A 461,373-nucleotide genomic window follows, 5' to 3' on the forward strand; every position below is an offset into this window, starting at 1 on the left:
AAGCCTATGAATATGATAAATAATTTTTTTATTTAAATTTAAAGCGCTTTCATTTGATGGGAGTAAAACTTTATTTTAGTTCTGTATTAACCTTCTTACAAAAAGGGTAATAAACTATTGATAGGGCTAATACAGAGAGGAAGTGGCACGGTGAGTCTCCAGACCGTTCTGTTTGATTTTGATGGAACTATTGCCGATACTTTACCTGTTAGTTTTGAAGCTTTTAGGTATGTGTTTAATAAATATGATCAAAGAAGTTTAACTGATGAAGAGATTATTCAATTATTTGGTCCCATTGAGGATGTTATTATAAGAAATCATTTACGTAATAAGGAAAAGGTGGAGCATGCCATAGAAGATTTTTATGATTTATATGAAAAAGGGCATAATCGTGAGTTTGAATACTTAACAGAAATTCAGGAAATGCTGGATGTTTTAAAGGACATGGATATAAATCTGGGAATTGTTACTGGAAAAAGCAGAAGATCATTAACACTCTCACTAGAGTTGTTGAATCTATACGACTATTTCGATGTGACCATTTCTGGCGATGAAGTTAAAGCACCTAAACCCGATCCTGAAGGGATACAGAAATCACTATTTTTACTCCATAATGATCCATCTGAGGTCATCGTTGTTGGAGATAGCCAGGCTGATATCGCTGCAGGAGCTTCAGCGCACGTAACGACCATCGCAGCTCAATGGTTTAGCACAGTTCAAACGAGCTTGTATGGAACAAAGCCTACTCATATTTGTAAGACTCTTCCTGATTTTATTAAATTGATAAAAAAATATAAGCATGAAACTTCAATTAAAATACACAAAAAATAAATAGTTTATTCTAATTAATTCCTTTTAAATTAACTCTTTGTAGTTAAACTTAAAAGGTTTTTTTGTCTATTCGCTTTAGTAAAATTGTTTATAAGCTTTATTTTGAAGATGAAACATTGTGAAAATCATTGATTAGTTTAGTATAATAGTCTTGTATGTGAAAGGGGGCTCTCACGTTGAAGGTTAAAAAAACCATATGGGGAAGTATAGGAATGTTATTAATGGTTCTTATCTTGGCTGGTTGTAATGAAACTGTCAGTCCAGAAGAGCGATTGAAGGAATACATAAACCTGTGGAACGATCAGAAATTTGATAAGATGTATTCGAACTATGTAGCAGACTCAGCCAAAGACAAGTTTAAAAAAGAACAATATGTCGATCGATATCAAAAGGTCTATAAGGACCTGGAGATTTCCGATTTATCAGTTAAAAGCGAATTCAAGGATGAGAAAGAGCTGAAGAGGGATCAAAAAAGTATAACACTTCCCATTCAAGTAAAAATGAATTCCCTTGCAGGACCGATTGAATTTGAAAAAGAAGTAACCATGAAGCTTGAAACGAAGGATAAGGAAGAGAATTGGTATGTAGACTGGGATACAACTTATATTTTCCCTGAACTTCAGCCAGACGATAAGATTGGGATTAAAACGACAACTGGTAAAAGGGGCGAAATCCTTGATCGTAATGGAAATGGACTTGCGATAAATGGAATTGCTCAAACTGTAGGTATAACACCAGAGAAGTTTGATGAATCCAAAAAAGCTGAGTTAACAAAATTATTGAATCTTAGCAATGACTATATTGATAAACAGCTTAATCAAAGCTGGGTTCAGCCAGGTTATTTTGTGCCAATTAAAACAATCCAAAATAACCAAACAGAGCTGATTGAAAAATTAAAAGTTATTAATGGTGTCAGTTTCCAAGAAAAAGAGATTCGGGAATATCCATATGGTGAAAGTGCAGCCCATTTGACAGGATATGTAGGTACTATTACTGCTGAAGAGCTAGAGAAAAATAAAGATAAGGGCTATTCAAATGACAGTATAATTGGCAAAAGAGGGCTTGAGCAATTATTAGAGGATAAACTGCGCCCGAAAGATGGCAATACGATTTATATTAACCGCGAAGATGACCCTATAGTCATTGCTGAAACAGAAGCAGAGGATGGGGAAAGCTTTAGGTTAGTATTGGATGGTGAATTACAAAAACAAGCATTTCAAAATATGAAGGGAGCTGCGGGGACATTTGCTGCGGTACATCCAAATACAGGAGATGTATTGGCGCTTGTAAGTTCTCCGTCGTTTAATCCAAACGACTTTGTACTGGGAATTAGCTCAGAGAAGTATAGTCAGCTGGAAAATGATAAAAAACTGCCATTGTTAAATCGATTTGCGGCCGCTTATTCACCTGGTTCAACGATCAAGCCGATTATTGCAGCAATTGGTTTAAAAACGGGTAAGCTTGACCCAGAAAAACAGCTGAATATTAAAGGCTTAAAATGGTCTAAAGGGAAAGAATGGGGAAATGCCTCTATTACAAGAGTAAGCGATCCAGGAAAACCTGTTAATCTTCAAACTGCCTTACAAATCTCAGATAATATTTATTTCGCACAGACAGCTCTTTCGATTGGTGAGACTGATTTGATTAATGGATTTAAGGAATTAGGGATTGGCGAAGAAAAATTCCCGCTCGAATATCCAGTCCGCGCATCACAATATTCAAATAGCGGCAAATTGGAGAGCAGTAAATTATTAGCTGATACTGGCTATGGTCAAGGAGAAGTATTAATGAGTGCGGTTCATTTATCCAGTATTTACGGTACAATTGTCAATGATGGAAAATTGATGAAGCCTCGTCTTTACCTTGATACTGAAACTGCCGTTTGGCATGATTCTTTTATTACTGCTGAACAGGCTAAAACATTGAAAACTGACTTGAGGAAGGTTGTTACAAGCGGCACAGGAAAGGCTGCAAACACACCTAAACTGGAATTAGCAGGTAAGACAGGTACAGCTGAGCTGAAAAGCACACAAGGAGAAGAAGGTATTGAAAATGGGTTATTCGTAGCCTATGATCAAAAAAATCCGAAGGCTGTCATGGCACTGTTAATAGAAGATGTACAAAATAATGGCGGAGGTAAAAATGTTCAATCCATTGTTCAAAAGACATTCTTGGATTGGGATTCCTCTGAAATTGATTAATTAAAAAGGTAAACAAAAAATAGAAAAGAAGCTTCCATTCAGAACATGAACGATACTCTGGATAGCGGACACTGATAAAAAAGTGCCACTATCCGGGGGTATCTTTCAAGTAAGGGTGGGAGCTTCTTTTTTCACGCTTCTTTACAGGTTTTATTTTTGCATCATCCAAGTTAATAGTTCTTTTTATTTTTTCATCAATACTTTTAGTTATTTACTATCTTCTGCTGAGTGCACCTTAAATAGATAAACTAGTAATCTGAAAAAATAATAGTGATGTAAATCGATTAACGGGATTTAATTCTCCTCACCAGGTAGATGATGCCTGCTAAGATGATTCCTGCGATGCTCACAAATCCCATTAGCAATATAGAAAAGCCTAATCCAATGTTCGCATCTTCAGAGGGGGTAATCACTTCAGCAATAATTAAGAACGTATACAAGCCAAAGGTAGCTAGGTAGATTAATAGTGCTGCATAACGCTCGCTTTTACTCCCTTGCCTGGTTACTGCATAAACGCAAAAAAAGGAAAACGCCAGGAGAGCGTACCTCAAGATAATCTCAGTATAATTAATATAATCCATAATCACCGCATCCTATCTCGATTTATTTAATATATTGAACATCCTATCTCATTATAAAGTTAAAATGGGTATTTATGGAATAAGTAAAAAGGCATGTCCTGTCAAAAACTTATTTTATCCGTTTTGTTAGCCGATTAAGGTTAACGAAATTACTGTAACAGTCATTGGAAAAGGCATCAGTCTTAAACTGATGCCTCTTATTTTCTTTATCTTAATTAGCTACATCAATAATCCTGCCTTCAACATTAGGTGAAACAGTTTGTTCAGGGAAGGACTGGATGTAATCGGAGAAAATCTCCCAATCAACGAAGCCGGGTTCGCTTACGCGGCCATCTGCATAAATATCAGCAAAGACAGAATAACCATCCCCGCCTTTGGCAGTGAAGATGTTCGTAGCAGCGAAGTAGGTCTGTGTATCCACGAGTGATGTATATTCACCATTCTGGTTTATTTCGACTGATTGCACGCGTGTGCCTACTGGTTTAGAGCTATCATAGGTAAAGCGCATGCCTGCGACCTGCAGGTATCCACCGCTAGCGCTTGGAGCAGCACTAACGCTATGTTCAAGAGCTGTTTTCAATGCCGCTCCGCTAATTTCCATGATTGCGAGTGCATTGCTGAAGGGGAGGACTGTCATAACGTCAGCTAATGTGATTGGCCCTGCCTTTAAGGTTGTCCGGACACCGCCACCATTTTGTAGGGCGATGACAGTATTTGGATTGATGGCTTTTGCCTTATCGAGCATTCCATCAGCAATCAAGTTGCCAAGATTAGTTTCGCCTGTTCTTGCAGCAGGATTGCCGCCAATCAGATCGACGGCTGTTGTTCCGACAACTTGCTTTTTCTTTGCGTCAACAACAGGCTTATACTTCGCTAGAATTTGAGCTGCTGCCGGGTCTTCGGCAAAGATATAAGATCCTTCCGCATTCTTAGCATCAATGCTAATCAGTTCGCCATCATAGGCGATAACTTGTCCTTTTTTATCAAAGCTCACATCAAGCTCACCAAGATATTTGGAATACTCGTTTGCTTGTACGATAACAGTCATTTCTTTGTATTTATCTACAACGACTGGCTCATTCAGTTGTGAATGAGAGTGGCCGCCAACAATAATGTCAATGCCTTCGACTTGATTAGCAAGCTCGAGGTCATTGTCTCCTCCGCCATCATTGTAGCCAATATGGGTAAGGGCGATGATTTTATCGACACCTTGTTTCTTAAATGCTTTAACGGAGGCCTTAGCTGAATTGATATATTCCTCGAATCTAACATCACCAGGACTAGAGATACTGGTAGTCTCAGCGGTCGTTAAGCCGAAAATACCAACTTTCTCCCCGTTTACATTTTTAATGATACCGTCGTAAATTTTTCCATCATGTGGCTTAGCAGTATATGTGTTTTTCTGAAATCTTTTCATGAGGGCATCATCGCTGAAGTCAACATTTGCACTCACAAATGGGAACTCAGCGCTTTGAACGAATGGCAGCAAAGTCTCAGTGCCAAGGTCAAACTCGTGGTTACCGAAAGTAAATGCATCGAATCCGGCTAGATTCATCAATTCAAGATCGGCTAGTCCCTTAAATTCGTTAAAATAAAGGGTGCCAGAGAATACATCACCAGCATGGAGAAGAAGATTATTCGTATTTCCATTGCGATGTTCATCAATCGCGGTTATTTGTCGTGGTGTATTTTCAATATTTGCGTGTGTATCGTTCACATGAAGAACACGCAATTGATAATCTGGGGCTTTTAGGGCTAGTTGCAGCATGGAAATAAGCTCAGATAAGCTAACCTTTTGGTTATAACCAAATTCAGTATCGGAAATAGACTCAGCGATACCGTATAGAAGGATAGAACCGATTCTTTCCGCGTGTTTAGCAGGTACATCAGAGAAGTCTGTTACTGTGCTTCCTTTCAACTCGAAAGCCTTCGCAATCCAAACAGCAAGCTCCCCACGAGTTAAAGGCTCATAGCTGCCAAACTTATTCTTGCTTTTCCCATCAAGAATACCGGCATAGACTAATGAGTTTACTGCTTTTTGGGACGATTTTGGCACATCTGTAAAGTTTGTCTTTGGAGCTTTCTGGTTATCGAGTTTTAATGCGCGCGCCATCAGAGCAGCTGCATCAATTCGAGATATGGATCTCTGTTTCTTCATACTTTGGGACGAAACGCCCAGTTCCTGAATAAAACGTGCTTCATTCTGGCGATCAGCTGTCTTTGCATCCACAGCCGGCGCAACCAATGTTCCAGCAAGCGCAACAACCATTGTTATAATGGCCAACATACGATAAAACTTCAATCGAAACTTCATATACCGCTCCCCTTTTGTTTGATATGGCCAAGATATAGGCCTCATATCTGATTATAATTAGTTTTGGAGGGAATCGACATAATTTTCAAACAAATGGTAAAATAGAACTATTTATTTTGTGATTATTCAAGTTAGTATACCTATTTAGCACCCTTTTATGAGCCATTTACTTGGCTTCTGTGAGGTATCGGATATCACAATTCTTAGGTATTTTTATAAATATGTTGAGTTTGTAAAAAAAAGGGAGGGGTAAAATGAGATATATAATAGCGATTTGGTATATTTAATCTAGGGAGGAAGATATGAAAAAAAAGGTAGTTATAATTGGCGGATCAGGAACCATTGGTAAAGTGCTAAATGAAGGTCTTAATGAAAAATATGAGGTAATTATTCTGGATAAACAAAAACCATCCTTTCAAGCTGAATTTATCGAAGTGGATGCCACTAATTTTGACCAATTATTAGAATGCATACCAGGTGATTCTGATGCTTTGGTCAATTTGCTAACAATCAAGACAGAACATGATTTGGAAGTTATTGAAGAATTTCATAAAATGACAGAAATTCATTTCATCGCTTCTTTCTATATTTTACGTGCCGCTGTTGAATTGGAAATTCCTAAAATTGTCTATGCGAGCAGCAATCATACAACAGATAGGTATGAAAGGGAAGGGAGGTCTACATTTGGAAGAGAGATTAATATTAGCGATTATCCTAATTCACGAGGTCTTTATGGTGTATTGAAGTTTGCTTCTGAAAGTATTGGGCACATATTTTCTAAAGAGATTGGATATCCCCATTCGGTCATTAACCTGAGGATTGGTACTGTAGTCCCCTATGAAAAAGAAGCGGTAAAAGAAAATGAACGTTTGCGTCATACATTGTTATCGCATACAGATGCTGTACAATTATTTGACTTGGCAATAGAATCTACAGTTAAGTATGGGACTTATTATGGCGTCTCAGATAATCCTGATAAGCCATGGACAACAGAAAATGCTTGGAAAGAGCTTGGATTTATATCAAAAGTGAATGCAATAGATGTGTCTAAAGAGTAGGGGCCGCCATTTAAATGAAGGTAGGCCTTTTTGTGTGCCTTAAAACCTCCTTTATATCAAGTATGTGGTGCCAAGTGTTTGGATAGAGAAATCCTATTATTAAAAAGCATGATTGCGAAGATTCCAGAAGAAATCAGCCATTCAGAAACAGGTTCTTCTTCAATGATTAGCACGAGCTTAATACCACTCAATCGACCATAATAATGATTTATGTAACTTGCTTGTATTTTTCTATAATGCTGTCGTTATATGAAATATTTCATTAATATTCGTATTTTTCATCAATTAATATATTAATCAATTAGCAATGTTGGAATTTAATTGGAAAAATACAATCAATATTATAGCGGAAGATGGCCAATGAATATCTTTCATAAAATTATTATAAATATTTCGTATTGACACTTTTTTACAGAATACTATATGGTTGTTTATGTAAGCGTTTGAATAATTTTGGCAACGAGGGGTGTTTAGGATGAAGCATAAACCCAAGTACTTTTACCGAATATTTTTCCCATTCGTATTGGTTGGAAGCCTTGTAATGATTATCTTTAACTGTTTTGCATTCCTTTTTACGAGGGATTCTCTGGAAGAGAAAATTATAGTTGAAAAACAAGAAAATGTCGTTCAGACAATGAATACTCTTGAGCAAAAACTTCAAGTAGTAGACTATATATTTAACGCTTATATTTATGATTCATCCTTTAATTCTATTGTCAGCGATTCTTTAACTGCAAAGGATTTTAGTACATACAAAGAAATTGATCAGCAATTAAATTACATATCCTCCTTTGGCCCAAGCCAAACTATAGCTGAATTGATTAGCTTAAAAGGTAATTGGGCAGTAGGAGAACACGGGTTAGAAAGGTTATCGAACGAGAAGAGAGAAATGATTATAGAAAAATATCTTTCTCTTCCCCATGTATCTACCTGGTTGAAGGAAAAAAAAGAAGCCAACATTAAGCTTGTTAAGCAGGTACCATTTTCCCAATCAGATAAAACAGGTGTATTGGTTGTTACGATTCCCTTAAAATCGTTTGGGGATCTGATATACAAACCGTCACATAGTGATCCAATCTACATCTTAAATCAGGAAGGTTCTCTACTTTATCACAGTAATGCTCCTGCCTCAAATGAGGATCCTATTGATCTGGACATTTCAAATGTAATAAGAACCAGTGATAAGCCGACAGGGCTTATGAAGGTAAAAGGAGATAAGGATGAATACAAGGTGGTCTATTCCAAGTCTAGCTATAATGGTTGGGTGTACATTACTAAAATAAATCAATCAGAAGTTGCCCAAGCGATGAAACCTACAATTATTGGAATAAGTGCGATGAGTATCTTTATGCTATTGGTGACAATCGTGATTGCTTATATAAGTTCAGACTATTTTTCAAAGCCGATTAGAGAACTTCAGAATTTTATTCCAAATATACATAAAGAAGGAGTTCGCGATGAATTTGAGCTAATCGGAAATTCTCTGAAAGATGTTATGAAAAAAAATGAATCTTTGGAAAGCATGGTGACTACTCAGCATGAGCAATTGAAGACTTTATTTATGCTTCATTTATTTCATGGCCGATTGGATGAAGAGGAGATTAATGAGGAATTACGCAGTTTTAAATTTCCGCAGGACTGGCGCTGCCTCTATGTCCTTGCAATTCAGTTTGATGGTGTGAATAATTCAGATTATACAAGAAAGGATAAGGACTTGCTTTTATTCTCAATTAATCAAATTGTATCTGAAATGATTGATGAAAACGAAAGATTAGCGCCAGCCGTCATTGATGACAATACTCAGGGTACAATCTTTTTAGGCAGTGGAGAAAAGAATGATAATGATATTACCATCCTGAATCAATATGCTGAAAGTATACAAAAAAAGGTGAAAGGCATATTTAATTTAACGATTAGTATAGGGATTAGCAGTCCTTACAAGAAGTTAAGCGACAGCAAGAAGGCGCTTAAAGAAGGAATAGATGCATTAAAATATCGGTTAAAAGTGGGAAAGGAATCTATTATTTTTTATGAAAGTGTATCTTCCATCCTATCAAACAATCAGATTAATACTTATTTCCCTAAAACACTAGAAAATCAATTATTCGATACTATTAAATTAGGTGACAGTGAAAAAGCAAAGGATACATTGTATCAGCTGCTTGCAGATTTATTTAAAAACAACCCAAATCCTCTTGGACTTGAAGTCAATTTGATGAGGTTTTTGAATGATTTATTGAATCTCATGCAAATTATGGGGATGGAACAATTGACAATGGAAGAGCATCAAACCATTTATCAAGCGATATCTGATATGAAAACATCCGAGGAAATTGAGAGATTTGTCACTGATAGAATCGTGTATCCTATGATAGATACTGTATCAGAAAGAACTGATTCACAATATAAGACGATCTCCAGTAAGATTATACATATTATTCAAACGGAATTTGATCAAGATCTTTCACTTGAAGTAATTGCGTCTCGTCTCCATTATAATAAGAATTATTTAAGTAGTATATTTAAGAAGGAATTCAAGCAATCATTTAGTGAATACTTAGCTTTTTACCGTTTTGAGATGGCTAAAAATTGGCTCATTGAGACAAATATATCTGTTAAGGAAATATCAGAGAGGCTTAGATATAATAACTCGCAGAATTTTATTCGTTCATTTAGGAAGTTAGAAGGGACTACACCAGGAAAATATCGAGAACTGCATCGGAAGGATGAAATGTCAATGTAGGCGTAAAAAAGAACAGTCTGATTACAAACCAGACTGTTCTTTTATGGGTTACGCTTTCACTGAGCCGACAAAAGCACCTTTAATAAAATATTTTTGCAAGAAAGGATATAGAATCAACATTGGTAGAGTGGCGACAGAGATAACCGCCATTTTAATCGTTTGGGCAGGAGGAACAACCTCGACAACTGAGTTATCTGCCTGCATGCCGCTTGATACAATGACGATTTGGCGAAGTAAGACTTGAATGGGCCATTTAGATGAATCATTAATATAAAGAATTGCGTTGGTATATTCATTCCAATAGGCAACCGCATAGAACAAAGAAATTGTTGCGATTGAAGGTAATGAGAGAGGTAGGATAATTTTAATGAAAATCATAAAATCATTGCACCCATCCACTTTTGCTGATTCCTCCAGGCTTTCGGGAATCGCTTGGAAAAAATTCCTCATGATAATGAGATTGAAGGCACTGATTGCGATAGGCAAAATGAGTGCCCAGTAGGTATCAATTAACCCTAAATTTTTGACTACCAGGTAAGTCGGGATCATGCCTCCACTGAATAACATCGTAAAAACGACCACAAAGTTTAAGAACCGTCTGCCAACCAAATATTTTCGGGAAAGGGAGTATGCCATTAAGGATGTCAGAACCATACTAACGAGCGTCCCTACTCCAGTCACCCCAATCGAAACGGCAAAGCTTTTAAAAATGGTTGGTGTTGAAAAAATATACTCATAGGCACTTAAAGTGAAGGTTGTGGGAAACAAGATAAAATCCTTTTCAACTACCTCTTGGGTAGTAGCAAAGGAGCTGGCAATTACATTTAGAAATGGAATGAAGCATGCCAGGCCAATAATAAGTAATAATGAGTAATTGAAAAAATTAAAAATTCGATTTCCGATACTCTTCTCTTGCAAGTAAACCCCTCCTTAAATATTGCTTATCCTCACTATATCAAGCTGTCTTTTGGAACGTCTATAATCATTTTTTCAACTGATATCCATGCAATTAACTAAGAGAAAAATTGGTATGCTCAATTCTAAAAGAAAGTAATCATTACATCAGATTAGTTTTAGAAAACGCTTACAAAAAGCTGTTAATTCAGCAATCTAACAGGATGATTATAGACGTTACTTGAAATTTTCTTTAATTTTAAAATCAGGAACATTGAAGTAAGAAAAAGGAGGGATGTTTTTGATGAAGGATACAGCGGTTGTCGTCAAAGATGATCCGCAGGGAACAGCAACACTCCATAAAAGAACTGGGGTGAAGAATTTGAGCAAAAGGTTCATAACGAACCTCATTAAATATAAATTTCTTTATTTAATGTTGTTACCTGGTCTGTTGTATTTTATTATCTTCAAGTACTTTCCTATGGGAGGATTAATCATCGCTTTTCAGGATTATCAGCCTTTCCTGGGAATCAGCGAAAGTCCATGGGTGGGATTTAAACATTTTATTCGCTTATTTACAGAACCAACATTTTTTACATTATTATCAAATACATTAATACTTTTTGCATTAAACCTGTTTATTTTTTTCCCGATCCCTATCATTCTCGCGCTCATGTTAAATGAAGTAAGAATAAAAATGTTCAAGAATGCAATACAAACAGTCATTTATATTCCGCATTTTATGTCATGGGTCATTATTGTTTCTATTTCTTATGTATTTTTAACAACCGATGGGGGCATTGTTAATGAAATGCTTGCCCAGCTTGGAGGTCAGAAGGTTGATTTCTTAACGGATGGTGCCTGGACTAGAGCAATTTATATACTTCAGATTATATGGAAGGAAATGGGTTGGTCGACAATCATTTATCTTGCAGCAGTAACAGCGGTTGACCCTCAGCTTTATGAAGCGGCTAAGATGGATGGAGCGAATAGATTAAGGCAGATATGGCATGTTACTCTTCCCGCCATTCGTCCTGTAATCATCATTCTTTTAATCTTGAAAATTGGACAAACACTTGATTTAGGATTTGAACACGTTTATCTTCTATTAAACTCATTGAACCGTGAAATGGTAGAAATCTTTGACACGTATGTGTATACGGCTGGATTGAAAAATGGACAATTAAGCTATAGTACTGCTGTTGGTTTATTTAAAGGGTTGGTCGGACTTGTTCTAGTCATAGGTGCCAACAAACTCGCCAAGAAGTTTGGAGAGGATGGGTTGTATTGAAAATGATAGCGCTATCATTATGTGGAGGGGAAAGAAATGGATAGGTTTGGTGAGGGTTTAAACAATGCGTGTAATTTTGTCCTCATGTTGGTTTATCTGCAACTCTTATGGTGCCTCTTTACATTAGCAGGTGCTGTAGTTGCAGGAATAGGACCATCCACTTGCGCGATGTTTACCGTTTTACGTAAATGGATCCGTGGAGATAAGGATATTCCGATTTTTAAAACATTCCTTAAAGTCTATCGAACAGAATTTAAAGAAGCTAATCTTATCGCGATTGGCTATATGGCGGCTGGAATTATTCTGTATATAGATTTATTGTATATAGAATCACAAGCTTTAAGAGGGCTTTTGATTGTAATAGGATTTCTCTATCTGATTTCACTACTATTTATTTTTCCGATGCTGGTTCATTATGAATTGGAGAAGGTTCGAGATAAGCTGAAATATTCCTTGATTATTGGTATTTCGTATCTGCAATACTCACTGATTTTGATTATCATGCTAGGTGTTGTCTACTTTTTTCTCTTCATGATACCAGGTATTTTAACTTTTATAGGTATTAGTATTGGCGCATATCTCATTATGTGGATGACGCATCAGGTCTTTAAGAAGATAGAACTTCAAACAACTTATGTACAAAAAGAAGAAAAGGTTTCCTAGCGAGAGAGGAGGCGGAATAACAAATCTGCTTTTAACAATATAATCTAATTTTTTATATAGGAGGAATGGAAATGAAAAAAGCAAGCGGAAAATTATTGGCTTTATTGGCTGCTTCCCAGTTAGCGTTGTCTGCATGTTCAAATGATCAAGATACAAGCGGTGAGAGTTTTGCTGCTGATTCAAAAGTAGACGTTACTTGGACAGCGATTCTACATACCGCATCACCGCCGACGGATGTTATACATGAAAAAATTGAGAAGTTAACCAATTCCGATATTACGTTTAACTGGGTGCCAGATGCCTCCAAAGAAGAAAGAATAACCGCAGCCCTAGCATCTGGAGAGCTCTCGGAAATTGTGTCTTTAACCATGCTTACAAATTCATCTGTCAGACAATCCTTAAAATCCGGAATGTTCTGGGATGTTGAGAAGTATCTCGATGACTATGAAAATTTAAAAATGATTTCAAAAGATATGCGAAAGGCAGCTTCCATTGATGGGAAATTATATGGTGTGCCATTTCAAAAGGATTTAGCTCGATCCGGCTTATTGCTCCGTAAAGACTGGTTAGATAAGCTCGGATTAGATGTACCAACAAATTTAGACGAATTATACGAAGTAGCTAAAGCGTTTACAGAGGATGATCCGGACGGAAATGGGAAGGATGATACGTTTGGTTTTAGTGACCGTAATGAACTGAAATACGGTAGTTTTAAAACGCTTAGTTCATATTTTGGTGCTCCAAATACTTGGGCTGTAGATGAGTCAGGAAAATTCTCCGCGGAATTTGAAACGCAAGCATATAGAGACACGATGAAATATTCCAGAGACTTATATAAAAATGGGTATATGGACAGAGATTTCGCTGTAACACCGAAAAATAATCAAATCGAAAAATTTGCACAAGGTAAGGCCGGTATCTTTACTGGATTGGTCAGCATAACTCAGTTACAAACCATGGCAGAGGGTATACAAGATGAAATGGAAATTGTCCCTGTAAACAAAATAAAGAGCCCGGATGGAGAATATCATATTTGGTCTGAGAACAGTGGTGTTGGCGGGCTAATGGCATTCCCTAAATCTGAAGTTAAATCAGAGAATCATCTGAAACGCCTATTACAATTCATTGATGATTTAATAGGTAAAGAGGCGTTTATGTTAATGACAGGCGGAATTGAAGGAACGCATTACGAATTTGGTGAAAATGAAGAGTTTAAAATTATAGATAATGATTTATGGCAAAAAGATGTCCAGCCTTTCTCAAGCTCACGTCCAAGTGAAATTACTCATACACTCATAGATGGAAATCCTGGAAAACAAAAAGTAAACGAACAAATCAAAGAGAATGCGAGCTTTGCTGTATTAGATCCAACGCTTCCACTGGAATCACAGACAGCAAATGAAAGAGGAACCGAACTTGAAAAGCTGATCATCGATGCTACTATTCAATATATTATGGGAGACATTGACGATAAAGGATTTGATGAGCAAGTTGAAAAGTGGAAAAAATCTGGCGGAGATGCCATGAAAGAAGAATTTGAAGCATCCTATAAGGAAACAAATTCCTAAAAAAACTAACAGTCCTTCTTTATTATACCGAGAAGGACTGTTTATCCATTATTACGACTGAGGGGTGAATCATTCTTGCCAATACAACCAGTTATTCATAACCCAATTCTTACTGGGTTTAATCCAGATCCATGTATCATACGGGTAGATCAAGATTATTATATTGTCACATCTACCTTTGAATGGTTTCCAGGTGTACCGGTTTATCATTCAAAGGATTTATGCAATTGGAGGCACCTAGGGAATATTCTGACCGAGGTGAATTTCTCTGGGAATCCTGATTCATGCAGTATTTGGGCGCCGGCATTAAGCTATCATGAAGGTATTTATTATTTAGTCTATACGGATGTGAGAAGAAGTAAATTTCCATTCAAGGATGCTCATAATTACCTGATAACTGCGTCCGATATTATGGGACCGTGGTCAGAACCTATTTATTTAAATAGTGGAAATTTTGATCCTTCATTGTTTCATGATGAAGACGGAAAGAAATGGCTGTTAAATGTACATTGGGATTATCGGATCGAAGGAAGAAATAAGTCTGTTGGAATTGTTATGCAAGAATTTTCCGCTGAAAAGAACAAATTAGTCGGCCCCATATTTAAAGTGTTTGACGGTACTGTTTTACGCAAGACGGAAGCTCCCCATCTTTACAGGCATAATGATTTCTATTATCTTGTGACAGCCGAGGGAGGAACAGGACGTACACATGCCGTTACTATTGTAAGATCAAAGGATATAATCGGCCCTTATGAAGTGGATCCTCAAAATCCCATGTTAACCTCGGCCAACAATCACGAATTAATGCTTCAAAAGGCTGGTCATGCAAGTCTTGTTTGCACACAAAACGAGGAATGGTATATCGCTCATTTATGCAGCCGACCTATTGATGGAAACTATTCCATTCTTGGCCGCGAAACAGCCCTGCAGCGTGTGTGCTGGAGTGATGATGGATGGCTTCGTCTGGCGTGCGGTGGAAATGAACCGGAAGTAGAAGTACAGGCTCCAGCATTAACGCCGCATCCATTTCCGTCAGATAATCAAGATTTTGATGATTTTGACAATCTGCAACTGCATAAATGTTGGAATACGCTTAGAATGGCACCAAAAGAAGAATGGTGCAGCTTATCCGAAAGGAAAAGCCATTTGCGGATTAGAGGCGGTGAGTCCCTTCACTCCTTGCACGAGCAGCATCTGATTGCAAGAAGACAAGAGGATCTAAAATGTGAAGTGGAAACATCAATTGAGTTTGAACCAGATACATTTTTACAAATGGCAGGGCTTGTGCTCTATTTCAATACGGATAATTACGTTTATTTTTATATATCCAGAGATGAAGTGGTAGGAAAATGCCTTCAGATCATGCAGTGTGTAAAAGGTGATTTTAGTGTATGCAACCAGGTCTATTCGATAGAAGGCAGCCAAGTATGCGTATTGAAAGCAACGATAGAAGGTACGATGGCCAGATTTTTTTACAAGACGAATGTGAAGGATTGGACTGCAGTTAAAGAACCTATCAGCATTTCCCATCTTTCAGATGAAGGAAATGGTTTTACAGGTAACTTTGTTGGAATATGTGTACAGGATATGCAAGGAACAAAGAAGCATGCGGATTTTGATTACTTTTCATATCGGAGGGGAAGTTGATGGAGAAAACAGCCACGAAAAGTTGGGCACAAAGAATGGTAGATTCATGTATGGTGAGAAGGCCATTATTGTCTTCGGGTGTTAATAATGATAAATGGTCTTATGATTATGGAGTGGTCCTAAAAGGAACAGAACTGGTTTGGAAGCAGACAGGAAATAGATCATATTTCAAATATATTAAGAAAAACATGGATGCTTTTGTGAACGAGGAAGGGGATATCCGCGAATATCGGCTCAGCCATTATAATATCGACCATATTAATAATGGCAAGGTATTGATAACTCTTTATAAGGAAACTGGTGAGGAAAAATATAAAAAAGCTATTGATTTACTGCGCAGCCAATTGCGCACACATCCACGCACATCACAGGGCGCCTTCTGGCATAAAAAAGTTTATCCTTATCAAATTTGGCTTGATGGATTATATATGGGATCTCCATTTTATGCAGAATATGCGATATTATACGAGGAAGAACGTGAGTATGATGATATAACCAAACAGTTTATCATATGTGCCGAGCATACGAAGGATCCCAAAACCGGGCTATTCTACCATGCATATGATGAAAAAAAGGTCCAGCCGTGGTGTGATCCGGAAACAGGGCTTTCAAAGAATTTTTGGGGACGTTCAATGGGATGGTTTGTGATGGCCATAGTAGATGTATTGGAAATACTTCCTGAAAATCAAAAAGACAGGGGTGAATTAATCTCCATTCTTCAAGGGGCGCTTCTGGCATTGAGAAATGTTCAGGATCCACAATCTAATGTATGGTATCAGGTTCTTGACCAAGGTGACAGGAAAGGTAATTATCTTGAAGCATCAGCGTCCTGCATGATTGTATATGCGATTGCAAAGGGCATAAGGCTTGGTGTACTGAACGATGACTGGAAGGCGATTGCATCTAAGGCATATCAAGGAATTCTTGATGAATTTATAACCGTAACCGCTGAAGGACTTGTGAATCTAAACAAAAATTGTCAGGTTGCAGGTCTCGGGGGGCCGGATAAACGAGATGGCACATTTGAATATTATATTAGCGAACCAATTATAACGAATGATTTAAAAGGAGTCGGAGCTTTTGTTCTTGCTGCAGCTGAAATGGAAAGGGGGGATTTATAAATGAATCATGTCACCCATAGTTTCTATAATATTAACGATTTTGGAGCTGTTGATGATGGGGAAACCTTAAATACAAAAGCAATTAATGAGGCTATATTAGCTTGCTCGACAGATGGAGGGGGAACGGTCTATATACCTTCAGGACGTTTTCTGACAGGTGCAGTGATATTAAAAAGTAACGTTCATTTATATCTCGAGGCTGGGGCCTACGTAACTTTTTCTAATGACTTAAATGAATATCCAGTTGTAACATCCAGGTGGGAAGGAGTAAAGAGGGAAGTGTATGCATCATGTCTATATGCAGAAGATGCAGAGAATATTTCTGTTACAGGACATGGAGTTTTAGATGGGAATGGCGAGTTTTGGTGGAAAATCTTCCGAAAGAATGAAAATAAGTATCCAAGACCAAAGCTGGTAAGTTTTGATTCATGTAAACATGTTTTGATTGATGGGATCAAAATGATTAATTCTCCGAGTTGGACAGTTAATCCCATTTGCTGTGAGGATGTGACAGTCCATAATATATCCATTCTTAATCCGGCAGATTCTCCTAATACAGATGGAATCAATCCAGAGTCTTGTCGGAATGTACGCATTTCTGATTGCCATATAGATGTAGGCGATGATTGTATAGCTATTAAGTCGGGAACGGAAGATACGTTAACCCGAGTGCCATGTGAGAATATTACTATTACAAATTGCACGATGATTCATGGTCACGGTGGAGTTGTGATAGGTAGCGAAATGAGCGGGGATATTCGGAACGTGACTGTAATGAACTGTATATTCGAAGGGACTGACAGGGGAATCAGGTTGAAATCAAGGAGAGGACGCGGCGGGGTGGTAGAAGATATTCGTGTCTCCAATATTGTCATGAATGGAGTGATTTGTCCGTTTATTGCTAATCTTTATTACTATTGTGGACCAAGAGGAAAAGATAAGTATGTCTACGATAAAAATCCCTATCCGGTAACTGAAGAAACACCGCAATTTAGGAGAATTCATTTTTCACATATAACAGCCCGTGAAGTGAGTGCGGCAGCTGGATTTTTATATGGTCTTGCAGAAAGATTTGTAGAAGACATTACATTTGATTATGTTACAGTTGCAATGGCTGAGGAAGCAGAGCCAGGATTGCCGGCAATGATGGATGACCTTGAGCCGATGAAGCAGAGAGGATTCTTTTGTTCAAATGTTTCAAATATCCGTTTTAACCATGTTACAGTTGAGAACCACACTGGCCCAGCGTTTTATGTGGAAAATGCTCATAATATTGAACTATCCAATTGCCGTTCGAAAAATCCAATGGATGAGACAGATCCCCTATATGAGTTTAATAATGTCACACTCATTGATTAGGAGGATTTAGCAAATGAATGAGACATTGCAGGGTGATAGAAGAGCGCTTCTATATTCCTTACTAGGAGATTTGCCTGAGCGTAGCAATACATTATCTTGTCGAAAAGTAAAAGAACTAGCCGTAGAAAATTATATGGTCGAAGTTATTTGGATAAATGAAGTAATACCGGCTTATTTTGCTCGGTCCCGTAATGTATCAGGGAAAATGCCAGTTGTAATGTTCAACCATTCTCACGGAGGTAATTATCATATTGGAAAAACAGAGTTGCTTCATAGTAGTACCTATCTTCAATCAGAATCTTATGCTAAAGCACTGACGGATCTGGGATATGGTGTTTTATGTATGGACATGATTGGATTTGGAGAAAGGAAAGGGAAAACGGAAAGTGAATTGTTTAAGGAAATGATCTGGAAGGGTGAAGTTTTGTGGGGGAGAATGGTTTATGATAGCCTTCGTGGGCTTGATTATTTGGTTGAAAGAGAGGATGTCGATTCTTCGAGAATAGCCACACTTGGCATGTCCATGGGTGGATTGATGTCATGGTGGCTTGCTGCTTTGGATACGCGAATACGAATCTGCATTGATATCGCTGCCCAGGTTGAGGCGAATACATTAATCGCTTGCAGAGGTCTTGATCATCATGGTTTTTATTCTTATGTGCCAGGTCTATTAAAGTATTTCCAGACATCGGAAATACAGAGTTTGATTGCACCTCGCCATCATCTTAGTCTGGTTGGTACGGATGATAAGCTGACCCCGCTTGCAGGTCTGGATATTATCGACGACGAATTAAAATCAGTGTATGATAAGGCAGGATTTTCCGAATACTGGAAAATGATTCGCTACATGTGCGGCCATATTGAAACAAGCGGAATGCGAGAAGATGTCCTTATGTTTTTAAAAAATCATTTATAGGGTGTTGATTTGTATGATTGTTGCAAAGGATGGTACTGGCTCTTTTACAACCATTCAGGAAGCCATTGACAGTATTACGAGTACAAATCAGGAGAGAATCACCATCTATATTAAGGATGGTATTTATAAGGAAAAGCTTGAAATTCATAAACCAAATATCTCATTTGTTGGTACTCATCGGAACAAAGTGAAAATTGTATATGATGACTATGCCAAAAAGGAGTTTCCGAACGGTGAGAATATGGGTACATTTTGGTCATATAGTACCATTATTACTGGTGATGGATTTTATGCAAAGAATATTACGTTTGAAAATAGTGCGGGAAGCGGGAGTATTGTTGGACAGGCGATTGCTGCCTATGTTGATGCCGATAGGGTAGAATTTCACCATTGCTCATTCCTTGGAAGTCAGGATACGTTATTTACGGGACCGTTGCCGCCAAAGCCAATTGAAACAAGCCGATTTGGAGGTCCAAGAGATGAAGAGGAAAAAAGAGCAGGTAGGAGCTATTTTTCTCATTGCTACATTGAAGGGGATATCGATTTTATATTTGGTTCGGCAACGTCTGTATTTAAAAGTTGTGAAATCCACAGCTTGAATCGAAACAAGGAAATAAACGGGTATATTACAGCTGCCTCTACTCCGTATGAAGAGGCTTATGGATATGTTTTTTTTGATTGTTTTTTAACCAGTGATGCCAAGCCCAGGAGCGTTTATTTAGGTCGTCCATGGAGGGATTATGCCAAGACTGTCTTTCTCCGTTGCTGGATGGATGAGCATATAAAAGAAACTGGTTGGCATGATTGGGATAAGCCATTAGCCAGAGAGAATGCCTATTACGCAGAGTATGACAACCATGGTCCTGGAGCGGACATGGACAAGAGGACGCCCTGGGTGCATATACTACCCAAGGAAGAAGCTGAAAATTATAAAATTGAAACGATTTTTGGGTCTCTTCAGAATTGGCCGACACTCGGAAAGTTAGAAAAAGCGGGGGTTCACATATTCCTGGCAGGAGATTCTACTATGGAAGAAGTCAAAGCTGACCAAGGGAATAAACGGGGGTGGGGTGAATTTTTAGATCCGTTCTTTATCGATGGTGTTCTAATTATTAATGAAGCCCGCGGTGGACGCAGTTCAAAAAGTTTTATCAATGAAGGTCATCTAAATTTGATACTAAATAGAATCATGCCTGGTGATTATTTGTTTATCCAATTCGGCCATAACGACCAAAAGGCTGAAGAGGAAAGAGCCACCGATCCCTTCACGACTTATCAGGAGTATTTATCAGTCTTTGTAGAGGGTGCTAAAGAGAAAGGAGCGATCCCTGTACTACTAACATCGATCAATCGAAGAACCTTTGATGAAGATGGAAATTTCGTTAATTCACTTGGAAGTTACCCAGATGCTGTGCGTCAGTTGGGTGATCACTTAATGGTACCTGTTATTGATTTATATGAAAAAACAAAGTCTCTTTACGAAACCTTTGGTGCTGAAGAAACGAAGAAGTTGTTTGCTTGGTACGCGTTGACTAATCCATCAAATCCTACAGATGATACTCATTTCAGTTCATATGGGGCAGAAAAAATGGCAGAGCTTGTGGCAGAAGGAATAGAAGAGTTAGGCCTTCCACTTAGGGAATATCTAATAAAGAATTATGTATAAAAATACTGAGAGGCATGGTTATTAAATGATACTCATGCCTTTTTGGGTGCGCTCGGCAGTGGTGTAAGCTTTAGGGATAAGGTCCCGAGCCTCGAGGGCAGAAAGTAGGGGTTAGCCAAAAAAGCAGCAGATTTAATACCAAATGCCAATATGGCATCGGTTGAACAGAGTAATCATTTACCTTTTGTAGAAGAGGACGAGAAATACAAACTACTTGTAGATTAAACAGTAGATTATTAGATATGTTCAGAAGTCAGGAACTCATTCACAAGCTAAGAATGATGTGAAAGTGCTAAAGTTCATAATTGGTTAAAGAAAGGCTGTAAGAAATACTTCTAAGATGATTGCGGCTCCTTAATAAATGCTGAGATACGTATGGAGGTTGTTCTCTTACAATAATTCATAATGATAAATTGAAAGCGCTTATTTTTTGAAATTAATGATCTATATATCTTGTAATCAGAACTAGAATAATTTAACATTAAAGGTAGAATACCAATGTTTGTTAGTTAAAAGTATAGTATGGAAAGTTAGTAATCATGCACTTTATTCTATATATTTGCTAAATTGTATGTGTTTGTTTTCTAAAAATGTTAACGTGTGCAAAAGTGGGAGATTAGATTAAACGTGGTAGTTAGTTCATTTTGAATGCCCAACCTATAATAGAAAGCTGGTGCTATTATGAAGAAATTTATGGATGAAGATTTCCTGTTAAATAATGAAACAGCGATTCGCTTATACCATGATTTTGCAAAAGATATGCCAATTATCGATTACCATTGTCACCTAAGTCCAAAGGAAATATATGAAAACAAACGTTTTAGAACTATTACAGAGATTTGGTTATACGGTGATCATTACAAATGGCGTGCCATGAGAAGCAACGGAATCGAGGAAAAGTATATTACTGGAGATGCAACTGATTATGAAAAATTTCTGGCCTGGGCAAGAACTGTTCCTATGACAATAGGTAATCCATTATATAACTGGACACACCTGGAATTACAAAGATTTTTTGGAATCGGCGATTTGTTGAACGAAGATAGTGCTCCGGAAATCTGGGAAAAGGTGAATGTTCTTTTAAATAGCCCAGGTTATTGTGCAAGAGATTTCATCAAAAAATCCAATGTTCGGGTTATTTGTACGACTGATGATCCTATTGATTCTCTCGAATATCATTTGAAATTGCAAGAAGAGGATGACTTTGATGTTCAAGTATTGCCAAGTTTTCGTCCAGATAAGGGACTCGAGATTAATCGCGAAGGGTACCTAGATTGGGTGGATAAACTTCAGGAGATATCTAATGTAAAAATCACTTCCTACGATGCCTTTTTACAAGCCATGGAGTCAAGAGTTCGCTTTTTCCATTCTATAGGCGGAAGAGTATCTGACCATGCCATTGATTCGATGGTGTTTGCTGAAACGACAAAAGAGGAAGTCATTCATATTTTTGAAGAGGCTTTGCAAGGCAAGAAAGTTTCAAGTGAAGATGAAAAGAAATATAAAACATATACGCTGAAATTTTTAGGTGGGTTATATTCTGAACTAGATTGGGCGATGCAGTTCCATATTAATGCGTTAAGAAATAATAACACGAAAATGCTCAATACCCTTGGCCCTGATACTGGATATGATTCTATCAATGATGATCAAGTTGCTAAACCTTTAGTCCGTTTATTGAATGCAATCGAGTTGGAGAGTGGTCTGCCTAAGACGATTATTTATTCGTTAAATGCGAAAGACAATGATGTTATTGCGGCGATCATAGGCAGCTTCCAAGGCGGAGGAGTTCCTGGGAAAATTCAATTTGGAACAGCATGGTGGTTTAACGATAATAAAACAGGTATGTTAGAACAAATGAAGTCACTCGCCAATTTAGGGTTATTTACGCGTTTTATCGGTATGCTGACAGATTCAAGAAGCTTTCTTTCTTATACCAGACATGAATATTTCAGAAGACTTGTTTGTTCATTGATTGCTGATTGGGTTGAAAATGGGGAAGTACCAAATGACATAGAATTCTTAGGGGATATTATTCAAGGGATTTCCTATAACAATGCGACGGAGTATTTTCAATTTGAAAAAGTGGGGATATCAGCCGGGGACTATTAAATTCTAGTTTTTTTGATATGATGGATTGAAGGACTGATATTAAGAAGGACGGAATCAATGGTTACCATTAAAGATATCGCAAAAATAGCAAATGTTTCTCATACAACTGTATCAAGGGCACTTAATGACAGCCCCTTAATTAAACCAGGTACAAAAAAGAAAATAATCGAGATTGCATCTCAGCTGAACTATACTCCAAACTATAACGCCAAAAGTCTTGTAAAGCAGAAGTCCTATACGATTGGGCTTTTCCTGACAAGTCTTACAAATGGTACTTCTTCAAGTTTTTTTGTAGAAACTGTAAAAGGAGTAAATTCTGTAATTACTCAACATTATAATCTATTTGTTAAAGGCATTGAAAATCTTGATGATTATACTACGATTCATCATAAACGGTTTGACGGTATTATACTAATGAGCCAAAGTGATCATGATGATGATTTTATTGCCTATTTAAAAGAAAAAAAGATTCCTTGTGTGGTTTTGGGACGGGATATAGGAGATTCCACTCTTTTGAACATTGTATCAAATGACCGGGAAGGTTCCTCACAAATCGTTAAGTATTTGATTCAACAGGGACACCGGGACATTGCTATAGTTGAAGGGATTAAAGGATTTAAATCATCAATGGAGCGAAGAGAAGGATATTTGAATGCACTAAGTGATCATCATATTCCAATTAAAAATGAATATATTATTCAAGGAAACTATGATATGGAAAGTGGTTATCTAGCTTTGGAAAAGTTACTCACATTGGAACGCCCTCCGACAGCCATTTTTTGTTCAAATGATGATATGGCCATTGGTGCAATGAATGCGGCTTTTGCAAAAGGATTGACGGTGCCAAAGGATATCTCGATTGTTGGCTTTGATGATATCGAATTTGCCCAGTATACGAACCCATCTCTTACAACCGTGAAACGGCCGATTGAAAAAATTAGTTCACTGGGAGCAAAAAAGATGTTAGAAATGTTGGAGATGGATGAAAATACGGAATTGCCAGGTGGGAAGATTTATGTCGAAACGGAACTTGTCATCAGACGTTCGGTTTCCCCTTTTAAATCAACCTAGCCGTTACTAGTCATTTGACTAGTAACATATTTTCATAAAATGTTAACGTGTGCATAAATGGGAGGAGTGACCCCGTGGAAAAGTTATCAAGAAATTTAGTAAAGGAAGCCAACCTATATCCCGAAAAGATTCTGCAATTTGGGGAGGGAAATTTCCTGAGAGCATTTGTTGATTGGCAGATCGATCTATTGAATAGGAACACTGATTTTAATGGAAGTGTAGTCGTGGTTCAACCGCGCGGCCAAGACATGGTAGAAAAAGTAAATGATCAAGATGGCTTGTACACGCTTTATTTACAAGGTGTAAAAGAAGGAAAGGCTGTGAAGGAGCATTCAATTATCAGCTCTGTCAGCAGAGGCTTAAACCTTTATACACAGTATGACGAGTATTTAAAACTAGCTGAAAACCCTGAAATGCGCTTTATCTTTTCGAATACAACCGAAGCTGGGATTGCATTTAATGAAAAAGATCGATTAGAGGACCGACCACAAAGTAGTTTCCCAGGTAAGTTAACTGCTTTCTTATATCACCGCTATCAAACGTTCAATGGGGACAAAGAAAAAGGGTTTATTATCATCCCATGTGAGCTAATTGAGCGGAACGGAGAAAAGTTAAAAGAATTGGTGCTTCAATATGCTGCACTTTGGAAGCTTGAAGAAGGCTTTGTTCAGTGGATTGATAAGGCAAATACTTTTTGCGGGAGTCTTGTGGATCGAATTGTTCCAGGATATCCACGAGATAGTATTGATGAGATTACGAAAGAGCTTGGATATCAAGATGATCTGGTTGTGGTTGGGGAGCAGTACCATTTGTGGGTGATAGAAGGTCCAGAATGGATTCGTGAGGAATTCCCAGTGCATAAGGTTGGTTTAAATACATTGTTTGTCGAGGATATGACACCTTACAGAACAAGAAAGGTACGTATATTAAATGGGGCTCATACAGCACTGACACCAGTTGCCTATCTATATGGATTAAATACGGTAGCTGAAACAGTTGAGCATGATGTGGTTGGTCAATTTGTAAAAGAACTGATTTATGATGAAATCATTCCAACATTGGATCTACCGTTAGAAGAATTGCACTCTTTTGCCGATGCTGTTCTAGAACGATTCCAAAATCCATTTATTCAGCATTTCTTATTAAGTATATCGCTTAATTCAATGTCAAAATTTAATACCAGAGACTTGCCAACTTTACTGGAATACTACAATCGTAAGCGGGATTTGCCTAGAAAACTAATATTCTCTCTTGCTGCATTGATTTCATTTTATAAAGGAAAAAGAGGAGAAGAGGAAATCAAGTTATCTGATAATCAAGATATATTAGATCTATATAAGGAGCAATGGGGCCACTTTAATGGAACATTGGAGAGTACTAACGCAATTGTTACCAATGTACTGGGGTATGAAGAGAATTGGGAGATGGATTTAAACGAGATACCAGGTTTAACAACTGCTGTTACAATGGATCTTTTTGAAATTGAAACAAAAGGTATGAAGCAGGCAATTGAGGCCGTTTTTGAACAAAAGACAGCAAAATAAGGGGGAAAGACAATGTTAGATATCATTCACCTAAATGAAAATGATAATGTGATTGTCGCGTTAAAGGATATAGAGGCTGGTTATAAGATTGTTGTTCAAGGGAAAGAAATCGAGGTAAAGGAAAGTATTAAAAGGGGACATAAGATTGCAGTCGAAGACATTGCTATTAATGCAAATATCGTGAAGTATGGTTATCCGATCGGGCATGCTATCAAGGGGGTGTCCGTTGGTGAACATGTCCATACGCACAATACGAAAACGAATCTGGAAGGGATTCAAGAGTATCAGTTCAACCAAAAACTCACCTCTAATCCCTATAAACAGCAAAACTTAACCTTCAAGGGCTATAGAAGAAAAAATGGAGACGTCGGTATCCGTAATGAGCTCTGGATTGTGCCAACGGTAGGTTGTGTCAATGGGATTGCGGAAAGAATGATTAAGCTTTTTGAAAAAGAAGTAGGGGATATAAGCCCATTCGAAAATATTCTCGTATTGAAACATAATTTTGGTTGCTCTCAGTTAGGAGACGACCATGAGAATACAAGAAAAATTTTAATGGATGCTGTGTTACATCCTAATGCTGGTGGTGTTTTAGTTTTGGGATTAGGCTGCGAAAATAATAATTTATATGAATTCAAGGAAAGTCTGGGAGAGTTTGACGAAGGTCGTGTCAAGTTTCTTAATTCGCAGGAAGTCTCGGATGAAATTGAAGCAGGTGTGCAAATACTAAAAGAGATTTATGAGAAAGCCAAAGGCGACAAGCGTGAAGAGGTACCGTTATCAGAGTTGAAAATTGGATTAAAATGCGGAGGGTCTGATGGATTATCTGGTATTACTGCTAATCCTCTCTTAGGAAGATTCTCAGATTTCCTAGTAGCTCAAGGAGGGACCACGGTTCTAACAGAAGTACCTGAAATGTTCGGTGCAGAAACTATTTTAATGGAGCGAGCTCAGAATTCGGAAGTGTTTGAAAAAACGGTAGGATTAATTAATGAATTCAAAGAATATTTTATGGAAAATAAACAGCCAGTCTATGAAAATCCATCTCCCGGAAACAAGGATGGAGGGATTACTACATTAGAAGATAAGTCACTTGGCTGTACGCAAAAAGCTGGTACCTCCACTATAGTTGATGTTCTGAAATACGGGGAAAGATTAGAGCATAAGGGTCTAAATCTATTAAGTGCACCCGGAAATGATCTCGTAGCCTCTTCAGCCTTGGCTTCTGCAGGTTGTCAGATGGTATTATTTACGACAGGGCGCGGTACACCATTTGGATCCTTTGTTCCTACGATGAAAATTTCCTCCAATACTGCTATTTATGAAAATAAGCCACATTGGATTGATTATAATGCCGGAGTGCTTCTGGAAGAGGAGCCAGATGTCGTTTTACAGGATTTTACGGAGTATATTATTAAAGTTGCAAGTGGAGAACTGGTCAATAACGAGAAAAATGATTTTAGAGAAATTGCGATTTTTAAAACCGGCGTCACTTTATAAATGCGATCAATCAAATCAAAGAAAAAACGATAGGACGGTTCCTATCGTTTTCTTGTGGGTGCGCCCTACAGGGGTGTCCGTGGCGAAGCGGAATCTGAAGGAAGTCGGAGGCAAATCTCCCCCAAGGAACACGAACTGCATACAAGGGGCTAACTAAGTACATTGGTGTGAGAGGTCGGGGTTAATCACCCTTCCTAATCAATTCTTACTTTTAAAAAGTTCCGTAACCCTGTTTTCGCAGCCAACCGGCGCACACATTTGTCCATTGAGCTACATCTTGATCCTCTTTGGAAAGACCAAGTCCGTGTCTTCCTTGCTGAAAAATATGCAATTCATAAGGAATCTGTGCCTTGCTCAGCGCCTGTGCATACATAATACTATTCTCGACTGGAACTGCTTTGTCATCCGCCGTATGCCATAGGAAGGTTGGGGGTGTTTCTTTACTGACATTTCTTTGATGGGAGAGAAGATATAGGTCCTTATCAGTAACTCCTTCACCAAGCAGGGAGGTAACAGATCCTTCGTGTGTATATTCAATCATGGATATGACCGGGTAGCAAAGAATGGAAATGTCAGGCTTAGATGATTCTTCATCAATCACATCCCTATTCTCATAGGCTGGATAATCAGACAGATTCGAGAGACTTGCTGCTAGATGGCCGCCAGCCGAAAAACCAAGAATACCAATTCTCTCTTTATCTATATTCCATTCTTTTGCATAATAGCGGATAAAGCGGATGGCACGTTGAGCATCTGCAAGCGGTGCAGGGTGTTTAGCCGGAGAAACCCGGTAATCGAGCACAAAAGCGTTTATGCCAAGAGAATTGAGCCATCTTGCAACAGGTACCCCCTCATGCTCAGCTCTCCTTTGATATCCACCTCCAGGGCAGACGATGATTCCTCCACTATTCTTTCCTTCTCTAACAAGGTAAGGCGTAAGGGTCGGTATCTCATCATTTATTATTTTTCTCTCCGGCCATATCATGTGTTTCATAAAATTTCCTCCCATATCTGTCTTTTATTCATTATATAGGAACTCTGGATAGTTTTTTAAGAATGAATACTCACAGCGAGTGATACATTCAAATTTATAGAAAATAAGTATATTTTGAACCCGGCAAGGATAATGTTTATTTGTTAATTAATTGAATCGGTAACCTCGTTATATCAAGATCAGTTTGAAATGTTTTGTAAGATTATTGCAGATGGTGTTGGAGTTATAGTTGGAGGTGTAATGGTGAAGAGGTTTAGTGCATGGTCGATGTTCTTGATAATTTTAGGAATTATTACTTGGTTTCGTTGGAGTGATTTTTAGCTTTGTAGCAATTTCTAAGTCAGAAAGAAGGGGATTGAAATCTCTGTCACTCTGGTCTTTTTTTATCATGCTTTTTTTGATTAGTTTATTTGAGCCGTTTCATTTTATTCGAGTCCTTACTTGGCTAAAAAATACTACTTAAAAACTTGGAGGAGAAGGGGAAATTGTGTCTTTATTTAAAAAAGGTACTGCGTATAGCAGTACCTTAAACTTAATTGAGAACGTAAAATACGATTAAATTATTCTATTAAACTTCTTCAGTTACTGTTAAACCAAGTCCTGCAGCTACAAGTGTTCCGTATTCAGGATCAGCTTTGTAGAAATGCTGGATTTGACGTTCGATAATTTCAGGTACAGTCACACCTTGCATAGATCCAACGATGTTGTTAACCAGGTTAGCGCGTTCTTCACTGCTTAACAATCTGTAAAGATCACCAGCTTGAGTGTAGAAATCATCATTATCATAAGAGGTGCTTGCAGCATAGCCTTCCACTTCAAATGTTGCTTGTTGATCTTCAGGAGATTCTTGTGGACCTCCGAAGCTGTTTGGCTCGTAGTAGACAGAAGAACCGCCATTTATACTTGGGTTCATTTGGCCGTCACGTTGATAGTTATTTACTTCAACTTTAGGACGGTTGACTGGTAAGTGATTATGGTTTGCTCCCACACGGTAACGGTGAGCATCTGCATAAGCGAATAAACGACCTTGCAACAATTTATCCGGTGATACATCAATACCAGGAACAAAATTACCAGGAGAGAATGTAGCTTGTTCTACTTCTGCAAAATAGTTTTCTGGATTTCTGTCTAATACCATGCGGCCAACTTCGATTAAAGGATAGTCTTTTTGAGACCAAACTTTTGTTACATCGAATGGATCGAAACGATATGTGTTGGCATCTTCAAGCGGCATGATTTGTACGCATAATTTCCATGCAGGATAATCGCCAGCTTCAATTGCATTGTGTAAGTCTTCGATATGGTAGTCTGGATTTGTACCCGCAAGCTCAGCAGCCAAATCAGTAGATAGATTTTTTACCCCTTGTTCTGTTTTCCAGTGGTATTTAACCCATACGGATTTACCTTCAGCATTCGTCCATTTGAACGTGTGGCTACCAAATCCGTGCATATGACGCCAAGTAGCAGGAATACCACGATCAGACATAAGAATCGTTATTTGATGTAAAGATTCTGGTGAAAGTGACCAGAAATCCCAAACAGCATTAGGGTTTTTCAAATGTGTTTTTGGATCTCTTTTTTGTGTATGTATGAAATCAGGGAATTTGATTGCATCACGGATAAAGAAGACAGGAGTATTGTTACCAACGATATCGTAGTTACCTTCTTCAGTATAAAGTTTTACTGCAAATCCACGAGGATCACGTAATGTATCAGCAGAACCAAGTTCACCTGCAACTGTAGAGAAACGAATGAACAAAGGAGTTTTTTTGCCAACTTCAGATAAGAAAGCAGCTTTTGTATATTCAGTTAAATTCTTTGTAACCTCGAAATAACCATGTGCTCCGCCGCCTTTTGCATGTACTACACGCTCAGGTACACGTTCTCTGTTAAAATGAGCTAATTTTTCTAATAAATGTACGTCTTGAATTAAAGTTGGTCCGCGTCTTCCAGCTGTGATGGAATTCTGGTTATCTCCTACAGGAGCTCCCCAACTAGTTGTTAATTTTTTGGACATTATTTATACCACCTTTTTCGTATGATAAACCTATTATATTTATTTTTTATAATATTATCAATTAAAAACTACTATTTATTTAAAATAATTATAAATAAAAGGAGATTTAGTGAAAGGATGCTTATTTAATTCATTGTGAGAGAGCTCTTACAGGTAGGGGTTTTACCTTTAGAAATAAAGCAAGCAAGAGAGGCAGCAAGGAGATTCTCAATTAAGAAGCAGGTATTCTTATTTATGTTCTTTTAATTAGAGTATAAAATTATCAAGTTTATAAAAAATCTACTATCGAACTAGTTCGTTTACAAAATGAATGGGAAAGTTATTATCCTTTATCAACTTCCTTGCTGTCAATTAGAATGGTTCATGATTCTTCCTCTAAATACAATTAATGACTAAAAGTATTGATGAGAAATATAATTTAATTAAATTCTTATACTTTCCAATTTATGGTTAAACAGAGTAAGATGAAAAATAACACATAAAACATATTGGAGAGGTGTGAAATAATGGGAGAAACGGTCCGCACAGTTCCGAGACCATTGGTACGTTTAAACCAATGGGTGATTTTTCTTAGCGTGGTCGCTACTTGGGTAACAGGTGTTGAATGGATTTTAGCACTGCCTTTATTTGCAGGAATTATGGGTTTAGTCTTTGGATTCAATCCAATCATGCAAGCAGGTAAATTATTTTTAAGAAAAATAACTTCTGATTATATCCCGGAAGAGTGGGCTCAGCAACAATTTAATCAAGTGATTGCTGTTATTTGTCTTGCAGGCGGCCTGATCAGTTATATGCTTGATTGGATGATTGCTGGATATGTATTTACGGCCATGGTTGCTATTGCATCATTCGTTGCTATCCTGGGATTTTGTATAGGCTGCTTTATTCGTTTTCAATGGCAGCAATATATGTATAAAAGATCGACAAACAAAACAGTTTAAAGAAAGTATTAGGATCCTGTAAATAGCAGGATCCTTCTTCATACTATTATAGAAGAATTCCGCATAACTTGCTCCTATTTTTAAATCAAGGTCACCTTTCTTCAGCATAGGCATAAACTGTAGCATGCAATCCTTGTTGAACTGATAATTAATTTGCACGCTAGACATTTATCATGCATAGGATGAAATGAAAATGGTTGAGGAGGGTAACCTTGTATGTCGCAATATAGAGAAATTATCACGAAGGCAGTAGTGGCAAAGGGGCGTAAGTTTACCAAGGCAAATCATACGGTTTGTCCAGACAACGATCCTACCAGTATACTGGGCTGCTGGATTATTAATCATACGTACGAAGCTAAGAAACATGGTAAAAAGGTAGAAATTGCAGGATATTATGATATCAATATTTGGTATTCATATTGCAATAATACAAAGACAGAAGTCAGAACAGAAAAGGTTCCGTATAAAGATACCATCAAATTAAAGTATCGGGACCAAACAGTCTATGATGATAATGAAGTCATAGCCAAAGTGGTTCAACAACCGAATTGTATTGAATGTCTAATAACTCCAGATGGTGAAAAAATTTCTGTTCATGTTGAACGTGAATTTTTAGTGGAGATTATTGGTGAAACAAAAGTAACTGTTTCAATCAGGGAAAATGCAGACACCGATGAGGAAAGCTGGGAGCTTGAGGTAGATGATGACGAACTGGAGGAAATTAATCCTGATTTCCTTGATCATAGTGAGTCATCCAGTGAAGAGTCCAGCTCCTATGAATCAGACAGGAAAAAAAGCAAAAGCAAGCGGGATTAAGTAACTAGAGAGAAAAACTCTCTAGTTTTTTTGTTGTTAGATGAGCTTGGCTCCTATGATATAATACTTCTATTATATATTTGATTGAAAGAAAGGTTTTGGGAAAATGGCAGTAGCAACCTATACTCCTATGATTCAACAGTACTTGAGTATAAAGGCAGATTATCAAGATGCATTCTTGTTTTTCCGTCTCGGTGATTTTTATGAAATGTTCTTTGAGGATGCCATTAAGGCATCAAAAGAATTGGAGATAACCTTAACAGCGAAGAATGGTGGAGGAGAACAAAAGATTCCCATGTGCGGGGTTCCTTATCATTCAGCGCAGTCTTATATTGAAACACTGGTAGATCGTGGCTTTAAAGTGGCCATTTGCGAACAAACAGAGGACCCAAAAGCGGCAAAAGGAGTCGTTAAACGTGAAGTTGTCCAATTAATTACTCCAGGTACGGTGATGGAAGGAAAGAGTCTCGCCGAAAAAGAGAATAACTATCTTGCGACTATTTCTTCCATAGATGGCTTGGGATTTGGAGTGGCTCATATTGATTTAACGACTGGCGAAAATCGAGTAACCCATTTTTCCAATTTTAAAGATGTGTTAAATGAAGTTTCCGTTATAGGATCTAAAGAAGTTGTGGTTCAGCCAGATTTCGGTGAAGAAAAAGAAGTGTTATTAAAAGACAGAGGGATTGTCACGATTTCTTATGAAGCCGACTCGGAACCGAAGGAAGAGTTTAACCATTTGGTAAGTGAGCTTCCGAAAAAAGACCTAAAGCATACGGTAGCCCGTTTGCTCAATTATATACAGCGTACTCAAAAGAGGACGATTGAACATATTCAACCAGTTGAATTATATGAAACGGAACAATATTTAAAAATTGATTACTATTCAAAAAGAAATTTAGAGCTCACGGAAACTATTCGTTCAAAAGGTAAAAAAGGCTCTCTTTTATGGCTTCTTGATGAAACCAAGACGGCCATGGGCGGCAGAAGACTAAAGCAATGGATTGAACGCCCATTAGTCAGCGAATCTGAAATAGAAGCTCGATTATCGATGGTTGAAACATTTATGAATCAATTTTTTGAACGGGAAGAGCTGCGTGAGCTATTACATGAAGTGTATGATTTGGAACGTTTAACAGGCCGTGTTTCCTATGGCAATGTAAATGCACGGGATTTATTGCAGCTGAAGCGTTCCCTGCAGCAAGTACCGGCTATTATTGATGTGATTGGAAGGCTGCCTATTGATACGGCTAAAGAAATCGCATCCCGGATGGATCCGTGTGAAGAAGTGACGGATTTACTCGAGCAGGCGCTGCATGAGAACCCGCCGATTTCCATTAAAGAGGGAGGCATTATTCGCGAAGGGTATAACGAAGATTTAGATCGTTATCGCGATGCTTCCAAGAACGGGAAAACCTGGATCGCTCAGTTGGAACAAAAGGAAAGAGAAAGAACAGGTATCCGTTCTCTAAAAATTGGTTATAATCGTGTATTTGGTTATTACTTGGAAGTAACAAAGGCAAATCTCCACCTTCTGAATGATGATCGATATGACAGAAAACAAACTCTTGCAAATGCAGAACGTTATATCACTCCAGAATTAAAAGAAAAAGAAACAATCATCCTCGAAGCAGAGGAAAAAAGTACAGGTCTGGAATACGATTTGTTCTGTGAATTACGTGATCAAATTAAAGATTATATACCTCGTCTGCAAAAATTAGCGATGGAAATCAGTGAATTGGATGTTTTACAATGTTTCTCTACTATTAGTGAACGTTACCACTATGTAAAACCACAATTCTCTCATACACGTCAAATGAGTATAAAAAATGGCCGACATCCAGTCGTAGAAAAGGTTTTAAAAGCACAGGAATATGTACCGAATGATTGCTTCTTGGATAAAAAGAAGGAAATCTTATTAATTACTGGACCAAATATGTCCGGTAAGAGTACGTATATGCGCCAGGTTGCCTTGACAGCGATTATGGCCCAAATCGGCTGCTTTGTACCTGCAGACGAAGCAATCCTGCCAATATTCGATCAGGTATTTACGAGAATCGGTGCAGCAGATGATTTGATATCAGGACAAAGTACCTTTATGGTCGAAATGCTTGAAGCGAACCATGCGATTACGAATGCAACAGAAAACAGTTTGCTTCTATTCGATGAAATCGGAAGAGGAACGTCAACCTATGATGGAATGGCATTGGCCCAATCAATCATAGAATATATTCATCATCATATTGGTGCAGCTACCCTCTTCTCCACGCATTATCATGAGTTAACAGCTCTAGCTGATCAACTCAGCAAGCTGAGTAACGTACACGTTCGTGCAATTGAGCAAAATGGCACAGTCATTTTCCTTCATAAAGTAGTCGATGGACCTGCTGATCGCAGTTATGGTATTCATGTTGCCAAGCTTGCGGAAATGCCGGAGACGGTGATTAAGCGAGCGCAAGAGATATTAAACGTCCTTGAACAAGGGGACAAGCAACCAAAACCTACGCCGCCTGTAAAAACTGAAACTGATGCTGAAATTGTCAGTGAACAGGCGCAATTATCCTTTTTCACAGAAGATAAAAAGGAAAAAACGACTTCATCATCCCGACACTCAAAAGAGTGGAAGGTAGCGGAAGAGCTTAAATCCTTATCTATATTAGAGATGAATCCTTTAGAAGCTTTAAACGCCTTATATGCATTACAGAAAAAATTAAAGTAGGAAGGAGAGAACGATATGGGGAAAATTGTACTGTTAGATGATCTATTATCCAATAAAATCGCTGCCGGAGAAGTAGTAGAGAGACCTGCATCTGTTGTAAAAGAGTTAGTGGAAAACTCAATAGATGCTAACAGTACGGTAATTGAGATTTATGCTACGGAAGCCGGTCTTGAATCCATTCGCATTATTGATAATGGGGAAGGGATGGAAGAGGACGATGCCCTCAATGCTTTTCACAGGCACGCGACCAGTAAAATAAAGGACGAAAACGATTTATTCAGAATTCGTACGCTAGGTTTCCGGGGTGAGGCATTGCCTTCAATCGCTTCTGTTTCCAAATTCGAATTAAAGACCTCAACAGGTGATGGACCTGGAACCCGTCTTTTACTCGAGGGCGGCAAGGTCCTTACTCATGAGTCCTATTCAAGCCGTAAAGGAACCGATATAACGGTGAGTGAACTGTTCTTTAATACACCGGCTCGTCTGAAATATGTTAAAAGCGTTCATACAGAGCTTGGGAATATAACCGATGTCGTAAATAGGCTGGCACTGTCGCATCCGGATGTATCGTTTAAGCTGGTTCACAACGACCGTACCTTATTACAAACATCAGGCAACGGCAATCCACTTCAGGTGCTTGCCGGGATATATGGGATACAAACTGCTCAAAAAATGCTGCCGTTTGAAGCATCAACACTTGATTTTTCAATAAAAGGCTATGCCGGACATCCGGAAATGACGAGGGCTTCGCGTAACTATATGACCATTTTGGTAAATGGAAGATTTATTAAGAATTATTTGATCGCCAAAGCAGTCATGGAAGGGTACCATACTTTATTGCCTATTGGACGTTATCCAATTGCGATGCTCAATATTGAAATGGATCCTTTATTGGTTGATGTGAATGTGCATCCTTCCAAAATGGAGGTTCGTTTCAGTAAAGAGCAAGAGCTGATGACATTAATTAGCGAGGCCATCCGGAATACGTTTAAAAAAGAGACATTAATTCCGACAGGCGCTCCTGTTAAACGTGAGGAAAAAGCAAAAATGGAACAAGCTCAATTTACGTTTACGGAGGAAAGAGCCAAGCGGCCTGAGGCGCCAAAGCAGACTCCTCCAATGGTAAAGGCAACTGAAGGATTTTCAGTGATTTATGATCCGCCTGAGATTGAACAGCCGAAGCGGGAATTCGAGGCTCCTAGTCCTATCGAGTTGAACGAGCCTGGAAGGGAATCAGTAGAAGAACAGGTAGAAACTGAACCGTTTATCAGTTCAGAAGCGGGTTCCGAACGTGTCGGAACGATCGTAGAGCAAAAAGAAGAGGAATTAGAGCCGATTCAAGACAATCAGGACATGCAAGAAAGCCGAATTCCGCCTTTATATCCGATTGGACAGCTGCATGGAACGTATATTTTGGCCCAAAATGAACAAGGGCTCTATATGATTGACCAGCATGCTGCCCAAGAGCGGATTAAGTATGAGTTCTTCAAGCATAAGGTGGGAGAGGTCAACAAAGAACTGCAAGAAATGTTGGTACCGATGACACTGGAGTATTCAACAGATGAGTTTGTGAAGCTGGAAGAACATAAAGAAGAGCTGGAAGCGGTCGGAGTATTTTTAGAACCATTTGGATTAAATAGTTATATTGTCCGCGCCCATCCAACCTGGTTCCCAGCAGGCATGGAAGAAACGATCATCGATGAAATGGTCCACCAAGTATTAACGATGAAAAAGGTGGATATCAAGAAATTGCGTGAGGAAGCGGCAATTATGATGAGCTGTAAGGGGTCAATTAAAGCCAACCGGCATTTGCGTAATGATGAAATCAGTGCATTACTGGATGAATTGCGTCATACAAATGATCCATTCACATGCCCGCATGGCCGTCCAATTATCGTTCATTATTCGATTTATGAGCTGGAGAAAATGTTTAAACGGGTTATGTAATGTAGTAAGTAAATAAAAATGCATTAAACTTTAATTAAGCGGGGGAACAAGTCGTTTTCCTCCGCTTTTTTTGTGGTTATAATATAAGTTTGGATACAAAAAAGCTCCTAAGCTGCGCTTTTTTGGGGCCTATCCTCCAGCTATGAGGCACCTATGACTGGCCTATACCGGGTAAAGGTGTCTGAAAGGTAGGTGAAGTATGGAGGAAAGGAGCTATCTCCCAGCTATGAGGCACCTATAACCGGCCTATACCGGGGGAAAGGTGTCTGAAAGGTAGGTGAAGTATGGAGGAAAGGAGCTATCTCCCAGCTATGAGGCACCTATAACCGGCCTATACCGGGGGAAAGGTGTCTGAAAGGTAGGTGAAGTATGAAGGAAAGCAGCTATCTCCCAGCTATGAGGCACCTATGATCGGCCTATACCGGGGGAAAGGTGTCTGAAAGGTGGGTGAAGTATGGAGGAAAGCAGCTATCCTCCACCTATGACCAGCCTATACCGGGGTAAAAGTGTCTGAAAGGTAGTCATCTTAGGGAATTTAATTTATGAGCAGGTACCATTACTTGCAGGGTTGATTCTCTCTAAGCAGCTGCTTATGTTTTTATGTAAATCGCATATATGTCTTAACCAGGACCCGAGAAATCAATCTTGAAAATCAAAAAAGGTGTCAAATCAGCCTATCATACTGATCAGACACCTTTTTAATTACTCAATATCAATAGTTTGCTCTTGCTTCGCTTGCCATAGTTTGAATTTCTCGAGGTCTTCAGTTATTTGCTTAATGGTAAATCCGATGATGGCTGCATCATCAGCAAAACCAAGACCTACAATAAAATCAGGGATAAAATCAATAGGTGATACAAAATAGATAATGGCTGCGATTATAGAAATAATCGATTTTTTAGGAATCTCTTTATAATCACCCTTTACCCAAGAGCGAAACATGGTGATGAGTAATTGAAGATTGTCCCATACCTCTTCCAGTGCATTTTTGTTTGTATTTGATTTCGTAGTTGCTTCATCTAATAGCTCATTTGATTTTTTTGTATTATTTAAATAGGTTTTGGCTGAATCGATGTATTTTTTATATTTATGTATTCCTTTGTTTTGTTCTTCCATTACTCATTCCTCCTAAACGACAACTTGTTTACATTTTAAGGTATATTTCTTCAACTAACAACATTTCAGTGATTGGTTTGAAAATAAATTAAAGACCTCTCATTAGAAACGCTGCTTAATGTCTTTTTCCCTAAATTTGTGTATACTAATCCTATCCTGTAAAAAATTGAGGTGTATAGAGTTATGAGTAAAAGTCGGGCTAAAAAATATAGGTTGAAATTGGAGAGGGAAGGCAAGCGCAATCCTGAGACTCTACGGGGCGGCCTATATACAATTGATTTGAGTACAAGAATGACGAAAACAAAGAAGGATAAAATGGAACAATTTAAACATAAAAAGAGATTTCAGCATCTAACAAAGGATGAGGGAATCTCTTTTTATTTGGCTCTAAGGAGATGTGTATAAAAGGAGTCAGTATTTTAGTCCATGGCACTGAGACCTTATACTATTCTATGTACTGAAACGATTAGTGAAATGGTGAACCAAAGGCCAAGCACGCACCTCAATTTTTTTTGCAAAATGAAATATAGGCATTTCACCATTAATATCAATACCTTGCTTGGATAGAACGGAATTCTTACTGAATTCTGCTTCTGCCTCTTGTAATATCCAAGGGTCATGTAAAATATCACAGCGAAGCGGTACTCCTGATAAATTTAAGGTATAAAAGCAGTAACGCTCGGCCATCCATTCCTCGAAAGACCCTTTAGCTGCCTGAAATGGTTCTGAAATTGGTCTATAGCTACAGGCTAACTCGATTTCATGGTCATGTAGTCTCTTACTTTTAAATTCAATGTTTGTATCATTAGTCTGGATCTCCATATCAGTGTACCAATACGGTAAGTGGTATAGTGTTCTAGCCCCTTTTACAGCAAGCCAATTGGAAGCATCCAAACTAAAAAAGTACACACCTGGCTTTCCATCGAGAATGACATATGTACGAACATTTAGCTCAGGAAATTGATCTGTTCCTGGAATAGGGGGTAATCCCCGGAGTCTAATACCCGACATACGAAACGGTACAACCCCAATCCAGCATATGCCATTATATGAATCCAAAGGGAGCACTTCAGGTACTAACTTTCGTAATACCTCATATTTAATTGGATAATGGGCAAATAAAAGATCGCTCCATGTCTGCTTCATTGTCCAAGGTAAATTCGGGAGAGCCCATGGACGATGACTGTCATCCCATTGGTTTTTATCGAGCTTTAGTTGTTCTCCCAAAGCCATCACTTCCTTAACATTTTTTTTGGAATTGAACTCCTTCTAAAATAATCGTTACCACTTTACTGAAGTTAAGTAAAACTACATCAAAAGTTTAAAAAAACATCATGAGAATTAGCATTGATTTTGCAATTTTACATGGAGAGAAACAACCTAATTAATACCTATTATACCGTTAAATTGAAATGATTTTATATTATTAATCTATTTTAAAGTAACTATTGTAGATTTAAATTCAGGATCTTACAGATAAATGTAAGCCTTGTAGAAAGAACTTTCCAACGTGAAGAATTAGATGGGTTTGTAAGTTTCCTATGGAATCGAGATGCCAGTGGTCATATTGAACCCGCTATTTCATCTGTGGATAAAAAATAAGAAAAGAAGAAGCGAGACAAGAACATACATGGATCCTATAAAAGTCTTATAGTTATAAAGTTCTCTAATACCGGTTATTAAAAATAGGACGAATAAATAAACAAAAAGTAATTGCACCAAGGAGAAGACTCTATATGAAAAAATATAACCCAATAAGAAAAACGTAAGTAAGCCGGTTAACACCTGTATGAACCGGAGCATGAAAACAATCTCCTCATTTCTATATATGTAAGATACCTTTCTCCATCCTCAGCAATTTGCTGCGCGTAATATCGTTTACGCCTTCAAATGTATGAAACCTCTATAATAAATATTGATTAGGTAATTGTTATATGATTGATTACTGAAGCACCTTAATTATAGGGTTAGTATTAATAGAACTTATCTTAAGGTTAAAGTTCATCTGAAAATTATTTAAAAATAATAAAAGTGTGAAAAAAGAATTGAATAAAGACCATTTAAACTGACTATACTGGTTAGATGTTACTCGCTCATGTTCAGATTATAATGATTTATGTTAAGATAAGAAAAAAATGAATAGGGCAGTGTGAAGCATAAATGAAAAAACAGAAATTGGTCGTGATTATTGGACCAACGGCAGTGGGAAAAACCAAATTATCAATCAATTTGGCCAAGAAGTTCAATGGTGAAATTATAAGTGGCGATTCAGCACAGATTTTTAAGGGTATGGATATAGGAACTGCTAAAGTTACAAAGGACGAAATGGAAGGGATTCCTCATTATTTAATTGATTGCAGGGAACCATCTGAATCCTATAATGTTTATGATTTTAAGCAAGAAGTGCAGCAGAAGATTAATGATATAACGAATAGGGGAAAGCTTCCTATATTAGTGGGTGGTACCGGTTTGTATATTCAATCCGTCCTCTATGATTACCAGTTCCCTGAAACCACAGCAAATCCTAATATTCGAGAAGAGCTGGAAGAACGAATTGAACAAGAAGGGCCTGATGCTGTTTATCAAACACTTGTTGAGATTGATTCCGTTGCTGCAGAAAAAATACATCCTAATAACACAAAAAGAGTTATCCGTGCTTTAGAGGTATTTTATGATTCAGGAAAGCGTTTCAGTGAACAGGAACAATCCACAGAGAGAACATTATTATATGATGTGGCTTTGATTGGATTAACGATGGACCGCGATCTTTTATATAAAAGGATCAATGAACGAGTGGAAGCAATGATGCAGCAGGGTCTTGAAGAGGAAGTCAGAAAACTATATGCAAAAGGATTAAAAGATGCACAATCCATGCAAGCAATTGGATATAAGGAATTTGAGGGACTCTTTGAAGGAACTGAAACACGAGAAAATGTTATAGCTCAAATACAGCGGAATTCCCGTCGGTTTGCAAAAAGACAATTTACTTGGTTCCGAAATAAGATGGATGTTCACTGGTTTGATATGACCAATTTGGCTGATTTCGAAAAAATTTCTGAAGAAATATCGCTTGAAGTGGCAGGAATGCTCGCTTTAAAGGCGAATAGATAAACTATAGAGAGAAAAGAGGAGGCAAAAAAATGAAACAAGGAATCAATATTCAAGATCAAATTTTAAATCAATTGCGTAAGGAAAATGTATATGTAACAATCTTTTTACTTAATGGATTTCAGTTACGCGGACTGATAAAAGGGTTTGATAATTTTACAGTCTTAATTGAAACAGAGGGTAAACATCAACTGGTCTACAAACATGCGATTTCAACATTTGCTCCTCAAAAAAATGTACAAGTTGACCTTGAAGGTTAAGGATAAGTACGGCAGACTCCCTCTACGGTGAGTCTGTTTTTTATTTAACTGATTTTTTCATTCTGTATGGAGGGTGCCCGGAATATAAATAAGGAGAGGAAATATAATTATTTTCCGGGCAATCGCAGTATGTGACAATCAGGCACACCTTTATTGGTAAAAAATAAATTTATATTGTAGTTTCAGGGGTGCCCTTGTCTATTTTGCCTTCACTTTGTCGAATGTGTTAGGTAAAAAAGGGGGGACACGGCTTCATTAAAGAGGTGATCAAATGGAGCAACAGCCAATGCGAGTGAGAAATAATGGGCAAATTAATGTTGTATTGAAAAATGGTCAAGCAAAGGCTCAGGTTAAGCCGATTCTAAATGTTCCTCCATTACCAAAGGATATACCTTCTCATCATATAGCCCTAAAAGAAATTGAAGCTGAATTGAATAGTCTCGTAGGCATGGAGGAAATGAAAAAAGTTATAAAGGAAATTTATGCATGGATTTATGTGAATAAACAACGGGAAGTAGCTGGCCTTAAGGCTGAAAAACAGGCGCTTCATATGATGTTTAAAGGTAATCCCGGTACTGGAAAAACGACGGTCGCACGGCTTATAGGAGATTTATTTGTAAAGATGAATGTCTTGAGCAAAGGCCACTTAATCGAGGCTGAGCGGGCAGATCTTGTAGGAGAATATATAGGACACACAGCTCAAAAGACGAGAGATTTAATCAAAAAGGCAATTGGGGGTATTCTTTTCATTGATGAAGCCTATTCTTTGGGAAGGGGTGGTGAAAAGGATTTTGGTAAGGAAGCGATTGATACATTGGTAAAGCATATGGAGGATCGGCAGCATGAATTTATTCTTATTCTTGCCGGATATTCACGGGAAATGGAGTATTTTTTAACCTTGAATCCAGGCCTGCAATCCCGTTTTCCGATTGTCATTGATTTTCCGGATTACACGGTTGATCAATTAATGGATATAGGGAACCGAATGTTAAGTGCCAGGCAATACGTTTATAGTCTGGACGCGGAAAGAAAACTGCGCGATCATCTATATTATTTAACAAATGTTCTACATCTTAAATCCTTTTCCAATGGTAGATATGTAAGGAATGTAATAGAAAAATCAATCAGAACTCAGGCAATGCGTCTTTTGCTGTCGGATCAATATGAACGTCGGGAATTAATGACCATCCGAAGTGATGACCTAGTGTTCGATACGTTTGAGTAAGAGATACGAATAAATATGAGTGCCCCGTAAGCTGTCATAAAGCTTTTGGGGCATTTGTTTTTTTGAGAAATAGTCATAATGAAATATTTCTAAGATGGTGATTATTAGTAGGTTAGAATACTAAAATCAAACGCAGGGAATTAACGAACTACCACGTCTAAGTAATCTATTAATAATTTAGATTTTGTGGTAAATTTTAGTTAGTTGCATAGGTTGGAATGGTAGATTTTATATTAACAATCTCTTGCCATAAAGATCGAGAAGTGGAATGAGAGTAGAAGGTTAAACGAGATGAATTTGATAGAAGAAATTATATTTACAAGCAAACAGGTAATAATTGATGCAGATTGTAAAAAAGAAGATTTGATTGTTTTGTTAAAAAACACCGGTGAAAATACGGTTCAATTAAACGGAGAACTTATTTTAACTCTTCCCAAGGGTCACCATATTATTCGATTCACAAAAGACCATTTCTGTCTTTTATACAATACGACTCTATCTTTTTATTCATTAACGGGTAAATTTGTATCTGAATTTGAGGTTGGTTCACATATTCATGAGTTATTTCCTTACAAAGATGGCGTTCTATGTACATATGGAGATCAAGGTGTATATGGAAAGGGTGCTGGAGTAAATATATTGAACTGTGTATCTCCATTCAGTGGTTTAGAGTCTTTTTATAACAATGCTATCCAATATGATCTTCTCTATGACCCTCTGGTTACTCGTTATAAGCCCTATGCTTGTATCAACTCGGAGAGAAATGAGTTAGTAATACTAAACGAGCAGCTTGAAGAAGAAAAAACGATGAAAATTCCTTTTGATACAGGAAATTTAATTACCTTTGCACTTACCTACAAATACGGCTTATTTATAGAAGAAAATAAACTATGTGTATGGGAATTTGAAACAACAAAACGCATTCTTGAGTATAAGAGGGAGTTCTCTTCTAAAATCAGAGCTATTTTTCATCGTCATAATTTTTCATTTATAGAGATTTCTGATTATGAGGTAAAAGGATTCATGCCAGTTGTGGAGTATGGCACTTAAGATAATCATCAATACAGATTAAAGAGCCTTGCTAAGAAAACAGCAAGGCCCTTATCATTTATCCTATATAAATACGAATCTATGAAAGTGGATTAGTAGGATATTTATGTAGTAACTCTTAATCAGTAACTTCTTTTAACAACAGGTAAATGCCATTCGTATAGATAAGAAAGCATTCGTAAAAAGGTAATAATAATAAATAAAAGGTATAATTCAAGGTTGGATGTCATCGCTCCGAGGCCGATTAAGAGACCTGCAATACCTGCCCAAATTGCGTAAATCTCAGATCTTAACAGTATTGGCTTCCTGCCTGCGAGGACATCTCGTACGATACCGCCGCCACTTCCTGTCAGGATAGCAGCAAATACAACCGCAATAAGCGGTAAGTTCATTTCCGTTGCTAGTAAAGCGCCCTGTACAGCGAATGCGCTTAAACCGATAGCGTCAAAAAAATTCCCCCACCTGTTCCAATGCTTTAAAAGCGAATGCTGAAATAAACAAACAATAGTTATAGAAATGAATGCGATAAAAAATAATCCGTTTTGTTCCCAAATATGGATTATTGGGATCCCGAGCAGCAAATTGCGAATGGCACCTCCCCCAAAGGCTGTTACAAATCCGAGTAAATAAAGGCCAAATAAGTCATATTCCTCTTCTGTTGCCACTAAGGCTCCGCTAATCGCAAAAGCGATTGTTCCGATAATGCTTAATACATCCCATGTCATACTTTTTTCTTTTTCTCCTTAAATAAAATTCAAATAATCATTTAAAATCAGGCTAATTTATCATATCATTTGAATACAGTGTTTGGAACGGGTGATTTTTTTGGTATGATAAGAAGAATAGTGAACTATTGAGGGAAGTGACATAATGGAAGAAACATATGAAAAAGCTATACTAGTTGGTTGTCAGCGAGAAGATATTGATGACAGTCGATTTGAATCCTCTATGGAGGAACTTGAATCACTAACGGAAACTGCCGGAGGGCAGGCTCTTGTATTAGTGTCTCAAAAGAGAGTTAAGCCTCATCCTGCTACATATATCGGGAAAGGGAAAGTCGAGGAGCTTATTGCATTAGTTGAAGAGCTAGAACCGGATGTCGTAATCTTTAACGATGAATTGTCTCCCAGTCAAATACGAAATCTAGGTAAAGAGCTGGGAACTAGAATCGTTGACCGTACCCAGTTGATTTTAGATATTTTTGCTCAACGTGCGCGTTCTCGCGAAGGTCAAATGCAAGTAGAGTTAGCCCAATTGCAATATATGCTGCCAAGATTGGCGGGGCAAGGTACTGAATTATCAAGACTCGGCGGCGGTATTGGAACGAGGGGACCGGGGGAAACCAAACTGGAATCTGACAGACGCCACATTCGACGTCGCTTGGATGAGATCAAAAGGCAGTTGGATTCAGTTGTTAAGCATAGGGAACGTTACAGAGCGCGCAGAAAACGAAATAATCGTTTCCAAATTGCATTGGCTGGCTATACGAATGCCGGTAAATCAACCTTGTTTAACCGTCTGGCTGAAGCGGATTCTTATGAGGAAAATCAACTGTTCGCTACCCTTGATCCGATGACCAGGGAATGTCTTCTTCCATCTGGATACAAGGTCCTTATCAGTGATACTGTTGGATTTATTCAGGATTTACCTACCTCCCTTGTTGCGGCATTTAGATCCACGCTTGAAGAAGTGACAGAATCCGATGCCATTTTACATGTAGTGGATTCTTCTCATCCTGATGCTTATAATCATGAGAAGACCGTTCAAAAAATTATCGATGATTTGGGTGCTGAGGATATTCCTCAATTGATTGTCTATAACAAAAAAGATGCCGCCCATTCTGAATTTGTACCGACATCCAAGGAAAAATCCATTCATATATCTGCTCGTCAGGATGAAGGGATTCAACAACTCCTTTTAGAAATGGAAAAATTGGTTGAAAGCTTTATGGAACCATATTCCGTAATGATTCCAGCTAATGAAGGGAAAATTATAGCCCGGTTAAAGGATGAGACAATCGTTAAATCAACCGAGTTTCATGAAAGCAATGAGACCTATCATCTAAAGGGACTTGCTTTAGCAGACCATGCAATCATGGGAATTATTAAAAATTATGAGTAGGAGTAGGAATGCAACATGTTTGAACAATTAAAGAACGGTGAGAGAATTAAAGAAACTGTTCAGGAAACTGAAAAAATGATTGCTGAAAGATTTTTAGAAATTGAAGAAAATGTAGACTTTAATACAGCGAAGGTATTGAAAGCCTTCCAGGAAAATCAGGTTAGTGATGCCCATTTTAATCCATCAACAGGTTATGGGTATGATGATATGGGAAGAGATACATTGGAAAAGGTGTTTGCTCATGTATTTGGAGCCGAAGCGGCACTTGTCCGCCCGCAAATCATATCTGGAACACATGCTATTTCAACTTCCTTATTCGGCGTGTTACGCCCTGGAGATGAGCTTTTATACATCACTGGAAAGCCATATGACACGCTTGAAGAGATTGTTGGCATACGCGGAAGTGGTATAGGATCCTTAAAGGAATATCAAATATCCTATCAATCTGTCGCTTTAAAGGAAGATGGGTATGTTGACTTTGATGCAGTAGCAAAAGCCATTAAACCAAATACGAAGGTAATTGGAATTCAACGCTCAAAAGGCTATGATAACCGCCCATCATTTAAAATTGCAGAAATCAAGGAAATGATTCAGTTTGTAAAAGCTATCAAACAGGATGTCGTTGTCTTTGTTGATAACTGCTATGGAGAGTTTGCTGAGAAAATGGAGCCTACTGAGGTTGGTGCGGACCTAATGGCTGGTTCCTTAATTAAAAATCCTGGCGGAGGTTTAGCGAAAACGGGTGGTTATATTGCCGGTAGAGCTGATTTAGTAGAACGATGCGCTTATCGTTTAACAACACCGGGTATTGGTGCTGAGGCGGGTGCTTCCTTGTACAGTTTATTGGAAATGTACCAAGGATTCTTCCTGGCTCCGCATGTTGTTGGACAATCCTTAAAAGGAGCAATCTTTACAGCAGCTATGTTAGAAAAATGGGGATTTAACCCTTCACCTACATGGAACGAACCAAGAACAGATCTAATCCAATCAATCCAATTCCATGACAGAGATAAGATGGTGCTGTTCTGTCAGCAGATTCAGTTCGCTTCACCAATTAACTCTCATGTGACGCCATATCCTGCCTATATGCCTGGATATGAGGATGATGTAATCATGGCTGCCGGAACGTTTATCCAGGGAGCGAGTATCGAATTAACGGCTGACGGTCCGTTAAGACCGCCATATACCGCTTTTGTACAGGGTGGTCTAACGTACTCACATGTTAAAATAGCCATTTGCAAAGCGATCGATCAGATGATTGAAAAAGGATTAATTAAGTAACTGATAATAACTCCCTTATTTTTGGAATAGGGGAGTTTTTTATTAGTAAAAATGGTCAGTGTGAGTTACAAGTAACCGATTATTTGCAGAGCGTGGGATTCAAAGTGAACTCTGTTTATCTATATCATATTAGCTGTTTATTGAATGGCATCGCATAGCATAGGTGTCTGAAAGGTGGAGGATAGGTGTTATGCTGCACCCATGGCACACCTATGCCGCACCTATGCGGGGTCAAAGGTGTCTGGAAGGTGCTGAATAGATGCTATGCTACATCTTTGTTACACCTATTCCTAATTAAAGGTGTTTGATAGATGTAAGATAGGCGTAGGATACCGTGGCTTTCCTGCATCTTCTATACACCTCTAGTGTGTCTGTGCAATATCTTTTCTGTATCTTGGTCTATTTGCTCCATAGAGGTAGGTATACTTTTTTGTGGAAAAGAGTTGAATTAATGTGTAAATAGAAGTGCTTTTTTATGTGAAATTCAAAATAAGGACCAGCTTGTTGCTTTTATTTATAAATTAATAGGTTAATTGTCTGAGTTTGGGGTAAAAGAAGTAAAGCAGTTAAAATGATACATTACTCCAGAGATTCCATGTCAGAAAACCTTACATATGATTGACAAAGAAGTTTACATGGCATAAACTAACAATATCAAGAAGAGGTATTGAAGGAGGATGTAGTGGTGAGCGGTAACATCAGAAGAACCATGCCACTTTTTCCAATGAGTATTGTCATGCAGCTGACCGATTTAACTGCACGTCAAATCCGTTATTATGAAGAACACAAATTGGTTTATCCAGCCAGAACAGAGGGTAATCGAAGGATGTTTTCGTTAAACGATATTGATCGTCTTTTGGAAATTAAAGAATTGCTTGATCAAGGCATAAATATGGCTGGGATTAAAAAAATTCTTGAACCTTCTATTTATAATGAAACTGAAATAATTGCTAAAGATGAACATTCTAAAGAAGAAACAAAACCAGAATTGACCAATGCGCAATTAAGAAAATTATTGCGTGATGAAATTTTGAAGGCTGGCCGCTTTACAACGAGAGGCAGCAACCAATCTGGTGATATGCATCGGTTTTTTAATTAAAAATTAAAATATAAAAAGCTTTATTATTTAAGGAGGAAAAAGGAAGATGGGGAAATACACTGCGGATGATATTAGAAAGTTAGCTAAAGATGAAAATGTGAAATTTATTCGATTACAATTTACCGACATTCTGGGAACAATTAAAAACGTAGAAATTCCAGTAAGTCAGCTTGATAAAGCATTAGAAAATAAAATGATGTTTGATGGTTCATCCATTGAAGGGTTCGTTCGTATCGAAGAATCTGATATGCTTTTATATCCAGATCTTGATACATGGGTAATTTTTCCTTGGACTGCTGAAAAAGGAAAAGTGGCTCGTTTAATCTGCGATATTTACAATCCGGATGGCACACCTTTCTCAGGTGACCCACGTGCTAATTTAAAACGTGTGTTAGAGGAAATGAAAGAGCTAGGTTTCACAGATTTCAATCTTGGGCCTGAACCAGAATTCTTCTTATTCAAATTGGATCAAGCAGGGGAACCAACTTTGGAGTTAAATGATAAAGGCGGATACTTTGACCTTGCTCCTACAGATTTAGGTGAAAATTGCCGTCGCGATATCGTTCTTGAGCTAGAAGAGATGGGATTTGAAATTGAAGCTTCCCACCATGAGGTAGCTCCAGGACAACATGAGATTGATTTTAAATATGCTGATGCGATTACAGCATGTGACCAAATCCAAACGTTCAAATTGGTAGTAAAAACAATTGCTCGTAAACATGGCTTGCACGCAACTTTCATGGCAAAACCATTGTTCGGTGTGAATGGTTCCGGTATGCACATGAACTTATCTTTATTCTCTGATGGAAAGAATGCTTTCTACGATACAAAAGGAAATATCGAATTGAGCGAGACAGCTCATCAATTCATTGCAGGTATCATTGAGCATGCGCCTGCGTTCACGGCAGTAACAAATCCAACAGTTAACTCATACAAACGTCTAGTTCCTGGATACGAAGCACCTTGTTATGTTGCATGGTCTGCTCGTAACCGTAGCCCACTAATCCGTATTCCGGCTTCCCGTGGATTGAGCACACGTGTTGAGGTACGTTCTGTTGACCCAACTGCAAATCCATACCTAGCTATGGCGGTATTACTTAGCGCTGGTCTTGATGGCATTAGAAATCAGAAAAAAGCTCCGGCGCCAATTGACCGTAATATCTATGTAATGTCTGCACAAGAACGTGCTGAAGAAGGTATTAAAGATCTTCCGTCTACATTATATCAAGCGTTAGTAGAATTACAAAAAAACCCAGTCATCATGAATGGTCTAGGTGATCATATCCTGGAACACTTTGTAGAAGCAAAAGAGATTGAATGGGATATGTTTAGAACCCAAGTTCATCCATGGGAGAGAGAACAATATCTTCAAATGTATTAATAGCTGAAACCCTTGACACTGCTAGCGTCAAGGGTTTTTTATTTGGTGGGGCAATCACATGTTTTTAGCTTGTCCAAATTTTCACCCCGCTTTTGCCCCGCCTCTAAACATTTTAACTTTTTGTGAAATCTTCAAATTTCTCCATAGTATCTTTTTCGATTTTCTTAGAGACGCGAGAGTACACATCAGCGGTGATCTGAATGGATCCATGACCCAATCGTACTTGGATGTATTTCATCGAAGCTCCTGATTCTAGAAGTAGAACAGCATGAGTATGCCTTAAAGCGTGAATTGTATCTTTGGCAATCCGGCTCTTTTATGGATTCGTTCCATAGCATTAAATAGTTACAGGAAATGAATATCCTGTTCGAAAGGTTTCGTGGATTTAAAGTATAATTGGAACATACTATGCGGTAACATGAGAAGAATAAATAAGAGGGTTCCTAAGTGGGATTCCTCTTATTTGTATATGACAAATGAACCGCATCTTGAGCCTCTTGTTGAAGTTATATACCAACGCTATTATTAACGTAAGTCGGATAAAGGATGATTATATATGAAGAAACTTTTGTGTATTTTCCACACCATGCGGTTACGCTATTTGCTTCAACATGTGGAATCATCTAAGGAAGTGAATCAAAAAATTCTTCTTTTGCATTTAAAATTAAACGAATTAGAAAAGCTGAAAATTTAAAATTAAAGGGACTTTCCACTCTGGAAGTCCTCTTTTTTATAAAAACTTTTTACCTCTTATTAATAAATCGCCTCTGACTGATATTATAAAAGTAGGAGGCGATAAAAATGAGATACACATGGAAAACTGATGCTAGAATTCCATGGGAACCGGAAGCGGATGAATTTCTGGAGAAACAACTAAGAATACACTCTAAAGAGAAGTTTGCTGTTATAGCGAGAAAAAATTAGCCCATCCACTTTGTGAAGGACATAGCGAAAAGCCCTTTATAGATCGCCTTAGTTGGATAAAAAACGGCAAGCAGAATCCAGGTGTATGCTCGGCCAATATAGTGCACACAATCCCTTAAGGGAAGGGGAGAAGTCTTACCATTTAAGGATTTAATATAAAAAAGCGAGTCAGTTTTTATGCCCAGCAAAATTGCTCGCCTCTGTCAAAAACTATAGTTGCCGTTTAATTTATTTTAAGTGTCCTCCAGGGCTCTTTTTATATATTCTAATAAAAGGGGGTACTGATAAAAATGGGGAAAATTATAGATATTTCACATCACCAGCCACCATCATCTATAAATTATGACAAACTAGCCAAGGAAGTGGATTTAGTTATTGTTCGTACTCAGTATGGATCTTCTACAATCGACAGACATTATAAAACTCATCACAAGGAATTTAATAAGCGTGGTGTACCAACTAATGCCTATGCGTGGGTAAGAGGTATTTCGATCTCTGATATGGAGAAAGAGGCTACTGATTTTTATAACCGGACTAAAGAATTTAGCCCGCCTGTTTACTGGCTTGACGTTGAGGAGAAGAGCATGAAAGATATGAGAGCAGGGGTTAAGGTCTATGCAAAGAAATTGAGAGCTCTTGGGGTGAAGAAAGTAGGGATATATATTGCCAATCATCTTTATAAATCCTTTAATATCGATATAAGAGACTTTGATGCTGTTTGGATACCTTCTTATGGGCGTAACAATGGCATGCGAGCAAGTAGCAGGAAACCTGACTATGTTTGCGACTTATGGCAGTTTACAGACAAAGGAATAGTAGATGGATATGCTGGTAATGTAGACTTGAATGCAATTATAAGTAATAAACCATTGAGTTATTTCACGGGTAAGTATGATCAAATCACATAGTATGAGGGGACTTCTAGTTGGAGTCCTCTTTTTTTGCCTAAAGTGATGCTCGTGTAAAGTGAGCCATTCTCTTGGCCAACTATTCAGACATTAAATGATAGTTACAAAGTCTAATTATGGCACAAAAGAAAGATTCTTCGCATATGATGAGGGTGAAGGTTACATGTTAAAACAGTTGGTGATGAATATGTTAGAAGAGTTCAAAGAGTACAAGCGTCAGACGGAAGGGCAATTTGATAAACAGGACGTGCGTTTTGAAAAACATGAACTCCGGATGGACAAGCAGGAGGATCGGTTGGACCAAATGCGTAGTACACAAATTGTACACGATCAACAGATTGCTGGTATTTTAGAAACCCTAAAAGACATTAAAGGAGATACTGTATGGTTAAGAAGAACTGTGACCGCTGCCGTTATAGGTGGAACTATTCCAGCGGTTATCGGTTTTATTGTGTTTGCTATACAAAAACTGAACTAAGGAGGGTGGATGATGAAAAGGTCTATACCATATTTTGAGGCACTAGTTAGTATATTGAGCTATTACCTTGCTATGGTATGTATGTTCAACAATGATATGTTTCAGCAATTGCCAGAGTTATATGGAACTTTAAGTCAGTTGGGAAGCGAGACATTGTTTGCTCTCATTTTCTTTTCTGCAGCTACCATTAAGGTTATTGGGCTGGTTATTAATAGTTATGTAATGAGAAAGTTTGGGTTAGGGTTATCCGCCTTAATTTATTTAATCATTGCTGTTTCTTATGCCACGAGTGAAATGTCCTTAAATTGGGGGGCAGGGATTTTCTTTTTACTGTCAGCATTCAGCCTTTTAAATATATTTGAAGTTAGGCATACTAAGTTAATGGAGTGATAGAATGAATTGGAAAGTACGTTTTAAAAACCCAACCTTATTATTGCATTTGCTACTTTAGTCACCAGATTTATATATAAGTTGCTCGGTTTAATAGGAGTCATGCCGTCTGTCGCAGAAGATGATACACCACAATTAGTTTTGATTTTTGTGGTTATTTTAGCTGGATTGGTATTGTTCAGGATCCGACCATTAAAGGAATAGGAGACAGTAGACAAGCCTTGACTTATGAAGTGCCAAGAGATGACAAACCCGATGTATATGTACCATTGGGTTTCTTGTGTTCATAATATGCGTTACCTAAGACGTATCATCTCAAAACTCTGCCTTACATAAAAGAAGAGAAGGCAATCCTTTTAGGACCGCCTTCTCAAGAATTTATTGAGCATTATTTTAGCATGGTTTGGATTAATACAGGGTCATGATCACTTGCTCGTCCGTGTTCTTCCATGAAGGCAGCGTTGATGTGAACGATATCAACAGCTGTACGCAATGTTAGTGGTTTCGAAACAAGGATATGGTCTAGCACTTGTAAATTTCCTTGATAGGCATACGTATAGCGGTCAATTGAGGGAATCAAATCAATCATATTCGTCAGTTCCCTTCCCTTCAGTGTTTTGAGTGTATCTGTAAATTCAAAGTCATTTAAGTCTCCGAGAGCAATAATATTGGCATTCTTGTTCTTGGACTGGATTTCTTTTACAAATTGATTCACCACATTTGCCATGCTAATGCGCTGCTCCTCACTAGACAATATAGCCGGCTGGTTTTTTCCAAAGAGCGGCTGATCTCCGCCTTTTGAATTAAAATGGTTAGCGATGACGATAACATCCTTCCCATTAAAGGTGAATTGGGCAGCTAAAGGCTTACGACTACTATCGAAAGCAGGATTTTCAGGATCAATTCGTCCTGGATTAGCTGTCAGTTTGCCATCTTCATAGCTGACTGCTTCATTCGCACTGCCTTTTGGAGCAGGAGTGAGTGACACTCGCTCTGGGTTATATAAAAATCCAACGCGAATATTCGCTCCAGGAGCGCCTCCGTCTTGATTATTAACCGGCGCAATATCTGTGAATGAATAAGAAGGACCGCCCAACTCTTTGATTTTATCAATCAATGTTTGATAGCTTGCACTTGCATCTGTATTACCGCTATTTGTGGCACCATCATTATCCTGTATTTCAGTAAGTCCAATGATATCAGGCTGATTTAAATTGTCAGTAATGGCTTTTGCAAGTTTAGTAGTTTTCTCGTCGCTTTCCTTCGGGGAGAAATTTTCTACGTTATAGGAAGCGACTGTCAGTTTTTTGGCATGTTGCTTAAATTTCGTTACCTCTTGTTTCAGGCTACCGTTTTTAAGCTCTGGTAAATTTTCTTTATCAGATAAGATTCGGTAATTGCTGAAACCATAACTTACAACACCATGAATATCTCCAGTAAATGAATCGCCTGTCTTGGTAACAAAGCTTGAATCACCAGTATCAATGATGAGTCGCTCAGGGTTATAATCGTTTTCTGAAATCCTCAAGCCTTTTGCCAGGGTGTTGAGTAAAGTATATTTTGACACTACATATAGTTCGCCATAATCCTGCGGTGCAATAACCTTCGGCTGTTTAATGTTTACGAGCATTCCCTCTAGGCTCTCGTAATAATCAATCCCGTCCTGATATGGATCAAACTTGCTGAACTGGTCGTTATCGATGATTCGTGTTGGCTGTCCTTTAAGCGGGCTAATCTCAATCGGCTTAGGGAGCGGTTGTGAGTCATTTACAATCGTAATGTTAGTAGCATTGATTTCTGTAACCGGTAAATCCGTTGTTAATTTTTCTGCATAACCTTCAAGTACCCATTCTTTAACCTGACCGCTTGCTTTAATGGTATTACCAACTTGTGCAGCATGGTTCCTTTTATAGACAAGTATGCCTTCTGAGGTGGCAGGGTTTTTATCAGGCGTTAGAGATTGCATGTAAAAGTTGTTAGCATCGGCAATATAAGTTACGATGCCTTCAACATCTGCCACATATTGATCCTGATATGGAGAGTGGTGCTCGGCACCTTGAATGTCATGTATCTGTAAACCGCTAGTGGCAATGTAATAGGCTAGTGATACAATATCACTGTTTTTATAGCCGTCTGCTACGACGATTGCTTTAATTGTCGTGTTTTCTGCGATGATGATAGGGGTCGTGTACACTTCGCTGTCTATGGTAGGTTCCATCCCATTTGTTGTGTAGTAGATGGTTGCGTTTTCCGTCTCTGTAGTTAAGGAAATAGCTGTTCCAGCTGATACTGGTCCTGGAGAGACTGAGCTCGCAGCAGCGGCAGCTTTCGGAGTTGGATCATGTTCTTCTGCAAAAACAATGGAGGTAGGTGATTTTAATCCAGGCACTGTATAGTAAGCCTCAAGATTTCCAGTAACGTGAATTTTACTCCCGATGATGGATGGATTAGACTGAAGCCCAAATTCTGCTCGGAATTTAGCCGGGAGCTGGATAGGAAGCAGTTTTTCTTTATCCGTTTCATTGGGTGAATCAGCTAGCGCAATATTAAAATCACTGCTGAATGGTGCTTCAAAATTGTAGCTATTATTTCCTGTCGTATGGGCAACGATATAGCCTTCAACAGTAGCATTGCCTGTATTGTTTGCTATTGCCTCTGTTACAGTAATTGGTCCATCTGCCTTGGGTGTTACCGCAGGAATGAACGATAAGAGGAGCAGGAACACGAGAAAGGCTGGGACGAAGAAACGATTAATATTGGATTTTGACATTCGACACTCTCCTTTAAATTTCTATCATTTCTCCCATATACTACAAAAAAGAGGGCAATTAGTACAGGGTGGTTAGATTCATCTTTCAATTGAAAGTTATAGTCAATATAAGTAAAAAGTCATGATTCTATTGTTTTTTAGAAAGGTATTGACTCTGAATCCTCAATTTTTTGAAGTTAGAAATATCGTTTAGTAAAAAATATCGAGTTTCTTCTATTAAATATAGGGCTGAGAGAATACTATAGCCAGAATGAGCCTAGGAGAGAGCTTTTTATTTTCATTAGATTAACATCTTAATGAAGTTAAGGTGCAGATTTGATGAACTAGGATAGGAAAATACGGGGTAAGAATTATAGAAAAAATGAAGAGAAAACACTAAGTAGGAAAAGTATGAATAGAGGTTGAATGTAGGCAAATAAAAAACCCCGTTAATCGAGACGGGGTACTTTAAGTTCAGCATATCTTTTTGCAACCAAATGCTTCAGTTGCTCTAAATCTTCTAATGTAGTTTTATTTCCGATATAATCTTTAATCACCGGAGGTATGGTTATTGAATTCGTTTTTTTCGTTGGCTCTTTTATGTCCATTTTTAGCATCTATCCTTCTGGAAAACTATTATAGTACCATTATATAGTTACAATGTTACGAATAGATTAATAGGAGTTTACATTTTAATATTATTAAGAAGTCAAAAGAAAGCCAATTTACCGAAAAGATAGGAGTAAGTTATGGTAGCAATCATTTACCCAACTGATGGGTATGATAAAAGGGAGAATGAATTAAGAAGAATTCAGTTAAATACTTTTATCTAACCAGACTAAAGAGAGTATATTTTCGTTTAACATAATATAGTCGAGATTACACCTATTGTATAGATTATTTGTCTGTGGAGTGTTTAATTTTGCCCACAATTTTTGGAGGGAAAAATAAAAATCGCTTTCTTCTCGAGTAATGCATATGCTGTGGTGCAGGATCGAGTGTTTCATCTCCTAAAAAGTCGAGCATAGTATTAGTTGAAATATGCGCATGAACCATACTTACTTTCCATTGATCGTGATGAATATCTCCGCGTATGATTAAATCGCCCCAAATACTATACATACTGTATCGTTCTAATAACCAAAAATCCAAAGAGTCCGGCAGGGGTTCGTATAAAATCTGTTTACGCTCATAATGAACATCGAGTTGATAGGTTTGTTTACTGCTTTCTCGTACACTTTGAAAATAAAATTGATCCCTATCTTGTTGAAAGTACATATGTGCTTTTTTATAAGGTAGGCCCAAGCCCACTTGTGCTCCCAAGACGGCTAATAGTTTATCAGCATCCAAACTAAAAAAATAAATACCAGGAACACCCTTGTATTTAACATATGTACGTACATTCAGCTCTAAATAAGTATGAAGATATGGAAAATGTGGAAGCCCTCTTGCTCTCATTTTAGTTATCTTAAAGGGAATAATCGAAATCCATGCTTTTCCTTCATATAAATCAATCTCCAATTCCTCCGGCACATATGGACGGAGAAGGGTGGGTTCTATTTGATAATGTAAAAATAGCATATCATTCCATACCTGGGTCAGTACCCACGGTGATTTCGGTAAAGGGAAAGGGCGATGTTTCGTTTCTTTCAACTCAAAATACATAAATTCCGCCTCATTTCTCTAGGTATATTAAATGTTTTGCCCATATATATAGATATTAAACATTCCGATAAAGCAACACGGCATAATAAAAAGAATAGAACAAGAGGGAATGCAATTTACATAATATTTAAGAGTGATTATAGCTGAGGGAAATATGGAGTTAAATATAAAATTTCCAGATCTAATAGTACTGATGTAATGTATAGGTAAAAATAAAGACCTCTCTAATCAAAAAGATTTGAGAGGCTTTTTATAGTTTCTGATTAAATTATCGGAGATCATACCTAAGGCGCATGACATTGTAAAACAATCGAGCATCTCGTCCCATTTTTGTTCGAGGATTTATTTGTGATTGAAGGCAGTTTAACAGCATCTCGTCACACTGTTTGGTGGGGCCAAATCTCTTATAACAGTCATCATGTTTCTTGCAGCATGAGTCTACTTGATTAGTAGGTCCCCATGGACCGGAACAGCCAGGACCGCACCAATTATATCCTGGATAACATAGTCCTTTGCCTGCACGTCTTCTTCTTCTTTGCATACTTCCACCTCCATATAAATCTTTATAATTAATATATGAGGAGTCGGACAAAACGTAAGGGCGGATAAATAGTGAATGTTTCCTTTTGTTTTCTAATGGGCTGTTGTGACAAAACAAATATATCCTTATAGAAAAAAGCCCAGAGTGAATCTCTGGGCTAAAAACTAAGATATGACAATCTCACAATCTATTATTTATTCAATTCACGGATAATATGCATTCCGGAAACCCATCCTTGTGTACCATTTGAAAGTTTCACTTTATACCATCCATTGCTGGTTTCCGGATTGTTTTTTGAATCAACCGATAGCTCAATATATTGATAATTAGATAGGGTACCGACTATACTGCTGCCTGTATTCGCAGCAGAACGGACATTTAAGGATGTAGCATCCACACGCGCCAGATTTTTAACGGACATGTATTTATAATAACTGCTTAATCCAAAACTGGATGTATAATACATTTTCCCTTTGTATTTTACTTTTAAAGACTCATTGTTATGTTTTTCTAGTAAATTAAAGGTTTCTCCTGCTTGAATGCTGACAGAAGATCCTGAGTTTGTTTTTGTGACATATTCAGAACTGACCCAGCCGGTTTTTCCGTTATATTGAACCTTACACCAGCTACCACTTGCACTAAGATAGGTTATCGTTTTCCCATTAGGAATGGTGAGCAGAATAGAACCATCTGTTGAAGCACTTGATCGCAAATTTAGGTTTGAAGTTGTCTGATAAACGGTTGAACCTGTGTTATCTGCTGATGTCAGATTAATTGTTTTATGGGCTACAGCAAGAGTACCGGTAGGAAAGACATCTTTTGCATCAGGATAAGAGGGTCTGCTTGGCACCTTTTTATTCGGGGTGGCATTTTTTGCACCCTCGTTACTGTAATCAAGCATTGCCGACATATGTTTGGCAATCGCTTTTCCCCAATTTGAATCGGTCGCATAATAAAAATTTATCCCGCTGCTTAGGCTGTCGATTCTATTCCCATTACTATCTTTAACGGTAGAACCAAGATAAGCACCTTTATAGGACCAGTATCCTTCATTTAAATACGTTGCTTTCATCATTTGAGCAATAAATTCAATATTTGATTTGATTGTATTAAATTTGACAGCACCCACGAATGGAGCTGCATCGTAGGCTCCGTAACCAAACAGATTATTTTTTGCCAATGATATAGTCGATTTACCGAAATTGCTCTCATGAATGGCATGTGCTGCAAGATACAAGCGTTCACGCCATACTTGTTTGCTGCATCAATAAATATGCTTCCCCTGTTATATAGAACACTGTTGGAGGAGGTTGCATTTTTCGCAATATACGTATTAATCTGAGCAGCTGTTACGGATGATTTTGTCCTTAAATCCATTGTTACATAGGAATCTGAACTGATTGGATTAGAGGAATCGGAGGTAGATGCTCCTTTTACCAGGTAGGATGAGTTGACCCAGCCTGTAAGTGAGTTAAAGGAAACCTTATACCATGCCCCTTTTTTGGATAAATACGTAACCTGCTTTCCTTTAGGTATAGTAGTAATGACTGTTGCACTGGTAGAGCCTGAAATTCGAAACTTCAAATTAGCAGTTGTCGTATAAATCTCTTTATTCTTTACTTCCTCTTTTTTATCTTCAGTTGTTTCCTTTAGGAATTCAGAGCTGACCCAACCTGTTTTGTTTCCATACTTCACCTTAAACCAAAAACTGTTTTTTGATAGATAGGTAACTTTCTCTCCTTTTGGTATAAGCGTTAATACAGACCCCTGGGTAGAAGCCTCAGTTCTTAGATTCAGTTTAGCAGTAGTTTGATAAGTCAAATTCGCCTTTGGTTTTTCAACAGAAGGGGAGGGACTCTCATTTTTAACCGGTGTAACACCTTTTAAATAACTGGAGCTGACCCAACCAGTTTTACCGCTATATTTCACCTTGAACCAAGAACCACTCTTGGAAACATAAGTAACAGATTTCCCTTTAGGAATTGTCGTTAAAATGGATCCTTTCGTTGAAGCAGAAGAACGTAAATTTAAATTTGCTGTCGCTTGATACTTCACCTCTTGCTGTGGTTTTGCCACGGTAGATGGTGTGCCTGTACCGTTTGTTGGTTTAGCAGCAGCTGAGTTAGCTTTTAAATAACTGGAGCTGACCCAACCGGTTTTACCGCTATATTTCACCTTGAACCATGAACCGCTCTTAGAAACATAAGTAACGGATTTCCCTTTAGGAATCGTCGTAAGAATAGATCCTTTTGTGGAAGAAGTGGATCGTAAATTTAAATTAGCTGTTGCTTGGTACGTAACCTCTTGCTGTGGTTTTGCCACAGCGGAAGGGGTGCTGCTCGTTGGTTTAGCAGCAGCTGAGTTAGCTTTTAAATAACTGGAGCTGACCCAACCGGTTTTACCGCCATATTTTACTTTGAACCATGAACCGCTTTTGGAAACATAAGTAACGGATTTCCCTTTAGGAATCGTCGTTAAAATAGCTCCTTTTGTTGAAGCGGATGATCGTAAATTAAGGTTAGCTTTCGTTGTGTAGGCTGATGAACTGCTGGTAACAACAGCAGATTTCACCACAGCAGGTTCAACCTTAGCTTTCTCATTTATTTTTTTTACATAATCTGAACTAACCCAGCCCGTAGTAGTTTGATATTTTACTTTAATCCAAGAACCGCTAGTGGAAATATAGGTTAGGGTTTTCCCTTTAGGTATGGTTTTCAGGATTTTCCCATTGGTTGACGCTTTGGATCGTAAATTAAGATTAGCTGTAGTTTGATAGCCAGACACAATTGCTTTACTAGAAGTAATATTTTCAGCTTTCTTCACATACTTATTATTGACCCATCCTGTGCGATTGTTAAATTTCACTTTGAACCAAGAACCACTTTTTGCAAGGTAGCTAATCTTTTCCCCTTTAGGGATGGTTAAGAGTACAGTGCTTTTAGTAGAATTACTGACTCGTAAATTTAAATTAGAAGTGGTTTCGTAATACGTAACACTAGATGCTTCTGCCTTTTTGGTGTCCAATAATTTTAATGATGTATCCCCGCTATATAGGATAAATCCTGCAGATAATAAAAGTGTTGTACCCTTATAGACCAATGGCTTATGGCTTGCCTTTTGATTTTGCAAATGTACATCCTCCTTTATTCTCCCTCAGTTTTACAAGGCTGTATGGCATATATTTTTGTCAGACAACTGCAAAGACCAGTTAAATCAATCCCAAACAAATTTAAGGATAAAATGAGTAACTAAAAAATGTCTCCATCATAAAATGTCATAGAGGGTGCTATATCACATATCGGCATAATTTGGGAAATCTTTAGCGAGAAATGTAAGATTCCATAATTTAGATGTTATTTTTTCATTAAAAAAAGGAATAAAGGTAATAATAATGTAGAAAGGGGGAGATAAAATGGAAGGTTATCTACAAAAAATAACGAAAAAGATATCTAGTTATTGTTTTCATCTGGATATGAAAAAGAAAGTGAAAAACAGTCATTTCACGATTGTCTCAGACAATGATTGGGGCAAGAAAGTATACGATGATTTAGGTATGGAATACAACTCTCCATTTATTGGAATGTTCATATTTGCACCGGACTATATTGAGCTCTTATATAACTTTGAGCATTATATGAAATCTCCCCTTAAATTTACACTCCATTCAAAATATGATGGAATAACGGATATCTATCCCATTGGGCTGTTGGACCAGAAAGTGGAGATCCATTTCTATTCCTATAAGTATAAACAGACAGCATTAAATGACTGGAATGAAAGAGTTAAACGCATAAATTGGGATCAGTTGTTTTTTAAATTCAGCGATCAGTATCAGTGCAGAAAAGAATGTATTGAAACGTTCAATCAGTTGCCTTTAAAAAACAAAGTCTGTTTTACGGCTAGGCCAATGGGACATTTAGACAATGTGATTTGTTTTTCAAATCAACACATAGAAACCAAATTACAAAATGAGCTAACGGATTATAAGAAATACTTTGATGTAGCATCTTGGCTGAATACAGGGGAAGTGATTAAGAAAGAGCCTGAAAAAAGAAAAGCCAATTTTGAACTGCATTTTCCTTTTAAGCTAATCGACAACAAATAGATAATTAATTAAAACACCGGTGTTTTCCGGTGTTTTTTATGTGCTCATGGTATTAGACCGACGCTGCAGGCAGATTGCACTTAAAAAGGCTAATCTATTAATTCTTATCCTAACTCTCCGTACGATTTTCAAAATGGTAATCCGTTTTTATATGTGGATTTTGCTTTAATAATTGACGAACAAATTCAGTTTGGTTTTTTGGTGAAATGGCAATCGTATTAAATCCTGTAAAATTAATTTCTATTTTATTCATAGATTGGGCAGGAACTGTAAAAGGATTTCTGGTTTTTCTTATACTACTAATCGTATCAATCTTAATTTCCTTCTTAAATGGACCGTAGTGTATGGTGAGGAGATTTTCCGCAATTGTATATCCCGTTTTAAGCCATATCCACATTAAACAAAAACCAACTGGTACTAAGAGTACGATTTTAATCCATTGCTTGTCTAAGAACTCAGGGGTCATCCAAACACCAAGGTCTGGAAAGAAAATGGGTGAAAGAATAAAAATAAATGCGAATAACCAAATGGTAGCGGTTATCCATAAGTCTCTTTTTGATGAAAAATACATGCTATCATCCTCTATTCGTTTGAATTTATACTTTCTTGGTGGTACGTATGTAGATGTAATTTACCCTTCAAATTAACAGGTGAATTAATGGAAATTCGCCGTCGATTGGCCGTTTTACGATTTGGGTCAGCTTTCAATTTGTATTTTACCAAAACAATCCATATTTTAGGTGTGTAAAATAGTTTCTATTCTGAAATTTTAAATTAAGATATTCGCTTAGGGAAAGAAATAATATATAAATATAGTTTTTCTTGAGATATTCATTATTTTTGATAAAAGTGCTACAGGAAATGAAAATTACCAATGTTTTTTGAAACTATCTGTCTGTTTGTTCGTATGTATAGTATGGTAAAATTGCCTTAGAAAGGGGTGACTGTTTATGTTCTATATGATCCTTCTTGGATTGGTAGGAGCTACAGCTGTAGTTTTTCTGCAGGACGCAAAACCAGCAGGACCAAAACAGGAACGTTTGGCAAATGTGATGAAGCGAATAGCAGGTAAAAATCAAAAAGACCAGTTTGTATGCACTCAATTGGATGATCGTTATGCCCATTATGTATATGAATTGGATTCAAATATACTATCTATCTTGGCTGGACCGGATTACATTACGATTAATGCGCAAAAAGCTAAAACCAAACAGCCTTTACTTGATGTTCGATACGATACAAGATCGAGAGTTTATACAGAAAAGAAAATCTCTGAACAGTTATTAAAGAAAGAAAGCGATCTAGAAAAGATTGACCTGTTTTTAAGATGGGTCATTATGAGTTTTCAGCCGGAAAAAATGAAAATGATATATCAAAATAACAATAACTTTACTGCTCTTATAAACGAGCTGGAAGATGCGAGAAAAAGAAACTATCTCTCATCACCGATTGATCATGCCTTTACTCAAATTATCCCAAGCCTGGGTTATTTACTGGAGCATGTGGATCTCATCTCTGATGTTGATTATGAGCATCAGGTTAAGGAGACAATAATTAAAGATTTACGAAAGCTGATAGCTGACTTTAGTCAATTGGAATCCAAACAACAAGAAAAGTATGAACATGATACATTAAATCGACTGATTATCATACAGGAGCGAATTACACAAATTCGCAGACATATTGACAATACAAGGGAATTTGACTTAAAGAAAACATTGACTACAATCGATCAAAGATACGAAAAATAATGTTGGACAAGAGGTGGAAAACCGATGAGTGAACAAAATAGGGAATTTGATGAAACAGCGATTCAATCATTCATAAATCCCGAAGATATGAAAAAATTAAATGATGAAGCAACTCAGGTCGTCAAAAAAATATCTGACACGGATGCACATAATATTGACTCCGTCCTAGAGCATTTAAGCAATTTCGGCGGCAATGAGCAACGTATGGCTGGGGAATCATTAAACAGTCTACGCAGACCAGTCAAAGACATGATGGACAACAAGGACAATCACGATATACCAACTAATCTGCTCAAGCTTCGCGAGGCGGTTTCTGACCTAAATCCAAATGCCTATCAGACAAAAGGAATAGCAAAGATTGTTCCAAAGTTTTTGCGCAAGAGTTCAAATGAAAAGTTTATTGCAAAGTATCAAACAGTGGAAAAGAATATTGATGAAATCGTCCAGTCCTTACTTAGAGGAAGAGATATGCTTCAGGAGGATAATGCTGAGCTTGATGTCATCAAAAAAGATGTCCATGAAAAAATTTATCTCTTAGATAAACAAATCTATATGGGTCAGCATCTTTTCCAAATGATTGAGGATAAAAAGAACGATCCAGAATGGCAGAATAAGCAGCAGCTTGTCATGGAGGCACAGGAGAAAATTATTGTGCGAACAAAGAATATGAGCTCTATGGTAAATGTGCTACAGCAATCCCTTGCTTCTGTTGATATTATCAAGAAAAATAATGATAAATTGAAAGAAGCCATTCGGAATGCAATTGATACGACTAAGAACTTAGCTCCCGTTACATCTGCTATTCATTTGGCACTGCAAAATCAGGAAAGAATCATTACAGCAATCAATGACGTAAATGAAGCTACAGAAAACATGATTTTGGCAAACGCGCAAATGCTAAAAGAAAACACAGAAAAAACAACGAAGCTCCTGGAGAATCCATCTATCTCGATTGAAAAGCTTCAAAAGGCTTACCAGGATATTTATTCTGCTATTGAGACCCAGGAAGCATCCAGCAGAAGGATTATCGCCAGCAGTAAAGAGTTTGTAACGAAGCTGGATGATATGAACAGAGAAATGAAAACGAAGTTATTAAATCAATAAGGGGGAAGAAACCATGCAATATGTTAGATATTCTCTCTTGCTGCTAACCTGTTATTTGACCGTGATGTTCAGTGGATTGATACCAGTGGTATTCTTTGATTCATTTGGAATGTTCCTGGGTTCCTATATTTCCATGTCCATCGGGATTACAATTCTTTTATTTGGCTTATTCTTTATGAAAATGAAAGAAAACCATTCATTGAAAATGAGGTTGCTTGTCATTAATACGATTGGTTTCCTGCTATTCCATTTTAATTTTGCAGTATACACTTCATACAACTCCATGGTACTGTGTTATCCCATCCTAGCAGTCTTAACATTGGTTGCATACGACAAGTATTATAAAAAGCAGAAGGAAAAAGGAAATCGAATATACTACTGAAACGCCGATTGATTCGGCGTTTTTTTTATTTAACTGTTCTTCAGAGACGGGACGTCAGATAGGCAGTCTTTTCATTATGCAGCTATCTTCTCAGGTATGGATTAAGAGCAATAATTAAATTAACCTGAAAATGAAAAATAATAAGTATCACAGGTTGATCATCCGTATATGAATGGAAAATTAGAAAAAGTATTTAAAAAGAAAGACAAGCTGGCAGATGGAGGCACGGCTTGTCTTTCTCTTTGTTTTATAGATTGTCTGCAGGAGAAGTGGCATCATACCTCTTTGCTTGTTCATCAGGCACAAAATCCGCATTGAATTCTTTCTCTGATTTAGAAACAACAACAGTTGCCACACCGTTGCCAATTAGGTTCGTAATTGCACGTGCTTCAGACATGAAACGATCGACACCAATTAATAACGCCATTCCTTCTACCGGAATCATTGGGAAGGCAGCCAAAGTGGCGGCCAGTGTGATAAAGCCGGATCCTGTCACCCCTGCAGCGCCTTTTGAGGTTAGCATTAATATGCCAAGCAAGGTCAGTTCTTGCCAGATGGTCAAATCAATCCCATAGGCCTGGGCGATAAAGATGGCGGCCATTGATAGATATATAGATGTACCATCAAGGTTAAAGGAGTACCCTGTAGGGATGACCAAACCGACGACTTGCTTTGAACAGCCGTAGTTTTCTAGCTTTCGCATCATTCCCGGCAGGGCAGATTCGGAAGATGATGTACCAAGAACCAGCAGAATCTCTTCTTTAATATAGGCCATGAACTTAAAGATATTAAAACCGTAATATTTTGCAATTGAGCCGAGGACCAAGACGACGAATAAAAACATAGTGAGGTACACAGAGCCCATCAATTTTCCGAGTGAAACAAGCGATCCAAGACCGAAATTTCCGATTGTATAGGCCATTGCGGCAAACGCGGCGATAGGGGATATTTTCATAACCATATTGACAATCTTAAAGAATATATCAGCTACTATTTCAAAGAAGGTGATGACTGGTTTGGCTCTTTCGCCGACAGAAGCAGCAGCCAGTCCGAATAGAATTGCTGAGAACAAGACCGGAAGCAATTCCCCTGAAGCAAGGGCGCCGACAACATTCTCAGGAATCAAGTTCAGAATGAATGCTCCGAAGCCCTGATCCGATTCAGCAGCCTGTGCCGTATATTGAGATACATCGCCAGTTTTTAAATTCTCTGTATTAAGCCCGCTTCCAGGCTGAACAAAGTTGACGACAAGAATACCGATTGCTAAAGCAAGAGTGGATACAATTTCGAAATACAATAAAGCCTTGCCGCCAATCTTCCCGATTTTCTTTAGGTTGCCCATGCTTCCAATCCCAATGATTACTGTCAAAAAGATAATTGGAGCAATCAACATTTTAATTAATTTTATGAATAAATCAGCAAGGATTTTTAAACTGGCACCGAACTCAGGGAAAATTGCCCCTACCATAATCCCTAAAATGATACCGGTGACAACTTGGACAGTTAGATTCTTAAAGATTTTCAAAGCCAACCCTTCTTTCTGTTTTATTGTTAGCGCTTACAATTTATTGTGTTTATCTTAAAGGATAAAGAAGGAATTGTGGGATTATGGTTTTAATGTTCTTTTTGGTCTTTTTGGTCACCAGGATAATTATCTTAATCGAAAGAATGAGCATATTTCTTTAATCAGCATCCAATCTATATGAAAAAGAAAGACCTTCCGTAGGGGAAGGCCTCATCAGTCAATCGACTCTTGAATCTTTTTTAATAGTTTTTCGTCGAATTGGGTCTTATAGTAATCATACAGTGGCAAGAAAGTTTGCTGCCATTGCCGTAATTCTTCGTCACTTAGATGATAGATTTCAAGCTCAGCGGAAGCTTCCAATTTCGCTAAGGATTCTCTGTTCATTTGCTCGGATTGCGTTAAGTTCCAAGCTGTCGCTTCGTCCATTGCTTCGATGACTGCCTGCTGTAAATTCTTTGGAAGACTGTTCCAAAACTCATTGTTAATCATGACTGCATATCCAAGAATACCATGGTTGGATAGTATCATATGATCTTGCACTTGATAGAAACCCTTAGAATCAATGTTAGAGATCGTATTTTCTTGGCCGTCAAGCTTCTCCCTTTCTAATAAACTATAAACCTGGTCAAAGGAAGCGCTTCGGTTCTCTGCACCAACAAGGTTCAGCTGCCTTTTGAGCATGTTACTTGGCATGGTACGCAGAGTAAGTCCCTCAAGATTATCTGGCAGTTTAACAGGAGAATGGGCCGTTGTAATTTGTTTAAATCCATTATTCCAAAAGGCCAAGCCCTTCACACCATACTCATCAAGCATCCCTAATAGCTCTCCCTTTATGGGACCTGTGAAAATCTCTTCTATATCTTTATAATTCTTCAATAAATACGGCAGATCGAGAACTTGCCATTCGGGAATCCAATCTGTCACTTTTGAGAAGGAGGGAGCAATCATCTCGATATCGCCATTTTGCAAAGCTTGCAGTTCCTCCCCATCTGAGTAGAGTGTGCTGTTTGGATATACCTCTACCTGGATAGCTCCGTTAGTCTTCTTCTCGACTAGCGTTGCAAATTTATCAGCGGTGAGCCCTTTTGGTGTATTTTCGGCAACAACATGACTAAAGTTGATGACAATTTGTTCGTTTAAGCCCTCTTGTTCAAAATCAGGCGGTAAGCTTGCTTTCTGCCCAAAATCATGCTGAACCCCCATGTATATCACCAATACGGCAATGATGGAAACAGCTGTTATTAAAAAACTTTTCATATCATATCCCCGCCATATTATTCTTTTCAATATTCTACCATGTTTTTTGGTGGTACAATGGAAAAAAGTTACTCGAGGAGTTTTGGGCATGAAGCAAATATCTATCCATTGGAAGATTATGACTATGACTTTCTTCATCATTATCTGTTCTTTTGCTGTTGCAGGTATCTTTGTGCTCGGAAGTTTCATGGAAAAGAAGGAGGCAGAAATCAGCGAACGGAGCCTGCTCCTCTCAAGAACGGTTGCTGAATTGCCTGAGGTGAGGAAGCTGCTTTCAGAAGGCGGTGACAAAAGCAGAGCGGAAGAAATAAACCCAGTTGTTGAGCGGATTAGGGTTATCAATAATGCTGATTATATTGTTGTGCTCAATAATAATCGTATCCGACTGTCCCATCCTGTCAAAAGGATGATAGGTACAGTGTCAAAAACGGCAGATGAGGATGCTGCGTTTACGGAACACAGCTATGTCTCTAAAGCGAATGGAGAAGCAGGCACAGTTATGCGCGGATTTGTTCCTATTATGGATGATGAACATAATCAGGTAGGGGTGGTTATCACAGGATATCTGACCCCAACTCTATGGGAAATTGTATGGGGGACAAGGATTGAAATCTTCTTGGCTATTGGTTTTTCGCTGCTACTTGGCGCATGGGGAGCATGGTCACTGGCACGGCATGTTAAAAACCAAATGTTTGGGCTTGAGCCACATGAAATAGCTCGTCTCTATGCCGAACGGAATGAAACCTTCAATGCCATGCATGAAGGAATTATCGCTATTGATAATGATATGACCATTACGGTTTTTAATGAAAAGGCCTATCGTATCCTTGGTGTAGATAAGCAAAATCTAATCGGCAAGAATATTTATGATGTTCTGCCTGATACAAGATTGCCAGAAATCATTGATTTTAATCACCCGGTCTATAATAAGGAGTTATTGGTCAACCAGCATTCCATTTTGAGTAATCGTATTCCTATTCAGGTAAGGGGCAAAACGATTGGAGCCGTCGCAGTCTTTCAGGACAGGACAGACGTGAAGAAGCTAGCCGAGGAGCTTACAGGCGTAAAGGCTTTTGTTCAGGCTCTCCGTGTTCAAAATCATGAACATAAAAATAAGATGCATACAATCGCAGGCTTGCTTCAGCTTGGTAAATATAAAAAAGCAACTGAATATATCTTCCAAGCTAAAGAAGAACAAGAAATGCTCACTGATTTCCTACATGAACGCATTAAAGATGACAATCTATCAGGTTTGCTTTTAAGTAAGGTTAGCCATGGGAAAGAACTAGGTATCGAAGTCGAAATAGATAAGAACAGCAATTGGACTCATTTTCCAAATGGGCTTGACCATCATGATTTTGTCGTCATTATCGGAAATCTTATTGAAAATGCATTCGAGGCTGTACAGAAATCTATCCAAAAAGAGCGTAAAGTGTCTATTAGCTTGGACCAAACGGATGAATCTACATCAATTTTGGTGGAGGATAATGGAATTGGGATGGATGAAGCCGTCATCAATAATCTATTCAAAAATGGATACACCACCAAACAAGAAGAAGGACATGGGATTGGCATGTACTTGATTCATGAAATTGTCGCCAAAGGCGGCGGCAATATTGAAGTGGATAGTTCTCCTGGTGAAGGGACCAGCATTGTCATTACTTTTTAAGGGGGAAATGAAATGGAAACAGTTACTGTATTACTAATTGAGGACGATCCAATGGTACGCGAGGTTAATCGTGGGTTTATTGAGAAAATAGAAGGCTTCCATGTCGTCGGTTTTGCCCCGAACGGTAAGGTGGGGCTTGAACAAATAGAAATCTTGAAGCCAGAACTTGTTTTAATGGATATATTCATGCCTGAACAGGATGGGCTTGCTACTATCCGCAAAATCAGGGAAAAGGCCATTTCGACAGAGGTCATCGTCGTTACGGCAGCTAATGACCAGCAGACAATTCGGGAAATTCTGCAGTTTGGAGCTTTTGACTATGTCATGAAGCCATTCACCTTTGAGCGAATGAAGCAAGCGCTCGAAAACTATAAGGCATACAGGGAGCAATTCAAACAGAAAGAGGAGTTGACTCAGGATGAATTGGACCGTCTCTTGCGCAGCCAACCTGAACAGGGGCATAAAATGAAGAAGGAAGTACTCCCTAAAGGACTTAACCCGGCAACAATGGAGAAAATACTTCTATTCATCGAAGAGAAAAAGAAACCAATCTCGGCAGAAGAAGTTGCCGAAGGGACTGGACTTGCAAGAGTCACAGCTCGTCGTTATCTGGAACATCTCGAAAAGCAAAACAAAGTAGAAATTGTATTACAGTATGGCGGGATAGGACGGCCTATCAACCGTTATCAAACGGTTAATTGATATTAGCATTAATCAGTTAAGAAGCTACAAAAGCTAAATATTTCTTGTTTTATCAGAGAATTATTGCAATATCCATTCAAGGTTATTCAACGTTTGGCAACCTAGCAATGAAAAGTAAAAAATACAATACATCCTGGGGAAAAACTTTATTATAAATTCAAAAAAATGAGGGGGAACTCGTTATGGAGAATAAATTGATTCAAGAGTTAGGGATTAAATATCCCATCTTACAAGCTCCTATGGCAGGCGTGACCACTCCGGAACTAGTTTCATCAGTTTCAAATAATAATTGTTTAGGTAGTATTGGAGCCGGTTATTTAACAGCAGATAAAACAAGAGAATTCATACATAATGTAAAAAAGTTAACTAAACATCCATTTGGTATAAATCTTTTTGTACCTGAAAATCATGAATTAATAGAAGATAAAATTTTAAAAACGAATAGTTTATTAGACCAATATCGAAAAGAACTTCAGATAGTAAAGGATGATTTGTCGATTTCTACTAAATCAGAATTCGATGAACAAATTGAAATAGTATTAAAAGAAAAATTGAAGGTTTGCTCGTTCACATTTGGTATTCCAAGTAAAGAGATTGTGAAAGAATTAAAAAAGGTCGGAACAGTTGTTATAGGTACTGCAACAAATGTAAAAGAAGCCCAAATAGTTGAGAGTATAGGAATGGATGCAGTGGTTGTTCAAGGCAGCGAAGCAGGAGGACATAGAGGATCATTTATGAATCCAGATAGCTTAATAGGGTTAATGTCTTTAATTCCACAAGTTGTAGATAATGTTTCCATACCTGTTATTGCTGCAGGAGGGATTATGGATGGAAGAGGTGTCACAGCGGCTTTATGTCTTGGTGCAAAAGCAGTTCAATTAGGCACAGCTTTTTTAACTACAAAAGAGAGTGGAGCACATCCATTACATAAGAAGGCTATTCTTAATGCATCAGAAGAAGATGTATTATTAACCAGGGTCTTTTCTGGTAAGACAGCCCGGGGTGTTAACAATAAATTCATGGAAAATATGAGAGAGTACGAAAATGAATTGCCGGCTTATCCTTATCAAAATACATTAACTAAAGAAATAAGAAGGGTAGCAAGTGAACAAAATAATAAGGAATATATGTCACTTTGGTCTGGGCAGAGCCCAAGATTAAGCAGGGAAGTATCGGTTAAAGAATTAATACAATCTCTTCAAGAAGAATCAAAAGGGATTCTGAACCAGTTTGTAAATTTATAATTTATAATTTATCTTTTATTTTTACTTTTGAATAAGAACAAAAACCACCAAACTAATAAAAATAAATATCCTATGGTTGTAAATATGGACCAGATCGCTCCATGTTGTAATAGACTAATTAAATGTTCAAATTCGTTCATTTTTTCTGCTCTTCCAATACTGTTTATCAAACTGATTATTAGAGCCACTTATTAGTATTTTCTTAACAAATTTTAAATACTGGAAGGGAATGATAGCTTAAGGATGGAAATATAATGGTAGTAGGCAGGCTCATGATTACTTTTTAAAGGGAATGAAGGGGCGATCAGATGTGAATATGATGGCGAAGGTTAAACTCATATTTTATGCAGTAATCGTATTTTCGATTTATCTGTATGCCATTTTCTATTCTTTTGGGGATCATGATTTGAATTTAAATCACACGTCTAGTAAACAAATCACTGCTTCCTCGGATGAGGATATCAGAAGAAATGTTCAAATAAAATTTATCCTTTTGAATTCATCCGGTCATGCACTTGGTGAAACTGATATTTTGATTAAGAAAAACTCTAAGAATCAAGACAAGAAACCCTTAAATGTTCAAACTAATAGTAAAGGTGAATATGAGTTGACCATAGAACCTGGTTCATATGATGTCCATTTAGAAAAAAATCGCTCTGTACAAAAACAAGTAACTATTCATTCTAAGGATGATGGTAAATCAATAGTACTGAAGTTTTAAAGAAGCCTTAAGTAAGGCTTTTTTATGCATTTGTTCATTATAAACGCTGTTAACAAACATATATTAAACGTTATTTATAGACTAAGTTTTGCCTGAACGTTATTGGTCGTCAAAAGTAAGGGAGGATTGAGCTATGCGACAGATTATTGCCTTAGGAGGCGGAGGTTTCTCAATGGAACCGGATAATCCGTTATTGGATCGATATATTTTAAAACAGGCTACTGTAAATAGGCCAAAAATATGCTTTGTACCAACTGCCAGCGGGGATGCGGACGGGTATGTACAAAGGTTTTATACCTTTTTTAATGAGCAGGAGTGCGAACCAACTCACTTATCATTATTTAAGCCTCCAACCAAAAATTTGCAGGATTACATACTCGAACAGGATATTATCTATGTAGGTGGAGGTAATACGAAGAACTTATTAATTCTCTGGAAAGAGTGGGGATTGGATCGAATACTGAAAACTGCTTATGACCAAGGAATCCTATTGTGCGGTATAAGTGCAGGTGCAATTTGCTGGTATGAGGAAGGATTGACCGATTCATTTGGAGATACACTTGAACCAATAAAGGCATTGGGGATATTAAAGGGGAGTCATTCACCTCACTACGACGGTGAAATGAATAGAAGACCTGCCTATTTACAAATGGTTAAAGATAGATTAATAAATCCAGGTATTGCTGCTGATGATGGAGTAGGGCTTCATTATGTAAATGGAGAGCTGGTAAAAGTAGTGAGCTCCAGACCGAACGCCGCCGCCTATAGTGTTAAAATTTCTGAAGATGGCATTGAGGAAAAAATCCTGGAACCCTTTTATTTAGGAAAGGAAGACTTATAGAGAGAATAACACGTTGTGCTTATTATAATGTTTACATCTTTTTCATATGAGGGAAGTAGAAAAGTAAGCAAAAATAGATTAAAAGTCTTTCTGAATTGATAGTCGCAAATGAATGGGGTGCGGAGGATGAAGATAGCGATTGCCGGCGGTAGCGGTTTTGTTGGGAAGGAACTTGCTGCATTATTAGTCAGGGAAGGTCACGAGGTTTATATTTTGACCCGTAATAAAAATAAGCTGACAATGTCAACTGTTAAACCAGTCGAATGGCTTAATGAATATAGTAAACCAGAAGAGGAATTGGAAGGGATTGAAGCTATTGTTAATCTAGCTGGCACATCCCTGAATTCTGGTCGTTGGACGGAGAAAAGAAAAAAGCAAATTTTAAAAAGCCGTATAAATGCTACAAATGAGATCTATAGGATAATAGCAAAGCTTGACCCTAAACCTCGAATTTTAATCAATGCAAGTGCTATTGGTTGTTATGAGCCATCTCTAGAACAAACCTATCATGAGGACTGGAAACAAGCAGGTGACAATTTTCTGGCGGAAACTGTTGTTCAGTGGGAGCAGGGAGCCCAAAAAGTAACAGATTTTGGAATGCGAGTCGTATTTGCCCGTTTTGGTCTAATTCTTGGTGCCAAAGAAGGGGCTTTTCAAAAATTGATTTTGCCCTATAAGCTATTTGTCGGAGGTAATTTAGGTTCAGGCCGACAATGGTATTCGTGGATTCATGTTGAGGATGTGGCAAATGCAATTTTATTTTGTATCCGAAATAACCAAATAAATGGCCCGGTGAATTTTACCGCTCCGCATCCAAAGAGAATGGAGGATTTCGGTAAAACTCTGGGTGAGGTACTTAATAAACCGCATTGGACAACCATTCCTTCTATTTTCATGAAGACAGCTCTTGGAGAAATGAGTACGTTAATACTGCAAGGGCAAAAGGTGATACCCAAAAAATTAATCGAAGCCGGATACTCATTTATCTATCCGGATTTAAGGTCTGCTCTAAGGCAATTAGTAAAACAAAGAAAGGACTCGCAGAGGTAAAAGCAGAGTCCTTACTTCTTTTGAATTATTTTTCGTCATGAAAATCATGATTTTCATGCTCATCATGATCATTGTCTGCTGAATGTTCATAATGATCCTCTACATGATCATCATATTGGTCGTCTGTATGATCCTGCTCTTGGTTCCATTGTTGACCGAAGAATAATGGACGTCTTCTTTCCTTGTATAGGTTTCTTGAAATGCCAATTATTTTCTTGAAGCGGATGGCTATTATGCTAGTTTGACCTCTATTTGTGGTAAGCAGCAACAAAAAGTCGCTCTTTAACGCCTTTAATTCCCCGTAATATGAACCTTCAACTGTAATAACCTGGACTTGTTCACCAATTAGATCAGAAGCATAATCAAAAAAATCTTTATCACTTTCATTACTCAAATGTAGTCTCCCCTCTCTTTATAATTAGTTAATGCACGTTATAGATCATTTGCATAGGTGTTTTGCTTAGGGAATAGGGGAATAATTATAGTTTGGTAATGGGTATAGAAACGGCAAAGTGATATGATAAACATATAAACCATACTATTCAACCCAGAATAGTTTTTTCGATAAGGGAGCTGGCAACATGGAGGAATATTTAACAAAGCAACAAGAAACTATTTTGCAGCAATTAAAAGACGTAGCAAAAGAGTTTTCTGTAAGAGCACAAAAATATGACGAGGAACGCTCATTTCCAGCCGAGAATATTACCGATTTGAAAAAAATGAAGTATACAACCTTAACCTTGCCGCAGGAATTTGGAGGAGCAGGGGAAGGGTTAACGACTTTTTTGCTTGGCCAGGAGATCATCGCCCAGCATTGCGGTTCAACGTCACTAGCAATTGGGTGGCACAATATGGTAATCCTGGAGCTCTTAGAAAATAAAACATGGACAGAAGAAAATAAAAAGAAACTATTTAACGAAATCGCTGACGGAGCTTTGGTTAATCGTGCCGCATCTGAACCAGCGACAGGTAGCCCAACAAGGGGAGATAGACCAGAGACGATCGCTCTTAGAAAAGGAGATAAATGGATTCTTAACGGAAGAAAAACGTACACCTCACTGGCTCCGGTTTTGGATATTTTTCTTGTAAGTGCATGGATTCCTGACGAGGAAACGATTGGTTGGTTTAAAGTATACAAAAACCAGAGCGGTGTGAGTATTGATGAAACATGGGATATGATCTCGATGCAGGGAACTGGCAGCCATGATTTACTTATGGAAAATGTAGTGCTTCGTGAAGAAGATTTTGTGGAAAGAGCTTCTGCTAGAAAAGCTTCAGGCTGGCTTTTACATATACCTGCGTGTTATTTAGGCATTGCAATGGGAGCGCGTAACTATGCGATTCAATTTGCAAAAACGTATTCACCAAACAGTTTAAAGGGCACAATCTCTGAACTGCCGCATATTCAGGCAAAGATTGGTCAAATGGAGCTTGAGCTGATGCAGTCTAGGAGCTTTTTATATTCTATTGCTCAAAGATGGGAGCAGTATCCTGAGAAACGTGAACAAATGGGTCCTGAATTGGCAGCTGTTAAAACGGCTATAACCAATCAAGCAATCTCGATTGTCGATACAGCCATGCGAATAGTCGGCGCACAAAGCCTGCAACGGAAAAGTCCAATGCAAAGATATTATCGTGATGTTCGGGCAGGTCTGCATAATCCTCCTATGGATGATTCTACGCTGACCTTACTTGCTAAAAATGCGTTGGAGAAACAGGTGTAATAGAGAGAAAACAGTTGGGATGTAACATAGTTAAAGAAAATATTAAATGAACTTTTCATCGTTTCTTATATTCAGAAAGAATCCTCATTAAGATAATGAGGTTCTTTTATTGTCTTTATTCCAAGTTGATTGGGGGTCACTTTTTCCAAGAATAATTTAAACTCATTAAAGGGATATACAAAAAAGCAAAAGTGCTATTCATAGCTTAATTTCCAGCTTGATTTTATTCAAAAAAAGTAAAGTTAACTTTTTAATGTAATAAATGTATATTTAGTGAAAAATACCACATTTTTCTTGACCATGAAAAAATAAGAAGCTATATTGATAATGCGTTATGTGAAAAGATTCACATATTTAACATCTTAGAGGAGTGAGTAATTTGAGAAATCTAAAAAAAGTAGCAATGGTAGGAACTGGTTTGGTTGGATCAAGTGCAGCCTATAGCTTAATTAATCAAGGAATTTGCGATGAATTAATTATGATTGACATTAACCATGAAAGAGCAAAGGGTGAAGTTTGGGATTTATTACACTGCATCGACTTTTTGCCAAGCCGAACGAAAATTACTGCGGGTTCCTATTCTGATTGCGAAGATGCAGATATCGTTATCATAACTGCTGGTCCTCCTCCTAAAAAAGGTCAGACACGACTAGATACATTGGAAATTAGTGCAAGGATTATGAAGTCTATTGTTTCGGAAGTAATGGAAAGTGGGTTTGACGGTATCTTTTTGATAGCATCCAATCCAGTTGATATTATGACTTATATGGTATGGAAATTATCTGGCCTTCCGAGAAATAGAGTAATTGGTACTGGAACTTCATTAGACTCTTCAAGATTGAAAAATTATTTATCGGAAATTTTACATGTTGATCCAAGAAGTATTAATGGTTATACAATGGGTGAACATGGAGACTCTCAATTTGCCGCTTGGTCCCACATGACTGTTGGGGGAAAACCACTTCTACAAATTTTAGAAGAAGGAAAAGAAGAAATTGGGGAAATCGATTTAGATTTATTATTGCAAAAAGTGAAAAGAGTAGGGTTTGAGATACTAGAAAGAAAAGGAACCACCTACTACGGTATCGGATCAGCTCTGGCATCTATCACTAAAGAAATATTTAATGATTCTCATAAAATTGTCGCACTTTCTACTATTCTTGATGGCGAATATGGATATAAAGATATCTGTACTGGAGTGCCTTCTATCATTACAAGAGAAGGTATTAAAGAAGTAGTTGAGTTAAACCTAACTAGCACAGAAAAAGAAAAATTTGATCAATCGAATGAAATACTACGTGAATACATGAGAAGCATTGGCTTTTAACAACAGGAGGAATGACAGATGAAAAAAGAATATATAATGCCTAGAATATTTAATGCTTCAACTGGTATTGCACAAGGTATTTTCGTTACGCTGGGTATCGGACTATTAATAAAAAATATAGGTTCCATTTTGGATTTGGCATGGATGATTGAAATTGGCTCAATAGCTACAGGGTTAATGGCACCAGCAATCGGGGTAGGTATTGCAATTATGCTAGGAGCGAATGGGTTAGTGGTATTCTCTGCGGCCATAGCAGCAGCATTGGGAGCAGGCGCTATTAGTATTACCGAAGCGGGTATGTTGATTAAATCAGGAGAACCTATTGGTGCTTTAATAACTGCAACATTAGCAACCTTTATTGGAAAAAGATTGAGCGGCAAAACACCGCTTGATATGATGTTAGTTCCATTTGCAACCATATTAATCTCTGGATTTGTTGGAATACAGCTTTCAACAGTAATAGCACCTATTTTAACATCCGTTGGTGCGTTTATTAAAACATCAACAGCCGGAAGTCCTTTGATCGCTTCAATCGTTTTGGCAGTAGTTTGGGGATTATTCCTAGTATCTCCAGCATCCTCCGTCGCATTAGCTATAGCACTTGAACTGTCAGGTATCGCTGGTGGAGCCGCTCTAGCAGGTTGTGCTGCTCACTTTGTTGGTTTTTCTGTTATCTCAGCAAAAGAAAATCAGTTAGGAGGTATACTAGCTCAAGGGATTTGTACGCCAAAAGTACAATTGCCCAATATAACAAAGAATCCATATATCCTGCTACCGACATTGTTAGCAAGTGCAGTGGCAGGTCCGGTGTCAGCTTTAGTATTTAGTATAGAAGCTCCTAAAGAAATTGCCGGTATGGGTTTAAGTTCATTTGTGGCTCCTATTCAACTATTAACTACAAATAATCTGGGTTATATCATTCCAGCGATGTTGATTACTTATATAATATTACCTGCAGGTATTGCATATGGCACTTATTATCTATTAAAGAAAAAAGGTAAGATTAAAGAAAATGATTTAAGCTTACCAGTATAACGAATAAAGAGAGCAGGGTAAATCTAATGATTTACCTTGTTTTACTTTTTAAAGGTTTTTTGACTGTAAAATAAATTAAATCCAAAGTGAAATGTTACATTCATTAAAAGAATATGTTTCAGAACACTAATGCAGTTTTTTTGATATGTTCAATTAAGTACAGTATCTTTTGAAGAAGATAAGTGACAATGTTCGTGGGTTAATGGAGGGTATAAGTCTAATAATTTGCTATTATAAGATATGTCTGTTATTCTAAAGAAGAATTATTTTTGTTCGTTTTCAGATTGAGAAGCGATTTTGATTTTCGTCTAAGGTTTTTGAGCAAGGATAGTAATACATTGTGTGGAAACACACTAGGAGGCAACAATTATGGAACAAGGTAAAGTGAAATGGTTTAATGCAGATAAAGGATTTGGATTTATCGAACGTGAAGGCGGAGAAGACGTATTCGTACATTTCTCAGCAATCCAAAGCGAAGGCTTCAAATCTTTAGACGAAGGTCAAAGTGTAACTTTTGAAGTAGAACAAGGACAACGTGGCCCACAAGCTACAAACGTTCAAAAAGCTTAATAACAGCTAATTGATAGACCCTACATTTGTAGGGTCTATTTTTTATTTAATAATATTTGGTAAATAAAAATAAACCCTATTCAAGAAATGAATAGAGCTTCTGCAACAAACGTATGAAACTAGTATTATCAAATGGTAGGGTAAGTATAGCATAGTGGTTGAATAATCACTAATTTAAACAGGGATTATACTGTGATTTTTCAATGACGAATCGGAATATTATGGTAATATGTTAATGGTAAGATAGTGGGATATCAATAAGGGGAATAGTAATGGATTCTGAAATAAAAAAGAGTTTGCAGTAAAAGTATTTGGTGAAGAAACAATCACAGAATACAAGGGCTAGGGTTTTAAATCAAGAACTAAATGCCTTTCAAAAGAAACTGCCTTAGGGAATATTGAAATGATCGTTGATGACTTCTTTAAGGAATTTCAATTTATGCTATGGGGGAAACAGTCTGAACAATTAATTGGAAAGTTCCTAATAAGAGCTAAAAAGAAACCCAATTGAAATTAAGTAAAGTAGTTAAAGCTGTATGAAAATGAATTTATTCATATGTTTAAAAGTCCAAAAGGAGGTATTGAAATGTCTAATGAATCAACATTTCAGAGAGAAGTAAAAGATTTTTGGTATCCAGAATACAACAAAAATGGATACCCTCATGTTCAACAAGGAATGATTTTAAATCCTGAGAGGAATGAGGAATTTTCCCCGTTTATTCTAATGGCTGAAGACTGGTTTAAGCGTGGAACCTTCTCCGACCATCCCCACAGAGGGTTTCAAACTATAACTTATGTTATTGATGGAAGGCTTGAACATATAGATAATGCAGGAGGGTATAGCATTTTGGATGCTGGTGATGCCCAATACATGAATGCCGGTTGGGCAGCTAGGCATGCGGAAGAGGCTTTTGATGATGATCTTATTCATACCTTACAGTTATGGCTGAATCTGCCAAAAAGTCTAAAGCATACAGAAACAAGTTATCAAAACATCTATGTAGAAGATGCTCCTGTTGTGAACTTTGAAGGGGGTTACATTCGAGTTTACTCAGGTGATATTGCAGGGGTAACAGGACCTATGAATAGTTTGGTTCCTATTACGATGGCAGAAATTAGCCTCCGTGAAGGAACTGATTACACACATGTATTGCCTGAGAATCATAATGCATTCTTGTATATGTTGGCGGGGGAGATGGAGTTCGGAGAAAGTAAGACAAAGATAGCTAAAACAGGGGCGGCTACCCTATCCTTTAATGAAGAAGGCTCAGATTCTAACTCAAGTGGATTAAAAATAAAAGCATTATCTCGTTCCAAAGTATTGATTTATTCAGGCATCCCTATCCGCGAAGAAATAGCGTTTGGTGGACCATTTGTGATGAATACACAGGAAGAAATCAAGGAGGCGTTCCGCGATTTTCAGCACGGATTATTTGGACCACCTGCAGTAAAAAAATAAATCAAATTAGAGAAATAGAATATATTTTCAAACAAACACCAGATGGATAATAAACATCTGGTGTTTGTTTGTATAGTTTAAACGTATGTTCTTAAACTATCGAGTGTGTTGATCCAAGAAGTGTGTTACTGACAAAATTAATCAATGTTCTTTCCAAAAGAAAAAATAACCAATCATAAGATACATATATATTTTATTGAGCTCAGCTCCTTTCCTAATCCTACATCCCATATTTATTGCCCTACAAATAATCTACAAAAGGGATGGACAGTACACGTGGAACTTGCGAAAATCATAAATTTTATCAATATAGTAAAATTATTCTAAAAATTATTTGCATATTAATATGGTACTCTCATATAATAGAAGATAATAAATTACATAAAATATTATTTATGATAATTATTTTCAAAAGTAACAAATGATTGGGCAAAGGGTTCTATAATTGATTGAAAATGGAGGGATACGAATGTTTGAAAAACTACAACGTTTAGGAAAAGCCTTTATGATTCCTATTGCTGTTTTGCCAATAGCGGGGATTATGCTTGGTATTGGTGCAGCTTTTACCAACCCCCTTATGGTAGAAACCTATGGGTTGGAAGGAATACTCGGAGAAGGGACATTTTTGTTTTATATTTTAAGCACCATGTCTGCAATTGGTAATATTGTTTTTGCTAACTTGCCTTTGATATTTGCTGTCGGGATTGCTTCGGGGTTAGCGTTACAGGAAAAAGGTGCAGCGGGTTTATCGGCAGCAATCGCTTTTCTTGTCATGCATGTTATCGTTGGTACCATTCTAGGTTTCCTGGGCCATACACCAGAGACGACAACTGTAGACTATTTCTTATCTCAGGGTCTAGATCCAGTTGAAGCAGCGAAGCAGGCAAACGTATATGGGTACGAGCTTGGTATTTTTACAGTTAGAATTGGCGTGCTTGGAGGAATTATTGTTGGTTTACTAGTAGCCTTTTTAGCTAATAGATATTACAACAAGCAGCTTCCAGAAGCACTTTCGTTTTTCTCTGGAGTAAGATTTATTCCGATTATTTCAGTATTTGCAATCAGTGTTGTAGGGGTGATTATTCCATTTGTTTGGCCATATGTTCACATTGGAATTTCAACCTTCTCAGAATTCTTTGGACGAACAGGACCAATCGGAATGTTCTTCTATGGATCGCTAATGAGACTTCTCAATATCTTTGGACTTCATCATGCTATTTATCCACTATTCTGGTACACCTCACTTGGTGGAGAATTAGAGGTTGCAGGGAAAATCGTACAAGGTGGACAAAGCATTTTCTTCGCACAATTGGCTGATCCGACTGTTACGAAATTCTCAGCTGAAGCAACGAAGTATTTCACAGGTGGATACTTACCAATGATGTTCGGTCTCCCAGCAGCCGCTCTTGCTATGTATCATACAGCTAACAGTAAAAATAAGAAAATTGTCGGTGGTATTCTATTTTCAGCGGCCTTAACATCCTTCTTAACAGGGATTACTGAACCTATCGAATTTACATTTCTTTTTGTAGCACCATTACTTTATGGGATTCATGCCATTCTAGAGGGGATTTCCTATGCTGCTTTATATGCTCTAGATGTATCGGTAGGGGTTACTTTCTCAAGGGGTATCATTGATTTTACATTATTCGGTCTATTACAGGGTAATGATAAAACGAATTATATTTGGATTCTCATTCTCGGAATTCCAACAGCACTCATCTACTACTTTGTATTTAAAACACTTATTCTAAAATTGAATTTAAAAACTCCAGGTCGTGGGGAGGAATCTGAGAATAAGTTATATACGAAGAAAGATGCACTGCTAAAAGACATTGATATAGAGGATGTAATCACAGCCTTAGGTGGAAGAGAAAACCTAGTGGACGTCGATGCATGTATAACTAGATTAAGAGTCACCGTCAAGGATATCGATAAAGTTGCAGAAGATTCCGTTTGGAAAGATGAACTGAAGGCAAAGGGACTCTTTAAGAAAGGCAAGGGTGTTCAAGTCGTATATGGAGCCCTCGCAGAGATCTTAAAAAATGAGATAAACAACGTTAAATAATCTTAAAAGGTTAATAGGTGGAGCTGTAGCGGAATTATGTTTTTTCCTTCCTTAATCTAAATAATAATGCTAAGCTACCTCCACTATTTAAGTTTCGTTAATTGGATTTGCTGCAGGAGAGTCGTTTTCCAACTGTAATCATCAAGGTAAAAAAACAGAAATAGTAGGTGAATAAAATGTTAGACCATATTAAAAAAGGGCTGGTTGTTTCATGTCAAGCCCAAGAGAGTGAGCCTCTTCATAGCTCATTTATCATGTCAAAGCTTGCTCTGGCTGCCAGGCAAGGTGGAGCGGCAGGTATTCGAGCAGAATCGAAACCGGACATTATCGCGATTAAAAAAGAAGTAGATTTACCTGTCGTAGGAATTGTGAAGCGAAATTATCCTAATAGTGAAGTTTTTATCACAGCAACAAAACAAGAAGTTGATGAACTAATTGAGACAGGCTGTGAAATGATTGCGATGGACGCAACATTAAGAGAACGTCCAAATGGAGAGGAATTAGCTGATCTAGTTTCATATGTAAAAGAGTATGATCCCCAGGTTCAATTAATGGCAGATATCTCCTCATTGGATGATGCAATGAATGCGGAACGATTGGGCTTTGATTGTGTATCCACAACCCTTTATGGCTATACAAATGAGACAAAAGGATGTAAATTATATGAGAATGATTTTGAATTTATCAAAACAGTCTTAAAAAATGTCTCAATCCCTGTGATAGCTGAAGGAAATGTTATCACTCCCGAAATGGCGGGAAGGGTACTTGACCTGGGGGCATACTCCGTTGTAGTCGGGGGAGCAATCACTCGGCCACAGCAAATAACAAGTCGCTTTGTTGAAGAAATAAAGAGGGGTTGCTGATCAAATTTAAGGCGGAAGGAGTTATCTATGGTTACGCTCTTGAAGGAAATTCAATCGAAATATTCTTCATTCTCCGATAAAGAAAAAGGCTTAGCTGATTATTTGCTTTCTTCGCCATCAGAAGCTTCTAAGTGCACGATCAAAGAAATAGCAGAAAAAACGAATGTATCCGTTGCAACGATTACCCGATTCTGTAGAAAAGTATCCTGTAAAAATTTCGTGGAATTAAAAATGAACCTGGCGAGAGAAACGCACCATGAAGAAGCGGAGGATATGGATTCCAAAATCAGAAGTCAGTATATGGATGTAATCCGCGATATACAAGGATTAAACAGTCGGAAATCGATAATGAAAGCACTCAAATTAGTTACAAATGCTAAGCGGATTTTTATCTATGGTTTAGGAAGTTCGGGACTTGCCGCACAGGAATTAAATTACCGATTGAGTAGGATGGGTTTTGCCAGTGAAGCTGTAACCGATCCACATTTAATGATTATTAGAAGTACCTTATTAAAAAAAGGGGATTTATTATTAGCTATTTCACGTTCTGGGCAAACCCGGGAGTTAATTTCATCAGTTAATGAAGCGAAGAAAAAAGATGTTAAATTAATCTCTTTAACGGCTTATGACCATACATATCTAACAAAATTATCGGATGAAGTGCTATGGACCGTCCATCCCGTTCGCAATGCCTACTTATCAACCGGTCTTGATTTAAGCGCGCTTTACCTCATCGACTTAATTAGTATGCATTTCTTGGAGGATCCAACTAGGAAAAAAATCTATCAAGAGACCATTTCCGCAGTATCGTCTCAAATCCATATTAATAGTTGAAAAAGAGAAGTTTAAAATACTCCGCCTGAGAGAGTTGATTTGTTTAAAATCTGCCTACCTTAGGAGGAGTATTTTTTTGTAAAAAGATATTCATATTATTGATCTGTCTTTTCAAAACGTTGAGTATGTACATATTTTAAGTACGGTCGTGATATCGAGATAATCTTTCATTTTCCTAAAAATATTGAAGATGCTAATTATAAATATTAGGATACTCGTGCTTAGGTTTATATTGGTGAGTTCATTCAACAAATTATAAATTAAGAATACCATTGAAAGGTAATAGGTCATTCATTGGCATTCTAGAGTGTAATAATTGAAGATAAAAAATACATATTATATTACCTCTGTATGATGAATATTAGAGAATGGTGGTAGAATACGTTACTTGGAAAACCGAGTATTTATCTAACATTAAAATGTACATTAAGGTAAGGTTATTACAACATATCAATAATATCAGGTTCGTCATCATTATATGATTTAGGCTCTTGAATAAACATCTTCTTGGCTAAGTTACCTATTGTATTGGTTGCAAAAGCATCTACAGTTCCTCCAATAATTCCACCTGCTACAGGAACCATTTTACTTAAATTAATGACTCCTTTTTCTCCAAACTTTGTTAGTAAACGAAATCCTACAGCATGATTAATTTTTTTAATAACCTCAAAAGGTATTTTTTTTATACCTGTTACTGCAAGCTTCCTACCAATTTGAATCCCTGTATTTTTAAGAATGTCTTTAGCTCCGTTTCCTGCTAAACATACATAAACAAAAGTTTTAACCTGATCATCTTTTAGATCATATCCCCCCATATGTGCAATAGCTGCTACCATTCTCATTTGTACGAATATAACACTAGTTATATTTGCAGGGACAGCAACTGGCAAAGTAATAAGTCCTCCTACTCCTGTTAAGAAGCCACTTGTGGCACTTTTAGTATTTTGCCAATTAATTAAACTTTGAACTTTTTGATCAAGTGTACCACTTTTTTGTAAATAACTTTCAGCTAACTCTATGGCTGTGTCCATTCCAGCTATTCCGCCATTAATTGCTTTATCATAAGACCAATCTAAGGCATTCATTATAGCATCGTGGGTTAATCTTTTTTTCTCGTCCACTATATATTCACCTTACCTCTCAGTATTATACTAATATTATAAGTTATTTATCTGACTGTGCTAATTGTTTAATTGATATTATTGTTATCAAAACTAGTTTTTTCAGCAATTGCGGATAACCGGCCATATTTCTAATAGAATCCTTTAATAATTCTGTGGCTCAATACAATTTTCTTTACTATTGGAAGCGAATCTAATCTGTCCAGCTTTCATATTCGGGAATTTTGTAAAACCTACTAATAATTTCTTCATTTAAATACCTCCGTTGATAAAAATAATTATATAAAAGTACGTCTCTATTTTTGTCTCTTCTTGTATGGGGTATATAAAGGTAAATTCGGTCGAGGATCTAGATAATCCATCTTTAACAACAGATTAGTACTGGAGATAATACAGCACTCAGAAAAACGCTTTTTAAGAGTATATAGACCCTCGGCTGCATAAGATGTACAAGCCCTCTTCTGGTTTAGACAGAGAAGACCCTCCTTGTACTTAACCACAGCATCCCAAACACCTTTCCCAAGAATTTTAGATATTTTTATAGGTTTGTAGGATATTTCAATCAATAGGTAAGCGTTATAATGAATTTTGTAAGCGCTTTAATTTATATGATAAAGGGGGAAAAGACGATGAAGAAATTAGGTTTAGTCCTAATGGGGTTACTGACGGTGCTAGCTTTAGCTGCGTGTAGCGATGATGATAAAAAAGCAGGTCAATCCACGAAGGACGGGGCAATTGAGCTTACACTTTGGACTGACTGGACCGAGGATCGGCCGGAAAATACACTTTACAAAGACATTATTTCTAAATTCAATAAAGAACACGATGATATTCAGGTTAAGGTAGAGGCCATACCACATGATCAATATGAAACAAAATTAAGAACGCAAGCCGCTGGAAATCAATTACCTGATATGATGCGTGTATGGCCTGGGGCGAGGACAGAGCCTCTAGCTGAAGGTGGAGCGATCCTTCCCTTAAACCCCATCATTGAGAACTGGGATGGGGTCATTCCTGATGCCATTCTACAAGACTATGCGTTAGATGATAATTATTACGCAATCCCTTCAAACATTAGTATTACAGGATTAATTTACTATCATAAGGACATTCTTCAAGATGTAGGTTTTGATGAGTTTCCTAAAACATATGCGGAATTTAAAAAACTTGTAAAAGCACTTAATGATAAAGAAACGACTCCAATCTCTTTAGGTAACAAAGCAATCTGGCCATTGCAATCTGTTTATATCTCTACAATTGCTGATCGCTTTACTGGAAGTGATTTCTTAGAGAATACATTAAACGGAGATGGCAGCTTCGAGGATCCTCAATTTATCAATGCATTATCTGTGATTGACGAATTAACAAAATTAAAGGCATTTAATGAGGATATGAATACTCTTGATGAAGCTCAATCACGAAATGAATTCATTAAAGGAACTGCAGCGCTCCACTTTGCTGGTTCATGGGCACTTGGGCCAATTTTAGACAGTGTAGAAAATATTGATAACATTGGTGTAGCTCCATTCCCTACGTTTGAAGGTGGTAAAGGGGATCCTGCCAAGATTGCTGGTGCTGCTGGCGGAGGGATTGCCGTTAACAGCAAGTTAAGTAAAGAAGAGCAAGAGGCTGCTTTCACATTCTTAAAATACTACTATGGTGATGAATTATACCAAGGATTAATCAAAGCGAATATTATCGTTCCAGCTAATGTTGAAATGGATGACAGCATTCCTCAAATATTCCAGGATGCTAATAGTTTTGCTCAAGGTGGATTAGTGCCTGTATATGATGCAACATTAACTCCTGAACTTACAGATATTATTAACAATGGCTTGCAATCTATTACATTAGGTGACAAAACACCTAAACAATTAGCGGAAGAGATGCAGAAAGAAAACAAAAGTAAATAATCGTCTATAAGTTTTTTCACAGGTTACTTCATGCAAGTAACCTGTGAATGTTTAGGGGGGAGAAAATGAAATTAACTAAGAAGACTAAAGGGGCGTTTATACTAGGTATATTGCCTGCTTTCTTACTATATATTGTTTTTGCCATTTATCCGATTCTCCAATCCTTCTATTATTCATTCATGGATTGGAATGGATTCAATGAAATGACCTTTGTAGGATTAGATAACTTTAAAAAGCTATTTGCGGATTCGCTATTTTGGAACTCTGTTAAAAATAATATATACGTAGTATTAGTCTCAGTGCTGGGTCAAGTTCCACTTGCTTTATTTTTTGCCCTTTTATTGAATCGTAAAATGAAGGGCGCAAAATTATTTAGAACAATTGGGTTTCTGCCAGTTGTTTTATCAACCGTTGTAATATCATTAACTTGGAGTTTAATATTCAATTCTCGTAATGGATTAATTAATGAATTTCTACGATCAATTGGGTTAGATTCACTCGCACAAAATTGGCTAGGAGATACAAAGTGGGCAATGGCATCTGTCTTAGTAGTTGTTGTTTGGCAGTTTGTTGGTCTATACTTAATTATTTTTCTGGCCGCATTACAAAATATACCTACTGAAGTATTAGAAGCCGCTAAAATGGATGGTGCATCGGAATGGGCAACAACCTGGAAGATTACGATCCCAATGATTTGGGAGACCATTCTAGTTGCGATTACGCTTTGTATTGCAGGCAGTTTGAAAACATTTGATTTAATCTACGTCATGACACACGGCGGTCCAGCACATTCCACGGATGTTATGGCGCTCTATATGTTTAATGAAACATTTTCAAAATTACAGTATGGTTATGGTAGTGCAGTGTCCGTATTTATTTTCTTCTTTAGTCTGATCTTAATAGCAATTGTAAACAAAGTATTAGGAAAGAAAATGATTTAGGAGGTGGGTATAGATGGCGAAAACAAATGAAATACCTAAGAAAAGAAGCTTCAAAAAAGTAAGCATCTATATAGCATTAATTATATTTGCAATCATTAATGCATATCCAATTATTTGGATGGCAATCAACTCCTTTAAATCCGAGAAGGAGTTTGCAACAAACCAATTTGGGTTTCCAAAGAAATTTATAATAGAAAACTATACTGCCGCTTGGGATATTGCTAACTTAGGTGTCCTGTTTAAGAATAGTATTTTTATTACTGTAACAGCGACTGTATTAACCGTTTTTATCGGGGCGTTAGCATCTTATTTCTTATCTCGATTTGATTTCAAGATGAGCAAGTGGTTATATGGATTTTTCATCTTTGGATTATTAATACCGATTCATGCCACATTAGTACCTATGTTTATTCTAATGAAAAATTTAGGACTATTGAATACACCCATCACCTTACTCTTTCCCTATATCGCTTTTCATTTACCCATTACGATCTTTATCCTCACCAGCTTTATGAAGGGCTTTCCTAAGGATATTGAAGAATCTGCAATCATGGACGGGTGCGGAGTTTTTAGAATATTTTGGTCCATCATCCTGCCCATGTCACGTCCGGCAATCGCTACAACTGTCATTCTTAATTTCATCTACAATTGGAATGAATTTTCATTTGCGCTAGTGTTAATTAATGACCCAGAGCTTCAAACATTGCCACTAGGTTTAGCAAACTTTGCAGGTCAATTTACAACCGACTATGGTGCCCAAATGGCTGGTTTAACGATGTCTTTAATTCCAATTGTCATTTTCTACATGATTTTTGAAAAGAATATTGTTAAAGGTATGACAGCTGGTGCGGTAAAAGGGTAAATGAATATGATTCGAAATTGGGGCCTAAAAAAGAAGTTTATGATTATATTCCTTGTATTCATCACACTACCAACAGTATGCTACGGCATTCTCATTTACTACCAAACAACGGAAGTACTTAAAAGACAGCTGGAAGAGGATATCCTTGAAATACTAGAAAAAGATGAACAGAGCCTTTTGTCCATCATACGAGATGTTGAAAGTATGTCCTCCTATATGATTTACAGCGAGGACTTTCGAACATTTTTTAAAACTACACAAGAAACTCCCCTTGCGGATAAAAGTAGTATGGACGGGATAAAAGGCTATTTTACTTTTCAATTGATGTCAAATGAGTATATATCCTCCATCTTATTAAAAGGAGGAAATGGTGAGGAGCTGGCATTTGGTGAACCTGTTTTTGGAAACGAGGATAAGTTAGATCAGGCTGCCATAGACGGAAAAGGATCTCCCATTTGGAGCGATACCTATGGGGTTACAAGTGGGTGGGATGGGAAAAAATATGTTATTAGCCTCTCTAGAGTCATTAACGATTTAAATAAGATTAATCAACCAATTGGCATCGTAAGAATCCGTCTTGATCAGGAAAAAATTAAGAGAAATTTAGAAGTAAAACAAGGTAATTACCTGGTCATGTCAAAGTCCGGTGAAGTTATTCTTCATTCAAATCAAGAGCTAATAGGAAAAAAATACAATGATCCTGCCTTTATCGATTGGGTCAATCATAGTGAGAACCTAGCCTATGATTTTACAAAAAACAACCATAACTATAAAGCTGTTAAAAAAAAGCTGAGTGGGACAAATTGGACATCTATCGTGATTGTAAATGAGGAGCACTTGGTCAAGGAACTGTATACCGTTCGAAATTCGATTCGTAATATGATTTTTCTTCTTCTCATATGTGGAATCATCGCTTTTTATGGATTCTATCGCTCTAATATAAAAAGAGTAATTGAATTAACTGGCCAAACACACCAGCTTGAGAAAGGGGACTTCTCGGCGAATGTGGGCGTTTCAACAAATGATGAAATTGGTCAACTAGGGAAACAGTTTAATAAAATGGTCAAAACAATTCAAAGACATATTGATACAGAATACAAACTGACTATTAAACAAAAGGAATCTGAATTAAAGGCGCTTCAGAATCAAATTGATCCACATTTTCTATACAATACATTAGACATGATTCGATGGACGGCACGCCTTGAAAATGCAATGGAAACAGGTCAGCAAATCGAACAGCTTTCAAAAGTATTCCGAATGAATTTAAATAATGGGAAAATGTGGGTTACAATAGAGGAGGAAATAGCTTATATTGAATCCTATTTAGAATTACAGAAAAGCCGCTTAGGAGAACGTTTATCTTTTTACATTTTTATTGATGAACAAATCAAACGCTCCTACATCATGAAACAATTAATGCAGCCACTAGTTGAAAATTGCATCCAGCACGGTTTTAAAGAATTACCCAGACAAGGAATCATTACTATTCGCTGTTATCAGGTGGAAAATCAGTTATGGATCGATGTGATTGATAATGGTTGGGGGTTCGAAGAATGTAAGCAAGATACTGGTTATGCAATGAAAAACCTAAAGGAACGTTTAGAGATTGCGTTTGGAGAACCATATGGTTTGCTGGTGTTAAAAGTTGAATCTGGAGCATTGGTAAGGCTAATCCTGCCAATACTTTGGCAGCCCATAAACATGGAGAAATCAGGTGAACACTCGTGACTTTTAAAATGTTAATAGTGGATGATGAACCTATTATTTCCCGTGGTCTGCGTTTAACGATTCCCTGGGAGACCATCGACGTCGAAGTAGTAGACACAGCACATGATGGAGAGGATGCCATCGAGAAGGTCAAACAATATGGCGATATTGAACTTGTTATTACAGATATAAGGATGCCAAAAATGGATGGATTGCAGCTGGCACGTTTTCTGTATGCCAACTACCCTCATATTCGGACGATTATTCTGAGTGGATTTGAAGAATTTGAATATGCCCAGCAAGCTATCAAATTGGGTGTAGATAATTATTTTCTAAAACCGGTTGATATTAATGAGCTCATGGAAAATGTTAAAGAGATAACCAACGAAATGAAACAAAAGCGGCAGCAAAAAAAAGAACGGGATAAAATAGGATTGAGAAATGCAATCCTCCAACAAGTAACAAATTTACAGAGGTCTTCAACTAATAAATCATACCATCACAACGGCTTCATAATTTATCCATTTATTAGTATGCATCAAAATTATAAACGAAAAATAACTAGTTTTTCAGAAGGGGATTATGAAGAGTTTTTAAGAGGATGGGAGAAAACCATTGAGAAGAAACTACAAGAATATGGACTTGCCTCTTATTCATTCTTTACAGAAAAAAATATACTAGTTACCTGTGTTCATAGTGATGATGGTCGGAAAGTGACGTCGGATATCCGGCAAAACTTGATTCGAAATGATCGATTCAACCTTCAATTTGTTTGGAGCGAAGAGTGGATTCCTGTTGAAAATCTCAAGGTCGTACTAACAGAACTACTAAATCAAGGAAGGTATTTAGCTTTCACGGAATGTACCAGCCTTGTAGTTTCAGATCAATTGAGACGGGATACCCTTCAATCGTACCCAACTAAACTTGAAGAGCAATTAATAGAAGCTATTATTCAAATGAAAGATTTAGACCTACATACTTTTACGAATGAATTATTCGGATACTTTACCATACATGAATTTTTCCTGGATGAAGCTGTTCAGGTATGCAGAGAGATACTTAATAAAATTTTGGATCACTATAAGTCTCTGAGTGGGAAAAAGGTAAGGAAATGGGATCTTTATTACAGCGAGAGCCTAAATGTTCATGAATATAACTCATACGAATTGTTGAAAGAACTTTTTTATCTGGACCTTTCCTCCATCTGTAAATACCAATCTGAGCTGAAGAATTTTGACAAACAAGATTTGTTAATCAATCACGCGAAGGAATACATACATGAATACTACAGAACGAATATTAGAGTTCATGAAGTAGCGGAGGTCCTTAATATAACCCCAAATTACTTTAGCTCTCTATTCAAGCATAAAACAAGCGTTAATTTCAATGAATACGTTAACCAATTAAGAGTGGATGAAGCAAAGATCTTACTTGCAGAGACTCCTTTTAAGGTAAACGAAATATCCGAACAAGTAGGGTTTCAGGAATATAAGTATTTCGTTGGAGTGTTTAAAAAAATGACTGGAATGACTGCGACGGACTATCGAAAATTCAGAAATCTGCAAGATAGAAAAACTGGGGAGAGATTATAATAGATGGAAAAAATAACATTAAACCTACCAAAGGACTTTATTTTAGGAGCATCATCTTCTGCATGGCAAACTGAAGGCTGGACCGATAAAAAAGAGTCTCAGGATTCATATTTAGACCTATGGTACAAAAAGAATAAGAATGTTTGGCATAACGGATATGGACCTGCTTATGCAACTGATTTTTACAAGCGTTATAAAGAAGATATCAGTTATATGAAGGAAATTGGTTTATCCCATTTTAGAACATCGATTAATTGGTCCCGTTTTTTAGTGGATTATGAGAATGCTGTTGTGGATGAAGAGTACGCGAGCTTTGTCGGAAACGTAATTGATGAATTAATTAGAAATGGCGTAGAGCCAATGATCTGTCTGGAGCACTATGAATTGCCTGCTTATTTATTTGAAAAATACGGCGGTTGGGGCTCAAAGCATGTGGTTGAACTATTTGTAAAATATGCGGAAAAAGTATTTGAACGTTATGGAAATCGTGTGAAACACTGGTTCGTATTTAATGAGCCAGTTGTAGTTCAAACACGCATATACTTAGATGCGATTCGTTGGCCATATGAACAGAACACAAAAAAATGGATGCAGTGGAACTATAATAAAGGGCTTGCTACTGCTAAAGTGGTGAAGTTATTTAAGGAAATGAGATTAAAGGATCAGACAGGAGCCAAAATTGGGACCATCCTAAACCCAGAGGTTACATATGCTCGTTCTTCCTCTGAACACGACCAAAAAGCAGCTAGAATGTATGACCTATTCTTCAATCGTGTATTCTTAGATCCAGCCATTAAGGGTGAGTACCCGCAGGAATTATTTGAGTTGATGGAAAAACATGATATTACTTTTGAACATACAACCGAAGAGTTGCAGCTCATTAAGGAAAATACGATTGATTATGTAGGCATTAATCTATATTTCCCACACCGCGTCAAAGCACGTACAACTGCATGGAATGAAGAAACACCTTTCCACCCTGAGTACTATTATGAAAAACACGAGCTAGTAGGTAAGAAAATGAACCCATATCGTGGCTGGGAAATCTACCCGCAAATTATGTTTGATATGGCGGTCAGATTGAAAGAAGAGTACGGAAACATTGAATGGTTTATTGCTGAAAATGGAATGGGTGTAGAAAACGAAGGCAGATTTAAGAATGAAGAACAAATCATTCAGGATGATTACCGAATTGAGTTTATAAGCGAACATTTAAAATGGCTCTTAAAGGCAATCGAAGAAGGAGCCAACTGTAAAGGCTATATGCTTTGGGCATTCACCGACAATGTATCACCCATGAACGCGTTCAAAAACCGGTATGGTTTAGTTGAAATTAATTTAGACGATAACCGCAATCGAGCACTTAAGAAATCTGCTTACTGGTATAAACAAGTAATCGAAACAAAAGAATTTGAAGCAGAGAATGACGATTTTTATAGGTGAGTTGGGATGACCATTCCAGAATGTATCTAACCTCAAAGGCCATGAAATCAATTTGATTCGATAGGATTAATGGATAAAGGGAAGGATATTAGATGATAGCTAGCTATATGGACAGTCTTATTTTAAGCTGCTAAAAAGGCGATATTTTAAAAAAATATATAAAATAAGTCTGTGAAAGATTCATTTAGATGAAATATATATGGTAATGTATTATCTTGTTTTGAGCATAATAGGGAAATAGACTATGGTGTATAGTAACGTTATAATAATTGGAAAATTTAATTAAGGAACGGTGAAGATTTTTTTGGACAGCATTTGGACCTCAATTGTAATTTTGTTAATACTTATCGTGGCAAATGGTATATTTGCTATGACCGAAATTTCAATTGTTACATCTAAGAAGAATAGACTAGAAAAATTGCGAGATGAAGGAAATTCCAGTGCTAGTTATGCTTTGAAATTAGCGGATGACCCAAATCAATTATTGTCGACTATTCAAATCGGAATCACATTAATTGGGGTAATTACAGGTGCATTTGGCGGTGCAACCATTGCAAGCCAGCTAGCTGTTTATATTGAACAAATTAATGGTCTTGCTTCTTTCAGTAATGAGCTAAGTCTGATCGTGGTTGTAGGACTTTCAACTTACTTATCATTAATTATTGGTGAGTTAGTTCCAAAACGGATTGGTATGGGAAATCCAGAAAAAGTAGCATGTGCAGTAGCAAAACCAATGTATTATTTTTCAAAAGTTGGACGCCCAATTATTTGGTTTTTAAGTAAGTCTACTGATTTTGCATTAAAATTTTTAAGAATAAAACCCACAAGCCAACCGAATGTAACCGAAGAAGAAATAACCCAATTAATTGAACAAGGTGTTCATAGTGGGATTGTTGAAGAAATAGAACAGGATATGGTAGAACAAATTTTCTATTTAGGGGACAAACGTCTTAGTGATATTTTAACACCTCGTACGCAGCTTGTTTACATTGATTTAGAGGATTCGTTTGAAGAAAATATGAAAAAAATTAATGAAAGTTATTACTCCAAATTTCCTGTTGGGATTGGAAGTTTAGATGATTTTCAAGGAATCATTCATAAAAAAGATCTTTTATCAAGAATTGTGGCAGGAGAGAATTTTTCTTTAGCGGATTCCGTCAAAGATACACTTGTTCTGCCAGAACAAATGAAAGTATATCGGGCATTGGAAACATTGAAAAAATCCGGCCAGCATGAAGCCGTTATTATCGATGAATATGGAGGAATTGAGGGCTTTGTCACTCTTCATGATATTATGGAAAATATTATTGGAGAAATGCCTGAAAAGGATAATGAAGAAGAGCCGCAAATTATAGAGAGAGATGGAAACTCATGGTTGGCAGATGGTCTTGTTTCGATTGATACGTTTATTAGATATTTTGATTTGGAAGACTTTACGATTCTTAACCAAAGTAAAAACTTCCACACATTGGGTGGATTTATTATTAATAAAATTGGATATATACCAAAAATTAAAGACACCATTCAAGTAGATGACTTTCAACTTGAAGTAGTGGACATGGATCGTGCCCGAGTAGATAAAGTGTTAATCACAAGGCTAGAAAGAGACTCAACAGAAGAAATAATATAAGATGACCTAATGAATGGTCATCTTTTTTATGTGGAATATGTATTAATCAAACTCTCATAAATTGAAGGAGTTAAATCTAAAGAAACGTTAAAAGTCCTAGGAATCATTTTCGATTCTCTAAGGCTTTTTTAATTTTGTGTAATTTTATTGGCAATGAAACAAAGAAAAGGTGAAGGAGCTAAAAATGGTTCCTATTTAGATGATACACGATCCGATAAGAACCTGTGAGCTGCCTTATCTCTTTTATGTGACAATCTAAAAGGCTTTCTACAAGGGATCACTGAAACTTATTTTTGTGAAATTCGTAAATATATAGAGAGTAAAGTAATAAAAAGTGTCACATGGAGGGGATAGAAATGGCAGAGAAATATATATCAGTTGTAGGTGTTTGTCATTATTTTGGAGCGGATATTTTCAAGGTTGGTCAGAAGATAATCTTAAGAAAAGACTTGGATAATAAGCATGATGATGAAGCAATTCAAGCCGAGCTCGATACAATTGGTAAGGTTGGTTATGTGGCTAATAGTTATCAGACAGTTGCAAAAGGAACCCGCAGTGCCGGCAGGATCTATGATACATTCGAGTACGTATGCATGGGACAAGTGGCCTTCATTGTGAAGGATACAATCATCGTAAAATTATTGGGAAAGGATGAGAGTGCTTAATCAGATTCACCTATCTCTAATGAAAGAATGGCATTAGTTTTGAAGTGTTAAACGTAAGTGAAGTAGAGATACGTCGTCCTTAAAGTGAAAGTCTTATTTTAGTAGAGGCTGTGGGTGGCTCTCGCAAAATTTTGATTAAGCTGGAAGTAGAAACTAAAACTGAAAAGGCAGGATATTCATATGCAGTTGCTGACTTTATGCGAAATAATTGTTATAATTTAACAAAAACCTCCGTAGGCGGAGAAGAGCTATGGAGACTGGAGTCTATACTTGTGAAGAATTTTTTTCTATCCACTTCTTTACTTATGACGGTTGTTTTATTCTTGTTTCTACCTCTCATGGTTATTTATGCTTTGATTATTCATTTTACAGGCCAGTATTATGAGAATTTAATCTATTTAATTCTGTTTCTTTTTCTGTTGTGTCTTATAGATATGGGAGTGGGGACTATTATTGATAGCTTTCTTCATGCCGTAACGGACATTTATAAGGATATCTTTGTCAATAAGTTGATTGCGAGTATCTTAACTTTCGCTGGTAGTTATATAGTTATTAGCGCACTAGATTACTTTTTTACACTCATCGATCTTTCTACAACTGTGAAAATAATTATCATATCTATTCATCTTGTTGCTTCGCTGCTGTTTGATAAAATTGACCAAAGTGTGGATGGAAAGAATGAAACGGATGAAACCGATAGTGATATTTATCAAATAGATCCAATGATTAAAAACGAAATCGCATCTTTGTTAAAATCTGAAATCAATTGGGTTGAATGTGTCAAGATAATCAAGGACAAGCATCCGGATATTCCTAAAGAAAGAATTGTAGCTGTAACCCGAAAGTTACATATGGAGAATAAAAATCCTTCTTTTTAGAGGTAAATAAGTAGAAGAGCTGCCCTTAGTGGGCGGCTTTTTTAGTAGAGACACTTTTAACAATATTTTCAGTTTATCTGCTCTAGTATGCTATTAAATCACCTTTTAAAGTGGATTAGGAGGGTTTATCTTTAATAACATTTGTTCGTTACCAGTAATTTTTATTACACCAATCTCTTCTAATTGGATTAGATTAATGATTGCTATAGCTATTACTGGGGTTACGGTATTATGGTTATATTTAAAGAGTACTCTAGTGAATCTGCAAAAAGAGGTGTAGATAGAAAAATGTATTGTTTTAGGTGCCTATATGCAATATACTACCTTTGTGAATTAACATACAAATGAAAAAAACAATGCACATGATCATTAGCCAATCACAGGCTGATGATTGGCTAAGAGTTTGTAGAATAGGCATTGTTTAGCTTAAAGATTTGTCATTCATAAAAGTATAACGGTAAGTAAGATAGGTGACTATTATGAGCAGAAGTGTAAGACAATATATTGGAATTATTGCGGCTATTATCATTTACTATATCATCCATGAGGGGGCGCACCTCCTAGTAGCTTTTTATTACGGGGTTTTTAAGCAAATCAATTTCATGGGGCTCGGGGTTCAGGTGGATGTATATCATACCCTGATGACAGATATTCAGATGGGAATTTTCTGTCTGGCGGGTGCGATTGCAACTCTTGTTTTCAGTTGGCTTCTTATTATATTTTGTAAACCAATCTGTTCAGTAAAATCAAAGGTTTTCCGGACCATCGCATGGTATACCTCACTAGTCATGCTACTGCTTGATCCGCTATATTTGAGTGTACTTTGTGGATTTTTTGGTGGTGGCGATATGAATGGTATCTTACTGCTTTGGCAGGAATGGTTTGTGAGGGCTCTTTTTGCAGGAATTGGGATTGTCCATGCGTTGGTGATATTCCGGTACTTGCTACCTAAGTATACAAAGTCCTTTTCTGATTAAGATTATTAGCAATTGCATAAGAGCTAAACAAGATACAGGTAGAAAGCCTTGTGTATACCGTGAAAATGTTTTGATTAGCAAGAAATTTAATTAAATGATATGAACTTAACGACTTATTTGATGCTGAGCCGACGAATTTATGGGAAATTCACTCTTTCTCTTTATTCGGAAGTAGAAATGCAAGCAATGAAATGATAAAAAGGAGAATGGCAAAAGATGCTGTTTCTCCTTTTATTTTTGTAAATGAACAAATAGGTTGGGAAATGTTTGGAGCAACAAGAAATCCAGTTTTAAAATAAAATGTAGCAGAATTAAAAAGGCTTATCAACGGGCAGTTGACAAAGAAACTGATTAATTAAAGCATACTCTAATTATTAAAAAGTCGGCAAAATTGAATGGAGTATTTGATAATTCTACAATTTTAGGTATACCGTAAGATAACCCAGAGATTACTCCTAAAGAGGAATATCGTTATGAAGTTTGCGTTGTTAAAAATAAAGATTTTAATGTGGTAAAACCAGCTCATGTTGGTAAATTTCCTGGTGGGAAATATGCTGTTTTCTTGCTTGATCATACAAAAGAGGCAGTCAGTTAATTTTTGGGGCAATATTTTTTCGGAGATAGAAAGAAATAATCTATCCATTAGAGAACAACCAATTATAGAAAGATATACTTCACAAATGATTGATAATCATTTGTGTGAAATATTAGTTACTTTACAGTAACGGAGCAGGGACATTTCCTGAATTGCAGAATTCCAAACCTTATCTGATTTGTGATAAGATAAACATCATTTATTTGGGTTTTTCTACACGATAATCCAATATTCAAAGTAATATAATGAAAAATGAGCTATTGACTAAATATAAAATACAGCCTAGCTTCATTGTAGGGTGCAGGATTTTTGTTGCTCAAGAATGAACAATTGAAAAGCTCGTTAAGGGGTGATCACTATGCAAAACGCAAAAATATTAATCATTGAGGATGCAGAGACGCTTCGTAGAGAATTAACCGCATTTTTAAAAAATTATGGTTATGAAGTGGAAGCACCGGATGATTTTCAAAATGTCATGAACTATGCAAGTCAGGATGATGTTCATTTGATTTTATTGGATATTAATTTGCCTGTGTACGACGGTTATTATATTTGTCGCGAAATCCGCAAATACTCTCAGGTACCCATTATTATTGTGACAAGCAGAGACACGGAAGTGGACGAATTGATGAGCATGAATATAGGCGCAGATGATTTCATTACGAAGCCATATAACACGCAAATTTTGTTGGCACGCATTGAAAATATTTTAAGAAGGACATATGCAAAACAAGAAAGTGCTGTAATGACTTACAAGGATTTGAAGCTGCATTTGGCTAATGGGACAATTTCCTATCAAGGCAAGAAAGAGGAACTAACAAAAAATGAAATAAAAATCTTACATTGTTTAATGAAAAATAATGGAATTATTGTTTCTAGAGAACAGCTGATGGAGGATCTATGGTCATCTGATTTATTTGTGGATGACAATACGCTATCTGTTAACATTACTCGACTTCGTAAAAAGATAGAGGCAATCGGTATGGAAAACCCGATTGAAACGAGACGAGGATTGGGGTATATCATGTCATGACATTGTGGGCATTTTTAAAGGAAATAGTCGTTTTTATTACGGTTAATGTTTTTCTTTTTATGACGGTAGCATTATTTTTAGCTTTTATTTCTATACAAAAGGGTGTTATTGTTATAGTCGGGTTATGCTGGTTTGGTCCGCTGCTTACTTCTTATTTTCTTGAATTTATGAAGAAAAAACCTTTTTATGATGGGGTAATAGAAAATGTTGAAAATCTTGATCAAAAATATTTGCTATCTGAAATTATGGATGAGCCTGAATTTTTAGAAGGAAAGATTTTATATGACATTTTACGGACGAGTGACAAGCAGGTGCATGAGTATGTCAACCACTACAAGACTATGCAATCGGAATACCAAGAGTATGTTGAAGCGTGGGTCCATGAAATTAAGACACCGATTGCATCTAGTAAGCTAATAATTGAGAATTATCAAGGTGGTCCGATTGTTGGCTTAACTGAGGAATTAACGAAGATTGAGGATTATATTGAACAGGCCTTGTATTATGCGAGAAGCAGCAGTGCCAGCAAGGATTATATTGTGAAAGAATTTCGTTTAAAAGAATGTGTTTCCAAAGTAATTAAGCGAAATGCAAAAGCGTTTATTCATAAAAAGATTCAGCTTAAGTTATCAGAAATAGATGATGTCGTCTATAGTGACGAAAAGTGGGTTGAGTTCATAGTGAATCAAGTAATCATTAACAGTATTAATTATTGCTATAAAGAAAATAGTTTCATCTCTATTTATACGACTAATCATGAGCATAATCTTATACTTCATATTGTTGATAATGGCATTGGTATTGATGAAAAGGATGTCGGAAAAGTATTTGAAAAAGGATTTACAGGAGAAAATGGACGCATATACAGAAAGTCAACAGGCATCGGTCTATATCTTTGTAAAATGTTGGTAGATAAGCTGCATTTAGGGATTACGATCAAATCACAGAAGGATGTAGGAACCGAGGTAAATATCATTTTCCCGAAAAGTAAATTGGTTTTATTAGAGTCTTGAGAGAAAGGCTCTTTTTTATTACGAAAATAAGATTATTACTGATTTGTGGTATGAATTTGTATGGTGGTTTTAGCCATTAATCTCCAGTGCAAGTTGACATGTAATTCGCCACTCTCACCGGAAAGTTAAGATCAATTATCTCCATCAGTCGTTTTCCTTTCCATAGACGAAGGATTCAAATCTACACGGTACTAAACTGGAAGCTTTCAAAAAAGTAAGGTTTATGCAATCAACTTCAATATTTGTATTGCTGTAGGGGGGATATACTAAAAGCATAAAAGAGAGGAGAAGGTTGTTATGAATACAGTTCTGGAAGTAAAAGATATAGAAAAATACTATGGTAATAAAGGAAATGTGTCAAAAGCCATTAATCATATAAGTTTTGATGTAAAAAAAGGGGAATTTGTTGGTATTATGGGTCCTTCAGGCAGCGGGAAAACGACACTGTTGAATTGCATTTCTACAATTGATCATGTAACAACGGGTCATATTCATATAAATGGTCAGGATATTACGACATTAAAGGCTGGAAAGCTTGAGAAGTTCCGCCGGGATGAGCTAGGATTTATCTTTCAGGATTTTAATTTGCTCGATACATTAACAGCGTTTGAAAATATCGCGATCGCTTTAACCATACAAGGTCGTAAGCCGGCTGATATTACAAAGCTAGTAAATGAAGTTGCCGATAAATTAGAGATTACGGCGGTATTAAATAAGTTCCCATATCAACTGTCGGGTGGACAAAAACAACGTGTTGCTTCAGCCCGAGCAATTGTAACGAACCCGTCATTAATTCTGGCTGATGAGCCGACAGGAGCACTTGACTCAAAATCTGCCCGATTACTGCTAGATTTATTTGAGAAATTAAATAAGGAGTTGCAGGCTACAATTTTAATGGTCACACATGATGCGTTTACAGCAAGCTATGCACATCGGATCTTGTTTATTAAAGATGGGGAAATTTTTAATGAACTGGTGAGAGGTGATGATACGAGAAAAGAATTTTTCGGCCGTATCATTGAGGTGGTAACACTTCTCGGAGGTGACACGAATAATGTTATTTAAATTATCTGCTCGCAATGTGAAGAGAAGCTTCAAGGATTATGCAATTTATTTCTTAACATTAACATTTGCAGTCTGTATATTTTATAGCTTTAATTCGATTTCAGCTTCGGCAGCTATGTCTAGTTTAAGTGCCAGTCAGTCGGAAATGATTCAATCGATAACACAATTAATTTCAATAGTATCTGTTTTTGTTTCGATTGTGTTAGGGTTTCTGATTTTATTCGCAAACAATTTCTTAATCAGACGACGAAAAAAAGAGCTCGGAATTTATATGACGCTAGGTATGAGTAAATATAGTATATCGTTAATAGTTGTAATGGAAACACTTTTTATAGGTGTTTTATCGTTAATGGCCGGATTATTACTGGGAATATTTATATCTCAAGGATTGTCCGTTCTAGTGGTTTCGTTATTTAAGGCAGATATGACTAAGTTCGAAGTCGTCTTTTCCAGTGAAGCGATGTTCAAAACAATGAGCTATTTTGGGATTATCTTTCTGTTCGTTATGATCTTTAATAGTTTAGTGATTTCGAAGTATAAGCTCATCGACTTGCTAACAGCCGCTAGAAAAAATGAAAGCCTGAAGATCCGAAAAATATCAACATCAATCGCGTTCTTTGTTTTATCCTTCATTACTCTTGGGATCGCTTATACTGTTATTTTAAAGTATGGTTTAACAGAAAGTTTGACTGTCACGTGGACCTGCGTTGGACTGGGGTCACTTGGAACGTTTTTGTTTTTTATGTCTCTTTCTGGATTTGCTCTTAATATGCTGCAAAGAAATAATACTATATATTTTAAAGGCTTAAATATGTTTGTTCTACGCCAAATAAGCAGCAAGGTAAATACAACCTTTGTATCCATGACTATCATTTGCTTAATGCTCTTTTTCACAATTGGTGTTTTATCAACAGGATTTAGCATAAAGACGGCGGGAGAAAAACAGCTTGTAAATCAAGTGCCGTATGATGCAACATTCTACCTGTATGGAAAAGAAGATACGCAAATAAAGAATATAGATCAAGCGATTGAAATATTGGGTATGGACTTGGATGAGATGGGTGAAAATAGTTCCTTTGAATTATATGAAGCGGATTCTACGTATAACGAATTATTGCGTCCTTTTGCAAATGCAGAGTTAGAACAATACTTTGATATGGCAATCTCTCGTAAAAAAATCTTATTGATGAAAGAATCTGATTATGTAAAGCTTTTGCAAATGCAAGACATTGAACCGAAAAAGTTTAATAAAGGAGAAGTACTCCTCATATCAGATGATGAGACTTATTTTGATGCAGTGAATGCCTATATTAAAGAAAATCAGTCCATTCAATTGAACGCTATGGATTATACGATTGTTAATCGTCAAGTAGAGTACGTACAATATATAAATGATTATCCAGGAAGAGTTGCATTTACCGTGATTGTTCCAGATCAAGCTATTGAAGGTATGACACCTAATATGTCACTGTCTAATGTTAATTACAGTAGTAATAGTCAAGTGAATGAAGACGAGCTTTATCATTTAACTCAAAATGAAGAAGTTTATTCTAAATATGGTTTTTATGTCAACGTAATGACTAAGCAAATGTTGTATGACCAAAGTATTGGATCGTCTACAATGATTGTCTTTATTGGTATTTATCTTGGGATTGTGTTCCTCATTTCAAGTGCAGCTGTACTGGCGCTTCAGCAGTTATCTGAAGCGAGTGATAATATGGAGCGCTATAGCATGCTAAGAAAAATAGGTGTAACAAGTAAGGAAATTAACAAGGCGATATTCGGTCAGGTATTTATTTACTTCATGATGCCATTGTCTTTAGCAATCATCCATTCGATTTTTGGAATTAAAGTGGTCAATCAGGAACTTCTGATGATGGGTCAACCTTCCGTTTTCATACCGGCTTTGTTTACGGCGTTAATTATGATTATTGTATATGGCGGTTATTTCATAGCAACATATTCAGGGTACAAGCGCATTGTGAAAAATTAAAAGAGAAGCTGTGTCAAAAATGAGTTGTTTTGGCACAGCTTTTTTACTGTTTAAATTAGAGCTTGTAGGTGATTTTAAATTGCAAAATTTACTGTTTCAGAACGAATATCTGAATCTATGGGGAATCATACTAGTAAAAGGAATAATGGTTCGGGATTATTAGTAGTGTAATTGAATAATTGAAAAACATCTGTGAAGAGACTATGGGTTTTATTTAAAATAGTCAGAAATAATAGCGCTTGTGAGGCGCGGTTACCTCAAATGAAAGATAAAAGTTTAAAATAGCCCGCCCGTAAAACGGGTGGGCTATTACAGTATCAGATGTGTTAAAAGAAACTGGGCCCTTATCTTTGATATTGAGTCAGCCATTTTAACGTTTCTTCTATTATTTCATCCTGCTGTTCTTTTGCTGAAATCGTGGATTTTCCGTCTCCATCTTGCGTTCCATACATTCCGAATTGGGCATGGTTTCCGCCTTTAACCTCATATAAAGTTGCTTCAGACGAAAGCAAATGTTTTGTATCAGCTATTTTATCAGTTGTCGTTAACCCATCAAACTCGGCATACAGGGAGAGGATGGGGAGGTCAGTTTCTGAAAAATTATTGGAATCGCTCGGATAGGAACCCAATAAGATTAAACCTCTTACATCTTCGAGATGATCGTATGCATAAGATGCTGCGGCTACGCCGCCAAGTGAATGCCCGCCTACATACCAATTCGTTATATCACTGAACTCATCTATAATTAGATCCGCCTGATTAATATCGAGTATGGCAAAGTTCAGGTTGACTTTCGGGACAATCACCAAATAACCTTTATCCGCTAAACCCTGGGCATAGTAGCTATATGCTTCAGGCTCTACTTTTGCACCAGGATAAAGAATGATCCCGCTTTTTGGTTTTTCTATTGGTTCGAACACAAGCCAGTTTTCTTCCGTCTGAATGTCATCTAGATTTATGTATGATGTAACTTCTTCTGATGCTTTGTACGTTTGTTGGGACCAAAAATAGAAGCCGGTAAGACCCAACACAAAAATAATCAATAATATACCTAAGCTAATAGTAATAATCTTCTTCATAAAATGCCTTCTTCTCTTTCATAAATGATATACAATTTCAATTTTAGCATAAGAGCTTCTAAGCTATGTATAAATTCTTTCTAAAGCATAAAGCAGGTAATTCGGTTTCTTAATCAAGTAAGAATTGTAAGTCTACATCGTTCGCTGAATCGAAGCGCAAGGCAAACGCCGGTTTTTTCACCAATTTTATAGATGTGCCGGAGCAAGCAATCACTAAGGTGTTCAACACCATCATGGAAAGCAGGGTGATGCATCTGCTTGTTTTTGAGGAAAAGAAGGCAAACACGGTTAAACAGCTATTTGAAGGCGAAATATCTGAGGCCTTCCCGCTTTGGTTTTGAAGGAGCATCCGAATGTCATTGCCATCGCCGAGAAGCTACGCTTGGAGGAACTACCATGATTTAGTAGAATAAAAGAAAATAAGCCGGGTGGGGGAATATTCCCGAAGGTCTCTTTTGGAGGGGAATGACATGGTTGGCGTAAAAACGGTGAATCTTGACGGTGAAGAAATCTATATTTTTAATAGTGCGATATATATATTGGAAACTTCATCCGGATTTTCATTGGAGCTCGACATCATCGTGAGCGAGGTAGCCCTAAAGAAATATAGCAGTCGCGAGAGTATTATCGCTGAAATTGAGCTGAGCGATAGCCGAGTAATCAGCTCATTTATGTACGTAAAATCAATTCCTGGCCGTCTACCGCAATTGAACTTGAATTGTGTGATTGATGGTCCCTATGAGTACCAGGGCCTTGACCATATCGATGAGAATGGGATTAATTTTCCAGACGTTGAGAAGGGGATTTCCCTTGCCGACATCAGGAAAGTCGAGATGCCTGATGAAAAGATCACCCTTAAGCTTACGCTGCCAATTGACCAGGTCGAATGGCTTCGTGGAAAAACATCAAAAGAACTCAAACAGATATTCAAAGCAATTATCTATGACCAGATGAATTAAATATATCTACATATTTTAAAGAAAATACACGGCAACTTTTTGGTTTTTGATATCAGAATCATTAAAGGTATTGTTAAGTAGGTAAAAGTTAATTGGAAAAGCGAGTAAAAATCTCTAAAAGCTAAAATTCAATTTATGAGATCTTCAAAAGTTAAATGGAGAAGATAGGAGATTTTTTATACTAGAATTGGTATCTATATTTCTAATGGTGCTAGGAATATCACTCTTTCCGTTTCAAACAGTAAAATGATAGTTATGTCTTCTAAGATAATTTGAAAATAAAAGGGATATTAAGGATCTTGAGTTGTTTATATAGCTATAAGCAAGGGCTCTAACACCGTATAAAAGAACCTGTATTCCTGTGTAGGATAAATGAATTCATAGATGTTTAATCTTTTTGATAGAGGGAAGAAAAATAAATTAATATTTCCATATATTTCTTATTGAAATATAGATAAATACAGATTAAAATAATAAAGCAGTCAACGAGAGGGTTTGAAATTAATCAATTAGAAGCTCGAGGATTACAGGTACAAGTCCTTCATGGCTCACCATTTATAAACATGCGGGTGTGGCGGAATTGGCAGACGCACCAGACTTAGGATCTGGCGCCTTACGGCGTGGGGGTTCGACTCCCTTCACCCGCACTTATATGCGGAAGTAGTTCAGTGGTAGAACACCACCTTGCCAAGGTGGGGGTCGCGGGTTCGAATCCCGTCTTCCGCTCCAATGCCAAGTGATATGCCGGGGTGGCGGAATTGGCAGACGCACAGGACTTAAAATCCTGCGGTAGGTGACTACCGTGCCGGTTCGAGACCGGCCCTCGGCACTAGTTTTTTGCAAGAATGCGCCCGTAGCTCAATTGGATAGAGCGTTTGACTACGGATCAAAAGGTTAGGGGTTCGACTCCTCTCGGGCGCGCCATTCCTTTGCGGGAAGTAGCTCAGCTTGGTAGAGCACTTGGTTTGGGACCAAGGGGTCGCAGGTTCGAATCCTGTCTTCCCGACCATTCTAAAAAATATGGGGCCTTAGCTCAGCTGGGAGAGCGCCTGCTTTGCACGCAGGAGGTCAGCGGTTCGATCCCGCTAGGCTCCACCATTACTTAAACCCAATAGGATTTTGGCGGTGTAGCTCAGGTGGTTAGAGCAGACGGCTCATAACCGTCCGGTCGCAGGTTCGAGTCCTACAAGATACACAACCTATATGGAGGAATACCCAAGTCTGGCTGAAGGGACCGGTCTTGAAAACCGGGAGGCGGGTTAAACCGCGCGGGGGTTCGAATCCCTCTTCCTCCGCCATATATACCTTAAACACCTTGTAGTATATGGAAACAAATTATCATTGTCGCGGGGTGGAGCAGTCTGGTAGCTCGTCGGGCTCATAACCCGAAGGTCGCAGGTTCAAATCCTGTCCCCGCAATAAATGGTCCGGTAGTTCAGTTGGTTAGAATGCCTGCCTGTCACGCAGGAGGTCGCGGGTTCGAGTCCCGTCCGGACCGCCATTACATAATGAAGTTGGCTCAGTAGCTCAGTCGGTAGAGCAAAGGACTGAAAATCCTTGTGTCGGCGGTTCGATTCCGTCCTGAGCCACCATTATAAAATAAGTTTTAATATGTTTAATCTTACCTAAGTATTATGCCGGTGTAGCTCAATTGGTAGAGCAACTGACTTGTAATCAGTAGGTTGGGGGTTCAAGTCCTCTTGCCGGCACTCAAAATAATCGGAGGGGTAGCGAAGTGGCTAAACGCGGCGGACTGTAAATCCGCTCCTTCGGGTTCGGCAGTTCGAATCTGCCCCCCTCCACCATTTATAATAGGGGCATAGTTTAAAGGTAGAACAGAGGTCTCCAAAACCTCCAGTGTGGGTTCAATTCCTACTGCCCCTGCCAATAAATATGGCGATTAGAGAGAAATGGTTAACGCATCTGATTGTGGTTCCGCCATTCTTGGGTTCGTTTTTCATCAGCCCTCCCATTGTTGCGGGTGTAGTTTAGTGGTAAAACCTCAGCCTTCCAAGCTGATGATGAGGGTTCGATTCCCTTCACCCGCTCCAATAATATTATAATGGGCCTATAGCTAAGCTGGTTAGAGCACACGCCTGATAAGTGTCAGGTCGATAGTTTGAGTCGCCCATACTATTATTCCGCAGTAGCTCAGTGGTAGAGCACTCGGCTGTTAACCGAGCGGTCGTAGGTTCGAATCCTACCTGCGGAGCCATTTGGCCCCTTGGTCAAGCGGTTAAGACACCGCCCTTTCACGGCGGTAACACGGGTTCGAATCCCGTAGGGGTCATAAAACCATGTACAAGATGTACATGGTTTTTTTATTTGCCACCAAACTTCTGATAGCTGTTGACCTGCAATCTTTTATCTTTAGTGTGACCTACGGATGCTTATCAGATTCTAATGGTAAAAGTTGAGAGAAAATTCCTTTTGAGTAAAACGTAATAGGTTTCGAAAGGCCTTATATGTATCAAAATGAAAAAATAGATAAAAATCTAGAAACACGCATAAAATATAGTATGAAAATAGCAGTGCACACCTTCATTCAATGTTTTTATTATTCCCTCAATTCAATTAATAAGCTAACTTATCCCGCTATATTTTACATTTATTCCTGTCTTATTACATTGTGATATATTTACTATATGAAATATTAAAGAGGTGCTTTTGATTGAGTGACAAAGCAGTTGTTTGAATATTTATTAACCGTGAATAACCTGCGTTTTAAGGTTATCCGTGATTATAAAGAGTATGAGAAAACTTGGTCCAAGTCATCCCTTGAGGAATACGGGGAAGACGTGTATGTAATGGGGGAGGGAGAAGAGGAGGATGCTATCCTAAAAATACACAGGAAAAACCGTAGGCGATGCCGATAGCACACCTCCCGATCCCGATGAATCCATAAGGGAGTGGATTACCTACTCGTATGATAACGAGAAACATTCCCCGACAATCCCAGATTCAAAGGTGATTACAGAAGGAGATTCACACGTAGAAGTCAGGCTCGATGAGGACTCGAATCGGTTCGGTGAACATTTTGGATTTAATAGAAATAATGGAGACAGCTGAATCCAATGGAAACACTGGGCTTGTGCAGTATCGTGTGCAGCTTCTGTGCAGTATTTGTCCAATGTATAAAAATACAGGAGTAATGGGTTTTTACTGAAAATAGAAAAAGGCTCAACACCTTGATACACTTGGGGTTAAGCCTGAAGTATGGACCCCACCCTGTCAATTTACTATTCTGAATCTTATATACAATATATGCATAAATAGAGTCCAAACAGTCCACTAATTCAGGGTGCCATTGATTATTTATACAAACTGAATCTCTTAATTCCGTTGTTTATAGAAACCCATAGTATCAATTTGAATTCTTAGAAAAAATATAGCCCAGAAGCAAGGATCTGTGCGTTTGTTTAATCTGGATTATTAGTATGATATTCCTCTATATCAACTTTTAGCCGCCATTGGATTAACTATTTGTAAAATCCACAATAAAATTACTGTCTTGAGTATTGTTAGTCTTAAAATATATTTCCATCGCTTTCAATAAAAGAAGGATTTGGAAATTCTCATTAGGATCCTTAAAATCTGTCTTCAAATACTCTTTCAAGTTTTCTAGTCGATAGAGAAGTCCACTCTTTGAAATCTTTAATAAGCGTATCGTGGATTCAATTTTTAAATTATTATTTAGATATATATATAAAGTTTCTAAGAGCTCAATCCGTTTTTGTTCCTTTAATGAAAAGATTCCTGCAAATCGATTATTCGCAAGTTGCTTAATATGTTCTATATTTAAATCATTAATAAATATTGATAAAACACTAATATCTTTAAATGCAGTAATGGATGCGTTGGGGTTGGAGATGAGAGCAATTGCAGCCTCATTATAGTGAGAGTTTGCCTCCAAAATGCTATGTCCTATCTCGCTGTAACCAATTTGAACAGGATAATTAGGGAATTGTTCCATTAAAGCTTCTCTTAAATTACTAAAAACCTTCTGAACCATAGAATGATCTTTTAGAGGATGAAATAACAAAATAACTAGTTCCATCTCCTTAAAAGAAATAAGTATACGCTGTTTTTTTAAGTGTTCCCGAACAAAGTTTTCAAACTCTTTTTGAATCCTATACATATTATTATTCCTTCTCACAATAGCAACGGTGTATAGTTGGTTAATATCAATATTAAAGTAGCGAGACCTAGAAAGAATCTGATTTATATCTGTTAAACGTTGATGCAAAATATCATTAGTAAACTTGGATTCACTCTCTGCTTTTGATTTTTCTATAATAGAATTCATCATAAGTAGAACAGAAATTACATTTGTCAATTTAGATAGTATTAAATAGTCATATGATGAAAATGTTGTTGGATGCATCGATATAACTGACAAATATGCAACGACTTTATTTTTAATGACAATCGTGTTTGTTAAACGAACATGATTATCTAATTGAACAACCTTTTTTGTAAAAGGAAGTTGCTGACGCTTTTCAAAAAAATAAGTACCTAATTGATTTCTTTCATTTTGGTCATATATCTGCATATCCTGCTCAATTAATTGTCTATCGATCTCTGATAAATTAGTAGAATGTATAAAGTTATAAAATATATCTTCTATTAAAAAGGTTCTGCCAAAAATTTTTTCAGCTTCTTTAAATATATCCTCTACTGTTGCTCCATCAATAATCGCTTGAATCATTTCACTTTGAATATTGCCAAGTTCAATCAGATCAAACGATACTTGATTTTCAGAGTTTTCATTTGATTCATCAGGTAAAGGGTTAACAGTATAAAACTCCCATGTACAATTTTCGTCACCTCTTGCTACACAGGTTTTCTCAACTACCTTTACTTCAAACTGAAAAATGGTGCTCATATAGCCAGTAGCAAATCCCATAAGTGTATGACAAACTGGTACATCACTTTGACCAAAATAATCTAGATGAACTTTTGCCTCGTAAGACTGTAACCACGTTCCTATACCATAAACAGCCTTAACTGATTTATCACCATAAAATTCAATATACCCTTCGAAAATCGAACCGTTTATATGTCCTTTTTCACAATGAAGAGTAGGCCCTTGTTTAAGTAGATCTTGTATATCGAAATATTTTTCTCTCATTCGGTGAGCTTCTGAAACCCCTAATTGATACCCATAATTAAACATTAATTTTGTTGCTTTCTCTATCCCATTTATTTCAATGATATCTGCTTTTAGAAAACTTAAAGCCTTAACGATTGCAATATTGTCGATATCTTTCTCCCTATTTTCAAGATGAAAAGTAGTCCTTTTTAAAGAAATAACACGTTGTTCCAACCTATTCCCCCCTTAATTGTAAGAAGTGCCTCAAAAAATATTGTTATTTCTCTCTTAATACTAAAATACCATAAAAAAGAAAAAACCAAACGAAATATACTGAAAACGCTTTCAAATTAATACAATTAGTCTGTTTTCAGAATATTTTATATCTAATATATTGAATGTGTAAATGATAAAAAACAAACAAAAAAGGGGAAAAGAAAATGTTACCAGAGATTGCTAAACTAGGTCATATTGCTTTAATCACACCGGATTTAAAAAAATCACTATGGTTCTTCTCTGAAGTCTTAGGTTTAGAAGAAACAGAAGTAGTGAATGGTACACATTATTTACGTGCATGGGGAGATTTTGAACACCATACACTATCGCTAAAACAAGGGGAAAAATCAAAAGTAGATCACATTGGTTGGCGTACAAAACGTCCTGAAGATGTAGAGAAATTTGCTGAATTACTAACTGAGGCTGGAGCAGAAGTGAAGTGGGTTGAATCGGGTGAAGAAGCAGGTCAAGGAAGAGCAATTCGCTTTGAGTTACCCAGTGAGCATCCATTTGAAATTTATTATGAGATGGAAAAAACGCAACCAGATCAAGACCGCAAATCCGTGCTAAAGAACCAAACTTATAAATCTTGGAGAAAAGGTGCTTCACCTCGTCGTATTGACCACGTGAATCTAGCGACTTCACACGATCCATCAGTAATTCATAAATGGTTAATTGATAATTTGGGATTTAAAATGCGTGAATATGTAGATTTAGGAAATGGAGTTATTCAAGCTGGTTGGTTAAGTGTAACTCCATTGGTTCATGACATAGCTGTTATGGCTGAACCGGAAGCTAAAACACCTAACCGTTTACACCACCTAGCTTATTGGTTTGATAATGCCCAAGATATATTACGTGCAGCTGATATTTTAAGTGAAAATGGAATTGAGCTTATTGGGCCAGGTAAACATGGTATTTCACAGGCAATTTACTTATATGTAAAAGACCCAGGTAGTGGTCATCGTGTGGAACTATTTTCAGGAAGTTATTTGATTTTTGAACCTGATTGGGAGGCTATTAAGTGGACTCCTGAAGATTTAAAAGTTGGTTTAACTTATTGGGGACAAGATCTTCAGGGAATGGATGCTGATTCAACAGAAGCATAGGAGGGACTATAATGAGCTATTCAACAGAAACTTTAGATACAGGTCGGTTTCAAACGTTCTATTGTGAAGCAGGACAAGAAAATGAGGAAGTAATCGTATTCCTACACGGTTCAGGTCCCGGAGCGAATTCAGTAAGTAATTGGCAACATATTTTACCAGAGCTTGCAAAGAACTATCATGTGATTGCTCCTGATATGTATGGATTTGGAAATACAAAACACCCCGAAGTACACCCAAAATCATTTTGGGAATGGACTCAGCTACGCGTTGAGCAACTGCTTGAACTACTTGATAAGAAAAACATAGAGAAATTCAGTCTCGTAGGTAATTCAATGGGTGGTTATGTGTCGTTAAATGTTGTTATGTATGCACCTGAACGAGTGAAAAAAGTTTTACTTATGGGCAGTGCTGGTGGAGAAACACCGCCTACTCCGGAAATAATACGAATGGTTGGTTTTTATAAAAACCCAACGTATGAAAACCTACGAAACTTAACAAGTTGGTTTGTTTATGATCCTGCAACGATTCAAGATTCATTAGAAGATATTTTAGAAATTCGATATGAAACTATTCAACGTGAAGAGATTCGCAATTCCTATTTGCAAAATATGTTCCCTATGCCTGGGGAAGGTCATATTCCTCCCAATGCATTACGTCAAATGAAACAACCATTCTTACTACTGCATGGTTTTAATGACCGATTTGTTCCAAAAGAGAGCAGTATTAATTTGATGGAACATTTACCTAATGCAGAGCTTCGTTTATTTACACAGTGCGGACATTGGCTGCAGGTAGAAAAGCGAGAAGATTTCATTAAAGCAGCTAAAGAGTTCTTCTAGTTAACTAGAATACAATAACGTGAGGTCACTAAAGAAGAGATTTTAATGTTTTTTAGTGGCCTCACCAGTATTTAAAACTCCGAATATAACATCTTCGCTAACTAAGATTTGTTATAAACTTGAAAACGTATAATAGGAGGGTTATAAATGTCAGTTGATACAAAGCAAAAATCCAAAGGATTTACAGATGTTGAACTAGAGCTTATTGAAAAAGCACGTGAAGCAGGCTTACTAGCAGAATCAGAAGTAGCAACTTCCGAAATAAATGCCTCTGTTTCTCGAAACTATGTTAATAAGTTAATTGAATCAGGAATTACTCGTGCAAATCTACCGAAAGAATATGGTGGTCCACAAATTTCGTTACGTGGCCTTGGAGAAATTGTACGTACTATCGCGTACCATAATATCTCAGCTGCATGGTTAGGTTATTTCTTCCCTTTACACAACTCCTTAACAGCACACCTTCCACAAGAAGGTAGAGACGAAATTATAAATTCAAACGGTTTGATCGTGGATGTTTTCGCGCCAGTTGGACAAGTAACCGTGGTTGATGGCGGTGTTCGCTTAACAGGTACTTATAACTATACAAGCGGTGTTAACTTTGCAGAATGGATTGGTTTAGGGGCAATTGCTCAATTACCTGAATCAAATCAACCAGAATTAATTATGTGTTTCATGCGTAAAGATGAAGTGAAAGTAAATGAAAATTGGGATACATTTGGTTTACGTGGTTCAGGTAGTAACCAAGTGATTGCAACGGAAGTATTTATTCCAAGAAGACGCGTTTTAAGACTTGAATTAGCGAATGATACACGCCGTCCACCGGAGGGTTCTAATTATGATCCCGATTATCCTTATTACCATGTACCATACTTCTCTGCATTCTATCTTGGGTTTCCAAATATGGCATTAGGTGGAGCTAGGCGTTTGCTGGATGAATATAAAAAGAGAACAGAAGCACGTGTTCGTCTACATGGAGAAAATGAAAAAGATTCTCCTCGTAGTCAGCGAATTCTAGCTAAACTTATGTTGGAATATAAAAAAGCGAATGGTTTAATGGAACAATATTACGATCTATTAGCAACTTATGAAACAGAAGGTCCATACGAAAAAGGGGAGTTTTCTTCACTACGTGCAGAAATTATTAAAATTTGTCAAGAAATCGCTACGACAGTAATGGTCTCACTCGGTGGGGCATCTCTAACAAAAAATGACACAATTGAAGTGTTTGTACGAGACATCATTGCCGTAGCCACACATATAACGTCTCTATATGAAGATGCACTATACACATATGGTCGTAATTTATATGGCTATCAAGGAATTGGTATGGGCTAATTCACCTTAATAACGAGTCAAAAAATGAATGTTTATTCAATTGAAATATGAGTAAACAAGGGGGATTTAGACATGGCAAAATTAAAGGTAGCCATTTTAGGGTCAGGCAACATTGGTAACGATTTGATGAAAAAAATTCAGCGGTCCTCTTTTCTAGAGTTAACGGCTGTTATAGGGATCGATCCCAACTCCGAGGGCTTACGAAAAGCACGTGAAGCAGGTTTTCAAGCTATCGATACGGGAATTGAAGGCTTTCTTCAAACTCCAGGACTTGCAGATGTTGTGTTTGACGCAACTAGTGCTTATGCACATGTGAAGCATGCAAAGCTACTAAAAACTCACGGTAAGAGAGTAATTGACTTAACCCCAGCAGCAATTGGACCACTTACAGTACCAACAGTGAACCTTTACGAACATCAACAAGCAGATAACGTAAATATGGTGACATGTGGTGGACAAGCAACAATTCCAATTATTTATGCAGTATCTCAGCTTTATGAGGTAGAATATGCGGAAATTGTTGCCACAATTGCAAGTAAAAGTGCTGGCCCAGCAACACGTGCGAACATTGATGAATTTATCGCAACTACTTCACGTGCCATTGAGGTTGTCGGCAAAGCAAAAAAAGGAAAAACAGTTTTAATTTTAAACCCTGCTGAACCACCAATTATGATGAATGACACGATTCATCTGTTAGTAGATCATCCGGTAACAGATGAGGAAGCATTGATTGATGCACTTAAAAAAATGGAAAAAGCAGTTCAGCAATATGTTCCAGGGTATCGCTTAAAAACACGTCCATACATTGAGGGAAATCGTATCACTGTATTCCTGGAGGTTGCCGGTGCTGCTGATTATTTACCTGCTTACGCAGGTAATTTGGATATTATAACAGCTGCAGCTATTAAAATTGCTGAGGAATGGGCAAAGGCAAAGACAACTGTGTAAAGGAGGAATACGATGAAACGCGATATTATCATAACAGAAGTAGCTTTACGAGATGGCAGTCATGCGGTCCGTCATCAATTTACAGTTGAACAGGTTAGGAAAGTTGTTGCTGGCTTAGATTCAGCAAACGTACCATATATCGAGGTTGCTCATGGAGATGGTCTTGGGGGATCGACGGTTCAGTACGGCCATTCACATACGGATGAGTTTAAGCTCATCGAGGCTGCTGTAGAAACTGCCGGAAATTCAAAAATTGCTGTACTTTCCTTACCAGGAATTGCAACGAAGCCTGATATTAGACTTGCAGGAGATTTAGGTGTTTCTATGGTTCGCGTCGCTACACATGTCACGGAGGCAGACGTTTCATTACAGCATCTAAGCTTAGCGAAGGAGCTGGGTCTAGAAACAGTTGGTTTTCTAATGATGTCCCATATGGCTGAACCAAGTAAAATTGTAGAGCAAGCAAAAATTATGGAAAATGGTGGAGCAGATGTCATTTATATTGTAGATTCTGCAGGTGCTCTACTTCCAATTCAGGTAGCGGATCGAATAAAAGCATTGAAACAAGAAATAAACGTTCCTCTAGGTTTTCATGCACATAATAATTTGTCACTGGCTGTGGCAAATTCATTAACTGCTATTGAACATGGAGCTGATCGTATAGATGGCAGTATCCGTTGTTTAGGTGCTGGTGCTGGTAATACACAAACCGAAGTCCTAGTAAGCATATTGGATAAAATGAATATTGTTACAGGAATTGATTTATATAAAATAATGGATGTAGCTGAAGAAATTGTAGCGCCAATTCTGCCAACACCTCAAGAAATTACACGCGGTAGCTTAGTATTGGGGTATGCGGGTATTTATTCAAGCTTCTTATTACATGCGCAAAGAGCTGCAGAAAGATTTGGTGTAGATGCACGTGATATTCTCATAGAGATCGGTAAACGTAAAGCAGTTGGTGGTCAAGAGGATATGATTTTAGAGGTTGCTGCGGAGTTGAAAAGTGGAACAGTAAAGGCTTGAAAATTATTTTTAAGCAAGTTTTGAAGATCCTTTATGTTTAAATACGAAAAATAGGCTATCCAGTAAATCTATAAAAGTTAAATCATTAGGGGAGGTTTAAAAATGGATGATCGTTTATTTAGAAGTGCAATGGGTAAATTTGCAACTGGTGTGACAGTCATTTTAACAGACCTAGAGGATGTAACACATGGAATGACAGCGAATGCTTTTATGTCCGTTTCACTTAATCCAAAATTAGTAGTGATTTCGATTAAAGAAAACGCACGTATGCTTCCTAAAATCCAACAAGCCAAAAAGTTTTCAGTCAATATTTTAAGTTCTAATCAGGAAGAAATTTCTAAAGTATTTGCAGGTCAAATTAAAGATCAGGAGGTAACATTTAATCGTTTAACAGATGTACCTGTTATTCCTGGGGCTATTGTGCAAGTTGCTTGTGAAGTTTCTGCTGAACATGTTGAAGGTGACCACACATTATTCATTGGTAAAGTAACTAACATTACGGTTGAAGATGGTGATCCATTATTATTTTTCAATGGAAAATATCGCAGCCTCGAGGAATTAGTTGAAGTATAAGGGAAATAGGAATCTCTAACTAGGATGATAGAAGGAGTTATGCTAATGAAAACGATTTTAATTAATGCTCTAAATTTACAGGGAATTTATACTAAGGTAACTCCTTGTGTTATGGCACTTGGCTATTTTGATGGTGTCCATCTGGGACACCAGCGTGTCATACAAATTGCCCGTAAAGAAGCAAATAATCGTGGATTTCCATTAGCACTAATGAGTTTTAGACCACATCCTATCAATATCTTGTCTGGCGGGAAGCGATGTATTTCTCATTTAACGACACTTTCTGAAAAAGAAATGATGCTTAATCGTTTAGGTGTGGACATATTTTATCTTGTCGATTTTACACTTGATTTTGCAGCACTGTCACCCAAACAATTTGTTGATGCCTATTTACTAAATCTTGGTGTAACACATGTGATTGCAGGTTTTGATTTCTCTTATGGATCTAAAGGTGTAGGAAAACTTAAACATATTCCCAATGATTCAAAATATCAAATTACTGTAACCGAGGTACAACGTGTAGACTATTTAGGTGAAAAAATTAGTTCAACAGCAATTCGACAACGATTACTATCGACCGATGTGCATGAGATTCCTCATTTTCTTGGAAAGCACTATACCGTTAAAATGCTTTGGGATGGAAATCAATTCAAACCTATGGAGCCGAAGATGCTTCCTAATGAGGGGATTTATGAGGTTGTGTTGGAGTACGGTCAGTATAAAATCAAGTCAACTGTTTCTGTCAACGAACATGGTAATATACGAATTATGGATTCGTTCAATAAGGTAAAAAAGGGAAATGTAAAAATTCACTGGCTGCAGCCTAGCCAATCAAGAAGTTTAACTAGAATTTAATCTTTAGAGGAGGGGAGTTATGGTAACAGAGCAATTAATATCTAATGTAATTCAACTGCTTGATAAAGCACATGAAAAACATCAATCAATTATACCACTTACAATACAAGAGCCGACAATGACTATTGATGATGCCTATGCCATTCAAGTCAAACGAATTAAAATTGCAACAATGCTAGGTGATCGTATCACAGGCAAAAAAATTGGTTTAACATCATTTGCAATGCAAAATCTCTTAGGTGTAGATCAACCGGACTATGGACATCTTTTAGAGTCGATGTATGTAGAAGAGGGGGCAGAAATTTCCCTAAGTCAATTATTTCAACCAAAAATTGAAGGCGAAATTGCATTTGTACTTAAGGAAGATTTAGTTGGCCCAAATGTTACTGTAGATGATGTTCTACGGGCAACAGATTATGTTGTACCTGCCCTTGAAGTTGTTGATAGCCGTATTAAAGATTGGAAAATAAAACTTGAAGATACGGTTGCCGACAATGCCTCTTGTGGACTTTATGTTCTTGGATCAAATAAAGTTCACATAAGTGACGTAAATTTAATTAGCATTCATATGCAACTTTTAAAAAATAACCAAGTGATTAATGAAGGAAAAGGGATGGATGTTTTAGGAGATCCGGCTCTATGTGTTGCTTGGTTAGCGAATAAATTATCGGAATATGGTGTCACACTTAAAGCCGGGGAGGTTATTTTATCAGGTGCCTTATCCGCAGCGGTAGTAGTAGAAAAAGGAGATCAGTTTACAGCCAAGTTTACACAAATTGGTGAAGTAAATGTTCACTTTGTGGAATAAATTTAGACCCAATATGACTTTGATAAAATAACTATCCAACTAAGAGCATTGAATTAGCAAATAAAACCTATTGGCAGCTACTTCCATGAAGTGCAACCTTTCATAAGGTTAGAAAAAATCCGTTTTCCTTTAGAAAGCGGATTTTCTATAATTTACAATATTGTTTTATTGCACTTCTTTTTCTATTTCAGATTTTTTAAATACCAGCATCCTTAAGAGAGGCTTCAGAACTTAGTGGCGGTTATGTCCAATTTTGTCCCATTATGCCCCGTCTTAATCTTAGCTACTTCTAATTTTTTAACTCTTCGTTTTTGATGTATGTCATTAATAACTTTCTTCCTTTAGGTAAATGAAAGGCTCTTGCATTAAAGCTACCATAATTAATGTAGGGGAATTGGCGGTTCTAAACATGATTACTGGGTTATTTTTCATTCCAATATTTTTAAAAAAGTCATAAGTATGATTTTTTAAGTTTGCTAATTTAAATGTCAATATATTTATTAAATTGTTTTTTTGCAAATTCCACCATAACACGTGTTATTTCTGAATAGTTAGTATTATTTAACCTCACAAAACCAATAAATTGGTTTTGTGGAAAAGGTACTATTAAATCAATGAGAACAATATCCTCTTGTTGAATAAAATAAGGATCAGTTATGAAACTATAATTTAAGCCTATGGTAATAGCAGTATTATTTGAAAGACTTTTACGGATTGAATCTAAATTATTTGTTCTTAAAGCAATATCTATCTTATCAAAATTATTATCACTAGATAAAATATCCATTATTTTATAATCATCATGAATTGCTATTGGATAGTCACTAATATCTGAAAGTGTGACTGATATCTTTTTGGCAAGTGGAGATGTATGATTTACCGCAATCACAGTTTTACAAGAAGTTACTTTTTCAAAGTAATATTCCTTTTTTTCTAATTGATCTTTATCATCAAATGCTAAAAGAGCAATGTCGATATCTTGATTTAACAGTTTCTCATATATTTGTGTTGTACTTCCTTCGAATAGGTTGGATTTTATTAGAGGATAAGTTTTTTTAAAATCTGAGAAGGAGTCAATTATTAAGGGCATAAAACCGGGTAATGAACCGAATCTTATGGTTCCATTAAGTTCATTCTTGATTATTTGGATGGTTTCATTTAGAATCTCAATTTTTAAAATTATTTCCCTAGCTTTATTAATTATTAATTGTCCCTCTTTAGTAGGAATTGTACCAGATCGAGACCTTTTAAATAATTTGATATTAATTTCCTTCTCAAATTGTGATAAAGATTGGCTTAATGTTGGTAAAGTGATATTTCGATTATTTGCCGCTAATGTTAAAGACTTTGTTTTAGATATTTCTACAATGTTTGCTAGTTGTTCTAAGTTCAATATATTCACCCCTTATATACTTAAAAAATAACTAAGTTAACTTAAATATAATTAAATATATTTAAAATAACAATTCATTTATAATAAAAATGTACTAAAATTTTCACAAATTAAATTATTATGACATTGACATTATATTCTTTTGTCATAAAGGAGGATTTGAAATGAGATTACAAAATAAAGTAGCTATTATTACTGGAGCTGCAAGCGGAATGGGTGCAGAAGAGGCAAAACTATTTGCTAAAGAAGGAGCAAAAGTAGTTGCAACTGACGTACAATATGAAAAATTAGAAGAGGTTGTAAATGAAATTATTCGTAATGGCGGAGACGCCTATGCAATAAAGCATAATGTAGCTTCTTCTGAAGAATGGGAATTTGTTGTTGAACAAGCAGTAGCTACTTATGGTAAGGTAGATATTTTAATAAACAATGCAGGGATCGGTGGTAAAAATCAATTTGGTACACCAGAAACAACTGAATTGGATGAATGGGACATGGTAATAAATATCAATCTTAAAAGTACTTTTTTAGGTATGAAGTACGTCCTACCTATTATGAAAAAAGTTGGGAGCGGTTCCATTGTTAACATATCATCTATAGCTGCAATGATTGGTACAGCAGGTCCAACTGCTTATACTGCAACAAAAGGTGCAATCCGTTCGATGACAAAAAATGTTGCTGCAAGTTATGGTAAATTTAATATTCGAGTGAATTCGGTTCATCCCGGCTTTATTAATACACCAATGATGAAAGGTACATTAGAAGATGAAAAAGCTTCTGAACATATTACATCCATTATTCCATTAGGCCGTCCATCTGAACCAATTGAAGTGGCACAGGGAGTATTATTCCTTGCATCAGATGAAGCAAGTTATTTAACAGGTACTGAATTAGTGATTGATGGTGGAGCTACAATAATTTAATCACCATCAATAAATGCTATTTAAAGGTTATACAAATTTTGTGAATAGAAGCTATTTTGTTCAATTAATAGCTTCTTTTTTATTAGAAATTTAATAAATTTTTATTTACGTATAATCAGAATAGAAACAACCAACGAAAAAATAATCCTTATATATCTTCCGGAATTTTTCTGATCTTTTTTAGTAGTCCTATTAATAGTATTATAAAATTTAATAATAGAGATACATAAGAACTGAAATTATAAGTTATCAAGCTATAGACAAATAACATACAAAAATTATTAACGTTGCTAGCATACTTTCCCTCCTAAATATTAAAAGCTCCTTAAAAACTACAAAAGTCAATTAACATTCCTACAATAAGCTAAAAATCACTACTCACTACTAAAAATAGACTACCCAAAAATCAGAAAAAATGAACTTTTATAAAATTATCTAAGAATTAAATTGGAAATGAATACTATCCTGTAGTGTAAAAACTATAGCATATCGGCCTTGATGCGGAAGAATAATCTAATAATATTTAAGATTCACTTATGTTAGAATATTCACAAACAAAGTGAAAGGAGAGCTAGTTTTGAAATCTATTTTACTAAAGTAGTAGGTTGATTGAGCATATATCTTCTTGTAATACAAAATTCCCATCTTATTTAACTAACGTTGTTGTAACGCTTGATATTAGTGGTTTCTAATTATACAGAATTGCCTTTTCTAAATGATTAGATGTATCTTTACCTATAATAGAAAATTCCCAGCCTTAACCGAAAAGTCATTCATATCAAGGGATACAGCAATTTTCTATTTGTATACCATAAAAAAGATAGACCATAAAGTCTATCTAAAGAGTGTTGATTATACCTCCAATGTATTTAATGGATTATACTTGTCGTTTTGTTCTTTTAAATCATTTCCCCACATGGCAGCGTATTTTTCGGTTACGGCTATTGAGGAATGTCTCATTAGTTTTTGGATAGCAAATGTACTCATTCCAGAATGGATGCATCGTTGACAGAAGGTGTGTCGGAAAGTATGGGCTGATAATCTGACATCTTTAAAATTCATAATTCGTGCTAACCGTTTAAATACATTTTTTAAGGCATCGGGTGTGAATTCTTAGTTGTAACGATTAGTAAAGATATAATCACTTAAATACTCACGGCCAAATACTTGTTCACAGTATAGGTGGTAGGAAGACAATTCGTGAATAACCTTCTCTGTCACAGGAATAGATTCGCGCTTACGGTTTTTACCGAATAAAGAAAGGGTTTGATTACCTATGTCTAAATCAGTCCATTTTAGTGTAGTAAGTTCAGATAACCTGATGCCTGTACCAATTAAAACAATAATGTTTGTATGATCTCGATAGGCAACAAAGGGCTTTTTTCTATTAATCCTTCTATAGTAATGGAGCAGTTGTTTAATGTGATAATCCGTAAATACATCTATTCGGATATCTTCTTTGGCTTTGGGTACTTTGGTGGCAGGGCTCTTTTTAATTACTTCACATTCAACCATATTATTAAAGAAGGCTCTTGTACGATGTAACTTAGTGTTTGTGGTAGTAGGCTTATTACCCTTGTCCTTACAGTGAATTATGTATTGTTTAACATGAGAAGGGGAGACATCTTCAACAATAAGAACTTCATTCTCGTTGAAAAAGCGTAACATTTCGTTGAGGATTAACTTGTAAGTTTCCATAGTCTGTGGAGTTACATTTTTAAACTCTCTGTCTTCATAAAAATCTTGGATAACAAACTTTAGTAACATAGAAAATACCACCTCACATGATTTTGTGAAGTGGTCGTTGAGTATCGTAACAGGTTTTGCTACGACCATAACATTTTAGGTTATGAGAAAGTTGATTCAAACCTTGCTACGACTATAAGTATGATCCCGACTGGGTTCGAACCAGCGACCCCCACCCTGTCAATTTACTAGTCTGAATTTCTAAATTTAATCAAAGTAAGATAGTTTCTATTTTTTCATATAGACCGCAAACAATAACGGATTATTCATTCAAGCATTCTTCGGATTGCTTTTTTATATTTCTTTTTCATTATTATTGCAGGAAATATAGTTCTTGCTTGTCGAATTAATTATTTGGGAGATAGTTGAGTGTTTTAGCGGGAAGAGATTTTAAGAGATTGATGTTCCGTGTGAATATCAGAAGTAAAATTGATTCCTCCCATCACTTGGAAAGAATATACTGCTGCAAGTCCAGTGAATATGTTATGCCTAATTAATTCGGAATATTTTGATTTTGGAAAAGGGGGATACAGTAAATGAACATACCATTAATACTTACGCAATTCTTAGACAGGGCCGTAAGCTTGTATGGGGACAAGCAGGCTATCATATGTGAAGATAGGGTATTTACATATCATGAACTAAATGAAAGAGTTAATCGGTTATCTCACGGTTTAAAGAATTTTGGGGTTCAAAAAGGGGATCGTATTGCCTACTTAGCGCCAAACTCTGTTGAAATGCTGGAGGGCTTTTATGGGATTTTCCAATTGGGTGGTGTGATGGTACCACTTAATAGTCGATTAAAGCCAGATGATTATCAATTTATTTTAAACCATAGTGAATCGAAAATCTTATTCGTTGATCAAGACCTTTACCATTTGATTTTGCCAATTAAAGATAAGCTAAAGACGATTGAAAAAATTATTGTTCATTATAAAGATTCAGAGACAGAAGAGGTAGGATATGATGTTTGGTTGGAAGAGCAAAGTGACGAGGCATTTGAGAGATTTCCTTTAGAAGAAGATGATGTATCCAGCCTTCTTTATACAAGTGGAACAACCGGGAATCCAAAGGGAGTCATGCTGACTCATCGGAATAACTATATTCATGCGTTAAGTACTATGCATCATCTTCGCATAACGGATGAAGATGTGTTACTTCATGTCTTACCGATGTTTCATGTAAATGGTTGGGGTTCTCCGTTTTATTATACGGCTAACGGTGTTACTCAGGTCTGCTCTCGAAAAACGACGCCTGAGATGATTTTTTCTGCCCTCGAAAAACATAAAGTAAACGTTATGCATATGGCTCCAACCGTGTTAAATGCACTCCTGCAATATTACGACCAGAATAGCTCAAATATTGAACAAGCAGTTCGAGTTGTCATTGCCGGTTCGGCACCACCGCCAGCCTTTGTTAGACGAGTGGAAAAAGAGCTGGGCTGGGATTTCATACAAGTATATGGAATGACTGAATCTTCTCCTTTAAGCTTGATTTCAGTTGTTCGCTCAGAATTAAAGGAATTATCTACTGAGGAACAATACCGAATTAAATCGAAGGCGGGGATATCGATGGTTGGCTGTGAAGTTAAAGTTGTGACTGAGCATGGCGAAGAAGTCGAGCATAACGGTAAAGAGATTGGGGAAGTCATTACAAGAAGTAATGGAGTCATGTTAGGATACTGGAAGAATGAAGAGGCAACGATGGAGGCGATTAAAAACGGATGGCTTCATACGGGAGATATGGCTACTGTAGATGAATATGGACATATTGATATTGTCGATAGGAAGAAAGACGTTATCATAAGCGGCGGAGAAAATATTTCTTCCATCGAGGTTGAGGGAGTGTTATATGACCACCCCGATGTATTAGAAGCAGCGGTGATTGCTGTTCCTCATGAAAAGTGGGGAGAAACTCCGCATGCCTTTATTGTTCAAAGAGAGGGACGAAACGTGACTGAAGAGGAATTAATAGCATTTACAAGAGAGAGGTTAGCTCATTTTAAAGCGATAACAGGAGCAACCTTTGTAAGCGAACTACCAAAGACAGCTTCTGGGAAAATACAAAAGGTAGTCCTTCGTAATGATTACTGGGAGGCAGCCGGAAAAGGCGGGAAATTCGTCAATTAATAAAATATCAACTGAAGATTATTATGATAGGTAACTAGTAGGATTAGATTAGGAAAAATAAGTATAATCAATATAAAAAAGACTCGCTATCTGATTAGCGAGTTTTAACTTTCTTAGAATCTATTTAATGGTGCTACATATTTCGATTTAATTAATTAATTTAAGAACTACACTCAAAGTAGATTTCACATTCATTTTTAACTATCCAATCAAAACCTAAATATTTGAATAAATAAAATAATTTGACAATTTCAAGAAGTTTAAGTTAGAATCTAAATCATAATAAATGAACATGGAGAGGGGTGAAGAAAACGGAATTAAAGGATCGCATTCTGGATACATCTGTTAAGCTGTTTGAAAAGCATGGCTTTCATGGTGTTTCAGTAAATGATATTGTTCAGGCCAGTGATACTTCAAAGGGTGGTTTTTATCACCATTTTCAATCAAAGGATGAATTGCTTTTCTCTATACACGACACATTTATCTCCTATGTCTTGCGTAAAGCCAAAGAGGCTATCCACCATTATCAAACTCCACCAGAGAAACTTCAGCAGATTATTTACTCGTTTACGAAAGTATTTGATCTCTACCAATCTCACATATCAGTCTTTTATCAGGAAAGTAAATATTTAAAACCGGAACTGGATTCAACTATTAAACTGAAGCGGGATGAGTTCAGGCTATTAATATACGAAGTCATTAAAGAAGGTCAGGATTCCGGAGATTTTCGAAAAGAGATTCCTTTTGAAATTAGTGGTTTGGCCATTTTGGGAATTGTGAACTGGACCTCAAAATGGTACCAACGAAACGGGCCATTGCCGATGGATCAGATTTCTGTGTATTTTACTGACTTTATTATGCATGCTCTATTAACGGAAGAGGCAAAAAGGAAATACGCACATTTTTTTACCACATAAATTAAAGCGCTTACATATCTATAACAGACCAACCAGTCGGTCTTTCACAAAAGAGTAGGAGGATGAAAATGAACTTTGAATTGAGCACGGAGCAAAAGATGGTCCGCAATATGGCAAGAGAATTTGCGGAAAAGGAAATTAAGCCAATAGCGATTGAATTAGACCGGGAGTCAAGATTCCCTGAAGAAGTATTTAAGAAAATGGGTGAATTAGGTCTGCTCGGAATTCCCTTTCCAGAAGAATACGGAGGCTCTGGTGGAGATACGATCTCTTATGCGCTTGCAGTAGAGGAAATTGGAAGAGCCTGCGGAGGTACGGGCTTGAGCTATGCAGCTGCCGTATCACTTGGATCGAGTCCGATTTATTATTTTGGAACAGAGGAGCAAAAGCAACAGTACTTAACTCCATTGGCAAGTGGTAAGGCCTTAGCATCATTTGGATTAACAGAGCCTAATGCCGGATCAGATGCCGGAGGGACGAGAACAAAGGCCGTGCTAGAAGGAAATGAGTACGTAATTACAGGAGAAAAATGCTGGATTACAAATGCCGGATTTGCAGAAACGATTACGGTCACTGCGGTATCTGGTAAGACCAATACCGGAAAAAATATTATTTCCGCCTTTCTTGTACCAACTAATACGCCAGGGCTAAAGATTACTAGCAATTACGACAAAATGGGTGTTCGAGCTTCGAATACATCAGAAATAATCCTCGACCATGTTCGGGTACCTAAGGAGAATGTCCTTGGAGATCTCGAGGGAGGATTTAAACAATTTTTATATACACTGGACGGCGGCCGGATTTCAATCGCGGCTTTGGCGGTCGGGATTGCTCAGGCAGCATTTGATAAAGCGCTTGCCTACAGTAAGGAACGAATCCAGTTTGGACAGTCCATTTCTAAGTTTCAGGCTATTCAATTTAAGCTGGCAGACATGGCAATGGAAATTGAGCTGGCGAGAAATATGGTATTAAAGGCTGCCTGGCTTAAAGATCAAAAAAAGAATTTCACAAAAGAATCTGCCTATGCCAAGCTATTTGCTTCTGAAATGGGATTCCGTACATGCAATCAGGCGATTCAAATTCATGGTGGATATGGATATATGCGTGAATACGAAGTGGAGCGTTACTTACGTGATATGAAGTTATTGGAGATTGGCGAGGGTACATCAGAAATTCAGCGACTTGTAATATCCCGCCAACTAGGTTGCTAGCCTTATATTTTTTTTAGTGATAAGGAGGAACGAGATGGCGGATTTGGTTCAGAAAACAGTGGGTGCTCTTTTGGATGAAATAGCTCAAGAGAATGCGGAGCGAGAAGCAGTTGTTTATGCAGATCGAGGTCTTCGGTATACGTATAAACAGTTTAATGAAGTTTGCAAGGAGGCAGCCCGAGCGTTTATGTCGCTTGGAATGGAAAAGGGAGATCATCTTGCCATATGGGCGACTAATACTCCTGAATGGCTGATTACCCAATATGCGACAGGGAAGATGGGGGCGGTGCTCGTTACGGTAAATACGAGTTACAGAGCCAAAGAGCTAGAATACCTTTTGCAGCAGTCTGATTCAAAAACACTTATTTTACTGGAAAATGTGAAGGATCATTCCTATATTGAAACACTTTATGAAGTCATACCGGAATTAAGAGATGCACCTCCTGGAGAGCTGGTATCAGAGAAGCTGCCTTATTTAAAAAATGTTATCGTGCTCGGTGAGAATCGATATCCTGGTACGTACAGCTGGGATGATGTGATAAAAATGGCCTCCCACACATCAGAGCAGGAATTGGCTGAAAGGCTGGATTCCTTACACGACAGCGATGTCATCAATATGCAGTATACGTCTGGGACAACTGGTTTTCCAAAGGGAGTCATGCTGACTCACCGCAATATCGTCAATAACGCGATCAATATTTCTGAGGGAATGAAGCTGACAAATGAAGATCGTATGTGTATTCCAGTTCCTTTTTTCCATTGTTTTGGGTGTGTATTAGGAACATTAACAGCCGTTTCTGTTGGTGCAGCCATGATTCCATTGCAGGAGTTTAATCCGCGCAGTGTTTTACAGGTTGTTGAAGAAGAAAAATGTACCGCTCTTCACGGTGTTCCGACGATGTTCATTGCTGAAATGAATCTGGAGGACTTTGAAGAATACGATTTATCCACTCTGCGTACAGGTATAATGGCTGGTTCCACCTGCCCTATTGAAGTCATGAAGGGTGTAGTGGAAAAGATGGGGGCCAATGAAATAACGATTGTATTTGGACAGACCGAATCTTCACCTGGTATCACTCAAACGAGGACGGACGATCCGCTTGAATTGCGAGTCAGCTCCATTGGCAGATCGATGCCTAATATTGAGGTGAAAATCGTCGAGCCTGGCACTGAGAATGAAGTGCCTCGGGGGCAGCATGGCGAGTTAATCACACGCGGTTACCATGTCATGGAGGGTTATTACAAAAATCCAGAAGCAACTGCAGCTGCGATTTCCAAAGATGGCTGGCTTCATACCGGTGATTTGGCTGTCATGGATGAAAATGGGTATTGCGCTATTACTGGCAGGCTTAAGGACATGATTATCCGTGGTGGCGAAAATATTTATCCAAGAGAAATAGAAGAGTTTTTGTACCAGCATCCTTCTGTACTTGATGTCCAGGTCATTGGTGTACCAGATGCCAAATATGGTGAAGAAGTAATGGCATGGATCATTCCTAAAGAAGGCACATCCATAACAGCCGAGGATATCCGTACTTACTGCCACGGGAAGATTTCAAGGCATAAAATTCCGCGCTATATCGAATTTATAGACGAATATCCGATGACAGCTTCCGGAAAAATTCAAAAATATAAGCTTCGGGAACAATCCATGCAGATTTTGGGAACGTGAGGAGGAGCAGCATTGTTTAAGAAAATATTAATTGCCAATCGAGGGGAAATCGCTTCAAGAATAATCCGTACCTGTAAACGCCTTAATATCGAAACGGTTGCGGTTTATTCTGAGGCAGATCAAGAGGCACCATTTGTTAAGGAAGCAGATTTTGCTTTTCTTTTGGGTGGTTCAAGAGTAAATGAAAGCTATGTTAATACCGCGAAAATATTAGAGATTGCGAAAGAGCATGATGTGGAAGCTATCCATCCGGGTTACGGATTTTTAAGTGAAAACAGTGAGTTTGCGAGGGAATGCATAAGAGAAAATATTGTTTTCATTGGTCCCTCTCCGGATGTCATTGAACTAATGGGACAAAAGACAAAGGCAAGGGAGGCCATGGAGAAGTCAGGTGTACCGGTTGTGCCTGGAATATCATACCCGCTTGCTGATGCGGAGGAGGCAGTCAGGGTAGCTAAGAAACTCGGATATCCTGTAATGCTGAAAGCCTCTGCTGGCGGAGGCGGGATTGGCATGCAGTCAGTCTCAAATGAAATCGAGCTCATAAAAGCATATGAAGGCAATCAAAACCGAGCCCAAAGTTTTTTTGGCAATGGGGATATGTTCCTTGAGAAAGTCATTGTGAACCCGAGACATATTGAAATTCAAGTGCTGGCTGACAAGCAAGGCAATGCTGTATACCTTTGGGAACGTGAATGTTCCATTCAGCGCCGTAATCAAAAAGTGGTAGAAGAAGCACCATCTCCATTTGTTGATGAGAGTTTACGGAAAAGAATGGGCGAAACAGCATTAAAGGCCGTACGCGATTTAGGCTACTATAATGCAGGTACCTTTGAATTTTTAATGGATGAACAAAAGAATTTCTATTTCCTTGAAATGAACACGCGCCTGCAGGTTGAACATCCGGTAACAGAGGAGATTACGGGAATTGATATGGTTGAGGAGCAAATTAGGATTGCCTATGGGGAGAATTTACGTTTTACCCAAGATGATATTCGGTTAGAGGGTCATGCTATTGAAGTGAGAGTCTATGCGGAGGATCCCGTTACGTTCTTACCATCACCCGGGCAAATAACCTATCTGAAATTACCGAATGGTCCAGGTGTACGAAATGAGGTTGCTATCAGTGGTAACTCTAAGGTAACACCATTTTATGATCCGATGATTGCAAAACTAATTGTGTCGGCATCAAGCAGGGAAGAAGCTATAAGCTGTATGACAAAGGCACTTCAAAGCTATGAAATTCAGGGAATTAAAACAAATCTACCCATGCTTTTAACGGTCATCCAGCATGAAGCATTTAAGGCGGGAGACACAACAACTGGGTTTATTGAAGCAAATCTTAAAAAAATGAAAAACAGATAGGAGAGGTAATAATGGCTGAAGAAATCAAAGCAAGTATGGCAGGAAATGTATGGAAAATACAAGTAAAAGAGGGAGATACCGTTGAAAACGGTCAGGACATGGTCATTTTGGAATCTATGAAAATGGAAATTCCTATAGCCGCTGAAGGAGACGGACTCGTCACAGAGGTTGTCGTAAACGAAGGGGATTTTGTAAATGAGGGCGATGTTTTAATCCGTATTGACTAGAAGGGAGAGAACTTTTTTGGAGATACCTGATCTTGTACAAATAAAAGAAGTTGGCCCCCGGGACGGTTTGCAGAACGAGATGAATATAGCTCCGACTGAACAAAAAATAGAATGGATTGACCTGTTGAGCGAAACGGGTCTTTCTTATATTGAAATTACATCTTTTGTTGCTCCTAAATGGATTCCGCAGCTAGCTGATGCGCTGGAGGTATCAAGGAAAATCAAGCGCAAGGATACGGTCACTTATGCGGCTCTAGTGCCAAATCGAAAGGGATTGGAAAATGCGCTGTTAGCAAATATCGATGAAGTCTCTATTTTCATGTCAGCGAGTGAAGCACATAATCAAAAAAATATAAATAAATCCATTGCAGACACCTTTCCAATTCTTCAGGAGGTTGCAGAGGATGCATCAAAGGAAGGAAAAACAACACGAGCTTATGTATCGACAGTGTTTGGCTGTCCGTACGAGGGCGAAGTTCAGATTGATGCTGTCTTACATATATGCGATAAGCTGTTCGCGATGGGGGTAGATGAAATCTCTCTTGGCGATACAATTGGTATTGCCCATCCAAAACAGGTTGATTTTTTACTGGATGAAGTAACAAAACGGTTTAATAAGGATCGTATTGCGTTACACTTTCACGACACACGCGGCATGGCGCTGGCAAATATATTAGTAGCTTTAAAGAAAGGATATACAATTTTTGATTCCTCACTAGGCGGTTTAGGCGGCTGTCCATATGCAACCGGAGCCTCAGGAAATGTAGCCACTGATGACTTAGTTTATATGCTTGAGAGGATGGGGATTCGTACGGGTATTGATGGAAGAATGTTAGCTGAAGCTGCAGATTATATTCAAAAACAGATGGGTATCCCTTTGTCGAGCAAACAAATGGCTATCCAGGAGAAAAAGGAAGGGAGAAGGGTCAACTGATGATCAACCGATCCATACGAGAAGACGGGATAGCGGTGATTGTATTAGATCATCCTCATAAATCCAACGCTTTATCTATTGAGTTGTTAAAAGAATTGCAACAAACACTGCGTCTATATAAAGAAAATTCATCTATTCATTGCATAATCATTACTGGCAGTGGTGACAAAGCCTTTTGTGCTGGTGCTGATCTAAAAGAACGGTTAAATATGACTCCAGCACAGGTAGGAGAAGCGGTCAGATTAATCAAGGAAACCATTTCCATGATTGACCAAATGCCGCAGCCGACCATTGCTTCCATTAATGGGGCAGCATTTGGCGGAGGGCTTGAGCTTGCATTGGCTTGTGATATAAGAGTGGCCAGCCATCATGCCAGGATGGGGCTCACAGAAACCTCTCTGGGAATTATTCCAGGCGCAGGCGGAACACAGAGACTGCCGAGATTAATTGGAATCAGCAAAGCAAAGGAGCTTATTTTCACCGCTCGCAGGATAGATGCCATTGAGGCACTGCAAATTGGCCTGGTTAATCAAATCGCCAAGCCGGATGAACTGGAGACTATGAGTCTGTCAATCGCAAAGAAAATTGCAGCCAATGCACCTATCGCAGTAAGGGAAGCTAAAAAAGCGATAGAAAGAGGTATGGAAACAGACTTAGCACATGGTTTCCAAATTGAAGAAATGAGCTATCAGGTTACCATTCCAACGAAGGATCGTATGGAGGGGCTCATGGCATTCAAGGAAAAACGTAAGCCTGTATATACCGGTGAATAAACTCCCAATAGAAAGGTAGATGACCATGAATACAATTCAAAACGACCTTATAGAACGAATAGAAAAAATTAAAGGAGGCGGAGAAGAGAAGTATCATCAAAAAAATAAAGAAGCAGGCAAATTGTTCGTCCGAGAGCGTTTGGAGTTATTGTTTGATGAAGGCGTTTTAGCTGAGGATGGATTGTTTGCGAATCATTCTGCGGAAGGTTTACCGGCTGACGGGGTGGTAACGGGATTAGGAAAAATAAACGGCCAAACGGTTGCTGTTATGGCTAATGATTCAACCATTAAAGCAGGATCCTGGGGAGCACGGACGGTTGAAAAAATCATTCGTATTCAGGAAACTGCTGATAAGCTTCAAATCCCTATGCTCTATTTAGTGGACTCAGCCGGTGCGAGAATAACCGATCAGGTAGAGATGTTCCCTGGACGCCGAGGGGCTGGCAGAATTTTTTATAATCAGGTAAAACTGTCCGGGAAAATCCCGCAAATTTGTTTATTATTTGGGCCTTCTGCAGCAGGTGGTGCCTATATTCCAGCATTTTGCGATATCGTTGTAATGGTGGAAGGAAATGCTTCCATGTATCTCGGTTCTCCAAGGATGGCAGAGATGGTTATTGGAGAGAAGGTCACATTGGAACAAATGGGTGGAGCGAAAATGCATTGTTCCATATCGGGTTGCGGAGATGTCCTTGTAAGCAGTGAACAAGAGGCAATTGAATATGCCCGGAAATATCTATCCTACTTCCCGGCCAATTTTGCCGAAAAAACAAAAGGCACCGAAGAAAAACTACCTCAAGTATCAGACAAAACAATCGCAGATCTTATCCCTCAGAATCAAAATGCACCTTTTAATATGTATGATCTCATTAATCAATTAATAGACGAGGATTCCTTTTGTGAAATCAAGAAAATGTTTGCACCTGAATTAATTACTGGCCTTGCCCGAATGGGTGGTAAACCGGTTGGAATTATTGCCAATCAGCCGCGTGTAAAGGGTGGAGTCCTTTTTCATGATTCTGCTGATAAAGCAGCCAAATTCATTAATCTATGTGATGCCTTCAATATTCCATTACTCTTTTTAGCCGATATACCAGGCTTTATGATTGGCACTAAAGTAGAGCAAGCAGGAATTATCAGGCATGGTGCAAAAATGATTGCTGCCATGAGTGAAGCAACCGTTCCAAAAATCTCTGTTATTGTTCGGAAAGCATATGGAGCAGGTTTATATGCGATGGCTGGTCCAGCCTTTGAACCAGATTGCTGTATTGCCTTGCCGACTGCCTCGATTGCAGTGATGGGTCCAGAAGCGGCAGTGAATGCTGTGTATGCCAATAAAATTGCCGCCCTCCCGGAAGAAGAACGTCAAGGCTTCATTATGGAAAAAAGAGAAGAGTACAAGGAAGATATTAATATTTATCGCCTCGCCTCAGAAATGATCATTGATGATATTGTTGAACCTAATGATTTAAGGAGTCAATTAATCACTAGATTTAGCTTATATGAAAGTAAATATCAGGTCTTTTCATGCCGAAAACATCCGGTTTATCCGGTTTGAGGAAACGGAGGGTTCTTTCATGAGCCAAGTAGCCTGGATACCCGATCATCGTACGATTTCTAACCTGCGTCTTCATAAATGGATACAAGAATTGAGCCTTAAAGACTATGCCCAATTTTATGCTAAATCGATTGAAGAGCCCGAATGGTATTGGGGCGAAGTCGAAAAAGAATTAGGGTTCAGTTGGAAGTCACCTTATAAAAAAGTAATGGACCTATCAAATGGGATTGAATTCCCGGATTGGTATGTCGGTGGAACCTGTAATATTGTGGATTCTTGTATAGAGAAATGGATATATTCTGATCATCATGCAATCGAATATGAAAATGAATTAGGACAAACAAAGAAAATCTCCTTTCCGCAATTATATGAGTGGGTAAGCAGAGTGGCAGGAGGGTTATTGGAACAGGGGATAGTACGTGGAGACAGAATAACCATCTATATGCCAATGATTCCGGAAACTATTGTTGCCATTCTGGCTGCCGCAAAAATTGGAGCGGTTGTCTCGCCTGTATTCTCCGGTTTTGCAGAGGATGCCCTAAAAACACGCGTAAACGCAGCAGGTTCCAAAATGATTATAACGGCAGATTCCTATACTCGCCGTGGTAAAAAGGTCGATATGTTAAAGACAGTTACAAATGTTTTAGATGAAATGGATAATTTGGAGAAGGTAGTTGTAGTGGGAGAGACTGGGATGCGTGGATCATTTGTATCCTGGAATCAAATCGAAGCAACAGATCCGGTGGACACCTCTGCAGAAATGAAGAGTGATGAACCATTCATGCTCATTTACACCTCAGGGACAACAGGCAAACCAAAAGGAACTGTCCACACTCATACCGGTTTTCCGATAAAGTCAGCAATTGATGCAAGAATCTCAATGGACGTGGTCAAAGGTGATAAGCTTCTCTGGATAACGGATATGGGCTGGATGATGGGACCATTTCAGTTGTTTGCCAGTTTAATGAACGGAGCTACGATCATGCTTTACGATGGGGTGCCTGACTACCCGACGGCAAATCAGATATGGAAGTTAGTTGAAAAGTGGAAAGTTACGCAATTGGGAATTTCACCTACATTAATTCGTTCTCTTATGGCAAGAGCTGATGATTCGATTGGTTCTCATGATCTTTCATCTCTTAAAGTGTTTGGATCAACGGGTGAGCCTTGGAATCCGGATCCATGGAATTGGTTGTTTGAAAGGATTGGGAAAAAGAAAATCCCGATTATTAATTATTCAGGAGGCACCGAAATATCCGGCGGCATTTTAGGAAATGTTTTATTGAAGCCTATTGCTCCTGTTACATTTAATTCACCGATGCCAGGCATGGATATTACGGTATTAAATTCATCGGGTGAAGCTGTTACGAACGAGGTGGGTGAGCTCTGTATTCGCGCTCCTTGGGTTGGCATGACTAAAGGCTTCTGGAATGAGAAGGAAAGATACTTGGATACATACTGGAGCACCTATAAGAATACCTGGGTTCATGGGGATTGGGTGAGTACAGACGGTGTTTTTTGGGAGATTAAAGGGCGGTCTGATGATACATTGAATATAGCGGGAAAAAGAGTAGGTCCGACTGAATATGAATCCATTCTTATTAAGCATGAAGATGTGATTGAAGCGGCTGCTATCGGTATTCCGGATGAGCTTAAGGGGGAATCCTGTGTATGCTTCGCCGTTTTACAAACGAATGTAAAGGGGAATGCAGAGCTAGAAGGAGAGCTCATGAAGCTTTTGGGCAATCAGCTTGGAAAAGCACTCAAGCCTTCAGCTATTTACTTCGTGAGCGACCTGCCAAAAACGAGAAACCAGAAAATTATGCGCCGAGTCATCAAATCTACCTTCCTTAACCAAGATGCAGGTGATTTATCCTCCTTAGTCAATCCGGAGATCGTACATGAAATCAATCAGATAAAAATAAAATGATAACCTGGTGGAAGCAAGTGTGCGAATCACTTGCTGGTAAACAGCTTATCTAATAGTTAAGCGTTGGCATGGATAATCTCCATGCTTTTTTAATTAGTTTTATAGTTAATATAATTGGACTGTTGTATTCTTGAAAAACTTAAATTGATTAAAATAATTTAATAGAATGTATCGGAACAAAAGAAAAAGCAAGGCATACATCATTGCCTCGCTTTACTGTCCTGTTAACGAATACGCTGTTTCCGAATCCATTGAGTAGCAATCCATTTTTCACCCTTGGTAACCGGGGCACCGCCATGTAAGGTCTTTTCGTTCAGAGATTCGTCTTGGTAGAAATATTCAAAGTAAACCGCCATTCCTTTTTGTGGAGCGACTGATAAATCTAGGTGAGGGAAATACGTTTCTCCGCCTTCTTCCACATCGTTTAGGTATAAGACAATTGTACTGATTCGGTTGTTTTGAGCTGCTTGACTTGTTGAAGCAAAATAATCAAAATGTGCTTTGTATTCTTGACCAGGAGTATAGCGAAGGATATGGAGATTTTCGCTATGTTCAGACGGAATGTCAGTGATTTCAGCTAGTCGTTTTTCAATGCGTAAAACGGTTTCATTTTGGGCATCTTCAATGAAAGCACCTGTACTCGTACGCATACCGTTTACTTCACGGGTTGCTCCAACGGTTGAACGTTTCATATCTTGCTTCGCTAACTCTATCAATGTATCGCATTCCTCGTCGCTTAACACGTTTCCCAATACCACAACAAGTGGTTCACCGTGACGAGCTAAGATAGGAATTCGTCTGTTCTCTGTCTCAATGAAATGACCTGTGTGGGGGAAAATAGGCGTTTCTTTTTGTGGATGAATGGTCGTTGTCATATATTGCTTCCTCTCCCATCTTTTCTCTGTTCCATTTGTTATTTTATCATGTATTTTAATAAACCCGATTAGAATTCTCATAATTATTTTTGGAAGAGTAAATTTCAAAATAATAATATATGAGTTTGAATTTGAAGAAAGGAAGCCGAAATTTTAGTTCAAGAACTTTATAAATCAAAACTCCTCAATGAATGGGGAGTTTATTTTGTTTAATACTTTACTTTTGCTGTATATACAGAAAATGCGCCATCAAAGCAAACACAATGGAACAATTATGATTGATCCGGTGATATTATATGTATGATTTATATAAAGTAATGAATCAAGTGGATTTAATACAAAAATTAAGAAAAAAATTAATGTAGAACATAATAATATTATGTAAACTAATGTATTAAATTTATAGATATGCGGGTAATCGTATATATTAGCCTTATAAGAGAATTTTTATGGCGTTGAAGGAGAACGGAATAATGGACATATTAAATAAAGGGTATAAAGAAGCAGTTGAAAAAGCAAAAAATGACATTCTGAATGATATTTCCTTATATATGGAAGAAAGTGAAACAAAGCCTGCAGTTAATGATTATTTGGAAAGCAGAGAACGTTATTTGAATCAGATTTGGAATTTAGCATGGAAGAGTCGAACGCTTCAGCGGATGAATAGAACTGAAAAAATTAAATTTTTGGGTCTTCGTGGTATAGAAACAGAAGGAGCATCCAAGAAAGCAATTAATAAAATGGTTGAACAAGAACTGAGTGGATTAAAATCCTTTGATATGAAAAGTTGGATCCAAGATTACTTTGGAGAAACAGATGAACGATGGAATGAATTATTTGAATCAGTAAAGTTAAAAAAATTGAAAGCAAATTATGAGAATATCGTTATAAAAGATGAGGCCTTAAGTATTTTGAGCAGTAACAAGCTTTATTTTTATTTAAAGCTCAGATATAAAGTGGCAAATCAATTACAAAAGGATATAGCAAATGTGAAGGGGTTCAATCAAGCTCAATTTGAAACGCTCAACGACCTCTTATATTGGGGATATGATGTATACCAGGATGATTCTGTTTTTGACGAATATATTTATCAAAATCTGATCGATACCTTTGTTTACGAAACCATATACCCATTTATACTATCAGAATTGCCGAATCAGATCATAAACCAATATGAAAATTTGTTTAAAGGGTCGATTAATCATAAGCTGATCAGGCAATTGATTGGGGGAAATATTAGTGAATTTCAATGGGAATATGAAAGTGAAATAGAGCAGGAATTGATTGAGGACCTTATAGATGTTCGAAACCACCCGGACGAATTTGATATACAAATGCCGTTATACCATACTCAGCACAAAGAGAGAATTGAAAAAAGAGAACAGAAATTAGAAGAGCTGAGGAAACAGGAAGAAATAAAGCAAAAGAAACTGGATGACATTTTTGGTGTTGAATACAAGACGACCGTTTATAGCAACACTAAATATATTCTGCATATAGGAGAAACAAATACCGGTAAAACTTATCAGGCACTAAATAGATTAAGGATAGCTGCATCTGGTATATACCTGGCACCTTTAAGGCTATTGGCACTTGAAGTATATGAAACGCTTAAAAACAACGGAATTGCCTGTGCATTAAAGACAGGTGAAGAAGAAAAAGATATTGCAAATGCCACGCATTATTCCTGCACAATTGAAATGTTTACCGAGAAAGATGAATTCGACGTCATGGTTATAGACGAAGCGCAAATGATCGCAGATAAGGATCGTGGGTTTTCTTGGTTTAGAGCTATTAATAAAGCGCGTGCTCGGGAAGTTCACATTATAGGCAGTCACAACTCTAAAAGGATGATTTTAAATCTGCTTCAGGGAAATGATATTGAAATTCATGAATACAAACGTGATATACCGCTGATTGTAGAGAAAAAACCTTTTAAGATTGAACATACCAAGGCAGGAGATGCATTGATTGTATTTTCTCGAAATAAAGTGCTTCAAACCGCTTCAAAGCTGGAAAGAAACGGCCATAAAGTAAGTGTGATCTATGGAAGTATGCCTCCTGAGACAAGAGCTAAACAAATTCAGAGGTTTATTAACAGGGAGACGCGAGTGATTGTATCAACAGATGCTATCGGAATGGGGCTCAATCTACCAATTAGGCGGGTCGTTTTTCTGGAAAATGATAAATTTGATGGCACGAGAAGACGTTTATTGACCTCCCAGGAAGTAAAGCAGTTAGCAGGCCGTGCCGGCCGTAAAGGTATATATAATGAAGGAAGAGTGGCATTTACTGATCAAATTGGTTTAATGAAACGGTTGTTGAATGGTGAAGACCGGCCAATCAGTACATTTACAATAGCTCCTACACAGGGTGTATTTGAACGCTTTAAACGTTATCATTCCAGCTTTGATCAATTCTTTGAATTATGGGATGAATTTAAAAATCCTGCCGGAACAACAAAAGCACCGCTTACTCAGGAAAAAGCTTTATATCATTTAATTCGCCATGAACAAATAGAAGGACGAATGTCGATAACTGATTTATACGGTTTTCTGCATTTACCTTTTTCAGCGAATGAGGAGAGCCTTGTTAATCAATGGCTCTATAATATGAAAGCCATTGTGGATAGAAGAGAATTGAGAGAGCCTTTAATAAAGAAAGATTCCTTGGATGAACTTGAATTATCTTATAAATCAGTAGGATTGCATTTATTGTTTTTGTATAAATTAGATAGAAGAAGTGAAACGGTCTATTGGGAGCGAGTAAGAGAAGAAATCAGTTCAGATGCACATAATCAGTTAAGAAAAGGGGTTAAAAAATATCAAACAAAATGTCGGTCATGCAATAAGCCGTTAAGCTGGAATTATCCATTTGCTATTTGTCAGTCGTGTTATGAAGAGAGTAAACGATCAAGATACTATTACAAAGGATGGGATATATAGGACCTTCAAGCTTGCAATCATAATGGTTGCAAGCTTTTTGTATTACATAATTATATTATGTAAACAACGAGATAAATAAAAGCGTTAATCTATTTATAAAGTGGAATATGCCAATCTTTAAATGCATAAGTTTAATAGAGAAAATAGAGATAATAGATTTTAAACACATAAGTAGAACCGGCTGAAAGCCGGTCCCATCGTTCTTATTGAATATTTCTGTATAACCCGATCACTTTACCGAGGATGCTGACATTTTGTAGAATGATAGGCTCGAGCATAGAATTTTCCGGCTGCAGACGGAAATGAGTATCTTCTTTAAAGAAACGTTTTACGGTAGCTTCATCATCTTCAGTCATGGCTACGACAATTTCACCATTGTTTGCTGTATGCTGCTGGCGAACAATAACATAGTCACCGTTAAGTATTCCAGCTTCAATCATACTGTCACCCATAATTTCAAGCATAAACACATTTTCATCGGCAGGAGCCATATGCTCAGGTAGAGGGAAGTATTCTTCAATATTTTCGATAGCTGTAATAGGCTGCCCTGCAGTTACTTTCCCGATTAATGGTACATTAACTGAGTTTGTTTTTGGAATATGGTCATGTGGATCCATATCCAGGATTTCAATAGCACGCGGTTTTGTAGGATCCCGTCTGATGAGTCCTTTGCTTTCCAATCGCGCTAAGTGACCATGAACTGTGGAACTTGAAGCCAGTCCGACTGCTTCGCCAATTTCTCGAACGGAAGGTGGATAGCCCTTCGTTTTTACCTCTTCTTTAATATATAGCAAAATATCCTGTTGCCGTTTGGATAATTTAGTAGTCATCTCCCGCACCTCTTTTAGCTTTTCTTGTTTTTAGTATATCATTTCCTGTTTAACAGTACAAACATAAGTTCGTTTTTTGTGTTGACACAAAACGTTTGTTCGGTTTATACTTAGTTTATATTAAACGAACATACATTCGATGGGGGTTTATTTATGAAAAAATTATGGACTTCTTATAGCTATTCAATCTTGTTTTTTATAGGTCTTTTCTTATTAATAACTACAATGATAGTAACAAATATTGAAGCACCAAAAGACGATTATCAACAAATTACGGTTAAAAAAGGAGATACAGTTTGGGATATGGCTGAACGTTTTAACGGCAGTAAAATGACACAGACTGAATTTGTCTCTTGGGTTCAGGAAAATAATGACTTGCACATTAATCATATAAAGGAAGGGCAAACGATTGTGATTCCTGTAAAGAAAATGAACGAAAGCACAGAAATGCTACACTTAGCAGATTCTGATAAATAACTATATAATCAGAAAGGTCGGGAATGTTTCCCGGCCTTATCTATATGTAAAGAAGAATGGTGATAGAAAATGAAGGTTGGAATTTATTGCAGAGTCAGCACAGATAAAAGTTCACAGGAAACATCACTGGAAAGGCAGGAGCAGGAGTTAACAAGACTGGCTGCCATAAAAGGGTTCGAGGTTGTAATAATCGAGAAAGAACAAGCCAGTGGATATGATTTAGAACGAGAAGGCATTCTAATCTTGCTGGAAAAAATGAAAAATAGAGAAATCGAGGGTCTCTTGATTCAGGATGAAACAAGACTTGGCAGAGGAAATGCCAAGATTGCTCTATTACATTGCATCTATAAAGAAGGAGTTAAATTATATACGGTTACTCATAATGGTGAGCTTGAGGTTTCTGAAACAGATGCCATGATTTTGCAAATCATTAGTATAGTAGAGGAATATCAGCGAAAATTGCAAAACAGTAAAATCAGAAGAGGGATGAAACGAGCCATTGAAAATGGATATAAACCGCAAAGAAATTTAGCAAATCAACATCTTGGAGGCGGAAGAGAAAGGTCAGAGGTACCTTTACAAGAGGTCATTGAGCTGCGTATTAAAGGATTAACATTTGCTGAAATTACGGAGAATTTAAACAGAAAAGGCTATGATCTCTCTAAAGCCACTATTCACCGAAGATATTCAGAATATAGGAAAAAGAATACTAATCAATAGTTCCTTCTTGAAAATCCAGCGGTTTTTCTATACGATGACAATATCTACTTATATTTTATATAGAAGGAGCAATACCATGCTGCCAATGCATAAAATTAAAAGAATTAATGAATTATCTAAGAAATCAAAAACAGTTGGGCTTACAAAAGAAGAAGCCACTGAACAATCTCTTCTAAGGAAAGAGTATTTGGAAACCTTTCGTACTTCAATGAGAAATACGGTTGAAGGTTTGACCATTATCGATCCAGAAGGTAAGGATGTCACACCTGAAAAAATAAAAAAATTACGTAATAAAAAATTACATTAAGGGTATAGGATAATAGGCTAGACTCCAAAAAAATAGTTTAAGGAGTGACGATTTTGTAGCATTTACCAACAAAGTCTTGTCAACCTGTTTATACTTCATTAATATAAATTAGAAGGTTAATCTGAAAGGATGTAGGCAATGTTCACAGAAAAAGATAATTTATCTATCACAGCTATTCGTACACTTTCAATCGATGCAATTGAAAAAGCTAATTCAGGTCACCCTGGTATGCCTATGGGAGCTGCTCCTATGGCTTATACACTTTGGACCAAATTCATGAACCATAATCCAAAAAATCCGGATTGGTTTAACCGTGATCGTTTTGTATTATCAGCAGGACATGGTTCCATGCTTTTATACAGCTTATTGCACTTATCAGGTTATGGCCTTGATATGGAAGAAATTAAGAATTTCAGACAATGGGGCAGTAAAACACCTGGACATCCTGAATATGGACATACAAAAGGCGTAGAAGCTACAACCGGACCACTAGGCCAAGGTATTGCGATGGCAGTCGGTATGGCAATGGCGGAACGTCATTTGGCGGCAGTCTACAATAAAGATAACTTTGATGTTGTAGATCATTTTACATACAGCATTTGCGGAGATGGAGATTTAATGGAAGGGGTATCAGCTGAAGCTGCTTCTCTTGCTGCCCATTTAAAATTGGGACGTTTAGTAGTCCTTTATGATTCCAATGATATCTCTCTTGACGGCGAATTAAACATGAGCTTCTCTGAAAGTGTTGCTGAGCGTTTTAAAGCTTACGGATGGCAATACATTCGCGTAGAAGACGGTAATGATTTGAATGAAATTGCTAAAGCGCTTGAAGAGGCAAAAACAGATCTTGACCGTCCAACTATGATTGAAGTAAAAACAGTTATCGGATACGGTGCTCCAAATAAATCCGGTAAATCTGCTGTTCATGGTGCTCCGCTTGGCGAAGACGAAATGAAATTAACTAAAGAATATTACAAATGGACATTCGAAGAAGATTTTTATGTGCCACAAGATGTTTATGACAATTTTGAAGAAACTGTTGTAAAAGCTGGTGCTAAAAAAGAAGAAGAATGGAACCAATTATTTGAAAGCTATAAAAACGAATACCCTGAACTTGCTGCTCAGCTAGAAACAGCAATTAAAGGCGAATTACCTGAAGGCTGGGATAAGGATATTCCTGTTTATGAAGCAGGAAAAGCCGTTGCTACACGTAATTCAGGCGGAGAAGTATTAAATGCAATTGCTAAGAATCTTCCATCTTTATTTGGTGGATCCGCTGACTTAGCTGGATCAAACAAAACGATGCTGAAGGGCGAAAAAGATTTCTTGCCAGGCTCCTATGATGGCCGTAACATTTGGTTTGGAGTACGTGAATTTGGTATGGGTGCTGCATTAAACGGTATGGCACTTCACGGTGGTTTGCATGTGTATGGAGGAACATTCTTTGTATTCTCTGATTATCTGCGTCCAGCTATTCGTTTAGCAGCGTTAATGAATCTTCCTGTCACATATGTATTTACACATGACAGTATTGCAGTTGGAGAAGACGGTCCAACTCATGAACCAATTGAGCACTTGGCTGCATTGCGCGCAATGCCTAATGTTTCACTTATCCGTCCGGCTGACAGCAATGAAGTGGCAGCTGCATGGAAAGCGGCATTAACAAGCAAGTCTGCACCAACTGCGTTAGTATTATCCCGCCAAAACTTAACTACGTTACCGTTATCAGCTGAATTAGCTGAAGAGGGCGTTGCTAAAGGGGGATATGTAGTTTCACCTTCCAATAAGGATACTGCCGATGCTATATTGTTGGCATCTGGATCTGAAGTAGGATTGGCTGTTCAAGCACAGGCTATATTAGCGAATGACGGCATTGATGTATCAGTTGTCAGCATGCCATCATTTGATCGCTTTGAAGCTCAATCTGCTGAATATAAAGAATCTGTTATCCCTTCAACTGTTAAGAAACGCTTAGCAATTGAATTAGGTACATCTTTCGGATGGGACCGTTATACAGGTGATGAAGGTGAAATATTGGCAATTGACCGCTTTGGTGCTTCCGGCCCTGGTGAATTGTTAATGGAAAAATTCGGATTCACTCCATCTAATGTGGTTTCTTTAGTAAAAGAAATGCTACAAAAATAAAATATATTTTTAAAAAATCGCCAGGGTCTTTCTCTGGTGATTTTTTTATGAATATATTTACAAACAATTCCAAATGATGTATGTTTGATATGTACCTAATAATTCTAGGTAGGTGAAGAAATGTTTAATCGTGAACTTGTAAAAGGAAGTACATCACTTCTTGTTCTGCAGCTTTTGCAAGAAAGAGATATGTATGGGTATGAATTGGTGAAAGAAATGGATCACCGCAGTGACCATGGATTTCAGATGAAGGAAGGTACGCTGTATCCTGCTTTGCATAAGCTTGAAAAACAGGAATATATAGAGTGCTACTGGGTTGAACAAGAGAAGGGACCCGCTCGTAAGTACTACCGTATTACCATGGCTGGCGAAGAGATGCTAGAGATTAAAACAAACGAATGGAATCGATATGTCCAGGTCATGAACAAGGTAATGGGGAGAACAGAAACATGAGACGGGCTGAAGAAGATTATTTAAGTCAGCTTGATCGATTGCTGGGTGCCCATCCTGATAAAGCGGCTATTATGAAAGAATATAAGTTACATATTTCCGAAATGGCTTGCGACATCATTTATGAGGATGAGTCACCCGACTTAATCTATAAAGAGCTATCGATGCGGCTGGGTACACCGGAAGAAGTTGCTGTATCCTGGAAACAGGAACTAACCCTTACACCAAGAAAAACAAGGTGGATATTTGCAGGAATTAACTTGTCCCTCTTTATAAGCGGAATTTTGTTAACATTTATCAACCATACATATGATTGGAATTGGGCCAAGGAAATATGGTCTTTGCTAACATCGATTCCTGTACTTTTAATGGCCATCTATATTGGTTTTTGGGTCTTGCTTGGTTATGAAATTGGCAAGGAATTTGGACATCAGGGCAAAAAGCTTATTAAGAAAACGTTTTTGATTACGGTGATCCCTAACATTATCTTAATGTATTTGGTTATCTTTAACCTCGTACCGGATCAATGGTTTGACCCCTTACTGGATAAACCATTTATTATTGCATGTGTATTTTGTACGTTTATCTTATATCCAGTCAGTTTTGCTGGGTATCTATGGGGGAAGAAAGCCTCGCTTTGACTATTTGCCTATATACATAGAATAACTATGTATATTTATCACTATATACCTAGAATAACTAGGTAGAGGGGGATCCTTAAAATGGATATTCAGTTTAAAAAAGAAGATAAAGTATTTTTACTGTTATGTATAGTGCTAGCCTGTTTTGCTGAGTTATCTTTTTTACATGGAGAAGTAGGGATTTCCTATCCGTTGTTCTTATTTGCTTTTTATGGACTGTTTTTTTGGAGGTTTCGGAAAACGAAATTTACTCATATGCGAATTGGAAGCCTTCTGATGGTTTGTATTTGGATTCTTGGTTTATCTTATTTCTATCAATCTAATGTCCTTTTTTATCTAACGAATGGGTTGGTTATACCAATTCTTGTAGCAGCTCAGCTAACACTTATTACAAATCAACAAAAAATTGATTGGAGCAGAGTCAACTTTATTAAACAATTGAAAACAAAACTGGTAAACAGTATTAAATACAATCAGCAATTCATCTCCTACATCCTAAAAAAATTCAGAAAAGAGGGAGCAGGGGAAACTGGGGGGATGGCTAAAAGCATCGGTTTGGGAATTGTTATTGCATTCCCGATACTCATCATCATCATTCTATTGCTTGTATCGGCAGACAGTCATTTTCAAGCGATATTTATGCACATCCCTGACTGGTTATTTTCCGTACAAATAGGTGAATTCTTTGGAAGATTGATAGTTATTATCCTATTTGCTCTTTTGTTTTATGGTTTTCTAAATGTATTACATTTAAAACAGCCGCAAACACTGTCCTCTAACATGAAAGAGGCAGGAAGTGTCCAGTTCGATTCAACCATTGTGACAACGATTCTGGTCCTGATTAATGGAGTCTATTTATTATTTACAATTGTCCAGTTTAAATATTTCTTTGGCAGCCCGCTTCTCAATGATATGACCTATGCTTCAAGCGCGCGAACAGGATTTGCCCAGTTATTGTTGGTTACCCTCATAAATTGGTCCATACTGCTTGGAACCCTAAAGTATGTATCTGTTCAAATGAACGCTGCTAAAAGGCTTATACAGGTCCTTCTCAGTCTTTTAATCGTATTTAGCGGAGTTATGCTAACATCGGCTTTTATGCGCCTCTATATGTATGAAGAGGCCTATGGATATACGATTCTCAGAATACTCGCACATACGATTATGCTTTATCTGGTTGTCATTTTTACCTATACATTAGTAAAAATCTGGATTGAACGAATTGCATTAAGACATTTTTATTTTTTAACCGGATTATTGTTTTACACTGGATTGCACATCGTTCAACTGGATCAACTAATCGTAGATAAAAATATAAGTAGATATAAAGAAACGGGTAAAATTGATCTATATTATTTAAACGAATTATCCTATACAGGATTATCTGGACTGATTGACTTATATGAATCAGACCCCAATTCTGGTGAATTGAAACATCTATTATCAGTCCAATATGAGCAAATGAGGAACACTGACTATACTTGGCAGTCCTATAATCTTTCCAGAGTTGAAGTTTATGATAGGTTAGAAAGTCTTAACCTCACTAAGCATGAAAATGGAGATTAACAACAGCTAATCCAGTACTGGTCATATTCTTGCTATAAAGTAGATATCAGATAACGGCAACCGGTTTTTGGAGGATTCCAGCAGAAAACGGAGTACTGGCTAATTTGATTTTTGAAGGATAAATAAGTAAAAAGCCTGGACTTATGGGTCCAGGCTTTTTGTAAACAAGCTTATTTAAAGTGTTTATGTCTGTAGGCTAATCCATTTAAAAATATGAAATATATCAATTTTATTTTCCTCAGCTGCCCTTGATCCTAGCGAGTGGGGAATGGATATAATTTTTAGAAGGTACAAAAAATGTAATCATTAATGCGATGACACTCAATAATGTCATGAAATAATAAGCATCACTTGCCCCTAAATTAGAAAAAGTCTATCACCGGATATATTAGCTTATCAGTATTGGGAATTATCATATGGTGGATAAAAGACGGACTTCATTTCAGTTCTGAATATGTAGCCAGTCAAATTACAGAATTATACAGATGATCAATGGTGATAAGAGTAAATCATATGTATAATGGGTATAAGAGATTAATTTGAAAAATCAAAAAAATATTTACTCGACAAAATTAGAACAACTCTGCACGTTCATTTTACATAATATGCAACAATAGTTTTTTATACTATATGTAAAGAGAATTGGAGGTAAGAGTATGCGCACTTATATTATTTATTTAATAGAGAATGAATTTGCACGTCATTATTATGGACGAGAATATATGTTTTTTAACTTATTCCAGGATTATGAACAATCTGAAGGGGATAAGAAAAAAATACTCCGCAGGCAAATTAACTTTGTTACTAAAAAGATTCATGCACAGCTTTTTACCTCTTTTATGGAAAATCAACTAATGGAAAATAAAGATTGTTATATGGAAAATGGGGTATATTATATCAGAAAGCGAAATGTCGGCCAAAGCGAAGCAAGCTTAGGATATCGCAATCATTCATTGATTCTGCATGCTACTGGAACGTATGAATGTGAGACCATATTTTTTGAATGGCTCAGGCAGTGGAATCCATATTTTTTAGCCTTGGATATAACTAAGGAACGTTGCGCATGGCTCAGACCTATTAAACAGAGGTTATATGTATGAAGTAGAATAAAACAGATTCCACTATAAGATCGTTATAAATGCCGTGGAATTTATTCTATTATGTCTGTTTGTGTCAAAATCTGATAGAAATATCACAATAATTATGGTATTATTACTTTGGTTTAGTACAATGTCTTTGTGACAGCACGGAGGAGGTAGTTTAGGTTATGGGATATTATATTCTTACGGCAGTGATTGCTTTGATTGCTGGTGTGGCTTTAGGATTCTTTATCGCTCGTAAATACATGATGGACTATTTAAAGAAAAACCCACCAATCAATGAACAAATGATTAAAATGATGATGACACAAATGGGTATGAAGCCATCCCAAAAGAAAGTAAATCAAATGATGAATGCGATGAACAAACAACAAGGGAAATAAGCCTTGTTCCATCTGGGATTCTAAGGTGTTGTCACCATACTGTATAGATTAATTTTTGTAATTTGGTTTATCTTTTTGGAGATACATAAGTCAAATTGGTTAATCTTCCATCAGACCGTCTTTTTTCTGAGAAATATTCAGAAGGAGATGGTCTTTTTATGTTGTTAAAAGAGGTAATAGAAGGATACTTACATCTTTGTGATAAAAAAGGTTTACCAGTTCGAGAGCAAGGAACGTTAAGAGTTTCTCTCAAAGTATCGAGGATTATGCTCTTTTATGTTGAACTCCTTATTGTAGAAACGGGCAGGTTAGCTGAATAAGATAAATAAACTAAAATCACATAAATGGTATAATAAGGATAATTAGTGAGGGGTGATATCAGAATGAGTAATGAAAAGCATAGTCATAGTAAATCTAATAATATAGCTATTGTGTTTGTTGCTTCTAGTTTAGGTGCAGTTTTAGGACTTGTTACATATGTGAAAGATTGGTTATGATTGTGGAATTACCTTTTGGTATTTCCAATTAAACGTACTTATACAAACTGGGGTAATAGCAGAAAATCAAGGCTGTCAAATTGACGGTCTTTTCTTATGCGGCTAAAGGGGCGGTTAGCTGAATAAGAATGTTTTAGGATTTGCATTATAATTATCAAAATTCCTCTTGAACCTCTAGTTACGTGAGGTTTTATCATGAGCTTAAATATTTATGGGGAGGGATGTTGATGAAAGGGAATATAGAATATTCCATTGGTGAATTTTCGGAAAAGACAGGAATACCTATTCGAGCTCTACATTATTATGATGAAATCGGTCTTTTACAGCCAAAGAAGAATCCAACATCAGGTCATCGTATTTACAGACATCAAGATACTTTAACGTTACAAAAACTCTTAAGTTTAAAGTTTCTTGGATATAACTTGGTTAAGATTGCTGGATTATTAGGTGAATCAAGTTTTTCAGATGATTTAAATAAGACTTTAAACCTCCACTTTCGAGCACTAGAAAAAGAAAAAGAACGAATTGAGCGTTCAATGACTGCTGTTAAGAGAGTGATTATGATACTTGAGAAAGAGGGAGAAGTTGATAGTACAGTGTTATTCAGCCTTATCCATAGTACAGAGATGGACAATATGCAATACAAATGGATGGAACGGCATAACTTATCTGATGTAGCGGAAGGAATAGCAAAGAAATCTGAAGAAGAAAAACTAGCCCTAGATCAAACCTTCATTGAGTTAAATAAGCAAGTGAAACAATTATACGGTAAACCTATCGACCATCCTGAAGTGCAAGAAGTGATTAAAATGTATCTTGAAGAGTCTTTTGCGTTTCTTGGTGAAGATTTGGTGCAAAATCTAGCTGATGCTGACGTAGAAGAACTCGATATTCAAGAGTTTGAACAACTCGCACCTTCACCATTCACAGAAAATGAGCAAAAATGGCTTAACCAAGCAATAGAATTTTATATGAAACATGTAGAAATGGAATGAAAATAGGTTTTTACCTGACTACAGTATAATTTCATTAAAGGGTGTTAAACCAAGAAGAATTAATGCCCTTTTCTATTGAATTTCTTATTTTAGAAATGGGCCAGATTAGCGGACGAAGACATTCGAAAAGTCGGAGGATTTTATGAAAAGGAAATTTCCGTTTGTGATTTCAATTGCTGCGGTTTCGGGTGGGGGCAAAACAACAATAACTTCTTACCTAAAAGGACAGTTGCAAAATAGTAAAACAATATCTTTTGATGATTATGATTTTGATGGTCCCGATAACTTTATTGAATGGGTTGATAATGGTTCTAATCCTGATGATTGGGACTTATCACCACTCATTAGAGATATAAAGAAGTTAGTTACTGAACCACTAGATTACATCATTTTAGATTTTCCATTTGCTTATTTACATACTAAAACAAGAGAATTAATTGATTTTGCAGTGTTTATTGATACCCCGTTGGACATTGCAATGGCACGGAGAATAATTCGTGACTTTAAAGATGGTTCTACCGAGGATATTATGCTGGATCTAGATAACTACATTCTTAGAGGAAGGCAGGGGTATCTGGATATGATAAATACAACAAAGCCGAATTCTGACCTAATTGTAGATGGGACATTATCTAAATCTGAGATTGTAAGTATTATCGTTCAAAATATAATGTGAATAGAGTAATTCACAGGACAAAGCAAGAATGAAAATATAATATCTTATTCAAGTAACAGGGATGTTGATTTAAGCAGGATTAATGTCCCTTTATGTTGAACTCATATGGTTGAAATGGGGCAGGTTAGTTCATTAAGAAAGTAAAAATATAGGGGGAGTATTTATTTAAATGAGGTGCAGCACCATTAATGCTCTTTTTAGTTGAATTCCTTAATGTAGAAACGGGGATTTTGACATTGAGCAAACATAGACTGGTGGTTTTTATGTGTGCTCAAAAAACGTCAATAGGAATGGTAAAAGAGAGGTTTATTAAATCACCACAATAAAAATAGAACGTTTGTATTATTTTAAACAAACGTTCTAACTATGCTTCTGGCTATCTAATAGTCTCGAATTTATTCTTGTTGTTCTTAATCATCCTTCAATCGGCCTGTTTTTTTTACGGCTTCTTTTAAGAGGATTTCTATTTGAGCATTTACACTGCGAAGTTCATCATCTGCCCATTTTTCAAGTGCGTCATAAAGTTTAGGATCAATTCTTAGCGGATATGCTTTTCTTTTGGCCATCTTAAAAACCTAGTGAATGCTTCCTGTATTAATAATTGGCTGCGTTCCCTTTTCTGAAACAATTGCAACCATTAAGTTGTTGACCATTTGTGCTTTCTTGTCTTCATCAAGTTCAACAATATCTTCATCCGCCAATTGGTCGATCGCACTTTTCACCATTCCAATGGCACCATCAACAATTACCTTACGGGCAGCCAGCACAGCCTGGGCCTGTTGTCTTTGTAACATAGCGGAAGCAATCTCAGAAGAATAGGCTAGATGCATGATTCGTGCCTCAAGCACATCCACACCAGCTACCTCTAAACGTTTTTGTAAATCCTCTGCTAAAAAAACAGCAATTTCATCACTATTTCTCCGTAGTGACAGATCGGTTTCTTTGTCAAAGTGATCATAGGCGTATTGGCTTGCGATATGACGAATTCCCGTTTCACTTTGGATTTGTACAAACTCTTTGTAATCCTTCACATCAAAAGTTGCCTTCGCACTATCATTGACACGGTATACCACCACGGCAGCTATTTCAATCGGATTACCTTCTAAATCATTTACCTTTAGGGTATCGCTATTGAAATTGATGACGCGCAGTGAAACGCTGGATTTGATGGTAAAAGGTATTGCCAACCATAGACCTTGCTCGCGTATGACTCCTACATATGTTCCGAAAAATGTTAATACTTTTGCTTCGTTTGGTTGGACAATGGTGATGCCAGACAATAATACGGCAACAGCTATTAATAATACGATTGGAAGTACAGTTGATCCATTTATCAACATATAAGCACTAATGCTGATAATGACCAACCCTGCAAGGACGCCTAAATAACCATTCATTTTAACTGCCTTCTTTTCAACCATCTTAATGCCTCCTATATATCAAAGTGATATCACAATTATATCACTTATTTAGTTAGATAGTTAGCTTTTTATAACAAAATATACCAAATATTCTAATTAAGTTTGTAAAGCAATCCTAAAATACACCTGTATAATTATTCGGAAAGTTTAAAATAATCTTCCTTTGGTTTATTTGATTTGCTAAAATAAGGAGGCCTTATAAAAGAGAAAAGGAGGGCATTTGTGAAGATCTTTGTAAAGCTAAAATGGTTTTTTAAGAAAGAAAAAAAAGCATACATAATTGGCATCATTATGTTATTATTCGTAGCTATTTTGCAGCTGATTCCACCTAGAATTATAGGAATTGTAGTTGATCAGATTAATAATGATTCTCTGACAGGTGCAGGTCTTTCGAAATTGACTGCTATTTTAATTGCTTCGGGCGTTGGTATGTACATATTAAGATATTTTTGGCGAATCAAGATCTTTGGTTCAGCCGTGAAGTTAGCAAGAGAACTTCGTTATCGATTATTTGATCATTTCACGAATATGCCGTCATCCTTTTACCAGCGTAAGCGCACCGGAGATTTGATGGCACATGCGACCAATGACTTAAATGCAATCCAGCAAACCGCAGGAAGCGGTGTCCTATCCTTAGTTGATTCGCTAACGACCGGTGGGTTTGTTGTTCTGGCCATGGCCTTTATTGATTGGCGTTTAACGCTGTTTGCATTGCTTCCTATGCCCGTTATTGCCATCTCAACAAGCTATTATGGGAAGCTATTACATAAAAGATTTAGGGCTGCTCAGGCTGCCTTTTCTGAATTGAATGACAAGACCCAGGAAAGCATAAATGGGATTAAAGTGATCAAGACCTTTGGCCAGGAAAGAGAGGATATTGAATCCTTTCGGTCTTCCTCTAATGATGTAGTGGATAAAAACATATCGGTGGCGCGTATAGATGCCTTGTTTGATCCAACTATCAGTGTAATGGCGGGACTTTCTTATTTTATTTCAATCGCTGTTGGCGCGAAATATGTGATGGAGGGCAGTTTGACGATTGGTGAACTTGTATCTTTTTCAACCTATCTAGGATTATTGATTTGGCCGATGCTCGCTTTTGGATTCTTATTTAATATCGTGCAACGGGGGAACGCATCTTATGATCGAATTACTGAACTCCTAGCTGAAAAAACCGATATTTTTGATAAAACTGGCGCTCTTAACGAACAAGCCAGTGGTGATATAGAATTTGAGATTTCATCCTTTACTTATCCTGATGAAAAGGAACCTGTACTGGAGGATCTCTCATTTACGATAAAAAAAGGGGAAACTCTCGGAATAGTTGGGAAAACTGGTGCAGGTAAAACGACTTTATTAAAATTACTGATTAGGGAATTTGAGACAACAGAAGGGTGCATAAGCATTGGAGGACACGAAGTCCAAAATTATACGTTGAAATCCTTACGAGAAGCAATTGGGTATGTACCACAGGATCCTTTTTTATTTTCAGCAACAGTTGGTGAGAATATCGCCTTTGCTAAACCGAATGCTACCCAAGAAGAAATTAAGGAGGCGGCAATTCTTTCATATATTCATTCTGATATTGAAGGCTTTACGGAAGGATATAATACGGTTGTAGGTGAACGTGGAGTCTCGCTTTCTGGTGGTCAAAAGCAAAGAATCAGTATAGCAAGGGCATTGATGCTTGATCCTGAAATCTTAATTCTGGATGACTCACTATCGGCAGTCGATGCCAAAACAGAGGCAACAATCCTCCAGAATTTAAAGGAAAACAGAGTACACAAAACAACGATTATCACATCCCATCGGTTAAGTGCTATCCAGCATGCCAATCTAATCATTGTTCTGAAGGACGGTAAAATCGTTCAAAAAGGTACGCATAGGGAGTTAATGGACTTGGAAGGCTGGTATAAAGAAATGTACCAACAGCAACAATTAGAAGAATTAGTGGAGCAGGGGGGATAAGAGATGGATGAACTTAAATCAATAACAGGAAAAGAACAGCGAGCAATTCTCTTCCGTCTCTTGTCCTATGCGAAACCATATAAAAAGAGATTAATAGGAGCATTTTTCTTATTATTTCTTGCGACAGTGGCTGACATCACAGGACCTATTTTAGTGAAGATATTCATTGATGATTATTTAACGCCAATGAATATGCAGTATAAGCCAATAGCTATTTTGGCAATCGGGTATTTGATACTCCTGTTTGCTAAAATGTTTATTACTTATTTTCAAGAGTTTTCGTTCCAGCTTGTCGCTTTAAAAATTATTCAGCAGCTTAGGGTTGATGTTTTCAGTAAAGTACAAAGCCTTGGATTGAGATATTTTGATAAAACACCAGCAGGAGCAATTGTATCCAGGATTACTAATGATACAGAAGCAATTAAGGATATGTTTGTGACTGTGATTGCAGCTTTTATATCCAGTGGATTTTTCGTGATAGGGACGATTATTGCGATGTTTATTTTGAACGTTAGGCTTGCTGTGTTTTGTTTATTCATCCTGCCCATTTTATATTTGCTTATGAGATTTTATCGTAAATTCAGCAGTGTTTTTTATCAAGAACTCAGGGAAAGGCTAAGCCAGTTGAACGCCAATTTAAATGAATCTCTCCAGGGGATGTCTATAATTCAGGTGTTTCGCCAGCAGAAACGCTTAAAGGATGAGTTTGAGGAGATTAATCAAAAACATTATGAAGCAGGAATGAGGAATATTAAGATAGATGGGTTATTGCTAAGGCCAGCGATAGATCTAGTATATATATTTGCGATTGTTCTTGTGCTCAGTTACTTTGGGATCAACTCGATGAATTCAGTAGTTGAAATAGGTGTTTTGTATGCGTTTGTAAACTATATTGATCGTTTTTTTGAACCAGTTAACCAAGTGATGCAAAGATTATCCTTATATCAGCAGGCAATTGTGGCTGGATCAAGAGTATTTGCTGTTTTGGATGAAAAAGAGTTAGCCCCCGGGGCAGAGAGCATTCAAACGTATAAAATCGAGCTGGGTGTCGTTGAATTTAAAAATGTTAGTTTTTCTTATGATGGAAAGAGAGATGTACTAAAAAACATCTCCTTTAAAGTCAATGAGGGCGAAACAGTTGCACTTGTTGGACATACGGGTAGTGGAAAAAGTTCTATCATAAATTTGATCATGCGTTTCTATGAATTTAATAGAGGAGATATATTAATTGATGGGAAATCCATCAAAAGTTATTCAAATGAAGAACTGCGGGGGAAGATGGGGCTTGTATTACAGGATGCTTTCTTATTCTATGGGTCTGTTAGAGATAATATCAGTTTGCATGATCAAACAATAACGGACAATGAAATAGAAGAGGCAGCTAAATTTGTTCAGGCGCAATCCTTCATTGAAAAGCTACCTGATAAATATAATCATTTAGTAGTGGAGCGGGGAGCAACATTTTCGAGCGGTCAAAGGCAGTTGATTGGCTTCGCGCGAACAATCGTGAGAGATCCTAAAATTCTTATTCTTGATGAAGCGACTGCCAATATTGATACAGAAACTGAAGAGGCTATTCAAAAAAGCCTGGAAAAAATGAGAAAGGGCAGAACGACAATTGCAATTGCCCACCGTCTTTCCACAATCCAAGATGCTAACCTTATACTTGTTTTGCATCAAGGCCAAATTGTTGAACAGGGAACACATCAGGAACTGCTGGCTAAGCAAGGGCTTTATTATAAAATGTATTTACTTCAAAATGGTATCCGTTCAAGTTTCAACAAAGATGTAAGCTGAAATAAAGACTCTAACTAAATAAATCGCATCCGATGAATCGGATGCGATTTATTGTTTTTCTGAAATATACTTTTGGGTGATTCCTGAAACTGTTTGAACAGTGTTTTAATGGAAAAAGAATGAGTTCTTCTAACTCTATTCTATCCTTATGTGTTTAGGTTTTTCTTACTTTAGCTTAACATGATATTTTTGATCTATTGTATGTTTTTTCAGGTTGATAGTTGTTTAACAGATGATCGAGTTCCTGGCTATATTGAATGGTTGTTTGAGATGATAATCCATTCTGAGAGACGATAGTAACTAGTTCTGCACGCTTGATTTCTATTTTATCTAACAACTCTTGATTATCCATGGTTGCAGATCCTTCCTCGTTTAGTGGATTATGTTTAAATTTACAAGGTTATAACATATTCTTACAGAAAAGAATTGCGGTAAAACTATTATACATAAATTTTACTAAAAATGTAAAATATATTGAAAAAATAAAACTATACTCTTTATCATCTGCTCAGACAGTTACTTTATATGGAGTAATTTGGTACAATGTAAGGTGGAATGAATTAGAAACAGTGGGGGTAATTTCATTTGGGTGATATTAATATATTTTTGGCATTCGGAGCAGGTTTCCTCAGCTTTATATCTCCATGCTGTCTTCCGCTTTATCCGGCCTTTCTTTCATATATAACAGGAATGTCGGTTGGAGAATTAAAAAATGATAACGCGATGATGCATAAAAGGAGTCTATTACATACTTTCTTTTTCTTAATTGGATTTTCCATTATTTTTATAGCACTGGGATTCAGTGCATCTTATATTGGAACCTTCTTTGAAAACTATGGGGATATTATCCGGCAATTAGGTGCTATTCTTATAGTCTTTTTTGGCTTAATTATAATTGGCTTCTTTCAACCGAAGTTTCTTATGAAAGAACACCGTTTTGAATTTAAAAATCGTCCGGGTGGTTATATCGGATCAATTTTAATAGGAATTGCCTTTGCAGCAGGATGGACTCCATGTACTGGACCTATTTTAATGGTTGTCATTGGGATGACCGGAACCAACCCGGAATCTGGTATGTTCTACATGTTAGCTTATATTTTAGGATTTGCTATTCCGTTTTTTATTATGTCTTTTTTTATTGGGAAATTAAGCTGGATCAAACGTAACTCGGATAAAGTTATGAAGGCAGGCGGAATGTTAATGATTCTGATGGGAATCGTTTTGTTTTTTGATTGGATGACCAAAATAAGCTCCTATTTTATCGCTTTATTCGGAGGATGGAGTGGTTTTTAACTAGTTTTAATCATATTCAGCACAGAGTTATACTTTTATTTTGTAACAGGGGGAACTAAAGATGGCTAATATTCTAATAGTGGATGATGCAAAGTTTATGCGGTTGACGTTGGCAGCTATCCTTAAAAAAGGAAATCATCACATTGTTGGAGAAGCAGAATCAGGTATAGAGGCAATTGATCTATATGAAAAGTATAAGCCTGATTTGGTTACTATGGATGTAACGATGCCATTAATGAGTGGATTAGAGGCGACCAAAGTAATTAAGGGTAAATACCCGGATGCCAAAATTATTATGTGTTCGGCAATGGGTCAGCAAAAGATTGTCAGAGAATCTATAGAAGCGGGTGCAAAAGACTTTATTATAAAACCATTTGAAGAGATAAGGGTAATAGATGCGGTCAAGCGTGTCTTGGATTAACATAAATCGTATTAAACGTTTGAAATTAATGTATGCTAAAAGGAATGATGATATATGATGTTTGCAGTATCTACAATACTTGCAGTGATAATGGGACTTTTTGTTTTTGCAGTAAGGATGAAGGCATCTCAAAAACCGGCTTCTATCAAAAAGATTATATTGCCGCCGTTTTTTATGAGTACCGGTGCACTTATGTATGTATTCCCATATTTTCGGTTAACTGGAATGGAAATACTCGAGGCAATCATACTGGGCATGTTTTTTTCCATATTTTTAATAAAGACATCCAAATTTGAAATTAAAGATAAACAAATATATATGAAACGGTCGAAAGCTTTTGGAATTGTCCTTATAGGACTCATTTTAATCAGAACCATCCTTAAGGTATTTTTAAGTTCATCAATTGATTTGGGTGAAACAGGAGGAATGTTCTGGCTATTGGCTTTTTCAATGATTGTGCCATGGAGAATAGCGATGTATATGCAATATAAGAAGTTTGAGAACATCTTAAATGATACACAGGCAGGTAATAATCCGGTTACTTCCGTATAAATGATAAAAAACGACCTTTGGTCGTTTTTTTAATTTTGGCTGTTTTAACCCGAATCATGTTAATTGTGTTGAATTTGTTTCACAAAATACAACCGTATTTTAAATTGAAGATATTTTTGAGGAAGATCATAAAAATAAAAGGCTGTTTTCGCATAGATTGTTGCTCTTGAATAAAAGGATATAAATATCCAATTTGTGGTACAGTTGAATTAAGATGGCTTGTTCAACAAACGGGGCAGGTTAGCGGAAGAATGACTTGAACAAAATATGGCGAATAATTGATATTAGAACATACCAACGACTAAAAGACGATCAACGAATTAGGGATAAAACCAGTAAATAAATTTCAGGGAGAGTAACATGAATTTTAATGAGTCGGTTTTGGATGAACAGCTTGAAATACTAAAAAGCTTTTTATGCCATTTATTCTAGTTTTAGATATTTAAATGAGAAATTTGATAACCTATGTAGATTTGGTTCTCAGGAATTTTGGAAGTATACAATAGATGCACATTACTTTCAGTTAATTAATCTCTGGTGTATGAATTTTGGCACTGACGAAAATGAAATACACTGGAAGAAGCTTGGATTAGATGGTGATTTAAAGCCAATTATTTTGTCTAACATAGAGTTAAGTGAGAAAGATTATAATTTGTACTGGAAGAGTTTGAAGGATTGGCGAAATATGTATTCAGCACATAGAGTACCAGGATTTAAAGAAAAGACACCAGACTTGAAAATAGCCCGAATGGTAGTATTTATATATGAAGACTGGGTTGAAAGGAATATTGATGCAATCAGTTAGTTATTCCTCATTGAAACTATATGAGGAAAACTTTAAAGAAGAATTAAATTTATCAATTAGCACTTTGCTAACAGCGTCAAAATAATACATAGTCTTTAAGCAGGGATAAATATTTTTGGCTATTATAGCTTATTGAACTAAAGGGGCAGAAGAGTTGAAGAAGCCTATGATTAAGGATGGGGAAAATGAAAGAAAAAATACACATATTGGGAGCCTCTGGTTCTGGTACTTCAACGCTCGGTTCTTCATTATCAAAGGTCTTACCTCATACACATCTTGATACTGATGACTACTTTTGGACAACTAAATTTACTAAACAAAGAGAAGTACCTAAAAGAAGAGAAATGCTTGAAAAAGATTTATTACTTAATGAAAACTGGATTCTTTCTGGTGCAGTGTGTGGTTGGGGTGATAACTTTAAAAGTTATTTTGACCTTGTTATATTCTTATGGGTTCCGCAAGATATAAGGCTTGAAAGGTTAAAGCAGAGGGAATATGAGCGTTATGGAAGTCAAATATTAACTGGCGGAAGCAAATATGAACAATCGAAAACTTTTTTAGAGTGGGCTTCTCTTTATGATAGTGCGGGAATGAAAGTTAGAAGTAAAAAATTGCACGAGCATTGGATGGCAGACTTATCTTGTCCAGTATTAAAAATTGAAGGGGATTATTCAGTCAATGAAAGAGTTGATATTGTCTTAGATTATCTAAATACTAATTGAACTAACAGGGAGTTGATCCAAGAAGGATTAATGTCCTTTTCTGTTGAACTCCTTATGGAAGTAAAGGGGCAGGTTAGCTCAAGAAGGAATTGAATAGAATAATAATGTAAATGTGATATGATTAGACAAAAACTTGGGGATATGACTTGTTGTAAGGGGAGAGAAATATGCTAAAAACATTAAGAATTATTTTATCGATAGGTGTTCTTGCATTAGCGTTTTTTGGTCTAATAACTAAGAACTTTGAGTATATGCCTTATTTAATGATGGTACTAAGTTTTTTCATATTGACTACGGGACTAATTGAGCTTCAAAAAGATAAAAAAGCATTTTGGGGTTATATGTCTATTGGTGTTTCTGGTTTTGTTTTTTATGTTTCAATTCAGGGATTCTTATTGAGTTAACAGGGATATTAGCAAAAGAAAAGGCTGTCAAATTGACGGCCTTTTCTTTTGCTGCTAACGGGTCAGTTTAGTGAAAGAACATTGTTTAATTTGTGTTGAACATTAGAGTTGGATTGTACTAATATAAAACTTATAAGTAATGAAAGGAGCTGCTGTGTTTATGTATAGCAAGCGAAATGTGGAGATTGTAACAAATAGGGAGGTATGCACAAAATAAACTAATGCATAAAACCTCCCAAAAGTTATTATCTAAACTTTAGGAGGAAATGAAATTGAATAATATTGATATGAAAAATTTAGGACTTACTGAAGAATTCATACAGGAGTCTACAATATATAAAGACCTTTTTATTGGGCGAGTTTCATCACAATCTAAAAATTTATATAAGGTGATTACAGAAAGTGGTGAGGTTGTTGCTGAGATATCCGGTAAGTATCGCTATAATGTAACAGGAATTTCTGAATATCCTGCTGTTGGAGATTTTGTTATGATCGACAGAACAAATAATTCAAAGGGGAACGGAATTATTCATCATATACTTTCACGAAAAAGCGTATTTGGACGTAAAATGGTAGGAACCAAAAAAGATATTCAGATTGTCGCTACAAATATTGATACGGTTTTTATTTGTATGTCACTGAACAATGATTATAATCTGCGTAGACTAGAGCGTTATCTTTCTATCGCTTGGGACAGTGGTGCAAACCCAGTTGTTGTACTTACAAAGTCAGATTTATGTGATGATATAGCATCAAGACTTGATGAAATATATTCTATTGCAATTGGTATAGATGTGATTGTTACAACAAATACTTCTGATGAAGGATGCCAATCTTTAAAAAAGTATCTTTCAAATGGGAAGTCAGTAGCGTTTATAGGTTCATCTGGAGTTGGGAAATCAACCTTAATTAATTGCCTTATCGGCCAAAACTTATTAGATACAAATGAAATAAGGAATGATGATAAAGGCAAACATACTACTACAAGCCGTGAATTAATTATGTTGCAAAATTTAGGTGTTGTTATAGACACTCCTGGTATGAGAGAGCTTGGAATTATAAGTGCAGATTTAACCAAGTCTTTTTCTGATATTGAAGACCTTGCTAATGATTGTAAATTTAATGATTGTACACACCAACATGAGCCAAACTGTGCAGTACAAAAAGCAATGAAAGATGGATTTTTGTCAATTGAAAGGCTAGAAAGCTACTGGAAACTAAAAAAAGAGACTAAGTATCAAGGTTTGAATTCTAAAATGATTGAAAAAGAAAAGGCAAATGAAATGTTTAGTAGCATAGGCGGCATGAAAAATTTCAAGAAATTTAAAGAACAAAATAGAAAGAAAAGAAGATGAAGTTTTATAGCTCTTTGAAGTGAAAAATAGGTAACAGCTCGATGTTGAGCTGTTACCTTATTTTTTGGTAGATAGTATAGTTAAATGAGATTTTATTTATAATATTTGTGAAGGAATGTACTTAAACAAACAGGAGAGTTAGTCCAATAACAAGTACAACCACTTCCTTTTTGGAGGTGGCTATTTTCATAAAAACAAGCGTTAATCAATAGCAACAATACTTACGAAAACAGCCAAGTAAAAATAGCTAGAGGCTATTCTAGTAACACCAAGGGGAAAAGAATCAGAAAAACCGAATGGATTAGCCGAATAAAAAGCACCCAATCGGGTGCTTTTTAACTGCTGGAAATTAGGTTGTCTTAGTTCTTCTGATCAGTTTTTCAATCTCAATTACAATGATTGGAACAAATCCAAGTCCAAGCGCGATCAGATAGTATTCAGAAGGAAGAGGAGTTACCTCGAAAATATAAGCAAGCGGTGGTATAAATACAATCGCAACTATAAGTAAAAGTGAAGCAAGCAGGGCAAGAATCATATATTTATTTTCACGAATATCGGATTGGAAAATAGATTTGGTTGTTCTTACATTTAGAACATGAAAGAGCTGCGAAAGTGATAAAACTAGAAAAGCCATTGTTTGGGCAGCGCCTAATGAGTTCAGATTGACTCCTGCCAGATAAAAGCCGATTAAGGAAAGTACAGCAAACATCAACCCCTGAAGGACAATCCGGTAAAGGAGCCCACCTGCAAAAATTCCTTCTGCTTTTGGCTTCGGTCTCCTCTTCATAATATCTTCTTCAACAGGTTCCATTCCAAGAGCGAGTGCAGGAAGTCCGTCTGTCACTAAGTTCAGCCACAAAAGATGGATGGCAAGGAGCGGTGTTTGTTGCCAAATAATCATGGCAATGAAAACAATAAATATCTCACCCATATTAGTGCCAAGCAGGAATTGAATGGCTTTGCGGATATTATCATAGGTACCGCGACCTTCTTTTACTGCATCGACAATTGTCGCAAAATTATCATCCGTCAAGATCATATCTGATGCTCCTTTCGCGACATCCGTCCCCGTTATACCCATCGCGCAACCGATATCAGCTGCCTTCAAGGCAGGAGCATCATTAACCCCGTCACCTGTCATTGATACGATTGCACCTTTTTGCTGCCAGGCGCGGACAATCCGTATTTTATCTTCCGGTGACACACGTGCATAAACAGAGTACTCATCGATTGAGTCATTTAATGCTTGATCGCTCATTTTTTCAAGTTCTGCACCACTAAGAGACTTTTGTCCGGCATTTAATATACCGAGTTCTTTGGCAATGGCATTTGCTGTTCCAATATGGTCACCTGTGATCATAACCGGGCGTATACCAGCTCTTTTACAAACCTGTACGGCATCCTTAGCTTCTGCACGTGGAGGATCAATCATTCCAAGCAAGCCGACAAAGTGCAAATCATGCTCAATCTCATCGCTATTAGGGTGATCAGGAACACTGTCAAGTTCCTTAAAAGCAACAGCGATAACACGCATAGCTTCATCCGTCATTTGGTTGTTAATTCTCTTGGCAGCTTCAAAATCACCAGTTTTACAACGGTTCATCAATACATCAAAAGCACCTTTTGTTAATGCATAAGGTTTTCCTTCTATTACATGGATGGTTGTCATTAGCTTTCTGTCAGAATCAAAAGGAATCTCACCAACACGGGGTGCTGCTTCATGGAGGCTTTCTTTTGTCATTTGATTCTTAAGCGCTGCTGAAAGGATAGCAGTCTCTGTTGGATCGCCGATGTGCTTTTCTTCTCCATCTACGATTTCAACGGTCCCATTTGATGCAAGTGAACCAAGGCGAAGCAAGGATTTAATTGGACCGGAAACATGGTCAGTTATATCTTCTGGTTCACCTTTAACCCAGGCTTTGATGACTGTCATTTTATTCTGTGTAAGTGTACCTGTTTTATCAGAGCAAATAACAGAGGCACTTCCTAAAGTTTCAACTGCTGGAAGCCTGCGGATTATAGCATTTCTTTTGACCATTCGCTGGACGCCGAGTGCTAAAACGACTGTGACAATTGCTGGCAAACCTTCTGGAATAGCAGCGACTGCTAAGGATACTGCAGTCATAAATATCTCGAGTATCGGCATTCCAGAGAAGAATCCGATAGCAAAGATTACAATACTGATGGCAAGCGCCAGCAAGCCGAGGTACTTTCCTAGCTTGCCTAGTTTTTGTTGCAGAGGTGTCTGACCTTGGTCAGCTGATTCAAGCAATTCGGCAATCTTGCCCATTTGTGTATCCATTCCGGTTCCAGTTATAATTGCTTTTCCGCGACCATAGGAAACACTGCTGCCTGAAAAAACCATATTCACTCGATCTCCAAGGGGTGCATCCTCATTAACTGTTGCATTCTGATCCTTTTCAACTGGAACGGACTCTCCAGTTAAAGCTGACTCCTCAATTTTCAAGGAAGCTGCATCAACTAATCTTCCATCAGCCGGAATGAAATCACCAGCTTCAAATTCGATTAGATCACCAGGCACAATCTGGCTTGCTTCAATCTCGGTTAATTTTCCATTACGGATGACTTTTGCCCGTGGAGAGGAAAGGTTCTGTAGTGCCTCGAGTGATCTTTCCGCCTTATTCTCCTGAACAACTCCAAGTACAGCATTCAATATAACAATACTTAAAATAACAACTGGTTCAATATATTCCTTTGTATCATGGCCTTTAAGGGCGACGAAAAAGGAAACCGCAGCCGCGATGATTAGAATCAAGACCATGATATCCTTAAATTGTTCAAAAAAACGTTGGACGAGCGACTTCTGTTTCTTTCCTTTTAATTGATTAAGTCCGTATTTCGCTTGGTGTTCCGCTACTTGTGCGTCGCTTAAGCCAAGCTTACTATTTGTCCGATATTCCTTTTCGATATCATCGAGTTTTTTCATATGTGGATTATTCATGAAGAAACCTCCATTCTTTTTCACTAAATATGCCTTTAGCATATCCAAAAGAGAGCGAAGGATTCTTTTAAGATAATAAATTAATAAAGAAAGGTAGACTTACTCAATATCTTCTTTTGATATCATAAAGAATTAATGAAATACAACTATTCACTCGAATTGGACTTGCCGATAGAAGTGAGATAGTTAATGAATAAGCATTGTTTTATTACTTAGATACGATAGGTAAATATTATCGATTAATGGGGGAGGGGGGATGTTTTTTATAGAACATGGAATGAGTGGCTAATGTTCCCCGGAATTTAGATTACTTTACAGTACAGAAATAAAATGCGATTCGATATTCTTTTTAAATGACACATAGAAATGAAGGAATTTTTACGATATTCACCAATAGGGGATGCAATAGTAAAATAAGGACAAGAAGAGCAGGGGAATCAATGGGAAATATCTATGAAAAAAGGACTTCAGAATAACACTTATTCTGAAGTCCTTTTGTATGCTAATCAAAAATATACATTAGCGTTTATAAGATTGATTTATCTGTGTCCATTGGCAATGTGTTATGTGTTTCAAGTGGAGCTGGTTTTAACATTGGTTTTGCGCCTTCTGCAGGTGGAACGACAGCTTCATAGCGGAATTCACCTTGTCCATCCGGAGCTTCACCGCTTGCCCACGTTCCAGTACTGCTTTCTTCGCCTTCAGAGAAATTATATAAAGAGTATGCGATATCTAAGCGTTCTTTTTCACGTGGGAATGTGCTTGGAACAAGTAATCCTTCTTGTTCTTCTAATTCAGCGATTGCTTTTGCCCATAGATTTTGGTGATAAGAATCACGTGCAATAAGAACGGAAAGCATATCTTTAATTCCTGGATCATCAGTCATTTCATAAATACGAACAGCTTGCAGGCGACCTTGTGATTCAGCATTTAGGTTGGCGCGGAAGTCAGCTAATAAGTTTCCGCTTGCAGTTACGTAACTGCCCATCCATGGATTACCAAGGCTATCCTGAGGACGAGGGTTTAATCCGGATACAATCGCGTGTTGTGGGTTCATTCCGCTTAATACTGCACCGATTGCCGGGTCAGCCATAGCTTTTTCCTGATCTTTTAGCGGTGCATCCTCAAGAAGACGTGCGACCATAGTTGCTAACATTTCAACGTGACCAATTTCTTCAGTACCGATATCAAGTAAAAGGTCTTTATATTTTTCGTTGCCGCGTACGCTCCAGCCTTGGAACAAATATTGCATCATAACGGACATTTCACCATATTGTCCACCAATCAGTTCTTGAATTTTCTTTGCCATCAATGGATCTGGTCTAGTTGGTTTAGCTTCAAATTGAAGTTCTTTTTTATGAAAAAACATATCTATACCTCCGTATATAATAGTATTTTTTTGAGCGATTGCTCGTACAATCTATTACATACCCAGCGTTTTTAGGAAGAAACATAGAAATTTTGTAAAATCAGGTAATAGAGGTGTGAAATGCTATGGTAATATTGACATAGAGAATAAGAAATAAATTTTATTTTCAAGTGTATTTTTACATATTTTTTTCTTGGTTGTCGAAAATTTATGGTCTATACATAAAAAATGTCATAATAAGAAAAGAGCACCCAGAATACATGTATTCTGGGTGCTTTAGTTCGATAGGCGATAGCGCCAGATTAATTTTTCATTGCACCGATTGGCGTTAATTGTTCATTAGGCTGTTGCTTGGTTATTGATTCCATCTTCTTTAATTCTTCTCGAAGTAATCGTCTGACTTCCCTGCGTCTGTGTACTTTTTTTCCCATTAAGTAAAGACCTCCTTAAAGTAGTGGAAATGCAACAAACCAATCTGACCCTTAACAAAAATAACCACAATCCCTGATTAGATTAAAGAAATATCTAGATTGAATGATATGAGGAAACTATACAGTATATTCATTACTTCTTTAATACAGTCAGATTGTTATCTTTAGTTATATCAGAGATTGATAATTCTGACAATTAAAAACAATCTCAATTAACAAGGGAAAACAATAGAGAAAAGCCCAAAATCTTTGATATATTTACGTAATACACCCTTTTCCTGCAATTCTTTTTATTTTTCTCCAAAATCCATGTTAGGAATGGAGGTTCCCTTATACGAATTTTGTACAAACAATTTAGTAATTATTAGTCAATTTAGTTGAAGGTTTCCAACTCTTTGTTATAATAATACATGGAAAATGATTGTTAAATTAGGGGATTGTGTATTACTTAACTGGGGTGAATGATTTATGTTAGAAGGATGGTTTTTATGGTTCATCCTGTTTTGGGTTGTCTTTATGATTGGTTTTATGGCCATCGGTGGATTTTTTATGTTTCGAAAGTTCTTAAAAAAACTGCCCAAAGAAGATGGAAAATCAGATATGGACTGGGAAGTTGAATTTGTTAATCAGACAAGGCATCTATGGAATCAGGAAGAAAAAGATTTTCTAGAAGAATTAGTAAGCCCGGTTCCTGAATTATTTCGAGATGTAGCAAGGCATAAAATCGTAGGGAGAATCGGTGAACTTGCACTTAAAGAAAAGGCTAATAAGATAACGATGGATCTTATTATTAAAGGGTATATTCTAGCAACACCAAAACGTGATCACAAATTTCTTCGAAAAAAATTAGAAATTGAAAAAATAGACGTCAGTCCATTTGAAAAATACTTCTCTATTTGACCTCTTCTTTTTATGAAGAGGTTTTCTTTTACGGAAATAGCGTTTGATTGAAAATAGGACCTTAATAGGTCCCCGGGTTATTATGGCTGTGTTTGACAAATTATTTGTTGTTACTATCTTTTATAGAATCAAAAAAGCTATTTACGTCTTTAACGTATTGATGGAAAAACTCCGGAATCTCTTTGTCGTCCAAACCATAAAAGCTATTCATTGCAACCCCTCTGATATACCATTCCTGAGAATCCAGTCCTCTTTTAAAGCAGTTCCAAATTTCACTCCCCAATAATTCATGTCCGGCAGTCATGGATTTTAGGTTATCCCATTTATCAGCAACAATAAGAGCCTTTACTTCAAGAGGCGCTTCTTTAACAAGCTCAAGTGTATGCTGCTTACGTTCTTCCCAGGTTTTTGTTTTGTCCTCTGTATGAGCAGAAACATAATGCGCGATTTTAGGTCCAAACTCCTTTTCAATCTGTTCAATCGTTGTATCTGTGTCCTCCACAGTATCGTGCAGTAATGCTGCAATCACCAATTCTTCACAAAAACCAGCCTCTTCAAGAGTTTTAGCCACCTGCAAAGGGTGTATAATATAGGGTTCATTTGACAGCTTACGTACTTGTCCGGCATGTGCCTCCGTTGCAAATTGTACTGCTTTTTCCTTTAATGTCATTCATTCAGCCACCTTATCTATATATACTGAAATTTCACTATCTTATTATAAATAAATAATTCTGTGCAGCTAGAATATATAAAATATACATATGATTATGGGTATTATATCATATTTAGCTTTGAGGCAGGTCTTATGCGTTTTATTTATGAATATGTATAATAATATATTACACAGAAAGCTAAAATTATATATAATCATACTGTGGATTATTAGAAAGATTTAAAAGGGGTCATAAACCATGGAACTTATCAAGGAAATTTATGATGATGCGTCAGAACAGTATACGGATCATGCATATCGTATTAGAAAGGCATCCAGAGCTGTAGTCATTAACGACCGTGATGAGATTGCTCTTTTATTCGTTGCAAATGGAAACTATCATAAATTGCCTGGTGGAGGCATTAAAAGCAATGAAACTATTTATGATGCATTAAAAAGAGAGGTAGAAGAAGAAGTAGGAACCTTAATAGAAGATATTAAGGAACTGGGACTTACTATTGAATACCGTAATAATGAAGAGCTGCTTCAGATATCTTATGGATATATTGCTAAAACTATTGGTGAACTTAAAGACCCGATGTATACCGACGATGAGATTAACGACGGATTTGTATTAAGATGGGTGCCAATCAAAATAGCGATTGAAATATTAAAACAAGACATGCCTTCTAATTATGCAGGACAATTTATTCAGCAAAGAGATCTGGAATTTTTATTAAAAGCTGACGAACTGATTTAAAATAATGTCAGTCACTACTCTAAAAGCTGCACTCCAATTGTTAGAGATTTAATTGCAATTGGAGTGCTTTTTTAGTTTAGTTAAAATAGTTTTCTAAGTCAGCTAAAGAATAGGCATCAGAAACACCTTTTTTGGAATATAAATATTGAATTAGATTTTTATCATCTTCATACAGATCAGCTAGTCCATAATAAATATTCTTTAAATAGGGAAGAGAAGGTGGAGTGATGTTCTTTTCAGCAATAGTTCGATTATCTGTAAAGGTGAAAATCGGATATCCATCCGTCTCACCCAAGTAGAGAATATTACCATACCAAGAATCGTTAAAGGAATAGGTATGAACATTTTTGGCTAATTCAAGATCTATCTCCATTTTATAATTGTCATTCTCCTGCTGTACAATTTGTTTAAACTGTTCGCTAGTAATTAGGTATTTCTTACCGTATGTCCTTGTATTCGTATCTCTATCAGTATTGATAAAAGCGACACCGCCATCCCAACGACCTGAGTATTCAGCGAAGTACATCTCATAAGGAAGAGAAATCGGAGCAATTTTTTCTGGATAAGCAGGATTCGTACACCCACGTTCATTTTTTGTAGAACCCTCTGGTGTCCCTCCGCTTATATAACAACGAAAGCGGCTCTCTAATAAATTGGATCCATAACTTGCGTACCATACATAATCCATTGTCGTATAATACCTCCTCAATAAAATTCTATATAGATATACGTACCACAAAAGGGATTGATTACACATGAACATGCGGGAGGCAGGTTAATTCCTTAGAAAAATCAAACGTATCGTGAGCACGCACAAAAACGGTAAGCTGTGTAACCTTCAGAAAAAGAATTTTAAACAATCAGGGAGAGAAAAGGGAAAGTTAATAATAATATTTTTAGTTAAAAGGCGAAAATTTAAAAATATAGAGGATATTAGTAGTTGTATTAGGTCTGCCAGTAGGAAAGGCCATTAAAGATAATACAAAACCTTATAATCAATGTTTCTGTTGAAAGTCTGAGGATCTTTTCCTGAATACTATCTATGAGCGGAATTAAAATGCGAGAGAAAAAAATTCCTCCCGCAGTCTTTTAAGAAAAGATAATGCTGTTACATATCGTGATGAGAATGATTTTTTTGACGTGTATGCTGCCTGTTTTTCACTTTATGAGAACCGCTTAAGGGTGCCGGTTGGCCAGAATGATTTTTATCTTTAGGGCCTTTTTGGTGATTAGCGTTTTTATTCGACATATTCATCCCTCCTACCTATAGTATGAGAGCCTATTAAATGATTATACAGGTATATAATAACGGGTATTTAGAAGCTGATTCACATCATGAATAAGGCAATAAACTTCCGTACATCATAAAAGATATATTGTTAAGGAGGGGTGTACGTGCCTTATCACAAAAATAAAGTTCAAGCCTTTCAATCCGCTCAAAATGGCGTCAGAAGAGCGGTGGATGCACATGAAAATCTTGAATCTATGCAGCATGATCCTCAATTTGGCCATGAAGTGGGACATTTGTGGGAAGAAATTAATGAGGCGTATCAGCAGGTTGAAAATGCTTATGAAGTGGCAAGTGAACATCAAAAGGACCAACTGGATGATTATAGAAATACATTAGACAAAATGGTTTCAGATTTAGACAAATTTGAAAAATATCGATAAGGTACCGGCCAGCTAATATTACTTTGCTGGCCGGCTTTTATTTTATCAGGAAAATAATTACCAATAAGCAGAACTTATGACAGGTAATAAATTACTTATATTTTACTTTATGGAAAGGTTATATTAATATTAAATTGTTAGAATATTAGGATTGAATGAAAAGTGTTTTACTTTTCTACAATTTATTACTATATTCTGTAATATCTTTTACCTAGAGGGGGTAATTTGATTGGGGAAAAATGATGTGTTCGATTCACGGAGATTTTTTGAAATCGACGGTAAACGCTATCATTACTACAATTTGAATGTATTGGAAGAAGCAGGAGTTGGAGAAGTTTCCAAATTGCCTTATTCCATTAAAGTTTTACTGGAGAGCGTTTTGCGTCAACAGGATGGGAGAGCTATTAAAAAGGAACATGTGGAAAACCTTGCTAAATGGGGAACAGAGGAAATGTCAATCGATATTGATGTACCTTTTAAACCTTCCCGTGTAATATTGCAGGATTTCACAGGTGTACCGACTGTAGTCGATTTGGCTTCATTACGTAAAGCCATGGCTGATATCGGAGGAGATCCGGGTAAAATTAACCCTGAAATCCCGGTTGATCTTGTTATCGACCATTCAGTTCAGGTTGATAAATATGGAACTGCAGATGCGTTGCAGATTAATATGGATTTAGAATTTGAAAGAAATGCGGAACGTTACCAATTCCTAAGCTGGGCACAAAAAGCATTTGATAATTACCGTGCGGTTCCACCAGATACAGGGATTGTTCACCAAGTGAACCTTGAGTATTTGGCTAATGTTGTACATTCAGTAGAAATGCCGGATGGCGATTATATGACTTTCCCAGATTCTTTAGTGGGAACTGATTCACATACTACCATGATAAATGGTCTGGGTGTATTAGGATGGGGTGTAGGCGGAATTGAAGCGGAAGCTGGAATGCTTGGCCAACCTTCTTATTTCCCAGTACCTGAAGTTATCGGTGTACGGTTTATTAATTCCTTGCCAAACGGAACAATGGCTACAGATTTGGCGTTAAAAGTTACTGAAATACTGCGTAAAAGTGGTGTGGTTAATAAATTTGTAGAATTTTTCGGCCCTGGGATGAGCGCTCTTTCACTTTCAGATCGTGCGACCATCGCAAATATGGCACCGGAATATGGCGCTACTTGCGGTTTCTTCCCAATTGACGAAGAATCTCTTACTTATATGCGTTTGACTGGACGTACAGAAGAGCATATCGCAATTGTTGAGCAATATTGTAAAGAAAACGGTTTGTTCTACTATAAAAACAGTGATGAACCAAGATATACAAAAATTATTGAGATTGACCTTTCAGAAATTGAGGCTAATCTATCCGGTCCAAAACGTCCGCAGGATTTGATTCCTTTATCTAATATGAAATCTGCCTTCAATCAAGCTTTAACAGCTCCGGTTGGAAATGCAGGATTCGGTCTTAGTCAAGATGAAATTAATAAAAAAATCACTGTTCAGCTGAATGATGGCCGTCAGGCGCCGATGAAAACAGGTGATATTGCCATTGCTGCCATTACAAGCTGTACGAATACTTCTAACCCATATGTTATGCTGGGTGCTGGACTAGTTGCTAAGAAGGCTGTGGAATTAGGATTACAGGTTCCACATCACGTAAAAACATCATTAGCTCCGGGATCAAAAGTCGTTACAGGCTATTTGCGTGATTCTGGTCTGGGAACATACCTTGATAAACTTGGTTTCAATGTTGTTGGGTATGGCTGTGCTACATGTATCGGGAACTCCGGTCCATTAATGGAAGAGATTGAAGCAGCTGTTTCTGAATCAGATTTACTTGTTACTTCTGTCTTATCCGGTAACCGTAACTTTGAAGGACGTATTCATCCGTTAGTAAAAGCAAACTATTTGGCATCACCGCCATTGGTTGTCGCATATGCCTTAGCAGGTACAGTGGATATCGATCTTGAGAATGATCCAATTGGAAAAGGTAAAGATGGAAAAGATATTTATTTCAAAGATATCTGGCCATCCAGTGAAGAGGTTAATAAACTTGTACAGGATACCGTAACATCTAATCTCTTCCTTAAAGAGTATGAGCATGTATTCGATGACAATGCAAGATGGAATGAAATCCAAACCAGCAACGAACCTTTATATAATTGGGATTTTGATTCAACTTATATTCAAAACCCACCTTATTTTGTAAATATGGATCCTAACCCAACAGAAGTAAAACCGCTTGACGGACTGCGCGTTGTCGGATTATTTGGAGATTCAGTTACAACAGACCATATATCTCCGGCTGGATCTATCGGCAAAGATACACCAGCAGGTAAATACTTGCGTGAAAAAGGAGTTGCTATCCGTGACTTTAACTCATACGGTTCTCGTCGTGGAAACCATGAAGTTATGATGCGCGGTACTTTCGCTAATATCCGAATCCGTAATCAGATTGCTCCAGGCACTGAAGGTGGATATACAACGTATTGGCCAACTGGTGAAGTGATGTCTATCTATGATGCATGTATGGAATATAAAAAAGATGATACTGGCTTGATCGTATTGGCTGGGAAAGATTACGGAATGGGAAGCTCCCGTGACTGGGCTGCCAAAGGTACCAACCTACTTGGAATTAAAACGGTCATTGCGGAAAGCTTTGAAAGAATTCACCGTTCCAACCTTGTATTAATGGGTGTACTTCCGCTTCAATTCAAAGAAGGCGAAAGCGCTAAAACACTTGGTTTAACTGGAAAAGAGAGAATCTTTGTTCCAGTTAATGAAAATGTTAAACCACGTGACATCATCGAGGTAACTGCAGTTGGAGAGGACGGAACAGAGAAGAAATTTGATGTTTTAGTTCGTTTTGATTCTGATGTGGAAATCGATTATTATCGTCATGGCGGTATCTTACCAATGGTTTTACGAGGAAAATTACAAGAAGCATCATCTACTAAGTAACGATAAAAAACTGACTTCGGTCAGTTTTTTATTTTTGTTTAGAATAACTAATTGTAAATATGAAGTTATCAGGATGAGATTTTCACGCTTTCGTAAAATTGGAAATACTGATACAATTTCAGGTGGGGAATATACTATTTGTGGCTGGGGGAGTTTAGTGTGAAAAAAATCATCGGGTCACTTTTATTGCTGATACTGATTGGAGTAGCATTTTATCAAGTGTTGAATCAGCCTGATACACCTGTCAAGGCTGATGAGGGCAAAGAAGCAGTCGACTTTACATTAAAAGATCCAGATGGAAAGGAAATTACACTATCTGATTATAAGGGGAAAAAGGTGTTGTTAAACTTTTGGGCAACCTGGTGCAATCCGTGTAAAAAAGAGATGCCTGATATGGAAAAAATTAAACAATCTCATCCTGATGTAGTTGTTTTAGCCGTAAATATAGATTCTGATCAGGATATAAAAGGATTTATGAGTGATTTAAAACTTACGTTTCGGACTGTATTGGATGTAGATGGTGAAGTGAACAAAAAATATAAGGTTGTGTCCATTCCAACTTCATTCTTCATTAATGAAGAGGGAGTTATTGATAAAAAGGTTGTAGGGTTAATGGAATATAAACAAATGGAAGAGCATATCGCAAACATGTAAGCAGCCTTGAAGGCTGTTTTTTCATATTTTAAAGACTAATTAGTTATCGTTATTTTCTAAAAATGTTATAAATACAGAAAAAGTAGGCAATGATATTATAAAATAAAGTATGGATGGTGGTTGACGATGAAAAAGCGTAAGCGGATGTCTTTAGCAGATTTAATACTGGAAAATAAAAAACAAATTATAATGGATAAACATGCAATGGAAGTTCTAGAAGATCGAATCGATAAAAGAATGATGGAACGAGCGGAGTAATATCCAATATCTACACCTTATAAGTCATGCGTAAGTAAGCATGATAAGAAAGAAGGGGTGAAGATAAAATGGGAAATCCGAAGAAAAATTCCAAGTCATTTGTACCAAATCACATTGGAACTCAACCTAGAGCTGCCGGTGGAAATAAAGGCAAACAGATGCAAGATACATCCGGAAAGCATCCAGACGTGATTCAAACAAAAGGTGAATAGCTGAATAATTTAATCTCAAATCTGCCTGAATCCTAATGGAGACAGGCAGATTTTTTAGTTGGTTAGAATCCAGGAAATTTACTTCGCGTTCATTAATGAATTAAAAAAACTATGTTCCAAATCTTCATGGTGAATTTTAAAACCAAACCCAAGTAGCCAAGAAAAATAATCCGTAAAAAGAGGGACAAATGAAGCGGCCATTACGACTAAAAGACAGAACTTCTGAATAAGAGAATGTTTAATTTCAATAGTTGACTGGTGAATCATACATTAAGCTAAAATGATTAATCTGGAACGTGTTGTATGATAGGATGGAGACATCGACTGAAAAAAGGATGAAGCAGTAAATGGAATTATCAATAACCAATTATAAAAATATGATTGATGAGTGGGAGAGAACGTTGACTAAAGAAGGTTCACTCCCCATAAAAACAGAATTACTTAGTGTGCTTCAATTTATATGTAAAAACCAGGGTGAGTGGGGAATATCAGCAGATTTAGAAGGAAAGCTGTTATATTTATTAGCCCTGGAAAGAAGTAAGCAAGAGGAACAAGATGATTTATATTATCTATTATTAGATGAAGCAAACCGATTATTGAATAATCGCTCTGAAATACAACGATTGCTGGAAACTAAGCAGCTCAATCGTTTTAATGACTTATATACTGGCTTTTCTACTCCAACTTTACGAGAAACGGATAATAGAACTGCAAAACGTAACACGGTCGGGCAGATTATGAATGAAACAAGCAATTACATGAACCGTACAACTGAAGCATTAAAACAAATCAATCAACTGGCAGAAACAGATTTAATCCATACTGAAAAAAAATACTTAAATGATATATTTGACGGTATGCAAAAGGTAATCTCTACGGCAAAAGAGTATGAAGAAACATTAAGCGGGAATTTCCATACCGCAATTGTTTATCAGGAGTTAAAATCCTCATTAAATCTTCTGAATAGCCATATTCATCAATTTAACGAGTTTATATCACAGCATGAAATTGTTGATGCAAAGGATCAAGTAAGTGCCTTAGCAGAGTTGAACGAAATGGTTGGGCTGATTGAAATAAAAAAACGGGTTAACCAGCTTTATCAATTTTTGAAGTATCAAAAACACCGTGAAGAATTAGGATTCAGTAATACAGGTGATATTAGCCTAAACATGATTTTAACGGGTAATCCTGGAACCGGTAAGACTACCTTGGCCAGATTATTAGGGAAAATCTATTATGAATTAGGGATATTGCCAAAAGAAAAAATTGTAGAGGTTGATCGTTCTAAATTGGTTGGAGCTTATGTTGGACAAACAGAAGAAAACGTTCGTAAAGCTGTGGAAGAGGCAGTAGGAGGCGTCCTTTTTATTGACGAGGCATACAGCTTAAAAAGAGAGGGCCAACAAGGAACAGATTACGGGCAGACAGTGATAGATACGCTTATATCTCTTATGGATAGTGCAGAGTATTCTGGAAGGTTCGCTGTTATTTTAGCAGGATATCCTGAGGAAATGAGACAGTTTCTGGATAGCAATCCTGGTTTGCGCAGTCGTTTCCCGAATTTTAATTATATGGAGTTACCAGACTATTCATTGGATGAAATGATTGAAATTGCGATTCAAACGGCAGAAAAAAATCATTATTTTATCGCTCCCGATGCGATTCCTTCTTTAAAAAAACGAATTGAATATGAGATGGTTGATCAAACTTTCGGTAATGCCAGAACAGTTAAATCAATTGTTATGGATGCAATCTTCCATAAAGGTTCTACAGGTGAACAGCAAGCCAATGAAAGCTTTTTAAATTATCTTCTTCTGCAAGAAGAGGACTTTTCTTCTCAGTTTCCTGTATCCACTGGAAATCCCCAGGCAGAACTAAAGAATCTTGTTGGTTTGGATATGATTAAAGAGGAAATTCATAAACTTTCAGCATTTGTAAAGATACAGCAATCCAGGAGACAGGCTGGAGTAAAAACGGTACCTGTCCAGCTTCATGCGGTTTTTACCGGGAATCCTGGAACTGGTAAAACAACAGTTGCAAAGCTGTACTCGGAAATACTGCGAGATTGTGGACTGTTGAAGAGAGGTCATCTAGTTGTAGCTAGCCGTGCTGATTTTGTAGCTGGCTATGTCGGGCAGACAGCCATTAAAACGAAAAAGAAGGTTCAGGATGCATTGGGCGGTGTATTATTTATTGACGAAGCTTACTCCTTACTAAGCTCTTCCAATTCAGATTATGGAAAAGAAGTTGTGAATACTTTAGTGGATGAGATGACCAAACATAATGAAAACCTTGTCATCATCTTGGCAGGATATCCTGATGAGATGAAGGCGTTGCTGTCCAGTAATCCAGGATTTTCATCCAGGTTCAAAAAGTTCATGCATTTTCCGGATTATAGCACAGAGGAATTGATGCAAATCATTGAAAATTATGCTCGTAAATATCAGTATATACTGGACCAGGCGGCAAAAGATTACTTGGTTGAAAAGTTGAACCTAATTGAGATTGATGGGAACGGACGATTTGCTATTAATTTGGTTGACAATGCGATACAGGTACAGGCGGTTCGATTAATCGAGCAGACGGGAGAGGATCTGGCTGCGGTTGATTACTCTACTCTGACAAAGGCTGATTTTCAAGATGTGTTAGAATAGAAAAAGGACTATTGTAGAATAGGAGTGTAGAAGGAATGTTTGTTTCAAAAAAAGAAATCCAATTATTTTACGCAGATACTGATATGATGGGTGTTATGTATCATGCAAACTATCTTAAATGGTTTGAGCTGGGCAGAACAGCCCTTATTGAGGATTTGGGCTATAAATATACGGATATGGAGGAAGCAGGCTATTATGCACCTGTTTACGATATTCATGTAACCTATAAAACACCATTACGATATGGTGATCAGGCCTATGTACATACTTGGGTAGAAGAAAATAATGGAATAAAAACACTGTATGGATATGAAATCCGGAATCAGCATGATCAAATTTGCGCAACTGGAACAACTACGCATATTGTAGTAAAAAAAGATAATTTCAGACCGATTCAGTTTAAAAAAGCATTTCCGGAATGGAATGCAAAATACGAAGAAATCAAACGAAAATAGATAAAGAGAATCCCCTGTGTCAGTGGTACACAGGGGATTTCTGTTCTTATTTGCTATAGGAGAACGTGGGCTCAGCCTTCTGTTCGTCAAAGGTTATATTGAGGTTATTTCCGTCAAAATACCATATATCATCCTCATTAATAAAATAGGTGATTCCATCCTTTAATAAGGTAACAGTGGCTTGTTTTCCTTCCTCTTTGCTGATTCCCAAAGAAAAGCCTGATTGTATAGGGCTATAGCCTCCATAACGGGGAAAGAACCGAAGGCAGTCGCCTTTTTCAAGTTCCAATTCTGCTTTATACCATGCAGCTGATTGCTCATCGATTGTAATTTCCATGTTTGAATCCTCCTGATATGTTTATTGGCAGATAAAGGTGAGCTATCTAACTACTGAATACTACCATTATGACATAATTTTAATAAGATAACGATTGGTAACACTCAGTAAACAAAAGGATGTATCACTAGAGTGGTTTAAACTGTTTCAATTCCCACTTTTTATTCGGTGGAAAATTCATCTCTGATAAAGACTCAGTTGCTGTTAGATTATTATTATAATACTCTATAGCCCTTATCCATCTCTTTTAATCTTTTTCTCTCCTAAACTTGAAAAAGAAAAACTGTCCCAATGCAAATTAAGCAAATTTGGAACAGCTCGTTAGTTTAAATTCTTATTTTATGGATGGATGGCTAAGCATAAAATCAGTCAATTTTTCTTTATCGATCTTTTCCTGTCCAAATACATCTTCACTTCCAAACGTATTTATTCTGTAGTCACGGTCGTTTTGATTAGTTACATAGGTTGGAGAGAAGTTTACGTTAGTTACTTCGGTCTCAGTTCCCTTAGTTGACCATTCTTTACGAACGCTAATGGTAACCATACCGCCAATATCTTTATAGTTATTTTTTTGGGCGGAGATGAAGTTTCCTAATGAATAGACAACTAATGTTTTTTTCTGATTGGATTCTATCCATTCAATTGGTTGGAGGACATGCGGATGATGCCCAATAATAATATCTGCACCTGCATTAGACATTAATTTTGCCATTTTTCTTTGTTCATCAGATGGGTTTCTTTGATATTCCAGTCCCCAATGAGCATTAATGAGTATAAGATCCACTTTATCACGTAAATCCTTGATATCTTGCGAGACTTTTTTACCATCTAAGTAATTGACTAAATAATCTTTTCCATCCGGAATAGGAATCCCATTCGTTCCATATGTGTAAGAGAGAAAGCCGATGTTAATACCATTTACGTTCATGATGCGGTCTTGTTTGGCATCCTCTTCATTCTTATGAATTCCTACGTAAGGCATATCAATTTTATTGTAATACTCGATTGCACGCAGAATACCTTTTTCACCTTTATCGAGGGAATGGTTATTTGCTAAGGTTACGAGGTCTATTCCAACGTCTTTTAAGGTGTCCGATATTTCATAAGGTGAATTAAATGTCGGATACCCCGATAACCCCAAGTCACTTCCGGCTGCAATAGATTCCTGGTTGGCAATCGTAAAATCTGGGTTGCTTAGCATGTCTTTTACAGGTGCGAACATATCTGAGAAATCATAACCAGAACCAGTATCTGCATCTTCATATACCTTATCATGCAAAAGTATATCTCCGATGGCTCCAATTTCAGCAGTAGAATGGTAGTTACGTTCAGATAAGAAAACTTCCCTGTTATGGGTTAAAGCTACGTTTTTTTCTTCATAATTATTGAAAATCTCCTGAGTGTTTAGATATATAAGTATACCTATAGCTGCGGTAATGATTAAAAATGATAGGAGGGCTATTTTTTTCTTCATTCTTCACCTGCTTAGTAAATTTTTCTAAATATGAGTACATATTTTTAATATATTCCTACATGTATATTGACACTTTTTAGATTAAAATGCAAAATAAGGTATTTTTCTGGTTTCATATGACTGATAATTTTATACTAAATTATCCGATCGTTTAATCCTATTAGGTAATCAGTCGATAGAGGTCGAGCTTTGTTGTTTGAATATGAGATGAGGTTTTCGGAGGAGAATATTGCTTTTGTATTCTGTTTAGCAAAAATAAAAAAGACTGTTTTTGGACCACTAATCGTGATTCCAAAAACAGTCTTATATCATCGTTTAAACAAATTAACCTTAGGTTCTGTTTTATTAATAATACGTTTGATATTAGCGCGATGGCGATAGAAGATAAATCCTGCCAGGAAGATAATTAGGATTAACATGGAAGGATCTCCGCTAAACATGGCATAAATAAGTGCCACAACTGCAATCAACATAGAAGATAAGGACACGATTTTAGTTAGGTATAAGAATACAAAAAAGCATGCAACTAGAATCACAAATAAAAGTGGATCGTATCCGAGCAAAATACCTCCGGATGTAGCTACAGCTTTACCGCCTCTGAATCCGGCAAATATAGGGTACATATGGCCGATAACTGCCAATAAGCCGCATATCAACGGAATAGCAATCCAACTTGGCCATTGATCAGCTTGTATATTAAATATGTATGGCAATAAGGTGGCCAAAGTACCTTTTAAGATATCTATAGTTGTAACGATAATTCCGGCTTTTTTCCCAAGTGTCCGGAATGTATTGGTTCCTCCTAAGTTTCCGCTGCCATGCTCACGTATATCAGTGTTATAAAAAACTTTTCCTATAATTAAGCCTGAAGGTATTGAACCTAGCAAATAGGCCAATATAAACAAAAAATATAACATATAAACAGTTCCTTTCTTACACTACTGGTTAATATATTTTAACATGTACCTGCAAAAAGAAAATAAAAAAATTATTTTTATTAACTTCCCTATTCTGAGCTGACCGTTTATTCTATAATAGCCTATAGGTATACATAAGGATAAATTTTATTATTGAAAGGGGCTATATTCATGATAGAAAATCCAAGCAGAGATGAAATTGGTCTCCTCTTAAAAAAAGCGAAACGAATAGCTGTCGTTGGTCTTTCTGATAATCCGGAACGGACATCTTACATGGTATCTAAGGCCATGCAGGATAATGGATATGAAATTATCCCGGTCAATCCTTCAGTGGATAGTGTTTTGGGTGTAAAGGCGGTTGCGACATTGAAGGATATTGAAGGGCATGTAGATATTGTCAATGTTTTTCGCCGATCTGAATATGTGATGGATCTGGCTAAGGAATTTTTGGAAATCGATGCCGATATATTTTGGACACAGCTGGGAGTTATTGATGAAGAGGCCTTCCAAATGCTAAAGGACAAGGATTACACCGTCATTATGGACCGTTGCATAAAAGTGGAGCATGCATTAACTAAATAATAAAAAATGGCCACCAATTGCTCGTAAATAGCTCATTGGTGGTTTTATAATGTTGTAGGTAATAAAAACTAATAGTTGTAAAAACACCGAAGATGATACCATAATTAAGATACAGGGACTTATTTTATTTGTTTTTTACAGGGACTGGAAGCCGGGATGTCTCGTATACATAACCTTTATCTAAACTTTATTTGCGAAACGAAAAATAATCTGTAAAAATAGAGCAATAAAGCTTTAGTGTGCTGTTTATACTATCAAGAACATTTGTTCTTGTTTAAGAATATGTATATAATAGAAGTTGTAACGTAAAGAGAGGGGTACATAAGTGGCAAAAAATATAAAACCTATTGACTATAACGAAGATGCCATCCAGGTACTTGAAGGATTAGAAGCTGTCCGTAAACGACCGGGAATGTATATCGGAAGCACAGACACACGAGGCCTGCATCATCTCGTTTATGAAATCGTTGATAACTCCGTGGACGAAGTATTGGCCGGACATGGGGACGAAATTATTGTAAAAATTCATAAAGATAATAGCATCAGTGTAATGGATAAAGGTAGAGGGATGCCTACTGGAATGCATAAAATGGGTAAACCGACTCCGGAGGTTATTCTAACCATCCTTCATGCAGGAGGAAAATTTGGTCAGGGTGGCTATAAGACGAGCGGTGGTTTACATGGGGTTGGTGCATCGGTCGTAAATGCTTTATCAGAATGGCTTGTTGTTACCATTAAGCGTGATGGTTTTATTTATGAACAGCGTTTTGAAAATGGCGGAAAACCTGTAACGACTTTAGAGAAAATTGGTAAAACCAACCAAACTGGAACAACCATTCATTTTAAACCGGATGAGAGTATTTTCTCTACCATTGTTTACAATCGTGAAACCTTAAGTGAACGCTTACGCGAATCTGCCTTTTTATTAAAAGGTTTAAAAATTGAATTACATGACTTACGTACGGATGAAAAAGATGTTTATTATTATGAGAATGGGATTGAGGCATTTGTTTCTTACCTAAATGAAGAAAAAGATACATTGCATCCTGTTGTAAGCTTTGAGGGGACTCATTCTGATATTGAGGTTGATTTTGCTTTTCAATTTAATGATGGATATTCGGAAAATATTTTATCATTCGTCAATAATGTCAGAACAAAAGATGGCGGAACTCATGAAGTAGGAATGAAAACTGCTGTTACACGTGCCTTTAATGAGTATGCACGTAAATCCGGTTTGCTGAAAGAAAAGGACAAAAACCTGGATGGTTCAGATATCCGCGAAGGATTGGCTGCTATCATTTCTGTAAGAATTCCAGAAGAATTATTACAATTTGAAGGACAGACAAAAAGTAAACTTGGTACCAGTGATGCCCGTTCTGCGGTAGATTCTGTTATATCTGAAAAATTATCTTATTATTTAATGGAAAATGCCGATATTGCGACATCCTTGGTCCGTAAGTCGATTAAAGCGGCTCAGGCCAGAGAAGCAGCCCGAAAAGCAAGAGAAGATGCACGCAGCGGTAAAAAACGCAAGAAATCGGAAGCGTTGCTTTCAGGAAAACTTACACCGGCGCAGTCCCGCAATCCATTGAAGAATGAACTATACCTCGTCGAAGGAGATTCTGCCGGAGGGTCTGCCAAACAAGGGCGTGATCGAAGGTTCCAGGCTGTTTTGCCTTTACGCGGTAAAGTTATTAATACAGAAAAAGCTAAGCTTGAAGATATTTTTAAAAATGAAGAAATAAACACAATTATTCATGCTGTCGGTGGTGGAGTAGGATCCGATTTCTCCATCGAGGATATCAATTATGATAAAGTCGTCATTATGACCGATGCTGATACGGATGGCGCCCATATCCAAGTATTATTGCTTACCTTCTTTTATCGTTATATGAAACCATTAATTGAACATGGTAAAGTATTCATCGCCTTACCTCCTTTATATAAAGTTAGTAAAGGAAGCGGTAAAAGAGAAGTTATAGAATATGCTTGGGATGATGATGAATTAGAAGGTACCATTAAAAAGGTTGGAAAAGGATACATGCTTCAGCGATACAAAGGTCTTGGAGAGATGAACGCAGACCAGCTATGGGAGACGACTATGGATCCAGAACAACGTACCTTGATCCGTGTATGCATTGATGATGCGGCACGGGCAGAGAGACGGATTACCACATTAATGGGTGATAAAGTAGAACCAAGGCGTAAGTGGATTGAAGCCAATGTTGCTTTTGGTTTAGAAGAAGATGGAAATATTTTAGAAAATGAGAACTTAACGGTTGCTGGTGAGGAGGAAGTATTATGACAGCAGAGAAATACCGCGATCTCCCTCTTGAGGATGTGATTGGCGACCGCTTCGGCCGATACAGTAAATATATTATTCAAGACAGGGCATTACCGGACGCACGAGATGGATTAAAGCCGGTTCAACGAAGAATCCTTTATGCCATGCATTCGGATGGTAATACCAATGACAAACCATATAGAAAGTCAGCCAAGACAGTCGGTCTGGTCATCGGTAACTTCCATCCTCACGGTGACTCATCTGTTTATGAAGCCATGGTCAGAATGAGCCAGGACTGGAAGCTTCGCCGTGAATTAATTCAGATGCATGGGAATAACGGAAGTATTGATGGGGATCCTCCGGCAGCCATGCGTTATACGGAGGCACGTTTATCCTCTATTGCAGGCCAGCTTTTACGAGATATCGAGAAGAAAACAGTCGATTTTGTACCAAACTTTGATGATACAGCTGAAGAGCCGATTGTGCTGCCGGCTAAATTTCCAAATTTGCTTGTAAATGGTTCAACTGGAATCTCAGCTGGTTACGCCACTGAGATTCCGCCACATAATCTTGGAGAGATTGTTGATGCTACCATCATGAGAATCGATAATCCGGATTGTACAGTTGATGAGCTAATGACTGCTGTAAAAGGACCTGATTTCCCTACAGGTGGGATCATTCAGGGGGCAGATGGAATTAAAAAGGCGTACGAAACAGGTAAAGGCAAAATTGTCATTCGAAGTAAAACGGCGATTGAGTCTTTACGCGGTGGCAGACAGCAAATTACGATAACTGAGCTTCCCTTTGATGTAAACAAAGCTAATCTTGTTAAAAAAATTGATGAATTGCGCCTTGATCGTAAACTTGAGGGTATCTCTGAAGTAAGAGATGAGACCGACCGTACAGGTTTACGGATTGTCATTGAGTTAAAAAAAGAAGTAGACTCTAATGTTATTCTTCAATATTTATTTAAAAATACAGATTTGCAAATTACATATAATTTCAATATGGTTGCCATTCATAAGAAACGTCCGCAGCTTATGGGCATAAAAGCAATGCTGGATGCCTATATTGATCATCGCCGTGAAGTGATAACAAGGCGCTCTGAATTTGATTTGGCAAAAGCTCGTGATCGTCAGCATATTGTTGAGGGACTTATCAAAATGATTTCCATTCTTGATAAAGTAATCGCAACAATCCGTGCGTCTCTCGATAAAAAAGATGCAAAAGAAAACCTAATAAAGGAATATACATTTACAGAGGCACAAGCAGAAGCGATTGTTTCCCTTCAGCTCTACCGATTAACGAATACGGATATTACGGCATTGGAAAACGAAGCTGAAGAACTACGTAAAAAAATTGAAGAGCTGACAACTATCCTTGGCAGTGACAAGAAGTTAATGTCAGTTATTAAAAAAGAACTAAAAGAAGTTAAAAAGGATTTTTCAGATTCACGTAGATCTCTAATAGAAGCTGAAATTCAAGACATTAAGATTAATCTTGAAGTTCTGATTCCAAGCGAAGATGTTATTGTTACGGTCACAAAAGAAGGGTATATAAAACGGACAAGCTTACGATCTTATACTGCTTCAGGCGGCCAGGATTATGGAATGAAGGAAGGAGATAGGCTCCTTCATAAGCTGGATATGAATACAACCGATACCTTGTTGTTATTTACAGATAAAGGTAGTTATATTTACTGTCCGGTTCACTTACTTCCTGATATCAGATGGAAGGATACTGGTCAGCATATCAGTAATATCGTACCGCTTGATAAGAATCAGAATCTATTAAAGGCTATTCCGGTTTCTGATTTTGAAAAAGGATCGTTTTTATTATTTGTTACGAAAAATGGATTAGTTAAGAAGTCTGAACTTGCACTATATAAGGCAACGAGATACTCAAAACCATTAACAGCTATTAATCTTAAGGGAGATGATCAGGTTGTGGATATCCATCAAACAGATGGAAATCAAAACATCTTCCTGGCTACTTCTATTGGGTATGGATTGATGTTCCCTGAAAGTGAAATTCCAACTGTGGGAGCACGTGCTGCCGGTGTTAAAGGTATAAATCTCAAGGACGATGATTATATAGTTGCAGGGAAAGTTTTTGCTGAAACTGATTCATCTATGATAGCGTTGATCACACAGAGGGGCGCTATTAAGAAAATGAAACGAAGCGAGTTTGAAATGACTTCCCGTGCAAAACGAGGAGTTGTTATGTTGAGAGAGTTGAAGAAAAACCCACATCGAGTAGCAGGAATAGAATTTGTAAACGATGTTGATACTATTGTGATTTTGTCGGAAAAAGGCATGATAGAAGAAGTTGCATCCTTCCAATTACGACCTAGTGATCGCTATTCAAATGGTTCGTTCTTTATGGATGAAGGCGAAAATGGACCAATCGTTGAAACATGGGTTAAGACTCCCGAAGTATCAAATTCATAGCTTCAATGTATTTCTATCCAAAAAGCTGTAAACAGTATCATCTGTTTACGGCTTTTTTTCTTTGATTTTCATCAGTTATATGCATAATTAAGTTAAATTCCAGGCAATCTATAATGAATAATCCTATACCTGGGAGTTGATGAGTATATGATGAAATGGATTAATCATTTTATAATTTTTTCGATAGTTGGGTGTTTGCTTCTGCCAGTATCCATAGATGCTGCAAAAAAAGATGCAAAAAGCCAGGAAGTTGAACTTGGTTCTTATAAAGTGGATGTGACAGGAGACGGGAAGAAGGATCAAGTATATTTATATGGTAATCCTTTTGATCAGGAGACAAAGTATTACAAGGAATTCAAGTTGGTAGTAAAAACAAAAAAGGGAACTAAAAAGGAAACGATTCAAGGAGGGTTTAAGCCTGCCGTTAAGTTTCTCGATCTTAATGACGACAGTACATTGGAAGTTCTGATGGAGATTCCAACAGGGGGTAGCGGAGGAGTTAATGATTATTATGCCTTTTGCATCTATAATAATAAAATTGAACTGATTGAGCTCCCCGAAACATTAAATATCAACGGAGCATTCAAAAATAATTATCAAGCCACTGTAATGGTACCAGAAATGAATAAATCCTACTTAATTGATTTAAAAGATCATAAAAAGAAATATGATAAACTCGGGGTTTATCGAAAAGGGAAATTAAGTGAACCATCTGAAACATTAGTAAGTGAATACAAATCCTTAAAGGTAAAAGACATTGATAAAGATGGTCATAAGGAATTGATAGGCATTCAGCAAATTTCCGGCGCATCCGTGGTTGATCGAATCGCTGAGGTTCGATCAAGCTGGGTATATAAAGAAGAACAATGGGTGCTAAAGGATGTTCAAGTGGTGCCAAATTAAAACCTTATCCCACGATCTACGATTTCCTTTTGAATTTAATGAGTGAGCGTGTTTAACAGGATTTATGTTTAAATGAAAAAAGTCTCCTAGTCGGTAGGATTACGTATCCTTTTCGACTAAGGAGGCTCTTTTTATTGCGGAAATTGCTGATATAAATTAAATTGCCTTTTTATACCGCTGACAACCAGTTTTAGGATATAACATCTCCAGCTAGCATTTTATGAATTCATGACAGTAAAACAAGCTACAACAGCTATGGTAGGTATGGCTAATACTAAAGTGACACCCATCATGGTGAGAGTCTTTACTGCTGATTTTAAGTCCACTGGGGTATTCAAATCATTCGTTATTTCAGAGGATGTACCATAGATGGAGATTATATTTAGAATGGTAACTGCACCTACTATAATAAGGGGAAAAATAACGTCAGAATTTGAAGAGGATAGGTTAATAAAGCCAAAAATGATTAAAATAATGGGAATTGCCTCTACAACAGCTACTTTGATAAACATCTTAGTTTGAATGTTTTCTTTTCTTTCTGGGCCATTGACCAATTCCCTGATTGCTGTTCGTACAGCCCAGCTAATTCCAAATGTTGCGATAACAGCAGCTAAAACAAAATAATAAAGAGCTTCCATCAGTAGTACCACCTCAATCAATTATTTTTAAAATAGTCCTATATTAAAAAATCATTCTATTAATAGAATATCACTATTGGATATATTTGTAATGGGATAATCGTTATAGCGAGACAAAATCATTACCTAGCTATTATTTTATATAATGTATTACAATCTAGATAAAAAGTAATTAAAATAGTATATAGATGTAAATCTAAATAAAAATAGTCAATGATATCAGAGTATATGATTAGAATGAGGGGATTTATTAACTGAAAGATTAACTATTTATTAATGATACATATCGTACCCTACGTTTATAAACCATTTGCTCATTTAATTTCGTGTGAAATTTTGTAAAAGGTGTTTTTCGTTTAATAAAGATTGGACGGCCAAACCCATGACATTACATGTAGCAATCATCATACTGGGAAAAAGTATACTTCAGGAGCAGAGGAGAGAACATAATGAAATCGGTTATCTTAGACGTAGATACAGGAATAGATGACGCATTGGCTATAGCTTATGCCGTTCATTCACCGGAATTAGATATAATAGGTATCACTGCGTGTTTCGGCAATATTCCTGTTGAAGAAGCAGTAAGAAACTCGCAAATCGTTCTAGAAAAATTGGGTTGTTTTGATATCCCGGTGTATGCCGGTGCGTATGAATCTCTTAGGCGTGGACCGCGAAAAGTATATGCTCGTCATGTACATGGTGAGGATGGTCTTGGAAATGTACTTAATGGAGAGAAGCCCAGTGAAATACCAGAGGTCCATGGAGTTGATTATCTGATTGAGCAGGTGAAAAACAACCCTGGTAAAATTACTTATATCTGTGTAGGACCGCTGACAAATCTTGCGCTTGCCCTCCAAAAAGCGCCTGAGATAACTGCTATGTTTGATGAAATCATCATCATGGGAGGAGCGGTTTTCTGTAAAGGAAATGTAACGCCGCATGCAGAAGCAAATATTCATTGTGATCCTGAAGCAGCTGACCTTGTTTTCCGCTCTAATCTACCGCTTTTCCTTGTAGGACTTGATGTAACCATGCAAACCCTGCTTAAGAAGGAGGAACTAGCAAACTGGCGGAAGAAGGAAGATGAACTCGGTTCCTTTTTGGCAGACATGACAGAGTTTTATATGGACTTTTATAAGAAGGCCACTCCTGGCATCAAAGGTTGTGCCCTGCACGATCCACTGGCTGTTGGAGTAGCAATTGACAAGAGCTTCGTCACACTGAAGACAGAACCCATCTCGGTGGAGCTCGAAGGAGAAAGGGTAGGGGAAACCTGTCCCAGTGGAAACGAAAGGCCGCTTGTTCATGTATGTGTAGAAGTGGACGAAAAACGTTTTGTAGAACATTTTTTAAATAGAATTATTTGATGTTATATAAGTGGGTAAAGCACTATATGACTGTGAAGGTAAACATCTGGTTTTAACATACCAGTTTACGAGTAAGGAGAAAAATAGCGATCTATTTCATTTGCACCATTTTTAGGCTGATGTCATAGAATAGTAAAAAAAATCTTCTTATTTAAAGGAGTGTTTCAGATATGTCCTTCCAGACAGAACAATTGAGTGTGACCTATATTCCGCCGATAACCCCTTCAGGACCTTTAGAGGGTAGAAAATATACATTGACACATTCTGACTTAACCGGACAGTTGTTTTTAAGCATTGGCTGTGAGATTGATGCACTGAACATCAACTGGGAGATGCGGGATGAAGTTGTAGCTGATTGGCGTATGTTAAACGGACAATTTGTCCTAACAGTTTACATTCATATTAGTAAAGGTGAATTTGATGAACAAAAGGCCCAATCACGTTATGATCATTTTGTAAAGATGATGCCTGTAGCCTTACATGCAATTATACATGGTGATCAAACGCTGTTTGCTTACTATCCATGGTTGCTCGATAGCCCCATTTATGTTCAGTTTTCTTCTATTTATCCGGAATACAATAAGATTGAGTATTATGGGACGGTCCGACATTATCAATGATAATGTCGGCTGTCCTTTTTGTTTGCTGTAATTACCTGTTACAATGAAGTTGAAATGAAATAGAAGATGTGAGGGAGTAAAATGCAATTAACATATGAGCTTAAGCTGACTGATGTAACCAATTTTTATCTCCACATGAACAAACAATCTGAAATAAGCAATCGGAGAATGAGAAATAGACAACTAAGATTATTTTTGATCACTTTATTTATTTCACTAATCCTGCAATTGCTATATTTTCGACCTACTACACCTATTTACTATTTGATCAGCTTATTCATTGCACTCTTACCGGTACTTTTTTATTCATTCTATTTAGAGAGAATAATCAGAAGGAAGTTTAGAAAATTTCATAAAAATAGCAGGGAGCCTAATCTATTTGGTACATACCGCTTATCCATCGGAAAAGGCGGATTAACAGAGATGATTGATGGTGGGTATGAGGTACTCTATGAATGGAAAGATATTAAACAAATTGAAATGCTGAAAAATTATATTTATATTTATACGAATGCCATTCATGCTGTTATTATTCCGGTAAGGGTGTTCGGTACATTAGACGACTGTACCTTTTTTCTGAATGAATTGAAGAGATATATAAAGGAATCAACAAAGCAAAATATCGAGGTGAATCATCGATGAAAATCATTGTGATATCAGATACCCATATGCCCAGAATGGCAAAAGGACTTCCACCGCGTTTAAAGGAAGAATTGAAAACAGCTGATCTTATTTTACATGCTGGTGATTGGCAAACGAAGGATGTATACGATGAACTGCTATCCTATGCACCCGTTGATGGTGTTTGTGGCAATGTCGATGGAAAGGATCTGATTGACCAACTTGGATATCAAAAAATTCTCACATTAGATGGATATCGAATTGGTTTGGTACATGGGCACGGTAAGAAAGGAACTACAGAGGGAAGAGCAATTGAAGCATTTAGCGGAGAGGAACTGGATCTAATTATTTTTGGACATTCTCATATCCCTGTTAATAAAGACATAAATGGGACAATTCTATTTAACCCGGGTTCTCCGACAGATAAAAGACGCCAAACTGAATACTCATTTGGGATTATTCGGATTGAAAAGAGTTTATCGGTTGAGCATGTGTTTTATAAAAATAAGAGATAAGTGTAAAACAAGAAGGATACAGCTTTATCAAGCCTGCATCCCTCTTGTTTACTTTTTCTTTTTTTGCTGATTTTTAGTAGTCTTATAGGCTTTATAAAATGCAAAGCTGCAATCATACACAGATATTAAAATAACAACTGCTAATGTGATGGCTATAATACCTGATGGTAATGTTCCATTTGTAGATTTTTCAAATAATAAATTGAAGCGTTCGATAAAATCGCTATTGTATAAAGTAGTGTCATACAGCATTTTATAAAGGATTGCTATAACAAATGCGCTTTGGACTGTATAAAATATAGCGATATGGTAGGTCCATTTACCCATCATGTATTTCAATCCCGCTAAACTTATTTCTAACACTGCCAAGGCAATTAAAAGGGGGATATACGTTTTCAGAACTTCTTGGTTAAACAAGGAGGCTTGCAAAACAAGCTCGCCATTAACGGTCTCATACCAGCCTAATAGATATTCAGAAAATAATAGAATTAGGATCCATATAATTGTCCAAATGAGTCCAAAGATTGCTTCCCCTTTGGATATTTGATACTTATGCTTTTGAACAGTCCGCCTCTGCAATTGGTCAGTGTTCCATTTTGGCTTTACAAGGGGGATGCTATTTGTTTTATTTGCAATTTTATCTATAAATATAAATGTAATGGTGACCCAGGTAAATACCTGAAATGCTGCCTGGAGGATTCCTATGATAGAATCTGTAAACATGTCAATTAGAAATGATACAACGGAGGAATAACTGGTATAATCCGTAATCCCGCTGACTATATGACCCAATAAAACCAAGCCCGCCATCAAACCAAAAGCTATTAGTAAGACCCGAATATAACTATCATAAAAAATCGGCCCTATAATATATCGGTTATTTCCGCTATAATCGGCAGCAAGAATTCTGGGGTCACCCAAGCTATTCAAAACGTTCTTTACATCATTTTCAGTATAGTTATGTGGCAGCATATCCTCAATATTCCCTTTGAGTTCCAGCGCAATCTCCTCTTTTGACTCTTCTGGTAGCCACTTTGTAACTTCATAAATATATATATCAATTAAACTCATCACATTCATCCTCTCTTAACAATTGTACCATCTGATTAGACGTTTCAGACCATGCTTCCTTTAATTTTTCATAAATCTGTTTGCCATTGTGGCTCAATTGGTAGTATTTTCTCTGTCGATTTCCATTTAACTTCCAATCGCTAACCAGTAAACCTTGCTTTTCTAATCTTCTCAATAAAGGATAAAGTGTGCTGGGATCAATAGTAACATTTTTTTCTTCAAGGGATTGAACGAGTGAGTATCCATATTCGGGTTTTTGTAATTGACTTAAAACTGCCAGAGTAAGTGTACCTCTTCGCAATTCGATAATGAGAGATTGTATGAGTTCATCCAAAACACCTTCACCTCCTAATTCTATAATAGTGTATGGCATACAGTATTGTTAAGCAAATAATATCCAAAAATTGTTACAAGAAGAGTCAAAAAACGACCTTCATAATTGGGTTTTAAGGTCCTCTTTTTTAATTCCTAAGGTGTTTGTATTCTAAACGTTTTTTGTCGAATGTAGGCGATTTATAGCCTTTTTGGGAAATGTGTAGAATTATGATGGATTTTACCATTAATAATTAAAAAATTCCGAATGTAACAAAGGACTTGAATTGATACATTCGAAAACTGATTAAATCAAGGTTTACAGAAGGTGTGGAATTGAAAAAATCTTGTGTTTGAATGGCCTCTTCACGTACAATAAGAGATGGGAAGAAGGGGGACTGGCAAAAGTGGTTACAGCAACAAAACGAATTAAAAATGTACAGCCTATTCGCCGGCTTGATCAAATAGAGGCCATGAAAAAAGCATTATTACGCTATTGCAGTTATCGGGATTATATAATGTTTACAATTGGGATCAATATTGGGCTGAGGATAGGGGATTTATTGCAGCTACGGGTAAAGGATGTATTGGATGGAACGCATATTGTCATTATTGAACAGAAGACGGAGAAAACGAAAAGGTTTCTGATTAATCCGCACTTGCGAAAAGAAATTAAAAAATACGTCAAGAAAGAAAAACTTTCAAAGGACGATTATTTATTTCCAAGCCGTAAAGGAAATGGACCAATTACGAGGGTTCAGGCTTACCGTGTGTTAAATAAAGCAGCCGAAATGGCAGATATTCAGGATGTAGGGACACATACTCTACGTAAGACATTTGGTTATTTACACTACCAAAAATTCAAAGACATTGCATTGCTGCAGCAAATTTTAAACCATTCCAACCAAAAAGATACGATGATTTACATAGGATTGACACAGGATTTAATGGATGAAACTTTAATGGATTTCTACTTTTAACCAATTATTTACGAACCAACCACCTCTAGAATGGTTGGTTTATTTGTACAGTTAAGCCAAACCTGTCATAATTAAAAGGCATAAAATCCCAATAATAGGATGACAAATACTTTTGATAGGCGGGAGAACAAATGACTAAAAAACAAGATAAGAAAAAATCAAAGTGGCTATCTCTTTTAATATTAATAGTAGGTATATTAGCAGCTGGAGTGATTGGTCTTACTGTCTATTATCATTTGAATGATCCATCTAAAGAAGCAATGGATCAATTAAAGAAAAACCCTCCAAAAAATATATCGAATCAAGAAAGTGTGTTAATTGCTGAATATCACGCTAAATACAATGATTTAACAGGCTATGGCAGTATTGAAGAATTAGATATGTCAGAAGCCAAGAGTTTATCAGCCATACTTGAAAAAGATACGAATGAAATAATTAGCCAGGGGATAGAAAATAAAAAGGTATCGGAAGATTTTAAACAAATCCACGCAATTGCCAAGGCGACCAAAAATAAAGCAGACAAAGAACAGATTCGATTAATACATCGTTATTTTCATGATCTAGATATTGCGATTAATCAGTATAATGATACGAAGGATGTATTTGGGGTGACTAAGACTCTCGGTAAGTAAGTCTCGTGATTTAATGTAGATATTGTAATAGACAGAGAAGAAAATAAATTTTTGATTAAACGCTTAACTTATACAGTAGACATTTTAAAGATAATAAGGATAGACAGGCATAGATAATTGCTTGTCCATCCTTTTGTTTACTGACTTCTAACTGCATAAATAAAGTTCCTGATACTCAAGCGATGAAAATTTCGTCAAAAAACGTTGTAAATTCTCAACATTCTTAAACTATGGATATACGATATGGTAAAATGAAAAATTGTTAAAAAAATAGTTTTCTGATATCCATGTTTCCTTCATATAATGAATGGGAGCGGGGTTTCTTGGGTATTACGGGAAGAGACGTTTGCCCGCTTTGCCATCATGACGGTTGGGGGAAGACAATGGGGGTGTTTGGCGGAAGTAGACAAATGGGTAGGAGAAAAAGAGGATATTTCAATATCATTTTTCTGCTCGAACGCCTGGGGTTATGGAATCGAGGGGATGGGGGGAGGACTGAATATGCCTTTGAAGCAGACTCTGCAAATGGTAAAAGGGACTGTAGGATCCCGGGTCGAATGCTTTGCTTTCGGAAAATCATGACCAGCCGAGAAGCTTCAGCACCTGGGTAAATGACGAGTCATGGCGCAGAGAAAGTGCCCAAGCACTCAGCACCTTGTTTTTGGAACCACGTTTATTTATGACGGGCAGGAAATCAGCATGACAAATATCCACTTCGCGACCATTGAGCAGTACAACGGTGTGGGCATGAAAAATTTACACAATATTGAAATATGGCAAGGGCGATTTATACGAGGAGATCATGCAGATCATTGGAAAAATGGAAGAGACAATTCTCGAACATTAGTAAAATGGGATGATACTCATCAAGCGGGAATTACAACGAATAAATCTGCTTAGTTTGACATCAATCCCAACTACTCTCATGCTAATGTGTTCAATCAGAAAAAGGATACGCAAAGTATTTTCTCGTACTACAAACAGATGATTCAACTCCGAAAAAACAACCTCTTATTTGTGTTTAGAACTATGACATATTCACCACGTACCACAACTGTGAATTTATACCTATGCCGAACCTTCGGGGACGAGCAGGCGGCGAGTCTGGTCTAATTGGCTCTCCAAGAATGTACCATTGTGATACAGGAAGAACTGAATGTACCCGTTAATGGTTATTTTTGAAAGCGTTTTCTAAAGGTGCCGCTGGATTAACTTTTGTTCGTATGAGGAAATGGTCTATCAGAAACGAAAGTTAAAAAAAGTGTGTATCGCAAAAGCACTTACAGCTTCTGTTTCATTAATTTTATACATGGTACAAAAATTCCCACATAGGAGGTTTCACATGATCAAGAAAAGAATAGTTGGTATATTGGCATCCGCCACCCTATTGGCAGGACTATTGGCAGGATGTTCGGAAGATGAAACGAAAAAAGCAACCACGGAAACAAAACCCAAGGAAACCACAAAAGAAACACTCAAACCTGAAGATGGAGCAACCCTGATTATTTGGGACAACGGAGCGGACGAGGGCGCGTGGGCGACCTATGTCGCAGAGCAATTCACGAAAAAATACAATGTGCCTGTTGAAGTACAAGAAGTGGGACACACAGACGCAGCAGGAAAATTGGAAACTGATGGGCCAGCTGGCTTAGGTGCCGATGTTTTCAACTCCGCCCATGATCATTTAGGAAAATTGGTGAAAGCAGGTTTGGTATATGACAACTATTATGCCGATGACTATCAAGACATGTTCTTGGAAGCAGCGGTAAACGGGACAAGTTTTGTGGATAAAGATGGAAAAAAGAAAATGTTCGGCTATCCCATCTCCATTGAAACATATGCCTTGTACTACAATAAAGACATCGTAAAAGAGGCACCAAAAACATGGGATGACTTGTTCAAAACAGCTAAAGAATTCCAAGCAACGAGCAAAGGAAAAAATCAGAAATATGGTTTTATGATGGAACCAGGTAACTTTTATTACACACATGCTTTCCTATCTGGTTATGGCGGTTATGTATTTGGAAAAGAAGACACCGATCCAACGGATCTTGGTGTCAACAATGAAGGAGCCATCAAATCGGCGGAATTTATGAAAAAAATCAACAAAGAATTGTTACCGATGAAAAAAGAAGACATTACAGGTGATGTGATTTCCTCTTTCTTCAATGAAAGTAAATTAGCCTACCGAATTTCAGGTCCATGGGATGTTAAAAACCATCAAGATGCTGGTGTGAACTTTGGAATCGCTCCACTTCCAACATTGGATAACGGCGAAACGCCAAAATCCTATTCAGGCATCAAAGCGTACTATGTAAACAGTTATTCCAAATATCCCAAAGCAGCAACTCTTTTAGCTCAAATGGCTTCCAGTGAAGAAATGCTCTTAAAAAGATACGAAATGACAGGCCAATTGCCACCAGCGACTTCGCTCCTTGAAAACGAAACCATCAAAAAAGATGAAGTGTCCATGGCTTTCTTGGAACAGGCGAAAAATGCTGTGCCGATGCCAAATATCCCTGAAATGCAAGCTGTATGGGGACCAATGGAAACGGCTTACACATCCATCTGGAATGATGGAACCGACTCGAAAAAAACGTTTGACGCAGCCAAAGAACAAATTGAAGATGCAGTGGCCACTCAGAATAAAAAATAAAGAGTTCATCTATCAAAAGAGCCGATATCCAGGTAGTGAGATATTGGTTCTTTTTTCTAAGAAGTGAAAAGGAGGTTAAAAACAAATGAAAACACATGCCAAGAAAAGCTTGATCTTTTCTTTGCTGTTTATGGGACTTGGGCAATTGTACAATCGACAGTACATCAAAGGGATCTTATTTATCTGTATGGAGCTATACCTTGTAGTGTTTTGGACATTACCGTTTCGAAATGCTATGTGGGGGTTGGCCACATTAGGGGAAACGGTGCAGACCCGTGTGGGATTTGAAATTCAGCAAGGGGATCACAGCATCTTCTTGTTAATCGAAGGTATCATCTTTTTAATTTGTGGCTTGTTCTTTGTATGGATGTATTATTTGAATGTGAAGGATGCTTGGAAAGTCGGACAATGGCGAGATCAAGGGGGAAAAACAAACTCATTCAAAGAAACCCTCCGTGTCTTAATAGATAAAGGATTTCCTTACTTTTTGCTCACACCATCCATTGTATTCACGGCCTTTTTAACCATCTTGCCTTTGATTTTTGGAATTGCAATCGCTTTCACAAACTATTCAGGACCGAACCACTTGCCGCCTGCTTCTCTAGTGGACTGGGTGGGATTTCAAACCTTTGTGGACTTATTTAACTTGAAAACCTGGAACCGAACGTTCATCGGCGTCTTCGGATGGACGATTCTTTGGGCAATTTCAGCCACGGTTACCACGTTCTTTGTCGGAATCTTATTTGCGGTTCTCTTGAATTCAAAGGGAATCAAATTCCGGAAATTTTGGAGAAGCATTTATATCTTGCCATGGGCGATTCCTTCGTTTGTCAGCATTTTGATCATGAGGAACCTATTCAACGGGGAATTTGGACCTATTAACCAATATTTAGAAGTCATTGGACTATCCAGTATCCCGTGGCTTAGCGACCCGATGTGGGCGAAATTCGCGCTTATCATGGTGAATGTCTGGTTTGGATTTCCGTTCTGGATGGTCTTGATGAGCGGCGTCATGACGAGCATAGATCGTGAATTATATGAGGCGGCGCAGGTGGATGGGGCAAACGGGAAGCAACAGTTCTGGAAAATCACCATGCCGATTGTCATGTTCTCTACCGCCCCCTTACTTATCATGCAGTTTGCTGGGAATTTTAATAACTTTAACCTGATTTATCTCATGACGAATGGAGGACCTGTGAATGTGGATTACAGTTATGCAGGCTCCACAGATATTTTAATCAGCTGGATTTACAAACTGACCCTCGACCAAAGCCAATTTAATATGGCAAGCGTTGTGAGCATCCTGATCTTCATTGTTATTGCCATCATTTCGGTTTGGAACTTCAGACGAACGAAAGCATTCAACGAGGAGGACATGATGTCATGAAACAAAAAACACGTGAACGAATTTCATTCGTGTGGAAACATTTTCTGCTTCTCGTGGTGGCCATCTTCGTGCTTTATCCAGTTGTATGGATTCTCATGGGAAGTTTGAATCCTGGGGATTCCCTATTCAGTGCACAGCTTCTTCCTGGGATGGAATGGGGTCTCTTTTGGGAAGGGGTTCGGAGTTTTGATTTCGCTCAAATTGCCCAGTCCGTAAAAGGAATCCGTTTATCCTTAGATCATTTTGTCTATTTGATTCAGAAAACCGAGTATGTGACATGGTATAAAAACACCTTAAAAATAGCACTATGGAACATGGTCATTTCGACCTTTTTAGTGGTCACAGCTGCCTATGCGTTTAGTCGATTCCGCTTTCCAGGCCGGAAAGAAGGATTGATGGCTATGTTGATTCTGCAAATGTTTCCCGGATTTATGGGGATGATTGCTATCTATATCCTGCTTTTACAAATGGGATTATTGGACAATCACTGGGGACTCATATTGGTTTATGCAGGCGGATCCATTCCGTTTAACGCCTGGCTTGTGAAAGGATACTTCGATTCCATGCCTCGCAGTTTGGAGGAAGCTGCGAAAATTGACGGAGCAGGTCATTTCACTATTTTCTTTAAAGTGATGATGCCATTGAGCGTTCCAATTCTCGTCTTCGTAGCGGTTTCGAACTTCATCGGTCCGTGGATGGACTTTATCTTTGCTCGACTGGTTTTACGATCCAATGAAAATAAAACCTTAGCGATTGGGTTGTTTGAGATGGTGACGGGACGAGGAAATACCGAATTTACGACATTCGCGGCTGGAGCAGTGCTTGTTGCACTGCCTATCACGATTCTCTTTATGGCGTTCCAAAAATACATGGTAGAAGGGTTGAAGGCTGGGGCGAATAAATAAGCCCCAAGCCCCCTTACGATGGCAGGTATTTAGAGAGCAAAAATTGTTCGGCATTTAGTAGAATCACGAAAGAACATGATGCCGTAATATTGGTTGGCCATTGATTATTCAATAAGTTTATTCCGAATTGAATTCAGAAACTAAACTGGTTTGTTCAGTTATGCTAAAGAAATGTTATCAATCTGCTGTAACTCTTCTTCTGTGAATGTGATATTTTTTAAAGCTCCAATGTTATCAAGAATCTGGCTAGGTTTGGAAGCTCCTATGAGAACACTGGTCACAATTCCATCTCGCAAAATCCAGCTTATCGCCATCTCTGCAAGTGTCTGCCCTCGCTCCTCAGCTATCTCATTGAGTTTTTTAATTTGAGTTAATCGGTCTTCGGATAAGGCAGAAGCATTTAAAAATCGTCCATCCGTCTTTATTCTACTGTCGTCCGGAATTCCATGTAAATATCGATTGGTTAACATTCCCTGTTCCAAAGGACTAAACGCAATAATACCTTTTTTTAACTTTTTAGATGTATCTTTCAAATCATTTTGTTCAATTGTTCGATCAAAAATTGAATACCTATTCTGATTTATAATAAATGGGCAATGTAATTCTTGTAAAATTTCAGTCGCCTTTTCTAACGTTTTTCCATCGTAGTTTGAGAGACCTACATATAATGCCTTGCCACTTCTAACGATTTGGGCTAGCGCATTCATCGTTTCTTCCAATGGTGTGTGGGGATCCATTCGATGATGGTAAAAAATATCAACATATTCTAATCCCATTCTCTTTAAGCTTTGGTCGAGGCTTGCAATAAGATATTTTCGACTTCCCCAGTTTCCATATGGACCATCCCACATATCGTATCCTGCTTTAGTACTGATGATAAGTTCATCACGATATGCTGCAAAGTTTTCTTTCATAATAAGTCCTAGATTTTTTTCGGCACTCCCAGGTTCTGGTCCATAGTTATTTGCTAAATCAAAGTGAGTAATTCCATTATCAAAAGCGGTAAAACAGAGTTGTTTCATATTTTCATATGAAGCTGTATCGCCGAAATTGTGCCAGAATCCTAATGAAATAGCTGGTAATTGAAGTCCACTGTCACCACAGTGGAAATATGTCATAGATTTATAACGTTGTCTTGATGCCTGATACATGTTTTCCCTCCTATATTAAATACTCTTACTTTACTCAGCGTAGCCTTCAAGTAGACTTGAAGTCAAGCGTAGTATTTTGACTTTTAAAAGTATTTTAAACAATCTAAATTTATATGAAGGAAGGGGAGTCTATTCGAGTATGGAAGAATTCTTGGGGAAAACTATATGATGTGTAGATAGTATTTCTACTACCTTCTCTATAAGTGAATCTCTCTGTTTTAGAGGTGTTAGAAAATCTCCTAATATACTCCTTTGTAAGATAGATTAACAGTGTCTGTTCTATGTTACGATTCTGAATTTACCTTTTCTGCTGCTTGAATTTCAGTTTGGATTTTTGCCCAGCCAGTTCCTTTATTAACACAGGAACCTTTTTATTTTGCTATTGTCGGGAATATTCTAATTATCCTCTGTGATTAGCCATACTTATAATCGGTAATCCAACTATCTAAAAGAGATACAATATGCATTGTTATCTTTGGGAGGAGTTTAACTAGTAGTAATAAACCGGTACATTGGTGTTATCACCAGGAAATGTGAATCTTTTGTGTGGTTGCCGGTAAAATATGATAATGTGCATGTATATAGGGACCTGGGAGGGATACTAGATGGAGTATAAATTATTGGCTGTTGATTTAGATGGAACTTTGTTGAATGCGGAGATGGATATTGACAAAGAAACGATAGAGGCCCTGCATGATTTTAAATCAAGGGGAGGAAAGGTAATCATCTGCAGCGGAAGAACGCCTTTGGCGACTAGGTGGATTGCGGAGGCTATCCGTTTATCCGATCCAATCATTGCCTACAACGGAGCTGTTATACAAGGGCGGGACGGGAAGATTATTCAGCAATCTACCTTTAAAAAAGAAAGTCTGTTGGCCTTTATAGATGCGTGCCAAAGCTATGGGGTATATGGGCATTTGTATGAGGGTGACTGTTTACTAGTTCCAGAGAAAAATAAGTGGAATGAAAAATGGATTGAGAATAATATCCTGCCTTTACAAGGAACCGGTGCAGAAATGGGAGGATGTGAACGATTCCGGGCTCAGTGCGAAATCAGGCTGTTTCATTCTTTCGATGAATATGTGAAAGAAAACGAACCTGCCATTCAAAAGCTGGCTGCTTTTCGGAAGGAACAAGGAGACTATGAAGGATTTATGGATCGGCTATTCAACATGGAAAATCATTTTGAAGTGAGCAGCAGCTTCGGTTTCACAAGCCTTGAAATTACTCCACCAAAGACTACTAAGGCTTCTGCTTTGGAATATTTGGCAAAAAGGCTTGGCTTGGATATGTCTGAGGTGGCTGCGATCGGTGACAACTTTAACGATAGACAAATGCTGCTTTCAGCGGGACTTGGCATAGCTATGGGAAATGCGCCGGAGGAAGTTAAGGAAGCAGCTGATGCTGTGACCGAGCCTAATGACCGAATGGGAGTAGCGCATGCAATCAAAAAATATATAATGTAAAAAGGTTTTTTTAGCATATCCTATGTAGTTCTGCATATGAGAATATGCTTCTTTTTTTGGATTAGAATGAAATAAAATTTTAAATATTCAATAAAATTATTGAATATCAATTTCAGTTGGAGTATATTGGAAGTGTTGAGTTACTAGTAAATGGTAATCGCAAAAGGAGCTACCTGGAGGTCTTACTAATGAAAGAAAATCTTAATCTATTAACCACGGAATCACGCAATGATCGAAGTATGCAGATAGACACTTCCAGTCCGATGGAAATTCTGCGAATTATGAATGAGGAAGACCAAAAAGTAGCCGCTGCAGTTCAAGAGGTTTTACCAGATGTTGAAATAGCCGTTCACTTTGCTGTTTCATCTTTCCAAAATGGAGGGCGCCTTATCTATATGGGAGCCGGGACTAGCGGAAGGCTTGGTGTACTCGATGCTGTTGAATGCCCGCCAACATTCAGTACCAAGCCAGAGATGGTACTGGGTATTATCGCCGGCGGAGAAAGCGCATTCATAAAGGCGGTTGAAGGAGCGGAGGATAGGCCGGAGGATGGCGAGAAGGATTTAAAAGACATCACCCTTACTGAGAATGATACGGTTATCGGTATTGCTGCAAGCGGCCGGACACCATATGTTATTGGTGCACTTCGTTACGCACGGTCGGCAGGAGCCAAAACAGTGGCACTGTCGTGTAATAAACAGGCTAGAATCAGTGAAGAAGCAGATCATGCCATCGAGGTGGTCGTAGGTCCGGAAGTGCTTACGGGATCTACTAGACTGAAATCTGCAACCGCTCACAAAATGATTCTAAACATGATTTCAACCTCTTCAATGGTTTTGCTCGGCAAAGCGTATGAAAACTTAATGATTGATGTCCATGTCAGCAACGAGAAGCTCAAAGAAAGAGCTATCGGCATTATTAGCAAAATCACAGGAGTAAGCTATGAAACAGCGAGACAAACATTAGAGGATGCTGATCATCAAGTAAAGGTCGCCTTAGTCATGCTTAAAAAGGATATTAAGAAAGAAGAAGCGGCTCTGATTCTGGAGCAATCTGGAGGGTATGTCCGAAAAGCCATTGAAGCCGAGCTCTCAGATTGATTTAAACACAAGTAGGTGATGATAAGTGGTTTCCGGAGTATTGAAAATGGTAGTAAACAGGGTAGAACAGTTGCCTGCATCTGAACGGAAAATTGCTGAATATATACTGGAAAATCCGTATGAGGTTGTCAATTGTAAAGTCAATGAATTGGCAGAAAAGACGAGTTCAAGCGGGGCAGCGGTCATCAGGCTATGCAAGTCACTGGGGCTGAATGGCTTCCAGGATTTGAAGGTCCGTATTGCAGGTGATCTCGGCAGACCGGAGGAACCGGGATACAGAGACATTGAACGGGATGAAACCGCCGAGATGATCGTCCAAAAGACTTTGAATAATAGTATACAAAGTTTGCGTGATTCCTCTGAAGTAATCAACTACGAAGAACTAAAAAAAGCGGTCGATGTGCTGTTGAAAGCGAAAAATGTCCATTTCTTTGGAATCGGGGCATCATCAATCATCGCCGTGGATGCGCAGCAAAAACTGCTTCGGATCAATAAAAGCGCAACAGCATTTTCGGATGCGCATCTTGTAGCAACATTGATTGCTAACGCCGAGCCGGATGACGTGGTATTCACCATTTCGTTTTCTGGTGAAACAATCGAGGTCATCGAAGTTACAAGACTCGCAAAGGAACAAGGTGTCCAAACAATCAGTTTGACTAAATATGGGCCCTCATCGGTTGCAGCATTAGCCGATATTAATTTATATACATCCTATTCGAAGGAAGCTCCGTTCCGGAGTGCGGCCACTTCTTCAAGGTTAGCTCAGCTGTTCATGATTGATATTTTGTTTTTGAGCATGGCGACAGAGCAATATGAAGAAACGGTCAGAGCCATCGATAAGACGAGAGAGGCTATAAGATTTATGAAAGGCAAAACATACAAATAATCAGTTTTTGGGGGGAAAGAAAATGGCTGGTCAAGATTACAAAACTCTGGCTAAAAAAATCTTGGAGCAGTTGGGCGGGGCGAAGAATATTAAAGCCTTTACGAACTGTATGACACGTCTTAGAGTCACACCTTATGATGAATCACTCGTTAACAAAGAAGCCATAAAAAAAATCGATGGAGTTCTCGGCTTTGTTGAAGAAGAAACGCTGCAAATCATTCTGGGTCCTGGGCATGTCAATAAGGTAACAGACGAATTTGAGAAACTGCTCAAAGAATCAGGAGACATCAATCTTAATGAGCGGGCTTCCAGCCTGAAGGGTGAGCTTAAAAAGAAAAACAGCACGCCGTTTAAGCTCTTTTTGAGAAAAATTGCTAGTATATTTATTCCTTTGATTCCTGCGTTAGTAGCTTCCGGTTTGGTCAATGGTATTTCTAAGGCTGTCATTCAAGCAGGATGGTTATCGGCTGAATCACAACTTGCAATTATTTTAACAGTTATCGGTGGTGGTTTATTCACCTATTTAGGAATCTTTGTAGGGATCAATACAGCGAAAGAGTTCGGTGGGTCCCCTGCACTTGGCGGGTTAGCCGCTATATTGATTATTAACCCTGCTGCTGCCCAGATTGTCTTGTTCGGGGAAGAATTACTGCCTGGACGCGGTGGTTTAATCGGGGTCATGTTTGCGGCGATATTTATGGCTTTTATTGAGAAGAATGTCCGTAAGTTTGTTCCAGCGTCGCTTGATATTATCGTAACACCGACTATCGCCCTTTTGCTTACAGGTATTATGACGTATCTGGTATTTATGCCTGTCGGTGGATTTGTCTCTGATGTGATTACAGATGGATTGACCGCAGTGCTTGATTTTGGAGGAGCCATTGCAGGATTCGTTCTTGGAGCGACATTCTTGCCGTTGGTCGTGACAGGTCTGCATCAAGGTCTCACACCTATCCATTTGGAATTACTCAATACAATCGGTGACGACCCATTATTACCTATTCTTGCAATGGGTGGCGCTGGTCAAGTTGGCGCTGCGTTCGCTATCTATATGAAAACAAAGAAAACACGCTTGAAAAGAGCGATTGGCGGGGGACTTCCTGCTGGTATTCTTGGAATCGGCGAGCCATTGATCTTCGGAGTTACATTGCCGCTCGGCCGTCCGTTCTTGACTGCATGTTTGGGGGCAGGCGTTGGTGCAGCCTTCCAGGCACATTTCAATATCGCAACGACAGCAATTGGGGTATCTGGTTTACCGCTTGCATTCCTTGTGAATAACGGTGAGGTTCTGCTTTACTTAGTCGGAGTATTAATTGCTTATGTTGCTGGCTTCATCTTTACTTACCTGTTTGGGTTTAAAGATGAAATGGCTGGTGAATTTGATTGATCGGGATTTCCTTTTATTTGAATGATCCGCTGGCTGAGGAACGTATTATCCAAGCAGGCCAAATGGGAGTGAAGCGGGGATTTACCTCGCTTCATATCCCGGAGGAAGCAGGCGAGCTGGCAGTACGTGCCAAAAAGCTGCTACATCTGGCTAAAGGACAGGGAATCGATGTATATGCGGATGTTTCATTAAAAACCCCGGGCCATTTGGGAATCGACAGTTTGTATCAATTGAAGGAATTGGGTATCACCGGGCTAAGACTGGACGATTTCTTTGACCATGGTTTTATTGCTAGTCTGGCAAGGGAATTTAAAATTGCGGTTAATTCAAGTATACTGTTTGAACGTGATATACAGCTGCTGCTGAATAACGGACTCAAAACTGAACAGATAATCGGTTGGCATAACTTTTATCCGCGGAGGGAAACAGGACTAAGTGAATCGTTTTTCCGGGAGCAAAATGCATTGTACAAGCGATATGACATTCCGATCTTTGCTTTTGTACCGGGAGGAGGCGAGAAACGCGGCCCTTTATTTGAAGGCCTGCCGACTCTGGAGAAGCATCGATATATATCCCCTTTTGTTGCCGCGCTTGAACTATATAAAGATGGAACGGAAGTATTTGTTGGTGATCCGGAGCCTGGAGAAGACTTACTCAAAAGGATGGACGACTTTGAAAACGGAAAGATTAGCATCCAGACAGAGCAAGGATTCGAAAATTATGGTGAATACCATTTGCGCCCGGATGCTTCCAGGGACGTTCTTCGTTTCATGGACACAAGGGTTGCGGAATCTGTACCGCCTCTGCAAAATAATCCCCGTCCGAAAGGGAGCATAACCATAGATAATGACCTTTATGGACGCTATCGCGGGGAAATGCAGATTACGCTGACAGATTTGCCTGCTGATGAACGGGTCAATGTCGTTGGAAGGGTGACAGAAAGTGAGTTGCTGATTTTGGATCATGTGAAGCCGGGTATGGTCATTGAACTAGTATAGGAATATTGTAAACTCCACCCAACAATGGGTTGGAGTTTTTTTTGTAGGGAGACATGACTCATGAGAAATGCTTTTCCCTTCGACGTATTTATATCGAGTAAAAAAAGTAGCCATCTTTCCTGCTAAATAAAGCCATTTAGACCTTACCAGCATATACTGTCCATGAAGGAGGGAGCTGAAAAATGTCCTTTATTGGCATCCTGTTTGTTGGTGGCTTTATTGGTTGGATTGCAGGATTACTCATTCATGAAAACGTTCACAATGGGATGGTAGGGAATTTTCTTGGTGGCATAATTGGTGCGTGGATTGGTACAGGGATTCTCGGTGAAATGGGTCCTGAAACTGGAGGGTTTTATCTATTTCCAGCATTCACAGGTGCTCTTGTCCTTACCCTAATTGTGAGCTTTATTTTAATAAAGACAAGTAAATGGTGAAATTATATAATGTGTCTCCTCAAAATCTGATTTTGAGGCTTCTTTGCGTTATACAATTATTTTATTAAGCTATCCATTATAAATTATTTTACCAAATTTTATACCTTCATTTTAAGAGTATAGCTTGGTTAAAATGGTAATGTTGTTTGTTTACGTATTATACAAAAAATAATGGCGGGCAAACTAATGGTGCTATTGCAAGGAGGAAGATATGAAAGATAGACGTTTTAAAGTAGCCCATAGGGAAGCAATCATAGGTGTCGTACTTGTCATTATAAATTTTATCTGGTGGTTTGGATTTGCGTATGGGTTAGGATCAGGTAATCCGAAGGAATATACATACATTTTAGGATTGCCAGCTTGGTTTTTTCTAAGCTGTGTAGTCGGCTTTCTTGTTATGGTGGTCCTTGTTACTCTTATTGTCAAATTTTTATTTGAAGAAGTATCTTTTGATGTGGATGACGAAGAGGAGGAGCAATCATGAAGTGGGAGGTCATTGTTCCTTTATTGATCTTTTTAGTTATTATTTTTTATATAGGATTCTGGGCAAATGGAAAATTAAAATCCTCTGATTCCTTCCTGCAGGAATATTTTCTTGGCGGGAGACAATTAGGCGGTTTTGTGCTGGCAATGACTATGATGGCAACATACGGAAGTGCTTCAAGCTTTATTGGCGGGCCGGGTGTTGCCTATACACGTGGGCTCGGTTGGGTTTTACTATCTATGGCTCAACTGGCAACCGGGTATTTTGTATTAATGGTTTTAGGGAAAAAATTTGCGATTATGGCTCGTAAGTATAAAGCAATCACGATTATTGATTTTCTAAAAGGCAGATATAAAAGTGATACGGTCGTCATTATTTCCGCCATCAGTATCATTATATTCCTTTTTGCGTCGATGACTGCCCAATGGGTTGGAGGAGCTCGATTGATTGAATCCTTAACAGGGCTTCCATATAAGACAGCACTTTTCATATTCGCCGTTTCAGTTTTAATGTATGTTATTATTGGTGGATTTAGAGCAGTCGCTTTAACAGATACCGTCCAAGGAGTAGTCATGTTAGCCGGAACCGTCATCCTTTTAATCGCCACCATTATTGCTGGCGGAGGAATATCGAACATTATGTCAGACTTAATGGCTGAAAATCCCAACCTAATTACTCCTTTTGGTGCAGAACGAGATTTAACGCCTTTGTATGTCTCATCTTTTTGGATTTTAGTTGGTGTGGGCGTCGTGGGTTTACCGCAAATCAGCATGCGAGCGATGTCCTATAAAAATTCGAAGGGAATGCACATCGCGATTATCACAGGAACAATTGTGGTAGGTGCTGTGATGCTGGGAATGCATTTAATCGGAGTTTTCGCGCGTCCATTGATACCTGGGATAGAAATTGGTGATATGGTCATGCCTGCATTAACTATGGAGGTCTTGCCACCATTTATTGCGGGTATTGTCTTAGCCGCTCCCATGGCTGCTATCATGTCCACAGTTGATTCTCTTTTAATATTAGTAAGCGCAACTATAGTAAAGGATGTATATATCAATTACATAAAAAAGGATGCTACCGAGAAGCAGATTAAAAGAATCAGCTTTTGGATTACAGCAGCAATTGGAATCGCTGTTGTATTGTTTGCGTTAAGTCCACCTGATTTAATTGTATGGTTAAACTTGTTTGCATTTGGAGGCTTGGAGTCGGTGTTTATATGGCCAGTTATTATGGGATTATATTGGTCTGGCGGGAATAAATACGGCGCGGTTTCATCCATGATTGTAGGAATGGGCAGCTTTATGATTATAGATCGATTTTATCCAAATCCTTTCGGGATGCATACGGTCGTACTGCCGATTGTTTTATCGTTTTTTACCTATGTTTTAATGAGTAAACTGACGAATGCAAAACAACAGTTATCTATTCAATAACAAGTAAGATAATCGCACAGTCAAGGGCGGTCTCAATATTTAGATCAATCAAGCAAAGAATGCATAGCTTTATCAGCATTCTTTGCTTTTTCTTTTATCCACGATCAGCTAATTCAAATAACATTGGAAAAGAAAAAGGAGTAGTCGTCCTTGAAAGAAGATAAAACAATAATTCATAGCTGACAGTGCATATTTACTCTTTACTTTCTAATACTAAATGAGAGAAGGAGGGATCGTATGCCGAAAAGAAAGCATGATGCAGCTCAAAAAAGTAAACAGGGGTTTGATTCTAGTAAAACGGATGCTGAATTCTCAAAGGAATTAGGAAGCGCCAGCGCAAATCAAGCTTATAAGAATAAATCTAAAAAGGCAAAGAAAATATAAAATAAAGGAAAATAGGGCGATATGCTTCAATCTTTTGCAATGAGTCCTATTTTAATTTGGAGGTATATATATGTCACATTCAAAAAAAGAAGAAGAAAGACACTGGAAGCAAAGAAAAAATTCACAGCATCCTCATGACGAAGTAAAAAGTTATAAGAAGCTTGGTGAAGAAATAGCAAAAATAACAAAAAAATATGATGAATAATGACATAAAACACATGGACCATCCATGTGTTTTCTTGAGCATTAAATGAATTTTATACTAGTCACTTTTCTGATATAGTAAAAGTATAAACTACAATGGGGTGATATACATGTTAAAGAAAATGGCTTCTGATGCATTGGGTTTGTCTGACGTAGGTGTTATTATTCCGCCGGAAGATTATGACAAAACGGATGCAGACGACTATGTTATGCACGAGGATAATGAGAAGATTTATTTCATTATCAAAACGAAGGCAGACGAATATTGCTTTACAAATCTAGCATTAATTCATGTAGATGGCGAAAATGCTGTCTCATCTAAACGTTTATTAAAACGATACCCATATTCTCAGTATAAGATTTCAAATGTCATGCTTGAAACTGCAGGGCGATTAGATTTGGATACAGAAATAAAGTTTGATGTAGGAAATGTTCATTTTGATATTGACGTCAAGAAAAATCAAATTGAACAATTAAAGGATTTGTATAAAGCATTACTGCGAATTGAGGAAATCACGTATGAAAACTCCATTCAAATGAATTATGCCAAAGAAGGACTCGATCGAGCGGTTCAAACACTCCAACACTCAAGATCTGAGGAAGCATCATTAACAGGCACATATAAAGGGATAACTGAATTTACATTTGAATGGTTAAAATCCTCCTATAATGAATATCATATGAAAGATTTTGGTGCAGTTTTTGAAAAATACATTAATAATTAATTTTGCCTGGATAGAGTGCCAATTTATGAATAAATAACTAAAAAGGGAGTTCTAAAGTCTATTTATTTTAGAGCTCCTTCCTCTTTTACTAATTCTTCTGATACCCTCAATAACTTACTCCAATAGTAGGCTCATAAATAAATGTAAGTTAACATACTAGGGATGATGAATCCTTGAGCCAATGCACTCGCATCTGCTGTCTTCCCATTTTCGCCTCATAAATAGTTTAGTCCACTTACTTATCGAACTTATCGACTTTCGCTTCGATTTGCGGAAGTATACACTGACGTATTTTAATTTCTTCTGCAACCCAGAGGAAAATTCCAATTCCAAATTAACTAATTTCCTCATAAATACACCATAGAATACATAATCGGGTCTATTGGAAATAGAGGTGGTTGTCCTCTTATTTTTCATAAAATCTGAAACTCTTGGGACAATTCAATAATAAGCGAAATAAAATCTTGTTGAGAGCCATATAATCGTATGAACGGCAGGGGGATGAATACTAATTTTATAAGAATGAAGTAAATTGGTACTATGTCGGCAACTATCAGGAGAAACGACGGTGTGGAAGAATACTACTATAACACATAAAGGGGGAGGAAGAGGATGGCTAAGAAATATAAAGTGATGGTTATCATAGCAGCTGCAGTATTGATATTAGGGATAGCGGCCTTTGCAGGTTATAAATATTACTCAGACGCGGAAAACAAAATAGCTAGGGTTGCCAAGAATAAAGTGGAAGATGCTTCATCAAAGGATGAAACTTTTGAATTTATTGGAAAGAGCAAAGTTGAGTACAACAAGGATGAAGATTATTATGTCGTGAGCGGATTCATGGAAGTCAATGATGAATATGAGGCTGGACGCAGAGTGATGTATATAGCAATAGTGGAAGAGAACATGGGGGAATATCAAGCTACAGAAGTGGAACGAACAGATGATGAAGTAAAATATGAATTCGTGGATTATTTCTCCGATTATGAGGAAGAGGATGATGAGGAAGATGATTATTGAACCAGTCTGGTACTAGGCTGGTTTTTTATTTATAAAAAGGGAGGAATATAAAACTGTTGATTTAGGCTCATAATTTTAAGCAAAGTAAATTCTTCTTTTTATATCAGTATACATACCTAAATTATGGAACTATAGATTAATATAAGAGTATAAACGTTTATCAAAAAGGGGGAAATGCATTGGAGTTCGATGCGATCGTTATTGGGGCTGGTTTGGCCGGTTTGGTGGCTACAGCAGAAATTGCAGATGCAGGGAAAAAGGTATTATTGCTAGATCAAGAACCTGAAGCTTCATTAGGCGGACAAGCTTGGTGGTCATTCGGTGGTTTATTTTTAGTGGATTCCCCTGAACAACGTCGTATGGGTATTAAAGATTCTAAGGAATTGGCTTGGCAGGATTGGATGGGTACTGCAGGGTTTGATCGAGATGAGGAGGATTATTGGGGCAAAAAATGGGCAGAAGCGTATATTGACTTTGCTGCTGGAGAAAAACGTGCTTGGCTTCATAAACAAGGAGTTCGTTTTTTTCCTGTAGTTGGTTGGGCTGAAAGAGGAGGTTATTTGGCTGAAGGACATGGTAACTCAGTACCAAGATTTCATATTGTTTGGGGAACAGGTCCAGGTATTGTATCGCCTTTTGAAAAAAGGGTAAGAGAGCATATTAAAAATGGATTAGTTGATTATCGTCCTCGTCACCGTGTAGATGAACTGATGAGCAGTAATGGGATAATTCAGGGGGTGAAGGGTTCCATATTGGCAGCCAGTTCGGCTTTAAGAGGTGAGAAAAGTAACAGGGACGTTATTACTCATTTTGAGTTTTCTGGTAAAGCAGTTCTTGTTTCGAGCGGGGGTATCGGAGCCAACCATGATTTAATTCGCACAAATTGGCCAGAAAGACTGGGGCCGCCTCCAAAGAACATGATTTCAGGGGTCCCGGCACATGTGGATGGCAGAATGCTGGGGATATCAGAAGAGGCAGGTGGGCGTATTGTAAATCGAGATCGTATGTGGCATTACACAGAGGGAATCAAAAACTGGAACTCGGTATGGGAAAACCATGGAATTAGAATTTTGCCAGGTCCGTCCTCTATTTGGCTGAATGCAACAGGCCAGCGCTTCCCGGCCCCCAACTTTCCTGGGTATGATACACTTGGCACCCTGGAGGCTATCCAAAAAACAGGATTTGATTACTCATGGTTTATTTTGACACAAAAAATGATTGAGAAAGAATTTGCGCTATCCGGTTCTGAGCAAAATCCGGATTTAACGAATAAAAGTATCCGCAAGGTCTTAAGCAGAGTACTCCCTGGTCCTCCTGGTCCGGTAAAGGCATTTATGGATCATGGCGAGGATTTTGTCATTGCAGATAACTTAGTGGAACTGGTTAAAGGAATGAATGAATTAACAAAAGATAATCTATTAAATTACGAAGAAATTGAAAGACAAATAAAAGCGAGAGATCGTGAAATGGATCATACATTCACAAAGGATTTGCAAATTACGGCATTAAGGGGAGCGAGAAATTACATAGGTGACAAATTAATCCGAGTCGCCAAACCGCATAAAATACTTGATCCTCAAAATGGACCATTGATTGCTGTTCGTTTAAACATTGTAAGTCGCAAAACTCTAGGCGGGCTACAAACAGATTTATCAGCACGAGTCCTCAATTCTAAGGGTGAGGCAATACCTGGCTTTTATGCAGCTGGTGAGGTTTCTGGATTTGGAGGGGGAGGAGTTCACGGATATCGTTCGCTAGAGGGGACATTTCTTGGAGGCTGTTTATTTACAGGCAGGGTAGCAGGCAGGGCAATCGCTTCCTACTTAAAAGAGAAAAAGGATTAAACCGAGGAAGGTTTAATCCTTTTTTTGCTTTTGACAGATTAAATGTATGTGTCTTTTAATCCGCAGTATGCATCAACTGGGCTGTCACCCTTGAATGGTGATTTACCCATCATTTTTTCTACTAGTACTTCAATTGTTTCTTTATTACCGTCATACGTGTTGATGTATGTTTTCACTTGTGGAACATCCGCTAAGTGGAATGGGTAGTTTACAGAAACAAAGATTGTTGGTACTTCGTGTACATAGAACGGAATATCAGGTGTTCCTTTTAACGCATTCCATGTCATACGTTGAACAACTTCACCCATTTTGATATTAGCGATATTAATGATTAAATCATATTTATCTGTTAATTCTTTAATAGGGCGTTTTGCTGCATATGCGTTCATGATGCTCTTCATTTGTTCTTCTGGTGGCAGGTCCGCGATTTTATCCATTGGAGATTCGTGAATTTCCACTTCAAAGCCTTGCGCTTCAAGCTCTGCTTTCAGAAGATCAATTGGCTTAGGTTTGTTACCGCTAATTAATTTACTGAATGCACCTTCAGCAGTTTTAACATTAACTAGTAATACTCGTTTGTATTTTTCAGGAGTAACAGGCCAAATATCTTGTTTGTCTTTTACCAATGTGATTGCACGATCAGTAACTTCTTTAAATAGCTTAACGTTTTCAGGAAGACCGATTTGTTTAAGCGCTTCTTCTTTCGGCATCATGATTTCCGTTTTTGCTTTTTTGTGAAGACCTAAAGATGCTTTAAGACCAAGGATACGAGTAAGAGCTGCTTCTAAACGCTCTTCTGTAATAATACCGTTTTTGTATCCGTCCATCATGTAGCCGAAATCTTCATCTGGATCGTTGAAGAATAAGAATAAGTCACAACCAGCAGCAATAGCAGTAGGAAGCATTTCGCTGCGTTTCATTGCAGAAGTCATCGCAACCATGTGGCTCGCATCTGTAACAACAACGCCATTGAATTCTAATTTACCACGTAATAAATCTGTGATTAGCTCTTTAGAAAGAGTTGCTGGCAGCAAATCTTCATCTGTAAGGCTAGGGTTGAAGTGCTTGGAATAAGCAGGCATATGGATGTGACCAGCCATGATAGAAGGTAGGCCAGCATCGATTAAGCCTTTGTAAACTTTTCCGAAAGTTTCATCCCACTCATCACAAGATAGGCTGTTAGGCGCGAAGGATAAATGCTGGTCACGCTCATCTACGCCGTCACCAGGGAAGTGTTTAGCAGCAGGTGCAATTCCGCTTTCCTGGATACCTTTCATGTAAGCCAAGCTCATTTCTAAAACTTGATCAGGGTCAGAACCAAAAGTACGGCTAGAGATGATTGGGTTACGCCAGTTCATGTGAATATCTACGATTGGCGCAAAGCTCCAGTTACATCCGATTGCAGACGCTTCTACACCAGAAACTCGGCCCATTTCATATGCCCATTTCGCATCTTTTGTTGCACCGATTTTAACTTCAAGACCAACTTCAGTACCGTCTGTACAAGCTCCATTACCGCCTGCTTCTGTGTTTGCAGCAATTAGCAATGGAATTTTGCTGTTTTCTTGAAGAATTTTATTTTGATCGTAAACTTCTTCAGCTTTACCAGGATTGTAACGTACAGCACCGATATGGTAGTTGTTTAGCATACCTGTTAAATATTCTTCAGTACGGCTAGCTCCCATATTAACGAATAATTGGCCAATCTTTTCTTCGATTGTCATAGAATTAATTGTGTCTGTTACCCATTTAATATCTTCATCAGATAAATGGTATGGTTTTGCTTTTAAATCCACTTTAGTCATCCTATGTAATACTCCCTTACTAAATATTTGAGAAAAATTTCTATCATCATGTAGTATGTACGATTTTCCTTTATTTATGTTTAGGCTTTCATAATTAAAGACGAAGGCATCAACCTTCAAATAAATTAGCCATACATTTAAACTACAAAAAAGTAATTTAACTCAACCACTAGTATTCTAGCATACTAGTTTAAGGATTTCTATAGAAAGTTCAATATTTCACAAACTTATTCAGGATTTAAATAATAAAGATTAATATTTAGAAAAGCCATACAATTGTCAAGATACCTATAGGTACAGTGTTTGATAACGGGAATAATGATAATAGAAGAAAAAGGGGGGATAGACGATGATTCTAAGATTTTCAATACTAATCTTACTCGATATCATTTTTGCAATTACCCTTATTGATCAGCAGCTCATATTGGCAGCACTGATTGCTCTTGCCTTTGTTTATTATACAATAGAGCTTGCAGCTGAAATGGAGTTTGACAATGTGGAATTTGAGTAAGTTCACTTATGATTACCTAAGCGATTAAATGAATTCACAAAGATGTGTATTACACATAATTCATATAAATATCTAAACAGTAGAACGAAAGGGCAGGTATGCTCTTTCGTTCTTACTTGTTAGACTGTTAGGAAATTAACCGACTCGGTTTAATTACCTTATAAAAGAAAAACTCAAAGTATAAATTCAGGATTTTATATTTATTCTACATTCTCTACTCGGTGAGCTAAACGGCTGGAAGCGGCAGCAGCAATCGCCCCAACAATATCATCCAGGAAGGTATGGCATTCACCGGAGGATTTATCATTCAATTTTGCCAGTATGCCTGGTTTCTTTTTATCAATATATCCATAATTGGTAAAACCAATAGAACCATATACATTCACGATGCTAAATGCTAAAATCTCATCAACCCCATATAATCCTTCATCAGTCCGGATTATGGATTGTAAAGGTTCTTCAAGCATCCCTTTTTCGGAAAGCATATCTAGTTGTATGCCAGTTAAAATGGCATTTTGGACTTCGCGTTTTGAGAGTACGCGCTCCACATTTTTAATACACTCATCCAATAGCAGATTTTCATGATATTGATGCTGAAGGTATAAAACTAATTCACCAATATCTGTAACTGTCACCCCTCGATCATGCAACCATTTTCTTGCTGTTTGTTCAGTCATATCTACAGGTTTCCCTTTCATACGAAGACACCAACTCCCATGCATATAGTAAGAATAAATCTTGATGTTAACCACATATAACAGTTATCTTGCCCATATACTTATCATAGTAAGCAAGGAATTAGAGGTGATGAACAATATTGTGATGAACAAACAATTATTACACGAACAATATGGAATTACAGTTGATCAAGAAATAAGCAGTGGGGCAATAAACATATATAACGGTGGAGGCAGAGTATTCATGAGCTTTGCCATAAACATGGAAGAGCAAGACCTCCAGGAACGAAGCAGTTTGGCGTACCATATGCATAACAAAGGGGAGAAGGGAGTATGGCTTCCCCTGTTAAACAATGAACAAAAGCTATTAACAAAACTGGAAAGTAACGATTATGTGGTTTGTATAAATGAAATGGAAATTCCTCAATCATATGAAGTGGGCAGAGAGCTGGCAATATTTCATTATCGTGGCAGGTCTATTCCGCAACGAATCGTTTTTTGCAGCAGAATCGGAAAATGGAAGGAAATGTGGGAGCAGCGGGTCGATCAGCTTGAACGAGTTTGGAGAGATAAATTGGCAGCAAAGCCACAAAACGATTTTGAAAAACTGTTTATTGACAGCTATCCTTATTACGCAGGCCTTTCGGAAAACGCAATCCAATATTTAGTTGATACTGAAATAGATGAAAACCCGGAGATGGTTGATGCTGGGACCGTTTGTTATGATCGCTTTACTTCAGAAACCTGGGGACCCGGCTCAAATGGCAAATTATTTAGTGAATGGGTTTTTGACCATAGTGCGAGGGATATTGCGGAGTGGATACGCGCTTATTATTTTAAACAGCCAAATACATACCATCAGGGTGTCGAGTCATTTTTGCGCCAATATCAATCAATCACCCCTTTATCAACATTTTCTGCACGGATGTTATTCTCAAGGTTGCTCTTACCGGTTCATTATTTTGAAATTATTGAGCAGTATTATGTAACAAAATCAGAAGGAGAAAAGACTCGTTTGGAGGAAAGATTAGAAAATTTCGTGAAGCACTCTACTATGTATGAAAGAATGCTAAGTGAAATATATGAACTGGCTGGTATACTAAAGGGGAATATCAAAATGGTTGTTCCTGAATGGATCATGAACGGGAGAACTATTTAGTCTATTTTAAGACATTCTTTGAGTGTCTTTTTTGTTTTAAATAAAAATACTCCCGACTGTATGTCCGGGAGAGAAATTTATCATAGGATATCTTTAACAGCCAAATGTAAGCTAGAGTAGCTTTTAGCTGTAAATTTAATTCCGAGGTTTACCATTGTTTGTGCAATTTCTATTCGGATACCGGATAAGCGCGTCTCGATACCGATGAGTCGCAATGCATCAATAACTTTAAATATCTGATGAGCCACCATTGTGTCCGTAATCGGAACTCCTGATAGATCAATAATAATATAACTTAGATCATATTCACTTCCAGCCTGTAATGCTTTTTCCATCAAGTGGCTTGCACGTTGAGTGTCTAATACTCCAATGATTGGAATAATCCCGATATTGGATGTAATCCTAACAACAGGAATAGACAGTTCAAAAGCAGTCCTCTCCGCTAATACGATTCTATTGGAGTATTGTGAAGAATAAGAAATACTAAGCCAGTGTATCGCTTTATCAACAACTGAATCGAATTTAGAAATGATTTCATAGAAAACGTCCAGACTTACTGAATATTTTTTAGCTTGGTCCTTGATGATACCGCCAATTTTATCACGATAAAATCTAACTTCTTCTATTGCATCAGCAAGTGATAAATTTAAGTTTATGAGTAAATCAACGGTTTCCTTTCCCCATTCTTTTAAAACTGCAAAGGTTTCGTTTTGCTCTTGGGCAATTGAAAATCCATATATCTCTATAAGGGTTTTTCGCCAAGTTTTAACCATACTATTGATTTCCTCGGAATATGTATTCGTAGCGTCTTTAAATCGTAAATCTGCAAGAGTATCTTCGGAAGAGATTATGTGAGTTGAAACACCTTCTAAAAACACATGTATGCTACTATCAATGCTATGCATATCAACAGCTCCTAATTACTGCGATTTATGACCCATTGTTTTTTTGCAAAGAAAAAAACCCTTTAGAAGGATTAATTTTGAAAATATTTAAGCGCATATCCAATAAGCTAATAACCCTTATACAAAGAATGTATATTATTTTCTCTAACATAACAGTTGGAGAATAAACTGTAAAGAAATACCTATTTACAAAATGCTTCACATTTAACCAAATTATCTTAAGATTTGCGTAGTTAGAGATAGGGTAACCCGGTATATGGGTGGTAAATAATTGAAATATGTAGGCAAATATTTTAATTGGAATTGCAGAAGCATACGAGAGGAAAGAGGGACACGCTAAATAACTTAACTTTGGACAGCATTATATTGAATAATAAAAGTAACAAAATGGAATTGAGTATATATTAAATAGATGGTTCAATCTTATAATAATAGAGAAAATGGACTATGCATGCATTAACCGAAAAAAATCCTGTTCAGAGTAAGAAGAGGTGTTTGAATGATTATCTTACGTAATTTATATTTTAAACTAACACATATGTCTTGGTTATTATTGACCACATCAACCATATTTTTAATCGTATTCTGTACAATTATGCTCAGGTTGATTGAACCAGATACGTTTACTACCTATATGGACTCGTTATGGTTCACAATGACGACCATGTTGACGGTTGGATATGGAGACATGTCACCGACTACTATAGAAGGAAGAATATTTACAATCCTATTTTTGTATGTGGTTGGTATTGGTTTATTCGCCACTTTTATCGGAAAAGTTATGGAAAGTTTTACGGTTTACAGAAGACGTAAAGAGGGTGGAGAGCTTATGTATGAAGGAAAGAATCATATTGTTATCATAGATTGGTCACATAAGGCGCAAAACGCAGTTAAGGAAATTTTAGACAAGAATAAAAAGGCGGAAATAGTGGTTATAGATATGCTTGAAAAGCTATCTTATGTAAATGGAAATATCCATTATATAAGAGGAGAGGCCTCGAATGTTGAGGTATTAAAGAAAGCCAATATCCAAAATGCAAAATCTATCTTGATTTTCTCTGATGATCGGATTCAGAATCAAACCTTAACTGACGGAAAGTCATTAATGATTGCATGTGCGGTTGAAAGAATCGCCTCTCATGTCCATACAGTTGTCGAAATTGAAAGAGAAGAGCATGTTGAAAATTTCTCACATATTAATATTGATAAATTTATACTATCCAATGGAACGATTGCCAAGATGGTAGTAGATGCAATGTAAGTGAGATAACAGGCAAGGCATAAATTTAGAGCTAGTAGGTGGATTATTTAAGGATATCGCTTATCTACTGCCGTTTGTTCATGCTGTTGAAGCTGGAAAAGCTGCATTAAGCGGAGTTTATAGAAATATGTTTCCGCATCTATGGTGGGTACTTGGGTATGCTGTTATTATTCTATTTATTTCAATATTTGTTTTTAAAAAGAGAACTCAGGAAGTCTAATTATTAACTTAAAATTATAGATGATTAATCATCTGAAATTGGTGCATGGTCATTAGGCCATGCTTATTTTAGTGAAGTCAGAATTTACCAATCCATCAGATAAGAGGATCATTATTCTTCTAGAATTTAAAGCAGCTTTTTCGCATTATTAATGAAGGATTTTACCATATATCAATAGAATTAAATTGGAAAGGAGGATATCTATGAACACATACGGCAGATTATCTTTATTAACAGTAGGCATCTGTATAGTCTTATCCTATTTTATAACGGATAATATGGCATATCCTAGATTGTTCTTGTTAATGGCTACCATCTTATCTATAGCAGGAATCGTCTTTGCTATTTTATCTAAAAAAATGGTAAGCATGATTTTTGGTATCCTCCTAAATGCCCTTATCTGGGTTGGCTTTTTCATATTAATATTAGTTGTAGGTATAGGTATAAACTAAAGGACCCTCCTTATTGATAGTGTATCAAATTAATAATTTTTAATAGCAGACCGCTCTATCTATTTATAAAATGATTCTATAGGTAGATATCCTTTTTTTTTTTACGTCTTTCCAATCGGAGCGGCGTTTTATTTTTGCTTTCATAATCACATTTTCAACTAATTTTCTAATGAATGATGGTGCTTATACATAACGAAAGGACTGGAATTAAATACATATAAAAAGACATTATTATTTTGATATAATGAAATCCTCTGTTAATTTAATTGAATAGGCGAAAGGAACACTTAAGATATAAAATGATTAGTTTTAAAAAGAATTTGATAAATAATCAGCGAGTGTTTAAGCAAGTTGCATACTTTTCAATCATATCGCTGGTGTTTATTACCACTATTTTATTTGGTTATAACAGGATGTCGACTCTCTTTAGGAAAGAGGCATCTGAATTATTCCCAACTCATATTTGGCTAGAACATGCTCTATATGAAGATCAGCTTGATACCGAAGAATTAACTGACTTTTTGCAAACTATTCCAAAAGATAACGAGTATATCTATGTTTATAATCAAGATACTCAGTCAAAGGCATTATATTATAAGGACACAACAGTACTTGCCGATGACGTTGAAGGCTTCGATGGTCTTTTATTATTTTTGTTAAACAAACTGTTAATGCATGTCGATTTAGGGGATGTCTATAATGTGTTTATTAAACAAAATTTGGATCTGAAATTACTTAATGAAAGTAATTCTATTTTAATCAACATCGGCCATGAGGTTAATACAGATGCTTTTAAGGGTGAGATCGTTACTTACCGTAATGTTAGTAAAGCTCTCTTGCAGGAGTTCAAAATAGTGACTATTCAATGCTTGCTATTCATCAGTCTATCAGTGCTTTTAATTTTCATTAACTATAAAATTATGAGAAATCTTTACTATACCCCTCTAATAAAAATGAGAGAACATTTTATGAAAATGTCACGATTTCATTTAGAGAGTTTCGTATACAAAAAGCCTGTTATACCAGAAATAGAAAAGACGATTGCCGCAGTCAATACGACGATGTTTGAACTGCAGGATGGGATTAAAGAGACCAAATCCTTCCTTGATGAAATGGTTCATGAAATTAAAAATCCAGCCCATAATATTAAGAATGAACTTGAATTGATAGAGGATATGCTACCTGAAGCAGATGAGGAAATGAAACAGAAACTTCAATCCGTTATAAATGAAACGGAAAATATCACTTCCTTATTATCTAGCATAAAAATCATTTATGATATGTATTATTTAGGGGGTTCCCCTCCAGATAGTTGGCTGAATCCAATCGAGAAAATCAAACCTATTTTTGAGGAATATAAGAAAAAATACCCTAATCGAGAATTTCATTTCAAGTATAGTATTAACCCCAATATTCATATATGGATTGACCAAGGTTCAATCGAATTGATGATCAGAAACTTGCTTGATAATGCCATAAAATATTCAAAAGAAGACTCCTCCATCTTTATTGGTATCCGTGAGTATAATCAGACCAAAAAGATCGTTATTGAAGTCATAAATTCTGGTTCGAGTATAGATTATAATAATCTTGGAAAGATTTTTGGAAAGTATTATCGTACAAATTCGGCTAAAGCGCAAACGAGTGGAGCAGGTATTGGACTTTGGCTGATTAATAGTATTGCAGACATCTATAATGCCAACGTACATGTGCAAAGTTCAACAAATACCACAGGATTTGCGATTGCTTTTCAGCATTATAAAATTGTAGAACAAGAAAGACTTGTGGATGAAGCGATCTCTTCTTAAAAGAGATCGCTTTATATATTTTGTTTAAAAACTTAATTAACCTTTACAGTCAGAACAAAAATTGATTTCTTGATACGAATAAAACAAACCGAGAATAACAATACCTTTTATTATCCTATATATTTAATCTTCAATCTGAAGTATTTTGAAGGTGATTAATAGAGAAGAATGTAATATGAATTTACAGAACAAAAATACAATAAAGAATATTAGTATAAGATAGGTGAAATGTCCATTCTGATTTTTTAATAAAATAGGATATTGGCTATTCTATAGAATATATATATAACAAGGTATCAAAAGCCGTTATAAAGGGTGGTAACAAACGCTGAGAAAAAGGAGAGTCTTGATGAAATCTGCAATTTTATATAATCCATCTATCGAATTTCCATACAGTAAAAGCAAACCTCTAAAAGTAAGGGATATAAAGCTAGATGATATTGATGATGATGAGGTACTAGTTGAAATAGCATACGCTGGAATTTGTCATTCTGATTTATCTGTTATTAATGGAAAAGTCCCGAGACCATATCCTATCGCCCTTGGGCATGAGGCATCCGGAATAATTATGAAAACCGGAAAAGATGTTCATAATTTCCAAAAAGGTGATCATGTTGTATGTATTTTTCTGGCGAGCTGTATGCAATGTGAGTATTGCCAAAAGGGAAGACCTTCTTTATGTACGTTTGGTAAAAAAGCAAATATAAAAGGAACACTTTTAAGTGGCAAAAAGAAAATCATAGTAGATGACCAACATGTCTCACACCATGCTGGTATATCTGCCTTTTCAACACATGCTATTATGTCATCCCGTTCAATCGTTAAAGTCCCTAAAAAAATATCACTTGATGTTGTTGCTATTTCAGGATGTGCATTAATTACTGGTGCAGGTGCCGTAATTAACACGGCAAAAATTCCTCCTGGAAGTCATATTGGCATCGTAGGGCTTGGCGGTGTTGGGTTAAGCATGCTATTAGGCAGTAAAGTAATGGGACCTAGTCTAATTATTGCAATGGATATTAATGATGAAAAATTAGCTTTTGCTCAAGAATTGGGAGCAAATCTTTCATTTAATACTTCTAAACATAGTTCTGTTAGACAATTAATGCATGATTTTGAAGGCAAGTTAGATTTCGTTTTTGATGCTTCAGGTGTATCAGAAGCATTTGATATAGCCTATAAGCTTCTAAAACCAGGGGCTACATATATTACAAGCAGTTTACCGGATTTTGAAAGTAAGCTTTTTATACCATATATTAATTTAACGACTGAAGAAAAAATAATAAAGGGATCCTATATCGGTAGTTCTTTACCGTATCTGGATATTCCCAAATATTTAGAACTTTATGAGAAAGGATTAATGCCTATTGATAAATTAATTAGCCATAGAATATCACTAAATGAAATAAACAAAGGTTTTGATTTGTTAAGATCAGGAAGGGCAAAGCGGATAGTCATCGATATGGCTTTATAAATGGTATCATACGAAGGATGATTCTCTAAAATTATCAGTAATTAAATCTACCTTTGTTCAAAATCCGCTCTAGAGAAGAGAGGTGTAAATTTTCTTTGAATACTCCAGTTGAAGTCTTCAAAAAGAAAGGCTGGCTGAAAATGAAATTTTAGTGGTCAAGAAGGGCCATTCTAAAAAGATGGGAAGACCATTTAAACGCTTAGACACGGTCTAAATTTAATTCAGTCATCTTAAAATAGCATTATGATTCGAGTTTTATGAAAAAAAACGCTTTATATTTTCTGAATTTTCAGATAAGGGAGAGATTTTATTATGAAGAAAAATTTATTATTTATGATATTAATTTTAGCTTTTGTCCTAAGTGGTTGTTCATCAGGCGGAGAATCAGCTACTGATTCAAATGTAAAAAAACAAGCAACAGAATTAAAGGTTGCAATCAACGCGCAGCCGAATACATTAGATCCTCATATAACAACAGCGGGAATTACCCGAGATATCTCGCGAAATATATACGAGCAGCTGGTTGTTTTAAATGACAAATATGAAGTAGTACCGGAGTTGGCAGAAAAAGTGGAACAATCGGGGGATAATAAAAAATTTACTTTTATTTTGCGAAAAGGTGTTAAATTTCATAACGGTAAGGAGTTAACTGCTGATGATGTAGTTGCTTCCATGAATCGCTGGATAGATAACTTCGGTACAATTCAATCAGTAGTTGGTGATGCACGTTTTAAAAAGGTTGACGATTATAAAGTAGAAATTCAGTTATCTAAAGGTGTTTTAGAATTTCAATCTATGATTGCTGGAGCCAAACAGTTAGCATCAATCATGCCTGAAGAAGTAATTAATAATGCTGCCGCTAATGGTGTTACTGAAACTATTGGAACAGGGCCATTTAGTTTTATTGAATGGAAATCTGAGCAATACATTCATCTAAAAAAATTTAAAGACTATCAATCTATAGATATTCCATCTCAAGGTTTGGCTGGTACGAAGGAATTGTTTATCAACAATCTTTATTTCTATATTGTCACAGATGCTTCTACTCGGTTGGCTGGCTTGCAGACTGGTGAGTATCATATTGCTCGTTCCCTTTCCTATGATGACTTCGATATGATTGAAAATAACTCTGATTTAGCATCAGAATCAGAGCTGCTTGGAGATTTAACGATTGTATACAATAAAAAAACAGGTTTAATGGCAAACCAAAAGATGCGCCAAGCTATAAATGCCACATTGGATATAGATGAAATTATGATGGGTGCAGGGACAAATGAAAAGTTCTATCGTATGGGTTCAAGTTATATGTTTGAAGAACAAGAAGCTTGGTTTTCAGAAAGCGGGAGTGAACATTATAATCAAAAAAATGAAAAGATAGCAAAGCAACTTCTCAAGGAAGCAGGATACAACGGTGAAGAGTTAGTTATGGTTACTAATAAAGAATATCCGCAATTCTATAACGCAACAATCGTAATTAAAGATCAGCTTGAACGCATAGGAGTAAAAGTACGTATAGATGTATACGATTGGGCTACTCAATTAGAGATTGAGAATGACCCTGATAAATTTGATTTATACGTGATGTCATATAGCCCCGTAACCACACCCACGAGTTACTTATATTTAAGTCCGACGTACTCAGGGTGGACAGATGATAAAAAAATTTCAAAATTAATGGTTAAGATTGATAATGAAACGACAAGAGAAGATGCTAAAGCTGCGTGGGATGAGCTCCAAGGAAATATGTGGGAATCTTTACCTATAACGAGTCTTGGGGATATTTATACATTAACTGGCCGTTCAAAAAAAGTGAGTAATTTAGAATTCTTCCAAGGACCTATTTTTTGGAATGTAAAAGTCACTGAATAAAATTTGATAGCCTTGCTGGTAGAATATCAGCAAGGTTTATATCGAGGTGAATAATATGCAGATATATCTAATGAAAAGGGTCTTCTCTATCATTCCTGTGTTGATAATCGTATCAATTATTGTTTTTACATTAATACACCTTATTCCAGGAGATCCTGCCCGTACAATTTTAGGTCAAGAGGCTTCTGGTGAGCAAATAGAGAATCTTAGGGAAGAGATGGGATTAAATAAGTCCATTGTTACACAGTATTTCGTTTGGATTACTGGAATTTTCAAGGGAGATTTAGGAACATCATATTTTAGTAACCAACCTGTGTCTGAAATTCTTTTTCAATATCTCGGAGCAACATTATCTTTAGCTATTTATGCACAAATTTTAGCTCTTGTTATTGCTATTCCACTTGGAATATTGGCAGCCCGAAAAAAAGGAACAATAATTGATCAAATTTTAACATCAGCTTCGTTATTTGGCATCTCATTACCCAGTTTTTTATCTGGATTGTTCTTGGTTATGATTTTCGGTGTGCTTCTAAAATGGCTTCCAGTCGCTGGGTACAAACCATTGGATCAAGGTATTATCGAGCATATTAAATATTTGACTTTACCGGCCGTATCATTGGGATTACTTCAGGCAGCGCTAATAACAAGAATGACACGCTCATCCATGCTTGAAATTTTAGGCCAAAATTTTATACGTACAGCTAAGGCCAAGGGGGCGAAAGAGCAAAGGATTATCTATTATCATGCTTTAAGAAACGCATTTATTCCTATTTTAACAGTCATTGGCCAATCTTTTGCCTCCTTAGTAGCTGGGGCTGCTGTAGTGGAAACAATTTTTAACATACCAGGGATAGGTCAACTTATAGTCAATTCGGTAACACGAAGAGATTATTCTGTTATCCAGGGGATTGTATTATTCATAACTGTTTGCTATGTATTTATCAATTTATTTATTGATGTCTTGTACAGTATTATAGATCCTCGCGTTAGATTGTCCTCCAAGCGTTCGTAAAAGAAAGGGTGATATCGAATGCAAGAAAACGTTATAAGTAGTATTAAAGAAGTTCAAAAGGCAGAACTGAAAAAGCGCAATAGAATAAAGTTAACCCGCTTCTTTAAAACAAGGGCTGCTGTCACTGGAGTATCAATTTTACTGTTGATTACGGTAATTGTAATTCTTGCGCCCTTGATTGTAAGGTATACACCTATCGAAGTAAATGCCATGAATCGGCTTGTAGGACCAAATGGCGATCACTACTTCGGTACGGATAATTTAGGACGAGACTTATTTAGTAGAATACTGTACGGTTTACGAATTTCTCTTATTATAGGGCTTTCTGTTACTATATTATCTACTCTTTTTGGTCTGTTCGTTGGACTATATGCAAGTTATTACAAATTCTTAGACAATCTTTTAATGAGGATATGTGATGGAATTATGGCTTTTCCATCTATCTTATTAGCGATTGCTGTTATGGCGATATTAGGTCCAGATATTAAAAATGTTGTTATTTGTTTGACCATTGTTTTCACACCCTATATTGCTCGAATTATCCGTTCTGCGGCCATAGTTATCCGCGAACAAACATATATTGAGGCGATGATGTCATTAGGTGCTAGTGATTTACGTATTATTTTTGGACATATACTTCCTAATGCTTTATCTCCCCTTATAGTACAGGCAACCTATATTTTTGCGGAAGTTATTATTTTGGAGGCTGCATTAAGTTTTTTGGGAGTAGGTGTACCAGCTCCCAATCCAAGCTTAGGCAATATCTTGTATGATGGAAAACTGGTGATATTCAGTGCATGGTGGATGGTCGTATTTCCAGGAATATTTGTGGTACTAAGCGTCGTTTCTCTGAATTTAATGGGAGATGGAGTACGGGATTTATTAGATCCAAAAATGAAAAAGTAATTTAACAAAGGAGGGGAATTATGTCATCAAATGTCTTATTAAATGTTACTGGATTAAAGACAAGTTTTAAAACAGAAAGAGGAAATGTTTCTGCTGTTAAGGGTGTAGATTTTCAGATAAAGAAGGGTGAGGTAGTAGGTTTAGTAGGTGAGTCCGGTTGTGGTAAAAGTGTGACTGCACAATCAATTATGAGATTATTTGATGAAGACAGATTGGTGAATTATGAAGGTAAAGTGGAATTAGAAGGTGAAAACTTACTTGAAGTTAACGAGAGAAAAATGCAAGACATACGGGGTAATGATATATCTATGATATTTCAGGATCCTATAAGCTCATTAAATCCTTTGATGAAGGTAGGTGATCAAATAAAGGAAGCACTAGTATTACATCGAAATATTCCGAAGTCTGAACTCACTAATAAAGTAGTTGATTTGTTACGACTTACCGGTATCCCCTCACCAGAAAAGCGGATACACGACTATCCCCATAAATTTTCTGGAGGTATGCGACAGCGAATAATGATAGCTATCGCGCTGGCATGTAAACCTAAATTGTTAATCGCAGATGAGCCTACTACAGCATTAGATGTTACGATTCAATCTCAAATCATTAAACTAATAATGAAATTAAACAAGGAATTAGATATGGCAATTTTAATGATTACTCATGATTTAGGAGTAGTTGCGGAAATTTGTGATAGAGTGATTGTTATGTATATGGGTCAAGTAGTAGAAGAGGCAGATGCCATAACATTGTTTTCTAATCCAAAGCATCCATATACAATAGGGTTACTAAAATCAATTCCTGATTTAAAAGGTAATCGTAAAGAGTTATTGCATATTATACCAGGGATGGTGCCTTCTTTATTTGAAAAACCTGCCGGCTGTTCATTTGCCCCTCGTTGTCCAATTGTAACCCCTGAGTGTACAAAGAAGAATCCTCCATTTGAAGTATTGAGTGAAAATCATCGTGTCCGATGTTTGTTTGCAAAGGAGGGGGAATTATATGCAACAGAATGATAATACAAAAGATATTCTATTGACAGTGAATAATTTGGAGAAGTATTTTAAAGATGAAAGCTTAGGAAAAAAAGTGATTGTAAAAGCAGTCAATAATATCACCCTATGTATTGAACGAGGTGAAACATATGGTCTGGTAGGTGAATCAGGTTGTGGTAAAAGTACAGCTGGCCGAACCATCCTAAATTTAATAAGGCCAACAAATGGTGATGTTGTATTCAAGGGGATAAATTTATCAAGCCTATCCCAAAGGAACATGCGAAAATATCGTAAAATGTTACAGATGATATTTCAGGATCCATATTCATCCTTGAATCCTAGAAAACGGATAGGAAAAAGTTTAGAAGAGCCACTTGCAATTCATAATGTTGGCGCAAAATCAGAACGAATAGAAAAGGTCATTAAAGTACTGAAAAGCGTAGGAATGGGACCGGAAAGCTTATATAAATTCCCTCACGAGTTTTCTGGCGGTCAATTACAACGCATAGGGATTGCTCGGGCACTAATCTGTGAACCAGAGTTAATCATCTGTGATGAGCCTGTTTCCGCATTGGATGTTTCGGTTCAAGCACAAATTATAAATTTATTAATTGAATTACAGAAGCAATTACAGCTTACATATATTTTTATCGCACATGATTTAAGTGTAGTTCGCCACATCTCAGACAGGGTTGGTGTTATGTATTTTGGTAGTTTAATAGAAGAAGCTGTAACTGATGATATTTATAATAACCCGTTACACCCTTATACCCAGACACTGCTTTCTGCAGTACCTTCAGTAGATCCGAAAACTAAAAGTGAACGAATAGAAGTTCTTGGCGAGCCTCCATCACCATTAAATCCACCGCTTGGATGTCCATTTCATACGCGCTGTCCTAAAGTGATGGACATTTGTAAACACCATTTGCCTAAAAGAATAGAAGTAGAGAGCGCCCATTTTGTAAATTGCCATTTGTATTAAAAGAGGAATTTTTTCTAGAATATTAAAGAGATTAATCTGTTGGTGATCCATTGTGTAATAAAGAAGATATTTGAAAAATATTAGAATCAACACCGGCCAACTAAATAACAGTCTTAGCATAAACTCTTTCAATAGTATTCATACAGTCTATCTATCAACTCTAGTGGGATTTTGCCCAATAAGTTAATTATATTTTACATTGAATATCTATAATTGTTCTGTACTAGTTATTTTTACGGATAAGTATAGTAAAATAGACTTATAAAAAGGAAATGAGGGATTATCATGTTTGATAAACTGCTGTCATCCATAGGTATTGGTGCTGCCAAAGTTGATACGAGGCTTGCGAAAAAAAGTTATATTGTCGGTGAGACAATCGAAGGTGAGGTTTTTATCAAGGGAGGAAAAAACGAGCAGGATATTGATAACATCTATTTAACATTAATGACTGACTATGTAGTGGAAGTTGATGATAAAAAGGTTAGACGTTCTGTTGCCTTGGACAAAATCTTATTGACTGAACGCTTCACAATCGCTTCAAATGAAGATAAAGTGGTGCCCTTTCAGTTGAATATTCCTTATGAAGCCCCTGTTACAAAAGGAAGTACACGTGTTTGGATTCAAACCGGCTTGGATATTAAAATGGCAATCGACCCTCAAGATAAAGACTTTTTGGAAATAAAGCCACATCAGCTTGTAAGAGAATTCATTGATGCTGCAGGAAGATTGGGATTCCGCTTACGTCAGGTAGATTGTGAAAAGACTCCTTCGTATTTCAGAAACGGCTTACCGTTTGTTCAGGAATTTGAATTTAAAGCTACATCCGGTGAATTTGCGAGAAAGCTGGATGAACTAGAAGCTGTATTCCAGCTGACGGAAAACGAAGCAAGAGTGTTGCTTCAAATCGATCGAAGAGCAAGAGGTTTCTCAAGCTTCTTAGCTGAATCATTAAACATGGATGAATCGTTTGTTAAATTCACTTTTGATAAGTCGGACATTGGCACGCTAGACCGTACATTGGGAGATTTAATTAGAAAATATTGCTGATTTATGGTTTCGACCAGTCAGATTCAATAAAATTTTACATGTTTTTTACATTGTGATGAAAGAAACTGCTCACTGGCAGTTTCTTTTTTTATATAGAAATCTATTTTTTTATAAAAATAGTTAGCTGAGAAATTAGATATAAGTAAATGAAACTAATGATCTCTTAGTTATGAATATATCCATATAGGTAAACTAAGCAATAAGAATGAGGTGAATATGCAGAAACTTGTCATTTTTTCATGAAATAATTGTTGTTACATTAAGATAGACCTAAGGTTAATAATGGAAGTAAGTACTTATGCCGGATAGAAAAATAAGAAAGATGGATGTATTCTCGAGTGAGAGGAATCTATCTAGATAAATCCCCCAAAGATCCATCTCCGTAGCCTTCATCAACCTTTCTTTCGTTTTGATCACTCGCTTTGTGATAAAAAAGAGGAGGAATGATATGAAAAAAATCACCTCAATTGCATTCAGCACGATGATTGCTGTGTCTGCATTTAACACATCCGATGGTCTAATGATGACAAGTGCTAAGGGACATTTAGACAATGCATCATATTGGGACGAACCTGGTCGAATGCTACCGATACTCCTACCTTCAAATGCCAGAATGGCAGGTATGAAGCAGTCTGCACTTGATGACATAGATGTGACAATCGGCCAATACATCGAAAGCGGCTTAATTCCAGGGGCGGTCACCTTTGTGGCACGAAGCGGTCATATTGTTCAAAAAGCTGCATATGGGTTTGCGGCTCTCTATCAGGATGATACCTTCACGGAAATTGAAACACCCCTTAAAATGAAAGCGGATACAATTTTTGATATCGCTTCTATTAGTAAGCTTTTTACAACTACTGCGGTCATGATGCTTTATGAGCAAGGAATTTTCCAACTCGATGACCCTGTTGCGTTGCATCTGTCACAATTCGCTGCAAACGGCAAAGAAGACATAACAATCAGACAACTTTTAACCCATACTTCAGGTTTTGCAGCTGGGATGCCTCTTTATATGCAAGAGGGCACTCGAGAAAGCCGCATCCAGTCCGTACTGCAACATGGTTTGATTAACGAGCCTGGGAACACCTATTTATACAGTGATTTGAACATGATAACGCTTGGGGCGCTAGTCGAGAAATGGAGTGGTCTCCGGCAGGACGAGTTTGTTAAGAAAGCCATCACAGAGCCGCTTGGTATGAAGGATACGATGTATAATCCTCCGGCAAAATTAAAGAAACGTATAGCTGCAACCGAATATCAGCCAAAGATAGGGAGAGGGCTTGTCTGGGGCGAGGTTCATGATGAAAATGCGTGGTCGCTTGAAGGTGTGGCTGGTCATGCAGGCGTCTTCTCCACAGCCAAGGATTTAGGGATTCTCGCCCATGCATATTTAAATGATGGTAAATACGGTAAGATACGCATTCTAAAGAAGAAAACGATTGACTTAATTATGAAGAACTATAACACTGCGTTTCCAGGAAATGACCATGGATTAGGCTTTGAGCTTAATCAGGGCTGGTACATGGATTCACTTTCTGATACATTCACCGCTGGCCATACGGGCTATACCGGTACAGCTCTTGTGATGAGTCCATCTAATCAGACTGTTGCTATTTTACTTACAAACCGGGTACATCCATCCCGAAATACACCTTCCATTAATCCTATCAGACGAACATTCGCTAGAGGTGTGGGAGACAGCATACCTATAAATGTGAAAAAGGGACAAATGGCTTGGTTCGCGAGCTATGGAGATCAATTAGATAACACACTTTCAGCTCAAGTGAATTTAAAAAGAGATGCTTATTTGAGTTTCGATACCTGGTTCCGGATTGAAGAGGAGAGTGATTATGGATATTTGGAAACATCGACTGACGGAAAAGCATTTACAAGTATTCAAAGCTTCACAGGAAAAAGCAATGGATGGGAGAAGGAGAATGTCCTCATTCCTGCCGGCACGAAATTTATTCGTTTTTCCTATAAAACTGATGAAAGCGTGAACGGGCGCGGCTGGTATGTACAAGACGCAAGCATAAAAACAAATGGAAAGAAGGAACGACTGACCTTCGAGAGCAATGGATTTGAACGTAGAACAGATTAAATGGGGAGGTGCTAATATTGAAAAATAGGAAATGGTTCTTGATTATACTTGTGATGAGTGTATTCCTGACGACCGGATTCAGCAGCCAAACTAAGAAACCAGCAAATCCAAATGATGGTGTGCGAGATATTGTAATCTATCAAAATCTGCATGAGGTTGATAAAACGATTAGCGGCAACAGTGTCAAAATGAAGGCAGTGAACGTCTACCATGATGGTCATTTTACAAAGACAAATAAGGTAAAATGGTCGGTTGCAAATAAACGTATCGCGAAAATTAGTTCTAATGGAACCTTGACGATTACAGGGAAATCAGGAGTGGCAGTCATTCTTGCTACATCGGGAAAAAAGATAGACACTGCCTTTTTGGTAGTGGATAAAAAGGGAAATGCAACATTCCGCTCCATCAAGCAAAAACGGTACCAGCTTGCTGAATATGCCGTTAGCAAGATGAAGTTAGAAGAGAAAATCGGGCAAATGCTTATGCCTGATTACCGGAACTGGGATGGCAAGAATGTGACAGAGATGCTGCCGGAGATAGAACAGCAAATTAAGGATTATGACTTGGGTGGAGTTATTCTATTCCGCGAAAATGTTGTAACGACTGAGCAAACCGCTCGTCTCGTGGATGCGTATCAGCTCGCCTCTGAGAAATATGGGATGCTCATCTCAATTGATCAAGAGGGTGGAATTGTGACCAGGCTGCAATCTGGAACTGATATGCCCGGCAATATGGCCTTAGGAGCTACACGGTCTGGGACAATCACGAAAGATGTTGCGCGTGCCATTGGCGAGGAGCTCGGTTCGCTTGGCATTAATACAAACTTTGCCCCATCGCTTGATGTCAACAATAATAGTAACAATCCTGTCATTGGTGTCCGTTCCTTCAGTGAAGACCCGAAACTAACCGCTGAACTAGGAACTGCTTATATTGAAGGCATGCAGGAAACAGGCACGATTGCAACGGCCAAGCATTTTCCAGGTCATGGCGATACGGCAGTTGATTCCCATGTTGGACTTCCAGAAGTTCCATATGAGATGGAGAGATTAAAGGAAGTGGAACTATACCCGTTTCAGCAAGCGATGAATGCTGGTGTTGATGCCATCATGACCGCGCATATCACCTTTCCGAAGGTAGATGACACGAAAGTGATTTCCAAAAAGACCCGTGAGGAAGTCTCTATACCAGCAACTCTCTCCCACCGCTTTCTGACAGAATTGGTTAGGGAGGAAATGGACTATGATGGATTGATCGTTACAGACGCCATGAACATGGGTGCTATCACCGAGCATTATGGAACTGTCGATGCGGCCATCATGTCTGTTAAGGCAGGTACGGACATTGTACTTATGCCCGTTGGACTAGAGGATGTTCGTAATGGGCTCCTTGATGCAGTAAGAAATCGCGATATTAAAGAAAAGCGAATTGATGCATCCGTAAAACGGATCCTGTCACTGAAAATCAAAAGGGGCATCTTTAAAGAAGAATCCCCAGACCCACTTGAAGAAAGAATCGAAAAAGCGCTTGAGACCGTTGGTTCACCAGAGCATAAGGCGATCGAGAAAACAGCTGCAGAGAAATCTATTACCCTCGTCAAGAATAACAATCAGCTCCTGCCTTTAAATGACTTGCAGGAATCCGGAAAGATTGTCGTTATCGGTATGACCTACAACCAAGAATTATATAACGCTATTAAAGAAAAGCATGCCAACACTGAGGAGATTACCCTTCCTTCTAGCTATCAACTGACCGATGCACAGAAGGAGCAGCTTCGTCAGGCGGATTATATTATTATTGGCAGCCATACATCAAATGTAGCAATGAGGTTACCTACCCATCCTCAAATGCAGAGAATTAATGATATTACCGACAACTATAATGCGCCTTCTATAGCTGTTGCGATTCGTAATCCATATGACATTATGTCCTTTCCTCAGGTTGATGCATATATCACTCAATATGGTTTCCGTACCGCAAGCTTTAAAGCAACTGCAGCAGCCATTTTCGGTGAAATAAATCCATCTGGTAAACTCCCTGTCACGATCCCGAACGGGCAAGGGGAAACTTTATATCCATTTGGCCATGGTTTATCCTACTAATTAGATAACTAAGGAGGCTTTATATGCAGAAGAGAAGTTTCGCTGTCCTATTCACACTGATTCTGATTTTATCAACGATTTCTTTCGCCCAAGCAGGTCAAAAGGACAAGCATAAAAAGAAGGATTTAGAACTAGGCGTCGACGTTATTCTAAGTGATAAAAAAGAATTGCTGGAAGGTAAAAGGGTAGGTCTCATCACAAATCCGACCGGTGTAGATCAAGAGCTTAACAGCATTGTTGACCGTTTCTATGAGGATGAGGATATCAATCTCACCGCTTTATATGGCCCGGAACATGGAGTTAGAGGAGACGCGCAGGCCGGCAGCTATGTTGATTTCTACATTGATGAAACTACTGGTCTTCCTGTATACAGCCTTTACGGCAAAACCCGTAAACCAACACCGGAAATGTTAAAAGATATTGATGTACTTGTATTTGATATTCAGGATGTAGGCGCACGCTTCTATACGTATATTTACACAATGGCATTAGCGATGGATGCGGCAAAGGAACAAGGAATCCCATTCATCGTACTTGATCGCCCGAATCCCCTAGGAGGACTGAAGGTGGAAGGACCGATTCTTGAAGCACCCGAATATGCTTCGTTTATCGGGCAATACGAAATCCCACTCAGACATGGGATGACTGTTGGAGAACTCGCGAAACTATTTAACAAGGAATTTGGCATTGGGGCGGATTTAACCGTTGTAAAAATGAAAAATTGGAAGCGTCATATGAATTATGAAGATACAGGACTAGAATGGGTCCTTCCATCCCCAAACATGCCGACACTCGACACAGCTTATGTATACCCGGGCACAGGATTAATTGAAGGCACGAATTTATCCGAAGGGCGCGGAACAACGAAACCTTTTGAATTGCTCGGAGCCCCATTCATAAATGGAACAGAGCTAGCAAAGGAGCTAAACAAGCTAAACTTAAAAGGTGTTCAATTCCGAGCAGCCTCGTTCACGCCGACATTCTCGAAGCATAGTGGAATCCTATCCCATGGTGTTCAGGTTCATATAACAGACTATAATGATTTCGTGCCTCTTGAGGCAGGTCTTCATATCGTTAAGACCATTCATGACATGTATCCGGATGATTTCGAATTCCGTACAGAGGACAGCAAAGGAATTTCCTATTTCGACTTGCTTATCGGCAACGGCTGGATTCGCGATGATATCGAAGCAGGTAAATCCGTAAAACAAATCAAGCAGAAATGGGAAAAGGATTTGAAAGACTTCATGAAACTAAGATCTAAATATTTGCTGTATAGATAAGGGAGGGAAGCTTGAAGGCTGAGATGAGTGGAGCCTTTGAGCTTCTTAATTTTTTTGCGCATTCAAAAGATGCTATTCCGTCTAAGAGACACCGGTACCAAGATTATAGAGTTAGAGGAAATGTTAGTTGCTTTAGTAGTAATGAGACAAAATAGTTTTCTGCGTTATTTTAGAAGATAATAACAAGTAATGAGGTATTGTATGATTACGGTGATTGTTTGGAGTTATTTTTCACCTTGTATGCGCCAATAAGATACTGTAATCCGTCGAATATTTATTATTGTCAATGTGTATTTCAGAAATCACATAAACTTACATAACCAGAACAAATGAGTTATTTTCTATCTCGCTTTTGAGTATCAGACTTATTTAAACAGTCCATTTATATCTCCACTTACATATTGCAAACTATCGAATTTTACCAAAAATCCCCGAGAGCAAATCATTATTTTTTATGCTAAAGTTATATCGATATTACATGCGAAATATACAAACGTAGGGATTACGCATATGATATACAATATACATCAAGGAGTTGGCTTTAATTGTTTGGATTTTTAACATTACTTTTTTTAGTCGCGACAATCTTAGTTGTTGTTGGAATAATCAAACCTACGAAAATAAAAATGTCTTCTCGTAAAGAAGTCTTGAAAAAAGGCGGTATAGCTCTTTTAGTACTTTTTGTATTAATGATGGTAACAGTTCCTCCGACTGAATCAACTACTTCTGAAACCGATAAAGGCACTTCTACTGGGCTAGAAACTACGGAGGAAGCAAAAGCAGAAGAGGCCAAGAAAGCAGAAGAGGCCAAGAAAGCAGAAGAGGCTAAGAAAGCAGAAGAGGCCAAGAAAGCAGAAGAGGCCAAAAAAGCAGAAGAGGCTAAGAAAGCGGAAGAGGCTAAGAAACCAGAAAACATTGTGAGAAAAGCAGTAGAGGAACATTTTGGGGAAGAAAATCTCGAAGAAGTGACATATAATGCTAGCGGAAAATTTGTATTAATACGTGTTTTGGGCAATGACAACTTAACCACTAATATGATAAGAAGAGGTATGTGGCTAGACACCCAGGATATATTAGAAGATTTAGACGGTGTAGAAGGAATTGACACAGTTGATTTTAATATATTATTCCCTATGCAAGATCAGTATGGAAATAGTTCAAATTCTATAGTTATGAAATCATCATTCAACAAAGAAACTAGAGATAAGATTAATTGGGAAAATTTCTTAACTGATAATATTCCAAATATATCTCAAAATTATTGGGAACATCCAGCTTTTTCTAAATGAAACATTTAACTATTGGCGGAAACCCTATTACTCCAGCGATGTGATGTAATAGGGTTTTTAATTGGTTGTATATTTATAAGAATAATATAGAGGAATAGATATTACTTAGACTTCATTATGAAGTCTTTTTTATCGTCTATAAATCATATTAATTATAATAATATATAAATTTATAAAAATATAATCACGATTATTACAAATAAAATAACCAGCGGAATCCATATCGAAAATATAAGAAGAGTTGAAATGCCAATTTATAAAGTAGATATTAAAGCTGAATTAGATTTACCAATTAATATAGAAGAATGGATTTATAGTCTTGAAAGAACAACGAATAATAAATGGTTAAAAGAAGCTATTCTTGACTACTGGGAAAAGAAAAAGGTATCCAATTAGGATGCCTTTTTTATTGAATGAAAATCCTTATAAATCAATAAATAATGGAATTAAGTTTATACTAGTGAAAGATCTGTATTGAATAAAAAGGATAAGTTAAATCCATAACGTGTGAAGGTGAAAGGTAAAACTTTGTGTAAATGAAAAAATCCTGATTTCAAAAGGAGAAATGATTATATGAATGAAAAAGCTAGTCCAAATAGACTAATAAATGAAAAATCTCCATACCTTTTGCAGCATGCCTACAACCCTGTAGACTGGTTTCCATGGGGAAAAGAGGCTTTTGAGAAGGCAAAACAAGAAAATAAACCAGTTTTTGTAAGTATTGGGTACAGCACTTGCCATTGGTGTCATGTGATGGAGAGGGAAAGCTTTGAAGATGAAGAAGTGGCGTCGGTTATAAATGAGCGGTTTGTTTCCATAAAGGTAGATCGGGAAGAACGTCCTGATTTGGATTCGATTTATATGTCCGTGTGCCAGGTGATGACGGGACAAGGCGGTTGGCCGCTCAATGTGTTTTTAACTCCTGATCAGGTCCCCTTTTATGCAGGAACCTATTTTCCTAAGCATAGCCGTTATGGTCGTCCTGGAATAATAGATGTGATTACTCAGCTACACGATACGTATATTAACGAGCCACATAAAATCGAAATGACAGGTGAGCGGATTAAAGATGCAATTATGCCACCGAAACAGGAGACATCGAGTGAGAAATTAACGATGACTGCGATCAATGCAGCTGTTCAACAATTTAAGCGGGTATTTGATGAACAGTATGGCGGGTTTGGCTCGGCTCCGAAATTTCCTACACCACATAATTTAATGTTCCTGCTGCGTTACTTCCATATGACGAAGGATCAGGAAGCATTGAATATGGTGCTAAAGACATTAGAAGGGCTATCAAGAGGTGGAATCTATGATCATATCGGATACGGGTTTTCTCGCTATTCCACTGATGAATTATACTTAGTCCCACATTTTGAAAAGATGCTATATGATAATGCCATGCTGTTAATGGCGTATACAGAAGCCTATCAGGTTACCGGAGAAAATAGCCATCAAGTGATATCTGAACAAATCATTGAATATGTTTTACGGGACATGCGACATCCTGATGGCGGATTTTACTCAGCGGAGGATGCAGATTCAGAGGGTGTGGAAGGGAAATTCTATATATGGGACTACTTTGAAATCTTTGATCACCTTGATGAAGACGTAGCAGAATTATATTGCGCTGTTTATGATATAACCCCTGAAGGAAACTTTGAAGGCGAAAATATTCCTAATCTAATTCGTGAACCAATTGACTCATTTGCTGCTCATAATGATTTAGACGCAGCAGAAGTTCGTAAACAATTGGAGGAAGCAAGGAAAGTCTTATTTAATGTTCGCGAGGAGCGGGTTCATCCGCATAAGGATGACAAAATATTGACTGCCTGGAACGGATTAATGATTGCCGCTCTAGCCAAAGCTGGTAGAGTTTACAATCATCAGGAAGCACTGGTTGCAGCAAAAAGTGCTATCCAATTTATTGAACAGAATTTAATCGTGGATGGAAGAGTCATGGTCCGATACAGAGATGGTGAGGTTAAGCAGGAAGGATTTATTGATGACTATGCGTATCTTCTTTGGGCTTACATTGAACTCTATGAAACGACATTTGATTTATCCTATCTCAAAAAAGCAAAAACACTTACGCATCAAATGATCGAATTATTTTGGGATGGGGAAAATGGTGGATTCTATTTTTATGGAGAGGATAATGAGGAATTGCTGATCCGTCCAAAAGATGTATATGATGGAGCATTACCATCCGGGAATAGTGTCGCAACCTTACAAATGCTAAGGCTGGCTCGTTTAACTGGTGAGTTTTCATTGGAGGATAAGGTACAGAACGTTTTTGACGCATTTGGCGATGATGTGATTCACTATCCAATGGGTCATACTTATATGTTAATGGCGTATATGACAACCCAAATGAAAATGAAGGAAGTCGTTGTATTGGGAAGTACGGATTCAGAGAATAACGTTATCACACATTTGCACAAGGAGTTTCATCCAAACTTAACTTATCTGGCAAACGAGGATTCCTCTTTATTTACTGGTGTTGCTGATTTTGCGGCAGGTTATTCCAAGGTCAATGATCAGGAAACCTATTATGTATGTGAAAATTTTGTTTGCTACAAACCACTGACCAGTGAAAATGAAGCAATCGAGCTTATAAATGGCGACAAAGAGTCATAAATTTAATAAATAACAGCTGCGTTGGCTATATAAAATATAGGATAAAATAGTACATCATGATTGGTGTGCTATTTTATTTTGGGTCTTTCCACTACTAATTATCTCATCTATGATTCATTTATATTATAATGAATGTAAATATTCTATAAATTAAATAAACGAAATTGAGGGATTCTATGAAAACAATTCAGTGGGGTATTATTGGACTTGGTAACATAGCAGAACGTTTTGCGAAAACGGTGAAAGCAATGGATGGCGTTACTTTAAAAGCAGTCGCCTCCAGGACGAAGGATCACGCGCTCGAATTTGGCCGAAAATACGGGGTTGAAGAAAAATTTTGTTATGGTACATATGATGAGCTAATACAGGATGAACAAATTGATGCTATTTATATCGCTGTTCCACACCCATTTCATAAAGAAAATGCGATTCGTTGTTTAAACCATGGAAAAGCCGTGCTTTGTGAAAAGCCTGTTACAATGAATAAAGAAGAAGTTCAAGAAGTCATCCATGCTGCTAAAGAGAATAAGGTCTTCTTTATGGAAGCGATGAAATCACGCTTTATGCCAATTAATAAAGAAATAAGAAACCTCGTCAAGGAAGGTGTCATTGGAGAGCCTACTTTCATGAGAGCGGAACTCGGTTTTAAAGGAGAATTTGATCCGAAGGGGCGCATATTTAACCGAGAACTTGGCGGAGGAGCATTATTAGATATCGGGATTTATCCTATCTCATATTGCGCTTATTTACTTGGAAATAAACCAAAATCGATTCAAAGCTCATTACAATATGGAGTAACAGATGTAGATGAAAATGGGACTATACAATTAAGCTATGACAATGGATCGTTTGCTCAAATTTACTGTACGATAAGGGCAAATACACGAAAAGATGCAAGTCTATTAGGCACAGACGGCAGTATTTATATACCGTATTTTTCAAATGCCCAGTCCGCAACAATCACCACCCCAAATAAAGAATGGACGATTGAAGAACCTTTCGAATTAACTGGATTTGAATATCAAATCCGTGAAGTAGGCCGATGCCTTCAAGAAGGTGTGCTTGAGAGTCCACAAATGACTTGGCATGATTCTATTGAAGTCATGGATATCGTTGATCAAATATTTGCTAATAATGTTTTAAAAGGATGAGAGGAGAGCCAATTAGGCTCTCTTTTTTTAGAAGATTTATTGGTTACGAGGTGTATGAAAATGAGTAATTTAAGACAAGAAAATGGGTAGAAGGGTCACGATTAAGCCAACCACTAATAAAATTGTCCCAAAAATACGAGATAACAATTCTTCGTCACCTGAAACACCGTTCCACAAAACAAGATTCACTAAGAAGAGGGCTTTATTCCTTAATACTAAAAAACCAATAAACATAATAAAAATACCAATGATTAAGACTGCTAAAGTCTCCACATTCATTCACCTCCGAAATATTCTTCACACTCTTCTTTGTTTATTTTAACATAAATATCCAGTTTACTTTATGAGAATTAAGGATTGAGAACGGGTGTTTATTTGCCAGATTCCCCTAAAAAGACAAAGATAATAAAAAAATTTCAATAAAATAAAAACGAGAACCTACCATATATGCAAAAAAAACACTTGACATAATCAGGGTGTTGATTCTCACTTTATTGTTTATTGATTTCCAGTGTGGGTATATTTTAACTGTGAAGCAAATATTATCCGAACAAAAATTGCTAGGAGGAATATAACATGAATAAAACAGTTTATGGAGTTTACACACAAAGTGCAGAAGTCGTACAGGCTATTAATAGTTTGAAAGCAAAAGGGTATGATAGTTCTGATATTACTGTAGTCGCAGATAATGCAGATAAATTAGATTTGATGGGAAATTACACGATAGATAAAGATGTTAAAACAGTATCAAATGATGAAGATTCCTTTATGGATAAAGTAGCAAAATTCTTTACATTGGATACTAATAATCCAGTTGAAGAGAAAATGAGAACGGACTATGGTTTTACTTCTGAAGAAAGTGCACGCTATGCAGAAGAAGTGAACAACGGAAAAGTTTTAGTTCTTGTTGATCAAGATGCACAGCTTGGAGATACAATTGGCATGGATCGTACTGAAGATCTGAATTCAGGAGCAAATGCTTCTGCCGCTCTTAATACAACTGATCGTTTGGCAAATGATGATACACTAACTGACGAAGAAAGAAGAATTAAACTTCGCGAAGAACGATTAAACGTTGATAAAAATGAAGTGAAAACTGGAGAAGTAATTGTTAATAAAAAAGTAACGGAAACACAAAAAGAAGTTGAAGTACCAGTGGACCATGAAGAAGTTTATATTGAGCGACGTAAAGTAACAGATCGTGATACGACAGATCAATTGGGTGCTATCACTGACAATGAAGAAATTCGTATCCCTGTAACAGAGGAAAAAATAGAAGTGACCAAAAAGCCAGTTGTAACTGATGAGATTGTGATCGGTAAAGAAAAAGTTACAGATACCAAAACCGTTCAAGATACCGTTAAAAAAGAAGATGTTCAGGTTGACAAGGATGGTAATCCATTTGTAAATGATCATAATACAACTACTCGTATGGAGGGTACCTCTGTACAGGATTCTTCGTTAACAGACGAAGATACAGACCGTTTAACTGCAAAGCCATATCAAAAAAATAAGATTGATACTGATAATCTTTAAGAGTAATATAAAAAAAGCTGTCTCATTGAGACAGCTTTTTTTTAGCTTAAAGACTTTTTAACTTTGCATTGAGTTTATTTACGTATTCCATCAATGCTTGATACTCCTCGATTTCTAATCCACATTCCTCAATTTTCGACTTAATGGAATCAATGATATTATTTTTTTGCTTATATGCTTTTTCTTGCAGAGAGATCAGCATCATGCGTTCGTCCGTCTTAGACCGTTCTTTTATTAGCCATCCGCTTTGCTGCATCCTTGAAATAATGGGATTTAACGTCCCAGTTCCCATATTCAGCTTTTGCCCAAGCTCTTTCATTGGAACTTGATCTTGCTCCCATAAGCTCAATAAAACTAAGTATTGCGGATACGTTAAGCCAAATGGCTTTAAAACATTAGAATATAGCCTCGTAAATTCATTGGTAGTTTCGTATAAAACAAAGCATAACTGTTTGTTTAATGCAACATCCTTCTCCATAACCTATCACTTTTCCAATTCTTCTTCTATATCTTTTTTAATTTTTTCGGGAGCGGTGGTTGGAGCATAACGCTCGACAACTTGACCTTTTTTATCAATTAAAAATTTAGTGAAATTCCATTTGATTTTTTTGCTAAGGAGACCTTTCTGTTCAGTCGTTAAATACTGAAAAAGCGGGTCAGCATGATCACCATTTACATCGATTTTCGCAAAAATCGGGAATGTAACTCCATAGTTTATTTGGCAAAACTCGGTGGTTTTATTAATATCATCATATTCCTGACTATTAAATTGGTCGCATGGGAATCCTAATACCTCAAAGCCTTGGCTGTTAAATTTTTTATATAACTCCTGAAGTCCTTTAAATTGAGGCGCCAGCCCACATTTACTGGCTGTATTAACGATAAGGAGAGGCTTGCCTTCATATTCTTTTAAAGATTGCAATTTGCCGTTTGTCTTTTTTACTTCAAAATCGTAAACACTTTTCATCGTATTCCTCCCTTTATATCGTGTACGATATAACTATACAATATATGGTAGGGTGAAACAAAATTTAAAGCTATACGTATAAGGTAATAGAAGGAAATAGACAGTGAAAAGTATAGCTGGTAAACTATTATAAACTTAATAGAGGTGAATTATTTTGGGAAAACGATTGACGTGTATGCATGCACATCATTCAAATATTCATTATATTGACGAGGCATTCTCACCCTATGAGGTAGACCTTATACACTTTGTGGATCCAGGTTTAATGAGTCGTTTAACTCATGATTTATCTTTTCAAAAAGAACAAGCTGGTATGAAAATTGCAGAACAAATAAACTGGATGGAGAGCTGTCAGGTAGATGGGATTCTTCTGACATGTACAAATTATATTGCTCTGTTACAGGAAGAACATGTAACATCCAAACTACCAATATATAAAATAGACGAGCCTTTTTTCGAAGCAATCTGCGGGGTTACTGAACCACAGACTATATTCTTTTCGAATCCAGGAACTGTAAAGGGAACGATGGACCGACTTCATCAATATGCTGCTATAAAGGGAAAGACATTACCTATTAATGTTCATGTTATAGAAGGTACATTCGATTTAATGATGAAGGGGATGACTGAACAATATAACGAAAAAATAGCGGAATATATTACGTTATATCGTCAAAAATCTCAAGATATCCTATCAGTTGGTCAACTATCTATGTATGATGGTGCTAAACAAACAGGTCTTGAGATTATTAATCCGTTGGATACGCTGGTAAAACCGATCGTCCGTGGACTAGGTTTAAATAAAAGCTAAAATAAAAATGGAGGTAATCCTATGCTGAAAAAATTATCGAAGAAATCAAAATTTGCTATCGCTGCTGCCGGATTATATTTAGTATTACCTACAGACGTGATACCTGACTTTATTATCGGTTTCGGCCAAGTGGATGATTTAGCCGTAGCGGGCTATGTTTTTAAGACAATCTATGAAGATCTTAAAAAATCAAAAAAAGCTATTAATCAGTAACTAAGTTGAGAATATCTGATAAGGAATGTCCCGCAATTCAGTGTTCGTACGAATCAGATGAGGTTTATGAAAACTTACTGATAAGCTAATTAGCATTGAGAACTGGTTGTTTTCAGATGCGTACTGTAAAAGTGGTTACTCCTTCTAGTATTATGTATAATTGTTAAATTTAGCAGGTAGACATAGCTGTTTGCTTCTTTCATAATGATGGGCGAAGGCTATGAATACTTGATATTATACATAATATAGAGAAAGAAGGACTTATTTTGAGAGCACAAAGAAAATCATTTGGAATCGCGTTACTACTATGGTTTCTTCTCGGAACCATTGGAGCTCATAGAATGTATATACATGAACGTATCCATTATATCTTTTGGTATTGGTTAGCGGTTATGTGTACATTTTCTATCATTCTATGGATTGATCTGTTTAGATTGAAAGGTATGATTGATAGACAGTATTACTACGACCGCGGTAAATATGGGGTTTAAATTTATGTAGTATTTAATGCTAGAGGGGGTTAAGAACCCCCTCTTTGTAGTTTTATTACACTCAATTTATTTTACTTAATAGTCTAAATGGATTATTAAAAGATATATGGCCCTTACCTATATCTGGCTATGTGATTATATATTTCACTAAGGTTTTTAAAACCTGCTTCCTGGGCTTTTGATAGATAATAGCCCCATAAGCGGGCCGTCATGAAGGCATCTCCCAATGCGTGATGTCTATTTTTGATTTCTATCCCGCATCCAGCACATAAGTCTTCTAAGGCATTTGAGCTGCTGACGGGATTAAATAGTTGTGTTAAGAAAGAAGTATCAAGGATTCTATGCTGGAATTTTGTTCGAGTCACGTCCCAAGTGAACTTGTGCATAAAGCTTTGCTCATGCTGAGAATGATGGGCAACCAGACTTTTAGTCGAGACAAATTTAAAGAAATTCATCAGGACATCTGAACTCTCCGGAGCGGCTTGAAGTTCTTTACCTGTAATATTCGTTAGAGAAGTAATTTCAGGAGATAAAGGGATGTCCGTCTTAATCAGTGAATAGAAGCTTTCTTCAGTTAATATCTCACATCCATGCATTTTCACAGCACCTATAGAGATCATCTGATCACCTTTGTCAGGGAAAAATCCTGTTGTTTCGATGTCAAACACAACCACATCAAGCTGATCAAGAGGACAATTTAGATCGTCCTTTTTACGCGCTTCCTTTTCTAGCTGTCGCATAAAAGAGATATTTTGCGGAGTTGCTTGCCCCTGTACACCGGCGAGTACGTTCGAACTGATCTTACCGCTCATTCCTCTGAAAAATTCGATAAAATCATTCATTCCCATTCTGATCACCCTTTGCCGCAAGCATTTTCACATATTCAGTCAGTTGAATCCCATCCTTGATTATGTCCTTAACATTTTTCTTTTCTACTTTCGATAGCTTATTCACAGCCAAGTAATGTCCGGATTCATAGTCTGTATGAATTCCATAGACCAGCCGATATGTTTGTAGTTTGGCAAACTGATTAGCATATTTTTCTCGATTTTGTTTTGGTAGAACAGAATCCGGTACACCTTTAAGCCTATCGATAGTGGTGGTTGCATTTAATTTCTCATTGATTGCTAGAATTCTTCCGGCATTCACATATGGGTATATAGCAGATTCCTTTATATTTAAACAGCCAGAATATGGGCCGTGAGTTTCTAAAAGTAACTGTCCGAATACACCAATCGTTTTTTTTATATGCATTGTATTATCCAGGATACGGGTTAATAAATGTTTTTCATCAATTAGTTGATAAGAATACTGTTTTAATTGCCGTATAAACCTTTCCTCGCCCAGAAATGCTCGACTATCCATAAAAGTAAGCAAATAACGGATAGATTCCCATGAAGCATCATCTATCCAATCATTTAATTGTTGCATCCACTGATTGTATGATCTGCACCAGAAAGGATTACTTGCCATCACTTTACCTTCACAAAGGCTATATCCAACTTGCATTAACCCCTCGGATATTTCTTTCCCCAGCGATAAGAAATAATTTCGCACTTCTGGATGATTGTGTTCAAAAATGATCCCATGGTCCTGATCGCTCCAGATACCTTGTTCTTTTCGACCGGCACTTCCCATAACAAAAAAGCAAAAAGGGGAGGGAGGAGACCCAAATATTTGGGTTGTCTTATTAAAAGCTATCGTGATGGTCTGCCTTATAATCTCGTCATGAAGCAAATTCAGTTCATCAGGGCTTAAGGTTATTGAATTAAATTGCTGTTTTCGATAAGCCCATATTTTTGAATAGTCCTGATTTTCGGTTTCCATTCAGACGCTCCTTAATGGAAATGATCCCCTGAACTAAGCACAGTTCAGGGGATACCATTTACATGATAGATTTATCAGTTGTTTCATTTTTAAGTAATTCAGGGTAACCATATGCGCCATGTTCACTCATATCCAATCCCATTATTTCTTCTTCCTCCGTAACACGAAGGCCGCGCATCACTTTTTTCATACCTAATAAAAGAATATAGGATACCAGAAAAGCAAATGCTCCGCATACAACGACACCCAAAGCTTGAACACCTAATTGGCTAAAGCCGCCGCCGTAAAATAAACCAGCTTTTCCGACAGTGGCCAGCTCTTTTGTAGCAAAAAAGCCAGTGGATAAGGTGCCCCATATTCCAGCAGCTCCATGAACGGAAAGAGCATAGATTGGATCATCAATTTTTCGAGCTTCAAAGAAACGGATGCTATAAAATACTAGAATTCCAGCAACAAATCCAATAACTACGGATGCCCAAGCTTCAACGAATGCACAGGATGCCGTAATGGCAACCAGACCGGCTAATGCTCCATTTAACATCATGGACACATCTGCTTTCCCCATGACAATCCAAGAAATAATCATGGCAGCTATCGTTCCAGCAGCCGCGGCAAGATTCGTATTAACTGCAACAAATCCAAAGAATCCTGCATCCACTGCTACCGTACTGCCGGCATTGAAACCGAACCATCCAACCCAAAGCAATAAAACACTTAATGCTGTGTATACTTGGTTATGTCCATATAAGTTATTAGCTGAGCCATCTTTATTAAATTTACCGATACGCGGTTTCAAATGGATCGTAGCTGCCAAAGCTGCCATGGCACCAGTTAAGTGAACAACAGTGGAACCGGCAAAATCTTGTTTACCATGATCAGCTAACCAGCCACCGCCCCAAATCCAGTGAGCGATAGGAGGGTAAACAAGGGCAGAGAATAAAACGGCGAAGAGTACATATACACCCATTTTCGCTCGTTCTGCAAATCCCCCAAAAGCAATAGTTATCGATATTCCGGCAAAGGCTGTTTGGAATAAAAAGAATACGGCTCCAGATAAACCAACACCATCGAGATCATACCCAGAGTAAAAGAAGTCAGATAAACCAATGAATTTACTTAAACCAGCTCCATCCCCAAATATGAATCCAAAGCCTATTGCCCAAAAGACAATAGAAGAAATTCCGAATGTAAGAATCGTTTTACCTGCGATATGTCCAGCATTTTTCATTCGAGTGGATCCAGTCTCTAGCAGGATAAAGCCACCAATCATCAAGATGACTAACACTGCTCCCACCATCACCCAAAGGCTATTCATTAAAAAAATCGTATCCATAATTCCACACCTTCCTAAGTAAGTTTTCCTTTACTGTCTGTATTGTCGCATCATCAGGGATTGGAATTCTACAACCATGTAAGGAAACCTAACGTGGTTTTTATGGAAAGGAGTGGAAGTGTATGTGCAAAAGGAGATAAACCGGTCTAGTTGTATTTTTGAACACCAAATTGAGCATTTAATTGCCCTTGAATCATTTTTTTGTGCGTTTTAGCTGCATCTTCTTTTTTCTTTTCTCTAAGCATTTCTTGCCTGATCTCATAGGTCTGTATGCCGTCTTCAATTTTTTCAGCTATATCCATTAATAATTCTATATCTGTAAAAGAATATTTCCGACTTCCGCCATTGTTTCTAGCAGGAAAAATGAGTTTACGTTCTTCGTAATAACGGATTTGCCTTTCCGATAACCCAGTTAATTCTTTGACAACACCGATTGTTATGACTTTTTTATCTTTATATGAAGTCTCCTGGCTCACCTGCAATCCCCCTAAATATAGTAAAATGTACCTTGATATTATCTCACATAGATAGAATTAAAAATACTGAAAATTCAAAAATCAACATCAAAAAATTCTTGATAATCTATGCAGTTGTAAAAAATATATGTCAGAACATCTCCCAAACACCTTGAGATTAACTGTAAACAAGTAATAATCAACTATATAGCAATTCATATAGCCTTATTTAGGGGGGGAGGGAGCTATGTCATCATATAAGGATAAGAAGGTTATATCTATAGGCATTGTCAGCGAACTAACAGGGATCTCCCAACGGAAAATTCGTTATTACGAGGAACGCGGATTGATTTTTCCCGAAAGATCAATTAAAGGAATTCGCAAATACTCATTTCAAGATGTAGAGACCTTAATGAAGATTGCAGAAAAAATGGAAGAAGGTGTACAAACAGCAGAAATTAGAAACGATATGCAACGCAGAAAAATTCGGGATGAAATGATTAAGGGTCAATTAAATGCTCATTTTCGTTTTAGGAACTCAGATAAATAAATGGTATTCCATATAAACAAAATTCGGGAGTATTTGTCATCATTTTTAAATCAAAGACTACTAGGTATTTGTATATGAAGTGAGAGACTACTCTTAGAACAAACCTTTTTATGCGTGTTTTGTTAATCGCAAACATAAGAATATATTCAGCTATACGAAGTATATAACCGCTGAACTTTGGACACTCTGTTAATATTAGAATATGAATTAACAGAAGAGAGAAATGAAGCGAGTATATCAAATTTCTTTAGGCGACCCAATTGGCAACAGTATGATTATAAACGGCAAATGGTACAAAGACGCAAGGGACGCATTGATAGCGCGGATCTCGTTAATTGCTGCTTATGAATAAGTATATGGTGTGAAAATTGCTTGTGATGATTCAGGAGAACTTCATAGAAGGGTAGATAATGAAAACTCTATATGTATCAACGAAGGTCGAGTTACCGGAGCAAGCATCCCTGTAATGAACGAAGCATATGTTCAGGTAGAGTGGCAAGATGTAACAGATGATTTTCCTACATCTGAACCAAAGTTGCCTGAAAAACCAATAACTTAAGAAGAAAAGTTCATTATTGAAAATCTTAATGACTTTTTCATTCAAATAGATAACGGTGAAATCATCATCAACAGCCACAACTGAAACAAGACAGTAATTAAGTTGACTATTGCTCAATATCCAAGTTAAATCTCATTTTAAAAACCTTCATTACTAAGATGATGGTTTTTTTGTTTTTACACTCCTGATAAACTATAACACTTTTGCAAGGCAGCTCGGTGTTCTTCTATATGTCTTTGCAACTACTCTATATATTTATGAAACCACTTTCTCTGAATTTGAAACCTCCGCATAATAAGGTATCTGAATAGTTTGTTAATATCGAATTTATTAAAAATAACTTTTCTAGTATAATTTAAGTAAGCGGCAGAGTTAGGAGGATGGCGATGTATGAGCTTTTTTTAAAGATAATAGATAAGCTTGATAGCAAACAACTAGAAGACATATTCAGAATTAACAAATTGCGCGTTAAGGGCTTTCGTATTAACGGCCCATCAAGCCCTACCAAGACAAAGACAATGAAAAGGATACTTACTGAAGTATCTGAAGAAAAATTGATAACTTTATTAAAAAAAGCCGCTGAGACATATACAAAAGAAAAAAATAGAGATTATTCTTGGGCTTTAACATCTACCATTGATGAAAAAATGTTAACAGAAAAGATCGAGAATACTAGTATCGGAGAAGTTGCTTTCGCGTTGATTTTCGGGGATAAGGTTAGCTTATTAGAAAAGTATCTAGGAGATTCACAAAATGACAACATAGCATTCAAAAAAACAGAAGAGAAGACTAACGAAGAAGAATCACTAGTCAAAAATCTTCGATCCATTATCACCAAACTAGAAGAAGAGAATAAAAGATTACAAGATATAGCGATGAAGAGAAGAAAAGCTGTTTTAACACAAGAACACGAAAACAAAGGTTTAAAAAAAGATTTAAAATTAGCCAAAAAAGAAAACCAAAGATTAGAGAATGTACTTACGAAATTAAGAGAGGAATTGAGGCAGTTCGAGATAGAAAACGAAGAACTAGGCAAACTGAAGCTCTTGTTTTACGGAAATGACTCTTATAGAAAATGTATAGATTCTAAAGTGACGACTTTAGATTTTTTAAATTATGAATATGCGAGTGGAGGCATCGATGAGATAGAGGACTATAAAAATTATCATAAGTTAGTCGTGCTTTCTTTTACCCTAAACAAAAAAGAAGAAGCGAAATTAATTGCTTCAAAAATCTTTAAATACTTTGGAGAAATAGGAAATGCACTGTTTATTGACTCTCTAGAGAATTTTGACCAGTACATTGGAAGAATGGAGGGTTATTATGACCGAAACCAAATGGTTTGAAACAAAATTCCTTGGCAAACTACAGGACACGGACCATTTCTTATTAACGAAAGAGAATTCAATCATACGCTTTCCAATCAAAGTGATTTCTAATCCACCAGAAAATATAACAGATGATATAACTAAGCGAGTAACCAGTTTTTCAGGGGAGTTAGAAAACTTAGGGTTTACCGACGATAAGGACTTAACACCTGAAGAAAGATATAAGGAATTGACCGATTTTTTAAATGTACATTATCTAATGTTCAAAATTAAGGCTAAGTATAAAGAAAATGACCAAACCTTTTATAACGCATACGACTTAGAGGTTGTTAGAAGGGAATCAAACAACGATCATACGTATTTTCCAATCCCTTTTATTCGAACTAATTCAGGTAAAAAAACAGTAGATGTTATCCAAAAGTTAAAGAACAACGAATACGTCCAATCGTACTTTTCACTATCTAAAGAATCCGAGGACTACCCTTCGTTTGTTTTGATAGGTGAGTACAAATCTAGCCTTGTTAAGGAACCATTTTCGGAGCCAAAACTTGATAGGTTATATGCGTTCGGTCCTATTGAAGGGATTGAGTATTCGGAGGAATATCAATTTAAATTTATCACGAATAAAGAGAATACATATTATAGAGAAATCAGTTTAAAGGAACTAGGAGAGTATTACTTATCTAAAGGCAAAGTAATGTTTGTTACAGGCGAAAAGGATAATGAGATTAGAGAATCCTTGATATCAAAAGGACGCAAAGTAAGTCCTCAAAAAGCCAAATCAAAAATCGAGGATATTAATGAACTAGAATTTTTGAAAGTGTTCGAAGAGGTTGCATTGTCAAAAAACCAACTTTATACACCTTTAGATTTGTATAACTTCCATACGGCTATGAAGAACAAAAGCCTTGTGATCTTAGCTGGGTTGAGCGGAACAGGGAAATCACGTATCGTACAGTGCTATCACGAAGCTCTTAATAAATTTGCCAGCAAGGGCAGCGATTATTCAAACGTCAATAAAAGTAAGTTGCTATTCGTTCCTGTAAGACCATTTTGGCAGGACGATACGGATTTATTAGGATACCTAGACAGCTCTCAAGGCATATATAGACCTGGGGAGTCAGGGTTAGTTGATTTCATCATCGAGGCAAACAACAACCCTGATGAATGTTACATCGTTTGTTTAGATGAAATGAACTTAGCAAAGGTGGAGCATTATTTTTCCCAGTTCCTATCCGTATTAGAGAGAGAGCCTGATGATAGACACATTAATTTATATAGCAGTAACTTAAACGGGCGTGTTTATAACCAAAACGTATATCCGTCTGAAATTAAACTTAGTGAAAATCTTTTGTTTGCGGGTACGGTTAACATCGACGAATCTTCATTCCAATTTTCAGATAAGGTGCTTGATAGAGCCAATACGATTTCACTTGGACTATGCCCATACAAAGATGTACGGGAAAAACTTGCAACTGCCCTTAACGAAAAGAAAGAGTCACCTAAAGGGGAAGTTGAGACTGTGGAACCTTTAAGAACCTTCATTAAGCTAAAAAGTATGCAGAAAAACCATAAATACAGTGTATTGACTGCAGAAGAGATTGATATCTTGTGGGAAATCAACCGCTTAATGCAGGAAGCAACAGACCAAATTGGCGTAGGATATAGGATTGTTAACCAAATTGAAGAGTATATAGCGAATATCCCTAACTCTCCGCAATTTCCTAGAAGCAAAGCATTCGATTTGCAACTAACACAAAGGATTTTGCCGAAATTAAGGGGTTCCCAAAAGCAACTCGGAGCGCTGATTGGTAAAATTCAAAACGAAAAATACGAAGAAGGGCATCTTTATAAATTGTTAAACAACAACCGAAGTATTTCTGATTTTGATTCAGCAAAAAGAAAACTAGTCAATTTAGCTAAGGAGCTAGATGAGTATGGGCATACCATTTAACTTGCTCTTTTTTTCGGATAAGAACACTGTAGGAGACTTGGTTATTAGTTTTTCAACTGATTTAGAAGAAGCTTTAAAAAATCTTGAAGAGTATAGTTACTCCTGCACCGAACTGTGCGATTTAAGGGTTAAATTTGAATGCAACCAACCGGACGCTAAGTTATGGATCGAAATAATGGATATGTTGCCCGAAAAGTCATTTAGAGATTCTGAAACCGTGTTTTTTCATCCTTCGCAAGAAATCAGAGGTCTCTACTTAAATTTTGAATCTGATTTCAATACGGATAACCTTAATTTCAGCTGTCTTTTACCTGGTGTGTACAGAATGGTAGTCACTGTTCACGATGAAGAGTATTATGCTTTCTTGAAAGTGACCCCTTCAAGAATCCACGTAGAACAACTAAATTTAATGAGGGGAGAAATCGAAGGAACCTTAGTGGACCTCGCTAAGGAAACAGCAGTTAGAAGAAATTTTGCTGGGTTTGAAAATGATTCAACCAATGAATCTATAACCCGCAAATACGACTTCTTAATTTCAAACTCAGTGGCTTTGATTAACAACATCAATTTAATATTACGAGAGCCTAGATTTAAAATAACCAAAAAATATATGTATAAATCGTTAGGACAGCCAACGCGGAGCGACCTGAAAACGACCCAATTAAAGCAGAGCAGACACACTTCCACCCACAAGGTTCCTAGCTACGATTATATAATTGACTACAATCTTTCGATAAACAGCAATTTAAAGAAGATGTTAGAAGAATTTTTAGACAGCATTTTCTTGGTAGAAAAATATGTGAAGAAGAAAATTGTGTCTTTAAAAAATGACTTGGCATTGCAAAAAAGATATAAATCTCCAACAGATATAATCGATAAAAAATTAGTGATTGAAAAGGAACGATTGGAACAATTTAAGAAGCTAAAAGCCAATGTTATTTTGGCTTTGGATGAAAATTGGTTTGAAAATGTCGATGCACATATGAATAATCAAGAGAAATTAACGCGATTTCCCTATTATCGAACCATATATTCTTTGTATTTGCAATTAAACAAAGGGAGTACGTTTACGATCAACCCTTTCAAACACTACATTTACTATTGGAAAGAAACATCAAAGTTATATGAAATTTGGGGATTTATTAAACTGTTATTAATGCTTAAGAACAACAAATATTTAAATTTCAATGAAATCTCGGGTTGGATATTTGATCATAATGACGATTCGATTTATCCATTCTTAGACCCAAACACGAAAATAACTCTCAGAAATTCTGAGGGCCTCGTATTGAATGTTTGGTACGATTCGTTTATTTCTAAACCACCCGAAAAAGCCGATACATTCGATAACCCACTAATCACTGTGGAAAAGAGCAACAGACCGGACTTTAGGATGGATATTTATGACCAAGGAGTGTTTAAAGGGAGCGTCTTAGCGGATTTCAAATATAGATCTTATGACAAACTGGGCACTCTAGGCGTTTACACTCGTAATCGCGATAATAACCAAGGCTATAAGGTGTATTCTCAACTCGTCAATTATTCAAATGTGAGGTCGTTTTACTACAACACCACCCGTAAAACGAAGTATGCGAATCCAGCCATTAAGAGAGTGTTTGGCATATTTCCACAGAAAGAGAACAAATCTAATTTTTTTGAATCTGATGACGCAACCACAATCATCAGATGTTCTCTTTCACCAGGAGTAGAATTCAAGGATATCGAAAATGAATTTTTGGACATTATTGAAGAAGCTACAGGACGCGAATTGGAGAGAGGAAAGGGAATATAATCACGAAGTATACTATTAAAAAACCACATCTCAGATGGTGTGGTTTTATTCTTTTACTTTTATAAATTAACGCATTTTTGTAAAGCTGCTCGGTGTTCTTCCATATGTCTTTGCAACTTCTCCAATTCCCCTTGGTGCTGCCCCAATTCAACCTCGTGATAGAGTTTTTCTATTCTTGATACATCTTTGGGTAAATTTTAAATCGTTGATGACTTAATGACCCCTACATTGTTTTGGATATCGGGAAACGCACACCCTCACAAACAAAAGCGTGCTCTGTTTCTTCCAGGACTTTATGTATTGTTGTTTTTAATGAACAAATGGTGATTGTTACTTTAACAATTTCTTTGACCCCGTTTAATTGTTCTCTCTTGTATTGAATTAATGTGTGTACGGTTCCCCTCATAGAAATTCCACTTCATTCCTTTAATTTTCATCAGTATACTGCCTCTTCTGGAACTTCCTGATGATTAATCAAAAAACGATACTTAATAAATCGTTTGTAGATTAATTAAAGTAAGAAAGACAAACCTAGCTTCTATTGCGATATAACTAAAATACTGCGAAATTTACTCATAGCTTAAACATTTATCACATGTAAAACCTTTATTTGAACGAATTGAACTAGTTAAAATCGAGGAAGAATTGGAGCGGCTGCAACAGCAAATTTTATCATAAACAAAAAGGGCATAGCGGATTTTCTATGCCCTTATCATATGAATACATCTATGATCTATAACGGATTGTCTTAGTAATAATTATGTTTTATCCTATCTGCTTTTTTTGTTTCGCAGTAATGAACATAATCTCCAATAAAGCAAGGGAGATACCGCGTCTATCCTCAACTGTATAATGCATGGATATATCATGCTGTAATGGGCTATTTTGCACAGTACGTAGAAACTCCTGGCCTCTTGATCCAAAATTATTCTGTAACTCTTCATAGAGCTGATCACGCAATAAATCCAGTTGGATAATCATTTCAGCCAGTTGCCTTTCATTCTCTATTCTCATACTGTATCATCCTTCCACCTTATTAACATAGTTTATTATAAGTGTAGAGGATTCATATAGATCTGTCTTTAATCTTGTTAACCTTTCTAACGCACATTTTTCTTAATATCTGACCGTTATACTTCTTTCACTGAAATAGCCTTGGAGTAAGTGATTAGCTTGCAGCTTTCAAAATCCTCTTCCTTAAGGAAGCCAAGCTTAATAGCAGCATTCATCTTTTCTTCATCTGGGATTTTCACTGTTTTAATTAATTCATTCATATTTAGTTCTTCTAATTTATATACAGTTGGTACAGTACTGTATTTTTCATATTTGCGTATCTGCCTTTGAAGCTTTATACCATTGTCGATTAATTCACCTTTATTATTTGCACCTACATGATGATCAAAATACGTATGAAAAACCTCTTTCAGTTTTTCCATTTCCATTTCAATCTCTTTTTTCTTCTTGTTGAGCTCATTAAATCTCGTAATCATATCAGCAGTGATAAGAGTATTATTCATATGATCCCTCCAAATTAACCTGTTTACTATAGGTTATTTTGGTAGAGAAGAGAATATGTCCTTTGAATAAGAGAGAACTAAAATAAAAAGCTACATCGAAGATAGATCCGAATACTGCAAATTTTTAACTTATTTAATTATAAGTGATTATGTAAAGAGAAGCGGGAGATTAAAGGACATGCTATAAACAAGCATACATAAAGGGTTACCTGGTAAACCTATATGTACATAATATATAGGAGGTACATATATGAATAAGAAAAATAGTAAAGCAGAAATAGTAGGAAAAGAAAAGGAAGAAGTGAATTCAATAGACCCCACGTTACAGGATTCCTCATTTGATATTGAATTAGAATATGAAGTACCACCAGAACAGCCTTATGAAAAGAATCGGATTAATACAGAGCATTTGTGAATGGCCGTCTTTTATTGTTAAGAGACATAGAAAGAGATCACCGGGTTCGGTGAACGGGTAGAAAAAAATAAATAACGGATTAATTAGGGAAACTTCATCTATCATTAATGTTTTATTGAATTTACACATCAACATCAAAAATACGCATACAACTTAACAACACCCCATAGATTTTTACGGTGTTGTTAAAACACGTGCCGATACCTTTCTGCATAAAGCAGTTCCTCTTACACTGATTTGATGCTTGATCAAACCTGGCAGAAAACAGGAAACACCCATATTAAAATGGTAAATAAATACATTTAAAGATATAATCAGATATAGGAAGTTTGCCAAAAGGGAGAGGTTTATGTGAAAAAACGACTGAGTGATGTTTTTGCAACTGTTTTATTTACTTTACTTCTATTAATGTTAGTGGGTTGTACCGAAGAAAAGGAAGCGAAAACACAAGATGAAAATATTCAGACCGTTGAAGCTGTATTACAGAATAGTCTTACAGGTCCAAGTGATGAATTAAAACAAATAGTGGATCAAGAAAGCGAAGAGAAAATTGCAGCTTTACGGCAATATGAAGAAAAGCTATTTAAAGATTATTTTGCAAATGAAACATCATATACGGAATTCGTTAATCGCTACGGTTCAACAGTCATGATAGAACCAATAAAAAATGATTACCAATTGCAAATTAAAAAGATTGACTACGAAAAGGTAGATGAAAAAGATAGCGTGTATGATTTCTCAGTAGAAATACAGCTCCAAAAAGAAGGTTCTGAAAGTTCAAAAGATCAAATCGTGACTGGGCAAGCCAATTTAAATGATGAACATAAAATTGAAGTGATGTTAATCCGTTTAGATGGTTTATATAAATCTATGATGAATTGACCACATGTTATTTGTATTTATAATTTAAGAAAATATAGTTTTATAACACTAGATTAATCTGTCTTTTAAAGTTGTGAATCATACTTTATGGGCAGTTTTTTTATTGTGAAATAGAGAAGATGAATGGGGATTGACACTGCAGATTCCATAAAAACATGAATCTTTTTTTTATCAGCATTGTTATAAACGATACAATTGAATGAAGCGACGAATCCGTACCTGGAATAAGTCTTAACAAAATTATTTTTATCGATCGCTACTAATTTATAGAGTTAATAAATAAATGAGAAGTAAAGTTGCCATAATAACATTATGTAAACTAAAGTAGAAAGCCAGAAGTAAATTTGGCAGCAAGACTATAAAAACCAATCAATTAATTTAACCCTAAATCTACGTACAAGTTAAACATTTATAAGCTTCATAATTCATTTACAAAAGTAAAAATAAAATTCTATAGAGAATCTGTTCAAGATCAAATTATTAAAACAACCAGGGATTATACAGATTAACTTAATGAAAAAATAAAACTATATAATTAAATTAAATAAATGACCGAAATCCATAGTTGAAAATTTTTCTATTTTGTCTCAATTGCTAAAGTAATCTTGATTAATGAGACGCTTGTTTAATTAGTTTTCACAACTTCCTATAATATATATTATGTAAACTAGAAAAAAATACACAATGATTAGAGGTTTCCCCTAGGTATGTGACTAATGACATATACAAATCACCCTTTCTTCTTATTGTCCGTGTGGAGAAAACGATTTATAAGAAAAACAAGATCCAAAGTAGGATCTTGTTTCAGCTAGGAATAAAAAATGTGTAAATCTCTTTTTTATTAACTGAGAATAATACCTTTTCTGATTAAACCTATATCACTCACTCTTACTAAGTGATTAAATATGTTTCAAATAACAACTGTTTCTCCGCTAATTTCATCTTTACAATAAATATATTTCTTCCCAAACTCTTAAATACTTAAAGTTCGATCTTCCACAAACTGGCCCTTAAATGTAAAAATGGGTGCTATCCTTCTTAAGGGAAAGCGCCCGATTGCTGAATAACCTTTTCTATTGAACAGTAACCTTGTATTACCCAGCAACCTACTTTCATATTTTGGTTACTAACTTAATCCACTTATATCTTCAGCATTTTTTAAGTGTAAATAAGATATAAGGATCTACTTTTTGAGCTGATCAAGTGCTTGGTAAGCTGCCTGATACTTTCCTCCATCCGCAACTTCTGAATGGTACAAGGCCTTGATGGCATTGTTTTTTTCAAGACCATGCTCAGCCTTTAACTCTTTAAAGCGTGTATGCAGTTCTTTATTTCCCTTAATTAGTTGTTGCATTTGCGATTTTGAATACTTCAAAATATTTATCTCCTTTTTAAATCTCTGAGTTTAGCCTAATTTTTAACAGAAATAACCTGTTTAAAAAGATTCCTAAATTGCTCCCGGTCTTCAGCTGTAAAAGGCTTTGGTCCTTTTGTTCGCTGTCCACCTTTTCTAGCCATTGCACTTAAATAACGTGTTTGTAATAATTGGTCAATATTTTCATTTGTATATCTAAAACCTTTATGGTGGAGGACGATAATTCCTTTTGCTAAACCTAGTGATGCAAGACCATAATCTTGCGTAACGATAATATCTCCTTTTTCCACTAACTTCACAATTCGAAAATCTGCAGCATCTGCTCCAGAATCAACATAAATGGTTTTCACTCCTGATGGCTGTTCTGCATTAGAAAAATGAGAAAAGCTTGTAACAAGGATAACCTGTATTTCAAAATCGCTTGCTTCAGAAATAATAATATCTTTCACTGGACAAGCATCTGCATCCACATAAATTTTCATCTTTCCCCTCCCATTTAGAAGTTCGACTTACTATTTAACTTAATCTTTTTCAACTATAAAAGGGACTGATGACTTTTGTTTAAAAATAACAAAGAGTTCTTCCTTTTGCTGTTTTTTTATATCCTTATATTATACTTTATAGAATTGTGTTCAAATTGCCAACAAAAGATACCTTAGAACTAAATACTTGATTAGAATGTCACTGTTTAGCTACTAATATATCCCAGATTTAAACAATAATTTTATTATAGTAAGAAACACAAAAACCATAACTCTTTGCTGCCAAAGAATCATGGTTTCAGTCTAACAATTTATTATTTACCTCAATTTCCACTGAGGAAGAGCTCGTTCCTCGTTGATATCCTGCCAAAACATTTGGACGTCCATGCCAATCTTTACTTCGTCAGGATTACAGTTTAAAACATTACCTGTTATTTTAATTTCAGGCAGTCCTTCTAGTTCGACCTGAGCAATAACAGTCGGCAGATCGTCCTGGAAACCAGGCAGAAATGGTCGATAGGAAATGATATAGGAATAAATAGTTCCGTAGACTTCGTTACCGAATGAGTCCCAACTCAGTTTAGGACTGCCGCATTTTGAGCAGGCTGGACCAGGAGGATGTTGATATTTATGACAGGAATCACATTTCTGGATGGAAAGTTCATGTTTATCTGCCGAATCCCAGTAAGGCTTGTTATCCTGGTTTTTTAGTGGAATGGGTTTTTGATAGGCCATTTTATATCCCTCCTAATTTCTAAGAATCATAGCACCGGCTATATCTGGACCCGCCCAACCTGTACAGATTCCGATTTCACAATTCTCAACTTGACGATCAGTTCCTTTGTACTCGTGACGAATTTGCCTAACGATCTCAAGTACATTATTCATTCCATGAGTATAGCCTTCTGAAAGCATTCCCCCTGCTGTATTGGTAGGAAGGCTTCCTCCTATCCTCAAGTTTCCTGCAGCAACGAAATCCCCCACTTCTCCACGTGGAGCAAACCCAAAGGCTTCGAGCTGACGAAGCACAACCCAGCTAAAGCAGTCATATATGGAGGCTACTTGAATATCTGATGGCTGTACACCAGCTGATTTATATAATTGTGGAGCGACATAATCTGATGCTACCTGAGTCAAATCGGACCAATAGTGGGCATGTGGATGACATTCTCTTGCTGAAATTCCCATAATATAAACTGGTTTGGACTTACAATCTTTAGCCCTTTCAGCTGACGTAACAATGATCGCATTCGCTTCATCCAATTCAACACAGCAATCGTGTTTAGTAAATGGATAGCTAATGTATGGCGTTTCCATATATTCCTCCATTGTTAATGGATGTCCGTTTAGGAATGCTTTAGGGTTTCGTTGGGCATGTTCATAAAAATCTACACAAACATGGCCCAGATGTTCACGTGTAATCCCTGTTTCATACATATGCCTTGTAGCAAACATTCCAAACCACTGAGATGGACTTGCGGAACCATACGGAATAATGAAGCTTCCTCCATCAATTGCTTCCTGGATCATGTCAGGATCATATCCTCGTCCGACCTTTTTTCCGGAAGAACCATTCATAGATCTCCAAATTAATACGGTTTTTACTAAGCCTGCTTCTATTAATCCAACTGCATCTGCAATTAACATTTCAGTCGAGCTTCCGCCACCCATGACGTCATTAACATAACTGGGGCGTATCCCCAAATAAGTTGCCAGCTGGTGTGAAGAGCAGGAATCACCAGTACTATAGCTCATAACTCCATCAATTTCTTTAGCTTCAAGCCCAGCATCCTGCAATGCATTCCGTGCAGCTACTAAAGCCATATGGAGTGGTGTGGTTCCTGATTTTCTTGACCGTTCACTCTCTCCAATTCCTACAATGGCATAGCGATTGCTTATATCCCCCACATTAATGCCTCCTTTTCCTGTACAAGTTAACGAAATTTTAAAGTGGCTTTACCAGAACCAACAACTGATCCGGATTCCTTTTCAGCTATTAAATTCAAATCTGCCATTCTCAGGCCATCTTCCTCATAGATTTTTTCTACAGTTGAGGAACATGTTATTAAGTCACCTGGAATTGTCATCGCCCCAAATCGCATCTTAAACTGTTTAATTTCAGCTGTGGTGCCTGCAAGCTCCATAATGTATTGGCCTAAAAAGCCCATAATTAGCATTCCGTGAGCAATCACACCATTCATGCCAATCTTTTGCGCAAACTCATCGTCAGTATGTAGCGGGTTGAAATCGCCGGATGCACCGGCATATTTGACTAATTGAACCTTTGTAATGGGCGGTTTTTTTAAGACAGGAAGCGCTTGTCCCGCTCTTAAATCCTGATATTGTATCTCCATCCATTTGACCCCCTATCTTTTCATAAAGCAGCTCGATAAATGATATTCATACGGCTGATGGCTACCATCTCTCCGCTCTCGTCTTTAAATTCGGTATCAAGGACAAGAAATTGCATTTTACCGCTGTTTCCGTCTTTTTCGTATAAATCCGCTACCTTGCTTTTACAAATGAGTCGATCACCCAGCCGAATTGAACGATAATAGATAAACTCCTGCTCTCCATGAAGCATCCGCTTTTCGTCTAGTTTTAGAGGAAGATGATTTCCTTCACTGCTTAAGGCAATTAAGAAGGTTGGAGGAGCAATAATTCCCTCATAAAATGTGTTTTTAGCGTATGCTTCGTCCGTATATAAAGGATTAGAATCTCCTATAGCATCCGCAAATTGACGAATATGTCGCTTTTCTACCTCAACTGAAAAAGTGCTTCCTTCTAAACCAATTATACTTTTATCAAGCTCCATAGCTTTGCCTCCCATTAATAGGCTTTATGTGTAAAAATGACGATTGTTTATGCAAATTTTAAGATAATATACAAGTAGCATCAATGTAGGTTTCAACATAAATATCCACATAGTCTTGTAATGTTCTACACTACAATAGTAGATAGCGTTACATGGACAAACCACATTGTGCTGTAGTTGAATGATAAAAGTTTATATTTATCTAACAAATTAATAACTACTCTATAGAATGATTCAATCTATAAAGTAGTCTTATAAATCTCCTGAAATAATAAAATGATTTATTTATATTGGGCTATTTATTGTCTTTAATTCTTTCTCACGCAGTATTCGTTTAAGAATTTTACCTGCTGGTGATACAGGAAATACTTCAACAATCTCCAATTCTCGTATTTTTGCATAGTGAACGACTTCCTGATTAACAAAATCGATAAGTTCTTCAACAGTTGCTGTTGCTCCCGGCTTGAGAATAACAAATGCCTTTGGGATTTCTCCCACACCTGCTGAAGGTTTGCCGATTACGGTGGCGTTGCTTACCGCAGGATGCTTAAATAGCGCATCCTCAAGCCTGCTTGGATAGACGTTATAACCTTTATAAATCAACATATCTTTTTTGCGGTCAACGATGGTGATGAATCCATCTTCGTCCAGCATTCCGATATCTCCTGTATGGAGCCAGCCATCTCTAAGCGCTTCATCTGTTTCGATGGGCTTATTATAATATCCCTTCATAATTTGTGGACCTTTTGCACATATTTCACCTGTGGATCCTACAGGTAATGGTTCGTCGCTGCTGCCATCTGCAGGGATGATTTTCACTTCTGTATCAAAAAGTGGATGTCCAACTGTTCCAATCTTTTGCAATCCAGACCACAACATAACAGTATTCGTGATCGTTGCTGTCGCTTCTGTTTGTCCATAGCCTTCTCCAATCTTGGCATTTGGGAATGTTTTTGCTAATAGTTTCATTTCCTCTTGTACTAATGGGGCGGAACCGGATCCGGCATTCTTTACAGATGAAAAATCATAATTATGTATGTCTGGATGACCGAATAAGCCATTCCACATGGATGGAGAACCGCTCACATGTGTCACTTGATATTTTTCGATATATTCAAGAAATGTAATCGGTTTAAAACGATCAATGAGAACGACAGTGTACCCTACTAACATTGGATATGCCATACAAGAATAAACACCGGATATATGAAACAAAGGTGAAGGACTGAGTGAAATGGCTTCCTCTGTCAAACACGGGTATTTAGCTAGGTATTTGTCGATATCTTTCTCGACTCTTACTACTTCAAGTCCATTATTGTCTGTAATTCTTGGCAATAATCCAGCCGTCCAGGCTGTCGTCTGCAGAAAACTGCTAATCAAATTAGAATGTGTAATCATAACACCTTTAGGTCTACCTGTTGTTCCACCCGTATACGCAATATGGACAAGATCATTTTTTGGATCAATACCTGGATCAAATTCCTCATCTACACCTGAAGTAATCAAATCCGCTAAGCTATACCAATCCGCTCCGTAATCCTTTACATCTACTGGATTACTATATGAAAACATTTCCTGGTCTCCGGTCACAATTACCTTCTTTAAATTTAAGTTTGCTTGCAGACTTTGTATATCATCCACTGTTGATTCATGAGTAATAATAATTTCAGTATCCGAATCCTGAAGCTGAAAGCAGACATCATCTTTTGGAAAATAAGGATTAATTGGTGAATATATAGCACCGGATAAAACAATTCCATAATAAGCAACAATATATTGAGGGCACGTTGGTAAATGAACTGAAATGACTGTACCTTTTTCTACGCCAAGCTTCTTCAATGAATAAGCAAACCGAAGGGAATCACGGTAAACCTGTTCATAGCTAATATGCGTATCACGATAAATAAAAGCGGTTCGGTTCCCAAAACGGCTGGCACTTCCTTTTAAAATCGCTCCTACCGGCAAATTGGGATAGTCAATAGTCCTTGGCATATCTGGATCAAAAATTCGTTCATCTGACCAATTAAACATTTTTATCAACTCCAATTGGTATTAGAATAGGTAAGCATAACTTAATAGATGTCTTCTTAGCGGGATATATTTTATCCAATTTCTATTACACATGCTTTTTCCCTGGTGTATTCTATAAACGAATCTGTTCCAAAACCACTGTCTTTAAATCCTCCAAAGGGTAAATCAATGCCAACCTGAGAATACGTATTCACCCATACATTTCCTGCATCTATCTTGCTTATTAATCGTTTTGCACGGGCAAGATCAGTCGTCCAGATTCCTGCTGCCAAACCAAAATCCGTATCATTAGCAATGGCTATAGCTTCTTCTTCGGTTTCAAATGGTATGACCACTGCTACGGGCCCAAAGATTTCTTCCTGGCATACACGATGACGGTGGTTATCCACCTTTATTAATGTTGGCTCTACCCAATATCCGTTTTCTAACTCATGATTTCCATGTAATAAGACATTACCACCAGATTTCCCACCTGCAATAATATCTCCTTCTTTTTCTCCAAGCTCTATATAGGAAATCACTTTCTTATATTGTGATAGATTACCGATTGGGCCCATCGTTGTCTGCATATTTAATGTATTTCCAAGCTTCACGGATTCCATTGCCTGCTTGAATCCTTTTATTACTTCTTCAAAGATGGACTTCTGAATTAATATCCTGGATCCAGCCACACATATTTGTCCTGCATTGCCGGTAAAAATGGAATAAGGCAATAATCTTTCCATTACTTTATCCAGGTTTGCATCCTCAAAAATAATATTTGGAGATTTACCGCCCAATTCAAAGATGAATGGCTTTGGATTATTCGCAGTTGCCCTGGTAATTGCGCTTGCAGTAGCTTTAGAGCCAGTAAGACTGACTTTATTTATTTCCTTATTGCTTACTAAAGCATCACCGATTTCGGTTCCATATCCAGATAAGACATTTATGACACCTGGAGGTAAGATGGATGCCAAAATTTCTCCGTAGCGTAAGGAAGAAACAGACGCATGTTCAGAGGGTTTAATGATAACTGTATTGCCTGCTGCCAAAGCATAGGCGGCTTTTATTGTGAATGTAAATAGAGGGGCATTCCATGGTGTTATCCCTACAACCACTCCTAGAGGTTCACGATACGTATAACCAAACGTTGTAGGCCCCTTTGGGATGGTATCGCCTCTGCTTGCATAATTACAAAGCCCGGCTGCATCATACCAAATTTGTTTTAATGAAGTGATAAGCGTATAGCTTGTGTTGCTTATGACCCATCCATTGTCCTTTGTTTCCAGAGTTGCTAATTCTTCAGCATGATCAGTCAGTCGATCGCCAATTTGCCTTAATAATTCAGCACGTTGTAATGGTGGAAGGGCAGCCCAATCGGGAAATGCATTGCGGGCAGCTTGGATCGTATATTCTACGTCTTCTGTCGTGCTTTTCGGTATCCTAGCCCAAGCAATACCTGTAGAGGGATTCATACTTTCAATAAATTCACCGGTTGAAGATGCAACAGCGTTACCGTTAATAATATTTTTATATTCTTTTAGTTCATTGATTACAGGCATACTTACTCATCCCTTCCTGTTTTTATAAAGATGGTTTAGGCTGAAAATCTACCAATTAAGAGCTGTAGCTGCCTTTTCTCTATATAATCTCGAATTCCCTAGATATGTTTGATAATATTGAGCTCTTTTTAAATACAGATGACAGTCAATTTCCTCTGTTACTCCTATGCCTCCATGAATCTGAATCCCGTGTCCAGCTAAACGAAGATACGCTTCTGTAATAAATGCCCGGGCACTATTAACTGCCACTGCTGCATCTTCTGCTTTTTCATCCAGAGCCCAAACAGCATAGTAACTTAACGATCTTGCCGTCTCCAAATCCAGTTTCATATCTGCAATTCGATGCTTGATCGCTTGAAAACGTCCGATTGGCTGGCCAAATTGAACGCGGATTTTTGCATATTCGGCACACATTTCTACGATTTTATCCATGCCTCCAACCATAATTGAAGTAAGGGCGGCGTTCAGATATAAAAGTCCTTCCTCAATGGCGTCCTCGCCTCTATGTAATTCGCCTAGAATCCGAGAGTTGGAAACGATTACATTTTTGAAGTTGACTTCTGTCAGATGACGAGTTTCATCCATCGCTTGAAGAACCCGATAATCTACACCATCATCATTTCTATCTACAAGGACAAAAGAAATACCTTTTCCATCCGTTTCTGATTCAGAACGAACTAGCACTAGATATGTATCTGCCAGATTGCCTTCAGGAACTAATGTCTTAGACCCGTTAAGAATCATTGAATCTCCGTCAAATTTTGCTGTCATTTGAATATCATTCAGGTTAAAACACTTTCCTGGCTCTAACCATGCAAGTGAAATGGTTCTTGAACCGTCTGCAATTCCTGGTAAGTATTTTTCTTTTTGTTCGGTTGTACCAAACTTTTCAATCATCGGTGCTGCAAATGCGACGGTTTCTAAATATAATCCTGGTAATAATGCACGTCCTAATTCTTCGAGTACTGGAACTTGATCGACTGTAGTTAATTCAGCGCCTCCATATTCTTCTTTCACGGTGATTCCCATACAGCCCAATTGTGCTAGACCCTTCCATGTCTTGGTGAGTAGATTCGTATTATTTTTCGCCATCTCCCGAGCAATCTTTGTTTGCCCTCCGCCATCTAAATATTTTCGGACCGATCCCCGAAACATTTCCTGTTCTTCATTTAAAGAAAAATCCATTTTTATTGCACCTCCGTTTCATTAACGTAAATCCTTAGGCAATCCCAATAATCTTTCACCAATCGTATTTCTCTGTACTTCGCTTGTACCTCCGCCAATCGTAACTCCAAAGGAAGACAAGTAATCTAATTGCCAAAAAGGATTGGCCAGTGCATCTTCTTTCCATAAAACACCTTGATGCCCCTGAATGGATACAGCAAACTCAAACAAATCCTTTGTTAATTCGCTGCTCATTAATTTATCCATCGAGCTTTCTGCACCAGGATAGCCTCTTTTCATAGAGGTAGTAATATTGCGATAATATGTTAAAAGTACACCTCGACAACGAGTATAGAGCTCAACCATTTTTTGTCGTGTAAACGGATCTTTTATGAGCGGCTGGCCATTTTCCTTCAGTTCATTCGTTAGCAACACTAAATCAGAAAATTGCTTCTCCAGAGTGAATATTTGTGCGCCAATTCCAGTTCGTTCATGGAGCATTAAATTAATCATTACCTTCCAGCCTTCATCAATTTCGCCAACAATTTCTTCATCATAGGCAACAGCGTCATTGAAATAGACCTCATTAAAATCATGCTTTCCATTCATTTGAATAATGGGACGTACTTCAACACCTGGTTGTTTCATATCTACTAGAAATACCGTGATTCCTTTATGCTTCTTTTCTAAATTGGAGGTTCTCGCAAGTAGAAAACAACGGTCTGCCAAATGCCCATAACTCGTCCAAACTTTTTGTCCATTGATAATCCATTTGTCGCCCTGTTTTACAGCACTCGTTTTCAATGCAGATAAATCAGACCCGGCATTTGGTTCAGAATAACCCTGACACCATACTTCTTCAGCATTAAGTATTTTGGGGATAAATTTCTCTCTTTGCTCTTCCGTTCCAATATCCATTAATGTCGGCCCAACCATATGGATTCCAATATAATTAATAAGATGTGGAGCTCCTGCTCTAACCATTTCCTGATGATAGATGATCTCTTCAATAACCGAGGCACTTTGACCGCCATATTTTTCTGGCCAAGCGATGGCAACCCATCCGCCATCATTCATTTTCTTCTGCCAGTCCCTCAAAAATTGAGCTTGTTCTTCTTCGTTTTCTGGCAAATCTCGTTTACCTTCGATCCAACCCTCAGGTAGATTTTCCTCTAACCATATCCTTAATGTTCGACGGTATTCTTCCTCTTTTTTTGTAAAAGAAAAATCCATTTCATTATCCTCCTTCGGCAATCATCAAGCTCCTCACAAACATAACAACTATAATTTGTATTTTAGTAATACAGATTTTTGAATACAATGTAGGTTTTTACATAATTTCTTTGTAATGAATTGAAGATTATATACTAGTTTTTGCTGGAGAAGGAGGTAATGTGGAAGAAAGTTATATAAACAAAGAGAAGGCATTGCCTTCTCGTAAATGAATATATGAGGTTTTTATTTTAAACATCAATAATAATGGTGGAAAATATGTCGTAATTTGAGGCTAAGAAGCTTGGTTCAGTGATTTCTTAAGATAACAGGCTAGTTGAAGGCGTAAAATGTCCTCTGCGTCTTCAAATGATATACTGAGACAATCTTCAATCTTCTTTAATCTTTGGTAAAGTGTATTGATATGGATAAACAATTTAGTAGCCGTTTGTGATGCAGATCGATTCAATTCAAAGTAAGTAATCAATGTTTCTTCGAGTTTGCTGGCTGCATGATGAGGTGTCTGTAAGGGTTCAAATACCTCCTGCAGAAAACGGTTAATTTCTTCTTTGTCTTGATTGATAAACAACCTGTTCAGTCCAATTTTCGAGTACTCTATTATATCAGGAACTTCCTTTGAAACAAGATATGAGAGAGCCATCTCCGCCTCATTATGAGATTTACCAATCAGGGATAAATCGCTATATGTTGAACTGATTCCTCCGCAGAGTAATCTGCCCTTTTCCTCCTCATTCCACATCACAATGGTTTGTTCTAAAATCTGCAGAATATAAGGGTATGATTTGGAATCGGGAAGGCAGAAGAGAACGATTGCTTTATTATGGTCACCGAAAATGGTTTGAATATAAAAGGATAATTCTTTTTTTAACTGAGCCACTAAACGGTGTATATAGGTGTCTAGCACTTCCTCGTCCTGATTTCCTATATACTGAAGGATTACTGAAAAAAACTCCTCCTGCTCCTTAATTCCTAATTCAGTTGCCTTAGATAATAAAGTAGTGGAATCTTTGCTCTGCAGCAATTCATAATATAACTCTCGACGATTTTTGTAATAAAACTCGACTAAATTCTTTTTCTTAACCAGTTCAAGTGCAAGGACAGAATATCCCTGTTCTAATGCGATATGGTCTAGCTGACTTAAGGGTTCCTTTATCTCGATAATAAGACAGCCAAGAATTAAATTTTCTGTACGGATTGGATATAGACAATGGGACTCTTGCTCAGATGTAATAATTTTGTATGGCAAACCATCTTCCATGTTTGTAATCGTACGATAAAGTTTTTGGTACGTATAAGAATAGGGCAGTTTTTTTCTTTCAGGTATGCAGCTATTTTCGATTAGGTCTACAAATATTAATTTTTTCCCTATTATTCTGTTTAGCTCACGAATTACCTTTTTTGCCCCCTTATTCTGCAGGGATAGATTTGTTAGTGTGGAATGGATATCGTCTCTTTTGAGCAGAAGTTGATTTTGATTTTTGATATCGGTGAATAACTTTGCATTTTTAAGTGCTACACCAATTTGAGAAGAAAAGCCTTGCATCAAGTGTAAATCTTGTTCTGTTAGACTCTTACTTGATTTAACCTGGCCAAGGATCATAGCACACTCAATTTCGCCATCAACAGCTATTGGAGCTGAAATTAACGATTTGACATGACGGGGAAAGTCATAGGTAGAATCCCAATATTGATTATTTTCTGGAGAAACAGTAGCCATCTTTAATAAAAGCTTAGAAGTATCCTTCACGAGCTCCGGAGTTCCATTCATGAACATTTGTCCAATAGATCCTTCTCCTATTCTATATTTCATTTTCCAAAGTCCGTCCATAACATGGCCAACTGAAGTCTTACAAACTATACGATCTAATTGCCGGTCATATAACCACAAAGTACCTAAGTCAGCGGTTGGAATAACTCCCATCGTATTTTTTAATATTGCAGAAAATATTTCTTCAATATCTAACAAAGAAGTAGTCTGACAGATACTCTCTATGATTTTATCGATCTTATATCGGTTTGCATGTAAAGCATACTCACTGTATATCGGATAAAGAAAATAATACATTAAATCCATTTCTTTATCGTCAAACTTAGTTGATTCAGATAAGCAGACGGATACTATGTATTGATTAGGATATTTGAAATAAAGATATGTTTTACGTTCCTTAACTTCCTGAGTAGATATAAAATCCATTAAGTCTATATGCACTGGCTCGAAAACACCTAAATGTTCCCCGCCCTCAATTAAAATAGAATCTGAAGTTTCAGGACTTGATAACCAAATTTGATACGGGCAATGAACACCTTTTTCCTTCAAAAATGCCTGCAAAACATTTTGGTTACTCATATTTCCTCCTCTGGATATAAATTATTTTTAAAAGATATTCACGTATTCTGTCATAGGTATGAATATATTGTCTGTCTACATTATAATATTAAATTTCCTAAAATGATTAATCAATCTTATTTATATCTGAAAATTCAGCAAAATTATACAAATACTTATCGATAAAGCTATTTCTCATATGATAATGGCAAGTAACGTTAATTATGAAAAAGGTGATAAGTATACTATGTATATTTAATTACTATTCAGTCAGCTTTACAGGTTCTTTTACTCGAATAACAGCAAAAAATCTCACAGTACTTTGACTGAGAGATTTTTTTGAATTGCTGAGCAACCATTAATCACCTAATTTAAATAGGCGTCTTCCTATGCCTTCACAGCATTATCTCGCAAAGTATGTTTGAGTACTTTCCCGCTCGCATTTCGTGGTAATTCTTCTACAAAGATAATTGTCTCGGGAGCTTTATATTTCGCGAGATTTTGTTGACAGTAGGTTTGAATATGCTCCGCTGATAGATGTCGTCCCTCTTTTAGCACAATAAATGCCTTAGGAACTTCTCCATAAACAGGATGAGGAATACCCACTACAGCAGCTTCTAATATTTCATCCAATTGATACAAAACCTCTTCAATTTCAACTGGATAGACATTTTCCCCTCCACGAATGAGCATATCTTTTTTTCGATCAACAATATATAATAATCCGTTCTCATCTAACCGACCCAAGTCTCCGCTATACAACCATCCGTCTCTGAGTGTCATGCGAGTTGCTTCTTCATTTTTTAAATACCCTTTCATTACTTGTGGACCTTTAACAATGATTTCTCCTACAGCAAAAGGAGGAACGTCCTCTCCATCTTCACTCACGACGCGAACCTTTGTATAGGGCAAAGGCTCTCCAACTGAACCGATTTTTTCTAGTGCATAATGATCTTTTAGGGTTGTTGCCCCTGGAGAGTTTTCTGTTTGCCCATATAGATTCTGAACCTTTACATTTGGGTAATAGGTCTTTAATCTTTTTACAAGTTCATATGGCATAGGGGCCGCTCCGTATGTAAATAACCGTAGATGTGATAAATCAGTCTCTGTCATATTAGGTGCATTTAATAACGTACTATAAATGGCGGGAACTCCAAAAAATATCGTGACTTTTTCCATCTCCATGGCTTTCAAAGTTTGTCCGAGTATAAAAGCTTCTTCAATGATGACTGTACCGCCGTTTACGATTGTTGGGATAGAAAAGCAATGACTGGCTGCACAGTGAAATAAAGGTGTAACGATTAGTGTACGATCCTCAGAAGTTGTTTCTAGTGACTGTGCCCAGATTTCAGCAATAGCTCGTACATTTTCTGCTGATAAACATACACCCTTTGGTTTACCTGTAGTTCCAGATGTATAGAAAATAACTGCAGTATCTTCTTTGTCTATGTGCTCTTGCCGGAAAGGGATAGAATGATCCTCTAAAACTGACTCTATAGTGTTTTTTTCACCAGTTTCAAGAATATCCTTAAACTGTTCCACAGTAGAACTTATTTTCTCTAGTATTGGATTTAAACGAGCATCATAGATAAGGGCCTTAGCTTCTGAATGCCGCATAATATACTCCACTTCTGGAGCTGCAAGTTTTGTGTTGATCGGCAATACTGAAAATCCACCTAATTGACAAGCGTAATAAGCAATTAAAAAGGTATCCGAATTAAATAAGTAAAGAGCTATGATATCTTCTTTTTGATATCCTTTTTGCTGAAAGAATCCTGCTAGGTTTTGTGCTTTTTGATAAAAATCTGAGTAGGTTGTTTCTTTCCCCTTAAATGAAGTAATCACGCTGCTGGGTTTTGTTTGTGCATGTTCACGTAATTGCTCAAAAATAAACACTCTAACATCCCCTTTGCTTATTAACTAGTATAAGTATAACGGGCTTGGAATCATTATTTTGTCGATTTATAGTCGTTTAATTAAAAGTTGATAGGTTTCCCTTTTTTACGTATATAGAATTCTATATGGTTTTCACGAATCATCTTACTAAGTTAAACCTATTATTCCACCGTAATACTTTCCATTCTTCCGGATGGATAGTCTAATATTTTTCAAACAATCTATAAGAAATAAAATAAAGATGCTGCATTGATGTACTCACCTATTAAACTTTGTTCAATTTTATTCTTCTGCTATGTCAACCTTGTAAGCCGTTACAAAAATTATTCCTATTCTCTTTCCTTTACTTGTCAGTAAAAAATAGCTAAAATTGTTTTTAATACCTGATACTAAAAGTTGCATATGACAACAGGTATCATATACTTGATTCGTATTTTAGGAGGATTTTTTTATGAAAAGAGAAGAATTAATAGCTCCTCATGTCTATAATTTAACAACTGAAATTGAGCGTTATACCAATGATCCAGAGAAATTGGCTCTAAAGTGGGAGAATCAGGATGGTCTGACTAGATCAATTACATATAAACAATTAGTCGAAGAAGCTAATAAAATAGGAAATGTATTTGCTGAAGCGGGATTACAAATGGGAGATAAAATACTGGTGATTGTTCCCCGTATAATCGAGGCTTATGCCATCTATATGGCAGCATTGAAATCCGGTATTGTACTTATTCCATGTTCAGAAATGCTCCGTGCAAAAGATTTGGCTTTTAGAATTCAGCATGCTGAAGCTCGAGCGGTAGTCTGTTATGAAAAATTCACTGCTGAAATTGATGCGGTACCTGACTCAGATAACCTGATTAAATTCTGTGTTGGTGATGTTAAAGATCAATGGATTTCACTAGATGAAAAAGTGAAAACAGCTTCCTCTCAATTTAAAGCTGCCAACACTACCAGGGATGATATTGCTTTGTTATCCTATACTTCCGGCACAACAGGAAATCCAAAAGCAGTCGTTCATACTCACGCCTGGGGCTTTGCTCATTTGAAAACTGCTGCAAAGAATTGGATGTCTATTAATGAAAATGACCTAGTGTGGGCAACAGCCGCTCCTGGGTGGCAAAAATGGGTGTGGAGTCCCTTTCTATCCGTACTTGGAACAGGAGCAACCGGCTTCGTATATAATGGAAAATTCAATGCTGATACCTTTTTAGATTTGCTGGATAAGTATCGAATAAATGTTTTCTGCTGTACACCTACTGAATATCGGTTAATTGTAAAAAGTGAAAAACTACATACGTACAAATTACCTTATCTCCATAGCGCGATTTCCGCTGGTGAAGCACTAAATACAGAGGTGATTAATGCTTTTTACAATCAGTTTAATGTAACGATTCGCAATGGTTATGGACAAACCGAGAGTACATTATTAATCGGCCAATTAAAAGATATCCCAAATAAGCCTGGTTCCATGGGTAAAGCTACACCGGGAAATATAGTAGAAATTGTCGATGAAAATGGGCAGCTGTGCCAAGCAGGTGAAGTTGGTAATATAGGTGTTCATCTTAGTACACCTGCTCTCTTTAAAGAATATTATAAAGATCCGGAACGTACACTTTCGCAAAGAAAAGGTGAATACTTTATTACAGGTGACCGAGCTTTAAAAGATGAAGAAGATTTCTTTTGGTTTGAGGGTAGAAGCGACGATATTATTATTAGCTCTGGATATACAATCGGGCCGTTCGAGGTGGAAGATGCTTTAATTAAGCATCCTGCCGTGAAGGAATGTGCAGTCGTAGGAAGTCCTGATGCGATTAGAGGAAATATTGTTAAAGCCTTTATCGTCCTAACAGACTCTTATAAACACCATTCAGAAAAAGAACTGATTGCAGATCTTCAGAGTTTTGTAAAAACCTTAACCGCTCCATATAAATATCCGAGGAGCATTGAATTTACCGAGGCGCTACCAAAAACGACTTCAGGAAAGATTCGTCATGTACAATTAAGAGAAATGGAACTAAGTAAAGACTAAATATCAAACGACCCGACTTCTAAGTAAGTTGGGTTTTTTGTCTCTATATAAATAAAAACCGTCACTAATACCGCGACGGTGTAAAATTTTATTTTGTTTGTGTGACCTTAACGCCTTTTGATACAACTTTTGTTGGATTGATTAAGGTATCAAGTGCTGGGCAATGTGCTTCTATATAACGGATAAATTCCTCGATTTTTTCTTGAGGCGCATTAGACTCCATATGGACGAAATAACGAATTTCCTCTAAACCAACTTTTGCACCTGGTTTTCCCTTGTAACCGCCCGTATCTAAATCACCTTCAAGCTCGATCACTAAACGATCGTATTGAATTCCCATTTTATCCGCATAACTTTGAGCCATAATGGTTTGACAAGCACCGAGTGATGAAAGAAGGAGTTCTAATGGGTTCATGCCAAGATCTGTTCCTCCTGCTCTTTCCGGTTCATCAATTGTCACCTTATGTCCCCTTGCTTCGACCTCGACCTGTACATTATTAATTAAAGTTGCTTTTGATTTCAGTGTCGTTTTTGCCATCATCAATCTCCTTTTACACGTAGTATATGAAAATGAATAGCTCTCTCACGTTACTGATCCGTTAAAACGATATGTTTGTAGATTGTGATTTTCTTTTATTTCTTTTTGTGGTGATCCGATTCTTTTCGTATCGTCCCGATTTTCTTATCACTGCGTGTATCCCTGCCATTACGATTTCGAATGGTCCCGGGTGGGAGCTCATATTCTTTTTCAAAATTGCCTAATCTGCAATCGTCACTTGTCTGTTTTGTCAATATAGATCACCCGTATATAATTTATATCTGACTATATAGGTTAATACCACGAATTATACGATTCTATTCATAGGATCGAATAGACTGCAAAACAAGGTGCGAACATATGTTCTTTTTATTAAAAATAGCATTTTGTAAAAATTACAGTCATAATCTCTAATTTTTCGAACTTTTATAAAGAAAATAGCCAATGTTCGTGTTTTTCGCCAACTCGTTGGTGTCCGGTCGGTGGAGCAACCGCACTTAGCTTCTCTAAATACGAATGAAACCATTTCATAAACATATAACGTTTGTGTTTTTGTGTGGTATCATTCAAAAATTATTATAGAGATTAATCCTTGTTAAGGAAATATAGAGCTTTTGAGTATATTATCTCAAGATCCCCTTTTGCTTTGCTTCCTCTAACCATTGTGGAAATTCGTTTAATAATTGATCGTACAATTCTTCATCGGACACATCTTCCAAATTATTCAGATGAAAGAAATTTGCATTATCCACAAATCGGCCTTCCATTGTATCCAACTTTCTTAACACATCAAAATTAGAATCACCTATACCTACAAACTGCCAGAAAATCGGCATTTTTGAAGAATTTGCGATGATCTTTTTAATACCTGATTTACATCCGCCATCATTAATAAATACTAAAAAGACTGGCTCATCTGCTGGTTCTTCTTTCATATATTTATGTATAACATCTTTCATAACTTGTGGTTCGTCATTTCTTCCAAACTTATGTATGGACTGATTATTTACTATCTTATCATTGACATAATTGACAAAATCCTTTTCTGTAACAGCAGGCAGCCTGGAAAATTCATTGTCATAGACCCATACATCCAATGAACCGTTATCATCAAATTGGCTTGCTACAGCCAGGATTCTCTCTACTGCTTCCTGGACAACCCCGTCACGGTATAAAGCTCGCATAGAACCTGATATGTCTAAAACAAATCCTACTCTGGCTACAACGCCTTGTAATTTCTTCTTCTCTAAAACAACTTTAGCAATATTCTTTTTTAATAAGATCGGCTACATCCGTAACTCTCCCTTGTTATTTCTAAATTTGCTAACTGTGGTGCAATCCTTTATTTTGAACCTCTTACCCAGTTCATGCCCCAATTAAAAGCACGATCCATATCCTGATGGCCCTTAAAGTACTCTACTAGCCTTTCTACCTTGAATGTTTCGTTGTTAACATTTTCTATCATTGCAATTGCACACATATTTTTCCCGTTTAGATGTTCATCTAGTTTTACTTCTACATCGGATCCACCAGGATACTTAAGAGTTACGACACCGTCTGCTTGAGACCAATTAGCTACTCCTTGGTAAATAAACGCATATACTAAAATTCGTTTAATTTCGGTCACTTTATCTCCGTTAATCCGAAGATTTTCCCCGCCTACTGCACTTCCCGTACGGTCATCAGCATCCAATTTCATAAAAGGTCTTGCATTATAATTGCCAAAAGCATTGCCAAGAGCTTGGACACAGCCTTTTTCTCCATTTTTCATTTCAAATAAACAACCAAGATCAAGGTCGACATTATTAGACTTACCGAATAAAGCAGACATGAATCCACCGGATTTAGGAGCACTTTTTTGATTCCAATTTAGGTTTACGAGCAGTTCTCCGAGTGATTGATTCGTACTTTTTGTTAGATTGATATTTTGTCCTTTTTTCTTTAATTCAATTTTATTTAAGTTAACCATTATATTACACCTTCCTTATTTGTATTTTATTTACATAAATTAATTATATTTTAATTTACAAATTTTAGATAGAAAAAGAATCATATTAAGTCGATATTTCAAATGAATCGATAAAAAAGCTAATATTCACTCGAATTACCAGCCAATTGGTGATATAGAATATAAAAAAAACCCTATCTTCACTATAGATAGGGGTAATCGGTTAGGATTGGGATAGGACGCGTTTCGCATCCTCTCTAATCGTTTCCAAACGTTTTTTATCTTCAATCCGTTGCATGGACTGTTCTTCTTTAACCTTTTTATATTCATCTATTCCTTTAACAATCGTATCCCACATATTTTCAATGGTATCCATTTTAATACTAGAGCTACCGGAACGCTGAGCAATCTCAATGCTTTGATTCATAATATCGCTAGTGACATCCTTTAACATTTGATTCGTGCGATCTTCAAATGCATTCAATGAATCTGAATGTACTTTTTGACGTTTTGCACTGACCGTATTAATAATGCCCATTTTAAAAATCGGAATGGTTGTAACAAAGGCACTATTAATCTTTGCAACTAAATCATTATTTCCACGTTGCATGGTTTTAATCTGTGGAGCGGCAATAACAGCTACCATACGGGCTTTTTCTAAATCATCTATTTTTCTTTCTAATAATTCTTTGACTGTACGAAGATTTTCCAGCTCCATCCGAGCCATTTGATTGCCTGAATTTACTCGTTGTTCGCATTCAGGGATTAACGTCTGATTTACTTCCTCTAATTTCATTTCAGCAGCTACTACATATTTTTCTAATTCGAAATAATATTCAATATCTTCTTCATATAAACCTTCGAGATTTTGATTTGTCCGCTTTAATTCATCCTCAATCATCGCAAATTCTCTATGAATTTTATCAAGCTCTCCACCTAATGTTTGATATTTTTTAAAGAGAGCTTCCGTTGTCGCCTTCGCTTTTTTAAACAATTTTGCGATGAAATTAGGTTCTTTCATGATTTCATTTTTATCAAACCGTTTCATTAATTTCTCTAATTGAATTAATAATTCACCGGATTCATCAATTTTCGAAAGTGCCATCGTGTTTAATATTCTGTCTGAAAACTGAGAAAGCCGTTCTGCCGGTGCTCTCCCAAGTGATAATAATTCATTTTGATTGCGCAGGTCCATATTTTCAACAATCTGAAGGACCTGTGCTTCATTGCGCAGCTGCATTCTAACTTCATTAGCAGACTGTTCTGTCAAATCTGTATTTTGTTTAATCTGTAATTCATTTACCATTAGTTATTTCCCCAATCATTGGAATATTTGTTGATTCAGTCTTTTAGATATCAGTTAAAATATTCTTTTAATAATCTTTTTAATGAATGATTTTTCTCCTTGCTGAAAGTCTGGAATTTCTTGTTCAAAAACAATATCTTCTAGCCAATGGGTATCGTAATGAGATGGGTCTACAAAATTCTCTATATCGGTTTGTCCTGCTGGATTGTATAACACAATATCCACACCAAATTCATTTAAAAACAGCAGCAGTGCCGCATCCTCACGGGTAAATGTACTGTTAGTTCCCATATTGTATAGAACGATTCTTGGCACATCCTGAGAATAATCAAATTGTTGTAATTGTTTCAGAAAATCTTCAGGAATCAAGCTCGCTTGTTTAAATAAAAATAATTGCAAATCATATTCTGTTTCATGATTCAGCTTTAGTAATTTAGGATGTTCACAGTACTCTTTAATCGTCCAGGCGATGGCCCTTTGCAGCTCAATCGGCAAAGGTCCATATCTCCACCAATTTCCTGCGAGCATTTTTTCGGGTGACAGTGCGCCATCTTTATCTAAGGAATGTTGAAAATGAAAATGATAATTGGCTTTTGTCTTTGTCGTGAAAGGAAATTCGCGAATGTTTTTCGAGAGTGAAGAATCCTTGAGACCCTTCATTTTAGACCAATAATCCGCTCGATCTCGTGAAACTCCATTGATTTTTGTGAATATGACAGGAATGATTACTCGATCCTTATCAATTTTAAATTGAGGCCTAATCATTGCTTTTTCTTTTGCATATATAAATACATCATCATAGGTCATTCTTAATGTTGTAGATGAAGGCTTGAAATTTCTAAATTGCCAAGGTTTATAAATACCAGACTCATGATCATTTAACATGATTTCAAGCTGTTTGTTGGCTCGATACGCTACAGTTGTTTGCCGCTCTCTTTCTTTCGTAGGGAATGGTTCTAGCTTCCCTTTATTCGTATACACATAGGGTAGTGAAAATTCATTTTCTCGATCAAGATCGCTAAAAAAGTCTGTGCCGGCAGGATGCAAAATTAAAACATCACAACCAAATTCCATGAGCAGTAATAAAAAATATTGCTGACTTAAGGATAGATCTCCATACCAAACGACTTTCGGAAAATCTGAACCTATTTGGAGGTCTTTAGACCATTTTTCCCAATGATTTTTAAGCCACTTAATCATATCGATGATAAATCTGCGGAATTCAGGTGAGAGCAACCCGCTCTTCTGTTTATCTTTAAAATGTTCAACCACTTTAATGATTGATATTTGTACATGCCTGTTAATTGTAGAATCCGTATGCTTAGGTATTAAGTTTTTACCATAAAAAATGGCTATTAATCGTTTAATTGATAATCCTTTATTTTCTGTACGATGTAAGGTTAAAACATCATGTATAGTTTGGAACACCTGATTATCAATCGTTTTATCCAATTCTTCACTTAACACATGTATAAAAGGTTTTTGGTGCATGTCGTATAAGGAGTTATAGTATTCATCTTCGTCGAGTGGAATACCTAATACTCGGAGACTGATTCTTTGAAAACGAAAAGTTGATTCATCTAAATGATAGGATGGTCTTGTACGAATAGAAGAAAGAAATAACTCTAACCATTCTGCTGTAGATTTGTTTAATAAAGGTTCTATTTTTATGTAATTCAATATTTAAACTCCTTTCTCTAAGATGATTCGTACATTAATATTATATATCTATTTTTTTACAGTTGCGCTAAGAGATTTGGGAAATCTGCTCTTTTTTTACAAAAAATATAACTTTGGGAGAATATTATACGCCCGTAATCAGTCCATTTTTCTATAAACTAAAAAATCTATGATATTTTCGGTCAATTACATAGATGTTTTTTAGGAATCGCTATTCAGTTAGAAATAAAATTGCTAAAACAATTGAAAGAATGAGCAGTAACCCAGTGGGATAGTACTTTATACTCTTACTCCCACCGAGTTACAGCTTTCTTACAGGCTCAGAAGATTTTTAATTAAATCCTCTGTGGAAGCTGCTCCTTTACCTTTTAACCAGTTTATTTTTGGATCGTTCGGTTTGACATCGTAAAGCTCTCCATGCTTTAGACTATATCCTTTATCGGCAATCGCGATCATATCATAATCCATAAGGGAATCCCCGGCAGCAGTGTGAATATCATAGTCCAGCCGCTTTTTTAAATGCTCCACTGCAAAAACTTTATTTAAATTACTTGGCAGTATATAGAGTTTTCTTCCGTGCAAAAATGTTCTCCATCCGATTTTGTTTAATTCATCTTCAAAGGACAGCAGTTCTTGATGTGGTAAGGTATCTTTATTTACATGGTACATATAGAACAAGGAATCGATATAAAACTCACGCTCAACCCAGGAATCATGACGGATCTTTGCGAACGTATTTAGCATGTCATGATGTGGAAGTGAAGTAACAGAGAGATGGTTTTTAATAAAATCGTCCCACTCTGAGTCAGGCTTTCCATCTACTAAAATCGTTCCGCCATTGCTCACAATCGCATATTTAGGTTTTATTTTCTGTTGAAATACTTCAATTCTCTCATATTGATATAGTGCTCTTGTCGTTACTGGTACAAATAGATGTTGTTGATTAAATTGTTGTAAAAGGTCAATAGAAGTTTGAGACATATAGGTAATAACCTGATCATCTTTAAATTCGACTGGTGTTATTTGATTATCGATGGGGTACTTGTCCATCATATTTTTTGAATAAATTAAAGTTCTGTCTAAATCGGATGTAAATAAAATAATAGTAATCCCTTCCTTATACCTCTTTTATAATTCCGCAGCATGTATAGGACATATCCCTGAATTCCTCAACCGGTACATTTCGCTCTTTAGCCAAAAACAAAATATGTGATAAATCATTTGAATGATTAGGATTGATTAGGATTTTCCAGGGTATTCTTCGCAATAAAACACGTGTTGTTTCTCCAACACCTGGTTTGATAAAATGTGTATTGCTAATATTGTAGATGTTTTGAATTCTTTCAATAGAATCCATCCCGAGCCACGTAGGTGTTTTATCTTCTTGACGTAATTGTTCCAAGGATTGTTTCACTTGCTCTTCTACTTTCCCAAAATCCTCGCTAATCGTATCCACATAAAAATTCGATAAATCTGCATCCGCTAATTCTTTATAAAACTTTGCACCATGAAAGTCATCCTTGCTCATGAATTCATAGTTTAATACAGTACGACTTACTAATCCTGATACCGTAGAGTTTAAACAAGCGGATGGGATTAAAAAGTCATCTCTTGTTCCATATATATCTACACAATGCCCTGGATCGGCTAACACGGCCAATGAAGGATCAATATAATTCGAGTGAGTTGAATTATATTTCTCGCATGCTTCAGCTAATTCAAACGTAATAGCTCCTTTTCCTGTCCAGCCGTCTATTACCTGAATGTTCGCATGAGAATGCTGCTCAAAAATATAATCAATAGCTGCCTCATCAATGCCTCTGCCGCGAATGATAGATATAGAATAGTGAGGAACATTGATTTGATATTTATAGGCGTAATAACGTTTAATCAACACTCCAATTGGTGTTCCAGCTCTTGCTAAGCTGACTAAAACTAAGTTATCCATTCCTTTACGTTCAATAATCTGTTCGGCCACTGTTCCAATAGCCACAGCTAGACGCTCTGAATATTTTTTTAATGTATCATGAAATAAATTTATATATTCTTTTGGAGGATGATATTCGACAGGGAGCATTTCCGAATAGTGTATACCGGATTGGATCAAACTTTCTCTTTCTTCCGTTTTGGTTTCAAAAACGTAATCACTAATATCTCTTAATAAAAATATGGCATCATCTTCGTTGTAGCTTCCCATTTGATCCGGTATTAGTTTTCGTTTAAGCATAAAATCCCTCCTGGTTGTATAGTGGAGCAGTATATAACTATAAAAGTATGAAACTATATATGATATCTAACAGTTCTAGCCAATTAGAAAGAAAATGGTTGATATGAATTCCTTACTGATTCATTTCCGTTAGAGTGATGACAGTAATGAAATTAATCCCGGTTTGTTTTAATGCGGATAGTATGGAATTTACTGATTCATGAGATGAGTTTCTTTCAATAAATATAAATATCTCGTCATAGCGATTGATTTCAATATTATATAAGTAATTTACGATCCCTTTATTTTCAGGACTATCAAATGTAAATTTATTATGAATTAGGTAATCACTCTTTTCTAAAGAGTATATTGGACTTCGAGTAGTAGATTGAAAGTAAACCTCACTCCCCATGGACGAAGCAATCATCATAGGTATATACATAAATTCCCCGGTACCTATAACCAAGGTCCTCTTACCTTTGCGATGCTGTTTCAAAATACCGCCTATCTCTTCAAAAATAGGAGAAAAACTTCTTTCTTCTTCTATATCCAGACCAAATCTCCCTGTAGCCTGTGAATAAGGGGAAGCATTTAGAGACTCATCAGTATTGATAGAAGTAAATTGATTAAAGTGATGGTCTTTAAAATAATGATGGATAGGTATATATGAAACGTGTTGCTCAGAAGTTTGATTAGGAGCAGCAAGTTGATCCTCTAGCTTTAAATCAGGTTGACCATTAATCGAGATTGTTCCATCCATTAAAGACACTGGATGTATGGTAACCCCTAATTCTCTTTCTAATTGCTGATATTGTGAACGATGCTCAGCTGTGCGCCAATCCAAAATCGATATCAATGTAAATACCTTTTTTGATGGATAAACAGAATGGATTTTTCGGATAATATTGATTGCTGTTTTACCCGTTGTTATTTCATCATCCACTAATACAATTTCTTGGTCGTTATCAAAAAAAGCAGGATCGCTTGAATAGACATAATGGCTGCTGGCATGGGAATGTTCTTCTTCAAAATTAATGATTGAAGGGATTTCAGCTATTTTTTCTCTTGTTGTGTGTATGTATTTTGCATGTTTATCAAAGGAACTAAATACCGCATGGCCCAATGCTGTAGCCGTCTCAGCAAAACCAATAATGGTTAGTGGCTTTGGCAGTTTGATCGGATCTTCTTCAACTAAAAGCAAGGATTCCTCAATGTTTCCACCAGTTTTTATAGCCTCAGCGATTGCCTCTGCACGCATATCTTTCTTGCCGTAGACGACTTCTAAATATCGCAGGGATAATAAATGACCAACCAGTAGAGGTATTTTAGGATTAACAGCCAGATGTTTGCCTAAAACCGTACTTACGAATAAAAAATTACGTTTCTTATTAATGCGAGTCGCCATTTTAAATAAATGATGTGTTTCGAAATCATATGGATTATCATAGACTTCGATCCTAACTGTTAAATCATCCAGTATTTGGTGCGTTACTTCTCTTATATTCACTCTGGTTGCTGTCATTTCATTTCACCTCTAGAATTTGTTCATCATATCCTTGATTTAAAAGTAAACTAGTAAAATCTTGATCAACATTATATACACCGAATACCTTGGCTCGGAGTAGGATTTTTTTCGCCCAATAATAATGAGGTTTCATTTCATTCATTTTGTTTTCATACATGCTTTTTAATACCCCTGCATCCCCTTCGCGGTTCGCTATGATGCTTATGGCATCTAAATATTCTTCATGTGTAATGGTATATAAAGAATGCACTGCTTTAATATGAGTAGGGTGTATAATGGTTTTTCCGTTAATTCCATTTAATTTATCCAGGAGGACTTCGTTAATTAAACCATCTAAATATTCATTGATTAATTCAGTCCGCTTTACTAGACCGGAGCTACCATATCTTCTTTGAAAAGGAGATACACGCAGTGTTGGTTTTAAGATACGGTTATCTTTTGAGAAGAACTCCCAAACTGGCCCGGAAACTACATATTCATCACCTTGTCTGGTAAATAGATTGATAATATCCGTGATACAATCTCTAATCACCGACACATCATAAATAGTTGTGTCTACTTTTCTTCGTATACCAAATAAACCAGAAAAATCAGTAGCCCCTATCCGGATGTTTAATATATAGCTCTTATAAGAATCCAGTAATTCTTTTATTTTTAATAGAGCATCCATTCGGGTTTCTTTATAAATAATTTCAGCTGACTCCAATATAGGCATACCATATAGTAAGCTATTGTTTTTATTGATTTCATCCAGGATTGCTAAAAATTCTTTCCCATTTTCATAATTGAATTTTGGAAAAACAAATCCTGTCAGAATGTACAAATAATCGTTAATGAGCTTAGTTATTCGTCTCATTTGGATTGGATCCCGTACTCTTATAAAAATAAGCGGCAGTTCATCTATACTTATTTTGTTTTCCTCAAGATGCTCAGATAGTGTACAAAGATGTTCCAGCAATTTGTTTTCAGCATCCACAACTATACAATCAGCCACTGAGTCTTCCAAATCAATCACTAATGAAGTAAGTTCTTGATACTTCTTATTAATGATATCCTTTGCGATATTCGCTTTAATAGCAGGCATATAAAGAGTGGCACCTAGGGCATAAGCAAGAACCTCTTTATCTGTGTATTTCGTAAAAGGCTCCGGTTCCATATAAAAAATCTCTTTCATTTTTACTGATGATTCATAGCTGAAGTGCTGCATCCTTATTCTCCTTTCATATAAAAAATAAAGACTACTGTTAACGAACACAGTAGCCGTTTTTAATTCTCAGCCAGATCCAATTATTTCTCTTTAGATGCAGCCATTTCCGTGTTTTTATCAATATTTTTACCTTTATTGATATAATGAATGATAAAAGTTGCGAGAAAAGCGACAATGATAATCGCAAAAAATACATAATGAGATACATGGAAGCCAAAAACACTTGCAAACATTTTTGCTGAGATAATCCCAATAAGTATAAATGCAGTAGTTTCGAGTTCAGGTACGCGTTCAATTAATGTTAAAAATACACCGGCAACTGTACGCATCATTAGGATTCCTAACATACCGCCAACCAAAAGTACCCATACTTGATCAGATATTGCAAATGCAGCTAATATAGAATCCACTGAGAACGCAATATCCATTAATTCTACTGAAACAACCGTGCTCCAGAATATTCCGATTGTACGTGTAAGCCATGAATTTTTATTAAATTGTTTTACGCCGTCTTCGCCATCTCCGGCTTTTGACCGAAAATGCTGGATTACGATCCATGCTAAGTACGCAGCACCTAAAACTTTAATGAACCAAAATTTAACGAGGTATACGCCTATTCCAATAAATAAGAAACGGAAGAAGTAGGCACCGAACATCCCATACATAAGTGCTCTTTTTCGTTGTTTTTCAGGAAGATGCTTTACTAAAACAGCCAGAACAAGGGCATTATCAGCGGACAATAATCCTTCTATGATTACTAAGGACCCAATTAGTCCCCATGCTACAGGATCAGTTAATACTTCCGCCCACATGTCCAAGTCAAAAAATAATGCATACGTACTTAAGATTTGTTCTAAAATTTCCAAAGTGTTAACCCTCCGTTGTATATCTTAAAAATAATAGGGGAAAGAAATAATTCCCCCTAACTAATCATTTATGCTTAAACGCTTAAGCCATATGCTTTAACCAATGAATGTAACCCGCCTTGATAACCGGAACCAACCGCATTGAATTTCCAATCAAGGTTATGTCTATAAACCTCACAAAATACGACAGCTGTTTCAATACTGAAATCTTCTCCAAGGTCATAACGTAAAACCTCAACGCCCGTATCTTCATTTACTAGACGTACAAAAGCGTTGGTAACTTGTCCAAAATTTTGACGGCGAACTTCCGCATCATGAATCGTTACTGTAATAGCAATTTTGTTCACATCATCGGGGATTTTAGAAAGATCGATTTTGATTTGTTCATCATCGCCTTCCCCTTCTCCCGTTCTGTTATCTCCGGTATGGGTAACGGAACCATCCGTACTTTGAAGATTATTATAAAAAATGAAATCGAAATCGTTACGGCATTTTCCGTGGGCATTTAAGATGAACGCAGAGGCATCCAAGTCAAAATCTTGACCTCCATCAAAGTTTTTTACATCCCATCCTAAACCGATAACAATTTTTTGCAATGTTGGATCGTTTTTAGTCAGGTCAATACGTTGACCTTTACTGAGTTGAATAGCCATGTGCAAAATCACACCTCTCAAATTCGTATATTACTATTTAATAAACGAATAGTATTATCCTATTTGTAATCCATAGTCATTGCAAAGAGCAGCTAAACCGCCTTGGTAACCGGAACCAATCGCACTAAATTTCCATTCTCCTTGATGGCGGTATAATTCGCCTACAACAACGGCAGTTTCAATGCTAAAATCTTCTCCCAAATCATATCTGATCAGTTCTTCATTCGTTTCTTCGTTCACAATTCGAATGAAAGCGTTTGAAACCATACCAAAGTTTTGACTTCTGGAATCAGCATCATGGATGGTTACAGCAAAAGCAACTTTTTGTATACTTTGTGGAATACTTTGGATTGAGATTTTAACCTGTTCATCATCGCCGTCACCTTCTCCAGTTAAGTTATCACCAGAGTGAGTTACGGAACCAGCACCACCTGTTGTATTATTATAGAAAACAAAATCTTCTCCGCCGGATACTTTTCCGCTTTCATTTAAAAGAAATACGGATGCATCAAGGTCAAAATCATGTCCGCCATCATATTTGTTTACGTCCCATCCTAAACCTACTATTACTTTTGTTAAACCAGGATTTGTTTTTGTAAGATCTACTTTTTGTCCTTTTGATAATGAAATTGCCATTTTATTTCCCTCCAGTATTTTAATTAATATTTATTATTGGTATTTGCTGCATATCTCCGATAGACTGCTATCTTTCGTTCCATCACCAATAGCAGCAAATTTCCATTCTGAATTGTGACGATAAATTTCACCTGTAATCAATGTTGTTAAGCCAGCATAATTATCCGACAAATTAAATCGAACTAATTCTTCGCCTGTATCGTGATTCACAACACGTATATAAGCATTCTCAATCATGCCAAAGTCTTGTTTTCTTTGAACACAGTTATAAATGTTTACGACAAAAACTAATTTGTTGTATGTATTTGGAACAGATTTCAAGTTGATTTTAATGGATTCATCATCACCATCGCCATCCCCAGTTAAGTTGTCTCCTGAATGAATAACAGAACTACAAGCACTTTTTTTATTCCCAAAATAAACAAGATCTTTATTACTCTGCAATTTATCTGCAGTCAGCATAATAACTGATGCATCACAGTCTACATCTGCACTTCTGCTAAAAAAGCCGCCTTTTTTCTTTACTGGATCCCAACCTAAACCAACCATAATCGTATTTAGATTTGCATTACCTTTTGTCAGGTCAATTCGTTGTCCTTTTTGTAAGCTTATAGCCATTAACGTTCTCTCCTTCTTTAGTTTTGGATTTTCTGTATAATAGCCATGGGTGAAATAACGAATATTTACATAATTCAATAAATTTCGTTAGTTAATATTTACTAGTTTATGAAATTACTAACTAGTAAAGCGCTATATATTTACTATAATAACTAAAAATGCCTTACATTTACAACTTTTTATATTAATTCCCACGAGATACTTTATATTTGTCGAATTTTTAGACATTTCGCATTATTGTCTCTTCCAGTTATAACCTTTTATTCTTCTTTTCCCTGGATGCTTTTCATCACTTTAGACTCTTCATTTACAGGAAATAGATTACTAATTTAGTAAGTACTTAATATCGTCATACCGGTAGCAATATGTCGTCATTGAGGGGTCTAACTAGACAGGAATTACCCATTAACTGAAAAATAGGCATTAGAGAAATTAGAACAGGAAGAAAAGTAATAAAAGTACTAATGATTTAGGGGAAATATGTATAACAGATAGGGTGGATACAAAGAATATTTACTCTCCTCACTCTTTCTCATGCTATGAGTCTTTTAGCTGCAAAAAAAAAGAGATTATTCATCTGAATAACCTCCCTTTTACTTACATGGATTCCATTTGAGTAGCTTGCTTATCTATGTCCTTATTATATTTTTGCACCACCATAAAAACGAATACTAAGCCAACCAATTCCCCAAGAGAAGCAGCTATGGCACCCGCTCTTCCATTTAATGAAGGGAACAGGACAACAAATGTCACTAAAATAATTACAACCGTAATCAGATTATAAAGCTGTGGCTTTAACATCGCTCCTGTTTTCTTGTTTAGCATTAAAATGCCCCCTAAGTAATCCACCCAAGGAAAAACAAAGGTTTTTATAATAAAGAATTGCAGCACCTGCAATGTCTCTTTAGCCAATGTACCGGTTGTGCCAAAGATCGTATCCATAAACCAGAAGCCTGCAGGTGTATAGCATAATATAAGCAATAATGTTGTAGGAACTATACTAAAAATCACAATACACTGAAAGACCGCTTTTTTGTTTGTATCATAAAATTGAAGAACGACCTGATGGGTGTACATAAAAAAGCTGATGATCAAATTCGTTACACTGAAGGCAAGAGCAAAAGAAGCGATCCCGAGATTTACATTGTCAATGAAGCTTAAACAAGCATAAATGATAGGTGTTACAAGCGTTTGAAAAGATAAGTAAAAGACCAATGGCGTATAAAACTTTCCAATCTCTCTTTGGGTCAATGGCTGTTCATCATCTTCATCCAGGTTCTCTGTCTTTATTAAACGATGGCCTCTCCAGATACTGATTACACATTCGATTAACATACCGGTTAAGAAAATGATGGCTCCGGCTATACTTGACAGTAAATCCGCATAATGGATGAAATAAAATGCAATTGCAATCATACCAATCAAGCGAATAATCACACCATAGGTCACCCATTTTGTTTCAAGATGATTAATCATAATTCCCTGATATAACGTACGGATGCCTGATAGTAAAATCACAACAGCTAAAACCTTAAAGGTGTTCATTAAAGCTGACATATTCTCAGGTTCAGCATTAAATAAATAAGTGAATATCCATTCTCCAAGCGGTGAAAACGCGACTAACATACAAATAAGCATTAAAGAAACGATGATTTTTATGAAAAAAGAGCAAATAGCCTGGAAGGTCGACTTCCCTTTTGCTAAGGCTGAGCTTGTTTGTCTGAATACTAAAGCCGGTCTTTCCATAATACTAAACAGTGAAAAAGCAATTGCATAGTTGGATATAATGACCTCCGCTGCTTCAGCCCGACTAAGTGTCCCGTTAATAATAACGTGAGATACCGAAGTCAAACTAGCTGACAGAGCCAATGGGATAAAGAATAGCAATATTTTTCCTAATGTATATTCCTCTGATGTCTTTGGTTGTTTCATGTCGTAACCTCACTTCTTTTCAATCAAACATTTTTTCACAAAACTACAGACTGAAATATCTAATATGTTCACTTTCATACGGAAACTGAACAAATTATTGACAAAGTAAAAGCTATTCATGCTGCTTATTAGATTACTCCTCCCAAGCGGCAATCGTCTATCTTAACGCTTTATGCATGTGTATAAACCGAATTTTCAAAGAATAAAATAGAGCACCTTTAATTATTTTTTATTAGAAGGAGATATATTTATGTCCTTTCCCTGGTTTAAAAAGAAAAAAACAGAACTATCCGGAACATTAACTGAAATGAAAAAGATGCTTGATCAAAAAAAGAAAGTAATATACAAAATGACGCATGAAGATGAAATGATTTTAAGAATGATACGTGAAAAAACAAGCTTAGCCAATCAGAATAATATTACCAGGACTAAAGCCTATCTTTCTTTTTATCAAAACCATCCAGAGATCCATTGGTCATTTCTTGCCCATATGGTTTCCAGAAATGCCGGATGGAATATGACTGACTTAAAGGGTACTTGTTTATCAAGATTGCTGGAGAAAAAGGAAGCTGAAACATTCTTTTTGTTTTTAGAACGGGGCAATTGGTTGATTTTTAATGATGCCTATCCTCAATTACTCATGTATGAAGAATCACTTAAATACGGTCGGAATCTCGCCTACTTATTGCCTCATTTATTTGTTTCAGCGTATATGCAAACTGTTTGGACTTACTTTTGGCAATATAAAGATTCAGCTCTTCTAACGGTGGCACTTATCATAAATGAACAAAACCATTTAGAAGAAACACTCATAAAAGAACCCAATATCCATAATCAGGTCCTTGTAAAACCTGAATTTTCTCTACAAGATCATTTATCAATGAATCAAATTTTATTTCCTTATTTGAAAAATAATACGAAGATCAGTTTTGCGGGTAAAACGATCCATCACTTTGAACAGCTCGATAGCCGGATTCAAATTGGAAAGGATTTGTATACGTGTTTATTTAATGATAGAAGTTTGAAGAAAATTGAACAATGGGCATTAAATACGCCGCATACAGGCTCAAGAAAGGATTATTGGCCGCATCTTTTTAATGATATAAATGAAGAATTTCCAGGAAAAAAGTATAAAGTTCGTTTAAGAGAATGCAGGCTGCTATCTGGATCTCCTCACTTTTATAGCCCTTCACTCTCATATGTATGGAAAGATGTATCGCACTCGCCACCTCAATATACAGAATGGTATAAGGATTCAACGATTGTAAAGGAAATGGTTCTGAGTATGAATCAAACTATTGAAAATGTAGAAGTTGATTATTGTAAAACACTGGAGAAATTGGAGATGGCTTGTGTGGCAAAGAATGTATTCCCTCTTTTTTAAATATGGTTAATATCTAAGGTTTTCTAGCACTGTTATAGTGAATACTCTTTATAAAAGAAATATACCACTATGAATCACTTAATTCACAGTGGTATATTAAAATGATTTAATTTGATCTTTCTTTTATTAATGAAAACTCAGGATCAACAGAAACTTTTTGCATAGGCACTGCCAAAGATATTCCCTCTTTTTCTAACAGCTGCATGATACTTAAATTGATTTGATGTTTAATTTGGACATGTTCTTCCCAGGCAGTAGTATTGGTAAAGAAATAAACTAGTATTTTTATATAATGATCTTTAAATTGATCGAAGGCTACGACAATGGTGTCCTGATGAACACCTTGATGTGAGCGCAGCAAATGTTTAATCTCCTCTATTAGATTATCAAGTTGATCTGTCTCCCTTTGGTAGGCGACGTCCAAATGAAAATCGATTTTTCGTTTTCCCATTCGACTCCAGTTCGTGATTGCATCGCTGGCCAGCGTAGCATTAGGTACAGTCACTAACGCCTGGCTGAATGTACGAACCTTTGTACTTCTAAAGTTTATATCCTCCACAGTTCCTTCAACATTAGATGTTAAAATCCAATCACCGATAGAAAAAGGTTTTTCTGTGACGATTACAATTCCGCCAATTAAATTACCAACAGCGTCTTTAGCTGCTAAGGCAAAAGCTAAACCACCCAAACCAAGACCGGCTACCAATCCATTTACGTCATAATCAAATTCTTGACCGATAATACTAATGCTGATGGCTACGATAATCACTCTCATGGCTCTGGATATAAAGGGAATGAGGATCAAATCGATTTTTTGATTCATTTTCTCATTAATATTTAATAAAATACCTTGTGAAGGTGAGGACAAATTAAATAATCCCCAGGTAATCAAAAAGATAATCATCGAACGCAATAATTTTAAGAAAAAAGGATTATGTTGATTGATGAATGGAAAGTACTTTACCCCTATGTACAGACCAATGATAATAAACAGCCAACTGATCGGTTTTTCAAAGCTTTTAAAAACTTGAATAAATAAATCATTTGGCTTATCCTCTCTCAATTTTAATATCAACTGAAAGACATACTTCGTAACTAGCTTCCTAAAAAGGATGAATAGCAAAACAATCCCTAATGCAATCCCAGTGTTAACCCATTTCTCATAGTCTCCTTCATATAAAGTGACCATTAACTTGTAATCTAACAAACGATCAAATCCTTTCTGTCTTGATTGAAGTTCTACTACCAAGTCAGAATTTTTATCCATATTATGAAACGTCATGTAAGTAATACGCATTATTTTACCCTGATTTTCAATAAAATGAAAATAATGTGTCTTCAAACGAAGAGAGTTTCAACAAGTATGAAAGTTACATCAGCAATTTACGATATTTATATAAAAAATATAATTCTTTTCCAATTATGATAGGATATTACTTCATTTAATGTTAAAATGTTGAATAATTCTAAATATACAGATAAATTTTCCTAATTGGAGATGATTGTCATGACTGAAATGCGTAGTAATATGATAAAAAAAGGAATAGATCGCGCTCCACATAGAAGCTTACTGAGAGCGGCTGGTGTAAGTGAAGAGGATTTTGGAAAACCATTCATCGCGGTTTGCAATTCCTATATTGACATCGTTCCTGGTCATGTACATCTGCAGGAATTCGGAAAGATTGTAAAGGAAGCAATCCGTGAAGCGGGTGGGGTTCCGTTTGAATTCAATACTATTGGTGTCGATGATGGGATTGCTATGGGCCATATCGGCATGCGTTATTCTTTGCCGAGTCGTGAAATTATTGCGGATTCTATTGAAACAGTCGTATCAGCGCATTGGTTTGATGGAATGGTTTGTATTCCAAACTGTGACAAAATCACACCTGGTATGATGATGGCTGCTCTTCGTGTCAATATCCCAACTATTTTCGTCAGTGGCGGACCAATGAAAGCTGGTAAAGATAAAGATGGCAACTCCCTCTCCCTCACTTCCGTTTTTGAAGGTGTCGGTGCCTATCAATCCGGACAAATTGATGAAGAGCGACTGCAGGAGCTTGAACAGGTCGCCTGTCCAACATGCGGTTCATGTTCCGGAATGTTCACCGCGAACTCAATGAATTGCTTAGCGGAAGGCTTAGGTTTAGCTTTACCTGGTAACGGGACAATCCTTGCCGTTGCAGAGGAAAGAAAGGATTTTGTCAGACAATCAGCCAAACAGCTGATGCAGCTCATTAAAACAGACATTAAACCGCGTGATATCGTGACCATCGATACGATTGATAATGCATTTGCTCTTGACATGGCCATGGGTGGTTCAACGAATACAGTCCTTCATACTCTCGCATTGGCTCATGAAGCTGGATTCGAATACCCGATGGAGCGTATTAATGAGATTGCCAGCCGAGTCCCCCATTTGGCAAAAATAGCGCCGGCATCTGATTATCATATTGAGGATGTACATAATGCCGGTGGTGTCAGTGCTATTATTAATGAATTGCTGAAAAAGCCGGGTGCTTTAAACGGAGAATGTATAACTGTCTCTGGCCAAACATTGAGAGAAAACGTGCTGGGCTGTGAGATTTTAGATTATGATGTAATTCGTCCTTTAAGCAATCCACATTCTGAACGTGGCGGCTTGGCTGTACTGTTTGGCAATCTTGCACCAAATGGTTCAATTATTAAAGTTGGAGCGGTCGATACCGAAGTTGGCGGCTATCACAGAGGCCCTGCTATTTGTTTCGATTCTCAGGAGGATGCTTTATCAGGTATTATTACCGGCAAAGTAAAAGAAGGAGATGTAGTCGTCATTCGTTATGAAGGCCCAAAAGGCGGTCCTGGTATGCCGGAAATGCTCGCTCCTACCTCGCAAATTGTCGGAAGAGGATTGGGCGCAAAAGTAGGCTTAATTACAGACGGACGTTTTTCGGGTGCCTCAAGAGGAATCAGCATTGGCCACATATCACCTGAAGCTGCTGAAGGCGGTCCCATTGCCTTTGTTGAAAATGGCGATATCATTGAACTTGATATGAATAAACGAACCATTCAACTGGAAATTTCAGACGAGGAATTTGAACTCCGCAGAGCGAATTGGAAAGGTTTTGAGCCAAAGGTAAAGACAGGCTATCTGGCACGATATTCGAAACTCGTCACTTCCGCCAGTACAGGTGGAGTTATGAAAATCTAATGACTAAGGGATGTAAACAACTGTTTACATCCCTTTTTACATGTTGTTTATTCCGGTGAATGCTGAAACTGTATTGGTTCATGCAAGTTCACTAGTGGTAATCATATAACCAAATTGGTCATCAAGGAAGTCTATTTTCCTACTAGCGGCAACTCGAAATAACACATATTTAAATCGATTAATTAAGAGGAAAATAATTTTATTTTCCAAATATATTGAATATATGATTCAACTAATTTAGAATCTGAATATAATCCAAAAAATGGAGGGGATTAAATGCAGGATCTTTATTCGTTTGAATCGATAGAATCGCTATCTATGCAAGTAGAATCTTCACCAGTTTGGGAAGTTATCCTTGGTATTGCTGGCTATACTCATGAAAAGATGCGGCATACTTTTGAGCAGGAAGCAATATGGTCCTCTTTTCGAAAACAAGTTGCCAATATCTCTTTCTAAGGATTTAAAAGAAATCGAAGATACAAACCTTTGGTATGGACTGATAATGCTGCAAGCAAAATTTTCTTCATCTTCTATTCAGGAGTTTCTTGATGCTTTGGCTGATATTTCGCCAAATACTTTTTACGAAACCGTTCTTCCATATAAAAATCGAGTCTGTGAAGAAGCACGTAAAAATACAGCGATTAATTATAAGGAAAAGCATTTGTTTACTGAGTATAGTAAACATTTTTCAGAGCATGATTATTTGGGAGACTACGTTCTTAATCTTGGTAAATATCAATTCAAAGAAATATGTGTCCTCTATCAAACCATTATAAATGGATGGTATCAATGGGTAAGAAGCTTCGAGGAATGGAATAAATGGTTAAAAGCACTGGAATTTGAAGAAAAACAGCATCAATCATTGGAAGAAAAGAATCCCACCGAGATCATTGAGCAAATAAGCGGCCGAGCGAATTATATACCGGAACCTTCCGTATGGTCTGTAAAGATGGTCCCTCATGTTTCTTATCGGCCATGGATACTGGAAATTCGAACAGTAGATACCAAACTGATCTTCTATCCAGTTAAAGAAGACTATTTTAGGCAATCAAATGTACCTTCACAGGAATTAATTGCTGGCCATAAAGCGCTTGGGGATGAGCTCCGCTTAAAGCTGCTTCATCAATTGATTAAAGGTCCAAGGTCCCTGCAGGAATTAAGCGTCCAATTTTTAATTTCAAAGACAACTCTGCATCATCAGCTTTCCATTTTAAAATCGGCCAAATTTATTCGTGCGGATAAAGGAATCTATTCAATCAATGCCGCTCAGCTTAAAGATTTTTCAACTAAGCTATTTCATTATTTGGGTAATCCTTTATGAAAAATTATTCAAAATCGTTTAAAGCTCTTTGGATTGGAGAAATTGTTTCTGAATTAGGCGGAGCAGCTGGTGGAATTGTAAATGGATTACTACTGTATGAATTGACTGGTTCGAAAGAATGGATGGGTATACTTTGGCTGATTTATTTTATCCCTTCGTTAATTTTACAATGTATTAGCTCTCCATTTTTAAATTACATGGTTAAAGAAAGACTTTTGCGTAATATACAACTGATTCGCTCATTCGCTTATTTACTTCCTTTATTGGGTTTTATTCTGGTCTCAGAGAATGGCGCTATTATTGGTTTATTCATATTGCAATGCTTACTGGGTTTAATGCAGCCTATTTACGCAAGTCTCTCTTTCTCCCTTCTGCCGGAGCTTTGTGAAGAAAAGGAACTGGTAAATGCCAATGCATTATTGGACGGCACACTTCGTCTTATGAGCTTTCTCGCACCGGGAGCTGCCTCCTTATTTTTATTATTCATCCCCATTCACTTCATCTATGTCTTTTCTGCAATCATGTTCTTAATAAGCTTTCTATCTCTTAAACGGCTGCCAGATAATCCCAAACAGGCCGTATCTCCATGGACAAAGCGATTTTGGTGGAAAGAGATGAAGGAAGGGTACAAAATATTTTTTCAATATCCAGGTCTTTTCCGATTGACCCTCCTCTCTTCTACCGTTCAATTTGCCGTGGGAGTCACAATGGTTCTAAGTGTGCCTTTTATTAGAGGAAGTTTGGACGGAGAATATTGGGAGTATGCGATCTTTTCTGCAGCCTTTCCTGTTGGTTATGTTATTGGCACATGGATATTAACGAGTCTTCCTAAGTCACCATTGTTTATGTACATCGGTTTAATGGGGGGAGGCTTATCTTTCATATTATTATTTTTCACACATTCTATTCCTTATGCATGGCTGTGTGAATTAAGTGGAGGTATATTATTCCCTCTGTTTAATGCACAAAGTGCCGCCATGTTCCAAAAAGGTGTAGCAAAAGAACGTTTAGCACAATTGAGCTCCGTTCGATTATTTTTCCTCCGGCTCACTATGCCATTAGGAATTCTGTTTGCCTCCTCTCCATTTTGGGATTTAGGGGTAAGGCCGGTATTTCTAATAATCGGAACGATCATTTTGGTTCCCGGTTTATTTTACTTTTTAATAACGCTCAAGAACGCACGAAGCACATCCTTTATACAAGTAAAGTAAAGGATTTAATGATAAATAAACCGAGGATTTTAGATTTAATTCTCGGTTTATTCATTGAATGATTGAGACATAAAACCATAAACACCAACCCTTTTTATGAACTCTATTACCTCCTCCTTTATGGCTGGACATCAAAGAAATAACTTCCTTATTTATCAATTCTTTAAGCCTAACTTTACAGACAATGATACTGTTTCTTTATATTCTCCGGACTGACAAACATCTAGCAAGGCTTCTCTAAGCTCCTGTTCAAATTTTTCCACATTATTTTCAAGAAATCGTTTTGAACCGAAAGAGGTGGAATATAGGTTTCCAAGGATTGATTCAATGTTCCAAATGATGTCGTATGTAGGTGATTGGTGAATCTCTAAATTGAATTTTGAGTTAGTTAGTACTTCCTCATGACTTTTAATCGGATGGGTATAGGTAGTCTTTCCAGCTTTTCGATCAGTTCCATACCATTTCTCTATAATTTCATTCATTCTTACCTGCCATGTTGTAAGTGGTTGATTTGGATTATAGTTGTCTATAATAGCTACTCCTCCGCCATCCGTAATGATTGGAAAAAGTTCCTCTAAAATCGTTGGTCTGTCCATCCAATGAAAGGCTTTAGCGATAGTCACGAGGCTATATTGTTCATTATGTACATATTGATTTAGTGTTCCATTAAACCATTGAATTTGCCCTATTCTAATCTCTTGATGTAGACGTTTCGCTTCTTCAATCATTTCTGGTTCAGTATCAATCCCAACGATTTTTTTACACCAATCAGAAAATCTGATTGTGAGGTGTCCTGTTCCACATCCAAGATCTAGGAGGTTCTGCTCTCCATTTAAAGAGAATTTCTCTACTAGAAATCTAATTAGTTCAGAAGGATACATAGGCCTGTATTTTGAATAATACATAGCAGATCCCTTAAACAATTCGTCTCCATACGTATTCAAATGATCACCAACCAATCTTTACATTAAATAATTACTTAAGTCACTTTTACAGTTACCATTTATTTTAGCAAACCTCATTTAAAAAAGTTGGAAATTTAATTCTATGCAGTTAATCCAAAATCACCTATTAAGAATAAAAAACAAGCGTATGTGCAAAAGTAGACACATACGCTTGTTTTTATAATTTATCTGACGTGACATTGCTATCAATTAGCTGTAATTGATATTGCTGAATAATATCAGTTAACATTTTACTGTATATCTTTTCGCCTTTTTCATTCTCAGCCGTACTGTAGCCGGCATCTTCCAATGCTTGAGCCTGTTCCATATAGGTGTTAGCCTCAAAAAGGCCATGCTTTTCATAACGTTGATTTTCTTTAAGAAATGCACCATGATCATCGATTGACTCATCAATCGAATTATAGGCTCTGAAATAACTTTTCGTTTTTTGATTATGAAATTCCGTTGTGTCCATGCTTGCAACAGCCCCATCCCAGTTATGGCCTTTAATGCCAAATAGGTTATTATACTTCTGAGATAGTCCTGATTTCCCCCATTCAGATTCCAGGATAGCCTGCGCAATTGTGATGGAAGGCAATATACCATATTCCTTATAATTATCTACAGCGGCACTTTCAATTTCAGCAATAAATTCATATTGATTGCTTTTATTACCTTTTTTAAATGAATCCAAGTAGGTTATATAGGATTTCACCTGAGATTTCTGTTCATCTGTATATTTTAAAGTATCCATTACTTCTTCAATATTTTTAAGCTTATATTTGTTTCCTTCTTTTTCGATAAACAGATTAGTGGTTTGTTCGATATTATAAGGTTCTACAGTGTCTATATTATATTCAATAGCTGCAATAGCTGCGACGTTTTGCCAGTTGGCCTGGACTTTACCTTTACTTGCGTCATCCACTATTGACTGGATTTCCTTCATTCGATCATTCGTAATAAAAGTCTTTTGCTCAGTCGGGGACATTTTCCAAAGAACAAATATCATAATCGCAATCATTGCGAAGAATACTAACTTTAAAGGTTTCATTTGATTTTCTCCTTTTGACAATTCGACATTTAACCGGAAGAAAGTCAGGATTAGCAGTAGATAACCACTATAAACGTTATCTAGTACGTTATCAAATTATATTGTATCAAATTGAGAAAAACATTAAATGAAAATTACTTCAATAATATGTAATGTTTGGTAATCTGTATATTGATAAGGAACAAAAGTGATTAGTAAAATAGGAAAAGAATCAAAGAAGGATTAATTTCCACCAAGGAAAATTTATAATAAAGCTATTGGTAGTAAAGTGGCAATGATATAACTTACTCCTTCGATTATGATATGAAGCAAGTTTTCTCTTTTAAACTTACTGACTAGTAATTCTTCCAGTAACAATTAACGTTTTTTTCTCTATTGAATTAAAGGAATATCAATGATATTTACTTGAAAAAAATATGACATAGTTTATTTCATCCTAAAATATTATCTTGTTATCAAAATCAAATAATTTAAATTTTCTGAATTAATATTGCTTTTGAAGTTTCAAGTCTTTATAATCTTCCTTAGATATAATAATAGAAACCTATCTGCACGCATTAATGTAAGCGTATACATTAAGCTGAAGGAGTGATCTTTATCGAATCTATTTTAAAACCTGCCATAATCTTGACAGGCGGGTTTAGTGGAATACAACTTATGGAGACAATTCGAAAGCTGCAAATCAAGAAAGCTTTTATCATGATTTCAGTAAAGCTTTACAAAGATGCGAAAAAACATCTCTTCTCAACGCTTGAAAAAGAAGGGATATCGTTTCAGCTCTATATTTGCGACAAAGGTGAACCATCCTTTAGTCAGGTGAGAAAAACCACCCATACAGCTCTCTCAAAAAGCTGTGATGGTGTTGTGGCAATCGGTGGTGGCAGTGTGATTGATCTCGCTAAGGCCGTTTCCGTCTTTGCCATTAATTCAGAGCATACTTTACTTACCATCCAGCAAGAATCCATCATTGAACGTCTTCCCTTGATTGTCATACCAACCACAGCTGGTTCAGGATCAGAAGCAACAAAAGTTATGGTCATTACTGACGATGAAACTGGCATTAAACGCAATCCCTCTCATCCAAGTTTTGTACCGGATGCGGTCATTTTAGATTCCTATTGGACCAAGAAATTACCTCCGGCCATCTCCGCATATACAGGATTAGACGCACTTACACATGCAATGGAAGCTTATGTTTCAACAAAAGCAACCGAATTAACAGACTACTATGCTCTTCAAGCCTTCAAGAAAATCACCAACGCCCTTCCAAACGTTTACATAAAAACAAATAACCAACAAGCCTATGATGATATACTTATCGGCAGTTTTTATGCTGGAATAGCATTCTCTAATTCATCAACTAATTTAGCACACGCCACAGGCAGAGCCTTAGGGATAAAATATAAAATCCCCCATGGTTTAAGTGTTGCACTCCTGCATCCATTTGTAATTGACTTCGGAATTGAAGATGCAGAAGACCGTTATGCAGAACTGGCCGTTGCTATTGGACACAACCCCAATGAAAGCAAATCCGCCCTGGCAAGAAAAATACTTAAACTGATCTATCAATATAACGACCAGTTTCAAATTTGGGAGACAGGCAGACCATACATCCCAATGGATCAAATGTGTTCCTCACAGATAAAGGAATTAACGGCGCTCACTCTTTGCGGCAATGGTATTGACACAAACCGCAGGATTCCAACTCAAGAGGATATTGAAAATATTTTCCATCAATTATTTCAAGTATTGAACCCTGATTTGATTCATCAATATAATCGTAATGATTAAGGAGGAATATTATGGCTGAAATGAGTGGCGGCGAAGTCATTGCAAAAATGTTAAGCCTTGAGAATGTTGAAAAATTATTTGGCATCATTGATGGAACTTATTTTGGATTTTATTCAAACTTACAGAACCATGGTATTGAATTGATTTCTCCACGTCATGAGACTAGCGCAGCCCACATGGCTGGAGCCTATGCCAGATTAACTGGTAAGCTTGGAGTTTGCATGGCCAGCAATGGGCCGGGAGTAGCCAATATCCTTCCTGGACTAGTTGTCGAGCAGGCAGAAGGTAACCGGGTGCTTGTGATTACCAGTGCCAGGCGGACCGGCATCATGTACCCAGACCGTGGAGGTACCTATCAATGCTTTGATCAGACAGCAGTGATTGGCCAGATTGCGAAATGGAGCGAAGCAGTTCCTTCATTCGATAGGATTCCAGAAATGCTCCGCACCGCCTTAAGAAAATGTTTCGAAGGACGCCCAGGAGTCGTTCATCTTGATATACCGGAAAATATTCTCAATACGAAAGTGAAATGTGACCTTTCATTTTGGAGGGCTAGCCAATATCGTGTAACCCAGCCACCTGAACCAAATAAACAACAATTAGATGAAACGGTTGAACTGCTTATATCAGCTAAATTTCCTGTTATTCATGCTGGCAGTGGAGTCATTCATGCACGCGCCTTCAATGAGCTTGAGAAGGTTGCGGAATTATTACAATCGATGATTACAACAAGTTGGGCAGGACGCGGCGCTATTTCAGAGAATAACCGCCTTATGCTACCAATGGTTCATATTGAAGCTAATAACAAGGTTCGCAATGAAGCAGATGTGCTTTTAGTGCTAGGCTCAAGGATAGGAGAAACAGATTGGTGGGGAAAAGCACCTTACTGGAACAATAACCAAAAGGTAATTCAAGTCGATTTAGATCCTTCTATTCTCGGTGCAAATAAGCCAACTGAGGTCAGCATACTCTCAGATGTAAAAATCTTTTTAGAAAAATTATATCAACGACTTCTTCCCTTCAAGGATCAATTGAACTACCTTCAGCGCGAAGCATTGCTATCCAAATACCTTGAAGATAAGCAAAAGCACAGGGATAAGCTTAACGAACATCTAAATGATCATGCCACTCCGATGAACTCAGCTCATATTCCTGCTATATGCAGTGATGTATTTCCAAAAGAATCACCACTTGTTATTGATGGCGGCAATACAGCCATCTGGACAAATTTCTATTATAAGGTTAGAGAACCGGGAACAGTCATTTCGACATTTAAATTCGGGATGCTCGGGGCAGGTGTCGGTCAGGCGCTCGGCGCAGCTGCTGCTAAGCCAGATGTACCTGTCTGCTGCATCATTGGAGATGGAGCAATGGGCTTTCATCCACAAGAGATTGAAACAGCGGTGCGGAATGGCTTGCATATTATCTATATCGTTCTTTGCGACCGTCAATGGGGAATGGTAAAAATTAATCAGCATATAGCCATGAAGCCAATTAAGACCTTAATCAAGAAAACCCTCAGCCCTGAAGAAAGCATTAATACAGACCTGGGCAATATCAATTTTCAACAGTTAGCTGAAAGCATGGGTGCACATGGGGAATATGCCAATAATCCAACTGAATTCCGCGAGGCCCTTGAGCGTTCAATCCGAAGCGGGATTTGTTCGGTTATTCATGCTGATGTAGATCCAGTCAAGCATATGTGGGCACCAGGCTTAAAATATTTTAAAGAAATGCATGCTGAACCAAGGGGTAAATAGCATGAATATCGATGATATCCAATTAAATTTCAACGCAACTTCACTGACAATTATGAATATCTTAATCGGGTTTATCATGTTTGGGGTCGCTTTGGACTTAAAATTGGCAGATTTTAAGCAAAGTGTTAAAAACCCAAAACCGGCTATAATCGGGCTGTGTTGTCAATTCGTCTTGCTTCCGGCATTTACGTATCTACTCGTTCTTATCATACAGCCAAGACCAAGTATCGCTCTAGGATTATTTTTGGTAGCTGCTTGTCCGGGCGGCAATTTATCTAACTTCTTGACCTACTTAGCTAAAGGTAATACCCCATTATCCATCAGCATGTCGGCTATTTCAACCGTACTGGCTATTTTTATGACTCCCTTTAACACCTTGCTTTGGGGTTCTCTTTATGGACCAACAGATAGTTTGCTCAAATCCTTTACTATCAGTCCGCAAGACTTGCTAGTGACAATCTTTCTAATGCTCGGGTTACCGCTTGCTATCGGGATGTATATCAATCATAAATATCCGGAAAAAGCCCAGCAAATCAACAAATGGGCGAAAAAAGCTTCTATTGTTTTCTTCCTAGGCTTTGTCATCGTTTCACTGGCAGCAAATTTTAAATATTTTATTGAGTTCATTGGGATGGTTGCGATCATTGTATTTATTCATAATTTACTTGCCATAGTCATTGGTTACACCACTTCCTCGCTGTTAAGGCTTCCGATTGCTGATCGTCGGGCCATCTCGATTGAGGTCGGGATCCAAAACTCAGGACTAGGACTTGTTTTGATCTTTAATTTCTTTGACGGACTAGGTGGTATGGCCATAGTAGCTGCCTGGTGGGCAATCTGGCATATTATATCTGGGCTTACCATTGCTACTTATTGGTCAAAGCGGCCACCTCATAAAGAAACCGTCCAAGAATCAGCCAGGAGTGTGAAAACATGAATGTACTCATAACAGGCGCGGCAGGTTATTTAGGAAGCCTTCTTGTCCAACGACTATCTGTGGCAGAAAAAAACGGGAAACCTATTCACATTATCGCTACTGATATTCAAGAAAAGCCTATATTTTATTCCGACACTACCATAGAATATGTACAGCTCGATATCCGCTCAGAGGATGTACATAAGGTTATGGCCACATATCGTATCGATACGGTCGTCCACCTGGCTTCTATCGTTACACCAGGAAAAAAGAGCAACCGTGAACTGGAATATTCCGTTGATGTTCTCGGTACAGAAAATATTCTAAAGGCTTGCGTCAGCAATGGCGTGAAACGTCTTATCGTCTCCTCAAGCGGTGCTGCATATGGCTATCATCCAGACAATCCTGATTGGATTACAGAAGATGTGCCGATTCGGGGCAACAAGGAGTTTGCATATTCCTATCACAAAAGGTTGGTTGAACAGTTATTAGCTCAATATCGTCAAACTCACCCAGAGCTGGAACAGGTCATCTTCCGAATAGGTACCATCCTTGGCGAGACAGTGAACAACCAAATCACCGCACTCTTCGAAAAGAAAGCATTAATCGGCATCTCTCGATCTGATAGCCCATTCGTCTTTATTTGGGATCATGATGTCGCTTGCTGTCTCGAACGGGCCGTTACAGGTGATGTGACAGGAATCTTTAATATTGCTGGTGATGGTAAGCTAACAATCGATGAACTTGCCTATATATTATACAAGCCAGTCATACGGATCCCTGCATTAGTCGTAAAATGGGCTCTTTATATCTTAAAACGATTATCCCTAACTCAATATGGAGAGGAACAGGTTAACTTCCTTCGCTATCGACCTGTTCTTGATAACACTAAAGTGAAAAACATTTTTGGATATACTCCAACTTATACAACAAGAGAAGTATTTGAATACTATCTGAAGCACAATGCTAAAATGAAAAGTCAACGTCATCAGTACCGAATTGATGAAAAATCCTTCAATTAACGTATTTATTTCATTATAATTCGGTAACCTTAATTGATAATTTACAAATAGGAGCAGATGCCAAAAGTTCCAAGATAAGTCAAGATGATTACATCTTAGTGCTAAGTACTAAACTTAAAGCCAGGTTCGCCAATTGAAATTACTTGTAATTATCTCGACTAAAATGAATATAGGGAACAAGACGTGTATCAGTTCTTAAATAAGGGTGGCCATACGTTTGTTACTAGCCTTTTGGGTTCTATAACTAAAAGGCGTTGTTTTATTTAATAACAGTTTTCCTAAAAAAAAATTTCTCTTCGTGTCCTACTTAAGTTTCAAATAAAGTCCCATTTAACGCTTGTATATATCGCTCAGCAGATTTTTGAACGGCTTGTTTGGCATCCTTCTGAATGATACGATGAAAAGCGTTGTAAATCCGGTCAAAGTTCATTTTGGCTACTTTATCGGCTATGTCCATTACTTTTTTAGCAGGCAAGGGAATCAGATTGGGATAACTATACATAAAACTAACCCATTTACGATCAGCCACCACCTGAATAATATCTCCTGTCAACAAAATTCCTTTATGATGATTTCCTTTATTCCATTCAAGGACAGCGCCACCTTTAAAATGGCCACCTAATCTGTGAAGGATTAATCCTTCAGACAACTTTAAAGATTCTCCTGACCAAAATACAATTTTTTCACTTTTTCTTAATACCCACTCCTGGTCGTCTTCGTGTATATAGATTGGGATATCAAAGGCTTCAGCCCATTCTATCTGACTGGAATAGTAATGAGGATGTGACAATGCAATTGCATGTAAGCCACCCTTTTTTTTAATTTTATCGACGGTTAATTGGTCAATATAAGTAATACAGTCCCATAACAATGTAAAATTATCGCTTTGAACGATGTATGCTGTCTGACCGATACCTACATCTGGTTCTGTTTTCATACTGTACAAATCTTTTTCTTCATACTTTATTTCATTTTTAAATTGTTTTGAAGATACCATCTCTTCCATTGTTGTCCACTGCTGCCCATTACGATTAATATACTGTCTTTCCTCACTGCAAATTAAACATTTCACCGGTGGGTCATTTAAGCAGTCCGTTTGTGTCCCGCAAGTTGTACAAATGTAAAGTGTACTCATTTTTATATCACCATCCCTTTAAATTGGTTCAGTTGTTTATGTGTTAAGTATATTAATTACCAAGAATTTTTACGTCCTGACAAAGGATGATATGATCTACAACTTAAGTCGCAAGTACTCCTGTATTTGTTAGATAAATAAAAGAGACCAGTTTCTATTTAACTGGTCCCCGTTCATTTGTTTCTTATTTAATTAGTGTCTTCTGAGCCCTAAAAAACTCAGTAAATGCAGCATTGATTTCCTTCGTTACTCTGAACTTAGATTTGCATCCAGTACAGCTATAACGGAAACCGCCTTTTTTAACATCCAAAAAGCCTATGAACATAAATATCGGGATTAAATACCAACCCGGCATTGGAATGCAGCACGCAATTAAAATAGCCAAAAACATCATATCTGAGACTGTAATTAGTTTTTTCACTTGATTTCCTTGGCATTTTCCGCATTTTACAATTTGTTGATCATTCATTATAATTCCTCCCTTTCATAATAATGAAAGCGCTTTAATAATTAGAATTAGGCAAAAATATTTAGTTCAGTTTGGTAAAACGTATTCATATCGTTCACAATTTAGACACATATTATAATATTCGTCACAAATTTATAATGTCCTTCATTATTTACAATTTATACAAAAAAAGATTATTTATTAGTATGGTTTTTTATGATTATATGAAGCAAAAAGACTACGGATTGTATTTGTTATGATGGGATTAGGTAAGAGGAACAATAAAAAAGGGAGAGCGTTTTAAAACGCCCTCCCATTATTAATTGATTATTTTTTTATTTATCCACAAACATAATACGCAAGCAATTTTTGAACATCTTCAATACTATTGCCTTTTTTGAATGTCTTAGTTATCGGCATGTCTGCTCCAGATAACCAAATTTTAAGCTCAGCATCCAAATCAAATGTTCCCGCTGTTTCTGTACTGAAATGAGTGATACTTTTGTAAGGAATGGAATGATACTCGATTTTTTTTCCCGTCATTCCTTGTATGTCTACAAGAATAAGTCTGTTGCCCGTAAAAACAATCATATCCCTGATTAACTTGTAAGCTTGTTGAACTTCTTCACCTGGAAACAATACTTCTTTTAAAGATTTGGATACTTCATCCTTACTTACTGTTGAAGAATTACCCATTAACCCATCCAAAATTCCCATCTATGTATCCTCCTTTATATTTCTGAATACTTAAATTATACCTTACAAATGATTTTATATAAAATGGAATTAAATACTATAATATATTTGTACAAGTGTTCGACAAAAAAGATACAGGTTCTGTATTTATATGAAAGATATGAATTTACAAATAGGATGCTTGGTGGATGTAGTTCCATCTTTATTTCCATACCCCACTCCATTTTTTTATTAGAGATTTAAGGATATTCATTAAAGGAGGAATTACAGTGCCAACTTGTCAAAACTGCGGCAGCAAATGGTCATGGAATGATTCATTTAAAAAATTAGCATCATTCCGCAAAAATATGAAATGTAATGATTGTGGAGCTAATCAATACCAAAGCATGTATTCAAGAAAAATCACATCTATTGTAGTATTATTTCCGCTGATAACAATTCCTATTACGGTACTGTTTAATTTATCTTTAACTTTTGTCATAATCATCGAATTAGTGTTGATGCTTGTTGTTTTATTATCAATGCCTCTTTTTTTACAATTGACTGATAAAGAAGAGCCGTTATGGTAAAAAGGGAGACTGCTTAGAATTTCAGCAGTCTCCTTGTCTTCTATTTAACTTTCTAAAACTTCCTCTTCCTGATAAATTCGATAGGCAGGTACCACTGTATCTGTCACAATCTCTTTACCATTTTCACGGACAAAATCAAGTTTATAATAAGAGTCAAAGCGCTGGCTGATCTCTGTTTTCACCAATTCAGGCGGTGTAACAACGATTAATTGGAATTTCAGTTTTTCTGCCACCGCAAAAATTGGATCAAGGACGTGCGCTGATGCCGCCTGACCAAATGGATTATCACATACTAATGATACCCAGCTGTTATCTGCTTCACTCTTAACCGATAGGAGCATCATCATCATGACCATCCGCGCAGATAATTTTTGGCCGCCGCTTCCGTCTGACTTCGTCTTAGAACCTTGGTTAATGGTTTTCCAGGTTGAGTAATGTTCCTTCTGAGGTCGTCCATACATGAACGCGTTATCTGTACGCATATTATAAACAAGCAGCTCAGGGAAACGATTGCGAAGAGAAACAAATAGTATTTGTTCATCACTGATTAATTGTTTGATTTCAACCTCTAGCGCTTTATTATGGTCATCAATTGTCTCGAATTGCTTCGTGATTTTATCAATTGCCATAACGAAATGCTGCTTTAAAAGTGGCTCCACCTCTTCCGCATTTTTAGGCAATAGATCTTCCTTCAATTGGACCAGCGGGAATGTCCCACGCTCATTTTTGATTTTCATTTTCGCAATCATGGAACGTATAGCATCGGACATACTCATAACCTTCATACTCGCTCGACTTGCCCAGAAATCCTGCGCCTTTTCAGCTCGTTCTTTATCACGGTCCAATTGCTCCAAACCGCTTCTTGAAAATCGTTTCATATTCGAAATAATGGTTTCAATATGAGCGTAATGGCGCGTATCCATGTGATCTAATGAGGTCAAAACTTCATTTTTAAAACGAATCTCCCAATCTTTATCCTCAATCGTCAGCTTTAGCTTACGAAGCGATTGTTCAAGCTTGGCATGTTTAACCTGTTTTTCTTCAAGGAAGTTTTGGTGAGCTTCACACCAGGCTAATATACACGATTTTCCTTGATTTTTGATTCTCTCCACGACCTCATCTGTATAAGGTACTGGATTTTCCTTGAGGATTACGGATAATGTTAGTTGGTCTCCCTCATATCCATTAATACGTTCGTTTGTCTCTTTCAACTTCTTCTCAGTCTGATCCAATTGTTTTTTGGTTAATTTAGTTCGGTCTTTAATTTCTACCTCTTTAACATCCAGATCCTGATCTTCCCATTTTTCCGGCTCTTGTTCATGCTTGCTTAGCTTTTTCTGTGCTTTTTTCGCTTGTTCATTTGCCAGATTAAGAGAGGTTTCCGCAACGGTTACTTCCTTATCCTGCTTACGCTCCTCTTTATCTGCTTCTTTCGCTTCTTTTTGAGCAGTTTGCTGCAAACCCTCTAATATACTGATAGGTTCATCAGGTACAGGTCTTTCTCTCCAATCTTCATGTTGCTTTGCTAGCTTCTTCTCCAATTTAGACTTCTGAGACATTTCGGCTTCTTTCTGAGCTTTTAATGTAAGTAATTCCTGTGCCTGTTCTTCCTTGGAGCGCTGCAAGAGTTTTAATTCATTCAATTGCCCCATGATCTTATCTAATATATGCAGGGATAAGCTTGGTACTTCATCGTTACCCTCCATTTTTTCCGCAGGTGGAAATGAAGCGGAATGAACAAATTGCACGATTTCCTTAATACTCTGGTCGATTGCCAATTTCCATTCCAAATAGGTTTGATTCCATTGAGCACTTCTATCGTTCAGCTCATCTAAATCCTTGGCAATCTCAGCCTGTTGTGCAATAAGAGTAGCTTTATGCACTTCTTTAGCTTCAAGTAATTGTTTATGTTCTTCATATTTTTCTTTTTCCAGAATAAATGCTTCCAATGCATCTACATGTTTTCCACATTCCTCGATTCTCACTACCTTTTGATTGAGTTGTTCACGTAATTGAGCATGTAATTCTTTTTCTTTATCGAGGATTTGAACAGTTCGTTTTAATTCCGTATCAGCCTTGGATATTTCCTTTTCTTCCTGTTCAATGAATTTGGCAATATCTACACATAGATCTGTATCCGTCATTCTGTTTAATTCGTTATATAAACGGCGAAGAGATCGCTCTGATTTTCCAAGCTCGTCTAAAACATCTTTTTTCTCTTCGATTTTCTTGGAAATTGCTATCTTCCATTTCATAAATTCATTACGGTTTGTGATTAGTTCATGTTCCTCACCGTGCAAAACAACAAAAGAAGATACAGGAGTACCATTCATCTCTTCTCTCAAATATACAGGTACCGGGCTTTTAAATAGCCTTCCCTGTAAAAGATGATGATTGATCTTTTCCCATTGATTCCGGCTTACGACTAACCCAAACGGTAAAAGAGGATAGGACTCCAGATGATGAAGACGTTCATCTTCATCCAATGATTGCAGGTACTGTGTCCCATAGAATACATCTATTCCTGTTTTTTCATCAATCCACTCTTTAAACTCTTTTAGATCCTGATTAGCAATCCAAAAATTCTCATCGTTTAAATAATGGTCTAGCTGACTCTCCCACAGTTCTTTTTTAACCTGTTCACTCTCTTCCTGATTCTGCGTTAATTGACCTTCAATTCCGGCAGCGTATTTGGATAATAGAGCATGGGTCAAGGATGGTGAGACATCATCCAAAACTAATTTCATCCGTTCTAAAATAGAGGATTCTTTTAAATCCTGCTTTTGGTATGCCTCTTTCCAATTATCTCGTTTGGAGTTCAGATGTTTCAGTGACTCACGTAATGTTCCTAAGGAACCAGACAGTTCATTTTGAAACTCCTGTGTTTGTTGATCCTTATCCTGCAGTTGTTTTAACTCTTCCTGAAGCTGAATTAGATTTTGTTTAAAATGACTGATTAATCCAGATAAATCATATGTGATGCGGTCACCAAATTGGGTGGACATATCCTTTGATTTCACTTCAAAAGATTGAAGCTCATCCTGAATGGAAAGAATTTCCGCACTTAATTTAGCAATTTCAATCGTCTTTTGTTTATCATGACTACTTGATTCTTTAATCCGTTTAGTCAGATACTTTTTATAAGCATGGTACTGGTTATTGGATTGGGCAATATCTAGATTGGCCTTTTCCCATTCCGCTGTAACCTCGGCTTTAATTTCTTCCATTCGTTGATTCACTTGTTCTAATCCACTGTTTTGTTCAAGTTTACTCATTTGGTCAGTCAGATTAAGAATCGTATTTTCAAATTCACTCCATTCCTTTAATAACAAGGAGAAAGTGAATTCGTCCCTTATTGCTTGTTTTTCAGCGACAACTTCCTTCAACTGTTCGTGTTTCTCTTTGTTTTTCTGAAGCTGCTCTTCCCATTTACGTACATCCTGATGGGCCTTGGCATACTCCAAATTATCTTTTTCAAAGCGTAGGACAGACAGTTGCTTTGTTAATTGTTCAATCTCTGTTTCTAGTGAGATCAATTCTTCTTTTTCTTGTTTAATGACATGCTCCAAAGCACCGAGGAGCTGCTGGCCTTCCTTCGTACTTGCTTGTACAATTTCTTCATGCTCTACACCAATTCTGACATGATCTTCAAAAGGAACTATATCCTCTAAAAATTCCTTGTGGGCTTGTTCTCTTTTAAGTAAAACCGGCAAATCCTTTGCGATACTGGCCTGGCTTTTAAAGATTTCGATTAGGTCATTCTTTTGAGCTTCAGCTTTATTTAATACCTGGCTGACCGTCGGGATAATTCTCTTTTGAAAAAGGGAATGATCATCCTCCGCCCCTTCGAAATATTTACCAACTCCGCCTTCATCCCTATTAATCTCTTTCATAATGTCCCAATCTTTTCGATTAATGCCATATGTATCAAGAATGCGGTAATGTTTTTTTATGTCTCGATAAACATCGAATCCATTCCATTTAAAATAATCCTTCAGTTCTTCCGGATCAGCAACTTGCCCATTCTCGTATAGAGGAATATGCTCTAATGCTACATCCTCTTTACGATCAAATTCTCTGGCATAAAAAGTGATATTAGGAACAATCTTGGCTTCTCGCTCATCTGAACCCGTTTCCTCATTGAGATCCTCATCCAGCAGTTTCTTTTGCTCAGCAGAGAACATACCACCAGTCACTAAATGGCGCCCGTCAGAACCATCCAGTTCCCATTCGATTAATATGTGGAAAGTATACGGTGCAAATTGTTCCTTTTTATTAAAGAAAAATTGTTGGTAAAAACGATTATTTTGTTTGCCCCATGCTGTACCCGGTTTGAGTACCTGAAAGATGGATTGCAGGAAAACCCCTTTTCCACCACCATTCATCATCGCGATTAATCCGTTTGTTGATGTTTGTTCATTGTGAAAATCAAAGGTTGTGTCCTTATATTGCTTTTGCATCCCGTCATATTTCAGTCCGACGATTCTAATGCGATGGATTTTCGGCATGCTCCTGTTCCTCCGTTCTCATAAGTTCCTTCATTTGTTCATAACGGTCATAATCATGGTAAAGGAATTCAATCCGTTCAAATAACTCCATTTTAGGAACAGCTTTTGGTATATCATCTTTGTCCAAAATCACAATCAGCCCTTCAGTTTCGAGCAGTCTCATAGCGCTCGTAATCAGTCCGATACGCGTGCGCCTGTTCCCTTTCTTTGTACCGAAATCATCCGTTTCTATGACCATATGGACCCATGTAGTCACGATATCCGGCATATCAATGGCTTGTTCCTCGCCAAAGGATGGGTCCTCCTTTAACATTCGATTCCAGTTTGTAATCAGTTCATTAACCTGGCGTTCCAATGCATAATAGGTTATCCCTTCACGCTTTGTCCGAATTCTGGCTGCCTGATTCTTATCCACCATAGCCAAAAAAGCCATTAGGATGACACTCATTAAATTAAAATACTTCTTATTTTCTATTTGTTTATGCTTATCCTTCATATGGGTAAAATTAGTCGCAAAGACTGACCCTGCCGGCTGTACAACTAAATGGATACGTTTAGGCGATTCTATAATATAGGTTCCGGATTCATCTGCTAGTAATAGGACAGTTTGTCTGACTTCCGGCTCATAGTAGGTTTGAAAATGCTCGCTCGTTTCATCAATTACTTTTTCTTTTAATAAAGTAAAGTACACATGCGAAGCTTTTTTTATAATCTCATTATTCATTTATTCTTAGTTCCTCCCGGAAACAAATTTTAAATGGTGTCATTTTGGTCCCATACCAATAGATTGGATCTGATCGATGATCAAACTCCGTATAAATATGACGGCCTTCCAATGATAAAAATTGTGGATATTCATTCATTAATCGATGAAGGAGGATTTCACGTTCATCCGTCAATGTTTCCAATTTCCTTGTCGGAGACATGATTTGGAGAGGTTTTTTATCAAACAACATCCATAAATCAATCGTTTCACTTTCTTCAAACCATTGATCCTGTACTTCCATAGGCATATCTGCTAAATCCGCTAATGAAAATTCTCCATATTGCTGTAAATACTCAAATACATATTTCCATGCTTTAATAACAGAGGACCAATCTGTTACTCGCTTGATTAATTCTTCTTCTTCATCCTCATCTTGATTCGTATCTTCTATTTGGAGAGTATGCGCCGATTCCTGTTCCATCCAAATCCAGTCCAATGGGAGAATAAATTCATTTTTGGGTGAAAACAACGGTCCAATAATTTGATCAATCAAATCGAAATCCTTAATTCCCTCTTTCATTAACCAGTTTTCATAAATATGCTCCCGGAATGAAACAAGGCTGTTTTCCCAAAATAGAGAAGGATTTTCTGCTTTTAATTTCATCTCATATGAAATATTTTGAATAACCAGCTTTGCAAACCGGTCATGAAGCTGTCTGGTATGTTCAATTTTTTCATGGAGAAGAATTAATTCTTTTTGAACCAATCCATTTTCTTCCGTACGTTTCGCTTTTTCAATCATAGACGAGATGGTACGGAAATGATTTTTCTCCTCCTCAAATTGTTCTTCAATCTCCCACCTGTTTTCCTCTCTCTGGTGTTCTTGCTCCAGGAGAAGAATTTTCGGGTTGTTCATCATCTCTTTCTGAAAGGAATATTCCTTTGTCATTAAACGATTCACTCTCGAAATGAGGTGATCTAAATTCCGTGTCGCTTTTTTGAAGTTACCATTTTTAATCAGCTGCATACTGTATAGCTGTTCAATCGTAATGGAGAACTCTTCCGCCATTTCCCGACTCATAAAAATCATTTCTTGTGCAACATCAGTTAATTTATAAACGATGGATCCACCCATCTCCAGGTTTGTATACAGTTCATCCATCATCACATAACGAAAGGTTTGAGTATCCCATACCTGTCTCGTTTCATCAAAATATAAGGATTCAAATGGCTTGCTGTATTCTTCCTTCCCCTGAAATAAGAGACCATTCGTAATTCTTTCTATTTGCTTTTCATCAGCCGTCAGCTTCATTTGTTTAATGCTGTCCTCAACCATATGTAAAATGTCGGTTTTTCTACGGCCATCATCATCATTTAATTCACGATAGAACATGGTCAGTAGAACTTGCATTAATATAGTCTGTATATAGGGCTTGAGTTCACCGATTTCCATTCCTTTTCCCAATTCGAACAAAGGATTCAATCGTTTCATCCTTTGAGAAAAGCCTTCCCACGATTCGTTCACATCCATCTCCTCCACGTTTCAATCGTTAAAACCTCTTGCGGAATTCGGTTTTTGGTAGCCCATAATTCATTTAAGCTGTTTTGCTCCTCTTCCGTGAACCAGGAAAAGAATCGTTCCCTGTGTATTTCATTACGTACCTGTCCTGTCTCCGAATTTGCCTGATCCATGCAGTCAAGCATTTTGCGGTAGATTTTTAAAGCAGGCTGAATGGTGCATTCTTGATATTTATCTATCAATCTCATACAAATGCTGTAGCCCTCTGCATCTAAGTCACCTACATAATAAAATAAATAGGAGGAATCCTTCGGGAAAAGTTTAAAGAAGAAGGAGAAGCTCCTTTCTATCTTTTTACCTTCACCATAAATAATCAGTTCCGGTTCGTAATCTAATATTTCTTCTTCCAGCAATTGAACGCAAGTATGGAAGAATGATAGATTTTCTACTATTAATACTCGTTTAATATCCGCTATCTGAACACCCGGCTTTAACCAAAATACAAACGGTTCTCCAAACTTCATACTTTTTAATTCTTCCATCGAAACGCCAATTCTTTGTAGAAATCCCTTTCCCTCAGGGAATAGATCAGAGTCAGTCAGAAATTTTTCATGCCCGAAAAGCTCAAGGCTCCGCTCTTCCAGCGAAACAATTTGTCTATCCTGACTTGATTTTAGAAACGAATAAAGATTTTTCACCCTGAACCATTCATCTTCCGTTTGCCATTCCGGATGGTTTTCATAATAAGAAAAATCAAATCGATCATTCAGCTTAAGCATCTCAAGACGATCCCATTTAGTGATTTCTTTTTTGATATTAACCCAATAAAATAATGGCAAGGCTGGATGCCGGCCATTTGTTTGTTTATTTAGTATCGGTATAAGAATATTTTCTTCAACGAGTCTTTCGATAACATCGTGAAACAATGTATACCCATCCATATCAAAATAGTCTTCTATATGTATTCTTAATTGGCTTTCCAAGACATTTACATTTAATTTTTTCTTTTGCTGAGGATGCTGTATATCCTCTATAAATTGTCTAACTCTAACTTCAACCTTATTAATAACTGCCACCTTCTTCTTGCTTCAACTTACTTATAGGATTATATCAAAAAATAACCTATTTTCTCTTGGAGAATTTTGTCGATACGTATTATTATACACAAGATTTTCTGCTTTTCGGCTTATAAATAGGAAAAAAAGATGGCTAACATGATAGTAATAAAGTATTTTTAGTCATTGCTGTTACATTTCAAAAAACAAAGAGGATGAGACATAACTTATAAACGATCCTGAAAAGACGAACGAAATCTAATTTATCGACTTTGTTACTTATTAAAGAGTTAAGTTGGAAGAAAAATTCGTTCCATTGCGCGCTTACTCCACTCGCTTTCCGCGGGGAGGAAGCTGAGCCTGCGGGGTCTCAGCCTTTCCTCTACTTCCCGCAGGAGTCGGTGGCTTCTGCTCCATTCCACTAAGTTTAATAATGATATACAGAAGTAACCAATCTATTGAAAAAAAATAAAAATCCAAACTATTAGGCGAAATATCTATTAAAATATCACCTAATAGTTCGGATTTATCATTGACTGAAATACTTATGTCCCAGCCTCTTTGTTTACGATCATTTCTATCTACTTGTAATAAAAATAGGTATTTCTTTATTCAAAAAGAAGAACTAATAAACACATTACCAAAATAGGTGCTAACCTCTTTAAAATCGTTTTAATAGAAAAGGCTTCCTCTTAATCTCTAAATAAACTGCCCAAAATTTAAAAATCATCAGCCGATTTTAAGTGATACTTTTAGGGATTCAACAGGATTGCCAACTTCTAAATCAAAATTTCCCGGCTCTATGGTATACTGCCTTTGATTTCCGTAAATTTGCAATTCTTCTTTTCCAATATCAAAAGTTACTTCTTTTGTTTCCCCAGCTTTTATCCAAACCTTTTTAAATCCTTTTAATTCCCGTACTCTTCTTGTAATGCTGGATTCTTTTCCCTTTAAATATAACTGAATAACATCATATCCATCACTGCCACCACTATTGGTAACATCTACTGAAAGATTAAATATTTGTCCAGCTGAAAGTTTATCTACTGAAATAGCCTGTTCCGAGCATTGTAGATTTTCATAAGTAAAGGTCGTATAAGATAGCCCAAATCCAAATGGGAAGAGACTGCTGCCTATCATATCAAAATAATCTTTTTTGTAATTCCCATCCTTGTGATTATAAAATACAGGAATCTGCATAGAAGACCTCGGGATGGAAACAGGCAATCTACCGCTTGGATTGACGTGTCCAAACAATATTTCTGCAATTGCCTGTCCACCCATTTGCCCTGGGTACCATGCGCTTAAAATCGCTGGGGCGTTTGCAGCAATCCAAGGGATCGCATGTGGGCGGCCCTGTATCAAAATCGTAATGGTTGGCGTACCTGTCTTCATGATTCGCTGCAATAATTGCAATTGATGACCGCCTAACTCTAAACTAGCTACGTCTACATTTTCGCCGCAATCCATTTCCTCTTCTCCTGTTATATTAACGACTGCGCCATTTAAATCGAACTGTGCCTTAAAATCCCTTGCGCTCGACCCACCTAGTACCACAATAGCTACATCCGAGCTTTCAGCAAGACTGACGGCTTTCTCGATTCCTTCCGTAGACCGTGAGCGAATGCCACATCCTTTTTCATATACAACTTCTGTCCCCCCTGCAAGCTTTTCGATTCCCTTAAGAACCGTAATAACATGATCTTCTTGTTGGAACGGCGTGTAATCACCCAATTGATTGTAGATTGAATTGGCATTGGGCCCAATTACCGCTATTTTTTTTAAGTTATTCTTTAGCGGGAGAATTCCCTCATTTTTTAATAAAACAATCGACTGCCTTGCTGATTCTAAATTAATTTCCTCTTTTTGTGCAGTAATTCCAGCCCACTTGGTTACAACATAAGGATTTTCGAATAATCCCATTTTAAATTTCAATGTAAGAACTCTTCTAACGGCTTTATTAAGTTGTTCTTCACTAACAAGACCATCTTCAATAACCTTTTCTAAGGTGGTATATACATTATCCCAAAGGCTTATATCTATTCCGCTTTCAAGAGCCAGCGCAGCCGCCTTTTCTCTGCTTTGGGTCAAGTTGACCAAATTGTCTAGAGCGCAGCCATCTGCCATAACAGCACCGTTAAAGCCAAATTCCTCTCGTAAGATTTCATTGAGTAGATAGCCATTTGCATGGCATGGAATCCCATCGATTTCATTATATGCGGCCATACAAGCAAGTGCCCCGGAGTGTATAGCCGCAATCATTGGAGGCAGATGGATCTCCCTTAATTCTCGTTCACCTATAGATGCAGGTGCAGCATTATGGCCACCTGTTCCATTGCCCTGAGCTGCAAAGTGTTTTAATACCGCCACAAGTTTTCCAGCTTGAATAGTTTCACCATTATCTCCCTGCATTCCTTTTACCACTGCTTCTGTTAACCTTGAAGCTAAGTACGGATCTTCACTGAAGCATTCTTCTGAACGTCCCCATCTGGGATCCCGCAAAATATCGAGTGTTGATACAAGCGCCATATGAGCCCCTTTTGCCCGAACTTCCTCTGCTACAGCCGCCATCAAATCTTCGTGTAGATCCGGATTCCATGTCGCTCCTACACCTAAATTAACAGGAGTAATCATACTGTCGAGCCCTTGATGACCATGTGAGCACTCCTCTGATAGCAGAACTGGAATACCTAGCCGTGTGTTTTCTTTAATATATTGCTGTATCATATTCGCAACTTCAGCACTTTCACTTTTGGGAATTCCATTTTCATAATGAATGCCTGACCATGGATCGGATCGAAACAAACCGTAAATAACTCCGATTCCATCCCCAAATCGCACGTGGTTTATAAACTTTTCTGTTAATTCGTACCCTGATTCTGTTTTTCGGTAGGCTTCCCAACCATACATCTTTTGGTTTACCTGACCTACCTTTTCCTTTAGTGTCATTTTTGAAAGTAATGATTCTACCCATATTGATATCATTTCTGTTTCGTTTACTGAATCCATCGCATTATCCATCTTTCACCACCTCCTCTACCCTCATTGCTTGGATTTATATATGCTATACTGCTTAAGATATTTTGCAGGCGATACAAGATGAAAATCTAAGTGATTAGAATGTGACTAAAATCGTTTTTACTTCAAACGGCTTAAGATAGGAGGATAATTTATTTTTTTGAACCGGAACAGCGTCTTGTTTTTCCTCCAATAAGTTCGTTTCATCAGCAGAAAAAACCGACTTTACAAATGTTACTTGTACTTCTTCCCTGCCGCCGCTTGATTCGTACATTCTTAAAATGATCCCCTTACCATCTTCAGAGGGTTTCAATGTATCTAGAATAGCGTGTTTGCTCTTCAAATCGATAAAAGAATGTGAGTTTGGAAGATTTCCACTATGAGAGGAGGCGTTTACACAAACGATAGGGTGATTCAATTCATAACCTCTCTTAACTACTTCCGCTTCTCTCCAATCCCCTTCATGTGGAAGCAGCGAGTAGGTAAATTCGTGATTACCTAAGTCAGCTGTTGGATCTGGCCATTTAGAAGCTCGAAGTAAAGATAGACGAAGGGTATTATGTTTTACGTCATATCCATACTTGCAGTCATTGAGCAGGCTGACACCATACCCCGCTTCAGAAAGATCCGCAAAACGATGACCGCACACTTCAAACTGTGCTCTCTCCCAACTTGTATTCGTGTGATTTGCTCTCTCCACTGATCCAAATGGAATTTCATATGTGGCTTTTTGACAAAGGATATCAACAGGAAAGGCTACTTTTAATAATTTGTGTTGCTCCTGCCAGTTCACTTTTGTATGAAAATCAATTCGACTACTATGATGGTAAAGAATCATTTCTTGTTCAATAATGGAATTTGACAACTGCCATTTAAAACGAATGGAATCCTGTGTCTCGCCTTTTTGAATATCTTTACCTAGCAAAACTATTGAATCAGCAGGCTGGTCATTAAATTTTGGATCAATATCCCAGGCATCCCACACGATTGGCCGGTCATGAAACAACTGAAATTGGTTGGCTAGTGCACAAGGTGCTAAAACCTCACGTTGTGCCTTTTTGTCATACAAGCGGAGCATTTCCCCTTTTTCATTCCATTCCACTAAATAATATTCAGTTTCCCATCGGCTACCTACTTCCTCATTCACTTTTATACTTGGATTATCATAATCCTTTAACCAGATAGTCTTGTAGCCAAGTTGAGGAATGTCAGATACATAAATAGATAATTCCAGTTGGCCATTTTTCAGCTGGCGGATGTCTGACGGCAAAAAGTCACCATCCTTATTAAGCGCTTTCTTACCTGCCAATTCAAATCCCCCGATAATTCTTACCGTTTCTGACCTCGCCCATGACAAACTGTTAAATAGAAGGAATGGGGTTCCTTCACCCAGCGTATTTATTTGCTTTTCTAATACTACAAGAGCATTATTTTTAACATGCTCACCGGCAGTAAAAATTTCCTTGTAATCAGCTTCTGACTTTTCATACACCTCAGGAATTGATGAACCCGGAATAATATCGTGAAATTGGTTAAGAAGAAGTGATTTCCACCCTTTTTCCAATGACGGAGCAGTACCAACGTTTGCAAAGTAAGCTGCCATAGTACTCCAAAATTCTGCTTCTCGAAAAAGAACCTCAGCCTTACGATTCCATTTCTTATTCCGGGCATGTGTTGTGTATGTCCCTCGGTGAAGCTCTAAATACATATCTCCAACCCATGTCGGCAAATTGGGATCTTCTTGTTGAATACCATCAAAGAATTCGTGTGCTGTACTATTCACCACTGCTGGAAGTCCGGGAAGGGAGGTAGAGCGGTTTATATAATCAATCATTTCTTGTGTAACACCTCCACCTCCATCCCCGTGACCATAGAGAAGCATTTGTTTTGGATATAGTTGCTTTTGTTTATAGCTCCTCCAGTGATTATCAATTTCTTTTGGATGGGTATATTCATTCAAACCATGATTTAAATAGGAAAGAATTCTTGTTCCATCAATTCCCTCCCAATGAAATAAATCATATGGGAATGGATTAGTATCATTCCAGTTCATTTTGGTTGTCATAAAGTACTCTAATCCTGCTTTCTTTAACAATTGAGGTAGAGAGGCGCAATATCCAAATGTATCTGGAAGCCACTCAATTCTTGGCTGTTGACCGAATTCATCTTTATAGAACTTCATTCCATATAAGAGTTGACGCACCAATGATTCGCCAGAAGGTATATTTAAATCAGGCTCTACCCACATACCACCGACAATTTCCCAGCGGCCATCGGAGATATGCTTTTTAACCCTCTGATAGATGTCAGGATAATATTCTTTTACAAATGCGTATGCTTGAGGTTGACTTTGAGCATAGGTAAAGTTCGGATTCTCATCTAGTAAAGTACTCATCGTCGAAAAAGTACGACTGCACTTTCGGACAGCCTCCTTCATCGGCCATAACCAAGCTAAATCAATATGGGATTGACCGACCATTAACATCTGTCCCGGTATGCTACCAGGTAAATGTGCCAGATGTTTAATTAGCTTTTCTTCTATTTCTTTTATCCGTAAACTTTCACGTAAAGATTCAGGTTTTTCAAAAAGAACTTGATACTGAACTTCATTTAGAGCTTCGAAGATTTTTCCTCTTATTAAATCATCTTCAGGGAGCAATTTTGCAGTCTCAAAGTAACATGTAACAGTTGTTAAAAGACTTTTTATTGCTGGATTCGGCAATTCCAAGCACCCATTTATCAGATAAAGAGAAGGCGGGTCATATTCCGCAGGTTCATTTTGATGATTTAATTCATCTACTGCCTGAGGAACAGGATTAAATAATTCTATTTTGATATTAATTTTTTCTTTTCCCCTTGCTTTATCATTAAATGGCACATAATTTCTGTTTCGATCAATCCCTTGATAGGGCAAGCCATCGATCGAAACCAAACCCTCATGATGAGTTGGTCGTCCCTTTGCCCCAACTAGAAAATTTAATCCAAATTGTTGCTTTCTCCATTTTTCTGGTATGTATACATCTTTTTCAAGAAACATAGTTGTACCTGAATTGATTAACCAATCACCATTATTAACTAAAGGAGAACTTTCAGATTCTAATACATACTTAATAGGTTCCTCATATATCGCACGTTTCGTACGCCAATCGGAAATGGGTATAGCTTCTAGAAGTTGGTGATCTGCTAGATAACGAATGAATCGTTCTATTCTTTCCATTACATATCCCTCCAGGTACCTATTGAACAAATTAATAGACAAATTGTATGGCAGATGATAGGTCAGTATCATACTTTTCCATCAGGCACCAACAACTCAAATTACAAAAATCAGGCATTCTAAAAAACCTAGTGCTTTATCTTTTATCAGAAACTCTTCTAAATAAATTCTCCTTACCGTGTATCCAGATTTATCCTGTCGATGAATCAGGCTATGAGAGTTCATGGACATTTATTCAAACAATTATCTTAATCTTCATCTTTCTAAATAGGATGTACTGGTATAAATATGTAATCATTTTCATAATTTTAGCAATAATAAATGCCCCTTCCTATTGGGGAAAATATAGATTCATTGGATAAAATAAAGAATACTCAAATAGAAGATGCAATAAAAAAACGTATCAATTTGATACGTTTTTACTGGTAAATTCATGTGATATGAAAGTGGCCTAGCGATTTATCTTCAATTCCCTTCCACCAGATTATTCAAATCTTTCTCCATTCACTAGGTGTTGTCCCTATATTTTTCTTAAATTGTTTATAAAAGTAGGTTGTATCAGAATATCCTACTTTTTTGCCGATTTCCCCAGCGCGATAATGAGTTGTTTTTAATAATTCCTTAGCTTTTTCTAATCGATATCGATTCAGGTATTCAGAAAACACCAAGCCAACTTCTTTTTGGAATAATTGGCCTAAATAAATGGCGTTTATATGAAACTGCTGTCCAAGTGTTTTTAATGACAGACCTTCATGATAATGTGAATGAATATACTGAAGCACATTTTGCACAATCGGACTTCGACTATGAGTATGTTGATGAATGGCTTGGAGTAAATCATGACAGTACTCTTTTAGGATGGTTGTCATATGACTGATTTCAGTACTATAGACAATCCTTTCAACAGCTGCAGTATATTGAGAAAAATCATCGTGCTGTATGGAATAGTGGATATAGCAGATTAAATCAAATGTATATTTTTTCACTACTTGAGGAGAGATTAAATTTGACTGCTGTGTCAAATTTTCAAAGAAATGATCAATCTCCAATAAGAATACGTCTTCCCCATTCATTAGTTTTTTCACGATATTTTCTTTAATTTCTTTTTGTCTCTTTATTTCTTCCTGCCGATCCATTGCATTTTTATTGGAAATAAGAACATTGGGTTCGAAATTTAACTGCAGCAAACTATTTTCCCTTGCATTCGCAAAACTGTCCTCAAATCCATCAAGCGTATTGACTACCTTTCCCATAGATAAATAAAATAGTCCGGTCCCTAACTGTTCTTTATGTAAATGTTCGACTAGATTTTGATTTTGTCTCAATATATCCTCTTCATCATAACCTCCATAGATGATTACGATTTCCTGGAAAGGGCTAAAGAGACAAAGTGCTGAATAATTTTCCTCAATAAAGCTACGAACTTTGTTTAGTATCTCTCCATCTTGGTAATTCTCAATATTTAATATAGAAACATTATAAAGCTTTTCATTAAACTCAATACTGTATAATAACAACCTTTCATGAAAATCGTGCTGATCTATTTCACCAGTTAAATAGTTCCATAACGTATTATCCAACAGAGTTGTCTCATCATGCTGCTGCCTGGTGTTTACGATCGAATTTAACTTTCGGCCTGTATTTTGGATAGTTGTTAATAATTCTTCTTCATCTACTGGTTTTAGCAAATAATTCTCAATGCCTAACAATAATCCTTGTTTTATATACTCAAACTCTTGATAACCTGTTAAAACAATACTCTTAATCTCAGGCTTTATTTTATTCACTTCCTCAACTAAATCCAAGCCAGACATTTCGCCCATTAAAATGTCCGTGATAAGAATGTCAATTGGATGATTAATTAAATAAGCAAGAGCATCCTCCCCGCTTTCGGCAGTATAGGCAATTTCAAATCCATAATCCTCCCAATCTATTATGGCCTTTAGTCCTTTTGTGATAATCGGTTCATCATCTGCTAATAGTATCTTATACATGTTTGATCTCCTGCACAGGAATAGACAACTTAACCGTTGTACCTTGATCTTTGATGCTGGTCAAGGAAATTCCAAACTGGTCCCCATATTTAAGCTTTAGACGTTGATGAATATTTCTTAATCCGATTGATTTCACACCATCACCTTCTTCATGATTAATATGTTGAACAATGATGTCTAGTTTATCTTCAGACATTCCTTTGCCATTATCTTTCACGATGATATCTATTTTTTCACCTACTTGGTGGGCAAGGATTAATAATTCATTATTAAATTGATTTTTTTTGAAACCATGAGCAAAATAATTTTCAATTATTGGCTGTAATATTAATTTTTGTACCATTGTTTGTTCCACTTCATTTGGAATGTTGATATCCACACTTAATTTATCTGGATATTTAAATTGCATCAATTTCAAGTATTGATTAACATATCTGATTTCAGTGTAAAGCGGTACGGTATCTTTAGATTCCAAAGTATAACGAAAAAGCTTAGATAAATGAAAAATCATTTTACTGGATGTTTTAGAACCCTCTACAACTGCAACCATTCGGATGGCCTCAAGTGTGTTAAATAGAAAATGCGGATCTATTTGTGCCTGAAGGGCTTTTAATTCGGCTTGCTGCTGCTTCATATTCAACAGGTAGGATTGTTCAATATACTTATTTAGCTCTGTTAACATCGAATTGATATTGATAGATATCTTCGATAATTCATCTTCTTGCTTTGATATCGGAATTCGTGCATTCAAATCACCATTTTCTACCTTACGAACTATCTTTACGATGTTTTGAATTCGACGGGAATAATTCCTGGTAAAAGAAAAAGTTATTAAAATAGCAGCTAAAATAAGAAAGCAAATAACAACCCACATAGTCCCTCTAATGATCGTCAGCTTTTGCCATCCTTTATCGGGAATAACACTTATGTAAGTAAATTCCCCCATATTAGCAATCGTGTTTATGTGATAGTTTTCTTGCTTCCACTCTATTTTCGTCTCATTTGTTTCTCGTTTCACTTCCCTAATCATATCAATCGGGATACCTTTATTAACCGAATAAGCAATTTCTCCATTTCTATCAATAAGAAAGAAAGATACTGGTGCTCCTTCTTGCTTTCTTAACATTTTGTCTAACCATTCTGTTGAGTAGTAAAATGATATTTCACCAATTTTTTTCAGTGTTACTGGGTTATTCAGTATGATTCTTTTTGTTATTGTGTTTCTTAACTTTCGTTCTTTTAGCAAACCATCCCTGTTTAAGTTAGGTATTCCCTGAGAAAGAGAAGGATCTGCATTTGTACCAAGGTCAATTACGCTTTTATTCCAGCGGACATTATTATTGATTAATAAATATTCAATAGATTGATTCTCATATGAACGTAAACTAATGGCATTTAAATCACTATCCTGACTAAAATAACCATTAAAATAGATATCAATATTATTAGGAGTAAAGGATTTACTTTTCGAAAATCTATCTAAATGGTACTCCAAGTATTTTCCATAACCATTGTTGAGAGCGAAAGTTATATCATTGATCATTTCTCCATTTATATAAAGATCTCTTATAGCTCTATTAATATCTGCATCCTTGGATGAAAAATAATCTTCTACTCTTTCTAATGTCCGTGTATTAATATTAACTTCCTTTTGAATAATAATATCGGAATAATAATTTGAAACCGTAACAAATAAAATGATAACGGTTACAACAATAGTGATAGAGGATATCAAAAACAGTCTATTAAATACATTTTGCGTAAAGCGTTCTTTAAATTTCATATTAGAATCCTTTAGTATACAAATTGTATATATGTTAATTATAACATCGAATAGCAATATTTAGGTTATTAGGTTAAAAAGGAGTATGGTAAATAAAATCAAGCTGGAATGCACCAGCTTGATTTTTATGTTTATTATTGTTTGCTTTTCCATTCATCATATTGCTTTTGAATTTCTTTTAATACTTTATCGATTCCAGCCTCTTTCAATTTTTTATTGAATTTAGGCAGATATTCTTCCGGATCCACTGAACCTGTTCCAAGCGCCGGATAAAACTCCTTCGAAATATTCGTTATCGAAGCAAGCTCTGAGCGAACTGGATCACTATTAAAATTGAAACCAAGGGTTGGTGATTTAACGGCAGAAGCATTAAATTCTTCGAATTTCTCCCATTTATCCTTAGGATCTTCTTTGTATAGGTCTAGGATGAAATGGTTTCCTAAAGAATAGGATGGCATATTATAGCTGTCGATACGTGCAGGAAGATCTTCTATTGTTCCATCTTCGTTTTTCTTATAGTGGGTGCCCTCAATTCCTTTATCTACGAGGTTACGAAGATAGGAATCTGTATTAAGCAAATTTAGGAATTCCATTGCTTTTTTAGGATTTTTAGATGTAGCCGAAATGGCCTGAATTGAACCAGAAACAGAGTCATTTACAATGGTTGGCGGTTCAGCAGGTGCAGACACAACCTCGTATTTAGCTGAACGGGACCAAAGTAAATCAGCATATGGCTGTGATCCACCCATACGTACAAACCAATTTTCCACATCCATTGGCCATGTGTCTTTACTTGTAGCAGCATCTTCTTTTAGATAGCCAGCTTTATAATATTTATGCATCGTTTTAAACATATTCATAGCTTCATCTGTATCAAATGGATTAATCACTTGATCTGTTTCCCCTTCAAATGGGAATGCAAAGGGCATTTCACCATTAAAGACATAGTCATAGCGTAAAAATGCTTTAAATGTAGCCATTGGTGTAACACCAGATTCTTTTTCCTTAATAGTTTTCAGCATTGGCTCTAAATCTTCTAAAGAACCCACTTTAGAAATATCGAAGTTGTATTGGTCTACAAGTCGTTTATTAAACGTATAAACCGTTTGTCTTGCTACCTCTTTATTAGCAGGAATACCGTAAATTTTACCATCAATCTTGATACCTTCTAAAAACTGAGGATCAATAACCTCTTTCATCTCTTTTCCTTCATTATTCAACATATCATCAAGAGCCATAAATGCACCCTTTTGGGAATTTTGAACATAATCGGTTCCGTTTGTAAAAATGATGTCAAATTGTTCACCTGAATTGATCATAACTTGCGATTTTTGAGCCCAATCACCCCAATCAATTTGAGTCATTTTCACAGTGGCATTTATTTTCTCCTTTAGGTACTTATTTACCTCATCGAATACTTTATCCGTATCCTTTTGAGGTGTTCCGATGGTGTACCATTTAATTTCGTATGGGTCTCCATCTTTTCCGCCGTTTTCCTCATTTGAGCTTTCTTTGCTGGTGCATGCAGATAGGATTGTTCCAATCGATAGAACTAGTGCTAATAGAATCACAAATTTTTTCTTCATACCTCTCTCCTCTTTCTATATTATTCTTTAACGCCGCCAATAGTTAGTCCGCTGATGAAGTACTTTTGGAAGAACGGGTATGAAACTGCTATTGGTAACGTGGCGATAACAACCATTGCCATTTTAGCTGACTCTTGTGGAATCGTATCAAATAAACTTTGTTGTATTGAGCCAACATCTAAATTTTGCCTCATAAATTCAAGGTTTGCTTCTATTTTCATTAGTAATGCTTGTAACGGCACTAAATTCGGATTATCTATATACAACAAAGCCGTAAACCAGTCATTCCAATAACCTAATGTGCTAAACAATGCAATTGTGGCAATACCCGGTAATGACAGTGGAAAGATGATTTGGAAAAAAATCCTCCATTCACTAGCTCCATCAATTCGCGCTGATTCTAATATTGATTCGGAAACTGATTTCAGGAAAAATGTCCTCATTATGATGATATAGAAAGCATTCAATGCAAGCGGTAAAATTAATGCCCAAATTGTATTTTTCAATCCTAAAAATTGAGTAACAATTATATAAGTCGGTACTAGACCGCCGCTGAAAAGCATTGTGAAAAAGGCTAGGAAAGTAAAGAATTTCCGATATTTAAATTGCGGTCTTGAAATAGCGTAAGCATAAAAGGTAATCATTAACACACTTATAATGGTCCCGAGGATAGTAACAAGAATGGTAACGCCATAAGAACGGAATAATCGTTCCTTCATACTCCATAAATAAAGATATGCATCAGTACTCCACTCTTTTGGAAATAGCTGAAATCCATTTCTTACAATACTTTCTTCGCTTGTAAAAGAAATTATGATAACATAGATAAATGGAAATACACACATGAATGCTAATATTGCCAGAAACACACTGATAATTATGTTTACGACAGGGGAGATTTGCTGGGGGTCTCGATACTTTTTCCTTTTCTTATCCCCTCTTAGCTCTCCCATCGATTGTGAAACGACAACCGGTGCTGGATCTTGCTCTAGTTTAGCCATAAAGTTAGCCGCTTGAGCGACTCTCCCTCCTTTCCGAAGAAAAAAACTTTAAAACAATGCACTTTCCTCATCAATTTTTCTGACTATGTAATTCGTAATCATGACAAGGGTAAAACCTACAACGGACTGATAAAGACCGGCTGCTGTACTCATACCGATATCCCCAAGATTCATAAGACCTCGGTATACGAATGTATCAATAACATTTGTAACCGAATACAATGCTCCGGAATCTCTTGGTACCTGATAGAACAATCCGAAGTCCGAGTTAAAGATCTTTCCGATATTCATAATGGTTAAAATAATCATTAATGGCTTAAGCATTGGTAAAGTAACATGTTTTATTTGCTTCCATTTTGAAGCACCATCAATCATTGCTGCCTCGTAATATGTTCGGTCAATTCCAACTATAGATGCTAAATATACGATACTGCCGTAACCTATACCTTTCCACAAGCTCATAAATACTAGAATAAATGGCCAATATTTTGACTCGCTATACCATGAAATGGGATCAATATTGAACCAACTGAGTACATGATTCATTAGGCCATGATCAGTACTTAAGAAAGTAAAAACAAAATAGCTGCCAATAACCCAGGAAATAAAATGTGGGAAAAGGATAGAAGTTTGATAAATTTTTGATTGCTTTTTATTCACTAGCTCATTAAGCAAAATGGCTATTCCCACAGCAGCAATAAGCCCAACAACAATAAAGATAATATTATATAAGAGAGTATTTCTTGTTATAATCCATGCATCATTTGTACTGAACAAATATTTAAAGTTATCCCAACCTACCCATTCACTATTGATAACGCTTGCAAAAAAACCGTCTGGATGGATTCGAAATTTCTTAAAAGCTAATACTTGTCCAAACATAGGTAAATAGGAGAATACCAATAACCAAATGGTTCCAGGCAGGACCATTAGAAGCCAGACTCGATTTTTATATAGATCACGTGCAAATCTTTTCAAGTGTTTTTACCTCCCTTCAAACTATGTAAGCACTTTCATAACTATATTTTATAGGGAATAGAGCTTAATTTATAGTTGACTAATTTAGGATTAACTGGAAAAAACTTAGAAACAAGATGTTTTTTAGGACTTTTCATAAAGAATAACAAAATCGATTAAAAGATGAATTACTAAACGGCATTAAACGACATCTTTCAGCAATTTTTAAAGCTTAACCTACAACTAGGTTAACATGGCATAATTTTAAGATAGTAATCTTCATGCTATTTTACTTTTTTTTATTTACTAAACAACTTTTACGTAATTTAATAAATTTTTAAACAATGTAAGTTTACCTAAAACTTGAAGTTATTGATGTAGTTGCTTAAGCCAAATAGTAAAAGCGAATTGGCTTTATAAATACAAAAATGAACGGAAAGAATGATCAAACCGTTCATTTTCTGTTTATGTTATTCTGATTGTTTTTATTTCATAAGGCCAAATTTCCATCTTAATCGGTGCAGATGATTCTGTACCGATAGGTTCTTCCATTAAATTCGTCTCAATCCATGATGAGTTATCTGTGTGGAAATTCAATGATACCGTACCCCTGCGCCCCTCATATTCATGAATCCGAACGATAATCCCTTTTCCATCGTGAGCAGGCTTAATAGCATCTATCCAAATATGGTCCGAATCAGTTTCTAAGAAAGATTCCTCTCTCGTCCATTTTCCTTCTGTAGATAAAACCGGTGCATTTAAATCCCAAGCTTTTTCCACTGTTTTCGCTATTCTCCAATCTCCTATATGCGGATAAAGAGAATAAGTAAAGGAATGTTGCCCCTGATCAGCTTGAGGATCTGGATGAATTGCCGATTTTAATAAAGTTAAACGCATCACGTTCTCTTTGATGTCATACCCGTATTTTGAATCATTTAGCAAACTGACTCCAAAATCTGGTTCTGATAGGTCGGCCCACTGATGACCGACAGTTTCAAACCTTGCCATATCCCAACTGGTATTCCAATGCGTAGGACGCTTTACATTACCATATTGAATATCATAAGTAGCTTCTGTAGACCGAATATCAACAGAGAACGATGCTTTGAGCAACTTCCTTTTTTCATGCCAATCAACATCAGTTATAAAATCAATCCGTCGATCATTATGATAAAATCTAATTCGTTGAGTAATGGACGAATGATGATACTTCCAAGTAACAAGAAGGCTAAAGAAAAGCTCACCATTTTCCTCCACTTTAAATGTACTAATATCACGAATTTTTTCCATTTTTTCTTGATAGAATAGATCAATATCCCAAGCATCGTGTGCAAGAGGCTTATCTTCAAAGATTTGCAACACATTTCCATTTTGACCATCTGCTAAAATATTACGATTTGTTTCTTTATCGTAAATTTTGATCATCTGACCATACTCATTCCATTCAACTTGGTAGAATGCCGTTTCTAATTTTCTATTATGATAAATAAAATTAGAAGCTGCTGGAATTATTTCATCCGGCTCAAAATTTAAGACAGCTACACCAAAAGAAGGTAGGTTTTTCACTTCAATTAACCACCCATTCTCACTCTTTTGATGGTTTAACTCATGTCCTTCTCTATCTGTCCAAACCCCAGCGTTAAATTGTGCGAATTGAGACACGAATACATTCCTTTTATCCTTACAATGAGTAGCATTAAATAAAATCGCAGACTGTCCCTTCTCTTCAACGTTCTTACTAATAATGTTTGCTTCCACTTGTTGAACAATCTGTAGTGCTTCAGCGTATTCTTCCATCGCATCTTCATATACTTCATGTATCGAGGAACCAGGGATGATATCATGAAATTGATTTCTTAATATAATCTTCCAACCATCCTTAAGTCGGTCAAATCCTAGCCATTCTCCCTTGTCAGATAACCAAGAGGATAGGAATTCTGCCCTTCGGTATAAGAGCTCCAGTTGACGATTCATCTTTTTCATAAATGCTTGGCTAGTATAGGTTCCACGGTGATATTCAAGATATAGTTCGCCGTCCCATTTATGAATATAACCATCGGACTTTTCTACATTTTCGTGCAGTTTTCTAAAAAATTCTCCTGCCCCGGATGTTTTCACATTCGGCATTCCCGGCAGCTGATCGAATCTGCGGCGCATTTCAAGCATATGGCGATTAACGCCACCCCCACCGTCACCGTACCCGTATGATAGTAGAAGATCCTTGGATAAATCCTTATCGCGATAAGCTTCCCAAATCCCTTTTACTGTTTTCGCTGTAATGTAGCCGTTATATGTATAGAACCACGAGTCCGGCTCGTTCCAAGGTTCAGGTGTAGTGATAAAATGAGTTAATATCTCTGACCCATCAATCCCCTTCCAAAAAAATGTATCATGCGGCATACGGTTATACTGATTCCAACTAATCTTAGTGGTCATCATCGTTTTGATCCCAGATTTTTTTAATATCTGCGGCAACGCCCAGCTATAGCCAAACACATCCGGTAACCAGAGATAGTCACAATCGATGCCGAACTCTTCCTTAAAAAAATTCTTCCCATAAAGAATTTGACGGACAAGCGACTCACCACTAGGGATATTACAGTCGGCTTCCAGCCACATCGCTCCTCCTGCTTCCCAATGACCTTCTGCAATTCTCTCTTTTATTTGCTCGTATATTTCAGGATAGTCAGCTTTAATATAATCATAGAGCTGCGGTTGTGTTTGCAAGAAGTGATATTCTGGAAACCGATTCATTAGATTTAGTACCGTTGAAAAGGATCGGGCTGCTTTCTCCCTCGTATTTCTTAACCGCCAAAGCCAGGCAACGTCGATATGTGTATGGCCGACTGCATGTATCGTAATATCTGAATTTTTATCAACTGATCTAAGCGTTTCTTTTATATCGGTCTCCGCTTCATAACATGATTCATAGAATTCAATGCTTCCTGGATCAGTCCAATTAATTCGGAATAAAGCGTCCTGAATCATTTTCTTTAAAAACGAATAATGAGAATCTGCTTCCATGCTTTCTTTTAATACCTCATAAGAAGCTAAAAGGGTATAGTATAAATCATCAATACGAGTATCCAGCCAGCCAATCTTCGCGGTTTGGAGTTTAAATTCATTTTCAACAGGAGGGCCTCCGCCTTCAAAGCCGGACCATAATCGAAAATCTAATCGTATGGATCCTTGCGACGTCTCTTGGTCGAAAAGAACTTCTTCATGATTGGAATCTACTCCTTGTACGGGCTTTCCATTAATAAATAATAAGGACTCAAAACCAGAGTTATTTCCTCCTCCTGTTTTCCCAAAAGAAAATAGTCCGACAATTTGTTTATTATTATATGGGAGGTGGCTATCGACATTAGCATGTATCCACATGTAACGATCTCGTCCCTTCCAATAGTTGCCTAACCTCATTTGATGATGTTCATCGTATTCCAATGGTGGAAAGGCACCAATCCTACCATTGTCACTGCAGGTGTTAAATTGAGGAATATCATAGCAGTCACGGTAACGATACTCCCCTAGTTCTTGAATACGTGCTTCAAACTTTCTTTCGGTTAAAAACATGTTTTCACTCCTATGTTTTAGATTGAAAAATTACCAGCAGTGACAATTCGATGATATATATTCCCACCTACTAATCCATCTACAATCTCCCAAGGTCCATCGTGAAGCAGTCGTTTTTCATCTAATTCATTAATTTGATCAATTCTTCCATCAAGCCACTCATTGAGACGATATTTTATGGTGTCAATTCTTGTAATAACCCCCCCATAGCGGATATCAATAACTTCCCAACCGAATGGTTTATAGGCTGTAAACCAAATATCACGATGTTTTTGACGGAGCAGGTCCACGTTAGTTTGAATCCAATCGAGTTTAGGTAAGAATGAACGGATCTGTTCAACATCCTTTTTGTCATAAAGCTCCTTTAACTGAAGGCCTATTTCCGCCTTCACACTCAACACTCTAGCCAGCTGCCCATAAAAGTCGAATAAATGCTCCCAATCAGGATTATGAAGTTTAGCCTTTTCAATCTCATAAACTAGCTTATTATAATGTTCGCCAAGCCCTAAACCTCGAACATTCTCATCATAGAGACCGATTAAAATATCTTGATACAATAATATCTTCGAAGTCATGGATGTGTTCATATTATTCTCCATGACTCCTGGCGTTTCATCCAAGTGTTTCAAAATCATAAAATCTTCAAAGTGTCCTTGACAGCAAAATGCAAAGCGGTCGCCGACTTGTTCATTCGTTACTACTTGGTGATAGGTATGTTCAGCAAATAATTGAAGGATCGGATAAGCCGTTGAGAAAGGTGTCTCTGCTCCATTATCACCCCAGAGTGTAACAAAGACTTCCTTAACTCCTTCTTTTTTACATGCGGCCATAGCTGCTTCAGTAGTAGCAATTGCTTTTCCGTAATTCGGTGCAATTCCATTCCATGTCCATGCACCGCCAGCGAAAATTGGTAGGCGACCTAGATCTTTATGATGTTGGATATATTCTTCATATACCTCCTGCTCTTTACGATAATAATTCCAATAGACAAGGTCTACATCCGGAATTCCACCTAAAATTTCTTCGCTAATATGACCTTTTTCATCATGGTATTTACTATCCTTGGAGAATAGAGGGAAATACATATCACTCCATATCATTGGTTTATAGCCATACTTTTCGGTAATTGCTACAACCTTTTGTATGTGGCGGTTCATAATTTCAATATGATTCACATAACCGTGGTTTTCCAAATACCTTCCAAGTCCTAACTGGAAAGTTTCATCCATTCCAATATGAATACGTTTCGTATGGAAAGCTTCAGAAACGGCTTTAATACAGTTCTCCAAAAATTCATAGGTCTTCGGCTCATCCACCAATAGGATATCATCGGTATCTCTAAATTCAGAAGCATAGTTCCACTTCAGCGCTTCCCGTAAATGCCCTAATGTTTGGATACATGGAATCATTTCAATTCCAAGTTTATTGGCATAATTATCACATGCTTTTAGCTCTTCAATTGTGTATCGTCCTCGCATATAACCAAAATAAGGATGCTCCTTAACTTCATAAGTGTCCTCTGTGTAAAGCATCAATGTGTTAAGTCCCATAATTGCCATTTTTTGCAGCAGCTTTTCCAATTCAGTAACTGTTGGGACGGCATTCCTTGAGGCATCAAGCATTACACCACTCATTTCAAAATTCGGGTCTTCTGATATATCAAATTCATGGTTTTTCTGATAATTCTCAATCCACAAACCTAAAGCACGAAAAAAATGTACCGGCTGATCATAGCTAATTTCCCCGCTACCGTTTTGATTAGCAACCCTAAGCTGTCCACTTTCATTTTTCACCTGAATGGGATGCCCTTCCGTGGAAAGCTCTATATTTAGATGCTTAGACAGAATCTCTATACCATTTTGTACTGAATTTACATCTCCCTTAATATGCAATTTCAAAATAAACTCCTCCTTAAAGATTGTTTTTAGTAACCTTTATTGCTACTTACTTGACTATCTAAAGCTGTAAATCGGCTAAGACAGATTCTCATCATCCAAAAGGCAGGCGCAACTGCAGACACAAATAGAATAAGACCTGGATACTCATTAATCATATAGCCAATCAGGATAAGGCCAATCAAAATGAGTATAGTAGAAGGCAAGCTGGTCGCTGCAAACAGAAATGACTGTTTAATGTAATCCCTATTTGGTAGTTCATAATGAGCATAGATTGCAAAAAAGTACCCAATCGCTAAAAATAACACGCATACAAGAATGTATAAGAAGATAGAAAGAAAACTAGCCAAAAAGCCTTTCATCACTTGGTCAACTATTCGAATATCAATAAACAGGAAAAGTCCGATGCCATAGAAAATCAAGCCATTTACATTACTTCTTCTCCATTCTTGAAAATAAATCTGCTTAAATGTTTTTAAAACAGGTACATCCGTTTCGTTTCTAATCCATTTTCTTAATATCGTAAATAAAGCCACCGACGCAGGGAAAAATCCGAATATGCCTAATCCAAGGATAGTAAACGCAAACCAACACCAATTGACTAAAATCACTCTCCAAATCCACTCACAAACACCAATGATCCATGGCACTTTTTTCATTGCTTCATCCCCTCAAATGAAAATTCTCCTTCAAGATACTTATTGATTTTTAATCAATTGGTGATAAAGCGGGCTTCCTTTTACCGCTTTCCCCGTTAAACTTAATACAAATTCACTAAACATTGTGTTAGCCCAAGCAAACCAATCTCTTGTAAATTCTTCTGGGCAATCGGCGTTAAAGCCCTCATGCATATACGCCGTTCCGCCATCAGTTGTTTTAAAATAGTCTAGTATCATTTGTTTTTCGCCTTCAACCGTTGTCGTCATTCCTTGAATTGCAAGTGCAATATGCCAGATATAATGATCAGGTGTATGTGGACTTCCGATTCCATTTGCAAATTTCCCTTCATAATAATATGGATTATCCCTACTTAATATAAATTGGCGTGTATTCGCATATACTTGATCTTCATATGGCATGTATCCTAAATAAGGAGCAGCCAGCAGGCTTGGAACATTCGCATCATCCATTAAATTGACCCTGCCCTCACCATCCGTTTCATATACATACATGTCACCGTTAATTGGGTGAGAGAACTTGGCAAAAGTTTCGATTCCTTGTTTTATTTCATTGCGAAGATTCAGACATTCTTTGCTTAATATTGGTAGGTTCAATACTTGATTGCTGATTTCAGCTGCATATTCAAGTACTACCACTGCAAACATATTAGAGGGCACTAAATACCCGTAAGTACAAGCGTCATCACTTGGACGGAAGGCACTCCATGTCATTCCGGTCGGTACAACATGTCCTCCTTTTCCATGACGTATTAATGTGTCGGACTGACGAACTTCTGCACGTTCAAACCGGTATGGTGAATGATTTTCATGATCCTGCTCCGTTCTCCATACATGAAGAATTGTTTTCATAACATCCTGGAACGATTCTTGTAAAAACGCAGTACGTCCTGTAGACTTCCAAAATAGGTAAGCCAGTTGGATTGGATAGCACAAAGAATCAATTTCATATTTTCGTTCCCAAATATGTGGGGTCATCGTTGTTATGTCGGTTTGATAACCTTTGCCGTTGGCACTTTCATTAAAAGCATTAGCATACGGATCATGAAGTATAAAAGAAAACTGTTGGCGAATTACTCCTTCGATTAAATCCGCTAATTCTTCATCTTCTTCTGCTGCCAGTAAATAGGGCCTTACTTGTGCAGCTGAATCGCGGAGCCACATTGCCGGAATATCACCGGTAATTACGAAGGTTTTGCCATCTTCCTGTTTTTTTAAAGTCGTTGTAAACGTATTAACAAAACATTGCTCAAACATTCTTTGTAATTTTGCGTCTTCCGGAAAAAAGTCATTTACATGTTTGATAAGTCTCTGCATTGATTTAGGAATAGTTATCATCAATTCACACCCTATCCTTTTCTTTTAAATCCAAGTGTAATGATTTCTGCATTTCCTGCTTCATATTGATTTTCTGTCAAAGTTGTTGAATCTTCCAAGATATTACTCTTGTAGGATTGATAATCTTTGATAGATGCTTTTAAAATCGCATTCTTTTCACCAGGATTAAACCAGCGAATCATGATATCATCGCGGTCCTCCGCTACTTTCATAGAGGACCATGCTAGTCCCTTGTCTTCAGATTGTACAAATTGATGTATTGGTGGCCTTGTACCTTTATGTATGGTTGGTTGAACAATAACGAGAGGTACTTTAAATTGGTAAGCATCAACAAAAGCTTGTGATTTAATCACATCTTTTTCATGTGACAGTACTTGCCACTCTGCTGTCTGGATTCCTAAGCATTGTGCTTCAGGTGTCGGAAAATATCCCCAGTCTCCGAGCTCAGCTACCGAACGGAGAACAGTAATTGCAATCGTACCGTCTTCTGGCAGGATTTCATATTCTTGAAGACCAAGGGTTGCCACGGTTAAGCCCATTTGCTCATCTGCTATACTGCTAAATCGCTGCTGATGGTGACAAAAGCTAGGATTATCCCATTCTTTTTCTGGTTTATTGGGACGAGTAACAATTTCAAATATACTATCTGCTTTGTGAGTTTCTGTCTTTAAACCAGTTGGGAAAAGCACACGGAGACGATGGTCTGTTGCTTGATTATCAATGGTCAGCGTAAAAACCGGACCTTTCATTCCTTTGGCCAGTGTGACAACAGTTCGTAAAGTAATTGTTGTCATTTCATCAGATCTACCTGCCTCCCGTTCTTTATGCCAAACTAATTGGTTCCTTTCTAAGGCTAACCGTTCATCCGCACATGCTGGGATTGATAACGTATGAATATACTGGAGTACTGTTTTGAGTTTACTTTGTTCTAACCATGAAAATTCGGCTGCTATCCCCTTTGTATTGATGGAGGCATGCCGCTCTGTTTCCTTAAACATATATTCGTTTCCAATATCACCAGTGTCTTCATATATACCAAGGTGATGAAAAACTTCTTCAGTTAGCTTATTCATTAAATCAAAGCTACCATCTTCATGAAAATGTAAATGAACATACTCATTTTCCATTTCAAATCTATCATTGTCAGTTTCTCTAGTTTCAGCTTGCTGTGCTGGAACCTTTTCTGGTACAAGGTAGAACGTTTTATAGCCAAATGAAGGAATTCCTTCGGCGAAGAATGATAGTTTAGCCCGTTTAGCAAAAAACGGCTGTCGAAATTGATCGTCTGGTAAATCATATCCGAACTCAATAACAGGTTCTTCAAGGTAATAATCTATTGCCTTTCCTTGATTATCTACGAGTTTATAACAAGGTAATTCTCTTTCCTTTAGATAATTTGGTATTTCTTTAAAATCCATTTGAGAAAAAAATATTTTATCCAGATCGATTTCTTTTATTACGACTTCATTTTTCTCCCAGCCGGTTGTATTAATTACAAGGAGCGGGATCCCGCCATCCGGTGTTTCAGATGTATCAATTCTTTCAGCAAGCTCAGCAGCAAGTTCCTTAACAAATACATCTCCCATCTGCGAAACTGTTTCAAAACGTGTGACCATTTCACGATGGACTTCATCTACACTGCAGCCACAAATGCTATCATGTGGGTGATTCTTCATCAGTGTTTTCCACATAAAACGGATATATTCACTCGGGTAATCCCCTCCGGCCAAAAGGTTAATAGCCGCAAGTGGTTCCACGACTTTTTCCAGCAATATTTGACACCTCGTATTCCATTGCTTTAAATAAATACGGCTTGATGCCGTGTTGACAAGGGTAGACCAGCCATCTGTTCGCTGGTTGCGAAGCTCACCTTCAATGATTTGCAGGTTATTGGGAAGTGATACTTTTAATGCTTGTATATATTCATCAAAACTGGAGTGTTTAAATGTATAATCCGGATATAGAGCACCGGCTGTTTTAATTGCTTGCGGTATTGTTTTTTGCAGTGGCTGATGGTCACAGCCGTTCATGAATAATAATTGATTAGTCGAGGCATATTTCTCTGCATCCTGGATTTTTTTATCCCAAAATACCTTTGCTTCTTCCAAATCAATTGGTATTTCATTCCCATTCGAATACCAATTCGCAAAAAGAATACCTAAAACACTAGAACCGTCTGGCGATTTCCAAACAATCTCGGAAAAAGGAGATTCAAAGTTTGGTGTATCCGATACTGTATTATTAAAGCCAGTAGGCTTAACACCTCGCCCAAATGCTGCTGTATCAATGCCCGCCTGTTTCAGAATTTGAGGTGCCTGTCCATAAATCCCGAATGTATCCGGAAAATAGCCAATCTTTGAAGCATGGCCATAGACCTTCGTATCATACAAACCAATCTGCAAGTTCCTGATATTAGCTTCAGAACTGGTTAAGAAAGCATCCTGCAACACATACCAAGGACCAATATAAAGTTTTTTATCTTCAATCAATTGTTTTACGATTTCAAAATTTTCAGGGTGGACTGCAAAATAGTCCTCTAAAAGGATTGTCTGGCCGTCAAGATGAAACGATTTAAATGTATTACCATCCTTCTTAAATTGCTCAATGATACTATTCATGAGTTTGATAAAGTAAAAACGATGTTTTTCAAAAGGTAAATACCACTCTCTGTCCCAGTGAGAATGAGAAATTATATGGGCAGTCTTATTCATAAAGACTTTTCCTCCTTTGGTGATTTACACTCAACAAGAAAGCGCTGTCATTTTTTTGTAAATAGATTCCTTCAATATCTACAATAAAAAAACCAAGTTCTTCTAGCAATAGAATAGAGGAAAGTCATAAAGTTATTACAGTAGATATTAAATTAGTCCAGTGAATTTGTTATGTAGTTTAACTTTATCTTTTAGATACAATTTCTTTGGATTATTAAAATGCATTATTCATACCTTCCTGTATAAAGAAAATTACAATTATGAAAATGATGGAAATCACCCAAAATGCAAAGGCCTAATCTTCTATAATGAATGGTACAGAGAATATTTATACGATGGTTATCTTAACTGCTGTATACGCTCCTTCCTCTACTTGTCCTTCTGTATCATCACATCTACAATGTGCTTATACGAACAAAAATTTATTCTAATATCCTATATATAATAGAGCTGGAAAAGATGCTATATATATAAAAGCATCAGTCTACCCATCTCCTAGGGTAGACTGATGCTTTAAGGTTATGATTAAACCATTACTTTACAAATATTATTTGTAAACTCAACTGGGTCATTGATTGGCAGTCCTTCTATTAATAAGGCCTGGTTATACAATAGCTCAGTATATAAATCCAGCTTGGATTTATCCTGTTCATAAGCTGCTTTTAAAGATTGGAAGACTTCATGATTTGTGTTGATTTCCAATACTTTATCTGCCTTCACATTTTGATTATCAGGCATAGCATTCAAGATTTTTTCCATTTCAATCGTGATTTCTCCATCAGCGGATAAACAAACAGGGTGTGTTTTTAAACGTTTGGAAGCCCGGACATCCTTCACTTTGTTTGTAAGTAATTCCTTCATATAATTGAATATCTCAGTATTTTCTTCTTCTTGTTCATCTGTTTGCTTGTCTGAAGAATTGCGATCAATACCAAGATCTCCGCTGGAGACAGATTTAAATTCTTTCTCTTTATAGTTCATGATCATTTTAACGGCGAACTCATCAATATCTTCAGTGAAGTACAGGATTTCATACCCTTCATCTAGAACAAGCTCTGTTTGAGGAAGCTTTTCTATTCTTTCATAGGAATCACCGGTTGCATAATAAATGTATTTTTGATCCTCTGGCATTCTCGACACATACTCATCAAGAGTCACCAATTTCTTCTCTTTGGAAGAGTAGAACATTAGCAGATCCTGTAAAGCTTCTTTATTTGCTCCAAAATCACTATACACGCCAAATTTAATTTGACGGCCGAAGGATTTGTAGAATGAATCGTATTTCTCACGGTTATTTTTTAATAATGATTGAAGCTCACTCTTAATTTTTTTCGAAATATTTTTTGCAATAAGCTTTAATTGTCGGTCATGCTGCAGCATTTCCCTTGAAATATTCAGTGATAGATCCTCTGAATCGACCATCCCTTTCACAAAGCTGAAATGGTCAGGAAGTAAATCAGCACATTTCTCCATGATCAGAACACCGTTTGAATACAGCTCCAGCCCTTTTTCAAACTCCTTGGAGTAATAATCGAAAGGAATATTCTCAGGGATGTAAAGAATTGCATTATAACGGATTGTTCCGTCTACATTGATATGCAAGTGTTTAAGCGGCTTATCAAAGCCGTAATGCTTTTCATGATAGAAGCTTTCATAATCTTCATCCGTTAATTCACTTTTATTCTTTTTCCAAATCGGAACCATACTATTGATGGTTTGTTCCTCAATAATATTTTCATATTCATCTTCGCTGCCCTCAATTAGGTGCTTCTCTACGGTATCCATTTTGATTGGATAGCGAATGAAATCGGAATATTTCTTGATAATGGATTTTAATTTATATTCATCTAAATATTGATCGAAATCTTCTTCCTCTGAATTTTCTTTAATCGTAAGAATGATTTCAGTACCGATTGTTTCCTTTTCGCATGGAACAATCGTATATCCTTCCGTACCTTCTGATTCCCATTTATACGCGGTATCAGAATCAAGCGCTTTACTGATTACTGTCACTTTATCAGCTACCATAAACGCTGCATAAAAACCAACGCCGAATTGTCCGATAATATCATGGCCATCTTTTGATTCATTTTCACTTTTAAAAGCTAAAGATCCACTTCTAGCTATCGTACCAAGGTTATTTTCAAGTTCTTCTTTGGTCATCCCAATACCAGTATCCAAGATGGATAAGGTTCTATTTTCTTTGTCTGCACTTACTTTTATGTAATAACTTTCTTTATTAAATGTTAAGGACTCATCTGTTAATGCCTTGTAGTAAAGTTTATCAATCGCATCACTGGCATTTGAAATAAGTTCACGCAAAAACACCTCGCGCTGAGAATAAATTGAGTTAATCATCATTTCCAATAATCGTTTGGATTCTGCTTTAAATTGCTGTTTTTCCATTTTCGTCTTTTCCCCTCCATCGTGTTCTGTAAAGAAAGAATATCCGGCAATTAGCACTCATGAATATCGAGTGCTAATTGCTATCTATTTTTAATTATTCACAATTTTAATATGGTGTCAATATTTGTAGGATAACTTGTTCGTGTAAAAGTAAAGTGAAGTGATTCACTGATAAGATCAACAACCTTTTAGAAATGCATATTTTATGTGGTTTTAGCAGATAGTAGGAGTGTATTTTTATTGAGGAGTGATAATATGCCAAACTTAAATGAATTAGAACTTCAGAACCTGCGTCATATGATCGGCTCGCATGGCACCCTAGCCACTAAGCTTGATTATTATGCACAGCAATGTACAGACCCAGAAATCATACAACAGCTACAAAAAGATGCTCAAGACGCAAGAAATCATAAAGAAGACCTAATGAAATTTTTATAAAAGGAGGATTTGTCATGCAGGAAAAAGAAATGATTAATGATTATTTATCAGGATTAAACAGTAGTCTTACAGGTTATGCGTCTATTATTGCACAGACAGAAAATCAGGAATTAAGACAAAAGGTTCAAGATATGAGAAATCAAGATGAACAAAGACAATATCAAGTCTATTTACTGGCTAAGCAAAGAGGCTATTATAAACCAGCACAGCCTGCAACCGAAGATGAAATCATGACCGTCAAGAATGAATTATCGCAGGGATAACAGACAGGTCTTTATTTAACCCTCTTCTTGACAGGGTGGGGGTCGCTGGTTCGAACCCAGTCGGGATCACACTTTACAAGAAGGCTTAAACCTAATGGTATCAAGGGTTTGAGCCTTTTTTCTATTTTTAGTAAAATTAATATTCCATAAACCGATTCGCCTCCTAATAAGAATCTTTGCATGAATATGCCTAAGATTATGAAGTGGCATGGAACCTTCGCCTTTTTAATTAAGCGCTTCACGTTTTGTTTTAAAACCACTTCGATAAATCTGTTTCCTCTTGCCAGTAAGTGTGTCAGCACCGGCATCTATCCAAACGACCATACTTTACCAACTTTTTAACTGTCAATAAAAAAACCTCCATTTTTGTTGATGGAGGTAGGGTTGATATTAGTATGGATTTATGAAATAGAAGCATAGTTTGTACTGTGAAAGTTATTTTTCTCTATAGCTTCATATGCAGGATTGAGGGTTGTCCATTCCCTTCCTAACCGCTTCCATATATTCCTCCGCCTAAATATTATTGTATCGGCGTATGGACTGTACTGTCCAAGTTCAAACTAAATCGATATCTTCTAATTGATCCAACTTCACTATCACTACCGTCTAAACCGCATGATTACATTTTTGACTTCAACCTACTAGTCCAAATTTATGTTAATTTTTTATTTAGTGCTTTTGCATTTAAAACACACTCGATTATTTAAGTTTAATCATTCACTAAATTTGGTTGGTTTTATTAAAGTTCAACTATCGTGTACTCATACCCGATTGTAGTTATAAATTTATACATATCTTCTGTAGACATAAATAGAGTTTTAGTGTTGTCATTAGGGTGGAACGTTATTAATCTTTCTGAGAGCATCTCTTTATCTAAATAGACTTTTATGTCGTGTTCATCATTGTTTAGCAATCCAAAAATAGAAACAAAACCAGGAGATAACCCCATTTTTTCCATTAACCGTTCGGAAGAACCAAAGCTTATCCGTTTTTCATTGAGAATAGTAGCAAGATGATCCATATCAAGACGCTTTGCTCCATCCATTATAACTAAATAAAACGCATTCTTTTTTTTGTTGGTAAGAAAGAGCGTTTTAGTGCGCAACCCTTCTTTCCCATCAATATATTTGTCTGCTTCAGCTGTTGTCCAAGCAGGAGGGTGTTCAACTACTTCAAATGGAATATTCATTTTAGTTAAGGTATTATATACAATTTGATATTGTTCCATAAAGGATAGGCCTCCATCATTACAGTTCTGAATATTGTTATTATATTAAAATATTTTATCATAAAAATCCCGAAGTATTTGCCTTCGATAAATCAATCTTGAAAAATCTTATTAATCATTTTAAATAATGATCACTAAGCTAACCAATAGACCATAACAAAAGAAACTGCGATCTGATGTGAACCCAAGAAGTTAGATTGGACTCTAACTGGGGTTTCAGTACAGATCGCAGTTCCTTTAATTTTATCAAAGCTACACTACTAGTAAATAATTAGAATCTATAACCATTAAGTTTGCTTCGCTTATTTTAGCTACCGATTAATCAGAAATAGAAAAGCTAGTACTACAATTAATAATGCAATAAAAACTGACATCCACCCGATCTTCACCCTTATTAATAAACGGTCAACAATAAAGAATGAGATGGCAGAAATAAGACCAAAAACTTGTAACATTGATCCGAAAACAACATGAAATAAAAAGGAAGCAATTTCACGAATTACCCCTTTTTTTGAAAGCTTCCTGCTAAACCAGTCACTAAATATGGATGTCATAACCCCGTAGGTAATAACAATCATAAAATTCATATAATATAAATTATAAAATAAATCCCCTTCAAAACCCGCTGGTATTGAAAAGATAAGGGAAAATATTAAACTACTAACAACGGCCGTTACTATTTTCCTCTTTAAAATAATCGATATTTCCCCTATTTTATCTTGTTTGCTCAAACATAGCACCCCTAAGAAAGATTAGTATTTAATATAAATATTCGATAATCCATCATCTATACCCTTTTTCATTAACGTGCCCCTTTATCTCCATAAGAGGTTTAACAAAAAAACATAAATCCTTCCTGGATTAACGGACTGATAGTAGTACAATAAAAAACTGGCTACAGGATTTTAAATCCTGTAGCGCCTCAGTAGAATATTATTTTATTCGCTTAATTTCTTAATTTGGCTTAACAGATCATTATAAACAGCGATTTCCTCCAATAAACCAATTTCCGAAAGTAATTCTGAACTTAATGTGCCTGCCTCTATATTTTCTAAATACAACTCAATACCACTTGCTAGTTCCATATTATGCTCTACCACTTGATTATGGATATCCTCTAACATAGCCGGTGCTTCAAGTATATTGAATTCTTCTAATTCATTTTGCATTTCTGTTAATAACTCTTCTAATTGAATTTTTGAATTTAAATCGTTTATTGCTGCTTCTGCTACAGTTGGTAATTCATTTGCAAATTGATTTACTTCATCGATGTAATCCGTAGCCTCCGTAACATAATTTAAAGAATTTGACACTTCCTCTATTGTCGAACAACTCGTCAGAAAAATAGTCATTGGTAAAATAAGCATTGATAATAATTTTTTCATTCTTTTTCCTCCATCCATTCCTCAGTATAAACAAAATATATTTCCTAATCGACTCATACTGGCCAAGTATATTTCATACCATTATCAGTCATCCAATTTATTAATTTATGGAAGAATCACTCTACTCAATGTAAAAACAACATTTATCTTTAACAAAAGCTCTTTTAAGAATAATAACAAACCTACTGATATCTTCTAGTTTAACACACTAACCGATTACTCCATTTATTCTCGATCCAATCAAAAGCAAACATTCAACTATAACAAAACAATCTATTCCATGATTGTATATTTAATGTTAAAGAATTATTGCCCACACCCTTAATCAAACCAAATAATATACTGTCGTTAGCCTATAAAAAATTGAATTAGGAGTGTATATTAATGGAATATTATGATCGACAAATCCCCGGGCTTCCCAATCTTCCGTTTCCTATTCCAGGATGGCCTGGAACATCAACAGGATGGCCGAATACCAATACTGGAATGCCCGGCACAGGTGGTTCACCAACTGGGGGCACACCCCCACCTTCACAGAATACGATTAATATGTATCAATATCTTCTACAAAACCCGTCAAAAGGCCAAGAGGTTCTAACATCAGGTACATGGGTTGGTTCAGGAACTGGAACAACTTTTGGGGTGGGCTGTGATAGACGCTGGACAATTATGCTTTTAAATAATGGACGTTATGTATTAATGTGGGTCCTATCAGCAAGTCCGTTTGGTAATACTACAGGAATCATTTTTCCTACTTTTACTTTTGCCTCTTTCCCTACATCTAGTATATTAGCTTATAGTTGCTAATTATTAATTATCTAGACATATGTAAATACCACGAATCTCTTAATATGACCGTAAAAAGTCAACTATCTGTCCACCGATACTATAAGTAAATCACTTGCGGTGGATGGATATTTTCTCTCGAAGTATACATACCATCGCAATATAAGATTATCCAAACAACGAATGAACCCTAGAATCGCTTATTATCAAACTACTTAATCAAACCTAAAAACTTTCAGGTACAGAATTCTATTTATCGGACTAGTATTTGTAACGTAATGCATTTTATATGTATTTCTTTAATGATACTTTTACGAAAGATAAATGAAGGAAAGACTCCCTGTTTGACAGCTTATGAGACAATCTCCCGTTGAGATAAGTATGTTACGTATCAATGTTTTAGAAAGGCATCAAATATCAATTTTTCATAAACAGTGTCAAATAATTATAGACTTTCCTGATAGTTATTGGGATCTAAATTAAATTGTCACTGATGTTAGATAAAAAGCTAATTCATAGTATTTACATAGAAATTATTATATATTTAACAGAATAACTTATATAGGAGGAAATATACATGCAAACAATTCCTATTATTGTTTCTACAGAATGGTTATCAAGCCGACTTGATGACCCTAAATTAAGATTAATAGACGTAACTACTCTTATGAAACCCTTAGAAAATGGCAGTATCACACTCTCATCAGGTAAGGAATCATATGAACATGAACATATACCTGGGGCGGTGTATGCAGATTTAATAAATGAACTATCTGATTCCGCTTCTGATTTACCATTCACTGTTCCTGATAGAGATTATTTCATAGAAAAGGTTTCAGAATTAGGAATCGGCGATCAGGATACTTACACTGTAATCTATGACCGAGGAGCGGTTGTTGGGGCTCCATTTTTTGCTCCATATTGGGCATCTCGTTTAAGATGGCAGCTTAAATATGAGGGCTTAGACAATATTGCTATTTTGGATGGAGGTTTGCCAAAATGGATTGAAGAAGGTCGTCCTGTTACTACTGATCAGACATCCTATCCAAAAGCTTCGTTTACAAGCTATAGAAGAGATCATTTATTAGTTACAATGGATGAGGTTTTAAAATCTATAGATGATGATTCGGTTATTCTAATCAACAGTCTCTCTCCAGAGGATTTTCGCGGTGAAACTAACAGTTATCTAAGAAAAGGCCATATACCCGGCAGCGCCAATGTATTCTTCGGATGCCATACTGATTCAACAACAAAAAATGTTCTTTCTGATGAAGAATTGAAGGATAACTTTGCGGATATCGGTGTATTTGATTCCAATAAAAAAGTAATCACCTATTGCGGTGGCGGAATCGCTGCTACCTGGAATGCTTTAATACTAGAAAAATTAGGTGTGCAAAATGTCGCGGTGTATGATGGCTCCATGAATGAATGGGCCTCCAAGCCTGACCTACCATTAGTCACTGGAAGTAAAATGATAGATTAATTGATAATTAGAGAAGATCCTCAAATCATTCGGTTTGGGGGTCTTCTATTATTTATTACAAGGTTGGGGAGTATCGGTGAATTATTGAGTGAATCGGCTGAATTATATAAGAATTCAGCTGGATTATCGGTTAAATTGAAATGTTAGGAATGATTCTTACTCAAAGATAAAGAAATAAGTACGCAGAAAGATATTCTGAGGATGGGGTTGGGAAGTTGAATAAAGATGAGATTCTAATGAATAATGGTTCTGCAACTTCAAAAGCTACTTCTGCATATTTAGATAGGCATGGAGTTATAAAAAGAGAACTTTCTTGTTTTTCAGTCTCTCCAATCGCCATTGGCACACATTTAGGCAGTATGGATGAAACAGACTCTAGACTTTATCGAACTTCGATTGAATATGGATTGAAAAATGGTATCAATTTTGTAGATACAGCAATTAACTATCGAGGAATGAGATCAGAGCTTAGTTTTATCTCGTTTAATTGATAATGGAACAATAAATCGCGAGGAAATAGTGATTTCTACAAAAGCCGGAATTATCCCAGGAGATATTGATATAGGGCTTGTACCTAAAAAGTATTTACAAAAAATACTCCTAGATACAGCAATAGTTGAAGAAGCCGATTTACATATTGTAGGAAATCAGCGACACGTTTTGGCTCCTTCCTATTACCAGTTCGCAATCGAACAAAGTAGGAAGCATCTCGGGATAAATACCATTGACATCCATTATATACATAATCCCGAACTCTCAATGAGGGTACTAAGTGAGGAAGCTTTTTATAAACAACTCGAAGTACTATTTTTATTTTATGAGGAACAAGTATCCAAGGGGAATATTCGTTATTACGGGTTTGCTACTTGGAATGGATTATTATGTGATCCTGAAGAGCAAGGTTATATTTCATTGGAGAAAGTCATGAAAACTCTACTAAAAGTTGTTGGCGTAAATCATCATTTCAAGTTTCTACAATTCCCCTATAACAAAATCATTCACTATGCGAAAACAAGACGAAATCAACAAGTAAATCAACAATTTCATACTGTTTTAGATGCCGCGAAGGAATTTGGGTTAATAACAGTGACTAGCGCTCCATTTAACTTGGGTAAATTAATAGATAGAGATTGTACTCCAAACGATCATTTACTATCAATTTTGGGAGAGCAAAACATTAGCTCAGTAATGGTGGGGATGAAACATCTCAACCATGTGATTAACAATCTCAGGTTAATACAGATAAAACATTAAAAATTGAAAATGATTAAGTGAAAGATGATGGGACATAAGTATTTCAGTCAATGATAAATACGACCTATTAGGTGATATTTTAATAAATATTTCGCCTAATAGGTCGTATTTTTTTATTTATTTTCAATAGATTGGTTATTTCTGTATACCATTATTAAACTTAGTGGAATGGAGTGGAAGCCACCGACTCCTGCGGGAAATAGAGGAAAGGCTGAGACCCCACAGGCGCAGCCGAGGAGGCTCAGCTTCCTCCCCGCGGAAAGCGAGTGGCTGCAGCGTAATGGAACGGATTTTTCCTCCACCTTAATAAGCAACAAAGTCTAGTTGGATTAATTTAGATAGCGTTAGTCTTTCAGCATTGTTTATAAGTTATGTCCCGGCTTCTATTACTCTTCTTATTTAAAATAGTTCACTCTACAATTCTTTCAATAATAGTAGCATTCGCCATTCCTGCTCCCTCACAAATGGCCTGTAATCCATATCTACCCTCTATCCGTTCTAATTCATGCATTAATGTGATCATGACGCGAGCGCCACTCGCTCCTAACGGATGACCAAGAGCAATAGCTCCTCCATTAACATTTAATTTTTCTGGGTCAGCTCCAAGCTCCTCCATCCAGCATAAAGGAACAGGCGCGAATGCTTCATTTACCTCGTATAAATCCATATCATTAATGGTCAAACCGCCCTTTTTTAATACCATTTTAGTAGCCTCAATTGGACCTGTAAGCATTAAGGTTGGGTCAGAGCCTATTACTGTTCTGGAGATAATTTTAAAGCGTGGTTTTAATCCCAATTGGATCGCTTTCTCTTTTGACATAATAAGAAGTGCTGCAGCACCATCACTCATTTGACTCGCGTTACCCGCATGAATGACTCCGTTTTCTTTAAAGACGGTGGGCAAAGTGGCCAGTTTCTCCATTGAAGATTCACGACGCGGTCCTTCATCATGAGTAACTATAGTTTTAGACCTATCATCATTAACTACTTCTACTGGTATGATTTCTCGTTCAAAACGTCCTTCGTCCTGAGCTCGGATAGCCTTTTGATGACTTTTAATTGAAAATTCATCTAGTTGATTTCGGCTAAACCCCCATTTTTCTGCTATTCTCTCTGCAGACAATCCCTGGTTAATTAATTCATAACGCGAAGATAGTTCATCACTCGGTTTTGCATGTAATCTATTTGAACCCATTGGTACGCGCGTCATACTTTCAACTCCACCTGCAATTACAATATCCATATCACCGCTTAAAATAGCCTGTGCAGCAAAATGAACTGCCTGTTGACTCGAGCCGCATTGACGATCAATCGTTGTGGCAGGTACATGGATTGGGAAATCGGCCATCAGTACAGCTGATCTTGCAATGTTTATGGCTTGTTCTTCAACCTGAGAAACACAGCCAATAATAACATCTTCAACCAAACCACTTGAAATACCAGCTTTCTCGGTAAGTTTACGTAAAACTCCTGCAAGTAAATCATCAGGGCGAACTGAACTGAATACCCCCTTTCTTTTCCCGACTGGAGTCCTGACTGCTTCCACAATAACCGCTTCTCTCATTAGAAGTTCCTCCTTTAAAATTCACCGTGAAAATCAAATAACTGTGTTTAGATTTATATCTTAGTAGCTGTTGTTGAAGGTAATGTGTCTAATGCTTTCTCATATTCCTGTTGCAATGTTTTAATAATAGACTCTATTGGTTGAATATCTTTAATCGACCCCACTCCTTGGCCTGCAGACCAAATATCCTTCCAGGCTTTTGCTTCATTTTGTTTACGAACTACATTCATTTCGCTTTTCCCCGGTAGGTTAGCTGGATCCAAGCCAGCTTTTTTGATACTTGGTGTGAGGTAATTTGCATTCACTCCACTAAAGGTATCCGTATAAATAATATCGCTGGCATTCGATTCAATTAACATTTCTTTATACCCTTCTTTAGTAACCGCTTCCAAAGAAGCGATAAACCGAGTTCCCATATAAACAAAATCAGCACCAAGCACTTTTGCCGCAAGAATTTCTTGTCCGTTTGATATACAACCTGCTAAAATAATGATTCCATCCCAAAATTGTTTAACTTCAGCTATAAAGGCAAACGGATTTAATGTACCTCCATGACCACCCGCGCCATTGCAAACGAGAATTAACCCATCTACTCCGGCCTCAGCTGCTTTTTTTGCATGCTTAATGCTTATAACATCAGAAAATACCAGCCCGCCATATTCATGGACGATCTCAACTTCATTAACCGGTTTTCCAAGCGACGTAATGACGATAGGTGGTTGGTATTTCTTTATTAACGCTAAATCACTTTCATAACGATGATTAGTCGAATGAACAATTAAGTTTACTCCCCAGGGTGCTACTTTTTTGTTTGTATTTTCATTTTGTAACTTTACATGTCCATCCTTTATTTCTTGAAACCATTCCTCCAATTGCTCCTCAGTTCGTGCATTTAATGTTGGAAAAGTACCAATAACTCCAGCCCTACAACTTGCCAGTACCATTTCAGGAGTAGATATAATAAACATTGGTGAAACAATAATCGGTAAAGCTGTTTGCTCCACTAATTCTTTGACACTTTCTTTTTTCATTTGTTCTCCACCTCCAAGTTTTTATCATTTTTTGATTTTACAAATACAAAGTTCGGTTTTGGAATAAATAGAATTCTGTTGTCAATTTGATATTTTGAGAAAAGATTATGTAGAGTTTTAATAAAAATCACTGCATATAATACTTTTTCAACAACAGTTAGATATTTCCTTTAAATTGACCATAAAATGATTGTGCTTTCTGTTTAACTATCTATATACATGGTCCTGCCTTGATATTTATCGACATGCAATTCATAAAGAATATAAAAATAGGACTTCACTTGGAAAGAAATATTCCTGGTGAAGTCCTCTGAAAGGGTTATAGATAGCACTGTCTATAAATGATTAAAACCAAGTCCTAATGTTTCCTGTTCAATCCCTTTTTCCTCTGAATCAGACCGTCCATAAATGCAAACACCAATCCATTCATTGCCCGTGCTTATTTTTTTATTTTTACCTCTTACTATGCCATAGGTTAAATCAACTTTTTTAAGTAAGTCACCTACTTGAATGGTCCCTCTGCCGACTCCTTGTACTGCCTCTAAAATGGTATGATATAACGTATTTCGTTCATTGTATGAATCCGAATTAATAATTCCCTTTGTTTCTGCACTTGCTTCAATGACAGAAATGACTTTATTTAAGTCGATAGATCCTATACTTCCTACGGTATACCGGCAATTCTCCATATTTAACTGCTTCTTTATCAATTCTCCCGCTTCATTGTTATGTAAGAGTACCAATAAAGAAGTTAACTTGCCCATCGTAAAATCGTGATCCTGAATGATCATCTTTAGCACCCCCTCAGTAAATAAAGCAATTGCCAAGTGAGAATAAATTGTCTTTAAACCATTTTAATAATCACAACTTAATATTTCGTTTATTAGTGCTTTTTATACTTATAAACAAACGAATTCTTGGGAGCTAACTAAATTGAACATCTTTATCCCATTACTATATATGTATTTTAATTCGAATCGATTTATTTATGTTTTTTAATAGGAGGGATCTTTTTTCAAATTTTCATTTGCATCCCTTTAAATCATAAATACGTAAACTTAAGGTGTAATTCAATCTATACATGCAAAACAGACCGACTTGCTATGCAAATCAGTCTGCCTGTTGAAACCTAATTTTATTTTGCTATTTATTTAGAATCCTGACCCTTATATTTTCTTAACTGGACCAAAATGATCCTCTAAAGCAACCTGCAGTATGCCGATTGAACGTTCCAGCTCTTTTTTCATTAACTTTCGGTAAATTTCTAATTCTTCTTTCCCTTTATCCGTTAAATAATAAATAAAAACTTCTTGAACATTTTCTTGCGGATCGCCGAGTATTTCGGTTCTTTTTTTTACGAATCCGGCTTTATACAATTCTTTATAGGTTTTATAAATTTCCGTATGGGTTGGCGAATAGCCAAATGGTTTAAATTTTTCTCTTAAATCATTTAACACCATGGAACCATAGTCCCTTGGATGAGAAGCAATCTCCAGTAGATAAAGCTTTAAAAATGCTTTTTGTTTTAATAAGAATCCTCTGTTCATTCCCCTCACCTCTTACATTAGACATCACTTTTAATCTTATATTATCAAATTTTTTCTTTCTTGGTGGGTTTTGTGATTTTTTCTTGGTGGCTGGGTTTTTAGAAAAAAACTATGAAGATTTGGAACATAGTTTGTTTAGTTCTTATTAATAAAAACATATGTTATTTTCTCTCATAAAAAGTAATTTTAAATGTTACCGGAGTTATTATACTTTTAGTGTTAATTCATTGAAGTTTATTATCTTAAAGTTAGAATGAACCATTAAAAAAGCGGACCCGCATGCTTAAAGCATGTAGATCCGCATGTTTTTCGTGGACTGAATATAATTTCAATATATCAATGACCGTATATTACAGTCTTGTATCCCACTTATTACACCAAACGTTTTCATTTGGTGTACCATGGAATTCTGATTCACCCATGATCTTGTCAATAACCGCTTTAATTGTGATTTCAGTATCTTTGTATGCATTAATATAGCATTTTACCATTGGCACATCAGTTAAGTGTGTTGTGAAGTTCAATGATACGAATACGGTTGGAACTTCATGTACATACCAAGGGATCTCGTTTGCCATAGCCGTTTTCCATCTGATACGGTAGTTGTTTTCTGCACCATAACCGATGACATTGGCAAATACAAGAGCTGCATCTACTTCTTCACGATATTTTAATGTTGGGCCTTTAACACGAGTGTCACCTTCGTTAACGGTTACTTCAAAGCCTCTGCTTTCAAGCTCTTTCACAATATAGTTAAGAGTTTTGTCATCGCCTTCATAAATGCCGCCTTTTTCTCCTTCTAAGAAATACAGACGAATACGTTTATGTGTTTCTGGGCGAATTGGCAATTGATCCAATGTGTTTTTAACAAGCGTAATTCCTTTATCTGCAGCTTGTTTAGCACGCTCGATATGATCTTCACAGCCAATTACTTTTAAGTCTTCTTCATTGCGGAAGATGGAACCGTCTTTTTGCGCTTTGTGCAAGCCTAGTGTCGCTTTAAAGCCCAGGATTCTTTCTAATGCATCTTGAAGTCGTTCTTCTGTAATGATTCCATTTTTGTAACCATTTAACATGAAGTTGTAGTCTTCATCAATATCGTTGAAGAACAAGAACATATCACAGCCTGCTGCAATGGATTGCGGTACATATTCTTCACGTCTCATCGCTGCTGTCATACCAAGCATATGAGATGCATCAGTCAAGACTAGACCGTTGAAGCCTAATTTGCCTTTTAGGAGACCATTAATTAATTCTGGCGCTAACGTAGCTGGCAAGATATCACGGTCTTCTAATTCAGGTACTAATGCTTTTTGATATTCTGGCAAAGCAATATGCCCGGCCATAATAGAGTGTACACCGTTCTCAATATGATTACGGTATACTTCACCGAAGGATTTTTCCCATTCGTCTACAGATAATTCATTTACGCCCATGACTAAATGCTGGTCGCGTTCTTCTGTTCCATCACCAGGCCAGTGCTTAATGCAAACACCAACATTACTTTCTGTTAACCCTTTAATGTATGAATTTGTGTGCTTGATAACCGGTTCAGCAGTTGTACCGTAAGCACGAGTATTTACGATTGTATTTCTCCAGTTTTTTAGGATATCCACACATGGGTCGAAGTTCCAGTTAACACCAACCGCATGCGCTTCACGACCACTTACATAACCGGCATCAAAGGATAATTGTTCATCACCAGAAGCTTCACACATAGCAGCTGAGGCCACATATGTACCATCGTTTACCGCACCATTACCGCCTGCATCACAGTTCGCTGCTACTAGTAATGGAATTTTGGAATCCTTTTGAAGTTCGTTGATAAGTGCTTGTACTTTATCGGATGTAGCCCCCATATAACGAGCCCCGCCGATATGGTATTTTTCAAGCAGTTCTTTGTTTGTGAATGTATTACCGCTGAATTTATCATCACCAAAGAAGAATAGGTTAATAAATAACTGACCGATCTTCTCTTCTGTAGTCATTCCAGCGATTGTATCTTTAACCCATTTAATATCTTCATCAGATAGATTATATGGCTTTGCTTTTAGATCAACCTTTGGCATTGGGATGTTTTTAGCAATTTTTTGAATCATCTGGACTTCCTCCAAACCTTATTTTAAGTTATCGTTGAATTCCTTAATCAATTGTTCTTGGTATTCTCCTGCAAAGCTGCCGTCTAAGAATTTAGCCAAAGCTTCGTTTTGAAAACGATCCCAAGAGAATTTCTCTTTACCAACAAGAATTGGGTAATAAAGAACGTCATTTACCTCAGCAGCAGATAAATCTCCAGGAGCATCACCGATCATCAATACACGAGTGTTTTCATAACCGAATTTTTTCAATTGCTCTATGCAGTAAGCTTTAGTACCAGCTTCTTGTCCAAGCATGACATCAACATGTACGTTTAGTTCATGTCTTGTCCATTCATCAAGTACAGCTGCACCATTTGCTGATGATACAATCGCTACATCTGCTACATTATTAGCAGCTGCTAAGCCTTCTTTAGCACCTTCAACAGGTTTATCATTTCCAGCCAGTTCTTCCTCAATCGTACGATTAACCGCATGGCTCCACTCTAAAGCTTTCTTTAATTGCTCATCATTTGTTTCAGCAATCGCTCTTTCAAGTGATGGATTGGAAAGTTCATTCGTTGTTTCAGCCCATTTTTTGAAAGAAGTGATATCAGGCATTTCAATGCCTTCTTTTTCTAAAGCTTCGAAAGTAGCGACAACCCCTTTAAAGCGGTTGATTCCTCTTGTTCTTGTGTAAAGGTTGATATCATTCCATACTTTTAGGAAACGATCTTTAATGTGATGAAGCTCCCATACATCTACTGCACGCGGTCCAAATGCTTCTTCGTGTTTTACACCCATCGTATCCATTGCGCAACCATCGGAATCAACGCATACTAAAAAGTCTTTTGTTTTAACAAATTCTTTGATGTTGTCCTTCATTTCTATACTCTCCTTCTATATGAATAAGCCGATACGAATTCTTACTTGGAAGATTCGCATCGACTTATTTTAATCATTAGCGATTATTTTTATTTACTGCTTCCCATAATCCAATTAGGTAAGTAGCACCTAATGCACGATCATATAAACCGTAACCAGGCTTACCAGTTTCGCCCCAGATCATACGACCGTGGTCAGGACGGATTGGTCCTTCATAGTTGAAGTCTTTCATTGCTTTAATCACTTCATACATATCAACAGAACCATACTCAGATGGGTGAGCACTTTCTTCGAATGACATTCCGCCTGTTAATTTAACGTTGCGGGCATGTACAAAGTTTACGCGGTCTTTCTTACCAAAGTAACGAAGCATTTCTGGGAAATCGTTATTTGGGTGAGAACCAAGTGAACCGCTGCACATTGTTAAACCGTTATATGGGCTGTCATATAGGTTAACGAATCTTTCTAGGTTTTCTTTGTTTGTGATGATACGTGGTAATCCAAAGATATCAAATGGCGGATCATCTGGGTGGATTGCCATTTTTACGCCAGCTTCTTCTGCAACTGGAATAATTTCTTTAATGAAATACTCAAGGTTTTCCCAAAGTTTTTCATGATCAACATTTTTGTAGTGATCAAATAATTGTTGCAGGTCTTCTTTTTTATAGCTGGAATCCCAACCTGGTAAAGAAAGTTCACCTGTTAGTGGATCCATTTTCTTAGCTACTTCTTCTTCGAAGATAAGAGCTGTAGAACCATCTGGAAGACGGTATTCTAAATCTGTACGTGTCCAGTCAAAGATTGGCATGAAGTTGTAGCACACAACTGGGATACCAGCTTTACCAAGGTTACGTAAAGTCGTTTTGTAGTTCTCGATATATTTGTCACGAGTTGGCAAACCAATTTTGATATCTTCATGAACCGGTACGCTCTCGATAACAGAGATGTGCATACCAGCATCTTCTACAGTCTTTTTCAATTCTTCGATTTTATCCATCGGCCAAGCTTCACCAACCGGGATATCATAAATAGCTGTTACAATTCCTTTCATACCTGGAATTTGACGGATGTATTCCAAAGGAATACTATCAGTTTTTCCATACCAACGGAATGACATTTCCATAGTAAGTTTCCTCCTAAAAATTATTGAAGATCTATATTAAAATAGTTCTTAGCGTTATTAAAGCAGATGTTTTCAATTAAGTTTTGCAGCAATGCCGGATCATTTGGAATTTCGCCAGATTCTACCCAAGTACCTATTAAGTTACATAGAATGCGGCGGAAGTATTCATGTCTGCTATAAGAGATAAAGCTACGTGAATCTGTCAGCATCCCTACAAAGTGACTTAATAATCCTTGATCAGCTAAAGCTGTCATTTGGCGAATCATGCCTGGTTTAGTGTCATTGAACCACCAACCAGAACCAAATTGGATTTTACCCGCGATTCCTTCTTCGTTTGTTTGGAAGTTTTGAATCGTTGTACCAATCAGTTCGTTATAAACAGGATTCAAATTATACACAATTGTTCTAGGCAGGGAATCCCTGATTTCTAACGCGTCTAGCAGCGCATTTAATGGTGCGGCTACTTCGCCTTGATCACTGATGGAGTCAAAGCCTGCATCAGGTCCTAATCTTTTGAACATTTTTGTGTTGTTATTGCGGATTGCACCAAAGTGAAGCTGCATTGCCCAGCCTCTTTCTGTGTAGGCCTTTGCAAGAGCAATCATGATGGCTGTCTTGAATTTATTTTCATCCTCTAGGCTTACAGCTTTACCGCTACGGCCAGATTGATAAATTCCATCTAATTCGCTTTCATCGAATTCAGCAAATGGAACCTCTGATAGGCCATGGTCAGAAATTCTGCAGCCTTTTTCGTGGAAATATTGAACTCGATCCAATAGAGCCGCAATATAATCCGCATAAGTTGCTAATGATTTGTCAGCAACCTTTTCAAGAGTCTCCACGAATGGAACGAATGTAGCTTTATTGATTTCCAATCCTTTGTCAGGTCGGAATGAAGGAAGAACCTTCACTGGGAAATCAGGCAATTCAGCGATTTGCGCATGATACATAAGATCATCCGTCGGATCATCTGTCGTGCCAATTACTTTTACATTTGAGCGTTTGATGAGTTCGCGAACAGAAAAATCATCTTGCTGCAACAATTCATTACAACGGTTCCAAATGCTTTCCCATGTTTGTTCGTTTAATAATTCTTCAATACCGAAGTAGTTTTTTAACTCAATATGAGTCCAGTGATACAAAGCGTTTCCAACTGTATATGGAACAGTTTTAGCCCAAGCCTCAAACTTCTCCTTCGGATCGGCATCACCAGTAACATACTTTTCAGGAATCCCATGTGCTCTCATTGCTCTCCATTTATAATGGTCACCTTCGAGCCATAGTTCAGTTATATTTTTAAATTTACGATTCTCTGCAATATCCTTTGGGGATAAATGGCAGTGGTAATCATAAATAGGCATATTCTTAGCGTATTCATGATACAACTTCACAGCTGTTTCATTTTGCAATATAAAGTTTTCATGTATAAATGAACTCATCCGCTTTACCCTCCTTTATGTAGCAGGTCTTGATTATTTATTTTGAAGTGTTGCTAAATGGTCCATAAACTCTCTTGCAACTGCTTGGACAGAGCTGTAATCTCCATCTTTCACATTCTTCGTTAAGGCACTTCCGATACCTACTGCAAATGCACCAACTTCGATCCAGTCAGCCAAGTTATCCTTGCTAACACCGCCTGAAGGCATCATTTGAACATGTGGAAGTGGTCCGTGTACATCCTTAATGAAGGATTTGCCAAGAAGGCTTCCAGGAAACATTTTGATAACATCAGAACCGTATGTAACAGCCTCCATTACTTCAGTTACGGATCCGCAACCTGGTAAGTAAGGAACACAATAACGATTACACATTAATGAAATGTTTTTATCAAAGTGTGGACTCACGATATAGCGTGCACCCTTCATAATAGCAAGACGAGCTGTAGCTTCATCTAATACTGTTCCAGCACCAATGATCATGTTGTCATCATTCATGCTTGCAAGTTCAGCAATAACGTCACCTGCATCAGGTGTTGTAAATGTAATTTCTAAAGAACGAATACCGCCTGCATATGCTTGTTTAGCAATTTCAACAGCTTCTTCTTTTGTCTTACCGCGAACAACTGCTACAACATAGCCTTTGCGCATTTCATTTAATACTTCAAATTTTGGTAACATAACATTCACACTCCAGTTTTCGAGTCGATATCAACAAAACAAATAGCGATAGATTAATCGCTATTTGTTTTCAATTTTTTAGCCCTAATTAAACACCAGAATATGCAGAGAACGCACCATCAACTGGGATGATTACGCCATTAACAAAGCTGGATGCTTCATGGCTTGCAAGGTATAACATTGTTCCAACAAGCTCTTCCGCTTCACCAAAACGATCCATCGGCGTATTGCGAAGGATTTTCTCAGAACGCTCAGTGTAAGAGCCATCTTCGTTTTTCAACAATTTTTCATTTTGTGCTGTAACGAAGAATCCTGGAGCAATTGCATTAACACGGATTCCAACTTTAGACATGTGAACCGCTAACCATTGTGTAAAGTTACTTACTGCAGCTTTCGCACCGCTGTAAGCAGGAATTTTTGTTAATGGTGTGTATGCATTCATAGAAGATACATTGATGATTGTTGCACCTTTACGATTTACCATATCACTTGCAAATTCTTGAGAAGGTAATAAAGTACCTAAGAAATTCAAGTTGAATACGAATTGAACTCCTTCTGGATCTAAATCGAAGAAAGTGATTGTATCTTTCAATTGACCATTCAAATCTTCTGGGAATAAATATTCTTTAGTAGTAGTTCCAAGTGGATGGTTACCACCAGCACCGTTGATTAAGATATCGCAAAGTCCTAATTTTTCTTTTACAACTGCGTGTGCAGCTTTTAGGCTTTCTTTGTCTAATACGTTTGCTTCAACACCAATCGCAATTCCGCCTTTTTGGCGAACTTCTTCAGCTTTCTTTTCAGCATTTTCTAAAGCGCGGTCAAGAATGGCAACTTTCGCTCCACATGCAGCCAAAGCATCAACAAATGCTCCGCAAAGGATTCCAGCGCCGCCTGTAACAACCGCAACTTTATCTGTTAAATCAACTTTAAAAGGTAAAGTAGTCATTTCGTCATACCTCCATATATTTGCATTGAAATTTTCATAAACACTATGTATACGTGTTATTGCATGCTTGTATACTAGCATACTTGACGAGTTATATCAATAATTTATTTTTCTAAATTTGAACATAACTCATACATTAAATGCCCATTACTTATCATGCTCTACCAGATTCAAAGTATGTACGTAATTCATTAAATACTCTTCCTTTTACATCCTTTTCTTCTTTTTACAAATTCCCCAATAACAAAAAAAGATAGCCCATTTAAGAGCTATCTCTTTACTAATTATTTTTTACGTCTTTCAGCAATATCAATTGCAAGTTGCTCTGTACGTTTCTTGTTTAATGGGTACAAGAACATTAGGATTAAGAAAATAACTGCATAGAACAACGCTGGTGCTAATGTACCAAGTGCATGAATTCCATTTAACGTACCTTCTGTTTGTGTTTCAAGTGCTGCATTGTAACCAACTGCAGCGATCAAGAAACCGCCAAGACCACCAGCAACGGCTTGACCTACTTTACGAGCGAAGGAGTAAACTGAATAAATCGTTGCATCTTCACGTAAACCAGTTAAGAACTCATGATAATCAATAACATCCGTTACAAACGCCCAAATAACAACGTTTAAGAATGCTGTACCAAACATACCAAGTGCTGCAATCCATACAAATGTCATTGCATCAATATCTTTCAGCATGAATAGTACGAAGTAAATGATAGCCGCAAATCCCATACCAATAGAAGCAATTTCTTTTTTACCGAAACGAGCAACTAATGGTTTAACCAACGGCATTGCTATAAATGCTGTAACTGTAGTCATAACACCAACAAGACTTAACGCTGCAGTGCTAGTGAAATAATCTTTAAATAGGTATACGTTTACTGCTCCCATAAGCATGCTGTTTGTCATGAATAATAAAGATGCAGTTAAAATCCAAATAAGTGGTTTGTTTTGACCGATCGCTTTAAGCGTTTTACGAAGATCCATTTTTTCTGCATCATTTGTTTCAGGAACGATACGTTCAGTTGTTAATTTGTAGCAACCGATGTAACAAGAAATTGCCAACACACCAAAGATACAAGCAGCCATAAACATACGATTTGCATCGATTTTGTTATCAACAAAGACAATCATTGGTCCGACTGCATTGATGATCAAGCTCGCAAGCATCATACCAGCTGTTCTGTAAGTAGATAAAGAAGTACGTTCAACTGGATTATCTGTCATAACAGAAGCCATAGATCCGTAAGGAATATTAACTGTACTGTACAAAGTACCCCAAACGATATATGTTACGAACGCCCATGCCAAGTAGAAACCATCACCCATACCAGGAATCGTAACGAACATTAAAACCCCTGAGAAAACTAATGGGAATGACATTCTTAGTACCCATGGTCTAAATTTACCATTTTTAGTTGGTTTTCTAGTGTCAATAAAACGTCCCCAAGTTACGTCTGCTACTGCGTCCCATAAACGAGCAGCCATGAAGAGCGCACCAACTGTCGCTGCATTGATGCCAAAAATATCGGTATAGAATACCATTAAGTAAGCACTTACCAATAAGAAAAAGAAATCGTTTCCAAAGTCACCTAATAGATATCCAATTTTGTCCCTCATGCCGAAAGGACGAACATTAGGAGTAGGGTTTTCTTTTGGTGAGCCTTGTTTTTTCAAAGCTTCTGCACTCATTTAATTACCTCCAAATACTATAATAGTTATAAATGACGAAAATACCGCCAAGCAGGTTCAAACACTTACACTCCATACTTCCATCAATCTTTTGTAAACAGTAAAGGCTTCTTAACTGGTAGTATATACTTACTCCTAAATTTTATTTACATTTCATTTTGCTCATTATTTCACAAAGAAAAGTAAAATAAAATGCAGGAGGTAAAATTGTTCTAAAACTGATCATTAATATTTCGTGTAAAAATAAATTATAATTACTATTGCTCATTATTTCACAAACAAGAGTAAAATAAATGTTTGAAACTTCTTCTTGGTTCAAACTATGTTTCGTTCATTTACACTAGTATACTAGCATGCGCATGATAAGATTAAAAGACCTTTTTTTAATTTTTTAGGAGGTAAAATAAACCAAACAAGAATCCTCACTAATTTTTCTGTTTCCGTTTTCATAATCAAAACTTTAAACGGTACAAAGCTGAACAGATAATGACTTACGTTTTTCTAGCTTATAAAGGGTCTTATTACTTCTCTCCTCATATGCATATAATCATCCTCTTATCACCGCTTAATCTAATGAGAAATCAATATAGAATGTTTTTGGAAAAGCGAGCAACAAAGCCTCTGATTTGTCCTAATCTAACAGGATTCAAAAAGCTATTAAGGAGTACTAGCTGAAGTACCAGTGTAATTTCCATAAAGTGCAAATTATTTGACTTGTCAGACGGGAAGCGTAATATCAAATTATCATTTAAATTTGGAGGTGAAGGTTACTTTCACTCTATAGTAGCCAATAGGTTCATGAAATATTTAGTCATATGCTCGCAAATCCTTGTTCTTTTCCTTTTTTATTATATCGGTGTATTCATACAAGAGCTGCTTAGCATTCCAGTCCCCGCAAGTATTATCGGGTTATTATTACTGTTAGTTTGCTTAAAATTCAAAGTAATTCCAGTTGAATATATTAACCGTGGAGCTGGTTTTTTAATTGCTTTCTTGCCTTTGTTATTTGTTCCAATCTGTATCGGTGTTATAAAGTATCCCGAGCTATTCTCCTCTAAAGGTTTCATTATTATGTTTGTCGTATTTATTAGTACAATCTTTACCCTGCTGATATCCGGAGGAACCAGTCAGATTCTCGAAAATTCAGTGAACAAACGAAAGGATCAAAATAAATGGGGAAATTACTGATTGCCATTTCGATTATTATTATAACTGTCATCATATTTCTTTTATTGAATAAACTGTATATCCGATTTTCCAATCCATTTCTTTTGCCAATCTTAACAACAACCATTTTAATTGTTTGCATCCTTTCAGTTTTTAATATTTCTTATGATACATACATGATTGGCGGAGAGTGGATTAATCAATTACTTGGTCCTGCAGTAGTTGCACTTGCTTTTCCGCTTTATAAACAATGGAGAATGTTGAAAGATCATATATTCGTCATTTTAGGAGGTGTCTTTCTTGGCGTATTGGCAGGAATGGTTAGCGGACTTCTATTTAGTAAGCTGGCTGGTGTAGCCGAAGAGACTGCCGTTTCCATATTGCCAAAATCATTAACTACACCAGTTGCTGTACAGATCTCCGAGGAATTAGGCGGGGTTCCAGCATTAACAGCTATTTTTGTCATGATAGCAGGTCTAACCGGAGCTATTTTAGGGCCGCTTATTTTAAATCTATTCCACATAACAAATCCCGTTAGTAAAGGGATTGCTTTGGGCAGCGCATCCCATGCAATTGGTACCTCAAAGGCATTTGAATTCGGTGAATTAACCTTTTCCATGAGTTCTATCTCCATGACATTAAGCGCTGTTTTTGGTTCCATTGTAGGACCAATTATCATGAACCTCTTAATTAACTAGGGGTAAAAAAAGTCCGTTTTTGCTGAAACGGACTTTTCATATACTTTGCGCTACCTCTTTAATCCCGTAATTTTCGTTCTCAATTTGTTTCACCTTATCGCTGCATTCCTGTAATTGTTGATTCAGTTTGATAAGCTCCTTTTCATATTTACTTTTAATCTTATTCTCCGTTTCAATCATGAAATCAATATCCGTTAATTCCTTCTGTATTTGTTTAATCCCAATTCGATCAGCCCGTTTAAAGTCACTATCCGAATCTAAAATATCTCGGACTAAGCTCTCAAGAAGCTCATCCACTTTTTTCTCTTTACCAAGCTGATCAAGTGTCACTGACATATTCAGCAATTTATTAGTAAATTGTTTGATTAAACTGGTTTCCAATATTTCATTGCTTTTGGATGCAGCTAATTGGTTTAATTTTTTTTGGATGTGAATGTACTCAGTACGATGTTTTTCAAAACTTTGATTTATCGTCAACTCATTTATATCCATAAAAAGGAGTGTTGATTTAAGCTTGTACATTTCGATATTCAATCGTTCCTGAATATGTTTTTTTTGATTTGCAAATTCGTTTATCCGCTGCCGGGATTTATGGACAGATGAACTCATTTCGATATGTTTCATTTCTAATAAATCAGAATGATACTCCAATTGACGGTATTCCTCTACCCTTCTTTTCCATTCATTCAGGAATAAAACTGGACTGGATACAGAATTTTCATCGCATAAATACGCTAAAGTTATCTGCATTAGGATAAAAGGCATTAGCCTTTTTTTTATGGCATGATGCTGATAGTTTATTTGAAGGACTCTGCCTCCAAGGACATAGGGTGTAATAAAATATGGAGAAGTTAATAATTTTGTCGTAGGGGAAATATTTTCTTGATTGATTAATGGGATATTCATTGGAAGCTTTTCATTGTAGTTCATTAAAAGCTTTGTAAACATATCAAAAAATGAAGGAAGACTGATATTTGATACCTGAATAAGTAAAGTGGATAATTCTATTTCTTTAAAAACCTCAATTGACAAATAATTTGCAGGCAATTGTTGAAGAAGGATCCATTTTTCATCCTCTGAGAGCTGAATTATAAATTCATATATAGTGTTTAAAAAATCCTGCTGATCCTCAACTGAAAGATTTTGAAAGCGATATTCCACCTCATAAAATAGCTGTCTGAGCTGATAGTGAATAATGTGATGGATCCTTGTAAACTCAATTTGTTCCGTGTTTTGAAGGAATGATTTTTCCTGATTTATATATATTTGATATACTTTTTCAACAATTTCTTCACATTGATTATCCACATGGAAAGCTTCACTATAATAAACACCTTCTAGTTCAAGTGTTTTATTCATTTCCTGAAACAAACTGACCTGCAATGCCTCATCTGAGAGATGAATATATTCATCGGTTTTTTCAAGAAGGCAGTTTACATAATCAGTGTTATGTTTCCTAGAAATGATTTTGTTAAAATTAAATGGGATTAGTTCTTTTAGATTTAAATTCGTTAATAAACTATAAATGATTCGTAAATCGGCTCCTTTCAACGAATAGATACTGTTAGATAATAAAGTTCCATCCATATAACTCACTCTCCCGACCTTAACAGATAGAAACATTTTAACATGGAAATAGTTGTTAATATACGTGTGAGTGTAAATCTTTTTCAATTTAATTAAGATTGATAAAAGTGTAATTCATAAAAAGCGGGACAAAGAATGGTTTAACTACACCATGAATAATCACTGCATAAAAAACAGCATCCATATCCCTAAAAGGTAAAATGGATGCTGCATTATTTTCGTTTCTAGTAAACTTCATCATTCATTTTCTTTGATTGTTCAGCACAAACCTCCATCGCTTTAATGACAGAACTTCTGAATCCTTGTGCCTCCAGTTCTGTGATGGCAGCAATCGTTGCACCACCTGGGGAGCAAACTTGATCCTTCAGTTCTGCTGGATGAATCCCTGTTTCCAAAGCGAGTTTTGCCGATCCCATAATGGTTTGTTCAGCCATTCGATAGGCCTTTTTTCGATCTATCCCTAATTTCACAGCTGCATCTGCCATTGCTTCAATTAATACGAAAATATAGGCTGGAGAAGAACCGCATAAAGCAATAAACGCTTCGAAATCATCTTCTTTAAGAATTTCATATTCTCCAAACACACTAAATAACTGGCAGATTTCCTCTAACTCTTCTCCTGTGACATGGTCATTTGGACAAATAGCTGTCATCCCTGCATTCACCAGGACAGGAGTATTAGGCATAGACAATATAAATTTTGATTCTGCTCCAATCCATTCATCCATTTGCTTTATTTTAACTCCGGCAGCAATCGAAATAAGAATCTTCTTATCAGTAACATATTCTCTTATTTCTTTAATAACTTCTTCATATTGGTTTGGATTAACTGCTAAAAAGATTATATCTGAATTTAGGACAACTTCTTTATTATCCAGAGTTGTATGAATCGGCCACTTTTCCGAAATAGCAACTTTTGATTCTTCTGAGCGCACAGATACCAACAATTGATCAGCGAGTTTTTGATTACTGTTAATCAAAGAACCAACCATCGCTTTTCCCATATTTCCACAGCCAATAAAACCTATTCTCTTATTCATGCTTCAACACCTATTCTTCCTCATTTGCCACTATTCTAACATAAAACAAGTAAAAAATAGAAAATTAGGATTAGCGCGCTCATTCCCATGTAGCTATGTATGGTCAGTAATCAGTTTCTTTTCATAATGACCCAGTGCTAACAGAGGAAAAATATAATTATAGCTTTCATAAATGATATAAAAACCACCCCGTAAACCGAGACCTGTTGGATACCTGTTTGCATTAGGATGGTATAACTCTTCATTTATTAAAAAGTTAACCCCTTTCTGAATGGTTGGTGAAGTTGCCCGCTTAACTGCTAAGAGAGCATCCAATGCCCAGGCTGTCTGGGATGGAGTACTGTAGGACAATGGGATATAACGTTCTTTATCTGCACTCATACAGGATTCTCCCCATCCTCCATCTTTCAGCTGGATAGACTCCAGCCATCTGATTGCTTTTTGGATAGAAGGGTGCTCAGGCTTGATTCCGATTGCACATAGTCCAGTCACCGCTGCCCACGTTCCATAAATATAACAAACACCCCATTTTCCATACCAGCTACCATCTGATAATTGTTCTTTCAGAAGCCAGGCAGCTGCTCTTTTAATAAAGGAATGGTCATGTGTTAATCCAGCATAATTACCCATAAATTCTAAAACACGACCTGTCAGGTCTGAGGTAGAATCGTCAATGATGGCATCCTTTGCATTTTCAATTGGTAGATAAGCAAATAAAGAATTATAGGCATCTTTTTCAAAGGCTCCCCATCCTCCATCCTTATTTTGCATGCCCTTCAAATACGAGAAACCTTTTTTCCAAGCAAGATTTGCTTGTTGGTTCAATTTACTTTGCTTTGTTAATGCTCGTAAAACCGCACTTGTATCATCATTATCCGGTATATAATGATTGCTGTCAGAAAATCCCCATCCCCCAGGAATCACATCTGGAGCATGTACTGTCCAATCCCCTCTCGTGCTTTGTTGTTTTTTCAGCAAATACGCATTTGCTCGATCGATAACAGGATGGGTTGCCTTAACCCCCGCTTCTTGTAAGGAATAGCTTAATAAAGCTGTATCCCACACCAGGGAGGGTGAATTTTGCAAATGAAGGCCATAAGGTGTATCCGTTAAATAGCTCTTCATTCCCTCCATCGCCTTAAGAATAATCGGTGAGTTTCGTTTATACCCTAAGGCAAGTAAAGCATAAATCATATAACAGGTAGCCGAACTATAACTATACAGTGTCCCATTTTTCTCAACCCGGTCAATCATTAGCTTTTCTGCAGATTGATAGCCTGCTTTTTGCCAAGAGGATGGAGAAAAATTGAGGATCTTTAGTTGATTAATCAATTGTTCTGTCTGAAAAAAACGTTCCTCTCTAAACCATCCACCTTCTTGTCCATCAAGGAAACTCTTATCTATCCCCTTGTGTTCATACATAAATCGTTTATTAATGCAGATGGTCATAGGAGTTAAATGCACTCTGGCATAGTTACTGCATTGATACATGTTAAAAGGTACATGGGGCGGGAGCATAAAATAACTCATCGGAAATTTAAAAAAGCTTGGATAATTATACATTCCATTGACTGCGAGCATCATTTTAGTCATAAAGTGAGATTTTGATACTCCACCATGCTTAATTATAAATTGTTCAGCTCGCTTCATCTCCTCATCCATCCGAGTAAATTTGCCTGACACAAGCAGGGCTGTATAAGATTGAACGGTGGCAGATAAATTACCATCCTTCTCATCCGGATAGATACTCCAAGACCCATTATCATTTTGAGTGCGCAGCAGCCGTTTCACTAGTTGATGCATTAATTCTTCTTCATCTATTCCTAAGGTCCGTATAAGTAAGATCATAAAACAATCCGTTAATGAAGATCCTTCAAAGTTGAATGTCCATGAACCTGATTGATTTTGTGTTTTTTCCAGCCTTTCTAGCTTGGAGGCTATATACTTCTCAACGTTAGATTTTGTCATAACTATCTTATCACCCCAAAAAACTATTTGGATTTTCCTATCTCGCTAAAATTACTAAGGGGTATCACAATCGATTCATTTTTGATTGAAAAGTCTCGATAATATCTCATGCATCCTGCGTAGGCTGCTGCACTTTGTTCATCTATCTGATAACCTCTCATAAAAAGCGCTTTACTGGCTTGAATGATTTCAGTTTTCGTAATGGTCTGTAAGTGTCCATCTGTCTCTTTAATCATTTTTATCAATTCTTTATATAGGGGTTGAGGGATAGATACCGCTTTACTTTTTACAGGCAGAGAAGTTGATTGAATGTCGACAATGATAAATCTGGGGAGTTTTCCTATTAAATGATGTTCTAAAAGATCCTTAAATCCATAATAAGTACCTACTGCTAACATACTGGTTTCAACCGAGAACGTAACGATATCAGGATGACGGTGTCCCAACTGCTCCCATATCTCATATGCATATGTTTTTGCTCCCTCAATCATATAGGGGTGAAAGTCGGGTAAAATAAAATTATTTGCAGCAGATTCTTGATCAGAAACAAAATCGCTTACTCTGACTCCTTCATTTCTGTGTGCATCCACCAGCTGACAGGCTGTATTTTCAGGTAAAGCTAACTCACAGGCAATTTGAGCATGTTTTGCATATTTAGCAACAGAAAGACTCATACAAGTGGCTTCCGTTATAAGGATGTTTTGTATCTTTTTCTCTAGTAACTTAGTCACTAATAATGCTGAGCATCTATCTATATAAGATCGGCTTGGTAAAGTGTTTTCTAATTTTAAGTAGATGTGCTGATTGTCCGAGTCCAATTTATCGAGCACGGTATTCCCCTCACCTAGTGATACCTTCTCCCATGCACGTTTGTTTGCTTGTACTGATACTACTAGATAGTACTTCCACATCGTCTGGTTCTCACCAACAATCCAATTATCCTTAAAAATGCTTTTACTTGTTTTGATTATTAACAGACCGCCGCATGTACAACAATTTTTATCCGTTTCCTCCATGAATAGCTCCTGGCAATCTACACAAATAAATTGAATTTCACTCATTCCTGCTCCTCTCGTTAATCAGTTAATCAACATATTAAGATGGAAAAGTTTACGTTTTTCATTTATGATGATGGTATTAATAAAAATATGGAGGCGATTAGATGATTGATGTATTTCATGGAACCTCTACTACCAATTATGAAAAAATTCTCGATAAAGGCCTTACACTACGGACCTCTTTCAGTCATGGAAAAAAGCATGGTGATGCTATTTATGCCACGACACGTAAACATTGGGCTAAAAAGTTTGGACCAAACATCATAGAGTTTCGCGTCAATACGGAACACTTCTTATTTATTGAAGATGAGGACTATGCTAAATTATATGATTCATTTACCAATGAATTCGTACAACCTTACGAAACGATAAGTGCATATATATACCATAAACAATTCGATAAAATTCGTAATTTATCTGGAGTTAATAACAGAACAAACATTAAATTATTTATTAGAGATACCGAATTTAAAATAGGCAGCTTGCTTCGCGAAATGCTCACCTCTAACGGCTACAAAGGTATTGTTATCTCATCAGAAGACAGTAAAGGTCCATTTTATGATCTGACAATTTATGACCTTAGCTGTATTAGCATGTAAACCACCTCCTTTTTACTTATTCGAGAAACCTCACCACTATCCTCATGGCGTTTTTTTAAAACTGTTTCCTGCTGAATAATAAGTTTATAGATACTAAATGGTTAAATAAGGTTAATTTCAAGAATATGTATATATTCTGCAAATTAAAGTTGTTATAATATTAACCAGAATACATAAACTTTCGAAAAAGATTGGAGGAGATTTGTTGGCTAAACAGCATTCACTAACTGAATACCTTATTCCAGGCAGTCTGTTAACTGGCCTTGGAATTGGACTATCCATTGGGTCTCCAGGTGTAGGGTGTCTTGTTGGTTTGGGCGGTGGCTTCCTATTAACGTCAATATGCAATATTTTTTTGGATGGACAATCCAAACTATTAGGGATAGAAGAACTCGAACAAAGAATCAGTAAACTTGAAGAGAACGCAAAAAAGAACGGATGAATGGTGAATAGTCGCACCATCTTCGTTCTTTTTTCTTTGTGATTATTTAAGTTTTAACCTTACTTGATTTAAATAATTTCCCCTTATATGATCATGTGATTCTTGTTCAAACAATTGATCATATACCTATTCGAAACTTTCCTTTTTCAACTCTCGGTTATACACTTCGAACAATTTTTCCACTGAAATACCATTGATTTTCATTCCTGTTATCTTACTTTCCGTGATTTCCAGATTACTTAGGTCACAATTCCTAATCTTTGATTCCTGGAGGTCACATCTTTCAAAGGATATCGGATTTTTGTCATCTCCAAGATTTGTGTCCATAAATTCGATTCCTGCAAGGGTAACTAATCTCATTTTAGAAAAGGATAGGTTTAAATCTGCAAAATAGGAGTGTTTTAAATTTATGTTTTGGAATTTTGACTGACTAAGATTACAGTTACTGAAATGAGTACTTCTCAAGTTACTGTTACTAAAAGAACTCTCTTCTAAGTTGACTTGGTACCATTCTGTATATGCCATATCACAATTTTCATATGGTTTATTTGAAATATCATGATTTTCTACCAAATTATCAGATTTTGTCAAACTCTCTTTCCTCTTTATGTAGCAAAACTCATCTTCCGACTTAAAGATCGTTTTATAGCCCAATTTCTCGTAAAAATGGTGATTATTAAGCTGTCTGCTGGATGTCTCAAGGTCCCATTGTCTTACGCTTGGAAATTTCTCCTCTATTAATTCCATTACTCTGGAACCGATTTTGAGATTCTGAAAATCTGGATCAACGTATATACGGTCTATTCTTCCATATGACTTACCGGTAATCGTCACGATAACTCCACCAACTATAGCCTCTTTATAGATGATTTTGTAATAGGATAATTCTTCGATCATATATTAAGTCATTTCAACTGAAGTATAGCCAGGAGGCTGGATATTGCAATCCACAATCTCTTGATCTATAAGCCATCTTTTTGCTTCTTCATCAAATGTTTTCTTCATTAGTTCTGTTAATTTTTCAGCGTCACAAAAGATTGCTTTTTCAATTGTTAACAAGTTGTAATCTCCTTTTTCAAAATTCGTATGGATAAACTGATGAATAGTTCTAAATTTTGTAACTATCAAGTGAATTCTACCATAATTTACAAGTTGCACGTCATTTATTTAGTTATTTGTTTAAGAATACAAACAATATAAACTGAAGTATTTATAGTCGGGTATAACCATCTCTATATTGCACAAAATGTAAAATAGAATATAACAAGGAGTCTAATATATGCAAAAAATTTTGTATCGTATAATATGGGTATTGATTTTATTAGGCATAAATCTTTGTGCCCTTCCCATTTCGATTTATTCGATCTTCGCAGTTGAAAAAGGGACAAACATTACCACAATGGACTATACTTTGGCAATTACCATTATGGTTATCAGTAATTTCATTACACTCCAGCTCTTCATTGCCATAAAAAAGAATCAAAAACAGAACGCAATTTATGGAATAATCATTGCTGTCACTCAAATAATTGCCTTCATTTTATTCATGCATTTGTATGAGATTGCAGGCATAATCATCTTTTTACTTTCACTCATTGCATCTGTTACCATGATCATAAAAACCTGGAGAAACAAAAACCCAGCCTTGATGTAAGGCTGGGTTAATTGTTTAAGCTTGTTGTAACACTGCTACAATTTCATTAATTTTTTTAGCTCCAAAGACTACTTGTTCATCATTAATAATCATGGCTGGAACACTCATTACTTTATATTTCTTTTTAATATCTTGGAAGTTGCTGATATCAATCATTTCTGCTTCGACATTTGGGTTTTCAATTGCAATTCTTTGAGCACCGACAACAACATCAGGGCAGTAGTGGCATGATAAAGATACCATAATCTTAATATTTGCTTTTTTATCGATTGCCTGAATAGACTGCTTGATTGAGGAATCTAACGCTTGTCCAGGACCTGCCAGGTTATAAATGGCCAAGATAAAGGAATTAAGCTCATGTCCTCCCGGTACACCATGGAACTTCACGCCACTGTAATTCCCTTTATGATCAAGCAACGAAACAACCGGGAATTTATCAGCATTGATTTTCGTTTCCATTTCAGTATTTTCGCCTTTTGGATAAACTTCCAGATGAAGTTTATCGCCAAGTTCAGCAACATCGATCAAGAAATCACGTAATTCTACAGATTTAGGCATACTTTCATCCACAATACTTACTAATGTTACATCATTCTCCATTTTGGCAAAAATACCTTTTAGTTGTCCTTTGATGGCATCGCTTAGTAAGCTGCTCTTACCACTTTTAGCTGTTTCTTTTGGTGCAGATTCTTTTTTCTCTGCCGGTTTTTCTTCTTTTGGCTCATCTACAATGCCAAGACGCTCTTTTTCTTCAGCAACATATTTCTGTACGTCTGTTCCGGCAATCGCCCCATCGGCAACAGCTGTAATAACTTGACGTAAAGATTTTGGACGAAGATCTCCAACAGCATATACACCTTTAATATTTGTTCTCATTTCTTCATCTGTAATAATGTAACCACGTTCATCCATTTCTACATGACCTTTAAAGATCTCTGTCTTAGGCTGATATCCCACGAAAACAAATACACCGAATGCGCCATCTTCTTCTTTCGCTGTGTATTCCCATTCTTCCTTCGTTACATTATTAATAAATCGGGCATGCTGAACCATCTCCACCCCTGAAACCTCAAGCAATTCCGTATTAAATTTAACTTCTATATGTTCGTTGGCAAAAACCTTATCTGCGATAGAAGGAGCACAAGTAAACTCAGGTTCACGAGCAATAATGGTAACCTTGCTGGCAAAACGGGTTAAATACATCGCTTCTTCAGCTGCGGCAAATCCTGCTCCAATGACAAACACTTCTAATCCTTCGAAGAATTCACCATCGCATGTTGAACAGTAGGCAACACCACGGCCCGTGAATTCTGCTTCTCCAGGGAATCCAAGTTTACGAGGACCTGCACCTGCTGCAATGATTACAGATCTTGCCTGATACTCGCCATTGATCGTTTTGATTATTTTAACTTCTCCGGATAGGTCAACATCCGTAACATCTGTTTTGGTAAATTTAACACCAAAATCTTCACATTGTTTTTTCATTTCTTCTATTAATAAAGGTCCAGTCGTCTTACGAACACCCGGATAGTTAACAATTTCATTTGTCGTTGCAGCTTGGCCACCCATATTTCCTTTTTCAATAATAAGAGTGTTTAATTTTCCACGTCCGGCATAAATACCCGCTGACAATCCAGCAGGACCTCCGCCAATGATAATTAAATCTAAAATTCCTTTTGTCAAAATACTCACCTAATTTAGTAAACTTTTTAATAAAAAAGGTACTTATCATTTTAAGTACCTCATTTGATCATCTGATAGAAAAAACATTCAAAAACTGGACAAGCAGCTGTCAGTCCTTAAGATAAAATTTGCACTCATCTTCCATTAAGAAAGATAAATGCAAATGATTAATAATTATATTTTACCTACTAGGTCCAGGCTTGGCTCAAGTGTTTCTTCACCAGGAGTCCATTTTGCTGGACATACTTTATCACCGTGTTCTGCAACAAACTGAGCAGCTTGTACTTTACGCACAACTTCTTCAGCATTACGGCCAATACCTAGGTCGTGAATTTCATATGCTTTAATTTCACCCTCAGGATTCACAATGAATGTTCCACGAAGCGCTTGACCAGCTTCTTCAATTAATACTTCAAATTGACGAGAAAGAACATGCGCCGGATCTGCAAGCATAGGATATTTAATTTTGCCGATTGTATCTGTAGCGTCTGCCCATGCTTTATGTACAAAATGAGAGTCCGTAGATACGGAGTACACTTCGCAGTTAATTTCTTTAAGGGCATCATAATTATCTTGCAGGTCAGCTAATTCAGTTGGGCACACAAAAGTGAAATCAGCTGGATAGAAGAAAAAGATTGACCATTTACCTTGAACATCTGAAAGACTTACTTCTTTAAACTCTCCATCATGGTAAGCCTGTACTGTAAAATCCTCTAATTTTTTATTAATAAGTGACATATCGTATATCCTCCTAAACAATATCATCATCTAAGTGATGTTTAATACTATATTATAATAATTATTAAAAAGAAATTTGTCAATTGCTTATTTATAATTATTATCATATTCCTTTAAAATTTTCCGCTCTTTCCATTAGGTAAACTCAATAAAAACTCTCTATATAAACGGTAATCAGGATCAAACATAATTACTGTCGATACAGTAAATTTATCAATTGAATTGTATTTTAATGATAAAACGTGAGGGAAATCACCGAATTATATTATATAAATATAATTTATTTTGCTTTTTTCTTTCACTTGCTAGTATGCCCAAAAACGTTCATTTTTTTCATCTGTTTATGTTTCAATACAATCTATTTATCAAGGTACTTTTTATCTTCATTTGAAGGTTTTGTTTTATAAAAAGAAGAGCCACACTGGCTGTAATAGTCCCTTTGCAGCCAATAATCATCAAAGAAAAAAACGTGTGATTAGTCACACGTCCTGTTGTTGATTATAAAATTTTCTCCATATACAACCGATCCTCACCGTCTCCGAATTCACCATACCTTAATTCATTTACAGTAAAACCGATGTTTTTATATAATTTAACAGCAGCCGTGTTTGCTTCGCTTACAGTTAAACTGACTTTATGAAAACCATCATCCCTCAGAATGCTCAGAACCTCATGTAAAAATTGTGTCCCCAATCCTTTCCCATGCTGATCTGACCGTACATAGTAGCCAAATATATAAGCTTTATCCGGCTGATTATAATCTCTCATACATTCACAAACCGCAACTGGTCGTTCATCCCCCTGTTGTCTATAAAGGATTAGTTTTCCGTATCTCGCCAAAGGAACCAGTGTTTGTTCATCTACCGCTCCCAACCCAGGAAATGCATCCTTTTCGAGCTCCATCATCATGTTCTGCTGTGCAGGCGTTAGGGATTCGGGTATTTCAATGTAATACATCGAATTCGTTTGTGTCATGATTTTTTCCTCTCTTCTACCTTTAGAAATTCTATATTTTTTAAGGGCCATGTTTGTTCCGGGATATTTTTATAGGGTAGCTGTGCGATGTTATTAGCGGCCGCGCCCGGTGCATCAACATAAATGACTTCACTTATCAACGGATCAAAAGCTGCCCTGAAATGATTTTTAGCTTTCAATATCAAATACCTGTACGCACTTGGTTCTATCCCAATATGACGAAAAAGTTCAGGATCATTAGCAGACATAGGTCTTCCAATTAGGAGAATATCTATATTTCCTACTCGAATCCAACAAGCACCCTTAACATCTACTTTCAAATCTTTATTAAATGGTCCACTATTATAAAATACACCATCAGTTAACCTGATAACAGTCGCTTGCACATTAACCGGTAATCCAAACTCAGGATAGATTTTCCCGCCAAGTGACAGTTGGACGGTTCCACCAACTCCCACACTCCTGCATATATCAATTGCCTTAGAATCCGTTAATGCTCCAAAAAGCGTTTTCTCTCTATTGTATTCTATACATTCTCTCAAAAGCTTCGTTGTATCTCCACTGCCACCGCTCAACGGATTATCAGAAATATCAGCTAATGCGATTGGTTTATTTTTCTTCATTGCTAACGCAAGCTGAAATGCTTCTTTAACATCAGGCAATTTGACGATAAATTCTTCCCTTAGTTTCCAAAATATTTTGGCCAAGTCACTGGCAGTACGTTCGGCCAACAACTGATTTTTAGCAATTACTATCACACTTGCACCTGCGCTCGGTACATCTGAATATGGAAATCCACCAAATACGGAAATGTTTAAAATACCATCTTCCTCTTCATAACGGTGAGCAAGCTTCATCATTTTTGCCATTGGACCTTCCATTGTCTTCATATTGATTGAGGGAAGCAGCATGGGAATTTTAACACATCTCGCTACATAATCTACGCCAAGCGAAAGATGATTCATTAATGCATTCGCGGCATTTACTCCTTGCTCATACATATCAATATGCGGATAGGTTTTAAATCCAAAATGATAGGGTGTAATTCCAACGATGGCCGGACTAATATTGGCATGTAGATCCAGGGTCGTTGCAATCGGGATATCTACCCCAAGTTTTGCTCTAATCTTTAAAAGTAAATATTCTTCTGCATCATTAATTCCCTCAATGACCATTGCTCCATGCAGGGCAATCAATAATCCATCAAGCTTTCCTGCCGCTTCCATTAAACCCATAAGCTCTGTTTCAATTTCTTCGTATGTTTCATAGGTTACCGGACCCGAAGGAACAGCTGCTGCACAAAGAAGGGGGACTATCTCTACCTCTTCAAGTTTCCTCAGAACATCAATAAACCCGCCAACCTCTGTCCTTGTATTTGTATAAACGTCAAAAATTTGGTTCCCTTTAAAATAACCCTCATTCTTAAAATCCTGAATAGTCGTCTTAGTTCTAGAGAAACTATGGGATTCATGATAAAAAAAAGCTATTCCAATCCTCATTTGTTTCACAAGGGAATCCCTCCTATAGATAAGTCATATACACTGATTTCCATTCCGTCATACTATCCAAAGCATGATGGGATACTTCACGATGGCCATTCCCTGAATACTTCATCCCGCCAAACGCAACACCAATTTCAGCATTAGCAGTTCCGTTATTCACATAAACCAATCCACTTTCAATTTCAGCAGCAGCTCGGTTGGCAATAGACAAACTGCTTGTGAAAATGGATGTCGACAGTCCATATTTCGTATCATTATTAACCTCAATCGCCTCTTCATAGCTGTCCACTTCAATAAAGGCAAGAACAGGTCCAAATATTTCTTCTTTAGCAATCGTATGTTCCTTTTTCACATCACTGAAAATAGTTGGTTCAAAAAAACACCCTTCTTCGTTCGCTAATTTCTTTCCTCCACACTCCAATAAGGCTCCTTCTTCTGTTGCTATCCTCACGTATTTCTCAACCACCTTCATTTGCTGCTCATTTACCAAAGGACCTAAGTCAATATTTTCACTAAGACCATTACCTAGTTTCAATTCCTTCGTTAACTTTACGACCCTTTTCAATAAATCCTCTTTAATCGATTGTTCAACAATAACCCGGCTTGTCGCCGTACATTTTTGCCCAGTTGTTCCATATGCACCTTTAACAATACACTCTGCTGCATAATCTAAATTAGCGTCCTGTAGAACAATTGCTGCATTTTTCCCACCTAGCTCAAGGGAAACCCTTTTTAATTGTTTGGCACCTACCTGTGAAAGCAGCAAGCCTACTTCAGTAGAGCCTGTAAAAGAGATCACTTTGACATCTTCATGTTCAGCAAGCTGCATTCCCACCTGACTGCCGCTCCCTGTAATGAGATTTAAAACCCCATTTGGGAGACCAATTTCATGAAAGACTTGCATAAATATACCTGCTGAGAGTGCAACCTCAGAAGCTGGTTTCCACACAATCGTATTCCCACTGATTAAAGCAGCACAAATTTTATAAGCGGCAAGCGCTACCGGAAAATTCCATGGAGTGATACATGCAACTACACCAAGCGGCTCACGATTCATCGTAATCGTTCGATTGTTGTTGCCGGAAGCAATGGTTTCACCATACATTCTGCGACCTTCCCCAGCCATATAGCGGCATGTTTCTATGACGACATTCACTTCCCCGCGTGTTTCCGCCAGAACTTTCCCCATTTCTTTGGTCATAACTTCGGCTAATTGATCTCTTTTTCGTTCAAATAATTCTGCTGCCTTCCATAAAAATACAGCACGTTCCGGCGCGGGTGTTCGTCTCCAGCTTTTAAAGGCAAGGTGAGCATGCTGTACAGCCTGGTCTACCTGGCTTGAAGTTGCGATTGCATACATACCCACCGCTTCATTCGTTGCAGGATTCTTGCTTTCCCGATAATTCTGATTTAAATCGTGAGTCCAATGACCATTCATGTAAAGCAGCTGTTTTGTAAATTCTTTGGACATTTATTAAATACCCTCCTTTACCACGTCTCCAATAACGGTTTCGAGAATGGTTAACCCAGCATCCAATTCTTCTGTTGATATATTTAATGGCAGCATGAGCCTGATGGTTTGCCCGTTAACTCCGCAGTTCATGATTAGTAAATGCTTATCCAGGCATCGTGCTTTGATAAGCGGCACAATGGACTTTTTATCGGATTCATTGAATTCAATGCCAATCATCATACCGATTCCGCGGACTTCTTTTATTGGCTCGTATCCTAGCAAACTATTTTGCAGCCTATTAACAATTTGCTCACCGAGTTCTTTACTCCTCTTTACCAGATTCTCTTCTTCAATCACCTGTATACTTGCTAGGGCAGCTGCACATGAGATTGGGTTGCCTCCAAACGTGGAGCCATGCCCCCCTACAGGCCATTTATTATGTAAATCCCTATTTGCCACAATTGCACCAAGAGGCAGTCCGCCTGATAAAGCCTTTGCTAAAACGAGAATATCTGGAGTTACTCCTGAGTGTTCCGAAGCAAACATCCGCCCAGTTCTGCCAAATCCTGTTTGAACCTCATCAAATATTAATAAAATACCATGCTCATCAGCAATACTCCTTAATTCCTGTAAAAACAATGGAGGTGCGGGATAGTAACCGCCTTCCCCCAAAACCGGTTCAACAAGTATAGCAGCCACTCTCGATGGGTCAATATGTAAATCAAATAACGAACGTAATTGGTTAATACAATAATTTGTCAAATCAGCATTATCGATATTTTTTACTAAACCGGGATATGGATAAGGTGTATGGTAAACCTCTCCTACCAGCGGTTCGTAGTACTTTTTATATTTACTGCTTGATCCTGTTACAGTAGTAGCACCTAACGTACGTCCATGAAAGGACCCATTGAAAGCGATAATTCCCGGGCGGTCAGTAGCCGCACGTGCCAGCTTCAATGCTCCATCAATGGCTTCACCGCCTGAATTTGAGAAGAATACAGTATCTAAATTACCTGGCGTGATTTGTGCCAGCTTTTCAGCCAAGCCGATCACAGTCTCGTAATAGCCATAATTCAAACCAAAATGAACGAGTCGCTCCGCCTGTGTTTTTATAGCGTTAACGATTCTTTCATGAGAATGGCCGAGTGCATTAACTGCTACCCCTGAAACAAAATCAATATACTCTTCTCCATCCTTCGTCCAAAAACGTGCTCCCTTACCTCGATCTATAATTAATTCCGTCACTCTTGTGCTAACTGGAGATATATGTTTTCTCGCTTTCTCTGTTAATTCAGTAACTTTTTCAGAATGACTCATGATTTACTTCCCCCTCGAATACATAAATTGTTGCAGAGCAAGTTCTAATATATTTATGATTGCATCGATTTCTTCCCTGGAGACTGTTAAAGGCGGAGCAATTAACAAATGATCACCTTCATAGCCATTGATTGATCCACTTCCAGGATAAAAGACAGCTCCAATTTGCATGGCAATCCGATTAATCACTTCAGATGTTGAGCTAGAGGGAGGGAATGGGTCTCCTTTCGGACTGGAAGCAAATTCAATGCCTATCAAAAGGCCTTTACCCCTTATATCCCAAATGACAGGGTAACGGTCCTGAAGCAGTTTAAGTTGTTTAATTAAATATTCACCCTGCATAACTACGTTGGGAAGGATTTTATTGTGAGCTAATTTTTTCAGAACTGCCAATCCGGCAGCGACAGAGACCGGATGGCCACTGTATGTATATCCATGCGCAAATTTCCCCTTGCTGTTTTGAATAATCCCTTTAATTAATCGATCGTGAACAATCATACCGCCAAGAGGCGAATAGCCGGCTGATACTCCCTTGCCAAACGTAATAATATCCGGTATGAAATCAAAATGCTCTACAGCAAAATAGGTCCCTGTTCTCCCAAAACCCGTCATCACTTCATCTGCAATCAAAAGAATATTATAATCGTCACATAACTTTCTGACCTCTTTAAAATACGAGTCTGGCGGACTTACACTTCCCAATTGGCTCCCGACGATTGGCTCAGCTATGAAGCAAGAAATTTGTTCCGGACCTATCTCAATAATCAACTTTTCTATATCCTTAATGCATGACCAATTGTGTTGTTGATTGCAATCATCGAGATTTCTTTGGTATGGGCATCGTTTACAATGAGGGGAATAAACATGTTTAAAATCAAGTAGATTTTGAGTGTATACCTGCCTTCTTTTAATATCGCCTCCAGCAGACAAGGATCCTAAAGTATTCCCATGATAAGATTGCCATCTGCCAATCACAATATGTTTTTCCGGATTTCCTGCACCTTTATGATATTGCTTTGCAAGTTTAATAGCACTTTCATTCGCCTCCGAGCCGCCACAGGTGAAATAAACCTTGTTTAATGGAACGGGAGCAATCTCCGCAATTCTCTCTGCCAGAAGATGCAATACCTCGGTTTCAAAACGCATCGAATGTACAAAGGCTGCTTTTTTTGCCTGTTCAGCCATCGCTTCAGCAATTTTCACATCCCCGTGACCTAAATTTGCGGCAACAGCACCGGAGCATGCATCAATATATTGCTTGCCATCCTGATCGTATAAATAAATCCCTTGCCCATGCGTTATGATTGGGTATTTATTCGTAAAATCACGATGAAATACATGGTCAGCCATTTGCGTCTCTCCATTTCATAGAGATGTTCTATCATTTTTCTACATACAAGATATGCTTAAAAAGCAAGTTCAAGACTTTTTTATGCTACATATCAAAGCCAACAAATTCACTGTTTAATTGAATTCTGAAATCCGCTTCCGTTTTTTCTTTAACAGTTTCCACTGTTATTCCTGGACCAGTTTCCACTAAAATAAGCCCCCTATCATCGACTGCAAATACGGCCAATTCAGTTATAATGAAATCCACTCTGCGCTCAGATGTAAGCGGATAATTAAGATTCTTAACGAGCTTCGGCTTCCCCGCTTTTGTTGTATGTAAGGTTGTTACGATAATTCTTTTAGAGCCCTCTAATAGATCCATCGCTCCTCCTACACCCAAAACCGCTTTTCCTGGAACTGCCCAATTTGCTATCCTGCCCATTTCATCCATTTGCAGAACACCCAAAATCGAGACATCAATATGGCCCCCACGTATCATCGCAAAAGATGATGCACTATCAAAATAAGATGCACCAGTCATGACAGTTACAGGAAGCTTTCCTGCATTCACCAAATTGGGATCTGGTTCATTTAATGGGGTAGGTCCCACCCCAAGAATCCCATTCTCTGTATGTAGAAATACGGATAGATGAGGAGCGATAAAATCTGCCACCAATGTTGGAATCCCAATCCCCAAGTTGACAATATCACCATTTCCAAGGAATCGTGCAGCACGTTTGGCAATCGTCTCTTTTGCACTCACAACGACTCCTCCTTTAACACTAAGTAATCAACATACAAATGAGGTGTGATAATTTCCTCAGGATCGAGTTCTCCCGCTTCTACTATTTCATCAACTTCAGCAATCACGATATTCCCGGCCGTCGCCATAGCAGGATTAAAATTCCGGGCAGACTTTATATAAATTAAATTACCAAGTTTGTCTGCTTTATAGGCCTTAATCAGTGAAAAATCAGCCTTCAAAGAATGTTGCAATATATATTTATTATCATTGAATTTTTTTTCTTCTTTCCCATTTGATAAGTCAGTGCCTACTCCAACGGGTGTATAGAATGCTGGTATTCCAGCTCCACCCGCACGAATCGCTTCTGCCAGTGTGCCCTGCGGCAGAAGTTCAATCTCAAGCTCTCCCCCCAAATAAGCCTCCACTACATCCGGGTTGGATGTGAAATAAGAACCTATCCCCTTTCTTACCTTCTTTTTTTGAACAAGCACTCCAAGTCCCCTGCCTGGCTCACCGAGATTATTGCTGATAATTTCAAGATTATTTATCCCTTTTCGGTCAAGAGCGTGTACCAATGTTATTGGACATCCCACCAATCCAAAGCCCCCAACCATGATACGGGCTCCGCTCTTTAGCAAGGATGCTGCTGCATCAGGTAAAAGTACTGGTTTCAACCTATTCACCTCTGTCCATTTCATTTTAATAAAAACGCCAAAGAATATAGCTTTTCTTTGACGTTGAATAACTGAAATCGCTTACATATATTTTGTCTATTTGAAATAGTTTCGCTTTAATAACCTTGGTACTTTCATCAATTCTTCAAAATGTACAGTGCCTGTTAATTGTTTTGTATTAATGAGCAATAAATGGTCCTCAATCTCCTCAGTCTGTTCATCCGTTAAATATTCCATTTGGCAATTGCCACAATGGATGGCTGGTGTTTCCTTTATTTCTAGTGATTGCGTTCCATCTGGCAGCTCCCAAAATACAGTGGTATTGGTCTCAATTGCCCCATCTTGTTCACACCATTGGCATTTCATACTTTTGAATCCTCTTGATCAGTTTTAGTTGTTTTTGTTTGTTGGGCCTTGAATTTCTTTTCTTTTAGAACGTCCCGTTTATCTCGTTGATCTTTAAGTGATGTATGCTCCGGGTTTTGTTGATAGGCGCTGCGCTTATTATATCTTTCTAAACCATCCGGTGTAATATTAAACTTTTCATCATCCATAATAGACAAGATACCTGTGCTGTTGTAATCTTCATATACATTTGGGTATGTTTGTTTGAAATATTCATCTGCACGGCCGGACACATAGTTCTCAGGTTCTGGATATGATGTAATCACACCTTCAAAATTACGTAAGATCACTTTATTTGAACTTTGTGAAATGATGTAGTTCGGCTGAAGCGGTATTTTTCCACCCCCGCCTGGTGCATCAACCACAAAAGTCGGCACAGCATATCCGCTTGTATGACCGCGCAGCCCCTCCATAATTTCTAAGCCTTTACTAATAGGAGCTCTGAAATGTCCAATTCCTTCTGATAAATCACATTGGTAAATATAATAAGGACGAACTCTTATTTTGACTAAATCATGCATTAATTTTCTCATGATTGGGACACTGTCATTAATCCCAGCCAAAATAACCGCCTGATTGCCCACAGGTACTCCCGAATCAATAAGCAGCTCGCAGGCACGCTTTGATTCTTCTGTAATTTCGATCGATGTATTAAAATGTGTATTCAGCCAAACGGGATGGTACTTTTTAAGAATGGTACATAAATCTTTAGTGATTCTTTGCGGAAACACGACCGGGGCTCTAGTTCCAATACGAATAATTTCTACATGAGGAATGGCGCGTAAGTTTTTTAATATATATTCCAGTATACTGTCATTAATGAGAAGGCCATCACCACCAGAGATTAAAACATCCCGGACTGCCGGTGTTTGGCTGATGTAATTGATTGCTTTATCTAACTGTTTCTTCGGAACTCCCATACCAATCTGACCAGAAAACCTTCTTCTTGTGCAATAACGGCAGTACATGGAGCATTGATTTGTTACTAAAAATAAGACGCGATCCGGATAACGGTGAGTTAACCCTGGAACTGGGGAATCCTCATCTTCATGCAAGGGATCCTCTAAATCATACACCGTTTTGTGGAGCTCTTTTCCTATAGGAACTGATTGCATACGGATTGGACAGCGCTCATCATCAGGATCCATTAAAGATGCGTAATAGGGCGTTATATTCAAGGGAATCGTTTTAGTTGAGATCCGTACACCTTCTTCCTCTTCTGGTGTAAGGTGAATCACCTTTTTTAAATCATCAAGCGTTTTGATGGTGTGGGTTAACTGCCAAATCCAGTCATTCCACTGATCATCCGCTACATCCTTCCATAACTCAATTTCACTCCAATGGCGTTTAGGTTTGTATAAATTATAGTCCACTATTCTCCCTCCCATGGTACGTATTCCATAACATCTCGGCTATGTGAATGGATAATTATTCGAGCTTTGCTCAGAAAAACCAAACCGGTGGCTTTATTGTTATTCGATTGGTAAATTGTTCTCCATCTGAATGGTAAGCTCATTCTAATTCATTCAGCTCCTGAGCTGATCGCTGAAAAGAAGTCTCCTACGGAATGAAAAGTTAACATTTAATTTGGATTTACAGATACAAAATCTAATATATGAGTGAATAAAAATATGGTGTATTTAACCCAATCTCAACCTATCACCTCTAACCTTACACTGTCAATGACGAAAAATTTTGACAATTTAAGTCGAAAGATATTCATATTTTTTATGACAAATAAATAAAGCAGTTCAGCTAAAAACTGAACTGCTTCGACAAATTTTATAGTTGATTAAGAGCTTCCTCAATCGGGGTATCACCTGATATTAGATCAAAAGAACGATTATAGCTTGCCTCATTTGTGAGGGAAGCGAAAATTGTTCGTGCCACATCCTCACGCGGTATCGTTCCAGCCTTTATTGTATCCCCAGTACGGATTTTCCCGTTTCCAGGTTCATTCAGCAATCCACCAGGTCTTATAATCGTATATGTTAATGAGCTGTTTTCCAGAATTCGATCTGCATAATGCTTGGCAACATAATAAGGTTTAATTTCATCGCTCCAGTTTTCGCGGTTGTTAGCCTGAAGTGCACTGACCAAAATAAATCGTTTGATTCCAGCCTTTTCAGCGGCTTCCATCATTTTTATTGCACCATCAAGATCAATTAATAGCGTTTTGTCATGACCTGTGCTTCCTCCTGACCCAGCTGTAAAGCATATCGCATCTGATCCTTCAATTGCCTTCGCCAAATTTTCTACACTATCTTCTAAATTAGCAAGAACAGTTTGTATTCCCTTATTTTCAAATGATTCTGCCTGTTCTTCCTTTCTGATCATCGCCGTTACATTGTGTTGTCCATCTTCCTTAATGAAGTGAACCAATTGATTGCCAATTTGTCCATTTGCACCAACTACTACTATATTCATAGAAACAATCACCGTCCTATCCAAACATTCAGCCTTCATTTACTGCAAAATCATGATTTTGATCCAGACAATAGTCAAGAATCCACTGCCATTTGCCAAAACCGGAGTCGATATTGATATGACCTTTATTCACAACCAAAAGTTGTATAATACCCAAGTCTTTATAAAATTGACTGTCTTCAACAGAGCAATAAGAATCGTTTGTGGATTGAATTTGCAGTGTATGATCAATAGACTGTATTAATTCTTTACCCTTAACTGGAAGGGGAAAAAACCTTTGGATGATTTCATGCTTTAAATAGGGAGAGGGCGGTGCCACTAAAATAACACGGTTAACCGATTTTTTTATCTTATGAGCATTTTTGAGAGCAAAATGAAGCCATAGGACACATCCTAAACTGTGAGCAACAACGGTTATATGGTCTGAGGTAATAGTTTGAAAGGTATCTTCCAATTTTTTTATCCACTTATCTTTATAAGGATCATCATATTCAGGAAGGGTCGGATAATAAACTGTTTCACCTGCATCCACCAGCTCATAATACAGCCAGGATTGCCAATGTTCAGGTCCGCTTCCGCCAAGTCCATGTATTATGAGAAAACTTCGGTCCATATTAACCCCTCCTTTTACCGATTTTATTCCATACTAAGTTTATCAGATTAATATATTTTATGTCTACTTTTATAGTAATCAAACTTTTTCCAAAAAATAAACCGGTACAGAGTGAATATCCTCTTTGTACCGGCTTTCGTTAATTTAATTGGTTATCCATGTGGTCACTTCATCAATAGATTTTCTTGAACCTTCTTTAGGATTCATATCTGGATATCCTAAATAGATAAACCCAGTTACAGCACCATCCTCAGAGAGATTAAAAGCCTTACTCATCCGTTTATCATGGCATTGTTTCCCGGTTCTCCATACGGCACCCAGTCCAAGAGCGTGAGCTGCCAGCAGGATATTTTGTGTAGCTGCATGGACAGCAGCGTATTCTTCTTCAATCAGAACCTTTTCATTCTTCACTGGTTCAACGGCAGTCACTATGATAACAGGAGCACGATAGGGATTCTTGCTTACTTTTTCTAATCTTTTTTTACTTTCTTCTGACTCAAGATCATCTAATTCAGATTTCAGGATATCCACTAACACATCACTGAGGATTTTTCTGCCATCCTCTTTCAAAACAAAAAACTTCCATGGTTCTGTACGATGATGACATGGTGCCCATGTTCCCGCTTCAATAATTTTATGTATGAGCTCATCAGGTATCGGCTCATTTTTAACCTTGCCAATACTTCTTCTTCCTTTAATGGCTTCAAATAGTTCCATAAACATTACCTCCCTATCTATTTCTCTCTATATTTTGTAAAATTTAGTTACTACTATACTATATATCCCTATGTTAGAAAGTACAAAAATTTCTTCTTCTCAAACAAAAAAGAGCAAACCAGTAACGGCTTGCTCTTAATCATTTATACATAATTATTCAAATTTATTTTTAATTTTATAATCTTTCTTTAAATCTTCCAACCATGTGCTGTACTCAGAAGATATCTTTTCGCTTAGAGCGGCTTCTTTAGCATCCTCTTTTGATTCTTCATAAGTGGATTCTTTAGCTTCTTTATGGCCTGTAGCTTTAATAATGTGGTAGCCATATTCTGATTTAACCACATCACTTACTTCATCAACTTCTAAAGCGAATGCTGCTTTTTCAAACTCTTCTACCATTTCTCCTTCAGAAATATAGCCGAGCTCTCCACCATTTTCAGCAGATGCTGTATCAGTGGAATTTTCTTTGGCGAGTTCAGCAAAATCCTCGCCGTCTTTGATTTTTTTCAATAATTCCTTTGCTTTGTCTTCGTCTTCAACAAGGATGTGGCTAACTTCAACTTGTTCAGATTGATCATAATTTGCTTTATTCTCTTCATAATAAGCTTTTACTTCATCCTCAGTGATTTCAATATCTTCCTGCATTAACTTTTCGATTTTAATATTTACCGCTATATCCTCTTTTAAATCATCAAGAGTTAAACTGCTAGCTTCAAGTGCTGATTTTAAAGCATCCTCTCCACCATAGCTTTCTATATATGCATCTACTTCTTTATTAATTTCACTATCATTAACTTTTATATTGCGCTCATCTGCTTCCTTTTCAATAACCTTCATCGTAACTAAGCTATCTACAGCAGAAGCTCCATACACATTGGCCATTGTGTCATATAATTCACTTTTAGTAATACGGTCGCCATTGACACTGCCTACTGTTTGAGATTTAGTATAAGCATATGCCCCGCCAGCTATAGCTGCAGTTAATACGGCAGCTGCTGCAATACCAGCAATCCATTTTTTATTTTTACGTTTTTTTGTTTGATCTGTTTTTATTTCAGTAGCTTTCTCTTCTGTATCTGAAGTATTCTTTGTCTCGTTGGTCATAATATAACTCCTATCGAAATAAAATTTATGTTGTCTGTTAACAATACTATAATCATATAATGTGTCAGGAATATGTCAAATATAAAATACCCACTGTCAAATATTGTTTAGTCAATGAAACAATGAATATTATTAGCATTACTATATGTAATATTATCTAATATAGTATATAAAAATATCATAAAGTGAAAATATAACCACTAGTTGAATTTGCACTGTATGTTTTCACTCCCTAAAGGATACTGGTCTACAAAAATAGATCTTCAATCATTAATTTTCTAACATAATAATATGTTCCAACCTTGTCCTAAAGTATGGTTAGACGATTAAAAATAAAAACTCCTTTTCAACTATATTTAAGCACTTTGTGTGAATTAGATTCATTTACGCATTAAAATGAAGATAATAGTAAAATAAAGGGGACTTTATAATGGCAGAGCATCAATTTATTTTAGAGGCTGTTTGGCCTGGATTACGAAACGATATAGGAGAAATACATACTAAAAACCTTCATACTAAAGTTTCGATACCGGAGGAAATGGATGGACCTGGAATCGGAACAAATCCTGATGAAATGTTACTTGGTGCTGCAGCAACCTGTTATATTATTACGCTGGCAGCCATGATGGAACGCAGCTATTTAGAAAAAGAAGGGTTAACCTTACAGTCAGCGGGAATTGTCGATGTAACAAACGGTGTGTTTACCTATAAAAAGATCATTCATCGGCCAACGATTATACTAAAGGACTCTGCAACAAAAGAAGATATCGGACTTGTCCAAAAACTAGCCCAAAAAGCTGAAGCATCCTGCATGGTCAGCCGTGCTCTCAAAGACAATGTAGACATAGAATTAGAAATCACGGTTAAGCGTATTTCTGAATAATGGTTATATACTCTAGAAGATTTTGAGTTTATTCAATCCTAATATCCGTAATAAACAAGAAACAACCTGAGCCCATATGAACTCAGGTTTGTTTATTGTTTATTTAGAGTTGATCTGGAGTACGATCAAGTCCCTTAACAATAGGAATCTCAGTTTTAGCCAACTCTTCTTCAAGGTTTATTCTGGGACTGACGCCTGAATTTTTACCTGCAAAGCTTTCAATTAACTCTTTCATGTCGATACCGGAGGATGCTTTTAATGACTCTTGTAAAGTTGCCATTAAATTCGTCGCATATCCGGTCACTTTATTGGCGCCGCCGCCTGTACCGCCGCTCCCTGTATCAACAATCGTAATTTTATCAATACTGCTCAGCGGTTTAGCCACTTCCCTTGCATATTCCGGAAGCATTTTTAACATCATATCCATAACAGCAGCCTGACCAAATTGCTCGAAGGCTTCTGCGATTTTTTGCTTTGCTTCCGCTTCCGCCAAACCTTTTAAACGAATGATATCCGCTTCGGAAACCCCTTGTGCTCTTTGTGCTTCCGCTTTTGCAAGACCATCTAAACGTACTCTCTCTGCTTCCGCTCTCGCCATTGCTTCGATGCGATATTGATTGGCATCGGCTTCAGTTAATTGCTTTGTTTTTTCCGCAGAAGCTGCTTGTTCAACTGCGTAGCGATCTGCATCCGCCTTTTTCTTCACTTCAGAATCATATTGCTTTTCACGGCGTAAAATTTCTTTTTCTTCTAATTCAATCAGCTTCTGCCGCTCAATGATTTTAATTTGCATCTCTTGTTCCGTAACATCTTGCTTAGAACGTGCAGTCTCCAAATCATATGCCTGATCGGCTTTTGCTTTAGCAATATCCTGTTCACGTCTGAATTCAGCAATTTTCAATTGATTTAATTTTTCTGCCTCTGCGATTTCAGTTGCACGTTCAAGTTCAGCTTTTTGCGCTTCCTTGGATGCTTCAGCCCGTTTGATCCGTGTTTCTTTATCGGCTTCGGCTGTTGCGATATCCGCATCCCTTTTCACCTGAGCTATTCTCGGTTTACCAAGCGATTCCAAATATCCATTTTTATCACGTACATCTTTAATTGTAAATGAAACGATAACCAATCCCATTTTCGCTAAATCCTGTGAGGCAACCCTCTGCACTTCCTGTGAAAATTTTTCACGGTTTTTATAGATTTCCTCAACTGTCATCGAACCAAGAATGGAGCGTAGATGCCCTTCCAGTACTTCTCTTGCTTCCTGTTCACGGTCATCCTTCGTTTTCCCTAAAAATTGTTCAGCAGCCGTTGCAATTTCAGAAATGGTATTACCTATTTTAATAATGGATACACCATCGGCCATTACCGGCACACCCTGTTCGGTATATACTTCCGGTGTTGAAACCTCTAATTTACTCGATAATAAGCTCAACGGCTCAGCTTGCTGGAATACTGGAAGAACGAAGGTCCCTCCTCCGCGTACAATTTTGATTCGATTTCCGGATTCATCAATATGTACATTTTTACTGCCTAAGTAACTGCCCGTGACAATCAATGCTTCATCAGGACCAGCTGTTCTATATTTTGTAACAAAAACTCCTATAAGGGCTAATAAAATAAATACCACTGCACCAACAATACCGTAGATTAATGTCATACTACTCCCACTCTCCTATCCCAGTTCATTTAATTCTTCATGTGGACTGACATGCAGAACACCATTTTGGATATCAATGATTAATACCTTTGTCTCAGATGGTATCGCTTCTTGGTCAAAACTTACGGCCGGCTTTGAAAACGTTCCGCTTTTACTTGTTATTAATACTTCACCATACCCATTAACAGGTACTGATGTTATCACTTTTCCCAACCGTCCCTTTAGTTCATCCTCGGTTATCGTTAAAGATTCATGAGCTGCCGACAAGGGGACTAAAACGAATAGATTAATAATAGAGACAAGTATAAAAGCAATTGCGAAGGAAATAAAAAAAATGGGAAGTGCCCGCAATGAGGTTAAAGAAACAAGCACATACCCTGATCCGCTTGCAATGGTCAAAAAGCTTAGTATAAGGGTTGGGTTTAAAAAGTCAGGGAGGTCTAATCCGGCAAACAGATCATTAAATAATATGAAGAAAAACGTAAGGATACCGGATATAATCAGTGAATATAAGAAAAAATCAGCTAATTCCACCCCTAAAAATTCCATACTAATCAACCCTTTATCAGTTATTTTTCGCTATTCAATGAATCCTTTAATCTTTGTAATTCTGATTCAACTAATTTTTCGGTTTCCATCTTTTTAAACTCATTATCAATTTCAAGATGATTACTTTTAAGCTCTTTACTGACTTCCGCTTCTGCTTCATATTCCATTACTTTTTGTTCCATTCGTTCAAATCCAGCTTTGGCCGAATTTCGACTTTCTGTATGGAAAGAACGATTTACTGAAGTTTGCACTTTAGCAGAAAGCGCTCTTGCCTTTAATGTATCTCTGCGCATCACAAGTTCCTGATAATCAGCTTTCATTTCTCGCAGTCGATTTTGCAAATCCTTGACATTTTGTTTAGCCTGTTCATGCAAATTCTCCAATGAGGCAAGCTCAATCCCGAGCTGAAGTTTGTTTTCTAAAGCTTGTTTTGCAAGCGTCTCTTTACCAGCTTGAATGGCTTCCATTGCCTGAGTATTACGTTTTTCAATCAGTAATTTTAAATCGGTGATTTTTCTGTGGGTTAATTTCTCCTCAGCCATGACCTTTGCAGTTGTCTTCTCTGCTTCTTCAATTTCATGATTCATTTCTCTTAGGTATTGGTCGGCCATTTTAATGGGATCTTCTGCTTTTTCAATGAGTGCATACAATTCTGAACTGACCACCGTCTTCATTCGTTTAAAAAACTCAAACATCTTATCAACCTCCTAGGATAATCTTACCATTTTATACGGTTGAATATCACTGAAAGTTTCAATTATTTTACAATATTATAATAATTCAAAAAAATTTTATTAATGAAATACGATAGTTATTCACACCATGAATAATCTAATCATGCTTTTTGCTCAATCTTTTACTCCGCAATAGCCTTTATAGTAAGCTTAAAAAATAACAACATAGTTATTCTGAAAGGAGATTTTCATTGAATATAGAAAAACCAGAATCAATCGATGCAATTATAAGTGACTTAAATAATGAAATAAGCTACTCTTTAACTACTCTTTCACCGTTTAAAAAAACACCGGAAGAGTTAAAGGCGGCCAGCCAATTGGCTACATTAAGAGATTCAGATATAATGGCTATTTCGTCAATGGCTCGTATATTGATTTCTCAAAGTCAACACCAAACAGATCAAGAAATAGCATCCAAACTAATAAAAGAACTATCCAATTCTCATCCGAATCGTTTCATCAAAAAAATATGCAAAAAGATGGCAAAGCAAAAGTGGGGTGAAAAACATGAGACAGAATGACCTTCATCATTTATGGGAGAAAATTAAGCCAATCACATCAGATCCCATTATCCAAAAACAATTCTGGAGCATTCTTGTCAAACTAATTAAAAACGAACGAAATCTTCAAAACCAACTCCCCATTCAGAAGGAAGAAGTGTAAAAAAGGTTTCCAGAAAACCTGGAAACCTTCTAAGTACCTATTTCTTTTCTTGCACGCGGATTGTGTACGGTGACAGAGAAGCAGAACCTTGAGCATCTTTTAATTTTATATAATAGGTACCTTTTTTAAGACTGATATTTAAAACTTCTGTATCATTTCCAGCATATCGGTCAGAGCCGGCGATTTTTTTGCCATTTTGATAAACCTCAAAGGCTCCATCCAATTCCCTGCCGCCACTTAAAGTGATTTGACCGCTGAAGGCTTTATCCACTTTAAGCTTGTACCAATCTTCATCATTTTTCTTTGTATTAAATGCGTTAAATCGGCCTGTTTTCTCCCATTTTCCCTTCGATTTCTTAAAGCTGATTGGTTTTGATGGTTTATTTTTCTTAATAACAGTCCCGGCATCTTCATCTTTGTGATTCACTTGACTGAGCTTAAACGTATATTGAGTTAAAGAGAATGGTAAATATTCCCCATCACCCATAATCGCGATAAAATACGCTTTACCCTTTTGGAAATAATGTGAGCCATATGCACCTGCAGGATCATAATAGGAATCTATATATTTAATCGTATCTAAATCCGCATCATCTACATTCTTGTTATTATTTTTATCTTCCATTACGGCAATATACGAATAAACATCACCTTTAACTAGTGCAGGGAGTCCTGGTGTGCTTGGTTTATTATTATCCACCGTTAATGCATAGTTACCAGATGCTTTGGCTGTGTATCTAAACAGATCCGTATCCGATAATTTTGCGTAATCTCCTTTAACAGTAGTACCAGGAAGAGTCTTTACTTTTTTCATAGAATCGTTGTTCTCGTATTTATCAGCAGGCTTACCTACCAATCTTGATTCAAAGAAATATTTATCCGTAGAATAGGAATCAGACATCCAATCCATCTCAATCTTCATATAATAGGTTTTTCCAGCTTCAAGTGAGGCATAAAACGTATTAAGCTTTTTGCCGGTAAATGGATCATAATTATCAGCAACTGCTTCTAGTAAACGGATTTCATTTCCGTCTTCACCTTCAGATTCAACGACCTGATAAATGGAGTACGAATGTTTAGCTGTACCTAAATCAAAGGCATGGATTCCTGCTGATGTTACATTGACTTTATACCAATCTTCATCATAGCGTGACTGTAAATAACCCGATTTTTCACTTGTTAATTTATACGGAATGGCCATTTCATTCAGCATTTCAATTACTTCATCGTCGCCTTCTTCTTCCCAATATTCTTCATCATCACCAACATATTCTTCTTCTTCGTCATACTCTTCATCACGATCATAAATGGAATGAATTCCATCCTCGTCCGCTGGCATTTTGACTAGGCTGGCCTTGAAAATATAGGGATCACCGTTTTGTCTGATTGCACCAGTTATCTTGGTAGCCGATGATTCGAATCCTTCTGAAAGGATAAAAAAGTCAAAGAAACTTTCGGAATATCCTTCATATTTGTTAGAAATTTTAATGGTATAGGTTGTTTTAGGCTCAGCAGTGAATACATCCTGTTCACTTTCTCCGATGGTGCCGCTGTTAATTTCCTGTTCAAGAATATTAACATGCGTTGGCTCTTCTTCTGAGTTACCATCCTCTATGTCTCCATCTGCTTCCTTACTCATACCCTCACCTTCAGTAATTTCCTCCTTTTCTTCCAACTCCTCTTCATCTCTAATGTCTGTCAAAGCATAGACAAACATGCTGACGTCTGCACCAGGTGTACCATTTACAGAAAGCTTAATGTTTTCCTCTTTTTCACCCGTTGTAAATTGAAAATAATCATCATCTCCATTTTCGCCAACAAGATGCATTTTTTTACCGGTAGTATCATATGACAATTTTGGTATTATAATCGGGTTTTCTTTACCGGATTCATCTTTTGAAACAGTTACTTTTTTGAATACTAATTCATATTCAGATAATTTGCTTCCGGCCACATCGTAATTTCCGCTAATATCTTTAACACCAACGGTCAAAGTACCATCGTATGGTGCTTTAAAGTAATAACCCTCTGTTTTACCTTCAGTGACATCATCGATTTTTTTCGTGCTTGATTTATCCTTTCCATACATATTCACAAGTAATTGGGAATCAAACACTTTAGATCCCATTAAATTGATTTGATATGTTTCACCTTTTTTTACGGTATGCTTAATCCAGTGCTGTTCCAAAGGTTTCATAAATGTTTTTTTCACCGTATAGCTGCTGCCAACCGTTTTAGCACTTTTCATAATTGTATCCTTATTCCACACGGCAGTAGTTAAGGATGGAATTTTTTTAATATCAAAGCTTAAAGCAGATGATGGGTTGATTAGTCCATATCCATATTTCTTATCGTAGCCCTTCGTACTCAAATCGGTAGCTGTTTTCTTCAAGATGTATTCTACCTGTTCCGGTTTTAATTTAGGATATTTAGATAATAATAAAGAAACCGTACCAGTCACCATTGGAGCTGCCATCGATGTGCCGCTAAATGAAGCAAAAGTCGATTTTTTCTCATAATCATAGATTGGTGCATAAACATTATCCCCAGGTGCTACCAAATCTGTCGATACACCATAGGATGACCAGGATGTCAGTGTTTTGCTTTTATTCACAGCACCGACACTAATGACTCCTTCATATGCAGCCGGGTAACCTTTCATATCAGATCCTTCATTACCAGCCGCAGCAACAATCACAATTCCAGCCGCTTTCGCTTTTTTGATTGCGGCTTCAAGAACCGGTGAACTGAATGGGCCACCTAAGCTTAAATTAATTACCTTCGCTTTCTTTTTAATCGCATATAAAACACCTTCTGCGATATTGTAATCATACGCACCCCATTCTCTATTAAATACATCAATAGATAAAACCGAGGCATTTGGATTTATGCCATATCCGCCAATTCCATTATTCTTCTCAGCTGCAATTATGCCGGCTACATGTGTGCCATGATCCTCCGGCAATGAGGCGTTAACTGGATTATGGACATTATAGCTTGATACAATTTTGTTTTTTAATTCAGGATGATTTTTATCAATTCCCGTATCAATCACAGCCACCAATACTTTATTTTTCCCTGCTTTTTTCTGTGCCACAGGTAAGTTTAACAGCTTGTTATAATATTGTTGACTGATCTTAGGATCGGTTTTGACAGAAGAAGTTTTATACTTTACGCTCGGCGAAATCGATGTGACCGAATTAGATTTACTTAATTCCGTGTAAGCTTGTTTAGCTGCGGATGCTGTTTTAAATTTTACAACTGAATAACCAAGGTTCCCGCCAGCCTTCATCACTTTCCCCTTATATTTGGTCAGGGTTTTCTTAGATAACGATCCACTATGCTTAATAACCAAGGTGTCTGCCTGAATATATTCGTCATATTTCTTCGTTGTTGGTTTGTAAATTTTTTCGGAACTGCGGATTTCATCTCCCTTTTGGTTTATTGAACTCACCTTTGCCGCAGCAAATACCCCACTTGTACCCGACGTGAGCAGCAATGCGGTAGCGGCTATGACAGCTACTATCTTTTTCATTCTTTCTCCCCTTTTTGTCTTCACTGATTTTTAAATTGAAGACTATTACCATTTCGTTACATTTATGTAAATAACCTGCTGTTAATTATGAAAAAGATTCGACAAAATTCTTTCTCTGCTATTTTGAAATCGGCAAAAAAACTGTTCAGCATTTATGCCAAACAGCCAGTTATAATTTAAGGTGATTTTATTAATTAAACTGGGACCAAGGTAATATGTATATATTGCATCAGAAAAAATAAGCAATACAGCAGAAGTGCAGCATCATAGACGATGACTGCACTTCTTTTAATTTATCAATTGCTTCTCCGGTTCAACGCTCGTTCAATCTTCTGCCGATCCACATCTTCCACCCAATCCTTATGTTGTTCATATAGCGGGCGCAGTCGTTCAGCGTCTATAGCAATAACCTCACACCCACGGTCATCATAGACAAATAAAATAAGGTCTTTAGTGATGTTCACTAAGAAGACATCCGGATAATGAATGGCGTCCCCTCCGAATCTTGGCTTTAGAGGAAAATCTTCGTGAGTTGCTGCTTTTAATAATTCAGTTATGCGTATGTCTTTTGTTTTACACAATAAGGAAAATTGCTGCGTTTCATATTCTTCTTCATCTAACTCAAAAGGATATGGACATGTTCTCACCTGAATATGATTTAAAGAATTTCTATACTTTAGAAAAGGTTCATATACCTTCAACTTTCTCGTATGCTTTACATTAGTTTTATACGTGTACATATTCGTTACAAGGAATACGTCATCATATTGCTCAAATAATTGATTAAAGATCGTATCAAGTTGCTTGTACACTAGCCTAAATCTTTCACAATTTAGTTCACCATTTTTTTGAACTGATAATTAGTGCCACCGAGCGTAAAGTGGATTCCTATGTCCCATTGATTATATATACTTGGCATTAATTCGATAGATGGAAATTTCTCCTTCAGATAGTCTATTACTTTCAAAGATTGATTCTCTCTTTCTATTATTAAGTGTATGGCCAATCTTACTAATTAAATAGAATTATTAATTCGGGTCTATTATGCCGTAGAAAAAAATTTACTCACCTGTTAATCCGGTTCCTTTTACATATTGAGAAGGTGTCATAGATGTAATCCGTTTAAAAATCCTACTAAAGTAATTTACATCATTAAATCCAACTAGGTAAGCAACATCTGTGATTGACATATTTCCATTTAATAAATATAACTTGGCCGCCTCTATTCTTTTTAAATTGATGAAATCGGTGATACTTTTGCCTGTCTCCATTTTAAATTTTTTTGATAAATGTGATGGATTCACATGAATAGACTCTGCTATTTCATTAAGCATCAAAGGGCTTTCCAAATTGAAATTAATATATTGCACAGCGTTTTTGACGATTGGACTAAACTTTCGTGTTGAGAACTCATTAACGAGTTCACAATATGCATCAAGCATACTCCTAATAAGCTTGTGTAAATATGGTAGATTATCTGCTCTTTCAATCAGAATAGCATATTTTTCTGATACATCATGTAAATAAACCGGATGAACTCCGCCTTTTTCAGCAGCAATTCTAAATAATGTATTCTGAACAAACGTTAAATTTTTAGTCGATCGAATTGGATTTTCCGGAACTCTATTTTTTAGATGTACATCAGTTAAACCCGTTAATTGCTTTAATGCCCCTTCCTTATCCCCTCTTGCAATGGCATCTATAATTCTTTTTTCTATTTTATAACGGTGTTCAATGATCTTTTCACGATCCTCTTCTTCATCCTGAATAGGTTTTACTGGATTACTTTGTTTATTAAAAGTCGGTGTAACCAGCTGTGATGACGAAATATAGTTGTGAGGACACAAATTTACTAATAACTCTCCAATACTTCTTATTTCTTCCTGACTTAGGATTGATAAAGTCTCGTAGAAATCTTGATATTGCTTTCTGTCACTAATGGGTAAACTTTGAGAGGAGATAATTTGGCTGATAAATAAATCTGAAGGTAAATCAGACAAAAAAGGGCCAACCATCACTGTGCCTGCATATTGATCATCTTTCCATATTCCAGCAAAAATACATTCCAATTTAGCCGAATTAATATAATGTAAATATTCATTTTTTTTGCTCGCCTTTAACAATTCCGTGATTGATTTATTTTCCTCTTCGTTATTTGCCAATCCACTTGGTATCTGGTGTTTTGCCATTAGGATAATTTTATTTCCATCCAGGTCAAGCAGTTTTACATCCAATTTAACAATTGAACTGACCAGATTACATAGCTGAGCGTATACTTTTATCTGTTCCTGATTCAATCTAATCATCCTTTAAAATTCACTTTTTTATTTTCATTATACAATGAAAACGCCATCACGAACTAAAAATAATACTAAAAAAACAAAAATTGTACGATATTTTTCTAAAATTAATACCTATAATGAAATTAATTCAGTAAACACTATATATGAAGACAATCTGTTCTTATATCCTGATTGTTTACTGAATTAATTTATAAACAGGGAGTTCAATACATGAGAAAAGTAATTAATCTGAATGACGCATGGAAATTCATTAAAGAAAACGTACAAGATGCAATGAACCAAGTTTATGATGATGCTAATTGGGAGTCCGTAAACGTCCCTCATACGTGGAATGCGATTGATGGCGCAAATGGATTTGATTTTTATAAAGGAGCATGCTGGTACAGAAAAGAATTTACTGTAGATACTATAAATGCCGGCAATAAAGTGTATATCGAATTTAATGGAAGCAATAGTGTAACAGACGTTTATGTTAATGGACAACACCTTGGCCAACATCGTGGCGGTTACTCTATTTTCAGATTCGATATTACAGATGTTGTTACTTTCGGAGGTAAAAATACGATTGCCGTAAAAGTCGACAATACAGTTGTTGAAGATGTATATCCTCAAATGGCTGACTTCACTTTCTTTGGCGGAATTTACCGTGATGTTAATTTAGTTATTGCTAGCCATGTTCACTTTGATTTAATGGATCATGGTTCCCAAGGTGTTTATATCGTTCAAGACGAAGTGACGAAGGAACAAGCATCCATTACCCTAAAAACTAGACTTACAAATGATCATGAAGAAGAGAAAAAAGTTCGTTTATGGGCTGATATGCTTGATGCAGAAGGTAAGACAGCTGCTTATGGAGCAAAAGAGATTGTTCTTCCAGCAGGACAAACTACTGTTGTTGAATTGCCAATCAAAATCGAAAACCCAATCCTTTGGAATGGCCGTAAAAATGCCTATATGTATGAAGCTAACCTATCTTTAACAAGCTATAACGATGTAATTGATGAACTTTCCATTCCATTTGGTGTCCGTTACTTTAAAGTGGACCCTGAAAAAGGCTTCTTCTTAAATGGAGAACACCTTCGTCTGAATGGGGTTTCCCGTCACCAGGATCGTAAAGATATGGGCTGGGCAATCACTAAAAAAGAGCACAAAGAAGATATGGAATTTATCAAAGAAGTGGGCGCTACTTCCATTCGTTTGGCCCACTACCAACACGATCAATATTTCTATGATTTATGTGACCGTGAAGGTATGGTTGTTTGGGCCGAGATTCCGTTTATCTCTATCATGTCCAAGACTGAGCTTGAGGGTATAAACGCTAAACAACAAATGGTTGAGTTAATCAGACAAAATTACAACCACCCTTCCATTATGTTCTGGGGTGTTCAAAATGAGATTCAAATTGGCGGTAACAGACCAGAAGTAAGAAAACTTGTTAAAGAACTTAATGAGTTAACGAAAAAAGAAGATCCAACACGTTTAACTACACAAGCCAACGTTATGTTTGTTCCTGATACAGATGAATACAACTATATCACCGACACGATTGGTTACAATAAATATTACGGATGGTATCAAGGTAAGGCAGAAGATTTTGCTGAGTGGATTGATGCTTACCATGCAACGAACCCACAAGTTAGCCTTGGTATCTCTGAGTACGGTGCAGAAGGTATTATCCAGTACCATACAAACGATCCAAAAGTAAAAGATTACACAGAAGAATACCATACTCTATATCATGAAACTGTATGGAATATATTCGCTGACCGCCCATTCCTTTGGTCAACATATGTATGGAATATGTTTGATTTCGGAGCCAACATTCGTGATGAAGGCGGTGTAAAAGGCAGAAATAATAAAGGTTTAATGACTTACGACCGTAAAATTAAAAAAGATGCATTCTATATGTACAAAGCAAATTGGTCTGATGAAAAATTCGTGCATATTACAAGCAAACGATTTGTAGACCGTGCAGACGAAAAAATTACAGTTAAAGTGTATTCTAACTGCGAGGATGTAACGTTAGTAGTAAACGGGACTACCTATACAGCAGAACGTAACCGCGCTGCCTTTACCTTTAATGATGTGGCACTGGAAGACGGCATGAATACTGTAAAGGCAATCGGTACATCCGAAGGAAATACATTCGAAGATACTGCTCACTTCAATAAAGTGGATGAGCCAAATCCAAGCTACCTAGTTCCAGAAAGTGATGCTGGCGGAGTGGTTGCTAACTGGTTTGACATGCCTGATTTAGATGAAGACATGGAAATTGAAGAACTTGTTATCACTGATGATGTATATTCTACTCGCAATACACTCGGTGAGTTATATAAAAATGAAGAAACTAAGAAAGTATTAGAGAAGTATTTAAAAGGATTCAATGAGGATAATCCAATGTTCGGTATGGCAGAAGGTATGTCAATTGATATGCTGGCATCCATGGCGGATGATATATTTACTGAAAAAATGATGTATGCCATTAACAAAGAGTTAATTAAAATTAAAAAAGCTTAATTTAAAAAATGGAAATAGCGATCTGGGTTTATACCCGGTCGCTATCTTTCCTATATTCTTAGTCAAATAAAGAAGGTGCACGTATTGAAATCAATCATGTTATTTGGTGAAATGCTGTTGCGTTTAACACCAACCAATCATCAAATGTTAATTCAGGCAAGCCAGCTGGATATGATGTATGGTGGTTCTGAAGCAAATATTGCTGTCGCTCTCAGTCATTGGGGTGAAAAAACCTCCTATGCTACTTGCTTACCAGATAATAACCTTGGACTTGCCGCTGTCACACAGTTAAGAAAATATGGTGTAAACACTAATCATATCGTCTATAAAGGCAAGAAAATGGGCTTATATTTTGTTGAACAAGGTCATTCCATCAGACCTACAGAAGTCACTTATGATCGCCAAAACTCCGCTTTTGTTGAAGCTTTGCCAAATGATTATGATTTTGAAGCGATGCTTTCCGAAGTTAAATGGCTCCATGTCAGCGGAATTAGTTTAGGTGCAAGTAAAAATGCACGTGAAACGACTATGGAATTGGTCAAGGCGGCAAAACAAAAAGGCATTAAAATCAGCTTTGACTTTAACTATCGTGCAAAATTATGGACATTAGATGAAGCAAGAAAAGCTTACATCGAAATCCTGCCATATATTGATGTTATTATCGGAAGTTACCTGGACGTTCTAACAATCAGACAGGAAAAAAGAGAAGTTAACACATTCGAAGAAAAAATCGCTTTATTAAAAGAGTTTCAAAAAGAGTATCAGTTTGACCAAATTTACACAACTGAAAGAAATATTCTTGGTAACAATGTACAAGAATTACGATGTGCCATTATAACTGAAACAGAGCACTTCACAGCAGGTCCGGTTAAAGTAAATGTTCTTGATCGAATCGGTACGGGCGATTCATTTGTAGCTGGCGTATTATATGGAATCAACAATCAATACAGTCCTCAAGAAATCATTAATTTTGCCCTATCATCATTCGCCTTAAAACATACCATTATCGGCGATTTTCAAATTGCCAGCAAGGCGGATGTTCAACAATTTGATGTTGAAAATGAAAAAGTAGTTATCAAACGCTAATGAAAGCAGGTGCTAAAAAAGCACCTGTTTTTCATTTTCTCCCCTCTTCTGCTCCCTTTCAATAAAAAGCAATTCTCGAAAAACAAGTTTGAAGATTATGCAATTATGGAGATAGGTATATATATTCTATTAATAGCTTATATAGATTTACAGAAAGTGAGTCGAATGTTCATGCCATCTGAAGTACTAACAACTGATTTTTATATTTTAATAGCAGCGATCCTATTAATCCTCGGAATTCTGTCTACAAAATTCTCAGCAAAATTAGGAGTCCCATCACTAGTCTTTTTTATACTGGTCGGAATGGCCATGGGAAATGATACCTTCGGCGTAATTAATTTTTCGAATGCAGGATTAGCACAAACGATTGGTGTTCTGGCCTTGATTATTATTTTGTTTGAAGGTGGAATACAAACTAAATGGAAATCATTGCGGCCAATTATTCTCCCTTCCCTTTCACTGGCAACCATTGGTGTTTTGATAACCTCTGCAATAGTTACGATAGCAGCTCATTATATTCTTAATGTTGATTGGCTGATAGCTATGTTATTCGGTTCAATTGTTGGATCAACGGATGCAGCAGCAGTATTTGCTGTATTAAAAGGACAAAACATACAAGACCATTCAGGTAAAACATTAGAGGCTGAATCTGGTTCCAATGACCCGATGGCAATCTTTTTAACCGTGTCCTGTATTGAAATGATTACCTCTTCTGAAGTAAATGTAGTTAATCTAATTGGATCTTTTATTGTCCAGATGGGACTTGGTTTACTGCTTGGATGGATATTCGGGAAAATAGCCGTTGCTGTGCTTAATCGGATCAATTTGGAATCAACTGGCCTTTACCCTGTTTTCGCTGTTACATTCGCTTTATTAACATACGGTATTACTGCGAATCTAAACGGAAGTGGATTACTGGCCGTCTATGTAATGGCTATTATCATTGGAAACTCTGAGGTCGCCTATGAAAAAGCTACACAATTCTTTGCCGAAGGATTTGCCTGGATGATGCAAATTTTAATGTTCATTATATTAGGCTTACTTGTTAATCCCGACGATTTATTTTCACTTGAAATTATCTTAAAAGGCTTATTGCTTTCTGTTATTTTAATCCTGATTGCAAGGCCGGCAGCTGTATTCATTTCTACTATTAAAATGAATTTCAATTTTAAAGAGAGAGTATTTTTATCCTGGGCTGGCTTAAAAGGCTCCGTACCAATTGTCCTGGCGACATTTCCCTTACTTGCAAACATTGGAGACAGCCACCTGATTTTTAATGTTGTCTTCTTTGTTGTATTAACAAGTTGTTTAATACAAGGATCCACCATATCCTTCGTGGCTGGCAAACTTGGATTAGCCGAGCCTGCCAGTGAAACCCCTAAGCATTCACTTGAAATTGTCTCACTGGGTAAGGCCAATGCTGAAATGGTGAAATATCAAATGGAACCGGACTCTTTCTTGATTGGGAAAACACTAATTGAAATACCATTCCCTGACCATACATTGGTCAATGCAATCATAAGAGATGACAAATTGGTTACCCCTACCGGTGACACAGTGATCAAAGAAGGCGATTTTCTCTATGTATTGACACCTAAGTTAAAAAAACGCAGCGTAAAACAGTTACTGCGAAAGAAAAATACTGATAATGAAGAATAATAGTAAGATTAGAAGTTAGTATCCTATTTCAAAACTATGATAGCTTAAAGAACAAAATCTCATCAAAAAATGCCTCCTATCTCAAGGATAGGAGGCATTTTTATTAGACAGTCACTACTTTTATTTCGTTTTTGATCACTTCTGCTTTAAATGTTCTCTTGTCTGGGTGATTGAAGACACAATCCGCAATTCCATCCTCAAGTTGTTCCTGAATAACTCGACGTAATGGACGTGCTCCAAAAGCAGGATTATATCCAAGCTCAGCCAGTTTTTCTTTTACTTCATCTATTATGGTCAGTTTAAATCCTTCATGATCAAGCATTTCATATAGTTCAGCAAGCATAATATCTACAATTTCAAGTAAGTTTTCTTTTGTTAATGATTTAAACTCAATGATGCTATCAAAACGGTTTAAAAATTCAGGCTTGAAGTAGCTGCCAAGAGATTGAAGAATAGATACTTCTTCCTCTACTCCTCCTGCTCCAAAACCAACTTTCTTAACTTTCTCACCGACTCCTGCATTACTTGTCATGATAATCACTGTGTCTTTAAAGTTTACTGTGCGTCCCTGACTGTCTGTTAAACGTCCATCTTCAAGGATTTGCAAGAACATGTGCATCACATCTGGATGAGCTTTTTCAATTTCATCCAAAAGAATGATGCTATATGGTTTACGGCGAACCTTTTCGGTTAATTGTCCGGCTTCTTCATGTCCGACATATCCCGGAGGAGAACCGATTAATTTAGACACACTGTGTTTCTCCATATATTCACTCATATCTAAACGAATCATAGAGTCTTTTGTGCCAAACAATTCTTCTGCCAATGCTTTTGATAGCTCAGTCTTCCCAACTCCAGTCGGACCTACAAATAAGAATGATCCAATTGGGCGATTTTTGGCTTTTAAGCCGGCACGGCTCCGACGAACAGCTTTCGCCACTTTTTGAACGGCCTCATCCTGACCGATTACTTTATTTTTAAGTTCCTCTTGAAGCTTATTCATTCGAACAGCTTCATCCTCTTGTAGCTTACCTACTGGTATACCTGTTTTCTGTTCGATGATTTTCTGGATATCTTCTACAGTTACCTTCGGCTTTTCACCAGTTCCTGTTTTAAGCATATTTTCAAGTTTTTCTTCTTCGTCTCGAAGTTTGGCAGCCTGTTCATAGGCTTCTGTTTTTAATGCCTGTTCTTTTTCTTTGTGAATTTGCGCCAATCTTTCTTTTACTGATTCTTCACCTTGATTTTCAATTGTCAAATTCAATTTAGAACCAGCTTCATCCATTAAGTCAATGGCTTTATCCGGCAAGAAACGATCTTGAATATAGCGGTGTGACAGTTCTACCGCTGCTTCTAATACTTCATCACTAAATTCAACGGAATGGTAGGATTCATATCTTTCTCTTAATCCTTTTAGAATATCTAACGCTTCTGCAGTTGTAGGCTCATTAACCATTACTGGTTGGAAACGTCTTTCAAGTGCCCCATCTTTTTCAATTTGACGATACTCATTTAATGTTGTTGCACCTACTAATTGTAACTCTCCACGCGCAAGCGCTGGTTTCAGAATATTCCCTGCATCCATGGAGCCTTCTGCAGATCCGGCACCTACAAGCTGATGAATTTCGTCAATAAACAGAATCACATTTTTTCTTGTTTGCAATTCTTGAATAAGCTGCTTCATCCGTTCCTCAAATTGCCCACGAATACCAGTATTGGATACTAAGGAAGCAACATCAAGCAGATATACTTCTTTATCCTTTAGTTTTAAGGGAACATTCCCTTCCGCAATTTTAATCGCAAGTCCTTCAGCAATCGCTGTTTTACCAACCCCTGGTTCACCGATCAGGACTGGATTATTTTTCGTACGTCTGTTCAATATCTCAATTACACGTTTAACCTCTTCTTCACGTCCAATCACTGGATCAATGAGTCCTGCTTTTGCATTATAAGTTAAGTTACGACCGTATTGATCAAGTAATCCTCCACCATTAGGCGGCTGTGTTTGTGTTCTGACCTGTTTATGCTGGTTGTGATTTGTCTGGTCCATTGAGCCAGACATATCTGACATAAATGAATCTCCGTTACCCTGGTTGAAAAATGATTCTAATGTAAATGGCTTAAATGGATGTAAATTCATTCCTCCCATTTGAGCTCCTAATTTATTGCGTTCCTCTTTATAGCATGAAGAACACAAATGATGATTTTCCTGATGTCCATTCACCCTTAATTGCATCTGTACAGTTGCTTGGTTTTGTTGGCATTTTTCGCAAACCATAGATGTATCCTCCTTATAATTCTAAATTTATTTTATCGTTTTACAGTTACTAAACTCATTTGAAAATTGGTCAATTTGACTTTGACTATCTTTGACCTTAATTACATTATACTCTGACCTTTTTTGACTTTCAACTATTTTATACCCATTTGTTTATTTTTTAATCATAAAAAAAGGAAGCGCCTGATACAGCGCTTCTTAGATAAACAAATAATTAATTAGTCACGGCTTCCTTTATATCATCATATCGCAAAGTTGCCTGTGCAGCTGCCAGCCTTGCCAATGGAACACGATAAGGCGAACAGCTTACATAGTCTAAACCGGCTTTATAACAGAAGTCGATTGATATTTTTTCTCCGCCATGCTCCCCGCATATGCCAGTTTTTAATTCAGGTTTTGTTTGTCTGCCCAATTTCACTCCCATTTCGACCAGCTTACCTACACCATCTTGGTCTAACACTGCAAAAGGGTTTTCAGGCAGGACTTTTTCTTCTATATATGTTTGTAAAAACTTCCCTTCCGCATCATCACGGCTGTATCCAAAAGTTGTTTGGGTTAAATCGTTAGTACCGAATGAGAAGAAGTCTGCCTCTTTGGCAATTTGATCAGCAGTAAGTGCTGCCCTTGGGATTTCAATCATAGTACCAATCGTGTACTGGAACTTTTTGTCCGTTTCTGCCTCTACCTGAATCGCTGTATCCATCACCAATTGTCGCATTTGTTTCAATTCATTCACATGTCCAACAAGCGGAATCATGATCTCAGGCTGAACCGGAATACCGCGCTCCATTAAGTTAGCAATCGCATAGAAAATAGCTTTTGCCTGCATGCCGTATATTTCTGGATGAATCATGCCTAATCGGCAACCGCGATGTCCAAGCATAGGATTAAATTCATCCAATTGACGAACCTTTTTTAACAGTTGCTCTTTTTTCATTAATTCCTTTGAATCAGGATCAGTAATTTGAAGCTTCGTCACTTCGATGATTAATTCTTCTTTATCAGGTAAGAATTCATGTAATGGTGGATCTAATAAGCGAATAGTAACCGGATTTCCCTGCATGGCTTCAAAAATGCCTTCAAAATCCTCTTGCTGCATTGGCAATAAATATTCTAATGCTTTATTTCTTTCCGCAATGGTCTCAGAAAGAATCATTTGTTGGACAAACGGTACACGTTTTGCATCCATGAACATATGCTCTGTTCGACATAGTCCGATTCCGCCAGCCCCAAATTCGAGAGCCTTTCTTGCATCCTCTGGATTGTCGGCATTTGCACGTACCCCTAGTTTTCTAGTTTCATCCGCCCATGATAATAAAGTTAAAAATTCATCCGATAATTCTGGATCAATCATTGGAATCTCTCCAAGCATGATTTCACCTGTAGATCCATCTATCGTAATGGTATCATGATGGTTCACTACTGTATCGCCAACTCTGAATTGCTTTTCTTTTAAATCAATCTTTAATGGCTCACAGCCGCAGATACATGGCTTTCCCATACCTCTTGCTACCACGGCAGCATGGCTTGTCATTCCCCCACGGGTTGTAACAATTGCCTGGGCAGCAACTATTCCATGAATATCATCAGGTGTCGTCTCAGGACGGACAAGAATGACCTTTTGGCCGTCATTGCCCAATCTTTCTGCTTCATTCGCATCAAATACTACTTGGCCTGTAGCAGATCCTGGTGATGCTGGAAGGCCTTTAGCCAGTTGTTTTCGTTCATAAGTGTCATCAATTCGGGAGTGGAGTAGCTGATCCAATTGCTCCGGATCTACTCTTAACAGCGCTGTTTTTTTATCGATGATCCCTTCCTGCACCATTTCTACAGCAATTCTAATGGCTGCCTGTGCAGTACGTTTACCGGATCTCGTTTGAAGAATGTATAATTGTCCACGCTCAACCGTAAATTCTATATCCTGCAAATCCAAATAGTGTTTTTCAAGCTGCTTGCATGTATTTACGAATTGTTCAAAAACATCTGGCATATCATTTTCCAAGGTATGTATAGGCTGTGGTGTCCTGATTCCCGCAACTACATCTTCTCCCTGAGCATTAATTAAATATTCCCCATATAAAACATGCTCTCCGGTGGATGGGTTTCGGGTAAATGCCACTCCTGTTCCGGAATCTTCACCCATATTCCCAAAAACCATGCTTTGAATATTAACGGCTGTTCCTAAATGTCCAGGAATTTTATTTAAACGTCTGTACACTTTTGCACGCTGATTATTCCAGGAATCAAATACCGCTTTAACAGCTAAAAACATTTGCTCACGAGGGTCTTCGGGGAAACTTTGTTTCGTGTGCTTTCTAACAATATTTTTATAACCTTCTATAACTGTTTTCCAATCTTCGGCGGTTAATTCAGGATCATTTTGATACCCTTTTTGTTCACGTATATCTTCCAGCAATTGCTCAAAATAAAATCCATCAACTCCCAAAACCACATCGCTGAACATTTGAATGAAACGACGATAAGAGTCATAAGCAAACCTTGGATTTCCTGTTAACTCTGCCATGCCAACAACCGTTTTATCATTCATACCGAGATTTAAGACAGTATCCATCATACCCGGCATTGAAAAGACGGATCCTGATCTAACAGAAACTAAGAGGGGATCAGTTGGGTCGCCAAGCTTTTTACCAGTGCTCTGTTCAAGATTTTGGAGTGCCTCGAGAATTTGCTCTTCCATCTCTTCAGTAATTTGTTTTTCATTTTCATAATAAGAGTTACAGGCTTCTGTACTGATGGTGAATCCAAATGGTACAGGTAAACCGATATTCGTCATTTCAGCTAAATTAGCTCCTTTACCACCCAATAAATCTTTCATATTACTATTTCCTTCGTTAAAAAGATAAACATATTTAGTCATCATACATAGCTCCTCTCACCTTTTAAAATATCCAAAATAATACTCGCTGTTTCTTCAATAGCTTTATTGGAAACATTAATGATCGGACAGCCGACTCTTTTCATAATTTTCTCGGCATAATCCAATTCCTCTAATATTCGCTCATAACTGGCATAGTTAGACTGAGAGGTTAAACCTAATGATTTTAATCTTTCTTTACGGATAGCATTTAACTGGTCTGGAGTTATAATCAGACCAACACATTTACTCTTTTTAATTTTGAATAACTCATCAGGCGGTGAAACTTCTGGAACTAAAGGCACATTGGCTACCTTGTACCCTTTGTGTGCTAAATACATCGATAATGGAGTTTTTGAAGTCCTTGAGACTCCTATTATCACAATATCTGCATTTAAAAGACCCCTTGCATCTTTACCATCATCGTACTTGACGGCAAATTCAACTGCTTCAACCTTACGAAAATAGTCTTCATCCAATTGTCTGGTTAATCCTGAAAGATGATTGGCTGGCTTATGGAATTTTTCCTCAAATGCATTTAATAATGGAGATAACAGATCAACTGCTACTACATTCGCTTCTTTAGCCCGCAAATCCACATGCTCTTTTAAGGAAGGAATAACAAGGGTGTACGCAATAATGGAGGAGTCCTGTTTTGCTAAATTGATAATTTCATCAATATCTTCTTCACTTTTTACATATGAATTTCTTCTAATATCTACTTGTCCGCCATTAAACTGTGTGGCAACCGCCTTTACGACAAATTCTGCTGTTTCTCCTACCGAATCAGATATAACGTATACAATTTCCCTCTTGTTCATCAGCCAATTCCCTTCTATCCATAAATTAGTTATGTATTCGTAATATATAAGCAATGACTGTTATTTTTCTGTTCATCTCCCTCTCTAAATCAACCTCAATTAATTTTTTCGTTAACTTAATAGTATCACCACTTTTTTAAAATTCAAACTAATATGTTATACTTTTTACCAATTAGTATAACATAATTTACTTCTTGAAAATCATCTATTATATATAAATATATCTCAATTTTATGTATTTTCAAAAAAAATAAACTATACAATTCATTACACAATAGTAAAATAAAAGATAAAGCGGAAAGGAGGTATCTATGAACGGCCTAACAAAGCGAATAATTGTAATATCTTTTGATTGCTTATCTGCATTGGATTTTCCTAAATTAACTAATTTAACGCACTTCAGGGATATAATTGAGAGAGGATCTTATGCAAACCATGTTCAAACCATCTACCCCTCTTTAACCTATCCTTGTCATACATCCATCATCACAGGTAATTATCCGAAAAGACATGGGATTATCAACAATACGCTTATTCAGCCCGGCCGGAAATCTCCTGATTGGCAATGGTACAGATCTTCTATTAAAGGCACTACTTTATATGATCAGGCAAAAAAGGCCAACCTAACAACCGCTTCCCTTTTATGGCCTGTCACTGGCCGTGCGAACATCGATTACAATTTGCCGGAAATTTTTCCAAACAGACCCTGGCAAACTCAACTGCTTGTCTCACTCTTCAGCGGCAGTCCTCTCTACCAATGGCAGCTGAATAAAAAATTCGGCCATCTGAGGCAGGGACTGAGTCAACCACATTTAGATGACTTTGTGCTGGCCTCTTGCCTTGAAACAATCAAAACGAAGCAGCCACATTTACTTCTTGTTCATTTCACAGATTTGGATTCAAAGCGACATGACCATGGATTTGATTCCAGCGAAGCTAATGAAGCACTGACAAGGCATAATGAACGTCTTGGCCAAATTATTACCACATTGAAAGAAATACAATTATATGAAGAAACAACAGTGATTGTCCTTGGGGATCACAGTGCATTAGATGAAAATAAAGCGATACAAGTAAACACCCTATTTAAACGGGAAAATTTTATACATATTAACAAACAAGGAAAATTGATCAATTGGAAGGCTTATTGTAAATCCTGTGATGGATCAGCATATATTTACGTAAAAGATAAAGAAGATATCGGTACCTACAAGCGAGTTCAGTCATTATTGACTAAATTAATGGAGAACAAAGACAACGGGATTGAACAAATCCTGACTGGTACTGAAGCAGAAAATTTAGGGGCAGACCCAGCTTGTGCCTTCATGCTTGAAGCAAGAAAAGGGTTCTATTTCACGGAATCTTATGAAGGCGATTTCATTAAGCATATAAGCGCAGAAGATGTGAAGCGTGAACCCAAATATACATTGGCCACACATGGATATTCTCCTCAAAAACCAGATTACAGCACCGTATTTATAGCAGCAGGCAAAGGAGTCACAAGCGGACAAATCATTCCAAACATGCACCTTGTCGATATAGGTCCTACATTAGCTGCTATGCTGGGTCTCTCCCTGGGAGAAACAGATGGAAAGGTGATAGAAGCGTTTATCCAGCCAAAAGAATAAAGGAGGTAAGGTATGAGTTCACTAACAAAGCAGGAGAAAAGCTGGGCTTTTTATGACTGGGCAAATTCAGCCTATTCAATTGTAATCGTGACAGCCATCTTTCCTATTTATTTCAAAGCAGCCGCAGATGCAGCGAATATATCGAATGCTACGTCAACTGCTTATTGGGGTTATGCCAATTCTATTGGTACATTATTAATCTCTATTTTGGCACCGCTCTTGGGTACAATTGCAGATTTTAAAGGATTTAAGAAACGTTTCTTTATTTTCTTTTTTTCACTGGGGATACTCTTCACTTTCATGCTAGCAATCGTACCTTTTGATCAATGGATCATTTTATTGATTTGCTACATCATCACTTCCATTGGTTTTGCAGGCGCAAATATTTTTTATGATGCCTTTTTAGTAGATGTGACCGATGATAATAAAATGAGTAAACTCTCTGCTCACGGATATGCATTGGGGTATATAGGAAGTACCATTCCATTTATCATTGGGATTGCCCTCACCCTGCTCGCTCAACAAAAAATCATTCCACTCTCCATTACAGCAGCAATGCAAGCAGCCTTTATAATCACAGCACTATGGTGGGGATTATTTACGATTCCGCTGTTAAGAAATGTACAACAAACATATTATATTGAACGGGTTAGAAACCCAATCAGGATGAGTTTTAAACGCCTGTTTGCTACGTTCCAAAATATCAGAGCCTATCGTCATTTATTTATTTTCCTGATTGCTTATTTTTTTTATATTGATGGTGTGCATACGATTATTACGATGTCGACTGCCTATGGAACTGATTTAGGCTTTAGCTCGACTACCTTGTTAATTGTTTTATTTGTCACGCAAGTCATAGCCGCTCCATTCTCTTTGCTATATGCCAGACTGGCAGCTAAATACAATGAAAAAATCATGATTTTAGTAGGTATAGCAATCTACACATTTATTTGTATCTACGCTTATTTTATTACGTCAGCGCTTGATTTTTGGATATTGGCTATCCTGGTAGGTACGTCACAGGGTGGGATTCAAGCTTTAAGCCGCTCCTATTACGCTAAACTTGTGCCAAAAGAGTCTTCAAATGAATTTTTTGGCTTTTATAATATCTTTGGAAAATTTGCTGCTATTACCGGTCCATTTTTAATGGGAATCACAACGCAAATTACCGGCAATACAAATATTGGTGTGCTTAGTTTAGTGGTCCTATTTATCATTGGCGGGCTCTTCATGCTCCGTGTGCCAAATACTGCCCAGCATGCCCCTACTGTTACGGCAAAATTATAAATATGTTAACAAATATAATCTGTTTATTGGTAAGGTCTACTCTTGTGAATATGATATATGAACGAGGTGAAGACAATAGCTTATGTAACGGCAGGAATGATAAGAGCGTTTATACCTTTTTTAATTTTGACTAGTATATCAATTGTTCTTTATTACGGCTCTGGACCGGTTCATGAGGTAAGAAGTACGTTTATTGTGGGTATAATCAGTGCTCTAGTTGCAGGTTTTTCAGTTATATACAGTATTGATGGCTGGTCGTTGAAGAAGCAGAGTATAATTCACTTTGGTTTTATGCTTTTGACCATTTTTCCATGTCTTATTTTCAGTGGATGGTTTGAAATAAAATCTTTAATGGATATTGCAGCCTTATTGGGTATCTTTTTGATATGGGGAATTACTTTATGGAGTATCTTCTACCTCATTTTTGGTATTCTAATCAAACGGTAAACCATAAAGAGATTTACAGAATGCTTTAACAAACAAAAAGAAACACTTTCTCGAAATGCTGAAAGTGTTTCTTTGTTTTCAAATAATTTTTAGATTAATGCCTTACTTTTGAATATGGACTTCTCTATACGACTAACTAAAAATTACATCGACTCAAATTTTCATTTCCAAAGAAATTGGACAATGGTCACTACCCATAATTGACGTGTGGATTTCTGCTTCGGTAATTAGATTAGCGATTGATTCAGACACAATAAAGTAGTCAATCCGCCACCCAATATTACGTTCGCGGACTTTGCTCATATAAGACCACCAGCTATACACTTCTGTTTTATCAGGATAGAGATAACGGAAGGAATCAACAAAACCGCTAGATAATAAAGCTGTCATCTTACCTCGTTCCTCATCTGTGAAGCCAGAATTCCCTTTATTTGATTTGGGGTTTCGTAAATCTTCGGGTTTATGAGCAACATTTAAATCTCCCGTTAAAATCACTGCTTTCTCTTTATTCAATTCATGTAAGTAAGCATAAAGTAAATCTTCCCAAACCAAACGGTACCCAAGCCTTGCCAGGTCACGCTGTGAATTTGGTGTATACACATTTACAATGAAAAATTGATCAAATTCCAATGTAATGGCTCTGCCTTCCACATCATACTCATCATTCCCAATCCCGTATTTAACGGATAATGGTTTTTGACGAGTAAAAATTGCCGTGCCTGAGTATCCTTTTTTTACAGCGTAATTCCAGTATTGATAATAGCCATCCAGCTCCAGATTAATCTGGCCCTCCTGCAGTTTAGTTTCCTGCAAACAAAATATATCAGCGTTTAATTCTTTAAAAGTATCCAAAAAACCTTTTCCAACGCAAGCTCTTATCCCATTCACATTCCAAGAAACAAATTTCATAACTTCAATTTTCCCCCTGCTAAATATCTCTATCTAATTCATATAAAATTCATTATAACAAATCGAGTAGATAAAATGCGGTTTGGGCACCTTATATTTAAAGGAGACGTGATTAACGATGGCCAAACGCAGAAAAATTTTAGTACCTGAATCCAGGGAACAATTAGATCAGCTGAAAGCAAAAGTGGCGCAAGCCGACCACCCGGACAGAGCAAAATATGAAGTAGCTAAAGATCTTGGCATTCCCCTCAATGAAGGATATAATGGTCGCATTGCTGCAGCAGATGCAGGAAAAATCGGCGGTAAACTAGGTGGAAGCATGGTGAAGGAATTAACCAAATTGGCAAAGGAAAATATATTGAGGCAATAAAAAAAGCCTCTCAGGCTTCAAAAAAAGTTAAGTGAAGAATTATAAAAGCTGAAATTTATAGAGCTACAGAGTTTTTCAACTATTTTGTTAACCCCCGAAGATACAAGTTGATTGCTCGTTAACTCAATTACAGCTAATCCTGTTTTCCAAAATTACCGTTTCACTCTCAAATGATTTAATTTACTTTACTGTACTCAGACGCAACCGGAAGATCGCCAATTGCTATTGGTAAGGCCCTTACTTGTAATAATACAGCTGATTTCAACAACGCTGTCATAGAGTAAACTTCCTGATTGCTCCTTTATTCATTGACAGCTTGTTGTAATGCCTTTCTACCCATCAATTCAATGATAATACAAGCAAACCTTCTTTTTAATTTGGCAACGCTCCTACTCTTTCCAGTTTTTATTTGCCATCTTCAATATCGGTAAACCATAATCCCTTCACAGCCAATTTATTCCTCATACATTTTTATAAATTCTTCTATCAATTCCGGTGTGTAACTCGCTGCTTTCATATAATTCTACAAATTCAGCAGCCATATTCTTAACTGTCAAGGTTTTCATCAGATTATTCTGTGCAAGTAGCATTAAGAATGATACATTCATAACTTCTTCCGTTTCTTTCTGTAATAAACAAACTTGCGTTTGATGAGCCATTAGAATAGCATCTGTTGATTCTTTCAATTTTTGGTGAGCTAGGCTATAATCTCCGTGCTTCGCTGCAGCAATTGCTTCCACCGCACAGCTTCGACCGTCTCCACCATGGAGAATTAACCTGAATTTTTCTACTTCATTCATCATTTTCCCTCCATTTAGATAGATTTGATATTTTATAATATTGCAGTCCTCATCTCTGATTCTCCTGCTTTATCTTATGCTATCCATATTTTCATATCTTTTAATACGTATCAGATAGGAATTTCCAATCAATATTCCATAGTCGAAAAATCATTCATAACGTTGATAAAACAATACCCTTTTTAAAGGCTTACTAACCAGAAATTTCAAATGCAATAAATCTCATAATCATCAGCATTCACAATTAGTATTTTCATATAATATAGTACCTTCGTTTGAGTTATTTATATCTGACGATCCTAAGATTTTTATGATAGGATAATCATCCAATTAATACTGGGAACATCTGATCTTGAGTCTATATCACTCTCTGTAAACCCTGTTCAGTTTCGGAGGTATACACATGGTTAATATGAAATATCTAGAGGAGTCAGATACCATTATTTATTTTTCAGAAATAAAAAAGGGAAGGCCTCAGCCCTCCCTGTTATCATCTGTGTTAATCTCTATAATAGTAAACTAGCTCCCTCAGGTTACTGAATTCGGTCTGGATCTATGTATATGTTTTCTCTCTTCTTTGGTAGAAGTAACTCAACTATAGCTATTCATCTCTAGAAATTTCCTTCTAATTTAGGACTATTTCTTTTTAAAAAGCAGGAATAATTGAGGAGTATTAGCCGTTACAAAAATCATCATAAAACCTTGAAAAACATATTTCCAAGGCTTTGGTGACTCCCTTATTTAGATTTCTGCTTTCTCATTTTCCGTTCTTGATACTTCGCTTCAGCACGATTATACAGCTCTTTTTCAAGCTCGGTTTCAGGCAGTACTTTAGGAACTGAAGAGGGCCTTCCATCTTTATCAATCGCAATCATGGTCAAGAATGCCTCAGACGTTAGTCTTCTCTCTCCAGTCATCAGATTCTCTCCTTCAACCCTTACATACACCACCATTGAGGTATTGTGTGACCAAGTAACAAACGCCTCCAAACAGATAGCCTGCCCAGATTTAATAGGAGCATGAAAATCGAACGAATCACTTGAAGCTGTAACCACTGGTTTTCTACAATGACGCATCGCAGCAATTCCTGCAATTTTATCAACATACGCCATTACCTTACCACCAAAAATCGAATTGTACTGATTTGTATCAGCAGGTAAAACTAAATCAGTCAAATAAGCTTTTGAATTACTTGGTACTTTGCCTTCATCCAACATGGCGCTCGACCCCTAACCCAGTATATTCTATTTATCCCAATATACTACACATAGAAAAAGACTGCCAAATGACAGTCTTTTCGTTTAGCTTACTTAATTTCTCATAAAGCGTTTTGCTTACAAACACCAATAAAATGTCTTAACAATTGATCCATGCTGGCATCATGTTTACGCAATTCTTCTGGATGAAATTGTGTTGCCATAATTGAATCATCAATTCCTTCAAACGCTTCTATTAATCCATCTTCAGCCTTCGCGACTGGTTTTAAGCCTTTACCTAACTCTTTTATGCCCTGATGATGAAAACTATTCACATCCATTTTATCCTTTTTGACAATACTATATAGTTGGCTATCCTGTTCTAAAAAAACTGTATGAACTGGCTCAGGCCGCTCTACATTTGATAGATGCTCCAAATCATCAGAATTATCATCTTCTTTATCTTCTTCAACATGCTGGTAGAGACTTCCACCTGCTGCTACATTAATTAAATGTGAACCCCTGCATATTCCAAATAACGGTTTCCCTTGCTTGCGTGCTTCTTCAATGATTTGGAAATGTGATTGATCTAGCCCCTTATGTGTGTCTCCTAAATCCTCACTTGGTGGTTCATTGTAAAATATCGGATTCACATCAATACCACCCGTTAATAAAATCCCATCAACCATCGAAACCCAAATCTTAGCGAGTTCCTCATTACCCAATGGAAAAATCAATGGAATTCCACCTGTTTTTTTTATTGCTTCTGAATAACTTAAAAATACAGTTGTTGTATTGTTTCCTTCTATTTTTAATATATTACTTGTTAACCCAATAATCGGTTTATCATTTTTCATATCTAAATTCCTCCCTTAATCTCTCACTTCTATTCCCATTAAATATTATTTTTACTCTAGAAATATTTGTAATTTATTCAACTAACAAAAATAGCAGCCCAATGATGAGCTGCTATCGTATTAAATATTAGTGTATGTTTTTCTTTTCAAAGTTACCGCCCATAACATCAGAAACGTTCTGAATCGCTATAAAGGCATTTTCATCAATATCATGTACAACATCTTTTAATTTAGCCAATTCCAGACGTGTCATTACGCAATAAACCATTTGCGTATCTTCCTTTAGGTAGCCACCCTTTGCATAAATAAACGTGGTCGATCTTCCAAGGCGATCCTGAATAGCCTCTGAAATTTCTGCATATTCGTTGGAAATAATCGTTACAGATCTAGATTCATTTAAACCTTCTACTACGATATCCATAACCTTAGCGGCCATATAATACGCGAAAATAGAATACATTGCAGAATCCCATTCAAATACGAAACCTGCAGCTATAAAGATGAAAACATTTATGAACATAATGATTTGTCCAACTGGTAATCTTAATTTCTTAGATAATAAAATCGCTATGATTTCTGTACCGTCAAGGGCACCGCCAACACGAATGACAATCCCAACTCCAAGTCCAAGAATCAATCCTCCAAATAACACAGCCAGGATTTTCTCATCTGTAAATGGCTCAATATGATGCAACATTGCTGTACTAACAGAAAGGACAGCAATACCATAAATAGAGGAAATCGCAAAAGTTTTACCAATTTGTTTGTATCCAATATAAAGGAATGGCAAGTTAATAATAAAGATGAATAGTCCCAACTGTAATTTGGTTATATGTGAAAGCATAATGGATATCCCAGTTATTCCACCATCAATGACACTGTTTGGTACCAAGAAGAGTTCCAATGCAACAGCCATCATGACTGCACCAAGTGTAATGAAGAAAAATCTTGTTAGTATTTTTAATATAGATGCTTTTTTATGTGTTTTTGGCAAAACTATTCCTTCTTTCTTTATAAATATTTATTATTTTGATTGATAATCAGTAAATTTTTGAAGAATAGAATTTAATATCTTCAGTTCGTGTTCATTCAGTAAAGCTGCATACTTTTTTAAAATTTCTCGGGAGTTCTCTCTTGCCTTCTGAAGAACTTGAACCCCCTCTTCGGTAAGTGTTACAGCGACAAACCTTCTATCCTTCTCATCTTGAACTCTTGAAACAAATCCATGCTGCACCAGCCTTTCAAGCATGACGGTGATCGCGCTTGGTTTCACATTGAGGATTTTCGCTAAATGTTTAACGTTTGTCACTTTTTCTTTTTCAATTTTATTTAACAAATGAAATTGCGATCCGGTAATCCCCAAATCCTGATGCTGCGTAATCTCCGACATGATTGTTCTAATTGTTGAAATCAATATACTTTCAAATTCTTCTATTTGATTTTCTTTACCATCCATCCTATATTGTCCTCTCTTACATCGAGAATAATTTTAATTTTTTTGCTTAATTATTATACCATATTATAATTAAATAGTTTAACTATCTTATATATACACTTTCCAAATTAATATTAACCAAACAAAAAGGCATAAAAAAAACCGTGGTTACCCACGATTCTCTTTCAAAACTTTTTATTTATATACATGTATCTGGCTTTCTTCTTTGACTTCCTTTATCCAATTGAATGGATCTTCTACTTTTCCATTTTGTATTCCTGTGATGGTATCATATAATTTTTGCGTTAACGTTCCTATTTTCCCTTTGTTGATGGTTAAAATTTCATTATCCCATAATAATTCACCAATTGGCGAAACTACTGCTGCTGTTCCTGTCCCAAAGGCTTCTTCCAATTTCCCATTTTTATTAGCCTCAATAATCTCCTGCATAGAAACTCGACGTTCTGTAACTGGGATGTTCCAATGTTGTAATAGCTGAATAATTGATTGACGAGTCACACCATCCAATACACTGCCGTTTAATGCAGGCGTGACAACCTCACCATTTATTTTAAAGAAGACGTTCATGCTTCCGACTTCTTCGATATACTTTTTCTCAATTCCATCAAGCCAAAGCACCTGTGAACAGCCAAGTGCTTCTGCCAATTCCTGTGCTTTAAGACTGGATGAATAATTACCGCCTGTTTTGGCCATCCCTGTACCGCCCTTTACAGATCGTACGTAATCTTTCTCAACACCAATTCGAACGGGATTGATTCCCTCTTTATAATACGCTCCCACTGGTGACAAAATGATTATGAACTGATAATGCTTGGACGGTGCAACACCCAAATAAGGTTCTGTTGCAATAATAAACGGCCGTACGTATAAAGAAGTACCTTCCCGGTCCGGAATCCATTCACGATCAATATCGATTAGGATTTCCAATGCCTTGATAACAAACGACTCATCTATATGGGGGATGCATAAACGATCATTAGATTTGTTCATCCGTTCAAAATTCTTTTCCGGTCTAAACAGAAAAACCCGATTATCGTGAGTACGATATGCTTTTAGCCCTTCAAAAACCGTTTGTCCATAGTGAAAAGTCATGCAGGAAGGCTCAAGTGTAATAGGTTGATAGGGAATAATCCTCGGATCATGCCACCCACCCAATTCTTCATCATAATCCATAATAAACATATGATCCGTAAAAATTCTTCCGAAGCCAAGTGTTTCAGGATTGGGCTTTTCTTTTTTATAATTGGTTTTTGTGATAGAAATTAGTTGAGTATCCATGTGATGTCCCCTTTAAATTGTCAGAATAATTAATAAAATTAATTGTACTCCTCAAATAGGGAACCTGCAAGTAGCAAACTTAAAATTAATAAAAAAACTCCAATTCATCGACTATTTCTCATAATCAAATGTTTTAGCGCTCCGAGCTCATAATGATATATGGATGTATACGACCTGTACTATCTTTTCCTAACTTATCAATCTGCCAGTTATGATAATTAGCCTCATTCACATTAATCATTTGAAATGCATCAGCTTGATTGGAGCTGGATATTACATATTCCTCATGTGAGTTCGACTTTCTTTTAATATGGAAGAGATAGAGAGGTTGTTTAATTAAATTCTTTAATCCCAATAATTCTTCCATTTTTCTTTCAAAGGCATCCAATTTTTTCAATGTATGCTTACTATTATCACAAGCAGCATCCTCGTCACCCAAATCATGTACCACTGTCTTATGTTCGCCAAATTGATATACCAATCGGGTAACACAAGTCGGGCTATCCGGCACAATTTGTGCAGTAGTATTATAAATGAAGTTTTTGTAATCGAATGATAGCAAGAGATCTTCAATTTTTTTAACTCTTTGCTTAGAAACCGTAAAGTTCTTAACGCCTATATATGAAACATACTTCTCACCCTGCCAACTTACATGCCCTTCACTTGTGATGGTTGCCTGATAAATCGGGGATTTGCCAAGACATGATGTCCGCGAGATGGAAAATTCTTTAAACAACTTTATACTTCCTCCTATTAGTACAAACTGATTCTTTAGAGTGCTAGATATCTATATATTTATCACCACGCTCACTTTTCAAACATTTTCCAAATTATAATAGGTCTACCATATATACTATGAAAGACCAATACCATTTATAATAAGCCAACTGACACATTAATTAAAGACCAAAAGTATCTATTTAAGGCTGGCTGCTACAAGTATAATATGAGTTAAATTTCCTAAATTAATATAGTTTTAAAAAAATATAACATACCTCTTTAGATGTTAGTTATCATTTTGCGGGAGAGTGTATTTTACATGGTGAAGAAATTGAAAAGAGAACAAGCTGATCTTTCTTGACAATATCGAGGAATGTTTCTGTATGGATTTCTGCCAATAAATTAAAATCAATCACTAAGCTACTATAACATATCTGTAAAAATTGATGTTTCAGATAAATATGCTAACTTTAATTTTACGAAAATTAGAAACAGCAATCTTTCTTTTGGACAAATTTTATCTGAAAGAAGTGCTGGCTCATAAGCAGAAAAGAAACTATAAGAAAGCCCGACTTTTATTCAATAACACATTTACTTATACAGGTTCCGCAATAAGGATAAATCGATGATGTGTTACATCAAAGTACCCATCCGACTGAATAATCTGGTGGATTATATATCATACATCCAATTAATGATCCAACTCAAAACTCGGTACTTTCCAGGGAATGGCTTTTAGATATAAAAGTACCAACATCATAAAACGTTGGATTGGATAGGCTTCTTGACTATAAACAACAGTCATATCATTCTTCCGGACTTCTTTCAGTGCTATTTCATCGTATTTTCCCCTTTAACAGATGATTTTATAAATCATTCTGTCAAAATGGGAGACCGCGGCATAGATTTCTCCGTTATTATTGTTCATATTCCAAATTTCGCATAATTATCCACCATCAATATCCATATTATATATATTTTATCATAATATAGAAAATAATTCGTGAACTTTTCCCGAGATTAAAAGGCACTCATTTTGTATATCCTATACTTGATGTCCTCAAAAGGGACATCAGAACGTATCCTACTGATGGGGTGATAAGCAATGAGTTATCGGAATCATTTAGATCCACACTCTTCTCTTTTTCACCATAACTGGACAAGGCGGAAGCGCTCAAAATCACAGGTTAACGGACATACTGCAATGTCCCAAACCAATATCATTTTGAGGAGCAATGCGAAAGCTCACCGCTGGTAAGGATGCCTTCAAGCAAAAAGACGCCGTAATGGCGTCTTTTTACATTTACAGTTCATCAAATCCATTGGTATCTGTTGTTTTTGTATATTGTCTTGATTTCTGCTCAAAGAAATCCGTCTTGCCTAAATCCACTTCCTGATAGGCAACAATCCATCTTAATGGATTTTTGTTCGAAACCTCTGGAAACGGAGATCTTCCATACCCCAATTGATTGCAACGCTTATTAGCCATAAACTGGATATATTGTTCGAGCTCAGCCATCGTAATTCCCTCGATTTTATTTCCTATAACTTTATAACCCCATTCAATCTCAAGCTCTGCAGCAGTTCGGAAGGTTTCAATCGCAAAATTTTTCAATTCTTCTGTATTTGTTTCAGGATGTTCAGCCAATATTTCTTTAAAAATCTTCTCAAACAGCCCAACATGGATCTGCTCGTCTCGATTTATATAATTAATCATCGTTGAAGTTGCCACCATCTTTTGGTTTCTGGCCAAATTATAAAAGAAAGCAAAGCCTGAGTAAAAGAAGAGCCCTTCTAGGATTACATCATAGATAATCGATTTAAGCAGATTTTCAATTGTTGGGTTTTCTGTGAAATCCCGATAGCCATCAGTAATAAAATCATTTCGTTTACGCAAAATCTCTTCGGTTCTCCAATATTCAAAAACTTCATCTTGCTTGCTTTTCTGGACAATACTTGACAATACATAGGAGTAGGAATGGTTATGAATGACTTCTTGCTGCGCCAGCATAATCATCAATGCATTCAGAGATGAATCGGTCAGATAGTCGGCGACTTTACTGGCATAGTCAGACTGGATACTATCAAGCAATGCCAACAAGCCTATAATTTTTAGAAAGGATTCTTGTTCAATTTCTGAAAGATTTGGAAATTGTTTCGCATCATTCACCATATTAATTTCAAAAGGCGTCCAAAAATTAGATAGCATTACTTTATATTTAGGATATGCCCATGGATAGCGCACATCATCCCAATTTAAAATATTTGAATTTCTGCCATTAATAATACCCGTTGAACTATTCGGTGCTTCCCGATCGACTAATTTACGTTTTTCCACTATTGTTTTTGTATCCATTATATTTCCCCCATCCTTATTGGCAGCTTTCGCATTCTTCTATAACAGCGCTTGAAGTAGAACGTACATAGTATGTTGTTTTTAATCCGGTCTCCCATGCAAGCAGATGCAAGTCTAATAAATCACGTGCTTTAATATCATTACGGACATACAAATTAAACGAGATTCCTTGGTCGATATGTTTTTGACGACGTGCATTTTGGAGAATGCTCCATTTTTGGTCAATTAAATAAACGGATTTATAATACCACATTGTCTCCAGATTCAAGTCAGGTGCAGTCACTGGAATACGGTAATTCTTCTTCTCTTCGGAATATTCCCTTCTGAAAATTGGATCAATTCCGGATGTAGAACCGGCAATAATCGCAGTTGAAGAATTTGGTGCTACGGCCATAAGATAGCCATTTCGAATTCCGGATGTATGCACTCTATTTTTCAATTGACTCCAAGCATCTGAATCATAGCCTCTTTGGTCAAAATAAGATCCGGTCTCCCAATCAGATCCTTCAAAAAATGGGTAAGCACCTTTTTCACCAGCTAAATCCACACTTGATTTAATCGTTAAATAAGCGATTTTTTCGTATAATCGGTCACAGTATTCAACGGCTTTCTCTGATTCCCAGGCAATGCCCTCAAGCGCTAATAAATGATGCCAGCCAAATGTCCCAAGTCCTATAGCACGATAATTTTTATTCGTTATATTTGCCTGAATGACCGGGATATTATTTAAATCAATGACATTATCAAGCATTCTCACCTGTATCTTAATTAAGCGTTCAAGGACATCTTCCTTTACAGCTTTGGCAAGGGAGATAGACGAAAGATTACATACAACAAAGTCACCCGGTGTTTTTTCAATAATAATTTTCCCATCCTCGGTTCTTTGTTCAATAACTTTGGTAGCACTTTGATTTTGCATAATTTCCGTACATAAATTACTGCAATATATCATTCCTTTATGGCGATTAGCATTAGAGCGGTTGACCGTATCCCGATAAAACATATAAGGTGTTCCTGTTTCAAGCTGAGAAATCATGATCGCCTTAAACACTTCAATGGCAGGTATTTCTTTTTTGGAAAGCTGCGGATGATTGATACATTCAGTATATTTTTGTCTGAATTGGCCATCCCCTGCTTCTTCATCAAAATAATCTTCAAGAGAATATCCCATTACTTTTCTTACTTCATGCGGATCAAATAAATACCAGGTACCCCGCTCCTTGACCATTTCCATAAATAAATCCGGAATGCAAACACCAGTAAATAAATCATGCGTTCGAAAACGTTCATCCCCATTATTTAAACGCGCTTCGAGGAAGGCAAATATATCCTTATGCCAAACATCCAGATAAACTGCAATGGCACCCTGTCTTTGGCCCAGTTGGTCCACACTGACGGCGGTATTATTTAATTGCTTCATCCATGGTATAACTCCTGAGGAAACACCCTTAAATCCTTTAATATCACTGCCTCGCGCTCTAATTTTCCCTAAATAAACACCTATTCCTCCGCCATTTTTAGATAGATTGGCAATATCGGTGTTTGAATCATAGATACCTTGCAAACTATCATCAACAGTATCGATAAAACAACTGGATAATTGGCCATAGCTTTTCCCAGCATTAGCAAGCGTAGGAGTTGCCACCGTCATATATAGATTGGATAAGGCCCAATATGCTTCTCTTATTAATTTGATTCGCTGTTCTTTAGGCTCATTCATCATTAATGTCATGGCAATAATCATAAACCGTTCCTGAGGAAGTTCATATAAGCTTCCATGATGAGATTTGGCTAAATAGCGATCTGCCAGCGTCCGAATGCCAATATACGTAAACAACTGATCTTTTGATGAATCGATGACTGCTTCGAGTTCATTGATTTCGTCTTCCGTATATTCATTTAACAATGCTGGATTATAAATCCCCATATCAGTCAATAGTTCAACAAGCTGATGAAAGCTCCCATATTTGTGTGTTAAATCATATCCCCGGCTTTTTGAAGCTTTATCATATAACTGGTCTAAATAAATAGTTGCCGCCACAAATGTCCAATCAGGCTCATCAGCAGAGATACGCTCTACGGCGCTTAGTACCAGTAAATTCACCAACTCTTTCTTGCTATAGTCAGACTTATACTCAAGTGCTGTCTTGATTTTTTCTAAGTATTCCTCTGCTGAATAAATAGATGTATAGGAACTAACACATTCCTTTATGTATGTTTCTATGCTTTTTAAATTTATGACTTCCAGACTTGCATAGTTTGATTCGTAAGATACTGCCATACTAATTTCCCCCTTATTGTTTGCCGATAAATCGATTAAAAACGTCTGTTCCCTCCACGCAAAAAATCCCATTGCCTAAAAATAAGCAATGGGAAAAGAAATAATAACAAGATTGAACTGTTCAATATTGCTATTTCATCCGTTCCACCCTCATTGCTCCCGATAAAGGCAAACCAGTGAAAAAGGCAGGTCTCCTGACTCATGCTTCGCTTTACTCTAAGTCCTTCCCATAGATTTCTCTACAGTGGTTTACTTATTTCATCAGCATTTACAGTTGCGGGTACAGTTCCGGATTTTAACCGGATTCCCTATTAAGTCGTAATACGACACCTTAAACACGTTAAAATCAATATATAGTATTTTAGATATAAAATAATAACAACATATAGAATTATAAATCTTATATGTGAAAATAGCAACTAAAATTCCGACAATTTATTTAGGCAATTGCTGGAGAAATTGATTGATAAATGCTTCGGATTCCAATCGAATTCCAATGTATGGCGGATGAACACGTTTATTGGCTTCAAGAGGAACCCCCAACCACAATACTTTTTGGTCAAGGATGACAAATGTGAAGCTTGGCCCATTCTGAAGATGGATATCCGGATCCAAATAGGAATGGGAATCTGGAGAATACATCATCAGTCTTGTTCTTGAGTTCCTCGTCTTCACTCTTTGAACAAAATCCGATGATAACACACTGGAATTTGGCAAGGAAAGGATAATGGAAGATTGGGCTTTTTTTAAATCCTGATAGAACCCTTCCAAATTTCTTGCATAAATCCATTGTAATTTTGGATGATGGTTGGCAATCCATTTGCCTATTTGATCCATATTGACCATTTGATTCCGTTTCATTTGATATTGAACGAGCTGATGAAGAGTTTTTGTATGCGAAACTTTTGATTCTATAAACTCCACATCGCTGACATGAATCAGTTTCCCTTTTGTTCTGGTAATTGCAACATTTAACAGCCGTTCACTTTCCCTGCCCGTTAAAAGCATCCCTGCCCGATTTTGCGGATAACTATCTACACTATCAAATACCATTACTTCCCGTTCACTTCCCTGGAAACGATGGACAGTGGCAGCCAATATATCATGCAGGCCGTTCTCTTCCTCATATAGATCTTTAATTAATGTTTCCATCAATTGTGCCTGCGCACGATAAGGGGTTGCATAACCGATTGATTTACTCCCATTGCTGTAGGCTTCATGAATAACCTGAAAGGATAACAATAGATTCATCAAATTCATTCTAGAACCAGAGGAAGTGCCCGTAAAGCAGTGTTCCCCTGTGAAGCTCGTATTTAACAGTACGGAAGCACGATCTACAAAAGGTGTCTTTGAAACGATATCTTTTTTATTTATATGAACACTTGGATGATCGCCAACCAGTGAATTATAAACATATTGGTTCGTAAAAGCGGAGATATCCGGATGCATTCTCCTCTGTTCCTTTAATAAAAACAAATGAGTATGAAGTTTTCCCCCACGTGCAATATCAGCAACACCGGTACGATGGAAGATGTCCTCCTTCAGCCAGCGGTCTACAAGCTCTCCCCTCGAAACCGCAATAGGAGGTAATTGCTTAAAATCCCCACAAATAATACAACGCTTGGCAAGTGCGCCGGCAAAGGCAATTTGCGGGATAAAGGCCATACTGGCTTCATCAATGATAACTAGATCATACTCTTGTTCAAAAATACTCGGGTCCATTGCTGCTTTCGCCAAGGTAGTCCCAACAATGAAGGCATTTTTGACTAAATGAATTTCTTTTTGCCTTATTTTCTCTAAGATTCTGCCCAGTTTTTTTTCAAGGTCAAGAAGCTGCTCCGAGTCACGTACGCTAAAAGACAGAGACAGATCTTTTTTTAGCAGTTTCTTTTCTTCATTAATCGAATCCCTTTCCTTCACTAAATGTCCATCATGACTTTCCAATAATTTAGCCGGCAATATATCCCCATGCATCAGAAGACCCTCACCAGTTTGAGAGCCGTAACGTAAAATATCTCCTTCATGAAAACGATCCGCTCGTTTAACAAATGCCGTAATTTCGGCAAGCAGGACATCCACAGCCTGATTACTGTGAGAGAGAACTAATATACGTTTCTTTTTAAAATATTTATTGGCTGCCGTTCGTGCTAAAGTATACGTTTTTCCTGTACCAGGCGGTCCCCAAACATATGTGACCGGGTTATATTTTGATCTGGCATATAATTCGCGTACCGCGCTTTTACTTGTTTTGTCCGTTCGTTTATCAGGCATGGAAGGCTCCATGATCCGTTTAACCCGACTTCTTTTCCGCTTACTTTTCCTGATATCATCCAGTCTTTCAATCAGCTGATCTAAAAGTTCCCATGGGTCATGATAAATCGTAGCCTCTTCAATCAATTCACCTATTGATTGTTCAAGAGACAGAAGCAAACTATTGCCCTCAGAGGATAGGATTCTGGCATCAAACCGACTCCCGCCCCATTCCAGCTTAGCAATCGTTCCAACAGGTATACGCAAAATACTGGATGACTCAAAATAGTACGTAAAAGAATCACCTGACATAATCTTATTGCCATTCATCAGGTGATAGCGGGTACTTCCATATTTTTTTAAATACTGAATCTCTTCTTCAAGTGCTTCCTGCCATTCTTCAATATACTCTTGTGTTGAATTCATTCTTTGTGCCCCTCAAATCATAAACCTAAATTATCTCTAATTTGATAACTATACCATACAAACTAAAACTAGAATAGTCGATGGCACATACTCACCTAACCGAAACATGCATCCAGACACCGTATTGTTTCTCGTATTAAGGGGTGCACAGTTATGACATTTTGTTTATGATTTTTTTGTAAAGAGTTGCTTAAGTGATTCAAAAAAACCTGTCTTTTTTTCTGTCTCCTCAGTATTAGTTTCTTCCTGTGCCGGTTCTTCTAATGTAATGTTATCGTTATTAATTGCATGATCATAGGCCAATACCAAACCATTAGGTGAATTATAGTCTTTATTGGTCACGATTTTAAATTGAATCCCATGTTCATCTGCTGCTTTAACGAATTTCGATAGATGGGAATAATTAATGTGGCCATTTAAATAAAGCTTAGCGCCCTTATTTTTTTTCAATAGGTCAATAAATCCATGTGGGATTTGTTTTTGAAAAACCTGAGCCTGTGTTAATGCGACAACCACACGTTCACGTAAGCTCCCAAGAAATTCTTTCCGTTCAGCAGGCTTTATTTCTTTAACGCCATGTATCCCTTCCTGTAAGTAATCATCTACTGTTTTCTTATTCATTTTATTTCCTCCTTGAATACTAATTAACATATGTAAATCGTTCTTAACTTGAGCTTATGTATTAGTTTGGTTAAATGCCTTCTCAACGATTCCCTATTCGGAAAACCTGATTATTATCTTTACTATTTTTTGATTGATCTGCCTGCATTATGTATTTTAAAGCTCGCTATTTGTGTACCATTATTGATATGTCCAATCGACACTCTGGATATGAATATATAAAAAGGCACCTGTTAAAAACAGGTGCCTTGTTCGAAAAAATTGAGGCGAGTCACCACACTCCACATAGTGTGTACCATAAGGTATGTGCTCGACTTACACAATTCAGCTCATCGCATATATTAATATAACATCATGCCAGAAATTTTGCAAGTAAAATTTACGATAATGCTTCTGTTAATGCTGGAACTACCTGTTTCTTACGGGAAACAACCCCTTTTAGAACAGCTGTATTATTTACCAATGTTACATGGAAAGCTTTTTCAACAGCTGCAGCTTTATCACCAATAGCAAGGGCAACAGAATCATTTGTTAGGATATCTGTTACAACTAATAGAAATAAATCCAGACCCTTTTCATTAATAGCTGCCTGCATAGCTGCTTCGAGTTCAGCTTGCTTCGCCATTACATCGTTTGTATCAACTGCATTCACTTGTGCAATTTCCACTTTTGATGTGCCCATGGAGAACTCTTTAGCATCCAAAGAAATTAATTCTGCAATAGTTTTCTTGCTTAAATCTGCTCCAGCTTTTAACATTTCCAATCCGTATTCTTCTGCATTAACACCAGCTATTTCAGCCAATTCTTTTGCAGCAGCAACATCTTGCTCCGTGCAAGTTGGAGATTTAAATAATAAAGAATCAGAAATAATAGCGGATAACATTAAGCCAGCTACTTCTTTTTTGATTTGAATTCCGTTTTCTTTGTATAGCTTATTTAAAATGGTTGCTGTACATCCAACCGGCTCAGCACGGTAATACAATGGATCAGCTGTTTCGAAATTTGCAATACGGTGGTGATCAATAACCTCTAATACTCGAACCTGATCGATATCATCCGCACTTTGCTGTCTTTCATTGTGGTCTACAAGAATAACTTCCTGTGTTTCTTCCGCAACCTTCTCAACCAAACGGGGAGCTGCCACTTTAAATGTATCAAGTGCATATTGTGTTTCACCATTAATCGCACCAAGTCGAATCGGTTCTGCTTCAACACCCAACTCTTTTTTTAATTCAGCATAAGCGATTGCTGAACAAATTGTGTCAGTATCTGGATTTTTATGTCCAAAAATCAATACTTTACTCATTTACAAAAACTCCCTTAATATAATATGTACTCCATTTACCAGCGCAAATGGAAACTTCTTCGACCATTATACCTGAATGCACAAAAATTTTTAAGTTTTTGGAGCAATTTCATTTGAAAACAGGAAATTAATTTTACCGTCCTTCCATTCAATCGCCGCGTCAAATGATTTTTCTCCTTTTTTAAACCCTTTTATGACATTGGTTTTCCCATCTTTTAATAATTTCTGCATATTGGTTTGGGAAATCTTTTTTCCAAGGATTTTTTTCGAAAATGTAAATTTACACTGGTTTTGCTTATAATTCGCACATCCATAAAATTCACCCTTATCGACTATATCCCCTTTACACAGCGGACAGGCGCCTACCTTTTTCCCTGTTGTAAACTTAGAAGAGGTACGTTCAATCGTTTCAACCTTTAATCCTGTAAAATCCCAGGTTTCAAAGCCTTTTACAGCATCCTCAATAATCTTCCCCGTTAATTTCTTTGTCTGCTCCATAAATTGAGCAGCTGATGCTTTCCCTTGCCCGATTTCGGCCAAGCGCTGCTCCCATTTAGCTGTCATTTCAGGTGAAGCCAATATCTCGTCGCCTATCGCTCTGATCAACACTTTCGCTTTATCAGTCGCAAATACTTGATTCTTTTTAACATCTATATATTTTCTATCCTTCAGCATCGTAATAATTCCCGCTCTTGTTGCTTCCGTTCCCAGTCCTTCTGATTTCATTAGCACTTTTTCGAGTTCTTCATTATCAAGATGCTTACCGGCCGTTTTCATTAACGTAATTAATTGTCCCTCGGTATATCGTTTAGGCGGTTGCGTTTTTCCTTCTTTTACTTTAACGCTTTTCACTTTACCTTCATCATCTTTTTGGACATTCGGAAGGATGGTATCTTCATCCTTTTCTTGCTGGAAAATAATTTGTCGCCAGCCTTCTCGTATTTGCTGCTTTCCTTTTGAAATGAACTCTGCTCTTCCATCAACTAATGTTATGAGGGTTGTATAGTCAAATATGGCTGATTCATAGTGAGCAGCAATCAAACGACGCACAATTAAATCATAGATATTCCTTTCTTCTCCTGAAAGCTTGGCTGGATTCGTCACCTGTTCAGTAGGAATAATCGCATAGTGATCCGATACTTTCTTTTCATTAACAAACCTAGAGTTATTGATAATGGATTCGTTTGGAACGGGTATGAATGATTTATATTCCTCGAACTGAGCAAGTTTCGATAGGATCTCCGGGAATGTTTCCGCCTCTCCTTTAGTCACGTAGTTTGAATCACTCCGCGGATAAGAGACAATTCCCTTTTGATACAGTTTTTGCGTGATATCCAGCGTTTGTTTTGGTGAGTACTTATACATTTTATTGGCGGTTGCCTGTAAGGCCGATAAATTAAATAATAAGGGCGGCTGGAATTCTTTACGCTCCGTCTTCATTTCTATAATTTTCGCATCTTTATTTTTACAAAAAGCTGCAATATTTTGAGCCATCTCCTGCTTATCCAGTCTGGACTCCTGATCCTTTTCCCATTTTCCTTCATAAGTCTGCCCATTTATATCAAACGTAGCAATGACTTCCCAAAATGGCTTAGATTCAAATTTTTCAATCTCCAATTCCCGTTTCACTATTAAAGCTAGTGTAGGTGTCTGTACTCTTCCTGCAGAGAATACATCATTCATCCCTTTTTGTTTAAGCAGCAAGGAATAGGCTCTTGATGCATTCATGCCAACAAGCCAATCTGCACACGATCTTGTATAGGCTTCATGATAGAGAGGTATGGTTTCCTGGCTGTCACGGAGGCTGTTAAATCCTTCTAATATGGATTTTTTCGTTAAAGAAGAGACCCATAAACGCTTCATCGGTTTACGAACGCCGCTCACCGCAATAATATTGCGTACGATTAATTCACCCTCCCTCCCAGCATCACCTGCATGAATAATTGATTCGACATCTGGTCGCTTCAATAATTGCTTGATAATGTTAAATTGCTTCGTTTTTGATTTTGTTACTTCATATGTAAATTTATCAGGGATTATTGGCAATGTGGCAATAGCCCATCTTTTCCACTCCGGTTTATATTTCTCCGGTGAGGATAATTCGGTTAAATGTCCGATGGCCCATGAACATAATGCCCCTTCCGGAAATACTTCATTAGGAGCAATCTCTAAATACCCGTCCCTTTTTTTGAAAGAGAATGGAGATGCCAGTGTAACTCCTTGATCCGGTTTCTCCGCAATAATCAATGGGATTCCCATTTTCAGGTCAAACTCCTTCTATGAAAATTTGTTCATTACTTTAGCTTAAGAATCTAATTAAAAAAGTCCACTTGCTAATAGTATCATTTTTATTATTTTTTTAAAGATACTTCTATTTTACTACAAGGTTTCTGAAAAGTTTAAACTGGTAATTGATGGATAACTTTAATTGATTAGAGTATATTTAAAAAGCATATATATCTTCGTAACTCATTTACTATTAACTTTTTACCGAAATTTAGGCTATTTTATAGATAAAAGTTTTGAGGACATTACTAATAGATCAGATTAAATAAAGGAGGTATTTGTATGGAGACTGAGCATCTTCCTCAAATAAAGAAGGCATTGCTTAACTCATGGTCTTTAAAATCAAGCTCTAAATGGTCTTCGGACACCAATGACTCTCAGTATAATTACTTAAAACAAGCAGTATTCCACTATTTAAATGCATAAAAAAGAGGCTCCGAAAAGTCTTACAAACGACTCAACGGACAGCCTCCTCCTTCTACATACTATTGAACGAACTTGCCATTAAGTTGCAGGCAGTTCATCTCCATTATATTCATCTTTAATTTCTCCGACGATTTCTTCTAGTATGTCTTCCATCGTGACCAAGCCGGCTATAGTGCCTTTTTCATCTACAACGATTGCCATGTGCATCCGACTCTGCTGCATTTTTAATAATACATCCTTGATATGAGTAGTTGATTTCAAACGCGGCATATCATGAATAAAATCCTGAATTGGTCTTTCACGTCCAGCTGCTATATTTGTTAGCATTTCTTTTGTGTTAATAAATCCAACCAGAAGATCTTTATCGCTATTTTCCGTAACAGGGTAGCGGGTATATTCATAGCGATCAAGCGTTTCAAGAATTTCTTCAAGAGACATTTGCTTATCCAAAGTGACAATTTGATTTCTTGGAATCATAATATCTTTTAAAATACGTTCATCAAATGCAAAGATGTTCTCTAGATAAGCCAGTTCAGTTTGATTAATCTCTCCACTCTCATAACTTTGAGTGACAATTAGTTTCAATTCTTCCTCCGAATGGACTGTATCATGTCCAGCAGGCTGTACACCAAAAATTCGAAGGATATATTGTGCAGAACCATTTAATGCATTAATAAAAGGTTTTGTAACTCTTCCGAACCAATATAGTGGCGGCGATAAAAGCAAGGATAATCTTTCTGCAAATTGGATAGCCAATGTTTTAGGAGCAAGTTCACCTATAACAACATGTAAGAACGTAACGATGCTAAGAGCGATTACATAGGACAGGACAGTAGATACTGATTCTGATATTCCCCATTCATCAAATACAGGATGGAGCATTTTTTCGACTGTTGGTTCCCCCAACGCACCTAATATTAATCCTGTAACCGTAATACCCAACTGACATGCTGACAGGTAATAGTCTAGATTTTCTGCAACTTTTTTGGCAAGAACCGCCTTTTTGTTGCCTTCAGAAATCAATTGTTCAATTCTGGACATCCTTACTTTCAAAATGGCAAATTCAGCACCAACAAAGAATGCAGTGAGCCCAATAAATATAGCTACTAAAAATAAATTTAATGCGATTGATCCGTCCAATTATTTCCCCCTTAAAGGGGGATTCACCTCCAAGAATAGTAAAAAAATTTGTTGTTCCAATAATTCCTTTTGATTATTTCTTAACCTTTTGAGTAAACAATACTTGTTTAATTTGGTGGTTATCCATTTCCTTGACAGTCCATAGATGCTTACCATGCTCCAATGAATCTCCATTTTGAACAGTATCAATTTTTTGATATTGGATCCAGCCTCCGACTGTATCTATATCTTCACTGTCCTCAAACTCGAGACCAAACAATTCCTCCATCTCACTCAAAAGGACTCGTCCATTAATCATATATTGGTTTTCTCCGACTTTACGGATATCGGCCACTTCATCAGCGTCAAACTCATCGCGGATCTCTCCTACAATTTCTTCCAGAACATCTTCCATCGTAAGAATACCTGAAGTGCCTCCGTATTCATCAATGACTAAAGCCATGTGTACCCGTTCCTGTTGCATTTTCAACAGTGCATCCTGTATATGGGTGGCTTCAAGAACATAAGGCAAGTCTCTAACAAATTCTTCAAGTTTACGTTCTCTTTTGGCAGCAATATGGGTCAGCATTTTTTTCACATTCACTACACCGACAATCTTGTCTTTATCCCCATCTTCAACAACCGGATAACGTGTGTAGTTATGTTCATCAATAATACTCACGATTTCATCATAATTCATATTCAAATCAAGTGTAACCAATTCAGTTCTTGGAACCATTATATCCTTGGCTACACGTTCATCAAACGAAAACACGTTTTCCATGTATTCCAATTCCGTTTGATCAATTTCCCCGCCCTGGTAGCTTTGGGTCATAATAATCTTTAGTTCTTCCTCAGAATATGCCTCTTCATGTCCAGCAGGTTTGACTCCAAATGCACGAAGAATGACCCTCGATGTCCCATTTAAAGCTTTAATGAATGGTGACAGCACTCTGCCAAACCAATATAAAGGCGGCGCAAGCATTAGTGTGAGTTTTTCGGCAAATTGGATCGCAAGCGTTTTTGGTGCCATTTCCCCCACTACAACATGCAAGAAAGTAACCAGTATAAATGCAATCGCATAGGACAATGCTGATGCAACAGCATCAGACACATTAAAAAGATTAAACAAAGGATACAATAGACCTTCCACCGCTGGTTTACCCAGTGCACCAAGTCCTAAAGTGGTTACGGTAATACCAAGCTGACAGGCAGAAAGATAGTAATCGAGGTCACTTGCTACTTTTTTCGCAAGCACTGCTTTTTTGTTTCCTTCTGAAATTAATTGATCAATACGGGACATCCGAATTTTCACTACCGCAAACTCAGATGCTACAAAGAACCCTGAGGCTCCTATTAGTACTACAAGTAAAACAAGATTGATTATCGTGGTTATGTCCAATTATTTCCCTCTTAAGAGGGATTCACCTCCAAATTATTTTTAAAAATTTTTACTAGTTTCATAGTTTTTTACGTTTTGTTATTAGTTTTGGTTACATCCTTATAATCTCTAAATACTCTTCTGCATGCAAAAGACCAAACCGAGAATGTTATATGCTCTCAAATTGGGTGAAAATATAATTAAAAGTAGAAATTAATCGTTATCCTTCCTTACCATGGTAGGACACGATTCAAGAAGAGTTAAGCGGAAGATCCTTCTCTATTGAAAAACATCTTTAAAAGGAGTCTGTTGCATTGGATTATCATTCTAAGCCTTTCACCTTCTATCAAGTAAGCCTCCTTGAATAATATAGTTAGGAAAAACTATAACATAAAACTAATGATAATATAAAATGAAACCACTTATGAATATAATAAACCTCATCTAAAAGTTCAAAAAACTTTCACATATTTTATTAAAATAACATCCTTTGAGTACTAAACAATCCTAATAAAAAGGCAATAAACCTTTATTTGTTTATAATTTAGATAATCCTATAAAAATATCCATTTCAAAATTATTATTGGGTTTATAGTTTTTTGTATACGTAAATGCAAATATATAACTCTACAGAATCTTTAGCAGCACTCTAAAAATATTTTTATACTGTGTAGATGTAAACTCTAGGTCTAAACAATCCACCCTTATATATAGTATTCTTATCAGTCGGTTTAATTTCGAAGTTTTTTTAAAAATAAAGGATTTACTTGTGTTACTACCGAATTAAACAATAATATACCTGAAGTCAATGTATATATTTTATATAAGCGAGGTTGAAGATGGAGACTAACGAAAAAGAATTACTTCTTAAGCAAATAAATGATTTAACCGAGAAAGTCAGGGAGTTGGAAGCTAAGGACCGTAAAGTTTCAGTCCCGATGATCGCTTCCATCATACCCGACACATTACTTGTTCCTTTAACTTTTGATGTTTCAGTAGCCTACTTTGATCAGGTTATTCAAATCATATTAAATTATGTAAACAACTCAGAAATCGATTCCATTGTACTTGATTTTTCCGGTTTCGTTCTAAAAGATTGTGATAATTTAGAACTGATGGGTGAGAATATAGGAAACTTAATATCCTCCTTAAAAGTGATGGGAATACAAGTCCTTGTTGTAGGATTATCACCAGAATTTGTAAAAGACTTAGTCTCTTCCCAATTACCTTTTACCAATTCACTACATGCATTCTCAACCTTTAAAACAGCACTGGAATGTTTAATGAAAGAAAAGGGTCTTATTATGGTAAAGGAATCACTGAAATAGATCGAGATTTCAGTGATATGGAATTTAACACCCTATAACATTTTCCGTAATAAACAAAATCATATTTATTAATTTAGAATATTAATTGGTTAATAAAGTTGACCTTTAGTAATAAAATTATTATAATTATAAAGTATCTTACATAAGTCCCAGTAGCTCAGCAGGATAGAGCAACAGTTTCCTAAACTGTAGGTCGGAGGTTCGAATCCTCTCTGGGACGTACGAAAAGCCTTGATTTATCAAGGCTTTTTTTTGTGTGTAAAGTAGCTGTCTAACGTTTGCCGATAATCTGCCGAAAACAATAGATGAGATTATACATTTTGAAATATTTCTAGTGGTGTCCCAATGTCGGTTGGTCGGGCAGCCCCCCAACTTATTACTTTTATGCTTACATATATAAGTAGGTACATTTCCTTCAAATTTCTCGCTATTATAAAAAACAAAGTTCATATTCATCACTTTTATTTACATCCTTCTTGAAGAAATTCTGGAAATAGGACCATGCTGCATGAATTTTTCGTTATTTAATTTAGCAGAACATAAATTTACATATTTGAATACGATGGTGTATGACTAAAACCACAAATTAAGTTGGTGATTCAAATAGAAACCAAAACACAGATTACAACAGGTGCAATGTGGGTAGGCGCGTTTGGCAGAATTGTAACTGCTATTGGGAATACACCACCTATATCACTCGATAATAAGGCCTCATCTGATATCAATTTAATTGGTTACAATCTTCAGCTTGCGGCTACGACAGTCCTGGTTGACACTGAGAGCGTCCTGACACTAAATAAAGTTGGTAATATAATTCAGGCGGGCGGCTTGTCTGCGGAAGTGGCCGGTTATATCCTTCCATTTAGTGATTCAAATGCACAACAAACCGTATTCAATATAGGAAATGAAGGACAAGCATTGGGCACGGTTTTGTCTTTTATGTATTCATTGGAAAGAATCACTAAACTTGCTAATCTATATAATGCATTCGGAGGTTTGTTACAAACCATTGGGATTAATATGTTAGTAATAGCGGGATTTTTACCATCAACCAGTCTTAAGAGACAGCAATTCAATTCCATAGGCAGCTGGATACAAGCTATTGGTGCTATCATCCAAGCAATCGCTCAAACAATAAGTGAGTCGGATCTTTCCAAATTTCAAACCGTTAATTCAGTTGTATACTATAAATAGATAAAATTGCATTTCTTTATAAATAGAGGCGTTCCAAAAAGTCATGTTGACGATTTATTGGAACTCCTTTTTTATTTGGTGGAATATTACAATTCATATATTAATCATTTGAAAAAAGACATCTGTAATCACAATGGCATCCAGATTATATACTCTTGGAACTTCTTTAATCTTTGGGCATATATTGTTTAACTTACTTTATAGATCAAAGGGGAAAAGATATGGCAAACACTATAAAACAATATGGGCATGCTCTTCAATTAGCCGGCGGTAACTTAGTCTATATATCAAATAAAATCTATCCACAGTTTGCTGATAATGGTTTAATCATAAACCCAGAACAATACTATATAGATTTAAAAAATGCAGTAAATGTTGCACAGACTAGCGTTCTTTGTTTAGAAAATACAATTCCTCCCTCATTTTTAGTCATTGAACATACTCAACTAGTATCATCCTTCCAAGGGATTCTAAATTGCCTAAACAACGTATTTAACACTGATAGTATGGATCATTTATTTGAATTAAATGAAATAGAACTTGAGAAAGATTTTTCATCATTAAAAAGAATTCAAGAGGATTTAAATCAAACTACATTAAAAGTTATGGAGAAAATCAGGCTACAATCAAGTAGGTGATTAGAGTTGATTAAAAAGGACTCAGAGAATCAATTTATCGAATCTTTGCCTGTTGAATTTGGAGATAAGGTTGATTTATTTGGCCAAATGATTGTCACAATAGGTAACCTTCTTACAGTTCTCGGCATCAGCTTTGAGGCAAGCGAAGTTGAGGAAATTGAAGAAGAAGAGCAATTAGAAAATACGGCAGATTCTTCTCTTCCCCCTGACCAGGCCAATGAATCCAACTTAGGTTTTATCCTTGCATTAATTGGAGCAAGTACTATAACAATTGGTGATTTAGTATCTATTGGCGGTACTTTTCTGGATATAAAACAATCAGAATTAAATGAAAAGAATGAGCAAACATACAGGGAAGAACAAAACAAACAATTTAAAAAAATCGAGAACCAGATTACCCTATTGCAAAATGATGTGAATGCTTTATTTTCGTTAGTTAATTCATTAAAAAATGAAGTTAGTCATATACAAAATTTTTTATATGCTAGATATAATTAAATGTATTTCCACACGTTTCTTTATCTCAATGGGATATATCCTATATCCTCACAATCGAATCAGCTATATACTTATCTTTATAATTTCAGATAGTACCATACAATAAGCTCCACATGTTTTTGAGCATAGTTGTGAGTAAATTGCAATTAATAGTCTGTGCATATATCCATAAATAATTTTTATATTTCTCATTAATAAAAACGTCCTATAAATGCCTAGGACGTTCCTATTCATTATGCTTCTGCTGACTTTCGTTTCGTAAGAACGAATATAAAATATAGTTGGCAAAGCGATTAAATCTTTTTTGCTTGATGACCACACCCTATGAATACTTTGTAGTTATTCGTTACTCTATTGCTTCACGTTTAATCACCGATTTAATCGCTTTTTCAATTTCAGCGTAGCCCGTACATCGACATATATTCCTTATATAGAAAAAGGCCAATCCATTCATGAATGGCACCCATTTTGTTAAAAATAAACTCATTTTATAATCGCTAACTTAAAACCTACGGAAAAATTTATAATAATTCCCTTTTAACTAACACTCATGATCAAAGCCAAATAGCTTGAAAGGACAAAGAAGATACTAAGCACTAATGTGATCATTGATGAAGCTTTTTTAATAAACGCATAAAATAGCAAGGCTAAAAATAGAAAAGCAATAGTAATAAGTAAGATACTGATTGAATTTACACTCATCTGAACATCCATTCCTGAATAATACTGACCTTGATAAAAGAGTTCGAATAGAAAAGATAATCCTTCATGTTCCAATGTACCTGCACTTGGCGGTGATTGCTGGCTCATTGCAGCAGTTGCCGAAAAAATCAGTAGTGCTACTATACTTTCGGCTTTCACCCAGGGAACTGGATTAAAGGTTTCGTCCTCCCTTAACCTCCGTCGAATGAGTATGCCATTAACGAAAGCGTAGGCAAGCAGCACCATAATAAGAATATGTTTTATCAATAAAAATTGTCCATAATCAACCATCCAAGAATTTAGATATTGCGATAGATCTATAACAAATGTCATAAGGACTATTCCTGAAGCAGCTGTCACTAGGACACAACTAATTGCGATTGGGGTAAACCATCGCAAAAACTGCAGCCAATTCTCTTGATTTTTTGAGAACCAACTTATAACAAATAGAATACCAACCCAGACCGTTACAGCAGTAACATGCACAAAATGAGTTAAAAAACCGATGATCTGTTCCGATGTACGTGCATGACTGGACCAAGCAAGGCCCATAATCAAAAGAATGGTTAAAATACATCCAATCCAAGAGTATTTAGAATCTTCTCTTTGGTGAAATTTAACAATAAACAGGAGTAAAATTAACATCACAATAGTTGTAAAAATCCATGCCTTGCCAATTTCGAACGTTAATAGTACCGTTTGTATTCTCCCCTGCCAGTCTACTCTTTGCTGTAAGTTCAAGATTCGAATGAGTACGGGTGAAAAAGAAAATAATCCAACACCAATGGCAGCTAAGATCATATATTTCTTTCCTACAGATATGCTAGGCCGATGATGGTTTGGAACAATGGATAGAATAAAACTGCCCATTAATATGGAAAGACAAAGATATAGGGCAACTTCGCTAAAAATTACAGAGGACATTGTTTATTTTTTTCTCCTTAATGCAATAAAGGTGATTATAATAGTGACTATTAAAACACCGATAATAATAGGAACGAGATTGGATGATATATCATTTTCTGTTTGATCATTAGCAACATTTTCATTCGAATCCTGTTCATTTAAACCATCTTGATTTCCTTCATGATTTTCTACATTTTTACTCACTTGTTCTTCCTCATCGTTATTAGCTAGTGGAGATTCAGTCTCAGCAATTTTCACCTCGAATGAAAACTCCCCTTCCATTTGATGGCCATCTGCACTAATAATATTCCAATCAACAACATAATTTCCATTTATCAAACTAACAGGAATTGTTCCTGTAATTTCAGTGTCCGTGATCGTAATATTTTCAACTGAAACAGCTTGTTCCTTGGAATCCAATAGTTTAAAAGTACTGCCTTGTTCAATTTTCCCACTAAATATTAATGTTATTTCACGTAACTCTTCTGAAATAACTTCTCCGTCACTAGGTGTAGAACTCTCTAAATGAGAATGCGCAAAAGCATCAGGTACAAAAGAAACCATTAACAGTACTGCGATGATTAGTATAATTTTCTTCAAAACATTTCCCCCTGTTCGTAATTTCTTGAAATCAATTCTAATTATTGCAAAGTTTACATGTATCCCAAATAATAAGATAAGCGTATTCAGACTTATTTGTAAATTATAGATTACAATAGGTTTGATAATTTAAGGAACCCCTCACTATAATATAGGAAATAAAGAAAACAAAGAAGTCATTTACCTTTATTTAGAAGTCACACAATTAACAAGGAGATTATAAACTATGAAATATATTTGCCCCGTATACGGTCATAAAGGGCTTGATGAACCCGCTTATTATGATTCCAAACAGTTACAAGTGGGTTCTTTTGAAATATGTTCTTGTTGCCGGTTCGAATATGGTGTAGATGATGATGTGGAATTGGAAAGCGGAGAATTTTTACCCGTAAGAGATGTACACAATATCTATCGTACAGTGTGGCTGAATTTAGACGCACATGTCGCCTCACCTTATTACTATCCAACTTACTGCCAAGAGAACGGGAAAGTGAAGCCAGAACATTTAGAAAAGCAATTAAAGAATATAGGTATAAACACATTTGGAAGACCGATACATGAAGTATAAAGTTAACCATATTGATTTTGCTGAAACAAAAAAAACAGGAACACTGTTCCTGTTTTTTAAGTACAAGCTGCTATCAATCCATATAGCGATATTCCCTTAAACTATTTAATATTGAAATTTCCTGAATTATTTTCTCTCCAATATTGGTTTCTCTAACCTTTTTCCGTTTTAATTCTTTATCTACCAATCTTTTTATTGATAAAACATCTGTCCCGTTAAGTAAGACATCTTCCTTTGAATTAAAATGCTTATGGGCGACCAATTGCATACCGTAAGAATTATATAGCAATGTATATCCTGCTATGCCTGTAGTTGATTGGTATGCTTTGGAGAAACCTCCATCAATTACGATCATTTTTCCATTTGCCTTAACTGGATTTTCTCCCTCTATTTCTTTAACTGGTGTATGGCCATTTATGATATGACCTGTGTCAGGATCCAGATCAAAATCAGCTAGTATTTTGCGACAAATTTCTTCATTCTCGCGTAAATGATAGTATGGATTCTTTCTTTCTTTATGGGTTGACTTGTCCTTAATAAAGTACCTCTCAAAAGTTGTCATTTCTCTTTTTCCAAAGAGTGACGAATATTCTCCCGTCCATAAATACCAGACCATATCCGTCGCAAGATCACCCGACTCTTCAGGATGTGCAAAAGAATAACGTAAATATTGCTCAAAAACATCAAGTAACTCACGACCTGAATAGGTGTTATTATCGACGGTCATCTTCTCCATATTTCCTTCTTCATCTAAAGGAATACACCCATGTATTAATAGGTTCCCGTTATATTTTAAATAAAGGCTTCCTTTCTTCATAAGGAAATTCATATGTCTCGCGAGCTTTTCTGAATTCTGAACTGAGAATAATAACTTTTCCATAACCTGCTGTTCTTCCTCTAATAACTGTTCAGGCTGTTCGGGATTAACCGTGGCAAAGCAAGTGTTTTCAAGAGGGTAAGTCTCCCCATAAATCGTTATTTCATTTTTATCATAATCAATTTTCTCTAATAAAAGCCTATCTGACATATTAAAGCACGGACGTCTCTTTATTATAGGCATTTCGAGTTTGAATTGAATCATCGCAATTGCTTGATGAATTTTCGTTATTTGTAATTTTTCATGACTAGATAGTTTCTGATCTGAATGTACCTTTGGTCTGAAAGCCGGATTGTCATCATAGTATTTCTCAGCCAGAGTTAACAAAGGCCTCAAATTGATTCCATACACATCTTCAATAATATCGAGATTGTCATACCTTGCACAAATACGAATAATATTAGCAAGACAAACCAATGAACCAGAATAAGCACCTAGCCAAAGTACATCGTGGTTACCCCACTGAATATCAACCGAATGATAATTGATTAGAGTTTCCATGATTTTATCAGGTTCAGGTCCACGGTCATATATATCGCCAACAACATGAAGATGATCGACAACCAATCTCTGAGTTGTATAGGCAAGACCTGTTATGAGTTTATCAGCTTGGCCTAAGGAGATGATTTGCTCAACAATTTCATTATAATATTTTTCCTTATTTGCTTGATTCGTTTTGTACAGCAGTTCTTCGATAATAAATTCAAACTGCTTTGGCAATGCTTTTCTTAATTTCGAACGGGTATATTTGGATGAAGCATGAGAAATAAGTCTCATCATCCGCTCAATAATAACGATATACCATTGATTCAATTCTTCTTTATTATCAAATTGATTTTTAATTAACTTTAATTTCTCTTCAGGATAATAAACTAATGTCGCAAATTCATTAATTTCTTTTTCTAATAAAACATCTTGAAACAAGTCTTTGATTTTTTGTTTTACATTCCCGGAACCGTTTCTCAGTACATGTTGAAAAGCTTGATACTCCCCATGTAAATCACTGACAAAATGTTCTGTCCCCTTCGGTAGGTTAAGGATGGCTTCCAAATTAATAATTTCTGTTACTACTTTTTCTTCACAATCATATTTTTGGACGAGTAAGTCCAGGTATTTTGAATTCAAATATAAGTATCCCCTTTCGATATTTCTATCAATCTAATCGATTGGATCTAATTAATAAAAGGGGAAAGCGAATGCATTTGTAAATTCCCCGAATTAGCGAATATAGTAATTTAATTATAATTTATTTAACCAATAGTTGAATACAGATTTTTTAAATTTCTAATAGTAAAACCGTCACTGGTTTGCAATAATAACTTTGACCGGGATAAGTTTTTTAAGAATGAATAATTCTATTTCACTATTGGTAAAAATCATGCTCAATTCATTAACCATTCTCTTATCTGTAATGATATTAACTATTGCAAAAGTAATAAAAAATATCATACCTGATATTCTTTTTAAAGGGAGAGCTTGTTGCCGTTACACCTCTATGATAAAGTATATAATAATTATTTGAAAATTGAAAATTATGGAGGCTGAGTAGATGGTAAACAATCTGTTGCAGGTACTTAATATCTTGAAATCTAAGGAGTGGGTGGACCTCACTCATACATTTGGACCAGATTCCCCTCATTTCTTTATGTTTGATGACGCACAGATTGATACTTTATTTACTCATGAAGACGGATTCATGGCACAGCGTTATTCGTTCGCTGGTCAATATGGAACCCATATTGATCCTCCCATTCATTTCGTGCCAGACACCCGGTATTTGGACGAATTGGAACTAAAGGAGCTTGTGTTGCCCTTGATTGTGATTGACAAATCAAAAGAGGCGGCGAAGAATCCTGATTTCACACTCACCATCCATGATATTTTAGATTTTGAAACAGAACACGGAACAATTGAGGCAAATACATTTGTGGCTTTGCGCACCGACTGGAGCAAGCGCTGGCCAGACAAAGAGGCCTTCTCCAACAAAGATGAGGAAGGCCATAATCATATCCCTGGCTGGGGCTATGAAGCGTTGAAATTTTTGTTTGAAGAACGAAGAATCAAAGCTATTGGCCATGAAACCTTTGACACCGATTCAGCTATTGACTTCCGTAAAAATGGGGAACTTAGAGGCGAATATTATGTACTTTCTCAGGATACGTATCAAATTGAACTCATGAAAAACCTGGACAAGTTGCCTCCTAAAGGAGCTATCATCTTTAATATCGTACCGAAACCTGAAAAAGCGTCAGGCTTCCCAGTACGTTCGTTCTCTATTTTGCCTTGATAGGACAAATATAAAAAAGGAGTTGCTATGCACCTCCTTTCTTCTTGAGCAATTTTTAGTAAATAAATCTTATATAGTGTCTCTGGAATAATTGAATCGTTCTGCCTTCTCCCTGAAACGTATGATGTCAGCAAAGCTTGATTTTGTAATCTTGAAGTCGTGCGAAATAAAAATTCTTCAAACAAACAACAACTCATAAATCTCATTTAAATGCTTGGATCGTTCTTCGTCCTGCTCTTGGTTTGAATAAGCAATGGCATTTTGTAAAACCCTATTTAGGTAGTGACTTTCACCCACTGATAAATCTCTGACAAACTGTTCTCCGCTGTCGTAATTTCCGTCAGAAATCATATTATAAATATGCTTGCCAACTTTGCTGTCCTCCGTATGTGCTGATAAAATTTCCTTCACATATCCTAATGACTGGTTCATAAAGTACACTCCTTAATGAATAGTAGTTATTCCTTTATTCTTTACAGGAGAGAACAAATCATACCAGCATTTACCGATTCATCCTTAGATTTATAAAGCAACCGCAATAAAAAAGCCTAAACCATATCCTTGATGGTTTAGACTTCTCCCCTACCTATCCACTATTAGTTATTAGATACTCTCTCTTGAATCATTTCTCTCAATTTAGCCTTTAGAAATTTACCAACGGAGGTTTTCGGGATTTCATCCATAAAGATGATTTCATCTGGAATCCACCATTTTGCAAATTGCGGCTTAAGGAAGCTTTGAATCTCTTCTTCGGTAACCTTTCCATCAAATTCAGGCTTAAGAACTACACACCCGACCGGTCTTTCCTGCCATTCGGGATGCGGTATGGCTACGACACTTGCTTCAAATATCGCCTCATGAGCCATTAAGGCGTTTTCCAGATCAACAGATGAAATCCATTCACCGCCGCTCTTAATTAAATCCTTTGTTCGATCGACCAGCTTGATTGTGCCCTCTTCATCTACAGTTGCTATATCTCCAGTCAACAGCCATCCGTCTTTAAATGCCTCAGCAGTCCGTTCATCACGATAATATTCATCTGCAATCCAGTTGCCCCGTAACATCAGCTCACCCATATCCAATCCGTTCCAGTTCACTTCTCCTTCAGAGCCGACCACTTTCATTTCCAGGCCTGGTACAAGCAAGCCTTGCTTAGCTCTAATATCGAGCAGCTCTTCTTCCGGTAAGTCTAACTGATAGCTTTTCAGACGTGATACAGTTGCCAATGGTGCCGTTTCTGTCATTCCATAAGCATGTAGGAATGGTATTTTATATTTAATTTCAAATTGCTTAATCAATCCTTTTGGTGCAGCCGAGCCACCGCATAAAATAAATTCCAATGTGCTGGTATCATATGTACCTTTTTCAAGCTCCTGCAGGAGACCTAACCAAATTGTCGGCACACCAGCTGTTTTTGTCACACCTTCTGATTGGATAAATTCGGCTAATAATTTAGGATTAAATTGAGGTCCAGGCAGAACCTGAGTTGCTCCAAACCAGGTGGCCGCAAATGGCAATCCCCAGGCATTCACATGAAACATTGGCACAACAGGCATGACCACATCACGTTCAGAAACAGCTGTTGTATCTGCTAGGCCGAGTGCGAAGCTATGCAGCACAATCCCCCGGTGCGAATACAATACACCTTTTGGATTCCCAGTTGTTGCTGATGTATAGCACATTCCTGCTATTTCATTTTCATCTAAATCATTTATAAATGGAGTTTTCGGGTTGCCGACTGCTAGAAGTTCTTCATATGAATATGCGGGTTTAAGACTTGTTGAGGGTATTTCTGTCTGATCCGTCATAATGATATAGGCCTTGACGGTTGTCAGCGCTGGGGCGATTTTTTCTATTAGGGGTACAATATCTTCATCAATCAATAGTACCTTGTCTTCTGCATGATTAATAATATAGGTAATATGTTCTGCGGATAAACGAATATTAATGGTATGGACAACAGCTCCAATGCCAGGTACTGCAAAATATGCTTCGAGATGGCGATGGTGATTCCACGCCAGCGTACCGACTTTATCACCTCTTGATACATTCATTTTCTGGAGTACATCCGCCAGCCTTCTTGTCCTTTCACCGATCTCTTTGTACGTTAATCGCTGCACCTTATCATGAGTCCTTGATACCACTTCTTTCTTCGGAAATACTTTTTCAGCTCTTTCCAGCAAAGAATGTACAGTTAATGGCACGTGCATCATCATTATTACCCCTTCCTCCTATTAATTGAATATAGTACTCTTAAATCTCACCTGACCTTGAGTCCAATGCTAATTCACTTTCCCCCATTAAAGTCCAAGGTTCTTAGCAATGATCGTCTTCATAATTTCATTTGTACCGGCATAAATACTGGCAACCGGGGTATCCCTGAATCGTCTGGCAATCTTGTATTCTTCCATGTAGCCATATCCACCGTGTAGCTGCATGCATTCAACCGAGATGCGTTTAGACATATCTGTTAATTTCCACTTGGCCATTGAGACTTCTGCTACTATATTCTTCCCGGCTATATGATCTGCAATTAATTGATCAAGAAATACTCTTCCCATTTTTATGTCGGATGCGATTTCAGCCAGCTTAAACTTCGTATTTTGAAAATCACTGATTGATTTTCCGAATGCTTTCCTTGACTTAACATAATCGAGCGTCATCTGAAGCATATCCTCAGCAGCAACCTGAGCTGAAATAGCTACGATTAACCGTTCCTGCTGGAGCTTATCCATCATATACATAAAGCCTTTCCCTGCTTCTCCCAACAAATTTCCCTTTGGTACGATACAATCCTCAAATAGGAGCTCCGCTGTATCCTGGCAATGCATACCCACTTTTTCTAGTTTACGTCCTCTTGAGAAGCCTTCCATATCTCTTTCGACAACAAGCAGGCTTATTCCTTTATGCTTGGGTATAGCATGTAAATCCGTTTTACAAGCTACAATGATGAGGTCTGCGTGGATTCCGTTCGTAATGAAGGTCTTCTGTCCATTTAAAATATAATGGTCCTCTTTTAATTCTGCGTATGTAGATAAGGAAGCAAGATCAGAGCCTGCACCTGGTTCTGTCATGGCAATAGCTGTGATGATTTCCCCGCTGACACATTTGGGAAGCCATTTCTCCTTTTGTTCTTTCGTACCATAGGCGTTAATATACGGCACAACAATATCATTATGGAGACCAATCCCGATTGTACCGGAACCAAGGCGCTCGAGTTCTTCATTAATGACAACTGATATACCCCAATCCGTTTCCAAGCCGCCATATTGCTCTGGTAAATCCGGGCATAAATATCCCTCTTGACCAAGCTTGGACCAAAATTCTCTTGGAATCAGTTTCTCTTTCTCCCACTGGTCATAGTATGGATACGCCTCTTTTTTTAGAAACTTTCTAAAGGATTTTCTAAATATGTCATGCTCTTCATTTAAATAAGGATGCATCTTTTATTTCCTCCTATATGTATGTAAGCGCTTAAATAATTTCTTATGCTTTTTATATTAGCGACCAATATGTATAAAGTCACGAACATTTTTATAATTTTCTAAAAATACGTAACAGTCCCAGTCAATTGATGAATAGACTGATTATAAGCTAATCATTTTAAATAATAAAAAAAGAGGCCTAAGCCTCTTTTCATACTTTTATTGAACGTAGGCAATAATGCCTTCCTCGTCATCTAATTCAAGTTCAATAGCTGCAGCAAATGGATCCATATTCAGCTCATGCTCAATATAAAAACGCAGTGCTTCAATCATGTTTGCGGTGATTAGAATTTGGGATCTTCCATTAACATGTGCTTCTGCGGAGAACCCATATTTATCGTCATACAATAATTCAATTTCAACTTGTTCAGGATTGACTTGCTTTTTAGCTGCGATATAAACACAAAGTGAATTAATAATCTCATTCTCTGAAATTTTTATTGTCTCCACGTTCCGTCAACCTCTTTTCGTGGACGGTTACTACGTGTAAAGATTTTTTTGATTAAAGCAACAATCAGCAAAATTGCAAGTACATTCAATAATAAACCAAGTACGGATCCCATGGCACCCATATTAGCTAGCAAACCGCCGAATAATAAACCGGCAATACCGCCAAGCATCATACTTTTCATGAATCCACCTTTATTAAATGAATTTGTTTTAGTTGCTTTGGCATTGCTGTTTGTTGTTGATTTTTGCTTATTAACTGTTGAATTGTTTTGGTTGAAATTAGATTGGTTATTATTTGAATTGAACGATTTTTTACCTGAACGGTATGATTTTGCACTAACCTCGTGTGAAGTTCCTACAAACGCATGTTCAGCCACCGGTGCAAATACAAAGGTAACCAACATAAAAGCAGTTAACATTTTCTTTAACAAAGTAATTCCTCCTGTAATTCTAGTAGTCAGGCTTAGTTTCCCATATTTGTATTTACGAATCAAGTTTTAAGAAGTTTCATTGTTTTTCATTTTTCTTCAAAATTTATATAGATTTTTATAAAATTTGTAAGCTTATCATTCAATTCAAATAAAATATGTAAAAATTGGACCCTTTTTACTATTCCTACAATTCAAAACGTTATAATATATACACTATGAATATATTGAATCAGGAAGGGAACGTCTGTATATGTATCAATCTATGTTTACGATTGCTATCACCATCACGATTATGACGGTTTTTTTAGTTATTATCTTATCAAAGCGTAACCCTTTCATCGTATTTAAGATTTTATGGGATAGCCGAAAGAACAAAAAATCATGGATTCATTTTGCATTACTTGGGACTATACTTTTAATCAATAAACTGGAATTGCAAATAGAGAGCAATTTTATTCATATCGGGGACTATTCTCATATTATTCAGCAGTATGAAGGGCAATTACTGGCTAATTTCCAAAACCTATTGTATAATATTTGGTTAACAGAAATCACAACTTTTTTCTACATCATTATATTTGTCACTTTGATTTCAACATCATTTGTCCTCTATTTCATCCAACAAAACAAGCAATTATTCTATACATTTATTTATGCCGTTGGGCTGAATTATCTTATTGCCATACCCTTTTATCTTTTTTTACCTGTTAATGAGGTATGGTATGTCCATTCTCAGGTACACTTTTTAATCCCGGAAGTTTATCCGGACTTTGAGACTCAATATCGGAATGTATCAGGATTGAATAACTGTTTCCCAAGCCTGCATAACTCGATTTCACTGACTTTATTATTCTTAAGCTATAAGTCGAACAATAAGCCTTTTAAATGGTTTATGACTGGCAGTGTGGGAATAATCATGTTCTCCACTATTTATCTTGGCATACACTGGCTGACAGATATGGCTGCAGGAGTACTTCTTGCTATTACAGCCTTTACGATGGCCAATTTGATCTCTATATTGGTAAGTAAGTCTGCGCGAATGGAAGGGAAAATGACACCCAACCTGCTTTTCATCAAAAATAAAACCGTATCTTCAAAGATTAAATCCGAAAAGCAAGCGAACTAATGTTGAATTATCAACCTAATAGGACTTTAAAGACTTATTCGAAGAGACACCTAAAATTTCCGCTTCTTTATCAGGAAAAGAAAAATCATAGATTAAATCTTATTAAAAAGGAACCATATAAAAGCGGCATCGTTGTTGACGATGCCGTTCAAAATTATTAATGGTTTTCATATAAAGTTCCAAAGAGATTCATTAGAATAACCACTTGCTATGCTGAATAAATTCAAAAAAAATATAAAGCGAATACACAATTATTTATTTCAATAAATCTCCTCATTCAATCTCTATCTTTTACAAATGGACGGGTATTCTTTCAAACTCTAATAGAAATTAAATTCCCTTCACTTTTCCACCATCGACTAATAATACTTGTCCGGTTACATACGTATTGAGCATTGATAACAGAAATACTGCATAGTTAGCAAATTCCTCTGGTTCTCCGTATCGGCCAAGCGGAATTTGCTTTTGTGCATTTTCTTTTACTTCATCTATGGATAACCCTTGACGCTCGGCTGTTTTTTCATCCAAATAGGTTATCCTACCTGTGGATATAACACCAGGTGCAATCGTATTTATTAAGATATGGTCCTGAGCAAATTCAGATGCTAATGTTTTCGTTAAACCGGTAATACCAAGGCGGAATGTATTGGATAACAGCAATCCCTGAATTGGTTCCTTAACAGAAATAGAAGCCATATTAAGAATCCTTCCACCCTGATCTTTCATATAAGGATACACTTCTCGAATCATTCGAACATAGCTTAATAAATTCAATTCAAACGAGTTTTGCCAGTCCTCATCAGATAATTCCATAAATGTCCCTGCCGGCGGTCCTCCTGCATTATTGAGTAGAATATCAATTGTTCCAAACTCTTGCACCGTTTTCCTTACCAAGTCCTTAATTTGTTCAGGCCTTGTAATGTCAACTTCACAATAGACAACCCTGCTTTTTTTGTTTAAAGGGATTAGTTCATTTGCCACTTTTTCTAACTTGTTTGCATGTCTGCCAGTTATCATCACATTTGCGCCCTCTTCCACTAACTTTTGCGCAATAGCTTTTCCTAAACCTTGACTAGATGCAACCACTAACGCGTTTTTTCCTGCTAATTTAAGATCCAATCGTTCAACCTCCATTCTTATTCGGATATCTAATTTTTACATTTCGACCAATTGTTTGTCAAAATACAGTATGAATGGGTATAGAAGGGTATAATATCTTATTTCATCCTGATACTAAGGGATGACGTTAAGCAGGAGGCAATGGTACTACTATGAGAAATTCTTGGGAATGTATTGTTATAGGTGGAGGTATTGCCGGCACTCAGGCGGCAATACAAATGGGCAGAAGCCAAATTAATTGTTTAGTTATTGATTCTAAGGAAGCAGGACGGTCTAATTTATGTAAGGATTATCGAAATATCATCGGATGGCCTGAAGGCGTCAGTGGTGAAGAATTACGAAAAAAAGGACAGCAGCAAGCATCTGAAACAGGAGTTACATTCATCAAATCTGATGTGAAGCAAATATCTAAAAGAGATGATGAATTTTTGATAACGACTGATAACGAAACGTATCAAACCAAGACTATTTTACTGGCTACAGGCGTTACCGATCGGATACCTGATATCCCCAATATAAGAGAGTGCTTGGGCAGCACCATTTATATATGCACAGATTGTGATGGCTACGAAGCGATGGATAAAAAAATTATTGTGATGGGTGCTGGTGATCCAGGTGCCAATCTTGCAGTATCTTTATTAAATTGGACGGATGTTATAACCTATATCAATCATGAGAAAACACCTGTCTCAGCGGACATTCTATCTAAACTTAACCAACATCATATTACGTACTTAGAAGAGGAAATAGAATCTGTGTCAAAAGAATCAGAGGACTTTTTTACAGGCGTCCATTTAAAAAATGGTGAATCCCTGCAAGCTGATCGAGCTTTTATCGGCTTTGGCGGCAATAAAGTTCATACAGAATTGGCCAGTCAAATTGGTGTTCATATAGAGAATAACAGACATATTAAAGTGGATGCACGAACAAAAGAAACCAATGTTAAAAATGTATGGGCAGCGGGAGATATTGTATCGCACTCCGAACAGGCCACGATTGCCATGGGGGATGCGACACAGGCGGCCATTTGGATCAATAAGCGATTAATGGAATACAAACGAAAAGGATTGTTATAGACCAGTATATTGGTTATTTTAGAAAGAGAGAGCGGATATTAAACCCCGCTCTCTCTTTTTTTTGTTTATTTAAAGATAATGGTTGCCAAAGTTTTCAGTACTTTGTAGGATTCTCGTATAGTTGCATTACGTTTATTTGGTTATATGGTAAAATTAGGTTATCTATTTTAAAAGGAGGGCGTAAATGGTCAAGCATCCCATCGAAAACAAAAAAACATTATTTGAATTTAGTTTTAATATAGTATCTTTAATCCTACTTATAATCATTTTTGTATACATAATGATTAGATGGTCAGATATACCCAATAGTATTCCTATGACATTCGATTCGAACGGTCATGTTTCACATTGGGGGGAGAAAAAAAGCATTTTAGCTCTTCCGTTCTTCGGATTATTAATTTGGTTTGTATTCAATTTCATTGAAAAGGATCCGCATAATATTAACCTACCTTTGTATCGAAATGACGATAAATCGAAAGAGTTAAAATACAATAGAATTCTCGTAAATGCAATTAAAAATGGCATTGTAATTTGTTTTGTCATAGCTAACTGGAGAATTATCCTATCGGTTTTGTAATAAGCAGAGACACAAAAAGAGGACCCAATCTTAAAGGTCCTCGTCTAATCCATTAAAAGCATCACTCTCTTTAAACATAGCCTTATTTAAAAATATATCTCGTATGCGCTTGATATACATCATCTTTTTTAAGTGTGACCGGAGGGAAATCAGGTTGGTTAATAGCATCTGGGAATCCCTGTGTTTCCAAACATATAGCCATATGATGATGCGGACGGACACCCCTGATTTCATAATCCCCTTCCGATTGATTGCAAGTATAAATAACAACGGCTGGTTGGTCCGTTTCCACTAATAATTTACGTCCACTCTCAGGATCGTATAATTCTATTTCTCTATTAAAATTGGAATCCAAAACGAACGGATGGTCAAAGCCATTGCCTGCTAACTCATTTTGTTTGTAGCCACTATCGACACCTTGAGAAATCGGCTTGCTATTCGTAAAATCAAACGGTGTTCCCTCGACAGGAATTAATCGACCAGTCGGAATAGAATCTTCCTTAAGCTCAATATATCGACTGCTTTCGAGCTGTAATTCGTGATTTTTGATTGTTTTGCTCAAGTCACCACTTAAATTAAAATATGTATGATTCGTTAAATTGATGATCGTATCTTCATCGGTGGTAGCTTTATAGCGAATATCAAGCTGATTGTTTTCATTTACTAAATAAGTCGTTGTAACCTCTACCTTGCCAGGGAATCCTTCTTCTCCTGCTTTACTTGTATAGCTGAATTCAACCCCAACAGCATCCTTTTCTTCTACTACTTTATAATCCCAAAGAACATGGCTAAACCCCTTAACCCCTCCATGCAGGTGGTTATCCCCCTCGTTTTTAGTGATCTGGTAGGACTTCCCGTTAAGAGTGAACTGACTATTTGCGATTCGTCCTGCAATTCTGCCGACAACCGCTCCAAAATAAGGTGAATGATTCTCGTAATCTTCCATACAATCAAACCCCAATACGACATTCTCCATATTTCCCTCACGGTCAGGAGCAATAATATCTGTAATCACACAACCATAATTTATAAAACGAACGGTAAATCCTGATTTATTAGTAATTGAAAATTGCACAACTTCCTGATTCTCAATTTCACCAAATACCTTCTGTTCAATTTGCATGTACTTTCTCTCCTTATCATATAGAGGTGTAACCTAATTTTATATTTTGTATGTATTCCTTCACAACAAACGTGATTGAAAACGCTATTATTAGTCTATTTCAGAAGATATAAATTGTGCAAATAAACAGGCATTAGAAAATATATAAATCTCTAATACCTGCTCCTTTTTTATTGATTATCTATTAATCGTTTCAATCTCCCGTTTAACTGGCATTAATAAGGTCCGCGAATATAATCATGTACTTCATTCATATAAAACGTTTGCAGCCTATCTAACTCTTCTTTTGAAAAGGATTTAGTTTGAATCGCCTTTAAATTTTGGTCAACTTGTTGCGCATTTTTAAAACCAGGTATTGCACATGTAATTTCTTCATGGTCCAGAATCCATCGTAAAGCTGAATTAGCCATGGTACCTCTTCCATCCGCAATCCAGGAAAGCTGATTGCTAAGCTCAACTCCTTTTGAAAACTCAAGTCCTGCAAATGTTTCACCAACATTAAATTTTTCTCCATTTGCATTAAAGCTACGGTGATCATTTTCTTCAAATTTTGTTTGGGTGCTGAATTTTCCTGTTAGCAAACCACTGGCCAGTGGTACGCGGGCTAATATACCAACCCCCTGTTTTTTAGCTGTCGGGAAGAGTTCTTCAAGCGGTTTTTGCCGGAATATATTGAAAATGACCTGTAATGCTCTGACACCTGGAATGGTAAGACAGAATAAACCTTCTTCAACAGTCTCTACGCTCACGCCATAATGGCGAATTTTCCCTTCCTGCTGAAGCTTATCCAGCACAGTAAATACATCCGTATTCTTTAAAATATGTAAGGGCGGACAATGAATTTGATATACGTCAATCCGTTCGCGGCCAAGCCTTTTGAGACTGCCCTCACAATATGCCCGAATTGCCTCTTCCGAATATGTATCTGGATCATGAATATCACCGGCTCGACAAAATTTCGTAGCAATATGGATCGTATCCTCTTTGCCTTTCGTCGCTTCCCTTAACAGTTCTTCGCTTCTACCACTTCCGTATACATCCGCCGTATCAAAGAAGTTAACTCCATTCTCCATAGCGCGATTTAAACCAAGAAGAGCATCCTGGGTATCAGCCTTTCCCCAATCACCGCCAATTCCCCATGTCCCAAAACTAATCTCACTTACAGATAAATCGGTATTGCCAAGTCTGCGATAATTCACTTTCCAAACACCTCTTTTTGTTAAAATAAACTTACGATGATTTATTTTTATTATACACGTCAAACCCTACAGCTAGCAACAATACCAGTCCTTTAATTGTCTGTTGATAATCCACGCCTAAGCCAATTAACGACATACCATTGTTTAATACACCCATTACCAAACCACCAACGACAGCGCCTATAACAGTCCCTATACCGCCATATGCGGATGCCCCGCCAATAAAGACCGCAGCGATCGCATCCAATTCAAAAGAGTTACCCGCTTTAGGAGTTGCTGCATTCAACCGAGCTGCAAATAATAATCCTGATAAGGCAGATAATACACCCATGTTTACAAATACCCAGAAGGTAAGCCATTTTGTTTTAATACCTGATAATTTTGCTGCTTTTTCATTACCGCCAAGCGCATATAAATGTCGACCAGGGACTGTTTTATTTGTAAAGAATGAGTAAGCAACAATTAATACAACTAAAATCACCAAAATATTAGGAATACCTTCATATGAAGCTAGGAAATAAGCAAATATATTCATTACTGCTACTATAAATACCAGTTTTAAAGCAAATAACCACATTGGAAGTACTTCAAAATTGTAAGACTGTTGTTTTTTACGCTTTCTAAATTCACTCCATAATAGTACGAGAGATATTAAAACTCCGACAATCATAGTCAGTAAATCTAATTCTCCTGTTTTATTCAGCCCCGGTATAAACCCTGTACTCATTTGGCGGAAGGACTCAGGAAACGGAGCAATGGATTGCCCATTGAGAACAAGCATAGTAAGTCCGCGGAAAATCAGCATCCCTGCGAGTGTAACGATAAATGCTGGGATTTTAAGGAATGCAACCCAAAATCCATGCCAAGCTCCTATTAAAGCTCCTATAATAAGACAAAGAATGACAGATAACCAAACCGGCATGTTCATTTCAATCATAAATATCGCTGACATAGCTCCAACAAAGGCTACAATCGAACCAACGGAAAGATCGATATGCCCCAATATAATGACCAACAACATCCCGATTGCTAAAACAAGAATATAACTATTTTGCAGAATAAGATTTGTAATATTAAGAGGTTTTAGTAATATGCCATCCGTTAATACTTGAAATAGCACCATGATAAAGATCAGAGCCAATACCATTCCATACTGTCTTATATTATTTTTCAATAAACTAGTCAGTGTTTTCACAGCTGTTCCACCCCTGTTCTGGTCATGTATTTCATAATTTTTTCTTGTGAAGCTTCATTCCGGTCAAATTCTGCGGTAAATGTGCCCTCACGCATGACATAAATTCTGTCGCATATTCCTAATATCTCAGGCAGTTCTGATGAAATGACCAATACTCCCATTCCTTTGTCGGCCAATTCATTAATAATAGAATAAATTTCATACTTTGCCCCAACGTCAATCCCACGTGTTGGTTCATCCAAAATCAAGATTTCCGGTTCAGCAAAAATCCACTTGCTTAACACGACTTTTTGTTGATTTCCTCCACTTAGATTCATTGCTTTTTGTAAGATACTTGGGCTCTTTATATTCATTTTTTTGCGATATTGCTCTGCTTCAATAATTTCCTGATTATCATTTACAACTAGTTTTTGAGATATTTTACCCAGATTTGCCAATGTGATATTCGTTTTAATATCTTCTTCCAATACAAGTCCATATGATTTACGGTCTTCAGTTACGTAAGCAATGCCATTATCGATTGCTTGTGTAATATTTTTCAGCTTCAGTTCTTTTCCCTTTTTAATTATTTGGCCTGAGATTTTTTTACCATAAGCCTTTCCAAACAAACTCATCGCCAGCTCGGTTCTCCCAGCTCCCATTAATCCGGCTATGCCAATAATTTCACCGCTTTTTATTTGGAAACTTACATCATCAACCACGTTACGATCGGAATTGTTTTCATCCTGAACCGTCCAGTTTTTCACTTCTAATATGGTTTCTCCAATATTTGGTGTGTGTTCAGGATACCGATTCGTTAAGTCACGTCCTACCATCCCCTTAATGATTCGGTCCTCCGTAACACCTTTTTTCATATCAAGAGTTTCGATAGTTTTACCATCACGAAGGATGGTTATCGAATCGGCCACCTTTGCAATCTCATTTAATTTATGAGAGATTATTATGGAGGTCATTCCTTGTTTCTTAAATTCAAGCATTAAATTTAAGAGATTTTCACTATCATTCTCATTTAAAGCTGCAGTTGGTTCATCTAATATAAGTAATTTCACTTTCTTGGATAATGCCTTTGCTATTTCAACTAATTGTTGCTTTCCTACACCCAGTTGATTAACCGGTGTATTCGGTGATTCATTTAACCCAACAATTTTCAGTAAGTCTAATGTTTTTACAATTGTTTCATTAAAATTTATGATTCCATGTTTTGTTTGTTCATTGCCTATAAATATATTTTCAGAGATAGATAGATAAGGGATTAAAGCCAATTCTTGATGGATAATTACAATGCCTAGATTTTCACTTTGCTTAATATTTTTAAATTCACACACTTCTCCATTAAATAAGATATCTCCTGAATAAGTGCCATGTGGGTACACTCCACTCAATACTTTCATTAAAGTAGATTTACCAGCTCCATTTTCTCCGCAAAGGGCGTGGATTTCGCCTTCTTTAATTTTTAAATTCACATGGTCAAGAGCTTTTACCCCAGGGAATGTCTTCGTGATATTTTTCATTTCTAATAAAATTGATGACACGCCATTCACCTCAACTGTATAAATTTAGATGCTGTTTAACCGTTTACATTACAATCAAACAGCATCCGCCATCCATTCTGTTAATTGCTTAGCTCTTCTTCTGTGTAATATCCGCTATCGACTAAAATTTCTTTATAATTTTCTTTATCTACTATTACTGGTTCTAAAAGATAAGATGGTACAACCTTGTTTCCATTGTCATATGTTTCAGTGTCATTTACTTCTGCTTCCTTGCCTTTTAGAACTGCATCTGTCATTTCAACTGCTTTTTTAGCCAATGCTCTCGTATCTTTAAAGATGGAAGAGGTTTGTTCACCGGCAATGATTGATTTTACTGATGCCAAATCAGCATCTTGTCCGGTAATAATCGGTAATGGTTTGCTATCCGATCCATAACCAACCCCTTTTAAAGAAGAAATAATACCAATAGCTAATGCATCATTTGGCGATAAGACTGCATCTACACGATCAGATGAATATTGTGAACTTAGTAAGTTGTCCATACGAGTTTGCGCTGTTGCGCCATCCCAGCGTAAAGTAGCAATTTGCTTCATATCTGTTTGTTTACTTTTAACAACCAATTTCCCAGAATCTATGTATGGTTTTAGAACAGACATTGCACCATCATAGAAAAAGTATGCGTTGTTATCGTCTGGAGATCCGCCAAACAATTCAATATTAAATGGTCCTTTGCCGTCCTTAAGACCAAGTTTTTCTTCAATATAAGAGCCTTGTAAAACACCAACTTTGTAGTTATCAAATGTGGCATAATAACTCACATTATCTGTCCCTTTAATTAAGCGGTCATAGGATATAACCTTAATATCCTGGTCAGCTGCTTTTTGAAGAACTTCTGTCAATGATTCCCCATCAATAGAGGCGACTACTAAAATATCTACTCCTTTAGTAATCATATTTTCAATTTGGGCAATTTGATTTTCAATGACATCTTCGCCATATTGAAGATCTGTTTTGTAGCCTAGCTTTTCAAACTCTTCGACCATATTTTCTCCATCAAATACCCAACGCTCTGATGACTTTGTCGGCATAGCGATTCCAACAAACCCTTTTTCATCACCGCTGGATTTTTCATCGCTGCCACATGCTGCTAAGGTAAGTACCAGTGCAAACATCATCATTGCAGTAACAAATTTTCTCATGTTTTGAACCTCTCCCTTTTGATAAAAATAAAGGTTTCTAATTTATGCTAGCCCCATAAAGCTTGGAATATAGAAACCTTTGAAAAAAACGAGACCCACTATTTCTTTTATTTGCTTAATTCTTCTTCTGTGTAATATCCGCTATCTACTAAAATTTCTTTGTAATTCTCTTTATCAACTGAAACCGGTTCCAATAGATAAGAAGGTACAACCTTATTTCCATTGTCATATGTTTCAGTATCATTTACTTCCGCTTCCTTACCTTTTAGAACTGCATCAGCCATCTCCACTGCTTTTTTAGCTAATGCTCTCGTATCTTTAAAGATGGTTGAAGTTTGCTCACCGGCAATAATAGATTTTACTGATGCCAACTCAGCATCCTGTCCAGTAATTATTGGTAATGGTTTACTTCCAGTTCCATAACCAACCCCTTTAAGAGAAGAAATAATACCGATACTGATTCCATCAAATGGAGATAAAACGGCATCTACACGATCAGTTGAATATTGTGAACTTAGCAAGTTGTCCATACGAGATTGTGCAGTTGCGCCATCCCAACGCAAAGTAGCAATTTGCTTCATATCTGTTTGTTTGCTTTTAACAACCAATTTCCCTGAGTCTATGTATGGCTTTAAGACAGACATTGCACCATCATAGAAAAAGTATGCATTGTTATCATCTGGAGACCCGCCAAACAACTCAATATTAAAAGGTCCTTTGCCGTCCTTAAGTCCTAGCTTGTCTTCAATGTAGGAGGCTTGTAGAACACCAACCTTGAAGTTATCAAATGTGGCATAATAACTCACATTATCTGTCCCTTTGATTAATCGGTCATAGGAAATAACTTTAATATCTTGATCAGCCGCTTTTTGAAGGACTTCTGTTAAAGATTCCCCATCAATAGAGGCAACTACTAAAATGTCTACTTCTTTAGTAATCATGTTTTCAATTTGGGCAATTTGATTTTCAATAACGTCTTCGCCATATTGCAGATCTGTCTTGTAGCCTAACTTTTCAAATTCCTTGACCATATTTTCTCCATCAAATACCCAGCGCTCCGATGACTTTGTTGGCATGGCAATTCCAACAAACCCTTTTTCTTCCCCACTGGATTTTTCATCGCTGCCACATGCCGCTAAGGTAAATACCAGTACAAACATCATCATTGCAGTAACAAACTTCCTCATGTTATTAACCACTCCCTTTTGTAAAATAAGGCTCTCATTCAATTTATTCCCAAAACATTATGAATATAGAAACCTTTCAAAATAATGCATGCGCTTACATTAATATCATACTACTTGTTAGTACAAGTACGCTACATAAATTATTCTCCTTTGCATATTTTTTACAACCATTTGTGAACAAAATAAAAAACCCATTTTGGTGGGTTTTTAAAAAGAAATTCCTATAATTTTCTCGTTGAATTTCGTAATATTAACTCTGGTTTATAACGGATTGAAGGATCTCCATCTACTTTATTTTCAATCAGCTGGATAATTGTTTCTGCAGCTTGTCTACCCATTTCAAATTGTGGATGTCTGATGGTCGTTAATTTCACTTCAGATGCAGTCGCTAAATTTGAGTCATCGAACCCTACAATGGATAGATCATCAGGTACACTAATTCCATATTCCCTAATAACATCAAGAGCAGACAAAGCTATTTCATCGTTATAACAGAAAAGCCCTGTAGGTCTTTGTTCAGAATTTAGTAGTTTCCTAAATTCTTCATTCAGTACTTTATCTTTTTCTATTGTTGTACAAGGTAGGATCATATTGGGTAAGATGGGGATGCTATACTCCCTATGCGCTTTGATAAATCCCTGCATCCTCTTAACACCTTGCTGGTCATCCGTTTTAAAAATACCAGCAATGCGTCCATGCCCCAATTTAATCAAATGTTCTGTTGCCATATAAGCGCCTAATTCATCATCTACCGTTAATCTATAAGGGTGTAGCTCTGGATAATAAGCATTAATCATTAAATATGGTATTTTTTTCCTCTCTAAATTTAAATAATATTTCAGGTTCGGATTATAATAATTACTTTTAGTCGGTTCTACAATTAAACCGGCAATCCCCCTGTTTGAAATATTCTCCAAACACAACTTTTCTTTATTTAAATCATTATTTGTACTATAAAGGAGCAGAGTATATCCTTTACTGCTTAGATAGGACTCAACTCCATTAATGATGGAGGGGAAGATGTAATTGGATATATATGTAGTCAAAAGAGCAATTGTTTTTTCAGATGGTTGATTTGTGTTCCGGTCAGCACAAAAGGTGCCTGAACCTTGCTCTGTATACAACCAGCCTTCATTTACAAGATCATTAATTGCTTTACGCACTGTATGTCTGCTAACTCCAAATTGCTGAGTTAAACTATATTCAGAACTTATACGCTGATCGGGTATATAATCGCCTTCTTCGATGAGCTTCTTAATCTCCATCTTTACTTGTTCGTATTTTTTCATTATATGAATCACCCCTCACTATGAACAAACGCGAATCATGAATAGTTTACCATAACTTGTAAGTACATGTTAGAGGCGTGAGTCATCCAATTCTTACGATTCTGTAGAGTTTTATAGTTACAGTTTGATTGCCCATTTCAGCTTCCCTGCTAAATAACCTTGAATATACCCCATGTTTATTCTCAAACAGTTCCCTATGTGTACCTGTCTCAATTACTTTTCCATTTTCCATAAAAATAATTCGGTCGGCTGATAGGACAGTGGAAAGTCGATGTAAAATGATCAGGATGGTTTGCGAATTTTACATTTCAAAAAAAAGAGGAGATTAATAAACGGTAAAATATCAAAATGATAGATTTTATAGAGATACTATTAAAAAGAGGGAACGTAAATGAGAGTCTATCATTCTTAATCAGATATATCGCGAACTTCAATTTTATGCCAAATAGACTTCCAATTCTTTTTTGAAATTCGGTCCTTATAAATAACAGCCAGTTCTTTTGACTCACGAAAATGGGGAGTTGGCTTAACCTCTAAATTTATGACATCATCTAATCCATATGGAGCAATAAGGATTAATTTATTCTCATGATCTAACTTTATCCCTAGAGCTGTCGCTGTTTCTGGGAATTTTGATATGGCATCTTGCGAAGAAGTATATGGAGAAAAGTTATTAATCGTATGCATTCTAGCCTCATTTTTCACAGACCAAGGTATATTAGGCATAATACTAATCAATTTATCTCAAATTCTTTTTCCATATCCTCATTAATTATTGATTTATCAAAATAGATAACATCAACATCCGGTGTTTCAGTACGATCTTTAAATCCGTGCAAAGCATCCCAAATCTTTGAACGTATAAATCCTGCACATATCCACCAGTCAGGTAAATTTAATGTGCTTACAGCCTTTATAATCTCCATCATTTTTTCATCGTTTTGAATTAACCTAATAACATCTGCTTCATTCTTTAACATCTTAAAACCACCCACCTTCCACAATCGAACATATATTCCAATTTTAACAAAAATATAATCAGTATGCCGTAATATTTTATGCTTTTAAAAAAACACCTCAAAGCAAAAAAATAGATTCCACTCATCCGTTGGAATCCTGCCCATTTTTATTTTGATATCAATGCCTCTGTCTTAATAAGAATTATGTATACATCATTTGTGAATGATTATAGAAATCTTTCTTTATTTGAGCAGCAATGATATTTTTCTGGATTTCTGAAGTACCTTCATAAATTTTGGTGATTCTTGCATCACGATAAAATCGCTCGATTGGATATCCTTTCATATATCCTAGGCCTCCATGAATCTGAACGGCTTTATCAGCTACTCGATTAAATATTTCTGAACCTAGCAATTTAGACATAGCCGCTTCTTTAACAACATTCTTTCCTTGGTCTACCATCCAGGCAACCTTATAGGTTAATGCACGGAGCGATTCAATGTCCAAGGCCATATCAGCCAAATAGTGCTGGATGATTTGCTGTTCAAAAATCGGCTTTCCGAATTGGTGCCGTTCAAATGCATATTGGACCGATAATTCCAATAATTTTTGACAGGATCCAAGATTCCTAGCGGCCAGACCTACGCGGCCATTAGCTAGAATCTTTAGAGCATTCACATATCCCATTCCTTCTTGCCCCAGAATATGATCTGCCGGAACCTCGCAGTCTTCAAAAAAGATTTCGAAAGAATGAGAGCCTCTCAAGCCCATTTTTTCTTCCTTTTTCCCAATAATCATTCCTTTTGTACCCTTTTCAATCAAAAAGGAAGTAATTCCTTTAGGACCTGCAGCCGGATTGGTCACAGCCATCACGGTAAATAAACCGGCAATTGATGCATTTGTTATATAGTGCTTGGACCCATTTAGAAGATAGCTGTCTCCTTTTCGAACGGCTCTCGTTCTAATCGCAGCAGCATTTGAACCAGCTTCAGGCTCTGTTAAAGCAAATGCACCAATTAATTCTCCAGTTGCCATTTTGGGTAAATATTTTTGCTTCTGTCTATCATTTCCCATCTCAACAACCCCAACAGAGCCAATACCGGTATGTGCTCCAATGATGGTCGTATAGCCATTATGCGTACGGCCAAGCTCCTCATATATGGCACATTTTCCAACCATATCGAGGCCAAGTCCGCCATAGCCTTCCGGAATACTCAAACCAAATAGACCCATGTCCCTGCTTAGCTGCATGATGTCCTCAGGTATATGATCATTTTTCTCGATTAAGTCTGCTTTCGGATCGACCGTTTCATCAATGAAATGTTTGATCATCTTTTTCATTTTTATCGTTTCATCTGATAAGGTAAAGTCCAAACTCGTTCTCTCCCTTCTCTTCTTTTTAATTTGATCTATCCAGCTTTCAAGTGAGTCCCAATTGTTTAGAGATAATGACCTTCATAATTTCATTCGAGCCTGCAAAAATGGATGTGACTGGTATATCTCTATACCGTCTGGCAATTTTGTATTCCTCCATATAGCCATAACCGCCATGAAGCTGCATACATTGGGTGGAGACACGTTTTGCCATCTCTGTCGTCCACCATTTAGCCATACTTACTTCCTTCACAATTTCTTTTCCATCAATATGTTTTTTGATTAAATCATCGACAAAAGTCCGACCAAACTTTATTTCTGTAGCAATTTCGGCCAGCGTAAATTGAGTGTTCTGAAATTGGCTGATTGGCTTTCCAAAGGCATCTCTCTCTTTTACATATTGTATGGTTAATTGAAGCATATCTTCAGCAGCTACGACCGCATTTGTTGCGCATAAGAGCCGTTCCTCCTGAAGATTCATCATCATATAGCGGAAGCCTTTTCCTTCTTCTCCTAATCGATTTGAGACTGGCACTATACAATCTTCAAATATTAGCCCACTCGTATCCTGACTGTGCATTCCCACCTTATTTAACTTCCTCCCACGCGTAAACCCTGGGGTATCTCGTTCAACTAATATAAGACTGATTCCTTTATGTCTTGGTTCAGCTTTTGGATCCGTTTTACAGGCAACAATTATCAAATCAGAATGGATTCCATTTGTAATAAATGTTTTCTGACCATTTAATATATACTGATTACCTTTACGGATAGCCGTCGTTTGGATGCTTGCCAAATCTGATCCAGCCCCTGGTTCTGTCATTGCAATCGAAGTAATCAGTTCCCCTTTAACGCATTTTTTCAAAAATCTATGCTTTTGTTCCTCATTGCCAAATGTATGTAAATAAGGAACAATGATATTGCTGTAAGTTCCTATGCCCGTCAAACCAGCTCCTATTTTTGCTAATTCTTCACTTAAAATAATAGCAAAGCCAAAATCAGTACCCATTCCGCCATACTCCACACTGACCCACGGGCAAATAAAACCTTGTTCACCCATCTTCTCCCAAAAGGATCGAGGGATCAATCTCTCCTCTTCCCATGTTTCAAAATAGGGAACAGCTTCTTTTTGTAAAAAACTCACGAGTGATTTCCTGAACATTTCATGTTCATCAGTAAAAAATGGCCGTCTTGCCCTTTTTATCTGATCCTGTTTCACCTTGATTGACACCTAAACCCCTCCATGTAAAAAAGATTATTGCTACAACTGTGATGTAAGATTAGCACTTAAACTTTCTCTGAAATTCGGGTGTACGATGTTCAGCATTTGCTGTCTTCGTTCTTTAAGTGATTTGCCAAACAAGGAAGCAATTCCGTACTCTGTCACAATATAATCAATCTCTGATTTTAAGGATGTAACAGAAGATACAGTATTTTTTATTCTCGACCTAGTACCTCCCATTGCAGTCGCTGGAAGGGCAATAATAGCTTTTCCACCTTTTGAAAGTCTGGCCCCACGAATAAAATCCATTTGGCCGCCAACTCCAGCTAATGGATAATTGCCAATTTGCTCAGCATTTATTTGTCCTGTCAAATCGACTTCCAAAGCTGAGTTAATTGAATAGAAATCCGTAATCTTTGAAATTTGTAAGCTATTATGTGTAAAATCTGCTGGGTATAAGCAAATATCCTTATTGAGGTTGGCGAAGCTATATAACTGCTGACTTCCAGTTAAAGTGGTACAAACCGTTTTACCAGTCATCACTTCTTTTCTTTCATTAGTAATAACTCCTCGCTTCATCATTTCCATGACACCGTCTGTTATAGTACCGGAATGAACACCCAATCCCTTCTTTTCCTTAAGGGCCAAAAGAACGGCATCTGCAATTCTACCTATCCCAACTTGAATCGTTGCATAATCAGGGATTAATTGTGCAACATTTTTACCGATTGCCTCTTCTATTTTGTTTGGAAATCCAGATGAAATCGTCAATAAACTATCATTTGATTCAACAAAATAATCAATCTCTGATACATGAATTTCTGAATCCCCAAATGTCCTGGGAAGATTGCTATTGACCTGAGCAATGACTTTACCAGCATGTTTACTAAGTGAATGGATAATATCGACTGAGATTCCCAGATTACAATAACCATTTTGATTGGGAGGAGTAACCTGAATCATGGCAAAATCAATTTTATTTGTTTCCACCCATACCGGTAACTCGGATAAATTCAAAGGTATATAATCACCATTTCCTGCATGAAAAACTCCCTTTAATAATGAAGATCCAAGGAATGTCCTGATAAAAAAATGAGGATTCCCCTCCGATTCAGCATACAAGCAGGGACTTCCAACAATACAAGTGTATAAATTTAATAAATGAAACCGTTCCTTTTGCCGAATAAGTTCCTTTACCAGCTGTTGCGGTTCATTACAAAAAGGTGCCAAAAAGACATTGTGAGAGGAGTCTATAAGAGAGATTGCTTTTTCTGCAGTGACGATACGTGAACGGTAAAGATCCAAATCCAACTCTTTCTTC

Annotated in this window: 406 protein-coding genes, 18 tRNA genes, 8 pseudogenes and 1 riboswitch (2 of these 433 cut by a window edge); of the genes and pseudogenes, 244 read left to right on the top strand and 188 right to left on the bottom strand. The window is 36.9% G+C overall.

Translation table 11 applies throughout. The features are described 5' to 3' along the window. The 3 genes from F7984_RS08130 to F7984_RS08140 form a co-directional block, all read left to right on the top strand. On the top strand, window positions 1-23 hold the 3' end of the coding sequence (locus F7984_RS08130) for a putative periplasmic lipoprotein (protein WP_140461350.1). The gene continues 259 nt to the left of window position 1, outside the view; 23 of the gene's 282 nt are visible here — the last part of the coding sequence; its start codon lies off the left edge, out of view; it ends in the stop codon at window positions 21-23. 127 nt (window positions 24-150) lie between these two features. Continuing rightward, the gene (locus F7984_RS08135) at window positions 151-831 is read left to right on the top strand and encodes an HAD family hydrolase (protein WP_140461351.1); all 681 of its coding nucleotides are present in this window, start codon (window positions 151-153) and stop codon (window positions 829-831) included. A gap of 176 nt (window positions 832-1,007) precedes the next feature. Further along, window positions 1,008-3,032, top strand: coding sequence for a penicillin-binding transpeptidase domain-containing protein (locus F7984_RS08140; RefSeq protein ID WP_225983686.1), 2,025 nt, complete (start codon window positions 1,008-1,010; stop codon window positions 3,030-3,032). 284 nt (window positions 3,033-3,316) lie between these two features. Here the strand turns inward: F7984_RS08140 and F7984_RS08145 are convergent, their stop codons facing one another. Beyond that, window positions 3,317-3,613 carry a hypothetical protein gene (locus F7984_RS08145; RefSeq protein ID WP_140461352.1) on the bottom strand — a complete coding sequence of 99 codons (297 nt, stop codon included), beginning with the start codon at window positions 3,611-3,613 and terminating at the stop codon, window positions 3,317-3,319. Window positions 3,614-3,824: 211 nt separating this feature from the next. Beyond that, complete coding sequence (locus tag F7984_RS08150; protein ID WP_181161992.1) at window positions 3,825-5,927, bottom strand: 5'-nucleotidase C-terminal domain-containing protein; 2,103 nt, start codon at window positions 5,925-5,927, stop codon at window positions 3,825-3,827. A 302-nt stretch (window positions 5,928-6,229) separates the two neighbouring features. On the opposite strand from F7984_RS08150, the gene F7984_RS08155 reads away from it, so the two are divergent. From F7984_RS08155 to F7984_RS08160, 3 genes are all read left to right on the top strand, one after another. After that, window positions 6,230-6,985 (top strand): NAD-dependent epimerase/dehydratase family protein, encoded by a 756-nt coding sequence (locus tag F7984_RS08155; protein ID WP_140461354.1) that lies wholly within the window; start codon window positions 6,230-6,232, stop codon window positions 6,983-6,985. Window positions 6,986-7,063: 78 nt separating this feature from the next. Continuing rightward, window positions 7,064-7,186: a hypothetical protein gene (locus F7984_RS19520; RefSeq protein ID WP_258188141.1), complete on the top strand. Its 123-nt coding sequence runs from the start codon at window positions 7,064-7,066 to the stop codon at window positions 7,184-7,186. A gap of 274 nt (window positions 7,187-7,460) precedes the next feature. Next, on the top strand, window positions 7,461-9,728 hold the full coding sequence (locus F7984_RS08160; protein WP_140461355.1) for an AraC family transcriptional regulator: 2,268 nt from the start codon (window positions 7,461-7,463) through the stop codon (window positions 9,726-9,728). Between the two features lie 48 nt (window positions 9,729-9,776). Here F7984_RS08160 and F7984_RS08165 read toward each other — a convergent pair whose 3' ends face one another. Beyond that, complete coding sequence (locus F7984_RS08165) at window positions 9,777-10,646, bottom strand: carbohydrate ABC transporter permease (protein WP_066099743.1); 870 nt, start codon at window positions 10,644-10,646, stop codon at window positions 9,777-9,779. 280 nt (window positions 10,647-10,926) lie between these two features. Between F7984_RS08165 and F7984_RS08170 the strand changes: the two genes are divergently transcribed. The 13 genes and pseudogenes from F7984_RS08170 (at window position 10,927) to F7984_RS08225 (ending at window position 27,080) form a co-directional block, all read left to right on the top strand. Then, complete coding sequence (locus F7984_RS08170) at window positions 10,927-11,913, top strand: ABC transporter permease (RefSeq protein ID WP_077247914.1); 987 nt, start codon at window positions 10,927-10,929, stop codon at window positions 11,911-11,913. A 36-nt stretch (window positions 11,914-11,949) separates the two neighbouring features. Continuing rightward, window positions 11,950-12,576 carry a YesL family protein gene (locus F7984_RS08175; RefSeq protein ID WP_066099741.1) on the top strand — a complete coding sequence of 209 codons (627 nt, stop codon included), beginning with the start codon at window positions 11,950-11,952 and terminating at the stop codon, window positions 12,574-12,576. A gap of 71 nt (window positions 12,577-12,647) precedes the next feature. Then, entirely contained in the window at window positions 12,648-14,144 is a 1,497-nt protein-coding gene (locus F7984_RS08180; RefSeq protein ID WP_066099736.1) for an extracellular solute-binding protein, read from the top strand. Between the two features lie 81 nt (window positions 14,145-14,225). Next, window positions 14,226-15,791: a glycoside hydrolase family 43 protein gene (locus F7984_RS08185; protein ID WP_066102191.1), complete on the top strand. Its 1,566-nt coding sequence runs from the start codon at window positions 14,226-14,228 to the stop codon at window positions 15,789-15,791. After that, window positions 15,791-16,912, top strand: a complete 1,122-nt coding sequence (locus F7984_RS08190) for a glycoside hydrolase family 88/105 protein (RefSeq protein ID WP_140461356.1) — start codon at window positions 15,791-15,793, stop codon at window positions 16,910-16,912. The genes F7984_RS08185 and F7984_RS08190 overlap by 1 nt, the downstream gene beginning before the upstream one ends. Further along, window positions 16,913-18,271 (top strand): glycoside hydrolase family 28 protein, encoded by a 1,359-nt coding sequence (locus F7984_RS08195; protein WP_066099730.1) that lies wholly within the window; start codon window positions 16,913-16,915, stop codon window positions 18,269-18,271. 13 nt (window positions 18,272-18,284) lie between these two features. Then, on the top strand, window positions 18,285-19,187 hold the full coding sequence (locus F7984_RS08200) for a dienelactone hydrolase family protein (RefSeq protein WP_140461357.1): 903 nt from the start codon (window positions 18,285-18,287) through the stop codon (window positions 19,185-19,187). Between the two features lie 13 nt (window positions 19,188-19,200). Then, window positions 19,201-20,115, top strand: a pseudogene (locus tag F7984_RS19340) (pectinesterase family protein); the annotation flags it as partial. 15 nt (window positions 20,116-20,130) lie between these two features. Beyond that, window positions 20,131-20,853: a rhamnogalacturonan acetylesterase gene (locus tag F7984_RS19345; RefSeq protein ID WP_258188198.1), complete on the top strand. Its 723-nt coding sequence runs from the start codon at window positions 20,131-20,133 to the stop codon at window positions 20,851-20,853. 681 nt (window positions 20,854-21,534) lie between these two features. Further along, entirely contained in the window at window positions 21,535-22,965 is a 1,431-nt protein-coding gene (gene uxaC / locus F7984_RS08210; RefSeq protein ID WP_140461358.1) for a glucuronate isomerase, read from the top strand. A 57-nt stretch (window positions 22,966-23,022) separates the two neighbouring features. After that, entirely contained in the window at window positions 23,023-24,036 is a 1,014-nt protein-coding gene (locus tag F7984_RS08215; protein WP_066099720.1) for a LacI family DNA-binding transcriptional regulator, read from the top strand. A 74-nt stretch (window positions 24,037-24,110) separates the two neighbouring features. Next, window positions 24,111-25,580, top strand: a complete 1,470-nt coding sequence (locus F7984_RS08220) for a tagaturonate reductase (protein WP_140461359.1) — start codon at window positions 24,111-24,113, stop codon at window positions 25,578-25,580. A 12-nt stretch (window positions 25,581-25,592) separates the two neighbouring features. Beyond that, on the top strand, window positions 25,593-27,080 hold the full coding sequence (locus tag F7984_RS08225; RefSeq protein WP_140461360.1) for a UxaA family hydrolase: 1,488 nt from the start codon (window positions 25,593-25,595) through the stop codon (window positions 27,078-27,080). 211 nt (window positions 27,081-27,291) lie between these two features. On the opposite strand, the gene F7984_RS08230 is transcribed toward F7984_RS08225, so the two are convergent. Both F7984_RS08230 and katA read right to left on the bottom strand, forming a co-directional pair. Continuing rightward, window positions 27,292-28,074 (bottom strand): alpha/beta hydrolase, encoded by a 783-nt coding sequence (locus F7984_RS08230; RefSeq protein ID WP_140461361.1) that lies wholly within the window; start codon window positions 28,072-28,074, stop codon window positions 27,292-27,294. A 568-nt stretch (window positions 28,075-28,642) separates the two neighbouring features. After that, entirely contained in the window at window positions 28,643-30,094 is a 1,452-nt protein-coding gene (katA, locus tag F7984_RS08235) for a catalase KatA (protein ID WP_139063775.1), read from the bottom strand. Between the two features lie 503 nt (window positions 30,095-30,597). Here katA and F7984_RS08240 point away from each other — a divergent pair. The 4 genes from F7984_RS08240 to mutL all read left to right on the top strand — a co-directional run bounded on the left by F7984_RS08240 (window position 30,598) and on the right by mutL (window position 36,514). After that, window positions 30,598-31,032 carry a DUF4395 domain-containing protein gene (locus F7984_RS08240; protein WP_140461362.1) on the top strand — a complete coding sequence of 145 codons (435 nt, stop codon included), beginning with the start codon at window positions 30,598-30,600 and terminating at the stop codon, window positions 31,030-31,032. Window positions 31,033-31,248: 216 nt separating this feature from the next. Continuing rightward, entirely contained in the window at window positions 31,249-31,848 is a 600-nt protein-coding gene (cotE, locus tag F7984_RS08245) for an outer spore coat protein CotE (protein ID WP_066099703.1), read from the top strand. Window positions 31,849-31,978: 130 nt separating this feature from the next. Then, on the top strand, window positions 31,979-34,567 hold the full coding sequence (gene mutS / locus F7984_RS08250; RefSeq protein WP_264158115.1) for a DNA mismatch repair protein MutS: 2,589 nt from the start codon (window positions 31,979-31,981) through the stop codon (window positions 34,565-34,567). Between the two features lie 15 nt (window positions 34,568-34,582). Then, entirely contained in the window at window positions 34,583-36,514 is a 1,932-nt protein-coding gene (mutL, locus tag F7984_RS08255; RefSeq protein ID WP_140461364.1) for a DNA mismatch repair endonuclease MutL, read from the top strand. A 702-nt stretch (window positions 36,515-37,216) separates the two neighbouring features. Here the strand turns inward: mutL and F7984_RS08260 are convergent. Further along, entirely contained in the window at window positions 37,217-37,630 is a 414-nt protein-coding gene (locus F7984_RS08260; RefSeq protein WP_066104258.1) for a YkvA family protein, read from the bottom strand. A 183-nt stretch (window positions 37,631-37,813) separates the two neighbouring features. Here F7984_RS08260 and F7984_RS08265 point away from each other — a divergent pair, with 183 nt between their 5' ends. Continuing rightward, the gene (locus F7984_RS08265; protein WP_066104257.1) at window positions 37,814-38,035 is read left to right on the top strand and encodes a hypothetical protein; all 222 of its coding nucleotides are present in this window, start codon (window positions 37,814-37,816) and stop codon (window positions 38,033-38,035) included. Window positions 38,036-38,080: 45 nt separating this feature from the next. Here F7984_RS08265 and F7984_RS08270 read toward each other — a convergent pair whose 3' ends face one another. After that, window positions 38,081-38,776 (bottom strand): YqjF family protein, encoded by a 696-nt coding sequence (locus F7984_RS08270; RefSeq protein ID WP_225983718.1) that lies wholly within the window; start codon window positions 38,774-38,776, stop codon window positions 38,081-38,083. A 1,014-nt stretch (window positions 38,777-39,790) separates the two neighbouring features. On the opposite strand from F7984_RS08270, the gene miaA reads away from it, so the two are divergent. The 4 genes from miaA to F7984_RS08290 all read left to right on the top strand — a co-directional run bounded on the left by miaA (window position 39,791) and on the right by F7984_RS08290 (window position 43,273). Beyond that, a complete protein-coding gene (gene miaA, locus F7984_RS08275; RefSeq protein WP_140461366.1) occupies window positions 39,791-40,741 on the top strand; it encodes a tRNA (adenosine(37)-N6)-dimethylallyltransferase MiaA in 951 nt (316 codons plus the stop codon). A gap of 29 nt (window positions 40,742-40,770) precedes the next feature. After that, a complete protein-coding gene (hfq, locus tag F7984_RS08280; protein ID WP_066104248.1) occupies window positions 40,771-40,998 on the top strand; it encodes an RNA chaperone Hfq in 228 nt (75 codons plus the stop codon). A 271-nt stretch (window positions 40,999-41,269) separates the two neighbouring features. Beyond that, window positions 41,270-42,223, top strand: coding sequence for a stage V sporulation protein K (gene spoVK / locus F7984_RS08285; RefSeq protein WP_066104245.1), 954 nt, complete (start codon window positions 41,270-41,272; stop codon window positions 42,221-42,223). A gap of 291 nt (window positions 42,224-42,514) precedes the next feature. Beyond that, window positions 42,515-43,273 carry a hypothetical protein gene (locus F7984_RS08290; RefSeq protein ID WP_139891112.1) on the top strand — a complete coding sequence of 253 codons (759 nt, stop codon included), beginning with the start codon at window positions 42,515-42,517 and terminating at the stop codon, window positions 43,271-43,273. 122 nt (window positions 43,274-43,395) lie between these two features. Here F7984_RS08290 and F7984_RS08295 read toward each other — a convergent pair whose 3' ends face one another. Then, on the bottom strand, window positions 43,396-43,998 hold the full coding sequence (locus F7984_RS08295; RefSeq protein ID WP_139891111.1) for a trimeric intracellular cation channel family protein: 603 nt from the start codon (window positions 43,996-43,998) through the stop codon (window positions 43,396-43,398). 145 nt (window positions 43,999-44,143) lie between these two features. On the opposite strand from F7984_RS08295, the gene hflX reads away from it, so the two are divergent. The 4 genes from hflX (at window position 44,144) to glnA (ending at window position 49,155) form a co-directional block, all read left to right on the top strand. Beyond that, window positions 44,144-45,394, top strand: coding sequence for a GTPase HflX (hflX, locus tag F7984_RS08300; protein ID WP_140461367.1), 1,251 nt, complete (start codon window positions 44,144-44,146; stop codon window positions 45,392-45,394). 15 nt (window positions 45,395-45,409) lie between these two features. Continuing rightward, the gene (locus F7984_RS08305) at window positions 45,410-46,675 is read left to right on the top strand and encodes a methionine gamma-lyase family protein (protein ID WP_140461368.1); all 1,266 of its coding nucleotides are present in this window, start codon (window positions 45,410-45,412) and stop codon (window positions 46,673-46,675) included. A 685-nt stretch (window positions 46,676-47,360) separates the two neighbouring features. Then, window positions 47,361-47,774 carry a MerR family transcriptional regulator gene (locus tag F7984_RS08310; RefSeq protein ID WP_066104229.1) on the top strand — a complete coding sequence of 138 codons (414 nt, stop codon included), beginning with the start codon at window positions 47,361-47,363 and terminating at the stop codon, window positions 47,772-47,774. A gap of 46 nt (window positions 47,775-47,820) precedes the next feature. Beyond that, the gene (gene glnA / locus F7984_RS08315) at window positions 47,821-49,155 is read left to right on the top strand and encodes a type I glutamate--ammonia ligase (protein WP_066104225.1); all 1,335 of its coding nucleotides are present in this window, start codon (window positions 47,821-47,823) and stop codon (window positions 49,153-49,155) included. Window positions 49,156-49,267: 112 nt separating this feature from the next. Here glnA and F7984_RS19640 read toward each other — a convergent pair whose 3' ends face one another. After that, entirely contained in the window at window positions 49,268-49,393 is a 126-nt protein-coding gene (locus F7984_RS19640) for a hypothetical protein (RefSeq protein ID WP_308810531.1), read from the bottom strand. 318 nt (window positions 49,394-49,711) lie between these two features. Here F7984_RS19640 and F7984_RS18975 point away from each other — a divergent pair, with 318 nt between their 5' ends. The 6 genes from F7984_RS18975 to F7984_RS19690 all read left to right on the top strand — a co-directional run bounded on the left by F7984_RS18975 (window position 49,712) and on the right by F7984_RS19690 (window position 52,145). Further along, window positions 49,712-49,849 (top strand): hypothetical protein, encoded by a 138-nt coding sequence (locus F7984_RS18975; protein WP_180349899.1) that lies wholly within the window; start codon window positions 49,712-49,714, stop codon window positions 49,847-49,849. Window positions 49,850-49,956: 107 nt separating this feature from the next. Continuing rightward, a complete protein-coding gene (locus F7984_RS19525) occupies window positions 49,957-50,079 on the top strand; it encodes a hypothetical protein (RefSeq protein ID WP_257468928.1) in 123 nt (40 codons plus the stop codon). A 290-nt stretch (window positions 50,080-50,369) separates the two neighbouring features. Beyond that, complete coding sequence (locus F7984_RS08325; protein ID WP_139891109.1) at window positions 50,370-50,987, top strand: glycoside hydrolase family 25 protein; 618 nt, start codon at window positions 50,370-50,372, stop codon at window positions 50,985-50,987. A gap of 163 nt (window positions 50,988-51,150) precedes the next feature. After that, complete coding sequence (locus F7984_RS08330) at window positions 51,151-51,465, top strand: hemolysin XhlA family protein (protein ID WP_066104219.1); 315 nt, start codon at window positions 51,151-51,153, stop codon at window positions 51,463-51,465. 12 nt (window positions 51,466-51,477) lie between these two features. Beyond that, window positions 51,478-51,855, top strand: coding sequence for a hypothetical protein (locus tag F7984_RS08335; protein WP_066104215.1), 378 nt, complete (start codon window positions 51,478-51,480; stop codon window positions 51,853-51,855). Window positions 51,856-52,022: 167 nt separating this feature from the next. Then, on the top strand, window positions 52,023-52,145 hold the full coding sequence (locus tag F7984_RS19690; protein WP_375138409.1) for a phage holin: 123 nt from the start codon (window positions 52,023-52,025) through the stop codon (window positions 52,143-52,145). A 98-nt stretch (window positions 52,146-52,243) separates the two neighbouring features. On the opposite strand, the gene F7984_RS08345 is transcribed toward F7984_RS19690, so the two are convergent. From F7984_RS08345 to F7984_RS19355, 6 genes are all read right to left on the bottom strand, one after another. Beyond that, window positions 52,244-54,625, bottom strand: a complete 2,382-nt coding sequence (locus F7984_RS08345) for a DUF6359 domain-containing protein (RefSeq protein WP_139891107.1) — start codon at window positions 54,623-54,625, stop codon at window positions 52,244-52,246. A gap of 428 nt (window positions 54,626-55,053) precedes the next feature. Beyond that, window positions 55,054-55,212, bottom strand: a complete 159-nt coding sequence (locus F7984_RS18980; protein WP_175354261.1) for a hypothetical protein — start codon at window positions 55,210-55,212, stop codon at window positions 55,054-55,056. Between the two features lie 289 nt (window positions 55,213-55,501). Further along, window positions 55,502-56,269, bottom strand: a complete 768-nt coding sequence (locus F7984_RS08350) for a YqjF family protein (protein WP_140461369.1) — start codon at window positions 56,267-56,269, stop codon at window positions 55,502-55,504. Between the two features lie 268 nt (window positions 56,270-56,537). Next, a complete protein-coding gene (locus F7984_RS19350; RefSeq protein ID WP_139891105.1) occupies window positions 56,538-56,810 on the bottom strand; it encodes a phospholipase A2 family protein in 273 nt (90 codons plus the stop codon). Window positions 56,811-57,000: 190 nt separating this feature from the next. Next, window positions 57,001-57,990, bottom strand: a complete 990-nt coding sequence (locus F7984_RS08360) for an SH3 domain-containing protein (RefSeq protein WP_258188142.1) — start codon at window positions 57,988-57,990, stop codon at window positions 57,001-57,003. Beyond that, a complete protein-coding gene (locus F7984_RS19355; RefSeq protein ID WP_140461371.1) occupies window positions 57,882-59,939 on the bottom strand; it encodes an SH3 domain-containing protein in 2,058 nt (685 codons plus the stop codon). The genes F7984_RS08360 and F7984_RS19355 overlap by 109 nt, the downstream gene beginning before the upstream one ends. Window positions 59,940-60,222: 283 nt before the next feature. On the opposite strand from F7984_RS19355, the gene F7984_RS08370 reads away from it, so the two are divergent. Further along, window positions 60,223-60,915, top strand: a complete 693-nt coding sequence (locus F7984_RS08370; protein ID WP_140461372.1) for a DUF1919 domain-containing protein — start codon at window positions 60,223-60,225, stop codon at window positions 60,913-60,915. Between the two features lie 109 nt (window positions 60,916-61,024). Here the strand turns inward: F7984_RS08370 and F7984_RS08375 are convergent, their stop codons facing one another. Beyond that, window positions 61,025-61,486, bottom strand: a complete 462-nt coding sequence (locus F7984_RS08375; RefSeq protein WP_140461373.1) for a PH domain-containing protein — start codon at window positions 61,484-61,486, stop codon at window positions 61,025-61,027. Between the two features lie 379 nt (window positions 61,487-61,865). Between F7984_RS08375 and F7984_RS08380 the strand changes: the two genes are divergently transcribed. Genes F7984_RS08380 through F7984_RS08390 form a run of 3 tightly spaced genes read left to right on the top strand, consistent with a single transcriptional unit; the run spans window position 61,866 to window position 64,152 of the window. After that, complete coding sequence (locus F7984_RS08380) at window positions 61,866-62,666, top strand: hypothetical protein (protein WP_140461374.1); 801 nt, start codon at window positions 61,866-61,868, stop codon at window positions 62,664-62,666. 24 nt (window positions 62,667-62,690) lie between these two features. Then, complete coding sequence (locus F7984_RS08385) at window positions 62,691-63,770, top strand: toxic anion resistance protein (RefSeq protein ID WP_066104191.1); 1,080 nt, start codon at window positions 62,691-62,693, stop codon at window positions 63,768-63,770. A gap of 13 nt (window positions 63,771-63,783) precedes the next feature. Next, window positions 63,784-64,152: a hypothetical protein gene (locus F7984_RS08390; protein WP_140461375.1), complete on the top strand. Its 369-nt coding sequence runs from the start codon at window positions 63,784-63,786 to the stop codon at window positions 64,150-64,152. Window positions 64,153-64,399: 247 nt separating this feature from the next. Here F7984_RS08390 and F7984_RS08395 read toward each other — a convergent pair whose 3' ends face one another. Both F7984_RS08395 and F7984_RS08400 read right to left on the bottom strand, forming a co-directional pair. Beyond that, window positions 64,400-65,677, bottom strand: coding sequence for a dicarboxylate/amino acid:cation symporter (locus F7984_RS08395; protein ID WP_140461376.1), 1,278 nt, complete (start codon window positions 65,675-65,677; stop codon window positions 64,400-64,402). Window positions 65,678-65,890: 213 nt separating this feature from the next. Then, entirely contained in the window at window positions 65,891-66,934 is a 1,044-nt protein-coding gene (locus F7984_RS08400; RefSeq protein ID WP_139891101.1) for a DctP family TRAP transporter solute-binding subunit, read from the bottom strand. An 88-nt stretch (window positions 66,935-67,022) separates the two neighbouring features. Here F7984_RS08400 and F7984_RS08405 point away from each other — a divergent pair, with 88 nt between their 5' ends. From F7984_RS08405 to F7984_RS08435, 6 genes are all read left to right on the top strand, one after another. Then, window positions 67,023-68,603, top strand: a complete 1,581-nt coding sequence (locus tag F7984_RS08405) for an ATP-binding protein (RefSeq protein WP_139891100.1) — start codon at window positions 67,023-67,025, stop codon at window positions 68,601-68,603. Between the two features lie 12 nt (window positions 68,604-68,615). After that, complete coding sequence (locus F7984_RS08410) at window positions 68,616-69,305, top strand: response regulator (RefSeq protein ID WP_066104175.1); 690 nt, start codon at window positions 68,616-68,618, stop codon at window positions 69,303-69,305. 182 nt (window positions 69,306-69,487) lie between these two features. Further along, window positions 69,488-70,549 (top strand): NAD(P)H-dependent flavin oxidoreductase, encoded by a 1,062-nt coding sequence (locus F7984_RS08415; protein ID WP_140461377.1) that lies wholly within the window; start codon window positions 69,488-69,490, stop codon window positions 70,547-70,549. A gap of 310 nt (window positions 70,550-70,859) precedes the next feature. After that, window positions 70,860-71,270, top strand: coding sequence for a hypothetical protein (locus tag F7984_RS08425; RefSeq protein WP_140461378.1), 411 nt, complete (start codon window positions 70,860-70,862; stop codon window positions 71,268-71,270). Window positions 71,271-71,403: 133 nt separating this feature from the next. Beyond that, complete coding sequence (locus F7984_RS08430) at window positions 71,404-72,111, top strand: Type 1 glutamine amidotransferase-like domain-containing protein (RefSeq protein ID WP_140461379.1); 708 nt, start codon at window positions 71,404-71,406, stop codon at window positions 72,109-72,111. Between the two features lie 126 nt (window positions 72,112-72,237). Continuing rightward, window positions 72,238-73,161 carry a TIGR01777 family oxidoreductase gene (locus F7984_RS08435; RefSeq protein ID WP_140461380.1) on the top strand — a complete coding sequence of 308 codons (924 nt, stop codon included), beginning with the start codon at window positions 72,238-72,240 and terminating at the stop codon, window positions 73,159-73,161. Between the two features lie 25 nt (window positions 73,162-73,186). On the opposite strand, the gene F7984_RS08440 is transcribed toward F7984_RS08435, so the two are convergent. Then, window positions 73,187-73,555 (bottom strand): hypothetical protein, encoded by a 369-nt coding sequence (locus F7984_RS08440; protein WP_140461381.1) that lies wholly within the window; start codon window positions 73,553-73,555, stop codon window positions 73,187-73,189. A gap of 187 nt (window positions 73,556-73,742) precedes the next feature. Between F7984_RS08440 and F7984_RS08445 the strand changes: the two genes are divergently transcribed. From F7984_RS08445 to F7984_RS08480, 8 genes are all read left to right on the top strand, one after another. Next, window positions 73,743-74,885: an acyl-CoA dehydrogenase family protein gene (locus F7984_RS08445; protein ID WP_140461382.1), complete on the top strand. Its 1,143-nt coding sequence runs from the start codon at window positions 73,743-73,745 to the stop codon at window positions 74,883-74,885. Between the two features lie 379 nt (window positions 74,886-75,264). Beyond that, window positions 75,265-76,212, top strand: coding sequence for an L-lactate dehydrogenase (locus F7984_RS08450; RefSeq protein WP_306821530.1), 948 nt, complete (start codon window positions 75,265-75,267; stop codon window positions 76,210-76,212). A gap of 18 nt (window positions 76,213-76,230) precedes the next feature. Continuing rightward, a complete protein-coding gene (locus tag F7984_RS08455) occupies window positions 76,231-77,247 on the top strand; it encodes a PTS sugar transporter subunit IIC (protein ID WP_140461383.1) in 1,017 nt (338 codons plus the stop codon). Window positions 77,248-77,616: 369 nt separating this feature from the next. Next, window positions 77,617-77,817, top strand: a complete 201-nt coding sequence (locus tag F7984_RS08460) for a cold-shock protein (RefSeq protein ID WP_050614125.1) — start codon at window positions 77,617-77,619, stop codon at window positions 77,815-77,817. Between the two features lie 586 nt (window positions 77,818-78,403). After that, complete coding sequence (locus F7984_RS08465) at window positions 78,404-79,276, top strand: pirin family protein (RefSeq protein ID WP_140461384.1); 873 nt, start codon at window positions 78,404-78,406, stop codon at window positions 79,274-79,276. 469 nt (window positions 79,277-79,745) lie between these two features. Further along, a complete protein-coding gene (locus tag F7984_RS08470) occupies window positions 79,746-81,344 on the top strand; it encodes a PTS transporter subunit EIIC (protein ID WP_139891082.1) in 1,599 nt (532 codons plus the stop codon). A 176-nt stretch (window positions 81,345-81,520) separates the two neighbouring features. Then, window positions 81,521-82,207 carry an N-acetylmannosamine-6-phosphate 2-epimerase gene (locus F7984_RS08475; protein WP_140461385.1) on the top strand — a complete coding sequence of 229 codons (687 nt, stop codon included), beginning with the start codon at window positions 81,521-81,523 and terminating at the stop codon, window positions 82,205-82,207. 27 nt (window positions 82,208-82,234) lie between these two features. Further along, the gene (locus F7984_RS08480; RefSeq protein ID WP_066104144.1) at window positions 82,235-83,041 is read left to right on the top strand and encodes a MurR/RpiR family transcriptional regulator; all 807 of its coding nucleotides are present in this window, start codon (window positions 82,235-82,237) and stop codon (window positions 83,039-83,041) included. Between the two features lie 440 nt (window positions 83,042-83,481). On the opposite strand, the gene F7984_RS08485 is transcribed toward F7984_RS08480, so the two are convergent. Further along, the gene (locus F7984_RS08485) at window positions 83,482-84,162 is read right to left on the bottom strand and encodes an EcsC family protein (protein WP_225983687.1); all 681 of its coding nucleotides are present in this window, start codon (window positions 84,160-84,162) and stop codon (window positions 83,482-83,484) included. Between the two features lie 629 nt (window positions 84,163-84,791). Between F7984_RS08485 and F7984_RS08490 the strand changes: the two genes are divergently transcribed. The 15 genes and pseudogenes from F7984_RS08490 (at window position 84,792) to F7984_RS08560 (ending at window position 102,472) form a co-directional block, all read left to right on the top strand. Further along, window positions 84,792-86,075, top strand: coding sequence for an extracellular solute-binding protein (locus tag F7984_RS08490; protein WP_140461386.1), 1,284 nt, complete (start codon window positions 84,792-84,794; stop codon window positions 86,073-86,075). Window positions 86,076-86,140: 65 nt separating this feature from the next. Beyond that, on the top strand, window positions 86,141-87,016 hold the full coding sequence (locus F7984_RS08495) for a carbohydrate ABC transporter permease (RefSeq protein WP_140461387.1): 876 nt from the start codon (window positions 86,141-86,143) through the stop codon (window positions 87,014-87,016). A 13-nt stretch (window positions 87,017-87,029) separates the two neighbouring features. Next, window positions 87,030-87,878 (top strand): carbohydrate ABC transporter permease, encoded by an 849-nt coding sequence (locus tag F7984_RS08500; protein ID WP_139891075.1) that lies wholly within the window; start codon window positions 87,030-87,032, stop codon window positions 87,876-87,878. Window positions 87,879-87,884: 6 nt separating this feature from the next. Then, entirely contained in the window at window positions 87,885-89,609 is a 1,725-nt protein-coding gene (locus F7984_RS08505) for a cache domain-containing sensor histidine kinase (protein ID WP_140461388.1), read from the top strand. Beyond that, window positions 89,606-91,180, top strand: coding sequence for a response regulator transcription factor (locus F7984_RS08510; protein ID WP_140461389.1), 1,575 nt, complete (start codon window positions 89,606-89,608; stop codon window positions 91,178-91,180). The genes F7984_RS08505 and F7984_RS08510 overlap by 4 nt, the downstream gene beginning before the upstream one ends. Before the next feature lie 3 nt (window positions 91,181-91,183). Beyond that, the gene (locus F7984_RS08515; RefSeq protein ID WP_140461390.1) at window positions 91,184-92,623 is read left to right on the top strand and encodes a glycoside hydrolase family 1 protein; all 1,440 of its coding nucleotides are present in this window, start codon (window positions 91,184-91,186) and stop codon (window positions 92,621-92,623) included. Window positions 92,624-92,957: 334 nt separating this feature from the next. Further along, a complete protein-coding gene (locus F7984_RS08520) occupies window positions 92,958-94,253 on the top strand; it encodes a hemolysin family protein (protein WP_264158116.1) in 1,296 nt (431 codons plus the stop codon). A gap of 356 nt (window positions 94,254-94,609) precedes the next feature. Next, complete coding sequence (locus F7984_RS08525) at window positions 94,610-94,918, top strand: HIRAN domain-containing protein (RefSeq protein ID WP_139891071.1); 309 nt, start codon at window positions 94,610-94,612, stop codon at window positions 94,916-94,918. A gap of 131 nt (window positions 94,919-95,049) precedes the next feature. After that, the gene (locus tag F7984_RS08530) at window positions 95,050-95,796 is read left to right on the top strand and encodes a hypothetical protein (RefSeq protein ID WP_139891070.1); all 747 of its coding nucleotides are present in this window, start codon (window positions 95,050-95,052) and stop codon (window positions 95,794-95,796) included. A 479-nt stretch (window positions 95,797-96,275) separates the two neighbouring features. After that, window positions 96,276-96,773, top strand: a complete 498-nt coding sequence (locus tag F7984_RS08535) for a hypothetical protein (protein WP_139891069.1) — start codon at window positions 96,276-96,278, stop codon at window positions 96,771-96,773. Window positions 96,774-97,149: 376 nt separating this feature from the next. Then, window positions 97,150-97,498: pseudogene (locus F7984_RS08540) on the top strand (GyrI-like domain-containing protein); the annotation flags it as partial. Window positions 97,499-97,726: 228 nt separating this feature from the next. Then, complete coding sequence (locus tag F7984_RS08545) at window positions 97,727-98,401, top strand: response regulator transcription factor (RefSeq protein WP_139891068.1); 675 nt, start codon at window positions 97,727-97,729, stop codon at window positions 98,399-98,401. Further along, window positions 98,398-99,414 (top strand): sensor histidine kinase, encoded by a 1,017-nt coding sequence (locus F7984_RS08550; protein ID WP_139891067.1) that lies wholly within the window; start codon window positions 98,398-98,400, stop codon window positions 99,412-99,414. The genes F7984_RS08545 and F7984_RS08550 overlap by 4 nt, the downstream gene beginning before the upstream one ends. Before the next feature lie 297 nt (window positions 99,415-99,711). Continuing rightward, a complete protein-coding gene (locus F7984_RS08555; RefSeq protein WP_140461392.1) occupies window positions 99,712-100,479 on the top strand; it encodes an ABC transporter ATP-binding protein in 768 nt (255 codons plus the stop codon). Next, window positions 100,469-102,472: an ABC transporter permease gene (locus F7984_RS08560; protein ID WP_139891065.1), complete on the top strand. Its 2,004-nt coding sequence runs from the start codon at window positions 100,469-100,471 to the stop codon at window positions 102,470-102,472. The genes F7984_RS08555 and F7984_RS08560 overlap by 11 nt, the downstream gene beginning before the upstream one ends. Before the next feature lie 344 nt (window positions 102,473-102,816). On the opposite strand, the gene F7984_RS08565 is transcribed toward F7984_RS08560, so the two are convergent. Beyond that, entirely contained in the window at window positions 102,817-103,551 is a 735-nt protein-coding gene (locus F7984_RS08565) for an alpha/beta fold hydrolase (RefSeq protein ID WP_140461393.1), read from the bottom strand. A 194-nt stretch (window positions 103,552-103,745) separates the two neighbouring features. Between F7984_RS08565 and F7984_RS19005 the strand changes: the two genes are divergently transcribed. The 20 genes from F7984_RS19005 to F7984_RS19010 all read left to right on the top strand — a co-directional run bounded on the left by F7984_RS19005 (window position 103,746) and on the right by F7984_RS19010 (window position 107,386). Then, entirely contained in the window at window positions 103,746-103,892 is a 147-nt protein-coding gene (locus tag F7984_RS19005) for a hypothetical protein (RefSeq protein WP_192796841.1), read from the top strand. A 114-nt stretch (window positions 103,893-104,006) separates the two neighbouring features. Continuing rightward, entirely contained in the window at window positions 104,007-104,510 is a 504-nt protein-coding gene (locus tag F7984_RS08570) for a hypothetical protein (RefSeq protein ID WP_225983689.1), read from the top strand. Window positions 104,511-105,075: 565 nt separating this feature from the next. Next, window positions 105,076-105,157, top strand: a tRNA-Leu gene (locus tag F7984_RS08575). Window positions 105,158-105,164: 7 nt separating this feature from the next. Continuing rightward, window positions 105,165-105,239: transfer RNA gene (locus tag F7984_RS08580), tRNA-Gly, on the top strand. A gap of 14 nt (window positions 105,240-105,253) precedes the next feature. Then, window positions 105,254-105,339: transfer RNA gene (locus F7984_RS08585), tRNA-Leu, on the top strand. An 18-nt stretch (window positions 105,340-105,357) separates the two neighbouring features. Then, window positions 105,358-105,434 (top strand) — tRNA-Arg (locus F7984_RS08590). Window positions 105,435-105,442: 8 nt separating this feature from the next. Then, a tRNA-Pro gene (locus F7984_RS08595) sits at window positions 105,443-105,519 on the top strand. A gap of 13 nt (window positions 105,520-105,532) precedes the next feature. Next, window positions 105,533-105,608: transfer RNA gene (locus tag F7984_RS08600), tRNA-Ala, on the top strand. 27 nt (window positions 105,609-105,635) lie between these two features. After that, a tRNA-Met gene (locus F7984_RS08605) sits at window positions 105,636-105,705 on the top strand. 10 nt (window positions 105,706-105,715) lie between these two features. Then, window positions 105,716-105,808 (top strand) — tRNA-Ser (locus F7984_RS08610). Window positions 105,809-105,855: 47 nt separating this feature from the next. Further along, a tRNA-Met gene (locus tag F7984_RS08615) sits at window positions 105,856-105,929 on the top strand. Window positions 105,930-105,934: 5 nt separating this feature from the next. Continuing rightward, window positions 105,935-106,011: transfer RNA gene (locus tag F7984_RS08620), tRNA-Asp, on the top strand. Window positions 106,012-106,026: 15 nt separating this feature from the next. Further along, window positions 106,027-106,102: transfer RNA gene (locus F7984_RS08625), tRNA-Phe, on the top strand. Between the two features lie 44 nt (window positions 106,103-106,146). After that, window positions 106,147-106,219, top strand: a tRNA-Thr gene (locus F7984_RS08630). 12 nt (window positions 106,220-106,231) lie between these two features. Next, window positions 106,232-106,315: transfer RNA gene (locus F7984_RS08635), tRNA-Tyr, on the top strand. An 8-nt stretch (window positions 106,316-106,323) separates the two neighbouring features. After that, window positions 106,324-106,397: transfer RNA gene (locus F7984_RS08640), tRNA-Trp, on the top strand. Window positions 106,398-106,487: 90 nt separating this feature from the next. Continuing rightward, a tRNA-Gly gene (locus F7984_RS08645) sits at window positions 106,488-106,561 on the top strand. An 89-nt stretch (window positions 106,562-106,650) separates the two neighbouring features. After that, window positions 106,651-106,725, top strand: a tRNA-Asn gene (locus tag F7984_RS08650). A gap of 3 nt (window positions 106,726-106,728) precedes the next feature. Continuing rightward, window positions 106,729-106,800: transfer RNA gene (locus tag F7984_RS08655), tRNA-Glu, on the top strand. A gap of 385 nt (window positions 106,801-107,185) precedes the next feature. Further along, window positions 107,186-107,386, top strand: coding sequence for a hypothetical protein (locus tag F7984_RS19010; RefSeq protein WP_140461395.1), 201 nt, complete (start codon window positions 107,186-107,188; stop codon window positions 107,384-107,386). A 599-nt stretch (window positions 107,387-107,985) separates the two neighbouring features. Here the strand turns inward: F7984_RS19010 and F7984_RS08660 are convergent. After that, a complete protein-coding gene (locus F7984_RS08660) occupies window positions 107,986-109,836 on the bottom strand; it encodes a V4R domain-containing protein (RefSeq protein ID WP_140461396.1) in 1,851 nt (616 codons plus the stop codon). 206 nt (window positions 109,837-110,042) lie between these two features. Between F7984_RS08660 and F7984_RS08665 the strand changes: the two genes are divergently transcribed. The 8 genes from F7984_RS08665 (at window position 110,043) to F7984_RS08700 (ending at window position 117,374) form a co-directional block, all read left to right on the top strand. Further along, window positions 110,043-110,987, top strand: coding sequence for a VOC family protein (locus F7984_RS08665; protein WP_066104092.1), 945 nt, complete (start codon window positions 110,043-110,045; stop codon window positions 110,985-110,987). Window positions 110,988-110,998: 11 nt separating this feature from the next. Beyond that, window positions 110,999-111,826 carry an alpha/beta fold hydrolase gene (locus F7984_RS08670; RefSeq protein ID WP_225983690.1) on the top strand — a complete coding sequence of 276 codons (828 nt, stop codon included), beginning with the start codon at window positions 110,999-111,001 and terminating at the stop codon, window positions 111,824-111,826. A 147-nt stretch (window positions 111,827-111,973) separates the two neighbouring features. After that, window positions 111,974-113,164: an acyl-CoA dehydrogenase family protein gene (locus F7984_RS08675; protein ID WP_066104087.1), complete on the top strand. Its 1,191-nt coding sequence runs from the start codon at window positions 111,974-111,976 to the stop codon at window positions 113,162-113,164. A 72-nt stretch (window positions 113,165-113,236) separates the two neighbouring features. Next, window positions 113,237-114,112: an acetaldehyde dehydrogenase (acetylating) gene (locus F7984_RS08680; protein WP_140461398.1), complete on the top strand. Its 876-nt coding sequence runs from the start codon at window positions 113,237-113,239 to the stop codon at window positions 114,110-114,112. A gap of 12 nt (window positions 114,113-114,124) precedes the next feature. Next, on the top strand, window positions 114,125-115,138 hold the full coding sequence (dmpG, locus tag F7984_RS08685; RefSeq protein WP_140461399.1) for a 4-hydroxy-2-oxovalerate aldolase: 1,014 nt from the start codon (window positions 114,125-114,127) through the stop codon (window positions 115,136-115,138). 102 nt (window positions 115,139-115,240) lie between these two features. Beyond that, window positions 115,241-115,711, top strand: a complete 471-nt coding sequence (locus F7984_RS08690; RefSeq protein ID WP_066104078.1) for a flavin reductase family protein — start codon at window positions 115,241-115,243, stop codon at window positions 115,709-115,711. A 45-nt stretch (window positions 115,712-115,756) separates the two neighbouring features. Next, window positions 115,757-116,566, top strand: coding sequence for an FAD synthase (locus F7984_RS08695; protein ID WP_140461400.1), 810 nt, complete (start codon window positions 115,757-115,759; stop codon window positions 116,564-116,566). Between the two features lie 19 nt (window positions 116,567-116,585). Continuing rightward, on the top strand, window positions 116,586-117,374 hold the full coding sequence (locus tag F7984_RS08700; RefSeq protein ID WP_066104072.1) for a 2-keto-4-pentenoate hydratase: 789 nt from the start codon (window positions 116,586-116,588) through the stop codon (window positions 117,372-117,374). 481 nt (window positions 117,375-117,855) lie between these two features. On the opposite strand, the gene F7984_RS08705 is transcribed toward F7984_RS08700, so the two are convergent. After that, the gene (locus tag F7984_RS08705; RefSeq protein ID WP_181161994.1) at window positions 117,856-118,767 is read right to left on the bottom strand and encodes a LysR family transcriptional regulator; all 912 of its coding nucleotides are present in this window, start codon (window positions 118,765-118,767) and stop codon (window positions 117,856-117,858) included. A 164-nt stretch (window positions 118,768-118,931) separates the two neighbouring features. Between F7984_RS08705 and F7984_RS08710 the strand changes: the two genes are divergently transcribed. Further along, window positions 118,932-119,690 carry an SDR family NAD(P)-dependent oxidoreductase gene (locus F7984_RS08710; RefSeq protein ID WP_140461402.1) on the top strand — a complete coding sequence of 253 codons (759 nt, stop codon included), beginning with the start codon at window positions 118,932-118,934 and terminating at the stop codon, window positions 119,688-119,690. A gap of 852 nt (window positions 119,691-120,542) precedes the next feature. Here F7984_RS08710 and F7984_RS08715 read toward each other — a convergent pair. Then, window positions 120,543-121,526 (bottom strand): annotated as a pseudogene (locus tag F7984_RS08715) (tyrosine-type recombinase/integrase). A gap of 446 nt (window positions 121,527-121,972) precedes the next feature. Between F7984_RS08715 and F7984_RS08720 the strand changes: the two are divergent. The 10 genes from F7984_RS08720 (at window position 121,973) to F7984_RS08765 (ending at window position 134,152) form a co-directional block, all read left to right on the top strand. Then, window positions 121,973-123,565 (top strand): long-chain-fatty-acid--CoA ligase, encoded by a 1,593-nt coding sequence (locus F7984_RS08720; protein WP_140461403.1) that lies wholly within the window; start codon window positions 121,973-121,975, stop codon window positions 123,563-123,565. A 302-nt stretch (window positions 123,566-123,867) separates the two neighbouring features. Then, complete coding sequence (locus F7984_RS08725) at window positions 123,868-124,482, top strand: TetR/AcrR family transcriptional regulator (protein ID WP_139891595.1); 615 nt, start codon at window positions 123,868-123,870, stop codon at window positions 124,480-124,482. 68 nt (window positions 124,483-124,550) lie between these two features. Next, window positions 124,551-125,693: an acyl-CoA dehydrogenase family protein gene (locus tag F7984_RS08730; RefSeq protein ID WP_140461404.1), complete on the top strand. Its 1,143-nt coding sequence runs from the start codon at window positions 124,551-124,553 to the stop codon at window positions 125,691-125,693. Window positions 125,694-125,736: 43 nt separating this feature from the next. Then, window positions 125,737-127,365, top strand: coding sequence for an AMP-binding protein (locus tag F7984_RS08735; RefSeq protein ID WP_140461668.1), 1,629 nt, complete (start codon window positions 125,737-125,739; stop codon window positions 127,363-127,365). Between the two features lie 12 nt (window positions 127,366-127,377). Then, complete coding sequence (locus tag F7984_RS08740; protein ID WP_140461405.1) at window positions 127,378-128,730, top strand: acetyl-CoA carboxylase biotin carboxylase subunit; 1,353 nt, start codon at window positions 127,378-127,380, stop codon at window positions 128,728-128,730. Between the two features lie 11 nt (window positions 128,731-128,741). Then, window positions 128,742-128,957: an acetyl-CoA carboxylase biotin carboxyl carrier protein subunit gene (locus F7984_RS08745; protein ID WP_066104050.1), complete on the top strand. Its 216-nt coding sequence runs from the start codon at window positions 128,742-128,744 to the stop codon at window positions 128,955-128,957. A gap of 16 nt (window positions 128,958-128,973) precedes the next feature. Beyond that, window positions 128,974-129,891: a hydroxymethylglutaryl-CoA lyase gene (locus F7984_RS08750; protein WP_140461406.1), complete on the top strand. Its 918-nt coding sequence runs from the start codon at window positions 128,974-128,976 to the stop codon at window positions 129,889-129,891. Beyond that, the gene (locus F7984_RS08755) at window positions 129,891-130,664 is read left to right on the top strand and encodes an enoyl-CoA hydratase (protein ID WP_139891591.1); all 774 of its coding nucleotides are present in this window, start codon (window positions 129,891-129,893) and stop codon (window positions 130,662-130,664) included. Before F7984_RS08750 ends, F7984_RS08755 begins: the two co-directional genes overlap by 1 nt. 25 nt (window positions 130,665-130,689) lie before the next feature. Beyond that, window positions 130,690-132,222 carry an acyl-CoA carboxylase subunit beta gene (locus tag F7984_RS08760; RefSeq protein WP_140461407.1) on the top strand — a complete coding sequence of 511 codons (1,533 nt, stop codon included), beginning with the start codon at window positions 130,690-130,692 and terminating at the stop codon, window positions 132,220-132,222. A 19-nt stretch (window positions 132,223-132,241) separates the two neighbouring features. Continuing rightward, a complete protein-coding gene (locus tag F7984_RS08765; protein ID WP_140461408.1) occupies window positions 132,242-134,152 on the top strand; it encodes an AMP-binding protein in 1,911 nt (636 codons plus the stop codon). A gap of 224 nt (window positions 134,153-134,376) precedes the next feature. On the opposite strand, the gene F7984_RS08770 is transcribed toward F7984_RS08765, so the two are convergent. Continuing rightward, window positions 134,377-135,027, bottom strand: a complete 651-nt coding sequence (locus F7984_RS08770; protein WP_140461409.1) for a 2OG-Fe(II) oxygenase — start codon at window positions 135,025-135,027, stop codon at window positions 134,377-134,379. Between the two features lie 473 nt (window positions 135,028-135,500). On the opposite strand from F7984_RS08770, the gene F7984_RS08775 reads away from it, so the two are divergent. Further along, complete coding sequence (locus F7984_RS08775) at window positions 135,501-137,972, top strand: helicase-related protein (RefSeq protein WP_181161996.1); 2,472 nt, start codon at window positions 135,501-135,503, stop codon at window positions 137,970-137,972. A 203-nt stretch (window positions 137,973-138,175) separates the two neighbouring features. Here F7984_RS08775 and lexA read toward each other — a convergent pair whose 3' ends face one another. Further along, a complete protein-coding gene (lexA, locus tag F7984_RS08780) occupies window positions 138,176-138,802 on the bottom strand; it encodes a transcriptional repressor LexA (RefSeq protein WP_066104026.1) in 627 nt (208 codons plus the stop codon). Between the two features lie 153 nt (window positions 138,803-138,955). Between lexA and F7984_RS08785 the strand changes: the two genes are divergently transcribed. The 12 genes from F7984_RS08785 (at window position 138,956) to F7984_RS08835 (ending at window position 148,759) form a co-directional block, all read left to right on the top strand. Further along, on the top strand, window positions 138,956-139,279 hold the full coding sequence (locus F7984_RS08785; protein ID WP_140461411.1) for a cell division suppressor protein YneA: 324 nt from the start codon (window positions 138,956-138,958) through the stop codon (window positions 139,277-139,279). Window positions 139,280-139,348: 69 nt separating this feature from the next. Further along, window positions 139,349-139,999: a YneB family resolvase-like protein gene (locus F7984_RS08790; RefSeq protein WP_140461412.1), complete on the top strand. Its 651-nt coding sequence runs from the start codon at window positions 139,349-139,351 to the stop codon at window positions 139,997-139,999. A 76-nt stretch (window positions 140,000-140,075) separates the two neighbouring features. After that, the gene (locus tag F7984_RS08795) at window positions 140,076-140,306 is read left to right on the top strand and encodes a DUF896 domain-containing protein (protein ID WP_139891586.1); all 231 of its coding nucleotides are present in this window, start codon (window positions 140,076-140,078) and stop codon (window positions 140,304-140,306) included. 138 nt (window positions 140,307-140,444) lie between these two features. Continuing rightward, window positions 140,445-142,451, top strand: a complete 2,007-nt coding sequence (tkt, locus tag F7984_RS08800) for a transketolase (protein ID WP_140461413.1) — start codon at window positions 140,445-140,447, stop codon at window positions 142,449-142,451. A gap of 120 nt (window positions 142,452-142,571) precedes the next feature. Beyond that, window positions 142,572-142,904, top strand: coding sequence for a PadR family transcriptional regulator (locus F7984_RS08805; protein ID WP_066104010.1), 333 nt, complete (start codon window positions 142,572-142,574; stop codon window positions 142,902-142,904). Further along, window positions 142,901-143,542 (top strand): hypothetical protein, encoded by a 642-nt coding sequence (locus F7984_RS08810; RefSeq protein ID WP_140461414.1) that lies wholly within the window; start codon window positions 142,901-142,903, stop codon window positions 143,540-143,542. The genes F7984_RS08805 and F7984_RS08810 overlap by 4 nt, the downstream gene beginning before the upstream one ends. A gap of 81 nt (window positions 143,543-143,623) precedes the next feature. After that, window positions 143,624-145,108, top strand: a complete 1,485-nt coding sequence (locus F7984_RS08815; protein ID WP_140461415.1) for a DUF4153 domain-containing protein — start codon at window positions 143,624-143,626, stop codon at window positions 145,106-145,108. Between the two features lie 656 nt (window positions 145,109-145,764). Beyond that, the gene (gene sirA / locus F7984_RS08820) at window positions 145,765-146,208 is read left to right on the top strand and encodes a sporulation inhibitor of replication protein SirA (RefSeq protein ID WP_066103999.1); all 444 of its coding nucleotides are present in this window, start codon (window positions 145,765-145,767) and stop codon (window positions 146,206-146,208) included. A 167-nt stretch (window positions 146,209-146,375) separates the two neighbouring features. Next, a complete protein-coding gene (locus F7984_RS08825) occupies window positions 146,376-146,591 on the top strand; it encodes a YneF family protein (RefSeq protein WP_066103996.1) in 216 nt (71 codons plus the stop codon). A 158-nt stretch (window positions 146,592-146,749) separates the two neighbouring features. Continuing rightward, on the top strand, window positions 146,750-146,911 hold the full coding sequence (locus F7984_RS19015) for a hypothetical protein (RefSeq protein ID WP_192796842.1): 162 nt from the start codon (window positions 146,750-146,752) through the stop codon (window positions 146,909-146,911). Window positions 146,912-147,315: 404 nt separating this feature from the next. Beyond that, window positions 147,316-148,083 carry a MerR family transcriptional regulator gene (locus F7984_RS08830; protein ID WP_139891994.1) on the top strand — a complete coding sequence of 256 codons (768 nt, stop codon included), beginning with the start codon at window positions 147,316-147,318 and terminating at the stop codon, window positions 148,081-148,083. 142 nt (window positions 148,084-148,225) lie between these two features. Beyond that, window positions 148,226-148,759, top strand: coding sequence for a nucleoside/nucleotide kinase family protein (locus F7984_RS08835; RefSeq protein ID WP_139891993.1), 534 nt, complete (start codon window positions 148,226-148,228; stop codon window positions 148,757-148,759). Between the two features lie 410 nt (window positions 148,760-149,169). On the opposite strand, the gene F7984_RS08840 is transcribed toward F7984_RS08835, so the two are convergent. Then, window positions 149,170-149,325, bottom strand: a complete 156-nt coding sequence (locus F7984_RS08840) for a type II toxin-antitoxin system antitoxin (RefSeq protein WP_140461416.1) — start codon at window positions 149,323-149,325, stop codon at window positions 149,170-149,172. A 9-nt stretch (window positions 149,326-149,334) separates the two neighbouring features. Then, entirely contained in the window at window positions 149,335-150,180 is an 846-nt protein-coding gene (locus tag F7984_RS08845) for an SPFH domain-containing protein (RefSeq protein ID WP_139891992.1), read from the bottom strand. Window positions 150,181-150,402: 222 nt separating this feature from the next. On the opposite strand from F7984_RS08845, the gene F7984_RS08850 reads away from it, so the two are divergent. Together F7984_RS08850 and F7984_RS08855 are read left to right on the top strand one after the other, a co-directional pair. Next, window positions 150,403-152,148, top strand: a complete 1,746-nt coding sequence (locus tag F7984_RS08850; protein ID WP_140461417.1) for an ABC transporter ATP-binding protein — start codon at window positions 150,403-150,405, stop codon at window positions 152,146-152,148. Window positions 152,149-152,151: 3 nt separating this feature from the next. After that, a complete protein-coding gene (locus F7984_RS08855) occupies window positions 152,152-153,945 on the top strand; it encodes an ABC transporter ATP-binding protein (RefSeq protein WP_140461418.1) in 1,794 nt (597 codons plus the stop codon). Between the two features lie 175 nt (window positions 153,946-154,120). On the opposite strand, the gene F7984_RS08860 is transcribed toward F7984_RS08855, so the two are convergent. Further along, window positions 154,121-154,297 carry an aspartyl-phosphate phosphatase Spo0E family protein gene (locus F7984_RS08860; protein ID WP_139891989.1) on the bottom strand — a complete coding sequence of 59 codons (177 nt, stop codon included), beginning with the start codon at window positions 154,295-154,297 and terminating at the stop codon, window positions 154,121-154,123. Between the two features lie 233 nt (window positions 154,298-154,530). Between F7984_RS08860 and F7984_RS08865 the strand changes: the two genes are divergently transcribed. The 7 genes from F7984_RS08865 (at window position 154,531) to rsgA (ending at window position 159,497) form a co-directional block, all read left to right on the top strand. After that, a complete protein-coding gene (locus tag F7984_RS08865; RefSeq protein WP_066103982.1) occupies window positions 154,531-155,238 on the top strand; it encodes a cytochrome c biogenesis CcdA family protein in 708 nt (235 codons plus the stop codon). A 61-nt stretch (window positions 155,239-155,299) separates the two neighbouring features. Further along, a complete protein-coding gene (locus F7984_RS08870; protein WP_139891988.1) occupies window positions 155,300-155,659 on the top strand; it encodes a response regulator in 360 nt (119 codons plus the stop codon). A 54-nt stretch (window positions 155,660-155,713) separates the two neighbouring features. Next, entirely contained in the window at window positions 155,714-156,211 is a 498-nt protein-coding gene (locus F7984_RS08875; RefSeq protein WP_139891987.1) for a CcdC family protein, read from the top strand. A 541-nt stretch (window positions 156,212-156,752) separates the two neighbouring features. Then, a complete protein-coding gene (locus F7984_RS08880) occupies window positions 156,753-157,016 on the top strand; it encodes a hypothetical protein (RefSeq protein ID WP_140461419.1) in 264 nt (87 codons plus the stop codon). Between the two features lie 185 nt (window positions 157,017-157,201). After that, complete coding sequence (locus F7984_RS08885) at window positions 157,202-157,738, top strand: ATP-binding protein (RefSeq protein WP_066103966.1); 537 nt, start codon at window positions 157,202-157,204, stop codon at window positions 157,736-157,738. 167 nt (window positions 157,739-157,905) lie between these two features. Next, on the top strand, window positions 157,906-158,142 hold the full coding sequence (locus F7984_RS08890) for a DUF3953 domain-containing protein (RefSeq protein ID WP_140461420.1): 237 nt from the start codon (window positions 157,906-157,908) through the stop codon (window positions 158,140-158,142). Between the two features lie 266 nt (window positions 158,143-158,408). Further along, window positions 158,409-159,497, top strand: a complete 1,089-nt coding sequence (rsgA, locus tag F7984_RS08895) for a ribosome small subunit-dependent GTPase A (protein WP_225983692.1) — start codon at window positions 158,409-158,411, stop codon at window positions 159,495-159,497. 349 nt (window positions 159,498-159,846) lie between these two features. Here rsgA and F7984_RS08900 read toward each other — a convergent pair whose 3' ends face one another. The 3 genes from F7984_RS08900 to F7984_RS19530 all read right to left on the bottom strand — a co-directional run bounded on the left by F7984_RS08900 (window position 159,847) and on the right by F7984_RS19530 (window position 164,259). Continuing rightward, window positions 159,847-162,459, bottom strand: a complete 2,613-nt coding sequence (locus F7984_RS08900) for a calcium-translocating P-type ATPase, PMCA-type (protein WP_192796843.1) — start codon at window positions 162,457-162,459, stop codon at window positions 159,847-159,849. 526 nt (window positions 162,460-162,985) lie between these two features. Then, window positions 162,986-163,828, bottom strand: a complete 843-nt coding sequence (locus tag F7984_RS08905; protein ID WP_066103961.1) for a manganese catalase — start codon at window positions 163,826-163,828, stop codon at window positions 162,986-162,988. A gap of 302 nt (window positions 163,829-164,130) precedes the next feature. Beyond that, window positions 164,131-164,259, bottom strand: coding sequence for a hypothetical protein (locus tag F7984_RS19530; RefSeq protein ID WP_257469051.1), 129 nt, complete (start codon window positions 164,257-164,259; stop codon window positions 164,131-164,133). A gap of 468 nt (window positions 164,260-164,727) precedes the next feature. On the opposite strand from F7984_RS19530, the gene F7984_RS08910 reads away from it, so the two are divergent. Then, window positions 164,728-165,159: a DUF2621 domain-containing protein gene (locus tag F7984_RS08910; RefSeq protein ID WP_140461421.1), complete on the top strand. Its 432-nt coding sequence runs from the start codon at window positions 164,728-164,730 to the stop codon at window positions 165,157-165,159. A gap of 100 nt (window positions 165,160-165,259) precedes the next feature. Here the strand turns inward: F7984_RS08910 and F7984_RS08915 are convergent, their stop codons facing one another. Then, window positions 165,260-165,829 (bottom strand): HD domain-containing protein, encoded by a 570-nt coding sequence (locus F7984_RS08915; protein WP_140461422.1) that lies wholly within the window; start codon window positions 165,827-165,829, stop codon window positions 165,260-165,262. Window positions 165,830-166,070: 241 nt separating this feature from the next. Between F7984_RS08915 and F7984_RS08920 the strand changes: the two genes are divergently transcribed. Further along, window positions 166,071-166,571, top strand: a complete 501-nt coding sequence (locus tag F7984_RS08920) for an NUDIX domain-containing protein (RefSeq protein WP_066103956.1) — start codon at window positions 166,071-166,073, stop codon at window positions 166,569-166,571. A 76-nt stretch (window positions 166,572-166,647) separates the two neighbouring features. Here F7984_RS08920 and F7984_RS08925 read toward each other — a convergent pair whose 3' ends face one another. Then, window positions 166,648-167,259, bottom strand: a complete 612-nt coding sequence (locus tag F7984_RS08925; protein ID WP_066103954.1) for a hypothetical protein — start codon at window positions 167,257-167,259, stop codon at window positions 166,648-166,650. 420 nt (window positions 167,260-167,679) lie between these two features. Further along, complete coding sequence (locus F7984_RS08930; protein ID WP_077248027.1) at window positions 167,680-167,820, bottom strand: small acid-soluble spore protein P; 141 nt, start codon at window positions 167,818-167,820, stop codon at window positions 167,680-167,682. Between the two features lie 146 nt (window positions 167,821-167,966). Here F7984_RS08930 and F7984_RS08935 point away from each other — a divergent pair, with 146 nt between their 5' ends. From F7984_RS08935 to F7984_RS08965, 7 genes are all read left to right on the top strand, one after another. After that, a complete protein-coding gene (locus tag F7984_RS08935; protein ID WP_066103951.1) occupies window positions 167,967-168,242 on the top strand; it encodes a hypothetical protein in 276 nt (91 codons plus the stop codon). A 229-nt stretch (window positions 168,243-168,471) separates the two neighbouring features. Next, window positions 168,472-171,201: an aconitate hydratase AcnA gene (acnA, locus tag F7984_RS08940; protein ID WP_066103949.1), complete on the top strand. Its 2,730-nt coding sequence runs from the start codon at window positions 168,472-168,474 to the stop codon at window positions 171,199-171,201. Window positions 171,202-171,360: 159 nt separating this feature from the next. Beyond that, a complete protein-coding gene (locus F7984_RS08945) occupies window positions 171,361-171,855 on the top strand; it encodes a TlpA family protein disulfide reductase (RefSeq protein ID WP_066103947.1) in 495 nt (164 codons plus the stop codon). Window positions 171,856-171,981: 126 nt separating this feature from the next. Further along, window positions 171,982-172,113, top strand: coding sequence for an FbpB family small basic protein (locus tag F7984_RS08950; protein WP_077248025.1), 132 nt, complete (start codon window positions 171,982-171,984; stop codon window positions 172,111-172,113). A 68-nt stretch (window positions 172,114-172,181) separates the two neighbouring features. After that, window positions 172,182-172,325 (top strand): acid-soluble spore protein N, encoded by a 144-nt coding sequence (locus F7984_RS08955; RefSeq protein WP_066103946.1) that lies wholly within the window; start codon window positions 172,182-172,184, stop codon window positions 172,323-172,325. 347 nt (window positions 172,326-172,672) lie between these two features. Then, on the top strand, window positions 172,673-174,979 hold the full coding sequence (locus F7984_RS08960; RefSeq protein WP_140461423.1) for an AAA family ATPase: 2,307 nt from the start codon (window positions 172,673-172,675) through the stop codon (window positions 174,977-174,979). Window positions 174,980-175,014: 35 nt separating this feature from the next. Then, window positions 175,015-175,434: an acyl-CoA thioesterase gene (locus F7984_RS08965; protein ID WP_066103942.1), complete on the top strand. Its 420-nt coding sequence runs from the start codon at window positions 175,015-175,017 to the stop codon at window positions 175,432-175,434. A 46-nt stretch (window positions 175,435-175,480) separates the two neighbouring features. Here the strand turns inward: F7984_RS08965 and F7984_RS08970 are convergent, their stop codons facing one another. From F7984_RS08970 to plsY, 3 genes are all read right to left on the bottom strand, one after another. Further along, complete coding sequence (locus F7984_RS08970; RefSeq protein WP_066103940.1) at window positions 175,481-175,771, bottom strand: HesB/YadR/YfhF family protein; 291 nt, start codon at window positions 175,769-175,771, stop codon at window positions 175,481-175,483. 334 nt (window positions 175,772-176,105) lie between these two features. Next, window positions 176,106-177,245 carry a CapA family protein gene (locus F7984_RS08975; RefSeq protein ID WP_140461424.1) on the bottom strand — a complete coding sequence of 380 codons (1,140 nt, stop codon included), beginning with the start codon at window positions 177,243-177,245 and terminating at the stop codon, window positions 176,106-176,108. A 308-nt stretch (window positions 177,246-177,553) separates the two neighbouring features. After that, the gene (plsY, locus tag F7984_RS08980) at window positions 177,554-178,162 is read right to left on the bottom strand and encodes a glycerol-3-phosphate 1-O-acyltransferase PlsY (protein WP_066103936.1); all 609 of its coding nucleotides are present in this window, start codon (window positions 178,160-178,162) and stop codon (window positions 177,554-177,556) included. Between the two features lie 171 nt (window positions 178,163-178,333). Between plsY and F7984_RS08985 the strand changes: the two genes are divergently transcribed. The 4 genes from F7984_RS08985 to F7984_RS09000 all read left to right on the top strand — a co-directional run bounded on the left by F7984_RS08985 (window position 178,334) and on the right by F7984_RS09000 (window position 184,381). Further along, window positions 178,334-178,744: a CoA-binding protein gene (locus F7984_RS08985; RefSeq protein WP_066103933.1), complete on the top strand. Its 411-nt coding sequence runs from the start codon at window positions 178,334-178,336 to the stop codon at window positions 178,742-178,744. A gap of 337 nt (window positions 178,745-179,081) precedes the next feature. Next, window positions 179,082-181,049 carry a DNA topoisomerase IV subunit B gene (parE, locus tag F7984_RS08990; protein ID WP_373925479.1) on the top strand — a complete coding sequence of 656 codons (1,968 nt, stop codon included), beginning with the start codon at window positions 179,082-179,084 and terminating at the stop codon, window positions 181,047-181,049. Further along, window positions 181,043-183,478 (top strand): DNA topoisomerase IV subunit A, encoded by a 2,436-nt coding sequence (parC, locus tag F7984_RS08995; protein ID WP_140461425.1) that lies wholly within the window; start codon window positions 181,043-181,045, stop codon window positions 183,476-183,478. Before parE ends, parC begins: the two co-directional genes overlap by 7 nt. Before the next feature lie 147 nt (window positions 183,479-183,625). Further along, window positions 183,626-184,381: a hypothetical protein gene (locus tag F7984_RS09000; RefSeq protein ID WP_140461426.1), complete on the top strand. Its 756-nt coding sequence runs from the start codon at window positions 183,626-183,628 to the stop codon at window positions 184,379-184,381. Window positions 184,382-184,599: 218 nt separating this feature from the next. Here the strand turns inward: F7984_RS09000 and F7984_RS09005 are convergent, their stop codons facing one another. Beyond that, entirely contained in the window at window positions 184,600-185,019 is a 420-nt protein-coding gene (locus F7984_RS09005) for a F0F1 ATP synthase subunit C (protein ID WP_140461427.1), read from the bottom strand. Window positions 185,020-185,468: 449 nt separating this feature from the next. On the opposite strand from F7984_RS09005, the gene F7984_RS09010 reads away from it, so the two are divergent. From F7984_RS09010 to F7984_RS09025, 4 genes are all read left to right on the top strand, one after another. Then, the gene (locus F7984_RS09010; RefSeq protein WP_140461428.1) at window positions 185,469-186,386 is read left to right on the top strand and encodes a nucleoside hydrolase; all 918 of its coding nucleotides are present in this window, start codon (window positions 185,469-185,471) and stop codon (window positions 186,384-186,386) included. 170 nt (window positions 186,387-186,556) lie between these two features. Next, window positions 186,557-187,006, top strand: coding sequence for a staygreen family protein (locus F7984_RS09015; RefSeq protein ID WP_066103923.1), 450 nt, complete (start codon window positions 186,557-186,559; stop codon window positions 187,004-187,006). Between the two features lie 81 nt (window positions 187,007-187,087). Then, window positions 187,088-187,648, top strand: a complete 561-nt coding sequence (locus tag F7984_RS09020) for a YcxB family protein (protein ID WP_140461429.1) — start codon at window positions 187,088-187,090, stop codon at window positions 187,646-187,648. Further along, window positions 187,645-188,142, top strand: coding sequence for a metallophosphoesterase family protein (locus F7984_RS09025; RefSeq protein WP_139891971.1), 498 nt, complete (start codon window positions 187,645-187,647; stop codon window positions 188,140-188,142). The genes F7984_RS09020 and F7984_RS09025 overlap by 4 nt, the downstream gene beginning before the upstream one ends. 48 nt (window positions 188,143-188,190) lie before the next feature. On the opposite strand, the gene F7984_RS09030 is transcribed toward F7984_RS09025, so the two are convergent. After that, on the bottom strand, window positions 188,191-189,213 hold the full coding sequence (locus tag F7984_RS09030) for an HAAS signaling domain-containing protein (protein ID WP_066103916.1): 1,023 nt from the start codon (window positions 189,211-189,213) through the stop codon (window positions 188,191-188,193). Next, entirely contained in the window at window positions 189,200-189,547 is a 348-nt protein-coding gene (locus tag F7984_RS09035; protein WP_139891970.1) for a PadR family transcriptional regulator, read from the bottom strand. The genes F7984_RS09030 and F7984_RS09035 overlap by 14 nt, the downstream gene beginning before the upstream one ends. Before the next feature lie 406 nt (window positions 189,548-189,953). Here F7984_RS09035 and F7984_RS09040 point away from each other — a divergent pair, with 406 nt between their 5' ends. The 7 genes from F7984_RS09040 (at window position 189,954) to F7984_RS09070 (ending at window position 196,085) form a co-directional block, all read left to right on the top strand. Next, a complete protein-coding gene (locus F7984_RS09040; protein WP_066104338.1) occupies window positions 189,954-190,505 on the top strand; it encodes a site-specific integrase in 552 nt (183 codons plus the stop codon). 131 nt (window positions 190,506-190,636) lie between these two features. Continuing rightward, on the top strand, window positions 190,637-191,137 hold the full coding sequence (locus F7984_RS09045; protein WP_066103913.1) for a hypothetical protein: 501 nt from the start codon (window positions 190,637-190,639) through the stop codon (window positions 191,135-191,137). Between the two features lie 303 nt (window positions 191,138-191,440). Further along, window positions 191,441-191,719, top strand: a complete 279-nt coding sequence (locus F7984_RS09050; protein ID WP_139063816.1) for a hypothetical protein — start codon at window positions 191,441-191,443, stop codon at window positions 191,717-191,719. Between the two features lie 117 nt (window positions 191,720-191,836). Further along, complete coding sequence (locus tag F7984_RS09055) at window positions 191,837-192,037, top strand: hypothetical protein (RefSeq protein ID WP_140461431.1); 201 nt, start codon at window positions 191,837-191,839, stop codon at window positions 192,035-192,037. 442 nt (window positions 192,038-192,479) lie between these two features. Then, entirely contained in the window at window positions 192,480-193,793 is a 1,314-nt protein-coding gene (locus F7984_RS09060) for a sugar ABC transporter substrate-binding protein (RefSeq protein WP_140461432.1), read from the top strand. A gap of 265 nt (window positions 193,794-194,058) precedes the next feature. Further along, on the top strand, window positions 194,059-195,180 hold the full coding sequence (locus F7984_RS09065) for a carbohydrate ABC transporter permease (protein ID WP_225983693.1): 1,122 nt from the start codon (window positions 194,059-194,061) through the stop codon (window positions 195,178-195,180). After that, complete coding sequence (locus tag F7984_RS09070; RefSeq protein ID WP_066103904.1) at window positions 195,177-196,085, top strand: sugar ABC transporter permease; 909 nt, start codon at window positions 195,177-195,179, stop codon at window positions 196,083-196,085. Before F7984_RS09065 ends, F7984_RS09070 begins: the two co-directional genes overlap by 4 nt. A 158-nt stretch (window positions 196,086-196,243) precedes the next feature. Here F7984_RS09070 and F7984_RS09075 read toward each other — a convergent pair whose 3' ends face one another. Beyond that, window positions 196,244-197,236 (bottom strand): aldo/keto reductase, encoded by a 993-nt coding sequence (locus F7984_RS09075; RefSeq protein WP_139891967.1) that lies wholly within the window; start codon window positions 197,234-197,236, stop codon window positions 196,244-196,246. 605 nt (window positions 197,237-197,841) lie between these two features. Between F7984_RS09075 and F7984_RS09080 the strand changes: the two genes are divergently transcribed. The 13 genes from F7984_RS09080 (at window position 197,842) to F7984_RS09130 (ending at window position 209,604) form a co-directional block, all read left to right on the top strand. Next, entirely contained in the window at window positions 197,842-198,702 is an 861-nt protein-coding gene (locus tag F7984_RS09080; protein WP_066103900.1) for a Cof-type HAD-IIB family hydrolase, read from the top strand. 188 nt (window positions 198,703-198,890) lie between these two features. Then, complete coding sequence (murQ, locus tag F7984_RS09085; RefSeq protein ID WP_140461434.1) at window positions 198,891-199,802, top strand: N-acetylmuramic acid 6-phosphate etherase; 912 nt, start codon at window positions 198,891-198,893, stop codon at window positions 199,800-199,802. A gap of 25 nt (window positions 199,803-199,827) precedes the next feature. Further along, window positions 199,828-200,688, top strand: coding sequence for a MurR/RpiR family transcriptional regulator (locus F7984_RS09090; RefSeq protein WP_140461435.1), 861 nt, complete (start codon window positions 199,828-199,830; stop codon window positions 200,686-200,688). 22 nt (window positions 200,689-200,710) lie between these two features. Beyond that, complete coding sequence (locus F7984_RS09095; RefSeq protein WP_140461436.1) at window positions 200,711-202,075, top strand: PTS transporter subunit EIIC; 1,365 nt, start codon at window positions 200,711-200,713, stop codon at window positions 202,073-202,075. Beyond that, window positions 202,072-203,073, top strand: a complete 1,002-nt coding sequence (locus F7984_RS09100; protein WP_140461437.1) for a MupG family TIM beta-alpha barrel fold protein — start codon at window positions 202,072-202,074, stop codon at window positions 203,071-203,073. The genes F7984_RS09095 and F7984_RS09100 overlap by 4 nt, the downstream gene beginning before the upstream one ends. Before the next feature lie 182 nt (window positions 203,074-203,255). Continuing rightward, window positions 203,256-203,507, top strand: coding sequence for a GlsB/YeaQ/YmgE family stress response membrane protein (locus F7984_RS09105; protein ID WP_140461438.1), 252 nt, complete (start codon window positions 203,256-203,258; stop codon window positions 203,505-203,507). A 211-nt stretch (window positions 203,508-203,718) separates the two neighbouring features. Further along, on the top strand, window positions 203,719-203,991 hold the full coding sequence (locus F7984_RS09110) for a YhdT family protein (RefSeq protein ID WP_139891961.1): 273 nt from the start codon (window positions 203,719-203,721) through the stop codon (window positions 203,989-203,991). Then, the gene (gene panF, locus F7984_RS09115) at window positions 203,988-205,427 is read left to right on the top strand and encodes a sodium/pantothenate symporter (protein WP_140461439.1); all 1,440 of its coding nucleotides are present in this window, start codon (window positions 203,988-203,990) and stop codon (window positions 205,425-205,427) included. Before F7984_RS09110 ends, panF begins: the two co-directional genes overlap by 4 nt. 237 nt (window positions 205,428-205,664) lie before the next feature. Continuing rightward, window positions 205,665-205,811, top strand: coding sequence for a hypothetical protein (locus F7984_RS19020; RefSeq protein ID WP_175354260.1), 147 nt, complete (start codon window positions 205,665-205,667; stop codon window positions 205,809-205,811). Window positions 205,812-205,881: 70 nt separating this feature from the next. Further along, a complete protein-coding gene (locus F7984_RS19365; protein ID WP_219847586.1) occupies window positions 205,882-206,016 on the top strand; it encodes a DUF6254 family protein in 135 nt (44 codons plus the stop codon). A 109-nt stretch (window positions 206,017-206,125) separates the two neighbouring features. Next, window positions 206,126-206,740 carry a PH domain-containing protein gene (locus F7984_RS09120; RefSeq protein ID WP_066103882.1) on the top strand — a complete coding sequence of 205 codons (615 nt, stop codon included), beginning with the start codon at window positions 206,126-206,128 and terminating at the stop codon, window positions 206,738-206,740. Between the two features lie 612 nt (window positions 206,741-207,352). Further along, window positions 207,353-207,760, top strand: coding sequence for a hypothetical protein (locus F7984_RS09125; protein WP_140461440.1), 408 nt, complete (start codon window positions 207,353-207,355; stop codon window positions 207,758-207,760). 179 nt (window positions 207,761-207,939) lie between these two features. Then, entirely contained in the window at window positions 207,940-209,604 is a 1,665-nt protein-coding gene (locus F7984_RS09130; RefSeq protein WP_139891959.1) for an FAD-binding dehydrogenase, read from the top strand. 38 nt (window positions 209,605-209,642) lie between these two features. On the opposite strand, the gene F7984_RS09135 is transcribed toward F7984_RS09130, so the two are convergent. Then, a complete protein-coding gene (locus F7984_RS09135; protein ID WP_066103876.1) occupies window positions 209,643-211,409 on the bottom strand; it encodes a glycoside hydrolase family 3 protein in 1,767 nt (588 codons plus the stop codon). A gap of 349 nt (window positions 211,410-211,758) precedes the next feature. Between F7984_RS09135 and F7984_RS19025 the strand changes: the two genes are divergently transcribed. Further along, window positions 211,759-211,920, top strand: a complete 162-nt coding sequence (locus F7984_RS19025; RefSeq protein WP_175354259.1) for a hypothetical protein — start codon at window positions 211,759-211,761, stop codon at window positions 211,918-211,920. Window positions 211,921-212,120: 200 nt separating this feature from the next. On the opposite strand, the gene F7984_RS09140 is transcribed toward F7984_RS19025, so the two are convergent. Beyond that, window positions 212,121-212,618 carry a phosphatidylglycerophosphatase A family protein gene (locus F7984_RS09140; RefSeq protein WP_181161997.1) on the bottom strand — a complete coding sequence of 166 codons (498 nt, stop codon included), beginning with the start codon at window positions 212,616-212,618 and terminating at the stop codon, window positions 212,121-212,123. Window positions 212,619-212,727: 109 nt separating this feature from the next. Here F7984_RS09140 and yutH point away from each other — a divergent pair, with 109 nt between their 5' ends. Beyond that, window positions 212,728-213,756, top strand: coding sequence for a spore coat putative kinase YutH (gene yutH, locus F7984_RS09145; RefSeq protein ID WP_181161998.1), 1,029 nt, complete (start codon window positions 212,728-212,730; stop codon window positions 213,754-213,756). An 80-nt stretch (window positions 213,757-213,836) separates the two neighbouring features. Here the strand turns inward: yutH and F7984_RS09150 are convergent, their stop codons facing one another. Beyond that, the gene (locus F7984_RS09150) at window positions 213,837-214,661 is read right to left on the bottom strand and encodes an STAS domain-containing protein (protein ID WP_066103872.1); all 825 of its coding nucleotides are present in this window, start codon (window positions 214,659-214,661) and stop codon (window positions 213,837-213,839) included. Between the two features lie 499 nt (window positions 214,662-215,160). Between F7984_RS09150 and F7984_RS09155 the strand changes: the two genes are divergently transcribed. The 17 genes from F7984_RS09155 to F7984_RS09230 all read left to right on the top strand — a co-directional run bounded on the left by F7984_RS09155 (window position 215,161) and on the right by F7984_RS09230 (window position 237,253). Next, window positions 215,161-215,922: an ion channel gene (locus F7984_RS09155; RefSeq protein WP_066103869.1), complete on the top strand. Its 762-nt coding sequence runs from the start codon at window positions 215,161-215,163 to the stop codon at window positions 215,920-215,922. 423 nt (window positions 215,923-216,345) lie between these two features. Then, on the top strand, window positions 216,346-216,594 hold the full coding sequence (locus F7984_RS09160) for a hypothetical protein (RefSeq protein ID WP_139891951.1): 249 nt from the start codon (window positions 216,346-216,348) through the stop codon (window positions 216,592-216,594). A gap of 338 nt (window positions 216,595-216,932) precedes the next feature. Continuing rightward, window positions 216,933-218,402 carry a sensor histidine kinase gene (locus F7984_RS09165; RefSeq protein ID WP_192796844.1) on the top strand — a complete coding sequence of 490 codons (1,470 nt, stop codon included), beginning with the start codon at window positions 216,933-216,935 and terminating at the stop codon, window positions 218,400-218,402. A gap of 349 nt (window positions 218,403-218,751) precedes the next feature. Further along, a complete protein-coding gene (locus F7984_RS09170) occupies window positions 218,752-219,876 on the top strand; it encodes an alcohol dehydrogenase catalytic domain-containing protein (protein WP_140461443.1) in 1,125 nt (374 codons plus the stop codon). A gap of 312 nt (window positions 219,877-220,188) precedes the next feature. Then, window positions 220,189-221,745 carry an ABC transporter substrate-binding protein gene (locus tag F7984_RS09175; protein WP_140461444.1) on the top strand — a complete coding sequence of 519 codons (1,557 nt, stop codon included), beginning with the start codon at window positions 220,189-220,191 and terminating at the stop codon, window positions 221,743-221,745. Between the two features lie 55 nt (window positions 221,746-221,800). Further along, complete coding sequence (locus F7984_RS09180; protein WP_140461445.1) at window positions 221,801-222,757, top strand: ABC transporter permease; 957 nt, start codon at window positions 221,801-221,803, stop codon at window positions 222,755-222,757. 18 nt (window positions 222,758-222,775) lie between these two features. Continuing rightward, window positions 222,776-223,663 (top strand): ABC transporter permease, encoded by an 888-nt coding sequence (locus F7984_RS09185; RefSeq protein ID WP_140461446.1) that lies wholly within the window; start codon window positions 222,776-222,778, stop codon window positions 223,661-223,663. A gap of 20 nt (window positions 223,664-223,683) precedes the next feature. Beyond that, window positions 223,684-224,682 carry an ABC transporter ATP-binding protein gene (locus tag F7984_RS09190; RefSeq protein WP_140461447.1) on the top strand — a complete coding sequence of 333 codons (999 nt, stop codon included), beginning with the start codon at window positions 223,684-223,686 and terminating at the stop codon, window positions 224,680-224,682. Next, window positions 224,669-225,643, top strand: coding sequence for an ABC transporter ATP-binding protein (locus F7984_RS09195; protein WP_140461448.1), 975 nt, complete (start codon window positions 224,669-224,671; stop codon window positions 225,641-225,643). Before F7984_RS09190 ends, F7984_RS09195 begins: the two co-directional genes overlap by 14 nt. A gap of 285 nt (window positions 225,644-225,928) precedes the next feature. Continuing rightward, on the top strand, window positions 225,929-226,690 hold the full coding sequence (locus F7984_RS09200) for a sporulation protein (RefSeq protein WP_140461449.1): 762 nt from the start codon (window positions 225,929-225,931) through the stop codon (window positions 226,688-226,690). 448 nt (window positions 226,691-227,138) lie between these two features. Next, window positions 227,139-228,791 carry a serine hydrolase domain-containing protein gene (locus F7984_RS09205; RefSeq protein ID WP_140461450.1) on the top strand — a complete coding sequence of 551 codons (1,653 nt, stop codon included), beginning with the start codon at window positions 227,139-227,141 and terminating at the stop codon, window positions 228,789-228,791. A gap of 14 nt (window positions 228,792-228,805) precedes the next feature. Further along, complete coding sequence (locus F7984_RS09210) at window positions 228,806-230,890, top strand: glycoside hydrolase family 3 protein (RefSeq protein ID WP_375138410.1); 2,085 nt, start codon at window positions 228,806-228,808, stop codon at window positions 230,888-230,890. A 23-nt stretch (window positions 230,891-230,913) separates the two neighbouring features. Further along, window positions 230,914-232,173, top strand: a complete 1,260-nt coding sequence (locus F7984_RS09215) for an exo-beta-N-acetylmuramidase NamZ family protein (protein WP_140461451.1) — start codon at window positions 230,914-230,916, stop codon at window positions 232,171-232,173. Between the two features lie 545 nt (window positions 232,174-232,718). Further along, the gene (locus tag F7984_RS09220) at window positions 232,719-233,462 is read left to right on the top strand and encodes a hypothetical protein (RefSeq protein ID WP_140461452.1); all 744 of its coding nucleotides are present in this window, start codon (window positions 232,719-232,721) and stop codon (window positions 233,460-233,462) included. A 246-nt stretch (window positions 233,463-233,708) separates the two neighbouring features. Further along, complete coding sequence (locus tag F7984_RS19030) at window positions 233,709-233,858, top strand: hypothetical protein (protein ID WP_181161999.1); 150 nt, start codon at window positions 233,709-233,711, stop codon at window positions 233,856-233,858. A gap of 177 nt (window positions 233,859-234,035) precedes the next feature. Next, window positions 234,036-236,102 (top strand): thioredoxin domain-containing protein, encoded by a 2,067-nt coding sequence (locus F7984_RS09225; RefSeq protein ID WP_140461453.1) that lies wholly within the window; start codon window positions 234,036-234,038, stop codon window positions 236,100-236,102. A gap of 176 nt (window positions 236,103-236,278) precedes the next feature. Beyond that, a complete protein-coding gene (locus F7984_RS09230) occupies window positions 236,279-237,253 on the top strand; it encodes a Gfo/Idh/MocA family protein (protein WP_140461454.1) in 975 nt (324 codons plus the stop codon). Between the two features lie 69 nt (window positions 237,254-237,322). Here F7984_RS09230 and F7984_RS09235 read toward each other — a convergent pair whose 3' ends face one another. After that, window positions 237,323-237,526 carry a hypothetical protein gene (locus tag F7984_RS09235; protein ID WP_066103850.1) on the bottom strand — a complete coding sequence of 68 codons (204 nt, stop codon included), beginning with the start codon at window positions 237,524-237,526 and terminating at the stop codon, window positions 237,323-237,325. Window positions 237,527-237,829: 303 nt separating this feature from the next. On the opposite strand from F7984_RS09235, the gene F7984_RS09240 reads away from it, so the two are divergent. Further along, window positions 237,830-238,789 carry a YsnF/AvaK domain-containing protein gene (locus F7984_RS09240; RefSeq protein WP_140461455.1) on the top strand — a complete coding sequence of 320 codons (960 nt, stop codon included), beginning with the start codon at window positions 237,830-237,832 and terminating at the stop codon, window positions 238,787-238,789. A gap of 46 nt (window positions 238,790-238,835) precedes the next feature. Here F7984_RS09240 and F7984_RS09245 read toward each other — a convergent pair whose 3' ends face one another. Together F7984_RS09245 and F7984_RS09250 are read right to left on the bottom strand one after the other, a co-directional pair. Continuing rightward, the gene (locus F7984_RS09245; protein WP_139891943.1) at window positions 238,836-239,267 is read right to left on the bottom strand and encodes a MarR family winged helix-turn-helix transcriptional regulator; all 432 of its coding nucleotides are present in this window, start codon (window positions 239,265-239,267) and stop codon (window positions 238,836-238,838) included. A 6-nt stretch (window positions 239,268-239,273) separates the two neighbouring features. Then, window positions 239,274-239,756: a glutathione peroxidase gene (locus F7984_RS09250; protein WP_139891942.1), complete on the bottom strand. Its 483-nt coding sequence runs from the start codon at window positions 239,754-239,756 to the stop codon at window positions 239,274-239,276. A gap of 154 nt (window positions 239,757-239,910) precedes the next feature. On the opposite strand from F7984_RS09250, the gene F7984_RS09255 reads away from it, so the two are divergent. From F7984_RS09255 to F7984_RS09265, 3 genes are all read left to right on the top strand, one after another. Next, window positions 239,911-240,567, top strand: a complete 657-nt coding sequence (locus F7984_RS09255; RefSeq protein ID WP_140461456.1) for a hypothetical protein — start codon at window positions 239,911-239,913, stop codon at window positions 240,565-240,567. 21 nt (window positions 240,568-240,588) lie between these two features. Further along, a complete protein-coding gene (locus F7984_RS09260) occupies window positions 240,589-240,780 on the top strand; it encodes a YkvA family protein (RefSeq protein ID WP_066103840.1) in 192 nt (63 codons plus the stop codon). Window positions 240,781-241,046: 266 nt separating this feature from the next. Next, window positions 241,047-241,271, top strand: a complete 225-nt coding sequence (locus F7984_RS09265) for an NINE protein (RefSeq protein ID WP_181162000.1) — start codon at window positions 241,047-241,049, stop codon at window positions 241,269-241,271. Window positions 241,272-241,384: 113 nt separating this feature from the next. Here F7984_RS09265 and F7984_RS09270 read toward each other — a convergent pair whose 3' ends face one another. From F7984_RS09270 to F7984_RS09285, 4 genes are all read right to left on the bottom strand, one after another. Then, window positions 241,385-242,119, bottom strand: coding sequence for an exonuclease domain-containing protein (locus tag F7984_RS09270; RefSeq protein WP_066103835.1), 735 nt, complete (start codon window positions 242,117-242,119; stop codon window positions 241,385-241,387). Beyond that, window positions 242,106-243,098 (bottom strand): DUF294 nucleotidyltransferase-like domain-containing protein, encoded by a 993-nt coding sequence (locus F7984_RS09275; RefSeq protein WP_140461458.1) that lies wholly within the window; start codon window positions 243,096-243,098, stop codon window positions 242,106-242,108. Before F7984_RS09275 ends, F7984_RS09270 begins: the two co-directional genes overlap by 14 nt. A gap of 58 nt (window positions 243,099-243,156) precedes the next feature. Continuing rightward, window positions 243,157-244,431 (bottom strand): ammonium transporter, encoded by a 1,275-nt coding sequence (locus tag F7984_RS09280; protein WP_066103830.1) that lies wholly within the window; start codon window positions 244,429-244,431, stop codon window positions 243,157-243,159. A 146-nt stretch (window positions 244,432-244,577) separates the two neighbouring features. Then, on the bottom strand, window positions 244,578-244,907 hold the full coding sequence (locus F7984_RS09285) for a MerR family transcriptional regulator (RefSeq protein WP_066103828.1): 330 nt from the start codon (window positions 244,905-244,907) through the stop codon (window positions 244,578-244,580). 226 nt (window positions 244,908-245,133) lie between these two features. On the opposite strand from F7984_RS09285, the gene F7984_RS09290 reads away from it, so the two are divergent. From F7984_RS09290 to F7984_RS09305, 6 genes are all read left to right on the top strand, one after another. After that, on the top strand, window positions 245,134-245,436 hold the full coding sequence (locus tag F7984_RS09290; protein WP_066103826.1) for a MerR family transcriptional regulator: 303 nt from the start codon (window positions 245,134-245,136) through the stop codon (window positions 245,434-245,436). A 223-nt stretch (window positions 245,437-245,659) separates the two neighbouring features. Next, a complete protein-coding gene (locus F7984_RS19535; RefSeq protein WP_257469042.1) occupies window positions 245,660-245,788 on the top strand; it encodes a hypothetical protein in 129 nt (42 codons plus the stop codon). 9 nt (window positions 245,789-245,797) lie between these two features. Then, window positions 245,798-245,995, top strand: a complete 198-nt coding sequence (locus F7984_RS19035; protein WP_066103824.1) for a hypothetical protein — start codon at window positions 245,798-245,800, stop codon at window positions 245,993-245,995. Between the two features lie 380 nt (window positions 245,996-246,375). Then, entirely contained in the window at window positions 246,376-247,341 is a 966-nt protein-coding gene (locus F7984_RS09295; RefSeq protein WP_139891938.1) for a hypothetical protein, read from the top strand. Next, complete coding sequence (locus F7984_RS09300) at window positions 247,319-249,277, top strand: McrB family protein (RefSeq protein ID WP_140461459.1); 1,959 nt, start codon at window positions 247,319-247,321, stop codon at window positions 249,275-249,277. The genes F7984_RS09295 and F7984_RS09300 overlap by 23 nt, the downstream gene beginning before the upstream one ends. After that, window positions 249,261-251,069, top strand: coding sequence for a nuclease domain-containing protein (locus tag F7984_RS09305; RefSeq protein ID WP_180349958.1), 1,809 nt, complete (start codon window positions 249,261-249,263; stop codon window positions 251,067-251,069). The genes F7984_RS09300 and F7984_RS09305 overlap by 17 nt, the downstream gene beginning before the upstream one ends. A 223-nt stretch (window positions 251,070-251,292) precedes the next feature. On the opposite strand, the gene F7984_RS09310 is transcribed toward F7984_RS09305, so the two are convergent. From F7984_RS09310 to F7984_RS09320, 3 genes are all read right to left on the bottom strand, one after another. Further along, a complete protein-coding gene (locus F7984_RS09310; protein WP_066103818.1) occupies window positions 251,293-251,475 on the bottom strand; it encodes a hypothetical protein in 183 nt (60 codons plus the stop codon). A 359-nt stretch (window positions 251,476-251,834) separates the two neighbouring features. Then, window positions 251,835-252,083 (bottom strand): hypothetical protein, encoded by a 249-nt coding sequence (locus F7984_RS09315; RefSeq protein WP_066103816.1) that lies wholly within the window; start codon window positions 252,081-252,083, stop codon window positions 251,835-251,837. Between the two features lie 116 nt (window positions 252,084-252,199). Further along, entirely contained in the window at window positions 252,200-252,586 is a 387-nt protein-coding gene (locus F7984_RS09320; protein WP_139891935.1) for a hypothetical protein, read from the bottom strand. A 250-nt stretch (window positions 252,587-252,836) separates the two neighbouring features. Between F7984_RS09320 and F7984_RS19040 the strand changes: the two genes are divergently transcribed. Then, window positions 252,837-253,001, top strand: a complete 165-nt coding sequence (locus tag F7984_RS19040; RefSeq protein ID WP_175354257.1) for a hypothetical protein — start codon at window positions 252,837-252,839, stop codon at window positions 252,999-253,001. Between the two features lie 351 nt (window positions 253,002-253,352). Further along, entirely contained in the window at window positions 253,353-253,883 is a 531-nt protein-coding gene (locus tag F7984_RS09325; protein ID WP_139891934.1) for a hypothetical protein, read from the top strand. A gap of 1,183 nt (window positions 253,884-255,066) precedes the next feature. Here the strand turns inward: F7984_RS09325 and F7984_RS09330 are convergent. From F7984_RS09330 to F7984_RS09385, 12 genes are all read right to left on the bottom strand, one after another. Beyond that, a complete protein-coding gene (locus F7984_RS09330; RefSeq protein ID WP_066103809.1) occupies window positions 255,067-255,258 on the bottom strand; it encodes a hypothetical protein in 192 nt (63 codons plus the stop codon). Between the two features lie 35 nt (window positions 255,259-255,293). After that, entirely contained in the window at window positions 255,294-255,740 is a 447-nt protein-coding gene (locus F7984_RS09335) for a YaiI/YqxD family protein (protein WP_066103808.1), read from the bottom strand. Between the two features lie 318 nt (window positions 255,741-256,058). Next, window positions 256,059-256,475, bottom strand: a complete 417-nt coding sequence (locus F7984_RS09340; RefSeq protein WP_066103806.1) for a Zn-ribbon domain-containing OB-fold protein — start codon at window positions 256,473-256,475, stop codon at window positions 256,059-256,061. A gap of 12 nt (window positions 256,476-256,487) precedes the next feature. Then, complete coding sequence (locus F7984_RS09345; RefSeq protein WP_066103804.1) at window positions 256,488-257,648, bottom strand: thiolase C-terminal domain-containing protein; 1,161 nt, start codon at window positions 257,646-257,648, stop codon at window positions 256,488-256,490. 26 nt (window positions 257,649-257,674) lie between these two features. After that, window positions 257,675-258,094, bottom strand: a complete 420-nt coding sequence (locus tag F7984_RS09350) for a MaoC/PaaZ C-terminal domain-containing protein (RefSeq protein WP_066103802.1) — start codon at window positions 258,092-258,094, stop codon at window positions 257,675-257,677. Window positions 258,095-258,114: 20 nt separating this feature from the next. Next, window positions 258,115-258,555, bottom strand: coding sequence for a MaoC family dehydratase N-terminal domain-containing protein (locus F7984_RS09355; protein WP_140461460.1), 441 nt, complete (start codon window positions 258,553-258,555; stop codon window positions 258,115-258,117). A gap of 285 nt (window positions 258,556-258,840) precedes the next feature. After that, a complete protein-coding gene (locus F7984_RS09360) occupies window positions 258,841-260,586 on the bottom strand; it encodes a class I adenylate-forming enzyme family protein (protein WP_140461461.1) in 1,746 nt (581 codons plus the stop codon). 71 nt (window positions 260,587-260,657) lie between these two features. Beyond that, on the bottom strand, window positions 260,658-262,127 hold the full coding sequence (locus F7984_RS09365) for an aldehyde dehydrogenase family protein (protein WP_066103797.1): 1,470 nt from the start codon (window positions 262,125-262,127) through the stop codon (window positions 260,658-260,660). A gap of 48 nt (window positions 262,128-262,175) precedes the next feature. Next, complete coding sequence (locus F7984_RS09370; protein WP_140461462.1) at window positions 262,176-263,312, bottom strand: acyl-CoA dehydrogenase family protein; 1,137 nt, start codon at window positions 263,310-263,312, stop codon at window positions 262,176-262,178. Between the two features lie 21 nt (window positions 263,313-263,333). Continuing rightward, window positions 263,334-264,524, bottom strand: a complete 1,191-nt coding sequence (locus F7984_RS09375; RefSeq protein ID WP_140461463.1) for an acyl-CoA dehydrogenase family protein — start codon at window positions 264,522-264,524, stop codon at window positions 263,334-263,336. A gap of 274 nt (window positions 264,525-264,798) precedes the next feature. Next, complete coding sequence (locus F7984_RS09380) at window positions 264,799-266,871, bottom strand: helix-turn-helix domain-containing protein (RefSeq protein WP_140461464.1); 2,073 nt, start codon at window positions 266,869-266,871, stop codon at window positions 264,799-264,801. Window positions 266,872-267,237: 366 nt separating this feature from the next. Then, entirely contained in the window at window positions 267,238-268,746 is a 1,509-nt protein-coding gene (locus tag F7984_RS09385) for a class I adenylate-forming enzyme family protein (protein WP_140461465.1), read from the bottom strand. A 451-nt stretch (window positions 268,747-269,197) separates the two neighbouring features. On the opposite strand from F7984_RS09385, the gene mbcS reads away from it, so the two are divergent. After that, window positions 269,198-270,778, top strand: coding sequence for an acyl-CoA synthetase MbcS (gene mbcS / locus F7984_RS09390; RefSeq protein WP_140461466.1), 1,581 nt, complete (start codon window positions 269,198-269,200; stop codon window positions 270,776-270,778). 88 nt (window positions 270,779-270,866) lie between these two features. Here mbcS and F7984_RS09395 read toward each other — a convergent pair whose 3' ends face one another. The 16 genes and pseudogenes from F7984_RS09395 to F7984_RS09460 all read right to left on the bottom strand — a co-directional run bounded on the left by F7984_RS09395 (window position 270,867) and on the right by F7984_RS09460 (window position 285,893). Further along, window positions 270,867-271,316 carry an OsmC family protein gene (locus F7984_RS09395; RefSeq protein WP_066103785.1) on the bottom strand — a complete coding sequence of 150 codons (450 nt, stop codon included), beginning with the start codon at window positions 271,314-271,316 and terminating at the stop codon, window positions 270,867-270,869. A 95-nt stretch (window positions 271,317-271,411) separates the two neighbouring features. Then, entirely contained in the window at window positions 271,412-271,570 is a 159-nt protein-coding gene (locus tag F7984_RS19045; protein WP_181162001.1) for a hypothetical protein, read from the bottom strand. A 172-nt stretch (window positions 271,571-271,742) separates the two neighbouring features. Next, window positions 271,743-271,886 (bottom strand): hypothetical protein, encoded by a 144-nt coding sequence (locus tag F7984_RS19050; protein ID WP_192796845.1) that lies wholly within the window; start codon window positions 271,884-271,886, stop codon window positions 271,743-271,745. A gap of 53 nt (window positions 271,887-271,939) precedes the next feature. Beyond that, window positions 271,940-272,599, bottom strand: a complete 660-nt coding sequence (locus F7984_RS09400) for a vWA domain-containing protein (protein ID WP_225983721.1) — start codon at window positions 272,597-272,599, stop codon at window positions 271,940-271,942. 59 nt (window positions 272,600-272,658) lie between these two features. Next, window positions 272,659-273,288 (bottom strand): annotated as a pseudogene (locus tag F7984_RS09405) (TerD family protein); the annotation flags it as partial. Between the two features lie 199 nt (window positions 273,289-273,487). Beyond that, window positions 273,488-274,570: a toxic anion resistance protein gene (locus tag F7984_RS09410; RefSeq protein ID WP_066103781.1), complete on the bottom strand. Its 1,083-nt coding sequence runs from the start codon at window positions 274,568-274,570 to the stop codon at window positions 273,488-273,490. A 54-nt stretch (window positions 274,571-274,624) separates the two neighbouring features. Beyond that, the gene (locus F7984_RS09415; protein ID WP_140461468.1) at window positions 274,625-276,250 is read right to left on the bottom strand and encodes a YceG family protein; all 1,626 of its coding nucleotides are present in this window, start codon (window positions 276,248-276,250) and stop codon (window positions 274,625-274,627) included. 312 nt (window positions 276,251-276,562) lie between these two features. Continuing rightward, window positions 276,563-277,360 carry an HAD family hydrolase gene (locus F7984_RS09420; protein WP_308810536.1) on the bottom strand — a complete coding sequence of 266 codons (798 nt, stop codon included), beginning with the start codon at window positions 277,358-277,360 and terminating at the stop codon, window positions 276,563-276,565. Window positions 277,361-277,367: 7 nt separating this feature from the next. Further along, window positions 277,368-278,477 carry a cysteine protease StiP family protein gene (locus tag F7984_RS09425; protein ID WP_139891926.1) on the bottom strand — a complete coding sequence of 370 codons (1,110 nt, stop codon included), beginning with the start codon at window positions 278,475-278,477 and terminating at the stop codon, window positions 277,368-277,370. Between the two features lie 112 nt (window positions 278,478-278,589). Beyond that, window positions 278,590-279,978, bottom strand: a complete 1,389-nt coding sequence (locus F7984_RS09430; RefSeq protein ID WP_140461469.1) for a phosphoribosyltransferase family protein — start codon at window positions 279,976-279,978, stop codon at window positions 278,590-278,592. 1 nt (window position 279,979) lies between these two features. Then, window positions 279,980-281,188 (bottom strand): HpcH/HpaI aldolase/citrate lyase family protein, encoded by a 1,209-nt coding sequence (locus F7984_RS09435; RefSeq protein WP_140461470.1) that lies wholly within the window; start codon window positions 281,186-281,188, stop codon window positions 279,980-279,982. A gap of 80 nt (window positions 281,189-281,268) precedes the next feature. Continuing rightward, on the bottom strand, window positions 281,269-282,000 hold the full coding sequence (locus F7984_RS09440) for a TerC family protein (protein WP_375138411.1): 732 nt from the start codon (window positions 281,998-282,000) through the stop codon (window positions 281,269-281,271). Window positions 282,001-282,128: 128 nt separating this feature from the next. Beyond that, on the bottom strand, window positions 282,129-282,707 hold the full coding sequence (locus F7984_RS09445; protein WP_066103766.1) for a TerD family protein: 579 nt from the start codon (window positions 282,705-282,707) through the stop codon (window positions 282,129-282,131). 54 nt (window positions 282,708-282,761) lie between these two features. Continuing rightward, window positions 282,762-283,343: a TerD family protein gene (locus tag F7984_RS09450; protein WP_066103765.1), complete on the bottom strand. Its 582-nt coding sequence runs from the start codon at window positions 283,341-283,343 to the stop codon at window positions 282,762-282,764. Between the two features lie 33 nt (window positions 283,344-283,376). Further along, a complete protein-coding gene (locus F7984_RS09455; protein ID WP_066103763.1) occupies window positions 283,377-283,961 on the bottom strand; it encodes a TerD family protein in 585 nt (194 codons plus the stop codon). Window positions 283,962-284,558: 597 nt separating this feature from the next. Next, a complete protein-coding gene (locus F7984_RS09460) occupies window positions 284,559-285,893 on the bottom strand; it encodes a hypothetical protein (protein ID WP_066103760.1) in 1,335 nt (444 codons plus the stop codon). A 250-nt stretch (window positions 285,894-286,143) separates the two neighbouring features. On the opposite strand from F7984_RS09460, the gene F7984_RS09465 reads away from it, so the two are divergent. Then, window positions 286,144-287,277, top strand: coding sequence for a DUF2515 family protein (locus F7984_RS09465; protein ID WP_066103759.1), 1,134 nt, complete (start codon window positions 286,144-286,146; stop codon window positions 287,275-287,277). Between the two features lie 106 nt (window positions 287,278-287,383). On the opposite strand, the gene F7984_RS09470 is transcribed toward F7984_RS09465, so the two are convergent. Continuing rightward, a complete protein-coding gene (locus F7984_RS09470) occupies window positions 287,384-288,544 on the bottom strand; it encodes a mechanosensitive ion channel family protein (protein ID WP_225983695.1) in 1,161 nt (386 codons plus the stop codon). A gap of 231 nt (window positions 288,545-288,775) precedes the next feature. On the opposite strand from F7984_RS09470, the gene ilvD reads away from it, so the two are divergent. The 4 genes from ilvD to F7984_RS09485 all read left to right on the top strand — a co-directional run bounded on the left by ilvD (window position 288,776) and on the right by F7984_RS09485 (window position 292,996). Beyond that, window positions 288,776-290,464: a dihydroxy-acid dehydratase gene (gene ilvD / locus F7984_RS09475; protein WP_192796846.1), complete on the top strand. Its 1,689-nt coding sequence runs from the start codon at window positions 288,776-288,778 to the stop codon at window positions 290,462-290,464. Between the two features lie 276 nt (window positions 290,465-290,740). Further along, the gene (locus tag F7984_RS19370; RefSeq protein ID WP_225983696.1) at window positions 290,741-290,920 is read left to right on the top strand and encodes a hypothetical protein; all 180 of its coding nucleotides are present in this window, start codon (window positions 290,741-290,743) and stop codon (window positions 290,918-290,920) included. After that, window positions 290,901-291,785 (top strand): ArsR/SmtB family transcription factor, encoded by an 885-nt coding sequence (locus F7984_RS09480; protein ID WP_225983697.1) that lies wholly within the window; start codon window positions 290,901-290,903, stop codon window positions 291,783-291,785. Before F7984_RS19370 ends, F7984_RS09480 begins: the two co-directional genes overlap by 20 nt. Further along, on the top strand, window positions 291,782-292,996 hold the full coding sequence (locus F7984_RS09485; RefSeq protein ID WP_140461472.1) for an MFS transporter: 1,215 nt from the start codon (window positions 291,782-291,784) through the stop codon (window positions 292,994-292,996). Before F7984_RS09480 ends, F7984_RS09485 begins: the two co-directional genes overlap by 4 nt. Window positions 292,997-293,151: 155 nt before the next feature. Here F7984_RS09485 and F7984_RS09490 read toward each other — a convergent pair whose 3' ends face one another. Then, window positions 293,152-293,955: a class I SAM-dependent methyltransferase gene (locus F7984_RS09490; RefSeq protein WP_225983698.1), complete on the bottom strand. Its 804-nt coding sequence runs from the start codon at window positions 293,953-293,955 to the stop codon at window positions 293,152-293,154. Window positions 293,956-294,118: 163 nt separating this feature from the next. Next, a complete protein-coding gene (locus tag F7984_RS09495; RefSeq protein ID WP_140461473.1) occupies window positions 294,119-294,991 on the bottom strand; it encodes a glycoside hydrolase family 73 protein in 873 nt (290 codons plus the stop codon). Window positions 294,992-295,648: 657 nt separating this feature from the next. On the opposite strand from F7984_RS09495, the gene F7984_RS09500 reads away from it, so the two are divergent. From F7984_RS09500 to F7984_RS09515, 4 genes are read left to right on the top strand one after another with little or no spacing between them, the layout of a single operon-like run. Further along, complete coding sequence (locus F7984_RS09500) at window positions 295,649-296,782, top strand: iron-containing alcohol dehydrogenase (protein WP_140461474.1); 1,134 nt, start codon at window positions 295,649-295,651, stop codon at window positions 296,780-296,782. Window positions 296,783-296,793: 11 nt separating this feature from the next. Beyond that, on the top strand, window positions 296,794-298,542 hold the full coding sequence (locus tag F7984_RS09505) for a thiamine pyrophosphate-binding protein (RefSeq protein WP_140461475.1): 1,749 nt from the start codon (window positions 296,794-296,796) through the stop codon (window positions 298,540-298,542). A gap of 1 nt (window position 298,543) precedes the next feature. Further along, the gene (locus F7984_RS09510) at window positions 298,544-299,479 is read left to right on the top strand and encodes a bile acid:sodium symporter family protein (protein WP_140461476.1); all 936 of its coding nucleotides are present in this window, start codon (window positions 298,544-298,546) and stop codon (window positions 299,477-299,479) included. Next, a complete protein-coding gene (locus tag F7984_RS09515; protein ID WP_140461477.1) occupies window positions 299,476-300,480 on the top strand; it encodes an SDR family oxidoreductase in 1,005 nt (334 codons plus the stop codon). Before F7984_RS09510 ends, F7984_RS09515 begins: the two co-directional genes overlap by 4 nt. A gap of 307 nt (window positions 300,481-300,787) precedes the next feature. Here F7984_RS09515 and F7984_RS09520 read toward each other — a convergent pair whose 3' ends face one another. From F7984_RS09520 to F7984_RS09530, 3 genes are all read right to left on the bottom strand, one after another. Continuing rightward, complete coding sequence (locus tag F7984_RS09520) at window positions 300,788-301,615, bottom strand: hypothetical protein (RefSeq protein WP_140461478.1); 828 nt, start codon at window positions 301,613-301,615, stop codon at window positions 300,788-300,790. Window positions 301,616-301,799: 184 nt separating this feature from the next. After that, the gene (locus tag F7984_RS09525; RefSeq protein ID WP_139891914.1) at window positions 301,800-302,084 is read right to left on the bottom strand and encodes a hypothetical protein; all 285 of its coding nucleotides are present in this window, start codon (window positions 302,082-302,084) and stop codon (window positions 301,800-301,802) included. Window positions 302,085-302,402: 318 nt separating this feature from the next. Then, complete coding sequence (locus F7984_RS09530) at window positions 302,403-302,780, bottom strand: PH domain-containing protein (protein ID WP_139891913.1); 378 nt, start codon at window positions 302,778-302,780, stop codon at window positions 302,403-302,405. Between the two features lie 248 nt (window positions 302,781-303,028). On the opposite strand from F7984_RS09530, the gene F7984_RS09535 reads away from it, so the two are divergent. After that, window positions 303,029-303,328 (top strand): TIGR04104 family putative zinc finger protein, encoded by a 300-nt coding sequence (locus F7984_RS09535; protein WP_139891912.1) that lies wholly within the window; start codon window positions 303,029-303,031, stop codon window positions 303,326-303,328. Between the two features lie 44 nt (window positions 303,329-303,372). On the opposite strand, the gene F7984_RS09540 is transcribed toward F7984_RS09535, so the two are convergent. The 17 genes from F7984_RS09540 to htpG all read right to left on the bottom strand — a co-directional run bounded on the left by F7984_RS09540 (window position 303,373) and on the right by htpG (window position 337,272). Then, window positions 303,373-307,836 carry a coiled-coil domain-containing protein gene (locus F7984_RS09540; RefSeq protein WP_140461479.1) on the bottom strand — a complete coding sequence of 1,488 codons (4,464 nt, stop codon included), beginning with the start codon at window positions 307,834-307,836 and terminating at the stop codon, window positions 303,373-303,375. Then, window positions 307,814-308,560, bottom strand: coding sequence for a DUF6063 family protein (locus F7984_RS09545; RefSeq protein WP_139891910.1), 747 nt, complete (start codon window positions 308,558-308,560; stop codon window positions 307,814-307,816). The genes F7984_RS09540 and F7984_RS09545 overlap by 23 nt, the downstream gene beginning before the upstream one ends. Next, window positions 308,553-310,073: a hypothetical protein gene (locus tag F7984_RS09550; RefSeq protein ID WP_225983723.1), complete on the bottom strand. Its 1,521-nt coding sequence runs from the start codon at window positions 310,071-310,073 to the stop codon at window positions 308,553-308,555. The genes F7984_RS09545 and F7984_RS09550 overlap by 8 nt, the downstream gene beginning before the upstream one ends. Continuing rightward, window positions 310,064-311,137 (bottom strand): Wadjet anti-phage system protein JetD domain-containing protein, encoded by a 1,074-nt coding sequence (locus tag F7984_RS09555; protein ID WP_140461481.1) that lies wholly within the window; start codon window positions 311,135-311,137, stop codon window positions 310,064-310,066. Before F7984_RS09555 ends, F7984_RS09550 begins: the two co-directional genes overlap by 10 nt. Before the next feature lie 708 nt (window positions 311,138-311,845). Then, on the bottom strand, window positions 311,846-314,137 hold the full coding sequence (locus tag F7984_RS09560) for a glycoside hydrolase family 3 N-terminal domain-containing protein (RefSeq protein ID WP_140461482.1): 2,292 nt from the start codon (window positions 314,135-314,137) through the stop codon (window positions 311,846-311,848). A gap of 94 nt (window positions 314,138-314,231) precedes the next feature. Further along, on the bottom strand, window positions 314,232-317,351 hold the full coding sequence (locus tag F7984_RS09565) for an alpha-mannosidase (RefSeq protein ID WP_139891906.1): 3,120 nt from the start codon (window positions 317,349-317,351) through the stop codon (window positions 314,232-314,234). 488 nt (window positions 317,352-317,839) lie between these two features. Beyond that, on the bottom strand, window positions 317,840-319,345 hold the full coding sequence (locus F7984_RS09570) for a response regulator transcription factor (protein ID WP_139891905.1): 1,506 nt from the start codon (window positions 319,343-319,345) through the stop codon (window positions 317,840-317,842). Beyond that, window positions 319,338-321,128, bottom strand: a complete 1,791-nt coding sequence (locus tag F7984_RS09575) for a sensor histidine kinase (protein ID WP_140461483.1) — start codon at window positions 321,126-321,128, stop codon at window positions 319,338-319,340. The genes F7984_RS09570 and F7984_RS09575 overlap by 8 nt, the downstream gene beginning before the upstream one ends. Before the next feature lie 134 nt (window positions 321,129-321,262). Then, window positions 321,263-322,714 carry an ABC transporter substrate-binding protein gene (locus F7984_RS09580; RefSeq protein ID WP_066103711.1) on the bottom strand — a complete coding sequence of 484 codons (1,452 nt, stop codon included), beginning with the start codon at window positions 322,712-322,714 and terminating at the stop codon, window positions 321,263-321,265. A 20-nt stretch (window positions 322,715-322,734) separates the two neighbouring features. Continuing rightward, the gene (locus F7984_RS09585; protein WP_066104310.1) at window positions 322,735-323,667 is read right to left on the bottom strand and encodes a carbohydrate ABC transporter permease; all 933 of its coding nucleotides are present in this window, start codon (window positions 323,665-323,667) and stop codon (window positions 322,735-322,737) included. 96 nt (window positions 323,668-323,763) lie between these two features. After that, a complete protein-coding gene (locus F7984_RS09590) occupies window positions 323,764-324,693 on the bottom strand; it encodes an ABC transporter permease (protein ID WP_066103708.1) in 930 nt (309 codons plus the stop codon). 444 nt (window positions 324,694-325,137) lie between these two features. Then, on the bottom strand, window positions 325,138-328,245 hold the full coding sequence (locus F7984_RS09595) for an alpha-mannosidase (RefSeq protein ID WP_140461484.1): 3,108 nt from the start codon (window positions 328,243-328,245) through the stop codon (window positions 325,138-325,140). 17 nt (window positions 328,246-328,262) lie between these two features. Next, on the bottom strand, window positions 328,263-330,143 hold the full coding sequence (locus F7984_RS09600; RefSeq protein WP_066103704.1) for a family 20 glycosylhydrolase: 1,881 nt from the start codon (window positions 330,141-330,143) through the stop codon (window positions 328,263-328,265). A gap of 26 nt (window positions 330,144-330,169) precedes the next feature. Then, window positions 330,170-330,799 carry a YesL family protein gene (locus F7984_RS09605; protein WP_140461485.1) on the bottom strand — a complete coding sequence of 210 codons (630 nt, stop codon included), beginning with the start codon at window positions 330,797-330,799 and terminating at the stop codon, window positions 330,170-330,172. Window positions 330,800-330,838: 39 nt separating this feature from the next. Next, complete coding sequence (locus F7984_RS09610) at window positions 330,839-332,134, bottom strand: glycoside hydrolase family 125 protein (RefSeq protein ID WP_225983566.1); 1,296 nt, start codon at window positions 332,132-332,134, stop codon at window positions 330,839-330,841. A 32-nt stretch (window positions 332,135-332,166) separates the two neighbouring features. Beyond that, window positions 332,167-334,866, bottom strand: a complete 2,700-nt coding sequence (locus tag F7984_RS09615) for an alpha-mannosidase (RefSeq protein ID WP_140461486.1) — start codon at window positions 334,864-334,866, stop codon at window positions 332,167-332,169. 525 nt (window positions 334,867-335,391) lie between these two features. Next, window positions 335,392-337,272: a molecular chaperone HtpG gene (gene htpG, locus F7984_RS09620; protein ID WP_066103698.1), complete on the bottom strand. Its 1,881-nt coding sequence runs from the start codon at window positions 337,270-337,272 to the stop codon at window positions 335,392-335,394. A gap of 255 nt (window positions 337,273-337,527) precedes the next feature. Between htpG and F7984_RS09625 the strand changes: the two genes are divergently transcribed. Both F7984_RS09625 and F7984_RS09630 read left to right on the top strand, forming a co-directional pair. Continuing rightward, window positions 337,528-337,710 (top strand): hypothetical protein, encoded by a 183-nt coding sequence (locus tag F7984_RS09625; RefSeq protein ID WP_066103696.1) that lies wholly within the window; start codon window positions 337,528-337,530, stop codon window positions 337,708-337,710. A 14-nt stretch (window positions 337,711-337,724) separates the two neighbouring features. Continuing rightward, entirely contained in the window at window positions 337,725-337,973 is a 249-nt protein-coding gene (locus F7984_RS09630) for a spore coat protein (RefSeq protein WP_066103694.1), read from the top strand. 234 nt (window positions 337,974-338,207) lie between these two features. On the opposite strand, the pseudogene F7984_RS19695 reads toward F7984_RS09630, so the two are convergent. From F7984_RS19695 to F7984_RS09650, 4 genes and pseudogenes are all read right to left on the bottom strand, one after another. After that, window positions 338,208-338,311: pseudogene (locus tag F7984_RS19695) on the bottom strand (Arm DNA-binding domain-containing protein); the annotation flags it as partial. Between the two features lie 401 nt (window positions 338,312-338,712). Further along, complete coding sequence (locus F7984_RS09640; protein WP_140461487.1) at window positions 338,713-339,201, bottom strand: prolyl-tRNA synthetase associated domain-containing protein; 489 nt, start codon at window positions 339,199-339,201, stop codon at window positions 338,713-338,715. Window positions 339,202-339,512: 311 nt separating this feature from the next. Then, window positions 339,513-339,932 (bottom strand): hypothetical protein, encoded by a 420-nt coding sequence (locus F7984_RS19055; protein WP_066103690.1) that lies wholly within the window; start codon window positions 339,930-339,932, stop codon window positions 339,513-339,515. A 207-nt stretch (window positions 339,933-340,139) separates the two neighbouring features. Further along, window positions 340,140-340,586: a DUF6376 family protein gene (locus F7984_RS09650; RefSeq protein WP_066103687.1), complete on the bottom strand. Its 447-nt coding sequence runs from the start codon at window positions 340,584-340,586 to the stop codon at window positions 340,140-340,142. Between the two features lie 384 nt (window positions 340,587-340,970). Here F7984_RS09650 and F7984_RS09655 point away from each other — a divergent pair, with 384 nt between their 5' ends. From F7984_RS09655 to F7984_RS09670, 4 genes are all read left to right on the top strand, one after another. Beyond that, window positions 340,971-341,393: a hypothetical protein gene (locus F7984_RS09655; protein ID WP_066103686.1), complete on the top strand. Its 423-nt coding sequence runs from the start codon at window positions 340,971-340,973 to the stop codon at window positions 341,391-341,393. A 556-nt stretch (window positions 341,394-341,949) separates the two neighbouring features. Next, window positions 341,950-342,855: a sulfurtransferase gene (locus tag F7984_RS09660; RefSeq protein WP_066103684.1), complete on the top strand. Its 906-nt coding sequence runs from the start codon at window positions 341,950-341,952 to the stop codon at window positions 342,853-342,855. Between the two features lie 215 nt (window positions 342,856-343,070). Beyond that, window positions 343,071-343,346: a hypothetical protein gene (locus tag F7984_RS09665; RefSeq protein WP_140461488.1), complete on the top strand. Its 276-nt coding sequence runs from the start codon at window positions 343,071-343,073 to the stop codon at window positions 343,344-343,346. 10 nt (window positions 343,347-343,356) lie between these two features. Further along, window positions 343,357-344,109 (top strand): aldo/keto reductase, encoded by a 753-nt coding sequence (locus tag F7984_RS09670; RefSeq protein ID WP_258188199.1) that lies wholly within the window; start codon window positions 343,357-343,359, stop codon window positions 344,107-344,109. Window positions 344,110-344,518: 409 nt separating this feature from the next. On the opposite strand, the gene F7984_RS09675 is transcribed toward F7984_RS09670, so the two are convergent. The 11 genes from F7984_RS09675 to F7984_RS09725 all read right to left on the bottom strand — a co-directional run bounded on the left by F7984_RS09675 (window position 344,519) and on the right by F7984_RS09725 (window position 357,094). After that, on the bottom strand, window positions 344,519-345,673 hold the full coding sequence (locus F7984_RS09675) for a thiolase family protein (RefSeq protein WP_140461490.1): 1,155 nt from the start codon (window positions 345,671-345,673) through the stop codon (window positions 344,519-344,521). Between the two features lie 53 nt (window positions 345,674-345,726). Then, complete coding sequence (locus F7984_RS09680) at window positions 345,727-346,704, bottom strand: NAD(P)H-dependent flavin oxidoreductase (RefSeq protein WP_140461491.1); 978 nt, start codon at window positions 346,702-346,704, stop codon at window positions 345,727-345,729. Window positions 346,705-347,039: 335 nt separating this feature from the next. Beyond that, window positions 347,040-347,495, bottom strand: a complete 456-nt coding sequence (locus F7984_RS09685; protein ID WP_140461492.1) for a HutP family protein — start codon at window positions 347,493-347,495, stop codon at window positions 347,040-347,042. A 375-nt stretch (window positions 347,496-347,870) separates the two neighbouring features. Then, window positions 347,871-348,251: a helix-turn-helix domain-containing protein gene (locus F7984_RS09690; protein ID WP_066103674.1), complete on the bottom strand. Its 381-nt coding sequence runs from the start codon at window positions 348,249-348,251 to the stop codon at window positions 347,871-347,873. Window positions 348,252-348,601: 350 nt separating this feature from the next. Then, on the bottom strand, window positions 348,602-350,350 hold the full coding sequence (locus tag F7984_RS09695) for a glycoside hydrolase family 3 protein (protein WP_225983567.1): 1,749 nt from the start codon (window positions 350,348-350,350) through the stop codon (window positions 348,602-348,604). Window positions 350,351-350,368: 18 nt separating this feature from the next. Beyond that, window positions 350,369-351,211, bottom strand: a complete 843-nt coding sequence (locus tag F7984_RS09700) for an HAD family hydrolase (RefSeq protein WP_066103672.1) — start codon at window positions 351,209-351,211, stop codon at window positions 350,369-350,371. A gap of 76 nt (window positions 351,212-351,287) precedes the next feature. After that, window positions 351,288-352,334, bottom strand: coding sequence for a mannonate dehydratase (gene uxuA, locus F7984_RS09705; protein ID WP_066103670.1), 1,047 nt, complete (start codon window positions 352,332-352,334; stop codon window positions 351,288-351,290). A 20-nt stretch (window positions 352,335-352,354) separates the two neighbouring features. Then, on the bottom strand, window positions 352,355-353,773 hold the full coding sequence (uxaC, locus tag F7984_RS09710; RefSeq protein ID WP_066103668.1) for a glucuronate isomerase: 1,419 nt from the start codon (window positions 353,771-353,773) through the stop codon (window positions 352,355-352,357). 33 nt (window positions 353,774-353,806) lie between these two features. Further along, a complete protein-coding gene (locus F7984_RS09715) occupies window positions 353,807-354,451 on the bottom strand; it encodes a bifunctional 2-keto-4-hydroxyglutarate aldolase/2-keto-3-deoxy-6-phosphogluconate aldolase (RefSeq protein WP_066103666.1) in 645 nt (214 codons plus the stop codon). An 88-nt stretch (window positions 354,452-354,539) separates the two neighbouring features. Continuing rightward, a complete protein-coding gene (locus F7984_RS09720; protein ID WP_066103664.1) occupies window positions 354,540-355,400 on the bottom strand; it encodes an SDR family oxidoreductase in 861 nt (286 codons plus the stop codon). A gap of 284 nt (window positions 355,401-355,684) precedes the next feature. Beyond that, entirely contained in the window at window positions 355,685-357,094 is a 1,410-nt protein-coding gene (locus F7984_RS09725) for an MFS transporter (RefSeq protein ID WP_066103662.1), read from the bottom strand. 798 nt (window positions 357,095-357,892) lie between these two features. Between F7984_RS09725 and F7984_RS09730 the strand changes: the two genes are divergently transcribed. Continuing rightward, complete coding sequence (locus F7984_RS09730; RefSeq protein ID WP_140461493.1) at window positions 357,893-358,282, top strand: CidA/LrgA family protein; 390 nt, start codon at window positions 357,893-357,895, stop codon at window positions 358,280-358,282. Beyond that, the gene (locus F7984_RS09735) at window positions 358,267-358,959 is read left to right on the top strand and encodes an LrgB family protein (RefSeq protein WP_140461494.1); all 693 of its coding nucleotides are present in this window, start codon (window positions 358,267-358,269) and stop codon (window positions 358,957-358,959) included. Before F7984_RS09730 ends, F7984_RS09735 begins: the two co-directional genes overlap by 16 nt. Window positions 358,960-358,995: 36 nt before the next feature. Here F7984_RS09735 and F7984_RS09740 read toward each other — a convergent pair whose 3' ends face one another. From F7984_RS09740 to F7984_RS09755, 5 genes are all read right to left on the bottom strand, one after another. Next, window positions 358,996-360,546 (bottom strand): hypothetical protein, encoded by a 1,551-nt coding sequence (locus F7984_RS09740; protein ID WP_140461495.1) that lies wholly within the window; start codon window positions 360,544-360,546, stop codon window positions 358,996-358,998. An 88-nt stretch (window positions 360,547-360,634) separates the two neighbouring features. Next, a complete protein-coding gene (locus tag F7984_RS19060) occupies window positions 360,635-360,787 on the bottom strand; it encodes a hypothetical protein (protein WP_192796796.1) in 153 nt (50 codons plus the stop codon). After that, window positions 360,771-361,586, bottom strand: a complete 816-nt coding sequence (gene proC / locus F7984_RS09745; RefSeq protein ID WP_139891893.1) for a pyrroline-5-carboxylate reductase — start codon at window positions 361,584-361,586, stop codon at window positions 360,771-360,773. The genes F7984_RS19060 and proC overlap by 17 nt, the downstream gene beginning before the upstream one ends. Before the next feature lie 93 nt (window positions 361,587-361,679). Beyond that, window positions 361,680-363,554 (bottom strand): squalene--hopene cyclase, encoded by a 1,875-nt coding sequence (gene shc, locus F7984_RS09750; protein WP_140461496.1) that lies wholly within the window; start codon window positions 363,552-363,554, stop codon window positions 361,680-361,682. A gap of 23 nt (window positions 363,555-363,577) precedes the next feature. Continuing rightward, entirely contained in the window at window positions 363,578-364,615 is a 1,038-nt protein-coding gene (locus F7984_RS09755; protein WP_066103649.1) for a threonine synthase, read from the bottom strand. Between the two features lie 101 nt (window positions 364,616-364,716). Here F7984_RS09755 and F7984_RS09760 point away from each other — a divergent pair, with 101 nt between their 5' ends. Together F7984_RS09760 and F7984_RS09765 are read left to right on the top strand one after the other, a co-directional pair. Continuing rightward, on the top strand, window positions 364,717-365,211 hold the full coding sequence (locus F7984_RS09760; RefSeq protein ID WP_066103647.1) for a hypothetical protein: 495 nt from the start codon (window positions 364,717-364,719) through the stop codon (window positions 365,209-365,211). A 205-nt stretch (window positions 365,212-365,416) separates the two neighbouring features. Beyond that, window positions 365,417-365,653, top strand: a complete 237-nt coding sequence (locus tag F7984_RS09765; protein ID WP_066103644.1) for a hypothetical protein — start codon at window positions 365,417-365,419, stop codon at window positions 365,651-365,653. Between the two features lie 126 nt (window positions 365,654-365,779). Here the strand turns inward: F7984_RS09765 and F7984_RS09770 are convergent. Further along, a pseudogene (locus F7984_RS09770) lies at window positions 365,780-366,658 on the bottom strand (GNAT family N-acetyltransferase). Between the two features lie 274 nt (window positions 366,659-366,932). Here F7984_RS09770 and F7984_RS09775 point away from each other — a divergent pair. Then, a complete protein-coding gene (locus tag F7984_RS09775; protein ID WP_139891888.1) occupies window positions 366,933-367,307 on the top strand; it encodes a hypothetical protein in 375 nt (124 codons plus the stop codon). A 15-nt stretch (window positions 367,308-367,322) separates the two neighbouring features. Here the strand turns inward: F7984_RS09775 and F7984_RS09780 are convergent, their stop codons facing one another. From F7984_RS09780 to F7984_RS09850, 15 genes are all read right to left on the bottom strand, one after another. Next, window positions 367,323-368,999, bottom strand: coding sequence for an FAD-dependent oxidoreductase (locus F7984_RS09780; RefSeq protein ID WP_225983568.1), 1,677 nt, complete (start codon window positions 368,997-368,999; stop codon window positions 367,323-367,325). A gap of 165 nt (window positions 369,000-369,164) precedes the next feature. Beyond that, window positions 369,165-369,728 carry an alkyl hydroperoxide reductase subunit C gene (gene ahpC / locus F7984_RS09785; protein WP_066103636.1) on the bottom strand — a complete coding sequence of 188 codons (564 nt, stop codon included), beginning with the start codon at window positions 369,726-369,728 and terminating at the stop codon, window positions 369,165-369,167. A 498-nt stretch (window positions 369,729-370,226) separates the two neighbouring features. Beyond that, window positions 370,227-370,703, bottom strand: a complete 477-nt coding sequence (locus tag F7984_RS09790; RefSeq protein ID WP_066103634.1) for a GNAT family N-acetyltransferase — start codon at window positions 370,701-370,703, stop codon at window positions 370,227-370,229. After that, window positions 370,700-372,202, bottom strand: a complete 1,503-nt coding sequence (locus F7984_RS09795) for a M81 family metallopeptidase (protein WP_225983725.1) — start codon at window positions 372,200-372,202, stop codon at window positions 370,700-370,702. Before F7984_RS09795 ends, F7984_RS09790 begins: the two co-directional genes overlap by 4 nt. Before the next feature lie 22 nt (window positions 372,203-372,224). Continuing rightward, complete coding sequence (locus tag F7984_RS09800; protein WP_140461499.1) at window positions 372,225-373,676, bottom strand: aldehyde dehydrogenase family protein; 1,452 nt, start codon at window positions 373,674-373,676, stop codon at window positions 372,225-372,227. A 3-nt stretch (window positions 373,677-373,679) separates the two neighbouring features. Next, window positions 373,680-374,978: an aminotransferase class III-fold pyridoxal phosphate-dependent enzyme gene (locus tag F7984_RS09805; RefSeq protein ID WP_140461500.1), complete on the bottom strand. Its 1,299-nt coding sequence runs from the start codon at window positions 374,976-374,978 to the stop codon at window positions 373,680-373,682. Window positions 374,979-374,981: 3 nt separating this feature from the next. Then, window positions 374,982-376,328: an aminotransferase family protein gene (locus F7984_RS09810; RefSeq protein ID WP_066103627.1), complete on the bottom strand. Its 1,347-nt coding sequence runs from the start codon at window positions 376,326-376,328 to the stop codon at window positions 374,982-374,984. A gap of 85 nt (window positions 376,329-376,413) precedes the next feature. After that, complete coding sequence (locus tag F7984_RS09815; RefSeq protein ID WP_066103624.1) at window positions 376,414-377,070, bottom strand: 3-oxoacid CoA-transferase subunit B; 657 nt, start codon at window positions 377,068-377,070, stop codon at window positions 376,414-376,416. Beyond that, on the bottom strand, window positions 377,067-377,726 hold the full coding sequence (locus F7984_RS09820; protein ID WP_225983570.1) for a CoA transferase subunit A: 660 nt from the start codon (window positions 377,724-377,726) through the stop codon (window positions 377,067-377,069). The genes F7984_RS09815 and F7984_RS09820 overlap by 4 nt, the downstream gene beginning before the upstream one ends. A gap of 96 nt (window positions 377,727-377,822) precedes the next feature. Beyond that, window positions 377,823-378,092, bottom strand: coding sequence for a YokU family protein (locus F7984_RS09825; RefSeq protein ID WP_066103622.1), 270 nt, complete (start codon window positions 378,090-378,092; stop codon window positions 377,823-377,825). Next, window positions 378,089-379,504, bottom strand: a complete 1,416-nt coding sequence (ablA, locus tag F7984_RS09830) for a lysine 2,3-aminomutase (protein ID WP_140461501.1) — start codon at window positions 379,502-379,504, stop codon at window positions 378,089-378,091. Before ablA ends, F7984_RS09825 begins: the two co-directional genes overlap by 4 nt. A 409-nt stretch (window positions 379,505-379,913) precedes the next feature. Further along, entirely contained in the window at window positions 379,914-380,558 is a 645-nt protein-coding gene (locus tag F7984_RS09835) for an SDR family oxidoreductase (protein WP_140461502.1), read from the bottom strand. 28 nt (window positions 380,559-380,586) lie between these two features. After that, window positions 380,587-381,171: an RBBP9/YdeN family alpha/beta hydrolase gene (locus F7984_RS09840; protein ID WP_140461503.1), complete on the bottom strand. Its 585-nt coding sequence runs from the start codon at window positions 381,169-381,171 to the stop codon at window positions 380,587-380,589. Between the two features lie 144 nt (window positions 381,172-381,315). Beyond that, the gene (locus F7984_RS09845) at window positions 381,316-381,888 is read right to left on the bottom strand and encodes a nitroreductase family protein (RefSeq protein WP_066103616.1); all 573 of its coding nucleotides are present in this window, start codon (window positions 381,886-381,888) and stop codon (window positions 381,316-381,318) included. Window positions 381,889-382,041: 153 nt separating this feature from the next. Further along, window positions 382,042-382,992 carry a peptidylprolyl isomerase gene (locus F7984_RS09850; protein ID WP_077248015.1) on the bottom strand — a complete coding sequence of 317 codons (951 nt, stop codon included), beginning with the start codon at window positions 382,990-382,992 and terminating at the stop codon, window positions 382,042-382,044. Window positions 382,993-383,422: 430 nt separating this feature from the next. On the opposite strand from F7984_RS09850, the gene F7984_RS09855 reads away from it, so the two are divergent. Further along, entirely contained in the window at window positions 383,423-383,875 is a 453-nt protein-coding gene (locus tag F7984_RS09855; RefSeq protein ID WP_066103613.1) for an OsmC family protein, read from the top strand. A 103-nt stretch (window positions 383,876-383,978) separates the two neighbouring features. Here F7984_RS09855 and F7984_RS09860 read toward each other — a convergent pair whose 3' ends face one another. The 3 genes from F7984_RS09860 to F7984_RS09870 are packed head-to-tail and all read right to left on the bottom strand — an operon-like array spanning window position 383,979 to window position 386,773. Next, the gene (locus tag F7984_RS09860) at window positions 383,979-385,529 is read right to left on the bottom strand and encodes a flotillin lipid rafts scaffold protein FloT (RefSeq protein WP_066103610.1); all 1,551 of its coding nucleotides are present in this window, start codon (window positions 385,527-385,529) and stop codon (window positions 383,979-383,981) included. Window positions 385,530-385,544: 15 nt separating this feature from the next. Next, window positions 385,545-386,078 (bottom strand): NfeD family protein, encoded by a 534-nt coding sequence (locus F7984_RS09865; protein WP_066103608.1) that lies wholly within the window; start codon window positions 386,076-386,078, stop codon window positions 385,545-385,547. Between the two features lie 20 nt (window positions 386,079-386,098). Continuing rightward, complete coding sequence (locus F7984_RS09870; RefSeq protein WP_140461504.1) at window positions 386,099-386,773, bottom strand: PspA/IM30 family protein; 675 nt, start codon at window positions 386,771-386,773, stop codon at window positions 386,099-386,101. 230 nt (window positions 386,774-387,003) lie between these two features. Here F7984_RS09870 and F7984_RS09875 point away from each other — a divergent pair, with 230 nt between their 5' ends. Together F7984_RS09875 and F7984_RS19065 are read left to right on the top strand one after the other, a co-directional pair. Next, on the top strand, window positions 387,004-387,333 hold the full coding sequence (locus F7984_RS09875; protein WP_066103604.1) for a hypothetical protein: 330 nt from the start codon (window positions 387,004-387,006) through the stop codon (window positions 387,331-387,333). Continuing rightward, window positions 387,320-387,475: a hypothetical protein gene (locus tag F7984_RS19065; RefSeq protein WP_175354253.1), complete on the top strand. Its 156-nt coding sequence runs from the start codon at window positions 387,320-387,322 to the stop codon at window positions 387,473-387,475. The genes F7984_RS09875 and F7984_RS19065 overlap by 14 nt, the downstream gene beginning before the upstream one ends. A 37-nt stretch (window positions 387,476-387,512) precedes the next feature. Here the strand turns inward: F7984_RS19065 and F7984_RS09880 are convergent, their stop codons facing one another. The 3 genes and pseudogenes from F7984_RS09880 to F7984_RS09890 form a co-directional block, all read right to left on the bottom strand. Then, entirely contained in the window at window positions 387,513-391,010 is a 3,498-nt protein-coding gene (locus F7984_RS09880) for a S8 family peptidase (RefSeq protein ID WP_140461505.1), read from the bottom strand. Between the two features lie 296 nt (window positions 391,011-391,306). After that, window positions 391,307-391,929, bottom strand: a pseudogene (locus F7984_RS09885) (DUF3885 domain-containing protein). 142 nt (window positions 391,930-392,071) lie between these two features. After that, window positions 392,072-393,307, bottom strand: a complete 1,236-nt coding sequence (locus tag F7984_RS09890; protein ID WP_375138405.1) for a helix-turn-helix domain-containing protein — start codon at window positions 393,305-393,307, stop codon at window positions 392,072-392,074. A gap of 216 nt (window positions 393,308-393,523) precedes the next feature. On the opposite strand from F7984_RS09890, the gene F7984_RS09895 reads away from it, so the two are divergent. From F7984_RS09895 to F7984_RS09905, 3 genes are all read left to right on the top strand, one after another. Further along, complete coding sequence (locus tag F7984_RS09895; protein WP_139891884.1) at window positions 393,524-395,830, top strand: glycoside hydrolase family 2 protein; 2,307 nt, start codon at window positions 393,524-393,526, stop codon at window positions 395,828-395,830. 84 nt (window positions 395,831-395,914) lie between these two features. Then, the gene (locus F7984_RS09900) at window positions 395,915-396,916 is read left to right on the top strand and encodes a sugar kinase (RefSeq protein WP_066103594.1); all 1,002 of its coding nucleotides are present in this window, start codon (window positions 395,915-395,917) and stop codon (window positions 396,914-396,916) included. 171 nt (window positions 396,917-397,087) lie between these two features. Then, window positions 397,088-398,575: a potassium/proton antiporter gene (locus tag F7984_RS09905; RefSeq protein ID WP_140461673.1), complete on the top strand. Its 1,488-nt coding sequence runs from the start codon at window positions 397,088-397,090 to the stop codon at window positions 398,573-398,575. 103 nt (window positions 398,576-398,678) lie between these two features. On the opposite strand, the gene F7984_RS09910 is transcribed toward F7984_RS09905, so the two are convergent. From F7984_RS09910 to F7984_RS09920, 3 genes are all read right to left on the bottom strand, one after another. Continuing rightward, window positions 398,679-400,853 (bottom strand): ATP-dependent Clp protease ATP-binding subunit, encoded by a 2,175-nt coding sequence (locus tag F7984_RS09910; protein WP_140461506.1) that lies wholly within the window; start codon window positions 400,851-400,853, stop codon window positions 398,679-398,681. Between the two features lie 214 nt (window positions 400,854-401,067). After that, window positions 401,068-403,731: a pyruvate, phosphate dikinase gene (gene ppdK / locus F7984_RS09915; RefSeq protein ID WP_066103591.1), complete on the bottom strand. Its 2,664-nt coding sequence runs from the start codon at window positions 403,729-403,731 to the stop codon at window positions 401,068-401,070. Then, window positions 403,731-404,549, bottom strand: coding sequence for a pyruvate, water dikinase regulatory protein (locus tag F7984_RS09920; protein ID WP_066103589.1), 819 nt, complete (start codon window positions 404,547-404,549; stop codon window positions 403,731-403,733). The genes ppdK and F7984_RS09920 overlap by 1 nt, the downstream gene beginning before the upstream one ends. Before the next feature lie 311 nt (window positions 404,550-404,860). Here F7984_RS09920 and F7984_RS09925 point away from each other — a divergent pair, with 311 nt between their 5' ends. Genes F7984_RS09925 through F7984_RS09935 form a run of 3 tightly spaced genes read left to right on the top strand, consistent with a single transcriptional unit; the run spans window position 404,861 to window position 407,911 of the window. Then, complete coding sequence (locus F7984_RS09925) at window positions 404,861-406,177, top strand: alkaline phosphatase family protein (RefSeq protein WP_066103587.1); 1,317 nt, start codon at window positions 404,861-404,863, stop codon at window positions 406,175-406,177. Window positions 406,178-406,189: 12 nt separating this feature from the next. Continuing rightward, window positions 406,190-407,464: an MFS transporter gene (locus F7984_RS09930; protein ID WP_066103586.1), complete on the top strand. Its 1,275-nt coding sequence runs from the start codon at window positions 406,190-406,192 to the stop codon at window positions 407,462-407,464. 57 nt (window positions 407,465-407,521) lie between these two features. Beyond that, window positions 407,522-407,911 (top strand): DUF3021 family protein, encoded by a 390-nt coding sequence (locus F7984_RS09935; protein WP_066103583.1) that lies wholly within the window; start codon window positions 407,522-407,524, stop codon window positions 407,909-407,911. Between the two features lie 153 nt (window positions 407,912-408,064). Here F7984_RS09935 and F7984_RS09940 read toward each other — a convergent pair whose 3' ends face one another. Next, window positions 408,065-408,820, bottom strand: a complete 756-nt coding sequence (locus tag F7984_RS09940; RefSeq protein WP_139891883.1) for an exodeoxyribonuclease III — start codon at window positions 408,818-408,820, stop codon at window positions 408,065-408,067. Between the two features lie 118 nt (window positions 408,821-408,938). Between F7984_RS09940 and F7984_RS09945 the strand changes: the two genes are divergently transcribed. Beyond that, window positions 408,939-409,190 carry an alpha/beta-type small acid-soluble spore protein gene (locus tag F7984_RS09945; RefSeq protein ID WP_066103579.1) on the top strand — a complete coding sequence of 84 codons (252 nt, stop codon included), beginning with the start codon at window positions 408,939-408,941 and terminating at the stop codon, window positions 409,188-409,190. Between the two features lie 461 nt (window positions 409,191-409,651). On the opposite strand, the gene F7984_RS09950 is transcribed toward F7984_RS09945, so the two are convergent. From F7984_RS09950 to F7984_RS09980, 7 genes are all read right to left on the bottom strand, one after another. Beyond that, window positions 409,652-409,993, bottom strand: coding sequence for a PTS sugar transporter subunit IIA (locus F7984_RS09950; protein ID WP_218975783.1), 342 nt, complete (start codon window positions 409,991-409,993; stop codon window positions 409,652-409,654). A 734-nt stretch (window positions 409,994-410,727) separates the two neighbouring features. Beyond that, window positions 410,728-411,207 (bottom strand): acyl-CoA thioesterase, encoded by a 480-nt coding sequence (locus F7984_RS09955; RefSeq protein WP_066103576.1) that lies wholly within the window; start codon window positions 411,205-411,207, stop codon window positions 410,728-410,730. Between the two features lie 101 nt (window positions 411,208-411,308). Next, window positions 411,309-412,043 (bottom strand): gamma-glutamyl-gamma-aminobutyrate hydrolase family protein, encoded by a 735-nt coding sequence (locus F7984_RS09960; RefSeq protein ID WP_066103574.1) that lies wholly within the window; start codon window positions 412,041-412,043, stop codon window positions 411,309-411,311. Between the two features lie 127 nt (window positions 412,044-412,170). Continuing rightward, window positions 412,171-413,037 carry a YitT family protein gene (locus tag F7984_RS09965; protein WP_066103573.1) on the bottom strand — a complete coding sequence of 289 codons (867 nt, stop codon included), beginning with the start codon at window positions 413,035-413,037 and terminating at the stop codon, window positions 412,171-412,173. 30 nt (window positions 413,038-413,067) lie between these two features. Next, window positions 413,068-413,499, bottom strand: a complete 432-nt coding sequence (locus tag F7984_RS09970; protein ID WP_140461507.1) for a MarR family winged helix-turn-helix transcriptional regulator — start codon at window positions 413,497-413,499, stop codon at window positions 413,068-413,070. A gap of 174 nt (window positions 413,500-413,673) precedes the next feature. Further along, window positions 413,674-414,777: a branched-chain amino acid aminotransferase gene (locus tag F7984_RS09975; RefSeq protein ID WP_066103569.1), complete on the bottom strand. Its 1,104-nt coding sequence runs from the start codon at window positions 414,775-414,777 to the stop codon at window positions 413,674-413,676. Between the two features lie 133 nt (window positions 414,778-414,910). Then, a complete protein-coding gene (locus tag F7984_RS09980; RefSeq protein ID WP_139891881.1) occupies window positions 414,911-415,513 on the bottom strand; it encodes a DUF6438 domain-containing protein in 603 nt (200 codons plus the stop codon). A 1,089-nt stretch (window positions 415,514-416,602) separates the two neighbouring features. On the opposite strand from F7984_RS09980, the gene F7984_RS09985 reads away from it, so the two are divergent. Continuing rightward, window positions 416,603-416,755 (top strand): YpzG family protein, encoded by a 153-nt coding sequence (locus F7984_RS09985; protein ID WP_077248014.1) that lies wholly within the window; start codon window positions 416,603-416,605, stop codon window positions 416,753-416,755. Window positions 416,756-416,800: 45 nt separating this feature from the next. Here F7984_RS09985 and F7984_RS09990 read toward each other — a convergent pair whose 3' ends face one another. The 6 genes from F7984_RS09990 to F7984_RS10015 form a co-directional block, all read right to left on the bottom strand. Further along, a complete protein-coding gene (locus tag F7984_RS09990) occupies window positions 416,801-417,853 on the bottom strand; it encodes a ribonucleotide-diphosphate reductase subunit beta (protein WP_140461508.1) in 1,053 nt (350 codons plus the stop codon). Window positions 417,854-417,869: 16 nt separating this feature from the next. Further along, window positions 417,870-420,134, bottom strand: coding sequence for a ribonucleoside-diphosphate reductase subunit alpha (locus tag F7984_RS09995; RefSeq protein WP_140461509.1), 2,265 nt, complete (start codon window positions 420,132-420,134; stop codon window positions 417,870-417,872). Between the two features lie 166 nt (window positions 420,135-420,300). Next, window positions 420,301-420,483: riboswitch (cobalamin riboswitch) on the bottom strand. Between the two features lie 86 nt (window positions 420,484-420,569). Beyond that, window positions 420,570-422,810 carry a DEAD/DEAH box helicase gene (locus F7984_RS10000; protein ID WP_140461510.1) on the bottom strand — a complete coding sequence of 747 codons (2,241 nt, stop codon included), beginning with the start codon at window positions 422,808-422,810 and terminating at the stop codon, window positions 420,570-420,572. Between the two features lie 165 nt (window positions 422,811-422,975). Continuing rightward, entirely contained in the window at window positions 422,976-423,431 is a 456-nt protein-coding gene (locus tag F7984_RS10005) for a YueI family protein (RefSeq protein ID WP_066103561.1), read from the bottom strand. Between the two features lie 379 nt (window positions 423,432-423,810). Beyond that, window positions 423,811-424,737, bottom strand: coding sequence for a manganese-dependent inorganic pyrophosphatase (locus F7984_RS10010; RefSeq protein WP_066103560.1), 927 nt, complete (start codon window positions 424,735-424,737; stop codon window positions 423,811-423,813). A gap of 90 nt (window positions 424,738-424,827) precedes the next feature. Further along, window positions 424,828-426,990: a DNA topoisomerase III gene (locus tag F7984_RS10015; protein WP_140461674.1), complete on the bottom strand. Its 2,163-nt coding sequence runs from the start codon at window positions 426,988-426,990 to the stop codon at window positions 424,828-424,830. Between the two features lie 315 nt (window positions 426,991-427,305). On the opposite strand from F7984_RS10015, the gene F7984_RS19070 reads away from it, so the two are divergent. Beyond that, a complete protein-coding gene (locus tag F7984_RS19070) occupies window positions 427,306-427,449 on the top strand; it encodes a hypothetical protein (protein ID WP_175354252.1) in 144 nt (47 codons plus the stop codon). Between the two features lie 78 nt (window positions 427,450-427,527). Here F7984_RS19070 and F7984_RS10020 read toward each other — a convergent pair whose 3' ends face one another. Beyond that, complete coding sequence (locus F7984_RS10020; RefSeq protein ID WP_140461511.1) at window positions 427,528-428,589, bottom strand: hemolysin family protein; 1,062 nt, start codon at window positions 428,587-428,589, stop codon at window positions 427,528-427,530. A 73-nt stretch (window positions 428,590-428,662) separates the two neighbouring features. Further along, a complete protein-coding gene (locus tag F7984_RS10025; protein WP_140461512.1) occupies window positions 428,663-429,970 on the bottom strand; it encodes a hemolysin family protein in 1,308 nt (435 codons plus the stop codon). Between the two features lie 818 nt (window positions 429,971-430,788). On the opposite strand from F7984_RS10025, the gene F7984_RS10030 reads away from it, so the two are divergent. The 5 genes from F7984_RS10030 to F7984_RS10050 all read left to right on the top strand — a co-directional run bounded on the left by F7984_RS10030 (window position 430,789) and on the right by F7984_RS10050 (window position 433,607). Next, on the top strand, window positions 430,789-431,277 hold the full coding sequence (locus F7984_RS10030) for an STAS domain-containing protein (RefSeq protein WP_066103554.1): 489 nt from the start codon (window positions 430,789-430,791) through the stop codon (window positions 431,275-431,277). Window positions 431,278-431,423: 146 nt separating this feature from the next. Then, a tRNA-Arg gene (locus F7984_RS10035) sits at window positions 431,424-431,497 on the top strand. A 374-nt stretch (window positions 431,498-431,871) separates the two neighbouring features. After that, window positions 431,872-432,471: a DUF6944 family repetitive protein gene (locus F7984_RS10040; RefSeq protein WP_066103552.1), complete on the top strand. Its 600-nt coding sequence runs from the start codon at window positions 431,872-431,874 to the stop codon at window positions 432,469-432,471. A 221-nt stretch (window positions 432,472-432,692) separates the two neighbouring features. After that, complete coding sequence (locus F7984_RS10045) at window positions 432,693-433,109, top strand: hypothetical protein (protein WP_066103550.1); 417 nt, start codon at window positions 432,693-432,695, stop codon at window positions 433,107-433,109. 6 nt (window positions 433,110-433,115) lie between these two features. Continuing rightward, a complete protein-coding gene (locus F7984_RS10050) occupies window positions 433,116-433,607 on the top strand; it encodes a hypothetical protein (RefSeq protein WP_140461513.1) in 492 nt (163 codons plus the stop codon). A gap of 346 nt (window positions 433,608-433,953) precedes the next feature. Here F7984_RS10050 and F7984_RS19075 read toward each other — a convergent pair whose 3' ends face one another. From F7984_RS19075 to F7984_RS10060, 3 genes are read right to left on the bottom strand one after another with little or no spacing between them, the layout of a single operon-like run. Then, entirely contained in the window at window positions 433,954-434,094 is a 141-nt protein-coding gene (locus tag F7984_RS19075) for a hypothetical protein (protein WP_192796798.1), read from the bottom strand. Between the two features lie 50 nt (window positions 434,095-434,144). Then, complete coding sequence (locus tag F7984_RS10055) at window positions 434,145-435,233, bottom strand: copper resistance D family protein (protein ID WP_140461514.1); 1,089 nt, start codon at window positions 435,231-435,233, stop codon at window positions 434,145-434,147. A gap of 3 nt (window positions 435,234-435,236) precedes the next feature. Next, window positions 435,237-435,815, bottom strand: coding sequence for a copper resistance CopC family protein (locus F7984_RS10060; RefSeq protein WP_139891877.1), 579 nt, complete (start codon window positions 435,813-435,815; stop codon window positions 435,237-435,239). Window positions 435,816-436,041: 226 nt separating this feature from the next. Here F7984_RS10060 and F7984_RS10065 point away from each other — a divergent pair, with 226 nt between their 5' ends. Then, window positions 436,042-436,383: a hypothetical protein gene (locus F7984_RS10065; RefSeq protein ID WP_140461515.1), complete on the top strand. Its 342-nt coding sequence runs from the start codon at window positions 436,042-436,044 to the stop codon at window positions 436,381-436,383. A 73-nt stretch (window positions 436,384-436,456) separates the two neighbouring features. Here F7984_RS10065 and fbp read toward each other — a convergent pair whose 3' ends face one another. Next, window positions 436,457-438,385: a fructose-1,6-bisphosphatase gene (fbp, locus tag F7984_RS10070; protein WP_066103543.1), complete on the bottom strand. Its 1,929-nt coding sequence runs from the start codon at window positions 438,383-438,385 to the stop codon at window positions 436,457-436,459. A 424-nt stretch (window positions 438,386-438,809) separates the two neighbouring features. Between fbp and F7984_RS10075 the strand changes: the two genes are divergently transcribed. Beyond that, complete coding sequence (locus tag F7984_RS10075; protein WP_139891876.1) at window positions 438,810-439,547, top strand: cyclase family protein; 738 nt, start codon at window positions 438,810-438,812, stop codon at window positions 439,545-439,547. A 177-nt stretch (window positions 439,548-439,724) separates the two neighbouring features. Here the strand turns inward: F7984_RS10075 and F7984_RS10080 are convergent, their stop codons facing one another. From F7984_RS10080 to F7984_RS10100, 5 genes are all read right to left on the bottom strand, one after another. Further along, the gene (locus F7984_RS10080) at window positions 439,725-439,979 is read right to left on the bottom strand and encodes a sigma-G-dependent sporulation-specific acid-soluble spore protein CsgA (RefSeq protein ID WP_066103540.1); all 255 of its coding nucleotides are present in this window, start codon (window positions 439,977-439,979) and stop codon (window positions 439,725-439,727) included. A gap of 164 nt (window positions 439,980-440,143) precedes the next feature. After that, window positions 440,144-441,763: a long-chain fatty acid--CoA ligase gene (locus F7984_RS10085; RefSeq protein WP_140461516.1), complete on the bottom strand. Its 1,620-nt coding sequence runs from the start codon at window positions 441,761-441,763 to the stop codon at window positions 440,144-440,146. 84 nt (window positions 441,764-441,847) lie between these two features. Then, window positions 441,848-442,990, bottom strand: a complete 1,143-nt coding sequence (locus F7984_RS10090) for an acyl-CoA dehydrogenase family protein (RefSeq protein ID WP_066103537.1) — start codon at window positions 442,988-442,990, stop codon at window positions 441,848-441,850. Between the two features lie 201 nt (window positions 442,991-443,191). Continuing rightward, the gene (locus F7984_RS10095) at window positions 443,192-443,482 is read right to left on the bottom strand and encodes a YxcD family protein (protein ID WP_066103535.1); all 291 of its coding nucleotides are present in this window, start codon (window positions 443,480-443,482) and stop codon (window positions 443,192-443,194) included. Continuing rightward, on the bottom strand, window positions 443,470-443,913 hold the full coding sequence (locus F7984_RS10100) for a hypothetical protein (RefSeq protein ID WP_225983572.1): 444 nt from the start codon (window positions 443,911-443,913) through the stop codon (window positions 443,470-443,472). The genes F7984_RS10095 and F7984_RS10100 overlap by 13 nt, the downstream gene beginning before the upstream one ends. 250 nt (window positions 443,914-444,163) lie before the next feature. Here F7984_RS10100 and F7984_RS10105 point away from each other — a divergent pair, with 250 nt between their 5' ends. Then, complete coding sequence (locus F7984_RS10105; RefSeq protein WP_066103533.1) at window positions 444,164-445,039, top strand: phosphatase PAP2 family protein; 876 nt, start codon at window positions 444,164-444,166, stop codon at window positions 445,037-445,039. Between the two features lie 330 nt (window positions 445,040-445,369). Here F7984_RS10105 and F7984_RS10110 read toward each other — a convergent pair whose 3' ends face one another. After that, entirely contained in the window at window positions 445,370-446,158 is a 789-nt protein-coding gene (locus F7984_RS10110) for an SDR family oxidoreductase (RefSeq protein WP_066103531.1), read from the bottom strand. Between the two features lie 152 nt (window positions 446,159-446,310). On the opposite strand from F7984_RS10110, the gene F7984_RS10115 reads away from it, so the two are divergent. Together F7984_RS10115 and F7984_RS10120 are read left to right on the top strand one after the other, a co-directional pair. Continuing rightward, window positions 446,311-447,234 (top strand): NAD(P)/FAD-dependent oxidoreductase, encoded by a 924-nt coding sequence (locus tag F7984_RS10115; RefSeq protein ID WP_066103529.1) that lies wholly within the window; start codon window positions 446,311-446,313, stop codon window positions 447,232-447,234. Between the two features lie 184 nt (window positions 447,235-447,418). Further along, window positions 447,419-447,811: a DUF1648 domain-containing protein gene (locus F7984_RS10120; RefSeq protein ID WP_066103528.1), complete on the top strand. Its 393-nt coding sequence runs from the start codon at window positions 447,419-447,421 to the stop codon at window positions 447,809-447,811. Between the two features lie 82 nt (window positions 447,812-447,893). On the opposite strand, the gene F7984_RS10125 is transcribed toward F7984_RS10120, so the two are convergent. The 11 genes and pseudogenes from F7984_RS10125 to F7984_RS10175 all read right to left on the bottom strand — a co-directional run. Continuing rightward, window positions 447,894-448,934, bottom strand: coding sequence for an aldose epimerase family protein (locus F7984_RS10125; protein WP_139891872.1), 1,041 nt, complete (start codon window positions 448,932-448,934; stop codon window positions 447,894-447,896). 215 nt (window positions 448,935-449,149) lie between these two features. Continuing rightward, a complete protein-coding gene (locus tag F7984_RS10130; protein WP_140461517.1) occupies window positions 449,150-450,133 on the bottom strand; it encodes an aldo/keto reductase in 984 nt (327 codons plus the stop codon). 31 nt (window positions 450,134-450,164) lie between these two features. Next, entirely contained in the window at window positions 450,165-451,328 is a 1,164-nt protein-coding gene (gene mmsB, locus F7984_RS10135; RefSeq protein ID WP_066103520.1) for a multiple monosaccharide ABC transporter permease, read from the bottom strand. Then, complete coding sequence (gene mmsA / locus F7984_RS10140; protein ID WP_066103518.1) at window positions 451,325-452,860, bottom strand: multiple monosaccharide ABC transporter ATP-binding protein; 1,536 nt, start codon at window positions 452,858-452,860, stop codon at window positions 451,325-451,327. The genes mmsB and mmsA overlap by 4 nt, the downstream gene beginning before the upstream one ends. Before the next feature lie 80 nt (window positions 452,861-452,940). Further along, a complete protein-coding gene (gene chvE / locus F7984_RS10145; protein ID WP_066103515.1) occupies window positions 452,941-454,020 on the bottom strand; it encodes a multiple monosaccharide ABC transporter substrate-binding protein in 1,080 nt (359 codons plus the stop codon). 107 nt (window positions 454,021-454,127) lie between these two features. After that, complete coding sequence (gene chvE, locus F7984_RS10150) at window positions 454,128-455,207, bottom strand: multiple monosaccharide ABC transporter substrate-binding protein (RefSeq protein WP_066103512.1); 1,080 nt, start codon at window positions 455,205-455,207, stop codon at window positions 454,128-454,130. 221 nt (window positions 455,208-455,428) lie between these two features. Beyond that, entirely contained in the window at window positions 455,429-456,496 is a 1,068-nt protein-coding gene (locus F7984_RS10155) for a GntR family transcriptional regulator (protein ID WP_375138406.1), read from the bottom strand. Window positions 456,497-456,904: 408 nt separating this feature from the next. Continuing rightward, window positions 456,905-457,476, bottom strand: a pseudogene (locus F7984_RS10160) (nucleotidyltransferase family protein). Between the two features lie 181 nt (window positions 457,477-457,657). Further along, entirely contained in the window at window positions 457,658-458,830 is a 1,173-nt protein-coding gene (locus tag F7984_RS10165) for an acyl-CoA dehydrogenase family protein (RefSeq protein ID WP_139891871.1), read from the bottom strand. Window positions 458,831-458,876: 46 nt separating this feature from the next. Then, entirely contained in the window at window positions 458,877-460,061 is a 1,185-nt protein-coding gene (locus F7984_RS10170) for an acyl-CoA dehydrogenase family protein (protein WP_258188151.1), read from the bottom strand. Between the two features lie 30 nt (window positions 460,062-460,091). Further along, window positions 460,092-461,373 carry the 3' portion of an acetyl-CoA hydrolase/transferase family protein gene (locus F7984_RS10175; RefSeq protein WP_140461518.1) on the bottom strand. The gene runs 8 nt beyond the window's last position, so 1,282 of the gene's 1,290 nt are visible here — the last part of the coding sequence; the start codon falls outside the window, past its right edge; it ends in the stop codon at window positions 460,092-460,094.

It is taken from the genome of Pradoshia sp. D12, assembly GCF_008935075.1.
GTDB lineage: Bacteria > Bacillota > Bacilli > Bacillales > Pradoshiaceae > Pradoshia.

Bases quoted from the DNA above. Each gene is read 5' to 3' on its own strand.
- F7984_RS08170 (WP_077247914.1), top strand. From the start codon at position 10,927: ATGAAGGATACAGCGGTTGTCGTCAAAGATGATCCGCAGGGAACAGCA.
- F7984_RS09550 (WP_225983723.1), bottom strand. From the start codon at position 310,073: ATGGATGTGAACGAATCGTGGGAAGGCTTTTCTCAAAGGATGAAACGA.
- ilvD (WP_192796846.1), top strand. From the start codon at position 288,776: ATGATTGTCATGACTGAAATGCGTAGTAATATGATAAAAAAAGGAATA.
- F7984_RS09940 (WP_139891883.1), bottom strand. From the start codon at position 408,820: ATGAAATTTGTTTCTTGGAATGTGAATGGGATAAGAGCTTGCGTTGGA.
- F7984_RS09860 (WP_066103610.1), bottom strand. From the start codon at position 385,529: ATGACATTAATCTACGGTATTGTTGGTGCAGTGGTATTTATTTTATTA.
- F7984_RS09570 (WP_139891905.1), bottom strand. From the start codon at position 319,345: ATGTATAAGATACTATTAGCAGATGATGAACCGATTATCACAAAAGGA.
- F7984_RS19015 (WP_192796842.1), top strand. From the start codon at position 146,750: ATGTTGTTAAAAGAGGTAATAGAAGGATACTTACATCTTTGTGATAAA.
- F7984_RS19060 (WP_192796796.1), bottom strand. From the start codon at position 360,787: ATGATGAAGTTTACTAGAAACGAAAATAATGCAGCATCCATTTTACCT.
- ppdK (WP_066103591.1), bottom strand. From the start codon at position 403,731: ATGACTAAATATGTTTATCTTTTTAACGAAGGAAATAGTAATATGAAA.
- F7984_RS09950 (WP_218975783.1), bottom strand. From the start codon at position 409,993: ATGATGAATGAAGTAGAAAAATTCAGGTTAATTCTCCATGGTGGAGAC.
- F7984_RS08695 (WP_140461400.1), top strand. From the start codon at position 115,757: ATGAAAACGATTTTAATTAATGCTCTAAATTTACAGGGAATTTATACT.
- F7984_RS08790 (WP_140461412.1), top strand. From the start codon at position 139,349: ATGAAGGTTGGAATTTATTGCAGAGTCAGCACAGATAAAAGTTCACAG.
- F7984_RS09370 (WP_140461462.1), bottom strand. From the start codon at position 263,312: ATGGATTTTTCTTTAAATGAAGAACAGGAAATGTTTCGGGGATCGGTC.
- F7984_RS09870 (WP_140461504.1), bottom strand. From the start codon at position 386,773: ATGTTTGAGTTTTTTAAACGAATGAAGACGGTGGTCAGTTCAGAATTG.
- F7984_RS19640 (WP_308810531.1), bottom strand. From the start codon at position 49,393: ATGAAATACATCCAAGTACGATTGGGTCATGGATCCATTCAGATCACC.
- F7984_RS09375 (WP_140461463.1), bottom strand. From the start codon at position 264,524: ATGGATTTTTCTTTTACAAAAAAAGAGGAAGAATACCGTCGAACATTA.
- F7984_RS08880 (WP_140461419.1), top strand. From the start codon at position 156,753: ATGAATTTTGGCACTGACGAAAATGAAATACACTGGAAGAAGCTTGGA.
- F7984_RS09560 (WP_140461482.1), bottom strand. From the start codon at position 314,137: ATGGATAATGCGATGGATTCAGTAAACGAAACAGAAATGATATCAATA.
- F7984_RS09275 (WP_140461458.1), bottom strand. From the start codon at position 243,098: ATGGAAACCGAAAATCAGGACTATTCAAAAATATGGGCTTATCGAAAA.
- F7984_RS08805 (WP_066104010.1), top strand. From the start codon at position 142,572: ATGTTTAATCGTGAACTTGTAAAAGGAAGTACATCACTTCTTGTTCTG.
- F7984_RS09125 (WP_140461440.1), top strand. From the start codon at position 207,353: ATGGCTAAGAAATATAAAGTGATGGTTATCATAGCAGCTGCAGTATTG.
- F7984_RS08985 (WP_066103933.1), top strand. From the start codon at position 178,334: ATGATAGAAAATCCAAGCAGAGATGAAATTGGTCTCCTCTTAAAAAAA.
- F7984_RS09985 (WP_077248014.1), top strand. From the start codon at position 416,603: ATGAGTTATCGGAATCATTTAGATCCACACTCTTCTCTTTTTCACCAT.
- F7984_RS09895 (WP_139891884.1), top strand. From the start codon at position 393,524: ATGAGAAAAGTAATTAATCTGAATGACGCATGGAAATTCATTAAAGAA.
- F7984_RS09760 (WP_066103647.1), top strand. From the start codon at position 364,717: ATGATTGATGTATTTCATGGAACCTCTACTACCAATTATGAAAAAATT.
- F7984_RS09030 (WP_066103916.1), bottom strand. From the start codon at position 189,213: ATGAGTTTAATTGATATATATATTTATGAAGTTACAAAGTGGCTACCA.
- F7984_RS09735 (WP_140461494.1), top strand. From the start codon at position 358,267: ATGGGGAAATTACTGATTGCCATTTCGATTATTATTATAACTGTCATC.
- plsY (WP_066103936.1), bottom strand. From the start codon at position 178,162: ATGTTATATTTTTTGTTTATATTGGCCTATTTGCTAGGTTCAATACCT.
- F7984_RS09855 (WP_066103613.1), top strand. From the start codon at position 383,423: ATGGCAGAGCATCAATTTATTTTAGAGGCTGTTTGGCCTGGATTACGA.
- F7984_RS08905 (WP_066103961.1), bottom strand. From the start codon at position 163,828: ATGTTTTTTCATAAAAAAGAACTTCAATTTGAAGCTAAACCAACTAGA.
- F7984_RS08840 (WP_140461416.1), bottom strand. From the start codon at position 149,325: ATGGCCAAAAGAAAAGCATATCCGCTAAGAATTGATCCTAAACTTTAT.
- F7984_RS09500 (WP_140461474.1), top strand. From the start codon at position 295,649: ATGGAGACAATTCGAAAGCTGCAAATCAAGAAAGCTTTTATCATGATT.
- cotE (WP_066099703.1), top strand. From the start codon at position 31,249: ATGTCGCAATATAGAGAAATTATCACGAAGGCAGTAGTGGCAAAGGGG.
- F7984_RS08160 (WP_140461355.1), top strand. From the start codon at position 7,461: ATGAAGCATAAACCCAAGTACTTTTACCGAATATTTTTCCCATTCGTA.
- F7984_RS09615 (WP_140461486.1), bottom strand. From the start codon at position 334,866: ATGAATAAGACTGCCCATATAATTTCTCATTCTCACTGGGACAGAGAG.
- F7984_RS19530 (WP_257469051.1), bottom strand. From the start codon at position 164,259: ATGGGAAAAAAAGTACACAGACGCAGGGAAGTCAGACGATTACTTCGA.
- F7984_RS08955 (WP_066103946.1), top strand. From the start codon at position 172,182: ATGGGAAATCCGAAGAAAAATTCCAAGTCATTTGTACCAAATCACATT.
- yutH (WP_181161998.1), top strand. From the start codon at position 212,728: ATGAACAATATTGTGATGAACAAACAATTATTACACGAACAATATGGA.
- F7984_RS08445 (WP_140461382.1), top strand. From the start codon at position 73,743: ATGGAGGAATATTTAACAAAGCAACAAGAAACTATTTTGCAGCAATTA.
- F7984_RS08470 (WP_139891082.1), top strand. From the start codon at position 79,746: ATGTTTGAAAAACTACAACGTTTAGGAAAAGCCTTTATGATTCCTATT.
- F7984_RS08900 (WP_192796843.1), bottom strand. From the start codon at position 162,459: ATGAATAATCCACATATGAAAAAACTCGATGATATCGAAAAGGAATAT.
- F7984_RS08260 (WP_066104258.1), bottom strand. From the start codon at position 37,630: ATGGAAGAACAAAACAAAGGAATACATAAATATAAAAAATACATCGAT.
- F7984_RS09000 (WP_140461426.1), top strand. From the start codon at position 183,626: ATGATGAAATGGATTAATCATTTTATAATTTTTTCGATAGTTGGGTGT.
- F7984_RS08555 (WP_140461392.1), top strand. From the start codon at position 99,712: ATGAATACAGTTCTGGAAGTAAAAGATATAGAAAAATACTATGGTAAT.
- F7984_RS08330 (WP_066104219.1), top strand. From the start codon at position 51,151: ATGTTAAAACAGTTGGTGATGAATATGTTAGAAGAGTTCAAAGAGTAC.
- F7984_RS08665 (WP_066104092.1), top strand. From the start codon at position 110,043: ATGTTACCAGAGATTGCTAAACTAGGTCATATTGCTTTAATCACACCG.
- F7984_RS08375 (WP_140461373.1), bottom strand. From the start codon at position 61,486: ATGTATTTTTCATCAAAAAGAGACTTATGGATAACCGCTACCATTTGG.
- F7984_RS08460 (WP_050614125.1), top strand. From the start codon at position 77,617: ATGGAACAAGGTAAAGTGAAATGGTTTAATGCAGATAAAGGATTTGGA.
- F7984_RS19365 (WP_219847586.1), top strand. From the start codon at position 205,882: ATGTCACATTCAAAAAAAGAAGAAGAAAGACACTGGAAGCAAAGAAAA.
- F7984_RS09140 (WP_181161997.1), bottom strand. From the start codon at position 212,618: ATGAAAGGGAAACCTGTAGATATGACTGAACAAACAGCAAGAAAATGG.
- F7984_RS08430 (WP_140461379.1), top strand. From the start codon at position 71,404: ATGCGACAGATTATTGCCTTAGGAGGCGGAGGTTTCTCAATGGAACCG.
- F7984_RS09730 (WP_140461493.1), top strand. From the start codon at position 357,893: ATGAAATATTTAGTCATATGCTCGCAAATCCTTGTTCTTTTCCTTTTT.
- F7984_RS08875 (WP_139891987.1), top strand. From the start codon at position 155,714: ATGATGTTTGCAGTATCTACAATACTTGCAGTGATAATGGGACTTTTT.
- sirA (WP_066103999.1), top strand. From the start codon at position 145,765: ATGCGCACTTATATTATTTATTTAATAGAGAATGAATTTGCACGTCAT.
- F7984_RS10065 (WP_140461515.1), top strand. From the start codon at position 436,042: ATGAAATATATTTGCCCCGTATACGGTCATAAAGGGCTTGATGAACCC.
- F7984_RS09990 (WP_140461508.1), bottom strand. From the start codon at position 417,853: ATGGATACAAAAACAATAGTGGAAAAACGTAAATTAGTCGATCGGGAA.
- F7984_RS08910 (WP_140461421.1), top strand. From the start codon at position 164,728: ATGTTAGAAGGATGGTTTTTATGGTTCATCCTGTTTTGGGTTGTCTTT.
- mutL (WP_140461364.1), top strand. From the start codon at position 34,583: ATGGGGAAAATTGTACTGTTAGATGATCTATTATCCAATAAAATCGCT.
- F7984_RS09025 (WP_139891971.1), top strand. From the start codon at position 187,645: ATGAAAATCATTGTGATATCAGATACCCATATGCCCAGAATGGCAAAA.
- F7984_RS09465 (WP_066103759.1), top strand. From the start codon at position 286,144: ATGTCCTTTCCCTGGTTTAAAAAGAAAAAAACAGAACTATCCGGAACA.
- F7984_RS09225 (WP_140461453.1), top strand. From the start codon at position 234,036: ATGAATGAAAAAGCTAGTCCAAATAGACTAATAAATGAAAAATCTCCA.
- F7984_RS09945 (WP_066103579.1), top strand. From the start codon at position 408,939: ATGGCCAAACGCAGAAAAATTTTAGTACCTGAATCCAGGGAACAATTA.
- F7984_RS09805 (WP_140461500.1), bottom strand. From the start codon at position 374,978: ATGAGTCATTCTGAAAAAGTTACTGAATTAACAGAGAAAGCGAGAAAA.
- F7984_RS09865 (WP_066103608.1), bottom strand. From the start codon at position 386,078: ATGGAATTTTTAGGGGTGGAATTAGCTGATTTTTTCTTATATTCACTG.
- F7984_RS09505 (WP_140461475.1), top strand. From the start codon at position 296,794: ATGGCTGAAATGAGTGGCGGCGAAGTCATTGCAAAAATGTTAAGCCTT.
- F7984_RS08930 (WP_077248027.1), bottom strand. From the start codon at position 167,820: ATGTCGAATAAAAACGCTAATCACCAAAAAGGCCCTAAAGATAAAAAT.
- uxaC (WP_066103668.1), bottom strand. From the start codon at position 353,773: ATGAGTTCATTTATACATGAAAACTTTATATTGCAAAATGAAACAGCT.
- F7984_RS08490 (WP_140461386.1), top strand. From the start codon at position 84,792: ATGAAGAAATTAGGTTTAGTCCTAATGGGGTTACTGACGGTGCTAGCT.
- F7984_RS09825 (WP_066103622.1), bottom strand. From the start codon at position 378,092: ATGAAATGCCAATGGTGTGAACAAGATGGGGCAATTGAGACCAATACC.
- F7984_RS09530 (WP_139891913.1), bottom strand. From the start codon at position 302,780: ATGGGAATTTTGGATGGGTTAATGGGTAATTCTTCAACAGTAAGTAAG.
- F7984_RS09725 (WP_066103662.1), bottom strand. From the start codon at position 357,094: ATGAGTGCAGAAGCTTTGAAAAAACAAGGCTCACCAAAAGAAAACCCT.
- F7984_RS09270 (WP_066103835.1), bottom strand. From the start codon at position 242,119: ATGGGAATGAATGATTTTATCGAATTTTTCAGAGGAATGAGCGGTAAG.
- F7984_RS08180 (WP_066099736.1), top strand. From the start codon at position 12,648: ATGAAAAAAGCAAGCGGAAAATTATTGGCTTTATTGGCTGCTTCCCAG.
- F7984_RS08760 (WP_140461407.1), top strand. From the start codon at position 130,690: ATGAATACAATTCAAAACGACCTTATAGAACGAATAGAAAAAATTAAA.
- F7984_RS09050 (WP_139063816.1), top strand. From the start codon at position 191,441: ATGAATGGGAGCGGGGTTTCTTGGGTATTACGGGAAGAGACGTTTGCC.
- F7984_RS09650 (WP_066103687.1), bottom strand. From the start codon at position 340,586: ATGAAAAAATTATTATCAATGCTTATTTTACCAATGACTATTTTTCTG.
- F7984_RS09790 (WP_066103634.1), bottom strand. From the start codon at position 370,703: ATGACACAAACGAATTCGATGTATTACATTGAAATACCCGAATCCCTA.
- F7984_RS19370 (WP_225983696.1), top strand. From the start codon at position 290,741: ATGCAGGATCTTTATTCGTTTGAATCGATAGAATCGCTATCTATGCAA.
- F7984_RS08535 (WP_139891069.1), top strand. From the start codon at position 96,276: ATGAGCAGAAGTGTAAGACAATATATTGGAATTATTGCGGCTATTATC.
- F7984_RS09840 (WP_140461503.1), bottom strand. From the start codon at position 381,171: ATGGACCGAAGTTTTCTCATAATACATGGACTTGGCGGAAGCGGACCT.
- F7984_RS08770 (WP_140461409.1), bottom strand. From the start codon at position 135,027: ATGACAACGACCATTCATCCACAAAAAGAAACGCCTATTTTCCCCCAC.
- F7984_RS08670 (WP_225983690.1), top strand. From the start codon at position 110,999: ATGAGCTATTCAACAGAAACTTTAGATACAGGTCGGTTTCAAACGTTC.
- F7984_RS08690 (WP_066104078.1), top strand. From the start codon at position 115,241: ATGGATGATCGTTTATTTAGAAGTGCAATGGGTAAATTTGCAACTGGT.
- F7984_RS09015 (WP_066103923.1), top strand. From the start codon at position 186,557: ATGTCCTTCCAGACAGAACAATTGAGTGTGACCTATATTCCGCCGATA.
- F7984_RS09300 (WP_140461459.1), top strand. From the start codon at position 247,319: ATGACCGAAACCAAATGGTTTGAAACAAAATTCCTTGGCAAACTACAG.
- F7984_RS09910 (WP_140461506.1), bottom strand. From the start codon at position 400,853: ATGGTTTGCGAAAAATGCCAACAAAACCAAGCAACTGTACAGATGCAA.
- F7984_RS09935 (WP_066103583.1), top strand. From the start codon at position 407,522: ATGAACGAGGTGAAGACAATAGCTTATGTAACGGCAGGAATGATAAGA.
- F7984_RS09340 (WP_066103806.1), bottom strand. From the start codon at position 256,475: ATGGCCTATCAAAAACCCATTCCACTAAAAAACCAGGATAACAAGCCT.
- F7984_RS09455 (WP_066103763.1), bottom strand. From the start codon at position 283,961: ATGGCTATAAGCTTACAAAAAGGACAACGAATTGACCTGACAAAAGGT.
- F7984_RS09835 (WP_140461502.1), bottom strand. From the start codon at position 380,558: ATGAATATAGTAGTAGTTGGTGCAAATGGACAAATTGGCAATCAATTG.
- F7984_RS08825 (WP_066103996.1), top strand. From the start codon at position 146,376: ATGGGATATTATATTCTTACGGCAGTGATTGCTTTGATTGCTGGTGTG.
- F7984_RS08885 (WP_066103966.1), top strand. From the start codon at position 157,202: ATGAAAGAAAAAATACACATATTGGGAGCCTCTGGTTCTGGTACTTCA.
- F7984_RS08335 (WP_066104215.1), top strand. From the start codon at position 51,478: ATGAAAAGGTCTATACCATATTTTGAGGCACTAGTTAGTATATTGAGC.
- F7984_RS09565 (WP_139891906.1), bottom strand. From the start codon at position 317,351: ATGGAAAGAATAGAACGATTCATTCGTTATCTAGCAGATCACCAACTT.
- F7984_RS10030 (WP_066103554.1), top strand. From the start codon at position 430,789: ATGGAGACTAACGAAAAAGAATTACTTCTTAAGCAAATAAATGATTTA.
- F7984_RS08785 (WP_140461411.1), top strand. From the start codon at position 138,956: ATGAAAAAATTATGGACTTCTTATAGCTATTCAATCTTGTTTTTTATA.
- F7984_RS19075 (WP_192796798.1), bottom strand. From the start codon at position 434,094: ATGAGTTTATTTTTAACAAAATGGGTGCCATTCATGAATGGATTGGCC.
- F7984_RS08855 (WP_140461418.1), top strand. From the start codon at position 152,152: ATGGATGAACTTAAATCAATAACAGGAAAAGAACAGCGAGCAATTCTC.
- spoVK (WP_066104245.1), top strand. From the start codon at position 41,270: ATGGAGCAACAGCCAATGCGAGTGAGAAATAATGGGCAAATTAATGTT.
- F7984_RS18980 (WP_175354261.1), bottom strand. From the start codon at position 55,212: ATGGACATAAAAGAGCCAACGAAAAAAACGAATTCAATAACCATACCT.
- F7984_RS10115 (WP_066103529.1), top strand. From the start codon at position 446,311: ATGAGAAATTCTTGGGAATGTATTGTTATAGGTGGAGGTATTGCCGGC.
- glnA (WP_066104225.1), top strand. From the start codon at position 47,821: ATGGGGAAATACACTGCGGATGATATTAGAAAGTTAGCTAAAGATGAA.
- F7984_RS08810 (WP_140461414.1), top strand. From the start codon at position 142,901: ATGAGACGGGCTGAAGAAGATTATTTAAGTCAGCTTGATCGATTGCTG.
- F7984_RS08860 (WP_139891989.1), bottom strand. From the start codon at position 154,297: ATGGATAATCAAGAGTTGTTAGATAAAATAGAAATCAAGCGTGCAGAA.
- F7984_RS09290 (WP_066103826.1), top strand. From the start codon at position 245,134: ATGTCATCATATAAGGATAAGAAGGTTATATCTATAGGCATTGTCAGC.
- F7984_RS08215 (WP_066099720.1), top strand. From the start codon at position 23,023: ATGGTTACCATTAAAGATATCGCAAAAATAGCAAATGTTTCTCATACA.
- F7984_RS09425 (WP_139891926.1), bottom strand. From the start codon at position 278,477: ATGCTTAAACGAAAACTAATACCGGATCAAATGGGAAGCTACAACGAA.
- F7984_RS08565 (WP_140461393.1), bottom strand. From the start codon at position 103,551: ATGAAGAAGATTATTACTATTAGCTTAGGTATATTATTGATTATTTTT.
- F7984_RS09905 (WP_140461673.1), top strand. From the start codon at position 397,088: ATGCCATCTGAAGTACTAACAACTGATTTTTATATTTTAATAGCAGCG.
- F7984_RS09230 (WP_140461454.1), top strand. From the start codon at position 236,279: ATGAAAACAATTCAGTGGGGTATTATTGGACTTGGTAACATAGCAGAA.
- F7984_RS09280 (WP_066103830.1), bottom strand. From the start codon at position 244,431: ATGGATACGATTTTTTTAATGAATAGCCTTTGGGTGATGGTGGGAGCA.
- F7984_RS19535 (WP_257469042.1), top strand. From the start codon at position 245,660: ATGAAGCGAGTATATCAAATTTCTTTAGGCGACCCAATTGGCAACAGT.
- ahpC (WP_066103636.1), bottom strand. From the start codon at position 369,728: ATGTCACTTATTAATAAAAAATTAGAGGATTTTACAGTACAGGCTTAC.
- F7984_RS19065 (WP_175354253.1), top strand. From the start codon at position 387,320: ATGAGACAGAATGACCTTCATCATTTATGGGAGAAAATTAAGCCAATC.
- F7984_RS08305 (WP_140461368.1), top strand. From the start codon at position 45,410: ATGTTTGAACAATTAAAGAACGGTGAGAGAATTAAAGAAACTGTTCAG.
- F7984_RS09365 (WP_066103797.1), bottom strand. From the start codon at position 262,127: ATGCCTGTAATCAATGAACTAAAAGAATATAAAAATATTATTAACGGT.
- F7984_RS09070 (WP_066103904.1), top strand. From the start codon at position 195,177: ATGAAACAAAAAACACGTGAACGAATTTCATTCGTGTGGAAACATTTT.
- F7984_RS10010 (WP_066103560.1), bottom strand. From the start codon at position 424,737: ATGAGTAAAGTATTGATTTTTGGACATAAAAATCCAGATACTGACACA.
- F7984_RS09580 (WP_066103711.1), bottom strand. From the start codon at position 322,714: ATGAAGAAAAAATTTGTGATTCTATTAGCACTAGTTCTATCGATTGGA.
- F7984_RS09335 (WP_066103808.1), bottom strand. From the start codon at position 255,740: ATGAAAATTTATGTGGATGCAGATGCTTGTCCAGTGAAAGATATTATT.
- F7984_RS08370 (WP_140461372.1), top strand. From the start codon at position 60,223: ATGGAAGGTTATCTACAAAAAATAACGAAAAAGATATCTAGTTATTGT.
- F7984_RS10055 (WP_140461514.1), bottom strand. From the start codon at position 435,233: ATGTCCTCTGTAATTTTTAGCGAAGTTGCCCTATATCTTTGTCTTTCC.
- F7984_RS09700 (WP_066103672.1), bottom strand. From the start codon at position 351,211: ATGAAGGACAACATCAAAGAATTTGTTAAAACAAAAGACTTTTTAGTA.
- F7984_RS09305 (WP_180349958.1), top strand. From the start codon at position 249,261: ATGGGCATACCATTTAACTTGCTCTTTTTTTCGGATAAGAACACTGTA.
- F7984_RS09775 (WP_139891888.1), top strand. From the start codon at position 366,933: ATGCAAAAAATTTTGTATCGTATAATATGGGTATTGATTTTATTAGGC.
- F7984_RS08175 (WP_066099741.1), top strand. From the start codon at position 11,950: ATGGATAGGTTTGGTGAGGGTTTAAACAATGCGTGTAATTTTGTCCTC.
- F7984_RS19525 (WP_257468928.1), top strand. From the start codon at position 49,957: ATGAGATACACATGGAAAACTGATGCTAGAATTCCATGGGAACCGGAA.
- F7984_RS08765 (WP_140461408.1), top strand. From the start codon at position 132,242: ATGAGCCAAGTAGCCTGGATACCCGATCATCGTACGATTTCTAACCTG.
- F7984_RS19350 (WP_139891105.1), bottom strand. From the start codon at position 56,810: ATGCAAAGAAGAAGAAGACGTGCAGGCAAAGGACTATGTTATCCAGGA.
- F7984_RS08390 (WP_140461375.1), top strand. From the start codon at position 63,784: ATGCAATATGTTAGATATTCTCTCTTGCTGCTAACCTGTTATTTGACC.
- F7984_RS09435 (WP_140461470.1), bottom strand. From the start codon at position 281,188: ATGCAGCACTTCAGCTATGAATCATCAGTAAAAATGAAAGAGATTTTT.
- F7984_RS08680 (WP_140461398.1), top strand. From the start codon at position 113,237: ATGGCAAAATTAAAGGTAGCCATTTTAGGGTCAGGCAACATTGGTAAC.
- F7984_RS09930 (WP_066103586.1), top strand. From the start codon at position 406,190: ATGAGTTCACTAACAAAGCAGGAGAAAAGCTGGGCTTTTTATGACTGG.
- F7984_RS10000 (WP_140461510.1), bottom strand. From the start codon at position 422,810: ATGAATTCAACACAAGAGTATATTGAAGAATGGCAGGAAGCACTTGAA.
- F7984_RS08745 (WP_066104050.1), top strand. From the start codon at position 128,742: ATGGCTGAAGAAATCAAAGCAAGTATGGCAGGAAATGTATGGAAAATA.
- F7984_RS09625 (WP_066103696.1), top strand. From the start codon at position 337,528: ATGCCAAACTTAAATGAATTAGAACTTCAGAACCTGCGTCATATGATC.
- F7984_RS09180 (WP_140461445.1), top strand. From the start codon at position 221,801: ATGCAGATATATCTAATGAAAAGGGTCTTCTCTATCATTCCTGTGTTG.
- F7984_RS09640 (WP_140461487.1), bottom strand. From the start codon at position 339,201: ATGGAACAATATCAAATTGTATATAATACCTTAACTAAAATGAATATT.
- F7984_RS09055 (WP_140461431.1), top strand. From the start codon at position 191,837: ATGACAAATATCCACTTCGCGACCATTGAGCAGTACAACGGTGTGGGC.
- F7984_RS09250 (WP_139891942.1), bottom strand. From the start codon at position 239,756: ATGAAAAGTGTTTACGATTTTGAAGTAAAAAAGACAAACGGCAAATTG.
- F7984_RS09240 (WP_140461455.1), top strand. From the start codon at position 237,830: ATGAATAAAACAGTTTATGGAGTTTACACACAAAGTGCAGAAGTCGTA.
- F7984_RS09720 (WP_066103664.1), bottom strand. From the start codon at position 355,400: ATGACTACTTTACCTTTTAAAGTTGATTTAACAGATAAAGTTGCGGTT.
- F7984_RS08550 (WP_139891067.1), top strand. From the start codon at position 98,398: ATGACATTGTGGGCATTTTTAAAGGAAATAGTCGTTTTTATTACGGTT.
- proC (WP_139891893.1), bottom strand. From the start codon at position 361,586: ATGAATAAGAGAATAGGTTTTATTGGCTGTGGAAATATGGGAAAAGCG.
- F7984_RS08525 (WP_139891071.1), top strand. From the start codon at position 94,610: ATGGCAGAGAAATATATATCAGTTGTAGGTGTTTGTCATTATTTTGGA.
- F7984_RS08495 (WP_140461387.1), top strand. From the start codon at position 86,141: ATGAAATTAACTAAGAAGACTAAAGGGGCGTTTATACTAGGTATATTG.
- rsgA (WP_225983692.1), top strand. From the start codon at position 158,409: ATGAAATTGAATAATATTGATATGAAAAATTTAGGACTTACTGAAGAA.
- F7984_RS09715 (WP_066103666.1), bottom strand. From the start codon at position 354,451: ATGTTACCAAAATTTGAAGTATTAAATGAAATGCGCAAAGGCTATGTT.
- F7984_RS09755 (WP_066103649.1), bottom strand. From the start codon at position 364,615: ATGAGTGAAATTCAATTTATTTGTGTAGATTGCCAGGAGCTATTCATG.
- F7984_RS09525 (WP_139891914.1), bottom strand. From the start codon at position 302,084: ATGAATGATCAACAAATTGTAAAATGCGGAAAATGCCAAGGAAATCAA.
- F7984_RS09160 (WP_139891951.1), top strand. From the start codon at position 216,346: ATGAACACATACGGCAGATTATCTTTATTAACAGTAGGCATCTGTATA.
- F7984_RS09470 (WP_225983695.1), bottom strand. From the start codon at position 288,544: ATGGATAAAAATTCTGACTTGGTAGTAGAACTTCAATCAAGACAGAAA.
- F7984_RS09970 (WP_140461507.1), bottom strand. From the start codon at position 413,499: ATGGATGGTAAAGAAAATCAAATAGAAGAATTTGAAAGTATATTGATT.
- F7984_RS10155 (WP_375138406.1), bottom strand. From the start codon at position 456,496: ATGAAAAAATACGAACAAGTAAAGATGGAGATTAAGAAGCTCATCGAA.
- F7984_RS08270 (WP_225983718.1), bottom strand. From the start codon at position 38,776: ATGAAGCAGACATGGAGCGATCTTTTATTTGCCCATTATCCAATTAAA.
- F7984_RS08405 (WP_139891100.1), top strand. From the start codon at position 67,023: ATGAAGCAAATATCTATCCATTGGAAGATTATGACTATGACTTTCTTC.
- F7984_RS09515 (WP_140461477.1), top strand. From the start codon at position 299,476: ATGAATGTACTCATAACAGGCGCGGCAGGTTATTTAGGAAGCCTTCTT.
- F7984_RS08400 (WP_139891101.1), bottom strand. From the start codon at position 66,934: ATGAAAAGTTTTTTAATAACAGCTGTTTCCATCATTGCCGTATTGGTG.
- F7984_RS08815 (WP_140461415.1), top strand. From the start codon at position 143,624: ATGGATATTCAGTTTAAAAAAGAAGATAAAGTATTTTTACTGTTATGT.
- F7984_RS09680 (WP_140461491.1), bottom strand. From the start codon at position 346,704: ATGAAAAAAGAAAGTGTCAAAGAATTAGTGGAGCAAACAGCTTTACCG.
- F7984_RS08150 (WP_181161992.1), bottom strand. From the start codon at position 5,927: ATGAAGTTTCGATTGAAGTTTTATCGTATGTTGGCCATTATAACAATG.
- F7984_RS19020 (WP_175354260.1), top strand. From the start codon at position 205,665: ATGCCGAAAAGAAAGCATGATGCAGCTCAAAAAAGTAAACAGGGGTTT.
- F7984_RS08380 (WP_140461374.1), top strand. From the start codon at position 61,866: ATGTTCTATATGATCCTTCTTGGATTGGTAGGAGCTACAGCTGTAGTT.
- F7984_RS09150 (WP_066103872.1), bottom strand. From the start codon at position 214,661: ATGCATAGCATTGATAGTAGCATACATGTGTTTTTAGAAGGTGTTTCA.
- F7984_RS09795 (WP_225983725.1), bottom strand. From the start codon at position 372,202: ATGAGGATTGGAATAGCTTTTTTTTATCATGAATCCCATAGTTTCTCT.
- F7984_RS09045 (WP_066103913.1), top strand. From the start codon at position 190,637: ATGACTAAAAAACAAGATAAGAAAAAATCAAAGTGGCTATCTCTTTTA.
- F7984_RS08775 (WP_181161996.1), top strand. From the start codon at position 135,501: ATGGACATATTAAATAAAGGGTATAAAGAAGCAGTTGAAAAAGCAAAA.
- uxuA (WP_066103670.1), bottom strand. From the start codon at position 352,334: ATGGAAATGTCATTCCGTTGGTATGGAAAAACTGATAGTATTCCTTTG.
- F7984_RS09740 (WP_140461495.1), bottom strand. From the start codon at position 360,546: ATGGATGGAACTTTATTATCTAACAGTATCTATTCGTTGAAAGGAGCC.
- F7984_RS09520 (WP_140461478.1), bottom strand. From the start codon at position 301,615: ATGAGTACACTTTACATTTGTACAACTTGCGGGACACAAACGGACTGC.
- F7984_RS08435 (WP_140461380.1), top strand. From the start codon at position 72,238: ATGAAGATAGCGATTGCCGGCGGTAGCGGTTTTGTTGGGAAGGAACTT.
- shc (WP_140461496.1), bottom strand. From the start codon at position 363,554: ATGACAAAATCTAACGTTGAGAAGTATATAGCCTCCAAGCTAGAAAGG.
- F7984_RS08295 (WP_139891111.1), bottom strand. From the start codon at position 43,998: ATGACATGGGATGTATTAAGCATTATCGGAACAATCGCTTTTGCGATT.
- F7984_RS08970 (WP_066103940.1), bottom strand. From the start codon at position 175,771: ATGGAAATTACAATCGATGAGCAATCAGCTGCATGGTATAAAGCAGAA.
- F7984_RS09095 (WP_140461436.1), top strand. From the start codon at position 200,711: ATGGCTGGTCAAGATTACAAAACTCTGGCTAAAAAAATCTTGGAGCAG.
- F7984_RS09995 (WP_140461509.1), bottom strand. From the start codon at position 420,134: ATGGCAGTATCTTACGAATCAAACTATGCAAGTCTGGAAGTCATAAAT.
- F7984_RS09920 (WP_066103589.1), bottom strand. From the start codon at position 404,549: ATGAACAAGAGGGAAATTGTATACGTTATATCTGATTCGGTAGGAGAA.
- F7984_RS09800 (WP_140461499.1), bottom strand. From the start codon at position 373,676: ATGTCCAAAGAATTTACAAAACAGCTGCTTTACATGAATGGTCATTGG.
- F7984_RS09685 (WP_140461492.1), bottom strand. From the start codon at position 347,495: ATGATCATTCAGGATCACGATTTTACGATGGGCAAGTTAACTTCTTTA.
- F7984_RS09200 (WP_140461449.1), top strand. From the start codon at position 225,929: ATGTTTGATAAACTGCTGTCATCCATAGGTATTGGTGCTGCCAAAGTT.
- F7984_RS09135 (WP_066103876.1), bottom strand. From the start codon at position 211,409: ATGACTAAAGTGGATTTAAAAGCAAAACCATACCATTTATCTGATGAA.
- F7984_RS09060 (WP_140461432.1), top strand. From the start codon at position 192,480: ATGATCAAGAAAAGAATAGTTGGTATATTGGCATCCGCCACCCTATTG.
- F7984_RS09605 (WP_140461485.1), bottom strand. From the start codon at position 330,799: ATGAAAAAAGTGCCATGGATCATTGGTGTTTGTGAGTGGATTTGGAGA.
- F7984_RS08505 (WP_140461388.1), top strand. From the start codon at position 87,885: ATGATTCGAAATTGGGGCCTAAAAAAGAAGTTTATGATTATATTCCTT.
- F7984_RS09185 (WP_140461446.1), top strand. From the start codon at position 222,776: ATGCAAGAAAACGTTATAAGTAGTATTAAAGAAGTTCAAAAGGCAGAA.
- F7984_RS08700 (WP_066104072.1), top strand. From the start codon at position 116,586: ATGGTAACAGAGCAATTAATATCTAATGTAATTCAACTGCTTGATAAA.
- chvE (WP_066103512.1), bottom strand. From the start codon at position 455,207: ATGAGGAAGTTTGTTACTGCAATGATGATGTTTGTACTGGTATTTACC.
- F7984_RS09450 (WP_066103765.1), bottom strand. From the start codon at position 283,343: ATGGCAATTTCATTATCAAAAGGACAAAAAGTAGATCTTACAAAAACA.
- F7984_RS08845 (WP_139891992.1), bottom strand. From the start codon at position 150,180: ATGGTTGAAAAGAAGGCAGTTAAAATGAATGGTTATTTAGGCGTCCTT.
- F7984_RS09315 (WP_066103816.1), bottom strand. From the start codon at position 252,083: ATGAGAATAGAGAATGAAAGGCAACTGGCTGAAATGATTATCCAACTG.
- F7984_RS09960 (WP_066103574.1), bottom strand. From the start codon at position 412,043: ATGAAAAATGATAAACCGATTATTGGGTTAACAAGTAATATATTAAAA.
- F7984_RS10080 (WP_066103540.1), bottom strand. From the start codon at position 439,979: ATGAACCAGTCATTAGGATATGTGAAGGAAATTTTATCAGCACATACG.
- F7984_RS08385 (WP_066104191.1), top strand. From the start codon at position 62,691: ATGAGTGAACAAAATAGGGAATTTGATGAAACAGCGATTCAATCATTC.
- F7984_RS10090 (WP_066103537.1), bottom strand. From the start codon at position 442,990: ATGCATCCTTATTTAAATGAAGAGCATGACATATTTAGAAAATCCTTT.
- F7984_RS09845 (WP_066103616.1), bottom strand. From the start codon at position 381,888: ATGGAACTATTTGAAGCCATTAAAGGAAGAAGAAGTATTGGCAAGGTT.
- F7984_RS09155 (WP_066103869.1), top strand. From the start codon at position 215,161: ATGATTATCTTACGTAATTTATATTTTAAACTAACACATATGTCTTGG.
- F7984_RS09010 (WP_140461428.1), top strand. From the start codon at position 185,469: ATGAAATCGGTTATCTTAGACGTAGATACAGGAATAGATGACGCATTG.
- F7984_RS09955 (WP_066103576.1), bottom strand. From the start codon at position 411,207: ATGTTGGATGAAGGCAAAGTACCAAGTAATTCAAAAGCTTATTTGACT.
- F7984_RS09610 (WP_225983566.1), bottom strand. From the start codon at position 332,134: ATGCAGAGACTTATCAAACATGTAAATGACTTTTTTCCGGAAGACGCA.
- F7984_RS08830 (WP_139891994.1), top strand. From the start codon at position 147,316: ATGAAAGGGAATATAGAATATTCCATTGGTGAATTTTCGGAAAAGACA.
- F7984_RS08225 (WP_140461360.1), top strand. From the start codon at position 25,593: ATGTTAGATATCATTCACCTAAATGAAAATGATAATGTGATTGTCGCG.
- mbcS (WP_140461466.1), top strand. From the start codon at position 269,198: ATGAAAAGAGAAGAATTAATAGCTCCTCATGTCTATAATTTAACAACT.
- mutS (WP_264158115.1), top strand. From the start codon at position 31,979: ATGATTCAACAGTACTTGAGTATAAAGGCAGATTATCAAGATGCATTC.
- hflX (WP_140461367.1), top strand. From the start codon at position 44,144: ATGGAAGAAACATATGAAAAAGCTATACTAGTTGGTTGTCAGCGAGAA.
- F7984_RS08240 (WP_140461362.1), top strand. From the start codon at position 30,598: ATGGGAGAAACGGTCCGCACAGTTCCGAGACCATTGGTACGTTTAAAC.
- F7984_RS09460 (WP_066103760.1), bottom strand. From the start codon at position 285,893: ATGAAACAACCAAAGACATCAGAGGAATATACATTAGGAAAAATATTG.
- F7984_RS09690 (WP_066103674.1), bottom strand. From the start codon at position 348,251: ATGAACAGAGGATTCTTATTAAAACAAAAAGCATTTTTAAAGCTTTAT.
- F7984_RS19070 (WP_175354252.1), top strand. From the start codon at position 427,306: ATGGAGACTGAGCATCTTCCTCAAATAAAGAAGGCATTGCTTAACTCA.
- F7984_RS19030 (WP_181161999.1), top strand. From the start codon at position 233,709: ATGCCAATTTATAAAGTAGATATTAAAGCTGAATTAGATTTACCAATT.
- F7984_RS18975 (WP_180349899.1), top strand. From the start codon at position 49,712: ATGAAGAAACTTTTGTGTATTTTCCACACCATGCGGTTACGCTATTTG.
- F7984_RS09575 (WP_140461483.1), bottom strand. From the start codon at position 321,128: ATGAAATTTAAAGAACGCTTTACGCAAAATGTATTTAATAGACTGTTT.
- F7984_RS09120 (WP_066103882.1), top strand. From the start codon at position 206,126: ATGTTAAAGAAAATGGCTTCTGATGCATTGGGTTTGTCTGACGTAGGT.
- F7984_RS09440 (WP_375138411.1), bottom strand. From the start codon at position 282,000: ATGTGGGCGGAAGTATTAACTGATCCTGTAGCATGGGGACTAATTGGG.
- murQ (WP_140461434.1), top strand. From the start codon at position 198,891: ATGAAAGAAAATCTTAATCTATTAACCACGGAATCACGCAATGATCGA.
- F7984_RS09395 (WP_066103785.1), bottom strand. From the start codon at position 271,316: ATGGCAAAAACGACACTGAAATCAAAAGCAACTTTAATTAATAATGTA.
- F7984_RS09355 (WP_140461460.1), bottom strand. From the start codon at position 258,555: ATGGAGCTTGATAAAAGTATAATTGGTTTAGAAGGAAGCACTTTTTCA.
- F7984_RS09545 (WP_139891910.1), bottom strand. From the start codon at position 308,560: ATGAATAATGAGATTATAAAAAAAGCTTCGCATGTGTACTTTACTTTA.
- F7984_RS10075 (WP_139891876.1), top strand. From the start codon at position 438,810: ATGGTAAACAATCTGTTGCAGGTACTTAATATCTTGAAATCTAAGGAG.
- F7984_RS09510 (WP_140461476.1), top strand. From the start codon at position 298,544: ATGAATATCGATGATATCCAATTAAATTTCAACGCAACTTCACTGACA.
- tkt (WP_140461413.1), top strand. From the start codon at position 140,445: ATGTTCACAGAAAAAGATAATTTATCTATCACAGCTATTCGTACACTT.
- F7984_RS09810 (WP_066103627.1), bottom strand. From the start codon at position 376,328: ATGGCTGACCATGTATTTCATCGTGATTTTACGAATAAATACCCAATC.
- F7984_RS09190 (WP_140461447.1), top strand. From the start codon at position 223,684: ATGTCATCAAATGTCTTATTAAATGTTACTGGATTAAAGACAAGTTTT.
- F7984_RS08545 (WP_139891068.1), top strand. From the start codon at position 97,727: ATGCAAAACGCAAAAATATTAATCATTGAGGATGCAGAGACGCTTCGT.
- F7984_RS09205 (WP_140461450.1), top strand. From the start codon at position 227,139: ATGAAAAAAATCACCTCAATTGCATTCAGCACGATGATTGCTGTGTCT.
- F7984_RS09105 (WP_140461438.1), top strand. From the start codon at position 203,256: ATGTCCTTTATTGGCATCCTGTTTGTTGGTGGCTTTATTGGTTGGATT.
- F7984_RS09075 (WP_139891967.1), bottom strand. From the start codon at position 197,236: ATGTATCAGGCATCAAGACAACGTTATAAATCTATGACATATTTCCAC.
- F7984_RS09695 (WP_225983567.1), bottom strand. From the start codon at position 350,350: ATGATTCAAAAAATTGCTAAAAACATCCCAATGCCAAAGGTTGATCTA.
- F7984_RS09410 (WP_066103781.1), bottom strand. From the start codon at position 274,570: ATGGTAAATGAATTACAGATTAAACAAAATACAGATTTGACAGAACAG.
- F7984_RS08975 (WP_140461424.1), bottom strand. From the start codon at position 177,245: ATGAAGAAAAAAATAGCCCTCCTATCATTTTTAATCATTACCGCAGCT.
- F7984_RS09170 (WP_140461443.1), top strand. From the start codon at position 218,752: ATGAAATCTGCAATTTTATATAATCCATCTATCGAATTTCCATACAGT.
- F7984_RS09660 (WP_066103684.1), top strand. From the start codon at position 341,950: ATGCAAACAATTCCTATTATTGTTTCTACAGAATGGTTATCAAGCCGA.
- F7984_RS08710 (WP_140461402.1), top strand. From the start codon at position 118,932: ATGAGATTACAAAATAAAGTAGCTATTATTACTGGAGCTGCAAGCGGA.
- F7984_RS08965 (WP_066103942.1), top strand. From the start codon at position 175,015: ATGTTTGTTTCAAAAAAAGAAATCCAATTATTTTACGCAGATACTGAT.
- F7984_RS08200 (WP_140461357.1), top strand. From the start codon at position 18,285: ATGAATGAGACATTGCAGGGTGATAGAAGAGCGCTTCTATATTCCTTA.
- F7984_RS09245 (WP_139891943.1), bottom strand. From the start codon at position 239,267: ATGGAGAAGGATGTTGCATTAAACAAACAGTTATGCTTTGTTTTATAC.
- F7984_RS08290 (WP_139891112.1), top strand. From the start codon at position 42,515: ATGAATTTGATAGAAGAAATTATATTTACAAGCAAACAGGTAATAATT.
- F7984_RS08455 (WP_140461383.1), top strand. From the start codon at position 76,231: ATGAAAAAAGAATATATAATGCCTAGAATATTTAATGCTTCAACTGGT.
- F7984_RS08480 (WP_066104144.1), top strand. From the start codon at position 82,235: ATGGTTACGCTCTTGAAGGAAATTCAATCGAAATATTCTTCATTCTCC.
- F7984_RS08475 (WP_140461385.1), top strand. From the start codon at position 81,521: ATGTTAGACCATATTAAAAAAGGGCTGGTTGTTTCATGTCAAGCCCAA.
- F7984_RS09540 (WP_140461479.1), bottom strand. From the start codon at position 307,836: ATGCCGAAAATCCATCGCATTAGAATCGTCGGACTGAAATATGACGGG.
- F7984_RS09215 (WP_140461451.1), top strand. From the start codon at position 230,914: ATGCAGAAGAGAAGTTTCGCTGTCCTATTCACACTGATTCTGATTTTA.
- uxaC (WP_140461358.1), top strand. From the start codon at position 21,535: ATGAAGAAATTTATGGATGAAGATTTCCTGTTAAATAATGAAACAGCG.
- F7984_RS08795 (WP_139891586.1), top strand. From the start codon at position 140,076: ATGCTGCCAATGCATAAAATTAAAAGAATTAATGAATTATCTAAGAAA.
- F7984_RS08145 (WP_140461352.1), bottom strand. From the start codon at position 3,613: ATGGATTATATTAATTATACTGAGATTATCTTGAGGTACGCTCTCCTG.
- chvE (WP_066103515.1), bottom strand. From the start codon at position 454,020: ATGAGAAAATTTGTTACTGCAATGATGATGTTTGCACTGGTACTTACC.
- F7984_RS08675 (WP_066104087.1), top strand. From the start codon at position 111,974: ATGTCAGTTGATACAAAGCAAAAATCCAAAGGATTTACAGATGTTGAA.
- F7984_RS08410 (WP_066104175.1), top strand. From the start codon at position 68,616: ATGGAAACAGTTACTGTATTACTAATTGAGGACGATCCAATGGTACGC.
- F7984_RS08920 (WP_066103956.1), top strand. From the start codon at position 166,071: ATGGAACTTATCAAGGAAATTTATGATGATGCGTCAGAACAGTATACG.
- hfq (WP_066104248.1), top strand. From the start codon at position 40,771: ATGAAACAAGGAATCAATATTCAAGATCAAATTTTAAATCAATTGCGT.
- F7984_RS10045 (WP_066103550.1), top strand. From the start codon at position 432,693: ATGGCAAACACTATAAAACAATATGGGCATGCTCTTCAATTAGCCGGC.
- F7984_RS09295 (WP_139891938.1), top strand. From the start codon at position 246,376: ATGGCGATGTATGAGCTTTTTTTAAAGATAATAGATAAGCTTGATAGC.
- F7984_RS09110 (WP_139891961.1), top strand. From the start codon at position 203,719: ATGAAAGATAGACGTTTTAAAGTAGCCCATAGGGAAGCAATCATAGGT.
- F7984_RS08465 (WP_140461384.1), top strand. From the start codon at position 78,404: ATGTCTAATGAATCAACATTTCAGAGAGAAGTAAAAGATTTTTGGTAT.
- F7984_RS08415 (WP_140461377.1), top strand. From the start codon at position 69,488: ATGGAGAATAAATTGATTCAAGAGTTAGGGATTAAATATCCCATCTTA.
- F7984_RS08345 (WP_139891107.1), bottom strand. From the start codon at position 54,625: ATGTCAAAATCCAATATTAATCGTTTCTTCGTCCCAGCCTTTCTCGTG.
- F7984_RS09310 (WP_066103818.1), bottom strand. From the start codon at position 251,475: ATGAGGGGAACCGTACACACATTAATTCAATACAAGAGAGAACAATTA.
- F7984_RS08325 (WP_139891109.1), top strand. From the start codon at position 50,370: ATGGGGAAAATTATAGATATTTCACATCACCAGCCACCATCATCTATA.
- F7984_RS09080 (WP_066103900.1), top strand. From the start codon at position 197,842: ATGGAGTATAAATTATTGGCTGTTGATTTAGATGGAACTTTGTTGAAT.
- F7984_RS09655 (WP_066103686.1), top strand. From the start codon at position 340,971: ATGGAATATTATGATCGACAAATCCCCGGGCTTCCCAATCTTCCGTTT.
- F7984_RS09485 (WP_140461472.1), top strand. From the start codon at position 291,782: ATGAAAAATTATTCAAAATCGTTTAAAGCTCTTTGGATTGGAGAAATT.
- F7984_RS08560 (WP_139891065.1), top strand. From the start codon at position 100,469: ATGTTATTTAAATTATCTGCTCGCAATGTGAAGAGAAGCTTCAAGGAT.
- F7984_RS08720 (WP_140461403.1), top strand. From the start codon at position 121,973: ATGAACATACCATTAATACTTACGCAATTCTTAGACAGGGCCGTAAGC.
- F7984_RS10120 (WP_066103528.1), top strand. From the start codon at position 447,419: ATGGTCAAGCATCCCATCGAAAACAAAAAAACATTATTTGAATTTAGT.
- F7984_RS08870 (WP_139891988.1), top strand. From the start codon at position 155,300: ATGGCTAATATTCTAATAGTGGATGATGCAAAGTTTATGCGGTTGACG.
- panF (WP_140461439.1), top strand. From the start codon at position 203,988: ATGAAGTGGGAGGTCATTGTTCCTTTATTGATCTTTTTAGTTATTATT.
- F7984_RS09195 (WP_140461448.1), top strand. From the start codon at position 224,669: ATGCAACAGAATGATAATACAAAAGATATTCTATTGACAGTGAATAAT.
- F7984_RS09595 (WP_140461484.1), bottom strand. From the start codon at position 328,245: ATGTTTTTAACCGAAAGAAAGTTTGAAGCACGTATTCAAGAACTAGGG.
- F7984_RS10125 (WP_139891872.1), bottom strand. From the start codon at position 448,934: ATGCAAATTGAACAGAAGGTATTTGGTGAAATTGAGAATCAGGAAGTT.
- miaA (WP_140461366.1), top strand. From the start codon at position 39,791: ATGAAAAAACAGAAATTGGTCGTGATTATTGGACCAACGGCAGTGGGA.
- F7984_RS09880 (WP_140461505.1), bottom strand. From the start codon at position 391,010: ATGAAAAAGATAGTAGCTGTCATAGCCGCTACCGCATTGCTGCTCACG.
- htpG (WP_066103698.1), bottom strand. From the start codon at position 337,272: ATGGAAAAACAGCAATTTAAAGCAGAATCCAAACGATTATTGGAAATG.
- F7984_RS08835 (WP_139891993.1), top strand. From the start codon at position 148,226: ATGAAAAGGAAATTTCCGTTTGTGATTTCAATTGCTGCGGTTTCGGGT.
- F7984_RS08350 (WP_140461369.1), bottom strand. From the start codon at position 56,269: ATGTATTTTGAGTTGAAAGAAACGAAACATCGCCCTTTCCCTTTACCG.
- F7984_RS08730 (WP_140461404.1), top strand. From the start codon at position 124,551: ATGAACTTTGAATTGAGCACGGAGCAAAAGATGGTCCGCAATATGGCA.
- F7984_RS09630 (WP_066103694.1), top strand. From the start codon at position 337,725: ATGCAGGAAAAAGAAATGATTAATGATTATTTATCAGGATTAAACAGT.
- F7984_RS09675 (WP_140461490.1), bottom strand. From the start codon at position 345,673: ATGAGAGAAGCGGTTATTGTGGAAGCAGTCAGGACTCCAGTCGGGAAA.
- F7984_RS09020 (WP_140461429.1), top strand. From the start codon at position 187,088: ATGCAATTAACATATGAGCTTAAGCTGACTGATGTAACCAATTTTTAT.
- F7984_RS19025 (WP_175354259.1), top strand. From the start codon at position 211,759: ATGATTCTAAGATTTTCAATACTAATCTTACTCGATATCATTTTTGCA.
- F7984_RS08195 (WP_066099730.1), top strand. From the start codon at position 16,913: ATGAATCATGTCACCCATAGTTTCTATAATATTAACGATTTTGGAGCT.
- F7984_RS08755 (WP_139891591.1), top strand. From the start codon at position 129,891: ATGATCAACCGATCCATACGAGAAGACGGGATAGCGGTGATTGTATTA.
- F7984_RS10085 (WP_140461516.1), bottom strand. From the start codon at position 441,763: ATGATGATGCACGTGCCATTAACTGTACATTCTTTGCTGGAAAGAGCT.
- F7984_RS08515 (WP_140461390.1), top strand. From the start codon at position 91,184: ATGGAAAAAATAACATTAAACCTACCAAAGGACTTTATTTTAGGAGCA.
- F7984_RS08230 (WP_140461361.1), bottom strand. From the start codon at position 28,074: ATGAAACACATGATATGGCCGGAGAGAAAAATAATAAATGATGAGATA.
- F7984_RS08960 (WP_140461423.1), top strand. From the start codon at position 172,673: ATGGAATTATCAATAACCAATTATAAAAATATGATTGATGAGTGGGAG.
- F7984_RS09005 (WP_140461427.1), bottom strand. From the start codon at position 185,019: ATGGAAGCTCTTTATTATTTTGTTTTAGCTGCTGTTATCGCAACATTT.
- F7984_RS08950 (WP_077248025.1), top strand. From the start codon at position 171,982: ATGAAAAAGCGTAAGCGGATGTCTTTAGCAGATTTAATACTGGAAAAT.
- F7984_RS09175 (WP_140461444.1), top strand. From the start codon at position 220,189: ATGAAGAAAAATTTATTATTTATGATATTAATTTTAGCTTTTGTCCTA.
- lexA (WP_066104026.1), bottom strand. From the start codon at position 138,802: ATGACTACTAAATTATCCAAACGGCAACAGGATATTTTGCTATATATT.
- F7984_RS10005 (WP_066103561.1), bottom strand. From the start codon at position 423,431: ATGAATAAGAAAACAGTAGATGATTACTTACAGGAAGGGATACATGGC.
- F7984_RS09350 (WP_066103802.1), bottom strand. From the start codon at position 258,094: ATGGAGATACAATATCAGGATTTAAGAGCGGGACAAGCGCTTCCTGTC.
- F7984_RS08500 (WP_139891075.1), top strand. From the start codon at position 87,030: ATGGCGAAAACAAATGAAATACCTAAGAAAAGAAGCTTCAAAAAAGTA.
- F7984_RS09445 (WP_066103766.1), bottom strand. From the start codon at position 282,707: ATGGCTATTCAACTCAGTAAAGGTCAACGTATTGACCTGACTAAAAAC.
- F7984_RS09850 (WP_077248015.1), bottom strand. From the start codon at position 382,992: ATGACCAACGAGACAAAGAATACTTCAGATACAGAAGAGAAAGCTACT.
- F7984_RS09975 (WP_066103569.1), bottom strand. From the start codon at position 414,777: ATGGATACTCAACTAATTTCTATCACAAAAACCAATTATAAAAAAGAA.
- F7984_RS09495 (WP_140461473.1), bottom strand. From the start codon at position 294,991: ATGAAACCTTTAAAGTTAGTATTCTTCGCAATGATTGCGATTATGATA.
- F7984_RS09380 (WP_140461464.1), bottom strand. From the start codon at position 266,871: ATGAGTAACCAAAATGTTTTGCAGGCATTTTTGAAGGAAAAAGGTGTT.
- F7984_RS10105 (WP_066103533.1), top strand. From the start codon at position 444,164: ATGTATCAATCTATGTTTACGATTGCTATCACCATCACGATTATGACG.
- F7984_RS09320 (WP_139891935.1), bottom strand. From the start codon at position 252,586: ATGAATAATACTCTTATCACTGCTGATATGATTACGAGATTTAATGAG.
- F7984_RS08155 (WP_140461354.1), top strand. From the start codon at position 6,230: ATGAAAAAAAAGGTAGTTATAATTGGCGGATCAGGAACCATTGGTAAA.
- F7984_RS08265 (WP_066104257.1), top strand. From the start codon at position 37,814: ATGAGTAAAAGTCGGGCTAAAAAATATAGGTTGAAATTGGAGAGGGAA.
- F7984_RS08190 (WP_140461356.1), top strand. From the start codon at position 15,791: ATGGAGAAAACAGCCACGAAAAGTTGGGCACAAAGAATGGTAGATTCA.
- F7984_RS09360 (WP_140461461.1), bottom strand. From the start codon at position 260,586: ATGTTTAATTGGTCAGATGAACGAATTTTTGATCCAGATATGCCAAGG.
- F7984_RS09585 (WP_066104310.1), bottom strand. From the start codon at position 323,667: ATGGGAGAGCTAAGAGGGGATAAGAAAAGGAAAAAGTATCGAGACCCC.
- F7984_RS08915 (WP_140461422.1), bottom strand. From the start codon at position 165,829: ATGACATTAAAGGAAAAAGCAGTACAATTTGCAACGGAGGCACATGCC.
- F7984_RS08890 (WP_140461420.1), top strand. From the start codon at position 157,906: ATGCTAAAAACATTAAGAATTATTTTATCGATAGGTGTTCTTGCATTA.
- dmpG (WP_140461399.1), top strand. From the start codon at position 114,125: ATGAAACGCGATATTATCATAACAGAAGTAGCTTTACGAGATGGCAGT.
- F7984_RS19040 (WP_175354257.1), top strand. From the start codon at position 252,837: ATGAATAAGAAAAATAGTAAAGCAGAAATAGTAGGAAAAGAAAAGGAA.
- F7984_RS09925 (WP_066103587.1), top strand. From the start codon at position 404,861: ATGAACGGCCTAACAAAGCGAATAATTGTAATATCTTTTGATTGCTTA.
- F7984_RS09430 (WP_140461469.1), bottom strand. From the start codon at position 279,978: ATGACAGCAACCAGAGTGAATATAAGAGAAGTAACGCACCAAATACTG.
- F7984_RS08925 (WP_066103954.1), bottom strand. From the start codon at position 167,259: ATGGATTATGTATGGTACGCAAGTTATGGATCCAATTTATTAGAGAGC.
- F7984_RS09260 (WP_066103840.1), top strand. From the start codon at position 240,589: ATGCTGAAAAAATTATCGAAGAAATCAAAATTTGCTATCGCTGCTGCC.